The sequence below is a fragment of the Ruegeria sp. AI3 genome (assembly GCF_056541245.1).
Genome location: NZ_JBQFYA010000002.1, coordinates 113,601 through 455,127, shown reverse-complemented (window position 1 = coordinate 455,127; position 341,527 = coordinate 113,601). Strand labels below are relative to the sequence as shown.

Genomic DNA, 341,527 nt, shown 5'->3' with positions numbered 1-341,527 from the left:
CATTGCACCACAAACCGCGCAGCCGTAATCTGCCCAACCGGCACACTGGTCGACGCGAGTTTCGCAGACACGTCCAGCAAAGGAGCGGTTAGGCAAAACCCCAGCATCAGCGCAACGCCGACAAGGGTGCGATCCGGAGATTGAGGTATGGGTTCAGCAGAAGTCATCGTTTCATTTAGAGATGTCGCCAAATGCGTGTCTGTTCTCAATACGACGACAGGCAAAAGTCCGGCAATCCAAGAGTTCGAGTTGAATTAGATATAGCGCTCGTGGCGAATGTCTCCTCTGAAGGGCCGCACAGCCGCATCAGGTGGCCCGGCCAAAGGGCAGCTAGCTTACCCTGAACTGGTCGCGGAGCATGCGAAAGATGAACTTGGCCTTGTGACTTATAGTCAAAGGTTCATTCGAAATTCTAAGACTGTTCCACTTGCTGGAGCAAGTTGATCGCCAGGTGTTCAGCGTAGCTGCGCCAACACATCTTCCGCGGCCCTTAATCCTTCTAGGTGGGCTCCGCTGACCGAGCATTGTTGGTTAGGATGTGTAGCTTCACCGGCGAAGTGCACCCGCTCAGCATGAGACTGGCGTAAGACAGCGCGTTTGTTGTGGCCTCCCGGCTTGGCTCCAGCGTAAGAACCACGCACATAGGGTTCATTTCGCCAAGCGGTAGCGTGGCCTTTGATGAAGGCTTTTCTGACTGTTGTGCCGAAAAAGCCAACCAATGTTTCGAGCGCGTGCTCTATGGCGCTTTCAGGCCCCGCGTCCTGCAAAAGTCTGGAAAAGCTTCCAGAACTTTCAAAGCTGGTAAGGCCGGTGTTTGAGATGTTGCAAAGAAAACCGCCTCCGCGGGCTACCCCGTTGGCGTCGGGTTCTAAGTGGTACGTCAACCAAGTATCGGGTTGCACTGGCAAAGCTCCGGAGCGGAAAAGGAGGCCAGCGTGATTGTAGTCTCCCATAGTGATGAGCTCGAGCGCTGAGCGTCGGTCGGATTCTAGCGGGGGATCAAAGTGGATGATGTCTTCGGCTAGGACGCCAACGGAAACTGTAACAATTACGGTTCGAGCTTTGATCTTGCCAGTGGCCGTAGTTATCTGCACCCCTTCAGTGAGAGATTTTATTTCTGTGACCGGAGTGGCCAATTTAATTGGCAGCCCCTTTGCAGTGCATGCAATTAGGTGTCCGAAGCCTTCGCGACAAAACCAATCGTCTCCGCCCTCCCAGGCACTGATGTCTCGCAGAGATGTATCCGGCAAATCTCTGGCAATCGACAAGGCAAATGTCATCGCTGCCGTGAACGACCAATGCCCTTTGTTCTGCCAAATGTCTGCCAAGGACCGGTCTGTTGGAATTCCGGTACTTGCTTCAATTTCTGCATCGATGCGCGCCGCTTCAGTGATCGCGCTATGAAGCTCGTCGACTTCGTCCCACAGAACAGCGTCATCCTCCAAGCCATATGTCACCGCGTTGTCTGGGGCTGCATAGAGATCAAGGCCGAGTGCGAGACCTGGAGCTTTCAGAGCGTTTGCATGTTCGGTGTGCATCCAGTGCGCACCCATGTCGAACGGGACGCCAAAGATTTCCGTGTCCGTGTGTGTGCGCCCCCCGACGCGGTTGGATGCCTCGATGCAGACTACTGAGAGTCCCGCGGATTTGAGAGCGTGAGTAGCTGCAATTCCTGCTGCTCCGGCGCCAACGACAACGACGTCAAAGTCGTGAACTTTCAATGCTTTCGCTCCAGAAATGAGATTGGCATGAGAGATGGTTTTCGGAGTGGGTTTGCGCTTTCCTTACATTTTGAGAATTTACAAGGATTTGAGTTATCCAAGGATTTTGTCGTTTGCGCGGAAGCAGTCATTGATTGGTTCTTGAGTTTAGATTGCAAACGAATTCTGGAATTGAAACGCCCTCGTATCCAGCCAGATCGAGCGGATCTTCCGTGTCAAGCTTGCTGCATCTTCGGTAGATTTCCAGCATCTCGGCAGAAAGCTCGCCGCTCTTAAAAAAATACATCGCGGCAGCATATCTTGTGGCGCCAGAGCCAGGTTTTCCGATGGCTGTTACCAGGAACTGCGTTTGAGCTTCTGCTTCCTCCACTTTGAATATACCTTTAGTCACGATTTCGGCTCAGCGGACATCGCATCATTCAACGCGGCAACTTCATCTTCTCCAGGCGCTGATTCAGAGTTGTAGATTGGCAGAATGTTCCTGAGATGGTCATGATGAGAGCGCACGCCGTACTCGAGATCAGAAAGATAGAAGCCTTCAAACGCCTCCGAAGCCATGGCTTCATTGGACCATATCGTGAGCTGAATATCTTCTTCCACTGTCTCTCGATCAATCCGGGCGGCAAGGTAGCGTGCCGCTCTTTGTTGGCGGTCTTCGTTCGGGTTTCGGTATGTCGCGCTCCGTAGAATGGATTTATCCGTCGTGATCGGAAACTCTTGATAAAAGAGGGTCGTCTCAGGTGTGACGGCTATGACCGCATTTGGAAAAATGCCGTAGTAAAGCCAAGTTTTGTGCAAGTGTTCTGGCAGGTGAGGCTGTGGTTTAGTGAATTTCTTGTAGTTGCGAACGGCCCACCTCCGGCCCTTTGTCGGAGTGAATTTTCCGTCAGAACGTGAGATACCATCGACATATGGTTCGTCTGAATAGGTCGAGCCATACAGATCCTGAAGGGCAGGGTGCGCGAGCGGGACATGATACCCTTCGTTGTCGACATCTCTGATCGATTTCCAGTTTACAGGAGTCTCCTCGGTCCAGATTCCGTCCGTCGGGACATGTTCGGCCATTTTGTAGGCAGAGACTTCCTGTTCAATCGGGGCTAGCAGTTCGGCTACTGATGGCTGGGGTCCAGGTTTGAATCGGACGAAGACAAAACCCTGCCAGATTTCCATTTCAATCTCTTTCAGGCCAAACTCGTGCTTGTCTAGATCGGGGAACGACTCCGGACGGGCGGCGCCGCGTAGCGTTCCATCAAGATTGTAAACCCAGCCGTGAAATGGGCAGACTAGAGCGTTTGCACATTTTCCTTGCTCTTTCGAGACCAGCCGAGAACCGCGGTGACGACAAACGTTTAGAAACGCGCGGATGTCCGAGTTGCTGTCCTTCAAGATCAGGGCGCGCTCACCGCACATGTCAAAACATAGAAAATTACCGGGTTCCGGAACATCCGAAACATGGCACGCGATTTGCCAATGCGTTTTGAAAAGTTCGCTCTTCTCAAGTTCAAGAAGGGCATTGCTGTGATAGCACCAACCGGGCAACCCGCGACGGTCCCAATTGGTAGGAATTTCTGTGTTTCTTACTTCGTCGCGCATCGGAACAACCCGCATAGTTTTGGTTTGGTCAGTTTGGGTCTCAGATGGGGACAGTATCCAGGAGTGAAAATTTGGCCTTGCTGGATCCGCCACTCTTCGACTGAGTGTAGGTGTCGCTTAAATTGACTTGCTCGTCAACTTTTTCTGACTGAATGATCATTCAGAAATGTGCTGCTAGTCACGCCTGTGAGGTTTCCTTGGTCGATGGTTTTCGATTTACCTGCTCAAAAATCAGGTGCAAAACCAGTGATACGTAGAGATATGATCAAAATTCATTCAGCCAAGCTTGACAGTGCGGATTTCAGCGGACTACCGTTCTGAATGACCAGTCAGATAAAAACATAGCGACTTGGGGGAATGGGGTGCTTGGTGATCGCGCCCGCAACGCAGGCGCGATCATTCGAGAAGACAGACTAGCAAACAAGGCAAGACAAATTCAGCCACCACTCAGGGAGAGGAAGCGAAGTTATGAACTCAATCAGGAAAATCGCCGGAATTACAGTTATAGCAGCAACTACTACTGCAGTTTCGGGATCGGCTTACGCGCAAGAGCGTGTGTTGAAGGTTACGAATTGGGGAGAATACATCGCTGAAGACACAATCGAGAACTTCGAAAAAGAATACGGTATCAAGGTGATCTATGATCCGTATGACTCTGCCGAAGCAATTGATGCCAAGCTACTCGCGGGAAACAGCGGATATGATGTGGTTAGTCATGCCGGCAGTGATACGGCTCGTCTGATTAAGGCGGGAATTGTTGCACCGTTGGATATGTCGAAGCTGGACAATATCAAGCACATCGACCCGGCAATCATGGAGCAGTTGTCAAGTGAATGGGATCCAGGCAACCAACACTTCATTCCTTATATGTGGGGAACGCACGGCGTCACATACAACGAAGAATTGGTGAAAGAGACGTATCCAGATGCCCCCATAGGCTCGATGGATATGGTTTTCGATCCTGTTCACATGAAAGAGCTGTCCAAGTGTGGAGTTTCATTCCTGGATTCCCCGGGCGACATCATTCCGATGGCTTTAGCGCATATGGGCCTGGATGCGAACTCCACAAACAAGGAAGACTATGAGAAGGTTGGGGAGATGTTGGCGGAAATCAGGCCATACATCAAAACCTTCGATAACTATGCTTATCAACGGATGCCTCAGAAAGAGTTCTGTGTCTCAACCACATGGGGCCCTGACGGTCTCCTTGCCATGTCTGGCGCAGCGGAAGCCGACACTGGTGTAGTGCTAGACTTCTTCCTGCCCGAAGGTGATCGTACAGCGCAGCTGTGGATTGATGGTTGGCTGATCCCGGAAGACGCCGCGAACAAAGAAGACGCTCATCTTTTCCTGAACTATATGATGCGCCCCGAGGTTGCGGCCAATGATAGTAACTTCACCTGGTATGCGACCGCCAACCTGACGGCCAAGCCCATGGTTGATGAGGCTGTAACCTCCAGCCCAGCCGCGTTCCCAACATCGGATCAGGTTGCCAAGATGTACACGACTGCCGTTCTTCCTCCCAAGGTCGAGCGCTTGCAGACACGTACCTGGACTGACTTTAAGGCCGGAAACTAAATCCACTCACACTGGCAAATGAAGTAGCGGACCAGACCGGTTCGCTACTGCATCCCCAGATCCCGACTGGCAGACTAAGAGGCCCAAATTGACTGTTTCCACGGCTGTCAGCCCAGAACCATGGCTCGATCAAAAAGAACAGGAACCTCTGGTCAAAATCAGAGGCGTAACCAAAAAATACGGTGCAGTGACTGCTGTCGATAACGTTGATCTGGATATCTACAAAGGAGAGTTATTCTGCCTTTTAGGCGGATCTGGATGTGGAAAGTCGACACTACTTCGAATGCTTGCTGGGTTTGAGGATTTGAACAGTGGTACAATCACTATCGACGGAGTCGATATGGCCGATGTGCCAGCTTACGAACGTCCGACCAATATGATGTTCCAAAGCTATGCGCTGTTTCCGCATATGACCGTCGAAAAAAACGTGGCTTTCGGGTTGGAGCAAGACCATGTCCCCAAGCTAGACATTGCGGACAGAGTTCACGACATCCTCAAGCTTGTTGAGTTGGAAGATTTCAAAAAGAGAAAACCTAAACAATTGTCCGGTGGGCAACGCCAGCGTGTTGCATTGGCGCGGGCCTTGGTCAAACGTCCCAAGTTGCTGCTCCTGGATGAACCTTTGGCTGCTCTGGACAAAAAACTGCGTAAGCAAACGCAGTTTGAGCTTGCCAACATTCAGGACAAGGTCGGCGTCACGTTCATCGTCGTGACTCACGATCAGGAAGAAGCAATGACCCTGTCTTCGCGAATGGCCGTTATGGACGCGGGTCGCTTCAAACAGATTGGAACTCCGACAGAGATCTACGAGTTTCCAGAATCCCGCTTTGTGGCTGACTTTATCGGATCAGCAAATATTTTTGAGGGCAGGGTGACCGAGGATGGGGCCGACCATGTTCGGGTCGAAACCGAGTTCTGCGAAGTTTATATTGATCACGGTCATTCTGTTAAGGCTGGCAGCAAGATTTGGGTTGCGCTGAGGCCCGAGAAAATTCGACTTGAGAAATCTGATACAATTGCTGAGGGCGCGAACCAGACAGCGGCCGTTATCGACGATGTTGGGTATTTGGGAGAGACATCGATCTACAAAGTAAGGCTTCCCAATGGCGAAATCTTCGACGTCACTCAGCCCAACCAGTCTCGTCCGACGCATGCTGCGCAGCGATTAACCTGGGAAGACAAGGTGAATATCAGCTGGGATCCGTCTAGCGCCATGTTGCTCCACTCATGACGGATTTTACCGAGGATATGTCCGAACCGCCGCAGGTTGAACGACAACCCATGATCCGTTTAGTGATGCGGCGTATCCAGAGCAGATGGCGTCAGATCGTCACCGTCATACCGTTCTTCTGGTTGCTTGTATTCTTTCTGGCACCATTCTTCATTGTCGCAAAGATAAGCTTAGCTGAACTGGCGATTGCGAGCCCGCCATTCACAAGTTTAATTGAGTGGACAGGCGACGGGATCATGACAATCCGCCTGGTCTTCGACAATTTTGTCTACATCTGGGAAGACAGCCTGTACTTTGACACTTACGTAAATTCACTCAAGATTTCAGTAACGTGTACGTTCTTGTGCCTCTTGTTTGGCTACCCTATTGCCTATGCAATTGTACGATCGGGGCCGGTCGCGAAGCCGCTCTTGTTGTTTGCAATCATTCTTCCGTTTTGGACGTCTTTCTTGTTGCGGGTCTATTCGTGGATGGGCCTGCTTGCGGATCAAGGCACGATCAACAACCTTCTGATAGCGCTGGGGGTGATCGATGAGCCGATCCGCATGCTTTACACGGAATTCGCCGTCTATATCGGGATCGTCTACACCTATATGCCGTTCATGATCCTGCCGCTGTACGCGAATATGGAGAAGCTGGACAACAGCCTGAACGAGGCGGCCGCCGACCTTGGTTCCAAACCAACGAACACTTTCTTCAAAATCACATTGCCTCTGACGATACCCGGAATTGTCGCTGGTTCACTGCTGGTCTTTATCCCTGCGACCGGCGAGTACGTTATCCCCGATCTGTTAGGTGGCGGCAACGTGCAGATGATTGGGCGGGTTCTCTACAATGAGTTCTCTAGAAACAGCGATTGGCCAGTGGCCGCTGCAGTTGCGATTGTTCTGCTGTTCATACTGGTGCTGCCAATCATGGTTTTCCAGCACTACCAAGGCAAAGCAGCGGAGGAGCAATAGATGTACGCCAAACGCTCCCGTTTCTTAACCATCATGCTGACCTTGGGACTGGCATTCTTTTACATCCCAATGATCCTTTTGGTCATTTACTCATTCAACTATTCAAAGCTGGTACCGGTTTGGGGTGGATGGTCGTTACGCTGGTACAAGGAGCTTTTTCAATCTGCCGAAGTCTGGAGTGCTGTTTCGCTCAGTCTTCAGATTGCCGTTGTGAACGCTACCTTTGCAACAGCGCTTGGCACCTTGGCAGGTCTGGCGATGGTGCGCTTTGGGCGGTTCAAGGGGCGGACCTTGTTCGGCGGCATGTTGGTCGCGCCATTGGTGATGCCCGAGGTGATAACCGGATTGTCCTTGCTGGTTTTCTTCATCTCGTTGAACCAGCTGATCGGATGGCCTGCTGAGCGTGGTTTTGCGACGATTACGATCGCGCATATCACCTTTTCCATGGCTTATGTGGCGGTGACAATTCAGGCGCGCTTAACCGGCGTGGGGCAAACACTGGAAGAAGCGGCGGCCGATCTTGGCGCAAAACCGTTCAAAGTTCTGACGGCCATCACGATCCCACAGCTGACGCCGGCACTAATTTCCGGATGGTTGCTGGCCTTCACGCTGTCTCTCGATGATTTGGTCATAGCAAGTTTTGTTACCGGCCCAGGCGCAAATACCTTGCCAATTTTGATCTTTTCGCGCATTCGACTGGGCCTCAGGCCGGACATCAACGCGCTAGCAACCATCATGATTCTTGTGATCGCTATCTGTGTCGCTATCGCAGCAATAATTATGTTCCGACAACAGAGGGCGGATTTGTTGGACAGGCAAATGGCTGAACGAGAGGAGAGTTAAATTGGAGACGCATGAGCTGCAGAAAAAACGACGCACCGAACCTCCCGAAGTTCGTCGCTTACAGTTGATCATGGCCGCCATAGACTCGATCTCGAAACGCGGGTTTTCTGACACGACGCTTAAACACGTGACAGAAACAGCCAATCTGTCCCATGGCGTGGTGAATTATCACTTCGACAGCAAAGAAGCTTTGTATGACGCCGCGCTGGGTTTCCTTGCGCAAGAACATTATGAGAATTGGCTCAAATACTATGAGGCTGCGGAACCTACAGCCGCACATCGACTGGCTGCGATTATTCAAGCGGACTTTGACAAGAGCATCTGTACTCACAAGCGCTTAGCTGTCTGGTTTGCCTTTTGGGGGCAAGCAAAATACCGGCCGAATTATCTGAAGATTCACAATAAATACGACAACGAAAGATATGATCGAATTTTGCACCTATGTGGTGAATTGATTGCCGACGGCGGCTACGACGATCTTGATCCAGAAAAAACAGCCCGTGCTGTAGAGGCGATGTCAGACGGGGCCTGGCTAAGTTTGATGCTGTATCCAAAGGTGGCTGATCGTCGGGAATTCAGGGATGTTTGCATGCTTTCGCTGTCGCGGTTCTTCCCAAAACACTTTCCAGTCTGAGCGAAAGCATCGAACAATATGGCTTCAGCACTTTATTTTGTGCATGCCGGGGTCATAGAGCGGCTTTAACGAGGCTGCCGCGTCGTATTTCTCGTCTGCGATTTCGATCTGCCAATGCCCAGTTGCGACTATGTCCGCGGTCAACGGTTCGTCAATCTCGGCGAAACCAATGCCGACGGCAGCACCGAGCGTGTGCCCATACCCACCAACTTGAATATATCCGACTTCCTTGCCGTTTAGATAAATCATCTCATTGCCGTACATGAGAGGCTCTGGGTCTTTTAGCAGGAACTGCAACATCCGGTTGTTGGGCGTGCCTTTCGCCTTGATCGTGGCGAGTGCTTCCCTGCCGATGAAGCCACCGGGTTTGTCCAATTTGACGGCAAAACCAAGCCCGGCCTCAATTGGGTTGTCCGTGTTGTCCACGTCAATTCCGAAATCACGATAAGCCTTCTCTAGCCGTAGGGAGTTGAGAGTTTGCATTCCAGCATTGCGAACACCTAGATCTCGACCTGCTTCCATAATCAGATCGTAGGTCTGAATGGCCTGAGTGGCCGGTACGTGAAGTTCCCAGCCGAGTTCGCCAATAAACGTCACGCGATAGGCCATAACTACGGCGTACCCGATGTCGATTTCACGCGCCGTCATGAAGGGAAAACCTTCGTCCGACAAATCAGCTCCGGATATTCTGCTCAATAGTTCACGCGACTTTGGGCCGTGAACGTTGATTTGGCAGCGCCCTGCGGTGATGTCTGTAATAACAACGTTCTCGTTGTCCAGGATGTGCCGTCGCATGCGCATCTCGGTATGACCCGCCGAGTTTTCTCCCACGATGACCCAGTATTTCCGATCGGATAGCCGGGTAACCGTAAGGTCAGCCTCAAACCCACCCCGTTCATTTACCCAGGCCGTGTAGACGACGCGACCGGGTTCAACATCAACGTCATTGCAGGAAAGGCGAGAGAGGAGGGCGCAGGCATCCGGTCCTTCGACGCTGAAACACGCCATTGATGTCATGTCCATTACGATGACATCCTCGCGTGCTGCCCGGTGTTCTTCAGCGTGCCATTCAAACCAATTTTGGCGATGCCAACTGTATTTCTCGACTTTGGCCTCTTCGGGCGTCGGAGCAAACCAATCAGATTGTTCCCAACCATTTCCTTCGCCGAAAAAGGCTCCGGCCGCTTTGAGACGGTCATAGAGCATTGAACGCTTAACGTTCCTGGCCGTTTTGTAGTTCTCATTGTGGTAGTGCTGACCAAAGAGCTTTCCCAGCAACTCAGGTGTTCTGTCGCGTCGAAAGGCCGGTGTCGCCATTTCACGGGAAAAGCGATTGACGTTGATGCCGGTAACATCGATGGGCGGCAAGCCGTCCACCATCCAATGGGCCAAAACCATTCCCGTACCCGCGCCATTCAGGATGCCAAGTGAGTTCATCCCACATGCAACCCAGAGATTGCGCAGTTCAGCCGTCGGGCCAACAAGCGGCGCAAGATCAGGCGTAAAGCTCTCAGGGCCGCAGAATAGTTTTTTGACACCGTAGTTCATGGTGTCAGGCACGCGCGAATAGGCTTTCTCCAGGTCGGGCCCAACACGTTCCCAATCTGGTTCAATCTCTCCGAATTGCCATTCATCCGGGATACCATCGAGCTTCCAAGCCGCAGCGCCGGGCTCAAAAAGCCCTAACATCATCCCGCCGACTTCTTCACGGTAATAAGTGTAGGTGGAAGGGTCTTCGAGAACGGGTAGATCGCGAGGTAGGCCCGGGATACTTTCCGTTATCAGGTAGTAGTGTTCAGCCGCCTGTAGCGGTAGATTTACACCGTGTTTTGCACCAAGTTGGCGAGACCACATGCCTCCGCAGATCACAACGTTTTCGGCTGTTATAGTATGACCGTTCGCAGTGCGGACCCCGGTCGCAGTGCCGTTCCTGGCTAAAATCTCTTCAACCCGCACACCTTCAAAGAAACGTGCGCCTCTGTTTTTGGCTCCCTTGGTCAGAGACATTGTCACGTCCACCGGGTTGGCCCGACCGTCCTCCGGAATGAGGAACGCTCCAACGACGTCTGAGAGGTCCCCTATAGGGAACATATCCTGCGCTTCTTTTACTGAGACTTCGTGGTTGTTTATCCCAAAACGCCGCATGAAGGCTGCGACGCGACGCATCTCATGCAGGCGTTCTTCATTGGTTGCAATCTGCAGATATCCAACGTCGCGGAAGCCTGTGGATATACCGGTTTCCTTCTCTAGTTTCGCATAAAGGTCTCGACCGTGCGTGTAGATAGCGCACTCAGCTTCGGATTTGAGAAGGCCGGCTACTATCAGGCCGGCGGCATGCCAAGTGGTCCCTGATGTCAGTTGTCCCTGTTCCAGAACGACAACATCGGTATGGCCAAGCTTAGTCAAGTGATAGGCCGTGTTCGCGCCGATCGACCCCCCACCAATAATCACGGATTGGGCATGCGTCGGTAGGGTGTCAGCCATTGCGAGAAAATCCTTTTAGGCGTTCTTTTCTCCGAATACCAGCCAAATCACTTGCTGTCTACTGACTGAATGATCATTCAATTATAGCTGAATCTATGACCTGCGATTTCGCGATAAAGCTTGTCTGAGATGAGAGAAAAGGTTTCACTGCAGTGACTGACTGACAATCAGATGCGGGGGAATCCTATGTCAGACGAGATCCTATATGACCAACAGGCAATCAGCTTTCTGGAGGAGCTTTGGGGAGAGGGATTTCTTTCACCGGGAGGCCCTGAAGAAGTTGCGCGTGTTGTTAAAGGGATTGATCTGAAAGATAAGCATATCCTTGATATCGGATGCGGATCTGGGGCCATTGCAGTGTTGATGGCACGGGAGTTCGGCGCCGCTAGAGTTACGGGGATTGATGTAGAGGCCCCGGTTTGCGCGGCTGCGAAAGAGCGAGTTAGGCAGGCGGATCTGGAGGGAAAGGTCGAAATCATACAGGTCACTCCAGGTCCAATGCCATTCGAAGATGGTACTTTTAACGTAGTGTTTTCGAAGGACTCGATCATCCATATCCCCGACAAAGTAGCGATGGCTGCGGAAGCCTATCGTGTGCTCAAACCAGGCGGTCATTTCGCTGCTTCTGACTGGCTGACCAATCATGATGGTGAGTTGTCGCCGGAAATGGCGCACTACGTAAAGATGGAAGCCTTGGAGTTTCAGATGGCGTCGCCCTCTAAGTACCGCGCTGCTATGGAGCTGGCTGGCTTTGAAGACGTGGAGTTAGTCAACCGCAACGCTTGGTATGCTCAGGTATCAGCTGCTGAGCTGGAGGAATTGACCGGGCCAAACCGAGCCGGCTGGGAAGCTCGTCATGGTGCGGAGTTTATTGAACATCAAATCGAGATCTGGGACGCTATGCAGCCAGTGTTGAAAACCGGAGAGCATTGCCCGCATCACATCCGTGGTCGGAAACCTGCCTGATCTGACCGGAACTTTGAATGGGCGCGATGACCGTTATGCGCCGTAATCCTTGCTGACCCGCTCCATCCCGGCTTCCATAATGTCGAACATGTTGTCTATCTGCGACGGAGTTATGATCAGAGGGGGCGAGAACACGGCCATGTTTCCAAATGGGCGCAATAGCAATCCCATCTCCTCGCACGCATCGTCCAGTTTCTGCCCGAACTTAACATGCGCTTCGTAACTCTCGGCGTTCAGTCCAGGGCGGCATTCTATACATCCAAGAAGCCCGTCACCGCGCACATCTCCAACAATCGGAAATTTTTCCTTTATTTGATGTAAGCGTTCCTGGAACTGGGGTGTGACGCGTTGAACGTGTCCCAGAATATCCTCGCGCTCCATGATTTCGATGTTTTTGATTGCGGCCGCGCAACTCACCGGGTGCCCTGAATAGGTATAACCATTATAGAAAACATCATCGCCCGGTGCTTCGGAAATTCGTTTCATTACTGCGTCCGAGATTACGCAGGCGCCTAGCGGCAGATAGCCGGAGGTTAAACCTTTTGCGCATGTAATAATGTCAGGGACGATGCCAAAAACGTCTTCTGAGGCGAACCACTGGCCCAGCCTGCCAAAGCCGGTTACGACTTCATCCGAAATGTACAAAATGTCGTTTGCCCGGCAAATTTCGAGCGTGCGCTTGTGGTAACCCGGAGGCGGAACGATAACACCGCCGGAACACAGGATCGGTTCCGCGATAAAGGCGGCAACACGGTCAGCGCCTACCTCAGCAATCAGGCTCTCAAGGTCAGCAACTTTGGCGTCGCACCAGGCATCAACACTCATGCCTTCTGGCCGGTGGTAGGGATTCACGTCTGGAAGGAAACGCACCAGATCCTGAGCTTTCTCAAAGCTCGTTTCGAAACGTTCTTTTCCAGTGACAGTCGCAGCGAGAAAGGTAGATCCGTGGTAGCCTTTTTCCCGGCCGATCACGATCCTCTTCCCTGGTCGGCCAAGCCGTTTGTTCATGAAAAGTGCGGTCCGCAGTGCGGTGTCAACGGCCGTAGACCCACCGGTCGTGAAGTGCACCGTGTTCAGATCGCCTGGTGTACGTTCCGCGATCATTCGCGCCAAAACGGCCGCAGGTTCGGTCGTAAACGACCACGGCGACGCGTAGGGCATCTTCATAACCTGTTGGGAAATGGTATCGGCCATCTCTCGACGCCCGTACCCGATCTGTGTGCACCACATTCCGCCAGGGCCATCAATATATCGCTTCCCGGCAGCGTCCCAGAGGTAGATACCATCCGCTGTATTTACCCGCATGTACTCGTCGGACCCAAAGCCGTCGGTTCCGGCCCAAGGATGTAGGTGATGGTCGCGATCCCAAGCGACTAGGTCGCCGTCGGTTGGTGTATTGCCTAGGGTGTTCACGTCTGCTTCTCCTTTAGGTGCGGGCCGGTGGCGTAGCTCGTGCGCGGGGCGGTGCGAAAAAGGCTTTGGTGACAGGAGTGAGGCGCGCCATCCTGGTGAGCCATTTGCCTTCTTGCAGAGTGTAGATCTCGGCCTTTAGGCCAGATGACCGGCCAGCATCCGGCATACGGACATGGGCCAACGCGATGTTGCGTTTTGCGGTCGGCGACCAAATTCCGGATGTTATGTGCCCAACTTCTTTTTTGCGTCGATTGTAGATCAACGACCCTTCCGAGGGTTTGAATCCTTCGACATCGAAACGCATGAGGAGGCTTCTTGGTTTCTCTCGCTTGGACAGCAGCTCTCGCCGGCCATTGAAATGACCTTTGTTGAAGTCGACGAGCCGACCCAGACCAATTTCGAATGGTGTTTGGCCTCGATGCAACCGTTCGGTCGCATGAACCGGTTGAAAATCCACACCTGCGGTCAGAAAACCGGCTTCGATGCGGGCCAAGTTTACAGCTTCGTATCCAATGGCGCGCAGTCCCTGATGTGCGCCACCTTTCCAAATTCTGTCCCAAAGCGCTTCTGCCTTGTCCCAGTCGCACCAGAGCTCGTAACCTAAGTCACCGGTATAACCCGTCCGCGAGATCATGAGACTGTGGTCAATTTGAGCGAGATCGAACGGCTTCAGCTTGCTGACATCTAAACCAGCGGCTTCCAAAACCGCATAAGAGGTCGGCCCCTGCAGCGAAAGTCCAGCAACACTATGAGTTTCGTCGACGACTGAAACGTCAAAACCCCATGCAGCGTCGAGTAACCATGTCAGCATTTGTTCCTGACAACAAAGGCGCCAATCGTTGTCGCCAAGATGGAAAAGAGTCCCGTCATCGATGACCATACCCTCTTCATCACACCAGACCGCGTACCCCACGCGACCAACGCTGATTTTTCGGACGTCCCGTGTCACGAGGCGATTGAGCATCGCGGTCGCATCCGGCCCGGTCAATCGGTATTTATGCATTGGTGATATGTCGAAAAGGGATGCCTGATTTCGCAGCGCGAAGTACTCGAACTCGACGCTGTCCAGCAGACCCGGGGCAGCATAGCCGGCCCAATCGTACCAATTTTGTGCGCGATTTTGCTCTTCGAGTTTTTTGTGAAACGGCCCGGGTATCAAACCAAGTTTTGGATCGGTAAAGATGCTCATGGCTGAGCCTCCAGCGCCGCCAAGGCCGCATTGCGACCAGCGAGCCCCATGACATCGCCACCGGGATGCGTTGCTGCACCGCATTGGAACAGCCCTTTCGGCCCCATGGAGTATCTGGACATCCCGTTCGCGGGCCGAAGTGTCAGGAGCTGGTCCAAAGACATTTCTGCATGGTGCCAGTGCCCGCCGGGCGCGCCGGTTGCGCCTTGGATTTGATCCGGTGTTATGACCTGCTTACCTGCAATTTGATCACCCAAGCCGGGCAGTGCGCGGCTAAGAGTTTCGACTGTAATTTCCGCAAGCTGTTCCTTAGCAGTCTCAGTCCAGCCGCCTTCAAGGTCAGATGGCGCATATTGCACTATGGTTGATAGCCAGCTTGCTCCGTCGGCTGTCTGCATTTTGAAAGCTTCAATCACAGGTGCTTTGGACATTTGACCATACTTAGCCGGATTGAACGCAGCTTCGACGTATTCCACAGAAGGAGCACAGATCAGACGTTCGTTTACCAATTCGTCACTCAGGCTGGGCAGGGCGGAGCTATCCTTGAGCCTTAGATTGACCTTAGCCGTTGTTCCACGCGCCCGTATATTTCGCACTCGCCGCATCGTTTCGATGTCAAAGGCAGAGGGACCGGTCATTCGGCTTGTTAGTTTCGGGGCAAGGCTGCTGAGCACATTAGGCGCGGTAATGGTTCGTCCATCGGTGGTTTCCACTCCGGAGACGGCATCGTTGTCCAACAGAATGCGGGATACTTCAGTGTCCGGCATCAGCAGGCAACCTGCCTTTTGCGCAGCTTCCACCATCAAATCGGTTAACGCGCACATCCCGCCTGCTGGTTGAGTGATGGTCCCTCCGTGACCCAAACGATAGATCAGATTGAACACAGTGCCCGGAGATCTTGGACCGGTGGCTGTCCCCCAGATTGCATCAGCAGCAAGCATTCCAGCCACCGGTCCTTCCGACAGGTCATCTAGGATAATGTCGTGGACATTAGATAAGACGACCTGCAGGAAACGCCGCATTTCAGATTTGCCCAGCTTTTTCAGGCCTATGCCCAGTTTTGCCAGACGCAAAAACTCGTTGAGGGCACCCCGGGAAAGGATGGCCTTTTGCCCCCCGGGAGGTGGAGCCTCGGCGAGTTGGCGCAAAAGGTCTCCATACGTAATCAACTGGTGTGTCAGATCAGACCAGGCATCTGATTCCGGATGTTTCGTCCCGTCGCTCCAATACACGCCGTCGTTCTTGAAGACGATGTGCCGCCCATCCTGAGACAGAGAGACCGTGTAGACGGGTTTGCCGGACAGGACAGGGTGTTGAAGATCTATGCCGATGTCACCCAATGCCCGCGGGCTCAGGTTGTATAGCGAATGTGCAAGGGTCGGACCGCCGTCCACAGAATAAGACGCCATGCCGCCGAACCTGTCGGATTTCTCAATGATACAGACATTCTTGCCGCGTCGACCAAGGAGTGTTCCGGCGATCAGGCCGTTTACACCGCCGCCAATGACAATCGCATCAAATTGGTTCATGCGGCATACCCCTTCATTCGGCCATGCCGTGTTTCTTTCCTGAGAATAGCGCGGGCAGCGTTTGCGCCTGGGGCCCCCATAACCCCTCCGCCTGGATGGGCAGACGAACCGCACAGATAAAGCCCCTTGATAGGTAGACAGTACTGAGACCAACCCGGGACTGGCCGATTGAAGAAAAGCTGATCAAAAGTTAGTTCGCCTTGGAAAATGTTGCCCTCTGTCAAACCGACCTCGCGCTCAATTTCCAATGGTGAACGAACTTCCATATGAACAACGCGCTCGCGAATGTCGGGACACGCCACAGACATCTGGTCGAGTACAGTTTCTGCCAGCGCGTTGCGCTGTTTGTCGTCCCAATTCTCGGCAGATCTAACGCCGTCGACTTCCAGATCATAAGGCGCATATTGGACGAAAACCGTCATCATGTGGGCACCTGTCGGCGCCATAGTCGGATCAATCTGGCTTGGGATGAGCATGTCGATATAAGGCTTTTCCGACCAGCGCCCTACTTTCCAATCGTCATATGCCCTTTCAAGTTCAAAGAGGCTCTGCGACGCATGCAAATCACCCCTGAGGAAGCTGGTGTGATCGGGCGCTGCAGGGAAATTTGGAAAGCGATCAAGGGCTATGTTGAGTTTCGCCGAAGATCCGCGAATTTTGAAGTTCCGCACCGCCTTGGTGAAGTCATCCGGCAACTCGGCCGCGTCAATATGGTGCAGAACAGTGCGTTTGATATCCATATTTGAGGCAACGACAGGGGCATAAAAAATCTTGCCGTCCTCGAGAGCTACGCCTTCAACGCGTCCATCTTTGCTGAGGATTTTCTCAATCCCTGAACCTGTGTGAATCGTACCTCCGTGCTCTTTGAATGAGGCAGCAATCGCATTCGAAATCGCGCCCATCCCACCGCGCGCGAAACCCCAGGCGCCGATGCCGCCATCAATATCACCCATGTAGTGATGAAGAAGTACGTAGGCCGTTCCGGGCGAGTACACTCCGAGGCCGGTTCCGATTATACCTGAGCCTGCCAAATGGGCCTTGATCAGGTCGTTTTCGAAGTGTTCATCCAGGAAGTCACCAATGGACATTGTCCAGAATTTCAGCGTTTCACCGAGCTCCCGACTACCCAACCCATGTGCTTTTTTTACGAGGTATGCCAGTTCGCCGAGATCGCGCGGATGGAGAGAGGCGGGGTCCGGTGCGTCCCGAAGTAAAAACGGACGGATAAAACGGCATTGCCGCATAATGGCTTGCGAATAGCGGCGGTATGCGTCGGCATCTTTTTCAGAATGACGTGCCATCTCGCGCTTCAGTGCGTTGTGATCGGAATAGTAGGCGAAGTAATCCCCATCGCGCGTAAAGCTCGCGCCGCCTTCATAAGGAATAACCTGAAGTCCGTATTTTGGTAGCTCGAGGTCCCTGACAATCTCGCGCCGCAGAAGAGAGCATACGTATGAGCAGTTCGAGTATGTCCAACCCTCGTGTAGCGACCGGCTGACTGCCGCGCCACCGATCCAGTCGTTTTTTTCGACCACCAAAACACGCATGCCAGCGCGCGCCAAATAGGCGGCGGTAGTCAATCCGTTGTGACCAGCACCGGCCACAATCACGTCGTATCTGTTCTCAACCGTCAAATTTCTCCATCCCCTTCTCTCCCGTTTACAGATCGTCTGCGCGTTCGTAAAGTTTATTTGAGCGCTCAAATAAATTTCAAGCTATTGACGCATCTTTTTTGCGCGCTGTAGATGGCTGCATTCGTAGGAGGAGCGACAATTGGTCGAAGCTGAGCGGAAACGTCCTCGCAAAGAGAGGAAGGAGAACGCAGATCGTCGTCGCCGGCAGCTGCTGGACGCAGCTTGCCGCTCAATATTGACCCATGGATTGGCAAAAACGACGCTTGCAACAGTCGCGTCTGAGGCGGAGCTTTCTCAGGGTGTCGCAGCGTTTTACTTCAAGTCAAAGCTAGGTCTTCTGACCGAAACTCTGCGTGACCTGTACCAGCGTTACGAAGAGCACTGGACAGCTTCTTTAAAGCGAGCAGGGGACAAGCCCGCCGAAAGGATAAGGGCTTTGATAAAAGCTGACTTCCACCCTGATGCGTGTGGTCCGGATGTCTTGCCCCTTTGGTATGCATTTTGGGGCGAGCTTCGATTTCAACTGCAGTATGATGAAGTTGCCGAGCATTTTGAGACACGTCGAAGAGAGACCTTGAGATTGATCTGGAATGAACTGCTCTCAGCAGACGACGCTATTTCAGCAGATCAAATGGCTGAATGGATGGAGACATTGACGGATGGCTATTGGCAACGATTGCATCTCGCTCCGGAAGGCCTGAGCCGAAAGCAGGCGGAGCAAGCTGCCTGGGGATGCCTTGTTCGTTTGGTTCCAGAATTACTTGGAGATTCGGCTTAGTCAATTTCGACTGAAAGGCCCCACAATATGACGCGAGTGCGGATATCGCAGCGGCCTCGGCCATCCTGGGGCGCCATCTTAAAAGAGGCGCGTTACCTTGCGCGGCTTGCTTTTCCGATAGTCATTTCTCTTGCTGCTACTGCTTTGATTGGTGTCGTCGACACAGTGATGGTGGCCCCGTTGGGCACACTTCCTCTGGCGGCGGTCTCAATTACGGCCTCGGTGCTGATCATTTTCTATTCAGCGCTCTACGGCTTTGTGTCTGCAATTGGTGTGCGCATGGCAGAAGCTTTTGGGAAAACAAGTGACCAAGGGCTGGCAGCAGCAACAAACGCCGGGGTTTTTGTTTCCCTAGTCGTGGGGTCAGTTGGCGCTGTTGCAATGATCTGCCTTAAGCCTGCTCTCTCTTGGATTGGGCAGCCGCCTGAAGTGGTCAGTCTAATAGGCGGGTACTGGATCGCGATGAGCCTTCTTTTGGTGCCCTTTACGATTTTCTATACTCTGAAGGCTCTTTTTGACGCCATGAACCGTCCCTGGATTGGGGTTGGTCTTGCGTTTCTTGCGGTCGGTTTCAACATCCCTTCGAACTATGTTTTGATCCACGGAGTTGGTTTCTGGCCAGGTCTGGGTCTTGTTGGCGCCGGGATTGCAAGTCTGTTGTCTCAGATAATGCCGTTGATAATGGCGCTCGTGATCATACGAGTATGGAAAAGAAAGAGAGGCCTTCTGAGAGCCGCGAGTTTCGACAGGTCCGAGGTCAAAGCGCAGCTCAAAGAAGGTTTCATTATCTCCGTTGGCTATTTGGGGGAGGGGGCCGCTTACGCAGTTGCCGGCCTTATGCTTGGTTGGTTCAGCGCCGCCGCGCTCGCCGCCCATCAAATCGTTTCGGCAGTCAGCGACGTCATTTACATGGTGCCATTAGGCGTTTCGATTGCGATTTCTATACGCGTAGCTCAAGCAATTGGTGCCGATGAAAAAGACAGGCTCAAGCCGATTGTGTTGGCTTCGTTGTTGGTTGTTGTTGGTTGGATGACCGTGGTCGTCACTGGAATTTTGTTTGGACGTGCCCCTTTGGCAAATAGCCTGTCAGATGACCAAGAGGTCGTTTCTCTCGCGATATCGATGTTCCTTGTGATTGCAGCAATGCAGATTGCAGATGGTGTGCAAGGGACAATGCTAGGCGCATTTCGGGGCATGATGGACAATCATGTTCCTGTCGCCATTACCCTGATTGCCTATTGGGTCTTTGCTTTGCCGCTTGGATATGCGCTGGGCTTTTGGCTTGGACTGGGACCCAACGGCGTTTGGATCGGATACGGCTCAGGTCTCTCATTGGCCGCTATCGCGTTGACCTATCGCTTCTTCTCCCAAAACCGCTAGGCGGCGCTGTTTGCTGGCCTTCTAAAGGCCCAACTTGTCTAAGAGTTTCAAGCGTAGGATTTCTGCTTCGACCAGAGTCTCTTTCGCAAAGGAGAAAGGCAGTGGTCTGAGGGCGGTGACAGGAAATTCCAGCTCGTCTGATTTGGTTCCAGTCGCCCATTTGGCGAGGACGCGCCCCATTGCCGTAGCGATGGCGACGCCGCGCCCATTATATCCTAATCCTGTCATAACCCCCGGAGTGAGCTCATGCAGGTGTGGATAGTGATCTCTCGTCAATGCAACAAAGCCGCCCCACTCGTATTCCCACTGAACTCCAGATAATTGGGGGAAAAGTTCAACAGAAATGCGTTTCAACCGCTCAATTTGTTTGAGAGTGGAATTGTCGTTGTATGTGCCGCGTCCTCCCATCAGAAAGCGACCTTCCGCGTCTTGCCTAAAGTATAGAAGCAGGCGTCGTGCGTCTGACAAAGCGTTGCCTTCTGGCAGAATTGACTGGCGGACATTGTCGGAAAGGGGCGACGTGGCTACTTGAACCGAGCGAACGGGCAAAACTGATTTAGCCAACCGCGGATACAGATCTCCAGAATAGGCGTTCGTGCAGATCAGCACTTTTTCTGAGATGACAGCTCCTTTGGGAGTTTCAATCCGAAAGCGACCGGCCTCTGACAAAATCTGATTGGCGGGCGTTCCGCCGAAGATTTGCACGCCGTTGCGGCGACCAGCTTCGGCCAGCCCAAGTGCATAATTTAGCGGGTGCAAAACACCGCCGCGGCGATCCAGAACGCCGCCAAGGTAAGCTTCGGTCCCGGTCAGTCGCTGCATTTCGCTTTGATCAAGCCGCATCATGCCACCGCCGTGGTTGTCCCAATCCTCGGCTAGTTTGTGTAGTTCACTGAGTGTTTTGTGAGTATGCGCCGCGCGCAGCCAGCCTGGACGATTTGCGTCGCACTCAATCCCGTGCCGAGCGATTAAGTCGAACACAAGATTGGCGGCTTCACCGGCCATTCGGATCATTCTAGTCCCCCAGAGGTCACCAAATTTGGTTTTGATGCCCGTCGGTCCGTCCTTTAGGCCTACATTGATTTGACCGCCATTGCGTCCAGAAGCTCCCCAGCCCGGATGATGCGCATCGATGACAACAGGTTTGACGCCTTTCTCGGCCAGGTGAAGTGCTGCCGAAAGCCCGGTGAACCCGGCGCCAATTACGGTCACGTCAGAGTGCTGTTCGCCAACCAGTTGCGGACATTCTGATGAATAGCCTGCTGTTGCTGACCACAGGCTATTCGCAATGACTGGGTTTTCGTTTCGGATCATCTAGTGGCCTCGCGCTTGCCTTGTGGGGGGAACTGCGTAGGTTTGGCTCGTGATACTTGCCGGACAGTATGTGACGAATGCCAAGACTTTTGAACCAATTCGAATTGAAACCAACCGTCGAGCTCGATGCATTCGAGCAGGCGTGGAACGCGTTTGTCGAACACTTGATCAAGACGGACCTTGCCGCCGAAAGTACGCCTTTGTGCAGGCGCATCCCCGCAAGTGGTTACGATACCGACGAGCTGCGCAACCATACGCTTATGGCTGTTATAGAGTTCAGGGATCAATCGCAGGCAGACGCGGCTTGGGCCGCCATTGAAGGCCGCGTTGAGCCTTTGGGAGCTTTGCATCGCAGGGTTATCTCTTTGGTGCACGATCCGGTTTTCACTTTTTGGTCGGAACTCTAGATCTCAGATTGCGTACGTCCGGATGTTTCCACATCATTTTCCCTTTTCCATTGAATGATTGTTCAATCAATGGCATCTATGCATAGATGTCAATTGTCCACACGCTGAGTGAGAACGGCTGTTGGGGGCAGGCAAGACCGATGAAGTGCTTTAGTAGGTGGGATGCATTCGGGTGAGACAATCGCCAATCGAAAAGACAAACCCTGAGGGACGGCGGCGTACCGAGTCCAAGGAAGTGAGGCGTCAACAACTGATCGATGCGACAATCGACTCGATTGCCGAAAACGGAATTGGTGGAACGACCATGTCCACAGTGACCGAGATTGCCGGTTTGTCACTTGGCATCGTCAACTTTCACTTCAAAAGTAAGCAGAACTTGCTGGAAGAAACGTTGCTGTTTCTAGCAAAGGAACACCACGAACAGTGGTTGGAAGCCTTTGGCAATGCAGGACTGTCAGCGCCTGAAAAATTGTTGGCGATCGTCGATGCGCACTTTCACCCTCAGATTTGCACGCCAAAAAAGCTAGCTGTTTGGTTTGCGTTTTTTGGAGAGGCAGGACGGCGCGAAGTCTATCGCAGTCTGATCAATGACATCGATCAGGAGCGGTACGACGTAGCACTGAGACTGTGTTCAGAGATTGCTGAAGACGGTGGGTATGAAGACATGCCGCCAAGGCAAGTCGCCAATATTTTGGAAGCTCTTTACGACGGAATCTGGTTGGAACTTTTGACCTATCCCGAGAATTTTCAGCGTTCTGTCGCCCGGGATCACATCGCCGCCTTTCTTGCCAAGGTCTACCCGGATCACTTTCAAATGCACGCGTTCAACAACGGTGATTGAAGCAGAATGGCTCTCAGACCGGAAATTCCAGACAAGATCAGCCGGCGCATGGCGCAGCTAAATAAGGACAAATAAATGGACAGGGACTCTCGCTACGACATCCTTTTCGAACCAGTCCAAATCGGGCCAGTTACTGCGCCAAACCGGTTTTATCAGGTGCCACACTGTACAGGTATGGGTTGGCAATACCCACGTACGCTTGCTGCTATGCGTAAAGTGAAGGCGCAAGGAGGGTGGGGCGTCATATGCACTGAATACAACTCGATCCACCCATCATCCGACGACCTTCCGCATCCCTACGCGTCGCTTTGGGATGACAGTGATGTTCGGGCGCACGCACTGATGACGGACGCGGTGCACGAATACGGCAGCCTTGCAGGTGCTGAACTATGGTACGGAGGCGCCAACTCGAACAACTTGTTCTCCCGGTTGCCGAGCATGGATGTGGACAGCCGGCCAAACACAAAAGGGCATCCATTTCAGACCCGCGCCATGGACAAGCAGGACATCCGGGATCTACGCCGTTGGCATCGAAAGGCCGCTTTGAGGGCAAGAGACGCTGGATTTGACGTTGTCTATGTTTATGCAACGCACGGATACCTGATCTCGAATTTTTTGCATCCGCGCGTGAACACGCGCGGTGACGAATATGGTGGCAACTTAGAAAATAGGGTGCGTCTCACACGAGAATTGATTCAGGAAACCAAGGACGCCGTTGGCGACCGGTGCGCCGTGGCCGTTCGGTTCTCGGCTGACGAAGAGATCGGCGAGGATGGCCAGCCAATCTATGGTGAACGACGAGAGATGTTTGAGATGCTCTCTGACCTGCCGGATTTGTGGGATATCAACATCGCAGATTATTCGGTTGAGATGGGTGTCTCCCGTTTTACCAAAGAAGCAGCTCTTGAACCCTACATGCTTTGGGTCAAGTCGGTAACGGATAAGCCTGTCGTGACCGTTGGTCGCTTCACGTCACCGGATACCATGGTCTCGCAAGTCAGGCGGGGCGTAACCGATTTCATCGGGGCAGCGCGCCCGTCGATTTCTGATCCATACCTTCCAAAGAAGATTGAGGAAGGACGCTTGTCCGCGATCCGCGAGTGTATCGGATGCAATGTTTGTTACGCCAGTGACTCGATAGGGGTACCTATTAGATGCACTCAGAACCCAACAATGGGAGAGGAGTGGCGCAAAGGCTGGCACCCTGAAATCATTCGTAAGAAATCCTCAGATGCGCGCGTCTTGATTGTCGGGGCAGGCGCTGCTGGACTGGAAGCGGCACGGGCACTTGGCGTGCGTGGGTATGATGTCCAATTGGCGGAAGCTAATCGTGAGTTGGGTGGCAGGGTCTCGCGCGAAGCGGCTCTGCCTGGAATGAGCGAGTACATTCGCGTCAAAGATTATCGCGAGCAGCAATTGATGGAGATGCCCAACGTTGAAATCTACCGTGAAAGCCCGCTGACAGTTGACGATATCTTGGCCGTCGATGCTGACCACGTTGCGATTGCAACCGGCGCGACTTGGCGAAAGGAGTATTTTGACGAAGAACGTTTCGCCCCGGTCGCAAAAGGGTCAGCCTTAGGTCGTGTCTTTACTCCCGATGACATCATGGATGGGAAAATTCCCGATGGACCAACGCTCGTTTTTGATGGTGATGGCTACTACATGGCCAGTGTTATTGCTGAAAAAATCATAAAGCAGGGACATGCCGTCACGCTGGTCACACCGTCTGACAGTGTTTCTGACTGGGCAGGAAATACGTCCGAACGTTGGCGCATACGAACGCATTTGCTTCGCTTAGGGGTCGAGATCCTGCCGTCAAAGTCGCTTAAACAATTTGATGGCGAAATCGCAGAGTTGGAGTGCGCCTATGGCGGTCCAAATTTGAATGTTCCGGTTGGCAACATAGTGATGGTTACTGCTCGGAAGGCAAATGATGGTCTCTACAGGGGATTGCTGGGGAGGGTGAGTTCTGAGGACTTGCCGTTCAGCCTTCGTCGCATAGGAGATTGCGACGCGCCGGCGATTATTGCAGCAGCGGTTTATTCAGGTCATCGATACGCCCAGGAATTGGACGAAGCAGTGGATGAGGACATTCCACTTAGACATGATCGTCTGGATGTCGAGCAGCAGCCGATTTGACTTCGCTGGGCGATCTCGGTTGTACGCACTCAAGGGAAAGCAGGAGAAATCACCCATGCCGGAAGGCTTAATTATCCGTCCGCTTGAATTGAAAGACAACGAAGATTGGCGCCGCTTATGGGCGGCATATTTGGATTTCTACGAGACCTCTGTTTCAGAAGAAGTCTACGAGGTTTCGTTCAAGAGATTGTTGTCAACGGATGTAGGCGAATACAACTGTCTGATCGCTGAGTTGGACGGAAAACCGGTCGGATTGGCGCACTATCTTTACCATAGGTTCATGTGGTCGGTGGAGGATACGTGTTATTTGATGGATCTCTTCGCTGATCAGCAGGTTAGAGGAAAAGGTGTTGGTCGAGCTCTAATCGAAACTGTCTTCCAGATCGCCAAGCAGGACGGTGTTCCAACCACCTACTGGACAACTCAAGAATTTAACTATCCCGGTCGAGTTCTTTACGACAAAGTCGCTAAGAGAACGCCATTTATAGTTTATGAAAAAGATGAATAACTGGTAGCGACTTGCCAGAAAAACTCGCCTTAGCGCTGGTCTTGTCAGAAGAACTCTGCTTGAGCGGGGCAGGGTGCTCTCATAGCCTTCGCGCATGATTAAACAATCGCCATTGCAGTACTTCAAAACCAGTCCCGAGGTTTTCCGCTTGGCGGTGATGCTGTTTATCCGTTTCCCGCTCTCGCTTCGGAATGTCGAAGATCTGTTGCACGAGCGAGGCATCGACGTGAGCCACGAAACCGTCCGATACTGGTGGAACAGGTTTGGTCCAATGTTTGCAGCTGAGATCCGACGGAAGCGTGTTCAGTAACTGCGCGCCTTCTCCAAATGGAAGTGGCACGTTGACGAGGTTTTCGTGAAGGTGAATGGCAAGCGGCACTATCTTTGGCGGGCCGTTGATCACGAAGGCAAGGTACTGGAAGCCGTTGTCACCAAACGCCGAAACAAGCAGGCCGCGTTGAAATTCCTCAAGAAGTTAATGAAGCGACACGGCAAAGCGAAAACCGTCGTCATGGATCGTTTCGCCTCATACAGAGCCGCGCTCGGAGAACTGGGTGCACTGGAAAAACGACAGACGGGCAGGTGGCTCAACAACCGCGCTGAGAATTCGCAGCTGCCGTTTCGACGACGCGAACGCGCGATGCAGCGTTTCAGGCGCATGCGAATATTACAGAAATTCACCTCCGTCCACTCGTCTTTCTACAACCACTTCAATCAGGAAAGATCGCTGGCCAGCCGAGACACCTTCAAGCTGACACGCACCGCCGCTCTTGCCGAGTGGCGTCAACTTTGTTCTGGATAGGTTCGCGGTTTCCGCGGCAAACTGAGACTGGTTCGAATTCGTCTGACAGCACCGCACCGATGGCGAAGTCAGAGAAGCAGGCAGTGTCAGACGCCCAGTCCAATTCACAGGCTTGTTTCTAAAAGCAGCCGCCTCCGCGCGCCGGGGTTGTCCGGAAGTACCAACGCCGAATTTGCTGCGAAACGGCCCGTATAGGGACCACTGAACAAAACCCGCTGGTCTTGAAACGGCGCAAGGTTCAGGTTTCTTGCAAAACTGTGCCCCAATCCGGCGATCCGAAAACCGGGAGCCGCACTGGTTGGTTCCAACCAGCCTTCGACGGACAGTGATTTGAGCGGCCCCGCAGCGCCGGTAAAGCGGTCAAATTCAATTTTCTGCACGTCCATCGCGCCCTTCGTCGTGTCAAAGCGTCCAAGAACCGTCGCAAACCGCCCGCTTTGCCCCAGTGTGGTTGCCCCGCTGGAAAGCTGCACACCCGAGACATAGCCACTACCAACCGTTCCCGCCACCAAATCCAAAGGGCCCGGAGCCTTGGAAATGCGACTGGCAACAACAGTATCCCCGCGCCACAAACCAGAAACAGCCACTCGGTCCCCAATGCCAAACCCCGTGATCCGCGTTTCTACGAAAACAGCGACACCGTTGACCGTTAGCGTGCCCTCGCGGGTGTCAAGCGCGGTCACCACCCCGACAAGCGGGTAAGTCAGCTCGACTCGCCGCGCGATCACCTTGCCCGAGGCGAAACGCTCGGCCTCGACTGTCAGGCTGTCCCCCGCACGTAACTGATCAACGGACAATGGTCCAAATCGCGTCGCGACGCGGGTCTGTTCTTCCGTTTGAACGATCTGACCGGCCAGGATCAAACTACCAAAACCCACCAGAACACCAACAATCCCAGTGCCCCCAAGACCACCTTCTACATCGCGCTTTGTCGACTGCGCCCACCCTGCTCCCGGCAACAGAGTTGCACACAACCCGGAAGACATGAATGTTCTGCGATTGGGGCGACAACTGGTCATCGTAGTAAACTCACTCTTCTTCGTCTTCTCGATAAAAATAAATACCAAATCGAAAACGGTGTGTGGCCGACTTTTTTTCGTGGTCGACCTGTTGATATGCGGCGGCCTCTTGCGCCACTTTGCGCAGCGCCTCTGCACCGGTCTTGCGGGCCTCAGCCTCGAGCGCGTCCAATGATGTTTCTGCAAGGCAGTTGAAGAATGCGGCCCTTTCGAAATGAGGCGGGATCTCAGCCAAAAGGTTATCGACCGCGGCCTCCATATGATCACCAAGGTTACGGGCGAAAAAATCGAGCTTCTGATCCAGATCTTCGGGGCCGAAAACGGCCTTGGGATTAAGCGTAAGGAAAGCGTCGTCATCGTTTACAAGACCCTGACGCTGAAGTTCGTCTAGGATAGTTCTGGGGCGAATGTCGCGGTTGGTTTGGGCGGCCAGCTGATCAAACTCGGCCCGAGTCATCGGCCTTGGAAGGCCCGATTCATCCGTGAGTTTCGGATCGGTCATCCAGCGTCCAACAACAGTCGCCAAAGTAGAAACGCGCCGCTGAACCGGTTTGATGTCGGACGTATCATGGGCCCGCATCGCCTTGACGTCGCGACGATGAACACCTGTAATGACGCTGACCCGACTGTCCGTTGCCTCGAGGCCCAGCTCTTCTAACGCAATGTCCACATAGCTTTGTTTTACAAAGCGATAGAGCTGTGGTGCGGTCATCCCCTGCGCAATCAGCGCACGCGTCAAAGGGCGCAATAGCGCCTTGATCGCATGTTCGAACAGAACCGACTTGGTAAGAGAATGCTTGCCACTCATGATGAAACACTATGGCTTCGTGTGAAAAAATTCCACGCCTCCCCTTGTCATTTTTCAGCATCGCGACATTTCGTCCGTCAACTGTGTGAAAATTACACACGCAATTTGGACACACCCGGAGGAACACGTGATGGCGACTTACAAATTTACCGCTTTTGAGAATGCAGACTTTTTTGGGTCAGGACGCATCGAACTGAACGCGGAATTCACGTTGCCACTCAGCCCGACGGTGGAAGTTTCGGTCTCGGACAATGACGAGAACCTTTCAGGCGATGCGAGGTTCAATGAATTCGGGGATGACTTGTCTGGGCAAACCGCAACGCTGACCAGAGCCGATAGCGACGAGACCGTCGGTTACAACGGCCGGATCTACGCCGAGAACGTGTGGGAGCTTTCGGGCGACGATGGTGAGATCTACAAGCTGGTGGAAGTCGAACAACCCGGATTTTTACCTGACAATTTCACCTTTCTCGGCAACGTTCCTCCTGCAGGCACATCTTTGACGGTTGTCAACGCGTCGAATGTCAAAGGGGCCGGTTTGGCGTATGAGGATCTTGGTGCAGGCGATATTCCCCCCAACATCGTGGACATCGCGGCCGGGTCGGATGACTTCAACATCCTTGTGATGGCGCTGCAAACGGCCGGTCTGGACGGTCTCGTGCGGGACGCCGACGATATAACCGTCTTTGCTCCGACCGATGCGGCCTTCACGCAACTGGCCGTCGATCTGGGCTTTGACGGAGACACAGCCGACGAAGGCGCTGTCTTCGGCTTCATCGCCGGCGCGCTGACCGATCTTGCCCCGGACGGAGACCCGATCCCGCTGTTGCAGAACATCCTGTCATACCACGTCTCTCCCGGTGCCAAAACGGCGGCCGAGGTCGATGCGGCGGATCAGGTCACGACCCTGCTGGACGGTGCGACTTTCGGCTCGGAAGGTACTGAGCTGGTCGACAATGAACCCGATATCGACAACCCCAACATCGTCGGACCGGACATCGCGGCCTCGAACGGCACCATTCAGGTCATCGACCGCGTCCTGCTGCCCATCGACATCCCGGGCAATGAGCCCAACATCGTGGACATCGCGGCCGGTTCGGATGACTTCAACATTCTTGTGATGGCCCTGCAAACGGCCGGTCTGGACGGTCTCGTGCGGGATGCCGACGACATCACCGTCTTTGCTCCGACCGATGCGGCCTTCACGCAACTGGCCGTCGATCTGGGCTTTGACGGAGACACAGCCGACGAAGGCGCTGTCTTCGGCTTCATCGCCGGCGCACTGACCGATCTTGCCCCGGACGGAGACCCGATCCCGCTGTTGCAGAACATCCTGTCCTACCACGTGTCTCCCGGTGCCAAAACGGCGGCTGAGGTCGATGCGGCGGATCAAGTCACGACCCTGCTGGACGGCGCGACTTTCGGCTCGGAAGGTACTGAGCTGGTCGACAATGAACCCGATATCGACAACCCCAACATCGTTGGACCGGACATCGCGGCCTCGAACGGCACCATTCAGGTCATCGACCGCGTCCTGCTGCCCATCGACATCCCGGGCAATGAGCCTGTCGAGCCCACCGATCCGACCCTTGCTGGAATCGTTGCGGCAAGTGGCGGTGTCTTCGACGACGATGCGACAGATTTCGACATCCTGTTCAATGCGGTTCAGGCTGCAGGCCTGGTCGAAGCTCTTGACGATCCTGATGCCAGCCTCACTGTTTTCGCTCCGAACGATGCCGCCTTCGTCGCGCTAAGTCAGGCGTTGGGCTTTGAGGGAGGGGATGAAGCAGGCGCGTTCGACTACCTGGTAGAAGCTCTTGCACTTCTGAACGGAGGCGATCCCATCGGACTCTTGCAGAGTGTTCTGCAATACCACGTGGCCCCCGGCGAATTGGGCTCAGATGAGGTGCTGAACGCAACCTCGATCCAGACCTTGCTGGATGGCGCCACGCTTGGCGTCGATGGCACGACGCTGGTGGATGCGGATCCCGACATCGCGGATCCGAATCTGATCGCGACGGACGTTCCGGCTAGCAACGGTGTTGCACATGTGCTGGACGGAGTTCTTCTACCTGCAGACTTGCTGCAATCCGACGGCTCAAATGACGTTGATTTCGTGATCAAAGGCGATCAGTCAGACTACGTTCGGACCGGACGTGACAATGATTTCGTCGACGGAAATGGAGGAAATGACAAGATCCTGCTGGGCCGCGGTGACGATGTCGGCTTTGGGGGTCTTGGGAAAGACAAGGTCTTTGGAGGGCGCGGCGATGACAGCCTCTACGGCGACGAGGGAGCCGACTACCTAAGCGGCGGCAGGGGCGATGACATGATCACCGGCGGGGCCGACAATGACCTGTTGGCTGGCGGTCTTGGAGCAGACACGTTCATCTTCAACTTGGGCGATGGGCATGACAAAATTCTCAGGTTCCAGCAAGGACAGGACACAATCGATCTGTCCGGTGCCGGGATATCGGGCTTCGACGAACTATCCGATATGATCGAAACATCCCTGTTCGGTGCTACAATTCACCTTGGCGAAGAACAGAGCATCTACGTGCAGGCCTTTAACCTAGATCTGGATGAAACCGACTTCATTTTCGCCCCAAGCGCGTACGACACAATCGCGTAAGGTCCCAAAAGAACTGAAGAAGTGTCCGCTTGGATCCAAGCGGACACTTTTTTGTCTGATCAGCAAACTTCGGGTGGTTTTTTGTACCACGCGCGACCACATAAACTTGCCAAAGGTTCAGGGTGCGGGTGGTCAGCCAACCGTTTTGAGCGCTGTCATCATCCTGCTGCGGCACGCTCGTATTTAAGATGATCGTGTTAGAAGAACTTTGCTTAAGCGGGGCAGGGTGCTCTCGTAGCCTTCGCGCATGATTAAACAATCGCCATTCAAGTACTTCAAAATCAGTCCCGAGATCATCCGCTTTGCTGTGAAGCTGTACATCTGTTTCCCGCTCTCGCTACGTAGTGTCGAAGATCTGCTGCATGAGCGAGGCATCGACGTGAGTCACGAAACTGTCCGCTATTGGTGGAACAGGTTTGGCCCGATGTTTGCTGTCGAGATCAGACGGAAGCGTGTTCAGCAGCTGCGCGCATTCTCCAAATGGAAGTGGCACGCGGACGAGGTTTTTGTGAAGGTGAATGGCAAGAGACACTACCTCTGGCTGGCCGTTGATCATGAGAGCGAAGTGCTGGAAGCAATCGTTGCCAAACGTCGAAACAAGCAAGCGGCATTGAAATTCCTCAGGAAATTGATTAACGCCATGGTTGTGTCGATGGGATCGTGACCGACCGTTTTGCATCCTACAAAGCAGCGCTCAGAGAAATGGGCGCGCTCGAAAAACAACAGACGGGCAGGAGGCTCAACAACCGCGTCGAGAATTCGTACCCTCCTTTTCGACGACGCGAACGCGCGATGCATCGTTCCAGGCGCTTGCGAAGTTTACAGAAATTCGCGTCTGTCCATTCCTCCGCCTACAATCACTTCAACCAGGAACGATCGCTCACCAGCCGGGACACCTTCAAGCCGACACGCACTGCCGCTCTTGCCGAGTGGCGTCAAAATTGTTCCGGATAGGTTCGCGGTTTCCGCGGCACACTGAGACTGGTTCGAGTTTGTCGGACGAAACCCACGCGAGGTTTCAGACCCGTTTGAGGAGTTCCCGATTAAACCTAGCACCAGCCATCCGACCGATGCCGTTGGGCGTCTGTTTCGAGCCCAAAGCAGTCAACTGCATTAAACATGGCCATCTAGTTGGTTAACAGTTTTTAGCTTCCTTGTTGGTAATTGCTTGCGATCATAATTTTAGCGAGAGGTCGCCTTTGTATTTCCTATTTGATTTTAGGAGGCAAAATACCGGAAAAACTGCGCACAAGATCTCTTCTCGGCCTAAGTTTCACCGGCTTCCTCAAGCCTATCCAAAAACTTGTAATCTGTTGGCGGATCGTCGCAAATACCCGGTCCACACTCCAGTAGGGCTGAGCCTACGTTGGCAGTTGCCAAAACTAAGATCAACATGAACGCGGTTTTGGCCAACTTGCTTCCACCGAACCGTTCCGATGCCCTAACGTCCGCAGCAAGATCATATTGCTTTTCAAAGACAAGCATCACTGCGGTCCCGAGTATTATCAATCCGAAGGCTATGCCGGCCCAAGTGTAAAAATGCAGACCGAGAACCGGAGACCCATAGTGCCCGGTGCCGGGCACTATGTGTAGTAGGATTTGGCGGATCGAAACGCTGATGCCAAATATTGCTGCCACAAGGACGATTCCGTAGTTTCTTGCACGCGTGCCCCACAAGAGATTCAGCCCGAGCCCAAACCCCACGGCCACGAAACCGACACGCTGCAATAGACATAGCGGACAGGGTAGTTCGTAGAGAACAAGCTGAAAATAGAATGCAAGAACCAACACTAGGGAGACAGCCAGGGCACCAAGCGCGTTCATGTTTCGAGCGAATTCAGGTGACATGGAACGATCTCACAGTTGGATTGAAAGCGGCGTTGTTGCATGAAATTTAAGCCAATAAACGCTCGCCAAAAGCGTGACAACGAAGAGGGCGTATGAAAGTCGGACGAGATTATAGTAAGCAAGCCCCAAGGCGCATGTGAACAACGCAAATAGTAGTGCAATCATATTGATCCCTTTGATTTTTAGCCTTGCCGAGACTGGCAGGTACTTAGGACACTGTTTCCTTTTCGAAAATCGGCCTAAGCACCATATCAAGTCTCGAATGATCTTCCGCATTGTTTGCTATACTGCCCCTTTGGGATTTCACTTTATGCCTCTGGGTCCTCCGAAGATATCCCGAGCTGGGCTAGTTCTTCCCAAACACCATCAGGGATGGACCACTCTGCCCATTCCATCGCCTGTTGAACATGCTGAGGCCATGTCACTCCGCAAACGGTCGAAATGATGTCGTCATTTTTCAAAGAGTGTTGCAACGCGACCGCCCCGACTGGGACATCGTAGTGCCCGCATACCTCTTCAACAGCACGTATTGGCGCAAGTACTTCATCATCTGCAGGACGATAGACAAAAAAGCGATGGATCGCGCTTCCTCGGGCAAGTGCACCTCCGGAATAAGGTGCTGCGTTCAATATCGAAACGCCTCGCGATTTCGCGAGTTCTATCAGAGGTGCCGCGTTGTCGTTTACCAGCGTATACCGGTTGTGTGTCAGGACCACGTCAAAATCCCAACCCTCTAAAATTGGCATAATCAAGTCGATACGTCCCGCTGCGATTCCGACCGCCTTTGCCAGACCTTCCTCCTTGATACGGAACAACTCTTCAATCGCGCCACCTGGTCCTTTTACCTCGGATAGATCATTTGCATATTCGACATCATGCACGTGGAGTATGTCCACGCTGTCGACGCTTAGGGCCGAAAGACTTTCCTCGAATGACCTACGTGCCTGAGAAGCATCAAAGGCACCGGTTTCCATATCCCGGTCGACTTTGGTGGAAAGCACCCGCCCTTCCGGCCAACCGCCAAGCTCACGAATGACTTTTCCTATGCGCTCTTCACTTCGCCCCATGGCATAGCAACGGGATGTGTCCAGGAACGCATTTCGCTGCGAAAGAATTGCCCGAATTGTATCAATCGCGCGGTCTTCCTCAACTTCATACCCATAGATTTCCGGAATACTTCCCAACCCTGTCGATCCAAACCCGACGCGAGGAACCCGTATCCCTGTCTTACCAATTTCGCGTAGCTCCGCCATGCCAACCTCCCAATTGGTTCCGGACGTTCATAGATGTTGCGCGAGTAGTTTGTTGAAAACAAGTCAGAGTTTCCGCGAAGCTGTTTGGTCGTGATGAGACCTTTCAAGCAATCGCACTATGGGGCTCTTGCGTCGAAGTCATCAGGCGCCGGGCTGTGAATGTCTGAAATGCGATGTTTGCGATCTGTTGCGTGAACAAAAGGCCGAAGTGCAACCAATGGCCGACAGGGGCTCAAAGCGGTTGTTTGGTGCACTCTGCTTGATTGACTGCCACAGTGTTCTTTCCAACAGCCCGTCATGTGACACTGTTCGCTATGCCTCGCTTGAAATCGAGCTTCGTGTGGTATTTATGGCGTATAACTCATTTGCGTCCAAATTTAATATATATTTAACAGCATCTTGCAGATTTAGCTACACTGACTTCATCTCCGCCACTTTTCTCATGAAGCCAATTTTTTTGGGAAGGAATGCCGTCAGCTCGATATTCTGCCCCATTGCGGGAGTTTGCATTTCTCGACTTGGTTAGAACTCGTCGCCCAACGCGATCTGAGTCGAAGTGTCGCGCCCCAGACCTCCGCATCGAGGGAGCCTTGCGCGCTCGGCTACATCAGAATTGAGTTACCGAAGGCGTCGGTTCAAGAACTAGTCGAAATCGTGTTGAAGGAATGTGGCGCAATGTAATTCTGAGGTCTGCTTCGTTTGCTCCCGACCGGTTCGTTTTTCACTTGGGCCGCCGCTTAAGATCGAGATTGCAGATCAGGCGCGCAGAATGAACGGCCGCTCTTTTTTCAAGTTCAACGTGAGTATCTCGCTCGTTAGAGGTGCCAATGGGACCGCAACCTAGGAAAAGGTAGCACTTTTTTGCGAGAAACGGCGCATTAACTGAGGACCTATGCCTGCTATACTTAGAATACCGCTTCGCCGATTTTTCGAAAACTCCCGACAGCGGTTCAGTCACAGGCTGCGGTCACAATCATTTCAACCTTCAAAACACTGCGGGCAAGTTTGGACTCACCGCAGGCGCGGGCCGGAGCGTGACTTTCTGGTGCCCAAGCGTCCCAAACGGCATTCATCTCGGCAAAATCTGCCATGTCAGCAAGCCATATTTCGCATTTCAGAATACGGGTCTTGTCGCTACCGGCTTTTTTCAAAAGGTCTTCAACCTTAGCTAAGATGTCTCGTGTTTGCTCAGCCACAGTAGATGCGTCCGATGTCTGGCCGCAAAGATAGGCAACGCCGTTGTGTTTGACGATCCGGCTCATGCGTTGGCCGGTTTCGATCCTGGTAATGGTCATGTTTCGAGTAGTTCCTGTTAGTGAATTTCATGGTGGTTTGGGTGGAGCTAGGAAAGGTTGTCTACCAACTCGTTTTGGTACCCAAAGAGTGCAGGCAACCCACCCGTGTGCACCATGACAACTTTCTGGCCGGCTTGGATTTTTCCTTCGCTGACCAAATGCAACAACCCTGCGAAGGTTTTCGCAGTATAGACGGGATCAAGGAATATTCCTTCGGTACGAGCCATCTTGTCCAATGCAGCCCGAGTGCCTCCACTGAGTTTCCCGTAGCCGGGAGGCAGCGCTTCGTCCATGACGTTTAGCCTGTCATGCAACGGTGCTGCGTCGATATACAACAAATCCGCCAGTTTCTGGAGAACGGTTTTCATGCGGGCCATTTGCTTTTCGCGATCCCGGCGTACGCAAACGCCAAACACAGAAGCGGTGTTTTCTTCTAAGGCTACTCCAGTCAACAAGCCTCCATGTGTGGCTCCACTACCTGAGGGTACGACAACCGCATCGACATCAGGCATCTGGTGACACAATTCTCGTCCGGCGACGACGTAGCCCAAAGCACCCAAAGGCGGGTGGTTTAGTCCCAGATGAATGACATAAGGTTTGCGCCCTTGCGCCTTCAACTCGTCGGCACGCGCGTGTAACGCAGCATCTGCTCCGGCTTCGTCCTCGCCTTCGGGGTAGGTCATGCGTTCGGCACCCAGAATTTGTGCCAACAACACATTCCCAGAGCTGTAATACGCCTCGCCCATATCTGACACACGCTCTTCCAGTTGAAGAACGGATTGCATGCCCAATTTTGCTGCGGCGGCTGCCGCAGACCGAACAAAGTTTGACTGAACTGCGCCGGTGATCAGAATGGTATCCGCACCTTTCTGAAGGGCATCACCGAAATAGAACTCAAGCTGCCTCGTTTTGTTTCCGCCAAACCCAAGCCCGGTTAGGTCATCGCGTTTCAGCCAGAGGTCGATGCCCAATTCCGAAGACAACCTGTCCAACCGCTCCAATGGGGTTGGGCCTGACATGAATTGGGCGCGAGGAAATCTGTCCAGTTTGTTGTCTTGTGTCATCGTCTGCCCTTCGAGTTTACGCGATCGCGAATGCGCGATGAAAGAGAACGCCACAGGCTATCAGAGATACCACGCGGATAGCGGTTGTGACCAAGGTCTGCGGTAAATGTGGCCCTATTGCACGACCAAAAAAACTGCCGAGCAATGTGAGCGCTACGAAGCCCCATAGCTGCGGGCCATAAGCGAAGGCTTGAGTCTCGGACAGGCTATGCAACAGGAATGCGACGCCGTATGCCACCAGCGCAATGGGTTGAACCAACTTGGCAACTTCTTTGGCAGGGCGGCCTTTCGCAATCAATCCGAAAACCATTAGCGGGCCGGGCGTCGCTGCCCAAACAGTCGCCAGCCCAGACAAGCCGGAAACGGTCGAAAACCCTGCTGTTCCAATTGAGCGACGTAAGGGCAGCAAGGTTGTCACAAGCCCGATCAGCAACAGGCTGGCGGTTAGGGCAAGGACAAACGCCTCGCTCAGCCAAGGGTATACGACAAGGCCCGCGACCACTCCGATGAGGCATCCGATGATTGCCGTTCGAATGGTCTGTCGGTCGGCCTTCAGCACCTGTCGGTCTGTCGCGACCGCTGAAACGACCGTATTCAAAAGCAGCAGCATTGGAACAGCCGTTGATGTACCAAGCAAGATCATCATAGGCGGTCCGGCAAGGATGCTAAACCCGATGCCGACGCCGACCTGCAGCATTGCGCCGAGGCCGATGGCAACCATCAGGATGGTTAGGTCGACGGACACTAAAATCCTCCAAGTCCCGCGAGATAATGCTGTTGCTTTAGGTCCAAGGCATGATGCCAACATAGGAATTGCGCGTCGCAACGGTATGCGCCATCTGCGCCAGTGTCGTCAAATCGAAGACGGGAAGTTGCAACTCGTCCTGAAGGCGCGCCGCATAAGGCGGCAGATCGGTACACTCCAACACAAGCGACCGCATGTCCGGCGCTTGGCGTTTAAGTAGCCGCGCCGCCTCAAGGACTTCAGCCTCAATGAGATCGGTGTCCATACGGGTGCGCGTGTTTCGCAGGATCACCTCAGCGAATTCGCTGGTGTCCTCTAGCCCTTGTACCGCGACGGGAATGCCCGCAGCGCCGACACCTTCGAAATGCTTCGGCGTCAGAGCAGACGCATCCGCGGTCAACACGCCCACCGGCGCATTCGCCCCGGTCATGTGAAAGGCCAAAGGCACCTGTATCAAGCTGGATGCAAAGACGGGTACGGAAACAGACGCAGCCAGCTCCTTTTGAAACAAAGCCAGAAATCCGCAGCTTCCCGTGATTGCCCGAACGCCCTCGGCCTCAAGCCGTTGCGCGCCCTTGATAAAGGGTGCCAATAGCTCGGGTGTCGGGTTGTTTAGCAGGGTCGGTACGGTGATGCCCTCGATCATTTCGTAAAGAACGGGAAACGGAAGGCTGGACGGATTCTTGATGTGCCCGGGCGGTTTGGGGAAATAGCTTTCAAGGCACAAAACCCCGATCGAAGCCCCGCAGATGTTTTGGCCACCTTCGTAAATTGGCATGGTGCTCAGGTCCTTTCGAATAGGGGATTTAGAAACGGGCCAGCGAGAACGGGTCCAGGTTGATATTCGGGCTGCGTCCGGACACCAGATCTGCCACAAGCTCTCCGGTCTTTGGCGCCATCATCAGCCCGTAATGAGAATGGCCGAACGCGGTAAAAAGCCCGTCCTTTCCGTTCAGCGGCCCAATCGCTGGCAGGCTATCGGGAAAAGAGGGGCGTCGGCCCATCCAGAACTTTGCCGCGCCAGTATCGAGGTCCGGCACCAAAGATTTTGCCTGATCGGTGAGTATTTTTTTCTTGCGCGGATCTGCTGGGGCATCAACACTGCCAAACTCCGCCGTACCGGCAACCCTGAGGCCGCCCTGCATCGAACTTGCGACGACCTTTGCGTCCACATCCATGACCGAGTTGTTCAGCACTGCCGAAGGGGCCGGGAATTCAACGTGGTAACCCCGTTCGGCCACCAACGGCACAGTTATGCCAAGGGGTTTGAGCAGGCCGGCAGACCACACTCCGGCCGCGAGGACAACATTGCGCGCGTGCAGCGTGTCATGTGACGTGGCAAGCTGCCAAATGCCGTCTTCGGTGTGGCTCAGCTTGGTGACTTCGGACCGCACAAACTCAGCACCTTGCGCACGTGCTTTTTCGGCCAATACAGCGCCCAAACGCCCGGGAGACGTTGCGCGGGCCTGACCTTTGATCACAATCGCTGCCTTGAGGTCTTTTGACAGAGCTGGTTCCAAGCGCCGCAATTCAGCGCCGTCGACCCGCTCCAATTCACCGCCTTTTTCCTGGCGGATCAGATAGCCAAGATCATCAAGGTTGGCTTGTTCAGGGTTGCGGAACGCGTGGATGTAGTAACTGTCCACGATCAGCGCTTCGTGGCCCGTGCCCTGCAGGTGCCGACGGTACAGATCAATGGACGGACGACACAAAATCTCCATCGCATCTGAGATTTCGCGAACCGTCTTTTCGCCGGACTTTCCCAGAAAACGCAGCCCCCACGGGATCATCTTCGGCCAGAAGGACGCCCGGACCGAAAGCGCGCTTTTCGGGTCCAACAGCATCTGCGGCAACTTCTTCCAAATGCCCGGAACGGCCTGCGGAATAATCGACCAGGGCGACACAACCCCCGCATTGCCGAACGAGGTTTCCTGCCCGGGGTCGCTCCGGTCGATTAAACGGACCGGTATGCCGCGTTCCTGCAGCGACAGCGCGCAACAAATGCCGACGATCCCTGCGCCGATGATGGTCACTTGCTCTGTCATCGTATCAGGCCGGGGAATGGCTGCGATTGCGCGCGATCAGTTGGCTGACAATGACAGGCGAGGCGACAGCAAGCGCAATCAGGTCAGCCGTCAGGCTCGGCGCAACAAAGATCACCCCCGCGATGGCCATCAGGATGCGCGACGCGATGTTCAGCGGTTTCAGCCAGTATCCGACCACAGCTGCGGACAGCGCGATGACCCCGGCGATACAACTGGTGGCGGTGTAGGTGAATTCCCACAGGTTGAAACCGGTTGAGGACACGAACAATAGGACCGGCGCATAAACGAAGGCCATTGGTGCGATCACCTTGCCCAACCCAAGGGTAAAGGCAGAGAGACCAGTTCGGAACGGGTTGGAGTTCGCTATGGCCGCCGCCGCATAGGCCGAGGTGCAAACGGGCGGCGTGATCTCGGATACCACACCGTAGTAGAGTACGAACAGGTGGCTTGCGATCGGCGGGACACCCAGCTGCGCCAGCGCGGGCTGTGCGACTGAGACCAGCATGATGTAAAGCGCAGTGGTTGGGATGCCTGCGCCCATCAGGATGCAAACGATAGCAATGAAAACCAGCGAGATGAACAGTTGCAGGTCTTCCATCGCAAACAACTGCCAGCTGCCGAACGAGATCATATTGTACAGGTCAGCGGCCAGATTGCCTGCGCCTTGAGTGACCATGAACCCGATACGGAAGCCAATGCCGGTTGTGTTGATGACACCGACGACAATGCCGACGGCGGCAGCCGCGGCGCCTACGGCTAGCGAGTATTTCACTCCCAACTCAACCGCTTGCAGCATCTCGGGTACTTCGATGCGTTTCTGCGGGTTCAGCGTGGCGATCACCGACAAGGCACACAGGATCGCCGTCATCGTCAGATCGAAACCGCCATCTGAAAATTTCCACAGCACGAAGGCCAGAAACGCCGCGGCATAGATCAGCGTGGGTGGTTGTTTGATGCGCGACATGCCTGCGATCACTGCCAGAGAAATTCCGCAGAAGGCGGACATGAACGGCGTATATCCTGTGAACAGCACGACCAGCAGACCGATCAGAGGTACAATGTTGGCCCAACCTTCGGCCCAGACGGCCTTGAGTTGCGGCAGTTGCTCTTTCGCCAAGCCTTGCAGGTTCAGCTTGCGTGCCATCAGATGCACCACGGCAAAGACGCCGACATAGTGAAGGATCGCGGGGAAGATCGCGGCGATGACGATGGTAGTGTAGGGCACCTCAAGGAACTCGGCCATGATGAAGGCCGCTGCCCCCATGATCGGCGGCGTGATTTGCCCTCCGGCTGACGATGCGGCTTCGACGCCGCCCGCAAAATGGCCGGGGTACCCAAGGCGCTTCATGTTGGGAATAGTCAGCGCGCCGGTCGAGACGGTGTTGGCCACCGAAGAGCCCGAGATCGTGCCGAAGAACGCCGAGGATACCACCGACACTTTTGCGGGCCCGCCGGTATAGCGGCCCGCCAAAATGGTTGCGTTGTCGATGAAGAGTTGCCCCAATCCGGTGCGCTGCGCGATCACGCCGAACAGGACGAAATGGAATACGATGGTCGAGACGACCCAGAGTGTGACGCCATAGATGCCTTCCTGCGGGAAATACATAGACGATACGAAAGTTTTGAAATTCACGCCGGGATGCTGCAGCAAGCCGGGGAAATACGGTCCCAACAGGGCGTATGAGATAAATAAACAGATGATCAGTGGCAGCACCCAACCCAGCGTGCGGCGTGCGATGTCCAGAACCAGCAGGATGATGACTACGCCCAAAACCACGTCATAGGTGTTCGGGTTGCCCATTCGGAACGTCTGTTCCTCGATCCCCAGAAACGGAATGCCGCGCCATGCGATCCCAACATACAGCGCTGCGATGATCCCCAGCGCCATAAAGACCAAGTCGTACAGAGGGATGTTGCCGATACGGAACCGGCTGACCTTGAGCGCATAGAGGTTTTTGGAGCCGATTATCGGAATTGTCGCGTAGACCAGAATAAACAGCAGCGCCAGATAGATACCCATGTGCCAATGGTCGGCGGGCAGGCCAAAACCGGCTGTGAAGAATTCGTAAAACGCAAGGATCAGGGCAACAACGCGCAGCACCTTGCCCGCGGTGGGCGTGACCTGCCGGACGGCGGCGCCTTCGTCGTACTGTTCTTCGATGGCGGCCAGTTCCTCGGCCGTCAATTCGTGGTCATCAAGTTTCTGGGTCTCGGACATGATGGCCCCCCGATTTCGCATAATTCCAGAGTGCGGTGCCCCGCACAGGGGCACCGACGACAGGTCTCAGTAAGGTACGATTACTGAAGCAGACCGGCTTCTTTATAGAATTTCTCGGCCCCCGGATGCAGAGGTACACCCAGCGCCTCGACACCATCCAGCGCCGTATCGGGAGTGATCTGCTTGCCTTTGGCGTGACCATTGTCCAGCAGCTTGCGGGTGTTGTCGTTCCACAGCGCCTTGGTCAGGCCATATACCAGTTCGTCGGATAGTTCCGACGACACCACCAGCATCGCGCTGACCGCGGGGGTCTTCGTTTCGCCGTCGATACCTTCATAGACGCCACCCGGGATCGCCGAGGGGATGTACGCCGGTATGATCTCGTTGATCTTCGCCATGTCTTCGTCGCTGAAGGAATGCAGGTTCATGCCCTTGGTTGACGACAGCTGCACCATCGCGGCAACAGGCCAGCCTGCAGCGTAGAAATAGGCGTCAAGCTGACCGTCAGCCAGACGCTCGGCGCTTTGGCTGTTGTTCAACTCGGCCTCATCCATGTTGTCACGGTTGACGCCCCAGGCATCCAGCATCTGCAGCACGGCAACCTGTGTACCGGAACCGGCTTGCGCGATGCCGACGCGCTTGCCTTCCAGATCGCTCAGATCGTTGATTGTCTCACTGGCAGGCAGAACCAAGTGCAGGTCTTCGGGGAACAGGTTGGCCACGATGCGAAGATTGGGGTGAGGTTTGCCCTCGAACTTGCCCTCACCTAGATACATTGAGCGGGTGACATCGGCTGCGGCGAGACCGGCCTCAAGCTCTCCGTTCTGAACGGCGGCGTTGTTGAACACCGACGCAGTGGTGGATTGAGCGATAGCAATCAGCCCCGGTACACCGCACTGGCCGCCTTCTTCGCAGGGGCGCGAACCCGGAGGGGCGGAGATTCCGTTTGCGATGGTGCCGCCAATGGGGAAGTAAGTTCCGCCTGCGCCGCCAGTGCCAATGCGGAAAAAAGTTGGGTCCTGCGCCAGTGCCGGGGCGGCAAGTGCGCTTGCCAGGGCCAGTCCCGTCAAACATTTCACAAATTTCATCATCATCTCCCTTGTTGGATCGTCGGATTCGGTTTGGCCGAATTTCGATCATGCAAGCGTAGTAGCAATTTTCATAAATACAAATTTGTTATATTTCATAAAACTAAGGTTTAGCTTATAGATTAACCATGAACCTTATGCAGTTGACCGTTTTTCGCGAGGTGATGGAGACCGGCTCTATCTCTCAGACCGCCAAGAAACTGAACCGCACCCAGCCTGCGATCAGTCTGGCCTTGAAGAACCTTGAAAAGACCCTTGGCCTGACACTGTTCGAGCGTAAGGGACGGCGATTGGTCCCGGTTCCCGAAGCGCATTACCTTTTGGCCGAAACAACAGGTATTCTGGACCGCCTCGCGACGATTTCCAGTACAATGGAAGGGTTGATTAAAGGGCATTCCGGCAGTCTGAATATCGCTACAATGCCGGGTCCATCCGCTTTCTTGTTCCCGCGTTTTATCAGCCAATCAGTCGGCGAAAACCCCGAGATACGTATCACATTGTCTACACGCAGTTCGCCTCAGATTATTGAGCTTGCAGGCACGCAGAATATTGATTTCGGCTTTGCAGACTTCGATCATTCAACCGGGAAAGAGCCTCAGTATTCAACAGAACTGATCCGGGCAGATTGTTTTTGTGCAGTCGATCGTGACAGCCCACTTGCTTCACGTGGGACCATATCCATTTCCGATCTCGACGGAGCGCCTATGGGTGGATTGCATGCCACGCACCCGTTCCAGCGTAAAATTCGGCAAGAATTTCAAGATGTTTCAGCTGACTACAACCCAACAGTGACCTGTCAGTACTTTCTACCCCTTATACCCTTTGTGAGCTCAGGTCAGTGCTATTCGATCGTGGATCCTTTGACCGTAGCGACTGAACGAGAACTAAACCTGTCCAACGGAAAAGTCGCGTTCGTGCCCTTCAAAAAACCGCTCAGATATGAATATGCGCTCCTTGAGCCAGACCACCGACCACCGTCTCAACTGGCTTTAAAGATCAAGGCGGGCTGGAAAGCCGAAGTTATAAAGATGTTGGCAGGGGTGAATGCCAACCCTCATGCAACTGGGATAGATGAAACAGGAAGCGAGCAAAGCTGAATAGCATTGTTTTAAAACAGAAAACTGATCGGAGGGAATGTCGACTTAGATCGACTTGCGACAAGTATACGAATGTTAGCTTTGGGGCCGGAACCTCAAGTTTCTTGGACCGGACCAAAAATTGGCTTCGTCCGCATTCCAGTCGTTCGTGGACGCAAATCATGTCGCCTCGCAGCGATTGACCGCTCAGAGTCTCAAGCCGCCATTCATTCTTGCAGTAATGTAGTTTTATTTCGGCAACTGGCTGAGTTCGACTGGAACTTCACGCGCGTATATCGTGTCCAGAAAGACATGGTTTTTCAGCAACTGAGTTCAGTGCAATTGTGGTACGAACTCGTGTGACGGATTGAACCGGATTGATCTGCTGTTCAATAATATCGTTCAATTCATCGGTGCCAGAAGCGCGTATCTTTAGTAGATAGCAATCGTCTCCGGCGATTTTGTGCAGCTCTTCCAGTCCAGTCACCTGCGACAGGGCAGCGGCTGTGTCAAAACCCTGGCTCGGCTTGGCGTCGGTTACAAAGACAAAGGCCAAGAGCGGCTTTCCCAGCGCCCGCGGATCAATCCTGACCTCGTAGCCTTGAATGATGTTCATGGATTCCAGACGGCGAACCCTTTCGGAGATCGCAGAGGGTGCAAGACCCACACGACGCGCGATCTCAGCTTTTGGTATGGCCGAGCTTTCAAGAAGGATGGACAGTATTTCACGGTCTTTTGCGTCAATCATGCGACATTACTATACTTTTGGTGATTTTTCGTCTACAAAATTCGAGAATCAAAGACGAAAGCTCTTCTCAAAGGTCATCGTCATGAACTCTCATATTTTGGAGCTGACGATCAGCGGAGTTTCTCTTCGTTTGTCATGCCTCCGCCGAAACGGCATAAAGCCGGCAATTGTATGCCTTCATGGATTTGGGTCGACCAAAGAGGATTACGCCGATCTTGCCTTTCGCCAAGACTTCTTGGATCGGGATCTTGTGTTTTGGGACGCACCTGGCTGTGGCGCGTCGGATATCAGCAGGCCTGATGAGCTATCTATTCCGTTCCTTGTCGAAGTCGCGACTGCCGCGGTTGATGCACTGGGATTAGATCGGTTCCATCTATCCGGTCACTCCATGGGCGGGTTGACCGGGCTAATGCTGGCCAGCGCACTTCCGGACAGGGTCCTGAGCTTTTTTGACATCGAAGGCAATGTCGCGCCGGAAGACTGCTTTCTTTCGCGCCAGATTGTCGACTTCCCAACCGCCAATGCGGTTGTTTTTCTTGAAGGCTTTAAAGAACGTGTGCGTGAACGAATGGAATTTTCATCGGCGCTCTACGTTGCAGCGCTGGACAGCAAGGTCAGACCCTCAACGATTGAGCCTGTGTTCAGGTCGATGGTCGACTTGTCTGACAACACTCCTCTGATGGACATCTTCAAGGGGCTCTCATGTCCGAAGGTCTTTGTTTATGGTGAACAAAACCGCCATCTTTCCTATCTGAAACACCTGCCTGATATCGGTGTTCAAGTCATCGAAATTCCACATTCTGCGCACTTTCCCATGTATTCAAATCCACCTGCACTTTGGTCGGCGCTTGCAGAATTTATTGCCGAACAAGAGAAAGCTTCATGACTCCGTTTGTTACTTTTCCAACTGGCAACTTTTGCAACGCAGATACCAGAGTTCGAGCTATGAGCGCGCGGATCAAGCCGCTGATACGTGGAACCCGGATTGCGGGGCCGGCGCGCACTGTGCGCATCACGCCAGGGCAGAACGGCGCCATTCACCGTGCGGTGCATGTGGCCCAGCCGGGAGACGTTTTGGTCGTGGATGGCGGCGGTTCGGATCGGTTTGGCCCGTTCGGCGATTTATTGGCCGATGGATGCAAGTCCAAGGGCATATTGGGCGCTGTCTTCGATTGTACAATTCGGGATAGCGCAGACATCGCAGCATTGGGTTTCCAGGTATTCTGCCGGGGCTTTCATCCCGAAGCGACGGCAAAAACCGAACCGGGCGAAATTGATGTTCCGGTGGTCGCAGGCGGGGTCTCTGTCTCGCCCGGAGACATCATTGTTGGCGACGACGATGGCGTGGTGGTTCTGCCTTCGAGTTTCGCCGCGGAAATCCTGGAGAAAGTCTCTCATGTCGCCGAGCGGGAAGAGGTCATCCGAGCTCGAATCCTGGCCGGTACGACCACCTATGAGATTTTCGAACTCGACCGCAGCTAAAGCACCTAAACAAAAGGGTTCAATTTATGTCTAGACCAGAAAACTTTTTCAATCTTGCCGACCTAAGCGAGGGCATCGCCCGTACGCTGACAACCGGGATCGAAACTCGGGTCTTCGCTGGCGAAAAGGCAATGTTCTCTGTGGTCAGTTTTGAGCCTGGCAGCGAGGGCTCCATCCACTCTCATCCAGAAGAGCAATGGGGAGTTCTGCTTGAAGGCGGTGGCATCCGTATTCAAGACGATATCGAAGTAGCTGTGGGAAGCGGTGACTTCTGGCGCACTCCGGGCGGCGTTGCACACGGGTTTCGTGCTGGTCCCGATGGTGCGAAAGTGCTCGACGTGTTCGCGCCACCCCGCGAAGCTTACAGGACCGCGGGATCGGGTTTCGCTATCCAGAAAACCGAGTAATGCGTCGGGCCGTAGCGAAAATGATGGTCTTGTCAGAAGAGCTTTGATTGATTCGGGCAGGGGGCTTGCGTAGCCTCCGATTATGAAAAGACCGTCTCTTTTCAAGTACTTCAAAACCAGTCCCGAGATCATCCGCCTTGCGGTGATGCTGTACATCCGTTTCCCGCTCTCGCTTCGGAACGTCGACAATTTTCTGCACGAGCGAGGCATCGACGTGAGCCGCGAGACTGTCTGCTAATGTTGCAACGGGGTTGGCCCGATGTTTGCTGCTGAGATCAGACGGAAGCGTGTTCAGCAGTTGCGCGCATTCTCCAAATGGGAGTGGCACGTGAACGAGGTTTTCGTGAAGGTGAATGGCAAGCGGCACTATCTTTGGCGGGCGGTCGATCACCAAGGCGAGGTACTGGAAGCCGTTGTCACCAAACGCCGAAACAAGGCTGCAGCACTGAAATTCCTTAAGAAATTGATGAAGCGGCACGGTTGCGCTGAGGAGGTCGTCACAGATCGCTTCCTACAAGGTTGCGCTTAGACAAATGGGCGCGCTCAAAAACGTAATGACAGGCAGGTGGCTAAACAACCGCGTCGAGAATTCACACTTGCCGTTTCGACGAAGCGAACGCGCGACAAAGCGTTTCAGGCGTACGCGAAGTTTAAAGAAGTATGTCGCCGTTCATTCCTCCGTTTGCAACCGCTTCAATCAGGAACGAGCGCTCACCAGCCGAGACACCTTAAAGCTGACACGCAGCGCCGCTCTTGCCGAGTGGCGCGAACTTGGCGTGGGATAAAGGTCAACTTCACTAGCCTAACAGAAGCCGGTTCGAATTCGTCTGACAGCGCTGATACGATGACGCGTGGTCTTATGGGGCTGCACCGACCAGGAACGTATCTCACCTAGGCACCGGTTGCCGGATTGGTTTGCGTTCCCTTCTGAACTTGGTTGACGGTCTTGTTGGCGAAGCGCGGCTCGCGCTCGGCCGTAAATGTCTGAGCATGTATCTGATAAAGACGATCGCGCTGCTCGTCATCCTGCCAAGTGGCAACAAAACCACCCTCGACAAGCGCAACGACACGCGCATTTCTTTGATCACCACCACCTCGCTGATTTACAGTGAAGTCGCCCGAAACCGGGTTGCCGTCAGTCGCAAAAGCACGTGCCCTGATTTGACCAAGTCCATTCTGGTTTCTGTCATCGGTCCAGACCACGATGAGCGTTCCATCGTTCAGCAGCGCGATATCGGGCCGGACTTGGTCGCCACGCGTATCCTGCGGAACCGGGCGCTCAGAGAAGCGTTCACTCCCGTCCGCCTCCAAACCCATGATCATCACATCCCGCGCGCCGCGCTCGTAAACAATATAGGAACGCCCCAAGCCATCAACGGCGATTCGCGGATGCGCCTCCTGATCTCCAAGTCCCGTCGCCACAACTGTTTCAGGCCCGTTCGCGATGCCATCATCATCGAAGCGACGACACCGGATCGAAATGCTCTCATCAGCGGACAACTCGGCCCAGGCACAAACAAATCCACCAGTGCCCACTAGGCCAAGCGTTGGGGCCGCCGGTGTTCCGGTGTCCGAAGTCGCAAGTGCTTGAAGAGGGATACGCGTTGACCCGTCTGCATTGTAGCCCCTCGCCATAATACGTATGACGTCGTCTCTTGTCTCTTGCCAAGCCAGCAAGAAACGCCCGTCTGGAGCAACCGCTATTTCTGGGTCGCGATTGTTCGATGACGCATTTGAACTTGCCCTATGGCCGCCAAAAAGCTGGGAGCCATCAGCCCGGAACGCGCGCCGGGAAATGTGGCGCACGCCGCTCGACGTACTTTCCCAGGCGACCATCGCATTTCGCTGCCCGTCCAGCCCTAGCGTAGGGCGCGATTGGTGGCCACCGGTGTTGTGCAACCTGCGTTGCTGACCACCGCAATAGCTACCCCAAGCCGAAAGCCCTGCTAACCAGATATCCGCTTCACCGTCATTATCATTGTCGTCCTGCCAGGCGACCGAAAAATGGGGAGCGCCGTAGATGAGACAAATCCCAAGCAGATCCAACGCGCTGAGGCCTTCACGTTGACCGATGTCGGCATCAGGATCGATTGGTGTTATCGTATCCTCGTCATCATCTATGGCAAACCCGCGCCGTCCGTAGTGCATGATGGACCCATAGTCATAGCCTGTAAGCACACGGCCCATACCAATATCAAAATTGCCGATGGCATCAGGTTCGATGTTGTCTTCGTGAACTGTAACAAACATATCGCGGTCGGGCCGGGTGTGTTCGTGCCAGAATCCTACCGCGTGCCCGATCTCATGAATTATATTTCCGCGATGGAAACCATCCAGAACATCACATCTCACTGATTGCCCGCCGGGCTGGCGCCCTACGGGTGAGCGGCAAGATCCCTCGGCCGGCTCGAAGCGCACAAAGTCTACATCACCTGTCGTCATAGGCCGTAGCCGCATAATGGTACGCATATTCCAGTGCTCTATTGCGGCTTCGACTTCGTCCCGTTGATCGCTGCTGAAATCGCTGCTGATGACATAAGGTACGACGCCGTCGGGCCAGATAGAACCGGTCCTGTTTGTAGCAAAAGCCATCAAATCACCTCCCAAAAAGAATCTTAGAAATATCGCTTCCTATTGCTCCAGAATGATGGGCAGGCTGCCAAGGCACTGTACCACGTATGCATGCCCAATGACACAAGAGCCGTGGCGTTTTCTGAATTGCGGCTTCGGATTTGGCGAAATTCGAATGAGTGGATATGACCTCTGTCACGATGCGAACAAGACCTCTTCGACAGGAGAGTATTTTTCGTGCAGCGAACGTGGGAGTTAGATTTCGACACTTCCGCTCAGGGCTCTAAGCGGACTTGCGGTGATGCAGCGTTTCGTGATTGAAATCAGTCCTGAAAGCAGAAATTGCGAAAATCGAGATGACGTGGCGTTTTCACGGGTTTAGCCCAATGTGCAGACATTCAGCTTTCGGAAGCTGTCGTTCGCACAATCCGGGCTTACTGACGGCTCAGAGCCCGATGCGGACATTGCTCAACTGCATCGCCTGCAACGTCGTAACATTTTTGATGCAAAAGCGAAATTTCCAATGCGCTGCCGAAAACACATCGCGGTCAGTTCTTAGGTTTTTAGGGCGGCGTCTGGGACGGCTGCCAAATCTATTTCGCCCAAACATGTCGACTAAACTCTTTTGTCGTCTGATGAGCTACGATTTTTCCCGGGCCATTTAAGTTTTTTGACGCGACTGCAGTGCCGGAGGGTTGAGCATCTCAAACGACCGTGGCATTTGCCACGAAGACTTCGAAAGCCAACATTGCAGCACCTGCAACATGCTCAATGCGTTTGAAGCATTCGTCCAAGTGCTCTCAACAAAGGAGCCAGACAACATCGCTACAGTCTTTTCAGAAGAACCTTGCTTGAGCGGGGCTGGGCGGTTCGGTAGCTTTTGCTCATGATCAGGCCTGCCTCTTTCATGTATTTCAAGAGCAGCCCCGAGTTCATCCGATTGACGGTGATGCTGTACATCCTTGTCCCGCTTTCGCTTTGCAATGTCGAAGATTTGCTGCACGGGCGAGGCATCGACATGAGCCAGGAAATTGTCAAATATTGGTGGAACAATTTGGCCTGGTGTTTGCCTCTGAGATCAGACGAAAGCGAGTCCAGAAACTGTGGACATTTTCGAAATGAAAGTGGCACGTAGACGAGGTTTTCGTGAAGGTGATTGGCAAGAAACACCACCTCTGGCGGGCCGCCGATCACGAGGGCGAGGTGCTGGAAGCAATCGCTACCAAAAGTTGAAACAAGCTGGCGGCATTGAAATTTCTCGGGAAATTGATGAAGCGCGCGGTAAAGCTGAAGAAGTAGTCACCGATAGCTGCGCCTCTTTTCGGGCTTCTCTCAGAGATTGGCGCTACCGAAAAACAGCAGACGGGCAGGTGGCTCAATAACCGCTCCAGGAATTCGCACCATCTTTTCCGACGGCGTGAATGCGCCATGCAACGTTTTAGGCGTATGCGAAGTTTGCAGAAATTTGTCTCTGTCCATTCCCCTGCCTACAACCACTTCAACAAGGGACGATCGCTCACCAGCCGAGACACCTTCGAACTGACATGATCCGCCGCTCTTGCCGAGTGGCGCGAACTTGGTGCGGGATAAAAGACAGCGTCACTGGCCCACTAGAGACTGGTTGGAATTCGTCTGACAGCACCATACCGGTCTAGCTGAGGCTGGTTCGAATATGTCTGACAGCACACCTGTCACGCCCGCTCGTCCGGGCGTGATATCTTGGCCGCCTTCTGCGAAAAAGAGTGGTTTAAAGGGTGGTTGACACTCCCTTGTTGTGCAACTCGTTTACCTTCGTAGCTACGTGCGATTAGCTTTACGAAAACTCTGACACGCAATAGGAAGCCAGCTAACCACGGCTGACAATCCCGCTTTCAACCCATTCGTCAAATTTGGCCAGAACGGCATTGCAAAATGCGGCGTCGTTGATATGGGCGTCCAGCTCAGTCATCGGCACCTGGTCCGGCATGACCTTGCGGGCCTCATCGACCATGTCAGCAAGGGCCGCGGGGTCATGTGCCTCTTCGCCTTCCTTGTCCCATGCTTCAACGCCTTGCAACGGCAGGAAGAAATGAACCGGCCCGGTTGCTGCTTCCAGCCGGTTTGCAAGTTCCCTGATCCAGGCGCGGCGTTCCTCGCCATTGAAGACCGAGCTTTTGATCAGGCGGTTATGTTCGTGAAACGGGCGATCTGCATATTGGTCCGGGATCTCTTGCCAGCCCGCGAAGTCCAGCAGGTCCAGAGCGCCCGGTGCAACCATCTGCGGCGTGCCAACGCGCCCGGCATTGGTAACGCGATCCTCTCCGCTTGAAACAACCGAGCCGGCCAGCAGATTGCCGAACTCCTGCATGCAGAAATCCATCACGCAGACAAAGGCGTTTTCGGCGGCCAGTTTTTCAAAGGCCATGCCGCCCATGCCTGTCGAGTGGAATACTGCAACCTCAAAGCCTCGCTCTTCCAGCGCAGGTTTCAGAGTTTTCATGTAACGCAGGCAGGAGGACCCAAGGCTGGTCATGCCAATCAGGGGTTTGCCACGATCCGGCGCGATGGCGGCTTTGGCAGCACCGACCACGGCCCCTGCAGCCTGTGCCAACGAAGACCTGCAGATCGAGTTCATACCGTACAACCCACCGGCCCACAGGATCATCTGTATGTCCGGGGCCAACCGATGTGGGGGGATTAACGATGAGAAACTGACTGTTGAAACGATGTATTTCGGGACCCCCATGGGCAGGGCCTGTGCACAGTCCAGCGCAAGGTCGGTACCCATGGTTCCACCAGTGGCCAGCATCCCGTCAAACCGGCCTTCGGCATAGGCTCTTGCCACTACCTTGGCAGCCCCGGCGGACATGACGCGGAAGGCCTTGTTCTCATCCCCCAGCGCAATCACCTCGTCGATGGTTCTGCCTTCGGCATCTGCGACGTCATGTTTTGAGATGTCGGTCGGTGTTTCAGGATCGCCAAGAACGGAGACGTCCATTGTTAGCACATCTGCTCCCTGCGCCTTTACGGTTTCTTCGATGAACCGCATCTCGGGGTCTTTAGTGTCGTATGTCCCGATCAGCAGGATCGTTTTATTGGTCATGGTTTCCTCCCGTGCGTTCGGTTTATCCGAGGTAGTGCGTCAGCAACTCTCGGGCGGTATCTTTGAACCGCATGTTTCGTGCCTCTGATCCATCTTCGCCCATGCGGGACGAAATCCAGCCGACATAAGTGACCGCGCGCAGGGCCATGAACAGATCGAGATACTCGGTGTCTAGCGCACGTTCCGACCAGTATCCCTCTAGCAGGGCCGCCTGCAGGGCGTCGTAATCCGGCTCGCATAGGTTTTTCAGCAGTGTCGTGGCGATATCGATCAGACGGAACCCGAACCCGGCGTCGTCGAAATCAATCAGCCAGAGCTTGTCGCCTCGAACCATCACGTTTTCACGTACCAGATCGGCGTGGATCAGGCCGTAGTCCAGTTGGTTTTCGATCTGCAGTAAGTGATTGTTGGCTTTCTCGCGGAACGCAGTGAACAGGGCACGATCCTCGCCAGAAAGCGTGGGGTTTTCCCAAAACCGATCCCACAATGGGGCATTGCCCAGCAGTCCAGCACGATCCCAGGACCAGCGCTCAAAGTCATCGGGACGCGTCCAGGCATCGCTGACTTCGTGCAGCTTCGCCATCTCATGCCCGAGGGCCCGAAACAGCCCGGTACGATCACTATGGTCGATCCCGGTTTCGGTCGATCCCAGCGGGCGACCGGGCAACCAGTCAAGCATATCGACCTGGACCCCGTCCAGCAGTTGCAAATAGCGGCCATCCGTGGCCGGTACCGGTGTGGGTACACCGACGCTCTTTGCGCCCAGCTCGGCGATCCACTGCAGCTCGGACCTCAAGGCGGTATCCGAATGCAAGCCTTTGCGGTGCAGGCGCAGCGCATAGCTTTTCGCGCCGATCTGAACCCGGTAGACATGGTTTTCGCGGGCCGCGATCAGCGACCATTCGGCACCGTCCATGCCCCAAAGGGTCAGGGCTTGCTCGACAACCGGGATCATAGGGTCAGCGGGGTTTCGGCCAAAACCTCGTCCAATGTGTCAAACAACAGATCGGCATTCTCTTTCGAGAACGGCATCGGTGGCCGGATCTTGAGCGTGTTCTTGTGGCGGCCGAGTTTCGAATGGATGATGCCCCGGTGCCGCATCGCGTTGATGATCCGATCGGTGAATTCGCTGGCCGGTTCCTTGGTCTGACGATCCAGCACCATCTCGGCCCCGAAAATCAGGCCCGAGCCGCGCACATCGCCGATGAACTCATATTTCTGCTGCAAAGCCGTCATAAGTGCGTGGGCGTGATCGCCCACAGTTTTGGCATTGGCGACGAGGTTTTTAGCCTCAATCTCTTCCAATACCGCCATCGCTGCTGCGCAGGACACTGGGTTGCCACCGAACGTGTTGAAGTAGCGATAGCCCTTGCGAAAGGTGGCAAGGATTTCGTTGCGCGTCACGACACCGCCCACCGGATGGCCGTTGGCCATGGGTTTGCCCATGGTCATGATGTCCGGCACCACGCCCATCTTCTGATGCGCCCACATATGGGTGCCTGTTCGGCCAAAACCCGATTGAACCTCGTCGCAGATCAGCAGGCCACCGGCCTCGCGCACCACTTCGGCCACGGATTTCAGCCAGCCGTCGGGATGGTCGGGGAAGCCTTCATTCAGGAAATAGGGGCAGATGACCAAAGCGCTAAAGCCGATGCCGGTCTTTTCATGCTCAGCAATCTGTTCGGCCACAGCATCGGCAAACTTGCTGCCGTCTGGGTCTGGGTTTCGATAGCTGTCGGGTGCTTCCACAAACCGGAAATACTGATCCAGACCAAAGCCAACGGTCGGCAAGTTTGATTTGCTCAACTGGCTGACCAGAGAAGTGTTGCCGTGATAGGTTGCATCCGTACCAATGATACCGCGTTTGCCGGTCATGCCTTCGGCCATGCGCAGGGCGATGTCATTGGCCTCGGACCCGGTGCAGGTCAGAATGGCGGTGTCCAGCGAGGCATCCATCGTGCCCGTCAGCTTCTCAACATAGTCAAGAATGCCGTCATGCAAATAACGCGTGTGGGTGTTGAGCGTTGACGCCTGGCGGCAGATCGCGTCGACCACGCGGGGGTTGCAATGGCCGACATGCGGGACATTGTTGTAGCAATCCAGATATTTGCGCCCGTCCGCATCCCACAACCAGACCCCTTCGCCCTTCACGATATGAAGCGGTTCGTCATAAAAGGTCGAGACATTCGGGCCCAGCAGCTTGGTCCGGCGTTCAACAAGCTCGGCGGATTTCGCAGGAAGTGTCATGCAGCAGACCTTTGGTCAGAGTTTTATCCAGGCGGTTTTCAGGTCGAGATATTTCTCGAACGCATGCAGGGACTTGTCGTGCCCGTTGCCTGACTGGCGCACACCACCCAGCGGCACGGTCAGGTCAGAGCCGCCATAGGTGTTCACATGCACGACACCAGCGCGGATGCCAGCGATCATGCGGTGCGCGCGGCACAGGTTCGATGTCCACACGCCCGAGGAGAGACCATAGACCGAGTCATTGGCCAGCCTGATCGCTTCGTCCTCGTCCTTGAAGGGGGTCACGGCCAGAACCGGACCGAACACCTCGTTCTGGAACAGATTGTCAGTGGATTTGACCCCGGTCATCACCGTCGGGGCCATATAGTAGCCACCGGTTTCCTCAAGGATGCGCCCGCCGCCAGTGCGACGCTCGGCGCCTTCGGCCTCGGCTTTGGCTACGAAGTCCAGATTGGATTCCAACTCGGGCAGCGAATGAACTGCGCCAATTTGTGTGTCCAGATCGAGCGGATTGCCGACCCGCATCGCTTCGGCATGTTTGACGAGTTCGGCAACAAAGTCGTCGTGGATGTCCTCTTGGATCAACAAACGCGATCCGGCGATGCAGATCTGACCTGCGTTGCGGAAGATACCACCTGCGGACACTTTGGCGGCCTCGCTTAGGTCCGGGGCGTCGTTGAAGACGATGTTGGGGGACTTGCCGCCCAGTTCCAGATAGCAGCGTTTCATGTTCGACCGCGCCGAATACTCCAGCAGTCGACGGCCTGTAGCCCCTGAGCCTGTGAACACCATGATGTCCACATCCATCGACAGCGCCAGCGTTTCGCCCACCACCCGGCCTGACCCGGTGACGACGTTCAGCACGCCGTCGGGTATTCCGGCCTCGGCTGCCAGTTCGGCCAGTTTCAGCAGCGACAAGGAAGCGCTTTCAGCGGGTTTCAACACGACCGAGTTGCCGGTGGCCAGCGCAGGGGCCAGTTTCCAGCTGCCGATCATCAGCGGCATGTTCCACGGCACAATCGCTCCGACGACGCCAACCGATGCGTGATGGATCAAGCCCAGTACGTTTTCTGCCGTGGGGGCGATCTGACCGTAGACCTTGTCAATCGCCTCGGCGTAGTAGCGGAATGTGCCAGCTGCCGACATAGGCTCGGCCTTCATGGCCATGGTGATTTCGGTGCCATTGTCGCGCACCCCCAGAACAGCCAACTCAAGAGCGTGTTTTTCGATCAGGTCGGCCAGCTTCAGCAGGACCTTCTTTCGCTCGGCAGGGGATCGGCGCGACCAGCGGCCATCCTCGAACGCAGCCCGCGCAGCGCTAATCGCAGCCTCCATATCTGCCGGGGTGCCTTCGGCAATTTGGGTCAGTACTGCGCCATCGACAGGCGATAGCACCTCCCGATGTCCACCTTCCGAAGCGGCGACCCAGCGCCCGCCGATGAAGTGAGATCGGGTGGATAGAACCTGAGAGCGAAGGGCGTCAATATCGGACTGGTTCATGGCAGAGTTACCCTTGCTGATTGGGGTGATCGGAGTCGACCGGTTGCGCGGTCGGCTCGGGTTTCAGCTTGTTGCGGAACTCGTAGTACAACGTTCGGAAATGCAGCAGCAGGATCAGCACGATCAGCGCCGTCAGGATCGCCGCAATCGGGCGGTCGACGAAATCGAGCGGTGATTTGACCCGCGCCATGGCACTGCGCAGCTTGACCTCCATGATCCCGCCCAGAACCATGCCCAGAATGATCGGCACAATCGGGAGGTCCAGCCGTTTGAGGATCAGGCCGAACACACCAAAACCAGCGGCAATGGCGCAGTCGGTAATCGAGTTACGCAAACTGTAGACGCCGACGAAGGCCAGGATCAGGATCATAATGCCCAGAAACCGCGTTGGGATCTGGATGATCTTCAGCAGCAGGTTGGTCGAGAAGAGCAGGAAAACTAGAACGATGACGTTCAGCAGGATCAGCGCCATATAGAGCGCCATCACAAAGTCCATCTGGTTTTCAAACAGCTGCGGGCCGGGGATGACATTGTGCACATAGAACACCGACAACATCATCGCGGTCAGCGCTTCGCCCGGGATACCCAGCGCCAAAAGTGGGATCATGGCCGCGCCGGGCACTGCATTATTGGCGGCTTCAGACGCCACCAGCCCTTCTGGCGAGCCATCCCCGAATTTGTCGGGGTCTTTCGAGGTTTTTTGTGCATAGGTGTAGGACAGGAATTGCGAGGTGAACTCACCTGTGCCCGGCACCATACCCATGAAGACCCCGATGCTCGAGGACGCGGTTGCGACGCGCTTGATGCCCAGTAGTTCCTTGAGGCCGGCGAAGATGTTGCCGCTGACATGCGTTTCGCCCGGTGCGTGGTTCTTTTCAAGCAGCAAAAGCAGGGCCTGACTGATGGCAAACAGGCCCAGAACAACCACGATCAGATCTACGCCCGAAGCCAGCCAGCTTTGTTCAAAGGTAAAGCGGCGGGTGTATTTCACTGGCTCAAGCCCGACCGTGTTCAGGAAAATCCCGAAAGCGGCCAACATACCGGCAGCAAAAATCTGCCCTCGGTGAGCGAGGATCACCATAATGATCCCCAGAAGGGCGGCCAAAAATATCTCTCGGCTGCCGAAATGCGGTGCGATCAACGCCAGAACGGGCGACAGGATCATCAGGCAGATGATGGCGAAGACACCACCGAAAAACGAAGCGGAATAGGCCAGTGACAGCGCGCGATGCCCCTGACCGCGTTTGGTCATGGGATAGCCGTCATAGGTGGTCAGCGCGTTCACCGCCGTACCAGGCGTGTTGATCAGAATAGCGGGTATGGCGCCTCCATACATTGACGAGCCATAGATACCCAGTAACAGCGTCAGGCCGACAATGGGTTCAAACGCGAAGGTGGCAGGCAAAAGGATGGCGATGGCAACCGCAGCGCCAACACCGGGCACCGCGCCAATGATGACCCCACCGATCGAGCCAATCAGAAGGGCAACGATCACCTGCCATTGTGTCAGGATCGAAAGACCGGACATAAGCGTTTCCATTTGCGAACCTCAGAGATAAGTCAGCGCAAAGGCGCGCACGGAATCGGGCAGGTATTCATAGGCGGCACCGGCCGGGATTTTCACTTGCAGGAAGGCTCGGAAAATGATGGTCACCGCCACACCGAAAGCCGCCGCAAGGCCAATTGCCCCAGCGCTTCGGAACCCGGTTCGGACTGCAAGGAATACCGCGAACAGAACGGTCGAAGGCAGGTATCCAAGAAGCGGGACAACGGCGACGTAGATCAGAAAATAGGCGACGTATTCAAGGGACCGCAGCCAGAACGCGACTTCGGGCCAGCGACCCGGAATGCGGTCCGACATGGCGGAGCTGAGCCAGTGCAGAAAAGCAAAGGCGGCCATTGCCCAGAGCGAGACCATTGGCCAGAAGCTTGGTTGCGCAAACCACTTAGTGCGTTTGACAACCTCGGTCTGCGTGCCCAGTTGGCTCAGTAGAAAAACCGAAAATACCAGGAAGGCCAAAGCAAAAACGACATCGCCGGGTCGGCGGTATCGTTTGAACATGTCTTGCAATGTCTTTGCGATCATTATGGCCTCCTGCTGGATAGAAAAAGGCCCGACAGTATTGCAATACGCCGGGCCGGTTTCGCGTTATTCGCCTAGAATCTCTTCGATTTTAGAGAACGAGGCTTTGTCCTGTTCGATCTGTGCATTCGAGGCATCCGGATCCTGCCAGTAGATCAGTGCTCCAGTTTCTTCGGCAAGTTGCTTGGCCTTGTCAGATCCCAGCGCTTTCTGCGCGGCGGCAGTGATCTTTTCGCGTGCTTCGGCCGGAGTGTCCTTGTGGACGAACAGACCATTCCACAGCGCCAATGGCAGTTCGGGGTGCAGCTCGGTAACCGTGGGCGTATCCGGGACCAATGAGATCCGTTCGCCACCGATGCTGGCCAGGACATTCACTTGGTCCAGACAAGGAAGAACAAGTTGAAGCGTCGTGTTGATCACGTCTACGTCGCCCGAAGCCAGGGTGTTGCAGTCCAACGCGTCGAAGGCGGCTTCGCTGGCGAAGTCAAACCCACTGCTGACTGCGGCCGCAAAGGTGACTTGTGTGGGCGGCAGAACCGAGCCGAAGTGACCAAGCGCGACATCGTTTTCTTTGCCGTGTTCCACCAGTTCTTCCCATGTCGCGAACGGGGCATCCTTGCTGGAGGCAATGACGAAGGGATAGGTCAGAAAAATGCCAATCGGTTCGAACGGGTTGGGATTTAGCTCGGGAATGCCAATGTCCGGGCCGATGACCGGTACGCCTATGACGAACGAGCCAACGGTGTAGCCATCTGCCGGAGCGGTCGCAACTTCCACCGCTCCGGGGAACGGACCACCGCCGCCACCGGGCTTGTTCACGACGGCGGCAGGAACACCATACATGGCCTGAAATTCGTCGGCGATCATCCGTGTGAGAACGTCTTCCAAGTCACCCGGAGGCCATGGAACGACAAAGGAAACCGGTTTCTCTGGATACTCGGCCAGTGCGGCGGTTGCAGAAGCAACAAAAGCGGCGGCTGTTAGAACTTTCTTCATTGACACCTCCCGTCAGTGGTTCATTATATGATCCGCGTTAACAATAATAATGTTGCTTTGTTAAGCTTGTTCTGTCAAGTATTACCTTAACAGGAGGATGTGAATCGCATGGGTACTGCCCTGAACGCCCTGAAAATGCTCAACTACTTTTCAAACGCTCGGCCAGAAATTGGGTTGAGTCAGTTTGCGCGCCTGTCCGGATTGAACAAAGCCACGGCGCTGCGACACCTTCGGGCGCTTGAGGAATACGGGCTGATCGAGCAGAACCCCATGACCAAATCCTATGCGGTCGGACCTGCTGCTTTGCGACTGGCAGCGTTGCGGCAGATTGCCCGTCCCGGTATCGAGAGCGCCCGCCAGAGAATGCAGGTCGCGATGCAGGACGTTGGTGAAAGCCTGCATCTTTCCCTGCTTGAAAAGGAGTGGCTTCAAACCGCGCTGGTGGTCGAAACGAACCGCCACAGCGTGCGCGTCAGCCTCGACCCTAGCGAGATTCTTCCAATCAATGCGACAGCATCCGGTCTTTGTATGCTCAGCTTTGGGCCATCCTTCTTGCTGGACCGTCTCGATCAGAATGAACAAGTACGATACACGGACGCCACGCTGACCGACCCGGCCAAGATCAAAGAGCGGGTCGCGGCAATCAGTCAGGCCGGTTGGGCGAATAGCAGTGGAAGCTACGAAGATGGCGTCTATGGCTATGCGGCACCCATATTTGGGATTGATCAAGTGGCGCTGGGAACCATTGCGATTGCCGTTCCCGAAGGCCGCGCCGGAGACGACCGGCTTCCTGAAATCCTGACCGTCCTGCACGCCCTCTCAAATGACCTGACCGCAAGTTTTGGTGGTCAGCTTCCCGACACTTTTCCAATCGAATTCCATCCTTGAGCGGGTGGACGCAAAACCCGGAGACCAGAGAAATGAAAGACTCGAACTTTCTCAAAGAAAACAACGCGCGTTACTTCTGGCACCCGATGGCGCACCCCGCCGAAAGTCAGAAGAATCCGCCCACGATTCTGAACGGCGGCGAGGGTGTCAGTATTGTCGATGTCGATGGTCACAAGGCGCTGGACGCGGTCGGGGGGCTTTGGAACGTCAATCTGGGCTATTCCTGCGAGCCGGTTAAGCAGGCCATCGCTGATCAGCTGAATGCGCTGCCCTACTATTCGACCTTCCGTGGCACCAGCAACGACAAGGCAATCGAGCTGTCTTATGAACTGGCGCAGTTTTTTGAGCCCGACGGCCTGACCCGCGCTTTCTTTACCTCGGGCGGCTCGGATTCGGTTGAGATCGCGCTGAAAATGGCGCGGCAGTACCACAAGGTGCGTGGCGAGGCCGGGCGCACTAAATTCATCAGCCTGAAACAGGGCTATCACGGCACACATTTCGCCGCTGCATCGGTCAATGGCAATCAGAAGTTCCGCGCGGTCTATGAGCCGATGATGCCGGGCTGTTTCCATGTGCCCGCGCCATGGACCTATCGCAACCCGTTCGACGAGACCGACCCTGAGCGTCTGGCGCAGCTTTGCGTCAAAGCGCTTGAGGCCGAGATTTCATTCCAGGGCGCGAGCACGGTTGCGGCTTTCATCATGGAACCGGTTCTTGGGGCAGGGGGCGTAATCCCGCCGCATAAGAGTTTCATGCCGATGGTGCGAGAGGTCTGCTCGAAACACGGAATTTTGTTGATCTCGGACGAGATCATCACCGCTTTTGGGCGTACCGGCAGTGAAAGCGGTGCGCGGCATTGGGGGGTGCAGCCCGACATCATGACGACGGCCAAGGCCATCACCAATGGGTACTTCCCGTTTGGGGCGGCGATGATTTCGGGGGCTGTTGCCGAGGTGTTTGAAAACGACACCACCGGCAAGGCGTCGGTGGATCAGGGCTATACCTATTCCGGTCACCCGGTTGGGGCTGCAGCGGCGCTGGCCGCGTTGTCCGAGATCAAGCGCCTGCGCGTCTGGGAAAACGCCGCCTCGCGCGGGGATGAGCTGTTTGCCGGGCTGCAAAAACTGGCCGAGAAATACGACGTGATCGGAGATGTGCGCGGCGGCGAAGGGCTGATGTGTGCGCTGGAACTGGTCTCGGATCGCTCGACCAAGGCACCCATCGCGAAACACCTGCCGCTGCAGGTTCAGAAAGCGGCTTATGAAGATGGTGTGATGGTGCGTGTGTCCGGCAACAATATCATCCTGTCTCCGCCGCTGATCATCACATCAGAGGACGTGGCCAAGATCCTGTCTGCGCTGGATACCGGTCTGGCGTCTCTTTAACCAACACTTACGTGACCTCGCCCGCCCTAGGGCGGGGTCAGACTTTAACCGCCTGCAACTCTTCAAGCAGGTCCAGCAGTTGGTTCAGCTTCTCGCGGCCCATCTGCGACTCGATATTGTTTGAGATCGCCAGCGACGTGGCAAGGTTGTCTTCCAGAACCGCGCGGCCGGCATCGGTGATCCGAACCATGGTGCGGCGCTTGTCTTGTTTGTCCTGGCGACGGGTGATCTGGCCATCGGTCTCCATGGTGCGCAGAATGCGAGTGAGACTGGGCAGAAGCAGGCAGGCCTCGTGGGCAATTGCGCTTTGCTCAACCTCGCCCAGCTCGTCCAAAACCCTCAGGATGCGCCACTTCTGTTCGGTGAGCTGAATGTCATGAAGCATGTCCCGGATCGGTGCCATGACGGTTTCCCGTGCGCGCAACAGCGCAATCGGAAGAGATCGGGCGGTACTTTTTGTATGGCTTTGCGTGGTCATGCGGCTTTCTAAATTGCCGATTCCGAAATTGCAAAGATTAACAAGGCAAGTTCTTGACAGCATGATTGTAAAAAAGTAAACATGTTAACCAATAAGGGAGGGCACATGCCGCATTTTCAAGTCGAGTATTCCGGGAACCTAGAGGACAAGGTCGACATGGATGGCTTGTGTGAGTGCATCCGAGCAAGGGCTGCTGAGATTGATACCTTTCCGATGCCGGGAATTCGTGTCCGCGCTGTGCGGGTCGATCATTTTGCAATTGCAGACGGTAATCCGGCGCATGGCTTTATCGATATCTCGATCCGCCTGCGCGCCGGTCGGTCCGACGACGTAAAACAGGATGCCACGCAGCGTATTTTTGAGGCGGTCAAAGCGTATCTGGCACCTGCCTTCAAACATCATTCGATCGCGCTCTCGCTTGAGATGCGCGACATCGACGCGAAGCTTTCGCCCAAGACTGGTACGATCCGCGATCACCTTGGCGCCACTACGCAGGAGACCTGACCCATGAGCGCACTGGACACCAACATCGAAAAACTGGCGGGATTTCTGGCGCGGTTCAAAGAGACGGGCATCAAAAACCGTATCGCGGGCGAGGATGTTGCTGGTTCCGCCGGTGTTTTTCAATCCACGTCCCCGGTCGACAAGTCTGTGATTTGCGATGTTGCCCACGGTACCGATGAAGACATTGACATCGCTGCGAAAGCGGCTCATGCGGCCTTTGCAGACTGGCGCGACATGCCTGCCACCGAACGCCGCCGCATTTTGCTTAACGTGGCCGATGCCATCGAAGCACGCGCCGAGGAAATCGCGCTGTGCGAATGCTGGGACACGGGTCAGACCCTGCGATTTATGTCCAAGGCGGCTCTGCGCGGAGCCGAGAACTTTCGCTATTTTGCAGATCAGGTTGTGCAGGCGCGCGACGGTCAACATCTGAAATCGCCGACCCTGATGAATGTCACCACCCGCGTGCCGATTGGTCCGGTTGGCGTGATCACCCCTTGGAACACGCCGTTCATGCTGTCGACCTGGAAGATCGCGCCCGCTCTGGCTGCAGGCTGCACCGTGGTTCACAAACCCGCCGAGGATTCGCCCCTGTCAGCCCGCTTGCTGGTCGAAATCGCCGAAGAGGCCGGACTGCCCAAAGGTGTGCTGAACACTGTGAACGGCTTTGGCCCCGACGCGGGTAAGGCGCTGACCGAGCACCCTTTTATTAAGGCCATCGCCTTTGTCGGTGAAAGCCGCACAGGTAGCATCATCACCAAACAGGGCGCGGACACGCTGAAGCGGATGCATCTGGAACTTGGCGGCAAGAACCCGGTCATCGTGTTCGACGACGCCGATCTGGACCGCGCTTTGGATGCCGTGATCTTCATGATCTACTCGATCAATGGCGAGCGTTGTACGTCATCCTCGCGACTGCTGGTGCAGGACAGCATCAAGGAAGAGTTCGAAGCCAAGCTGATCGAACGCGTCAACAACATCAAGGTCGGCCATCCGCTGGACCCGGCGACCGAAATCGGCCCGCTGGTCACAGAGGAGCACTACAACAAGGTCACCAGCTATTTCGACATCGCCAAAGAGGACGGCGCGACCGTCGCAGCCGGTGGTGTGAAGCTGGGCGATGAAGGGTACTTCATCCGTCCGACCCTGTTCACCAATGCCACCAACCAGATGCGCATCGCCCGTGAGGAGATCTTTGGCCCCGTCCTGACCTCGATCCCGTTCTCGACTGAAGAAGAGGCACTGCAGATGGCCAATGACACGCCTTATGGTCTGACCGGCTATGTCTGGACCAACGACCTGACGCGGGCGCTGCGCTTTACCGACAAGCTTGAGGCCGGAATGATCTGGGTGAACTCGGGAAATGTGCGCCACCTGCCGACGCCCTTTGGTGGCGTCAAAGCGTCCGGCATCGGGCGCGACGGCGGCGACTGGTCGTTCGAGTTTTATATGGAACAAAAGCACATTGGCTTTGCAACCGGTCAACACAAGATCATGCAATTGGGGAAGTAAACTAGCGGCACTGTCCCCATTGGGCGGGGACAAAGCTAGGATAGACAAAACGCGCACAAACTGGTCCGGCACTTTCCGCTTACTGCTGAAGGACCGAACGATGTCAGGTAGCTTCAACTTCGGTTGCCAGGCGTCACAAATGCGAGGAGGAACTGCCATGGGAAAGATTGTACAGGCCGCGAAGATAACGCATGTGCCAAGCATCTGGATGTCCCACACAATGCCGAAATACAAAGGCATCCGCCAACCTGCCATCGACGGCTATGCGCGTCTTCGTCAGGATGCGATCGACCGCAAAGTCGATACATTTGTCATTTTTGACACGCACTGGATCACCAATCAGGGATTCCATCTGAACACGAAAGAGCACCACAAGGGCCGTTTCATCAGTCATGAACTGCCGCACATGTTGGCGGATATGGAGTTCGACTATCGCGGCGATCACGAGCTTGGGGAAACCATCCTTGATGTTCTGCGTGAACGTGGCGAACGGGCCTTGGGGCATTCGCACCCCGATATGGGTATGGAGTACGGCACTTTGCTGCCGATGCACTTCATCAACGAGGGTGTGAATGCGCGGGTTTTGCCCGTGGCGGTCAACCAGTTCTCGTCGATTGCTGAAAATCGCGTCTGGGGTGAAGCCATCGCCGAAGGCATCCGACGCTCGGACCGTAACGTGTCGATCCTGGCCTCGGGGTCGTTGAGCCACGACTTCACGCCCAATGAACGCTCGGTCGATGGACTGAACTCGGTAAACGGCGAGTTCAATCGCCAGATGGACATGCGCGTGCTGGACCTTTGGGAACAGGGGCGCTTTGAGGAGTTCCTCGAACTTCTGCCCGACTACGCCAAGAAATGCGCGGGCGAGTGCGCCATGAACGATACCGCCTTGCTGTTCGGTGCCCTTGGATGGGGCAGCTACAAGGGCAAGATCGACATATATACCCCGTATTTCGGTAGCTCCGGGACCGGGCAAGCCAATGTCAGCTTCTCGGTCTAGAACCGGAAACACAGGGAAATTCGAATGACGGAACTGCGTCTTAACGATCCCACGTTGCTTGCCGAAAAGGCGCGGGTCGGGTCCAGATGGATTTATGCTTCAGACGTTGAGCGCGCGATTGACGTGATAAACCCGGCGACGGGTGAGTTGATCGGGCGTGTGCCCAATCTGGGTGCTGCCGAGACGGTCGAGGCGATTGCCGATGCGCAGCGCGCGCAGAAAGACTGGGCCAAACGTACCGCGAAAGAGCGCAGCCAAATCTTACGTCGCTGGTATGATCTGATGATGGAAAACCAGGATGATCTGGGTGCCATTCTAACCGCCGAACAGGGTAAGCCTTTGGCCGAATCGAAGGGCGAGATCGCCTATGGCGCCAGCTTCATCGAGTGGTTCGCCGAAGAGGCCCGCCGGGTCTACGGGGATGTCACACCTAGCCATGCGCCGGACAAGCGGATCATTACTGTCAAGCAACCCATAGGCGTTGTGGCCGCGATTACGCCGTGGAACTTTCCCAACGCCATGATCACCCGGAAGGCTGGACCGGCCTTTGCGGCGGGCTGTTCGATGGTGTTGAAACCCGCCAGCCAAACGCCGTTCTCGGCCATCGCTCTGGCCGTGCTCGCCGAACGAGCGGGGCTGCCCGCTGGTTTGTTCTCGGTCATCACCGGCTCAGCGCGGGAGATTGGTGGAGAGATGACCTCAAGCCCGATCGTGCAAAAGCTGACCTTCACTGGGTCGACTGAGATCGGCGCGATGCTCTATGCGCAATGCGCGCCAACGATCAAGAAGCTAGGGTTGGAGTTGGGTGGCAATGCGCCGTTCATTGTGTTCGACGATGCCGATCTGGATGCCGCCGTCGAAGGCGCTGTGATCGCGAAATTCCGCAACAATGGACAGACCTGCGTATGTGCAAACCGCATCTATGTGCAGGCCGGGGTCTACGACGCCTTTGCTGAAAAGCTGGCTGCAAAAGTAGCGACCCTGCCAACCGGCAATGGGTTTGATGAAGGTATCATCTTTGGCCCGCTGATCGATCAGGCTGCCGTGGACAAGGTCGTCGAACATATCGGTGACGCGACTTCGAAGGGGGCTAGGATCGCACTCGGGGGTAGACCCCACACACTTGGCGGCACCTTCTTTGAACCCACCATTCTGACCGATGTGACCTCGGATATGGCGGTGGCGACCGAAGAAACCTTTGGCCCCGTCGCTCCCTTGTTCAAATTCGAAAGCGAAAGCGAGGTTGTCGCCGCTTCCAATGATACCGAATTCGGCTTGGCTTCATATTTCTATTCCCGTGACATGGCGCGTGTCTGGCGCGTATCCGAGGCGTTGGAATACGGGATGGTCGGTGTGAACACAGGTCTGATCTCAACGGCAGAGGCTCCGTTCGGCGGTGTCAAAATGTCGGGTCTTGGACGCGAGGGATCTCGATATGGCCTCGATGATTTCATGGAGTTGAAGTACATCTGCATGGGCGGGATTTCCCCTTTTGAGGAGGCTTAGTGTATGAATTGGGACGAATTTTCTCACTGGGGGCAGCAAATCTCCAACTGGGCTGCTGACTACCACAAGACTCTGGCGGATCGTCCTGTTCGGGCGCAGACAGCGCCGGGGGAAATTGCTGCGCAGCTTGAGATCTCACCCCCGGAATCTGGTGAGCCGATGGAGGCCATCATGGCCGATTTCGAACGTATCGTGATGCCCGGGATCACTCACTGGCAGCACCCTCGGTTCTTTGCGTATTTCCCGGCGAATGCCGCCCCGCCTTCGATGCTGGCTGAGATGCTGGTGACCACTATCGCTGCGCAATGCATGCTCTGGCAAACCGCACCCGCAGCGACTGAGGTCGAAGGCGTTATGGTGGACTGGTTGCGACAAGCCCTCGGTCTGCCAAATGGTATGACCGGTGTCATTCAGGACAGCGCGTCTTCGGCGACTTTGTCTGCGGTACTGACGATGCGCGAACGCGCTACTGGGTACACAGGTAATCGCCAGGGGCTGAACAGCAAAGGGGCGCTGCGGATTTATTGCTCAGACCAGGTACATTCCTCGATTGACCGTTCTTGTTGGGTTGCTGGAATCGGCCAGGATAACTTGATCAAGCTGCCAACACAGGGACCGACCTACGCGATTGACGCCGTCGCGCTTGAGGCCGCTATCCGCGATGACATCAAAGTCGGTCATGTGCCAGCCGGGATCATTGCGATCACAGGCGGTACAGGCGTTGGGGCCTGTGATGATTTGGAAGTTGTGGCAAACATCGCGCAGAAATACGACCTTTACACCCATCTGGATGCGGCTTGGGCCGGGTCGGCAATGATTTGCCCGGAGTTCCGCAAAGAGCTTTGGCCTGGGGCGGGGTGGTATGACAGCATCGTTTTCAACCCACACAAATGGATGGGCGCTCAATTCGATTGCGCCATCCAGTTTCTGCGTGACGCCACACCGCAGCTCAACACGCTGAAGATCGAACCTGAATACCTCAAGACAACCGGTGCCGAGGTGACCAATTATTCGGAATGGACGATCCCGTTGGGACGTCGGTTCCGTGCGCTGAAGATTTGGTTCCTGTTGCGCTCTTACGGGTTGGACGGTCTGCGTAAACGAATCCGAAATCACGTCGTTTGGGCCAATGAGGTTGCAGAGAAAATTGGCGCGATGGAGGGGTTCGAGATCACGACCGGGCCGATACTCAGCCTGTTTTCCTTCCGCTGCCCGGGTGACGATGCGATGCAGCAGCGTCTGGTTGATGCGCTGAATGATGACGGCCGGATTTATCTGACCCAGGGCATGTTTGATGGTCGCAAGATCATTCGTTTTCAGGTCGGACAATTCGATACAACACGCGACGATGTGCTGATGGCAGCAGACGTTATTCGTGAGGTTTGGGAGACACTTAAATGAAATTCGCAACCTTCTCCGCCGATGGGCAGACTTACTTTGGTGCGATCACGGATGTCGGCGCAATTGCGTTGAATGATGCTTTCCCAGATCACGCGAGCCTTTTTGAGGTGATCGCTGCTGGTGTGTTTGATCAACTGGCATCAGTCGCCGAAGGAAAGGACGTGACCCACACGGATTTCACCTACGAGATGGTGATGCCCGATGTCCGCCGCATCCTGTGCGTCGGCGTTAACTTCCCGGACCGCAACGCCGAGTACAATGACGGCAGCGCGCAGCCTAAATACATGTCGCTGTTCCCACGTTTCGCAAGCGGCTTCACCGGCCATGACCGCCCTCTGATCCGTCCGCCGGAAAACCACACATTGGACTACGAAGGCGAAGTGGCGATTGTCATCGGCAAGACTGGACGTCGGATTTCACAAGAGGACGCCTACGACCATATCGCAGCCCTGACGCTGTGTAATGAGGGTACGATCCGTGACTGGGTGCGCCACGCCAAGTTCAACGTCACGCAAGGCAAGAATTGGGATAATACGGGTGCTATCGGCCCGTGGCTGGTGCCGTTCACCAACGCCGCGCAACTGGATGATGCCCGTATTCAGACCCACGTGAACGGCGAGTTGCGCCAGGATGATACCCTGAACCGCATGATGTTCCCGATCCGGCGCGAGATCGAATACATCTCGACCTTCATGACCCTGCAGCCGGGCGACATCATCGTCACCGGCACGCCGACCGGGGCAGGGGCGCGGTTTGATCCACCGAAATACCTGGCTCCGGGTGACGTGGTTGAGGTGTCCGTCGAGGGCATAGGTACGCTGCGCAACACAGTCGAGGACGAACAGCAATGACGCCCGAAGATCATGCCCGCGCAGCTGCTGATCTGCTGAGCGCGGAACGGACTGGAGAGCAGATTGGCCTGCTAACACTGCGCCACCCCGAGATGGGCATGGACGACGCCTACGAGGTGCAAAACGCCATCTATCGCCAGAAACTAGCCGAGGGGCGCAAGGTGATTGGCTGGAAGATCGGTTTGACCTCGAAAGCGATGCAATATGCGCTGAACATCGACATTCCGGACAGTGGCATCCTGTTTGACGACATGACCTTTGAACACGGCGGAACGGTTCCGGCGGGTCGTTTCATCCAACCACGGATCGAGGCCGAGATCGCCTTTGTGATGAAGTCGGCCGTCGGAGGGGAGAACGTCACGCGCGAGGATATCATCGCTGCCACAGACTATGTAGCGCCCTCCATTGAAATCCTCGACACACGTATTCACCGTGTGGATCCCGCGTCCGGCAAAGCTCGCACAGTATTCGACACGATCAGCGACAATGCCGCCAATGCAGGTATCGTGCTGGGCGCGGACCGGCACGCCGTGGATGCTTTTGATCTCCGCTGGGTCGGTGCGCTGACCTTCCGCAATGGTGAAATCGAGGAAACCGGCCTAGGTGCGGGCGTTCTGAACGATCCGGTCGAAAGCGTTATCTGGCTGGCCCGCCGCATGGCGCAATACGGACAATACATCGAACCCGGTCAAATCATCCTGTCCGGCAGCTTTATCCGCCCGGTCGAGTGCCCGTCGGGTACTGAAATCCATGCCGATTTCGGGCCATTTGGCTCGGTCGGTATCAATTTCGCCTGAAAGGAAAGCCGCATATGCCTGCGCCAAAGAATACGTTCAAAGCCGCTCTCAAGGCGGGGCAGCCGCAGATCGGCTGCTGGATCGGGATGGCCAACGCCTATACGGCCGAGATCGCAGCAACCGCGCAGTTCGACTGGCTGCTGGTTGACGGTGAACACGCGCCGAATGATCTGCGCTCGATCCTCGAACAGGTGCAGGTGATCGAAGGATCAGGTAGCACTCCGGTCGCGCGCCTGCCGATAGGCGAAACCTGGATGATTAAGCAGTATTTGGACGCGGGCGTGCAGAACCTTCTGGTGCCCATGGTCGAAAGCGGGGATCACGCGCGTGAGCTGGTTCGGGCAGTGCAATACCCACCGCATGGCGTGCGGGGCGTGGGATCGGCACTGGCGCGGGCCTCGCGGTTTTCAGCCATCCCGGACTACCTGAAAACGGCGGACGAACAGATTTGCCTGCTGGTTCAGGTCGAAAGCCAAAAAGGTATGGCTGCGCTGGACGATATTCTGTCCACCGATGTGGATGGGGTGTTCATCGGCCCATCCGATCTGGCCGCCGATATGGGCCATCTCGGTAATGCCGGTCACCCCGACGTTGTTGCAGCCGTTTTGGACGCGCTGGCTCGCATCGTGGCGGCTGGTAAGGCGGCGGGTATCCTGACCCTTGATCCGACAATGCAACGCAAATGCCTGGATCTGGGGGCCACTTTTTTGGCCACCAATATCGACGTGACCCTATTTGCAACAGCAATGCGCAACGCCGCCGATGTCGGGCTGGGCCTGTTGCCGGATCAGACTGCCTCGGGCGTTGCGGAAACCGCTTCTGCCAGCAAGTATCTGCAGCAACTGTGTAAACACTGGTCGCACAAGGCCGAGGTGTTTTTTGACGAAACGAAGGGAAGCGTGGCCTTCGCGGATGGTGACAGCGTGACCCTTGAAGCGAATGACGACAGGCTGACAATTAACGCTGCGACCGGCCCGCGCGGGGACTTGGGGCAGTGGAAAGGCGTGATCGAAGCCCATCTGGTGCGTTTTGCCTTTCGGGAAGAGCTCCGCATCGAATGGTCTGAGTAAGAGCGCCAAAAAATGCCAGAACCTATCTATGCCATTGGTGACATCCACGGTCAGTTGCACATGCTAGAGGACGCGCTGGCCCGCATCGAAAAGGACGGTGGGCCTGATGCGCAAATCGTCTTTATCGGTGATTACACGGATCGCGGCGCCCACAGTCGACAGGTTCTTGACCTTTTGGTGAAAGGACAGTCCGAAGGCAGAAACTGGACATTCCTGCGCGGCAACCACGATCAGATGTGCGCAATGTTTCTTGAGGACTACCCGCGAAACGACGCGCGTCTATTGGTCGGGTATCATTGGCTGCATCCCCGGATAGGAGGTGTTGAAACGTTGAACTCCTACGGCGTTAAGGTTAGCGAAGGGGATCGAATATATCAGGTCCATGCTCAGGCCAAAGTCGCCGTGCCGCAGGCCCATATCGATTTTCTGGCAGGTCTGTTGCCCTACTACCTGTGCAACGACGTTTTGTTGGTCCATGCAGGCATACGGCCCGGTATTCCCTTGCAACGTCAGGACCCCGACGACCTGATCTGGATCCGCGAAGAGTTTCTGGACTATCCGGACCCTCACCCATGGCTGGTTGTTCACGGCCATACCCACGTCGCCAGTCCTGAACACCATGGAAACCGTGTGAACATCGATACCGGGGCGGGATATGGCAAATCGCTGACGGCTGCGGTTTTCGAAGGATCGAAGTGTTGGCTGTTGCACGACGAGGGGCGTAAGCCCCTGACCTATAGTGGCTCTTCATAGCTTTCGGTAATCCAGAAGGTCTTGTCAGAAGAACTTTGCTTGAGCAGTGCAGGGCGGTTGCATAGCATTTAGGAATGACTAAACCGGCCTCCTTCAAGTACTTCCAAACCAGCCCCGAGATCATCCGCCTGGCGGTGATGCTGTACATCCGTTTCCCGCTCTCGTTTCGGAGTATTTAGGACTTGTTGCACGAGCGAGGCATCGACGTGAGTCATGAAGCTGTCCGGTATTGGTGGAACAGGTTTGGCCCAATGTTTGCTGCTGGGATCAGACAGAAGCTTTTTCAGCAGCTACGCGCACTATCCAAATGGAAGTGGCACGTAGACGAGGTTTTCGTGAAGGTGAATGGCAAGCGGCACTATCTTTGGCGGGCTGTTGATCATGAATGCGAGGTGCTGGAAGCTGTTGTTACCAAACACCGAAACAAGGCTGCAGCACTGAAATTCCTCAAGAAGTTTGTGAAGCGATACGGTAAAGCGAAAACCGTCGTCACGGATCGCTTCGCGTCATACCAGGCCGCGCTCAGAGAGCTTGGTGCTACGGAAAAACAACAGACGGGCAGGTGGCTCAACAACCGAGTCGAGAATTCACACCTCCCGTTTCGACGGCATGAACGCGCCATACAACGGTTCAGGCGCATGCCAAGTTTGTAGAAGTTCGCCTCCGTCCATTCCTGGGTCTACAATCACTTCAACCAGGAAAGATCGCTCACCCGCCGGGACACCTTCAAGCCGACACGCACTGCCGCTCTTGCCGAGTGGCGTCAAATTTGTTCCGGATAGGTTCGCGGTTTCCGCGGCACACTGAGACTGGTTCGAGTTTGTCGGACAGCAACCAATTGAGATCATCTATGAGGCTCGGCGGTTAGTCAGCCGTAGTTAAGCGGGTGATTAGGGCAGCGCCTGCAAGTTTGTCGGTGCAGCTGTTGCTTCGGCAAACCACGTTTGTTTGGCGGTCTCCGGACCGTCGCGGCGCGTTAAAAACTTGACTAAATCGGCAGTTTGAGAGAACCTAAGACCGTTAAAGTAAACGCATTTGGTTTACAAAATAAGGATTGTGACATGTACCATGCAGTCAAGTCCCAGAGCATCCGGAAGCTCCTTGTTGTTGAGGGCCCGTCGCTGATAATTTCGGTTGCCATCGCAAACACGTTTTACAAGTTTGGTTCTTTTCTTCTGGAACTTCTGGCCTTTCTTCCGACCTGGTTTGTGGTGAGCTTCTTGATCTCACAATTGCTGACACGGTTGCAGCCAGAGAACAGATCCTAAGCCTGCGCGGGGCCGCGAAGAATATATAGTATCAAAGACTTTGGGGTTGACCGGTCAGCAAGCCGGGAAACCAGTAGAGATATTGAAACGACCGCTGTTTGTTTTTCGTCGACAGCAAGGCAAGCCCTAGTTTCGGGCGCTTGAACATTTGTACTGAACAAAAGAGGGGAGCGTGATGAATTGGATACCACAAGGACCGCGACCCGCTACGGATGGCCAGTCTGAAGCTGTTGCCGACAACGAAATCGTAGGGGCCGTAAATGCCGTGGCTCCACATCCGGCTGACAGCGACATCCTCTATATTGGTGCCGTGAACGGAGGCGTATGGCGTACACGGAACGCGCTGGACGCACAGCCAGACTGGGTTAGTCTGATGCCAAACGAAGACTCTCTTTCGATCGGAGCCCTTTGTCTGGATCGCAACGATCCGACAGTGCAGACACTCGTCGCCGGCACCGGGCGCTTCAGTAGCATGCGCCGTGTCGGCGGGGCGTTGTTGGGCGTTATGCTGTCTGAAGATGATGGTGCCAGCTGGAGCATTCTGGACAATGGCGGGCTGTTTCGCGCCCTACATATCAGGGCAATTCACGCCGCCGGAGATGTGATTATTCTTGCGGGAAACGGTGGGCGGGCTTCTTTGGCGGATGGAGTTTACCGTTCGGATGACAAGGGTCAGAGCTTCACTCATCTGTCGCCCGCCTCTCTGCAAACAGGTCCGTCATTCGCGGTCGCGGCATCTCCGGTTGATGCGGATTTGGTCTATGTGCACGCTGGCAGGGCGATCTTTGTGACATCTGACGGTGGCGTGTCGTGGGCAAAAATCAGTTCCAGCGTCATGGAGTCGTTCCTATTCAGTCCAACCAGTGTGCGCATAGCACCTGGGCCAGGCGATACGGTCTTTGTTGCGATTGCGGTGAATGGCCGGCTTGCAGCATTGTTCCACTCGGCTGACCGGGGAGCTAACTGGTCCAATCTGGATCTACCTACGACAACCGAAGGCGGCGGCAATACCTTTGGCCTGCATCCGGGCGGACAGGCAGGTATCCACTTTTCGATGGCAGCTGACCTGCAGGATGCCAACATTGTGTATATCGGAGGTGACCGGCAACCTTCGTTTGATGAGAACGCACCACCGGGGCTTGCCTTGCCGCAGTTTCCCAACTCGATTGGCGCACAAACCTTTTCGGGCCGTCTGTTCCGTGTCGATGCGAGCCAGCCGACCGGAGCACAAGCCAGCCCGATCACGCATCAGAACACCAATGCAAACAGCGCGCCGCATGCGGATTCCCGAACCATGGCCATAGCGAGCAACGGCGATCTGATCGAAGGCGATGACGGTGGTGTTTACCGCCGCACAGATCCGCATTCGAACCTTGGTGACTGGGTAACGATGATAGGGTCGCTGCAGAACACGGAATTTCATTCCGCCGCCTGGGATCCGGCGACACAGGTCGCGTTGGGCGGCGCACAGGACAACGGAACGCTGCGCCAACCCGGTTCTGGAACCGAAAGATGGCCGACTGTGATGGGTGGAGATGGCGGTGTCGTGGCAATTGCACCTGACACCACGAACGGCGGATCGGTCCGCTATTTCAGTTTTCAGTTTTTGGGAAATGCGCATAGGCAGTTCTTTGATGCAAACGGGGTTTCGCTGGGGTTCCAGCGGCTTCAGCTGTTTGAGGTTGGAACGACGATGTCGCTTTCGCCTCAGTTCTATTCTCCGATCCAAACGAACCCGGGCGACCCTTTGCGTCTGGTCATTTGCGGAGCTAATGCCGTTTGGGAATCTTTTGACCGGGGTGATACTTTGCGTCTGGTCGGGCCGATCGGAGTTCAGGCGAATGCGGCGGCGTCAGTGGCTTATGGAGGTATAAACGACGCGGATGTGCTGTATGTCGGCGCAGGTTTGGATGTCTTCGTCCGGACCGGTCCTGCGCCAGCACAACTGCAGCAAACGACCAGGTTCAGTAACGGAGAGGACGTGACCGCTGTGGCATTGGACGCAGGCACGCCAACCACTGCATTCGCGACTCTGTTCAACAGCGTTCATCAGACAGTCGATTCGGGCCAGACTTGGGTGGACATAACCGACAACCTGCTGGCCGCCGGCGGTCGTACCATTCGATCGGTTGTCTGGTGCGGAAACTTTGGAAATGGCCATCTGGTCGTGGGGACTAATGCAGGCATCTATGCTGCCGAGGCTCCGAATTTAACCGGGTGGTTTCGTTTGGCGGCCGATTTGCCTGCGGTGCCGGTCATGCAACTGCAATATGATGACGCCAATCAAGTGCTGCTTGCCGCGACACTTGGTAGAGGGGCTTGGACCCTCGATCTGTCGCAACCGCTGATCGCCCTGAACCCCGCGGCCAACACCGTGCAACCCAGCTGAGAGGAGGCGAAGAGGATTATGACTACAAGCATCGAACTCAGCTCTGGCATTGTCATCGATACCGAGGGCGGACGGGCCTATGTCATGGCCCCCCAAGGCGGCGTGACAGCAATATCACTGCAGGACGGGGCCAAAATCTGGCATTCCGAAAACGCAGATAAGCCGTTGCTGTTGAAAGAGAACCTTCTTCTCAGCCAGGCATTGCCGAAAGATACGGGCAACGGTGTCGCGATCCGCATGTTGCGGATCGATGACAAAGGGGCCGTGCAAAGCGAAAGCACGGTGCCACTGCCTGCCGGCGTACAATCAAGTCTCGCCGCGACGACCGACCGCGGTTTCAGCGTTTCGGCAGAGCCCATGGACGGCGAAGCCGTATTGCGCTGGGAATACCGTGAGCGGCCCCTGCGCGGGCTTGCGAGCGGCCATGACGAAATGCTGCCCGACGAAATTCTGCCCGGAATGGGTCCTCCGACCGGAGCGCTGGGAGCATTTCCAGGCGCAACCCCTGCCGAGGCGCAAGATGAAGAGACTGTAATCCGGGGGCAGGTCCGGTTGTCGCCGCAGGACGGAACAGTGCGCCCGATGGTCGAACCGACCGTCGAACGTGCGCTTCCCACCGTACCTCAGTTTTCGATCCGCCGTCCTGGTGCGGCTGGACAGCCAGCGGAAGAAAGCACAGCACCCAACCCTCTGCAGTTCCAGTCTGCTGACGGAATGACCTGGTTGGAAAGCGCACCTTTGGAAGGCGAAGGTATCTGGACAGTTTATCGCTGGAACCTGCACAACACTGGCCGCACCGAAGTTCTTGGGTCGGTTGACCTACCGGTTAGTTTTTCACCCTTTGTCGTATCCGATGGCAAGCTGTTTGTTGAACTGCAGCCATACGCACGTTTGCAGGATGGCGAACTTTCGGAAGAACCGATGCAATTGCGTGCATACGATCTTGAGACCGGAGAAAGGCTGTGGTCGGCTGAAATCAGGGATATCTACGCAGTTCCGGCTCCGCCGCCCTAAATCGGTTTTCTAGAACAGTTGAATGCTCGTTACCTGAGGATCAGATCGATGACCGAGCGCGGAGCTTCAAATAGCGAAACGCATTCGCGCACGAACGCTTCGCGCGCCGAGGCGTCGGCGCGGCCGCTCCTCAAACCGGCCGCTGCTTCGTCATAGCGCTCACGTTCTTCGGCGGCTTCAAGAATCGCGCGGGTCAATTCGATCTCGCGCTGCATGATCCGATCACCACCATATTGTGGGATGCGCCATGCGAAGAAGGGTTGCGTCCGTGAACGTAGGGCTGTGCGGCGCCAAAGACTTGGCGGTATCAGGTTCGGATGTTCGACGGAGCTCGCCAGAAGCTTCAACCAACTGTGTGACAGCATTGGCGGAAATTTTATCGTGTTCATTCCTCTGCCCAGACCGCGCAGAGCGACAATGTCTGGGTGCTGGTCGCCGAAAATACGTGCGATGTTTTCGACAACTTCGCGATACAGACTGTCGTTATAGTCAACCGGGCGCGGTATGCTGGCGGCCGAACTCTTTTCTTTGAGAAGTAACAACAGATGGGCCCCATACAGGCCGAGCATCGGGTTTTCAAACTTTCCGCCCACGTATCGCAGCAATTCGTTTGTCGCCGTCGACCTTTCATCCGCCAGCGCGAGCCGTGCCGCATCCGTCAGTCGGGCCATTTCGTCACCCATAAACATCCGGTCGCGAGAGAGGTGAATCGAAATATCCACAAGTCGTTTATTTACGTTCGTAACGGTGCCTTCGATATTTTCGATCGGCGGCTCATAAAGGGCGAATACATGGGTGCGCCAGCCGGGCAGGATGGTAATCATCTGCTCGATTTTGCTTTCGCCATCGGACAAAGACAGGGAATACATACCGGGTGCCGCGTTCAAAGATGCACCGGAATATCGGTCCGATGACAAATCACCCGAGAACCAAGTCGCTTCGGGTGCTATTCGGGGTCCTGCATGGGTGGGACCCGTTTGGTCGCCCTCTTCTGTGGACAGGTCCAGAGGCAGTAGGCCCCGGCCACCACCGGTACGTAGGCTTGCCCCTTCAGCCGGATTGTCCAGATTCATTGGCCCAAAATCGCTCCAAGGTGTCCACCAACGGGCCATGAAGACAAAAGATCCGCTGTGGACAGGCGCGCGCCGCCGACCCAAAGACAGGGCAATGGCAGGGGCTGCGTCAACAATGCCCTGTTCCGGCGGCGCAGCCTGTTCGGCTGCATACATATGAGTTTCGTGTGTCCGGTTCGTGCTGGCCAATGGGGCCGCAGATCCAAATTCGATCTTTGGTACGTCGAGAATGGTATCCTCACGCAGAACAATGACTCGTTGCCATTCACTCCTGCCTGAAACTGCGCGCACCTTGTAAATGCCGGCCAGCAGATCCTGATCCAGCCGTCGGGCCCCGCGTCCGCGCAAGGCGAAATCCGCAGCAATCACGAAGATTTCGGTGGTTTCATCTGCAGCGCGTACACTCAGTTTGGGCATTGCTCTTACTCTGCTCTCTGCAAATCAATCTCGGTTTCTGCGCCGGTAAATTCAAATGCGCGTTCCCACCCGGTGCCGTCGGAAAGCACGTACAAACCCGGTGAAAGATCCAGAGTGATGCTATCTTCAATGGCATCTATCTGCGCCTCTTCTTTAAGTTTGGCATTTTCCAGAATCAGTGTTTTGCCGACCACCGGGCCGGGCAGTAAGATCTGGACGAATTTCTGAAAAGGCGGGGCGTTTTTGACCAGTATGACCGAGTCAAACGGACCAAAATCGGGCTCTGTCGAAACCAGAGGGTGCTGACGTTGATCGTCTGTCATCAGTTTTTGCATCGTTGCAATCAGATAGTCGCGCAGGCTTTCACTGGTGATAACCCGGTTGCCCTGCCCGTCGTCCACCGCTGCAGCACCGTCCAGCGCCATCTTCAAAGCATAGGAAAAAGCACCGTGGTCCTTGCCGTTTTCCATTTTGCGTTCAACAGCGCGTCCTGCAAAACGCGCCGCATAAATCCCTAATGCCTGGATATTGTGGCTGGCCCGGTCTACCTCACGCCGCCAATGTATCGGCGCCGGCGAGGCTAGCCGCCCTTGATCCATACACGCGTCATAAAACAGGATGCATTCCTTGAACCGGGCGGCATCCATGAACCAGTGAAAATAGTCGGTGACAAACAAGTTGGTGAGGTTGTCCGGCGTCGCGTCGGCGAGGTAGAGCCCGCCTTCGGTCCGTCGTCTGCCATATCCATGACCGCTAACATAAATATACAGCCTTTCTTTCGCGGGCGCTTCCTTGGCGACCTTTATCAGGTCGTCAAGCTTATTGGTAAGGTCCGCCAGAGCGGGGCCAATTGGACCAGCGGCCGGGAAATCGTCTGATGTTACGTCAAAGATGTGAGCATCCGGTATCCCCTGAGATTTCAGCCACTGGATAAATGTTGTGGCATCATTGACGGGGCCTTTGAGATCCCGCGAACCCGAAGAAGCATTGCCTCCAAAACTGGGATAACGCTTGATCGCAATTACCAGAGCCATGGCATTTTGCGGCATCTTCCGTTGGCCTCAGATTGACGGATAGGCACGTCGGATCAGTTCGCGATCTGACGGGCTGAAGTCCGAATTGAACCCGGTTTCAAAGTCCCCAATCGTCCATTTATTTGGTATTGGGTACATCATGATTGAATGCGGGTCGATTTCTGTCAGGGTCAGGATAGTTGGATCGTAGTGATCCAGAACGTTGCGCCGGATCGTGGCCTCGTCCCAGAAATTCGGTGCGCCGGACAGTTCCTGCAAAACAACCGCTTCGTTCCATTCAATACCGCCATCGGGGTTTTGATGCTCGTGGATCAGCCCAAGGGCATGACCGAATTCATGCAACACCACCTCGCGAATTTCTTCCTCGTTGGACTGATCTGTCAACCAGCCGAAATTCATAGTGGGTTTTGTCTGATCAGGCTCTGAAAAGCACTCGGTCCCCACCAGCGACCACGAGCCTGCGCCCTGAATGAACGAAATCCTGATATCCGCGTCGCCGTCAGTGACGAATTCGAATGTCAGTGCGGCCATATCGCCAGCAACCCAAAGCTGAGCGTAATGTTCAACCCGGGCTTTCAGGTGATCCGTCCCTTCAAGGAACCGCACTTTGATCTTTGAGTTAAAGGGCCATTTCGCGCTGTTCAGCAAGGCCGCTCTTGATCCTTCTAACGTTTCAACTTCGCTTGGATCCACGTTTTTCATAAAGGCCGCGCAGAACCGGTCTGGGTTGGCTTTTACAGTCTGGATACCGTGCTGAGCGACGTTGAGGCTGGCTTGCGCCGTACCTCCGCCATTCAGTTTCTCGCCCCACAGCGTGCAAGTTTCTTCCCAACTGGGTGCCAAGAAGCGACGCACGATGATTGCCGCGACCGGGGCTGCGACAAAGGCTGTCAGGCCCAAGGGGCCGCTAGCAAGCAGGCCCGCAATCGCCGCGGCCAGCGCGCCTTGTCCGATGTTGAAGGCATCCCGCAGGGCTTTGCGGTCTTCCTTGTCGGCATCGTCGGTTCCACACAGCAGACTGTGTAACTCTCGGTGTGCCCGCCCGAGGATTCTGGCACCCAGTTGGCGAAGCGCTGGGTACCCGCCGGCTAGGCTGGATTCAGGTACATTTTCGACGTCGTGCTGCATAGCCATTGCCGCACCCGCAGGTACGGCCCGTTCCAGCGACGCACGGCGTCCGATCTCGGACAACAAGATAGTGTCATCGAAATGGTAGGCGAGCGAAAGAACTGTATCGCCGAGAGCGTTTTCCTCGGGTGCGGGACGTCGCAGTGTGCCCATCGCGCCAAGTGCCTGTGCGGGTTGCGCGTCAGAGGTTACCCGTTTGATGACTGTCTGGAATTTCTGAGCCACTTTGCCGAATGATTTGGAATCGGGATGAAGCTCATCTTCCCAACCAGTATCGGCTACGGTGCCGCGGCAATCCACAATGTGGAGCTTCCCGGCCAGACCCGGTTCTTTGGCGAGGCTGAACAAAGCTGCGGCCCAACGGTCGATCAGGATTCGCACAATTTCGCGTTGCAGGCCTTTGTCAGTGATGCCGCGTGAGTTAAGCGGGCGGCCAAGCCAACGACCGTTATCGGGGATGGCGTGATCATAGGTATGTGTCACGATCGGTGTACCGGGCGCGGCTGCGGCTACGTGGTTTGTGATGTTGCGCATATGCTGTTTCACGTCGGCCAGAATGCGGTCGAACATGTCCGTTATGTGACCCTCAGCATCCAGACCGGGAGTAAAGGGGCGAACAATGGCGGCTAGGTTGCCGCCGCCGACGAGATCATTGCCACCACCGCTAAGAAGCACGACATGCGGGCGCTCCGCCAACACCGCCGTGACCAACTCGTTTTGTGCAGAAATATCGTCCAACTTATCTCCTGCTGCGCCAAGGCTCAGAATGGCGTGTTTTCGAGATAGATGGTCGATGACGTCCTGCAACAGGAAAGGGTATTGAAACCAGCTGTCGCCCTCGGACACGATTTTCAGCCTGTTCCAACCAGCTGCAATTTTTGCCTGGTAGGCTTGGCGTCTGCGTGCTCGGGAAACGTCATTCAACCCTCCGAGAGCCAATGCACCCTGCAAAGCGCTGTTCAGGCCGCTACCGCTGGGCGGGGGCTGAATCAACGCAGGGTTTACCCGCACGACCGGGGCGAATGGCCGACTGGCTGATGGATCGAGCACCATATAGGCCGCCAGATCTTCCTCTGAAACGGAAGGATCAAACAACTTTCGGCGCAGTTCGTCTGTTTGAATAGGGTCGGGCAGGGCGTTGTCGACCATAGGGCTCTCCTTACATCCAGAGTGCGGCGCGGATCATCGCGGGGATATCATCCACGACGATGCCGTCCGGTTTGGCGCCGTCCTGTGGATGCCAACGCCCTTTGTCGGACCCGGGTTGATGCCAGTAAGATGAAGGATCACATAGGGTCAGACCAACCAGCGTTTCGGCGACAATGCGGCTGCCCAGTTGTCCCAGATGGGTTCCGTCAGCCTGAACCTCGGCCTCGCGAAGGACATAGAACCAAAGCGGAGTTTCGTTTTCGAAACCTCCGTCCGAAACGGCCTGCCCGGTATCGCCCGAAGTCAGCTCTGCGGTGGTCAGCGCGGTGATGCCGCCATAGCTGTCGGTGTTGAATTCCACGATACAGGCCTGAGCTGAAGGTAGGTTCAACCGATGGCCGCGACGAAGATTTCGGCGGGCAAGGTGCTTGAAGACACCGGATGGTTCGTTGCGCATATCGGCAAGTGGCGGTGCCAACTGGGTGTCGATCTTGCGCGCAAAGTGGTCGGGCTCGCTCGGGTTGTCGAGTGTAAACCGATCCCACTCGATGATCCAGTTCGTTGGTAGCGTGGGGTTATTGCCAAGCCCTCCGCCTCCGGTAAAGGCGAATAGCAGATCGAAGCCCGCTTGCGGCAATATTGGCGATGGTCCGCGGCCAAAGAACCGGTTGTGGTCATACGCGCCCCTCACCATCGAGTGGCCAAAGCGGAAGGCAGCAACAGAAAACTCGAATGGCAATGGAAGGTTTTCCGCAGGCAGAGAGCCTCCACTGGCTGTTTTCACTCGCTCGAAGAAAGCCGCATAACTTGCTGCACCGTTTGCGATGACTTCAGCCACCATGGCGGGGTCGCATACCTTGTTCAGGTAGATGTTCATCACAAGCCACTGATAATGCCAGCGCGTCAGCTTCTTGGCTTCTTCGAATACGGCCTCTTCTCCGGTGGGGGCACCCGCCTGTCCCCTAAGCCAGACGACAACGCGGTTATGGAACCGCAGGAACGCGGCGTGGAGTTGGGCAACCAGAAGATTCTCATCGTTGCGTGCGTCTCCGATAACTGCTGCGCGCCGGTTGATCACGCCATTCGAGGCAAACGCGTTTTCGATTGGAGTTCCCAGAATATCGCTTTCATGCAAAGTTCCTTGATCCAATAAGGTGCCGAGCCGAAGCAGGTCGCAGGCGTCATCCGCAGGCAGCGGGGGACGACCACCAACGTCAGTGGGTACGTCGAGACGCATCATAGCTGGAAATCCGGGCGACCGCATGGCGTCTTTCAGTTTGACTGCGGCAGGTCCATTGTCTGGTCCGTCACCATAAAGGCTGTCCAGTCCCAGCGATCCTTTTCGAAGGTTCAGCAGGGACGCCGTCACGGTACTTCTGGGCAATGGGTCCAGGGTTCCTCCGGCGGGTGGTTCGATTACTGACTGATCCCCCGAGGGATCCATGTTAGCCGTTATATCATGATCGATAAACTGGCCGAGGTAGGTGAATACAGGGGGAATATGGCTGTCTGCATGAGGTGGATCATTGTCGGCTTCGACCATCGCATCCGCCAACGCGTCCAGCTTTCCAATCGTCGTATCGTCAGTCGAAATTTCGGGCGCGTCGGGGAAGAAGTAACCAAAAGGTCCGCCCGGCGTTGAACCATCCTGCGGCATGGCCATAGCCCCGGCAGGAGCCGCGACCGGCGAGTTTGCCGTAGCCTGGGCATAGGATACGGCATCGGTGCGCACCGACGGCGCCAGACCTGCCATAGCCCCGGGGGCGGCTTGTGTGGATAGGATAATCTTTTGACCGTGACCGAGCGTGAAAAGCATTTCAGGATACCTCGCTTAGCGGCGAAGCCATCCGATTGCTTAAGAGATTTCATCTCAAAATAGAAATTGGTGTTTGTGACGAAACTAGTTAAACCGAACGACTTCCTTATATGAAAACAGACCGAACTAGGTTCTCTCGGTCCGAGTAAATACTAGCAGAAAATCGGTACAACTGAAAGTTGACCATGAAAAATAGGCAGTTTCCCGCCTCAAAACAGTTGGTTGCAGTTTGGTGGACTGTTCACAAATTTTGGCGCCAAGTCAAATGGTTGCGCATGGCGCAATCAAACTGCCAACGGTGTTATGCCCCCGGCAAATGAAGCCAGAATCGGAGCGACAAGTGCAAATCCGGCACGCAGGATTTCGCCCGTACCTTCCTTAAGCCCATGAGTGGCTTTCCAACCGGCGATATCAAAGGTTTCTTCGGTTCGCGAGCGCCCGCGGGCCCGCAGGGCAAGTCTTTTTACGCGGCTGTCCAGAACCAAAGCAACCGGAAGATAGAAGCTGAGCAGCAACAGGCAAAAATAGGTTCCGGTAAACAATGCAGACGCTTTGACCAGCGACCCGTAGGCGGCCTTTCCGCTGTCCTCTATAAGGGGCATGGGCCAGTACATCCAGCTTGAAGCAAAAAACATGCCGAAAGTCAGAATGAGGCTGGACAGGTACAATTGCTGCCGCATCTGATGCATGTTGGCGGCCAGTTCTTCGGCTCTCTCTTCGATATCAGGGCTGTCTCTGGAGGCCAGACATAGGATCATACCGGCAATCAGTGCCCCAACGGAAAGACCAGCAAGTGCATTGACGATGTCCAAAACCCGGTTGAACATTGAAAATACAGGGCTTTCACCGCAAGTGCCCAACAGCCAGGTGTCATTCGCGTTCATGCAACCGGGTAGCGAACCATTGGCCAAGGTCGTTTCAAAAACCGTTTTGCCGACCTGATAGTAAATCCGGGGCGCGGTGGATGTTGTAAACTGCTGGATTGTTGGCGTCAGTGCCAACAAAAAGACAGCCAAAGTCGTTACTATGGCGGCCACCCTGGTTTGCTGTTCCATCGGTCGCGCCAAACTGCGGGCCAGCACGGCAACGGCGAGAACGGCAAGCGCCGCAAAGAACCAAGATGCTGCAAGAAATCTGAGCCGGCCTACCGCTTCAAGCCATGTGTTCTGATCGCTCAGGATCTTAAGCGGGATATCCAGCTCCGATGCGATCATGTGATCTTGGATCAGCTTGTGAACACCGAATATCAGAACTGGAAGCAAAACAATCGAAAAATATCGCGGTTTCACCCGGCGGTTAGACATGTTCAACCTCATGAATTGCCGAAAACCCCTCTGAAATCCTTAACACAATTTCTGAAGTCAATCACCGCTTGACGGTCGACCATGTTGGAAGTCGCCGTTTTGAAGGACCAGACGACCCGTTTTAAGTACAGCGCCCAGATGCTTGGCATGAGTTGAGTTCAGGAGGAATTCTTCTGAATTTTGATTTGTTGTGATAAGATTGGCCAAGTCCCAGGATCGCAAGTTCTGACAAAACCATGGGTGTTGACGGAGCAAATAACCAGGAAAACGCTTCTGAAAAATCAGAGGCTCTACTCCTTTACGCCCGCAGCGGTGGGAACGCAGAGCGACCAGCGTCGCCCGAACCCAGAAGCAGACGGACCGGGGCCTGGTTCGCAGAACTTTTATCTTCGCTCATCAAAACCTCGGCCGCATTTTTTCTAGCATACCTGTTGGTTCAGAGCGTTGAACTGGATCTTAAGCGAGCGCAATTTACTGCGGACACGGCGGATAAGCTCAAGACCTACATTCTAGACCTAAACAGTGATGAGTTCGCGAATAGCGCTGAAAAATCCAAGGCGACCGCGCTCGCGCTAGGGGGCTTCGGCAGTGTTGCAGCATTTCCGCTGGTCCAATTCATCGACCATGGAAATGAGTTTCAGGTCAGCTGGGGAAAGTTGGGATTGGAACAGGCGGGACTGACAACTAACGACGAAACCTGCGAGGTCATCATCCGCGTGATTGATGATCCGACCCAAACTTTCAAGTGGGGGACGCGTAAGGCTGTTTCCGAAATCGCTGGCAGCGTAGGTTGCCTCGACGCTGTGGAACCGCTCGAACGCCTCGGCGCGGATTTGACAGATGCAGGGGTGCCCGCTGATGCGCAGCCGGAATTTCAAAAGGCAATTCAGGCGGCTTTGGCGCAAATCGAAAGAGCAAACCAAAGGGCGCAGAAATGGTGGATGTTCTGGTGAATTGCAAACCTTCTAAACAGAGCTTCTCGCAGATGTGCAGGGGAGTTGTGGTGGGCTTGATCGTAATCTTTCTTTTGGGTGAGGACGCGCATGCGGGGCTCCAGGGTTGCCCGGATGACACGGCAAGAAACGACAAATTGCTTATAGGTTCGATGGATATGGTCAGCCCGATCAGCGAACGCAGACGGCGCGCCTTGCTTGCTGCATTCGAAATGCACTTTGACAAGGCCGACGCCTCGCTTGGGTCTCTTGCAAAGGTGATCTACTGCCCGCAGCGTCAGTTGCGGGATCGAAATACCTATGATGCCGACGTCACAGGAGTTCTGAACGACGAACGGGTATTGCTAGAAGTCGGTGCCAGAGTCAGCGGGGGTGACATCATCGTGGCCTATGTGGTCATTCCTCTGCGCCACTACGGTTTCCATAACGTCGAGCCGCCCCGTATGCAGGGTTACCACGAGGCCCTCTACGAGCAGGCCCAGATCGATGCAGGGCTGGATAAACTGTTTCGGGGCAATGCCGAGTTGCGTCTGTTCTCTGCTTTGGCGCTGGGATTGCGGCACGAAAGGGCGGCTGACTCTGTGGTTCAAACCCAAGAGAAAAAGACAATGTTGTTACGTTCTCGTGCGTTTTATTGTGACGCGATCGGAACGCTTGACGCAGCAAAACCAAGGCCTGACTACCTTGGATTGGAGCCGGACGAATGGCAGGCGCTGGGCAATTTCGCTCGCGAAGGGGCGGATCGTGTTTATCGACAGACGCTGGACAGTTTTGGTGACCAGAGTACGCTTCCAATTCTTCGAGAAATTCGCGGAAGTGACGCTGACGACAAGGGACTCTGTGTTGATCCGCTTCCATCTCAAACCGATGGAGGAGGTCAATAATGGAACACGCAATCAGGTCATTCATGACGCGTGCAGGGTTGGCCGTTTCCGCTACCCTGTTGTCTCTGGCGGGCGTTGTGTCGGATTCACGAGCCGTTCAGGCTGGTGGATTTACCGCCTGCGAGTATCCGTTTGTTTTTGAGGACTCTGCAGCAAATATCGTTCCTTTGGAGTATCTGGCGACCTCGGCCGATGTGTCATCAGGTGACGGGGACCGACTGGCGAAACTACAGAAAACGGCACGACGGTTCAGCTGGCTTTTCAAACTGGATAGCTGGCATCAGCCGACCTATGGTAGTCTTGGAGTCGTCGCACATATGTTCCTAGATGGTGTTTGCGATCCTGACGTTGTTCTGGGCCTGTTATTGTCAGGCGGGGCGTCGCAGCCATTGCGTGAGGGGCAAATTCTGGTTTTCTTGCAGGGTCGCATTTTTTTGGAAGAGGACCAGATTTTCGTTCAGTCCAGACTCCGGGGGTTTCGCCGTCTCACGGATCAATACGAAGCCGTGCAACCTGTTTCTAATAACTTCGCCGAAGAATTTCTGCATGCTTACCTTGGCCAGTCCGGCGAGCCGATGTCGATTTCGATACCTGCGCTCGACGTGACTTTTGCACCGCGCGTGGTTTCCGAAGAGTTGTTCCAACGCATCGACACTACGTTTATCGAGGCCAGCAAAGTCTACAGTAGTCCTGATCTTGAGGCCTCCAGCGACGAGCTGCTCTTTGAGCCGAACGAGCGAAGAGCGTTCAGTGTTGAAATTGGGGCCGAACCTGGTTGGATCAAGGTGGATGACATGTTCGGCGGCCATCCCAACCAGGGATACATTCGCATCAACCCCGAAGCCTCGCATCTGTTCCATAGTAGCTTGCCCGAACTTGATTTTCTGAATGGTGCGCTCGGGTTTCTAAGGCTGCGGCAAAACCGGTTGTCCGATGAGTTTCCGCCTGTGTCCGACGGGACAGTGCAAATGGCACAGGCCGCGCTAAAGCGTTATCTGGAAAGTGAGTTGACCCTCAATGAACCGGAACTCAGGGCATTGGCCCATGCGTTGATAGGGTTCATTCAGGCTTCGGAAGAAAAAGACTGGATGGCTGCGCGCGTATCCTTTCTTGAGGCGGCGACGTTGTCCCCGACCGATACCCACTACCGCAACGCACTGGGCGTGACGGATGCCATGCTCTGCTGTTCACACGATGTCTCACCTCCTTACCGAGATCCCGCAAGATGGTTCGCAGATGCCCTGTCCGTAAACCCGGAAAACGGAGAGTCGCTGAGCAATTTGCTTCGCTTCCTGGAGTACCTGAACGAAACAAATCAAAAGCCGGATGGGATTGATACGACCAATTTGCCAACAGCCCTGGACGTGGTTCGAAAGGTCGCTGACCAGAATCCGGACCTGATGTCAAAAGGACAGCGCTAGGACGCGAAGGGGACCTAAATTCACCCCGGCTTTTCGATTGCGCTGCCAGAATTAGTATCTTGCCTGCCACCTATGCACGAGTTTACGGGCGCTCTGTTTCTTAAAAAGACAATTTCTGCTATGATCGCAGCATATTGTTGAAAGTTTATTGGGTGGTATTGAATGCGTGTCTACGAAGCGGTTGTCGCCGCGCTTGAAACCATTGGGGTAGACGCCGCTTATGGCGGTGCCGGCGAAAATGCAGCCGGTTTGATGCTTGCGCTCGACGCATCGGAAAAGATCAGGCCCATTATAGCCAAAAATGAACAGGGAGCGTCGTTCATGGCCTGCGGTCACGCGATGTTTACCGGAAATCTAGGCGTGTGTTTTGCCACTGCCGGTCCGGGTGCGTTCAACCTTATTTCAGGAATGTGCGTGGCTTTGACCGACAGCTATCCTTTGTTGGCGATCAGCGGGTATTCGACGGTGGCATGGCAGGGAAGGGGGGGATTGAACGAAACCTCTGGCCTTGCCCGCACTCCGGATTCGCGGATGATGTTTCGTGCTGCCACAAAAAAAGACCCGCAGTCCGGCGAACCGGCAGATTTTCTTGTAACCGACCCCGATGACTTGATCGATACGTTGCAAAAAGCCATCGAAATCGCATTTGAAGGTCGCCCTGGCCCAGTACATGTTGCCGTCGCAGAGGACATAACCGACCCCAAGATCGAAGTGTCCAACTTCAGGCCTCTGCGCATGCCGCAGACTGGTGTGACGCCTGATCCGGCTTCGCTGGATCGTGCTGCAAGCGTGTTGGAAAAGGCGATCAAAGCTGAGAAAAAAGTCGTGATGCTTGCCGGATTTGGGGCGATCCTGGCCGGAGCCAATGATGTCACCAAGGCGTTCATCGAGCGGTTTCAGATACCGTTGCTGACCACAATGGATGGAAAAGGGATCGTAGCCGAGGAAAACCCATTGGCTATAGGGCTCTATTGTGATTCAGGGCACAAGGCAGCGTGGGATCTTTTCGACGACGCGGATGTGGTGCTGGCGGTCGGCAACTCATTTGCGCAACATGCGACATTCGATTTTTTCGACAGATTGTTCGAAAACAAGACCCTGCTTCACGTCAACATTGACGCAGGTGAGTTTGACAAGTTCTACAAAGCTGATCACGTCGTTTTGGGGGATGCGAAACAGACCTTGCAAGGTCTGTATGATCGTTTAGACGCCTCGGTAGGACCCGTGCCGGAACGGGATTACCGGCCCAAGGATTACGATGAACGCTTCATCATTTCCCCGCAAAAGCAACTGCATCCGGGGGAAATGGTTCAAAAGATTTCGCAAATGCTGCCGCCGGGCGGTGTTGTGTTGGCAGACGCTGGCGCACATGCGGCCTGGGCCGGCTACTATCTTGAGTTGAAAGAAGGCCAGAATTTTAGAAAACCCGGAACCTATGGTCCGATGGGGATCGGGGTGTGCGGAGCGATCGGTGTAAAGTATGCCGAGATGAATCGTTCGGTCGTAGCTGCTGTTGGTGATGGTTCTTACCTGATGACCGGGTTCGAATTGATGACGGCCGTGCAATACAACATTCCAGTGGTTTGGGTCATTTTCAACGACTGCGAATTCAAGCTGATCAAGCTGTATCAGCTGTCTGCTTTCTTCAAAACAGGGCTCGTCGAATTCGACAATCCAGACTACGCCGCCTACGCCCGAGCCTGTGGCGCAGATGGATACGTGGTCAACAAGCTCGACGAGTTCGAGAAGGCGTTTGCGGCGGCTCTGGCAAGCGGCAAACCGACCCTCATTGACGCGCGGATTACACGTCTGGCGTTGCCGAATTATTCACCCCATCCCGAAGGTGTGCTTGCCGCGATCTGGCAAGGCATTCGTTCAAGGTTCGGGTTGTAGACAGGAGGCCACCATGGACGGTAGCTCGGATTCCCTGCGAAAATGGCGCGAAGTGTATGTCGGAGGCTCGCCCGAGGCAGAGTTGAAAGAGACAAAACAGCTTGCCGAACTGATGATGGCAGCACAGCAGAAGTCTGCAAAGGCTGGCAAAGCGCCCAAGGTCGAGCGCGCCTTTCATAAAAAGGCAATCGCCGCATTTGAAGGCGCTGAATTGAGGTTTGTCGACGACCTGCCAGAGGACCTTGAGGTGGGGTTCGCGATACCCGGCAAACGGTATCCAGCGATGGTGCGGATTTCCAACGCATCGTCGCAAACCCAATCCGATGAAGAAAAAGACCTGCGTGGATTGGCAGTACGCGTTCGCGATGCTGACGGCGTTGACCATGACTTACTGGCCACGAATTTTCCTGTTCCCCACGCGCGCAATGCCCGCCAGTTCGTGGTCTTCGCACATGCGGTGTCCGGTGGGAGGTTGTCAAAGCTAGTGGGGTTGATGCGCCTGTGCTTTGTTCTGGGCTTCTCTGAAACACGCCGGATGCTTGACAACGTGCGGACAGCACTCAGGGAATGTGACAGCGTAGCGATGGAAAGCTACTGGAGCCGCGGGGCCATTGCCTGGGGAAACGAAGCGGCGCGGTACGTTTTCAAACCGGCACCGGATGCGCCGGCGGTGAAGGGTACCCACTCTGGCGCGTCGCGTCTGTCTTCAGAATACGCCACACGTCAGGCAAATGGTGATGTGGTGTTTGACCTGTTCGTTCAGCGGTTTGTTTCAGAGGATCAAACACCTATCGAAGACGCGGCGCATGAATGGGACGAACGGGTCAGCCCGCCTATAAAGGTGGCGGAATTGGTAATGCCTCAGCGCGATCTGTCGTCACCGCAGGCCCTAGCCGAGGCGCTGAAAATCGAGCAACTAGGGTTCAATCCGTGGAATACAGCGGAAGAGTTCCGTCCTTTGGGAAACTTGAACCGCGCGCGCAAAGCGGCTTATGACGCATCCGCCTCGCACCGGCAGGGCAAACGGTTCAAGGCCGCACCGCCTCCGGTTCAGAATAGAATCTTCGGAACGGCCGCGCGATCCGTACTGCGCGCCGTTAACCGCAGGATTCCGTGGCACAAAATTCCGTTTCTTTTGGTTCAGCTGCTCAATCTCGACGCGCTCAGGTATGATCTGAGGCAAAAGAATCTCATTGACACCGATCCGGAAGAAACCGTGCCAAGCGCGCGCGCGGTGCCGCCTGAACCTGCCCCCGAACATCGCGTTTACCGTACTCATGACGGCACATATAACGATCTGTCGGATCCGACGATGGGTGCGGCGGGCGCAACCTTTGGCAGAAACATGCCATCGCAGGCCCAGCCAGACGGCAGCCCCAACCCAATTGAGGTAGCCCGGAAGTTGATGGACAGACAGGCCTTTATCCCTGCCAAAATCCTGAACATCCTGGCGGCCTCGTGGATTCAGTTTCAAGTCCATGACTGGGTATCGCACGAGCGGCGTAAACTGGGCGAAGATGATGACGTCGTTCCTGTCCCAGATGGCTACCCTGATTGGAAGAACCGCCCGGACGGAGAGCCGGAACGTAGTATGCGCATCGCCGGAAACATCCCGAAAGAGGGGGCAGATGATCCGATCCTGTTTGCAAACGAGAACTCTCATTGGTGGGATGGCTCGCAAGTTTATGGCGTCAACTCCGAGGCCGCGAAAAAACTTCGTAACGGACCCAAGCTAAAGCTGACCAAAGACGGCTACCTCCCTTTGAATGTGAAGGGATTTGAGCTGACCGGCTTTAACGAAAGCTGGTGGCTGGGGCTGTCGACCCTGCACACGTTGTTTGCCCGAGAGCACAATGTTCTTTGCGACGAGTTGCAGCGCGAATACCCTAACATGGACGAAGAACGGGTGTATCAAACCGCCCGCCTCATCGTGTCGGCCCTGATCGCGAAGATCCACACGGTCGAATGGACGCCAGCCATACTCGGCACCGAAGCGCTGGATATTGGAATGAACACCAACTGGTACGGCCCGCCTAAGTCGTGGTTGACGCGCCTGGGCATCTGGTTGACTGACGTTCACGCGCTTAAAGGTATCCCGGAAACTGAGCCTGATCACCACACCGGGCGCTACGCCCTGACGGAAGAATTTGCGACGGTTTACCGAATGCATCCATTAATCCCGGACGATTACATTTTCTATGATTTTCAATCCGGCAAGGAAAAAGCGCGCCGTGGCTTTCTGGAGATTCAGGGCGAAGAGACTGACCAGCAATTGCGAGAGCTTGGCCTGCGCGATTGTCTTTATTCTCAGGGTATTGCCCATCCCGGTGCGATCACATTGCACAACTTTCCGAAATCCCTACAACACCTCGAACGTTTTGATGAGCTGATCGATTTATCGGTGGTAGACATCGTCCGCACGCGCGCCCGTCACGTACCGCGATACAACGCGTTCCGCGAAGGGCTGCACATGCCTCGTGTTACCAACTGGGATGACCTGACGGCCAACCCCGAGACTAATCAAATACTAAAGGATCTCTATGGCGATATCGACAAGGTCGATACGGTGATTGGCCTGTTGGGAGAAACCCCGCCTGACGGATTCGGATTCTCGGACACGGCGTTTCGTGTCTTTATCCTAATGGCGTCGCGCAGGTTGCAGTCGGACCGCTTTTTGACCACAGACTTTCGACCGGAAATCTATACGCCGCTTGGGATGGAGTGGGTGGCGAAAAACGGTATGAAATCCGTTTTGCTGCGGCATTTCCCCGAGTTTGCAACAGTTCTGCCAAAGAATGCGACGGCCTTTGCGCCCTGGAATGTGGTTGAGGGGGAATGAAATGCCGAAGGACAAAGTTCAAAATGGGCTGAACGCCTTTCTGAATGCCCCGCTGGCGCAGACGTTGTGGAACCGCAGAACCAAGCGTGTCAGCCGCGGTTCGAATGTAGTCGCCGGTTCGCTCAGTTGGGAATCTCAGAATGAGCGCTCGCCACTTTCACCGCTGCAAGAGGCGATCCTGATTGCCGCAACCGGCGTTACGGGCCTGACCATGCCTGACCGGCCGTTTTTCGACGACGAAAGCGGCGATCCGATCATGTCGAAGCCGAACCTTGTGATGGAGGGGCGCACCGCTGGTAGCCCGGACAATGCACAAGGTACGCATTTCTTTATGATTAATGACAGTGGTACCTACTTTCTGCGCAGGCTTGAACCTCTTGAAGGTGGGACCGAAAGCTGGACGCCCGAGGTATTGATCCTGCGTGCAGAACAGGCAAAAGTGCAAATTCTGGACCGGCGTGTTGACGTGCCCGAAGGGATGCGTGATTTTCCGGCTTACCTCGATTCGAATCGCTTTTTGTCAAACACTCCGGGTTCGACCATTTTCTTCCCGGTTGTGGATCTATCTCACCAATACATCAACGCGTTGATGTACATTCTAACGCAGCCTGACAAGGCGCGGCCAGTCATCGTGGATGACCGAAATTTTTATCGGCCCGCTGGTGTCAAAAAGTGGATCGACAGGGGTTTTCTGAACCCGGATATCAAGATTCCGCTGGGGATCTTGGGCCAAATGCGCACACAGATCGAGGCTGATCTACTGGTGCAAAACTTGTTTCTTGTGACCGAGGCTCTGGGTCTGGGCGGCTGGATTCACGCCGCGATATCTCCACCGGTTCTGATGGGCGATCCGAAGTTCAGCGACAGATTCGGTACGATGTTGGGGTTTGACTATGTCACACCCAAATGGCGACTGATGGATCTGCTACGCTGGCATACTTTGCCGGTTGCGGCGATGAAGCATGTCCGTGCCCATGCGGTGGGATTGCGCCATCATGGAGAGCACCTGATCAAGGGTAAATGTCCGCCTTATTATTCGTCTATGTCCGAGGCAGTTGATGCAGTTGTTGAAGGCAAGTTCGGTTCCGACGGTATTTACAAGAACGACGCGCTGTTCAGCCAAATCTACAAGGGCGATTTTGGTGCCAAGTATCTGGAAGAAGCGGGTGAATACGAGCAGGACATAATCGAATGCGCCCGCGATATCTGTACGTACGTTTACGAAACACACGGGCGATTCCCGGCTCATTGCGAAGCAGTTCACGCACCTGGTGTTTGGCTTCAAACGCATCGGGTCGAGAACGAATACTACGACGCTTATTTCCAGAACGGCCTAACATCCGCCCAACGCGCTCACGACCTGAATTGGCCGAGCTGAATTGGGAAACCAGTCTTGAATTTGACTTTACATTGGTGAGTACCTCGGGGCCGTTGCAAACTCACACTAGCAAATCGAGCCCTGCTGTCACCGTGCCCTCAAATATTGGGGATGTGTAGCAAACTATGAGGCCTAATTGACGAACACGCAAATTCGGTTTTTTTGTTCTCAGAGATTTAGTCCTCCAATAGGTTTCAACTTGATTTCTTAGAAAGGCTGCCATGGCCTTGTCAGAGGAACTTGGGTTGAGCGGGGCAGGGGTGTTGCGTAGCCTCCGATTTTGAAAAGATTATCGCCTTTCAAGTATTTCAAAACCAGTCCCGAGATGATCCGCCTTGCAGTGATACCATACATCCGTTTCCCGCTTTCGCTTCGGAATTTCGAAGACTTGTTGCACGAGCGAGGCATCGACGTGAGGCACGAAACTGTCCGATATTGGTGGAACAGGTTTGGCCCGATGTTTACTGCTGAAATCCGAAGAAAGCGTGTTCGGTAAATGAGAGCATACTTCAAATGGAAGTGGCACGTGGATGAGGTTTTTGTGAAGGTGAATGGCAAGCGGCACTATCTTTGGCGTGCTGTTGATCAAGAAGGTGAGGTGGTGGAAGCCGTTGTCACCAAACGCCGAAACAAAGCTGCAGCGCTGAAATTCCTCAAGACACTGACGAAGCGACACGGTAAGTCGGAAACCGTCGTCACGGATCGCTTCGCATCGTACCGGGCCGCTCTCAGAGAGCTTGGCGCTACCGAAAAAGAAAGGACGGGTAGGTGGCTCAACAATCGCGTTGAGAACTCGCACCTGCCATTCCGACGAAGAGAACGCGCGATGCAGCGTTTTAAGCGTATGCGAAGTTTGCAGAAGCTCGCCTCCGTCCATTCCTCGGTCTACAACCATTTCAACCAAGAAAGATCGCTAGCCAGCCGAGACACCTTCAAGCTGACTCGAGCCGCCGCTCTCGCAGAGTGGCGCGAACTCAGTGCGGCATAAAGGGCAGCGCTACTGGCCTAGCTGAGACTAGTTAGAATTTGTCTGACGGCACCTTCGAGTGTTCCTCGTTGATTGGAATAGACGGCAGCTTTATCAGCCTAGCTGAGGCTGGTTCAAATTAGTTGACAGTACCTTAGCTGAGAAGCTGAAACACAGGAACCGTTCCGGTCAGTCCTTTGAATTCTTGATCCCGTAAAAATCGCGTTTTCTTGGATGTTCCTAACGCTTCGACAACCGACGCATCGACTAGTGTTTCGGCAGCTCGCGCGTGTTCACATAGGCGAGCTGCAAGATTTGGCACTTCTCCAATGGCCGCATAGTCAAACCGGCCTTCAAATCCGATACAGCCAATAGTGGTTTCACCCTTGGCGATACCGATCCCGAGACCCAAGCGCGATCCCTCCTTTTGAAAGGGTCCAAGCGCGTTTGCGACCGCAGCATGCAGCTCGCTCGCAAAGGTGACAGCCTGACCCGTAGGATCGCGTGCCCGGAGCGGGGCATTAAACAGCACAACGATGCCATCGCCCAAGAAACGTTCAAGTGTGCCCTGGTGTCGTTCAATCAGTGGACCTGCGCAATTGTGAAATACGTTGAGGGCTTCGAGTACTACTTGAGGATCAGAGGCTTCCGTAAAGGTCGAGAATCCCCTTAGATCCGCAAACAAAACGACGATGTCCGCTCTTCGGTTCTTAAGAATAGCGCTGTCATCACCAACCGAAATAATTTCTTCTGCCACTTGCCTTGGTAGAAAACGGCGCAAACGATTGAACCGCTCAATCTGACCAATCTGTTGATTTACTCGTTTTTCGAGTTCCTTGTTCCAGCTCTGCACTTCGTCATGCAAAGCTTTTGTTCGGAGCATGGAACGTACACGAGCAAGGAGTGCGACTGTGTCAACTGGTTTGGTAAGATAGTCATTTGCACCAGCCTCAAGCCCTTGCACCATATCTTCAGTGTTCGAACGAGCTGTTACCAGAACCACCGGAATAAAGGGGAGTATGGGATCCATTCTCAATCTTCGACAGACTTCGAAACCGTCCAGCTTAGGCATCATTACGTCTAACAAGATCAAGTCGGGCGACAAATCAGTAGCTTTTTCTATAGCGTCTTCGCCATCTACGGCCTCGGCAGTACTATAACCATGCGCGCTAAGTCGCATTGTCAGCAGGTTGCGATTGTCCTGCTTGTCATCGACAATCAAAATGAGTGGTGGGTCTTTCATTTTTTCATTCAGACCTGTCCAACAAAGGTAATGACTTTGGCCAACAGAGCACGCGGACTGTAAGGCTTGGTAACATAGTCATCACATCCGGCTTCCCGTGCTTTTGTTTCGTCGCCAGACAAAGCAAAGGATGTTACCGCGATGATTGGTATGTTCGCGCCTATTGGATGCTTCTTTATCTGGCGGGTGGCATCGTAACCGTCTAATTCTGGCATCTGGATATCCATCAAGATTAGATCGGGCTTTTCAGCAATCGCTCGGTCTACTCCTTGCGCTCCGTTTTCGGCCTCCAGCACTTCGAAGCCGTGACTGCCTAGAAGGTCTCGAAGTATTCGTCTGTTGTCGGCCTGATCTTCTATGACAAGTATTCTTTTAGACATGCTCAGCTCCTCGTAGCCTGAACGGGGAGTACAACAGTGAATGTCGAACCGTTGCCAAGGCTGCTGGCGACTTCAATTCGCCCACCGTGCATTTCTGCGATCTTTTGAGAGATAGATAGACCGAGACCAGTACCCCCGGCGGCACGCGTAGACGAGGCGTCAGCCTGTTTGAATTCCAGGAAAACCTCGTCAATTTGCTCTGAGGAAATTCCAACTCCCGTATCAGTTACGGTTACTACAAACCGTTGATCACGACGCGCCAAGTTTATTTCGACGTAACCCTTGTCAGTGAACTTTACCGCATTTCCGACGATGTTAAGTAAGACCTGTCTAATACGACCCGCGTCGCCACGCCCAGTGGGGAGTCCGCCTTCTACTTTGGTGCGGATTTCCAGTCCCTTGCTCGCTGCTATAGGCTCAACCGTGGAAACAACGTCGTTGAGGATCTCAGACATCGAATATGTGTCCAGTGTCAGTTCGAGTGCTCCAGCTTCAATCTTCGAAATATCCAAAACATCGTTGATCAATGACAGTAGCATTTTGCCGTTCACTTGAACCCGATGCAGCGGATCGTCGATTTTTTTGGGCACCGGACCATAAATTCCATCCCGGATCATTTCGGTGTATCCGAGGATCGAATTCATCGGAGTTCGCAATTCATGGCTCATATTGGCGAGAAATTGCGACTTGTGTAGGTTTGCAGTCTCAAGCTCATCGTACAACGTACCCAAACGCTCTGTCATACGATTGGCGCTGCGGGCGAGATCTCCAAGCTCGTCGGTGCTCTTGATATTAGCTCGGGCGGTAAAGTCGCCTTGAGCAACTTTTCTTAGCGTGACCCGGATTTGCTCAATCGTGCGGATCAAAGACTTGCTGAGTAGGAAGCCAAGCAAAATCGCAATAACGACTGCAATCCCAGCTGAAGCAAGCACCATTCGCCACGATTGATCAAACGCGTTTTGGTTAATCAAAGCTTTCGAGCGCATACCATCGCGCAAAAGCAGGTATCGTTTCTCAATCAGATTATCCAAAGACTTAATTATTGGGACCAGCTGCAACTCGAATATTGATTTGGCAGCTACAATCTGCCCAGCTTCATATCGCTCAACGATATCAAGTCCTATTCGTTTTATTTCTTGAGTCTTTCGCGACACATCCGCGATTTCATCGTCGGAAAAAAGGCTGAGATCCGGTTGATCTCTTGTCTCAATGAGATGACCAAGCGACTGAATAACATGCAGCTTAGCTTCAAAGAACCCTGCACTGTCGCCAAGCATGGTGTTGCCTCCAGTTTCTGCAAAAATTGCTGTTCCATTCAACCAGATTTCTTGCAGACTGCTTTCAAACACCTTTAGATTTGATAGCCGTACCTGATCTTGAAGCAACTCAGCAGTTCGAAGGTTCGCTTTGCGCAACTCAGATAGCCCGGTGAACGCCAGTATTAGCATTAACCCGACAATTCCAAGTAGCGCGACCAGCAACTTGGTTCTTATCTTTATGTGAAACCCGCTGTGCGAATTGGTAGAGGTTGCATTTGCGTTATCTGCGGCTTTCACGAAATCTGAAGTTTCGGCAGTCATGCAATCGCTCCCGACAGTATTGATCGGATACGCAATTGACTAATTATGCATCAGAAATGCCAGATCACAAAACCATTGAAGAAGCACAGGGAATTTGAATAGTTATGCCTATGGGTAATAGCTTTTTGTGAATGGACCTTCCGGCTCGTTGCCGACACTTGCTTCTACCATTGTGAAATCCCGCTGTCGGCAAATTCACCGTACAAAGCTGCGGTGTTTCGATATCAGTTAGGCACTTTGGGAGTGAGGGCGATGGCACTCAAACTGCACCCGAAAGTACCTTCGTCGCAATTCGTCCTCGGTGACGGTTTGGATCGCACTGATGGCTTTGATCTTGTTTGGGCTGATGCGCGATGTAAACTTTTGCAGCGCCTACAATTTCTCGTCTTTCCTGAATTACAATGCGATGTTCATTGCGATCGCGCTGGGCGCGTGTCATGACTTGCGAGAGTGATTTGTGGGTCGGATCTGTAGCGGCCTATTTCGGCCCAAGCGGAATTCAGGTTGCGTTGCCGGGGGCTGGCCTGACCCTTTTAGGCCTCGGGTTTTGGATCTGGGCAACCCCTCGAAGACATTGGATGGGAATTGTCGGCCATCGCGTCCGTGCTGGTGGGCGGCACTTTGTTGACGGGCGGGATGGGTTCGATCCTTGCGACGGTGGCCGGTGCGCTGTTGCTTGGGCTGGTCTTCAACGTTTTGAACTTTGAAAACGGTCAAGGCACCATCAGTTTCAGTGCCTATTGGCAGATGGTCATACTTGGAGGCTTTCTATTTGCGGTGATCCTTTTACAGTCTCGGGTTATTGCCAGGCAGCAGAAGGTCTTGGGTTCATGAATCGCATAGAAAGTGTTTCAGCGCGGCTGTTCAACGTTCCGCTCGCAGAGGTCCTCGTCGATGCTAAACATGGGGATCACACGTTTTTTCAACTGATCACAGTTACTATTCAAACCTCGGATGGGGTCGAGGGGGTCGGATATACTTATACGGGGGGCAAGGGTGGTCATGCCATCCTGGCGATGATCCAGCATGATCTGGCACCGTTCCTTGTAGGACAAGACGCTGAACAGATCGAAAGCCTGTACGACGCCATGCAGTGGCATGTACACTACGTCGCGCGGGGCGGGATCGCCTCCTTTGCCATCTCGGCCGTGGATATTGCATTGTGGGACATTCGGGGCAGAACACAAAATGCGCCATTGTGGCAGATGGCCGGCGGAGCGTCCAAACGGTGCAAGGCCTACGCCGGTGGGATCGACCTGAATTTCTCGTTAGAGAAACTGCTGCGCCAGACCGAAGGGTACCTTGCGCGAGGGTTCAACGCAGTCAAGATCAAGGTCGGTCAACCAGACCTGGCCGACGATCTTGCGCGTGCCCGGGCAGTGCGCGAGATGCTGGGCCCGGACCGTTTCTTCATGGTCGATGCGAATTACTCTATGACCGTCGAACAGGCCATCGTGGCTGCCAGAGGGTTTGCCGACTGCGATATTTTGTGGTTCGAGGAACCGATTGTTCCAGACGACTACAAAGGTTATGGCCGAATTGTCGAAGCGACGGGCGTTCCCCTCGCCATGGGTGAAAACCTGCACACCATTCACGAATTCGAATTCGCCTTTGATGACGCGAAGCTGAGTTTCATCCAACCCGATGCCTCAAACTGCGGTGGGGTAACCGGCTGGCTGCGCGTGGCCGCGCTGAGCGCACAGCACGGCATTCCGGTTTGCAGCCATGGGATGCAGGAGCTGCACGTCAGCCTTGTTTCTGCGCAACCCAACGCTGGCTGGCTAGAAGTACACTCATTCCCGATAGACCAATACACGACCCGTCCGCTGGTTGTGGAAGACTGTCTGGCCGTCGCCCCGGATACCCCGGGAACCGGAGTGGAATTCGACTGGGACAAACTGAATGCGGAACACAGGGAGATGCATACATGACGACCCAGACGATCTCTGCGGCATACTACAGGGGAAAAAAGAGCTTTGCTGTAGAGCAAGCCCAAGCGACGGATCCAGGCCCCGGCGAAGCTGCCATTCGCGTTGCCTATTGTGGGATTTGCGGGACGGATATGCACGTCTACCACGGCAACATGGATGCCCGTGTCGGCCTGAACCGGGTGATTGGGCACGAGATGTCAGGTGTCGTCGAAGCGGTGGGCGAGGGCGTCGATACGGTCGAACCCGGCCAGAAGGTCGTTGTCCGACCGCTTGATCACTGCGGAGAATGCCCCGCTTGCAAACGGGGGCATCAGCATATCTGTCAGAACCTCAAGTTTCTCGGCCTCGATACCGATGGTGCCATGCAAGAGATCTGGACCGTTCCGGCCCACACGTTGCACGTTCTTCCGGACGACTTGCGCATGGATCACGCGGCGCTGATCGAGCCAGTCGCCGTTGCCTGCCACGATGTGCGCTTGTCTGGCCTGCAACCTGGAGAGGACGTTGTCGTCATCGGCGGCGGCCCGATCGGCATCCTGGTTGCCATGGTTGCCCGGGATGCGGGCGGAAATGTCGTGATTTCCGAAGTGAATCCGAACCGTCTGGCGATAGCTGAAAAACTTGGCTTTGACACGATCAACCCAACCGAAACCGATCTGGTGTCCAAAATCAACGCGCGCACAGGCGACAAAGGGGCAGATGTGGTTTTCGAGGTGTCGGGAACGCAGCCCGGTGTTGATGCGATGGCCGCCGTTGCCGCGACGCGGGCTCGGATCGTTATGGTCGCGATCCATGCTCAAAAGCCCCAGATTGACCTGTTCCAGTTCTTCTGGCGAGAGCTGCAACTGATCGGTGCTAGGGTCTATGAGCCAGAGGATTACGAGAAAGCCATTGCAGTTGTCGCCTCGGGCGGAGTGGACGCGGATGTCGTGATTACTGACGTCAGCCCTCTAGCAGACATTCAGGCCGCGTTTGAAGCGCTGGATCGCAGTCCAACCGCAATGAAAAGCCTGATCGAAGTAGGACCGCGTTCATGAGTGTTTTGCAAAGTTTCGACCTGACGGGAAAGACGGCCCTTGTTACTGGGTGCAAACGCGGTATCGGGCGCGGCATGGCCGAGGCATTGGCATCGGCCGGAGCCGATATCATCGGAGTGTCCGCCTCGCTCGAGCTGTCCGGGTCGGATGTCGAAAAAGCTGTGACGGCGATGGGGCGCAAGTTCCGGGCGTACCAGTGCGACTTCTCGGATCGCGCCGCGCTGCATGGGTTCGTTGATACGTTGAGGGCCGACGGACAAACCCCTGATATCCTTGTCAACAATGCCGGCACGATCAAACGCAAACCCGCCGCCGAACACCCGGACGACTGGTGGGACGAAGTGATTGAGGTGAATCTGTCCTCGCAGTTCGTTCTGTCTCGCGAGATTGGCAAGGACATGCTGGTGCGCGGCTCTGGGAAGATCATCTTCACTGCATCGCTGCTGACATTTCAGGGCGGCATTACTGTGCCGGGATATGCGGCCTCGAAAGGTGGGATTGGACAGCTGACCAAGGCTTTGGCCAACGAATGGGCCGGGCAGGGCGTGAACGTGAATGCGATTGCGCCTGGCTACATCGCGACCGACAACACCCAAGCGCTGCGGGATGATCCGGTCCGGTCGAAGTCGATCCTCGAACGAACACCCCAAGGCCGTTGGGGTACGCCTGATGACTTTGCCGGACCGGTGGTCTTTCTGGCCTCTGCCGCGTCGGACTTCGTCAACGGTGAAATCCTTGTCGTCGACGGGGGCTGGATGGGGCGGTAGCAACGTCAACGCTCTATGTGACCCAAAGCATCAAGTCCCGATATAGTGCGCCTTCAATCGGCGAGTTTTTGGCGCCTCTCGATGTTCGAACAGGTACAGGCTTTGTACGCGACCCAGCGGAAGCTGCCCCTGTTCGACCGGAATGGATATCTGAGTTTGCGTCAACAGCGCCCGCAGATGCGATGGAGCGTTGTCGTCCTCGGTCGGGCGGTGGTGATACTTGCCTGGTGACTTTGGTACGAGTTTCTCGAAGAACGTCTCGATATCCCTGAGCACTTCGGGATCGGCATTGGCCTGCACCAACAACGCAGCCCCCGTGTGGACGCACCAAAGGGTCAGCAGGCCCGACACAAATTCATGTTCGGACACCGCTCGCTGAACGATCCCGCTGATGTCGGTGAGGGATTTGCCGGGCGTTTCAATGGACAGATCAAAAAAATCTTGCTTCATCCAGCAGGCCCTTTCATTAATTTTACGCGAAGGCGCTCAGCTTTCTACACCCCATTTGGCATTCAGCATTGGGGATCAAGCTTCTGATTTTGAACGCATATTGACTGCACGTTCATGCAAACAGACTTTTGAACTTGTCCACACACAGACGAAATCCATCTTCGAAGTTTCCGTTGCCGGGGTGATAAACACTCTCGAAGGAAATGACGCCATCATAGCCGTCGGATCTGAGCGCGTCCGCGATGGGTTGGAACAGAGGCGCAAGCTGACCTTCCCCCATACGGCGCACTTCCAGCGTCGCCTTCGGCGTGTCGACCTTTACGTCCTTGATGTGAATGTGACCCAAGTAGCCTCCGCGCAGTTCTTCATAGCCGTCCGGGTACGCCAATTCGTGGCACCAGCAGTTGTTTCCGGGGTCCCACAGCACTTTCAAACTGTCTTTTGCGTCCAACTCGTCAATCAGCCTGCGGGCTGTAAAGTTGGAATTGACCAGCGTGCCGTTTCCGGTTTCCACAACGAGAGTCACACCCTCAACTCTTGCCAGTTCAACTGCCGGCGCGATCAGAGGCGGCATCGTGTCCCATACCCCATGCGCCACGTTCCACTTCTCGGCGCCGTTTTTTCCCCAGAGTATCTGCTCCTTTCGTTGGGTCATGATCCGAACAAGAGGAGACCCAACAACATGAGCCATGTCGATCACGCGTTTCAAAGCGTCCATGTGCCGAGTGTGCAGGTCGTCGCCGGGTCTGTTGGCAGCTGTCATCCCTGCAAAGATATGGCGCGACAGACACGACACAGGTTTGCCCCGGTCGCGCAAGAGCGCGTTGATCTCGGCAATTTCCTGCGGGGAATGGTCTCCGACCTCCGTATCGCCAACGAATTGAAGCTCTGCATAGTCCAGACCGAATTCGTCCATTACGTCCACGGCATGCCGCAGATCGCGGGAAATGCCGTCGCAAATTACACCTAATTTCATGTTCGGTCCCCTCAGCGATGCAATTCAGCGCCAACGATCTCTTCGATGACGCGGGTACATACCCAGTTGTCGCCGTTCGGGTATTTGGTTTTTCCGGCGTGAAAGATCTGCATTGCGGATGACGCTGTGTGCATGGGAACGCCTAACGCACTGGCCAGTGCGAGAGAGATCGTCAGATCCTTGTGCATGGTTGCGATATGGCTGCCGGTAGCTTCGAACTTGCGATCAATGATGTTTTCAAGGGCGGTATTCACGACTCCACACCCTGCGCTGGACGAGGAGAACACATCAAGCAAGGCCTGACCGCTGACACCGGCTTTGGCCGCCAGGGCTGCAGCCTCGAACGTGGCGGAAAAGATTGATCCGATAAGGGATTGGAGGCAAGCTTTCACGGTTTGCCCGTCGCCGGCGTTTTCTCCGACCCGATGAATGGTAGCTGACACTGCCTGCATTACTTCGGCATTTCGATCCAGCACATCCGCAGCACCCGCAGCCATCATCGTCAATGTGCCGTTCTGCGCGCCGGGAAACCCACCCGAAACCGGGGTGTCAATCAGGTGGATGCCCGAACCTTCCATGTCTTGCCCGATCGCGCTTGCTTCGGCCGGGGTAATGGTCGCCGACAGGATGACCGTTCCGCCTTTGGCCATGTTCGCAATCAGGCCATCTTCACCCAATATGACATCGCGGGCCTGATCTCCGTTCATCACCATGACGAACACACTGGCCGCGTGACGGCCAACCTGTCCCACGCTGTCCTTGGCCAGGCCGCCCATGTCGGTAAATGCCGTCATGCGTGTCTCGCTCAGGTCGAAACCGGATGTTTCAAAGCCATTCTTGATCAGGTTCTTGGCAAGGCCGCTGCCCATGTCGCCAAGACCGATTACGCCTGCTGTTTTCATTTTGAATCCTCCCGTTTTCTGCCATTTCCGTATGGCAGACGTTTCGAAAAATGATGCCCAATCGCATCGGTTTTCGCGGGAGTTTCACGCGTCTTGAACAGACGTCGGGCGAGTCCGGAAGACACCCCGCTGCCCGTTTACGTACCGTAAGTAAACGAAGAATGCGGCGCTCAGGCAAGCAAAGAAGTGTTGCGGGCGGAAAGAAACTGTCTGATCAGACGCGTTACGAGAATGCCGCCATTATTCCGCGCAATTCCGCCAGCCCGCGCATTCGTCCGATCAGCGGATAGCCAGGAGTGCTGTGTCCACCAAGATCGCTCAGCAGTTCTTGTCCGTGGTCGGGCCGCATCGGAATTTGCCAGTCGTCCCGCCTCTGGGATTTGCGGCGGCGCTGTTCGTTCATCAACTCGCGAATGGTGCCGACCATGTCGGTGTCGCCCTCCAAATGCGGAGCCTCAAAAAAGTCCGGCTTCTGACTGTCTGATCCTGCGATGCGTTGGGTATTCCGCAAGTGAACAAAGTGAATCCGGTCGCCATGCCTGCGCACGAAGTCCGGCCCATCGAATTCGGGGGACACTCCCAGCGATCCGGTACACAAGGTTGCGCCGTTCGCCTGCAAATCAACCGCATCTAGAACGGTGCCGTAGTCATCGGTGCTGGACATGATCCGCGGCAGACCAAGCAAGGAGAACGGCGGATCATCCGGATGACAGCACAAGCGTAGTTCCAGTTCTTGGGCGACTGGTGCGACTTCTGACAGGAAGTCGATCAGGTTTGCGCGAAGCCGGTCACGGTCTATATGAGCATAGGTCTGCAACAAAGCGCGCACGTCCTGCACGCTCCACTGATCGTTGGCGCCGGGCAGCCCCGCAGTGACATTGTGTTGCAACTGGGCCTTGGATTCATCCGACATGCGCAAGAAGCGATCCTTGGCCGTTTGCTGGACGACGCTGGAATAGTCTTCGGACGCGCCCGGTCGCTTGAGAATATGTATGTCGAAAACAGCAAAATCGGTCAGGTCGAACAGCATGGCCGTTCCGCCGTGCGGCTGCGGGGCGCGAAGGGCGGTGCGCGTCCAGTCCAGGATTGGCATGAAGTTGTAGCAAACGACTTTGATGCCACGGGCGGACAGGGACCTGAGGCTGGACTTATACGCCTGCAGATGTTCAGCCATGTCTGCGGACTGTGTTTTGATCGCCTCGGAGACGGGCAGGCTTTCGACAACGTCCCAACTGTACCCGGCAGTAGCCAGAACTGCCTGCCGATCGGCGATGCTCGGTTCGTCCCAGGGTTGTCCCGGGGGGATGTGATGCAGTGCGGTGACGATGCCCTGAACCCCGACTTGATGGAGATCGGCCAGGGCGATCGGATCATCGGGTCCGAACCAACGCCAGCATTGTTTCATGGCAGCCATCCTTCATACAGCGGGTGATCGGGCCTGATGGGAAGGGCAACACGCTGCCCGGTGCGCGCCGCGTGATAAATCGCCGTCACAAGGCCGATGGACGCAGCGCCGTCCTGCAGCGTAACGGCCGAATTTGCCTCGGACCGCAGTGCCTTGCCGACTTCGGCAAAGAAGCCTTCGAACCCAATTGGCTCGGCGGCGACGGCCGCAAGAGCCTCGTCGATAGCGGCTTGATCCACCGGGTCCCGCGCGACGAATGTCCAGGGCGATTGACCTGGGGCATAGGGTTCCGTACCTGAGGTGGCGGTCACCTTTTCAAAGACGAACCGCAGGCGGGTTTCGTCCGTGGCGGCGCCTAGTGTGATATTGCTTGTGCACAATGCTCCGGAAGTCATGCCAAAGCAGATCGCTACGCAATCTTCGGTCTCGATCGGGTTGACCCGCGTTGTAGCCATTGCGGACACCCAAGCGATATCACCCGCGATATGAGTCAGTAGATCATGGTTGTGGATGGCATGGCCCAGCACTGCGCCGCCGCGTTCACCGGCCCATGTTCCCCGCCACGGAACCGCGTAATAGTCTGCCCCTCGGGACCAATGGGTTTCAAGCGCGGCAGTTTGAACCGCTCCGGTCAGGCCTGCGCGTTGCAGGTGGCGCAATTGGGCCAGTGACGGACCCCACCGGTATTGAAAAACTGGAAACACATGCTTGCCCGCGCTGCTTGCGGCTGCCGTGATCCGATCCACATCCTGCATCGAGGTCGCAAGAGGCTTTTCGCAGACAACGTGTTTTCCTGCGGCCAGTGCGGCAAGGGTGGTCGGTACATGCAGATGGGGCGGCAGGCAGATGTCGATGACATCAATCGCCGGATCATCCAGCGCGTCTTGAATGTTGGTAAGTGCTCGAAAATTCGCGTTCTGTCGAATCTGTTCGATCCGGTCCGTATTCTGGTCGACAACGGCGGTTACGCGGAAAGTGCGGTCAAGCCGTTCCAGTGCGCTCAGATGTTGCGCACCGATACCTGCGCCAAGGATCGCAACGTTGATCATCCGCGTTCCGCCATTTCCTGCGCGTGCAGTGCCAGTTCCATGACCGTAAAGCAGTGGGTCTGCGTCATCGCGGTTTCCGTCCGGTTGCGGATGTCATCGGCGAGGCGCGAAAAGTAGGGAAGGCCGGCGTTAGATGCGTCGATCTTTTGGCAGGTTTCACCATTGACGAGGATCAGATGGTCCGTCCCTGAGGCCCCACCCACATCAACATATTTTCGCAACTCGATATAGCCTTCGGTTCCTAGGATCGTCAGACGACCATCCCCCCAGTTCGGAAGGGCATCCGGCGTAAACCAGTCAACCCGGATGTAACCGGTGCCATTCTCGCTTCGTAGATTGACCTCGCCAAAATCCTGCAATCCGGGATCGTTGGGGTTTGCGTAGTTCGCCACATAAGCGTTTGTGATTTCAGCGGTTTCCGAACCTGTGTAGTGCAAGAACTGATCGATCTGATGCGAGGCGATGTCGGTCAGAATGCCGCCATAGCGTTCACGCTGAAAAAACCATTCGGGCCGGGTTGCCCGGTTCAATCGGTGGGGGCCAAGTCCGACCGTCTGGATCACGCGCCCGATGGCACCGGCCTCGACCAACTCGGCCGCTCGGGTGCTGACGGGCGTTTCAAACCGTTCGGAAAAATTCACCGACCAGATGCGGCCGGTGTCCGTGACTGTTCGCTTGATCTGGTCGAGTTGTTCGAACGTCGTGCAGCCTGGCTTGTCGGTCATGACATCCATGCCGTTTTGCATGGCCCGGATCGTCAAGGCAGCTCTATCTGCCGGGATTGCGGAAATCAGCGCTAGATCCGCCCCACTGGTTAGGGCGTCTTCCAGTCGGGCCAGCCGCGGAATATCGGGAAACCTTTTGACGTAGCCCGGCAGCGTTTCCGGATCGCCTTGTGTCCAGTAGCCAACGCAGTCCACGCCGATTTTACGCATGTTTTCCGTCATGCCATAGATATGTCGGTGGTCAAGGCCAAGGGCGACGCAGGTCAGGCTCATGAGATGACTCGTGTTTTCTGGCCGGTTCGATTGGCGATCTGCATCGCGTCGATGACGGCGTGGGTCAAAAGGGCACTGCGTCCGGTGGCCATGGGCCGCGTTCCACCGGCGATGGCCTCGGCGAAATCCTCGATAACCGCCTGATGCCAATCATGGGTGAACGCCATGGGATCGGCCCCTCCGCCTGTAGCGGACATTTCGCCAACCGTGGACTTCTGACCATTGAAAGCGGTCAAGGTCAGGACACCTGACTCCAGATGCGCTTTGGCGCGGGTGCCCTGGATCGTGATAGCTTCAGCGGCCCCAGGGTATTCGGCAGTAGTCGCCATCAAAGTTCCCACCGCGCCGCTATCCATTTCAAAGACTGCACCTGCCCAATCCTCGGCCTCGAGATCGTGTAGTGGAGTTTTTCTCATTACAGCCTGAATGTCCGAGATCGGCCCCAGCAGCCACATCGTGAGGTCAAGCGTGTGGATCGCCTGCGAGATCATGACACCGCCTCCGTCGCGTGCATAAGTGCCTCGACCCGGCTCGTTATAGTAGCTCTGATCGCGCCACCAGGGGACACGGATCTCCACTGTGGCGATCGTGCCCAACTCACCCTGTTCAATGGCTGATTTCAGTGCCTGCGAGGCGGCGCGGGCGCGGTGCTGAAAGACGATGCCCAGCGGCGCACCTAACACCTCGCACTGCTCGACAATGGCTGTCGCGGCGTCCAGCGTTCTTTCGATAGGCTTTTCCATCAGGATCGGTTTCGAAGCAGTCGAAAGAACCCGAACCAACTCTGTACGCTGATCAGGCGGGGTTGCGATGATCGCAAAGTCGACGTTTGAGTCGTTTGCGATTTCCTCGACCGAGCTGAACGCGCGAGTGTCGTTTCGCTGCGCGAACTCAGCTGCTTTTTCAGGATTGCGCCCGAGGACGCCAGCAAGATTGAGGCCTTGCTCCGATGCCTGAATGGCAGCGACATGCGTGCCCGAAACCATCCCCAAACCAATCAGCGCAATATTCATTCATTCCCCCGGATCACCCTCTCAGTCTGCGGGTTCGAACGGGAAAGATGCAACCATTAAAAACTGTGTTAACAATTGCGGGCAGCAGCATCGGAGGCAGAATTGACTGGTAATTTGAATGGGATGGCAGAAGATCTGTACCTAGGTATCAAGGACCTGCCGATCGTGTCTCCGCATGGTCACTGCGATCCGCGGTGGTTTGCAGCCGATGCGCCGTTTCCCAACCCGGCAGAGCTGCTGGTGGTTCCCGACCATTACGTGTTCCGTATGCTCTATTCGCAGGGCGTTCCCTTGTCCGAACTTGGCGTTGGAGAAGAGGGGCGAAAGAAGGATCCTCACGCCGTTTTTTGCACCTTTGCCGAGCACTGGCATCTGTTTCTGGGAACGCCATCCCGGATCTGGATGAACTATGTGTTGCATGAAACGTTGGGCGTGTCTGAGGAGTTGTCTTTGCGCACGGCAGACCTGATTTACGATAAGATCTCAGAAAAGCTGGCGCGACCCGAATTTCGTCCGAGGGCTTTGTTCGACAGGTTTGGGATCGAGGTTCTGGCCACCACAGACTCCGCTCTCGACGGCCTTGCGGAGCATAGGGAGATTAGTACAAGCGGTTGGGGCGGGCGGGTTGTTCCGACGTTCCGCCCAGACGGGGTTTTGGATGGGGCGGACCCGGAGTTTGTACAGAACCTGAACAAGTTGGCCGAGCTGACAGGCTGCGATCTGGGCAGCTATGATGGCTACCTCAATGCGCTCCGAATGCGACGGGCTTACTTCATCCAGCTGGGCTGTACGGCTACCGACCACGGTATCGAACGCGTGCAGACTGAGTGGCTGGACGACCCGGATGCGCTGTACCAACGGCTGAGACGGCAGGACGGGACTGAACAGGATGCTCGCCGGTTCTACGGTCATATGCTGATCGAAATGGCGCAGATGTCTGTCGATGATGGTCTGACCATGCAGATACATGCGGGCAGCAAGCGCAACACGAACGACGCAGTAATGCGGGACTTCGGACGGGACAAGGGGGCCGACATTCCAGTCGCGATGGATTGGGTCACGGGCCTTGAGGCGCTGTTGAACCGGGTCGGAAACTCGCCGGAACTGCGGATCATACTCTTCACATTGGACGAAAGCACCTATGCCCGTGAACTGGCCCCCATGGCGGGACATTGGCCGTGCCTTCGGATCGGTCCGCCCTGGTGGTTCCACGACAGCCCAGCCGGGATTGCGCGGTATTTCGACCAGGTGGTTGAAACGGCCGGATACTACAATCTGGCCGGGTTCAATGACGACACGCGGGCTTTTCTGTCCATTCCTGCGCGGCACGATCTGTGGCGACGAGGTGTTGCGATTCATTTGGCCGAGCAGGTTGGGCGTGGTTACTTCGGTCGGGACAGTGCCGAGCATCTTGCACGGTTGCTTGCGGTCGATCTGGCGAAACAGGTTTACGGATTGCAAAGCTAGATGGGTACTATTCTTCACTTCGGCCTTGGAAACTTCGCCCGGGCGCATTTGCTAGACTACACCGATCAAGCGGGCGGATGGGACGTTGTCGGCGTCAGCCTGCGTTCATCCTCCGTTCGGGATGGATTGGCGCGACAAGGTTTCGAGTACGATTTGTGCGTACAGGGGCAGGGCGTCCGGCGCATCAAAGCTTTGCGGGACGTTCTGGTCGCGCCCGAGAATCGCGCCGCGATTTTCGATGTGATGGCGGATGCCGAGATCATCTCGGCGACCGTCACCGAGAAAGGTTATCACTTGGACGCCGCGGGCAAGCTGAACCTTAGGGGCTCGGCGATTGCCGCCGATCTAGCAGGGCAGGGGCCCACGACTCTGATCGGGTTTTTGGCTTATGGCCTTGCGGAACGGCGCAAGCCTGTGACGGTGCTAAGCTGCGACAATCGCATGGAAAACGGTAAAACGTTAGAAACGGCAGTTGCCGATTTTGCGGAAGCAGCCGGTCTGGACGTGAATTGGAATGCCGTTCGCTTTCCAAACGCGATGGTCGACCGGATCACCCCGGCCACCACGGACGCCGTTCGCGCAATCAGCGGCGATCCTATGGCTGTTCCGACCGAGACGTTCTCGGAGTGGGTGATCGAAGACAATTTCGCCGGTCCTCACCCGGATTGGCCAAACGTGCAACTGGTCGATGACGTGGCTCCGCACGAGATGCGAAAGCTGCGCATGCTGAACGGGGCCCATTCCCTGTTGGCTTACGCCGGGTTGGAGCGGGGCCTAACCTATGTCCACGAAGCGGTTCAAGACCCGGTTTTACGTCCGCTGGTTTCCGAGTTGATGAAGGATGCGGGCGCAACGCTGCCCGCAGCACTGCAAGCACAGGTTCCGGATTATGCTGAGGCTCTTTTGGGCCGTTTTGAAAACCCCGAGCTGGCGCACCGTCTGGACCAAATCGCGATGGATGGCAGCCAGAAGCTGCCGTATCGGTTTGTTCCCACACTCCGTGAGACCGGCTCTCAGGCGGTGATTGCGGGGATGCGGGCCTGGATCTCCTATTGCATGTCCGAAACTGCGAAAGGTAGGGCGCTGAACGATTCTTGTGCGTTGGAAATCGCCTCGGCCGTCAAGCAGCCAGATCCGATAGTGCCACTTTTGGGCCTTGTCGGAGCTGAGGATCTCGCGCCACTTATCCGGGAATGATCGCGCCGCGGAACCGGACAACGGTGGAAGCTAGGTTGTGTCCGGCCATCAAGGCTTCGGCCTGGGATTTTCCCGTCAGCAAGGCCGCGAGGTACCCACCGTTGAAACTGTCGCCCGCCGCTGTCGTATCCAGCACGTTTTTGGCGGGTTCATAGGTTTGGTCAATGTTCTGGCCTATGGACAGAGGGCCCTGCTCTCCGCGTTTCAAGGCACCGACACCGTGATGATCGGCAAAGCGCGCCGCCACCTGATCAGTGCTTTCCCCGAACAGTGTCATCTCGTCGTCGATGGATGGTAGGGCAATATCTGCACGCTGCCAAAGCCGTTGGTTGATCTGGCGGGCGTGCTCGACGCTGTCCCAAAGACGTGGACGAAAGTTGCTGTCATAGACCAACCGGGCTGAAGCGCCTTCGAGCCAGTCCAGAAGAGCAAGCCTCACCGAATGCGGAAGAATGGCCACGGAAATCCCCGACAAGTAAAGCACGTCGTATCCTTTCAGCGAGTTGAAGTCGTGATCAGCATAAAGCTGGCGGGCGGCTGCCTCGCTGCGCCAATAGGTAAAGCTGCGTTCACCGTCCGCAGATGTCGTGATCGCGTATAGTCCGGGAGAAGCGTTGGGAATGATGCGGACGCCAGATGTCCCGATGCCATGACTGGCGATAAAGTCGGCGATGCGCCCTGAGAACGGGTCGTCGCCCAAACATGTCACATACTCCACCTGCAGATCAGGAGCGGCGCGGTGCATGTAGATGGCCGTGTTCAGCGTATCCCCCGCAACGCCGACCTTTGCGCCGGTTTCCAGCATGGACAATTCAATCATTGCTTCGCCGATGCAGGCAATTCGGGTCATTTCTTTTCTCTTTTCCAGATGATGAGCCCGGCGACCATGATCAGCGCAGCCCCTGCCAATGTGAATGCGTCCGGTACCGTGTCAAAGAACAGATAGCCCCAGATCGCAACGTAGATCAGGAACGAATAGGTGAATGGCATCAACTGGTTCGCTGTTCCGAATCGATGCGCGTTCGTCAGCAGTTGATGCCCGCACCAGCCAAAGACGCCAAGGCTGATGAGGACTATCAGGCTCCACGTGTTTTCCGGCTGGACCCAAAACCAGATGGCGAAGGGCAGCAGGACCACCGTCCCGGTAAGCCCGAGGTAGAATTGCATGGTGTCCACGGCAACCACCCCGGACAGCCTCCGCGTCATGATCGAGTACAAAGCCAAAGCGGTGGCATTGTAGACGATCAGCAGCATGGTCGGATGAAAGGCCGAACCAAACGGCCGCACGACAACCAACACCCCCAGAAAGCCCAGTATGATAGCCGCCCAACGCCATGGACCCACGCTCTCTTTCAACACGAAAACGGACAGGAAGCACACGATGACCGGGCTTGAGAACATGATTGCCGACACGACGGTCAGAGGTAAAAATCGTAGGGCATAAAAATTGAAAACTGTAGCTGAGATCAGCAGTAAGGCCCGACTTATGACCTGCCATGGATGGTCGGTCTTGAACCGGCTGGCCCCAATCCCGCCCTTGGCGATCACCCCCGCAGAGATAACAAAGTGCCCCGCATAGCGCATGAACGCCAACTGAAACGCCGGCACGCCGGCCAACGCCAACCACTTGGCCCCTAGGTCCACCAGCGAAAAGAATAGCCACGCCGTCAGCATCAGCACGATGCCAAGGCGCGGCAGGTCCGCATTGGGGTTGGCGGTGACGGCCATCGATCAGGTGCTGAAACGCTTGACGTAGTAGTCAACCATCTGGCTGACCATGTCATCCGCCTGACCGTGGTCGCGCGCGTCATTCAGCGCCGAAAGCGCGCACTGCGACATCACGCTGGTAACGCCTGCATCGCGTGCCATACGGTCATAATACCCAAGGTCTTTTGCCGCGTTCTTGATGGCAAAGGCCAGCTGATTTGGGTCGCTCTCGACGCCGTAGGCTTTGACGAAATCCATCATTCCGGAATGCAGCGGCCCAGCGGCCATAACGTCATACACCTGCTTGCGGTCAACTCCGGTGATATCTGCCATGGCAAAGGCTTCGGCCATCGCGTTCGCGACGGTCATTCCGAAGAAGTTGTTGATCAGCTTGATCGTGTGTCCAGATCCAACGGGACCAAGGTAGAAAACGTTTTCGCCCAAATCCTTGAGTGTCGGCTCAGCTTTGTCAAAGGCAGCCTTGTTGCCGGACGTCATAATGTTGAGCTTGCCTTCTAGCGCGTGCGAAGGCGTCCGACCAAGCGGCGCATCCAGGTAGCTTCCGCCAGCTGCGGCGACCTCTTCGGCCAAGGCGCGTGTGCTGCCCGGAAGCGAGGTGCCAAAGTCGATGACGATTGCCTCGGGTTTCAATCCCGCGATCACTCCATCTGCGCCGCGCATACGGCTTTCGACTTGTTCCGAGGTGCCCATGCACAACATCACGATGTCGCTGGCCTGAGCCAGCTCTTGGGCGTTTTGCATCTCGCGGGCGCCCCGGTCAATCGCTGCGTCTAGGAATGAGCGGTCGCGGTTTCCCAATACAGCGGCTGAGTATCCTTGGTCCAACAGTCGGCTCACCATGGCTCCGCCCATTAATCCCAAGCCGATAAACCCGATTGATGGTTTGCTCATTGGTTTCCCTTTCTGTGAATGTGTCTGGTTTTCATTCTTGTGTCTGGCGCGGGCGGCTTTGCAGTTTGAATGCTCACATTGCCCGGCGGATAATCATTGGTTTTTGAGTGGTCCGGAAATTTACCGGGCCGCATGGCCATCAGGCCGGTGCCCGCGCTCGAGCTGTTCGCGCCTTGAGCCCCTGTTCGATCCATGATGTGACCTCAAGCGTCCGGGCTGCATCCTCGACGTCGATTAGTGGAGGGGCGCCGTCGATTACGTCAAGGAAGTGATCCAGTTGCGCTTCAAGCGGCGCGCGTTGTTGTTCCGGTCGTGTAAGTTGGTTTTTTTGGGCCGCAGTGCCCCAATCCTTTCCACGCCACAGGGTCATGGAGGGAAAACTGACAGCGCCGCTGGTTCCCGTGATCCACATCATGTCCTGACGGGTCGTGCCGATGTTCGGGTTCTCGCCGGTTCCGGCTTCAAACCCCCAAGGGCTGGGTGCGGTGTCGGCAAAGCTGATAGTCCCCGTCGCGCCGTTTTCGAACGCGATCGCGACAGCCCCGCTTTCTATCCTATCCGATCCGCGGATTGATGCTCCGGGCAGGGCGAGGACATCCGAGATTTCTCCGATCACAAAGCGCAAGACATCGATATCATGCACCAGATTGATCATGACTGGACTGCCATCAGATGTCCGCCAGTTCTGTTCAAAATAGCTCTCGGGTTTACGCATGGCCCACAGCAACGAGACGTTGATGACTTGTCCGATCGTACCTTGCGCGATCACCTCTTTCAGGTACTGCAAGGTTGTGTGATACCGCCGATGGTGGCCTACAAGGCTGCGGACATCGGCCTTGCGAACGGCCGCCCTCAAGCGCTGGGCATCATCGATCGATGCCGCAACCGGCTTTTCGATCAGCATGTGCCAACCGCGGGATGCGGCCAGAATGCCATGTTCGGCATGCAGGCGGGTCGGCGTCGCGATGATTACGCCATCCACCGGGTCCTGCACCTCGTCCATACTGGCAAAACGCGGCGCGTCGAGTTGGATCGAGCCGTCTGGATCGGCCAATCCGACCAACATGCAGCCGGGATGCTCAATAACGGCGCGGACGTGGCGGATACCGATCAATCCGCCCCCGGCTACAAGGATCCGTTTCACATCACCGCTCCGATTTGCCAGGGAACGAATTCGTAGTCACCCAAGCCCTGCGCCTCGGACTTGGTCCGTGCGCCCGAGCCAACTTGCAGAAGCCGTCGGTATATTTCCTGTCCTTTTTCTTCGACGCTGGCACCTTTGGTCAGAATGTCGCCCGCATCAACGTCCATGTCTTCGGGCATGCGCGCCGCCAATTCAGAGTTGGTGGCGATTTTCAGCGTAGGCGCCGGTTTCGACCCAAAGGCAGAGCCGCGCCCCGTGGTGAAGCACACAAGGTTGCACCCGGCCGCGATCTGCCCGGTCACCGAGGCCGGGTCATATCCGGGGCTGTCCATGAAGGTGAAGCCTTTGGCGGTGATGGGTTCGGCGTATTTGAATACACCGGTCAATGGGGTGGTTCCGCCCTTCGCCGCTGCCCCCAGCGACTTCTCAAGGATGGTCGTCAGACCGCCTTGCTTGTTGCCGGGGCTTGGGTTGTTGTCCATCGAACCGTGATTGCGGGCGGTATAGTCCTGCCACCAATCGATCAATCCGATCAGTTTTTCCCCAGTTGCGCGACCAAGGGCGCGGCGGGTCAAAAGGTGTTCGGCACCGTAGATTTCGGGCGTTTCCGCAAGAACGCCTGTGCCACCTTGGGCAACCAACAGGTCGCAGGCATGCCCGAGCGCCGGGTTAGCGGTCACACCTGACCAAGCGTCCGATCCACCGCATTGCAACGCAACCATCAGTTCGGACGCAGGGGCTTCGCTGCGCCTTGCCTCATTGGCAATGGGTAGCATCTGGTTGATCTTGCCGATGCCCATTTCCACGGTCCGGCGCAATCCGGCGACGTTCTGGATGTTCATCGTCTGGAAGGTGGGGCTCTGCTTCAGCCCATACGCGTCCAACAGCCAGTCGATCTGGTTCATCTCGCAGCCCAGACCGACCATCAGAACGGCAGCGTGGTTGGGATGTTTCGCAAACCCCCACATGACCCGCTGAAGAGCTTCGAAACCGTCGCCGGAATCGGCCATTCCGCAGCCCGTTCCGTGGACAAAGGCCACTACGCCGTCGACGTTCGGAAACTCGGCCAGCTTGTCCGGCGTAAAGTGGTTGGCGATCATCCGGGCCGCAGTCGCGGAACAGTTCACGGTGGTCAGAACCGCGATGTAGTTGCGTGTGCCGACCCGACCACTGTCCCTGTGGTAGCCCATGAACGTATCGACCGAGGTGGCTGGCTTCGAGGGCTTGTGATCCGTCGCAAATTCGTAGTCCACGCTGGTGTTTCGGAACTCAACATTGTGGGTGTGCACATGGTCACCGGGTTCGATCAGTTGGGTGGCGTAGCCGATGATCTGCGAGTACTTTCTGACCGGATCGCCGGGTGCAAGAACCCTCGTGGCGACCTTATGTCCCGAGGGGATGCGCGCATTGGTCGTAACATCCTCGACCATATTGCCGACCTCCATGGGCCGAGTTGCAACCACCACGCTATCCGTTCGATCTAAACGTACAAAAGTCATAGTCAGCTTTCTTGGGGGCAGCAGCTAGGCGCAGAACGGCGAGTCCGATGTCCACCGGTGAATATCTATATGCGGTTGTCCAGACAGCCTTGCTCGCGCCGCTTCCCAATTGGACTTGCAGACACGCCAATCTCGCAGCTCGGTTTCGGGGCGCGATCTGGACCTTGCGACGAATCTGGGGAAATGGTCTCGACCAGTGGGCTGGCCCACCGCACTAAAGCGGATGTCGAACGACCAGCGGAACTGGTCCGTTTCATTGACCAGCGAAGCATGTGGCGTCAGAGGGTGAAACAAGATGATCCCGCCAGCCTTGACAGGAAGGGGCACAGCTCGACCTTCGTCGATGAACCCGTCGGCAATACCTGTCTGCGTTCGCGCGCAATGAGGCAGGATGGATTGGTCCTGTGCCTTTGGTAGCACTTGAAGGCAGCCGTTTTCGACCGTTGCATCGTTGACGGCAATCCACACCGTGACCATGTCGGTCTGATCCGCGTCCTCCAAAGCAACCGCCCGGTCCTGATGCCAGTCCGTTGCGGTGATGTGCGCGCGCACCTCATCCTTGGACAGCTTGAGGGCGGGGGGCTTCAGCCGAACGTGCTGGATCGGATTGCTAACCAGCTCTGGCCCGATCAACTGCTCGACAATATCAAGCATGGGCTGGGCCGTCAGCAAGTCGAACACTGCGGGCCCAATATGGAACGGTGTGTCCGCCATGATCCGATCGCCGGGCAACGAGATGTCCAGCGGCTGGAAATAGTCGCAACCGGCCTGATAGGCGGACAGAAGTTTGTCCCAGAAGGTCATTCCTGACGGCTCGTCCTTGACCAACCCTTTTTCGTACCAACCGTCATAGAGCCGGTTCAGGACATCCGAGTATTCGGCCTGTACCCGATCCAGCACATCGCTGGGAATTACATCCTCGACCACGAGGTATCCGTCCGTCTGGAACTTGCCAATCTGATCTTGTGTCAGCATGGGTGCGACCTCACAACAGTAGCGCGATGATGCCAGGCCAGATCAGAAGGACGGAAAGCGCCAGCAACTGGATCCCGATGAATGGCAGGAAGCCGCGGAAAATATCCGTCAGGCTGATATGCGGCGGGGCTACCGACTTCAGGTAGAACGCGGCCGGGCCAAAAGGGGGCGAAAGGAAGCTGACCTGCATGTTCATACAGAACACGACGCCAAACCAGATGGCGACATGACTCGGCTCTAGCTGGCCAAAGACTCCGATTTCTTCGATAGGAAGGCGTAGGACGATCGGCAGAAAGACCGGAATGATCAACAGCACGATGCCGACCCAATCCATGAATGCGCCCATGAACAGCAAGATCAGCATCATCACCAGAATGACCAGCATGGTCGGCAGCTCCTGGCCGACGATAAGGTCGGCCACGTATTGGGGTCCGCCAGCAATTGTGTAGGCACCCGCCAGCGCGGCGGCCCCGATCGTAACCCAGATGATGGTTCCTGTGGATTTTAGGGTCCGCATCAAGCTGTCCCAAACCAGCTCGAACGATCCCTCACCCCGCAGGATGGCGATGATCAGAACGGCGAAGGCGCCCATGCCTGCAGCCTCGGTTATGCCTGTGATCCCACCATAGATCGAGCCAAGCACCACACCGATGACGACCAGCGGCGCAACGAGGCCTTTGCCCATTTCCCACCCTATTTTGGCGCGTTCTCTGCCAAAGACGAAGAAGATCAGCAGAAGGGCGACGATCGTAATACCGGCAAACCAGGGCAGGTAGTCAGCTGTCCCCAATCGCGCTGGTTCACCCTGGCTGGCAGCGTTCGAGCCTGAGAGCTCGAAGAACGCAGCCCGGATAAACAGAACGGTGGAAAATCCTGCGACGACGATGCTCATGAAGGCCCCAAACAGTTTGCGTTTTTCGGCCGGTTCGGGGTCGTTCGGGTCCGGTTCCGGCAGCGGAGCGTGATGAGGATTCAACTGCGTGCGGATAATGATGTACAGGATGATCATCGAGGCCAACATGAAGCCGGGAATGAAAGACGCGGTAAACAGCGACTTGATCGAGGTTTCGGTGATCAGCCCATAGATGATCAGAACGATTGAGGGTGGGATCATGGTTCCCAGCGACCCCGAGGCGCAGATTACGCCGATGGCGAGATTCTGATCATAACCTAGGCGCAGCATCTGGGGCAGGGCGATCAGGCCCAGCAGGACAACTTCACCGCCGATGATACCGGACATGGCCGCCATGATCACCGCCATGATCGAGGTCACGATTGCGATGCCGCCGCGTGTTCTGGACAGCCAGACATTCAGCGACGAATACATGTCGCGCGCGATCCCGGATCGCTCTAACAGCGACGCCATGAAGATAAACAATGGAACTGATATGAGCACGTAGTCCGTTAAGAGCCCGTATATCTTCTGCGCCAGGATATACAGCGGCCCAGTGCCTGGCCGACCTGTTAGGACCCCGTCGCCGAATGAGAACGGGTTCAAAAGCAGTGTCGGTTCGAACTTCAGGACGAGAACCAGAACCGCAAGGGAAGCCGAGGCCAGACCCAACGGCATCCCGATCGCCAGAAGCACGATCAGGGCGACCATCAGGATGAGTGAGATTGTTCCAATATCCATCAGTCTTGTCCCACCGCTCGTTTGATCATTTCAATTTCGTCTTCGTCCGGTTCATCTGTGTGGACTTCCGGTTCTTTGTTCCAATCCGCGACTAGGTTCAAAATTGCTTGCATTGCGACGAGAGTAATCACGATCAGCACCATCGGCTGCAACGTCGCTGGGATCGGAGGATTGAAGGCAGAGCCATAAAGCTCCCATTTATAGAGCTTGTTGACGAACACCTGTTTGTAGCTGCCGTAGACCAGAAAGAAGGCAAACAGCACTATCAGTATTGTCGAAACCGTATCAAAAACGCGTTGAAGCCATCGTGGAACTGCGTCGTAGAGCAGGAATATTCGAATGTGACTGCGTTGTTGCATGGCGTAGTAACCAGACATCAAAAACACAAAGCTGGCGAACCAGAGTGTCATTTCGTTGGCCCACTCGGTCGGCTTTTCCAGGATATAGCGCATGAAGACTTCGTAGAGCATGACGACGGTCATAATTGCGATCATCATCATCGTCACTCGGCCTATGAACAGGGCGAAACGATCCATAACCGTCGTGCCTTCGAACTCCATCGTCGCTGGGCGCACTGTCTTGGTGCCAATCACTGCAAGAAACGGGAGAAGGACAAGCGCGGCCACGTCGATGATGTCGACGTACCCTCCAAACACGCCAGACAATTCGGGCGTGATGTCGCTGCGCAGATATATTTCCGTTACCTGACTTTTGAGGGACTCAGAGGTGTAAGGCAGCCAATCCAATAGGAACGCCGGGAGATGCCAAACAAGCCAACTGGCTGTCGCGACGAAGGCCAATGGTATGAGCCATTCAATTGGTCCGCCTGAATTCTTGTGCATCGCTAAGCCTCGCCCCTATCCTTCGATCCTGAAGTGATCGATAAAATCTCGATCCGGCTCGACGCCCAGTCCGGGGCCAGTCGGGATCGTGACACGGCCGTTGTTGGCCTTGACCTGATTTTGAATTTCCAGCGGAACGGTCAGCAGATCGTCCCGAAACTTGTTGTCCGTTGTGTCGAACTCCAGCATCGGCTCCCATGGGTGCAAACCGCCTGGAATTGCAGGCATTGCCGCCAGTAAATGCAGATTAGTTGTGACAGCGATGGCGCTACCCCAGACGTGATTTACGACCGGAGTGAAATGTGCGTGGCATAGGGCCATTACCCTGAGATACTCTGAAACACCGCCCAAAGCGCATACTTCTGGCTGCGCAATATCGATGCCGCGATTTTCAAGGAGACTGCGCCAAGCCCAGCGATTGAATACCGCCTCTCCGCCCGAGATGTTGACTTTCAGCGAAGTACGCAATTCTCGGTATCCATCCATGTCTTCTGGCGCGACGGGTTCTTCGAACCAATATGCGTCCAGTTCTTCCAGCGCCCGACCGACAAAAAATGCGTCCGAAGTCGTATAGGCGTGGTTTGCGTCGACCATAAAGGGAAAGTCGTCACCAACCCCGCGTCGAACAGCTTCACACAGCTTAACATCAGGCTTCGGGCCAAAGCCCGTTTTCATTTTGGTGGCGGTGAATCCCATCTCCTTGATCTTTGCGGCTTCATCCTCAAAACGGCTGGCCAGATTAGAAATCGGTTCTTCCCGAAGCATCATGCCGTAGCCGTAGCAAGGAACGCTTGTGCGATGCGCGCCGCCGACAAGCTTATGGAGGGGGAGGCCAGAGACTTTGCCGGTGATGTCCCAAAGTGCGATGTCCACCCCGGACAAAGCCTGCATTGGCATTCCGCTTTGGCCATGGTCTCGCAAAAGGTTGTACACCTTGTGCCAGATCACGTCTTTGTCCAAAGGGTCCATGCCAAGGATCATTGGCTGGATGACCTTTTCCACGATGGATTTGTTGGCAATGGCTACGTTTCCGGGACCAAAGCACTCCCCCCAACCAGTTACCCCTTCATCTGTCTGAACCTCGACCAGATGGGTTGTACGCTTGTCGTAATACTGTTGCGAGTAGCCCAGAACTTCCGGCATGTCGTACTGCAGTACGTGACTTATTATTCTGGTGATTTTCATGAAGTTTTGGATCCCGGCACCGATCCGTAGAGGCCGCTAGTGCGGCCTCTACGTGTGTCGTAAGTCGGTCGCAGCCTGACTACTGCATTGCGCCCAGGTCACGCAGGAAGTTGATGTGGCTTTCCAGCAGCGCCTGTGCTTCAGGGGTCGTTGCGAACTCAGTCCAACCGACCTGAACGGCCGCGCGATAGGCTGCCAGATCTTCAGGCGTCCATTCGTACAACTGAACACCTTTTGCTTTCAGGTCTTTTGCTGTCTGAGCGTTCTGCACTTCGTTGATGGTCGCATTGTGCAACGCCAAGCTATCCATCGCGACTTCCATGATCTTCTTGTGGTGCGCAGGCATCGCTTCCCAAACGTCTTTGCGACATGCCAGGTGATCTGCAGGCATCGAGTGGAAACCGGGATAGTTTGTGTGACCTGCGATCTCGTAAAGACCCAGACCCACGTTGTTCGTCAGGTTCGCAGCATCCGCACCATCAATGATGCCGGTTTCCAAAGCCGTGAAGATTTCGTTGAAGTCCATCACGATCGGAGAAGCACCAAGTTCCGCGAATACCTTGGTTGCGAGGCCTGGAGGCGAGCGGAACTTCCAATCTTTGAAGTCTTCCACTTTTGCAATCGGCTTGGTCGAAGACAGCGACTCTGGCCCGGGGATCCACCATCCGATGAATTCCATGTCGTAGCCGTTGTACAGATCATTTACAGCTTCTCTTCCGCCGCCATGAAGAAGCCAGGCCATTTGCTGATAGGGGTTCTGATACCCGCCGAGCAGGTCGCCCGCAAACTGGAAGGCCGGATTTTTACCAGTCTGATAGCCGCCACCCGTCATGTCGCAATCCAGAATTCCGGTAGCTGCGGCGTCGAAGGTTTCAACTGATTTGACCACCGAAGAGGAATAGAACATTTCAACTTCGATTTCGCCGTTCGACATCTCCTGAATGTCTTCAACGAATTTTGCAGCCATCTGGCCAGACAGAGTTTCGGGCGAAAAATGGGTTTGAATTCTAAGCTTCGTGGTTTCAGCCATCGCGAAACCGGCTGCCATTGTCGTGGCTACGGCCGCCACGGCCGCTGTCTTGACTATTTTCATGTTGTCCTCCCAGACGTTGAGCGTTGCGCGGAGAGGGAGATCTTGCCGCCTCCTTTGCCGTCACGCAGATAAACGTTAAGCCGACGAATCGAATGCAACAAGAAGAATTTGAAATTTCTAAAAATTTCGAGATTCTTGCGTAAACTCGAAAATAGGCTTAGGACCCTACTTGGACAAAAATTGAAGGCGCATACCGGGATGAAAGAAGAAGTCGATATTTATCAGGACCTTAAGATGCGCCTCATCTCGAATGGATTCGAGCATGGAGCAAAGGTGCGGGCCGAAGAGTTACGTAAAGAGTATGGCTGTTCTGCGAGTGCAGTTCGCGAAGTCCTTTTTCGATTGTCCGCTGTAGGGTTGGTGGACTTTCAGGAACAAAAAGGTTTCCGCGTGCCAATGCGTTCGCCGCAGAAGCTTATCGAATTGACACATGTCCGAGTTTTGTTGGAGGCCGAAGGTACCGCAATGTCGATCCGCAGTGGCGGGGTGGATTGGGAAGCAAGACTGACGGCCGCGCATCACAAACTCAGCCATATCGAAAAACGCATTCACGCCACAGACGACCCGAGCGGCCTTATCGAGATATGGTTTGCATCGGAGAAGGAGTTTCACCAAACGCTCATTTCTGCCTGTGGCTCGGAAACCTTAAAACAAATGCATGGCCGAGTTTACGCGCAATTCAGACAGCAGTTGATGGTGGCAGACCGGAACTTTGAGTTCATTTCTCAGAACATAAGACACCATGCCGATATACTTGAGGCAGCATTGTCAGGGGATGAGCAGTTAACACGGGAGAAAATTCACGATCATCTGAAACGCCACCTAACTGGAAAGACGATGGGCGACTAAAGCCGAAAATCGTCTTCCAAATACACCCGAATGATTTCGTCGAAGCTTGATTCCGCCTCGAACCCCAACTCCAGAGCGCGATCTGTTTGAAAGTCGCGCGGCCAATTTTTGACTATTCGTTCGATTGCCTCGTCGGGTTCTCGCCTGACAAGGCCAACTGCATCTTGACCGGCCACGGCGCGCAGCGCCTCGATTTGTTCGGCGACGGTGCAACTTACACCCGGCATGTTCACCGCGCGTCTGTCATTCAAAAGCTGCGTGTTCATTGTTGCCGCGTGGGTCAAAAAAGTAGCGGCGGCGCGGGGGCTGGCGTGCCAGTGGCGAACAGTTTCGGCAACAGGCAAGACAACCTCAACCCCATTCAATGGCTCTCGGATTATACCTGAAAAGAAGGACGAAGCGGCAGCGTTGGCTTTGCCAGGGCGCACACACAAAGTGGGTAAGCGCAAGGAAATACCGTCGATATATCCTTTCCTGCTGAAATCCGTGATCATCAATTCAGACGCTGCTTTCTGCGCTCCGTAACTTGTCAAAGGTGCCGAGAGGAACTCATCGCTTATCTTGTCGGGGAACGGTGCCCCGAAAACTGCTATGGACGAGGCAAAAACCAGACGAGGTGTGTACTCGCCTCCTGATGCCTCGTGTTCATCCTTGAGTGCGTTCAGCAGTGTCCAGGTTGCCATAAGATTGACATCCCAGCCCAACGCAAAGTCTGTCTCAGCTTGGCCTGAAACGATAGCTGCAAGGTGGAATATGACGTCCGGGCGCTGAGCTGCAACAGACTTGGCGATGCCTGACGTGGTCAAGCTCCCCTCAATTTGCTTACCTGGCGCACTGTCGAGCGGGAATGAGAGATCGAACAATGAGAGTTGAGCATCTGCTCCAAAAGTTTCTTGGGTCGAAATGCGGTGGGCCAGTTTCTGGCCAAGCATTCCTCCACCGCCTATAACAAGGATCCGCGTCACAGCATTCCGTTCCGTTTTTTGAGTTCCAGATACAAAGCCGAATGATCCAACTCGGCCCCATCCATTTCGTCTATCAGATATTCGAAACGGTCGCGCACGGATTGGGTGCCGGGTAGCTCGACCCCAAGGCTGCGCGCTTCTTCTAGCGTGTTGTCCAAATCCTTCAATTGAAACTTAGACAATCCTCCGGGGACAAAATTTCCATCAGACATGCGTTCGCCATGTTGTTGTAAGATAATGCTATCCGCAAAGCCCCCTTTCAGTGCGGCCCTCAACGCGGTCGGGTCTGCACCGCCTTGTTGAGCCAGCAATGTCGCTTCGGCGACAGCCGATATTGTCACAGCGACAATTGTTTGATTGGCCAATTTACACAATTGACCAGAACCACTTGGGCCAACATGCACAGGGCGCCCCATTGCTGTCAGAACCGGTCGCACGCGCTCCATAACGTCCTGATCGCCACCGACCATGATCGCGAGGGTGCCAGCTTCGGCACCCTTGGTGCCACCGGAAACCGGGGCGTCCAGATGCTGCACCCCCATCAAGGACAATTGCGCGGATTGCTCTCTGGCATGTTCGGGTTTGGCGCTGGACATATCAATCCAGATCATCCCTGGTTTGAGTTGTTCGCGGAAAGCCTCGTCAGAAAGTAGCGCGCGGGTCGCGTATCCATCCGAGAGCATCGTTATTATTACGTCTGCACCCGAAATCGCCAGCGGGGCAGTTTCCGCCAACGTCGCGCCTTCTGCTGCTAACGGTTTTGCCTTTTCTAAGCTGCGGTTCCAAACAGTGAGCGGAAATTCCGCGCGCAAAATATTCCGCGCCATGGGGGCACCCATCAGGCCGGTTCCCAACAGAGCCACTTTGAACTGCTTGCTCATCATCTACGTCCTTCCCAAGGTGCGCCACGCATGGTTATGGCCAAACCAAAATCTCTGTCATACGCTAACGGCTCTGGGCCCACATGCCAGAAGTCGTTGCTAGACCGCCAAGGTTTCTTTGCTTTTCGGTTGATCTGTGGAACGAAATAACACGTGTTCAACCGCCACCTTATGAGTCGGAATGTTTATATGTTAGAAAGGCTTAAGGAGAAGCGCGACCTATCCATAGCCACCTCACAAGGGATCAGAATTGCAAGCACGATTGCATCGGCAAGAAGGGGTGCGAAAGTCTATGCTACGGATATAAACTCCAAAAATCTAAATTCGATTCGCGGTCAGAATCTCGAAAATCACGAAATTTTCGAGATGAATGTGGCGAATAATAGCAGTATTCATCATGGGGTCGCGCGATTGAATCCAGATGATTTGTTCAACGGCGACGGGTTCGTGCATCACGGAACTATTCTTGATGCAACGGATGGTGAATGGGATTTCGCCATGGACCTCAATCTGCGCTCAATGGTGCGCACGACAAAGGCTGCCGTTGTTGGGGTGACGAAATTGGTGACCGTGGATTTCATAGCGCAAGGAATTCGGTGCAATTGCATTCGCCTAGGAACAGTCGACAATCCCAGCTCGTGTGACCGCATAAAAGCGTTGGGCGAGCAGCTGGGCGGCAGAGAAGAAGCGCTCGCTCAATTCGTGGCGCGTCAGTCTGCCGGGCGTATAGCGAAAGCGGAAGAGATTGCTGCATTGATCGTCTATCCGGCATGGGATGAGAGTGCATGCACCACAGGACACACACGTAAAATTGACGGAGGTTGGTCAGCCCAATGACAAAAGTATCAAAGGACGATCTGCGATCTCGTAAGTGGTTTATGAATTCCGAGAACCTTGAGATGACTGCATTGTATCTGGAAAGATACCTGAATTACGGGTTGACCCGTGGGGAGCTGCAATCAGGCAAACCGATCATTGGCATTGCTCAAACCGGAAGTGATTTGAGCCCATGTAATCGGCATCATATCGAGTTGTCCAAACGCGTTCGCGACGGAATCATCGCCGCCGGGGGAACGTGCATCGAAATACCAGTCCACCCGATACAAGAAACCGGTAAGCGGCCAACGGCCTCACTTGACCGCAATCTGGCTTATCTGTCCTTGGTTGAGAGTCTATTCGGGTATCCGATTGATGGCGTTGTTCTTAACATTGGTTGCGACAAGACCACGCCCGCACTTCTTATGGCCGCTGCGACTGTCAACATCCCGGCGATCGCCCTGTCGGTCGGCCCCATGCTTAACGGTTGGTGGAAAGGTGAACGCGCTGGATCGGGCACGGTTATTTGGAAAGCGCGCGAAGACCTTGCGGCTGATGAAATTGACACCGATGAGTTCATGGAAATCGCAGCCGCCGCAGCGCCTTCGGTTGGTTATTGCAATACGATGGGGACAGCAACGACCATGAATTCGCTTGCCGAGGCGTTGGGTATGCAATTGCCCGGATCAGCAGCCATACCAGCCCCGTATAGAGAGCGCGGTCAAATCAGTTATGAAACCGGTAAACGTATTGTGGACATGGTCTGGGAGGATCTACGCCCCAGCGATGTGATGACACGTCAGGCTTTTGAGAATGCGATTGTTATAAACTCGGCGATTGGTGGATCGACGAACGCGCCAATCCACCTGAATGCAATCGCCCGGCATCTTGATGTTCCATTGAACAACGACGACTGGCAGAAACTTGGCCACGACGTTCCACTGTTGGTTAACATGCAGCCTGCGGGTGAGTATCTGGGCGAAGATTACCAACAGGCCGGGGGTGTTCCCGCCGTTGTCGGAGAGCTGCTTGATGCTGGATTGCTGCCGCATCCAGATGCGACAACGGTGAACGGCAAGACGATTGGCAATAATTGCTCGGCGCGCCGGTCTCAGAATAGCGAAGTAATCAAGCCAGTCGGTAGCCCGGTTAAGCAACAGGCGGGGTTTATCAATCTCTCGGGTAACCTGTTCGAAAGCGCGATTATGAAGACATCTGTGATCTCCAAGGCATTTCGAGAGACCTACCTGTCGAACCCGGATGATCCAAATGCGTTTGAGGGCAGGGCGATTGTGTTTGATGGGCCTGAGGACTTTCACCATCGGATCGATGATCCCGCAGAAAACATCGACGCAAACTGTATTCTGATTATGCGCGGAGCAGGGCCAAAAGGATACCCGGGTGCCGCAGAGGTCGTGAACATGCGTCCGCCCGCATATTTGATAAAGCAAGGCATCGAAGCCCTTCCTTGCATCGGTGATGGACGGCAATCCGGTACATCAGGAAGTCCGTCTATCCTGAATGCTTCACCCGAGGCTGCAGAGGGTGGTGGGTTGGCCTTGGTGCGAAATGGTGACCGACTGCGCATCGATCTTGGCAAAGGCTCAGCAGATATGCTGGTTTCGCTCGAAGAGCTGCATGAACGCGCCCGCGATCTGGAGGCAAAGGGTGGGTATGCAATGCCGCCCAACCAATCCCCGTGGCAGGAAATATTCCGCGAAAAAGTAGATCGTTTGGATCGCGGTATGACGCTCAAGGGCGCAGAAAACTACCGCGATATCGCGCGAGCCTTCATGCCACGCGATAACCACTAAAAGGAACAGAAATGAAACTTGTTCGTTACGGAGCCGAGGGCTCGGAAAAGCCGGCCCTGATCGACTCTGAGGGTCAATTGCGGGATCTGTCCGCTCATATCCATGATATTGCGGGGGATACGCTGGATGATGGAATGCTTGATAATTTGCGCTCATTGGATCCGAAAAACCTGCCAATTGTGGAGGGTGATCCTCGTATCGCGCCGTGTGTCGGTGACATCGGTAAATTTCTTTGCATCGGTTTGAACTACTCGGACCATGCCGCAGAAACCGGCGCAGATATTCCCGAGCATCCAATACTTTTTTTCAAGGCTAACTCAGCGGTCATTGGGGCATATGACGATGTTGTCATGCCGCGGGGATCTACACACACCGACTGGGAATGCGAACTGGGGGTCGTCATCGGCAAGACGGCCAAATACGTTTCCAAGGCCGACGCGCTCGAACATGTTGCGGGCTATTGCATCGTAAACGATGTGTCAGAAAGGCATTTTCAAACTCAACTGACCGGTCAATGGACCAAAGGCAAGTCTTGCGACACATTTGGCCCTACCGGCCCGTGGCTAGTGACCCGGGATGAGGTGCCTGATCCCCAAAGCCTTGGTATGTCATTGGATGTAAACGGTCAGCGCAAGCAAACCGGGAATACTGCTACGATGATCTTTTCCGTTGCCGAGATCATTGAGCATCTAAGCCAACTTTTCACACTGCACCCCGGTGACGTCATTTCAACTGGAACACCGCCCGGTGTCGGAATGGGGATAAAACCGGAACCAGTTTATCTTAAAAAAGGCGACGTGATGGAGCTTCGCATCGATGGACTTGGTGTTCAGCGGCAAAAGGTCGGCCAAGATGACTGACTTGTTGCAAATCGGAGGGATCACAGAACGGATGCGAGAGCGCCTGTCAGCAGCGTTCGACATTCATCAATTGGACGATTTCAACGCGGAAAGTGTTACGCATATCGTTACGAACGGGCACGATGGTGTTCCTCATGACCTGATGACATCACTCAGTAATCTGAAGATGATCAGTGTCTATGGGGTCGGCTACGACGCCGTCGACGCAAATGCAGCAGCTGAGCGCGGGATTGTTGTGACGCACACGCCCAATGTTTTGAACAAAGAAGTCGCAACCACCGCCCTTCTGCTGTTTCTGTCATGTTATCGAGAGCTCATACGTGACGATGATTACGTTCGGTCCGGACGGTGGGAAGTTGAAGGCAATGCCCCTTTGACGCGATCAGCCGACAATCAAAAAATAGGCATTCTTGGTCTTGGTCGCATTGGTCAGGCGATCGTTGATAAGTTGGAGCCGTGGGCCCCCGAAATTTCTTATCACACCCGCAATCAAAAGGATGTCCCATACCGGTATTTCGACAATTTGGTTGAAATGGCAGAACATGTGGACGTCCTCATATGCATCACTCCCGGCGGTCCGTCGACGAATAAGCTGGTCAACGCTGAGGTGCTGCGCGCGTTAGGGGCAGGCGGCACTTTAATAAACGTTAGCCGAGGTTCGGTCGTCGACGAAACTGCCCTCATCAATGCATTGCAAAACGGTGAGCTCGGGTGGGCGGGGCTTGATGTTTTTGAGGACGAACCGCGTGTTCCAAAAGCATTGCGCGAGCTGTCCAATGTCGTTCTGCTCCCTCACGCTGGTAGCGCGACTATTGAGACGCGTGCAGCAATGGGTGACCTGACTGTCGACAATCTCCTGCAACACCTAAAGGACGGATCGGTGATCACAGCTGTGCCGGAATGCAGGGATCTGTAAAAGGCCAATCTGAATAGTGTTTGAGTTTGCTGTTGCGGTTTTCTTTCTGCTGATTACGCCGGGCCCAGGTGTTTTAACAACTGCAGGCATTGGATCAGCATTTGGTTTTCGAGCTGGACTAGCTTTTGTGGCCGGTTTGATGCTGGGCGGGTTCATCAACATGATGTTGGTTGTCTCCGGAGTCGCTGCGGTAGCTTTGGCTATTCCGGTGCTTAGAACTTTCCTGCTATTCGCCTCTGTCGGGTATTTGGGATTTCTCGCCTGGCGTATTGCTAGCGCTGGCTCAAAGGTCGGGTTTTCCCCTGCGGTCACGCCACTTGGGTTTGCGAACGGGCTGACACTTCAGTTCATTAATCCCAAGGCTTACGTGGTCGGCACAGCATTGTTTTCAGGGTTTGCCTTTTTGCCCGATGCGCCCGTTTGGGAGGTCGTCATAAAAATCATAGTTTTCAACATGATTTGGGTGCCAGTGCACATGATCTGGCTGGGTGCCGGCGCAAAGCTGGGCAGCCTTGATTTGAGCGAGAGATCGCATCAAAGGATCAACTTTGCGATGGCGGCTTCGTTGATGGTTGTTGTGGTGATTGCATTGGCGTCGGCGCTATAGACGGCATCTACCGTCAATCGTGCTTAGCAGACGATTGAACGCCACAAATCAAAGTGACGCCGTTATTCCACCATCGACATAGAGAGTATGTCCATTGACGAAACTGGAAGCGGGGGAGGCAAGGAATATGGCGGCACCGACAAGTTCTTCTACATTGCCCCAGCGACCGGCCGGGGTACGTTTCTCCAACCATGCACTGAACTCTGGGTCAGCAACCAATGCGGCGTTCAAAGGTGTATCGAAATACCCGGGCGCAATGGCGTTGCAGTTCAGACCATACTTAGCCCAATCAGTAGCCATGCCTTTTGTAAGGTTGGTCACGGCACCTTTTGTCGCCGTGTAAGGCGCAATACCCGGTCGTGCCAATGCGGATTGCACCGATGCAATGTTGATGATCTTACCTGACTTTCTTTCAATCATGTGCCGTGCCACAGCCTGACCGACGTGAAAGACGGACGCTACATTTGTCTGAAGCAGGCGCTCGAACGCATCAGCAGGGAAATCCTGTAACTCCGTCCTATGTTGCATTCCGGCGTTGTTTATCAGGATGTCTATGGGTCCGACGTTCTCTTCAAAGTTATCCACGGCAGATCGGACACCTTCATGATCTGTCGCATCGAACGAAAGTTCACGTACTGAGGCGCCTGTTTCGCTCAACTCGGATGCGGCTGTTGCTAGTTTCGCGGTGTCGCGCCCGTTCAAAACGACCTGCGCACCGGCTGCAGCCAAGCCACGAGCCAACGCAAATCCAATGCCTTGGCTAGAGCCCGTTACGAGTGCGCGTGTTCCCTTTAAATTGAACATTTCAAGCGTCATGCAAAAATCCCTTGGTTGTCAGCACCGACTATCCGTATCTTTTGGCAATCTGTATAGGGAGTCCGTGCAATGTCTTCGGCTAGTGTTGCTGTTGTTATCCATGCCGCAAAAGATCTGAGGTTGGAAAACCGGGACGTTTACGACGTGGGGCCAGACGAAGTCTTGATCGCCATGCGCGCGGGTGGGATTTGCGGCTCTGACCTACATTATTACAACCACGGTGGTTTCGGTGCGATCAAGCTGCGTCAACCGATGGTGCTAGGACATGAAGTCGCCGGGGAAATCGTGAAAGCTGGGTCAAGTGTGGAGGGGCTACACCTTGGTCAACTGGTTGCAGTTTCTCCATCCCGCCCTTGCCAAACCTGCATCTATTGTCTGAACGGGCAGCAAAACCACTGTCTTGATATGAAGTTCTATGGCAGCGCGATGCCGTTTCCACATATCCAAGGCGCTTTTCAAAGCAAACTCGTGGCGAAAGCCAGTCAATGCGTTCCGGCAGACGGGTTGAGCCCTGCGCAGGCCGCCATGGCCGAACCTTTAGCGGTCTGTTTGCACGCGATTAAACAAGCCGGGAGCCTCCTGGGTAAAACGGTACTCATCACGGGATGCGGTCCGATCGGCTGCCTCACGATCTTGGCGGCGCGTCGTTCTGGGGCGGCCAGAATAGTGGCGACGGATATCTCGGACCAGACCCTCGCTCTGGCGCGTGAATGCGGGGCAGACGATGTCATCAACACCTACGCCGATCCGCAAAAACTGGAGCAGTTTGAAAAGGACAAGGGCCAGGTTGATGTCCAACTGGAGTGTTCTGGTGCTCAATCGGCTCTGGCTTCTGGCGTCACATGCTTGCGACCAGGTGGAACATTGGTTCAGCTTGGTCTGGGCGGAGATATGACAGTGCCGATGCAGGCGTTGACTGCAAAAGAGATAGTGCTTCGCGGGTCTTTCCGTTTCCATTCCGAGTTCTCAGTCGCGGTCGAGATGATGCGAAGCGGACTAATAAATGTCGACCAATTGGTGACGCATTCCTTCGAGGTTGGCGAGGCCGTCACTGCTTTCGAGGTTGCGTCTGATCGAAGCCAATCAATGAAGGTGCAGTTAACTTTTCCGGATAGTGACAATGGATAGACGAACGCGTGATATTGCAAAGACTTATGAACGAGATGGTTTCGTAGCTCCTCTGGATATCCTTACAGCTTCAGAGGTCCAAACGCTGCGCGATGATTTTGAGAAAGCAGAGCGCATTCTCAGAGACGACCCGGAGAAACTCAAGCTTCTGTATTCCTATCCGGACAGGCTGATACCATCATTCGATGCACTTCTGCGCCATCCGAAGCTGATTGAAGCTGCTTCAACGGTGTTGGGGCCGGACCTCATGGTTTGGAGCGGTGCACTTTTCGTAAAAGAAGCGCGGTCATCGAAAATAGTCTCGTGGCACCAAGACTTGACCTATTGGGGATTGGATGATGCTGAAGAAGTTACGTGCTGGGTTGCGATTTCAGAAGCGTCTGAGCAAAGCGGGTGTATGAAGTTTCTTCCTGGCAGCCACAAAAGCCGTATCGTGCCTCACGTGGACACCTTCAGTGAAAACAATCTGTTGTCACGTGGGCAGGAAATCGCAGTCGATGTGAACGAAAAAGATGCAGTCGCTGCCGAATTGCGTGCTGGGCAGGCGTCCATGCATCACGGGCATCTTTTCCACGCATCAGGGCCCAATAACACAGACGATAGACGCATCGGTGCGGCGTTGCGTTTCATAAAGCCCTCAATGAAACAGCAAAACGGCGTGAAAACTTTGGTTGCGCTAGTTGCTGGGCGAGATGATTTTGGGCATTTCTCAGTTGCGTCCTCCCCTCAGGGATTTTTGCATGAGGAGGATTTCGTTGTGTGTCAAAGGGATGCAGACCGCAAGAAACAAATACTCTTCGCCGGAGTGAAGTGACGCCCTACGCAAGCTCAGAACCATTGTTGCATCAACCAAGAAGCCGAACTGGATAGCGAAAACTGGTGGATATTTAGAAGGGTCTAGTCAGAAGAACTTGGATAGAAGAGTGCAGTTCACTCTTGTGACCTTCGCATGTGATTACACTATTGCCATTCAATTTTTTTAAGATCAAACCCGAGATCGTTCATTTGGCTGTAGTGCTTTATGTTCCGTTCTCATTGTTGCCGCGAAACGTTCAAGATCTGTTGTATGAACGGGGAATTGAGGTGAGCCACAAAACCGTCCGATCTTTACGGAACCTGTTTCACCACATGCTTGCTGCTGAGCTCGGAAAAAAGCGTGCGCAGCAGCTGCGCACGTTCTCAAACTGGAAGTGGCACATGGATAATTTATTTTTTGGAAGTGAATGTTAGCAGGTACTGCCTCTGGCGGGGCGTAGATCATGAGGGCGAAGTGCTGGAAGCCGTTGTCACCAAACGCCGAAACAAACAGGCGGCATTGAAATTACTCGAGAAATTCATGAATCGGCACGGTAAAGCGGACCGTCGTGACGGATTGCTTCGCCTCATACAACTACTTCAACTAGGAAAGGTCACTAGTCAGCAGAGATACCTTCAAGCTGACACACGCCGCGGCTCTCGCCGAGTGGTGCGAATTTGCTGCGGTATAAAGGGCGGCTATACTGGCTTAACTGAGACTGGTTCGAATTTGTCTGACAGCACCCATCAAAGCACACATTGAGCGAAATGCAATGAACGTCAGCGTCGCGCCCACAGAACAAAGGCTTGAAGGACAGCGCGCCTAGGTTCTGCTTTGCAGTTTACTTGCAGATCGGCAATTCCAACGGCGGCTGTTTGGGCAAAGATGCTCTCCAACTATTTATGATCGGCTGTAGGCTGCTTTTGGGCCAAAACTTTGGTTCGCCAATCGCTTTTAGGCAAGCTGCGTTCCAGTAAACTCCAGCTCGAGAAAGTGATTTTCCCTTTTTCACCGCCTTGGCGACAGCGTTTATGTCTTTGGATTCAGGGTAGATATACAGGGTTGTCGGGTTCCCTTCTACAAGCGCCAAAATCTCTTTTGAGGCGGATTGCGACCAGGTTGTGCAACCATTGCTACGACCACCGGTGTAGTTCACAAGCCTTCCGTAGGGGACATAGCCATCGTTGTCTGCATGAGAGCTTTGAGGGTTTTTGAACCGACATTGCCACTTAAGGAAGACAGCCGGATGGCCTCCGATGGCCCGCTCCCGAGCATTGCTCGTTTCTCCTTCACCATCAAACAAAAGGAAAGTGCGATAGAACGGCTGCGTTTTGCCGGAATGACTGTGGTAACCTTTGAAAGACGTGCGGGTTTCAGCCGTCACATAGGCGCCTCCGGCGGTTAGTTTAGAGCCCTCTGCGTTGCTGAAGTTCTTCGCGCATTGTCGGCCATTCGAAAAATTGGCGCGTTGTAGTTTTCGGCCGTTGCCATAGCCGGACGAAACCGCTCGGAAGGACTTTTGTGACTCGCAGATGACATAAAAACGCTTGCCCGGATTGCCGTTTCTTGCAGTGCTGGGGCGGGTTGCGTCCTTGGCCAGGTAGCAGGGGTTCCTGACTTCGCCTCGGCGTAGTTTCTTGATGTAAAGAGCTCGTGCCCTTTCTAAAACGATTGGCGCGATTTGCCCTTCACCGGTACCCACGTGCTTTTGTAGCCACGCTGGAACATCTTGCGTTATCGCATTGGCGCGGTCCGGTAGGGCGCCCACCGACATGGCGATTGTTATGACCGAGAGTGCGAGACGGAGTGAATTCGGTAGCAATGGGAAATCTCCTGCTAGAATGTCCTCGGGTTCAGTCTACCACAGTTCTTGCGCGCTAGGATGCTGGCCAAGTTTACAAGCGAAGCCTCCTGTTGCCTCAAATCCCACTTTTCGTTTGCGGAGGCTTTCTTACATCTTGGACAATAAATCCTAGGATGTTGCGGAGGTGTCTGGACATTCCGAGATTTGGTTCCAAATGAATGCCATGATTACACGTCGCAAGTTCCTGTTGGCAACCGCAACCGCAATTTGTGCTCCGTATATTGCGCGGGGACAAACGGTGGCGCTGAATGATGTAGTCAGCGGTCTTCCGCAGTTGCATTCACTGCAAATTCAACGCGGAAATGAGGTCATTTTCGCGCAGGCCCAACAGGGTGCAGGCCTAGATAGACCGGCCAACATAAAGTCGTGTTCGAAAAGCATTGTGGCTTTGTTGCTTGGGACGGCGATCGACCGGCGGGAAATCCCATCTGTAGATGCCACCTTGCAGGAGGTCGCGCCGCGACTTTTGCCCGCTAATGCGACACCCGGTTCCGAAAGCATTACGATGGAGGATCTGGTGACGCTGCGGGCAGGACTCGAAAGAACCTCGGGCAGCAACTACGGAGAATGGATCAACTCTCCCAACTGGATCGCGGACGCGTTGACACGACCGATGGTTGCTGAACCCGGAGAGCAGATGCTCTATTCTACAGGATCGACCCATGTGCTTGGCGCAGCGTTGACCGTGGCGACCGGACAAAGCCTATTGAGACTGACGCGAGAGAGGCTGGGTGCACCACTTGGTATCGAGATCCCCGCTTGGACGAAGGATCCACAGGGTTACTACTTGGGTGGGAACGAAATGGCGATTACGCCGAGTTCGATGTTGAAGATCGCGGTGTTGCTTCGGGACCGCGGGGCTTTTGCCAACACGCAAATCATTCCTGAGCGTTGGGTTTTGGAATCGACCAAGCCGCACGGCCGTTCACCTTTCTCTGGACTAGACTACGGCTATGGCTGGTTTCTTTCCCCTTCGGGCTATGCATTGGCGCGTGGGTATGGAGGCCAAATCATAGCGGCCCATCCTGAGCGAAACCTTGCTGTCGCAATCACCTCTGATCCTACGCGTCCAGCCCGTTCTGGAGGATACTTTGGAGATTTGGTCAGTTTGCTGGATGGTCCGATTTTAAACGCGACCTAGGGGGACCTTTTCAAAAACACTGTTAAGGGTTGGTCACGTTTGGCCTCAACGGAGTTGGATTATCAAACAGCTTTCTTCTTCGGTGGAGCGACGGAGCATCTGGACAGCTGATCAAGTTACTCTTCTGAAAGGTGAAAGAGGAAGTGGCCTACTTGACTATGTTCCGACAGTCTCGCTTTACGGGTCGAGGCAGTTCCATCAAAAAAACTTGCTCAGATTGAATTTGCTTGAGTGGCGCGATCTTTGCGCGGCATTGAGGACTGTTCCAACTGGCGCAATTGAGATTGGTTCGAATTTGTCTGAGAGCAATGCTCAGTTCTTTCAAAAGATTTTGTAGGCGGCCGAGAGTGGCGGCATTGGCTCTCAAATCGGAAATCACGAAACATGTTTTTTGAAGGTTGTTTTCGAGCCGCGAGCCGCCGCTGGCACGAGTTGCCTACAACGTCGGCTGCGAGTTCACAGACGCTTGATGAATACTGCTCTGTTTTCCTGTATGGTTCGGTTGCCAAGTTTGGCCAAACAGCTCTTGGTTTTCTCGATCAGCATCGAAGGTGTAGTGAAAAATTACCTTAAGAATTTGGTTTAAGCTATTGATATAATGAGGATAACTGCCCGTGACCAGTCTGAAAGCAATCCACCATGCTGCAGTCATTTGTTCGGACTATGAACGGTCCAAGGCGTTTTATTCAGAGACGCTTGGTTTGAGGATTGTTGCCGAGAATTTCAGGGCTGAGCGGCAATCTTGGAAGCTGGATTTGGCATTGCCGGACGGCTCTCAGATTGAACTGTTTTCCTTTCCCACCCCGCCCAAACGCACCTCTCGCCCCGAAGCACAAGGTCTGCGGCATCTTGCGTTTGTTGTGGATGATATCGAAGCGCTAAAAGACAGTCTGGAACAGAAAGGTGTCCTCGTCGAAGACATCCGTGTCGATGAGTATACCGGGCATCGGTTCACTTTCTTCAGCGACCCGGACGATCTTCCATTGGAGTTGTACGAAGCCAAGCCGATTGCTTTGAAGTGATATTTCTCGTCTTCTAGGCTGAGCGAAGCAGGGAGGAAGGCGCATGGAAGTAAAACCTCTCACCGGTGGATTGGGTGCGGAAATCGTCGGGGCAGACATCCGGCGTGAAGATCAATTCGACGCAATTGTGTCAGCCTTTGCAAAGTACTCCGTTATCGCACTGAGGGGCCAAAGCGTTAGCCCGCAAGAGCATCTGACCTTTGCGAGAAGGTTCGGCCCAATCAACGTGAACCGATTTTTCAAACCGGTGGACGGCTATCCTGAGATTGCCACGGTGTTGAAAGAGAAGGATCAGAAAGAAGCTGTGGGAGAGGGGTGGCATACTGACCACTCCTATGATCAGGAGCCTGCTATGGGCTCGATCCTGCACGCCCTGGAGGTTCCGCCCCATGGTGGCGACACGTTGTTTGTGTCGATGGCTGCCGCCTACGAAGCTTTGTCGCCCACGATGCGTGGTTTCTTAGATGGTTTGAGGGCGGTTCATTCCTCTCGCCATGTCTTTGGAGCCAGCATCATGGACACAGAAGCCGCAGAAAGCGGCCGTTTGGGGAACGCCGAAGCTGCCACGCAAGACGCTTTGCACCCCGTTGTCATCACGCATCCTCTCAGCGGTAGGCGCGGGTTGTTCGTCAACCCTGTGTTCACGACCAAAATCAAAGGCTTGAGCGTGGATGAGTCTGCCGCAATGCTGGGTATGATTTATGATCATTGCAAGCAGCCTGAATTCCAATGTCGCCTGCGTTGGCAGGAAGGGGATATCGCCATTTGGGATAACAGAGCGACGTGGCACAAAGCGATCAACGACTACCATGGGTTTCGACGTCTTATGCACAGGGTGACGGTGGAAGGTGTTGCTCTAACGCAATGAAGCGAGTGACGCTCGGCAAATTCTGCGACTCAGTCAGAGTGCCGACACGGTGTGAATATCTTCGATTCCCGGTGATAGTTTTGGATGAGGCATCGAGCGCCGCGTTTTTATCCATGTTTTCTTACCTTTAAGGTGGGCACAGAGTTTTTTCTTGTCAAATTTGGAACGTTCCATTATATACTTTGGAACGTTCCAATTGTAGGGAAATCAGATGAACTGGGCATTTGTCGGAGCGAGCACTATAGCTTCGCAATATATGTTGGACGCGGTGCGTCAGCAGGCAGGCAACGACGTGACCTGGGTCGTGAGTAATTCCTCTGACCGGGTGCAAACCTGGGCTAAGGAGCACGGTATTCCCAATGCAACCACAGACCTGAACACAGCGCTGTCTGACGATGGCGTGAAAGCCGTCTATATTTCTTCCACAAATGAGAAGCACCATGGTCAGGCGATGGCTGCCATCGCGGCTGGTAAGCATGTTCTGTGTGAAAAGCCGCTCGGGATGACGCAAGCGGAGGCTGTCGAAATGGTGCGCGCGGCCGACGCGGCTGGCGTGACTTTTGGTACAAATCACCACCTGCGATGCTCTGGCAGTCATCGTGCCATTCGTGACCTGATCGCAGATGGGCGCGTCGGAGAGGTTCTTTCGCTGCGCATCCATCACGCAGTGCATTTGCCCGAGAACTTGCAGGGGTGGCGTATCAACTCTGCCGATGCTGGCGGTGGCGTGATCCCTGATATCGTTGTTCACGACGCCGATGTCACGCGTTTCCTGCTGAACGAGGATCCGGTGTCTGTCGTCGCGCAAATGGCCAGTTCTGGGATGGGGCAGGGTGTCGAAGACTCGTGCATGTCCGTCTGGACGATGCCCTCGGGCGCGATGGTCATGACGCATGAAAGCTTTACGCACCCCTTTGCCGGGTCTGGCCTGCAGGTGCATGGAACCGAGGGTTCGATTTTTGCGGATGGCGTCATGACGCAGCGCCCGGTTGGGGCAATACAGTTGGTGACTGAAGCCGGAAGTGAAGAGATCCCGTTTTCGGACCACTCTCTCTATGTTCAAGGCGTTTCGGAGTTTGTCGCCGCAGCGGCGGGACAAGGCCGTCCTGCTGCCGACGGGCCTGATGGAGTGAAATCGCTGTCAATCGCGCTGAGCGTTCGCGAGGCCGCAGCGTCGGGTGATCGTATCAACATAGATTATGGCGGTTTTTGATGAACAAGCTTGTTTCCGTTTCCGAGGCCGTTTCTCGCATCCCAGACAATGCGGTTGTCACCGTGTCGTCGTCTTCTGCGCTCGGGTGCCCTGACCTCGTGCTGAAGGCACTCGGAGAGCGGTTTCGCACTGAAGGGCATCCGCGCAACATTACAACGCTGCACCCAATCGCCGCCGGGGATATGTATGGCGTGAAGGGAATGGATTATCTGGCGCAGGATGGACTGCTAAGCCGCGTTCTCGCCGGTTCATACCCGTCGGGCCCTTCCAGCCTTGAGATGCCGGAAATCTGGAAGATGATCGTCGAAGATCGAGTGGCCGCATACAACGTGCCATCGGGAATTCTGTTCGATATGCATCGCGAAGCCGCAGCGCATCGACCCGGTGTTCTCACACAGGTCGGGCTTGAGACTTTCGTGGATCCTGTTCGGGAAGGATGCGCGATGAACGCGCGTGGTGCGGCGGCTCCAATTGTTAACCGAAAGGAATTCGACGGTCAGACTTGGTTGCACTTCCAAAACATCAATCCGAACGTGTGCGTTTTGCGCGCGACCACGGCGGATGAGTTTGGCAACCTGACTTATGAACATGAAGGTGCCTATCTGGGCGGATTGGAGCAAGCGATTTGCACACGCAACCACGGCGGGCTCGTGATCGCACAGGTTCAACGAGTGACTGCCGCAGGTAGCTTGCGCCCCCATGACGTGCGCGTGCCGGGGCATCTAGTCGACCTGATCGTTGAAGACTCAGAGCAGATGCAAACGACAGAGACCTTGTATGACCCTGCGATCTCTGGCCAGATTATGCGCCCTTGGGACAGCTTCTCACTGGCCGAGCATGGTGTCGAAAAGGTCATCGCGCGTCGTGCCGCCCAAGAACTGCGCAGCGGCATGAGCGCCAACTTGGGCTTTGGCATCAGCGCAATGGTCCCGCGTGTTTTGTTGGAAGAGGGGCATCCTCAGGCGGTGACATGGGCGATCGAGCAGGGGGCTGTTGGCGGCGTCCCATTGACCGGGTTTGCCTTTGGGTGCGCATCCAACGCGCACGCATTTGTGCCGTCACCGCAGCAATTCATCTATTTCCAGGGCGGCGGGTTCGACATGTCGTTCCTCTCGTTCCTCGAGGTCGATGTAGAAGGTAATGTAAACGTCTCCAAACTTGGTAAAAAGCCTTATCTGACCGCAGGATGCGGTGGCTTTGTCGATATCACAGCGCGAGCCAAAAAGATCGTGTTCTCGGGCTGGTTCGAAGCCGGCGCCAAGATTGATCTGACGGATGACGGTATCCAAGTGAATGCCCCAGGAAAATTCACCAAGATGGTAGATCAGGTCGAGCATGTCACATTTTCGGGCCGCCGTGCCCGGGAAACCGGTCAGGAGGTGCTCTATGTGACCGAGCGGTGTGTCATTCGCCTTACGGATCAGGGGCTGGTCGCGACGGAAATCATGCCCGGCATTGAGGCGCAGCGCGATATTGTCGAAGCTTCAGGCGGTCGCGTCAAAGTCGCGGAAAACGCGGTTCAAATGTCCAAGTCGCTATTCGCAGTTGGCCCGATGGGAATGACACTGTGAGCAAGCTGCGCATTCATATCGAAGGTGCAACCGCTGTCCTGGTTTTGGACAACGAGGCCAAGCTTAATGCGCTAACTGTAGATATGCTGCACGCGCTGGAGGCTGGCCTGAAAGACGTCGAGCGTGACACGTCCATTTGTGCGCTCGTTCTGACTGGCGCAGGGGAAAAAGCGTTTTGCTGCGGGGCGGACATTGGCGCTTGGGGTGGGCTGAGCCCCGCCGAATTCGCTCGCCATTGGGTCCGTGACGGACATCGTATCTTTGACCGTCTGGCGCGGATCGGCAAACCGACAATTGCTGCGATCAACGGCCACGCGTTTGGCGGCGGGCTAGAGCTGGCCAGTTGCTGCGATCTGCGCCTGATGACCCCGCGGTCCACGCTGGCTTTGCCCGAAGCTCGGGTTGGGATTGTGCCCGGCTGGTCCGGGACACAGCGGTTGACCCGGCTGGTCCCCGAAGCTGCGGTGAAAGAGATGGCACTCTTCGGGCGCCGTATTGGTGCCGACCGCGCCGTGGCCTTGGGCTATGCGACCGAGGTTTCTGACGACGTTCTGGCGCGCGCGCTTGAGATCACAACCGAACTAAGCGACCTTTCGCCCCGCGCTACCGAAATCTCAAAAAACATGATCCATGCAGCGGTCGGTGAAGACTCTCATGCCGTGGTCGAAGCCCTTGGTAGTGCAGCGATTGCGGCCTCGGCGGACCGCGAAGAAGGCGTCGCAGCGTTCATGGAAAAACGTAACCCCACATTTTCGGGCCTTTGACAATATGAAAGATATCACCATCAACCCTGCTATCCCGTTCGAGCTGCCGCCTGTGTTTGAAGGTCGGCATCTCATCGATGGCAGGTGGCAGAATAGCGCATCGGGTGAGACGTTCGAACGGCGCTCGCCGTCGCACGGGCACATCGTCAGCCGGTCAGCCTTGGGTGGCGAAGCTGAAGCTGAGGCGGCGATCTTGGCGGCACGCAAGTCGTTCGACAGCGGTGTGTGGAGTCGGGCATCGGGCAAGGAGCGGGCCACCGTTTTGCTTAAGGTTGCCGACCTGATTGAACAGAATGTCGACCGGATTGCACTGATCGAAACGCTGGAAAGCGGTAAGCCGATCAGCCAATCCAAGGGCGAGGTCGGCGGTGCAGCAGACCTTTGGCGCTATGCGGCCTCATTGGCACGCAGCACGCACGGCGACAGCCACAATACTCTTGGCGCAGACATGATGGGTGTCGTGCTGAAGGAACCCATCGGTGTCGTGTCCATCATCACACCATGGAATTTCCCGTTCTGGATACTCAGTCAGAAACTGCCCTTCGCGTTGGCGGCTGGCTGCACCGTTGTTGTGAAACCGTCTGAGATGACACCGTCGACAACCTTGATGCTGGGCGAGTTGCTGATCGAAGCCGGGTTGCCTGCCGGTGTATGCAATATCGTTCTGGGCTACGGAGTTCCCGTTGGCAGTGTGATGTCGAGCCATGACAGCGTGGACATGATCAGCTTTACGGGCTCGACCGCTGTGGGCAAGACGATCAGCGCAGTAGCATCGGATACACTCAAGAAGGTCGCGCTTGAGCTTGGGGGCAAGAACCCTCAGGTCATCTTTCCCGACGCCGATCTGAATGCAGCCGCTGATGCGGTTGTGTTCGGTGTCTATTTCAACGTTGGTCAATGCTGCAATTCAAGCAGTCGCATCATTGTGCACGAGGATATAGCTGACGACTTCCGCGAACGCGTCGTCGCCCTGTCGCGCAAAGTCAAATTCGGCGATCCTCTGGACCCGACGACGCAGGTTGGGGCTATCGTAACGTCCGAGCACAACTCAAAAATCGACGCGTATGTCAAACAGGCGCAGGCTTCTGGTGCGACTATTTATCTGGGTGGTGAGCCGCTGGAAGTCGAAGGCCTTGGCGCTCAGTTCTATCAGCCGACGGTGATTTCCGACGTCTCGCCTGATATGCCCATTGCCCGCGATGAAGTATTCGGGCCTGTTCTGTCTGTTTTGACTTTCAAAACACTGGACGAAGCCATCGCGCTCACCAATGATAGCGCTTATGGTCTGTCGGCAGGGGTCTGGAGCGAAAACGTTCACACCTGCCTAGAGTTTGCCCGCCGAGCAGAAGCGGGAACGGTCTGGACCAATACCTGGATGGACGGGTTCCCCGAGGTCGCTTTCGGTGGGGTCAAACAATCCGGGCAGGGGCGGGAAATCGGACGATATGGGTTCGAGGAATTCTTCGAAGTGAAATCAGTGGTCATGCGCATCGGCAACAGCCGGGCACCATGGGTTCCGCAAGACTAAGACCGGGTACCAGATTGGTCCCGAGTGAGAATAACGCATTAAGGGAGGAAACAAGAATGCGTAAATATATGAAGACAAAATCGCTGTTTGTAGCAGGTCTACTATGCACGACCAGCCTTGCGCACGCTGAAGACGTGGAAGTTCTGCATTGGTGGACGTCTGGCGGTGAGGCCGCAGCACTAAACGTTCTCAAGGACGACCTGTCCGGACAGGGCATCGGCTGGACCGACATGCCTGTAGCCGGTGGCGGTGGCGAGCAGGCGATGACCGTTCTGCGCGCACGCGTGACGGCCGGCAACGCGCCGACTGCTGTGCAGGCTCTGGGCTTTGACATTCTGGACTGGGCCGATCAGGGCGCGCTGGCCGATCTGAACGAAGTGGCAGCCCAGGAAGGTTGGGATGACGTCGTCCCAGATGCGCTGAAAGCCTTCGCCAAGCATGATGGCAAATGGGTCTCTGCCCCTGTGAACGTACACTCGACCAACTGGGTCTGGGCTAACAAAGCGGTGCTGGACGCTAATGGTATTGCACAGCCCACCAACTGGGACGAATTCGTCGCAGCGGTTGAGGCGTTGAAAGCTGCCGGGATCACTCCGATCGCGCATGGTGGTCAGGCATGGCAGGACGCGACCGTGTTCGATGCTATCGCAATGTCGACGCTGGGGCCTGACGGCTACAAAGCGGCCTTTATCGACTTGGACGAGGAAACGCTGGGTGGCGACGCGATGAAAGAAGCGTTCGACCGAATGGCCTTTATCCGCGACAACGTGGATGAGAACTTCTCGGGTCGAGACTGGAACCTGGCGACAGCAATGGTCATAAACGGTGAAGCCGGTTTCCAGATGATGGGTGACTGGGCCAAAGGCGAATTCCTGAATGCGGGCAAAGTGCCGGGTGAGGACTTCCTGTGCTTCCGCTTCCCGGGCACTCAGGATCAGGTCACCTTCAACGCTGACCAATTCATGATGTTTGACCAGGGCGGTACGGTATCGGCCGAGCAAGCCGCGCTGGCCAGCGCGATCCTGTCACCATCGTTCCAGATTGCCTTTAACAAGGTGAAGGGCTCGGTGCCTGCGCGGACAGACGTGGACGGCAGCGATCTGGATGCGTGTGGTCAGCAAGGCATGAAAGACTTGGCTGCTGCGGCTTCGTCAGGCAACCTGTTCGGCTCGATGGCGCACGGACATGCCGCGCCTGCGTCAGTCAAGAACGCCGTCTATGACGTTGTGACCGCTCACTTTAACGGCGAGTACGGCAGCGAAGATGCTGTGACCGAACTGGTTGACGCCGTTTCGATCGCCAAGTGATCCACAAGTGATCCTCCCGATGGGGCGGCGGTCTGGCCGCCCTGTCACCAAGTGGGCGCAAAAGCTCCGATCTAACACGACTCGAACGAGGAGGGCGCGCCATGGCTGCTTCAGCCGACGCGGATTTTAAGACACGCCTTCAGAACTGGATACCCAAGCTGGTCCTGTCACCGTCGCTGGCGATGATGTTGGTCTTTGTCTACGGGTTCATTCTGTTTTCGGTCTACCTGTCATTCACCGACAGTCGCATCCTGCCGTCCTTTGGATGGGTCGGATGGGAAAACTACGACAAATTGTGGCGGCTGAGCCATTGGGAAACCTCGTTGATCAATATGGGGATTTTCGCGAGCCTCTATATCGTGATCTGCACCTGTATAGGCCTGGGTCTGGCGATCTTCCTTGATCAGAAAATCCGGGGCGAAGGGCTATTGCGTCCTATCTACCTCTATCCGATGGCTCTGAGCTTCATCGTCACCGGCACCGCGTGGAAATGGTTCCTTGACCCTGGCATCGGGTTGGAAAACGTCATGCATACATGGGGTTGGACCAGCTTCGAGTTCGATTGGATAAAAAACCGTGATTACGCCATCTACACGGTGGTTCTAGCGGCCGTCTGGCAAACCAGCGGCTTCGTAATGGCAATGTTTCTGGCCGGTCTGCGTGGAATCGACAATGAAATCCTGCGCGCGGCGCAAATGGATGGCGCCTCTAACTGGAACCTCTACCGCCGGATCATCATCCCGCAACTGCGTCCCGCATTCCTGTCGGCCTTTGTGATCCTCAGCCATCTTGCGATCAAGACCTTTGACCTTGTAATCGCCCTGACCGGGGGTGGCCCCGGTCGCGCAACCGAACTGCCCGCGACCTTTATGTACTCTTACACGTTCACGCGAAATCAGATGGGGATCGGTGCGGCCTCGGCCACGATCATGCTGATGACCATTGCGGCGATCATGATCCCCTATCTCTACGCCGAATTGCGGGAGAAACGCTGATGTCCCAAGCAACTCAGGATACCGCAATCCGCACGGGCCGCGTTACGCGCACGCTGATCTATCTGGTGCTGCTGTTGTTTGGTCTTTTCTACCTGCTACCGCTCTACGTGATGCTGGTGAACTCGGTGAAGCCTTTGGAAGAGATCACCGGTGGCGGCATGATGAACCTGCCACAGGTGTTCACGATTGAGCCGTGGCTCAAGGCATGGTCTTCGGCGCAGATCGGCGTCGATCCGACAGGGCTGAAGCCCTACTTCTGGAACTCGATCAAGATGGTAGTTCCTGCGGTGATTGTCTCGACCATTCTTGGGGCGTTGAACGGCTATGTGCTGACCAAGTGGCGCTTCAAGTACGACACCATCCTATTCGGTCTGATGCTGTTTGCCTGCTTCATCCCGTTCCAGATTGTTCTGATCCCAATGGCGCGGATGTTGGGTATAATCGGGCTGGCAGGCACCACTTGGGGTCTTGCGCTTGTCCATGTTGTCTACGGGATTGGCTTCACCACGCTGTACTTCCGCAACTACTACGCCGTGTTCCCGACCGAGCTGATCCGGGCAGCGCAGATCGATGGCGCCGGGTTCTTCCAGATATTCTGGCGCATTCTTATGCCCAGTTCTGGGCCGATCGCCGTGGTGTCGATCATCTGGCAGTTCACCAACATCTGGAATGACTTCTTGTTCGGCGCGTCCTTTGCCGATGCCAACAGCCAACCGATGACGGTAGCACTGAACAATCTGGTGCAGTCGTCAACCGGTGTGAAGGAATACAACGTTCATTTTGCAGGCGCCATTCTGGCGGCCATGCCAACTCTACTCGTCTACATCGTGGCCGGTCGATACTTCGTCCGCGGCCTGATGGCGGGTTCGGTGAAAGGATAAGACCTCATGGGTTTTCTAGACATAGACAACGCGACTAAATCCTACGGGGCGGTCGAGGTTCTGCACAAGGTCGATATCTCGGTGCAGGAGGGAGAGTTCCTGGTGCTGGTCGGCCCCTCGGGCTGTGGCAAATCCACTCTGCTGAACATGATCGCGGGGCTGGAAGAGATTACCAGCGGTGAAATCCGCATCAAAGATCAGGTGATGAACGGGGTGCACCCGTCCAACCGCAACATTGCCATGGTTTTCCAAAGCTATGCCTTGTATCCCAATATGACGGTCGGGCAGAACATCACTTTCGGGCTTGAGATGCACGGGGTGCCCAAGCCTGAACGCGACAAAGCGATGCAAGAAGTTGCCAAGCTCTTGCAGATCGAGCAATTGCTGGATCGCAAGCCCGGTCAGTTGTCGGGCGGTCAACGTCAGCGGGTTGCAATGGGTCGCGCGCTGGTGCGGAATCCTGATGTCTTCCTGTTCGATGAACCGCTCTCGAACCTCGATGCCAAGCTTCGCGTCGACATGCGAACCGAGATCAAGAAGCTGCATCAGAACCTCGGCACCACCATCGTTTATGTGACTCATGACCAGATCGAGGCGATGACGCTTTCAAGCCGCATCGCCGTGATGAACGGCGGCTATGTCCAGCAACTGGGCACGCCGCAGGAAATCTATGACACGCCTGCGAATATCTTCGTTGCAACGTTCATGGGCTCGCCTGCGATGAACGTGTTACCGGCCAAGGTTACGGTTTTGAATGGCCGCCCCCATGCAGAGGTCGCCGTTCACGACGGATCTATGGCGCAACTTCCGTTCAGCCAAGACAACTTGGCCGCATGGGATGGGCGCGAGATCTTGTTGGGAATCCGCCCAGAGACTATCACCGATATGGATGGTGCGGATCGAAAGTCGTCGAACATCGCGCAGATGACCAACCGTATCGTGGTGACGGAGCCCGCTGGATCGGACACCTTTGTCTCGATGCAATTGGGCGGGCGAGATGTGATCGCGCGTATGCGTTCGGATGCAGAGGTCGCACCGGGGCAGGATTTCAACTTTGCAGTAAACATGGAAAAGGCCGTGGCTTTTGATCCCGAAAGCGAGATGCGGATCCTTCCATGAATCGGGCTGACGTCATAATCATCGGGTCGGGTATCGGGGGGGCAACGCTGGCTGCGGCGTTGGCCCCGTCCGGTCGTCGCATTCTGATCCTTGAACGAGGTGAGAGATTGCAGCCCTCACCTCAGGATCGAGACCCAAGGGCGATCTTTGCTAGTGGGCACTTTCGCCCCGATGAAACATGGCTGGATGGAGCAGGCAAGCCTTTCAACCCCGGAAACTACTACTGCGTTGGTGGCAATTCCAAGTTCTACGGCGCAGCTTTGATACGTTATCGGAAAGAGGATTTTGAGCCGCGTCAGCATATGGGGGGCTACTCTAACGGCTGGCCCATGCCCTACGAAGAGCTGGAGCCGGACTACACCGCCGCGGAACAGATTTACGACGCGCGTGGGACCACCAAAGAAGATCCCACCGAGCCACCGCACAGTGGGGGTTACCCGCACCCACCTGTGCCGGATGAGGTTGATATTGCAGACCTGAGAAACCGGCTAAGCCATGCAGGCCTGACGCCGTCCTCAGTGCCTTTGGGCGTGGAAATTGAGACCTGGCTAGAGGCTGGGCAAACAACTTGGGATGCGTTTCCCAATACATGCGGCGGCAAAATGGATGCCGAAACCTGTGCGCTGGCCGAGGCATTGAAACACGGCAATGTCGAACTGCTAACTGACGCGCGTGTCCGTAAACTGAAGGCTGATGCCGTTGGTCGCGTCACAAGCGTCGAGGTTGAAGGCCACGGTGCTCTGCGCGCGCCGGTCATAGTGCTTGCAGCAGGTGCGGTACAGTCCTCAGTCCTGTTGCTGCAGTCCGCGAACGACGATTGTCCAACCGGTCTTGCCAATCGGTCCGATCAGGTCGGGCGGAACTTCATGAACCACAATTGCTCGGCGGTGCTGGCCCTTCATCCGCTGCGTCGCAACAGAGCTGTCTATCAAAAGACATTGATGTTCAACGACTATTACAACAGCGACGGGCAGGGTGGTTTGCCTTTGGGCAACATTCAGATGTTGGGAAAAATCACCGGACCGATTCTTGCGTCGCAAACCCATCTACCGGGTCCACTTGCAGCACTGATCGCCAATCGCAGTTTTGATTTTTATGCCATGTCCGAAGATCTGCCGAACCCAGACAGCCGGGTGACGGTCGAAGGTGACCAGATCAGGCTGGATTGGAAACGCTCGAATTGGGCCGCGCACGAGGCCTTGGTTGCGCGGCTAAAGGCGCATCTGAAGCAGGCCGGGTTTCCTGTTGTATTGTCGCGACCATTTGATCGGCGCACTCCGTCACATCAATGCGGCACAGCGCGGATGGGCAATGATCCGTCAAGCAGTGTCGTCGATACGTTCTGTCGTAGCCACGACCACAAGAACCTGTTCATCGTTGACGCGTCAATTCTTCCGACATCTGCGGCGGTGAATCCGGCCCTCACGATAGCCGCACTCGCACTCCGTGCGGGGCGTCATATCATTGAAACGGAGTTCGCCGCATGACCGGAACAGTATTGGTGACCGGAGGACAACAGGGCATTGGACTAGGGGTGGCGCGCGCCTTGATCGCGGCGGGGTATAAGGTCGCAATAGCCTCTCGCTCTGCACCCGACAATCCGGTCGTGAGGGCGGCTTTGGAAGAGCTTGGCCCAAGCGCAATTTATGTGCAGCACGACGTGTCCGACATTGATCACGTTCCGGCGCTACTGGATCAGATCGAAGCCGTTTTGGGCCCGATCACCGCGTTGATAAACAACGCAGGCGTAGGGGCACCGGTGCGCGGCGACATGCTGGATCTGAAGCCCGAGAATTGGGATTTCGTGCAGAATATCAACTTGCGTGGCGCGTTTTTTCTGGCGCAAGAAGTGGCTCGGCGCATGTTGGGGCAGCCGCACGATACCTATCGATCAATCACCTTTGTCACCTCTGTCAGCGCGACAATGGTGTCGATCGAACGTGCCGAGTACTGCGTGTCCAAAGCGGCCGCAGCGATGATGGCTCAGTTGTTCGCAGTACGCATGGCCCCCGAAGGCATCGGCGTCTTTGAGCTGCGACCGGGCATCATCGCGACTGAAATGACGGCTGGCGTGCGCGACAAGTACACCGACCGTATCGAAGGCGGACTTGTTCCGGCGGCTCGCTGGGGTGAGCCCGAGGATATTGGATCCGTCGTCGTCCCACTGGTTCAGGGCCAGATGCACTTTGCGAACGGCGCTGTCATCCCGGTGGATGGCGGCTTGTCGATTTCACGTCTGTAAGTCAGGGCGCATAAGAATGTCTGAAGGATATGATTTCATTGTCATTGGGGGCGGCTCCGCAGGCTCGGTGATCGCTGCGCGTCTTTCCGAAGAACCGTCGGCGCGTGTGCTGTTGCTAGAGGCCGGCTCCACCGACCGTCACCCGTTCTTTCACTTACCCGCCGGGTTCGCGAAGATGACCAAGGGTATCGGCAGCTGGGGTTGGTCCACGGTTCCGCAAAAGCACATGCAGAACAAGGTCTTCAACTACACCCAGGCCAAGGTGATCGGCGGCGGGTCTGCGATCAACGCGCAAATCTACACGCGGGGTGCAGCACAGGATTACGATGACTGGAGACAGATGGGGTGCGAGGGTTGGAGCTATGCCGACGTGCTGCCCTATTTCAAAAAATCCGAGGACAACGACACCTACGACGACGAATTTCACGGCAAGGGCGGACCGCTGGGCGTGTCCATGCCCGCAGCACCTTTGCCAATCTGCGATGCCTACATCAAGGCCGCAGGCGAAGTGGGGATTCCCGAAACGCGCGATGTGAATGGGGCGAAGCAGGATGGCGCGGGGTACTATCAGCTGACCCAACGCAATGCGCGACGATCCTCTGCTGCGATGGCGTTTATCGCACCGAACCGCAGCCGCCCGAACCTGACGGTGCGCACCGGCGCACAGGTCCGCCGCATCATGGTGGACAAGGGCAGGGCGACTGGTGTCGAGATGATGAACGGGGACAAGATCGTCGCCGCGAAAGAGGTCATTCTGTCCTCAGGTGCCATCGGTTCGCCGCGCTTGTTGCAACTGTCTGGTATTGGCCCAGCGGATCATTTGGACAGTCTTGGTATCGACGCGGTTTATCATCAACCTCAGGTCGGTGCGAACCTACAAGACCATTTGGACTTGTACTCCATCTGCGAAGTGACCGGCCCGCACACCTACGACCGTTTCGCCAAGCTGCACCTTTCAGCCTTCGCGGGCCTGCAATATCTTTTGACGCGCAAGGGACCGGTCGCGTCCAGCTTGTTCGAAACGGGTGGGTTCTGGTACGCAGACCCGGATGCGCGTTCACCGGATCTTCAGATGCATCTGGGTCTTGGTACCGGCATTGAGGCTGGGGTCGAGGCGATGCCCAACGGCGGGGTTACGCTGAACGCCTGTTTCCTGCGCCCCAGGTCACGCGGAACCGTTCGGTTGCAAAGCTCGGACCCCGCGGTGATGCCGCTTATTGATCCCAACTATCTGGCGGATCCTTACGATCGCGAGATGTCCATTCGGGGGCTGAAACTGGTGCAGAATATCCTCGCACAGGATGCGCTGAAGCCGTACATCCTGGCCGAACGTTTGCCGGGCCCGGACGTGCGGACCGAGCAGGAGTATTTCGAATTTATCTGCGTACATTCGAAAACATCGCACCACTGTGCTGGAACCTGTCGTATGGGCAGTGACGCCGAAGCTGTTCTGGACCCGCGCCTGCGATTCAATGGGATCGAAGGGCTTCGCGTCGCGGATGCGTCGATTATGCCGACGGTCAATTCATCGAACACCAATGCACCTACAATCATGATCGGGGAAAAAGCTGCCGACATGATCAAACAAGATCAGGGTTTCTGAACATGATCCGCCACATCGTACTGACCAAATTCCGCGCCGACGTAACCGAAGAGAAAATCGGAGCCATCTACAAAGGCCTCGAGGACGTGTCCAAGGCCCTTCCCGGAGCCAGCGGGTTCACCGGGGGCCGAAGTCAAAGCCCCGAGCAGATCGAACGCGGATACATGCATGGGTTCGTTATCGATTTCGACGATTGGGTCGCGCTGGAGACCTATCAGAACAACAAAACGCACAGGGCGCTGGGCGCGCAACTGGTTGAGAACGCCGTGGGTGGTATCGACGGCATTCTGGTTCTGGATTTGGAGGTTTGAGACAATGAAATTGATTTTGCCAAACCCTGATGGGCAGTTGGAACCCTATGCGTTGACCGGAACGCCGCTAGTTCCGCGTGCGCCGCAGGTGCCTCTGACGCGCACGGCCTTTGCAGCGGCTCATGTGGTTTCTGATCCGCTGGCAGAACGTAACCCCTGGGATGGACGCCCCGCAGTTGATTGGGAAGCGACCCTGCGATTTCGTCGGGGGCTCTGGGATCAGGGGCTGGGTCTGGCCGAAGCCATGGATACCGCGCAACGGGGTATGGGCGTCGATTGGGCGACCGCGTTGGAGCTGATCCAACGCACGATGAAGGCTGCACAGGCGCATCCATTGTCGCCTCGGGTGGCTTGTGGGGCAGGAACCGATCATCTGCCTCTAAGCGCGTTGAACACAGCAGGTGAAATCCTGTCAGCCTACGAGCATCAGACCGAGGCGATCGAAGCCGCCGGAGGGCAACTGATCCTCATGGCGTCACGCGCCTTTCCAGCGATCAACGCGGGTCCGGACGCCTACCATGATGTATACCGCGCGCTGATCGATGGGGCTGCGGAGCCTATAATCCTGCACTGGCTGGGCGATATGTTCGATCCTGCATTGACGGGCTATTGGGGGAGCACGGATATCGACGCGGCCAGCGATTTTGTGCTGTCCCTGATCAACGAAAACCCTGCCAAGGTTGATGGGATAAAGATATCCCTGCTGGATCAGGCACATGAAGAAGCCTTCCGCGCACGGTTGCCAGACGGTGTGCGCCTCTACACCGGTGACGATTTCAACTACGCTGATCTTATTGCCGGGGACGGAACGCATTTTTCCCACGCTCTGCTTGGCATTTTCGCTGCTATCGCCCCCGCCGCCAGCCAGGCGCTTGAGGCGTTGGCTATGGGTAACATGGAGCGCTACAACGCGCTGTTCTCACCGACTGTTCCCCTCAGTCGAGAGATTTTTAAGGCTCCGACGCGGTTCTACAAAGCCGGGATTGCCTATCTGGCATGGCTGAACGGAGTCCAGTCTCATTTCATCATGCCGAGTGGGTTCCAATCCAGCCGTGACATCTGCCACTACGCGCAAGTGTTCAGATTGGCGGATCAGGCCGGTTTACTCTCGGACCCTGAACTGGCTAAAGCACGGATGACCACGCTTCTCAGCTTGCATGGAGTTGAACAATAGCCTGAATGCGAAGACCCACGATCATAGATGTCGCCAACTCGGCGGGCGTTTCAAAGTCGACGGTAAGCCTTGTGTTGCAAGGCAGCACGCAGGTGAAGCCTGAGACACGCAAGCTCGTCCATACCGCGATGAAAGAGATCGGGTATGTCTACAACCGATCGGCGGCAAATCTGCGATCCACGGGAACGGCGCTAATAGGTTTAGTAATTAACGACCTAACCAACCCGTTTTTCACCGAGTTTGCGACTTCTTTGCAGATGGCGCTGGGGTCCCGAGGCTATGCGGTCGTATTGGCGAACACAAACGAAGACCCCGAACTTCAGGATCAGGTGGTGGGCGCTATGCTTGAGCATGGTGTTTCTGCCTTGATCCTGTCGCCTGCTTATGGCGATGTCACAAACACCCTCTCCGCGGCAGAGCGAGCTGGCATTCCATTGATGCAAGTCTTGCGACAGGTTGAACGCGAAACGGGCAGATTTCCCTTTATCGCTCCTGATTACGCAGAGGGTGGACGCGCGGCAACACAGTACCTGATCGAAACAGGCGCGCGAAACATCGCCTTTATCGGTGGTCTGGATGGTGCCGAAGTCACTCAGGAAAGGCTGTCCGGCTATATCAGTGCGATGAAAGACAACCACTTGCAGCCTATTGTAAAAACAGGGAAATCCAGCCGATCATTTGGACATGAAGCAACGGTTGGCCTCTTCAAAGAACACCCTGAATGCGATGCCGCAGTTTGTTTCAATGATCTCGTTGCTTTTGGGATGATCAATGCCTGCCATGAAACTCAGGTCAAGATTGGAACGGAGTTTCAGATCGTCGGTTTCGACGACATCAAGGAAGCATCAGAATGCTGGCCAGCTTTGTCTACAGTACATTGCGGCGTCTCTGAGTTTGGAGAACAAGTTGCGGACACTGTTTTGCTGTGGTTGCAGGATGGTGTCGCGCCTGCGCAACACACGCGGACTTCAACGCGCTTGGTATTGAGGCAAACTACGAAAGACACAGTGTAACAAAAGGCTATACCAGCCCTTGTCGAGAGGTCTTGTCGGAGGAACTATGGTTGAAGCGGGCAGGGCGGTTGCGTAGCTTTTGCCAAAACCAGACCTGACTTTTTTAAAACACTTTGAATCTTGTCCCGAGATCATCCGCATTGCGTTCACGCTATTCACTCGATTGCCGCTCTCGCTTCGGAATCTCCAAGATCTGCTGCACAAGCTTGGCATCGACGTGAGTCCCGAAACTTTCCACCAATGTGCTTATTGATCCTTGTCAAGAATTGAGCGGGCAAGAAGTGGTAGACTCAATGGCAATCTAGGGGAGGGGATTCATGGAAGACTTGATTGAAATCGGTAGATCCTTTGTCCAGGCGATGCGTGAGCGCCGGGGCCTCGGAAGTGTTGATGAAATGTATGCCGAAAACGCACAGTCGATAGAGGCCGTTGTGCCTCCGGTTCGACAATTCCGCGTTTCAAAGGGTCGCGAAGCTATCAAGGGAAAAAGAGAGGATTGGTTGGCATCGCATGAAATCCAGGAACTAGAAGTGGATGGCCCCTACGTCCACCCACCCAACCGCTTTGGAGTGCGCTTCAGAGCTGAAGTGGTTCAGAAGGCGACGGGTGAGCGTATGACCCTGCGCGAGATCGCAGTGTATTCGGTGGCGGAAGGCAAGATTGTGCTGGAAGAGTTCTTCATGCTGCCGAAGTAACATCATCGGCGATTTGTTGGTTCAGTCGGTGCGCACGGCTCTTGGGTGAAGTGAAATTCCGGGCGGAGGTCGGGAATGCAACACAGAACAGTGGCATATTATGTAGGAGTTGATGCGGAAGACGCGTCGATTTTGGAATGCGCTGAAACTGCCCGTACCCAGAACGACCACTTGAATTGCGTAGTGACCGGGGCACTACCAAACCTGCCTTACCTGAAGTATGGATCAAACAGGTTCGTTGAAGCGGGTCTTCCCTCAAACTGGTTGGACGTTCTTCACGCGAATAATGCCGCCTTGAAGTCTCGCGCCACTGAAGTTGAAGCGCTTCTTGCTGGGCAAGGCGTATCTGCAAATGTAACTGGCTTCATGGGACTTGGAGCAGAGTTACAGCAACTTGTAGCAGAACAAGCCAAATGCTCTGATATCGCTTATCTAGACGCTGGATTGCGAAAAGATCCTGATTTATTTCACAAGATCGCGTGCGGAGTTTTGTTTCATTCGCCGGTCGCTCTGATGATCAATGGAGACCCGTTTGCCCAACGCGAGCGCGTTTTTTTGGCATGGAATGACAGCTTGCCTGCGTCCAGGGCGACGCATTTAGCTTTACCCATTCTCGTGGTGGCCAAAGAAGTTGTGATTGGGTGTTTTGATTTGCCGTCGCCTGAGGACTTAGAAAGTAGCGTGCCCGGAACGGACCTAGCTGAATGGCTCGGCCATCACGGTTGCAACGTGACCGTGTCGCAGTTTCAGTGCGGGGGGAATTCAATTGCAGACTGCATTCAAGAACGAGCAAGCGAAGCGCGGGCCGATCTCGTTGTTATGGGCGCTTATGGGCATTCCCATTTGCGAGAGTCAGTTTTTGGGGGCACGACGCAAGCAATGTTGGAGCAGACAAGTTTACAAGTGCTTTTCGGACACTGATGAAGTGAGCCGATGACTGTAATTTTCTGGGAGCCATCGCTATTAAAATTCGTCAGTAAATAGTTGAGAAACCATTTTTTAAGAGTTTTCTTGAGGTTGAAGCGTATTTGCCTGACTGTTTTCGCCAAGGAAATCTATCACAATTGACGTTAGCTCATCCCAGTCAGTAAACTCCCTTGCCCCTTCTCGTGGATCGATTTTTCGACCGAGCAAGACGACGTGCTTGAGGATCTCCCTCTCAAAATACCCGTAGTTTTCGGGCCTTACCGCGCCTGCGATCAAAGCCGTTGCATTTGGTTCAAAACCTGTTCGAAGAAGCATTTCGTCAAGATAGTCGCGTGCTTCTTCTCGACCTGACGCGAAAGCAGCTTTTAAACCGATGGAAAGCACGAGAGACTTTCGCTTCATTAAGGCATCTCTATTTGAAGCGATAAATGCCTCGAATGAATTGGGGTGCCTACGCTCGTGGACAGGGGCCAGGAGAATAACCTTGACCACATCGTCAAGCGAAACGTGGCTGGGTATTTCATCGGTATTGATCAGCTTTGCGTCGAAACCGGCCTTCTTAGCGAGATCGGTGATGAAGCGCGCAATTTTTGCTGTTTGGCCTTCGACCGTCGCGAAGGCGATGAGTACGGTCATTCCGATCCTCCCATAAACCGGTCTGAATAGATTGCTTATTATGAATAAGTGACGTGCGTTGCCCTTGATCTCTATCAAAGGCGTTTCTTCGGACCATATCGGGATCGTTGTAGTACGCTTTTGCTGTCTACGCAGTGCAAGTTTTTAGGGAAGTTCGCGGCGGCATCCATCTCGGAGAAAACCTGCCTTTTCGGCCGATAGCCTTGAAGCTAGCCAACCCTTGGTAGTCTAGCTTGCTACCTTAAGCAAAAGGCTAAGACAGCAACGAAGATTGTAAAACTGATGAACCACACTGCGAGTTTCACTTGTTGGCGTGCAGGCAGGTTTCCGAGCATTCTAATCATAGTCAAACCTTTCAGACAAAATCCGGCGTGACGCAGTGCCCCGCTCAATCAGATGATCTTCGACGGTGTCCATCATGGCAGGGGGTCCGCAAAGAACAAAAAGCCAGCTTTCAAATTGTTCAGAAGACAAATTGCGGTCCAAAAGAGGACCGTCGATTAAGCCTGTTTCTCCGCACCAGTCCTTTGGCGGTTCGGATGGAACAAAAACTGTGTCTTCTTTGGACAACTCCTGACGAAAAACAATCTGCTCCTCCGCCCGGTTTCCATAGATAAGCTTGAGATCGTGCCGTGTTCCACTCAGTCGAACTTGACGCATAATGCTCAACATGGGCGCGATCCCTACACCACCTGCGATCAGAACAATACCTGTCTCAGTGCGGTGGCTGATCGACAGATTCCCGTGCGGGGCATCCAGATAGGCCGTGGTTCGCGGAGCGATCTGTCCGAGGCCGCATGTGAAATCCCCAAGCTCCTTTATCACGAATGAAACCTCAGGGCCTTCTGCTGGTGCCGAACTAATCGAGAATGGGTTCTCATGCAGAGAAAAGGCACTGTGGCCGACGTTTAGCCAGGCAAACTGCCCTGCTTCGAAGTTTAGTCCGTTGTGACCATGGGGCATGAGGCGCAACTCCCATTGCTTCTGTGATAGTCGAGACACAGATGAGACGCGCCACGACCTTTTCCTCTGACGTAAAGGGCGAACGAGATAGACATACAGCAAAGTTCCAACCGCAATACTGGTCAAGGCAAGCCAGAGATACATCAACAGCGGATGCCCACCGTAGCGCCCAGCATAGACTGTGTGATGTAACAGCAGGCATGCAATCACCAAGGCTCCCAGCCCGTGTAAGAGGCGCCATGTTTCGTATTTGTAATCAAGGGATTTGTGGGCAATTGCGGAGGCGACCAGAATGAACAGTAAAAAATATGCGCCGATACCCGATACCAGCGTAGAAAAGTCGGTCGAAATCGTAAGTTGGCTTGTTACATCCCACGGGCGGCGTCCGCCAGAGGGCGTGCCCTGATACAGCAGCGGGTGTATCAGCGCAAAGCCGAGTGCTGCACGCGCCATCAACTGATGCACGCGCATGGTTACATCCATACCCAGTCCGGAAGAGATGAACCTGAACCGCCCAGACAGCAGGAACTCGACTAAGATTATTGAAAAAGCAAGCATCCCAAGCCCGGACGCGAGCTCTTGATGAAACGATCGTGGGGGCCATCCCAAAGACCAAGAAAAACCCATGGGAGCCAAAATCAGCAAAACGTAAATCAGCGCCAGATAAGGCTATTTCATACAGTTTTGCTCCACTGTGCTAAAGCTAGGCAGCTCGGGCTCATTCAAAATAAACGCTAAGCTGACCTGGGATTCCGATCAAGCCTACTGAGATTGGTGCTAACTCCACCACGACGTGGCAGGTTTAGTGCACGAGGGTTCCCGTTTCAGTTCGTTCAGCCGCTGAGTTCGGTCTGGCTGATGCTGAGGTTGCATGCTTGCGCAAGATCAAGGTCCTTGACCGCTTTTCCTGTCATAATGTCGCGCGCGCGAAATTCGACCAAAGGAGGAGGCTCAAAATGTTGGAAGACAAAAAGTCACCGCAACTTTTCACTGGAATGCAACCGCTCTCTGACAACTTTCGGCGTGAAATGGAAACACTGATGTCGCGTTTTTTTGGGGGAGTATCACCCTTCCTGCCGATGGAAACGGCTGCGCAACGCACGGGTTTTCCGTCTCTTGATATGACAGGTGCGATTTCACCGGCAATCGATGTCCAAGAAACGGATTCTGCGATTGTCCTGACGGCTGAATTGCCGGGGCTCGAAGAGGATGATGTGGAAATTGAAATCAAGGACCGCAAACTAGTCTTGAGCGGTCAGAAGAAGATTGCGCATGATGAAACGGGCGATTTGCGTGTCAGCGAAAGAAGCTATGGCAGCTTTTCCAGAGCCATGTCGCTGCCAGACACGGTGGAAATCGACAAGATTTCAGCTGAATTCGACAAAGGCGTTCTGCATATCGAAATGCCGAAGACTGAGCCTCAGGATCCAAGCCGTAAGATCAAGGTATCTTCGAAATAGACGGTCTGGTGGCTCGATACCGTGCAAAAAAATGCCAAGGCAGAAGGTCGATCATGGATCGGCCTTCTTAGAGTTGTGGCCTGATAAGTGTCTTTGGTTGAGTCCTAGCAGACATCGCAAGTATCTGTACAAACGTGTTTTTTGCACATTCGTACCAGGCCATGGGTTTGGCGTTGAAGCGTGGTAGAATGCCCTCACGCGTTTGGGTAGGGGGCCACAATGCGAAAACCAGAAGAGAGTGGCATGACACCCTCAGGACATGCTGGTGAAGGTGAGGTGCGGGCCTTTCTGGAGAGCCTGACCGGACCATCGCGCGGCCAGGTGAACTGGCTGGTCGACAAAGCCCTAACTGTTTCAGTTGACGAGGGCAGGGTGCTAAGCCTTCGACCTAAAGACGACCTGCCTCAGCATGACAACGATATTGCGACCCTACAGTGGGCTGACGACGGTTACACGATAACCGCGTCGGTTGGGCGTAATGTGTGGGTAAACGGGCAAAAAGCCTCGTTAGCGTCGCTTAGGCATGGCGACATGATCGAGTTCGGTGAAAAGGGTCCTATGTCTCGATACAGGTCGTGCGATCACTCATTTCCCGCGCACCATACTGTCGAGGATATCCTCAGTGATGCATATGCTTACACCCGAACGAGCCGCAGGCCTTTCGCTAAAAAGATGTCTGGTGCCCTACGCGATAGTGGGCGGCGGCTTGCCTCCCAAACCACGATATTGTTCAGGATCACAGTTATAGCGACGCTTCTTGTGATCGCGGGGTTTGGGTACCTGCTCTACCAAAACGACCGGCGCCTGGCGGCTAGTATCGAACAGGAGGCCCGCAAGATCGAAGCGGTCGCGGTTATGCTCGCTCAGACGCGAGACGACGCACTTACGCCTGATGACTTGGCTTCGTTGCGTGACGCTTTTGAGAACCAGGTCATGTCGACCGAGGAGCGTCTTGGAACCTTGGAGCAGCGTGCGGGAGCACCCACGCGCGTGATCGCTGCGTCAATTCGATCCGTCGCTTTCCTTCAGGGGGCTTATGGGCTGCGCCACGTGGAAAGCGGCAAGATTTTGCGGCATGTGTTGGGACCGAACGGAGAAAACCTGAAAACTCCGTTTGGCCAGCCTTGGATCGAACCGGACGGGACCGGCGAACCCGCAGAATTTCAGTTTACCGGAACCGGGTTTTTGATTGCTGGGGTACCGTTGATGGCCACCAACCGTCATGTTGCGTTGCCTTGGACATCAGGGGACCGAGAGAAGGCGCTGAGAGACGCGGGTCTTGAGCCAGAGATGTTGAGGCTGCTGGCCTATTTGCCTGATCAGACGGAACCAATAGAGGCGCGTCTGGTCCGATTCAGCGACGCGGCGGACTTGGCGATTTTGGCAGTTGAGCCAAGCCGCGTTCAGGACCTCGGAATTCCTTTGGCGGATGTCACGTCGCGCGTAGGTGAAGAGCTGTATCTGTTGGGATATCCAACGGGTTTGAAAGCTTTGATCGCGCAGGCTGGTCCGGGCTTTTTAGAGGAACTGGAAGCAGAAGGAACGTTGAACTTCTGGTCGATCGCGTCCCGGCTTTCATCTCAAAGCAAGATACACCCGCTAGCAAGCAGAGGGATTGTCGCGCGGACAAGTGGGAGCGCCATCGTTTATGACGCCGAGACCACGACCGGTGGAAGCGGGGGGCCAGCATTGAACCGGCGGGGTGAGGTCGTTGCCATCAATGCTGCGATCCTGCCCGAGTTTGGTGGCTCAAACATCGGCGTCCCGGTCTCACATCTCAGAGCTCTGCTGGAAGAGGCGGAAAGTCAGTGATCATTCGCTCGTTCGGAAGCGTGAGTTTTGAACGAAAAACACTGTGACCAGTGGAACGATCACCGAGATCACGGCCACGGAGATCAGCAAGTACCCAAGTTGACTGTAGTCAGCGGTTGACGTGACCTCACCGGTTTCCGGGTTTGTGACAGCGCGCGTGACGACGTATGTCTGGTTGAGGTATTTGGTGCTTAGGCTGCTGGCCGACAGAGCCATGTTTGTGAACGATGCCATCACCGCAAAGAAGGTCGCTTTCAACTGAACAGGGGCATTGCGTGCGATCCAAGCCAACATCGGGACCATGGCGATCTGTCCAAGCGGCGACTCAACGGCTGTATCAAGAATGGCAATGAACCTTGCATCGATAACTCCGCCGGTACGCGCCGCCGTCCATTCGTGCACGCCATAGTAGAGCGCAAGGTTGGGCAGGGCGAGAACGCCCGCCGCAATCGTCAGCAACACCACCACATGCGCAATGGAGCGGTTGGCCATAAATGGTCGAAGGACGATTAACCCGAGCAGGGCCAGCAGCGAAGTCAGCAAAGCCAGGATTGCCAGGAACTGTTCATCGAACCCCAGTTCATCGATTTCAAACCATGTCAGGCCTGGTCCTGGTAGCGGCACAGCGCGAAACACAAAAATGATTGTTGCTGTCCCGATCAAGGCTTTGGCTTGGGCCGGTTCCAGCTCTTTCAGCAGACGCGACATGAGGTAGAGGATCACCGTCAGGGAAACCGCAAAAACAGTCTCTTGCGCAAACTCGAAATCTGCGGTTCCCAGCACGATGCTGAGCAAAACGAATGCAAGACCGCCGAGCAATATGGACCATTTGACTTCGGTGACTTCATCCGGTGTGTGAGGCGGGTGGCCGCGCTTGACAAGCTGACGCTGGATAAAGCTATGAAGAACCACTCCACTGACGGACAACACCGGGATGGCCAGAGCTATCAGGTATACTTGGCCATAGAGCGCAAGGCGTTCGGATTTTTGCAGTTCTTCGTTCCCAGAGAATATCCAGATGTTTACAGCCGCAACCGCCGCGAACCCGGAAATGATCGAAACTCTGCCCAAGGTTTGCATCGTCGTGTGCTGAGCACGGGTTTCTTCTGGCGTAAACGGTAGGCCGCGCTGGTCAACCTTTGGGACCGCCTCAACAGTCATGGCGTCAGCGACAACATCCTGAATGGCATAGCCGGAAGGCGCCAAGAGCAGGGCAACAACGTACCAGTCTTCCAACGGCATGAACTTGGACATCTGTGCAGGCGCGGTCACGAGACCGTGCATTGTGAGTAAAGACAAAGTGATCAGGGATGCGCCGAACAAGATCAGCAGGGACTTCCAGCGCCAGAACAGGTCCACGACATGGCCAAGTGGCATTTTGAGGATCCAAGGGAGACCGGCCCAAAATGCAAGTCCTGCAACGAAAGAGGCGGATAAATCGAGATAGTCTTTTAGGAAAAAAGCTCCGACGACCGAGGTTAGGCCGGACACACCAGCCGCGAAATAGACCATCAGTGGCGGCAAATAGGACCATTGCAGCTGCTGAACCAGATCCACAAACGTTCTATGCCACCAGGCCGAAATTTTTGATCCTATGGAAGCTTGGTCAGTCGTCATATGCCGTGGCAGTTCGTTGAGGCCTTTGGGTCGTTGTATCTAGTTAGAGAAATCCAGATCCGAAAAGCAATGCACTGGTGATCACTCCAAGGATCGGTACCACAAGAGGAACGCGGAAGTGTTTGGCGGCCTCGTCCGGCTTCATCTTCAGCAGGATCAGCGAGACATTGACCAGTACAAAGACACCGAGAACGATCTGAGACGTGCGCTCTGCCAGAGTACCAATCGGTATAGTTTGGGTCAGCAAAACGATGGTTGCGACGACCAACAAAGTAGCGACAACAGGTGTCTGAGTTGCTTTCGGGACAATCGCCAGATCCTTCGGCAAATGGTCACGGTCCGCCAGGCCGTAGATCACCCGTGAGGCCATGATCATCTGGATAAGTACTCCATTGACTGTCGCCACAATCGCGACTGCGGAAAAGCCCTGTTTGATCACCTCGGGCGCGTTTGAAAACACAAGCGCGAGGGGCGCTGCAGATGTCGACAGAACATCGATCGGAACAACAAGTAGAACCGTCATTGAAGTTCCCAGATACAACACGGCCGCCAGAACGAGCGTAAGTAAAATCGCTTTTGGGATCGTGCGGACGGGGTCTTTGACCTCTTCTGCGACATTGGCCATGTCCTCGAAGCCAACAAATGCAAAGAAGGCGAGGAGTGATGCTGCGAAAATGCCTCTCCACGCGTCGATTTCAAGCGGGGGAAGCATCGAACTGATCTCGTATCCCTGCCGATCCTGAATCGACATACCCCAGCCAATCACAAAGAGAAGGCCTGCGATCTCGATGATCGTAATGACAGCCGCAACAAAGACCGACTCAGTGATCCCCCAAAGCGCGATTAGACCCATGATCAAAACGACGCTGATGGTCAAAACAGGGATCGCAAAACCGGTTAAAGCGTGCAGGTATGACGCCGCGCCAATTGCAACTGCAGAAGCAGAGACAATCCCCGAAGCTGCGACCGCGAGCCCGACGAAAACCGCCATCCATCTTTTCCGAAATCCGGCTTCAACATAGGCAGCTTCGCCTGCGCTGACGGGAAATCGTGTTGCGAGTTCTGCATACGAAAGCGCGGTGAGTGATACGACGAGCGCGGCTACAACGAACGAAAACGCTGCAAACGGTCCGGCAATGTCTGCTGTCGCGCCGACTAAAACATAAATGCCCGCTCCGACCGTTACCCCAAGGCCATAAAGCGTGAGCAAAGGCGTAGTAAGGGCTCGACGGAGTTTCTGTTCGTTTGGATCAACAGAGTTCATTAGCGATTTCCACCAACTGCCCATTCAGAATGTCGTCTGTGGCGTCCCTCCCAGTTTTGTCCGTGATCGGCGGAGCGGCGCGATCCGATGGTCAAAGCTGCACCGAATGCCTTGTATCTCAACGTCTGGGCGCATCGGACGCCAATAAACTAACTGGGGGCTCGCCACCACTTCTGCCGAGCCCCCAGTGGGTGGAACTTCCACTCCTTCAGAATTCCGTTCACCTTTGTGTTTGCTTGGGGACAGACCGGTGAACGTAGAACAAGCTGAAACATTCGTATTTCACTATGTGATTCCTATTGGTGCTTTGATCTATGTCAATCAACTCGCGGTCGCCGGTCTGCGAGGCTGAATCCCAACCAACTGTCGTTTGCCGTCGAACTTAAAGGCATAGCAAACATGTCAGGCGGTTTGAGATTTAGGGTGGAAGGCAATTCGCAATGCTCTGGAACCTGTTACCAGCACTGGGCGGCATCGGCCTGTTCCTTATCGGCATGCTGTTGATGACGGACGGTTTGAAGGCGTTGGCAGGGGCGCGATTGCGAGATATTTTGGGCCGGTTCACGTCGACACCGTTTACCGGGGCGATAACAGGCGCGGTCACGACAGCTGCGATCCAGTCTTCCAGCGCGACGACTGTCGCAGCCGTCGGATTTGTCGCGTCTGGCCTGCTCACCTTTCCCCAAGCGCTTGGGATCATCTTTGGGGCCAATATCGGAACGACCATGACAGGTTGGCTCGTCGCGCTCTTGGGGTTCAAGCTGGACTTGGGGCAAGTGATGTTGCCCGTTGTTTTTGTTGGGGCTTTGCTGGCGCTTTCAGGAAAAAAAGCGGTTGCCGGCCTTGGGCTGGCGTTGGCTGGATTCAGCTTGATTTTTATTGGGATCGAGCAGCTCAAGTCCGGGCTGGACGCCTTTCGCGGCGTAGTTACCCCAGCCGATTTTCCACCTGACACATTGCTGGGCAGGCTGAAGCTTGTATTGATCGGCGTCCTTATCACGATGGTGACGCAGTCTTCGAGTGCTGGTGTTGCAACGGCATTGGCTGCGTTGAGCGCAGGTGCCGTGAACTTCCCTCAAGCAGCAGCTCTCGTCATTGGAATGGACGTGGGGACAACTTTCACTGCTGTTCTGGCTACCTTGGGTGGGGGCACGATGGCGCGTCGAACCGGTTTTGCGCATGTGATCTACAATGTGATGACAGGAGCAATGGCATTTTTTCTGCTGGGGCCGTTTACTTCGGTCTTTGTAAGTGGGACGGGGGCCGGAAACTCACTGACTGCGCTTGTCGCGTTCCATAGTTTCTTCAACGCCATAGGCGTAGCGCTGATCTTGCCGTTCGCGAAACCCTTCGCCAGATTTATCGAGGCGCTCGTACCCGACAGAGGTGCTGAGTTGACGAGGTCTCTGGATCCGCTCGTTCTTGGGGTGCCGGAAATAGCGGTGGATGCAGCAAAAGCTTCAGTCGAACAAATTGCTAGGGCCGAAGTGGCGCACCTTCGTTCATGTATGGGGGCATCTCAGCCAAGCGGAGCCGACTTTGGGCAGGACAACATTGAGACGGCTGTTTCTGAGGCGCGCTCGTACCTAGACAAGATTGAACTGCCAAGCAGGTCCGAGGCAGAGATATCCAGCATCAAGGGTATGTACCATGTCCTCGATCACCTTGACCGGCTGCTTTACCGGTGTAGCCAAGATGATCGGAAAAGCGAGTTACCGAAAGACCGGCGTTTGAAGCGGCTCGCTTCGGTGTTGATTACAGCAACGGATGGCTACTTGGAGATCGACAATCCGGTGCAGTGTGAAAACACGCTGAACCGTCTTCGCCGTTTTCTGCGGCGACAGAGGAAACTTCGCAGAGACTTGCTCATTTCCGACGCGGCAACTGACAATCTGCCGGACGACGTGGTTTGGGCTCGGCTGGATGCCCTCAGATGGTTACATCGCGTGTCTTATCACCTCTGGCGAATTCGTTGGCATTTGAACGCATTGGAACGAGAGTCGCCTGGGCGCAAGGGTGGTGAGGTCAATGTCGAGCTGGCGTAGTTGGAGGCCGGCCTGGAATGGCCTTGGCACGTGCCCAAACGCTGTTCGACCGAAACGCCAATCTTCGTGCCGAAGGGTGCAACATGAGCAAGGTCAAAGAAGTTTCTTAAGGATGCGGTTTAATAAGATCTGTATCCGGGGCAGCAAATTGGAGGAGCATATGCAGATTGTTCGCGGGATTTTACTGGCACTGTTCGTCACGGGACCTGCGCTGGCACAGGACGTCAGCGTCGATGAGGGACGTGATTTGTACCGGACGTATTGCTGGCAATGTCACGGTTTCGAAGCGACTGGAGACGGGCCGATGGCCGAAATGATGGCTATTCGAACGCCCGACCTTACCAAATTGGCGGGCCAAAACGACGGTGTGTTTCCGACAGATCGCATAGCTGAACAGATTGATGGTCGTTCACAATTGCTCGCCCATGGGGGCGAGATGCCGATCTTTGGCGCGGTGTTTGAAACAGACCAACAAATCGCGGTGGCTTTGCCTAACGGGCAACGAATGATGGTTGGCCTGCCGTTGGCGAATTTGCTCGCCTTTTTGGACTCGATCCAAGCCGACTAGTCACGGACCAATCTGCTAGTCCGTATCAGCCGTGCGTCTGATTGACATGAGAGTCAGTGGCGGCCCCAACACTTCGAAGGCCACAGTGCTGGCAAGAGTAAACGCCATGATGGACGATGCCCAGTTCGGAAATTGCTCTCCGGCAACGAGGGCCATTCCTACCGCGACACCAGCCTGTGGCAACAAAGCGGGGCCGTACCAGCGGGTCTGATGGCGAGGCAGGCCGCCCAGTCTCGCTCCGCAATACCCTCCGACAAGACGGGCCACGGCGCGTAAGATCAGGAAAAGAGCACCAGCCCAGCCCATCAAGCCGAAGGCTTCGATATCCAATGTGGCGCCAGCCAACAGGAAGAACAGGATCATGAATGGCCACTGAATGTGCTCGATCTCATGAAATGCACGGTCGTGATGGCGGGCAAGATTCCCTATGACGGCCCCCGCGACCATGCCTGCTACCAAGAATGAAACCTCCAGCCAAAGCGCGAGGCCGGCTGTAAGAAAGACTATACCCACTGCTTCTGCCTGCATTGGCTCTCCCGGTTTCAAGCGGCCGGTCAGGTAAGCGGATGGCGCGCCTAGTGCGATACCCAACAAAATAGCCCCTCCGAAATCCCACATCGCTGTGGTCGTGACGGTTGCCCAGCCATCCGAATGACCGGCCAGAACCAGGGCGATACTGAATACGATCAGACCCCAAGCGTCATCAATTGCGACGACGCCCTTTAATGTCTCGGTGAAGCTGTTGGACACCCCAGATTGCTTGATCACGTCTGTCATGGCGGCCGGAGCTGTAGCTGTAGCAATTGCGGCCAGCACCAATGCCAACCCGAAGGGTACGCCGATTGCGGTCAATCCAGCAGACACGATAACAAGGGTTGCAACCACGATTGAAATCGAAATCGTCAGAATGGCTCGGCCGTGCCGAACCAGGTTCTCGCGGGTCAAAGATCCTCCAAGAAGGAACGCGACCATCGTCAAGGCCACGATGGAAATCTCGTCGAACCACATTGCAACGTCGAGTGGGATCAACCCCATTCCGGCGTTTCCGGCGATCAGACCGAGGAAAAGTAAGGTTGTAACACGAGGAAGATGCGTGGCCCGGCCAAGTTGGTCAGCCGCCAATCCGGCAAGGAAGAGGACACCAAGGGTAATCAGAAAGCCGGCAATGTGCATAGAAAACCAAGCATTTAGTTCTTGTCTAAACTATTCTAACTCCAACACTGCCTTCTAGGAACCGATGTCGGAGAGAATGCGGGTGTCCCGTCGCAGCTTAGGCCGAAGACCTGAAGAATAAGGGATATTGATCTGTGTTAAGGCGACGGCGCGCCGCAAGTGGCACAATAACTCATTCAGGAAATGAGGAGGAACATTCGATGCCGACAAAGAAAACTAACACAAACAGCCCGACCTCACTGTTGGATGTTTTCAAGCAAATGCAGCCACCCATTTCTGGCAATCCAGCCTTCGGAGCCCAGATCGAACAATTTTGGGACGCGCAAGAAAAATTGCTCGAAGAAACTGAGGCCTTTGCACAGCATTGGTTCGAACGGCGTCATGAGGCGGTCCGGACGGCTCTACAAGCTGCACGCAAAGTGTCTTCCGCGAACCCGTCCGATCCATCGAAAGCCTTTCAGAGCATGGCGGAATGGCAGCGCCATTCGGCTGAACGGTTGGTTGCAGACGCGCAGGAATGGTTCGAAACCGTTTCCCGTTGTGCATCTTATGTCGCTGAAACAGAAGCTGAAGCTGTTGAGAAAACAGTTGGTGATGTTGCAGCTGCTACAAAGAGCGCGGGGAAATCCTCGAAATCTGAGCCTGTGTAGGGTGCCTGCTGCCGAAAAATTATACCGAAATCATCCGAGCAGTAGATAGGAGGTCAAATGTACAAGAATATCCTGATCCCGGTTGCTCTGGACAAAGAACACGACACACAAGCATCGTTTGAGGCCGCGCGCCAATTGGCTGATGCCGACGCTGTTTTCACCGTTGTGCACGTCCAAGAACCTATTCCGGCATATGTAGGGTCTCAGATTCCAAGCGAAGTGCTGGCACATACGCGGCATGAGATATTGGAAAACCTGAATCAGACTGCCTCTGAAATTTCAGACGCGAAGGTACAGCTCATCTCTGGGCACGCGGGTAGGGCTATCGTTGACTTCGCAAATCAGAACGACGTTGATTGCATCGTCTTAGCGTCACACAAGCCAGGATTCGAGGACATATTTCTAGGCTCCACTGCGAACAGAGTCGTGCATCATGCCAAGTGTTCGGTTCACGTAATTCGGTGATCCAAAGCTAGCGATACGAGATTCTTTTGTAATGGCCCCTTACTTGCTGAACCAAAATAAAGGCTTCTCAGAGGAACTTGTCTTGAGTCGGGTAGGGGGCTTTTGTAGCCCCTGCTCGTGAAAAGACGAGTTCCCTTCAAGTGTTATAAAACCAGCCCAGAAATCATTCTCTTGGCGGTAATGCTACGTGTTTGGTTTCCTCTGTCGCTTAAAAATGTGGGAGACCTGATGCGTAAGCATGGCATCGAAGTCAGCCACAAGACCGTGCGGTAGTAGCGGAACTGGTTTAGCCCGATTTTCGCATCGGAAATTCGGAAAAAACGGATCCAGCAGTTGCGGGCATACCCAAAATTGAAATGGCATGTCGACGAAGCGTTTGTTTAGATCAATGGAAAGCGGCTAGACCTGCGGAGCGTCATTGATCACGAAAGAGAGGTGTTCGAAGCTGTCGTTACCAATCGCCGAACCAGGCGGAAAGCATAAAAAATAGTAGAGAAATTTTGGAAACGCTACGGTGTTGCGAAGAATGTGGTCACGGATCGTTTCGTATCATATCGGGCAGTTCTCAGGGAACTTGGTGCCAAGGGAAAACAACAAACGAACAGGTGGCTCCACAATCGCGTTGAGATTTCGCACCTTCCTTTCCGACGACAAGAATCCGATTGCCGTTACTTAAACTTGTCAGCTTGCGTCGGGTTGGTTTTCCGGGCGCGCCTGATCAAAAGCGGTAAGGGACAGCGCGTGTTTTTCGATCTCGAACAGTCGCGGAAAGTGTGTCATGTTCACCCCCCAGCGATGCGCGTTATAGAGCTGGGGGACAAGGCAGATATCGGCGAGGGTTGGGGTGTCTGTGAAACTGAAACGGGTGTTTTGCGGCAACAGCGCCTGGTAGGCGGCAAACCCTTCGGTCATCCAATGGTGGAACCAATCGGTTTGTCCGGCAGAGTCCATTCCCATTTGAGATTTGAGGTAGGTCATGACCCTCAGGTTGTTCACCGGGTGGATGTCCATCGCGATGGTGTGTGCGGCGGCTTGGACGCGCGCGCAGCAGGGGTTGGGGTGGAAGGAGCCGAAGTTCTGGCGCGATGGCCTCCAGATAGTCGATGATTGCAAGCGATTGGGTCAGGACCCGGGCCGTCCTCAAGAACCATGGTCGGAACACCCTTGCCAGGGTTGAGCGCGGTGTACCCGGGTTCGCTTTGCTTTCCGGCGACCAGATCGACCGGGCATTAATCGTAGCCGACGCCCTTGAGGTACAAGGCGATGCGAACCCGGTATGAAGTCGTTGAGCGCCAGTAGGAATGGAGTTTCATGTTATCATCCTGTAGTTGTTCCAAGGTTGTTGCATTTGCAGCGAAATTCAACTCGAAGAAAATCGACGCGAGTCTGGCGTTCTTCCGAGGTCGGTTTCAGTAACCCTCTGAACACTCGATGTTGACAAGGTAGGGGTGTTGCTATGACAAGCAGAAGGGGGTGCGCGAACTTGAAGTTGTGTCCTTATGTGGCGGAAGAACATGCTAAAACTTCGTGCTGCGGCGTGCCTGCGATAACATCTGTCAACCCGATTGAGGGGTCTTGAAAAATGAACATAGCCTGCTGGTCTGGCCCCAGAAATCTGTCCACTGCGATGATGTATGCTTTCGGCGCGCGCGAGGACTGCGCCGTCTGGGATGAGCCGTTCTACGCGGCCTATCTGGCCGAGACCGGGCTAGATCATCCGATGGGAGATCGGATCATCGCCGAGGGTGAAACGGACCCCCTTCAGGTCGGACAGGGTTGCGCAGCGCAGCCGCCAGAGGGCAAGGCGCATATCTACCAGAAACACATGACGCAGCATATGGTTTGGGGCTTGGATCAGCCCTGGATGGATGGGCTGAAACATATCTTTCTGATCCGCCACCCCGCGCGTGTGTTGGCCAGCTATGCCGCAAAACGCGAAAACCCGACGCTTGAGGATATTGGTTTTGTGCAACAGGCCGAGATCTACAATCTGATCTGCGCTCGAACCGGGGCAGGGGTGATCGTCGACAGCTATGACATTCGTCAGGCGCCCGAACGGATGTTGCGAAAACTATGTGCGGCAATTGATCTGCCCTTTGACCCGGCCATGTTGTCTTGGCCTGCGGGCGGCCATCCCTCGGACGGCGTGTGGGCCAGCCACTGGTACGGGGCCGTACATGCCTCAACCGGTTTTGCGGGCGCTGAGGGGGCGCTCCCGACCTTGCCGCCCGCGCTTCAATCCATATGCGACGCGGCAATGCCGTATTATGAGCGGCTCAGGTCGGATGCGCTTGTTCTGGAAGGTGATGCATGACAACCGAACTCTCAACCCATGACGCGGAATACGATGCCCGCAACGAGGACCTGAAAATCTGGGTCGATGGCGTACTGGTTCACAAGGATGAAGCCAAGGTCTCGGTCTATGATTCCGGCTTCATGCTGGGCGACGGCATGTGGGAAGGGCTGCGGCTCTATGATGGATGCTGGGCCTTTTTTGACGAACACATGGATCGGCTGTTTGACAGCTGCAAGGCCGTGTCTCTGGACATCGGCAAAACGCGTGAGGATATTCGCGAGATTCTGGACGCCACCGCTGCCGCCAATGGTGCGACAACCGATGCTCACGCGCGGCTGATGATCACACGCGGTCGCAAGGCCAAGCCGTTTCAGCATCCCAAGCTTTCGCGCTGGGGGCCGACCATCGTGGCCATCGTCGAACACTCCAAACCCGCCGAGGCGCTGACCGCGCGGGGGATACGTTTGGCGACTGTGCCCCAGGTGCGGGGGTTGCCGACCAGCCAGGACGCGAAGTTCAACAGCCACTCCAAACTGAACTGTGTCATCGCCTGTTTGCAGGCGGAACAGGCAGGCGCGGATGAGGGGCTGATGCTGGACCCGCATGGCTTTGTGAACACCACCAACGCCTGCAATTTCTTTATCGTGCGCAAGGGCGAGGTTTGGACCTCGACCGGGGACTACTGCATGAACGGGGTGACGCGGCAGAAGGTGATCGACCTGTGCCGCGCCAATGACATACCGGTTTTCGAAAAGAACTACTCACTCTACGAGGCCTACGGTGCGGATGAGGTGTTTCTGACCGGCACCTTCGGCGCGCAAACCCCAGTGGCCGAGATCGACGGCAAACAGATCGGAGAGGGCAAGGCTGGTCCGATGACATTGCGGATTCGCGCCCTCTACAAGGAACTGGTCGCCCGGAACGTGGCCGCGCAAACGTGATCCTTGGCCAACCAGCGGGGTCGTGATCGCGCTGTTTGAAGTGCCCTGCCTCAAGGAAAGTAAGTGCAATTTAGTGCGGACAAAAAAGCAATTTTCATCTGGTCTAAGCGTTCAACAATATCTATGATAGCGCTAACTCTGAGGCGAGAGCAGCCGCCATTCAGACGTAACGCTAAGACATCCGCCGCCTTGGGTGGAGTTGGGACCTGTTCGGCGGTCTTATGAGCGCAATAACTTGGGCCAGTCTTCAAGACTGCCACTGGATAGGGTCTGAGATGTCGTGGCCCGCTGGCGAAAATGGGGGCGGATTTGCAGATCGAACAGGCGCGCTTGCAGGACAGAAACATGTCCGTCAGCCTTCTAAACTATGGTGCGATCACCCAAGGGTGGTGGATAGATGATACCCCGTTGATCCTCGGATATGACGATCCTCAAGCCTATCTGCGCGATCCCTTCTATCACGGGGCAATTGTCGGGCGGGTCGCGAACAGGATAAAGGGCGCAGGCTTTGATCTTGCAGGCATGCGATACCGGCTGGACCCGAACGAGGGTGCCAACACACTGCATGGCGGGGCCGAGGGCCTGTCTCGCCAAGTCTGGATCCTACAGCAGCTCTCGGATCGTGAGGCGGTGATGAGCTATCTCTCCCCGGATGGCGAAGGCGGCTTTCCGGGCGAGGTCAGGTTTGAGCTGCACGTCTCGCTCAGTTTTCCCAATCTGACCTATACCATCACGGCCCAGCCGGACCGACCAACGCCGATCAGCATTGCGCAACATAACTACTATACACTTGGCAGTCCCGCAGGCGTTGAGGATTTTAGCCTCCGAATAGATGCCGGGCATGTGCTTGAGACCGATGCGCAGGGTGTGCCAACCGGCAACCTGCAAGACGTACAAAACACGGCGCTAGATTTCACGCACCCGGGCCGCCCGCGCAAAAACCTCGATCATTTCTACGTGTTCGACAGCGACCGCGACGCGCAGCAGCCAATCGCCACGATTGACGCCGCAAATGGTTTGGGATTGCACGTATTCTCCGATCAGGCCGGGGCGCAGGTCTATTCTGCTGGTTCATTGGGGGCCCCGTTTCACGCAGGCGCTGGTCTGTGTATTGAGCCATCAGGCTATCCCAACGCGCCCAACATCAGCGCGTTCCCCAGCATGGTTTTTTCACCTGAGCGGCCCTATCATCAGACACTTACGCTCAAACTCACAGGGACTTAGGCATGAGGGTAGTTTCGGCGATTGGAATGATGGGATTGGCCTCGGCCGCACAGGCGCTGGACCTTGGCCCACCTCCTGAATTCGCGGAACCTGATCTGGCCGTTGTCGATCTGGGGCAGTTGCTGTTTTATGACCCCATCCTGTCCGGCAACCGAAACATCAGCTGCGGGTCCTGTCACCATCCGCGTCTAGGAACGTCCGACGGGTTGTCTCTGGGCGTGGGTGAGGGCGGCATCGGGCTGGGAGTGACACGTGCTTTGGACCCCGAAAACCGCCCGGAACAACGCATTCCTCGCAACTCTCCGGCCTTGTGGAACCTTGGCGCGGATGAGTTCACGGTATTCTTCCATGACGGACGGCTCGAGGCTGACCCGAGCCGCCCGAACGGCATCCGCACTCCGTTGGGAACGCATATGCGGCCGGGGTTCAAATCCGCCCTTGCGGCGCAGGCTATGTTTCCGGTGCTGTCTCCGGACGAGATGGCCGGGCATTACTCCGAGAATGAAATCAGCAAAGCAGTGCGTCTGGGTCTGCTGGCGCAAGAGGGCGGGGCCTGGGACCTGATCGCCGCGCGTGTCGCAGCCATTCCCGAATACCAGACACGGTTCGAAGACGCTCTGCCGGGCGAGGAGATCACCTTTACGACGATCGCCAACGTGCTTGCAGATTTCATCGCCTTCGAATGGCGGGCCGACAACAGCCTGTTTGATCAGGCGATGCGCGGAGAGGCAGAGCTGCCGCCCGAGGCGCAGGCAGGGTTGGATCTGTTTTACGGTGAGGCGGGGTGTAGCGCCTGCCATTCCGGATGGCTCCAGACGGATCATGGGTTCCACGCCATCGCGATGCCTCAGATCGGGCCGGGTAAAGGTGCGCGGTTCGAAAGTCACGCGCGTGACGATGGACGCATGCGGGTGACCGGTGAGGCCGGTGACGCCTTTGCCTTCCGCACGCCGTCACTGCGCAATGTGACCCTGACCGCCCCGTATGGCCATAGCGGTGCCTATGCCGAGTTGGAGGATGTGGTGCGCCACCACCTTGATCCCGTGGGGTCGTTGCAGCGGTATTCGCTGGAACAAGCACGTCTGCCCGAGTTTCCGGGTGCAGATGATCAGCGGGCCTTGATTGAGACGACCGAAGCAATCGCCGCCGCCAACAGCCTGGTCCCGGTTGCGTTGAGCGACGATGAGGTAAACGCGATCCTCAGTTTTCTGAACACCCTTGAAGATCCGGCCCAAAGGCTTGGTGTTCCCGAAACCGTTCCCAGTGGGCTTCCTGTGGATCAGTGATGGAGGCGGATGATCTGGTTGGCGTCATACGCCTGCCAGTCGCTTGTGGAGCCATCGGGCCAGATCATCCGAAGCTCGATCGTCTCGGCCGATGCCAATCCGAAATGATGCAGGCCTGAGGTCCCCCCGGCATGGCCTCCGCCAATGGTGATCTCGCGGGTCTGCAGGCCAGACTGTGTTCGCATCTCGATAAACCCGCCCACCGCAGCACGGTTGGAGGTGTTCTGAGAGACATCGACAAGAACCCAGTTTCCAGCGTTAGTTGTGTTCTGGTGAACCTCCAACGGCGCGCCCCGGTTGACGACAACCAAATCCAGATGGCCATCATTGTTCAGATCGGCCAAAGCGCCGCCGCGCGACTTGGCCATCGAGGCCACGCCCGCCTCGGCAGCGGCTTCGACAAAGGTGCCATCAGGCTGTTGCAGCATCAGGTTGTTCGGGTCGTTCAAGGCCGCGACCGGCATCTGTTCGACATTGCCCTTTGTCACGAAAATATCGTCCAGCCCGTCGTTGTTGGCGTCTCCGAATTGCGCATGCCATCCAGTCGAAGGTCGCCCATCGCCGCCCACATGCGGTCTGTGCGCGGTGGTGCCTTTCTCATAGGTCGCATCGCGCCAGGTGGGGCTATCGTTGGAGGGGTCAAACACCTGAAACTTCTGGTCGCCCATCGACGTCAGGTAGACATCGGAGAACCCGTCCCCCGTGAGATCGCGCGAGGCGATCCCCATTCCCCAGATCGAATAGGGCAGCCATCCGTCGTCTTCAGTGTACAGCCGCGGTTCAGCCTCCATCGCCCAGAGTTGCTCCTGCCCGCCGCGCACGTAGTAGTGGCGATCATTGCTGACCCGCAGATCCGCCCGACCCGTGCGCGCCCAGTCGGAAAACAGGATGGACAATGAACAATAGCCCGGCTCTAGCAGTGACGGCGCCCCGTATCCTGATCCTTCGGGGCGAAAAAGGAGCGTCGGACCGCATGTCTCGAACGGGCCCTCAGGGTCAAAACGGTCGACATAGGTTCCGAAGGCCAGCGTTGGCAGCGTCTCGCCGTCCTCCCAAGTGGCCGAGAAACCAGTGGTCCAATGATCATCTGATTGAAAGTTCAGATCGGCAAAAGGGGCAAACTGACAGTCAGGTTGTCCGCGCAACAAAAGGTCCTCACCAACCCTCAGAACCGCCAGATCCTGAAAGCCGTCGCCGTCGATATCCAGTGGATAGGCCCCGGTCACACCGGTCAGTGACAGCGCCTCTGGCGTTTCGACGCGGAAAGAGAGATCGCCGTCCGAGGTGTTGCGAAATAGTTGGGACGGGTTTGATCCTCCTGCAGCGAAGAGGTCGGGCAGGTTGTCGCCGTTGCAGTCGAACACCGCCACGCCTCCGCCCACGAAATGTTCCCACCCGCCGTCATAGACATGCGCGGCAACCTCGATCTGCTTAAAGCTCGGTACGGGCTGATCGGCCGCAACAACTGTAGCGCTTGCCAGTAGGAGGGCGCACTCACGATGCATGGGTCGGCATCTCGCGTATCTTCAAGGTTGAGACCTGTTCGATGGCATAGGCAATTGCGCCTTTTGCCCACATGGTGTCATCCCATTGGTTGACTTTTATGTCGGGCAGGGGGGCATCCACCTTAACGACCCCCTCGCGTATCCTCTCCATCACACCTTCGGAATAGAGGTGTTGAAAGCTGATCTGACTGCCGGAGATGATAATGCATTCGGGATCGAAAAGGTTGATCAGGTTCGAAACGCCCATGCCGAACATCTGACCGGCCCGGTCTAGCACGGACAAGGCATGTTGATCACCGGACTGCGCGTTCTTATGCAGATCGGCAATGGTGATCTGGTCGCGATCCTGACCGTGAATCGAGGCCTCTCGGATCAAGGCGTATTCCCCGACATAAGCTTCAAGACATCCGTGCTGGCCGCATTGGCAGAGCGCGCCATCCAGTTGCACCTTGGTATGGCCAAATTCAGCCCCGCATCCGCGCTCGCCCCGGTAGAGCCTGCCGCCCAGCACGATCCCTAGGCCGACGCCGTGTTCTATCGTTATGACAAGGAAGTTCCGCAGACCTTTGCCTAACCCGAACAATTGTTCCGCCTTTGCAACAAGATTGGCGTCGTTTTCAATGAAAACAGGACAATCAACCTCTTGCTGCAGAAGCGGGCCAAGGGGCACGTTCCGTTCCGAGATCGAGGAGGACCAATGGACAAAGTTATGCTCGGCATCAATCAGGCCCGCGATCCCGATCGAGACGCCCGAGATATCCGACATCGCAATGGACGCAGCCGCGCAGGCTCTTTCCAGCGCCTTTCGGATGGTTTTGGCAAAGTCGAGCGGGGTCATGCAGGCCTCGACCAGCGGGTATTTGATCGACGCTATCTCAAGACCTTCGAAATCTGCGATCAGAACCGAGACATAGTGGCGTGTGACCTTGAACCCCGCAATCAGCAGTGATCCACCGTTCAGCTTGAGCAATACACGGGGCCGCCCGCGCCGTGGGGACCCTGACTGCGGGTCGCCTTCAACCTCATGGATCAGCCCCGCAGACAACAGGTCTGCCGTTGCAGTGGTGACGGTGGCGGGGCTGGTCTGCAAAGCACCTGCAATATCAATGCGCGAGATCGCCCCCTTGCGGCGGATATGCTCCAGCACGCGCAGCCGCGTTACGTTCCGCTGCTCGGTAGAGATAGAAGAGGCTTTGTTTTTCAGCATCTTGCCCTCGCGAATCTCATCTTGGCATTCACCTTAGTCAGAATCTCATGTTAGCGATAGCATAAATATTTTGCCGACTGAAATAAATGTGCTACTCAGGTAGGTGAAGTCCTCGAATCACTTCGAAGGGACTCGAACAACCGGGAGGAAAGCATGAAGAAATTCCTAAGCATTTCAGTCGCGGCTGCTCTGATGAGCACGGCTGCCTTCGCTGAAACCGTCGTTGGCGTCAGCTGGTCGAACTTTCAGGAAGAGCGTTGGAAGACTGACGAAGCCGCGATCAAATCCGCGCTTGAGGCGGGTGGGGCCGAGTATATCTCTGCCGACGCGCAGTCATCTTCTGCAAAGCAGCTGGCGGACATTGAAAGCCTGATCGCACAGGGCGTGGACGCGCTGATCATCCTCGCGCAGGACTCGCAGGCCATTGGCCCGGCTGTTCAGGCCGCCGCGGACGAGGGTATCCCGGTTATCGCATATGACCGCCTGATCGAAGATGACCGTGCATTCTACCTGACCTTCGACAACGTCGAAGTTGGCCGCATGCAGGCCCGCGCGGTGTTCGACGCGATGCCCAAGGGCAACTACGTCATGATCAAGGGTTCTCCGACCGACCCGAACGCAGACTTCCTGCGCGGTGGTCAGCAAGAGATCATTCAGGCCGCTGTCGACAGTGGTGACGTTGTAATCGTTGGCGAAGCCTATACCGATGGCTGGCTGCCCGCGAACGCGCAGCGCAATATGGAGCAGATCCTGACAGCGAATGAAAACAACGTGGACGCCGTGGTTGCCTCGAATGACGGTACTGCCGGTGGTGTTGTTGCCGCGCTGACAGCGCAGGGCATGGAAGGTATCCCTGTCTCGGGTCAGGACGGTGACCATGCCGCGCTGAACCGCGTCGCGCTAGGCACTCAGACCGTATCCGTCTGGAAAGACGCGCGTGAACTGGGCAAAGCCGCAGGCGAGATCGCAGTCGCGCTGAGCGGTGGCACTGCTGCAGGAGATGTTGAAGGCGCGGTCAGCTGGACGTCGCCTGGTGGCACCGAGATGACTTCGGTCTTCCTGGCACCGGTTCCGATAACAAAAGACAACCTCTCGGTTGTTGTAGATGCAGGCTGGATTCCGCTGGAAGACCTGTGCCAGGGCGTGGAAAACGGCCCAGCCCCCTGTAACTAAACTACCATAATTCCCGGCCTGCGTAGGCGGGCCGGGATTCCAATCGCTGAACATGAAAGATCGGATATGACCGAAACTTCGTCTCAGCCGGTACCCCAGAAAAGCAAGCAAAACTTGTTCCAGCAGCTTGAGCTGGACATGCGGCTATTGGGTATGATCGGCGCGTTTATCATCCTTTGCATCGGGTTCAATATCGTCACGGAAGGGCGTTTCCTGACCCCTCGCAACCTGTTCAACCTGTCCATTCAGACCGTATCGGTTGCGATCATGGCCTGTGGCATGGTGTTCATCATTGTGATGCGCCACATCGACCTTTCTGTCGGCGCCTTGTTGGCGACGACATCCGCCGTGATGGCCATGACCCAAACCGAGCTTTTGCCGAACATGCTGGGTATGGGCCTGAACAACCCCGCAACTTGGGCGATCACTCTGGTCGTAGGGCTTGCGGTTGGAACCCTTATCGGGGCGTTTCAAGGCTGGATGATCGGGTACCTGACAATTCCCGCCTTCATCGTGACCCTCGGTGGGTTTCTGGTTTGGCGTAACGTCGCCTGGTACATGACCGATGGCCAGACCATTGGCCCGCTGGATAGCACATTCCTCATGTTCGGCGGCACCAACGGAACACTTGGCACCACGGCCAGTCTCTTGTTTGGCCTTGCCGCGACAGGTGCCGCGATTTGGGCGCTTTGGAGTGCGCGCCGGTCCAAGGCCGCACATGGTTTCCCGGTCAAACCCGTCTGGGCGGAAACAACGCTGGCCGGGATCATCGGCATCGCGATTATGGGCTATGTCTTCATCGTCAACAGCTACGCCATCCCGACCCGTCGGCTCGAGCGTATGTTCGAAGCGCGCGGCGAGATCATGCCCGAGGGTCTGGTCGTCGGCTACGGTATCCCGATCTCGGTTCTGATCCTGATCCTGGTAGCCGTCACACTGACCGTCGTGGCCCGCAAGACCCGGTTCGGCCGCTATATCTTTGCAACTGGCGGCAATCCCGACGCGGCGGAGCTTTCTGGCATCAACACGCGCATGATGACCGTCAAGATCTTTGCCTTGATGGGCTTCCTGTGCGCACTTTCCGCTGTTGTGGCTTCGGCCCGTCTGGCCAACCACTCGAACGACATTGGTACGCTGGATGAGCTGCGTGTTATTGCTGCAGCTGTGATCGGCGGGACAGCCCTGTCCGGTGGTCTGGGGACGATCTATGGCGCGATACTGGGTGCTCTGATCATGCAGGCGCTGCAATCGGGGATGGCTATGGTCGGTGTGGATGCACCGTTCCAGAACATCGTCGTCGGTGCTGTGCTCGTCCTGGCTGTCTATATCGACATCGTCTATCGCAAACGTTTGGGAGCGAAATGATGCAAGCTGAAGAAACGCACAACACAAATTCGGGTCGCGGTTCAGGCCAGCCACCTTTGGTCGAAATGAACGACATCTCGATTTCCTTCGGGGGCATCAAGGCGGTGGATCACGTGTCGGTCGACCTCTACCCCGGCGAAGTTGTGGGCCTGCTGGGCCACAACGGGGCAGGGAAGTCCACGCTGATCAAGGTCCTGTCCGGCGCCTACCAGATGGACAGCGGCGAGATCCGGATCGACGGCGAAAAGGTCGAGATCAACAACCCTCGGGACGCGCGGGCCAACAATATCGAGACGATCTATCAGACGCTCGCTTTGGCCGACAACCTCGACGCCAGCTCAAACCTGTTTCTCGGGCGCGAGATGGTGACACCGATGGGCTTGGTCAACGACGCCGCGATGGAGGCCGAGTGCCGCAAGATCATGGGTCAGCTGAACCCCAACTTCCAGAAGTTCAATGACCCGGTTTCGGCCTTGTCAGGCGGTCAGCGTCAGTCGGTTGCGATCGCCCGGGCGGTGTATTTCAACGCCCGCATCCTGATCATGGATGAACCTACAGCCGCATTGGGCCCGCATGAGACCCAGATGGTCGCGGAACTGATCCAGAAGCTCAAGGCGCAGGGGATCGGGATTTTCCTGATCGACCATGATGTGCATGCTGTGATGGAACTGTGTGATCGGGCTTCGGTCATGAAGAACGGTCAATTGGTCGGAACCGTCGACATCCCCGATGTCACCGATGATGACCTGCTGTCGATGATCATTCTGGGCAAAAAGCCCGGCGAAAAGACTGAGTGAGGGAAGACAATGGTGAGTGGTTTCTTTCAAGAGATCGAAAAGATCCGGTACGAGGGCGAAGAAAGCAAGAACCCGCTCGCCTTTCGTCACTACAATCCGGATGAAGTCATCATGGGCAAACGCATGGAGGATCACCTGCGTTTCGCCGTCGCGTGGTGGCACTCGTTCGCTTGGGAAGGGGGCGATCCGTTTGGCGGCCCGACGCTTGAGCGTCCCTGGCATCCGCAGGATGATATGGGTCGTGCCAAGATGAAGGCCGACATCGCGTTCGAGATGTTCGATATTCTCGGGCAGCCCTATTTCTGCTGGCACGATGCGGATATCCGACCCGAACAGGGCAACTATGCGGATAACCTGAGAACTCTGGAAGAGATCACCGACTATATCGGTGAGAAGATGCAAGTTTCGGGCACCAAGCTGCTTTGGGGAACTGCCAATATGTTCAGCCATCGCCGCTGGATGGGTGGGGCGAGCACGAACCCTGATCCGGACGTGTTTGCCTTTGCGGCTGCAACGGTGAAATCCTGTATCGACGCGACCCATAAGCTGGGGGGCGAGAACTACGTGCTGTGGGGTGGGCGTGAAGGCTATGAGACGCTGCTCAACACCGATATGGGGGCCGAGCTTGATCATATGGGTCGGTTCCTGAACATGGTGGTCGAGTACAAGCACAAGATCGGCTTCAAGGGCGCCATTCTGGTCGAACCCAAGCCGCAGGAGCCGTCCAAGCATCAGTATGACTATGATGCAGCCACTTGCATCGGTTTCCTTCGCAAGTATGGCCTTGAAGATGAGGTCAAGCTGAATCTCGAACAGGGGCACGCCATTCTGGCCGGTCACAGCTTCGAGCATGAGATCGCGACTGCGACGGCCGAAGGCATGCTGGGTTCCATCGACATGAACCGCAACGACTATCAATCGGGTTGGGATACGGACCAATTCCCCAACAACACGCCCGAGGTCGCCTTGGCCTATTATCACATCCTCAAGGCCGGAGGCTTCACCACGGGCGGCACCAATTTCGACGCGAAGATCCGGCGTCAGTCGATCGACGCCGAGGATCTGATCGCCGCACATGTGGGTGGTATGGATATCTGCGCGCGCGGTTTGAAAGCGGCTGCCGCAATGATCGAAGATGGCGGGCTAGAGGCCGCGCTGGCGGACAGATACGCGGGCTGGTCGACGGACACTGCGCAATCCATGCTGTCCTCTGGTCTGGATGAAATCACGGCCCGCGTCTTGGCCGAGGATATTAACCCGCAGCCTCGCTCCGGTCGGCAGGAAATCCTCGAGAACTACGTCAACCGGTTCGTCTGAACCGACACGCTTGGGCGGACGTCTCGCCCAACTACTCTGTCAAAGGCCCGCTGCACAACCTGAGTGCGCGGGCCTTTTTGTGGTTAGTCGCTCTGAACGACCTGTTGATGAACCTCGATCACGTTGCCCTCGGGGTCTTGAAAGAAGACCTGATGCCATTCTTTCGCGAAGGTGGTGCCGTAGTCAGAATAGGGGATGCCGCGCTCGTCCAGCAGCTTCAGGAACGCTGGCAGATCGTCGGTACGAAAGGCGATATGGCCGCGTTCCACTGGGTTGATCACTTGGCCGTTCTTGAAGGCGACGTCAAAGGTGCGTTCGGCCAGATGCATCTGCATATGGCCCTCGGTCGCAAAGCGGATCTTGCCGTCATAACCGCTTTCCTCATCGGCCTCGGTCCGTGGGAAATTGTCCTGTGGGATGTCATCCAGCCCCAGCACGTTGGTGTAGAAATCGTGCATGCGATCAACATCATCGGCGACGAAGTTGATGTGATGGAATTCCAGTTTCATGCTCTGCCCTTGCCCTGAACCTTCGGTGTCTCAGGACCTCTAGCATGTCGGTTGGTTTCTGTGGATGGCAAATTGGCAAGGCGACCCCTTTGCGCGGGGTCGCCCGTTTTTTTATTCGAAGTTGTAGGGCACGCCAGCCTGATTGATGACGCTGTTATACTCTTGGAAGATGCCGATGATCTTCTGGTGGACTTCGCCTTCCTGAGCAATCTCGTCCCAGAACTCCTTGGCCGCGTTCTCCACCTCGGCCCATTCGCCGGGTGGAACCGAGCGCAGCTCCAGCTTGTCGCCATTGGCGCGCAGCGCCGCTTCGCCACCCCAGTACCACTGGTTCCGATAGGTGTGCCCAGCCTCGATCCCGGCCATCACGACGGATTTCAAGTGATCCGGCAGCTCGTTCCAACGCTCTTGGTTGGCGAACCATGATCCGATCCACGCGCCTGAGATGTTGTTGGTCAGGAAGTAGTCGGTCACATCAGCCCAGCCGACCGTGTAGTCCTCGGTAATGCCGGACCAGGCCATGCCATCCAACTCGCCCGTCTGAACGGCCACTTCGGCGTCCTCATAGGGGATGTTCACTGGAACCACGCCGAACTTGGCAAGGAAGCGGCCAGCTGTCGGGAAGGTATAGAGTTTCAAGCCATCCAGATCGGCGACCGAGGTGATCTCCTTCTTGGTGTTGAAGTTGCACGGGTCCTGACCGGCGGCAGACAACCATTGCACACCGACCTTGGCATATTCATCCCGCCAGATATCAGCCAGACCGTATTGGTTAAACAGGACAGGAACGTCGAGGATGTGCTTGGTTGCGAAAGGGAAATACCCTCCGAACACGCGCAACGGCGTGGGTGAGGCCATCGAGTCATCGTCCGAATGCACACCGTCGATGGTGCCGCGCTGAAGCGCCTGGAACAGCTCTCCGGTGGGGACGATCTGGTCGGCATAGAACAGCTCGATCTCAAGCTCGCCATTGGCATTGGCGTTGATGTAATCGATGGCCGGTTTGGTCACATGCTCACCCAACGCACCCCCTGCGTAGGTCTGAAAGCGCCATTTGATCGGGGCCTGCGCTTTGACGATTGCGGGCGCTGCCAGTGTCGCAGGCGCGGCCAAAGCAGCAGTGCGTAAAAATCTGCGTCTTGTTGTTGTCATAGTCTTCCTCTCCTGTGCTTTTTGTTGAAATCGAACCGGTTTTCCCGGCTTCTTCTCTTGTATGCTCAGTTTCCGTAGACGATGCCCGGAAGCCACAATGCGATGTCGGGGAAGGCCATCACCAATCCCAGTGCCACAGCCATCACGCAGACAAACGGGATGATTGAGCGGTAAATGTCTTTGATCGTCACCTCAGGCGGGGCCATGGCCCTCATCAGGAACAGGTTATACCCGAAAGGCGGTGTCATATAAGCGATTTGGCAGGTGATCGTGTAGAGCACGCCATACCAGATCAGGTCAAACCCAAGCGCGCCGACCAGCGGCACGTAAAGGGGCGCGACGATGACCAGCATGGCCGTGTCATCAAGGAATGTTCCCATGAGCAGAAAGCTCAGTTGCATCAGGATCAGGATGATCCACGGGTTCAGGCCGAGTTGAACGGTAAACAGGTTCTCAATCGCTTTGACCGCGCCCAGACCGTCAAAGACGGCCCCAAAGGCGAGTGCGGCGAGGATGATCCACATGAACATGCAGGTGATGCCCAGCGTCTGCTTGATCGAGGTTTCAAAGACCTGCCATGTCATGCGACGTTTGAGAACGGCCGCCAGAAAGGCCGCGATGGCACCAAGGGCGGAGCTTTCCACCAGGGACGTCCAGCCGTTGACAAAGGGCACCATCATCACGGCGAAGATACCCAGCGGCAGCAGGCCAGCGCCCAGTAGACGCATCTTTTCGCCCCACGTGACTTCTGCGCGTTCCTCCGCGCTCATCACCGGGCCAAGTGCCGGATTTATGCGGCAGCGGATGGCGATGTAGATGATGAACATCGTCGCCATCATCAGGCCGGGGATCACGCCGGCCAGCCAGAGTTGCCCGACCGGCTGGCGCGCGATCATGGCATAGAGGACCAGCACGACTGAGGGTGGCACCAGAATGCCCAGTGATGATCCGGCCTGTATCACGCCGGTGACCATCAGCTTGTCATAGTTGCGACGTAGCAGCTCGGGCAGGGCGATGGTGGCTCCGATCGCCATACCAGCCACAGACAGCCCGTTCATGGCTGAGATCAGAACCATCAGGCCGATGGTGCCAATGGCCAGTCCTCCGGACAGTCCACCCATCCAGACGTGGAACATTCGATAGAGGTCATCGGCAATCCGTGACTCGGAGAGGATATAACCCATGAAAATGAACATCGGCAGCGTCAGCAAGGGATACCATCGCATCACCTTGATCGCCGCCGCAAAACCGAGATCGTATCCTCCGCGGTCGCCCCACAGGAAGAAGGCGGCGATTACGGCGACAAAGCCAATCGCGCCAAAGACCCGCTGACCGGTCAGCAACATCAGCATCATGGTCGAGAACATGAGCGCGGCAATCAGTTCGTAGCTCACCCGCGATGCCCTCCTTCAAGGTCTTCGGGGGCCATGTGGACGGGCTCATCATCCTTTTTGCCCATGTCAAAGCCTTTGAGGCGCAGGATGTCCTTGCAGAGTTCCGATATCGCCTGAAGCAGCATCAGAAAGATGCCGATAACCATGATGGTCTTGATCGGCCAGATATAAGGCCGCCAGGCCGAGGAGGAGCGCTCACCCCCATACTGGAACGAATACATCAAGCTGTCCCAGCCGCCCCACAGCAAAAAACCGAGGTAGGTAATCAGAAACAACACGGTCAGCGCGTCGATCTGGCTTTTCTTGCGGTCGGTCCATTCACCATAGAGCAGATCCATCCGAACATTCGCGCCCATCTGCATCGCGTAAGGCCCGCCCAGCATGTAATAGGCCACCATCGCGAATTGGGCCATCTCAAGCGTCCAGAGGGACGGCACGAAGAACGTCTTGGAGACCGAGGAATAGAGCAGGATCGCCATCATCACGAAGATGCCATACATGATCACGCGACCCAGCATCCGGTTTGCGCGGTCGATGAACCGCACGTAAGTCATCATGGGTCCTGTCACGAGAGGCAGACTTTCAGGCGTTTGGGGTCATCAGACCGAACGCAACCATGCCGATAGCGATGCTGACAGCAGCGCGTGATCCAGACAATGCATTGGTTTGATTCAGTGTTTTTGCTCACGCTGGTATCAGAACGAGATGGTTGGATTCTGTCAAGCACGGCTTCGGCTCAGGGCTTGCAAAACCCGACTCAGTGGTGATCGCCCGGAAATGGCCTGCCTTTTGGGCGAAACGAAACAGTTGACGCTGCGCCGCCATCTGAGAAGGTGACGGAACCCAAACGCCGTCGCAGAGCAGGTAGGACATGGCCAATCAATCCCAAGGCGAAGCCGTTTTCCTGAGTGGCAGCCTGATGCGACATGTCACGCGTATGTCTCTGACAACCAGCATCGGCCTGATGGCGATCTTTGCGGTCGATTTCGTCGACATGGTGTTTATCTCGATGCTTGGCAATGACGCGTTGGCCGCCGCCGTGGGATATGCCGGAACGCTTCTGTTTTTCACCAATGCAATCAATATCGGCCTGTCGATCTCGGCCGGAGCGTTAACGGCGCGGGCCTTGGGGGCAGGGCGGCCAGAGGAGGCGCGAAAATATGCCTCCAGCGTGGCAACGCTGGGTCTGTGCGTCGGGCTGGTAACCCCGGTTCTGGTACTTTGGAACCTCAGCGCGTTGTTGTCGTTATTGGGGGCAGAGGGCGAGGTGTTGAGGCTCGCCACACGCTATGTGTCGATCATTTTGCCGACCATGTGGGTGATGGCGATTGCAATGGTTGCAATGGCGGTTCTGCGGGCGCATGGGGATGCGCGGCGATCCATGATGGCCACGATCTATGGCGGCGTGGTGAATGCGGTTCTCGACCCGATCCTGATCTTCGGGGTTGGTTTGGGGCTCGACGGTGCAGCGATTGCATCGGTGCTGGCGCGGATTTGTATGCTCGCCGCTGCGCTTTGGCCCGCCCTGCGCGTCCACCGAGGCTTTTCCCGCCCATCGCTGCGGCAAGTCGCATCCGATCTTAAACCAGTCCGGGCCATCGCGATCCCGGCTGTGCTGACCAATGTGGCAACGCCGATCGGCAATGCCATCGTCGTGCGTGAAATCGCCGAGTACGGAACGGATGCGGTGGCCGGAATGGCTGTGATCGGGCGACTTTTGCCCGTGGCGTTCTCGGTTATCTTTGCGCTGTCTGGGGCAATCGGTCCCATCATCGGGCAAAACTTCGGGGCCGAGCAGTTCACGCGCGTGCGCGAAGCCTTTCTGGCCGGCATCAAATTTACTGCGATCTACGTTCTTGGGATGGCGGCGGTCCTTTTCCTGTTGCGCGCACCAATCGCGGATTTGTTCGCGGCCGAGGGCGAGACCCGCGTGCTGATCTACCTGTTCTGCGGGCCTCTGGCGCTGGCGTCTTTCTTCAACGGTGTCATCTTCGTCGCCAATGCCAGCTTCAACAACCTTGGCCACCCGGTCTATTCCACATGGATCAACTGGGGCCGCCATACTGTGGGCACTTGGGTCTTCGCCTCAATTGGATCGGCACTGGCCGGGGCGTCCGGAGTTCTTTTGGGGCAGGCTTTCGGCGGCATCATCTTCGCCGCGATCAGTTGGAATTTGGTCGGCCGTGTTGTGTCTAGCTTAGAACGCGCGCAGGCGATCGACCCGTTTGCAGGTCAGAACCGCTTGCATTCTCTGTTTGGCCGTCGCGGCTGGTAGCACGAGGCGTGTGTGGGTGAACCATGGCGCCGCGCTTGCCGTCGGTGCAACGATCTGTTTGAGAGCGAAACGCTCGAGGGGCATGACACGCTGGCGTAGGTTTGGGGCTCTGGAACGAAAGGTTGCCTTAGTGTTCCGCACGAAAAAACCTGTGGCAACCACAACTGAAAAAGCGCCGATAGAAATCAAAGAGAGAAGCATCAAAGAGAAAGCAGCTTAAGACTGAAGCCAGACTTCTGGTTTTCTTCTAGATATTGAATGCTGGTGAAGTGGCAGCCCGTAGGGGAATCGAACCCCTCTTTCCAGGTTGAAAACCTGGCGTCCTAACCGATAGACGAACGGGCCACTGGGGCAGTGTTCACAAGCAGAAATGGTAGCCCGTAGGGGAATCGAACCCCTCTTTCCAGGTTGAAAACCTGGCGTCCTAACCGATAGACGAACGGGCCACGCTAGCTTGTGGAGGGCCTTTTACGGTTTCACCCCGACCCCCGCAAGCCGAAAAATGCAGGGATGCGAAAGTTTTTTGACCTGTCCTGCCGTTGCCTTGAAACCGGTCATTTCGCCTCGGCTGCGTCCTCAAGACGAAGCTGTACGTTTTGGCGACCACCCCACGTGTTCACCTCAAGCCGACCAGCAAAATGAAAGCGCGCTCCGCCGTGATTTGAGAGCTTTTCGCCCATCGGCCCGTCGAAGGCTCCGAATGCGATCGCGTCCAGCCCGCCGCCAAGGCCATCCGCAAGCGAGAGTTTCAGGTGCGACTCACCGACCCGTTTTGCAAAACGCACCTGCAGGTCAGGAAGGGCGTATCGCGGGGCAGGGGCGCTGGCTCCGAAAGGCCCGGCTTTCTCAATCTGTTCGATCAGATCCACCGTCGCTGCGCCGGGCATCAACGCCCCGTCGAGCTTCATGTCCGCGGGACCACCTTGCCCTGCGCCTTGCTTCTCAAGCAGTTCTGACAGGCGCTTCATGGCCGGTTCCAACTGGTCGCGCATCACGGTCAGCCCGGCCGCCATCTTGTGACCGCCACCTTTGACCAACAACCCCTCAGCCGCCAGCCGCTGGATCGAGGCCCCTAGATCAACGCCCGACACCGACCGCCCTGATCCTTTGCCTTCATCCCCGTCGAAGCCAATCACAATTGCCGGACGATTAGCGTTTTCCTTCAGGCGCGAGGCGACGATACCGACAACGCCCGGATGCCAACCTTCGCCAGCGGCCCAGACCAAGGGCGCGTCCAAACCGCGCTCCTCCGCTTGCTCAAGCGCAGCAGCGCGTACGGCGTTTTCGATATCGCGCCGCTCAGAGTTCAGCGCATCGAGCCGCTCGGACAGGGCCTGCGCTTCGTGCACAGAGGCGGTGCTGAGCAGCCGCGCCCCAAGGTCGGCCTGACCGATACGCCCGCCCGCGTTGACCCTCGGTCCCAACAGAAACCCGAGATGATAGCTATTGGGCGCGGCATCCATACGAGCGACATCCGACAGGGCCACAAGGCCAGGGCGCTGACGGCCTGCCATGACCTTCAAACCTTGTCGGACCAAAGCGCGGTTCGCTTCAATCAGCGGGGCAACATCGGCGACAGTCGCCAGCGCGACCAAATCCAGCAGAGGCACCAGATCCGGCCCTTTAGCCCCAGCCCCACGCATCTGCCGGCCAGCCTCGACCAGCATCAGGAAGACAACGCCTGCCGCGCAGAGATAGCCCAGATCGCCGCTTTCATCCTGCCGGTTCGGGTTCACCACGGCCACACAATCCGGCAAGGTCTCACCGCCCAGATGGTGATCCAGTACGATCACATCCGCGCCTTGTGCAGCCGCGATCGGTTCATGGCTCAGCGTGCCGCAATCCACGCAGATGATCAGATCATGCGCCGCTGCCAATGACTGCATAGCAGGCACGTTAGGCCCATAGCCTTCGTCGATGCGGTCCGGCACATAGAGCGTCGCCTGCAGACCCATCTGTCGCAGCCAGACCAGCAGCAACGCCGCCGAACTGCCTCCATCCACATCATAATCCGCAAAAACTGCGATCCGCTGCCTTTCGCGCACCGCTTTCAGAAACCGGGTCGCAGCGGCTTCCATATCCTTCATGCTGCGTGGGTCGGGCAAAAGCTCTTTCAGCTTTGGCTCCAGAAAACCAGCAGCCTCCATCGGAGGGACGCCCCGCCGCGCCAGCACTTGGCAAACGGCACGCGGTAAACCTGCCTGCTGCACCAACATTTCAGTCGCGCGCTCAACTTCAGGCGAGGGCCCCACCCAGTGCCGGCCTGTCAAAGATTGCTCAACCCCAAGAAAACTCATCGCACCTCTCATATGCTAAGGCCGGACCCAATTTGGACCCGGCCTCTTCATCTTTTCACAGATACTCTCGCCGAAGGCATCGGCGCAAGCCGCTTAGGCTTCGTCGTGCGACCACATTGGCGTACGGTAGGACATGCGGCGAACCGATCCGGTTTTCGAACGCATCAGAAGGGTGGTGGTTTCAACCCAGCCCGGCTCACGCTTGATGCGCGGCAGCAGAGAGCCACCGGTTACGCCGGTTGCGGCAAAGATCACATCCGCCGTCACCATCTCGTCACGTGCATAGACACGGTCAAGATCGGTGATGCCCGCCTTGGCGGCGCGGCCACGTTCGTCATCGTTGCGGAACAACAGGCGGCCAAAAATCTGACCACCCATGCATTTCAGAGCAGCGGCAGCCAGAACGCCCTCGGGCGCGCCACCCTGGCCCATGTACATGTCGATGCCGGTGGTTTCGCTTTCGGCGCAGTGCATGACACCAGCCACATCGCCATCAGTGATCAGACGGATCGAAGCGCCGGTTTCACGCACCTCGGCGATCATCGTCTCATGGCGCGGACGCTCCAGAATGCAGACGGTAATATCGGCCGGTTCGCAACCTTTGGCCTTGGCCAGTGCCTCAACACGTTCGCGCGGGCTCATATCGAGCGAAACGACGCCTTCGGGGTAGCCGGGGCCAACCGCCAGCTTGTCCATATACACGTCCGGCGCATGCAGCATCGAGCCGCGCGGGCCCATGGCGATCACGGTCAGCGCATTGGGCATGTCCTTAGCGGTCAGAGTGGTGCCTTCCAGCGGGTCCAGAGCGATATCCACGCCGGGGCCTTCGCCAGTACCGACCTCTTCGCCGATATAGAGCATCGGCGCTTCGTCACGCTCGCCTTCACCGATGACCACGACACCCGCGATATCCAGCAGGTTCAACTGCTCGCGCATCGCGTTCACGGCGGCCTGGTCGGCGGCTTTCTCGTCACCGCGTCCCACCAGCGAGGCCGAGGCAAGCGCGGCCTGTTCCGCAACCCGCGCAAGGCCCAAAGACAGCAGGCGGTCGTTAAAATCGATTTTGGCAGCGTTCATGCGTTGTATTCCTTTGGCAGGCAATGGCGTTTCGTCTGGCATAGCCTGCGGATGGCGCAGGCTGCAAGGGTTCAGACCTGTTCAATCCGCAGCGCCACAGGCTCACCGGCAACAACATCGGTTGTGCGGAACCCGTCCAGCGCCACGTCCAGAGTGGCCCGAGTGGTTTTGTGGGTGACAATCAAGACGGGGGCTGTGCTGTCGCTGTGGCCGTACTGCCGCATCCGGTCAATCGACACGCCCGCGTCGCCCAAAATGGCCGCAACCTTGGCCAGCGCACCGGGTTTGTCCAGCAAGCCCAGACGCAGGTAATACGGCGCAGGCAGGCCTGTGATTGCGGGGGTGGCATCTTCGAGGCTGGACGCAGGGCGCCCGAAGGTCGAGATTTTCAGACCCCGTGCCAGATCGCACACATCGCCCATCACTGCGCTTGCGGTTGGTCCTTCGCCCGCTCCGGGGCCGCGCAGCACCACTTGTTCAACTGCGTCGCCTTCGATCACCACCATATTGGTGCCGCCTTCGAGTTGACCCAGCGGCGAGTCGCTGGGCACGAGGCAGGGCTGCATACGCTGTTCCAGACCGCGTGCGGTGCGTTGCGCAAGACCCAGCAGCTTGATCCGATAGCCCATGTCATGGGCCTGATGGATGTCGTCGAGGCTGATTTGCTGGATACCTTCAATCTCGATCCCTTCGAAATTCGGTTTCGTGCCGAACGCGATTGAAGACAGCAGGGCCAGTTTATGCGCCGCATCAATGCCCCCAACATCCAGGTTCGGATCCGCTTCGAGGTAACCCAACTCAGCGCATTCGTCGAACAGCGCGTTATAGCCTTTTTCCTGCGATTGCATGCGGGTCAGGATGTAGTTGCAGGTGCCGTTCATCACGCCCATCACGCGGGTGATCTCGTTTCCGGCCAGACCTTCGGTGAGGGATTTGATCACCGGGATGCCTCCGGCGACGGCGGCCTCGAACCGGATCACGCGGTCTGCGGCTTCGGCTTTTTCGGCCAGCTCCTGACCATGGATGGCCAGCAGGGCCTTGTTGGCCGTGACAACATCCTTGCCGCTGGCCAACGCCGCCTCGACCGAGGCTTTTGCCGGACCGTTTTCGCCGCCCATCAACTCGACAAACACGTCCACGTCATCGCGTTTTGCCAAGGCTACGGGATCGGTTTCCCACGCATAGTCCGACAGGTTCACGCCCCGATCCTTGCTTGAATCACGGGCCGAGACGGCGACGATTTCGATCGGGCGTCCGGTGCGTGACTGCAGCAGATCGGCATGACGCCGGACAATCCGGACAACACCCACACCAACAGTTCCCAAGCCCACAATTCCAAGCCGCAGCGCCTGTGTCATCCCGTGGGTTCCTTTCGCTCGCACCAGTCTGATTTCGGGCCTTTTACCCGTTCAGCGCTGCCTTAGCTGGTTCAGGGCACGGGCGCAATCCGTCACGCGCCAGCAGGGGCTGGGAAAAGCCGATCTTTAGTTGATCTGAGCGTTTTGCAGCGCTTCGGCTTTCTTCGCCAAAGCCTCGCTTCGGGCACTAAGGTCCTGCTCAACGGCAGATGCTTCGCTGACCGGATCGGCAGGCGCGCCCAGAACGTTGGGTAGGGGCAAAAGCTTGGGGTAAGGCGCCGTCTTGACCGCGCGGGATTCGCTGCCTTCCAACTCAGGGAAGTTTGTGCATCCGGCAAGGGTCAGGATCAGAACCAGAACTGGCAGGCGCTTCATAACAGGTGCTTTCACAAGGGACTGGTCTTGTGATGCCTCTTTTACCCGATCTGTTCAAGCGGGGTTCTATCTGAACATACGTTCAGATAGTGTCGGTCCATGGCTCGTACACAGGGATCACATTCGGACATAACCGGCCCGCGCATCCGCAAGGCAGCGTTGGGTCTTTTTGCGCGCCATGGCTATGCCGCCGTTTCGATGCGCCAGATCGCCAAAGAGGTCGGCGTTCAGGCCGGGGCGCTGTATAACTACACGCCCGACAAGCAAAGCTTGTTGTTTCGCCTGATGCGCGACCACATGCAGGAGTTGCAGCAAGCCTATGATGCCCTTGGTGAAACCGGCGACGTGCAAGAGGCTTTGCGCCGCTTTGTCGGGTTCCACATCCGGTTTCATCTGGAACGCCCCGACGAGGTTTTCATCGCCTACATGGAGTTGCGCAATCTGACGCCGGACAACTTCGCAGAGATCGAGGATCTGCGCCGCGCTTACGAGGACTCTCTGGAGCGGATATTGAGTGAGGGCCAGAAAGCAGGTCACTTCGCGATCTCGGACACCAAGATCGCCACGCTGGCGGTGATTGCGATGCTGAATGGTGTGATGACCTGGTATCGCTCGGGTGGGCGATTGTCGTTGGACGAGGTCGAGCAGATCTATTGGGACATGGTTCGCCGCGCAGTGACGGCCTGACCTGAAGGTGGGTCAGGCTTGGCTCTAGTGGGCAGGGCGAATGAAGGTTCCATTGCGTAGCTCACGAAACGCTTGCTCCAACTCGGCTCGCGTGTTCATGACGATGGGGCCGTGCCACGCCACAGGCTCATCAATCGGAGCGCCCGAGATCAGCAGAAAGCGAACACCTTCGGGCCCGGCCTGAACAGTGATCTCATCCCCGGTGCCGAACCGCACCAGAGTGCGGTCTCCGGACATGTCGCGGATATTGACCTCTTGCCCTGCGACTTCCTTTTCCAGCAAAACTCCGGTCGGCTGGGACGCATCGGCATAGGCCGCCTGACCTTGGAACACATAGGCAAAGGCACGGCGGTAGGTGTCGATCTTGAAAGTCTTTTTGACACCGGCCGGAATTTGCACGTCCAGATACTGGGGATCTGCTGCAATACCGTCCACTGGGCCGGTTTTGCCCCAGAACTCACCCACGATAACACGTACAGTAGTGCCGTCATCGTCGACGACCTCGGGGATCTCTTTGGCCTGAACATCCTGATAGCGCGGAGCGGTCATTTTCTGATCCGAGGGCAGGTTGCCCCAGAGCTGAAACCCGTGCATCTGGCCCGAAGCATTGCCGTGCGGCATTTCCTGATGCAATATGCCCGACCCCGCCGTCATCCATTGCACATCACCCGCGCCGAGCGTCCCGCTGTTGCCCAGCGAATCCGAATGCTCGACTGTGCCAGACAGCACATAGGTGATCGTCTCGATCCCGCGATGAGGATGCCAGGGAAAGCCGGCCTGATAGTCCTGCGGGCGCTCATTGCGAAAGTCGTCGAACAACAGAAACGGGTCCAATTCGGACGGGTCCTCAAACCCGAAGGCGCGATGCAGCTTGACGCCCGCACCTTCCATCGTCGGTACGGCCTTGCGTGTTTCCAATGTGGGTCTGAGGGACATGACAACCTCCTTCATTTGTTCGCAGGATGTATGCCCATCCGGGGACTGGTCAATTTGCGCAGGAGCACCATGAATGTGCGCAAATGTAGGGCAGGGGAGGGCCTGTTTATTTCTACGCAAAGCGGATACACGAGACAGCAGACAGACAGGAGGCAGTCATGCAGGACGAAGTGCTAGCAACGATCGAGGCATCATCCCCAAGACGGGTGGCCGGTGTTGCTATGCTGGGCAGCGTAGGTGTTTTGGTGATTTACGTGGCGCTGGCTTCTCCGCCCGAACTCGTCTGGCAGGTGTTTTTGTTGGCGGTTGGCGCGTCGTCCTTGTGGTTGGCCTATCGCGTCTGGATTGCCACTCAGGACAGGATCGAGCTGACTGCATCAGAGCTGCGCACCGGATCGGGGCAGGTGATTGCGCGGGTAGATGAGATTGAAGCCGTGGATCGAGGTGTTTTCGCGTTCAAACCATCCAATGGCTTTCTGGTGCGAACGCGCGAAAAGGCCGGTAACGTCTGGGCGCCTGGCCTGTGGTGGCGGCTAGGCCGCCGGGTTGGCGTCGGCGGCATGACAGCATCCGCCGAGGCCAAGTTCATGTCCGAGATACTCTCGGCTATGGTGTTACAGCGTTGACGGCTCCACGGTGGTGTTATCTTCCGGAGTACTGTCGTCATGTCCGCTATCAACAGTGCCGTCGTCCACGTTGTTGGCGTCCTTGCAAGAGTCTGGCCCTTGGATGAAGGTGTATCCGCGGGGTTGCGTGAAGATGAATTTGTCGATGAAGAACTCGTTGCTACCGAATCCGATTTTGAACGGACGCACGTAGTGATGCCGTGTCTCGACCAAGATCATCGTGGCGTTATCTGCCATTATTGGAATGCGATCCGAGACTTGATCAACTGTTTCGTTGGACCACCGTGTCAACCCTTCACCGCGTGTGCAGGACCATTCGACAAAGTGACGATCATCTGTGTCTGTGCTTTCATCGCCAGTGTCCCATCGTACGAAAGAGATCCGCAACGACAATCCGTTGCCTTCACTGATCATGTATCTTTGTAGATCATACATGGATGTGATGTACTGGTCCGTTACCGTGTCTTTCTCTCGGGAAAGAATATCAGCGACAGCGTAGGCCGCTTTCAGGTTGCTAGCACCCTGACGGTATCCGTCGAAATAGGTATACGCCGTCCAGACCGACCAGAACAGTAGGGGAAACGTCATAATGGCTTCGATGCTAACGACACCATCTTCTCTCTTTAGAAAGCGTGATGTCACACCGGCCAAGTGTTTTTGAATGAAAGATTTAAGGTTCATGTACAAACACCGTCGTTGCATGAAGTTCGTATTGTCCGTCGGGATCTTGCCGAGCAAGCCGACCAAGCGTTGTACCGAAGAACAAAGGAGTGATTTCTACGCACGCGCGTATGATCATTAGTTCGTTGGCCGTTCCGGGTGTAAAAATCTGATCGTCTTTGCCTCGAATCTCTTCCGGCGTATCAACGCAAAATGGCCGATCAAAGTTGCCAGTAAGAACTGCACTGCTGTCGAAATGATTGACCCTTGTCATCTCGACAGCCAGATTTTGCTGACAATCCGGAATGGCGCCGGCCTCTTCGCAGATGATCCGCTTTAACAGGTCGTGCGTCCAGGCTGTTTCGCCTTCATAAAGATCAATTCGATTCATGCGGACATCCTGGATCGTCGCATCTAGGGCGCGCTCTAGGTTGGCATGGTTCCACGCCACAATCCCGATCTCGATACCGGAATAGGTGGTTATCATGAAGATCGGAAACCACATCACAAATTCGATTGTGGCCATTCCCTTTTCTTCGCGGCGAAACCTTCGCAGCACTTTTTTCAGATGTCGGATCATTGGGTCAGCCTCAGATTCTGGATGCTCGCCGCGATATCGTCGAAGACTTCGCCAATCTCGGATCCTGTTGGTGCGAAATATGCGTTTTCATCCGATTTGCAGTACCACAGGAGGTTTCGACCATTGGTGGTGGCCTCGTAGGCGACCGAGAAGATCAGGATGTTTCTTGCGCCGGATTTCGCATAATCGCACATCGCTTCGACCTGATCGTCTTTTCTGGAACGGTTTTCTGTCTCGGTCGCCGCATAATACCAGTTGTATGCATCGCTCGAACCGACGGAATCATATAGCAACTGATAGATTTCGTACCGCGAGGTACGCTCCCACAAGGCGGGCCATGTCAGAGACAGGGCGCTCCCATCTTCATCGAGCTGGCGAACTTCGCCCCTGTCAAGGTTGTCGCAATAGCCGCTGCTGTAGTAATTTCCTCTGCAAAGGTAGACATTGAAAGTGTCGTTTCCGTACGCGTGGTCCTGAAACTCGTCGCGCACCCAGTATCTGCCGCGACTGCTGTCCCAGTATGCCCTGTCCACACCCAGCCACGCATATCTGAAGCTATCGTCGTCTTCGTCATAGTGGTTCACATTGACGGAATAGACTTCTTCGTCTCCATTCCACCAAATACCCGATTGACCATCATTGTATGGCGGTTTCACCCATGTGCGAGAAGTGTTCTCGCCATCGGTCATCAGAACGATAACTTTCATGGTGTCACTACCGACGCTGTCGGCGGGGCGACCTGCAAAATCTGCCGGTATCTGGCCGTTTGCGATCATGTTGGTGACAACGGGGCGGAAGTTTTCGTCCAACAGCGTCAGTGCCCATTTCATGCCGACATTTATCGACGTGTTGTCGCGCGCATAAAACGAGTCAATGTAAGTGTGCAGGTTCGTTTCGTTGTTCTGGTGAACAACAAGCTGACGGCTGGCCTCAGAACGGCACCGTTCGTCGATGCGCGGTGAACTGAACCCACCTGACGGGCGCTGATCCCCGCCGTAGCGAGAATAGTACAACGATTGATTGTAGGTCTTTGAAAGATCGAATGTCCCTGCTGCCAGATCTGAGGTTTCAAAGTCGATACAGTTGGCGAATCTGTTGGAGCCAGCGGTCGTAAGCTGGTTCATGACGGCAGAAGGGACACCCACCTGCGTTGCGTAAGGAATGATCGAGATCGAGAGTTTGTCAGAACTCGTGTTCTCATACATTTTGGTGACAAAGCTCTTGGCCGCACCTTTCAGGTTGGTCAGGCGCGACCCTCTCATGGAGCCTGAAACATCCAGAACCATAGCGATTTCGACGTTGCCGATGGACTCTTCTGCGACGCTGACGACGTTCACGTCAATCGAGTCGACGTCCCACCATTGCATGAAATGCATACCGACCGGCATCGTTGCTCTCGCTTCGACGCGGCGCTGTCCGACGATCAACTTGTTGCCGTCATCATCGCAAGACCTCGGGGTGACTATGACTTCGCCATCCAGAAACTGGTCCAAATTTTCTTTGACCAAGTAGTCCTGTACAACGTCTTTTGGGCAAAGGTTCTGTTGGAGGTCTGCAGCGGCCAAAACGGCGCGGTCCAACGAATACTGAAGGCGCGCTCTTTCATGGTCATAGCGCATCATGTCGACGGCAAATCCACCCACAGTGAAGATGACAAGGATTAGGCCCAGCGACAGGATGGTCATGGTCCCGCGCTCCGAGCGCAAGAACGGCGCAGCGCCCTTGTCGGAGCAGCTGGATTGCTCAGTTCGTTTGGATTCAGAATTCCTAAACACTTTTTTCATATCTAGTCCCTGCAGGTAATCCGGCGCACGGAAGGCGGGTCATATCAACTTTAAGAATTTAGTCGGCGAACGTGGCGAGATTTGGGCGACTTTGCCACTATGCTGCTGGGATTGAACGGCAAACTGCCGCATTTAACGGGGTGGTGAGGGTTTTGTTTCTGTTGTGTTGACAATTAGCGCCGCGAAAATTTCCGAGGCGACTCAGTAAGGGGTTGTTGTCGCCCGTTCATGAAGTGATGAATTTTTCATCATAAAAGATTGCAGCTTTGCGCCAGTGGTGCGACAAAACGCCATAACGTTCGTCATTCACCGGTACGGAGGGATTAATGACCAGCACCAAGGAACCGAGCTTTCGCGAAAGTGTGGATCTTATGTTCAACAGGGCGGCATCCCTGATGGATCTGCCGCCCGGTCTTGAGCAGAAAATCCGGGTCTGCAATGCCACCTACACGGTTCGTTTCGGGGTGCGTCTGCGCGGTGAGATTCACACCTTCACCGGCTACCGTTCCGTACATTCCGAGCATATGGAACCGGTCAAGGGCGGTATCCGTTATGCCTTGGCAGTGAACCAGGACGAGGTTGAGGCGCTTGCGGCTCTGATGACCTACAAATGCGCCTTGGTTGAGACGCCGTTTGGCGGCTCGAAAGGCGGGCTGTGTATTGATCCGCGCAAATACGAAGAACATGAGATGGAGCAGATCACCCGGCGCTTCGCCTATGAGCTGGCCAAACGCGATCTGATCAACCCATCACAAAACGTTCCGGCCCCTGACATGGGTACGGGTGAGCGTGAGATGGCCTGGATGGCTGATCAATACGCACGGATGAACACCACCGACATCAACGCACGCGCTTGTGTGACGGGCAAACCGTTGAACGCAGGCGGCATCGCGGGTCGGGTCGAGGCAACGGGGCGCGGTATCCAATATGCGCTGCGCGAGTTCTTCCGTCACCCTGAGGACATCGCCAAGGCCGGTTTGTCCGGCAAGTTGGACGGCAAGCGAGTCGTTGTGCAGGGATTGGGTAACGTGGGCTACCACGCGGCCAAGTTCCTTGCTGAGGAAGATGGATCGCGCATTATAGGGATCATCGAATGGGACGGTGCGCTTTATAACCCGGACGGTATCGACGTTGAGGCGGTGCGCAACTGGATCGTCAAACATGGTGGCGTAAAGGATTTCCCGGATGCGACTCATTCAACCGATGGTGCCTCGGTGCTTGAGGCCGATTGCGACATCCTGATCCCGGCGGCTCTGGAAGGCGTCATCAATCTGGACAATGCAGACAGGATCAAGGCTCCGCTGATCATTGAGGCCGCGAATGGTCCGGTGACCGCGGGTGCAGATGAAATTCTGCGCAAGAAGGGCACCGTCATCATTCCTGACATGTATGCCAATGCGGGCGGTGTGACGGTCTCGTATTTCGAATGGGTGAAGAACCTCAGCCACATTCGATTTGGTCGCATGCAGCGCCGTCAAGAAGAGGCACGGCATGAGCTGATCGTCAGCGAGCTTGAACGGTTGGATCGCTATTTGGGCGATGCCTGGTCAATGTCGCCTGACTTCAAGGCCAAATACCTCAAGGGTGCGGATGAGCTGGAGCTGGTTCGCTCAGGCCTCGATGACACGATGCGGATTGCCTACCAGTCCATGCGAGACGTCTGGCACAGCCGCGACGATGTCGAGGATCTGCGCACAGCCGCCTACATCGTTGCGATCGATCGCGTGGCTAAAAGTTACCGGGCCAAAGGCCTTTGACATCCGGCGCGCGGGGTGGCTTTTCTGCCCCGTGCGCAAACTGAATTCTGCTCGTCGATTGCGAAAACGGCGCTGGCAGGTAAGCTGCGGCCAGACAAACGAATCCGGGAGACCTCAATGTTGCGTATCGCCATCGCTGCAGCCTTGCTTGCAACGCCTCTGGCCGCCGCCGAAACCAAGGAACAAAGCTGCCAGTATCAGGCCGATGTGGTGGCCGCGATCCAGAAAGCGCGTCTGGACAAGGTGAAAGAGCGCGATGTTGTGCAGGCGGTGGCTGAAACCAGCCCCACATGGCCCGAGAACTATAACGCAGCGATCCCGTTGATCACGCCCTGGGTCTATGAGCAAAAGATGCGCGACGTGCGCAAAAAGGATCTTGGTGCGGCATGGCTCGAGCTATGTTTGCAGCAATAATCCACGACTCAGCAATTTCCCTGTGGACAACCGCGCGTCATCCCCTTGGCGCGCGTTTTCATTTCTGGCAGGTTTGAGCCATGTCATTGCCCCCCGGATTTCTCGATGAGCTGCGCACCCGGCTGAGCCTGTCTCAGGTTGTTGGGCGTAAAGTCATGTGGGATCAGCGAAAATCCAATCAGGGCAAGGGGGACATGTGGGCGCCGTGCCCGTTTCACCATGAAAAAACGGCTTCTTTTCATGTAGATGACCAAAAGGGATTCTACTACTGCTTTGGCTGTCACGCCAAAGGTGACGCGATCACCTTCGTGAAAGAGACCGAGAACGTCTCGTTCATTGAAGCCGTTGAAATTCTGGCGCGCGAAGCTGGCATGCCGATGCCTGCGCGCGACCCGAAAGCACAGGAAAAACAGGACCGTCGATCGCAACTGGCCGAGGTTATGGAGCAGGCGGTTCAGTTCTTTCGCCTGCAACTCAAGACCGGGGCGGGCAGTGCGGCGCGTGACTATCTTGCCCGTCGGGGTTTGGACGCCAAGGCGTTGGAGCGATGGGAGATCGGTTTTGCCCCGGACGGCTGGCAGGCGCTGTGGGACCATCTGACCGGCAAGAACGTAGCCGAAGATCTGATCCTCGGGGCGGGTCTGGCTAAGCCGTCGAACAAGGGCAAGAAACCATATGACACGTTCCGCAACCGGATCATGTTCCCGATCCGTGATCCGCGCGGTCGGTGTATTGCATTCGGCGGTCGGGCGATGGACCCGAATGATAATGCCAAGTATCTGAACTCACCCGAGACCGAGTTGTTCGACAAGGGCCGCAGCCTTTATAACCACGGGCCTGCGCGGCAGGCGACCGGGAAGGGGCAGCCGCTGATCGTGGCCGAGGGTTACATGGACGTCATCGCGCTGGCCGAGGCCGGGTTCGGCGCGTCGGTCGCCCCTTTGGGCACGGCGATAACCGAAAATCAGTTACAGCTGCTCTGGCGGATTTCGAACGAGCCGATCATCGCGCTGGACGGCGACACCGCGGGCCTGCGCGCGGCGATGCGGGCCGTTGATCTGGCCTTGCCGCTACTTGAGGCCGGAAAGTCCCTGCGCTTTGCGCTGATGCCCGAAGGAAAAGACCCGGATGATCTGCTACGGGCCGACGGTGCAGGGGCGGTTCAGGCCGTGCTGGACGGGGCCATCCCGATGGTGAAGCTGCTGTGGCAGCGCGAGACTGAGGGCAAGGTCTTTGACAGCCCCGAACGCAAAGCCGCACTCGACAAGGTTCTGCGGGACAAGATCAAGCTGATCCGTGACCCCTCGATCCGGTCCCACTACGGGCAAGAGATCAAAGATCTGCGCTGGCAATTGTTTCGGCCGCAGAGACAGTCACAAAACCGTGCGTGGCAACCAAAAGGGAAGTGGCAGCCGCAGAAACAGCCTGCGACCGCGGGCGCGCGGGCCTCGTTCCTGGCGTCCTCGGACAATGCGGACATCCATCTGCGCGAAGCCGCGATTCTGGCCATTGCGATTCTGAACCCTCAGGTCGTGGTGCAATTTGAGGCGCAGCTGGAAGAGATGGATTGTCACGACCCTGATCATGCGGCCTTGCGTCATGCCATTCTGCGCCATGCGATTGATGATCCTGAAAACCTTCGGGACCACATCGTTGAAACTTTGGGGGCCGAACCCCTTGAAAACCTGCTGAGCCTTCGCCATGTCGCAGTCATCCCCTGTGTGTTCAAACCAGGCGACGTTGAAAAGGCCGAGATGACACTGGCCGAGGAACTCGCGAAAATCAAAGCGCTCCGGGGTTTGGATGCTGAGATTGCCGAAGCCGCAGAGGAACTGTCTGATCTGGCCGATGAGGCGTTGACATATCGGCTGGCGCAAGCCGCCGAAGAGCGTAACCGCACAAGCCGCAGTCAGAATGAGGACAGGGCCGTTTTCGACATTGCCGACAATGGCGCGCGAATCAATCGCGACGAAAAGGATGCGTTCAAGGCAATCATGTCCGGGATCAATTTCGAACGGAAACGTCGCTGAAGTGATGTTTTCGTAAAGCACTGGAAAAGAAAAACAGGTAAACGGGTGGCCGAATCAGTTTCACGCGCTAATGATTCGGATCAAACGAATCACCCATCCCTGCAGGAGCATTGAATGGCCGCCAAAGACACGTCAGAAGATCGCAAGTCAGACGAGCAGGAACAGGAAATCTCGCTGGACATGAGCCAGGCCCAGGTCAAGAAGATGATCGCCGAGGCCCGCGAGAAAGGTTACATCACTTACGACCAGCTCAATCAGGTTCTGCCGCCTGATCAGGTCAGCTCGGAACAGATCGAAGACGTTATGTCGATGCTGTCCGAAATGGGCATCAACATCATCGAAGATGAAGAGGCCGAGGAAGAAGAAAACAAAGGCTCCACCGAACTGACCACCACGGACAACAACCGTGAGGTGGCTCTGGCCGGTGCCGCAACCGAAAAGCTGGACCGTACCGACGACCCCGTACGCATGTATCTGCGTGAGATGGGTTCGGTCGAACTGCTGAGCCGCGAGGGCGAGATCGCCATCGCCAAGCGGATCGAAGCGGGCCGGAACACTATGATTGCGGGTCTGTGCGAAAGCCCTCTGACCTTCCAGGCGATCACCATCTGGCATGACGAACTTCTGTCTGAAGACATTCTTCTGCGCGACGTCATTGATCTGGAAACCACCTTTGGCAACCAGATGGACGAAGATGGTGACGTGCAAGAGCCGGTCGTCGATACCTCGGCCGTGCAATCGGCCAAACCCGCCAAAGACACCGGCCCCGAGTTGGATGCCGATGGCAACCCGCTGAGCAATGACGATGATGATGACGAGGACGATCAGGCCAACATGTCGCTGGCCGCGATGGAAGCCGCCCTCAAGGATCAGGTTCTAACCACGCTTGAACGGATCTCGACCGATTTCTCGATGCTGTCCGAGATGCAGGACAGCCGGATTTCGGCCACTTTGAACGAAGATGGCTCGTTCAGTGAAAAAGACGAAGAGACCTATCAGAAGCTGCGCGCTGAGATTGTTGAACTGGTGAACGGTCTTCACCTGCACAACAACCGGATTGAGGCGCTGATCGACCAGCTCTATGGCATCAACCGCCGCGTCATGTCTCTGGACAGCTCGATGGTGAAACTGGCCGACCAAGCCCGGATCAACCGTCGGGAGTTCATTGACGCCTATCGCGGGCGTGAACTGGACCCGAACTGGCTGACCGATATGGCTGAAAAGCCAGGCCGGGGCTGGCAGATGTTCATTGAACGCTCGACCGACAAGGTTGAGGAACTGCGCAGTGATATGGCTCAGGTCGGTCAATATGTCGGTCTGGATATCAGCGAATTCCGTCGCATCGTGCAACAGGTTCAGAAGGGCGAGAAAGAAGCCCGTCAGGCCAAAAAGGAAATGGTCGAAGCCAACTTGCGTCTGGTAATCTCGATCGCCAAAAAGTACACGAACCGTGGCCTTCAATTCCTTGATCTTATTCAAGAAGGTAACATCGGTCTGATGAAGGCGGTGGACAAGTTCGAATACCGCCGCGGCTATAAGTTCTCGACCTATGCGACATGGTGGATCCGTCAGGCGATCACACGCTCGATCGCGGATCAGGCGCGGACGATCCGTATTCCGGTCCACATGATCGAAACGATCAACAAGCTTGTCCGGACCGGTCGTCAGATGCTGCACGAAATCGGTCGTGAACCGACGCCGGAAGAACTGGCCGAAAAACTGCAGATGCCGCTTGAGAAAGTGCGCAAGGTGATGAAGATCGCCAAGGAGCCGATCAGCCTTGAGACGCCAATCGGCGACGAGGAAGACAGCCAGCTGGGTGATTTCATTGAGGACAAGAATGCAGTGCTGCCGCTGGACAGCGCCATTCAGGAAAACCTCAAGGAAACTACGACCCGGGTTCTGGCCTCTCTAACCCCGCGTGAGGAGCGGGTTCTGCGGATGCGTTTCGGCATCGGCATGAACACCGACCACACTCTGGAAGAGGTTGGTCAGCAGTTCAGCGTGACCCGCGAACGTATCCGTCAGATCGAGGCGAAAGCCCTGCGGAAGCTGAAGCATCCAAGCAGATCGCGGAAACTGCGGTCCTTCCTGGATCAGTAAGATCAAAGGCGCCCCGAACAGAGGCGCCTTTTTTCGTTTCACCGTTCACATTGGCAGATTTGTCAAACACATTGGCGCGACTTCACATGTGTTGTGGCGTGTCCGTTTCTATATCCGTATGGTCCACTCATGGGGCGGGCCGGGGCGAGGCGGCTAAGCTGATGACCCCCGGCTTCCAAGCGTCAGTGGATGTTTGACCCGCGTTTTGAAGGCGCTCGGCGGTTGACCTGTCCAACGCTTGAACGCTGTGGAAAACGCGGATTGATCGGCGTATCCCAGAGAATAAGCGATCTCGGACAAGTTCATTCCATTTGTGATGAAGGTCTGGGCCAGATCGCAGCGCAAATCCTCGGTGATGTCGCGGTAGCTGGTGCCTTCGCTTTGCAACCGGCGGGCAAAGGTACGGGCGCTCATGCCGAGTTTTGCTGCGACTTCATCCGCGCCTAGGATTCTCCCAGGCAGTGAGCGGGTGATCAACCCTTCGACCTTGGCGCGGGTCAATTGCTTCGGCACGCGACGCTCGGCCAGAACGCGTTCCCCGTATTCTAGTAGATGGGCGCGCAGGCTGGGGTCGTAGGTCGGGACGGGCAGGTTCAGCGAGGACGGGGACAGGACGATCTCAAGGCTTTCAGACCCGAAGACAACCGGAAAACCCGCCAGTTGCTGGAAGGCATGGGTATGATCCCCAACCTCATGCTGAAAACGGATTTCAATAGGGTGGAAATCGGTTTGTGTCAGGTTGCGCATTCGGGCGACGGCGGCAAACATCAAGAACTCAGTTCGGCGGTGATAGCGAGCAAAGCTGGCGTCTTTCCAACGGGCCTCTAACGCGGCGAAATTCCCCGAAACCCGCAGGCTGAAGGCGATAGCAGGGTCGATCATGTCGTGAAAATGAGACGTGTTTTCAATCACCTGCTCCAGGTCTCGTGAGTATTTGCTGATGTAGGCCGTCAAGGTCGATGAGGACGTGACGCCAAGCCCGACACTTGCCGCAAAAGTGATATCGTTCAGAGCATCGCAGGCATAGCGGACAAACAGCGCTTCTTTGTGAGCGCAAAAAGAGGTCGCATCCTCCGGCAGATCCCGCGGGCCAAGTCCGCTACGATCCAGCACCTCCAAGGTGTTCCGTTTTTCCAATCGCGCGTCGAGCGCCTCGCGCAGAAAGTGAAGGCGGTCAATATCCACATTCATCGCAGCGAAGCCTTCCTTTCTCCGGACCGGGGCCGTTCCAGCATACTGCTTTTCTGTCAGAAATTCGAATGGATTTGGCAGCTGGCCACAAGCCTGGTCAATCTTTCCTGCCTATATCCTTTTCGTTGCCGGGTCAGTACCTTGTTGGGGATGAGGTCAGAGCCACCGCCGGTCCTACCAACCGGTCACCGGGTTCCCCGGCACACTTCTCCTTCTTGTCGCATTGTCCACCTGGTGGCCCTATGCCACGCTGTTTGTGCAAGCTTGGGTAGGTATCAGCGCCATGGCAGAGACTGACACAACCGATCTTTTCGACGGACTCAACCTGATCGTCTTTGACGGAGAATGCGTTCTGTGCTCAGGCTTTTTCCGGTTCATGCTGAAGCGCGACAAAACCCGCCGCTTTGAATTTGCAACAGCGCAGTCTCCGCTCGGTCAAAGGATGTACAAGGCGCTGAGTCTGCCCGTTACGGATTTTGAAACCAACCTCGTGATCGTAGATGGTAAGGTTTTTCAAAGGCTTGATGCCTTTGCGGCGGCTGTTCGCGCGCTGCCGGGAGTGTGGCCTTTTCTATCGCTGGTGCGGTTTCTGCCGAGCGGTGTGAAAGACCTGCTGTATTTCTCGATCGCTCGAAATCGGTATGCTCTGTTCGGTCGGTACGATACCTGTATGATGCCGGATGCTGCTCTCCTTGAGCGTTTTGCCGAGCAAGGGTTTGACGCGTGACGGATCCGTTTCTTCAGGCTTTGGCGGACCCAAGTGTTCTGCCCCAATCCGTGCGAGACCTGCATCACAGCCCGGGTGAATATGTCGGCGAATGCGATATCGAACGTGGTCGGGGCATTCTCGTTCAACTCGCGCTTAAATTGGGGCGGTTTCCACCTGCGGGCCGACATGTGCCCGTTCGGCTGGTGACCCAAAAAAAGGATGAAGACCACAATTGGCTGCGAGACTTTGGGGGGCACAAAACGACGTCAGAGCTGAGGTTTGACGCAAATACGGGCGATGTTCTTGAGCGTTTCGGGCCTCTTTCGGTCTGGCTAAGGCCGGTTGCGTCGAAACGAGGGCTGGTGGTTCATATCCATCGCCTGACGGTTTTCGGCGTGCCGCTCCCTCAGTTTTTGCTGCCGCAATCGTCAACGAGTGAATGGCAGGATGATTTGGGGCGCTTTCGATTTGACGTAGCGGCTTCGATGCCGGGATTGGGCCTGCTGATCCGCTACCACGGCTGGCTCACGCCGCTTCACGTTAAGGCGCAAGTTGGTTGAAATGATTGTGAGACCTGCTTTCCGCGGGCGCGATGACCTCTAAACTAAGGGGAGCAGCAAGTGAGGAAAGAGTATTATGAAACAGTTACAACATTGCGCCGCTTTAGCGGTGTTTGCCCTGAGTGTTCCGGTAACGGCGGAAGCGGCGCGTTTGGGTTTTCAAGCCAATGCAATCAATAGCACTGACTTCGAAGTCATTCCCCGCACAAGGGATGACACAGACGGGTATTGGTGCGAGGCGGCAGATTTCGCGCGCCGCAGTCTCGGGGCAGGTTGGCAGGACCCCATCTATGTGTTGCGCGGCTATGGACCTAGTGTAACAACTGGGCGTGTAACAGCGGTTCAGTTTTCGCTGAAACCGCCTCCGGCTGATGCTCCGGCACAAACCGGTGGCGTACAGGGCCCCTTCGTTGTCGGCTCCAGCATATCCGTGCAGGGCGCAAATGCGCGGTGTGGTCGCCGGCAGATTTTCTAACAACTAAAGCAAAGGCCAAAACGCAATGCAGACGGAATTCGCGCTCCAGACCATTGGACCCGGCTTGTACGAATTCACGTCCCAGATTGCAGAATGGCTTAGTTCCCTTGAACGGGATGGTGTCCTGACGTTGTTCGTCAGGCACACCTCCTGTTCTTTACTGGTGCAAGAGAACGCAGACCCCGAGGTGCAGACGGATTTGCATGCGTTTTTTGAGCGTCTTGTGCCTCCGTCTGATCATCCCTCGATGTCTTACCTGCGCCATACCTATGAAGGGCCGGATGACATGCCTGCCCATATCAAGGCGGCGATGATGCCGGTTTCCCTGTCCATTCCTGTCCGTCAGGGTCAGATGGTTTTGGGAACTTGGCAGGGGATTTACCTGTTTGAACACCGCCGCGTCCCGCATCGTCGGCTGGTCGTGGCACATCTGTCGTGACCCTTTATTTTGGGGTACAAAATTCCGACTACCCAAATCCTAGCGGCTGCCCTATAGTTGTGGATAAGTAAGCCAAAGTGCTTACAAAAGAGGCCAGCTAGGGACGAGGAGACGGCGGATGCGCTGCCCGTTTTGCGGAAATATCGACACTCAGGTGAAAGATTCACGCCCGGCAGAGGATCACGTTGCGATACGCCGACGTCGCTTTTGCCCGGCCTGCGGAGGGCGTTTTACGACCTATGAACGGGTCCAGCTGCGCGATCTGGTGGTGATCAAAACCAACGGAAAACGCGAAGATTTTGACCGCGACAAGCTGGAACGTTCGATCCGTATCTCGATGCAGAAACGCCCGGTTGATCCTGAACGGATTGATCAGATGATCTCGGGCATTGTGCGGCGTCTGGAAAGCATGGGCGACACCGATATTCCGTCCAACAGAATTGGTGAGATCGTCATGGAAGCTCTGGCGCGGATCGATACCGTCGCCTATGTTCGCTTTGCGAGTGTGTACAAGAATTTCCAGGCGGCCGATGATTTCGAGGAGTTTGTCCACGAACTGCGCCCGCCGCAGCCTTCGACGGACGAGTGAGCGAAACAGATAAGCGATTTATGGCGCTGGCTTTGTCTTTGGGTCGGCGCGGTCAAGGGGCGTGCTGGCCCAACCCGGCCGTCGGGTGCGTGATCGTGCGCGACGGCAGGATAGTTGGGCGAGGGTGGACTCAACCCGGCGGACGTCCCCACGCGGAGCCTGAGGCTTTGGCGCAAGCGGGTGCGCAGGCGAAAGGGGCCACGGCCTATGTTTCGCTGGAACCCTGCGCCCACTACGGCAAGACACCGCCCTGTGCCGAGGCGTTGATCTCGGCTGGTGTGGCCCGCGTTGTTGCAGCGATTGAAGATAGCGATCCTCGCGTTTCCGGGCAGGGCTTTGCCATGCTGCGCGAGGCCGGGATCGAGGTTGAAACTGGTGTGCTGGCGCAAGAGGCCGAGCGTGATCTGGCCGGGTTCTTTCTGAAAACCGAACAGGGCCGTCCGTTTGTGACATTGAAACTGGCCAATAGCTTTGACGGGCGGATTGCCACGTCCACCGGACATAGCCAGTGGATCACCGGACCAACCGCGCGACGCGAGGTGCACGCGATGCGCGCCCGTCACGATGCTGTCATGGTTGGCGCTGGCACGGCGCGCGCGGATGACCCCTCGCTTACGGTTCGAGATCTGGGGATCGAGCGTCAGCCCGTACGCGTTGTCGTCTCGCGTCATTTGGATTTACCCTTAATGGGTCAACTGGCGCGCACGGCCTCAAAAACGCCCGTCTGGCTCTGTCATGGCCCGCATCCCGACGCCGAGCGCGCCCGCACGTGGGAGGGGTTGGGCGCGCGGTTGTTGCCCTGTGCGTTGCACGACCATCAGGTTGATGCGCGCGACCTGCTGCAGCAGCTGGGCCAGGAAGGTCTGACAAGTGTCTTCTGCGAAGGCGGTTCGGCTTTGGCGGCGTCGTTGCTGGCGCAAGATCTGGTCGATGAGCTTGTGGGTTTCACTGCTGGTTTGACCATCGGCGCCGAGGGCCTTTCAGCGATTGGCGCACTAGGGTTGGAAAAACTGGACAGCGCCCCTCGGTTCGAGTTGATCGAGGCGCGCCCGGTCGGTGGTGACGTATTACACCGTTGGGCCCGAACGACGCACTAGCGTCGCCAGAGATGGGCGTGGGTTGAAAAAGCGCCCTGTAGCTTTGACAAGGCGCGGTTCAGCGCCCCGCGTTTGGGGGGCTGACCGTGGGCCAGCCGTTCAATGGCGACCTCGACAGGACAGGGCGCGCCGGTCACCGGGTCCAGATAGCGGGGATAGTCAATCAGGCTGGCATACACCAAACCCAGCAGGGATGGGCGTGCGCCGCGACGGGCCGGAACACTTCCAAGATCCGTGGTCAGGCCCCAACCGGCATAGAAGGGCGCGCCAAAACTGGTCACCGGAATGCCGCGCAATAGCGCCTCGAACCCCAGAAGCGAGGTCATGGTCCAGACCTCTTGCACCTCGGACAGCAAGGTTGACGGGTCGGTCTCAGTCGCGATCACATCCGCCAGCCCTTCAGAGTCGATCTGGCCCGAGCGCAGGCCAGCCTCGACATCCGGATGGGGTTTGTAGATCACAACGGCATCGGGATTAGCGGCCCGAACTTCGCGCAGAAGGTCCAGATTGGTGCGGATGGTGCTGGTGCCCAACAGGATAGACGCGTCATCCTCGACCTGCCCCGGCACCAGAATACGGTGACCTTTGGGTAGAGCTGGCGCAGCGCCGCCGGTGTTGTATTTGCTCAACCCCTCGGACACAAGGGCCGAGATCACCCGCTCGGCCCGGTATTCTTGATCCGGACGCAGGATCTCGCGCTTGGATATCCACTCTTCCAATCGGCTGGTTTGGGTCGGGTCATAGTAGATCCCCAGATCATCCGTGACCAGCGAAAGGGGCGGCACAAGATCGGCCCCCAATCCGCGTGATCGGAGAAAGCCGTCCTCGATACGGATGACACCCTCCGCCTCGCGGGATTGATTGGCCCAGACCATATGGGGGCGGTTGGATGGGGCTGGTGGCGACGGCAAAAACCGTATCTTCTGGTGCTGGCCAAACATGGCTTGCAGGTGCTTGCGCTTCCACATCCGCATTCCCGACGCTGTCCATCCCAAACGATCTTGCCGCCACGCACGGGTCTGTGCCTCAAGCGTATCCAGCACGACCTCTAGCTCACACAATTGGTCCCGATAGGGATCATACCAAACGGGGTAGAGCATCATGGCTGCAGCAAAGAGCTGCGCGCGCGTCAGATTGCGTTGTCTGCGTTGAACGGGGTTTTCATCCTGCGTCAAACCCCATCCGGCATAGAATGGCTGCCCGAAGACGCGGGGTTTGTGACCGGCGAGAATGGCCTCGAACCCCATTTGTGACGAGAGCGTATAGACACTGACCGCGCCGTCCAACAGCGGCCAAGGGCTGATGTTATCCGCAACGAAGGAAACGCGTTCCGAGAGGTTCTGTTCCGTGTAGTGCCCGGTGCGGTGACCAGCCAGTGTTTCGGGATGGGTCTTGATCAGAACCGGCATCCCGGGATTTTCTTCTTGTGCGATCACCAGCATCTCAAGAAACCGGGCACGGTCCCCTCGGCTGGCCGTGACCGAGGCATCGCCGACCGTCTGATCAATCACCAGCACGTAACCGGGGTCGGGGATCAGCGCGTCGGGGTCGAAGGCGGAATATTTGCTGAGGTTTAATTCCTTCAAGCGCTCAATCGCGCCACGCGCCCGGTTCAGAAGCACTGTGTCGTCCAGCGGATGTGTCGCCAGAAGCGTTTCCAGATCTGACGGTTGTGCCGGGTCAAAGTGCAGGCCCGAGCGATCCAGAAGCAGACCCAAAGGCGGCTCGCCCTCGCGGCCGGGCTTGAGGGATCGTAGAAAGGCATCCTCGACCCGCAGCAAAGGGGTACCCCGGTCCTGAGCGACGCGCCGCCCGCGATGGGCCGTGGGACTGTTGCCCCAGATGGCAACAGTGTCCTCGGGTCGGGGCAGACCCAGCCGGATGTCATATCCCGAAAGGGAGAGAATGCACCGGACGCGCCTGTTAGTCAGAAATCCGCCATTGTAGACAAATGCCCGGGACCGCGCCGCGCCAATTGCGGTGGGGTCTCCATGGGTCATGGTTTAGTTGCCGGTCAGGGTGGCTACGTTCGCGACCGGCGTCAGGCCCCCGGCGATCAGAGAAATCGACTTGGTCCACTGCGCGTACGGTGCCTCAGTCACGTAGATTGTGTCATCGTCGCGGATCACGAAATCACGCGCGATGAACAAGCCATTGGGCGCGGTCAGGTTCAGCAGATAGATCATTCGCTGATCGCCCTGCAGATCGGAACGGCGCATCACCTGACGCGCGATGTCCTGACGTTCCCGGCGCAGGATAAAAATACCAGTCGGATCGGATGAGATGGATACCAGGCCGCCAACCTGTGCCAGTGCCTCAAGCGCGGACAGGTCCTGACTGTCGAAGGCGACGCGCGATTGTCCTCCGGTTGCGCCGAGCGCAATATAGGAACGGCTGTCTCCCTCGACCAGAATGCGGTCACCGCCGCGCAGCGCGACATCCAGTTTGGGATTGCGGAACAGGTCATTGTACCAGACTGTCCCACGTTGGTCTCCACGGATCAGCGTGACCAGCGCAATATCGGACTCAACCGAAACCCCCCCGGCCTGCGACAGCATGCCGAGCAGGGTACGGGTGGGGCGTTCTATCGGGTAAATTCCCGGGGCGCCGATAGTACCGCTTAGCGAAACAGTAGAGCCGTCACCGGCCAAGCGTCGTACTTCGACCTGAGGGTCGGGGGTTTGTTCCTTCAACTCGTCCGTGATCAACCCGCGGAGCTCTTCCGGAGTGTTGCCAGCGGCGCGTAAACGACCTGCGTAGGGGACGAAAATGAAGCCCTCGCTGTCGACTTGAACCTCGTTCAACGCGGTCGAAGAACCTGCATCGCCCGCGAGCAGCCCATCATCGACGTTCTCCCAGATTGTTAGGCCCAAAACATCCCCTGGGCGCACGGTGTCTGCGGTTAGTGACGGGGCTGAGGTAAAGGCGGAAGAGAACCCAAACTGCGGCACGGATGACGTGGCCCGCGAAACGCGGTCATCGACTTCTACCACAAACGCATTGCCGCCGTTGTTGACGGAGCCTGCCAGAATCTCGTTCTTGTTTGGGCCCGCCTTGGGCAACTGGCATGCACTCAGCACGACGAGCGAGGTCACAAGGGCGACCCCCCGTACCCAACGGATTGGAAAGCGATGCACTGCCGATAACCTCAGTTCTACTTGTTTTTCGGCAAACTACTCTTTTACCGCTACAACTTCCAGAGAAGGATGGCCGGGTCTACTCAACGATTTTCAACTGTGGCTCTGGGGTCGCGTCGTCGGACAGCGTGACCTGATAGGGATCATCAGCCCTCAGCATCATGTCGACAGCGCGGCGCAGCAATTGCCGACGTCCGCGTCTGGAGTAGTAGCCGCCCGGAACCTGACTGGTTTCCAGCAGAAAGCGCCGATAGAGTTGGTAAGCTTCGATATCGCGTTTTTCTGGGTTGGCGAAGAAACGACTAACCTCCTGTTGCGACACAAGTTCCGGCTTGTCATAGACCGCACGACCAAAAATCCGCAGGGGGATGCCACGCCACAACACCTGCTGCCCGGCGGTCGAGTTAATGGTCACGGCCGAGTTGGCGTCGTCCAGCAGTTTCGCCAATTTGCCGCCGGGGACGTAATGCACCCGGCCCTTGATCCCGAAACTGATCGCAAGAGTCCGAACACGTCGGCGGAGGGGTTCACGGTGGTTCTCAAGCGGATGCTCCTTGATGACCAGATGATGATGTGCAGGGGCGCCTTTGGCGAAGCCCTCCATCATTTGTTCTAAAAAAGCGCACATTCCCGAATAGTCTGAATGGGATTGGACCGAGCTGTCATGACCCAATTGCAACAGCACAAGGTGATACGGAAAGGCCCCGCTACGTACCCGCGCCGTTGCCAGACTTCGTTGCAGCCGGTGGAAAGGCATTAGCATAAGGCGTTTGAAATACAGGCGAAACTCTTTCGAGACCGTCAGTGCGCGGTGCGGTCTGAAATTGCGATAGCGCCCGTTCAGAAACAGCACGAACCAGTGATAAAGCGCGCCGTAGAAAATGTGTTGACGCATGTCACCCCAGTGAGACGGCGGCGGTGGTGATTGCGCGCCCGAATGCGACAGTGCCTGCGCCATCTGGTCCAGATCCAGAGACATCAGCCGCGAGTTGCCGTTTGAGCCGCCCCGCTCATAGGTGACCCACCATGGGCGCAGGTAGCCTTCCTCGAACACGTGCACAGTTATGCCTCGTGACTTGGCGATCCTGACGGCGTTGGCGTGAATCGGGCGGGTGTCACCGTATAGAACGATGTCTGTCACCTGTTTCTCGGCAATCAGCGCCAGCAGCACCTCGGGCCAGTGTTCTGGCGCGCCGCGATAGGGGATGTAGCTTTTCCTGTCGAACCAGAACGCCTGATCGCCCGCGTTGAAGCCAACGCGCCATGTTTGCGCCCCCGAGGCCCGTAGCATCCGGCCCAACGCGTTGAAAAACGGGCCATGCGGGCCTTGCAGGAACAGAAAGACCCGAGGGTCAGCGTGTTGTTCTGGGTGGTGCATCTGCGCGATTTAGCCAATATTCTTGTCGAAACTATGCCCGCCTTAGGATTTCTCGGCAAGGTTGGGCTTGCCGGGCGGCGCGGATCAGCTTACCTCGGCTCTGATAGTCTGAGACAGGGTAGAACGCGAGGGTTGACGGAATGTTTACAGGGATCGTGACCGATATCGGAACAGTGACCGAGCTGGACCAGCAAGGCGACCTGCGTGCGCGTATCCAGACGAGCTATGACACGGCCTCGATTGACATTGGCGCATCGATTGCAAGCGATGGCGTTTGTCTGACCGTGATTGCGCTGGGCGATGATTGGTATGACGTTCAGATCAGCGCCGAGACCGTCTCGAAAACCAACCTGAACAGCTGGGCGTTGGGCAAGCGTGTCAACCTTGAGCGGGCGTTGAAAGTTGGTGACGAACTGGGCGGTCACATCGTATCGGGACATGTGGATGGCGTCGCCGAAGTTGTCGATGTGCGCGACGAAGGCGACAGCACCCGCGTGACCTTGCGCGCGCCCAAGGATTTGGCGCGTTTCATTGCGCCCAAGGGCTCGGTTGCTTTGAATGGGACGTCTCTGACGGTGAATGATGTAGAGGGCTGCGATTTCGGCATCAACTTCATCCCTCACACCAAAGAGGTCACCACATGGGGAGATGTCGCCGTCGGGGATCGGGTGAATCTGGAAATCGACACTCTGGCCCGTTACGTCGCCCGCCTGGCCGAGACCGTCTGAGCGTTAGAATACGTCGCGTCTGAGCCAGCTCAGGCCGTTTGTGCTCTGGCTTTTGGATGCGGGGTGGTCTATCCCGCCTTGCAGAAATGCTCTTGTGAAAGGCTGCCCCATGAGCTTTGAAACCCCCGGCCCGGTCGAGGCCCAGCTGCGCGATGCGATCAGCCCGATCGAGGACATCATCGAAGAGGCCCGCGCAGGCCGGATGTATATCCTCGTTGATCACGAGGATCGCGAAAACGAAGGCGATCTGGTCATTGCCGCAGAATTTGCCGATGCCGAGGCGATCAATTTCATGGCTACCCATGGGCGCGGCTTGATCTGCCTGCCGATGACGGCTGAACGGGTCGAAGCACTGGCCCTGCCGATGATGGCGGTGAACAACTCTTCCCGCCATGAGACGGCGTTCACGGTTTCGATCGAAGCGCGTGAGGGCGTGTCGACCGGTATTTCCGCCGCAGATCGCGCGCTGACCGTTGCAACTGCGATCAATGAACAGAACACGATGGCCCATATTGCAACACCGGGTCACATCTTCCCCTTGCGCGCCAAGCGGGGTGGGGTGCTGGTCCGCGCAGGCCACACTGAGGCTGCCGTGGATATCTCACGCCTGGCCGGGTTGAACCCCTCGGGCGTGATCTGTGAGATCATGAAGCCCGACGGCACCATGGCCCGTCTGCCCGATCTGGTCGAGTTCGCCAAAACCCATGACATGAAGATCGGTACGATCAGCGACCTGATCACCTATCGCTCGCGCAATGACAACCTCGTGGTCGAAACCTCGCGCGAGATGGTTTCGTCGGAATACGGCGGCGAATGGGAAATGCGCCTGTTCACCGATCAGCTTCACGGCATCGAACATGTCGTCATGATCAAAGGCGACATCACCACGCCCGAGCCTGTCCTGACCCGCACCCACGCGCTGCACGAAGCGCCGGATATCTTGGGCCTCGGTCCGAAGTCCTCTCGTGAATTGCCACGCGCAATGGAGAAGATCGCGGAAGAGGGCCGGGGGGTCGTCTGTCTGTTCCGCCAGCCGCGCAACTCTCTCTATGCAGCCGAAGATGAAGGCCCGCGGACCATCAAGCAAACCGGTCTGGGATCTCAGATCCTGTCCAAACTGGGCATTCAAGAGCTGGTCCTGCTGACCGACTCGCCCGAAACCGTATATCTGGGGTTGGACGCGTTTGGGCTTTCCATCGTTGGCACCCGTCCGATCCTGAAGGAAGACTAATCATGGCTGAGCAAGACAAACATGGCATTTTGCCGACACCCAGCTTCGACAAGCCGGTGAAGTTGCTGATCGTCGCGGCGCCTTTCTACCGCGCGATTGCCGACAACCTGATTGCAGGTGCGAAGGCCGAGATCGAAGCAGCTGGCGGCAACTGCGAAGTCGTCGAAGTTCCCGGCGCGTTGGAGATTCCGACCGCCATCGCTATGGCCGACCGTCAGTGCGACTTCGACGGCTATGTTGCGCTGGGCTGTGTCATTCGCGGCGAGACCACGCACTATGAAACCGTCTGCAACGACTCCAGCCGTGCGATCCAATTGATGGGGCTGCAGGGGCTTTGCATCGGCAACGGCATCCTGACCGTCGAGAATGACGATCAGGCCGAAGTCCGTGCCAACCCGGAAAAGATGAATAAAGGTGGCGGAGCAGCTGCTGCGGCCTTGCATCTGATCGCGCTCAGCCGTAAGTGGGGCTCTTCCAAAAAGGGCGTGGGCTTTAAGCCGCCGTCCGAGTCCATCCTTGTGGCGGGCGACAGAAACGGATCCACGACAGCATGACCCAGACAGACGCGCCGAAACCGGCCAACCAGAAACGCCTGATGAAATCCGCCGCTCGGCTTTATGCCGTTCAGGCGCTGTTCCAGATGGAGCAATCAGGGCAGACGACCGAATCGGTCGTGAATGAGTTTCTGGATCACCGGTTCGGCGCCGTCTATGAGGGCGAAGAAATGTTGGACGGCGACATCAGCGTCTTTCGGTCGCTGGTCGACAATGCGGTGAACTATCAGGCACCGATCGACCAGATGACCGACCGTGCTCTGGTCGCCAAATGGCCGATCTCACGCATCGACCCAACCCTGCGAGCGCTGTTCCGTGCCGCCGGGGCCGAGCTGACCCAAAGCGACACGCCGCCCAAAGTGGTCATCACCGAGTTCGTTGACGTTGCACGCGCCTTCTTCCCTGAAGGCAAAGAGCCGAAATTCGTCAACGCCGTGCTGGATCACATGGCCCGTGAGGCACAGCCCGAGGCATTCTGACGCCTTTACTCGAACCAAACATGCGCTAACCTGAATGTCATAGCGCAATGAGGTTCGCCATGCCCAAACTGATCCGCCTGTATATCACGCAAGTCGCCTGGGGTTTCGTTATCTCGGCCGTGTTTGTAGGGGTGCTTCTAGCATTTAACGTGGCAAACCTCCGTCATTTGATCACCAGTTCGGAAATCGGTCTGGTCGCGCTTGTGATGATCTGGTTCATGAACGGGATCGTATTTGCCGGTGTTCAGTTCGGCTACAAGATCATGAGCATGGCAGAAAAACCTGGCGGCCCACGTCGCGGCTCGCCTGTGGTCGACAGCTTCAAGCCGGCATTGGCCAAGCAGGAAGCGCGCGCAGAGCGCTGAATTTCATGGAAAATGTGGCGGGACCACCAGTCAACCGTGCGGTGTGATTCCCGAGGACCTGTATGTACAGGTGGGCGCCAGGTAATCAGGCCAGGACCTGAACAGAGCCAGCCCCCTCGGAATTGCTTAAGGCCACCAGAATGCTACCAGTCACAAGAAGGGCAGAACCCGCCAAGCGCCTACGTAGGGCGTCCGGCGGGTTTACACAAGGGGTCAGGCGTCAACAGTTTCGTGCAGCGCCGTGCGCATCTTGCCGAAATGCTCATCCCAGCCGTTGTCGAGCGCAAGGATCAGGCCGAACGCATCCGCACCCTGAGGCAAACCTTCATGTTGAAGGCTAAGCTTTGTACCGCCTGCGACAGGGGTCAGAGTCCATTTGACTAGACTGACCGCGTCTCCCATTGGCTTCACAGTGAATGTGTATTCAAGATATTCAGGTGCACGTGCTTCCCGTACCTCGCCCCAGATCAGCAGGTCGCTGCTGGTGGTCCCGAACATTTGCAGTTTGCTTCCTTTGGTCAACGTGCGATCCGGTTTGTGAAACCACTCTGCCAGCCGTTCGGGCTCAGTCAGATAGGCCCAGACGATATCTGGATCGGCCCGTAGAAAAATCGTCTTTTGCAATACGGCATTCGTCATTCTTTATTCCTTTCAATAGCTTCCTTAAGAGAGTTGAGGCGGTCGTCCCAGAACTGGTCAAAGTAGCTGAGCCAATCCAAGACAGGGGCCATGCCCTGTGGTTCAATTCGGTTGATGCGTTCTCTGCCGCGGGCTTCCACCGTAATCAGCCCACCATCAGACAAGACCGTCAGGTGCTTTTTGACGGCAGCCCTCGTCATGTCGAACCGGTTCGTCAACTGCCCGATCGTCATGTCCTGAGAGGCAAGCAGTTTTATGATGTCCCGACGGGTTGGGTCTGCCAGCGCACGGAACGCGTTTTGGGTAAGGGTTTGCATTTGTCGCCTCGGTAGAGATACCATTTGGTATTGTATTGATGGGATACCAAATGGTATCATGTCAAGTGTTGAGCGAAGACTTTACTTTTGTTCACTAATTGTTCACATTCTCAGTATGACACTGGATTTACAGCCTGGACAGAAACTTGCGCGCGGCGTCGCGCGCCATCTCACTACCCACGGTTTTGTTTCCGTTGAAGAATTTGTGCCGACGCGCGGGCTGCGTGTTGATGTGATGGGGTTGGGTCCAAAGGGTGAGCTTTGGGTGATCGAGTGTAAATCCAGCCGTGCCGACTATCAGTCAGATGCGAAGTGGCAAAGCTATCTGGAGTGGTGCGATCGATTTTTTTGGGCTGTCGATACTGAGTTCCCAACGGACCTGTTACCGCAGGAAACCGGTCTGATCATTGCCGATGCTTATGATGCCGAAATCATTCGCATGGCACCCGAGGACAAGCTGCCTCCGGCCCGGCGTAAGAAGATGATCCAGAAATTCGCGACCGATGCAGCGCGTCGATTGCAGGCGCTGCGCGATCCGCGGCTGTGACGCAGTTCAGCCTTTGACGGCCAGGGCAGCCTGTGCGGCGGCACGCAGCTCGTCTGCGATCTCTTCGGCTTCCTCGGGATCGAAATCCATCGGAATCTCAAGGCCATCTGCCTCGACAAACAGACGTACCATACCCTGATCTGTGGGGCCGATCTGAAGGTTGGCCTGAATGTCGCGTTCGGTGTTGATACCCATACTCGCCTCCGGGGACTGAGCGTTCCTGCTAGCGCGCACGGGGTTGAGAATCAAGCGGCCTTTGCGCTCTGATACGGTATGCAGAATGTAAGCATCAGATCCTTTCAGCCCCAGGATGCGCCTTGGTTGGTTGAGCGTCACGGAACCCTCTATGCCCGCGATGAGGGGTTTGATGACAGCTTCGCCCCGCTGGTCGCACGCATTCTGGATGGTTTTATTGCCGATCATGACCCAGCGTGTGAGAAGGGCTGGATCGCCGAGGCAGAAGGCCAAAGACTGGGGAGTATCTTTTGCGTCAAACTGGACACGCAGACCGCAAAACTGCGCCTTTTTCTTCTTGTGCCCGAGGCGCGCGGTCTGGGGCTGGGAAAGAGGCTTCTGAGTACCTGTATGGGCTTTGCCAAGGCGGCTGGGTACCATCAAATGCAGCTATGGACGCATGAAAGCCACAAGACCGCCTGCGCCTTGTACCAGTCCACCGGATGGCAGCTGGTGGACAGCAAGCCAGTGCATTCTTTTGGTGTCGATCTTGTCGAACAAAGCTGGAAAATTAGGCTTTAATCCTCTTGCATTCCCGTGGCGTGTTCGGTACATCGCCCCTCACAAGTGCCGCCTTAGCTCAGTTGGTTAGAGCGCTGGATTGTGGATCCAGAGGTCCCCTGTTCAAGCCAGGGAGGCGGTACCATTTCCCAAATTTTCTAACAAAAAACCGCGCTGTAAGCGCGGCGTAGAGTGTTTGATTTTGATGCTCAGGCGCGCTGGAGATCAGCGCGCCAGGTTCAGCCGCAACTTCATCTTGCTTTTCCGAGCGGCGGGCAGGTGCCTGTTCAGTCGCTTGTTGACCAGTCCAAAGCCCCAGATGATGACCAGCGTCAGCAGGATGAAATAGAAGGCCAGAATCGGATAGGGGATGAACGGGTTGAAGGTCTTGTCCGCGAAATAACTGGCGTAATACAATGCGTCTCCGCGCTGCTGCCACGCCGGGAAGGCTGAGAAAAAGACCAGCGTTGTCGCGTGGAACAGAAAGATTGCCTCGTTAGTGTAGGCGGGCCAAGCCAGTCGCAGCATGGTCGGCCAGACAATCCGGCGGAAGCGGGCCCAGCCGGTCATGCCATAGGCATCTGCGGCCTCGATATCACCCTTGGGGATTGAGCGAAGGGCGCCATAGAAGATCTCACCCGTATACGCGGCTGTGTTGAGGAACAGTACGATCAGCGCCCCCAACCAGGCTGACGTCAGGGCGTCGAACATCGGATAGGGCTTCTTCAGCGACAGGAAGAAGAAATAGGCAAAGAAGAACTGGATGAACAGCGGAGAACCTCGGAACAGAAAGATGAACCATTCCGAAGGTTTGCGCAGCCATTTGTTCGGAGAGGCTTTGCCGACGGCCAGCGCAGTGGCCAGAAAGAAGCCAGTCGCAAGGGCCATGATGCCGAAATAGACATTCCAGATCATACCCGAGCCGATCAGCGTGAACTGTTCGCACAGGGTAAAGTCTGATTTGGGTAGCAGGCGTTCGCCAAGGCCGACAGAGCGCAGGGCGTAGTCCTGGATCGTCTGGATGCAGCTCATGCCGTCGTCTCCTTGCGCAGCAGCTCTCCGCCGGATGTGGCCTGACCGTGGGACAGGCGGCGCATCAGCTTTTCAAGCACAATTTCCGAGACGCGGGTCATGCCGAGGTAGAAGATCAGCAGGAACAGGAAATACCACATGCGCCAGTCGCCATGGGGGTAATCGGTGAAGCGCGAAGTTTTGGTGCCACCCAACTCACGCGCCCAATAGACAATGTCTTCGATGCCCAGCAGGAACAGAAGCGGGGTGGCCTTGATCAGCACCATCCACAGGTTGGACAGGCCGGGCAGAGCGTAGACCCACATTTGCGGTACAAGAATGCGCCAGAACGTTTGGCGGCGGGTCATGCCATAGGCCTCGGCCGTTTCAAGCTGAGCATGTGGCACGGCGCGCATACCGCCGAACAGAACGTTGGCCGCGAATGCGCCAAAGACGATGGAAAAGGTGACAACGGCCAGAAAGAACCCATAGGTCTCGTGAACCCATTCCGGGGCGCTGCCCAAAGGCAGTTTGGCGGCCTGACAGACGATGAAGTCATTGCCTTGACGGACCGGATCCGTCCATTCGGGACACATGACCTGGTGGCGCGTCCACTCAAAGGCCTGATCCAGAGCGATCACAAAAAACAGGAAAAATGCGATGTCCGGAACGCCGCGCACGATGGCGATGTAACCTTTGCCCAGCCAGCTGAGCGGCGCGACATGTGACCTGGCTGCCATCGCGCCCGCAAAGCCAAAGCTCAGCGCGACCGGAGCGGTCACGGCCAGCAGGCCAAGTACCTTGAGGAAGGACAGGTAGAACGACCAATGCACGCCGTTGGTCAAATAGCAGGAAAACCAGCGGAATGTGCCCAGCGTGTCGGGATCAGCGCAATAGGAAAACATGTGGCGTCTTTCGAACGTCAACTCCGGCGCGAGGCCGGGGCAGGTTCGGCACCTTCAAGACGCCGAACCTTTTAGTGCAGATCAGTTGGAAACGACAGAACCGTCGGCGTTGTAGGTCGGAACGCCTTCGCCGAACCATTTGACGATCAGTTCGTTCAGCGAACCATCCGCTTTCATCGAAGTGATCGCTTCGTCGAACTTGCCGCGCAGTTCGCCGTCGGATTCACGGATACCCAGGCCGATACCGCCGCCCAACGGAACGTCATCGCCTACGAAGACCAGCTCACCAGCCGATTCTTCGACGATCGGCACAAGGAAGTCCTTGTCGGCAAACACGGCGTCTGCTTCACCGTTGCGCACGGCTGCGATGGTTTCTTCGGGGGTCGCGAACTCGACCAGAGTCGCGCCGGACTCAGCTACGTGACCCGCTTGAATGGTTGCAGTCTGAGCCGCAACGATGCCGCCGCCTACGTCAACTCCGTCCGATGCGCCAACATAGGCCGACGCCGCAGGAGGGAAGTAGTTTTGAGTGAAATCAATCACTTCATCGCGCTCATCGGTGATCGACATACCTGCGATGATGGTGTCGTAGTTACCCGAGACCAGGTTCGGAATGATCGAGTCCCAGTCGTTCTTGACCCACTCGCATTCCAGGTTTGCGCGCTTGCACAGCTCGTCGCCCACTTCACGCTCGAACCCGTCGATTTCGCCGGCATCATTGATGAAGTTGTACGGAGGATAGGCGCCCTCGGTGCCCATGCGGACGGTGTCGGCCATGGCGATACCGGTGGTCAGCGCCAGTGCTGCGGTGGACAGAATCAGGTTTTTCATTGGTTACTCCCCAGTTTGGTTCTGTTTCTGAAACTTATGCCGCCTGAGTGGCGGAAAGAAAGCCCCGAAGCCGTTCGGATTCAGGCGCGGTAAAGATATCCTCGGCGCTGCCTTCCTCTTCGATCCGGCCTTGATGCAGGAACACCACGTGGCTTGAGATATCGGCGGCCATCTTCATGTCATGGGTCACGATGATCATCGTCCGGCCTTCGGCGGCGAGATCCTTGATCACCTTGATCACTTCCTGCTCCAGCTCGGGGTCGAGTGCCGAGGTGGGTTCGTCGAACAGCAGCGCTTCGGGTTCCATGCACAGGCCGCGCGCGATGGCCGCGCGCTGTTGCTGACCACCGGACAGTTGCGCAGGGAAGACATCGCATTTGTCGCCGATGCCGACCTTTTCCAGATATTTGCGCGCGCTGTCTTCCACTTCGGCCTTGTCACGGCCCAAAACGGTCACCGGGGCCTCCATGACATTTTGCAAAATGGTCATATGTGCCCACAGATTGAATTGCTGGAACACCATGGAAAGATTGGTACGAATGCGCAGAACCTGTTTGGGATCGGCAGGTCGGCGGGCGCTGCCCGAGCCGCTCCATTTGACAGGTTCACCCTTGAACGTGATCTCCCCCTGCTGGCTGTCTTCCAGAAGGTTGCAGCACCGAAGCAAGGTGGATTTGCCCGAGCCAGAGGACCCGATGAGCGAGACCACATCGCCACGTCTCGCAGTGATATCCACGCCCTTGAGCACCTCGAGATTACCGAAGCTTTTGTGAAGGTCCTTGATCTCGATTACGGCAGAGGCGTCTGTCACGGAAGCTCCAGTCATGAGTGGTGTTGGTGCGGTAATAGGGCGGAAAATCCGGCGCAATGCAATGCGCAAAACACAGATTCGAGCGGGGAATCAATCAAAATGACCAAAGGTCGTGATCAAATTGGTTAGCTGCTGCGCAACTGTGCTTCGGGCGAAGGCGCAGTTGGAATGGCGAGGTACGCGCTTGCGGGAATTTTGATCAACCCACGGATGCGCAGATTGCCTCGATCCTCATCCGTCAGTTCATCAATGGCGGCCTGAACCGCGGCTGCGATCCGAGGCGCATCCTGCGATTTCGACGTGATATAGGGCAGTCCGGGGGTCGGTTCGGTTTTGGCAACGTCGCGCAATGCGTCTCCCAGATCGGTATTCGCCTTGAGAAGCTCCCAGGTCAGCGCATCGAGCGCGGCGAAATCGCTCATGCCCTCGGCCACGGCTTGGGCCGAATTGGCATGCGCTCCGGTTTGCTGCAGGTGTTTCTGTGCAAGCCCCATTCGGGACAAATGGGTGATCGGCGCGGACCAGCCGGATTGAGAGAGGGGTTCGTTATAGGCAAAGACCCCGTCCGTCAGCTCCGCCAGACTGCGCGGATCATCGGCGCGGGCGACAAAGACGGATCTGTAGTAACCTGCGGGGCAGCCGGGCAGACCATAGTCCGGCGTGCCGATCAGTTGCACCGCGTCATGAAGCTGCGTTCGGTAGGGCATGCCGCAGGTTTGGGCAAAGATCAGATCGGGATCGCGCCAAATTGCCCAGAAATCGCGCGACCGCTCCAGACTGGCGGGACCGAACCCCAAATGCGTCCTGATCAGATCCCAGAAGCGATTATTGGAGGCGCGCAGGGCGGGCATGTCATACATGCCCAGCATCGCTGTCACGCTTTGGCTGCCTTCTGACGGGCGAGGGCTGAATCCACATCGCTGACACCCAATAGGCTGACGACAAGGCGCAGCAGCGAATCCTCCTCGCCAGTCCTTTGCCCATCTGCGAGGGCGACCGACCACATGGCCTGCACAACGGCTAGGCGGTCATCGTAGGCGACGGCCTCTTTGATGGCGCGGGTGAAGCGGACGGTGTCGGGGGCCTCGGCCTCAAGGTCTTCGGCGCGGGCGCGCAGGCCAGCGGCCTCAAAAGGCGACAGTCCATAGCGTTCTACCGAGACCTTGTCGATTCGGGCCATTTCCGAGTCGGCGTAGTCATTGTCGGACCGGGCGATGCGTACCAAAAGCGCCGTCAGCGCTAGGCGGGCGTCATCTTCGGCCAGAGGGTCGGGGTCAGGCTGTGTCAGCCGGGACAGAAAATCACGAAACATGAGACAGATATAGAGGCAGGTTAGTGAGCTTCCAAGCGGCTTTGCACGCGTTCACGGGCGGATTTGCTGTCGTTGAAGCTGAGTCCCATCGCCATGCGGGCCTCTTCAACGATCTTGATCTCACCCTCATCCGTGTCACCATCGGCCAACACAACCTCCCACAGCGCGTCCAGCGCGGCGAGGCGTTCGTTCAGGTCGGTGGTTTCGCGGATCAACTTGCCAAACGTGTCGGTTTCCGGTGCAGCTGCGTGCAGTTTCTCGCAGGTGGCGCGGACTTTGGCGGCCTCGATCGCGTTGTGCTGATAGAGGCGGGCCAGAATGCGATCAATCAGGCTGATCTCTTCCAGTTTGTAGTCCCGGTCCGCTTGCGCAACACGCACCATCAACGCACCCAGCGCCAGTTCAGCGTCGGGGTCGGGCAGGTGTTCTGTCTGTGGCGGTCGAAACGCTTGGAAGAATTTTTTCAACATGAGGCCAATCTAATCCATATTTTGTGGCGCGCCAAGTTGAGACTACCCGTCATAGCCCTCAATGATCACAAGATCGCCGAGAGAGACAGGATCGCGCAGTGCTTTGGCCTTTTGGTAGCCTTCGCTTTCGTAACAGGCGAGAGCCTGTTCGTAGCTGGGAAACTCGATCACGACCGTTCGTGCCCGTGCTGCGCCCTCTCTGACCTCGCGTGAGCCGCCGCGCACCAGAAAGCGGGCGCCATAGGTGGAGAAAGGTTCTGCATTCGCTGCGATATAGTTCTTGTATGTCTCCATATCGTCGACATCGACATGGGCCACCCAGTAGCCTTTGCTCATGCAGCTCTCCCGTATCGGTTTAGCGCAAGGTGCGAAGTTTGCGTAAAAATTGCAAGCTGCGCTTATCCGGCGTAGCCGATGGCCCCACGCGCCTGTTCGGTTAGCCATGCGATCATCTGGCGATAGGGCACCGGGCCGTAGCTTATCCGGGCCACGCCGATCTTGGCGAGTGTCGCTGAGTCTGGTGTTCCCGGCAGAGCGATGATGTTGACCGGTAACTCGGTGGCCTGACACAGCTGTCGGATCATGGCCTCGTCCTTCAGGCCGGGGGCAAAGAACCCGCTGGCCCCTGCAGATTGGAAGGCCGAAGCGCGGGCTATGGCATCTTCAAGCATCGCAGAATCATGCGTGTCGGCCGGTGCTTTCAGGAAAATGTCCGTGCGGGCATTGATATAGGCGGGAATACCGGCCGCGTCGCAGGCCTTGCGCATCGCCTCGATTCGCGCGGCTTGATCGGGAATGGTGTGAAGGCCGTCCCCCCCAACGATCTGATCCTCAAAATTGAAGCCAACAACACCGCAATCCAACGCCCGTGCCGTATTGTCGGCGATGCCTGCAGGATCGACGGCATAAGCCCCTTCAAAGTCCAGGGTTACGGGAAGATCAACAGCGCTGACGATGCGCTTTGCGTTGTCCAGCGCGGCTTCCAGCGGGATGTGCTGACCGTCCGCATAGCCTTGCGCCATCGCGACCGGAGCGCTGCCTGTTGCGATCGCCTGCGCGCTTGCATCGCGCACCGCGGCGGCGCTGCCCGCGTCCCAGATGTTGAACAGGATGACCGGGTCGCCTTTGATATGCAGGCGCGTGAAGGTTTCAGCACGTTGGGCTTGGGTCGTCATGGGGTATCTCCTGTCGAAACTCGATCAACAGTTAATCCCATGACGCCAGAATCCTAAGCGCTTAATTGTGTCGGTACATCACGTTGCAGCGACCGGATCAGACCAGTCGAGAACTGTCCTTGGCCGCGCGCACGAAGTCGCGGAACAGGGGATGCGGGTCAAACGGCTTGGATTTCAGCTCGGGGTGATACTGAACGCCGATGAACCACGGGTGATCCGACCATTCGACAATCTCGGGCAAGCGGCCATCGGGGGACATGCCCGAGAAGTTAAGGCCCGCTTTTTCAAGCTGCTCGCGATATTTAATGTCGACCTCATAGCGATGGCGGTGGCGTTCCTCGATCTGAGTGCCGCCATAGACATTCGCAACTTTCGACCCTTCGGCGAGAACCGCGTTGTAGGCGCCAAGGCGCATGGTGCCGCCCTTGTCGTCGCCCACTTTGCGTTCGACCTTGTGGTTGCCCTGCACCCATTCCTTGAGATGATAGACCACCGGTTCAAACCGTTTCTTACCTGCCTCGTGGTCGAACTCTTCCGAGCCCGCCTCGGTGATACCAGCCGCATTGCGCGCGGCTTCGATCACAGCCATCTGCATGCCGAGACAGATGCCCAGATACGGAACCTTGTGCTCGCGCGCGTATTGCGCGGCTTTGATCTTGCCTTCAGTGCCGCGTTCGCCAAAGCCGCCGGGGACGAGGATGGCGTGGTAGCCTTCCAGATAGGGGGCGGCATCTTCGTGGTCGAACACCTCGGCATCGACCCATTCGATCTTGACCCTGACGCGGTTCGCCATGCCGCCATGGGTCAGCGCCTCGGCAATCGACTTATAGGCGTCTTCCAGCTGGGTATATTTCCCCACGATGGCAACCTTCACCTCGCCTTCGGCGTTATGGATGCGGTCGCTGACGTCCTCCCATTTGGCCAGATCGGGCTTGGGGGCAGGGCTGATCTGGAACGCGTCCAGAACCGCCTGATCCAAACCTTCCTTATGATAGGCCAGAGGCGCGTCGTAGATGGTGGACAGGTCCTGCGCAGCGATCACACTATCGGGTCGCACATTGCAGAACAGGGCCAGTTTCTCACGCTCTTTCGTGGGGATCGGCCCCTCGGACCGGCAAACCAGAATATCGGGGGCCAGGCCAATCGAGCGCAGCTCTTTCACCGAGTGCTGGGTCGGTTTGGTTTTCAGCTCACCCGAGGCCTTGATGTAAGGCAGCAGGGTAAGGTGCATAAAGATACACTGACCGCGCGGCTTGTCCTGGCTGAACTGACGGATGGCTTCGAAGAAGGGCAGACCTTCGATATCGCCCACTGTGCCGCCGATCTCACACAGCATGAAATCGACCTCATCCTCGCCAATGGCGATGAAGTCCTTGATCTCATTGGTGACGTGCGGGATCACCTGAATGGTCTTGCCGAGGTAATCTCCGCGGCGCTCTTTCTCCAACACGTTGGAATAGATCCGCCCCGAGCTGACCGAGTCGGTCTTGCGCGCGGCCACACCGGTGAAGCGCTCATAGTGACCAAGGTCCAGGTCGGTTTCAGCGCCATCATCGGTGACGAAAACCTCGCCATGCTCGAAAGGCGACATGGTGCCAGGATCGACGTTCAGATAGGGGTCTAGCTTGCGCAGACGCACCGAGTATCCCCGGGCCTGCAACAGCGATCCCAGGGCCGCCGAGGCCAGTCCTTTACCCAAGGACGAAACCACACCACCAGTGATGAAAATAAAACGCGCCATGTTTTTTCGGCTGCTCCCGTGAGACGTCAATATCAGCTGCCCGACGGTTCCGAAAAACCGCTGCATCACGGGACTTCACGTATAAAGGATTCGCGCCAATAGCGCAAGAGAACCGCAAGATGCTGTTGCAGTTCTCTTTCAGGTTTCTAGGTTTTGTGGCTTAGTCGGCCTGCGGGATCAGCGGAGCGTTGTCGCCCTGTGCCGGAGGCAGCAGGTCATCTGCAGACGGAACTGCAGGTGCGCTTTCTTCAGTCGCGGCCGGAGCCGGAACGCCCAAACGGTCGATGACCGAGCTGCCCGAGGACTTCTGCGCTGCCAGAATCGTTAAGGTGATCGAGGTGACGATAAAGCAGGCAGCCAGGATCCATGTCACTTTGCCCAGGGCCGTTGCAGCTGCGCGGCCTGTCATGGCGCCGCCGCCACCGCCACCCATGCCAAGACCGCCACCCTCGGACCGCTGCATCAGAACGACGGCGATCAGGCCCAAAGCCAGAAGAAGATGGATGATGAGAACGACGTTTTCCATGGTGGTCCTGTACAGCGTGGCGTGTATCGCGTGGTACTTATGCAAGTTTGGTTCTGGGGGCAAGTCACGAGTTGGCATCACAGGTGATGATGTTGCACATCACGCCAAAGGGACTGGACAGATCGGTCAGGCTTGGCGCACCCTGCGGTCATGCCTCATGATCATTCTGACCACCCGCACGCCTTGCTGCCCCCCGAACCCGCGCTGCGCGTCAAAGCGCTCGAAACGATTCTGACCCGGAAGGGGTTGATCGACCCGGCGGCGCTGGATGAAATCATCGACACCTACCAGAACAAGATTGGCCCGCAAAACGGCGCGCGCGTTGTCGCCAGGGCCTGGAGCGATCCTGCGTTCAAAGCCGCATTGCTTGAAGATGCAACGCCGGTTGTCGCCGAGCTTGGTTACTATGGTCGTCAAGGCGAACATATGGTGGTGGTCGAAAACACACCGGAGCAGCACAACATGGTCGTTTGTACGCTTTGCAGTTGCTATCCGTGGCCGCTGCTTGGTATCCCGCCCGGCTGGTATAAATCCGACGCCTACCGTGCCCGCGCCGTGCGCGAACCGCGCAAGGTTCTGGCTGAGTTTGGTGTGACGCTCGCCGAGGACACAGCGGTACGCGTCTGGGACTCCACGGCCGAGATTCGCTATCTTGTGTTGCCCATGCGTCCCGAGGGGACTGAAGGGTTGGGCGAAGAGGAACTCGCGGCTTTGGTCACGCGCGACAGCATGATCGGCACGGGCCTGCCCAAGGAGGCATCATGACGCGCGTTCACGATATGGGAGGGCGGTTTGGAGACGGCCCGATCAACCCGGAAGCTGAAGACGCTCCCATCTTTGCCGAAGACTGGCACGCGCGGGCCTTGGCCGTAACGCTGGCCTCGGGCTTTTTGGGGCAATGGAACATTGACACATCGCGCCACGCGCGTGAGCAGCTGTCGCCGAAGGACTACACCCGGTTTTCCTACTATGAGAAATGGATCTCTGGGCTGGCTGATCTGCTGGTCGCCAAAGGGGTGCTGACCCTCGAAGACCTGCGTGGAGAAGCCTCGGTCGAGGATCATCCACTGGCGGACCGCATGTTGAAAGCGCAAGCCGTCGCAGCTGCATTGGCCAAAGGCGGCCCTGCGGACCGCAACTCGAACATCGCGACGCAGTTCGAGGTCGGACAGATGGTGAAAACAGTGCGACCCGCCGCGAACCGTTTGGTGGATGGTGGACACACACGTTTGCCGAACTACGCCGCTGGTGCTCAAGGGCGGATCCTTCACATGCACGGCACGCACGTTCTGCCTGATTCTAACGCCCACGGGCTGGGAGAGGCCCCAGAGCCTCTCTATGCCGTATCTTTCCTGGCGTCCGAGCTATGGGCCGATCCGGAACACCCCAAGGACGAAGTGGTGCTGGACCTTTGGCAATCCTATCTGGAGCCTGCATGAGCAGCTGCATCACAGCCTCCGCGCCGGAGCCTGTGTTCTCAGAACCCTGGCATGCGCAGGTCTTTGCGGTCACCGTCGCGCTGAACGAGGCGGGGCGTTTTGACTGGCCCAACTGGGCAGACCGGTTTTCGCACACGTTGAAACGGAACGGTCTGAACAAAGAGCTGGATGGCGGGGATGACTACTTCCAAGCATGGCTTGAAACCCTTGAAGCCCTGTTGGCTGAACAAGGGGATGCACGCTCGGATGAGGTCACCTTGCTGCAGGGAGCTTGGGAAGAAGCTTATCTGACCACGCCTCATGGTAAACCGGTCCGTTTGCCGTAAAGCGAGTTGGGGGCGCTGCCCCCGCCGCCTTTGGCGACTCCCCCGAGATATTTTCGGCCAGATGAAGCAGGGGATCCGTACTTCATCTGGCTAAAAATATCCCCGCCGGAGGCATTGCGCGCAGCGCGATTTGCAGATGCGGCGAAATATCGGTTTCCCTACCGTCTGAGCCTCGTTATATCAGCCGAGTTTGATATCTTTTCGCGAAAAGGACCGGATATGGCCAACGTGGTTGTTGTCGGCGCCCAATGGGGTGACGAAGGAAAAGGCAAGATCGTCGACTGGCTCAGCGAGCGGGCAGACGTGATCGCGCGTTTTCAGGGCGGGCACAATGCCGGCCACACTCTGGTTATTGATGGCGAGGTTTACAAACTGCATGCGTTGCCCTCGGGCGTAGTACGCGGCGGTAAGCTCAGCGTGATCGGCAATGGCGTGGTGCTGGACCCGTGGCATCTGGTCAAAGAAATCGCGACTGTCCGCGCTCAGGGCGTTGAGATCACGCCCGAGACGCTGATGATTGCCGAGAACACCCCTCTGATTCTGCCGATCCACGGTGAGTTGGACCGCGCGCGCGAGGAAGCAGCGAGCAAAGGGACAAAGATTGGTACCACGGGGCGCGGGATTGGCCCCGCATACGAAGACAAGGTCGGACGCCGTTCGGTGCGTGTTGCCGATCTTGCCGACGAGGCGACGCTGGAAGCCCGTGTTGATCGTGCGTTGCAGCACCACGATCCTTTGCGCAAAGGTCTTGGGATTGAACCTGTTGACCGCGATGCTCTCCTGGCGCAGCTCAAAGAAATTGCAGCGGAAATTCTGCCTTTTGCGGCGCCGGTTTGGAAGGTTCTCAACGAAAAACGCAAGGCGGGCAAACGTATCCTTTTCGAAGGCGCGCAAGGTGCGCTGCTGGATATCGACTTTGGCACCTATCCTTTTGTGACGTCCTCGAATGTGATCGCTGGTCAAGCGGCGACAGGTGTGGGGATCGGGCCGGGCTCGATCGACTTCGTGCTTGGGATCGTCAAAGCCTACACAACCCGCGTGGGTGAGGGGCCGTTCCCAACCGAGCTTGAGGATGCCGATGGTCAGCGACTGGGCGAGCGTGGGCATGAGTTCGGCACGACTACTGGCCGTCAGCGCCGCTGCGGATGGTTCGATGCCTGTCTGGTGCGTCAGACCTGTGCAACGAGCGGGGTGAACGGGATCTCTCTCACCAAGCTCGATGTGTTGGATGGTTTCGAAACACTCAAGATCTGCACAGGCTATGAGTTGGATGGTGAGCGTCTGGACTATCTGCCGACCGCCGCCGATCAGCAGGCGCGCTGCACGCCCATCTACGAAGAGATGCCCGGATGGAGCGAATCCACCGAAGGCGCGCGCAGTTGGGCGGATCTGCCCGCAAACGCGATCAAATACGTGCGCCGGGTCGAAGAGTTGATCGAATGCCCAGTGGCGCTGCTGTCCACCAGCCCGGAGCGGGACGACACCATTCTGGTGACCGACCCGTTTGCAGACTGATGTCTGACGACAAGACACCCGGGCTCAGCTACAAGGCGCGCAGGCGTTGGTCTCTGTTCATTCTAGTGATCGGCCTGCCTGTCTATATTGTCGCCGTGGTCACGGTGGTGAATTGGTTGGATCGTCCTCCGATCTGGCTTGAGCTGCTGGTTTACGTGGCGTTGGGCATCCTGTGGGCTTTGCCCTTCAAGTTCGTGTTCAAGGGCGTCGGGAAAGAAGACCCGGACCAAAAGTCCGATTGATCAGTATCTCTGCTTGGGTCACAGGCTCGTGTCATTTCCCTGCGCGACACCGAGACAGTGAGATGAGGGCAAGTCCGAAGTTTCAGCTTCGGGCTGTCGGGTTCAAAGAACGCATTTGGTCGTCGAAGGCGCTACGCGTCTTTGTCTGACCCTAGCCGGTTCGCCGATCGTTTCCCGGCCAGCTTAGAATAGCTCGGGCCATGGCATGATACTCGCCCGAGATTTCTTCGGCGACACTGAAGGGGGTGGGCCAGGGCGCTGTCAGGGTCGCCTCAATCTGTCCTGTCGTCAGTTTCAGCTCGGCCTCGTGTTTTGCAGCCAGACGGCGCATTTTTTGATTGGTGGCAAGGCACAACATATGGACTTCGCGAAATCCACGATTGCGGGCAGCAGTGACTATCCGCGACAGCAGAGCATCGCCGATCCCTAGGTCCTGCCAGACGGTTTCAACGGTGAAGGCAAGTTCAGCCACGTGGTTGTGGCTGTCCGGAACAGCCCGCAATTCTCCGACGCCGCGCAGGCAGGAATCGGGGAACGCGCCAAATACCAGCGCAGAATTTTTGAATATGCCTGAGAGATAATTCTCAACAAAGGCCGGGCTGACCGGTACGCCAAATCGAGATGTCAGTGCTTCTGCATCGAGGCTCTTGAAATGGCTTTCTATTTTGGGCTTGTCGAATGCTCTGAGGCGTCGAATTGGTAGTTCATACATGGCGGAGCCTTGATTTGAACACGAACTTAAAGATCTGTTACCTTTACTCAGAAGATATCATTTTTCTGCAATGCAGCATAGCGGCATCATGTCCGCAACGGGATTTCATAGCGAAAGTGCAAGAAAAATGGGTCGAAGAAATCTCCGACCCACTCTCGATAGCGGCAAAAAGGATATCAGCCTACGGCGCGTTCACCTTCCGGGCGAAATCCGATGTCACTTGAGGCCGCAAAGCGCCCTCCGCCGGCTTTTTCGATTTTGCCGTCGCGTAGAAGCTGTCCGAAAGACTTCAGGCTTTCTTCGCGATTGAACTCATCCTGTTTCAGCGAGCGGACCTTGTTCATCAATTGCGGGCGCGAGAACTGTTCCTGCCCTTCGATGAAGGACAAGTACGCCGCAGCCGCTTCGAGAAGGTCGGACAGAGACTGCGCGCCCTGATCCTGTGCAAATTGTGCAAAGCCGCTTTCTTCTGACGCGTCCTCGGACTGATCCGAGGTGACACGGCGGGGGGTCACCGGGCCAGTATCCGCGTTGGGCGCGTCAATACGCTGCTCGGCGACCAGCTTCAGAGGGGCCGCCATGTCTGCATCAGGGCGTTTGCTGGTGACCTGAACATCGTCTGGGCGGCGAGGGCTGACGACCGAGGCCAAATCGCCACGATACTCTTCATCAGTCGCGGCCTGCTTGGCCACATCTTCCGCCGAGGTTGCAGCAACGGCCGTACGCAGATGGGAATAGGCCTCACGTGTGCCGCTAGCGGCCGGGTCGTCCATCTGCTCATCTGCTTTTGCCATCAGGCGCGAGACATCCTGATCCAGATCCGAGGACGCCACGGTCGCTTGCGCATCCATTTCCTCTTCGATCTCGTCAATCTCGAGGAACAGGCTTTCTTCATCCTCAGCGGTCAGAACACCTTGCTGATCGTCTTCCGTTTCGTCTGCCGGGCTGAGGACATTCTCAATCTCATCGCTGTTATCGGTTGCCGTCTCGACGTCTTCGTCGAAGATCACCTCGGGGGCCTCTTCTTCCTCTGAGTCTTTAAACTCGATTTGCATTGGGGTCTCATCTTGCAAATCAAGCGGCGCCGATTCCATGGCTGGCGCATCCGGCAGTTCCGGCGCGTGTGCCTCTTCAACGGCTTCGACGGCAGGTGCCTCGGTAGGGGCCGGGGCCTGAGGGGCCAGATCTTCGGGGCTCAGCGAACCTGCTGCAAAGGCGGCTGAGACAGCGTCCATCGGCGCCGGGGTGTCGGCCGTTAGGGGGGCGACCTCTTCCTCGGCATAGTTGTCCGTATCCACGTCCGAATGGGAAACAACCGCGCGGATACGTTGCAGCTTGGCGGCCAGGCTATCGGGCGCCGGGTCCGCGTCGGCATCGACCGGCGCAGCTTCGGAAAAGAAAGATGCGGCAGTGTCTGTTTCAGGTGTCGCAGAGGGGGTCGGCTGGACAACATTCAGATCGGGCGATTGGGGCATGGCGTTATCCTGTGGCAGGGTCGCTTCAGGGGCGGGGGGCGTTTCAATACGGGGGGGTGTTTCCGTGGCGCGCAGAAGCAGGCCGGTATCGCTTGGGCGCGCTTCAACCTGTTGCACGTTGTCGCGCTGTGCAATCCGCGTCAGCATTTCGGCGTCAGGTTGCGGGGGTTCAGATCCAAAGTATCTGTCTTCCGCCGCAAGATCGCGGAAGTATTCTGCTATGGCTTTCATAGTCTCGAAAGAGTCATCGAACCCTTCCAAAGTGCACGAGAAAGTCCCATAGGAAACGGTCAATACCTTGTTGTTCTGTACCATCAGACATGCGTCCTTTACAAACTAACTGAGCCGATCCGCCCGGACAGGGGCAACCCGATCGACTCGGAACTAACTGCATGAACCTATCATTTTGTGGTCTCAATGTGTCCAAATCCGGGAAAAATGATCAATCTTAGAAAAAATGGGGCAATTGTACGTTCAAGTGGCCCAATCGGGCTGTTTGGAGGGGGGCAGATCGGCCCTGAAGACCTGAATTTGGTGCTGAATAGCGTCACAATTGCGGTTGCGGCGGATGGTGGAGCCTCGGTTCTGGTCGATTCGGGGCGGATTCCGGATGCCGTGATTGGTGATTTCGATTCGTTGTCCCCTGAAATCAGAACTCGTATTCCTCAGGATCGCCTTTTTCCGATTGCGGAACAGGACAGCACGGATTTCGACAAGGCACTGCGGAACGTGCACGCCCCTTTGGTGTTAGGGGCTGGATTTTTGGGAGGGCGGCTGGACCATCAATTGGCGGTCTTGAACACTCTGGTCCGGTATCCGGACAAGGCGTGTGTTCTGATCGGCGCGCATGAGGTCGTGTTCCATGCGCCGCCCAGCATCGTGTTGGATCTGACGCCGGGCGCAGTTGTTTCTCTCTTTCCTCTGAAAAATGTCACCGGGCGCAGCCGCGGGTTGGAGTGGCCGATCGAGGGGCTTCACTTCGATCCGAGCGGGCAGGTGGGCACCTCGAACCGTGTCATTTCAAAGGTTGAGCTTCAGATGGACGGCCCGGGAATGTTGGTGATGGTACCTCGTAGCGCTCTGGATCAAGTCATGCAGGCGTTTCAGTCGGGGCTGAGCGCGCCGTGGCCCTCTCGCGCAGAATAACATAGAGCCCTGCGGCGATCGTGATCAGGATGCCAAGCGCAGCCAGACCGTTCGGCAGGTCGTGAAAGATCAGCCAGCCGATCAGGGTGGCGACGGGGATCTCAAGATACTGCATCGGTGCCAGCGTTGCCGAAGGCGCATAGCGCAGCGACCATGTCATAAACAGATGGGCGAAAGTACCCAGTATCCCGATAGACAGAAGCAGCCAGTGTTCGTTGCCCGAGGGGAGGGTGAACGAGAGCTCCCAGATCTCAGACTGCGTTCCCCAGATCAGAAGCGGCAGTAGCAGGATCGTGGCAAACACGCCCGAGACGGCCTGCAGCGACATCGGGTCGGTCTCTTTGGCGATCTGGCGCGTGACCAGCATGAACAAGGCAAAAACAACTGCAACGATCAGCGGCAAAAGCGCGGGTACACCGACTTCGGCGAAGCTGGGTTGAATGACCAGAAGGGTTCCGGCGAACCCGACGATACAGGCCGCAAGGCGGCGGTGCCCGACCTCTTCGTTCAGTATGTATTTTCCGAGCAGCAGCATGATGAAGGGCATCACGAAGGCGATGGCGACCGCATCAGCCAGGGGCAGGAATTGCAACGCCGAGAACATCGCGGTGATGCCAGCGATGTGCAAAAGCGTGCGGATCACGGTCAGCCGCAGAATACGGCCCCGCATGCGCCATGGCCTGCCGGTCATCGCGACCAAGGGCACAAGGATCGCCGCCTGAATGGCAAAACGCACGAAGACCAACAGCGCCAGCGGGGTTGTTTCCCCCAACAGCTTTGCCAGCGCATCCCCCATCGGGGCAAGCACGCAGAAACCAAGCATCAGTACGATGCCGAATACGGGACGATCCTGAGTCATGGCCGCGACGCTAGCTGTTTCCCGGGGCCGAGAAAAGCTCTGTTCTCAAGCCTCCGGCAGGGGTTGAACCTTGGTGTAGTCCGGGCCGATGCAGGTGGGCAAATCATCGCCCAGTTTCAGCCAACTCAGCTTCTCTTCATGTGACACATGAAGAGTTGGCTCTAGGGCTTCGGGGCTCTCTAGCGTCGCGACATAGAGGTGAAGAACGTCCGACATCTTGGTCGACCGAAATGAGATCGGAGTTCCACAATGCGGACAGAAGCTCCGCTCGACCCCAAGCGAAGAGTTGAAGCGCTTCGGTTCTTCTCCGGTCCAGCGCCATTGGCCGTCGCGCACCCCGAAATAAGTCGTCATCGGAGCGGCACACTGGCGGCGGCAACTGTCGCAATGGCAGGAGACGCAGGACAAGACCGGAGGATCAACTTCGTACGCGACCTTGCCACACAAACAATGTCCTCGCATTTCGCCACCTCCTGTCTCACCTCAGCAGTTCGGGACGTTTACGGCCAAACCACCCAACGAGGTTTCTTTGTACTTCTCATGCATATCATGCCCGGTCTGACGCATGGTCTCGATCACCGCATCTAGGGGCACAAAATGCTGCCCATCCCCGCGCAATGCAAGCGACGCGGCCGAAACGGCCTTTATCGCGCCAAGGCCGTTTCGCTCGATGCACGGCACCTGAACCAACCCTGCAACCGGATCGCAGGTCATACCCAGATGGTGTTCAAGCGCGATTTCAGCGGCGTTTTCCACCTGCTCGGGCGTGCCACCCATGACGGCGCAAAGACCAGCCGCCGCCATCGCCGAGGCACTGCCTACCTCGGCCTGACATCCAGCCTCAGCCCCTGAGATCGAGGCGTTGAATTTCACCAACCCCCCAATGGCACCTGCGGTCAGAAGGAAATCCTCAATATGGCTTTCGGATGCGCCGGGCACGTGGTCGAGGTAGTAGCGCAGTACCGCAGGCAGAACCCCCGCCGCGCCGTTGGTTGGCGCGGTGACCACCTGACCTCCGGCCGCGTTTTCCTCGTTCACGGCCATGGCATAGACGCTCATCCAATCGTTGATTGTGTGCGGCGCGGTCAGGTTCATACCGCGCTCGGCCATCAGCGCATCATAGATACCCTTGGCACGGCGACGCACGCTGAGGCCGCCGGGCAGGATGCCATCGGTGGTCAGGCCACGCTCGATACAGTCGTCCATCACCTGCCACAGCCGGGCAGAGCCTTTGGCAAAGCTATCCGCGCAGCCACGTGCGATTTCGTTGGCGCGTTTCATTTCGGCAATGGACTTGCCGCTGGACTTTGCCATCTCCAACATCTCGACGGCGGATTTGAAGGGGAAGGGCACCGGGGCGCCTTCGTCGGTGGCCTTGCCAGCGGTCAGTTCCTCTTCGGTCAGAACAAAGCCGCCGCCGATCGAGTAGAAGACCTGCCGCAATATCACATCGCCCTGCGCGTCGGTCGCCATCAGGATCATACCGTTGGCGTGGCCGGGCAGATTGTGATCGTAGTCAAAGACCAGATCGGTCTTGGGGTTGAAGGTCAGCGTCGGTAGTCCTTCAGGCGTTACCGTGTGCGTTTCCGCAATCGCTGCCAGCGCGGCCTCGGCCTTGTCGTTGTCATATGTGTCCGGCACGAAACCGGCGAGGCCAAGGATGGTGGCGCGGTCGGTGGCATGACCCACTCCGGTAAAGGCCAGCGAGCCGTGTAGTGAGCCGCGCAGCCCGGCAAATTCAAACGGCGATGCACGCATCATGTCCAGAAAACGCCCGGCGGCCACCATGGGGCCCATGGTGTGGGATGAGGACGGGCCGATGCCCACTTTGAACATATCGAAGACAGAGAGAAACATGTCAGATAGCTGAGCCTTCTGGAGGGTTGGCATAGATAGGTGAGGTGAACGGCGTGGCCCCAAGACCTTCGGCGGCTGTTGCCGTTCGCGTTGCGGGACGCATCTCTAGCTTTGCCAGGATGCGCTGAAGATAGGGCGTATCGGCGAGTTGGTACCAGCTGCGGTCCGCATTGGATGGGTAGAGCGCCATCCACCGCATCATGCAGCCGATATAGTATGTCAGAACTGACGGCTGATCAGCGCTGAGCCAGTCCGGAGCCTGTGCGGCGACCGCGTCCAGAATTTTCAGATGAGTGCGCAGCCTTGGGCGTATTCCGGCCCGCAGGGTCTCGGCCTGTCCTGGGTCTATGTATTTCTCGGCATAGAACAGGATGCGCAGATCGGCATGGAGCGTGTTTGACGCGAAAAACAGCCATTTCAGAAAGGCGGCCCGGTCAGGGCTGGAAGACGCGGGCGCAAGTTGCCCATGGCTGTCGGACAGCCACAGCAGAATGGCAGCCGTTTCGAATATCGGCCCCTGAGGGGTTTCGAGAACCGGGATCAGCCCGTTCGGGTTCAACGCTCGGTAGGCTGCGCTGTCTTGCGCGTTCTGACGACGATCAACCAGCACCGTCTCATAGGGCTGATTCATTTCATCCAGCACCAGCCGGATCACCAGCGAGGCGTTGTCAGGGGCATAGTGCAGGCGATAGGGCGTCATCATAGGGACTAGATATACAGCAACCGAAACCTGAAAAGCCTTGTTTGCGACGTTTCCGATAGGAAACGCGCAATTGAGCGACATCTTTCGCATCCGGGCGACGTGAATTGGGTCTCGAAGTTGGGTGGAGCATTGCATATAAGTCTTGCAGACTATTTGGGGAAGACTGCCAATGACCGCGGATTTGTCGCCAATCGACACAGCCAAATACGTTGCGGCGTACCGCGCGGCCGACATGGTCGAAGACGGAATGCGGGTGGGGCTGGGCACCGGCTCGACTGCCGCCTGGCTTGTTCGCCGTCTGGGCGAGCGTGTCCAGCAAGAAGGCCTGCGCATCAAGGGAGTACCCACCTCAACCCGAACCGCGCAACTGGCGCGTGAGGTCGGGATCGAGGTCGTGTCACTGGATCAAGCCGGATGGCTGGACCTGACGATTGACGGCGCGGATGAGTTCGACGGTGATCTGAACCTGATCAAGGGCGGAGGCGGTGCGCATCTGCAGGAAAAGATCGTGGCGACGGCCAGCGACCAGATGGTGGTGATCGCCGATGCCGGGAAAGAGGTCGAAACGCTCGGCGCATTCCCGCTGCCGGTCGAGGTGATCCCCTTTGGCTGGCAGACCACTCGAACGTTGATCGAAGAAGTTCTGGACACGATGGATGTGCTTGGCACCAACTCTGCCCTTCGCATGAATGGTGAGGCCCCGTTTGTGACCGATGAGGGCAACCATATCCTCGACCTGCATCTGCAAAGGATTGGCAATGCGCGGCAGATGGCGCTGGTTTTGAACCAGGTGCCGGGTGTCGTCGAGAACGGGCTGTTCATAGACATCTGCGACAAGGTCGTTGTGGGCTACGGCGATGGCCGGGTCGAGCTGCGCGACATCAATGCCGGAACCGTTGAACTGGACCAGCTCCTCGGGGGCGCCAAGGACAACCTGTTTTCGGATTTTTCGGACTGAGTGGAAGGCGCCATCCCGAGGACGTGTTGGAATATACTGGAAATTTACGCCTTTGGGGGTTGGCAGGGCGGTTTTCGCGCCCAGATATCCAAAGAATTTTGCAAGCTGAATGAAGGAACCCAGCATGAGCTTTGACTATGACCTCTTCGTAATCGGCGGAGGCTCGGGCGGGGTCCGCGCGGCGCGCGTAGCGGCGGGCGAAAACGGTGCCAAAGTGGCGCTGGCCGAGGAGGATCGGTACGGCGGCACTTGCGTTATCCGCGGCTGCGTTCCCAAGAAGCTGATGGTCTTCGCTAGCGAATATTCGGGAATGGTTGGCGACGCGCAGGCCTATGGCTGGGACATTCAGCCCGGAGCGTTCAACTGGAACACCTTCCACGGAAAGCTGGTGACGGAACTGGATCGTTTGGAAGGTATCTACCGCAACATACTGAAAAACAACGGTGTCGAAAGCTTTGATCAGCGCGCCCATGTGGTCGATCCGCATACGGTTGAACTGGCCGATGGTACGCGTAAAACCGCCAAGCATATCCTGATTGCGACGGGTGGCCGTCCGGTTGTGCCGGACTTCCCCGGCTCGGATCTTGCCATCACCTCAAATGAAATCTTCCACCTTGAGAAGCTGCCCGAAAGCATCCTGATCGTCGGCGGCGGCTATATCGCCAGCGAATTTGCTGGGATCATGAACGGGCTGGGCGTCAAGACCACTCAGTTCTACCGTGGTGCGCAGATCCTGCGTGGCTTTGACGAAGAAGCGCGTGGCCTAATCTGTGAAGAGATGCGCCAGAACGGTATCGACGTGCGTCTGGGCACCAATGTGCTAGAGATGACGAAAGAGGGCGACAAGATCCGCGTCAAAGCCACCGACGGGACCGAGGATCATTTCGACGTGGTCATGTATGCCACCGGGCGCACTCCGAATGCGGACAATCTGGGGCTTGAGGACGTGGGCGTCGAACGTGGCCGCAAGGGCGAGATCATCGTGGATGAATACAGCCAGACCGGCGTGCCCTCTATCTATGCGATTGGCGATGTGACCGACCGCGTGAACCTGACCCCGGTTGCAATCCGCGAAGGCATGGCCTTTGTTGAGACCGTCTTCAAAGGCAACCCGACCCCAGTGGATCATGAACTGATCCCGACCGCGATTTTCACCCAGCCCGAATTCGGCACCGTGGGCCTGAGTGAGGAAGAAGCGGCAGCGCAGGAACCGATCGAGGTTTATGCGACTTCGTTCAAGCCGATGCAGAAATCTTTTGCCGGTGGCACTCAGCGGGTTCTGATGAAGCTGATCGTGTCTCAGGCCACGCGCAAGGTGCTGGGCTGCCACATCGTGGCGCCGGGCGCAGGTGAGATGATCCAGCTGGCTGGCATTGCCGTTAAAATGGGGGCGACCAAGGAAGATTTCGACCGCACGGTTGCAGTTCACCCGGTCATGGCCGAAGAACTGGTGACAATGCGGCAACCTGTACGCACGGCTTGATTTGCAACTGCGCGCAACCAAGTTACAAGGAACACCGTGATCACACGGTCAAACACAAGGGAATAGACACATATGGCGGGCAACAGCGGTGGCCCCTGGGGGGGCGGAGGCTCCTCTGGTGGTGGAGGAAATCGGGGTAATAACGGTGACGGGCGCAAGCCTCCCGAAGGGGAGAGCCCGCAGATCCCCGAGATCGATGAGCTGATGAAAAAAGGGCAAGAGCAGCTGCGCGTCCTCATGGGCGGTCGTGGCGGCGGTGGCCGTGGCAGCAACGGTTCAGGCGGTGGCGGCGGTGGCCCGATCTTTACCAAAGGCACCGTGGCGATTGGCGCATTGGTCGCGATCGGCCTCTGGGCTGCGGCCAGCTTTTACACCGTTAAGCCAGAAGAGCAGTCGGTTGAACTGTTCCTTGGCGAATTCTCGGCTGTCGGAAATCCTGGTCTGAACTTTGCGCCTTGGCCTTTCGTAACCGCTGAAGTCATTCCAGTTACACGGGAACAGAACGAAGACATGGGCGGCGCGCGTGGAAGCGACGACGGTCTGATGCTGACCGGTGACGAAAACGTGGTCGATATCGACTATCAGGTCGTTTGGAACATCAACGACCCCGCCAAGTTCCTCTTTAACCTGCGCGACCCGCGTCAAACGATTCAGGCTGTGTCAGAGTCGGCGATGCGTGAGATTATCGCGCAAAGCGAACTTGCTCCGATCCTGAACAGAGACCGAGGCATTATCGCAGAACGTCTGCAAGAACTGATTCAGGCGACAATGGACAGTTACGATTCGGGCGTGAACATCGTCCGCGTGAACTTCGACAAGGCTGACCCGCCGCAGGACGTGATTGCCGCATTCCGTGACGTTCAGGCCGCTGCGCAGGAACGGGATCGTTTACAGAACGTCGCGGACGCCTATGCCAACCGTGTTCTTGCGGAAGCACGTGGTGAAGCTGCTCAGGTTCTGGAAGAGGCCGAAGCCTATCGCGCTCAACAGATCAACAGCGCTCAAGGTGAGGCCAGCCGTTTCAGCGCGGTTCTGGAGGAATACTCCAAAGCACCAGATGTGACCCGCAAGCGTCTGTATCTGGAGCGCATGGAGCAGGTTCTGGGTGACGTGGACAAGATCATCCTGGACGAAAACACCGGCGGCTCGGGGCAGGGCGTTGTGCCGTACCTGCCGTTGAACGAACTGCGTCGTACCCCTGCAGCGGAGAGCAACTGATGCGTAAAACGACATTTATCCTACCCGTCGTCTTCCTCGCGATTGTCGGTGTTCTGTCCTCGATCTTCATCGTGGATGAGCGTGAACGCGCTCTGGTTCTGCAGTTTGGTCGCGTTGTCGCGGTCAAGGAAGAGCCCGGATTGGCGTTTAAAATCCCTCTGATTCAAGAGGTTGTGCGCTATGATGACCGCATCCTGTCGATCGACGTGCAGCCGCTTGAGGTGACACCCCTTGATGACCGTCGTCTTGTGGTTGATGCCTTCGCGCGTTACCGGATTTCGGATCTGGAGCAGTTCCGTCAGGCCGTTGGTGTTGGCGGTATTCCGGTGGCCGAGGACCGTCTGGACCGTATCCTTCGCGCGGAAACCCGGGAAGTTCTGGGTTCGGTCTCCTCGCGGGATATCCTCAGCTCTGACCGTGCGGCCCTCATGCTGCGGATCCGCAACAGCGCAATTGCCGAAGCGCGGGCGCTGGGCGTCAATGTCATCGACGTGCGCCTTAAAGCCACTGACCTGCCGCAGGCGAACCTTGAGGCGACCTTTGACCGGATGAAAGCCGAACGGGAACGTGAAGCGACCGACGAACGCGCCCGTGGTAACGAAGCCGCGCAGCGTGTCCGAGCGCAGGCTGACCGGACCGTGGTTGAACTGGTTTCGGACGCCAACCGTGAGGCCGAGATCATCCGCGGTGAGGCAGACGCCGAACGCAACGCGATCTTCGCTGAAGCGTTTGGACAAGACCCAGAGTTCTTTGAGTTCTACCGCTCGCTGTCCGCCTATGAGCGCGCGTTGCAAGGCGGGAACAGCTCGATGGTCCTCAGCCCGGATTCGGAGTTCTTCAACTACCTGAAATCGCCCACCGGGCAGGCGACCCAGTAATGGGTATGATCCTTCTGGCCTTCGGGCTGGTGCTGATTGTCGAGGGGCTGGCCTATGCGCTGGCCCCTTCGCTTATTGAACGTATGTTAGAGGCGCTGCGGACGCTGCCAGAACAGGCGCGGCGTTTGGCAGGGCTGCTCTGTGTCGTCAGCGGTCTTGTGCTGCTTTGGGGCGCCTATCAGCTGGGGTTTTGATGCCCTGACCTCACTTGCCGGTGATTTCCCCGCGATCCTCAGTTGCGAGCGTGATCAAACCGACTACATTGGGTGGAAAGATAGTCTGCCTTAGGGCGGTCTGTAAGAGATTGACGACAAGGAGTTCCCAAGTGCAGGCACAAGCGCGCAGTATTTCCGTCCGGCGGGACGATGGTGATGGTTTCATGCGACTGATGTGGCTGGCCTTCGGAGCGATGGTTCTGATCGCAGCACAAACTGTTGCGGCGTATGCGCGTGGGGAAAGCCTTGCGCCGCTGGCGGAACAGATCAGCCCGGCGGTGGTCAATATCACCACATCGACCCTGATCGAAGGCCAGACCGGGCCGCAGGGGATCGTGCCCGAGGGCTCTCCGTTCGAAGATTTCTTCCGCGAGTTTCAGGATCGCAACGGCGACAATGGCGACCGCCCGCGCCGCAGCAACGCGTTGGGGTCGGGTTTCGTGATCTCGGAAGACGGCTTTATCGTCACCAATAACCACGTGATCGCCGAGGCCGATGAGATCCTGATTGAATTCTTCCCTGGCGATGGTCAGCCCGTGAAGGAATTGCCTGCCAAGGTCATCGGCACGGATGAAAAAACTGATATCGCGCTGTTGAAAGTCGAGGCGTCGGGGCCTCTGCAATATGTACAGTTCGGCGACAGCGACACGGCGCGTGTTGGCGACTGGGTGATTGCCATGGGAAACCCGCTTGGGCAGGGGTTCTCGGTTTCGGCGGGGATCGTCTCGGCCCGTAACCGCGCACTGAGCGGGTCCTATGACGACTACATCCAGACCGATGCGGCGATCAATCGGGGCAACTCGGGTGGTCCTCTGTTTAACATGGATGGTCAGGTCATCGGCGTGAACACTGCGATTCTGTCTCCCAACGGCGGCTCGATCGGTATTGGGTTTTCGATGGCCTCCAATGTCGTGACCAAGGTCGTCGACCAGCTGCGTGAGTTCGGCGAAACCCGCCGTGGTTGGCTGGGCGTGCGCATTCAGGACGTAACTGAGGATATGGCCGAGGCAATGGGTCTGGATAAACCCGGTGGCGCATTGATCAGCGATGTACCGGAGGGTCCCGCGAAAGAGGCCGGTCTGAAAGCAGGGGACGTGATCCTCAGCTTTGACGGGGTCGAGGTTGAAGATACGCGCGGTCTGGTGCGTCAGGTCGGCGAGACAACCGTAGGCAAATCGGTTCGTGTGGTCGTACATCGCGATGGTGGCACTCAGACTATTCTGGTCACTCTCGGGCGCCGTGAGGATGCAGAGCGTGCCGAAACGAGTGAAGAAGATACTCCGGACGCGCCAACCGACGAAAACGCTGACATTCTGGGCCTGACCATTTCACCGCTGACAGATACGCTGCGTGAAGATCTGGGCCTCGATGCCGAGGCGGACGGTCTGGTCGTGACCGAGGTTGACGAAGCCTCGGAGGCATTTGCCAAAGGTCTGCGCGCAGGTGATCTGATCACCGAAGCCGGGCAGCAGAAGGTCGAATCCATCAGTGACCTTGAGGCGCGTATTGAAGAAGCTACTGAAGCCGGGCGCAAATCGCTGCTGCTGTTGGTACGCCGCGGCGGCGACCCGCGCTTTGTCGCGTTGAGCCTTGAAAACTAAGCTCATCACATAGCTACCGAAAAGGGCCGGGGGTTTCTCCGGCCTTTTTTCATGTTCTTTTAGGCCCGGCAGAAAGAAAATAAGCCATATGCCTTTTGGGCATATGGCTTAGGTACAGGGAGAGATCAGTGGACAGATATCGGGGATGATTACTGACCTCCTACGGTAACAGATTTACCCTAGGGCACTGACTTCTGAGTCGTCTGTGAACAAGATCACAAAAGGTCAGATCAGGTCCGATTCAGCCAAAGCGCGCAAAGCTTCAATGTCGTGGATCAGCAATCCGCCCCGCGATGCCTCGACCACATTGTCGCGTTTCCAGATCGAAATGGTTTTCGAGACGGCTTCACGCGTGGCCCCAACGAATTCGGCTAATTCACTTTGCGACAGGGTAATGCGTTCCGTGGGATCGTCCTGCAGAGACGACAGATGCAGCAGTTTGCGCGCCAGTCGAATCGGCATCGGCAAGAAGACCTGCTCGTTTAGTTGCGAGCTCATCGACCGCATCCGCAATCCGGCCAGACGGACCATATCAACCGCAAGATCGGGGTGTTGGCGGATTTGCTCCATCACGTCCCTGCGACGCACGCGCAGAACCCGAGAAGGTTCAGCAGCTGCAACAGTGGCAGTGCGAGGGCCGCTGTCGAACAGAGCGATCTCACCGAAAACCTCGCCCGGACGCATGAGCGTCAGAGCCAGCTTTCGGCCGCTCATGGCCAGGAAGGACACTTCGAGCGTCCCTTCGACGATGGCATAAAGCGCATCGCCTTCGTCATCCTGATCGAACAGGGTTTCGTTTTTATCCAAAGAGATTTCCGTCGCCAGCGCCGAGAGCATCTCGCGCAGGCCTTCGGATGCATCGGACAGGAAGCCGCTATTTGGGAATACCGCCATTCGGGTACTAATCTCCGGAGTAGGATGGTGAGTGGTTACTCAATTATTCACAGCAAGGTCAACAAGCCAAGTGGTTTCCTTGGATGAGTGTCAAACTGATACCAAAGGGCTTTGGGTCCACTACTGGCAATCGGGGTCTTCCAGATAGCTCTGCAGGCGGTGGAACTGGTACATCAGGAAGGCCATTAGCGCGATGGGAAAGGCGAAGGTTTCGATCTTCACCCAAAGATCGGTGGACATGGTGCGCCAGACGATCTCATTGGCGACGGCCAGAACGGCAAAGCAAGCACAGAGGCGACGTGTCAGGATCATCCAGCCTTCGTGCTTCATCGGCAGCATCTCGTCCAAAACGTAGGCGAGGTAGGACTTTCCCTGCAGCAACCCGATCCCAAGAATGACCGAGAAGAACCCGTAGACCAGCGTGGTTTTCATCTTGAAGAACCGCTCATCATTGAACCAGGCGGTCAAGCCACCGAAGAAGATCACCATGAAAGCGGTGAAAATCTGCATCCGGCTGAGTTTGCCTGTCAGGAACCACAAGATGCCCATTGCCGCCAGAATCAGCGGGACAAAGAGGATAGTAGCGATGATGAAGCCTGAATACTCGATACCGCCGATCAGAAAGCTGTCATCACGCAGCCGCAGGTAGATGAAGAAGAAGGCCAGCGGGGGGCCCAGTTCCAGCACCTGTTTCAGAAACGGGTTGATCTCTTTTTTGCCTGTCATCGTGGTGTCCTGCTGTTCATCCGCCCATTTCAACGATTACAGCGCCCAATGCAATCAGTGCCATCAGGGCGATGCGTCTTGGGCCAACGGTTTCTTTCAAAACCAGCCACCCGATCAAGGCTGCAAATACAGTTGATGTTTCCCGCAGTACAGCCGCTTCTCCGACTTTGTCCAATCGGGTGGCCAGCATAATGGCTCCGAATGACAGTGGTGCGATCAAGCCGCCTGCGAGCCCGCGCAGCATCAGCGGACCGGGGGAGGGGCGGTTGATCATAGCACGCCATCTGAGGAACGCGTAGATCGGCATCGCGAAGCCGTCGATCATGAAGAACCAGGCCAGAAAGGTGAACGGATCAGCGGTGGCGCGGATGCCATAAGCGTCATAGGTCGTGTAGAGCGCTACGAAGAGACCGGTGGCAATCGCCAGGGCAAGAGCGATGCCTAGAGTCTCACGATTGGTTTCCAGAAACCGGAAATTATAGGCAGCCAGCCCGAAGATACCGGCCAGAAGGACGGCCACACCGAACCATTGCGTGCCTGTGAAGGTTTCTCCGAACAGAAGGTAGGCTCCGATCACAGTGAAAAGTGGGCCGGTACCGCGAACGACCGGGTAAACCACCGTGTAGGAGCCTTTGGTATAGGCCAAGGCCTGAAGGATCTTGTAGGTGATGTGGATCAGCCAGACGATGCCGAAAATGGGCCACATATAGGGTTCGGGCCATGGCACGACGAATAGGGCAAAGGGGATGGCCATCAGGCAATAGCAGGCGTCGATGGCCCCACGAGACAGCCACGGATCGTGGCGGCCCTTTTGCAATGCTCCGAAGACCGCGTGCAGAAAAGCTGCCATCAACGCCAGGCCAAGGGCGAGATTGTGGCCCGCTTCGGTGCCTTCGAGTGAGATCAGCCAGTCGCTCAATTGTCAGGTCTTGTTTGGTGTGGCGAGGCTGGGGGCTGTCTGCCCCCAGACCCCCGAGGATATTTTCAGCCAGATGAAGAGGCGGATCAGTTTTGGTCGAGGCCGGTCAGGGCCGCTGCGAATTCTTCGGGGTCGAACGGGGCGAGGTCATCTATTTGCTCTCCGACGCCGATGGCATGGATGGGCAGGCCGAACTTGTCGGCCAGCGCGACCAGCACGCCGCCTTTGGCTGTGCCGTCCAGCTTGGTCATCACAAGGCCCGACACATCGGCGAGTTTGCGGAAGGTTTCGACCTGGCTGAGGGCGTTCTGGCCCGTAGTCGCATCCAGCACAAGCAGCGTGTTGTGCGGCGCGGTCTCATCGACCTTGCTGATCACGCGGACGATCTTGGCCAGTTCCTCCATTAGGTCGGCACGATTTTGCAGGCGGCCTGCGGTGTCGATCATCAGAAGGTCGGCACTGTCCTGTTGCGCTTTGGTCAGGGCATCAAAGGCAAGGCTGGCGGGGTCCGAGCCTTCGGGCGCGGTCAGAACAGGGACGCCAGCGCGATCACCCCAGACCTGCAGTTGCTCGACGGCGGCGGCGCGAAAGGTGTCTCCGGCGGCGATCACGACCTTCTTGCCAGCGGATTTGAACTGGCTGGCCAGTTTGCCGATGGTTGTGGTCTTGCCCGAGCCGTTGACGCCGACCACCAGAACCACTTGCGGGCGTTTGGGATAGATTGGCAGGGGGCGGGCCACCGGCTCCATCACGCGGGCAACTTCCTGCGCCAGCAGTTGCTTGATCTCGCGGGACGAGAGTTTGCGGCCAAAACGCCCCTCGGCCATGTTCGAGGTAACGCGCAGGGCGGTGTCGACGCCCATGTCCGAGGCGATCAGCAGCTCTTCGAGCTGTTCCAGCATATCGTCATCCAGGGTCCGGCGGATTTCGGCCTTGGTTTCCGTACGGCTGAACAGGCGACCCAGCAATCCGCTGGATGCGGGCTGATCGTCTTGCGCCGTCTCGGGTTGCGGCGCAGCTTCCTGCGGTTGCGGTTGCGGTTGCGGTTGCGGTTGCGGTTGCAGTTGCGCGGCGGGTTCAGGCGTCTGCGCCACCGGCTCTGGTGCGGTGGTTTCTTCACCTCCGTCTTCGACAATGGCGTCCAGCCCTTCCTCAAGACGGGATGAGGATTTGAACAGCTTGTCCTTCAGCTTTGAAAAAAACGCCATTTTCGGTCTCCGCAGGTGTTCCCCTCCACCTAATGTGGATTTGCCGGAGTTGCAAAGGGTCAGGTGAACGCGATCAGTAGTCCAGCCTGCGCGGCCCAATAGAGCGGCCAGACCAGATAGGGCGTCAGCTTCAGGGCTGCATGTCCTTGGGGCAGCAGAAACTTCTCGGTTGCCAGCACGAGGTCTGAGGCGATGAATGCCAGTGCCGCAGGCAACGCCCAACGAAGCATTCCGGTCTCGGGCAAAGACAGAACTGCGACGCCCATGCCTAGGATGATCGGGATGTAGATCAGAACCGGGAGTTTCAGCTCTCCGGCCCGTGGGGTGAGCAAAGTGGCGGCAACGATCCCCAGAATGAGGAGCGACCAGAAGTATCCCGGCCGTTCCAGAATGAGGTCAAAGTTGCTGTTGGGATGCGTCAGGAACAGCGCGATATAAACGATATGGCCAGCGGCAAACGCGCCGATCCCTGCCATGAAGGTGGTGTCGGACTCTCGCGACAGCAGAGCATCCCCAACCGCGCAGAGGCCCAAGGCGACAACCAGCAAGGTCGCGCCTCCGCTGAGGAGGGCGACGAGGGCCAGCACCGCAACCGACGCGGTTTTCAGAAAGGTGCGGAGCACGCTTGCTGGGCGCGGCGACAGCGGCAAATAGGCCAAGGCGCAAGCGGCGGCGAGCCAGAATAGCAGGTGTGTCACGTTGCTCCCCTCTGTCTTGTTCGGGGCCAATGTTCTTTGCGGAGGCACGCGGCACAATAATGACGTGGGGGCAAGCGAATACCGGCGTGGTGATTGGCCTTGCTCGCCCGCATCTGACACTATGGCCTCATGTTGAGGCATCTTGTGATTCTATTGGCGCTGTCGGCGCAGACAGCGGGCGCGCAGACGGCGCTGTCCGGGGCCGAGTTCGATGAGTACACGCAGGGCAAAACCTTGTTTTATGGTTTTGAGGGGCAGGTTTATGGGGTTGAGCGATACTTGCCCAACCGCCGCGTGATCTGGTCGTTTTTGGACGGGCAGTGCAAAGAAGGCGTCTGGTATCAGCGCGAGGATCAGATCTGTTTCGTCTACGAGGACCGGCTGGATCCGCAATGCTGGGTATTCACTCGCTCGGGCGGTGGGCTGATCGCGCAGTTCGAAGGCGACCCCCAAGCAACCGAACTCTATGAGGCCGAAGACCTCGGGGAGGAGATGGTGTGCCTGGGGCCTGAAGTCGGGGTTTAACCGCTAGAACAACGATCCCTGATCCGGCGCGTCGGGTTTGGATTTTTTCGCGGCAGGGCGGCCGGCGGAACCGGTCGTCAGGCGACCGTCCGAGAATTCGATCTCAAGCGCCGCGTGTTTGCCAGCCTGAGCCTTGGTAGTCACAACGTCACCCTCGGCGCGCACAACCGCATAGCCACGCGCCAGCGTTGCCTTGTAGCTGAGCGTTTCGCGTAGGCGGTCGGTTGCTGTCAGTTGTTGGCGCAGGCGCTCCAGTCTGACGGTTTGGGCGGCGTCCAGCCGCTCATCCAGTCGAGCGATAGCCTGGCGCTGTTGCTCAATCTCGCGCTGGATCGGGCGGAGGGAGAGGCGCGACGAAAGGTTGCGTAGGTGTTCCTGACGGGAGGAGACGACGCTTCGCAAAGTCGACGGGCGCAGATGTGCCGACATCTCGACCAGTTGCAGGCGACGGTTTTGCACCCCGCGATTTAGTGCGGGTGTCAGGCGTTCTGCAATCAGATCAAGGCGTTGCCGTGGAGAGTTCAACAAACTGTCCGGGCGTGGCAGCGCACGTGCCACATCACGCAGACGCTGCGCACGGCGCTGAACCGCATCGCTCGCAGCCCGCGACAGGCGCGCGCCTTGTTCGTTGGTCCAGGCCATCAACTCCATCCGCACGGGTACGGCCAATTCGGCTGCGGCCGTTGGCGTAGGTGCGCGGCGGTCGGACACAAAGTCGATCAGCGTCGTGTCCGTCTCGTGCCCCACGGCTGAGATCAGCGGGATCTCTGATGCGGCAGCCGCCCGGGCCACGTTTTCTTCGTTGAACCCCCACAAATCTTCGATTGAGCCGCCTCCGCGTGCAACGATGATCAGATCGGGGCGCGGCAGTGCTCCACCTGGCGTCAGAGCGTTGAAACCTTCGATGGCGCGGGTCACCTCGGGCGCGCAGTTTGCACCCTGTACAGCGACGGGCCAGATCAGAACCTTGCGGGGAAACCGGTCGCGCAAGCGATGCAAAATATCGCGGATCACCGCCCCGGACGGAGAGGTCACGACACCGATGATCTGAGGCAGGTAAGGTAGCGGTTTCTTACGCTCAGGCGCGAATAGTCCTTCGGCCTCTAGCTGTTTTTTACGCTTTTCCAACAGCGCCATCAGCGCGCCTTGACCGGCGACTGCGACTTCATCGACATTCATGTTGTATTTGGATTGCGCGCCGAATGCTGTGAGGCGACCGGTGACGACGACCTCCAAGCCTTCTTCGGGGACAACGGACAGGCCGGAAATCTGCCCCTTCCACGTGGTGCAGGCCAGAACGTTCCGGTCGTCCTTGATGTCATAATACAGATGACCCGAGCGCGCCTTGAACACGCGCCCGACCTCGCCGCGTACACGGATTCGCCCGAACGAGCCCTCTAGCGTGCGCTTCACCTCGCCAGAAATCTCGGAAACTGAGTATTCGGGAGTGTTTTGGCCGGGAATTGGGTCGTCAAGCAGGTCGGACATTTCAGCGCCTTGTGTCAAATGCCGTGCCAGCTTAGAACGCCGCGCAGGCGAGGCCAAGCAGATCGGAGACGACCTTATGAACATTCTTATTCTCGGCAGCGGTGGGCGTGAACACAGCCTCGCTTGGGCGGTGATGCAGAACCCCAAATGCGACCGTCTGATCGTTGCGCCAGGCAATGCCGGGATCGCCCAGATCGCCGAATGCGCGTCGCTGGATATCGAGAATGGCGGTGCGGTTGTCAATTTCGCCGAGGCCAACGCGATTGACTTCGTGATTGTTGGCCCCGAGGCGCCTTTGGCCGCTGGCGTGGCCGACCGCTTGCGTGAAGCCGGTGTGCTGGTGTTTGGCCCCTCTGCCGAAGCGGCCCGGTTGGAAGCTTCGAAGAGTTTTACCAAGGAGGTTTGCGATGCATCCGGTGCGCCTACCGCCGCCTATGCACGGTTCACCGAAGCCGCGCCCGCCAAGGCCTACATCCAAGAGCAGGGCGCCCCGATCGTGGTCAAGGCTGATGGTCTGGCGGCAGGCAAGGGCGTGATAGTAGCGATGGACGAGCAGACCGCTCTGGACGCAATTGACGACATGTTTGGCGGGGCCTTCGGTGGGGCGGGTGCCGAGGTTGTCATCGAAGAGTTCATGGATGGCGAAGAGGCCTCGTTGTTTGTGCTGTGCGATGGAGAGAACATCCTGTCGATCGGCACCGCGCAGGATCACAAGCGCGTGGGCGAGGGGGATACAGGTCTGAACACCGGTGGGATGGGGGCCTATTCCCCGGCTCCTGTTCTGAGCGCCGAGATTGAGGCGCGCGCGATGGATGAAATCATCCGCCCAACCATGGCCGAGATGAAGCGCCGGGGCGCGCCGTTCCAAGGGGTTCTCTACGCTGGTCTGATGATCAAGGACGGGCAGCCGCGTTTGGTGGAATACAACGTCCGGTTTGGTGATCCCGAATGTCAGGTTTTGATGATGCGTCTTGGGGCGCAGGCGATGGATCTGATGCATGCCGCAGCCGAAGGGCGTTTGGACGAAACGCGCGTGAACTGGGCCGATGATCACGCGATGACCATCGTTATGGCAGCCAGCGGGTATCCGGGTGCTTATGAGAAAGGCTCGGTTATCAAGGGCTTGGACGGCCTTCCTGAAGACAGCAGCAACATGGTGTTCCACGCGGGGACAAAGGCTGTTGATGGGAAGATTCAATCGGTTGGCGGTCGTGTTCTGAATGTCACCGCCCGAGGTGCGACGCTGCAAGAGGCGCGGGATCGGGCCTATGAAATGGTTGATGGGGTGGATTGGCCTGAGGGCTTTTATCGCCGAGATATTGGCTGGCGGGCGCTTTGACTTTGATGTGGGTCAGGGGGCTTTTTCCCCTCGGCCTGCGGCCTCTCCTCCGGGATATTTTTAGCCAGATGAAGAGCGGATCAGCACGCTAAGGCTTGGTTCAGGCTTTGGCGGTCTGTGAAGGGGCCGACGTCTGACGTGGTCCATCCATTGTTGTAGGTGACGCTGATGATGCGCGTCCAGTCGGCGCTGGCCGTGATCAGTTCTGGCGTCTCGCCGCAGTCACGCAGGCCGCCAGAGATATAGTCTTCGCCGATTCGATGGTTGGTCAAGCTGGGCAAAGAGGCGATCTCGGCCAACGCGCCATCTTTGTAGCGCCAGATTCGAAGGGTTTTGGCGAGGTGAGGGCGGTCGATATAAGCGATCTCGGTATAGCCATCGCCATCCAGATCGGCGGCTCCGATCGGGGCGAGCCAGCGGAAGCGCGTTCCGATATACGGGGTGGCAGCGATCTTTGTGCCGCTTTCGTCGTAGATTGCAAGTTGTGCGCCAAATTGGGCGTGCGACTCGACCACAACAAGTTCGGGCGTTCCGTCGGAGTCCATGTCCACCAGTCGAGGAGAAAGGTCTTCGAAAACCCGATCTTGGGGCAGGCGTATCGTCCGCAACGTTTGCGCACTGTCTGAACCGCGCGTTTCGACCCGGAGCTCTAAGGCGCCGTATTCCACGTCGTCACCCAATACGCCATGGGCATAGCGTGTTGTGGGTTCGGTAAATCGGGCGTCGATGATTTCCTCTGATGCCGCGGCAGAGCCCCCGCCGGCCAGCCACAGGCACAAAATCAGTGTCGCGCCGCGTGCCCGACGGTGCCAAGGGCAGACGGGGGGACGCGGCGCTTTGGAGGGCATCAGATCTGTTTTTCTGGCATTTGCACGACCAGACCGTCCAGTGCTTCCGTGACCTTGATCTGGCAGGTCAGGCGCGAGCGGGCGGGGTCGGGCTCATAGGCAAAGTCCAGCATGTCCTCTTCCATGTCGTCCTTGGCGGGGATTTTCTCAACCCAGTCGGGGTGGATGTAGACGTGGCAGGTCGAGCAGGCGCAGGCTCCGCCGCAATCGGCCTCGATGCCGGGAATGTTGTTGTCTCGGGCCCCTTCCATAACGGTCAGCCCATTGGCGACGTCGACTGTATGTTCAGTACCGCTATGCTCGACATAGGTGATCTTTGCCATGGCTTGCGTCTTCCTTTTGCGATGTTCGAATTCTTCCTTAATCAAGGCATTTAGGTCTTTCTAGCCTCATTTGCGACTCTGTGCGCCGCGTCTGGACTTTCTGTGCAATTGTTCTATTTTTGTTCTCATGCTTGTTGCCGCGACTTACCCTGATGTTTCAAACCGAGCCTGGCCCCGACCGCCGGCCTGTTTGCCTGCCAACCGGTTGGATCAGCCGCCCGAAGGCGCGCGGGTGGCGGTGGCGGGTCTGGTGATCCTGCGGCAGCGACCCGGAACCGCCAAAGGGGTGATCTTTCTGACGCTTGAGGACGAGACGGGGATCGTGAACATCGTGGTCTGGCGCAAGATCTACGAACAATTCCGCCGCGCGGTAATCTCGGGGCGTTTGCTGAGGGTCACGGGCCGAATGCAGAAGGCCGACGCCGTGATCCATGTAATTGCGGAAGAGATCGAGGATATCTCGGGAATGCTGGATGTTCTGGTGCGAGGAGAGGGAGCTTTGGCCTGAAAATTCCAATTCTTATGTGCTTGCCATTCGACCGCCACTAGTCGCGCTCAAACAGACCGCAATGTCTTAGTTTTGACCAATTCCCTGACTACCCGGCAGCTATGAGTACATTTATTTTCCACACGCATCATTTGTTGTTGAGATTTGCCGTATTGATCACTCTGATTGTGATCGCCCTGTCCATTTCGTTTTTCATACAGCAGCTTGATAGAAACATCAGAACCGACTTGGACGTTCAGGCCTATATTCCCGTTGCGGGTCTGACATTCATTCTGGCTTTTTTAGCCGTGCCGAGACTGATGGAACACGTGGTTGCGCCTGGAACAGTTGGATATGTTCTGTTTCACGCCGTGATATGCCTGTGCGGCGCCGCTCTGGTCATATTGAGCGGATTTATCGTCCTTGATGCCCCGTTGATCTCTTGGGTCGCGCCCAACGATATCGCGCCGTTTTTCATTTTGGGGTGTGCCGCTTCGTATTGTTGCCTTGCTGTATTGGGGGCCTTTCGTCTCACTTGGCTAAAAGGTGATGAAGATCCCTCGGATCAGTTCAGAATGCTGCGCAAAGTGCACTATTCCGCCCGGCAGATTGCGTGTGTATTTGCCTTTGTCATCGCGGGCACAATTCTGGGGTCGGTCATATTCTTGAATAGTCCGACGACGACCATCACGGTCGGAGTTTGTATCGCAATGTGGATATTCGCGACTCTGCTTGGCACATCGAAACTCAGCGTTAGGAATTTTGAAAAGCTGATCAGTCTTTGGAATATCGCATTGCAATTCTGCGTCGCTATGTCCGCGCTTTTTGCCACCAAGCTCACAACTCGGGCCTTTTTGTTTCACACTCGACTGTTCGAGGACTTGTCAGAGCGGGATACAGTTTACCCGTGGGTTGAAAACGTGTTGATGGCGCCGTTCATTGTGTTTGGGCTTACAAGTATCGCTCTTGTCGTGGCGCGTCAGAAACCGGTTGTTCGCAACATGGCCGACGTTTTCGCGTAGACTTCTAAAGCTGGCGAACGGGCCTCAGCTAGCGCTTGAACAAAACACTCTGCGCTTGCTTGCTACTGTGATCCCCGCGCAGCTCTGCATACAAGGCGCGTCCGGCTTGCACGCCCGGGCGGGCGCTCACAGCCTCTAGCCAGCGGGCGAAGTGAGGCTTGTCGTCCAGAACCTGCTGTTGACCCTCCCAAAGGCTCGCCCAACCCCAGATCGACATATCCGCGATCGAGTAAAAATCACCCGCGACATACTCGTTCTCGGCCAGACGCCGATCCAGCACGCCGTAAAGCCGGGCAACTTCGGCTCGGTAGCGGTCTTTGGCGTAGGGCAGGTCCTGCGGAGGTTCCAAGTTAGGGGCATATTTCAGGAAGTGGTGCGCCTGACCCGCCATCGGGCCAACGCCGCCCATCTGCCACATCAGCCACTCCTCTACCGCAACCCTGTCCCGTTCGGTCGCGCCATAAAACCGGCCTGTCTTGCGCGCCAGATACATCAGGATCGCGCCGCTTTCGAAAACGGAAATCGGAGCGCCATCAGGCCCGTCCGGATCGAAGATCGCAGGCATGCGGTTATTGGGTGAGATCTTCAGAAACTCCGGATCGAATTGGTCGCCCTTACCGATGTTGATCAGATGCGTGTTGTAGGGCAGCTCCATCTCTTCCAGAGCGATGGAGGCTTTCCAACCGTTCGGGGTGGGCCAGAAATACAGGTCGATCATGATGTCTCCTCAAGCTGAGGGGATCATGAAGCTTTCTGAGCAAACGGCAAGAGGCCCTGTGGGCGGGGTAGGGCAAAAAACCGTGACCAGCGCCTGTGCGGTTTTTCGGGGATACCGCGTTTGAGCCTTTGCAGGCAGAGGCGCTCGGGATCGCGCAGCAAGGCGTTATAGACGCGCAGCACGCCGGGACGCGTGTAACTGGACCAATGGCAGATACGCCGGTCGGGCGCGGCGAGCGGGAAGATCAGCGCCGACAGGTGATCCACCGTGTCCGGGCAATCGATCTGCAATGTGACCGAGTTTGGTGCCGTCAGGCCCGCGCCAATGCTGAGATCACCACGACGGGGTGGCTGGATGAAGGTTTCATAAAGAAAGTCGAATAGATCGTTCTCGTGGCTGATGATGTTGATGAATTCAGCCGCGCGCCCGGCAGGTGTGGTCAGGGCCGCGACGGTGCGGGATTGATAGGCAGCCCCAGTAAGGGAAATGATCCGGCTGAGCGCGCCGGGTGGAATATGATGCAGAGCCTCCAGCGCCACCTCAATACCCATGGAATGGCCGATGAAATGGATCGGACGCTTTGGGTTCAAATGATGCACATCACGAATGACGTCAGCCAGTACCTTGCCCGCTTCAACGGCACGACGTTGCGCTGACCAGAGCGGGCCCCGCGCGTCCCAACCAACGGCAATGGCAAGACCTTCGTCCTCAAACCCGCTACCAAAGCCCAGATGTTGCGGCCAGCTGGGGCTGTACCAGGGCATCGCCTTGGGATGCAGCGACAGAATATGCCGGTGTGGGCAGGCACCGGCATCATCGGGCCGATACTTGTATCCGTGGGTCATAATAATGACCGGTCCTTCGGATTGCTGGGCCTCTTGCACAGCCTCGATCAAGGGTCGGCAACTACCATGCAACTCAGCACGTCCGTTGACAGCATTGATCCTGATTACTGGCATATGCTCTGCCTCACACAAGATGTTGTGGTGCCGCTTTGTCATGACGCTATGACGTTTCCATGAATGAACGATTACAGAACCGTGACGTTGCAGGTGTCGGGCTTGACGAATTCGCGACTGCGGCGTAAGGGCAACAACACCACGTGGCGATTTGTTACCGGATTGCGGGCCACGCTAAACAACACGCTAAAAGGTCAGGATGAAAGGCCCCTTTCGCTTGACCGCGTCTGGGGTTTTTTTGATGCGCCTCGGGGATCGAGGCCGAAAGGAATGACATGAGCGAGAACTGGACCAAACGCACCCAAGCCGTCCATGGCGGCATCCGTCGCAGTCAGTACAACGAAGTGAGCGAAGCGATCTTCCTGACCCAGGGCTTCGTATACGACACAGCCGAGCAGGCCGAGGCCCGGTTCTTGGAATGTGGCCCGGATGAGTTCATCTATGCCCGCTACGGCAACCCGACGGTGTCGATGTTTGAACAGCGTATCGCGGCGCTGGAAGGGGCCGAGGATGCGTTTGCCACGGCGTCCGGCATGGCAGCTGTCAATGGTGCGTTGACCTCAATGCTGAAGGCGGGGGACCATGTGGTCTCGGCCAAGGCGCTGTTCGGGTCGTGTCTGTTCATTCTGGAAAACATCCTGACCCGCTATGGTGTCGAGGTGACGTTTGTCGATGGCACCGATCTTGACCAATGGAAGGCCGCGATCCGCCCCGACACAAAAGCCGTGTTTTTTGAGTCCATGTCGAACCCGACGCTCGAGGTGATCGACATTGCCGCCGTTGCCGAACTGGCCCATTCGGTTGGTGCACTGGTTCTGGTCGACAACGTGTTCTCGACCCCGGTGTTCTCGCGTGCGGTTGAGCAGGGCGCGGATGTGGTGATCTATTCGGCGACCAAACACATCGACGGGCAGGGTCGGGCGTTGGGTGGTGTGATCCTTGGCACCAAGGAGTTTATCCGCGGGACTGTCGAGCCCTACATGAAGCATACCGGCGGAGCACTTAGCCCATTCAGCGCGTGGATCATGCTGAAGGGTCTCGAGACGATGGCGTTACGGGTCAACGCGCAGGCTGCAACGGCGCAGGCCGTGGCCGAGGCGCTGGAAGGTCACTCGGCGCTGGAGCGGACGCTTTATCCGGGTCTGAAAACCCATGCCCAGAATGCTCTGGTACAGACGCAACTGGGGGGCAAGGGCGGAACCGTACTGTCTTTGGACATCAAGGGCGGCAAGGACGCAGCATTTGCGTTTCTCAATGCGCTAACGATACCGGTGATCTCGAACAATCTGGGGGATGCGAAATCCATCGCGACCCATCCGGCAACAACAACCCATCAGCGTCTGAGCGATGAACAGAAAGATGAGCTGGGCATCACACCCGGTCTGATCCGCCTGTCGATTGGTCTTGAGGATGCAGACGATCTGTTGGCCGATATCCAACACGCGTTGGACGTCTCGCAGGGGCAGTAGAAAACGCCTCAAACTGGTGACTCTACAGGCAGAGAGGTGGTGCAACCTGCCTCTCTGATCCACCGAGGTTGGCGTAAACTGTGTCGCTGCCGCGCGCAGAATGCCGGATTTACGCTGGGTTTTTTCGATCCATCCTGTTAATTGGCCCGTATCGGGTTAAACTGGATACTGAACTTCAGCCGTTTGAATTTCGACGGCCAACCGAGGAACCTCAGCCTATGAATGTTCACCCCCGTGACATCGACGACGCACCAAACCGGGAACAGGCCGCAGAAGCGCTGAAATTGCTGCGGCAATGGGCCAAGACCGCGCCTGCGGCCGAGATCAGCCAGCTGGACCCGTCCTTGGCGCGGCTCGTGCCCGGCATGTCGGCGGTGAACTATCCGTCCATGTCACGTGAATATCCCGAAGGTTTTGTCGCGGATGAGGCGTACCGGGCCACATTGCCCGACCTGCAAAACGGCCCGTCCAGCCTGATCCGGGGCGCCAAGCAGCAGATCCAGCACGTGGGTATCTCGAACTTTCGCCTGCCGATCCGTTTTCACCGCAAGGATGGGGATGACCTGACGCTTGAGACTTCGGTCACCGGCACGGTGAGCCTTGAGGCCGAGAAGAAGGGCATCAACATGTCCCGTATCATGCGGTCCTTCTACAAACACGCCGAGCGGACCTTCAGCTTTGAGGTGATGGAAGCTGCTCTGAGCGACTATCTGACCGACCTCGACAGTTTCGACGCGCGTCTGCAGATGCGCTTTTCCTACCCGGCCAAGGTGAAAAGCCTGCGGTCCGGGCTTGAGGGTTACCAGTATTACGACATCGCACTGGAGCTGATCGAACAGAACGGTGTGCGCCAGAAGATCATGCATCTGGACTATGTCTATTCCTCGACTTGCCCCTGCTCGCTGGAATTGAGCGAGCATGCCCGGTCGCAGCGCGGACAGTTGGCGACGCCGCACTCGCAGCGCTCGGTCGCGCGGATTTCGGTGCTGGTGGATTGCGACGCCGACTGCCTGTGGTTCGAAGACCTGATCGAGCTGTGCCGCCGTGCAGTCCCGACGGAAACGCAGGTCATGGTCAAGCGTGAGGACGAACAGGCCTTTGCCGAGTTGAACGCGGCCAATCCGATCTTTGTTGAAGACGCAGCGCGCCTGTTCTGTGCCGAATTGCTGGCCGATCATCACGTGGGCGATTTCCGCGTGATCGCCAGCCATCAGGAGAGCCTGCACAGCCATGATGCAGTCTCGATCCTGACGGAAGGGCCCACATTTGCGACCTCCAGCCTTGATCCGCGTCTGTTCACGACCTTAATCCACGTAGGCTAACCCTCCGGAGATGCGGAAAATTTAGCCGCGCCCTCTCAAAAACAGCGCTTTTTCGCCGCAATGCAGCAAAACCTGCTGCGTCTGCGTGGTAAATGGGCTATTAAGGCAGGGAATGCAGCTGCCGCTTGCCCGTTATAAAACGGGTGTGCCGCCCCCGGAAGGAAGCCGAGACGTGCGACGCCTTGGACTGCAAGACCCCGCCAACCGCCCGAGTGATCGGCGCGGACTGGGCATCCCTCTCTCAGTGTTCCGGCTGCATCGCATTTACAGGAGAGACATGTCATGAACCCAATTTCCCAACCGTTGGAGCTGCAGGCGGCTGCAATGCGCGTGGCTGGATACGCCGTGGTCAGCCAGATGAAGATTATGCAGATCATGGCCCGGTCGGCCATGGAACTGCCGATGGCGCCCTTGCACGCTCTGCGCAATACAGCATCGGAGCCGGCGCCGGCCAAACCTGCAGCAAAACGTGCGGCTTCACCTAAACCTGTTGCCAAACCTGCCGCAAAACCTGCTCCGGCTAAGCGGGCCTCGACTGCCAAGAAGGTGCAATCCAAACCCGCCGCATCGAAGCCTAAGGCGGAGCCGGTTGCAAAATTCACCGCCAAACCGCGCCCGGCGGCAAAACCCGCAGCCGCCAAAGCTTCCACTGCACCTGCGACTCCTAAACCGGCGGCTAAGGCTGCGCCGGCGGCAGCAAAGCCCAAACCGGCTGCTAAGACGACCCCGGCAACAGCAAAGACAAAACCAGCGGCCAAGGCAGCGCCTGCACCGGTGACATCCAAACCCTCGGCCAAGGCTGCCCCTGCGCCCGCAACACCTAAACCTGAGGCTAAGGCAACTCCGGCAAAGACCGTGGCTAAAAAGGCGGCACCGGCCAAAACTCCGGCGGCCCCCAAGACTGCGCCAAAACCCGCGGCCGAGGCACCAAGTGCGGCACCGGCCAAAGCGGCTGCAGCGACGACAGAGCCCCCTAAACCGGCCCCTCGCAAGACGCGCGCGCCGTCTAAACCGCCCGCAATGCCCAAGGTCGTTGCGAAATCCGACGAGTAATCGGGGTCATCTGCTTGACACGGTCGGGCTGGCGCGCCAACGCTGCGCGTCATGATGGATCTTCGCCCGGTCGGATATGTGATTGGCATGCTGGTCGCCATTCTGGGGGCGACCATGCTGCTTCCTATGCTTGCCGACATGATCGAGGGGCGGGGCGAGTGGCATGTCTTTCTTGAAAGCGCGATCATCACCGTTCTGACTGGCGTTGTCCTTGCGCTGAGCTGCGCCAATGGCGTAGGAGAAGGTCTGACCATCCGTCAGACCTTTTTGCTGACGTCGGGCGTTTGGGTCGCGCTGCCTGTTTTCGGGGCAATCCCGTTTTTGTTCGGTGAGACCGAGCTACGCTTCGTCGACGCATATTTCGAGGCGATGTCTGGCCTGACAACCACTGGATCGACGGTGATCTCGGGGCTGGATGACCTGCCGCAGGGCCTGCTACTGTGGCGAGGTATCCTGCAATGGCTGGGCGGCATCGGGATCATCGTTGTGGCTATGGTTTTTCTGCCTGAGCTGCGAGTCGGTGGTATGCAAATCTTCCGCTCGGAAGGGTTTGAAACCATGGGGAAAATCCTTCCCCGCGCGCAGGAGATCGCGGGCCAGATCTCGCTGATCTATGTGTTCCTGACACTGGCCTGCGGCCTTGTCTATGCGGCCGTCGGAATGGGATTCTTTGATGCGACGGTCCATGCCATGACCACCATCGCAACGGGCGGATTTTCGAACTACGACAGCTCGTTTGCAACCTTCAGTGGCCCGGCAGAATACGCGGCCTCGGTCTTTATGATCCTCGCGGCATTGCCTTTCGTACGCTACGTGCAACTGGCCAATGGCAACACCTCGTCGCTATGGCAGGACAGTCAGATCCGGGCCTTTTTGGCAACCATTCTGGTTCTGGTCGTGGTGATGTCGGTGTTCCTGACCTCGGTCTTTCCGCACCATTGGGAGAGGGCCCTGCGCGAGTCGCTGTTCAACATCACCTCGATCATCTCGGGCACCGGTTATGCCAGTGTCGACTACATGCTGTGGGGCAGCTTCCCGATCATGCTGTTCTTCCTGATCGGCCTGATCGGAGGCTGCGCCGGATCGACCGCCTGTTCGATCAAGGTGTTCCGCTATCAGCTTCTGTTTGCGTCAATCAAAACGCAGATCCGGCGCATTCGGTCGCCGCATGGTGTGTTTGTTCCGCTTTACGACGGCAGACCTGTCAGCCGAGACGTTCTGACCTCAGTCATGAGCTTTTTCATGTTCTTCGTCCTGTCGATGGGGATTTTGTCCTGGGCATTGGCGCTGACCGGGCTGGACTTCATCACATCCGTTTCGGGCGCCGCGACGGCATTGGCCAATGTCGGGCCGGGGCTGGGGAACCAAATCGGCCCGGCGGGCAATTTCGCTGGCCTGAACGATACCGCGAAATGGCTCTTGACCGCAGGCATGCTCGTCGGCCGACTTGAGTTGTTGGCCGTCTACGCAATCTTTACCGTCCAATTCTGGAGAGACTGATGAAAAGACCCCTTGGTGCGCAGCTGTCCCACATGCTGAGGGATCGCGGCGTGGATGTGATTTTTGGCATCCCCGGCGTCCACAATCAGGAAATGTATCGCGGCATAGAAGAGGCCGGGATCACCCATGTGCTGGCCCGGCATGAGCAGGGCGCCGGTTTCATGGCCGATGGTTATGCGCGGGCGACGGGTAAGCCGGGCGTTGCCTATGTCATCACCGGTCCGGGGCTGTGCAACATCATGACACCGATGGGGCAGGCCTATAGCGACTCGGTCCCGATGCTGGTGCTGTCATCCTGTCTCGATGAGACGCAGGCGCAGCGCGGTCAGCTGCATCAGATGAAGGACCAACAAGGCGCAGCGGGCACGGTTGCGGACTGGTCGGCACAAGCGAACACTGCGCAGGCCGCTTATGGTCTGGTTGAGCGGGCATTCGAGGAATTCGAACTCTCTCGTCCGCGGCCAAAGCACATACAGGTGCCGATTGCACAGCTTGAGGGCGATGCCGATCCCGCGCCATTCCCGAACCAACCGGCCTTGCGCCCCAAGGTGTTTGTCCCGGACGTCGCGCCGGTTGTGTCCTTGCTAAACATCTCCAAACGGCCCTTGTTCATTCTGGGTGGTGGTTGCAAGTCGAACGAATGGCGGCAAATCCTGACTCAGCTGGGGGCAGCCTGTTTCACGACTTATGCCGGGCGCGGCATGGTCGGTGTGAACTATCCGCTGGATTTCGGGGCGATGCTGCCTCGACCCGGCAGCGCCGAGGTGATCGCCTCGACCGATCTGGTGATCGCTGTTGGGGCCGAGCTGGGCGAGGTTGACCTCTGGCGGGAAGAGCTTGGCCATTCGGCGCATCTGGTCCGCGTCGATCTGGACCCCGAGGTCCTGTCCGACCGCCATCGCGCCGCCGTCAAAATTCAGGCCGACAGTGCCAGCTTTGCCCGCGCCCTGTGGGCCGTTACTGAAAGCGCGAAACCTGCGACGGGTTGGACGGCTGAGGAAGTCGCCGAGGCGCGCGCCCGTTGGCGGGCCGAGGTCGATGCTGAGCGCCCGGGCATTGTGCCCGTCGTTGATGCGCTGCGCGCCGCGATGCCTGCCGACACGATGATTTATTCCGACATGACACAATTCGCCTATGCCGCGAAAGAGGTCTGGGACATGGCATATCCCCATCATTGGCACCATCCGACCGGCTTTGGCACCCTGGGCTATGCGTTGCCCGCTGGCATTGGCGGGGCGGTGGCGCGACGGGGTCGGCCGACGGCTGTGATCGCCGGGGACTATGGGTTCCACTACACGATGCAAGAGCTGGGTGTGGCGGTGGAACTGGGCCTGTCTTTGCCGATTATCCTCTGGGACAACGGCAAGCTGAAAGAGATTGAGGACAGCATGGTCCGCAGCCAGATCGCGCCCAACGCGGTTGTGGCGCGAAATCCTGATTTCTGCAAACTGGCCGAAGCGTTCGGGGCGCTGTCCAGTGCGCCCAATACTGTGGATGAGATGCAGGAGGCAGTCAAAGCCGCATTTCAGGCCTCGGGGCCGACATTGATCTATGTGACGCCAGACATTGTGTAGTCAGAAAACAAGAAAGCCGCCGCGCAGATGCGCAGCGGCTTTTTTAGTTTGGGGACCTTGTTAGTCCCAGCAATGCACCAGAACGGTCATCCCATTGGCGCGGCGGCTCAGCTCGTTGGGTGAGATCTCAGCCGTCTCTTGCGCCGCTTGGCCCGAGATGCCCGCTTGTGTCAGGACGTCATTCAGCCCTTGGGTCGAAACCGCCAGACTGACCGAGCCGGGCAGGGTGCGGCCCTCGGACTGGGTGGGCAGCAGCATGCCGACAACGCTGCCACTGTCGTCAAAGACCGGACCACCGGCATCGCCCGGCTGTGCAGCCAGAGCAAGACGTTTTACACCGGCTTCGCCGTTCAGGCCACGCACATCCGCGATCTGACCGAAGGTCAGCGTGGGTGCCCCCAAAGCCCCTTCGTACGAGAAACCGGAGACCGCGACCTCAGACTGAATGCGCGGCTGGTCAGAGCGGAACTCGGCTACGTTGATCGGGGCCAAAGACTTGCGCGGGCGCAGGACAGAGACGCCCAGATCGGCATCCGTCCAGGCCACCTGAAGCTCCTGATCGCCTTCCAGCGTGACACGGCTGCAGCTGTCGGCGGCCTCGGATACGGTCAGGACAGTGCCGGACGCATCCGCAAAGAAGCCTGAACGGGACAGGCGCGGTTTGCGAACCTGAAGACCCGAGACCAGATCGACGCGCTGCTCTGCATCCGCGCCAGCGCTGGAATCCAGAACTGCGTCGGTGGTGGCAAAGTTGGCCTTCATCGCAGCCAGAACACGGGCGCGTCGGGCCTCATCACCCTCGGGCCAGACCAGCGTGAAGCCTTTGATCTTGCCATCCTTCAGCGCCGCTTCGGTGTAAGAGACGATGCCCTTGCCACGCCCCTCAAGCGTAAAGCGATCACCGCGCAGCTCTCGTGGGCCGACCAGCGGCACGATTTCCAGCGATTGCATCACCTCATAAAGCGCGCGCAGGGTGGATTTGCCGCCCTCCTGACTGATCAGCAACGCCTGTGCGTTCAGGTCAGAGGTGCTTTTGAAATGCGCGAACGGGGCCTCATTGCGGTCAAAGGCGATGGCCTCCAGCGGCAGATCGACCGAGATCCCGGCCTGATCGTCGGTGTATCGCGCCATTCCGACGCTGATTAGCGGAGCGTTATAGTCTTCAATCAATGCGGCGCGTTGGACGGTGGTCAGAACGCCGGTTGCCTCATATCCGTTGAAACTCTGCCAGTCGGCCATCGAACGACGTGTGCCTTGGCCGAAGGCTCCGTCTATGGTCGAGTTATAGAACCCCGCGGCCTGAAGGGCTGTCTGCAGGTCCTTACGTTCCTGAGACGTCAGCAAACGCTCAGATTGCAACGCTTGGGCACGGGTTTCATCCGACGACTGCGTGGTTGCATCGGACAGCGTGTCGACGGAGGGCTGTTCGGGTTCAACAGGCGGGGCGACGGTGCCCCGGTTCAGCACATTCGCGCCAACCGGCCAGTACTGCTGGCCCAAGGAACTTGAGAAAGTGATGAAACTGTCGCGAGGAATTTGTCCTTCGGCGCGGTAAACCCGCAGCACCTGTTCTGCGTCGCTGCGCAGGTAGGGGCCGATCACAATGGCGTACCAACCGCTGCCCAGGCGAAAACCGTTCACGTCAGGGAGTGCGCGGGCGTAGTCCTGCGCACGATCTTGTGCCTCACGCAGGGATGGCTGCGCCTCGACCTGAACCCAGACACCTTGATCTTGCTGGGCGGTTGCGACGCGCAGGCCGACCAAAAGAAACAATAAAATTGCCGTAAATACTCGTGTCATTTTCTGCCCGTTTATGCAGTTTTGATGCTTTTGCTCAGAATACCCGATTTCGGGTGGCGAAAGCCATGGCGAGAATGCGGGGAATTTGCGGTGTGGCAGCGCAGATACAGCAGGGACCTATTGGCCCGTTGACGCCCCTCGGCCCCTTGCATAGGAAGGGCCAAACCCATCGGAACCGGGCGCAGGCGCGCCCAAAGGGAATGTCATGACCGATCAGTCCAGCGCACCTCGTTCTTTTCAGGAGATCATCCTGCGGCTTCAGACCTATTGGGCCTCGAAAGGCTGTGCGATTTTGCAGCCTTATGACATGGAGGTCGGGGCAGGGACGTTCCACCCGGCGACAACCCTGCGCGCGCTGGGGTCCAAGGCATGGGCCGCGGCCTATGTTCAACCTTCGCGCCGTCCGACGGACGGGCGCTATGGTGAGAACCCGAACCGCCTGCAGCACTACTATCAGTATCAGGTTCTGATCAAACCCAGCCCGCCGGACCTGCAAGAGCTGTATCTGGGCAGCCTCGAGGCCATCGGCATCGACATGGAGCTGCACGACATCCGTTTTGTCGAGGACGACTGGGAAAGCCCGACCCTCGGCGCCTGGGGCCTAGGTTGGGAGGTCTGGTGCGACGGTATGGAAGTCAGCCAGTTCACCTATTTCCAGCAGGTCGGTGGTCATGATTGCACGCCAGTTTCTGGCGAGCTGACCTATGGTCTGGAGCGTCTGGCGATGTATGTGCTGGGCATCGACCACGTGATGGACATGCCGTTCAACGACCCTCAGTCCCCCAGCCCGCTGACATACGGTGACATCTTCAAGCAGACCGAAGAGGAATACGCCCGATGGAACTTTGATGTGGCCAACACCGAGGTTCTGCTGCGTCATTTCGAAGAGGCCGAGGCCGAATGCGCCACCATTCTGGCGCAACAGCATGATGATCCGAAAACAGGCAAGCGCATCGTGATGGCGCATCCGGCCTATGATCAGTGCATCAAGGCCAGCCACATTTTCAACTTGCTGGACGCGCGCGGGGTGATCTCGGTGACTGAACGCCAGGCCTATATCGGCCGTGTCCGAGCGCTGGCCAAGCAATGTGCGGATGCGTTCGTTCTGACCGAGGCCGCCGGGTACGAGGCCTGATGCAGCGCTCAGGCCAATCCGGGCAGCAATGCCTTGAGGCCGTCAGAAATCATGCCGATGGCGATGGCCGAGAGGATCATGCCCATGAAGCGGCTCATGATGACGCGTGCGTTGCTCGAAAGACGTTTGGACAGCCACGGGGCATTCCAGAAGGTGACCAGAAGCAAGGCGACGACTGTCAGGAATACACTTGCAAAAACAACAGCTTCAAGCGGATTTTTGACGTGATGCGCGTACAGGATCAGGGTTGTGATCGTGCCTGGACCGACCAGAATGGGAAAGGCCAGCGGGTAGAACGCGACCGTGTCAGGCGCAGGATAGGCCTCTTTTTCTCCGTCCGTTCCGTGATGCGAGGTGCTTTCGTTGCCGTTCAGCATGTTCAGGCCGATCATAAGCACGACCAACCCTCCGGCGACGCGCAGATGGTCTACGCTGATGCCGAACAGGCTCAGCGTCTGACTGCCAATGGCCGCGAACGCACCGCCCAGGATCAAACAGTAGAGCGCGGTTTTGACTGCGACTTTACGTTGATCCGTAGGGGGCAGGTCCTGCGTAACACTCAGGAACACAGGCAGGTTGGTGATCGGGTTCATGATCGCAAACAGCGCACCAAAGAACCCAACGGCGAGGGTCGATTCCATGAAAACACCCTTGTGGTTTAAAGTTTTACTGCGAAACCTGTCCCATTTTTCAGGAACTTGAAAGAGGCAGCCTAAGACAATGACGGGAAAATTGCTTGCGATCATTCTGGGGCTTTCGGCTGTGATGGCCGGGGCGGGCATGTATTACCTGCAAGTCTACGGCTTTTATTATGAGGTCGAACCGAAGCCCGGACAGGACGTCGCCCTGTTGCCTGTGGATGGCGAAACTCCCCAGCCGATTGCCTATTCTTCTTTTCAGGCGATTGATGCCGATAGCTCTCCGATCCGGTATCGAGCCTGTTTCAACACGGATCTCTCCGAAGAACAATTGTTAGGTTTCATGCCGGTCGAGAATGCAGAGCCCCTGACCGCTCCGGGTTGGTTTGATTGCTATGATGCGGCCGCCGTGGCTGAAGCGTTGAAGACGGGGCAGGCGCAGGCCTACATGAGCGCGAAGAATATCCACTACGGAGTCGACCGCATTGTCGCGATCACCGAAGATGGGCAAGGCTTTGTCTGGCATTCCCTGAACAATTGCGGTGAAAAAGCCTATGATGGCACCGTGGTCGGCGAGGAATGCCCACCCAGACCGCAGCAGTAAGGAGACCGCCATGCAGCACGTCGTCGAAATCCCCGAGTTTCTGACGGCGACCTTAGGTTTTGCCGTTTACCTGCTTGGCGCACGGATCAATGATCGCGTCGCCGCACTTCGCAATTTCAACATCCCCGAACCCGTGACCGGAGGGTTGCTGGCTTCGTTTGCCGTTCTGGCGCTGTATTTGATATTTGATCTTGAACTCGCATTCGAGCTGGGTACGCGGGATTTTCTACTGGTCGTATTTTTTGCCGGGATCGGATTGAATGCACGTCTGTCGGACCTGATTTCGGGCGGCAAGCCGCTGTTTTTGCTTTTGATCCTGACCCTCGTGACGATCGTTGCGCAAAACGTGATCGGTGCGGCTGGCGCTTCCATGTTTGGTTATCCGGCGCAGGCGGGTGTTCTGTTCGGCTCGGCGGCGCTGATCGGCGGGCACGGGACCGCAATCGCATGGGCGCCCGAAGTTGCGCGGGCGACAGGGTTGGACAGCACGACCGAGTTGGGTGTTGCCGTTGCAACGCTAGGTTTGGTTCTGGCCGCCCTGGTCGGTGGACCGATTGCGCGGTTGCTGGTTGAAGGGCGCAATCTCAGCCCCGACCGTCCGGACGAAGGGCCCAGTGTCGGATTGCCGGACGAAACAGAAGGCAGGGCGCTCGATATCGACCACGTGTCGATCATGCGCGTTTTGCTGCATCTCAACCTCGCGATCATTGCGGGTTATTCTCTGGGCGAAGCGATCTCGGCAGCCGGTCTAAAGCTGCCGCTATTTGTGCCATGTTTGATCATGGGAATCGTCATCGCCAATCTACGCGCCTTAGTGGCACCGTCGGCCCCACCGGTATCGCGCACGCCATCGCTGGCGTTGATCTCGGAATTTGCCTTGGGCGCGTTTCTGGCCATGTCACTGATGAGCCTTCAGCTCTGGACCATCGCCGAGCTTGGCATGGCCATCGTCGTCATCATGTCCGCCCAAACCCTGTTCACGGTGGTTTTCGTGTTGTGGGTGCTGTTCCCGGTCATGGGCGCAAACTATCGCGCCGCCGTGTTGGCTGCGGGGTTCGGAGGCTTCGCGTTAGGTGCAACCCCCACTGCTATTGCGAATATGACCGCAGTAACCAAGCGATATGGTCCATCACCTATTGCCTTTATCGTGCTGCCCCTTGTATCCGCATTCTTTGTGGATATCGCCAATGCCATCGTCATCCAGACGATCGTAAATTTCTAAGGACCGAAAATGCCCGACCTGCTGATCGAACTGTTTTCCGAGGAGATCCCCGCGCGTATGCAGACCCGCGCGGGTGAGGACCTGAAAAAGCGGATCACCGATGGTTTGGTCGAGGCCGGTCTGACCTATGCCTCTTCCGCCGCCCTGACCACGCCGCGTCGCCTGACTTTGGCAGTCGAAGGGCTGCTGTCTGAGAGCCCCACGATCCGTGAGGAACGCAAAGGCCCCAAGGTCGGTGCGCCTGACAAAGCGATCGAAGGCTTCCTGCGCGGCGCTGGCTTGACCCGTGATCAGTTGGAAGAACGTGACACGCCCAAGGGTGCGGTCTATTTCGCCCAGATCGAAAAGCCCGGACGCCCGGCGGCTGAGATCGTGGCCGAAGTGCTTGAGGCCACGATCCGCAACTTCCCATGGCCCAAGTCGATGCGCTGGGGCTCTGGCCCGATGCGCTGGGTGCGGCCTTTGCACTCGATCCTGTGCGTCCTGACCGATGAGGCGGGCGTGCAAGTCGTTCCGCTTGAGGTCGAAGGCATCACCTCGGGCGATACGACTGAGGGCCACCGATTCATGGCCCCGAACCGTTTTGCCGTCACCTCGTTCGAGGATTACGCCGCCAAACTCAAACGCGCCTTTGTGGTGTTGTCGCCCGAGGAACGTGCCGAGCATATCTGGAACGACGCCCAGAACATGGCCTTTGCCGCCGGTCTGGAAGTGGTCGACGACAAAGGCCTGCTAGCCGAGGTCGCTGGTCTGGTCGAATGGCCCGTGGTGCTGATGGGGCAGATTGACGACGAATTCCTCGACCTGCCGCCTGAGGTGCTGCAGACCTCGATGAAAGAGCACCAGAAGTTCTTTTCCGTGAAGAACCCCAAAACCGGCCGGATCGAGCGTTTCATCACCGTCGCCAACCGCGAAACTGCTGACAATGGCGCGACCATTCTGGCCGGGAACCAGAAGGTCCTTTCGGCCCGTCTGGCGGATGCCAAGTTCTTCTGGGAGAACGACCTACGCGTCGCCAAATCGGACGTCGCCCAATGGACCCGCGCGCTGGAGAATGTGACCTTCCACAACAAGCTGGGCACACAGGCGGAACGCATCGACCGCATCGCTGCGCTGGCACGTGAACTGGCCCCGGTGACCGGAGCGGATGCAGATCAGGCCGAAAAAGCCGCGCGTCTGTCCAAGGCCGATCTGAGTTCCGAGATGGTCTATGAATTCCCCGAACTTCAGGGTCTTATGGGCCGCTATTACATCGAAGCAGCAGGCGAGGACGCCGCCGTGGCCGCTGTGGCACAGGATCACTACTCGCCGCTTGGCCCGTCAGATGACGTGCCGACCGCACCGCTTTCGGTGACCGTGGCGCTGGCCGACAAGCTGGACACGCTGACCGGGTTCTGGGCGATTGATGAGAAGCCGACCGGCTCGAAAGACCCGTTTGCTCTGCGTCGTGCTGCTTTGGGTGTAACTCGATTGATCCTCGAAAACGATCTGCGGCTGTCTTTGGATCGGTTCTTTGACAGCCAACTGATACGAGCAGAAAGCGCAATCAACGAGGCGCTGCCGGAAGCCAATGTTCTTGATCTATTGGAAGAAATCGCCGAACGAGGTGTCTTTGGCGCTGCATTCCAGACCGTAAGAGAAAGAGTAGACGATTTGCCTGCGGCAGCTTTTCTTGAACTTGAGAAAAAGGTCCCAGACGCATCTGACGATCTCCTGTCGTTCTTCCACGACCGCCTTAAAGTCTTCCTCCGTGATGAGGGCATCCGTCACGACGTCATCGACGCCTGTATTGCGATGGACGGCAATGATGACCTCAACCTACTGGTCAAACGCGCCCGCGCACTGAACGCGGTGATCGCGACCGAGGATGGGGAAAACCTCGTGCAGGGGTTCAAGCGGGCCAACAACATCCTGACGCAGGCCGAAGAGAAGGACGGGGTCGAATACTCCTACGGTGCGGATGTGAAATTCGCCGAGACGGACAGCGAAAAGACTCTGTTCTCGGCGCTTGACGCGGCGCAGGAGCAGATTGATCCGGCGCTCAGGGCCGAGGATTTCCCAATCGCCATGGCGGCCATGGCCGCGCTGCGTGGGCCGGTGGATGCGTTCTTTGAGGATGTGCAGGTCAACACCGACAATGACATCCTCCGCCGCAACCGTCTGAACTTGCTCAGCCAGATCCGCACGGTCTGTTCCAGCGTTGCCGATCTGACCAAGATCGAAGGCTAAAGGCCCGGGCGCGCGGATTTGCGCGCCCAGATCACCCTTGCGCGACTGGCGCATGGGCCTATGCTGCGGTGAAACCAAAAGGTGCCGCAGTGCAGAATAATCCGCATACCACACTCATCACGTCCACCGCGCCCGTTGCCCCGCACACCCATGGGGGGCGGGCAAAGTGCCTGCAACGTCTGGTCCGGTTGGAGATGCCGGTGCCGCGCACGGTCGCGTTGTCTTTTGACGCGGTGCAGCGCATCGCCGAAGGACAAATCCCCGATCTGGCGGCGATCCTTGAGCAATTCGAGCCGACGGCCTTGTTGTGTGTGCGCCCCAGTTCCGAGGACCCTGATTGGGGCGGCCCCGGTGCGGTTCTGAATATCGGCATGAACGAAGCGCGGTTTGCCGAGCTGTCGAACTCGATGGGTGATGAGCCTGCCGCAGCCATGTATCTGCGCTTTGTGCAAAGCTATGCGATACATGTGGCGCGTCTGGATGCGGATGTGTTTGACGAGATCGACGAGGATGGTGTCGCGGGGTTGAAGCGCACTCTGCACGCCTATGAGGATGAGACCGATGAGGTTTTCCCCGAGGATCGTGGTGAGCAGTTGATTGGCGTTCTGCGCTCGATGGCGCGAGCGTGGGATGGCACCTCGGCGCGCCTGTTGCGTCAGGCCAAAGGGGCACCGGCCGATGCCGGGCTAGGGCTGGTCATCCAAGAGATGATCCCAGGCGTCGGGCAGGGCGAATGCGGCTCGGGTGTGTTGCAGCTGGTGGATCCGACCACCGGTATGCCTCAGATCACCGGCCGTTATTTGAGCCAGAGCCAGGGGCGGGATGCGTTGGGCGAAGACGTCTCGGCGCTTTATCTTGAGAAAGACCCGCGGGGACCGTCTCTGGAAGAAGTGGCGCCCAACGCATTTGCTGATTTGAAAGCCCAGGCCGCTTTGATGCGCGAGAAGCTGCGCGAGGAAATGCAGGTCGAATTCGTGATCCAGAACGGCAGTGTGCATATTCTGGACGGCGTGCGTGTTCAGCGGACTTCGCGCGCGGCGATGCGGATTGCGGTGCGGCTGGCTGAAGACGGTATCATCCCGCCACAAGAGGCGGTGATGCGCGTGGACCCTCATGCCCTGAACGAGCTGCTGCACCGGCAGGTTCACCCCGAGGCCGAGCGGGATGTGCTGACCACCGCGATTGGCGCAAGTCCGGGGGCGTCGACCGGCAAGATCGTGTTTACGGCCGCCGAGGCGCAAGCCAGCGCCGCACGGGGTGAGGCCTGTGTTCTGGTGCGCCGCGAAACCTCGCCCGAGGATGTGCGGGGCATGCATGCCGCCGTTGCCGTTCTGACCGAAAAGGGCGGTATGACCAGCCATGCCGCCGTGATTGGGCGGGGTTTGGGGCTGCCCTGTATCGTCGGCGCGTCTGAAATGCGGTTCCAGACCAAGAAAAAAATGCTGACGACTCCGGATGGGCGGGTGTTCAAGACCGGTGATATTCTGACGATTGACGGAAGCTCGGGGCAGGTTCTGGCGGGGCAACCCGAGATGCTCGAGGCCGCACTGGACGACTGTTTCCAGACTCTCATGGGCTGGGCGGATGCCGAGCGGGACATCGAAATCCGCGCCAATGCCGATACCCCTGCAGATGCGCAGACCGCGCGGAACTTTCAGGCGCAGGGCATCGGCCTGTGCCGGACCGAGCACATGTTCTTTGATCCCGGCCGCTTGATCGTGATGCGCGAGATGATCTTTGCGCAGACCTCCTCGGGCCGGGCTGCCGTGTTGGAGCGTTTGCTGCCCATGCAGCGCGACGATTTCGTGCAGCTTTTCCGTATCATGGAAGGGCAGCCGGTCTGCATTCGTCTGTTTGACCCGCCGCTGCACGAATTCCTGCCCACCACCCGCGGTGGCCAGCGCGAACTGGCCGAAGCGCTGGATCTGCCTGTCTCGGATGTGGAGCGTCGTGTCTCCGCAATGACCGAATACAACCCGATGCTGGGTCTGCGCGGGGTTCGCCTGGGCGTTACGGTGCCCGAAATCTACGACATGCAGGCCCGCGCGATCTTTGAAGCTACGCTGGAGGCCCGCAAGAACGGCGCGCCGGTCGTGCCTGAGGTGATGATCCCGCTGGTTTCGGCCAAGCGAGAGGTCGAGCTGGTCAAATCCCGCATCGACTCGGTGGCGGCCGCAGTAGCAGCGGAGCAGGGGCAAGAGTTCGAATACCGCCTCGGCGTGATGGTCGAAACACCGCGCGCCTGCCTGCGTGCTGAAGAGATTGCGCCCAACACCGCCTTCTTAAGCTTCGGAACCAACGACCTGACCCAGATGACCTATGGTCTTTCACGCGACGACGCGGGGCGTTTCATGTCGGCCTATGTCCGGCAGGGGGTCTTCACCGAGGACCCGTTCCATGTTTTGGACGCGGACGGGGTTGGCGAATTGCTCAAGCTCGGGTCTGAGAGGGGGCGCGCGGCCCAACCCGATGTGACCCTTTCAGTCTGCGGAGAACACGGCGGAAACCCCGAATCAATCGCCATTTGCCGCGATCTTGGCTTTGACTATGTGTCCTGCTCTCCGTTCCGGGTACCGGTCGCTCGGCTGGCTGCCGCTCAACTGGCGATTTCGTCCAGACTTGGGGGTTGACAGCAGCATGAAACCCAATGATTAGTGGTCAATAAGCGAACTTGTGGCGGAATTGTTTTTCTCCACGAGCGAAATTCCACTTGTATTTGCCTCTGATCTGGACCTTTGCGCAAGACTGCGCTAAATGCCTCGTCGCGCCCGCCGGGGGAGGGTTTGGCGCGTGAAGTGCCTGTGCGAGGTTATCTGATGCTACGTTACATAATGGCTGTTGCCACATTGGCGGCAACCGTGCTGCCGAGTGCGTCCTACGCTGAGAGGGAAGCTACGGATGCCAACAAGAAAGAACTGGTTGCCCGCAGTGAATTGCCGGCTCAGAGCTTTCGGGATTATCTGAAATTGTTCCAGCCGCGCAAAGTGGTGGAACCGATCAAAGTGTCCTATTCCAAGGATTGGCTGGACCAACAGCCCAAAGCGTCCGGAGATGAAGGCTGGAAATGCCTGTCAGAGGCGCTGTATTTTGAAGCCCGCGGCGAAAGCGTGCGCGGTCAGTTTGCAGTGGCCGAGGTTATACTGAACCGGGTCAAGAGCAGCCGCTTTCCTGACAGCCTTTGCGGTGTGATCCGTCAGGGGACCGGTAAAAAGTACCAGTGCCAGTTCACCTATACATGTGATGGCCGCAAGGAAGTGATCCACGAGAAGAAAGCCTTTGAGCGTGTCTCGAAAGTCGCCCGCGCGGCGATGGATGGCGTTGCCAAAGAGCTGACCGAAGGGGCGACCCACTATCATACCACTGCGGTCCGCCCGTCTTGGGCGCGGGTTTATAAACAGACGGCGAAGATTGGTGTTCACATCTTCTACCGTCACAATTACCGCACTGCGAGCAACTGAGGCAGGTCTGGCGCTGCGTCTTGAATTCAAGGCGCAGCGTATACCATTGCACGCAAAAAAAAGCGTCGAAATCAGCGGTTGGAATGGCGTTTGTATGAATGCTATAGGCCCTCGAAACGCCTAGACTGGGCGAAAGTTTCAACGAGCCCAAGAAGGCCTGACCCATGAGTTCTGAAATCCGCCTCGCTTTCGCGCACCCCTCTGAACGGTCCGAGGCGACCTCGCCCAGAGGGCCTTTGGATCGCATCTCGCTCCGTGATCATACTGTCGAGGTTGAGATCGGTGCCTTTCAGGCCGAACGCGGCACAACCCAGCGTATCTGCTTTAATATCGTGGTTGAGGTGCGTCCGCTGACCTCGGATATTGACGATGATGTGGATCGTATCCTGTCCTATGACCGAGTGACCGAAGCAATTGCCTATGAACTGGCGGCCGAGCGTCTGAATCTATTGGAAACGCTGGCCGAACGTGTGGCCGAACGTATCCTGCTGGAGCCGCAAGCGGTTCGAGTGTTTGTCCGGATCGAAAAGCTGGATCGTGGCCCCGGTGCGCTCGGGGTCGAGATAGTGCGCGGCAAGGATGCCGTGCATCACGACGTCGTCGAAGAGGAACGCCCTCATCCACGTCTTGTTTATCTATCGAATGAGGCGATGGCCTCGGATAACCTGACCGGCTGGATCGATCAGTTGGAAAACCGTCAGCGTCCCTTGATCCTGTGTGTCGGGGCCTCGGACCTTCCGGTGCCGCAGACCGGTCACGCCATGACGCAGCGCCGTATCGACCTTTTGTCGATCGAACAGAACGCGTGGGTTCTGGCCGCGCGCGATCATCGCTGCGTGGTTGTTTCGACCCGGACCGAACTGGATTGGGCGATGAAGAACGGCCAGATTTGCGTCTGGGCCCCGTCAAAGATCGTTTTGGATGCTGTCGATGGCCCCTCGGCCGCGCCATCCGACGCGGTTGCGCTGGCGGCATGGTTTGCCGCCACCTTTGAGGCCAGCGAGATGATGGTGATCGGAGGCGCATTGCCGAAAGAGCCGAAAACGCCGCTGCGTGCAGTGGCCATTGATCAGGCACAATTGTGAGCCGCTACTACCGACCGCTAGTTCAGCACGGTACGGCTCGTCCGGATGAAGCGGTGCCTCTGGCCGGGCAGTCGCTCTGGTTCACTCATGCCGAAGAGCTTTCACGCGATGGAGCGTCTCAGGTCGTAGCCGCAGCGGATATCCCCGCGGATGTGCTACAGCGTCTCAGCCGCCCGCGCGCGGCCATGTCCGGTTTGGATATGACGCGTCCACATATCATGGGCATCCTGAACACAACGCCTGACAGCTTCTCGGACGGTGGCATCCACAGCTCGGTCGAGGCGGCGCGGGCAGGGGCCATTGAGATGGTTTCGCACGGCGCCACGATTCTGGATATCGGCGGAGAATCCACTCGTCCCGGAGCAGATTTTGTGCCCGCAGACGAAGAGATCACCCGGACCCGCCCGGTGATCGAAGCGATCCGGGCTGAGACCAACGCCCTGATCTCAATCGACACACGCAAGACCGCTGTAGCCGAAGCGGCCTGTGAGGCCGGGGCGGGGCTAGTCAATGACGTATCGGGCTTCACGTACGACCCGGAGCTTGCGCCGTTCTGCGCAGGGCTGGGCGCGCCGGTCTGCGTCATGCATATGCAGGGCGATCCCGCGACAATGCAGGACAACCCGGTCTATGAAAACGTCGTGCTGGATGTCTACGATTTTCTGGCCGGTCAGATCGAACGGCTTGAGGCGTTGGGCCTGAACCGGGATCTGATCATCGTCGATCCGGGCATCGGTTTCGGCAAGACCGAGGATCACAATCTGGCCCTGCTGCGTAACTTGAGCCTGTTCCACGGTTTGGGTTGCCCGCTTCTACTGGGCGTCTCACGCAAGGGCTTTATCGGCTCCATCGGGCAGGAGCCGCGAAAAACCGCGCGCGCGCCGGGGTCAATCGCGGTTGCTCTGGACGGATTGTCCCAGGGCGTGCAGATCATTCGGGTCCATGACGTGGCTGAGACAGCTCAGGCCTTGCGCCTATGGGCTGCCGTCCGTTAATCCGGTCACAAGCAGATTTTACGGAGAGTCGACTATGCGCAAGCTGTTCGGAACTGACGGTGTGCGAGGCACAGCCAATACGCATCCGATGACAGCAGAAATGGCCTTGCGCATAGGTGCGGCGGTCGGGCGCTATTTCCGGCGCGACACGACCGGAGTTCACCGCGTGGTCATCGGCAAGGATACGCGCCTGTCCGGCTATATGCTGGAAAACGCGCTGACGGCGGGTTTGACTTCGACCGGTATGAACGTATTACTGTTGGGTCCGGTTCCGACCCCTGCGGTGGGTCTGATGACCCAATCCATGCGTGCGGATCTGGGGGTTATGATCTCGGCCAGCCACAATCCGGCGGAAGATAACGGCATCAAGTTCTTCGGGCCTGACGGATATAAACTCTCAGATCAGGCCGAGCTTGAGATCGAGCGTTTGATCGAAGAAGGCGTCAACTCCGCTAAGGCGCAGAATATCGGGCGTGCCCGTCGGGTTGATGACGCGCGGTTCCGTTATGGGGAGCGGGTCAAATCCTCGCTTCCGCGCGATGTGCGTCTGGATGGTTTGAAAGTGGTGATCGACTGCGCCAATGGGGCAGCCCATCGCACGGCGCCCGAGGTCCTATGGGAGCTTGGTGCCGAAGTCATCCCGATGGGCGTGTCGCCGGACGGCAAGAACATCAATCTCGAATGTGGTTCAACCAAGCCGCGCGTGGCTGCGGAAACCGTTGTGTCGCATGGCGCGGATGTGGGTATCTGCCTCGATGGCGATGCAGATCGGGTCGTCGTGATTGACGAAAACGGTAAGGTCGCCGATGGCGATCAGCTGATGGCTTTGTTGGCCGGGGCGTGGGCGCGGGCCGAACAGCTACGTGGCGGTGCTTTGGTGGCGACAGTCATGTCCAACCTCGGGTTGGAGCGGCATCTGCAAGGGCAAGGCCTGCGGCTGGAGAGGACGGCAGTTGGCGATCGCTATGTCGTGGAACGGATGCGGCAGGGCGGCTTCAACCTTGGCGGCGAGCAATCCGGCCATATCGTCATGAGCGACTATGCCACAACCGGTGATGGTCTGATGGCGGGGCTGCATTTCCTGTCCGAGATGGTTCTGAGCGGACGCAAAGCCTCGGAGCTTGCGCAGCAGTTTGAAACGGTGCCTCAGTTGTTGAAGAACGTGCGCTATCAACAGGGTCAATTGCCGCTTGAGGTCGCCAGTGTGCAAGCCGCGATTGCCGATGCCGAGGCGCGCCTGAACGGGCAGGGTCGTCTGCTGATCCGCAAGTCAGGGACCGAGCCTCTGATCCGTGTCATGGCTGAATGCGAGGATGCCACCCTGCTGACGCAGGTGGTTGATGGCATTGTCGCCGAGGTTGAAGCAGCGGCGTCCTAGCGCCCGATTAGAGCTTTGCGCAGGCTGAACCACTGGCTGATGGCCATGCCCGTCAGGATCAGGGTCAGCGCGATGTAGAATCGCAGGGGCAGGGCCTCGGACAGGATCCACGCTCCGAAAACCATCGACCAGACGGGGACCTGATAGTTCACGAGGGTCAAAAACACCGACCCTGCGCTGCGCGTGATGGACACGCGCAAGAGGTTCGCCAAGGCCGTTGGCACTAGGCCCAAGACGATCAGCGCCAGAGTAGGGCGGGTGCCTTGCCAGTCGGGCACCCCCTCGGTCATCAGCATGATCGGCAGCAGCAGCGCCGCGCCCACCAGCAATGTCAGGGCTGCCAGCGCAACCGGATCAACCGGAGGGCACCGCCGCGTCAGGATGGATGAAACCGCATAGCACAGTGCCGCCGTGATGCAGGCCATTTGCGCAAGTGGTTCGGTTCCTTGGCCTAGTTGCAAAAGCCCCGGACCGATCAGGACCAACGCGCCAGAAAACCCAAGACAAACCCCAAGAAATCGACGCAGATTGAGCGGTTCGTCCGAGAAGAAATGCGCCAGTGGCAGCACCATCAAGGGGATGGCCGCCATAGACAGGCCCGCAAAGGCCGATGGTACGAATTGCTGCCCCCAACTCAGCAGCATGAATGGTATCGCGGTGGACAGCACGCCGATCAGGATGATTGAGCCGCCGAGTGTCGGGGTGAGCGTTGGAAACCGGCGTCCGGTGATCCGCATCAGCAAGAGCAGTGTCAAAGCGCCAAGCGTGGTGCGGGATGTTGCAACCGTGATAGGGCCATACCCCTCAAGTGCCATGGCCACGACCATGAATGTACCGCCCCAGATAAGGCCAAGCGAGAAGACGCCGATCCAATCCTGTTTTGTGGGCTGGGACACCATGTTGGCACCTGTGGAATAAGGTAAAAATCGCCTTTGATCAGTCGTTTATGGGCTGAGATTTAAGCGGGTGCAAATGAAAAAGGGCGGCCAAGCGGGCCGCCCTTTCGCCGACGGTTGCCGGGCTTAGTTCTTTTCTTTGTCGACCATTTTGCCGGCCGAGATCCAGGGCATCATGGCGCGCAGTTTCGCACCGGTTTCCTCGATCATGTGCTCGTCATTGGCACGGCGCGACGCTTTGATGGTCGGCTGGCCAACGGCGTTTTCCAGCATGAAGTCACGAACGAATTTACCCTGCTGGATGTCGTTCAGAACTTCCTTCATACGCGCTTTGGTCTCGTCGTATTTCAGGATACGCGGACCGGTGACGTACTGGCCGTACTCAGCCGTGTTCGAGATCGAGTAATCCATGTTAGCGATGCCGCCTTCATAGATCAGGTCAACGATCAGCTTCACTTCGTGCAGACACTCGAAGTAAGCCATCTCGGGCGCGTAGCCCGCTTCGACCAGAGTTTCAAAGCCGCAGCGGATCAGCTCTACCAGGCCACCGCACAGAACGGCTTGTTCGCCGAACAGGTCGGTTTCACACTCTTCACGGAAGTTGGTCTCGATGATGCCCGAGCGGCCGCCACCGATGGCCGAGCAGTAGGACAGGCCGATTTCCAGTGCTTTGCCGGTTGCGTCGTTGTTGACGGCAACAAGGCAAGGCACGCCGCCGCCTTTGGTGTATTCGCCACGCACGGTGTGGCCGGGGCCTTTGGGGGCCATCATGATGACGTCGACGCCTTTTTTCGGCTCGATCAGGCCGAAATGGACGTTCAGGCCGTGCGCGAATGCAATGGCCGAGCCCGGCTTGATGTTGTCATGAACGTATTTCTTGTAGGTCTCAGCCTGCAATTCGTCGGGCATGGTGAACATGATGACGTCGCACCATGCGGCCGCTTCGGCGATACCCATGACCTGCAGGCCTTCACCTTCGGCTTTCTTGGCCGAGGGCGAGCCTTCGCGCAGGGCGACGACCAGGTTCTTCGCACCCGAGTCGCGCAGGTTCAGCGCGTGCGCGTGGCCTTGCGAGCCATAGCCCAGGATGGCCACTTTTTTGTCTTTGATCAGGTTGATGTCGCAATCGCGATCGTAGTAGACGCGCATTTCGCTGGTCCTTTCTGTTTCGATTGCTGTGCTTTTAGCCTGAGCCTTTGGTATTGGCGATAGGGTTGAGATTGAGTATTTGTAAAAAAGATGAAGAATAATTCTCTGAATTGTGGAAACGTGAAAAAATCATGCTTGATGATGTTGATCGGCGGATACTGCGCCATTTTCAGGCGGAGCCAAGCCTGACAACGGCCGAACTTGCCGAACGGTGCCGTATCAGTTCGGGTGTCTGCTGGCGACGGATGGAAAAAATGCAGGCGGCAGGGGTGATCGAAGGCCAAGAGGCCGTGATCGACTGGGCCGCCTTGGGCTACGCCGTCGAGGTCTCGTTGAGGATCACGCTGGACAAGACGCAGGCTCGGGCATTTGATGAATTCACCGCGGCCGCGCGCGAGGTTGCCGAGGTGATCGAAATTCAGACCTTCCTTGGCCGCGTGGATGTGCGCCTTTCGGTACTAGCGCGGGATATGGCCCACTATCAGCAGGTCTATCGGGACCGCATTCTGACCCTGCCGCATATTGCCGATATCGAAGCATTAATGCACATCGCGCGCCTCAAACGGGATGAGGTGCTGCCAGTATGATCGAGCTGGATGAGATCGACCGCAAGATCCTGCGCGCGCTGGTTCAGGACGCAACCCAAAGCGCCGGCGCGCTTGGGCGTCGTCTGGATCTGTCGCAACCCGCCACATGGCGGCGAATTCGCCGGCTGGAAGAGGAAGGCGTGATCAAGGGCCGTCGACTACGCCTGAATGCCGAGGCTATAGGATTCGGCGTCACCGTCTTCCTAGGCGTTAAACTGGCGCGCAAAGGGCAGGTGAGCCTTGAGGATTTCGAGCGCGCCGTCAGCGCCATCCCCGAGGTACAGACCGTAGAGCATGTTCTGGGGTTATACGATTACCGTCTGCGCGTGGTGGCGCGAGATCTGTCGGATTTCGAACGGGTCCTGCGGCGGCGGATCATGACCCTTCCGGGTGCCGGTGATGTCGAGGCAAATGTCTTGCTCAGCGAAGAACGTTTGCCCGGACCGATCGGCTGAACGGGATCAGTACTTGGTGCGGATGCAGAAGCCCGGATGATGCGTCATCCTCGCGAAGGTCAGGGGCTTTTCATCCTTCCAGGTTGTGCGCTCCAATTGAATCATCGACGTGCCTGCGGTGGTGCCCATGAACTCGGCCAATCGGCTGTCGGCTGACACGGCGCAAAAGGCGACCTCGGCATCGGTGAACGGTGCTGCATTCAACAGCCATTCGTGCGGGCCATTGTCACTCAGGTCGGCCTCCTCGACTTCGGGCGCAGTATCTAGGTTGATCCAGCGCTCTTCCAGCTGAAATGGCCTGTTGTCGGCGTAGTGCATGCAAATGACGTGCAGGATGCGTGCATCTGGCGCTACGCTGAGTTGCGATGCCAGCCAGCCGGGGCTAGTGACAACGTTGCGCTCGACCAGAGCATAGCGATACGCCGCGTTCTGGTTCTCAACCACCTGACGAGTCAGCGAAAACTCCAGTTTGGCATGTTTGCTGGGCTCTTTCTTGACGCGTGTTCCGCTTTTGCGTTTGCGTTCGACGACTCCCTGATCAGCCAGTTCGCGCAGGGCGCGGTTAACGGTCGCGCGGGCGCAATTGAATTCTTCCGCCAGCTGGGTCTCGGTCGGCAGCAATGATCCCTGAGGCCAAATTCGGCTTTCGATCCTGCGCTTTACCTCATCTCGAACACTCTGAAAGCTGATCCGCTTATTTGCAGTCACGGGTTCTAATTTCCCTTCGTTTTAAAAGTGTATGCATCTGGGCAGAAGCACGCAGAAGTGTAAAGGGTATGTGATACTAGTTGGCGTCAATACTAAAATATTGGTGCGTATGAGGGTTAATTTTTACTGAAAAACAAAGATGACTTTGCGTCACCTTTTCGTCGGAAATGCGCTTTACCCGAAATGATAATGTGTTGAAGGTGCCGTCAACACTGATTGAAAGGACATCAAATGCCCGCCTTGCTGGATTCCATCGACCCAAATGGCCTCGAAGAATTTTCGGTTGTGTTCACGGACCGATCCCTGAATCACATGTCAACGAGCTTTCAGCAGGTGATGCGCGATATCTCGGGCATGCTGAAACAGGTCTACAATGCGGATGGCGTCGCCATCATCCCCGGTGGTGGCACCTATGGGATGGAGGCCGTGGCCCGTCAATTTGCCCGTGATGCCAATGTCTTGGTGGTGCGCAACGGGTGGTTTTCCTACCGTTGGAGCCAGATCATCGAAAACGGCGCGCTGACCGGATCGGTCACGGTGATGAAGGCGCGTGAGACCGGCAATGACAGCCCTTCGCCGTTTGCGCCCGCACCGATCGACGATGTGGTTGCGGCGATCCGCGAGCAGCGCCCGGATGTTGTGTTTGCCCCGCATGTGGAAACTTCGGCCGGGGTGATTCTTCCGGATGACTATGTCTCGGCCATGGCTGCAGCTGCGCATGAGATCGGCGCGCTGATGGTTCTGGATTGCATCGCGTCTGGCTGCGTGTGGGTCGACATGAAGGCGACCGGTGTGGACGTGCTGATTTCAGCCCCACAGAAAGGCTGGAGCGCGTCACCTTGTGCTGGTTTGGTCATGCTGTCTGAACAAGCCGAGGCGCGGTTGCAGGACACTCAGTCCGACAGCTTTGCCATCGACCTCAAGAAGTGGCGGCAGATCATGCAGGCCTATGAGGACGGCGGTCACGCCTATCACGCAACCATGCCAACCGACGCGCTGCGCGCGTTTCGTGATACCATGGCCGAGACGCAGGACTACGGCTTTGAAAAACTGCGCGAGGCGCAATGGGCCTTGGGCAATGGCGTGCGCGCGATGCTGAAGGACAAGGGCATCGTTTCAGTCGCGGCCGAGGGCTTTGGCGCTCCGGGCGTCGTGGTCAGCTATACCGCCGATCCCGAGATCCAGAACGGCAAGAAATTCGCCGCTTTGGGGATGCAGATCGCGGCTGGCGTGCCTCTGCAATGTGATGAGCCTGCCGGTTTCAGCACGTTCCGGTTGGGTCTGTTCGGTCTAGACAAGCTCTATGACGTCGATGGCACGATTGCGCGTTTGAAGCGCGTGTTGGATCAGGTTCTGTAAGCCACTGGGCCTCAGCGCATACCGAGGCCCATCTGCATCAACGTCTTGCGTACCGGCGCCATGGAATAAAGCGCGTTGAGGCCCATGGCGCGTGCATCCCTCAGGGGCCGCGCCTCAAGCATAGAGGTGCGGTTCAGAAGGTCGATGCCTTTGACCCGCAGTTCGATCTCGGTATGGCGGGCTTTGTGGTAGGCCTCAAGCATCTGTGCGTCGCCCAGACCTTCTGGCCGGGCCTGTGCGAGGTCCAGCAGAGTACGCAGATCGCCCAATGACATGTTCAGACCCTGCGCGCCGATGGGCGGCACGACGTGGGCGGCTTCGGCCATCAGGGCAATACGTTCACCCGACAACCGTTCGGTGGATTGGCTGATGATCGGCCAGATCGTGCGGCGTGAGGCCAGCTTCAAAGGTCCGAACAACCCGCAGGAGCGTTCCGTCATCGCGGCCTCAAAGGCCTCGGCGTCGAGGTTCAGCAACTCGACCGCGCGCGGACCGCGCTCCATCCAGACAATGGCCGAGGACGGCTGACCCTGCCAATCGGGCAAGGGCACCAAGGTGAATGGCCCGCCAGAACGGTGGATCTCGGTCGAGACATTCTCATGCGCGATTGGGTGTGTCACCGCAAAGGCAAGGGCCTTTTGACCGTAACGCGTGGTGTGAACGGAAATCCCCGCGGCTTCGCGCATCGGTGAGTTGCGCCCGTCTGCGGCGATCACCAGTTTGCATCGGATACGGGTGCCGTCGCTCAGACCCACACGGGCCTCGGCGGTGCGGGTGAACAGGCTGACCGTCGCGGTGCCGGGGCGGAAATCGACATTGGGCAGTTCCGACAGGCGTGCGACCATCTCGCGCCGCAGCAGCCAGTTGGGCAGGTTCCAGCCAAAGGGTTGCTCGGAGATATCCGAGGCGTTGAAATCCCGCACAACGCGCGGTTCGGGAATGTCTCCGCCCGCGTCCACGATCCGCATGACTTGCAGCGGTGCGGCGTGGCTGTCCAGCCTGTCCCACACTCCGCATTGTTCCAGCAAAATGCGGGAGGGTTGCAGAAACGCTGTGGTCCGCAGGTCAGAGCCATCCACGTCGCGTTCGGTGATCGGCGGTGTCGGGTCCACGCACACCACGTTGAACCCAGCGGCGCCAAATGCGGCGGCAGCGGTCAGGCCGGCGATGCCGCCGCCGGAAATCAGGATGTCACAGCTGTCAGTCATGGCGCATTCTCCGTTCCCGGCAAAACCTAGTTCGGTTCCCGGCGGTGCGCCAAGCGACATCCTGTCCCGCGTGTTAGCCGCGTGAAATCAGGATGAGGACCAAAAACATCACCGGAACCATCATCAATGCAGGGATGTATAGGCCCGGCAGACCAAACAGCAATGCCGAACAGCCCCACATGCTGACAATCGCAGCGGCGGTATAGCCCAGATCCTCGGGGCGGCCATCGGCCACGTCGCGGGCCATCCAGCCAAAGAGGGGAATTGCAAAGAGAAGGCGCTGCCAAATCGGCAGGCGCTGCGGCATCATTGTCGCGGTCATCGGGGTCTCCGTTCTGTTCGTCGCAGACCGGCATATAGGGATGATTTTGCAGCTGCAGAATATACAGATCGTCGCAGTGTGACAGCCTATCGCAGGCGGGCGAGGAAGGCGGTCAGATCGTCGGTATGATGGTGGATATGATCGGCATCATGCGGGTCGGGTGCGACGTGAACCGTGCGCATTCCCATCTCATGCGGGGCGGCCAGATTGCGGGGATCGTCTTCGAACATCGCGGCCGTTTCGGCTGTGATTCCGTCCTGCGCAAAGATTGCCTCGAACGCGGCCTTTTCGGGTTTGGGACGATATCCGGCATGCTCGACCCCGTAGATGGCATCAAACAGACCGCTCAGCCCGCGCGCTTCAAGGACACGTTCGGCATAAGGCGCGCTGCCATTGGTGTAGACGATGCGGCGACCGGGCAGGGCGCGGATATGGTCAGCCAGTTCGGCGTCTGGGTCCATGTGGCTCATATCGACTTGGTGAACCGCATGCAGGTAAGGGTCGGGGTCCAGATCATGCTCGGCCATCAAACCAGCCAAAGTGGTTCCGTATTCACGCCAGTAGTGCCCGCGCAAACGGTCAGCCTCCACCCGGTCGACGCCGATGGCTTGCACGACGTAATCCGTCATCAACACCTCGATCTGATCGAACAGGCGCATCTGTGGCGGGTAGAGGGTGTTGTCCAGATCGAACACCCATTGCGTGACGTGGCTGAAGGACGGTTTAACCATGCCTTGGGTGTAGGGCGCTGCGGGCGGGTTTTCAATGCCGCACTTGATTGCAGACGGTCAGGACGGATAGACAGGTTCGAACGAGGAGACCAATCGCCCCATGCCCCAATCCAGACACCCCAGCAAAGACGCGTATACGCTGATACTCGACGCTATTGATGTCGGTATCTACAAGCCCGGAGATCGTCTGGTCGAAAGCGAATTGGCCGAGCGGTTCGGTGTGTCCCGCACCCCCATTCGCGAGGCGCTGCAACGTCTTGAAACGCAGTCTCTGTTGGAACGGGACGGGCGGTCGCTGATCGTGGCCTCCCTGAACCACAACCAAATGGCCGAACTTTACATTGTCCGGCGCGAGTTGGAGGGGTTGGCCGCAAGCCTCGCTGCTAAACATGCGACCGAGGAAGAAATTCGCGTGTTGCAGGAGATGGTCGCCGAGGATGATGCGCTGGTCGATGATCCGGCGGCGTTGTCGCGGGCGAATCGACGGTTTCATGAGCAGATCCATTTGGCGTCGCACAACCGCTATCTGGTGCAACAACTGGACCTTGTGCATCGGACCATGGCGTTGATGGCGACCACGTCTCTGGCGGCGCAAGGGCGCAGTGAAATCGCGCAGAGCGAACATAAGGGTATCGTCGAAGCCATCGCTGCGCGCGACGAAGAGGGCGCGGCGAAAGCGCTGAAAGAGCATATCTCGGTCGCGTTCATGACCCGGCTGAAGCAAGATGCGATCCGGCGCGACGGCTAAAGCGTTTTGCGTTTTTCTCAGGTAGAGTTATCGAAATGCGCGTTCGACCGTAGGGAGAGGCAGCGTATTTCGATCCAAATCAAACGCAAAGCGATCTAGGCGTCCTGCGGCGGCAGGTCCTCAGAGGCCTGCCCGTGCTGGGTTTTGTCCCAGAAGAACGGTTTTGCGGCCAGTTCCCACAGCGCTTTGTAAGCCGCCACGACCCCGAGCGGGAAATAAAGGATCATCGTAGGGACCCAGGGTAGCAGGAACCGTCGCTCTTTCGCCCAGACGGCGATGACGCCGATGATGAAGTTCAACGCTTCTGCGGCCAAAAACAGCCAGATCAGGGTTTTGAAGGTCTGCATCGGGATCACCTGGAGGAACGGGTTGTTCAGCCCCAGCGTGGTGAGCCAGAACATCCACAAGACGGGGGCCAGCAAAAACTGCCCGACCGTACCCATGAAAAACGCCTGAATGCCGATGAATTTCAGCGGCCCCAGATCCCGCAGCAGGCGCAGCGGCGCGCGCATATGGACAAGGTAGGTGACCATGAACCCTTTGAGCCAGCGCGAGCGTTGCTTGACCCACGGCCAGGCGCGAAAGTTGGCCTCTTCAAAGGTGGCGGTGTTCACGATCTCGGTCCGGTAGCCGGCGCGGCAGAGGCGAACGCCCAGATCGGCATCCTCGGTTACGTTGTGGGCGTCCCATCCGCCAAGCTCCAGCAGCTTGTCGCGGCGAAAGAAAAAGGTCGTGCCGCCCAGAGGGATCACGAACCCTAGTTTGGCGATCCCCGGGAGAATGACGCGGAACCAGCTGTTGTATTCGATGGTAAAGCAGCGAGAGCGCCAGTTGGTGCGCGGGTTGTAGTAATCCAGCGCGCCTTGAAGGCAGACAACTTCGGGCGCGGCTTGCGTGAAGTGATCAACGACCCGCTCAATTTGGTCGGGTTGGGGGGCATCTTCGGCATCCCAGACGCCCAGAATTTCGCCCCGACAGAAATCCAAAGCGTAGTTCATGGCGCGAGGTTTGGTGGTCAGTCCGTTTAGTTCGGGCACTTCGACAGTGCGGATCCAACTGGGCAGGTCAACCTTTGACAATGTATCTCGCGTGACATCGTCCTTTTCCTCCAGCACCAAAATCACGTCTAACAGCGCCTTGGGGTAGGTCAAGCGTTGAAGGCGACGGATCAGCGCTCCTGCGATCTCACGCTCTTTGTACAAAGGAACCATGATCGACACGCAGGGTTGTCGCAGAGCGGTCACCGGTGAAGAGGGGGCGGGCTGCGGGCGCAGCCTTTGGTGGGCAAAAGCCAAGAGGCCTGAGAACCGCATGATCATGAACAACAGCAGCGACACCACAGCCGCCGTCGCCAGAATGGCCATTCCCGTCAACGGAAACGAAACGAAAGCCAGCAACGCCAGCACCACTATGCTCGCGCTGCGGGTCCGGCTCCAAGCGGTCCAGGTACGGCAGCTTTGATCCTTGGTCACGCGGGCCTCGGCATTTTGAGCCAACTGGTCGGAGAAGATCTGGGCTATCGAGCAGTCGATCTGATCGGCAGCGGCGACAACCGGAACGATGGTCAAGTCGCAGCCCGCCATTTCGGCGGACACAGTGGCAAAGCGATCCGGGCGCGCGGTGGCGACAAACAGAAATGGACCGATCCGCAACCACGGGATCACATTGTGCCGCAACCAGAACTCCATCGGTTTGAGAGTGCTTAGCTCGGCCGACGGCGGGGTTTGGGCCAGGTCGGCGATCTGCAGATTGGTTTGCGCGGACAAAGCGGCCAGAACATCCTTGCGGCTGGCCCAGCCTTCGCTCACCAGAATTTCTCCGAGCGGAGCGTTCTGGCGGACCTGAAGGTCCAACGCGTGATCCAACTGGTCCTGCGTGATCACTCCGGCATCAACCAGACATGCCCCTACGGGTTTGCGAAGCTCAGGCGACGGGATCGGATCTGTTGCTGAGATTTGTTGTGCGTTCAAATCAACCATAAAAGAAAAAACCCCGACGCCTTTTGTTGGCGTCAGGGTTGAACGACTAAGGTTAACGCGCGGTTAACTCTGATAAACACACGGAATTTTGGTGTTTATGCCTGTGCTTTTGCGTCCGCCATTGCGCTGGAAAAACGCTCGAACAGATAGAAACTGTCCTGCGGTCCGGGGGAGGCCTCGGGGTGGTATTGAACCGAATACACCGGGCGGTCGGTCATACGGATGCCGCAGTTGGAGCCGTCAAACAACGAACGGTGCGTTTCAACCACGCCGTCGGGCAGCGACTGCGCGTCGACCGCAAATCCGTGGTTCATCGAGGTGATCTCGACCTTGCCGGTTTCCAGATCCTTGACCGGGTGGTTCGCGCCGTGGTGGCCGTGGTTCATCTTGACGGTCTGCCCGCCAAGCGCCAAGGCCAGCATCTGGTGACCGAGGCAAATACCGAACACCGGCAGCTTGGTGGTGTCGAGGATCTCCTTGATCATCGGTACGGCATATTCGCCTGTGGCCGCCGGATCGCCGGGGCCGTTGGACAGGAACACGCCATCAGGCTCATGGGCCAGAACCTCGGCCGCTGTCGCGGTTGCTGGCAGAACGGTCACGTCACATCCGGCCGACGCCAGGCAGCGCAGGATGTTGCGCTTTGCGCCAAAATCAAGGGCGACAACCTTGTGGGCAGGGGCCTCTTGCCGCTGGTAGCCGTCTGGCCAGGCCCAACGCATCTCATCCCAGCGGTAGCTTTGGGCGCAGGTGACGTCTTTCGCGAGATCCATCCCTTCAAGCCCGGCAAAGCCGCGTGCGGCTGACACCAGCGCTTCGATATCGAAGTTACCTTCGGGGTCGTGGGCCAATGCGACATGCGGCGCACCCTGCTGGCGGATTGCGCGGGTAAGGCGGCGGGTGTCGATGCCACCGATCGCGATACGGCCACGACGCTCCAGCCAGCCCTTCAGCTCTTCAGCCGAGCGCCAGTTTGACGGCTCTGTCGGGTCCCATTTGACGACCATGCCCGCAGCCACCGGATCGCCGGTTTCGTCGTCTTCAGGGTTCACGCCGACATTGCCGATATGCGGGAAAGTGAAGGTGACAATCTGCCCGGCATAGGAGGGGTCGGTCATGATCTCTTGATAACCGGTCATGGCAGTGTTGAAGCACAGCTCGGCCACGGTCTGTCCGGTGGCGCCGAAGCCCATTCCGTAGAACAAAGTTCCGTCGGCCAAAGCCAGACATGCGGTGGGCTTGGACGGGGCGTTCTGGGCCATGGCGCAACTCTCCTGCAGGTAAATCGGCGCATACCTAAGGGGGTTATACGTTCGGGTCAAGTCTGATCATTTTTTGGGCTATTATTGTTTTTCAATGGGTTAGCGGTATTCGCCCCCTGTTGTATCACGCTTTTTGTTTGGATATGTTCGGGGTTCCTTTGTCATGGGGATGGACAAACCATATGGACATGCGATCACGGGTGAATGCCGCCCTGAAGCAAGCGATGAAAGACAAGGCAGCTGAAAGGTTGTCGACTCTGCGGTTGATCAATGCCGCGATCAAGGATCGCGATATCGCCGCGCGCGGCTCGCAAAACGAAGAGGCCAAGGGCTGCGGCGACGCCGAGGTTCTTGAAATCCTTGGTAAAATGACCAAGCAGCGCAAGGAAAGCGCCCGCGCCTATGAAGAGGGTGGACGTCTGGATCTCGCGGAACGGGAATTGCTGGAAGTCTCGGTGATCGAGGAATTCCTGCCCAAGCAGCTGGATGAAGACGAGGTCTCGAAAGCGATTCAGACCGCGATTACCGCGACCGGAGCGGGCTCGATCCGCGATATGGGCAAGGTGATGGGCGAGTTGAAGACGCGCTACACCGGTCAGATGGATTTCGGCAAGGTCGGTCCGATGGTCAAAGACCATTTATGCGCCGCCTCAAACGGCGACTGCTGAGATTGACCCCCTTTACTGCGCGGCCGGTCCGCGCAGCTTTGCTATTAGGTCGTCATAGAGGGTGATCCGTTCATCCTCGGACAGAAACGCGCCAATCTCGACCTCGCGACCGGCTCCGATCAGCGTCACGTAGTGCGGCACCGGCCCACCGGTTTCGTGCATCTCGGGGCGGGCCCAATACCTGTTGCAAGACCATTCCTGCTGCTGTTTTCCCGGTGACTGATGGATCAGACGCGCCTGTGAGCCGCTGAGGGTCAGAACCTCGACCGCGCTGCGCGCTCGGTAGTTCGTCTGGATCGCGAGCCACAGGCCCAGAACTGTCAGCAACAGGAAGGGCAGCAACCCCCACAGGACAACCGAGCCCAGCATGGCCAGAATGGGAATAAGGCCGAACGTGAAGACCGACAGGATCACGATCATCGCGCCGCGCGGGGGCAATGAGTTATGCGGCCAGAGGCGCAATTCCTGTTCGGTGTCCGAGGTATGATTCCATTGATAGGGCATAGGGGAAAACTAGCGCAAAGCTATGTGCTGTCTAAGGTTAAAGATCACACGACGTGGCCAACCCGGACCCAGGACAGCGCATCGTCCAATCTGTCATCGCCCCAGAAGACTTCACCCCTTACGACAAGGCTAGGTGCGCCGAAGACTCCGAGGCGTTTTGCGTGTTCGGTTTCAACCTCCAACGCCGCAACGGCATCAGGGCCGCGCGCGCGGGAAAGGACAAGGCGGGGATCTTGCTGGCACCGCAATAGGGCCTCGGACAGAGCGGTCTCACTGCCTGCCTCGATGCCGTCTTCAAACCAGATTCGGTAGAGGTTCTGAGTGAAATCCTTGCCCCAACCCTCACTCATCCCGAGTAGGGCGATCTGATTGGCCAGAGGCAGGTCCGAAATGGGGTAGGGCGCGGGCAGCTTGGCATGGATATGATACTTGGCGGCCCGACGTTCGATATCACGCCACATATAGGCAGATTTCACCGGCTTGCCGGCAAAAGGTACGTTCTGCTGTTCGGACATCACGCTGCGCACGTTGAACGGGCGCCAACGCACTGAGGTGTCGTTTTCGGCGCACCAATCATCAAGGCGGATGATCGTCAGAAAGCTGTATGTGCTGCCGATCGAATACCAAAAGTCAATTTCGGGCATCTGGATCCTCCCCGGATTGCCGGATGAGTTTCCCTTACCAGAATAGCCTATTTTGCCCGATCTGGCGATGTGTTGTTCCAAAAGGTGAGTGCGAAAAGAAAAACCCCGCCGGGATGGCGGGGTTTGTTTGTTTCTCAGTTCGGGCTTAGTGCGCGTGGCCTTTGTCCCAGTCTTCCTGCTTTGGCAACTGCTCGAACGTGTGCTCGGGCGGCGGGGTGGGCAGGGTCCATTCCAGCGTATCCGCGTATTCGTTCCATGGGTTCGGACGTGTTTCCTTTGCGCCGCGGAAGAGGGCGTAGAACACGATTCCGAAGAACAGCAGGAACGAAGCGAAGGACACGAATGCACCGATTGATGACACGAAGTTCCACTGAGCGAATGCCTCAGGGTAGTCGATATAGCGGCGCGGCATGCCTTGGCGGCCCAGGAAGTGCTGCGGGAAGAAGGTCAGGTTGGCGCCGATGAAGAACATCCAGAAGTGAACCTTGCCCCAGAACTCCGAATACTGACGACCGGTCATCTTCGAGAAGTAGAAGTAGACGCCAGCGAAGATCGCGAAAACGGCACCCAAGCTCATTACATAGTGGAAGTGCGCCACAACGTAGTAGGTGTCGTGATAGGCACGGTCGATACCAGCCTGCGACAAAACCACACCGGTCACACCGCCAACGGTGAACAGGAACAGGAAGCCGAAGGCGAACAGCATCGGTGTCTTAAACTCGATCGAGCCGCCCCACATGGTCGCGATCCACGAGAAGACCTTAACACCTGTTGGAACCGCGATGACCATCGTGGCCAGCATGAAGTAAGCCTGCTGACGCAGCGACATGCCAACGGTGTACATGTGGTGCGCCCACACGACGAAGCCCAGCACACCAATCGCGATGATCGCCCAGACCATCGGCAGATAACCGAAGATCGGCTTGCGGGCGAAGGTCGCAATGACGTGGCTGATAATGCCGAAACCAGGCAAGATCACGATGTACACTTCCGGGTGGCCGAAGAACCACAGGATGTGCTGATACAGGATTGGGTCACCGCCACCGGCCGGATCAAAGAACGTAAAGCCGAAGTTGCGGTCCATCAGCAGCATGGTGATCGCGCCGGCCAGGACGGGCAGCGACAGCAGAATCAGCCACGAAGTGACAAAGATCGACCAGCTGAACAGCGGCACCTTGAACAAGGTCATGCCCGGGGCACGCATGTTCAGGAAGGTGGTGATCATATTGATCGCGCCCAGAATGGATGACGCGCCCGAGACGTGAACGGCGAAGATCGCAAGGTCCATGGACATGCCGCCCTCGGTCGTGGACAGCGGTGGGTAGAGAACCCAACCCACGCCTGACCCCAGTTGGTCGTTACCACCGGGGCTGAGCAGCGAGGCCACACCCAGAGAGGTACCAGCGACGTACAGCCAGAAGGACAGGTTGTTCATCCGCGGGAACGCCATATCCGGCGCACCGATCTGCAACGGCATGAAATAGTTGCCAAATCCGCCGAACAAGGCAGGGATGACAACAAAGAACATCATCAGAACACCGTGATAGGTGATCATCACGTTCCACAGATGGCCGTTTGGTGTACATGGATCGGCCATGAAGCCTTCCAGGCACATATACTGAACACCGGGGTGCATCAGCTCAAGCCGCATGTAAACTGTCATCGCCACCGAGATGAACCCGGCGATAGCCGAGAAGATCAGGTAGAGAATCCCGATGTCCTTGTGGTTGGTCGACATGAACCAGCGCTGAAAGAACGAGCGCTCGTCTTCATGATCGTGGCCATGAATGGCTGCGTCTGCCATTTTAGGTGCCTCCTGTTGCAACTACGCCGCGCAACCAGACCTCTCCGGTGCGCGGGATTACTGCTGGTTTTAGATTGCGTTGAGGTTGCCTTCAATGGCCGAGTTTGATCTGGATCAAGAATAATTGTCGCGGGCAAAGCGTTGCGCCGCGAATTCAGATCATCGATGGGTCGAATCTGGCTATTTCATTCCTTCTTTCAAGAGGTCGCGCAGGTTCGTTGGCCTGAATCGGCCGAGTTCCGCCTTGACCGGCGCACGTTCGAACCGCAGAACTCCCTTGAACCTGTTGCAAATTCAGAGGCCCGACATGTCAGCATATGATCCGGACAATATTTTCGCCAAAATCCTGCGCGGCGAGATCCCCTCGACCCGCGTATACGAAGATGATGAGACGCTGGCATTCATGGACATCATGCCCCGCGCCGATGGTCATCTGCTGGTCATCCCGAAAACCCCATGCCGCAACGTATTGGACGCCACGCCCGAGCAGTTGAATGCCGTTATGGCAACCGTTCAGAAACTGGCACGTGCTGCCAAGCAGGCGTTCGACGCCGGTGGGGTGACGATTCAGCAATTCAACGAAGCCGCAGGCGGGCAGGAGGTCTTCCACCTGCATTTTCACATTCTGCCTCGACATGAAGGTGAACCCCTGCGCGCGCCTGGCACGATGGGGGATTTCGAAGCAATCGCCAAACACGCCGAGCAAATCAAGGCCGCGCTTTAGGCTTTGGCGACGCGTGAATTCGGACATTGGCCCGTCCGAACCGCTTGAAGCATAGTCCGGAAACGAAATTGCCGTTCCGATTTGGGGTCGGAACGGCAGACTCGTACCCATACACTTCACGGGTCACCGGAGCAGATCCGGGTTACCGGTTAACATACCACTCACTCAAGACTGGTAGGACAATGCTACTCTGTAACCGGGCGAATGTATGCCGGTTTAGTGAAATTTGGTTAAGCTTTTACTTAAATGGCCACAATTGCTGTCGAATATTGCAGGGTTGAAACGACCGGTGGCTGCAGCTTGGAAACAGAGGGGCACGTGCTCAGGGATTGTACGTGGATTTGGGCACCTCAGCGATTCGAACCAGAAATTTGATGCGCTAGGCTCAGGACTAATAGCCAATAGGAAAAGACTGCGACGAACGCGGTTGCGGACAATAATGCCTTGGGGCTCTAGTCCAACCCTATTGCCACGCGCCGCCAGTCCTTCAACCCTCCAAACAAGATCGCGTATCTAGGTGCCTGGGACAACCTGTATTGCGCACAAGTGGTTGTCTTCTTTAAAAGGTACAAAGCTTGGGCGCGGCAATGCTGTTCCGTCAAAGACGGACGAAAAGCGGCTCGTCAGTTGCTTAGAATAGTCGCGGCATTGTGGGGAAACAGCCAAGCTATTGTTTTTGTTGGTGCGGTCGAGAAGACTCGAACTTCCACGGGTGTTACCCCACAGCGACCTCAACGCTGCGCGTCTACCAATTCCGCCACGACCGCACTGCCAATGACTTGGTAGCGCGGCGTATAGACCCTTGGAACCCGGATGTGAAGGGGCAAAAGCGCGTTGGTTTAAATTCAGCGCCGGCATTCATATCTGTATCAGCCAACCGCCCTGAAGGAGCCCACGATGACCACCCCGGATACCCGCCCCGTTGTTCAGATTGATGTTGTCTCTGATGTTGTATGTCCTTGGTGTATCGTCGGCTTCAAACAGCTTGATCAGGCGTTGCAGCAGCAAAACGTACTCGCGCGGCTCAGGTGGCATCCGTTCGAGCTGAACCCGCAGATGCCAGCCGAAGGGCAGAACCTGCGCGAACACATTATGGAGAAATACGGCAGCACCGCCGAACAAAGCGCACAGGCGCGCGAGAGGCTGACCTCGATTGGGGCAGAGCTTGGTTTTGCTTTCAATTTCACCGACGACAGCCGCATGGTGAATACGTTCCAGGCGCATCAGTTGTTGGACTGGGCCGAGGGGCAGGGGCGGCAGCATCCCCTGAAGCTTGCGCTTTTCGAAGCATATTTCACGGATCAAAAGGATGTTTCTGACATCGATGTACTGGCAGACGCGGCTGAGGTGGCCGGGTTGGACCCGCAAGCCGCGCGGGCAGCTTTGGCATCCGGGGATCATCAGGCCTCGGTGCGGGAGAAGCAGCAATTCTGGACCAGCCGCGGCATTTCCGGCGTGCCTTCGATGGTGTTCGCCGGGAAATACCTGACCACAGGGGCGCAAGGGGTCGAGACATACGCCAATGTCCTCAAGCAATGTCTGGAAGAGGCCGCGTGACCTCTTTCCCCCAACCGACCGGCACGGTATGAGGCAAGCATGGAATGGAAGATCTCAGACGGGCCGACCGACTACCAAGAGGCCGTCGCCTTTATGGAGGCACGCGTGGCGGCTATTGCAGCAGGCGAGGCCGAGGAATGCGTTTGGCTGCTGGAACACCCGCCTCTGTACACGGCGGGGACGTCTGCGCGACCCGAGGATCTGACCGACCCTGACCGGTTTCCTGTCTATGAAAGCAAGCGTGGCGGGGAATACACCTATCACGGCCCCGGTCAGCGCGTCGCCTATGTCATGCTCGATCTGAACAAACGGGGCCGCGATGTGCGCCTGTTTGTAAAGCAACTCGAGACTTGGGTGATCGCCGCGCTGGATGAGTTCAACGTCAAAGGCGAGATTCGCGACGGGCGCGTCGGCGTTTGGGTGCAGCGAGACGACAAACCGCTGACGATCACCGGACAACCTGCGGAAGACAAGATCGCCGCTATTGGTCTGCGCCTGCGCAAATGGGTCAGCTTTCACGGCATCTCGATCAATGTTGAGCCTGAGCTGGACCATTTCTCGGGCATTGTGCCCTGCGGCATTCGGGAGCACGGCGTGACATCGCTGGTTGACTTGGGGTTGCCGGTTACCATGGCAGATGTGGATACTGCCCTGCAAAAGACCTTTGCGGAAGTCTTCGAACAAGCCGACGCCTAGGGTTCCAGCACTATTTCTTGTCGCAGTTTCGCAGTGGTTTTGTCGAAGATCAGGATGCGGTTGTCGTCAGTAACGACGGCATACCAGTTGTTGCCGATCGTGACCGCTTGTGCTTTGGCGCCGTCCGGCAGTTCGATCTGATCGGGCAGGGTCGGGGTTCGGTCCGATAGCCGGATGACAATCAGTGCGAATGTCACTAGAACCCCGCCAATCATCACCGCGGTCAGTAGCATGACCATGCGCCGAAGCAGCCTCAGCTGCGGCGTTTCCTGCGGTTCTTCTTGGGGTTCGGAAGGGACGGTCATGGGCACCCGACAGGTTGAGTTTCAGATCGCGGCCGCTCCGCCGCCTCGCCTTGATAAGGCGCTTTCGCGGGATGTTCCAGCCGAGGAAAACCTGTCACGCACCCGTTTGGCCCGTTTGATCGAGGAAGGCTCGGTTCTGGTCGAGGGCGCTGAGGTGCGCGATCCGAAGGCCAAGGTAGCGGAAGGAGCCATGGTGGTCATCACCGTTGCTGAGGCCGAAGACAGCCATATCGGCCCCGAGGATATTCCGCTGGACGTGGTCTTCGAGGATGACGACCTGATTGTGGTGAACAAACCCGCCGGGATGGTCGTGCATCCTGCGCCGGGCTCGCCGAGTGGAACACTCGTGAATGCCCTGCTTCATCACTGCGGGGCAGATTTGTCCGGGGTTGGCGGGGTTAAACGACCCGGCATTGTCCACCGGATCGACAAGGAAACCAGTGGGCTACTTGTGGTCGCCAAGTCGGATGCAGCTCATCACGGGCTGGCCGCTCAGTTTGAGGCGCATAGTGTTGAACGTTACTACCGAGCGGTTTGCTACGGGGTGCCGGATGCCAATGACCCGCGCTTGCGGGGTGTCAAAGGCGTCAGTTTCGAGCCGGGCAACATCATGCGCCTGACCACTCAGCTTGCCCGACACAAGACCGATCGTCAGAAACAGGCGGTTTTGTTTCACGGAGGGCGGCACGCGGTGACGCGTGCACGTGTGGTTGAAACATTTGGTGCCCCGGCGGGGCTGGCACTGATCGAATGCTGGCTGGAAACAGGGCGCACCCATCAGATTCGTGTGCACATGGCCCATGCAGGTCATGGTCTGGTCGGCGATCCGGTCTATGGCGGCAAACGTAAATTGGCAGCCAAAGCGTTCAGTGCGGCAACTTCTGAGGCCGTACGCGCCTTTCCGCGTCAGGCGTTGCATGCCGCCGTTTTGGGCTTTGAAAACCCGGTAACCGGCGAAAACCTTCGATTTGAAGCGGATCTGCCGCAGGACATGCAGGACCTGATTGAAACGCTGCGCACCCCTCTGTCATAATACGCAAACTCCTGTGAGTAAGAGTTTCTTAGCTTTCCTTTACCCAAGCTTAATTTCAAACTGTTAACGATACCTCTTGAAAGGGATGGGTTCCTTACCCATATCGTATGTTAAAGAGCTAAACATTTGTCGGAGGGACATCAAAATGGCAAATTACGCAAATCTCCCCGCGCCGACGCCTGAGGGCGGCCTGAACCGCTATATGCAGGAAATTCGCAAGTTTCCTTTGCTGGAGCCGGAAGAAGAATACATGCTGGCCAAGCGCTGGGTCGAAGAGCAGGACACCGAGTCCGCTCATAAAATGGTCACGTCGCATCTGCGTCTGGCGGCCAAGATTGCCATGGGCTATCGCGGCTACGGTCTGCCACAGGCCGAGGTTATTTCCGAGGCCAATGTGGGCCTGATGCAGGCAGTCAAACGGTTTGACCCGGAAAAGGGCTTCCGTCTTGCGACCTATGCAATGTGGTGGATTCGCGCCTCGATCCAGGAATACATCCTGCGGTCCTGGTCGCTGGTGAAGCTGGGCACGACCTCGGCACAGAAAAAGCTGTTCTTCAACCTGCGCAAGGCCAAGGCCCGTATCGGTGCGTTGGAAGAGGGCGACCTACGCCCTGAAAACGTAACTCAGATCGCCAATGATCTTGGCGTGACCGAGGAAGAAGTCATCAGCATGAACCGCCGCATGTCGGGCGGCGATGCCTCGCTGAACGCGACCGTCGGGTCCGAGGGCGAAGGCACCATGCAATGGCAAGACTGGCTTGAGGATGAAGATGCCGATCAGGCGGGTGACTACGAAGCTCGTGATGAACTGGACGCTCGGCGTGAGTTGTTGGCTGCCTCCCTTGAGGTGCTGAATGACCGCGAGAAGGACATCCTGACCCAACGCCGGCTAATGGATCAGCCGGTGACTTTGGAAGAGCTCAGCACGCAATACAATGTGAGCCGCGAGCGTATCCGTCAGATTGAGGTCCGCGCTTTTGAGAAACTTCAAAAGAAAATGCGCGATCTGGCCCGCGAGAAGGGTATGTTAACTACCCGCTAGATCCAAGGATCGCATAGCCCGCAGATTCCTGCGGGCTGTTTTTTATAATGATGAAAATCAAAGTGCTGCGCCGGATACCTCATCCTCTTTGCATCGTTTGTTGACACTTGCCCCGCCTCGGTCTTGAGTCAGCGGCACATCTAAATGGCCTGATTAGGGAGAGAGCGATGCAGAAACCGGTTCAATTTGGTGTTCTGGGGGCTGCCAAATTTGCGCGGCAATATATGGCGCCTGCAATTCACGCCGCAGACGGGGCGCGGTTGGCCGGGCTTGCGACCTCAAACGCGGCCAAGTCCGAGCCTTTTCAGGCTTTTTGCCCCGATCTGACCGTCTATGACGGCTACGACGCGCTGCTGGATGATCCCGAGATCGAGGCCGTCTATATCCCTCTGCCAAATCACATGCATGTCGAATGGAGCCTGAGGGCGCTGGACGCGGGCAAACATGTGCTGTGCGAAAAGCCGATGACGATGCAGGCGGCTGAGTTCGATGCGTTGATTGAAAAGCGCGATCAGACAGGTTTGTTGGCGGCTGAGGCCTATATGATCGTGCATCACCCTCAGTGGCAGTTCGTGCAGAAACTCATCGCGGATGGCGCAATTGGCAAGCTGGTCCATGTGACCGGCGCGTTCAGTTTCGACAATCGTGAGGAAGTGACGAACATTCGCAATCGTGCAGAAACCGGCGGAGGCGGGCTGCGGGATATCGGGGTATATGTCATCGGTGGCGCGCGGTTCGCCACAGGTCAGGAGCCGTTTGCGGTTCAGTCCGCGATCCGTTGGCAGGACGGCATCGACACATTCACCGAAATTCGCGCGCAATTCCCGGGTTTTACCTATTCGGCCTATGTCTCGATCCGGATGCACCCGCATCAGGAGATGGTGTTTCACGGCGAGGGCGGTGTTATCCGCCTGACAGCCCCGTTCAACGCGCGCGTGTTCGGCGAGGCGCGCGTCGAGCTGCATCGACCGGGGCTTGAGGTTCAGGTGACCCGGTTCCCGGGCGACGATCACTACAAACTGCAGGTTGAGGCCTTCTGCCGCTCGGTCCGCGGCGGGGCGGCCTATCCGTGCCCGCTGGAGTTTTCGCGTGGGACGCAAGAGATGATTGATCGCGTGTTCGCGGATGCCGTTCCCCTCTGACTTGCCAGCAGTCGCCCGGCGCGCGTATTCTGTGCTGCATCCAAAAAAGGAGAGGTGTGATGGCGGGAGGTTGGGCCCGCGATGGTGCGGTCAGCGAACAGATTGAGGCGTCGATTTCCGACGAACTGGCCCGCATGCAGGCACAAAAGCGGCCGGTCGGTGAAAGCCTGACCCACTGCGCGGAATGCGAGGAACCCATTCCCGAAAAACGTCGCCAGGCGCTGCCCGGCGTCAAGCTGTGTCTGGACTGTCAGAAGGATAGGGATGGGACTTATCAGCAGCGGGCAGGCATCAACCGGCGTGGATCAAAAGACAGCCAGTTGAAGTAGGCCAGGCGCAAGATGCCTAACTCTACAGCAAATCAACCATTGTTGCAGAACGGGTTGCTTCTTGGGTTTCTAGCCGCGTTTCTTTGGGGCACGCATAGTGTAATCGTGCGCTATCTGACGAGCGATTTGGGTGGGCTGCAGATCGCGGTGACCCGCTTGTTCATCGCGGCACTGGCGATTTATTGCATTTTGCGGGTCATGCGTGTGCCCGTTTCGATCGAACACAAAGACTGGAACTTTCGGCTGGCCGTACTGTCGACAGTCGTGAATTATATCCTGTTTCACATAGGGCTAGAACACACAGGGGCCGCCAATGCCATGGTCCTAGAAAACACCGCCCCGTTTTTTGTGCTGCTTTTCCTTTATTTCTTTGCAGATACACCAGTTACGCGCGTGGATGTACTCGCCACGATACTGGCGATCTTTGGGGTGTTCCTGACCGTGTTCCGCGATTTCCAGGGCGGGGGAGAGCCTTTGTTCGGTGATCTTTTGGAAATTGGCGCAGGGCTTAGTTGGGCCGTGTTTCTGGTTTCAAGTAGCCAGGCCATGCGCAATTCGACCTCAACGGCCGAGCGATTGAACTTTCTTTTCGGAATTTTTGTCTGCGCGGGCGTACTGTTGCTGCCATTGGCTGCGTTTTCCCTGCAAACCGCGACGGCGAAAGATGTGATCTTTCTGATCCTACTGGGCGTCCTTCCCACGGCGATGGCCTACTACCTCTGGTACGAGGCCGCCGCGCGCGTATCGACTTTGACGGCAACGTTGATGTTTGCCGCTTCCGTCGTATTCACGTTTATCAATTCGGCGCTCTTCCTGGGGGCCGCGATCACACCGATTGCGGCCCTAGGAGCTATTTTGATTGTGGCTGCAGTCTTCCTGACGACAAAGAAACAGGAGTGATCAGCCCTCCATCGCTTCCAGTTCGTCAATGAAGCCCGAGATCATCGACAGGCCTTTATCCCAGAACTTGGGGTCGCTGGCATCTAGGCCAAACGGGGCGAGCAGGTCTTTGTGGTGTTTCGATCCACCGGCGCGCAGCATCTCGAAATACTTGTCCTCGAACCCCTCAGCGCCGCTTTCGTAGACCGAATAAAGCGCGTTCACGAGGCCGTCTCCGAACGCATAGGCGTAGACGTAGAAGGGGGAATGCACGAAATGGGGGATATAGGCCCAGAACGTTTCATACCCTTCCATGAATTCGAATGACGGCCCGAGGCTTTCCGCCTGAACGCTCATCCACAGGGCGTTGATGTCGTCCGGGGTCAGTTCGCCCTCGCGGCGGGCGGCGTGCAGCTTGCATTCGAAATCGTAGAAGGCGATCTGGCGGACGACCGTGTTGATCATGTCCTCGACCTTGCCAGCCAGAAGCACCTTGCGCTGTTCCTTGGTTTCGGCCTTGTCCAGCATTTTGCGGAAAGTCAGCATTTCACCAAACACGCTAGCGGTCTCGGCCAGTGTCAGCGGGGTCGAGGACAGCATCTCGCCCTGATCCGCCGCTAGGACCTGATGGACACCGTGGCCCAATTCGTGTGCGAGGGTCATCACATCGCGCGGTTTGCCCAGATAGTTGAGCATCACGTAAGGGTGGACATCGGTTACGGTTGGATGGGCGAAGGCGCCGGGCGCTTTACCGGGCTTCACCGCCGCGTCGATCCAACCTTTCGAGAAGAAGGGCGAGGCGATCTCACCCATGCGCGGATCAAACGCGTTATAGGCATCCATCACCGTCTTTTCGGCCTCGTCCCAGCCGACGATTCTTGTGTCTTCCATGGGCAGCGGCGCGTTGCGGTCCCAGACCTGCATCACGTCCAGACCCAACCATTTGCGTTTGAGTTCGTAGTAACGGTGGCTCAGCTTGGGGTAGGCGGCGACCACGGCTTCGCGCAGGGCCTCGACCACTTCGGGCTCGACGTCGTTCGACAAGTGGCGACCGGTCTGAGCAGTTGGCATATTGCGCCAGCGGTCGACGATTTCTTTTTCCTTGGCCTGCGTGTTGTGAACACGGGCGAAGGTTTTGATGTTCTCCTGAAACACTGAGGCCAGCTCGCGCGAGGCCGCCTCGCGTTTGCTACGGTCCTGTTCCGTCAGCAGGTTCAGGGTGCCTTCGATGTTCAGCTCTTCGCCGTCGACGGTGAAGGTTAGTGCCGCGATGGTTTCGTCGAACAAACGCTCCCACGCGTCACCGACAACGCCGAGGTCGTGGAGGAATTTCTCCAGCTCGTCAGACAGTTGGTAGGGTTTCATCGCGCGGATGCGGCGGAAGACAGGCTCATAACGTGCAAGATCAGCATTGGCCGCGAAATGGGCCTGCAGAACGTCGTCTTCGATGCGGTTGATCTCGAGCGTGAAGAACACCAGAGGGGTGGTGAAGACGGTGATTTTTTCCTGCATGTCCGACAGGAACTTGGCGCGATCGGCATCGGTCGTCAGTTGGTAGTAGCGCAGACCGGCGAAGGACATGATTCGACCGGCGATGGCGTTGATCTTTTCGTTGCGATGCACACAGGTCAGCAGGCCTGCAGCGTCCAGATCGGCCAGTTTACCTTCGTAGTCCGAGGCGAATGAGGCGCATTCGCCTTCAAGCCAGTCCAGATCCCGCGCCAGCTCGGCCGCTTCTTCCGAGGCATAGAGGTCTGTCAGGTCCCATTCGGGCAGGTTGCCAAGGTTATCGGAACCGCCGACTGCATTTGCATCACGGACGGGAAAGGGCAGGTCGCGCATGGAACACCTCTGATTAGCTTTGTTGCCAAACATCTAGGGCTGGCGCGCCCGGATCACAAGCCGCCAGTCGCGATCAGTGCCGAGCGGACGCCTTAGGGGCGATTTGCCAGGAAATGCGCGGTCAACTCGTCCAGAACCGGGTTGCGAACTTCGGGGGCTTCCATCAGCACCTCGTGCTCACCATCCGGGATCTCGACCAGACGGCCGTTGGGCCAGTTTGCCATCCGTGCCCGGATCGCCTTGCGGTCAACGATCTGTTCGTGGCTGCCCAGATAGGTTAGGCACGCGGTGTCCGGGGCGGGTTGCTCCATCAGCCATTCACATTCGCTGAGCGCCTCACGCAACCACTGGTTGGACGGGGCGCCCAGCGCCAGCTCAGGGTGCGCCTTAAGTTGATCCTGCATCATCTTGAACATGTCCGGGTCACGCGTCAGGGAGTTACCCTCGAACGGTTCCGCCAGAACATAGCTGGTCAACGACGTGGTCGGCGGGGTGCGTTCTCCCAATCCCAGTGCCGTGCCCCAATAGGCTGTAAGACGGCTGAGGGGCTTCATGAGCGGGACAAAGAAAATGCCCCACATCGGCCCGGTAAATGCACAGGCTGCAAAGCAATCGTTCTGGATGACCGCGCGCAAGCCGATGGCGCCCCCCATCGAATGCCCGATCACGTACCACGGGCGCGGCAGGTCCAGTGTCTCAGCCAGTTCCAGCACCACGGCGACGTCATGTTGATAGTCGGCGAACTTATCGACATGCCCGATACGGGGTTCGTCCAGCATGCGGTCGGCCAAGCCCTGTCCGCGCCAGTCGACGGCGAGGGCGGCAAATCCGCGATTCAGGAATTCCCCTGCGGTACTCGCGTATTTCTCGATATATTCGGTGCGGCCCGGAAACAGGAATACCGTGCCGTTTTTTGCATCCTCGGGCAGCCAGTGCCCGACACGGATGCGTTTGCCGTCGGCGGTGTGGAGCCAATGGGCTGTACCACCGGCGGGGTCGCCGGCCACGTCATCATAGAAGGGGGCCGGCGAGTAATCCATCAGGCCAGAACCGATGCAAGCTGCATGGCGATTCCCATGTCACCGTCAACGCTGAGCTTGCCGGACATGAACGCGCCGGTCGGGTTCAGATCGCCGCTGAGGATCTGTTCGAACGTGTCCGCATCCGCGCTGAGTGTCACATCGGCGTCGTCATCACTGATGCGGGCACCGTCTCCGTCCAGAACAATTGCGCCCAGATCGGCGATTGCAAACTTGGCGGACGCATCAAAGCCACCGCCGGCCAGCTTTTCGTTCAGCGCGGCCGCAGCCTTTTCAAGAATCTCGCTCATGCTTTTCCTCATATTGTTTATGCGCCGTGAATGGACATCCTCGGTCGCAACGCTACACTGACCATTGTTATGGGTATTGCAATCACCAATCTCAAAGGTACCGTTGCGGCACTTGCCGTTCTAGTCATGTTTTCCACCAGTGGTGGAGCGCAACAAGCGGATTCCCGCGACGAAGAAGCGCTGTTGAGGCAACTGGCGCAGGCAACGCCAGAGCAAGCCATCGGTTTGGATCGTCAGCTTCAGGCGCTATGGTCGCAATCGGGTTCAGCCTCGGCGGATCTGTTGCTTGAGCGGGGGCGCGAAGCGCTGGATGATGGCGATATCGAGGCCGCGATCGAACACCTCACCGCGTTGACCGACCACGCGCCCGAGTTTGCCGAAGGATGGCACGCGCGGGCCTCGGCCTTTTTCGGGATCGACCGGTTCGGCATGGCTGCGGCTGATCTGGAACACGCGCTGACTCTCAACCCGAACAACTATCAGGCTATTTACGGTCTGGGGTTGATCTTCGAGGTGGTCGGCAAACCCGATCAGGCGCTTGAGGCTTATTCCCGCGCGTTGGCTATACATCCCCATCATGAAGAAGTAACCAATGCCGTGAATCGGCTGAAGCCTCAGGTTGAAGGCAAGGCGCTGTAAGTCGGAAGGCGCAGGGGGCAAAGGTGAGCGGGTCATCCCGAGTAGTGGCCGTACTTGGCCCAACGAACACAGGTAAAACTCATTACGCGATCGAACGCATGCTGGGGTACCGGACCGGTGTCATCGGCCTGCCTCTGCGTCTGCTCGCGCGTGAGGTCTATGACAAGATCGTCGCCATTCGCGGCCCCTCGGTCGTGGCGCTGGTGACGGGCGAGGAACGGATCGTACCGCCGCGCACGCAGTACTGGGTCTGCACGGTCGAGGCGATGCCCGAAGGCATGGGCGCCGATTTCGTCGCGATTGATGAAATTCAGCTCTGCGTAGATCCCGAGCGTGGCCACGTCTTCACTGACCGGTTGCTGCGGTCGCGGGGAACGAATGAGACGCTGTTCATGGGGTCCGACACCATGCGCGGCCCGATTGCGGCACTTGTGCCCGAGGCGCAGTTTGTCCGGCGCGATAGGATGTCTCAGCTGGTGTATTCGGGATCGAAAAAGATCAGCCGAATGCCCCCGCGAAGCGCCATTGTCGGGTTCTCGGTCGAAAACGTCTATGCCATCGCAGAACTGCTGCGCCGCCAAAAGGGTGGGGCGGCTGTGGTGATGGGCGCGCTCAGCCCACGCACGCGGAACGCGCAGGTCGACCTCTATCAGAATGGCGAGGTCGACTATCTGGTCGCCACCGATGCCATCGGAATGGGCCTGAACCTGGATGTGAACCACGTGGCGTTTTCGTCCCTGACCAAATTCGACGGTCGCCGGATGCGCCCCTTGGCCCCGAATGAGCTTGCCCAAATTGCTGGCAGGGCAGGCCGGGGTATGTCGGATGGCACGTTCGGCGTGACCGGCGAGGCCCCGCCATTGGACGAAGGCGTTGCGCAGGCCATCATGGACAGCCGCTTTACGCCGATGAAAAAGCTGAACTGGCGGAATGCCGCCCTTCGCTTCGGCTCGGTGGATGCGCTGATCGACTCTCTAGAAGTCAGTCCGAATGATAAACATCTGACCAAGGCCCGCCCTGCAGACGACCTGAACGTGTTGAAATCGCTGTCGCAAGTGACCGAGGTCGCAGCCCGCGCCAGCGATGGCCCGTCGATCCGTTTGCTATGGGATGTGTGCCGAATTCCCGATTTTCGGGGCATTAGCCATTCGGAACATGCCAATCTGCTCGAGGTGATCTACGGCCATCTACACGAACGCGGCGCGATCCCGGATGACTTCATGGCGCGGCAAATCCGCCGGATTGATCGCACGGATGGAGATATTGATGCGCTGTCCAAAAGGTTGGCTTATATTCGCACTTGGACATATGTTGCGCAACGAAACGGCTGGGTCCGTGACGAATCGCATTGGCGTGAGGAAACGCGCACTGTAGAAGACAGGTTGTCGGACGCTCTGCATGATCGTCTGACGCAAAGATTTGTGGACCGGCGCACCTCGGTGTTGTTGCGCCGGCTCAAACAGAAGGAGGCCCTTTTGGCCGAAGTAAATGACAAGGGTGAAGTGACCGTCGAAGGCGAATTCGTCGGTCGTCTGGAAGGGTTCCGGTTTACACCGGACAAAAGCGCGCAAGGGGCTGAGGCGAAAGCACTCAAGTCGGCCTCATTGCAAGCACTCGCGCCGCAATTCCATCTGCGTGCCGATCGCTTCTACAATGCACCCGATACCGAAATTGATTTCACTGATCAGGGCGGCCTGATGTGGGGCGAATACGCTGTCGGCAAACTGGTTGCCGGGGCGGAGCCTCTCAAGCCGATGGTAGAGGTTTTCGTGGATGAGGCCGCAGGGCCGGACGTCGAACAGAAGGTGCAGCGCCGTCTGCAGCACTTCATCGACCGCAAAGTGGCCGCGCTGTTCGAGCCGCTGCTGAACCTGTCGCGGGACGAGGAACTGTCCGGTCTGGCGAAAGGCTTTGCCTTCCGCATGGTCGAGGCGCTGGGCGTGCTGCCCCGCGCGCAGGTCGCGCAAGAGGTCAAGGATCTGGATCAGGACGCCCGCGGCGCGCTGCGCAAGCACGGCATCCGTTTTGGTCAGTTCACCATCTTCATGCCGCTGCTGCTAAAACCTGCGCCAACGCGCCTCCGCCTGGTTCTCTGGGCACTGTCCAGCGGTCTGCAGGAATTCCCCGAGGCACCGCCTCCGGGTCTGGTCACTGTGCCGGTCGCAAAGGATGCGCCGCAGGGCTATGACACCATGTGTGGCTACCGCGATGCGGGTGAACGTTCGATCCGGATCGACATGCTTGAGCGCCTGGCCGATATGCTGCGCTCTGAGGACAGCCGGGGAGGCTTTGAAGCCAAGCCTGACATGCTCTCGATCACAGGCATGACGCTGGATCAGTTCGCGGACCTGATGCAGGGTCTGGGCTACAAGGCCGAACGCGGTGAGCGTGAAAAGGTCAAAGCCGTTCCGGCTGAGGCACCTGCGACTGAAGTGGCAGAACACCCCGCGGCCGAAGAAACCCCGACCGTCGAGGCCTCGACAGATGAGGTCGCCGCACCCGCCGAGGCGCCAGCCGAGGCCACCGAAAGCACCGAGGCGGCAGCCGAGGCTCCGGCCGCGGAACCCGCAAATGACGAACCCGAGGTCGAGGTGTTCTACACCTTCACATGGGGCCGTCAGCGCCAACAAAATCGCGGCCCGCGCCGTGAACAGGGGCAGGGCAAAGGCAAGCCGCGTGGGAAACCTCAGGACGGTCGCAAGCCGCAAGGCAAGAAGGGCGGCAAGCCACAGGGCGCGAAGTCCTTCTCGTCCCGGCCTCCGAAGAAGGAAAAGGCGATCGACCCCGACAACCCGTTTGCAGCAGCGCTGATGGGTTTGAAGGGCGGCAACTGATCCGTCATGGATCGGGCCAAGCTGCGGATCGACAAATGGCTCTGGCAGGCGCGGTTCTTCAAGACCCGTAGCCTGTCGGCCAAACAGGTCAGCGGCGGCCATGTCAGGCTGAACGGCAACCGCGTTCTGAAACCCGCCCAAGCGGTGGTTCCCGGCGACGTTCTGACCTTTCCACAGGGCAAAATCATCCGGGTCGTGCGCATTGAAAAACTCGGCGACCGCCGCGGCCCAGCCCCCGAGGCGCAAACATTGTACTTCGATATGACGGAAAAGAAGGACATACCGCCCAAAAACCCGTCATATGAGGGAAAAGGTCGTCCAACCAAGAAAGATCGGCGCGCGCTTGATCTTTCTCGCACGCCAAACGGCCCCACATCTTGAAGCCAAACCCGGACTGAACTAGCTAGACGCCAAACCTGAATGGGATTCTAAACATGACCTACGTCGTTACCGAAAACTGCATCGGCTGCAAATACACCGACTGTGTGGAAGTGTGCCCGGTGGACTGTTTCTACGAAGGTGAGAATACGCTGGTCATCCACCCCGACGAATGCATCGACTGCGGCGTCTGTGAACCAGAATGCCCGGCTGATGCAATCCGTCCCGACACCGAACCAGGCATGGAAACCTGGGTCGAGTTCAACCGCAAATACTCTGAAATGTGGCCGGTCATCGTGACCAAAAAAGACCCGTTGCCAGAGGCGGAAGAGCGCGATGGCGAGGAAGGCAAGATGGAGAAGTATTTCTCCGAAGCTCCGGGTGAAGGCGGGTAAGTGATTCGCACCCCATTTGGATGGCTAAGAAATGCGGTCTTCGAAGCCTAATCCCTTGATTGCAGGCCGTTTATAAAATAATTCCCCTAGGGAAACTTTTGAGTGTCTCATTTTTGTGATATACTCTCTCCCTACATGATGACTGAGATTGGGATGTACTCCGTAAGTATGCTCGCTTTGGAGTTCTGAATTTGCGACAAACAGACCGCCTGCCGGGGCCACAATAGGCACCGAGCGTGGGTTTTTTGTTGTTCGCATCCCGGTCCAAAACCAAGGAATGAATTGAATGTCGAAGTCGAAAAAGCTTGAGTTCCGCCCGAACGACTATGTTGTCTACCCCGCCCATGGTGTGGGTCAGATCATCTCGATCGAAGAGCAGGACGTCGCTGGATTTTCGCTCGAACTGTTCGTCATCTCTTTTGAGAAAGACAAGATGACCCTGCGTGTGCCGACAAACAAAGTGACCGAATCCGGTCTGCGTTCGCTCAGCTCGCCGGATGTGATCAGCCAGGCGATGAAGACGCTGAAGGGCAAGGCCAAGGTCAAGCGGGCCATGTGGTCGCGCCGGGCGCAGGAATACGAACAGAAGATCAACTCGGGCGATCTGATCTCGATCGCCGAAGTGGTTCGCGACCTGCACCGCACCGATGACCAGCGCGAGCAAAGCTATTCCGAGCGTCAGCTTTATGAAGCCGCGCTCGAGCGTCTGACCCGTGAAGTCGCCGCCGTGTCCGGGGACGGAGAGATTTCTGCGGCGAAGCAGGTCGATGATGTCCTGACTTCGCGCGCCGCCGCAGCCTAAGTCCACGACGATTTAAACAGCAAGGCCGCTCTGGCATCGGGGCGGCCTTTTTCGTTGCTTGGTGGATTGGCGAAAACCGGTTAGTTTTTCTGTAGATGCAAGCAGATACCGGTTCGGCATGAAGAAGACGGTCAAGTTCCTATATATCGGAAAGGCCCCGATTTCGGTTTGGTTCCGCTATGGTTTGATCCTGTTCGATGTGGTCACCATCATCTTCTTTGTCGCCACCGCGCATTTTCCGCATGGCCCATGGGTTACTGGTATCAGTTGGGTGGTTGGCTTTATTATCCTTCTGGATTTTTCCGCCAGAATGTGGATCGCCAAGGATCGCTGGAAGCTGTTGCGTAAAATTTATACGCTGGCAGATATCGTGGTGATTGTGTCGTTGATCCTCGACCCGTTTCTGACCGGCAATCTCGCATTCCTGCGTATCCTGCGCGCCCTTCGGTTGATCCACTCGTACCATCTGCTGTGGGATTTACGGCGCGACAGTACCTTTTTCCGCACGCATGAAGATGCGGTCATCGCGGCCATCAATCTGCTGGTTTTCGTGTTTGCAACTTCGACAGCGGTTCTTGTCTTTTTCATCCCTGAAGATGCTAAGAACCCCTATATAGATGCGCTCTATTTCACCATGGCGACCCTGACGACCACGGGATTTGGTGACATCACCCTGTCGACGCCTTGGGGCAAGCTGTTCTCGGTGTTTATCATGGTGGTGGGTGTTGCCCTGTTCGTGCGCTTGGCGCAGGCGATTTTCATGCCGCAGAAAGTGCGCCACAAATGCCCCAGCTGCGGGCTGTTCCGGCATGATCCGGACGCGGTACATTGCAAGCATTGCGGCTGCACCCTGCGGATCGAGACGGGTGGGGTGTCTTAAAGCTGAGCCGCTATTGCTACCAGGAAAGTGATTTCGGCCAATTGCTGAGAAGCGCCGAGGATATCTCCGGTCTGGCCGCCTATCTTAGCTTTTGCCACGACGGCCAGAGCACCCACAACGAGCGCGGCGCATAGGGCGGGCAAAATGACCTGCCCACCGATCAGCAATACTCCCGTCAAGCCAGCCAGAGCGAGCGAAACGGCGACAGGACCCACTGGCGGAGCACCGACAGAATGGCTTAGACCGGATTTACGCGCATTGGGCAATGCAGCCATCAGCAAGGGCATGAACGCGCGTGACACCACACAAGCGGCAATGATCGCTAGAAACGCACCGGCAGACAAAAGGGCCGCGACTGCTGCAACTCGCATCAGCTGCGAACCAATCAGGGACAGCACGCCATATGTGCCGATGTGGCTATCCTTCATGATCTCCAACCGGCGTTCCGGCGTGAACCCGCCCCATAGGCCGTCAAACGTATCGGCCAGCCCGTCCTCATGCATTGCGCCCGTCGTCATGGTCAGGGTGGCCACGAGCAAAACGGCGCAGACGAATGGCGGAACCGACAGTGTCAGTGCAAGCCATCCGATGACGCAAGCCAATATACCAATCACCAAGCCGACCACCGGAAAGGCCCAAACCGCCTGCGCTTGCCGGGCAAAGACCCTCTCGGGCAAACGGGGCAGGGGCAGGCGCGTCAACAGGACCAGCGCCAGCGGGATATCCCATGCGGAAACCGGATTGGTGTCGTTTTTTTGCACTTCTGCGCCTTTCGAGGCCTTGTTGGATTCAGTGCTTCGGTTAAACACACAGGACCACTCTGATGCAATGAGGCTTTGATGCTGCCTGAACTGAATGATTTGAACACGTTCCGCGACGCGTTGACCAACGCCCAAGGGCCGGACATGGCGGCGGCGGATGGCGCGGCTGAACGCAACGGTCAGTTGACCAAACCGCCGGGCGCGCTGGGGCGGCTTGAGGATCTGGCGATCTGGTACGCGGCCTGGCGTGGGGATGCGCGACCGCAGGTTGCGGCCCCTCAGGTCATTGTCTTTGCGGGTAACCACGGGGTCACGGCGCAGGGCGTTTCGGCCTTTCCACCCGAAGTGACCGTTCAGATGGTTATGAATTTTGAACATGGCGGCGCGGCGATCAACCAGTTGGCCAAGGCGGCGGGCGCAAAGATGGACGTCCACGCGCTGGATCTTGATCGGCCGACGGCAGATTTCACCCAAGCCCCAGCCATGAGTGAGGCCGAGTTGCTGAGCGCACTGCAAACCGGTTGGAATGCCGTGGACCCGCAATCCGATCTGCTGGTGGTCGGCGAGATGGGGATCGGCAACACCACGCCCGCTGCTGCTATCGCCTGCGCCCTTTACGGAGGCGAGGCCGCTGATTGGACCGGTCGCGGTACAGGGGTCGACGATGCAGGCCTTGCAAACAAGACCCGCGTAGTGGCTGAAGGCGTTGCGCTGCATGGCAGTGAAGATGGGTTGGAGGTTCTGCGCTGCCTCGGCGGGCGCGAGATCGCGGCCATGGCCGGAGCGATTGCGGCGGCCCGTATGTTGCGCATTCCCGTCATTCTGGATGGCTTCATCTGTACCTCTGCCGCAGCCTGTCTGGCGCGCGTTTCGCCCTCGGCTCTGGATCACACCATCGCGGGGCACCAAAGCGCAGAAGGCGCGCATGCTGCGATGCTGTCAAAACTGGGCAAGGAGCCGCTGCTGAGCCTCGGCCTGCGTCTTGGTGAGGGATCAGGCGGTGCGCTTGCGATCAACATTCTCAAAAGCGCGGTTGCCTGCCACTCGGGCATGGCAACCTTTGCCGAGGCGGGCGTCTCGGACGGGTAACCTAAGCGCCTGACCGGGCAATTGCTTCGGTCAGGCAGAATCCTTTGCGTGCTGTTCCGCCAATTCCAGCAACGCGGTTTCCAGATCCTTCTCGAGCTTTTGCGCGCGTTCGATGTATTTCGTATTCTCGGACGTGGGCATACCAGGAATCCACAGCTCGGCCAAATCGCGCACGGACGTTCGGTCATGGTGATAGAAGGTCTGTTCGGCCTGCGCGGCCTCGTATTCGCTCAGCCCGATATTCTCCAGCACATAGCGGCCCGCGCGCAAGGAGCTGTCGAACATTTCGCGCACGATGTCATTGGCCCCGGCCTGATACAGTTCATACACATGTGTCCGATCATGAGCTCGCGCGATGATGTGCAGATCGGGGCGCTGGCGGCGGGCGTAGCCGACCAAACGGGTCACCGTCTTTCGATCATCCATCGCAGCGACAAGCACCGAGGCTTTCTCAAGCCCCGCAGCGCGCAGTAGTTCCGGCCGGGTCGGGTCACCCAGAAAGCCTTTTACGCCAAAACGACGCATCAGCTGGATCGTCTCGATATCGTGGTCCAGAACAACGGTCTTGAAGCCGCTGGCCCGGACCAACCGATTGACGATCTGACCAAACCGACCGATCCCGGCGATGATCACGGGGCCTTTCTCGTCGATCTCATCGGGTTCCGGCGCGGCGTTGGTGTCGGCCATCTTGCGAGACAGAAGGTCGTAGATGATGAACAGGAGCGGGGTGATCAGCATGGTCAGCGCTATGATCATCAGCATCTTTTGCGACAGGTCCGGCGGGATGACATTCTGCTGCGTCGAAAACGCCAGAAGGACAAAGCCGAACTCACCCGCCTGGGCCAGTCCAAGAGTGAACAGCCAGTGATCCCGGCCCTTCAGCTTGAAGGCTTTGCCCACGAGATATAGGATGACGCCTTTAACGAGGATGACCAGCAGGGCCAGACCGATCAAGTCGAACGGGTCGTTGAAGAAATAGCCGACGTTGATACCTGCACCGACCGTAATGAAGAACAGCCCTAGGAACAGGCCCTTGAACGGCTCGAGGTCGCTTTCCATTTCATGGCGGAACTCCGAACTGGCCAAAACCACACCCGCCAGAAACGCGCCCAGAGCGGGTGACAGGCCCACCAGTGTCATCAGGAACGAAATCCCGACCACGATCATCAGCGCCAGCGCGGTATACATCTCGCGCAGGCGGGTTGCGTGAATGAATCGAAACAGCGGCCGGGTCAGGTAGACGCCCGCCAGAATGACAAAGGCAATTGCGCCGATGGTGACCAGAGTGACGGCCCAGCCCGGCAGTCCTTCGACCAGAGACAGGCTGTGATGCCCTGCATCATGCAGATGCTCCGCGCCGCGATCGATTGAGCCGTCTGCCTCGATATGCGGCATGGCGGGCAGGGCGAGCAGCGGCAGCAGGGCCAGAATCGGGATGACGGCAATGTCTTGCGTCAGCAGAACTGAGAACGTCGCGCGGCCTCCGTTCGTTTGCATCAAGCCCTTTTCAGACAGGGTTTGCAGCACGATCGCGGTTGAGGACAAACACAAGGTCAAACCGACCGCCAGAGCGACGGACCAGGGGTGGTTCGCGTACATCGCGACACCGGCAATAACGGCGGTGGACAACAGAACCTGAAGCCCGCCAAGACCCAACAGCTTGTCGCGCATATCCCACAGGGCGCGCGGCTCCAGCTCGAGACCGATGAGAAACAGCATCATGACCACGCCGAACTCGGCCACATGTTGCAGGTCCTCGGTCTCGGCACCGACAAGGCCGAGGACGGGGCCGATGATCAGGCCAGCCGCTAGGTATCCAAGAACCGACCCAAGGCCCAACCGAGCCGACAGGGGCACGGCGATAACGGCCGCAGCCAGATAAATAGAAGCCTGATATAGGAAATCGTCCATCTATGTCCTCATTGCCCGCTCAGGTTGGCAGGGGTGCGTCGCGTTTGAGTTGGTCCATCACGATCTGGCTTTGTACCCGTGCCACTGCAGGATGCGGCAGGATCACCTCGTGAAGCAAGCTGTTGAGTGCAGAAAGATCGTCACAATAGACGTGAAGCAGGTAGTCTGCCTCGCCTGTCATCGTCCAGGCACTTGTGATCTCGGGTTGGGTGTTAACCATCCGGGCAAAGCTGGCGGATTGATCAGGGCCGTGAGTGCCCAGATGGACCTGAACGAAGCCCTGAACCTGCAAGCCGAGTTTCAGCGGATCCAGCCGAGCCGCGTAGCCGGTGATATAGCCCTCAGCCTCAAGGCGCTGACGGCGGCGACCTGCCTGGCTGGGGGATAGGTTCAGCAGCTCACCCAATTGATGCGCGGTCAGATGCGCGTCCTTTTGAAGCGCTGAGAGCAGGCGTGTATCGGTTGCATCAAGCATATGCGGCAAGATCTCAAATTTCAGGTCATTCATGCGCAGTTTGCGCACACTTGGATAGTTTACATGAAAACAATGCGCGGAAACAGCACTGCTTAAGGCGTATTTTGGAATCAGCAAAGAAATTCCTGTTTTCGAAGGAGACGCGCCATGGGTCCTTTCCCGCATAACGCCCCGAAATCTATCATCAGTCCCGAAAACCCCGCAGGTACCGACGGGTTTGAATTTGTCGAGTTCGCGCACCCCGAACCGCAGGAGTTGCGTGATCTGTTCGCCAAAATGGGCTTCGATCTGGTTGCGCGCCACAAAACCAAACCTCTGGTCGAGCTGTGGCAGCAGGGCGATGTCACCTACATCCTGAACGCGGACCCCGACAGCTTTGCCGACAAGTTCGTCGCGGAACACGGGCCTTGCGCACCGTCGATGGGCTGGCGCGTTGTGGACGCGCAGAAAGCCTACGAACATGCCGTCTCAAAAGGGGCAGAGCCGTATGATGGCGCGGACAAGACGATGAATGTCCCGGCAATCAAGGGGATTGGCGGATCGCTGATCTACTTCGTCGACCAGTATTACGATACCTCGCCCTACAATGAGGAATTCGCGTGGATTAAAGAATCGAAACCGCGCGGCGAGGGGTTCTACTATCTCGATCACCTCACCCACAATGTCTATCGGGGCAATATGGACAAGTGGTTCAAGTTTTATGGCGACCTGTTCAACTTCCGTGAAATCCGGTTCTTTGACATTCAGGGCAAGTTCACCGGTCTCTATAGCCGCGCGCTGACATCGCCCTGTGGCCGCATCCGTATCCCGATCAACGAGGATAGGGGCGAAACGGGTCAGATCGTCTCTTACCTGAAAAAGTACAAGGGCGAGGGCATTCAGCACATCGCGGTGGGCAGCGAGGACATCTATGCCTCGACCGATGCCATTGCAGAGAACGGGTTGAAGTTCATGCCGGGTCCGAACCAATCCTACTATGACATGTCCAAAGACCGAGTGACGGACCATGACGAGCCGCTGGACCGGATGATGAAGCACGGCATTCTGATCGATGGTGAAGGCGTTGTGGATGGGGGAGAGACGCGGATTCTGCTGCAGATCTTCTCAAAAACCGTGATCGGCCCCATCTTTTTCGAGTTCATCCAGCGCAAGGGGGATGATGGGTTCGGTGAGGGTAACTTCCAGGCCCTGTTCGAATCCATCGAACGTGAACAAATCGAAAGCGGTGAGATTTCGGCGGCCTAAAGCGTTTCGGTTTTACCTGAATCGCCAAGTGGCACGAATGTCCCGAGAACGCTGAAAGCGTGGCAGGGTATTCGTGTCGCAGGTTTAATCCGAAACGCTAAAACCTGCGCCAAATACCAGCCATGTCCAGGTCACACCAGCGCTCTGGTTGGCCGGTTGTATCGAGTCGGTTCGGGACCTGTGGTGCACCTGCAGGCCCGAACCTAACGCTTGATCAACGATTGCGTCGTTCGAAATCACATAACCAGGTCGGTCCGGAGGGCAGGGGCCATGTCTGAGCGACAAAATCATCCGCCCTTGCGGTCTCAGGCGTTCAGACAGAACACTCATAGCCGTGTGTTGATCGCGCGGCGGCAGGTGGTGCAGGACGCCGATGACCAGAATGGAGTCGAAAACAACACCATCTGGCAGAGCGCTTAGTCTAGGCAGGCAAGCATCAAGCCACCGAACGGATTGCGCGGCATCAACGCGTATCGCGTGGTTGCGAAAGGTATCGACTGGCTCGATCGCCGTCACGTCGCAGCCTCGTTTGGCCAGCCATCGCGCCACCCTTCCAGTGCCCGCGCCTACGTCCAGAACGCTCGCCCCGGTATCCGGCAAGTGATCCAAAACGGGGCGCAGGACATCGGTAGGAGAAAGGCTGTCATAGGCCGGGATCAACTGTTGGGCAGCGTGTTCGTACCCAGCTTTGACTGTCTGAAAATACAGGTCCTCAGCCACGCGGCATTTTCAAAGTCAGGTTGCGGCCCTTCTTCTCATACCGCAACTCACTGTCGCTGATGGCGATGACCTTGCCGCCGTCAATCCGGTCTCCGATCTTGAGCTTTTTGTACCGACCACTCGGAAGCCGGACGAGGGCACGGCGATTTGCAGGTGTGCCATAAACGCCGATCAGGTTCAGCTTGCGCAGGTTCAGAGCATTGTCGATTGTGGCCTGTCGTGCGACCGAGGCCGTTGTCGGGATTTTGGGGGCCACGGATTTCGGCTGGAAGGACCCGGCCTCGTCATTGCTGGACGCGACTGCTGCGGTTGATCCCAGATTTGATCCGCTAGTGCTGGCCGAGGCCACAGCTCGTGCGGGCCGTAGTTTGGGGCGAGGGACGCGAACAACCGCCAATGCAGTGGGTGTGTCGTCGACCTCGGGCTGTACCTGTAGGCTTTCGGGCCGCAATTTGGGTCGCACGACCGCAAGCTCTTCAAGGCTGCGCCCACCCAATTGCGTGCGTTCGAAATTCTCGACCAGATTGCCAGGGCGGGGCCGGGGTCGGAGTTCGGCCAACCTTTGGTTGACCTCATCGACCACGGGTTCTTTTTCGAACCGCACCGGTACTTCAGGCGGGACCTTGGATGGGCGCCCCTGATAAACCACGATACCTTCGGGCGACAGTGCACCTTCTGCGGTCGGTACGACCAGCCCGCGTTCGTCCAGTTCGTATTGTGCGCCTGCTATTGCGGAGCCGGGGATGCGTTCAAAGGCGGCATCCGTGTCGAAACTGCCTTGATCGGGCAGGGCAATCGCGTCGCTGGACAGATCCGGGTTGTGAATAGACGCGAGGTAGAGGTCATCCTCGGAAATCAATGCCGGGGTAAGCGGCGCTTCGGGGGCCTCCACTAGGGTGCCCGCGACCTCTTCGATGTCGCTTTGTGCTTCGGGGTCCTGTGCAATCTGTTCCACAGGCGTCGGCGCGACTTTCAGCGCTTCGAGAATGGCCGCATCTGTCGGGGACAATTCTGGCTGTGCTTCAGGTTCTGGTTTTTCTTCCGCTGCCGGTGCCGCCGCTATTTCGGTTTCAGGCTCTGGACCGGTCTCAGGCAGTGAGGTGTCCTGAGACTGCGGTGCAGACAGTTCGGCCGTGTCATTTTCGGTGGATGTGTCGTTGTCTGGTTCTGCCCCGATTAGAGACCACGCCCAAACACCAACCCCGACGCAGATCAGCGCGGCAATCGCAGGAAACGCCCAACGTTGTCCCTTGTTCGATGCGGGAGGCAACGAGATTGCGGTCGTAGCAGGTTCGGGAGAGCGGAACGCCGTAGGCGCCGCGTCATCCGCTATGGCGTGAACCGTGGGTCTTTCTAGCTCGGGCTCGGGTGAAGGCGCAGCGACCTGCGGTTCGCTGGTCATTTCAAATACAGGCTCGCGCGGAAATTCGGCCTCAGTCGTGGCTGCACTATAGGTGACTGGCAGGAACCCGTGCTGCGCCGCAAATGCCTGCGCTTCGTTCAGCGTCTCGCATGCAACGGCGGCGACAAAGGTGGTCGACCCCTCGGTCGCGCTGTCGTAGGACAGATCGGCCAACTCATACGGCGTTGCCTCGGCGACTGCGGCTTGAACCTCGGACGCGATCTGATCTTCGCTTTGGCCTTCCGTGGGCAGAGCAAGATACCGCACCTGATCTGCGGGCAGCACCAGTTTGCAGCTGAGGTCGTTTTCCAGCGCAAACGCTTTGTCGTGCAGAGCTTTGATCTGGTCACTCAAGTCCGGGGCCGACAAAGGCACTTCGCCAATGTCGTACCATTCACCATCCGAATGGTGTTGAAGGGAAATTCCGGTCGCAGAAAAGGTCAGCGCAAAAGCGGGTTTCATAATCCGGAGGAACCACAGTTAACCATATCAACGCAAATACCTTTGTATTCGCAGGATGATACTAAAGCAGGAACCCGCCGAGGGAAAGAAAAAGCCGGGACTTCCCCTTGTGCGTGTGTGCCCCTCGGACCCATGTTGAGACAGAGTAAGTTGGAGGGATCACCTTGAAGACATTCGCTTTTCTGGCCGCGATGATGGCCGCAACCACCGCCGGGCTGGCACATGCGGAAGAACGTCGCATCAACGTGGATGCCACCGGAACCGTTCAGGTTGCCCCTGATATGGCGACGATCACCCTGGGTGTGACACATCAGAACCCCGAGGCCTCAGAGGCCATGAAGGCCACCTCGGACGCTGTGGCGCAGGTGCTTGCGCGGTTGGGGGAAATGGGCATCGAAGATCGGGATTTGCAGACCCGCGATCTGTCTTTGTCGCCCATCTGGTCGAAACGGAATCAGCAAAATGGGGAACCACCTGAGATCACCGGATTTGTCGCCTCGAACCGTGTATTTGTGCGGGTGCGTGATCTGACCCAACTGGGTGAGGTCATGGACGCGGTCATTCAGGACGGGGCAAACGATTTCAGCGGGTTGAGCTTTGGTCTGCAAGACCCTGAACCGATTGAGGTTCAGGCCCGTGCAAAAGCTGTGAGCGAGGCAACCGCAAAGGCTGAACAACTTGCCCAAGCCGCCGATGTCACATTGGGGCCAGTTCAGACGATCTCGGAGCGTGGTGGCAGTGTGCGCCCGATGGCCGAGATGCGGAACATGGCCATGGCAGACACAGGTGGAGTGCCGGTTGCTGGCGGAGAGATCTCGGTTTCTGTCAGTGTCTCGATGGAGTTCGAGATTTCAGAATAGGCTCACGTTTCCGCGCGGGCCTTCAGCGGTTTTCGTTGCTGGCCCGTTTCGTCAAAATTACCCGGGGACAACCAGTCTTCAAACGCATCTCGAATACGCGGCCATTCGCTGTCGAGGATCGAATACCAGGCCGTATCGCGATTGCGCCCCTTGTAATGTGTCGCTTGGCGGAATGTCCCCTCATAGGTGAAGCCCAACCTCTGGGCTGCACTACAAGATGGCGCATTCAACGCGTCGCATTTCCATTCATAACGGCGATAGCCCAGCTCATCGAACACACGGCGCATCATCAGATACATGACCTCGGTCGATTGCGGCTTGCGCTGCAGCAGGGGCGAGAAGTGGATATGCCCGACCTCGATCACACCGGCGGCCGGTTCGATCCTGAGGTATGATGCCATGCCAACGGGGACATCGTTTGCATCCAGAACCGTGTGAAACATCGGGTCGGCGTCCATGCAGTTCGCGCGAGCCCAGGTTTCGAACTCCTGCTCAGATCCAAACGGCCCATAGGGCAGGTAGGTCCAGTTTCGGTGATCGGCGTCATTGGCAAACGCCCGGAACAATCCGGGCGCATGCCTGTTCACATCAAGCGGCACGACCGAGCAATACTGGCCCTCCATCGGGGTATAAGGCGGCGTGGGGCGCGGGAATTCGCCCGTGACCGGCCGTCCGATGGGTTGACCAAGTGCGTTGGTGTCGTGTCCGCTCATGGCTTTATGCGCTGGCTTTGGCCAAAGCCTGATCCAAATCAGCGATCAGGTCGTTAGCATCCTCGATCCCGATCGAGACTCGCACAACGTTGGGGCCCGCGCCTGCGGCCTCTTGCTGTTCAGGCGTCAGTTGCCGGTGCGTGGTCGAGGCCGAGTGGATGATCAGCGAACGCGCATCGCCGAGGTTGGCAACGTGGCTGAAGATCTCCAATGCGTTCACCAGTTTGATGCAGGCGTCATAGCCACCCTTGACCGCAAAGGTGAACAGGGCACCGGCACCGCGCGGATACTGCGCCTTGACCCGGTCGTGATAGGGCGACGAGGGTAGGCCCGCGTAGGTCACGTAGTCGACCCGGTCATCCGCCTCGAGCCAGGAGGCGATCTTCTGGGCGTTCTCAACGTGGCGCTCCATCCTCAGCGAAAGCGTCTCGATCCCCATCAGCGTGTAATGTGCCGCCTGCGGGTTCATGGTCATACCCAGATCGCGCAGGCCAATGGCGATGCCGTGGAAGGTGAAGGCCAGCGGGCCGAAGGTCTCATGGAATTTCAGCCCGTGATAGGCTTGCTCGGGCTGGCTGAGGGAGGGGAATTTGTCATTCGCCGACCAGTCGAACTTGCCCGAATCCACGATGCAGCCGCCGGTGACGGTACCATTGCCGGTCAGGTATTTGGTGGTCGAATGTACGACCAGAGTCGCGCCGTGTTCAATCGGGCGGCACAGGTAGGGCGTGGCCGAGGTGTTGTCGACGATCAGCGGAATGCCTGCGCCGTCCGCAACATCGGCCAGAGAGCGGATATCGGTGACATAGCCGCCGGGGTTGGCGATGGATTCGCAGAATACCGCGCGGGTGTTTTCGTCGATAGCGGCTTTCACGGCCTCCAGATCATCAGTGTCGACAAATTTGGCCGACCAGCCGAAGCGTTTGATCGTCTGGCTGAACTGCGTGACAGTGCCGCCATACAGGCGGGTCGAGGCCACCACGTTGCAGCCCGGCCCCATAAGCGGGAACAGCGCCATGATCTGCGCCGCGTGCCCCGAGGAACAGCAGACCGCGCCAACGCCGCCCTCAAGCGTCGCGACACGTTCCTGCAAAACGGCGACGGTCGGGTTGGTCAGGCGCGAATAGATAAAGCCCACTTCCTGCAGGTTAAACAAAGCCGCCGCGTGGTCCGCATCGCGAAAGACATAAGCCGTCGTTTGGTAGATCGGAGTCTGGCGCGCGCCGGTTGCGGGATCGGGGCGTGCGCCCGCGTGTATCTGCAGAGTGTCGAAACCGTAGGTAGGGCCGTCAGACATCGTGAAAATCTCCTGTTGGAATGTGCGTTGGCGAATCTGTAGGCTATTGCAGGCCCTTGCACAACGATCCTATGGGCGATCCTGTCAGCGCAGCCAGAGACCTTTGGCCTTGATCGCCTTGCGGATGGCCTGTTCGCGCCCGGGCAGGGCGTTTTGGTCGAACATCTCGCGGATTTTGTGGCCTTTGCCTTGAAATATCAGCCTCTTCATCGGGTCATAGGCCTTGAGGACTTTCTTGACTTTGTTGGGGGCTGAGACGGTTTCGAGCACCTCAATCACGCGGTCACTCTCACGGGCGTAAAGCAGCGGAAACAGGCGATAGTGACAACTGACCGACCCATCAAGAAGCCCGTCCGGCAAGGCATCGCGCCCGCCACCGAATGAGTGGATCACCAGCGGCAGGGCAGCCTGATCCAGCCAGGGATCAAGGTTCTGCCCGGTGAGTTCGGGGATCTCTTCGTCGCGAATGGTTTGCGCGTAGTCCAAGAACCGCTCGCCGAATTGGCGCGGGCGTTTGTAGAAGAAATAGCCTGCGTTGAAATACAGAAACCGCTTCCAGTGTTCCTTGGGCTGGCTGTTATCAATCGAGCTGTCGAAATCCAGACCAAAGCGGTGATAGAGCGCGCTCCAAATCCTCTCGAACCCGGGACCGTAGAGAGTGGGTTTCGGCCAAGTCCCGTCAACCTTGAGCGAGGCGCCGGGGCGTTCGAAATCAAACGGGACCGAGGTCAGGTCGCCGGTGATCAGCGTATCGGTGTCGAAGAAGACAAACGGTTCCCCCTCAGGCAGGGCCAGCAGGGCCTCGATCTTGTTGCCATGCGGATAGCTCTCGCCGAAGACGTGGTTGTCGAAGGGAAGGATCTCGGCGTCCAGCTGATAAAGCGCCTTGCGCACATCCTCGTTCTGGATGATGGGGTTCTGGCTCCAACGGGGGCCGGGGTTTGGGGTGGCGACATAAAGCTTGCCGTCAAAACCGGGGGAACAGTGGCGTAGCGAGGCGGCGAACAGAAGGGCCTCATATTGCAGGCGGTTATTCTGTCCGATGACGACGATGTTGAATTTCTGCGAAGCCATTCGTGCCTGTTCCTGTCGCCCGTTTTCATTGGGATTACAGCAAGCCGCAGAGGGCGTCAAAACTGTTGGATTGATTTTCGCGTTCTCCATCCCATCTCAAGCAGGAGACTCAAAGCAGGAGGCCGCCATGAGGATCAACGCGGATTTCACCAAACGCGCTGCGGTGCATTTTGATCAAACTGAGTGGGTGCAATCGCCAGCGGCCGGGGTCGAGCGCAAGATGCTGGACCGGATCGGTGAGGAAGTCGCCCGCGCCACTACGATCGTGCGTTTCGCCCCCGGCAGTGCCTTCGCGGCCCATACCCATGATGGTGGGGAAGAGTATCTGGTTCTGGATGGCGTCTTTCAGGATGAAACCGGAGATTTTCCGGTTGGCAGCTATGTTCGCAACCCTCCGACCTCATCCCATACTCCTTCGGCGGCCGATGGGGCGACCATTCTAGTGAAGCTGCATCAATTCGACCCGTCTGACCGGACCGAGGTCAAACGCTCGATCAACGGTCGGGGCGATCTGCGCCTGTTCAAGGATGAGCATGAGGATGTGCGCATCGCGCAATGGGTCGCGGGTGAGGCTATTGATCTGAACGCTGAAGGCGGGCTTGAGGTGTTTGTTATCACCGGCAGCTTTGACGAAGGCGGTGAATCATTCGCCGCGTGGGACTGGCTGCGCCTGCCGCCCGGATCGCAGTCACAGGCCGTTGCGGGGCCGGATGGCGCGCGTGTTTGGATGAAATCTGGGCATTTGACGGGCATGATCTGACCCGATCCCGCATCAATTTTGAGCAAAATAACGGAAATCCGGGTCAAAAGCCCGGATTTTTCATTTTTTGACCGAATGATAAAATTTACCAATTGATAAAAAATCAGAATGTGGCAAGCTGATCCTCACAACAAACATATCTACAGGGAGTAGAGTGATGGCACAGGGCCAGATGGCACCCGGGATTGTCCCAGGGCGGCTTTCCAGCGATGAGCTGACCTCGAATTTCACCGATCTGCATCCGCCTTTGGCCCCGCATGAGGCCGCCGTAGCGGCAGATCGCTGTTATTTCTGCTATGACGCGCCGTGTGTGACGGCCTGTCCGACGGATATCGATATTCCGTTGTTCATTCGCCAGATCCAGGCTGGTCAGCCGCAAGCAGCGGGTCGCACGATTCTCGAGCAAAACATTCTAGGTGGCATGTGTGCCCGCGTTTGTCCGACCGAGACTTTGTGCGAGGAAGCTTGCGTTCGCGAAGCCGCCGAAGGCAAACCGGTCGAGATCGGTCGCTTGCAGCGCTATTCGACTGACACCGTTATGGAAGCGGGCGATCACCCCTTCGAACGCGCCGCGCCTACTGGCAAAACGGTTGCCGTGATTGGGGCAGGGCCAGCTGGTCTTGCCTGTGCCCATCGGCTGGCGATGCTGGGGCATGACGTGGTTATTCACGAGTCCAAGCCGAAACCCGGCGGTCTGAACGAATACGGGATTGCAGCCTACAAATCGACCAATGACTTTGCTCAGGCCGAAGTGGACTGGCTTCTGAAAATCGGTGGCATTGCGATCGAGACGGGCTCGGTTCTGGGAGATACGATTTCGCTGGACGGATTGGTCGAGAACTATGATGCCGTTTTCCTGTCGATCGGTCTGGCGGGTGTGAACGCGTTGCGTGCGCAAGGCACCGAAAAGGACGGTGTGCGGGCTGCTGTGGATTTCATTTCGGATGTGCGTCAGGCCGAAGATCTGGCCCACTTGCCGGTCGGGCGGAATGTGGTCGTGATCGGCGGCGGCATGACTGCGGTGGACGCTGCCGTGAAGTCAAAACTGCTGGGCGCTGAGCATGTCACGATTGCCTATCGCCGAGGGCGCGATGCGATGGGTGCCAGCCGGTACGAACAGGACCTCGCAGCCTCGCATGGGGTGCGGATCCTGACGAATGTGCAGCCGGTCGCCGTTTACGGCAATGGATCTGCGGTCGATATCGAGCTGGAATACACGACCACTCGGAACGGCAGGCTAGAAGGGACGGGTGAGATGATCCGGCTTCCGGCTGATCAGGTCCTCAAGGCCATCGGTCAGACGCTTGAAGGCGCGCCCGAAGGTCTGGCGCTGGACGGCAACAAGATCGCTGTCACCGGGGCAGGGCGAACCTCTCTGGACGGTGTTTGGGCGGGTGGTGACTGCGCCGCGGGCGGCGAGGATCTGACCGTGACAGCCGTGGCCGAGGGACGGGACGCGGCGATGGACATCCACGCAACGCTCGTTTCGTGATAAGATGGGGTATTCACCCCATTTTTATTGCTGCTGAGGTATCGTCATGTCCCAGATCGAACAAGCTGTTGCCCAACACTACACAACCGGTGCCCTGACCGAACGCGTCCGCGCGGCGCTTGAGGCCAGCGGTATTGACCCGGATGCAGCCACCGTAACCGACCTCAAGGCCGGAGACGAGTTTCATACAGGTGGTGTGAAGGCGACCGATAACTTGTTCGCTCAGCTCTCACCCACCCATGCAACGCGTGTGCTCGACGTTGGCTGCGGTATCGGCGGGACATCGCGCTACATTGTGGATCGGTATGACTCGACGGTCACAGGCGTCGACCTGACGCCTGAGTTTGTCGAAACGGCCAAGACGCTCAGCGATCTTGTCGGACATTCCGACAAGTCAGAGTTTCTGGTCGGCAGCGCCCTCGACATGCCGGTTCCCGATGCTGGGTTCGATCTGGCCGTGATGTTCCATGTTGGCATGAACATCGAAGACAAGGCGGGATTGTTCGCCGAGGTCTCTCGGGCTTTGGCGACAGGTGGAACTTTTGCCTTGTTCGACGTGATGGGCGGTGAGGCGGCTGAGCCGTTGGCGTTTCCTCTGCCATGGTCCACCGTGGCCGAGACGTCCTTCGTCCACGCACCCGATGTCTACCGAGATGCCGCAAGTGCTGCGGGTCTGGAACTGGTGACTGAGACCGACCGTACCGAGTTCGCACTCGCCTTCTTTGAGGAAGCCTTTGCGCGCATGGCCGAAAGCGGCCCGCCTGCGTTGGGCATCCACCTGATGATGGGCGAGACGGCACCTGAGAAGTTCCAAAACTACGTAAAAAACCTGAAGGTCGGGCGCATTCGCCCGACCGAAATGATATTCAAAAAAACCGGCTGAGCCGGGAAGGGAGAAGCCATGGCCGATCTGACGACAAACTTTCTGGGCATTTCCAGCCCCAACCCCTATTGGCTGGCCTCTGCGCCGCCGACGGACAAGGAATACAACGTCCGCCGCGCGTTCGAGGCCGGATGGGGTGGTGTTGTGTGGAAAACGTTGGGGGCCGAGGGCCCTCCGGTCGTGAATGTGAACGGGCCGCGCTATGGCGCGATCTATGGTGCTGATCGGCGGCTGCTGGGTCTGAACAACATCGAGTTGATCACCGACCGCCCGCTAGAGGTGAACCTTGAGGAAATGGCGCGGGTCAAGGCGGACTATCCGGATCGCGCGCTGATCGCCTCGATCATGGTGCCCTGCGAGGAGGAGGCGTGGAAAGCCATCCTGCCGCGCGTCGCCGAGACAGGCGCCGATGGGATCGAACTGAACTTCGGCTGCCCGCATGGCATGAGCGAGCGAGGCATGGGGTCTGCCGTGGGGCAGGTGCCGGAATACATCGAAATGGTGACCCGTTGGTGCAAGAAATACTATGACCGCCCGGTCATCGTGAAGCTGACGCCGAACATCACCGACATCCGCAAACCTGCGGCAGCAGCACGGAATGGTGGCGCGGATGCAGTGTCGCTGATCAACACGATCAACTCGATCACCAGCGTCAATCTGGACACGTTCAGCCCCGAGCCTTCGATCGATGGCAAAGGCAGCCATGGCGGCTATTGCGGCCCGGCGGTCAAACCGATTGCTCTGTCGATGGTGTCCGAAATCGCGCGGGCCGAGGCCACGCATGGTATGCCCATCTCCGGCATTGGGGGCGTGACCACTTGGCGTGACGCGGCCGAATTTATCTCGCTTGGCTGCGGCAATGTGCAAGTGTGTACCGCTGCGATGACCTACGGCTTCAAGATCATTGATGAACTGACGGCGGGTCTGTCCGAATGGATGGACGAGAAAGGCTATGCCAGCGTCGATCAGGTCATTGGTCGGGCGGTGCCGAATGTTACCGACTGGCAGTATCTGAACCTGAACTATGTGGCCAAGGCCAAGATTGATCAGGACCAGTGCATCAAATGCGGCCGGTGCTATGCGGCTTGTGAGGATACCAGCCATCAGGCGATCTCGATGTCTGATGACCGTGTGTTCGAGGTGATGGATGACGAATGCGTTGCCTGTAACCTCTGTGTCGATGTCTGCCCGATCGAAGGTTGCATCACGATGGAGCCGATGGTAGCTGGTGAGGTCGATCCGCGCACCGGCAAGACCGTGCAGCCGGACTATGCCAACTGGACCTCGCATCCGAACAATCCGATGGCGAAAGCGGCGGAGTAAGGGAAACCTTCATCCCTAAAACACCGGTTCGGTGCTACACTGCCGCTGACAGACAGGATCAAAGGAGAATGTCATGCCAGCGGCACCACCGGGCCGGAGCAAGGGCGGCAACAAGGTCACCAAGCTTGACCGTGACACGTCCAAAAAGAACGTTGCCCTCTCCAAGGCCAAGCAACGTGATGCGATGGCCGCCAAGAATTTTCTTCAGCATCAGAAGCAGATCAAACGTGACGTGGACAGTCTTGAGAAGCTGAAACGCTCTCTCGAAGAGATGATGGCGAAGTTGAAGGAAGAGCGTCAGCTGGACCAACGGTTCCTTGGACAGGTGGTCAAAAAGGTCAAGGCGCTACAGAATTTTGACGCCTACGTTAAGGCCTCGGCCAAGGATCACATGGCTGTTGTGCAGCAGCCGAAAATGTATACCGCGATCGTCAAGGATGCCGGAAAAGTGCCCAAGATCAATACGGTCAAAACCATGGGCGACCTGACCATTCTGATCGCCATGGTGATCGTGCTTTTGCGCCGTATTCTGGCGCTGAAACCTGCGAAATAGCGGTTACCTCGTCAGAAGGCGCGTGAACACCTGATCAAGGTAGATTTTCGCGTCGGGGTAGGGATCGGCTTCATCCGAGCCAAGAACGGCGCGGATCTGGACGTCGAAATCTGCGTAGTGCTGGGTCAAAGACCAGATCGAGAAGATCAGGTGATAGGGGTTCACTTCGGCGATATGCCCCTCGGCCATCCAGCGGCGGATCAGGGTCGAGGTTTCATCGACCAGCGCTTTCAGATCTGTGGACAGCACGTCATAGATATGTGGAGCGCCGCGAATGATCTCATTGGCAAACAGGCGGCTTTCACGCGGGTAGTCGCGGCTCATTTCCAGTTTGCGGTGGATATATCCCAACAGCTCGCTCAGAGGATCGCCATCGGGATCGATAGCACGCATCGGGTCTAGCCAAGTGTCCAGAAGACGCTCGAGCAGGGCAGCATAAATCGCGTCTTTACTGCGGTAGTAATAGAGCAGGTTTGGTTTGCTCAGCCCGGCAGCGGATGCAATCTGATCCACGGTTGCCCCGCGAAACCCGTGGGTCGAAAAGACCTCGAGCGCGGCTTCCAGAATCGCAGCGCGATTTTTCTTTTGTATTCTGGTGGGTGCGCGGTCTTTCGGCATGTATCCAACGTGTCTGTTTTTGCGCCAGTTCATAGGGGATTTTGCTGAAAACTCCAGCGACGGCGCGCAATTTCTTGACTGATGTCGAACCCGTGATAGCGTGAGTTTGACCAGTTGGTCAAATCAAGACACCAAAAGCGAGCAAACTCGCAAGCAACAGGGAAGAAGACTATGGCAGCTCCGGCGCAGAATCTCAGGATCAATGGCGACAGGTTGTGGGACAGCCTGATGGAGATGGCCAAGATCGGCCCCGGCGTTGCGGGCGGCAACAACCGCCAGACGCTGACCGATGAAGACGCCGAAGGGCGCGCGCTGTTCCAAAGCTGGTGCGAGGACGCGGGCTGTTCTATGGGTTTGGATCAGATGGGCAACATGTTCGCGCGGCGAGAGGGCACGGACCCGGAGGCGCTGCCGGTCTATGTTGGTTCTCATCTGGATACACAGCCGACGGGCGGGAAGTATGACGGGGTTCTAGGGGTGCTTGGCGGTTTGGAGATCATCCGCACGCTGAACGATCTGGGAATCAAAACCAAACATCCGATCGTGGCGACCAACTGGACGAATGAAGAGGGCACGCGCTACGCCCCTGCGATGTTGTCTTCGGGCGTGTTTGCCGGGATGCACACGCAGGATTGGGCCTATGACCGCGAGGATGCCGAGGGTAAAAAATTCGGCGATGAATTGCAGCGTATCGGCTGGCGCGGCGAGGAAGAGGTCGGCGCGCGCAAAATGCATGCCTTCTTTGAGCTGCATATCGAACAAGGGCCGATACTGGAGGCCGAGAGTAAGGACATCGGCGTCGTCACCCACGGTCAGGGGCTAAGTTGGACCCAGATCACGGTGACCGGCAAGGATGCCCATACCGGCTCGACCCCGATGCCGATGCGCAAGAATGCGGGTCTGGCGATGGCGCGTATTCTTGAAAAAGTGGATGAGATTGCGTGGTCACATGCGCCGCATGCGGTTGGGGCAGCGGGGCATATTGATGTGTATCCGAACTCACGCAATGTGATTCCGGGCAAGGTGGTGTTCACGGTCGATTTCCGCTCGCCCGAATTGGATGTGATCACTGATATGGAAAATCGCCTTCGTGTGGCGGCTGAGGATATCGTGAACGAAATGGGCCTGCAGATTGAATTCGAAAAGGTCGGTGGATTCGATCCGGTCAAATTCGATGAGGGTTGTGTCGCCGCCGTGCGCGACGCGGCAGAGCGGCTGGGGTATTCCCATACGGATATCATTTCGGGGGCCGGGCACGATGCCTGCTGGATCAACCGGGTCGCGCCGACCGCGATGGTGATGTGCCCTTGCGTAGATGGCCTGAGCCACAACGAGGCTGAAGAGATCAGCAAGGATTGGGCGGCTGCCGGGGCGGATGTTTTGCTGCATGCGGTCGTTGAGACGGCGGAGATCGTGGAATAGGGGGCGCTGCCCCCGTCGCCCACGGGCGACTCCCCCGGGATATTTTTAGCCAGATGAAGCAAGCGGCGCAGACCGCAACAGGGAGTTTGAAATGAGTACTGTTATCAAGAACGGGACCATCGTGACCGCTGATCTGACCTATAAGGCGGATGTGAAAGTTGAGGGCGGCTTGATCACCGAGATTGGGCCGGACCTGCGCGGCGACAAGGAGTTGGACGCCTCTGGGTGCTACGTGATGCCCGGTGGGATCGACCCGCACACGCATCTTGAGATGCCGTTCATGGGGACCTATTCCAGCGACGATTTCGAAAGCGGCACGCGCGCGGCCCTGGCAGGTGGTACAACGATGGTTGTGGATTTCGCGCTGCCCAATCCGGGCGAGAGCCTGCTGGATGCGCTCAAGCGTTGGGACAACAAGTCGACGCGGGCGAATTGTGACTACTCTTTCCACATGGCGGTGACCTGGTGGGGTGAGCAGGTGTTTGACGACATCAAGACGGTGATCGAAACGCGCGGCATCAACACGTTCAAGCACTTCATGGCCTATAAGGGCGCGTTGATGGTGAATGACGATGAGTTGTTTGCCTCGTTCAAACGTCTGGCAGAGTTGGGCGGTACCGCGATGGTGCATGCCGAGAACGGTGACGTTGTAGCCGAGCTGAGCGCTAAACTGCTGGCCGAGGGCAATACCGGGCCCGAGGCACATGCCTATTCCCGTCCGCCGCAGGTCGAAGGCGAAGCGACCAACCGCGCGATCATGATTGCGGACATGGCGGGCGTGCCTTTGTACGTGGTGCATACCTCCTGCGAAGAGTCGCATGAGGCCATTCGGCGCGCAAAGATGCAGGGCAAGCGAGTGTGGGGAGAACCTTTGATCCAGCACCTGACCTTGGATGAAAGCGAGTATTTCCACCACGATTGGGAACATGCGGCGCGGCGGGTCATGAGCCCTCCGTTCCGGAACAAGCAGCATCAGGATAGCCTGTGGAACGGTCTGCAATCTGGCACTTTGAGCGTTGTCGCGACCGACCATTGCGCCTTTACGACCGAACAGAAACGCTATGGCGTGGGTGATTTCACCAAGATCCCGAACGGGACCGGAGGGTTGGAGGATCGGATGCCGATGCTCTGGACCTATGGGGTGAATACAGGGCGTTTAACGCCGAATGAGTTCGTAGCTGTTACTTCAACAAACATCGCCAAGATATTGAATTGCTATCCGAAAAAGGGTGCGGTTTTGGTTGGCGCAGATGCTGATCTGGTGGTGTGGGATCCGGACAAGGCCAAGGTGATTTCGGCCGAAACGCAGCAATCTTCGATCGACTACAACGTGTTCGAGGGTAAAGAAGTGCGCGGGTTGCCGCGATTCACGCTGACTCGTGGTTCGGTTGCCGTGCATGATGGTGAGATCCAGACGCAGGAAGGGCACGGGAAGTTCGTGGCGCGTGAGGCCAACACCCATGTGAACAAGGCGCTGAGCACCTGGAAAGAACTGACCGCCCCGCGCCCGGTGGAGCGGACGGGTATTCCGGCGACGGGTGTCTGACGCATTCGGGCCGCTTGTCGGGCGGCCCGCAATCAAATTTTTCAAGGCTATGGAATGAACACTGACTCTACGACCCAGCCTGTGATCGAGGCAAGGCAGCTGGATCTCACCTTCCAGACGAATGACGGCCCGGTTCATGCGCTGAAAGATGTGAACCTGACGATCGACAAAGGCGACTTTGTCAGCTTTATCGGCCCTTCGGGTTGCGGTAAGACCACTTTTCTGCGCTGCATCGCGGCTTTGGAGACCCCGACCGGCGGCACTCTGACCGTCAACGGCATGACCCCGGATGAGGCGCGGCGCAAGCGGGCCTATGGCTATGTGTTTCAGGCGGCGGGTCTGTATCCGTGGCGGACCATCTCCAAGAACATCAAGCTGCCGCTTGAGATCATGGGTTATTCCGCGTCCGAGCAGGAAGAGCGTGTGAATAAAGTGCTAGAACTTGTTGATCTTGCTGGGTTTGGTGGGAAGTTTCCATGGCAGCTGTCGGGCGGTATGCAGCAGCGGGCCAGTATCGCGCGGGCCTTGGCCTTTGACGCGGATATCCTGCTGATGGACGAACCATTTGGTGCGTTGGACGAGATCGTGCGCGATCACCTCAACGAGCAGCTTCTGGCGCTCTGGGCGCGCACTGAGAAGACGATTGGTTTTGTGACGCACTCGATCCCCGAGGCGGTGTATCTCAGCACTAAGATCGTGGTCATGAGCCCTCGGCCCGGGCGGATTACGGATGTGATCGACAGCCCTCTGCCCAAGGAACGGCCCTTGGATATCCGCGACACGCCGGAGTTTATCGAGGTTGCACACCGGGTGCGGGACGGCCTGCGGGCGGGGCATTCCTATGATGACTGATGGGGCTTCGGATATGATCAGGCGCGCCACGTTGCAGGACGTGCCGGCCTGTGCCCAAGTGATCCATGATTGGGCCTGCCAGACGGATTGGATGCCGGAAGAACTGCCGGTTGAACAACTGACAGCCTTGATTGAAGAGGCGTTCGATCATCGTGAGGTCTGGGTCACCGGTAACCCGGTCGATTGCTATATGTCCGTAGACCCGAATGAGCAGAAGATCGGTGCGCTTTATTGCAGACGGACCGGTCAGGGCATCGGCAAGCGCTTTGTCGACAAGGCCAAAGAGGGACGCGCGTTTCTTTGGCTTACGACACACACGCCGAACACGGCGGCGCAACGGTTCTATAATCGCGAAGGGTTCGAGGTAACAAGCGAAGAGCCTCCCGTGCCCCCGGACACCGTGCCGGTCTACCGGATGGAGTGGCACGCATGAAGCAGGTCTTATCGGTTCTGACTGTGCTGCTGGCCATTGCGGTCCTGTGGTATCTGGCCGTTGCACCAATGAATGTTCGTGTCTCGCTTGATCAGGCGGAACGTGCAGGGGAAACTGTGACGCCCGAGACGTCGAGGGACCGTCAGCAGGTTTCGGTTTGGGTTCTGATGGTGCAGAACCCGTCGCATATCGCAGGTGGTTATGAGCTGGACCGACCGCGCCTGCCAACGCCTGTTCAAGTTGGGCAGGAGCTTTGGAAAACCACCGGCGAAATGGTGATGCGAGGGCGGGCGATGTCGAAACGCTCGTTGATCTATCACGGGTGGATCACGCTGCAATCCACGCTCTGGGGATTTGTGCTGGGCACGGCCGTTGGCATCCTGGGGGCCGTGGCCATCGTCTATTCCCGCGTTGTGGATATGAGCTTGATGCCATGGGCCATCATCAGCCAAACCGTGCCGATCGTAGCGCTGGCTCCGATGATCATCGTCCTGAGTTCTCAGTTGGGGATCGAAGGGCGCGGGGTGCCCAAGGCGATTATCTCGGCTTACCTATGCTATTTCCCCGTGCTGGTCGGGATGGTTAAAGGGCTGCGCTCGCCAGCCGTTTCGCAGCTGGATTTGCTTCAGACCTACAACGCGACGGGCTTGCAGGCGTTCCTGAAACTGCGCTTACCGTCCTCGGTGCCTTATCTGTTTACATCGTTAAAGGTGGGCATCGCAGCTGCTCTGGTCGGGACCATTGTGGGTGAACTTCCCACCGGAGCAATTTCAGGCCTCGGCGCGCGCATTTTGATCGGAGATCAATTCGGCACGCCTCTGGCCATTTGGGCGGCGTTGTTCGCAGCGGCCATTCTGGCGGGTATTCTGGTGACTTTGCTGGATATTCTGCAGCGAGTGACCCTGAAACGCATGGGGATGAGCGCATGAGCTGGTTGATCTTTTCCCTCATCTTCTGGGCTGGTGCCTGGTGGCTGAACGCGTGGCTGGCACGGTCGATCTACCGGGAGTCCAAAGGCGTACGCGTCTTTGTGCCCGTGCTCTTTGGTGTCACACTGCTGATCCTGTGGGAGGGGTTGGTGCAGGGGCTGGGCGTCTCGCCCGTGATCCTGCCGCCGCCGTCAATGGTGGCGCAGACCTTTGTGAACTCGACCGACATTCTGTGGCAGGACTTCAAACAGACTGTGTTCAAAGGGGCATTCACCGGATTTGCAATCGGAGCTACCGCCGCTTTTCTAACGGCCGTTCTAATCGACCGGTCCGTCTTTCTGACCCGAGGGTTGCTGCCCATCGGTAACTTTGTGGCCGCGCTGCCTATCGTTGGAATCGCGCCTATCCTGGTCAGCTGGTTCGGGTTCGACTGGCACTCCAAGGCGGCGGTGGTTGTGGTGATGGTGTTCTTCCCGATCCTTGTGAATACGGTGCAAGGCCTGCGTGAGGCGGATGCGATGCAGCGTGACCTGATGCGGACCTATGCGGCCAGCTACACGCAAACGCTGATCAAGCTGCGCCTGCCTGCGGCCATGCCCTTCATATTCAATGGCCTCAAGATCGCCACGACACTGGCGTTGATCGGGGCGATTGTGGCCGAGTATTTCGGCTCACCCACGCGTGGTATGGGCTTTCGGATTTCAACCGGGGTGGGCAGCCTGTCGATCGACCTCGTCTGGGCCGAAATCGCAGTGGCGGCAATCGCCGGAACAGTGTTCTATGCTTTGGTGGCAGGGCTCGAAAAAATGGTAACCTTTTGGCACCCCTCACAACGCAGATAACAAGACCAACCAGACCCCGAAAACGGGGCACAATTCGTAACAAGGAGAAGATGAAGATGAAAAAGCTACTCAGCGGGGCGGTTGCCGCCTTTAGCCTGGCCGCCAGTGCATCACTGGCCGCCGATGAGGTGACGTTGCAGCTCAAATGGGTCACGCAGGCGCAGTTTGCAGGCTACTACGTCGCGAAGGACAAGGGGTTCTACGAGGAAGAAGATCTGGACGTCACCATCCTGCCGGGCGGTCCCGATATCGCGCCCACACAGGTGATCGCAGGTGGCGGTGCGGATGTAACCGTCGAATGGATGCCGGCCGCATTGGCTGCGCGGGAAAAGGGCTTGCCGCTGGTCAATATCGCGCAGCCTTTCAAAAGCTCAGGCATGATGCTGACCTGCTGGAAGGACGCGGGGATTTCTTCACCCGAGGATCTGAAGAACCGCACCCTCGGCGTTTGGTTCTTTGGCAACGAATTCCCGTTCATGAGCTGGATGAGCCAGCTGGGAATCGACACAGGCGGAAAAGCTGAAAACGGTGTTGAGGTGCTGAAGCAGGGCTTTAACGTCGATCCTCTGCTGCAGCGTCAGGCCGATTGCATCAGCACCATGACCTACAATGAATACTGGCAGGTCATTGATGCAGGCGTGAATCCGGATGAGCTGGTGACCTTCAAGTACGAAGACCAGGGTGTCGCGACGTTGGAAGATGGCCTGTATGTTCTGGAAGAGAACCTGAGCGACGAAGCCTTTGTTGAGAAAATGCAGCGCTTTGTGCGGGCCTCGATGAAAGGCTGGAAATATGCCGAAGAGAACCCGGATGAGGCCGCTCTGATCGTTCTCGACAATGACGCCACCGGGGCGCAGACCGAAGAGCATCAGAAACGCATGATGGGCGAGATTGCTAAACTGACCGCAGGATCGAACGGGGCACTGGACCCGGCTGATTTTGAGCGTACGGTCAGCACGCTGCTCGCAGGTGGTTCCGATCCGGTCATCACCGCGAAGCCGGAAGGGGCGTGGACACATCAGGTGACCGACGCGGCGCTGAACTAAACCTGTCAGGCATTTCTGACGCAAAGACGCGGTCCCAAAACGGGGCCGCGTTTTCTGTTTCGACTGTCGGATTCGTGTATGTACTCTTGGTGAATCTGTAGTAGTATTTCCTTGTAATTTAACGCAAATCGTCCATCCAAGCGCACTCGGAAGGATAAAATGCAAGGATTTGCAGAAGAATTCAGTCACGCCCTCTCTCTCATTCTCGATGGGGATGCAGAGCTATGGGCGATTGTTTTCCTGTCTCTGAAAGTGTCCGTGTTCGCGGTGCTGATCTCGGCGCTGATTGGGATGCCCGTTGGGGCGGCGCTTGCCGTGGCGCGCTTTCCCGGCCGCCGCGCGTTGATCGTGCTGATGAATGCTTTGATGGGCTTTCCACCGGTGGTGGTCGGCTTGTTGGTTTATCTGATGCTATCCCGTTCGGGACCTTTGGGAGTGTTGGAACTGCTCTATACGCCCACCGCCATGATCATCGCGCAGGTGGTTTTGGTCACGCCCATCGTCGCCGCACTGACCCGGCAAGTGGTTGAGATGTTGGCCGAAGAATACTCGGAACAACTCCGTTCACTTGGGGTGTCGCGTCTGGCCTCGGTTCCGGTGTTGTTGTGGGATGCGCGCTTGGCTTTGATTACTGCGCTTTTGGCCGGGTTTGGACGGGCCATTGCCGAGGTGGGCGCCGTGATCATCGTGGGCGGCAACATCAATCACGTCACGCGGGTCATGACGACGACAATCGCGCTCGAGACCTCCAAGGGCAATCTGGCTTTGGCGCTGGCGCTGGGGGCGATCCTGATCGGGATCGCGGTGGCTGTGAACGCCATGGTCAGCGCCGCCAGCCTCCGCGCCGAACGGGAGGGGTTGCGTCATGCGTGATCTGACCTTTGAGATGACACAGTCCCTGCAGGTCCGCGATCTGGTCATCCGGCGCAACGGACAGGTCCTTCTGGATGTGGCTGATCTAACACTGGACGGGCCGGGGCCAACACTGTTGTTGGGTCCGAACGGCGCGGGTAAAAGCCTGCTCTTGCGGTGTTTGCATGGGTTGATCTCACCAGATCAGGGGCAGGTTGTGCAGGATGGCACTCCGCTGAATGCTTCTCATACAGCGCGGCAGGCGATGGTGTTCCAGCAGCCCGTTCTTCTGCGCCGATCGGTGTCCGCCAATCTGGACTTCGTCCTGAAACGGCAGGGGCTGGCGCGTCGCGCACGCAAACTTCGGATTGCCGAGCTGTTGGCCGAAGGAGGCCTTGAGAGCAAAGCCCGCCAGCCCGCGCGGTCCTTGTCGGGCGGGGAGGCGCAACGGCTGGCGATCCTGCGAGCCTTGGCGATGACCCCTGAGACCTTGTTTCTGGATGAGCCGACCAGCGCACTGGACCCAAGCGCTGTACAGACGATTGAGCGTATGATCCTGCGGGCTTCGGCGCGTGGGGTGAGGATCGTCATGGTGACACATGACATCGGACAGGCGCGGCGGTTGGCTGCGGATATTGTCATGATGCAGGGCGGGCGTGTGGTGGAACACGGACCGGCCAAACAGGTTCTGGATGCCCCAGAAAGCGACGCATCACGTCGCTATCTCTCGGGTGCATTGGTTACATAACAAAAACATTGGAGCATGTGATGAGACGGGCAGTTTTGCGCGCAGCGGCGCTTGGGCTTGGGATGATGGCTGGCATAGCCACAGCGGAGGAGCCGTTTATCGTGGTGCAATCCACCACCTCGACCCAGAATTCGGGGTTGCTGGACTATCTTTTGCCGGGCTTTGAGGCGGAAAGCGGCATTGATGTCCGCGTCGTGGCCGTTGGCACTGGTCAGGCCATTCGCAATGCGGTGAACGGCGATGGGGATGTGCTGCTGGTCCATTCCAAGCCTGCGGAAGAGAAGTTTGTTGCGGATGGTTGGGGCGTTGAGCGTTTGGATCTGATGTATAATGACTTTGTTCTGGTCGGGCCAAAATCGGACCCGGCGGGCGTCAAAGGGGGATCAGATATCCTCTCCGCGCTGATTGCGATCGAGGCGGCCGAGGCCGTATTCGCCTCGCGCGGAGATGACAGTGGAACGCATAAGGCCGAGATGAGCCACTGGGCGGATGCCGGTTTGAACCCGACCAGCGCGTCGGGCGAATGGTATCGCGAGACCGGATCTGGCATGGGGGCCACTTTGAACATTGCCAGCGGCATGGGGGCCTATACGCTGACCGACCGGGCGACCTGGCTGTCCTTTGGTAACAGAGGCGATCTGGAGATTCTGGTCGAGGGTGATCCACGATTGTTTAACCAATATGGGGTGATCCTGGTGAATCCCGAGCGGCATCCGAAAACGCGCGCCAATGCCGGGCAGAGATTCATTGATTGGCTGACAGGGCCGGACGGTCAGGCGGCGATTGCGGACTTCCGGCTGGAAGGGCAGCAGGTGTTTTTCCCTAACGCGCAGTAAAATGGCCTGCGGTGAGCGTATTCTTGAAACGATGAAGCGCTAGCCGCTGGCGCCATTGTGGTGGACCTGGCCCAAACCGGTCAGGTCGTACCCCCCAAACTCCGACGCGCGCGTGCGGAACTGATCCGAGCGTATGAAGCGCAGCAGTTTTTGCATCGGCTCGTCAAAATACGCCCGCCGCCAGATCGCCAGATCCAACCGTTCCGAGTGGGTCGGCACGAAGCGCAGGCTGTAAAGGCTGGCCAATGCGCCCAGACCAAACCCGGCCTCAGCCTTGTTGTCGTGCAGAGTGATGGCCAGCTCTTCCTCGGTGCGGGCGCAGGTGGGCAGGGCGGTCAGGTCGTCTCGGGTCAGGCCGTGGGTTGTGAGTTCGGCATCGAACAGACGTTGGCTGGCGGCGCTGTTTTGGCGCAGGACGACGCGGCGACCTCTGAGGTCGTCAAAACCTGCAATGTCCGAGGTCTCCGGAGACAGCAAAAGTCCACGTTGTCGCTGCGCGATCTCGATCAGGACCACAGGGGCCTCACCCAAAGCATCGCGCAGGGATTGGGTGTTGAAGCCATTGTCCTCATGGATATGCAGCGCTGCTGCCTGTGCGCTGCGACTTCCAAGGCGACTGAGACCGTCGAAAGAGCCGTCGTAATACGTCGCGAGGCCAGATCCGCTCTCCCGCAGTGCCCAGTCCAGCAGTGGATCATGGCTGCCCGCGATGATCGGGGGCAGGGGCGGTTCCGCTACCTCTGGGCCAGAGCGGGAGGCGTTAAGCCATGCAATCACCTCGGACCGGGGAAACAGCAGCTTACCCATGGCGCGGACACAGGGCACCTCACCCGAGGAGGCGAGATCATAAGCTTTCCGCTCGCCGATCCTTAACAGGTCGGCCAGCTCTTTCGTCGTCAGGTATTCGGACATTCAGTCGAGGCGCACAGCAGGGCCAGAGGTCGCCTGTTCCGCGCTGAAGCCGATTTGGTTCAGCGCAAAGGGGGCGGCAACAGTGATGACGACCATTGCAGTTGCGGCGGCAAGAAAGGCTTTCATCGTTTCCTCCGGTTCAGTTCGGATCGACCGTTGCGCGGCGCAAAAAGGTGATCAGGTCGTTCCGGTCCTGTTCTTGCGTGATCCGCTGCATCGGCATCTTTGATCCTGGAATGTAGTGATCCGGCCCCTCATCGAAAAGGGCATTTATCGTCTCGTCATTCCAAATGATATCAGAGTCTTGCAGCGTTTCCGAGTAGAAATAACCGGGCAGGGTTCCGGCTTGCCGTCCGAACACTTCATAAAGCGTCGGACCTGCACGGCGTTGCCCGTCCGGTGTCAGGCTGTGACAGATCGAGCATTTTCGGGCAAATTGCCGTTCGCCGTTGCTCATCTGGTCGGGGTCTTTCAAAAAGCTGGGCTCAGACACAGCCATCTGCTCCTGATCCCGCAGTGCGGCGACGGGCCAGCTATACATGGCCTCATCAATTCCGCCCGCATGGATGTTCTGACCGTCAGCCGAGAACGCCAGCGCCCAGACCGGCCCCCGCAGCGTGGCGCGAAAATCTTGGGCAATTCGCCAGTCCACCGTGTCGATCACCATGATGTAGCCTTCGCCATCCCCGACGGCCAAAAGGCTGCGATCGGGGCTGAGGGCCAGCGCCAGAATAGGGCGTCGGTCCAGCGTGAAATCTCTCTCTTCATCCGTGCTGAGGTCGCGGATACGGGTCCCGCCATCCACAGCGCCATAGGCGATCCAGCCGTCTTGTTCGTTCAGGGCAAGCTCATTGATGCCGAAACCATGTTCGACCACGCGCCGGGTTTCCTGGCCGCTGGCCACGTCCCATTCGCGCAAGCTGCCGTCCACGCCCGCTGAGAACAGCCGGGTTCCATCCTCTGAAAACACCACTGCGTTCACACCGCCACCGGCCGGACCCAGCATCTGCGGGGCGGAGCCGTCCACCGGCCACAACCCAATTGTTCCGTCCCAACTGGCTGTTGCCACATGGGTTTTTGAGGCTGCAAGGCCCACGATTTTGCCCTTGTGCTGGCCCACGACCTCTCCACCCGGCCAGCGGCGCAGGGTGAAATCGTCTCCGGCGGAGTAGATGGCAGTGCCGTTGAAAACCACGGAGTTGACGGCGGCTTCGTGGCCCTCCAACCATTCGGGCATTTGATCGGACCACAGGCCAACCGAATTGTCGAAGCTGGCCGTGGCGATCCGCCCGTCAGGTGCGGTTGCGATGCCCATGATTGGCCCGCCATGGCCTTTGAGCGTAAAGAACTCGGACCATGCGGGCAGGGGGATCAGGGCCAGCGCGACGGCGAGCCAGCGCATCTATTCAGCGGGAGAGGCCGCTGCTTTACCCGCCTCTTTTTCCTGCACCTCTTCCAGCCAGAGCGAGTGATGCTCACGCGCCCACTGTTCTTCGACCTCGCCAGTGCCCATGGCGTCAAACGCGCCCTCCATCCCGACCGAGCCGAGGTAAATATGGGCGATAATGATGGCGATGAAGACATAGGCCACCATGACGTGCCAGACCTGTGCGTATTGCATCTCTTCCTGCGGGGACATTTGGACGGGCAGGCTCAGGCCAAGTGCTTGAGGAATGCCGGTGGAGTTGGCGATCGAGAAGGTTTTGGCGAACATCGGCAGTTCGAATGGGAACAGTAGCGACAGGCCGGATAGGCTGATCGAGATACCCAGCAAGATACAGGCCCAGAAGATGATTTTCTGGCCCGCGTTGAACTTTTTGGCGGGCGGATGGCTGCCTTTGGTGAACAATCCCCCTCCGGCGGCCAGCCATTTCAGGTCGGTTTTGTTGGGAATGTTATGGGCGATCCAGTTCACGGTGACGATGATCAAGCCCAGCATGAAAGCCCAGGCGAGGTTGTTGTGCAGCCATTTGCAGCCCTGCGCGATGGTGGCGAAGCCTTCCTTGCCGAAGACCGGGATCAGGAAGTCGCGGCCATAAAGCGTCAGCAGGCCAGTTATACTGAGGATCAGGAACGACCCGGCAAACAGCCAGTGCCCGAACCGTTCAAAACTGTTGAAGCGTAGAACCGTGCGGCCTGTCTTCTCCCCATCAATGCGGATTTTACCGCGGATGAGGAAGAACAGCAGAATGACGGCTGCCATGCCAGCAATAATGTAGCTGCCATACTCACGCAGCGGGCCGGTGCGGAAGTTCCACCACCACATGCCGCCATCCTGAATCAGGACACCAGCGGCAGGCCCTTGAGACGACACCGTTGTATCGGCCGAGCCAAAGCGAATAGCCCGATACACATCGCTATCCGAGGCAACACCGCTTGTTCCGAATTGCCCCAGCAGCCCCTCGACATTGCCCTGACCTGTGTTTTCCGAGCGGTAGGCGTTGTCCACTTTCTCTCCCCGCTGCCGCGCCAAAATATCTTCTAGCGTCGTGGCACCGCCAGTCGAGGCGCGTTCATCCGCGGCAGGGGCCTCGGTCTCGGTGCTTTGGGCAAGGGCGAACTGGGTCAGCCCAAGGGTGAACAGAAGGGCGAAAATGAGACGGAACATCTGGACCTCGGTCAAAATTCCAATGCAGGTGACCCACCTTGGCGGGTCACCTGTTCTTTGCGCAGACGAATTAGCCGTCTTTCTGATCGTAGGCGGTGCCCCAACCCCACGCGCCCGAGCCAAACCCGCGCGCGACGACACGCTCGCGGTAGATGGCCGAGACGACGTCGCCGTCACCGGCGAGCAGGGCCTTGGTGGAGCACATCTCGGCGCAGATGGGCAGTTTGCCCTCGGCGATCCGGTTGCGACCATATTTGGCGAACTCTGCGGTCGAGTGCGTTTCTTCGGGGCCGCCGGCGCAGAAGGTACATTTGTCCATCTTGCCGCGCGATCCGAAGTTGCCCGCCTGCGGATATTGCGGCGCGCCGAAGGGGCACGCGTAGAAGCAATAGCCGCAGCCAATGCACAGGTCCTTGGAGTGCAGGACGACGCCTTCTTCGTTCTGATAGAAGCAGTCGACCGGGCACACCGCCATGCAAGGCGCATCAGAACAATGCATACAGGCCACCGAGATCGAGCGTTCGCCCGGGTTGCCGTCATTGATCGTTACCACCCTGCGGCGGTTGATGCCCCATGGCACCTCGTGTTCGTTCTTACACGCGGTGACACAGGCGTTGCACTCGATACAGCGTTCAGCGTCGCAGAGAAATTTTGCTCTTGCTGCCATTTTTCTCTTCTCCTCCTTACGCTGACCAGATCTTGCAGAGAGTCGCTTTGGTCTCCTGCATCTGGGTCACTGAATCATAGCCATAGGTCTGGGCAGTGTTGGTACTTTCACCCAGCACATAGGGATCGGCACCTTTGGGATATTTCTCCCTAAGGTCCTCGCCCTGGAAATGGCCGCCAAAGTGGAATGGCATGAAGGCTACGCCGGCACCGACCCTGTTGGTCAGCATCGCCATCACCTTGACCTTGCCGCCCTCAGGACCTTCGACCCAGACCTGTGATCCGTCCCTAATACCAAGGTTGTTGGCATCGCGCGGATTGATCTCGACGAACATGTCCTGCTGAAGCTCCGCCAGCCACGGGTTGGACCGTGTCTCATCGCCGCCGCCTTCATATTCGACCAGACGACCTGACGTGAGGATTATCGGGTAATCCTTTGAAAAGTCGTTCTTTTGGATCGAAGCATAAAGGGTCGGTAGGCGATAGGCCTGACGGTCCTCGTAGGTTGGATAGTCCTCCACCAGATCGCGCCGGTTCGTGTAGAGCGGCTCGCGGTGCAGCGGGATCGGATCCGGGAAGGTCCAGACAACCGCGCGGGCCTTAGCGTTCCCGAAGGGCGCACAGCCATGAGCGATCGCGACCCGCTGGATACCGCCGCTGAGGTCGGTTTTCCAGTTGGTCTCTGGTCCCGCAACGGCGTCGATTGCCGCGCGTTCCTCCGCCGTCAGGTCACCATCCCAACCAAGGTCCATCAGCATCTGCATCGTGAATTCGGGATAACCATCCTGAATTTCCGATCCGACGCTATAGACCCCTTCGGCCAGCAGGTTGTCACCATCGCGTTCCACCCCGAAACGGGCGCGGAAGGTCAGGCCGCCTTCGGCCACCGGTTTGGACATGTCATAGAGGTTCGGTGTCCCCGTATGACCCATCTCGGCCGTTCCCCAGCACGGCCATGGCAGACCGTAATACTCGCCGTCGTTGGGTCCACCAATGGCTTGCAGCGTGGTTCTGTCGAACGTGTGCTGGTTGGCCATATGGCTTTTCAGACGTTCTGGCGACTGACCGGTATAGCCGATGGTCCAGAGGCCCGAGTTGAACTCACGCGTGATGCTTTCAACATTCGGGGTTTCCGGGTCGTCCATCTCGATGTTGCGGAACAGACGATCCGCCCAGCCGAACTTGTTGGCGAACTTGGCCATGATGACCTCGTCCGGCAAGCTTTCGAAAAGAGGATCAACCACCTTGTCGCGCCATTGCAGCGAGCGGTTCGATGCCGTGACCGAGCCACGGGTCTCGAACTGGGTACAGGCTGGCAACAGGTAAACGCCATCAGTGCGGTCTTGCAGAACGGCCGAGACGGTGGGATACGGGTCGATCACGACCAGCATGTCCAGCTTCTCCATCGCCGTCTTCATTTCCGTCATACGGGTCTGAGAGTTGGGCGCGTGGCCCCACAGAACCATGGCGCGGACGTTGTTGTCCTGATCCATATTGGCAGGGTCTTCCAGAACACCGTCGATCCAGCGGGAGACCGGAATGCCGCGCTCGTTCTGGAGCGGTTTATCCTTGCCTTCCTTGTCCTTGATCGTGGCGAACTGACCGGCCAGCCATTCGGGATCTTCACCCCAGACACGGGCCCAGTGACCCCATGCCCCTTTCGACAGGCCATAGTAGCCGGGCAGGGTGTGGGACAGAACACCAAGGTCTGTCGCGCCCTGCACGTTGTCATGGCCGCGGAAGATGTTGGTGCCACCACCCGTGGTGCCCATGTTGCCAAGCGCAAGCTGAAGCACACAGTAGGCGCGGGTGTTGTTGTTGCCGTTGGTGTGCTGAGTGCCACCCATGCACCACACAACGGTGCCGGGGCGGTTGTTCACCATGGTCCGGGCGACGCGGCGCAGCTGCGAGCCGGGTGTGCCGGTGACGCGCTCGACCTCATCCGGGGTCCACTTGGCAACCTCTTCCTTGATCTGGTCCATCCCCCAGACACGGGTGCGGATGAACTCTTTGTCTTCCCAGCCGTTGTCAAAGATGTGCCACAGAATACCCCAGACCAATGCGACGTCTGTGCCAGGGCGGAAACGGACATATTCATCCGCATGGGCCGCGGTGCGCGTAAAGCGCGGGTCGCAGACGATCAGAGGCGCGTTATTCTGCTCTTTCGCACGCAGGATATGCAGCAGCGAGACGGGGTGCGCCTCGGCCGGGTTGCCACCAATGATAAAGATGGCCCGGCTGTTGTGCATGTCGTTATAAGAGTTTGTCATGGCGCCGTAGCCCCATGTGTTCGCAACGCCCGCAACAGTGGTCGAGTGACAGATACGGGCCTGATGGTCCACGTTGTTCGTGCCCCAGTACGCGGCGAACTTGCGGAACAGATAGGCCTGTTCGTTGTTGTGCTTCGCAGAACCCAACCAGTACACGCTGTCCGGCCCGGATTCCTGACGGATGTTCATCATGCCGTCACCGATCTCGTTGATCGCCTCGTCCCAGCTGATGCGCTTCCACTCTCCGCCCTCTTTTTTCATCGGATATTTCAGGCGGCGTTCGCCATGGGCGTGTTCGCGGACCGCGGCCCCCTTGGCGCAGTGTGCACCCAGGTTGAACGGGCTGTCCCAACCGGGTTCCTGACCGACCCAGACACCATTTTGCACTTCGGCAACAACTGTACAGCCGACCGAGCAGTGAGTGCAGACGGATTTGATATTCTCAACGGCTTGGTTTGCCGCTGTCTGGGCGCTGGCTTGCGTCACGGTTCCACCCGTGGCGCTGATCGCGGCAAGGCCGCCGATCGTCAGGCCCGAGCCACGCAGGAATGCGCGGCGATCGACGGTTTTCTCGCCGACCTGGGACAGGATACTTGTCCGCTGGGGGCGTCTCGCAACCCCGTTGGTCTTTTTCCTAAGCATTGTTTTCCTCCCTTGCGCGCCGTGTCAGCCACGGCTGGCTTGGTACTTCGCGAACCGACATCAGGGCCAATCGCAACCGTCCGTCGGGTAGATGACATCGTCCGGCGGCTAGGCCGGGCGCAGTCGAGGCGGCTTAGAAGCGCGCGCTTTCCAGATACGCGCGGGTATGCGCGGTGTCCTGCATG

Annotated in this window: 318 protein-coding genes, 4 tRNA genes, 10 pseudogenes and 1 riboswitch (1 of these 333 running past the window's edge); of the genes and pseudogenes, 180 read left to right on the top strand and 152 right to left on the bottom strand. The window is 57.0% G+C overall.

What is annotated here, in order from left to right; all coding sequences use genetic code 11:
• From ACRZ95_RS05985 to ACRZ95_RS05970, 4 genes and pseudogenes are all read right to left on the bottom strand, one after another.
• Positions 1–167: pseudogene (locus tag ACRZ95_RS05985) on the bottom strand (DMT family transporter); the annotation flags it as partial.
• Positions 168–455: 288 nt separating this feature from the next.
• Complete coding sequence (locus tag ACRZ95_RS05980; RefSeq protein ID WP_170463992.1) at positions 456–1,721, bottom strand: flavin monoamine oxidase family protein; 1,266 nt, start codon at positions 1,719–1,721, stop codon at positions 456–458.
• A gap of 127 nt (positions 1,722–1,848) precedes the next feature.
• The gene (locus ACRZ95_RS05975) at positions 1,849–2,112 is read right to left on the bottom strand and encodes a hypothetical protein (protein ID WP_256367988.1); all 264 of its coding nucleotides are present in this window, start codon (positions 2,110–2,112) and stop codon (positions 1,849–1,851) included.
• Complete coding sequence (locus ACRZ95_RS05970; RefSeq protein ID WP_170352661.1) at positions 2,109–3,314, bottom strand: aromatic ring-hydroxylating oxygenase subunit alpha; 1,206 nt, start codon at positions 3,312–3,314, stop codon at positions 2,109–2,111. Before ACRZ95_RS05970 ends, ACRZ95_RS05975 begins: the two co-directional genes overlap by 4 nt.
• A 468-nt stretch (positions 3,315–3,782) precedes the next feature.
• Here ACRZ95_RS05970 and ACRZ95_RS05965 point away from each other — a divergent pair, with 468 nt between their 5' ends.
• The 5 genes from ACRZ95_RS05965 (at position 3,783) to ACRZ95_RS05945 (ending at position 8,559) form a co-directional block, all read left to right on the top strand.
• Positions 3,783–4,892, top strand: coding sequence for an extracellular solute-binding protein (locus tag ACRZ95_RS05965; protein ID WP_170352662.1), 1,110 nt, complete (start codon positions 3,783–3,785; stop codon positions 4,890–4,892).
• An 88-nt stretch (positions 4,893–4,980) separates the two neighbouring features.
• A complete protein-coding gene (locus tag ACRZ95_RS05960) occupies positions 4,981–6,123 on the top strand; it encodes an ABC transporter ATP-binding protein (protein WP_170425545.1) in 1,143 nt (380 codons plus the stop codon).
• A 50-nt stretch (positions 6,124–6,173) separates the two neighbouring features.
• The gene (locus ACRZ95_RS05955; protein ID WP_480554667.1) at positions 6,174–7,082 is read left to right on the top strand and encodes an ABC transporter permease subunit; all 909 of its coding nucleotides are present in this window, start codon (positions 6,174–6,176) and stop codon (positions 7,080–7,082) included.
• The gene (locus ACRZ95_RS05950; protein ID WP_170352665.1) at positions 7,083–7,925 is read left to right on the top strand and encodes an ABC transporter permease subunit; all 843 of its coding nucleotides are present in this window, start codon (positions 7,083–7,085) and stop codon (positions 7,923–7,925) included.
• Between the two features lies 1 nt (position 7,926).
• Positions 7,927–8,559 carry a TetR/AcrR family transcriptional regulator gene (locus ACRZ95_RS05945; protein WP_170464490.1) on the top strand — a complete coding sequence of 211 codons (633 nt, stop codon included), beginning with the start codon at positions 7,927–7,929 and terminating at the stop codon, positions 8,557–8,559.
• Positions 8,560–8,583: 24 nt separating this feature from the next.
• Here the strand turns inward: ACRZ95_RS05945 and ACRZ95_RS05940 are convergent, their stop codons facing one another.
• Complete coding sequence (locus ACRZ95_RS05940; protein WP_170681668.1) at positions 8,584–11,043, bottom strand: GcvT family protein; 2,460 nt, start codon at positions 11,041–11,043, stop codon at positions 8,584–8,586.
• A 186-nt stretch (positions 11,044–11,229) separates the two neighbouring features.
• On the opposite strand from ACRZ95_RS05940, the gene ACRZ95_RS05935 reads away from it, so the two are divergent.
• Positions 11,230–12,009 carry a class I SAM-dependent methyltransferase gene (locus ACRZ95_RS05935; protein WP_170681670.1) on the top strand — a complete coding sequence of 260 codons (780 nt, stop codon included), beginning with the start codon at positions 11,230–11,232 and terminating at the stop codon, positions 12,007–12,009.
• A 33-nt stretch (positions 12,010–12,042) separates the two neighbouring features.
• Here ACRZ95_RS05935 and ACRZ95_RS05930 read toward each other — a convergent pair whose 3' ends face one another.
• The 4 genes from ACRZ95_RS05930 to ACRZ95_RS05915 are packed head-to-tail and all read right to left on the bottom strand — an operon-like array spanning position 12,043 to position 17,774.
• The gene (locus tag ACRZ95_RS05930) at positions 12,043–13,422 is read right to left on the bottom strand and encodes an aminotransferase (RefSeq protein WP_170681672.1); all 1,380 of its coding nucleotides are present in this window, start codon (positions 13,420–13,422) and stop codon (positions 12,043–12,045) included.
• 13 nt (positions 13,423–13,435) lie between these two features.
• On the bottom strand, positions 13,436–14,611 hold the full coding sequence (locus ACRZ95_RS05925) for an aminomethyl transferase family protein (RefSeq protein ID WP_170681674.1): 1,176 nt from the start codon (positions 14,609–14,611) through the stop codon (positions 13,436–13,438).
• Positions 14,608–16,140, bottom strand: coding sequence for a phytoene desaturase family protein (locus tag ACRZ95_RS05920; RefSeq protein WP_170681676.1), 1,533 nt, complete (start codon positions 16,138–16,140; stop codon positions 14,608–14,610). Before ACRZ95_RS05920 ends, ACRZ95_RS05925 begins: the two co-directional genes overlap by 4 nt.
• The gene (locus ACRZ95_RS05915; RefSeq protein WP_170681678.1) at positions 16,137–17,774 is read right to left on the bottom strand and encodes a phytoene desaturase family protein; all 1,638 of its coding nucleotides are present in this window, start codon (positions 17,772–17,774) and stop codon (positions 16,137–16,139) included. The genes ACRZ95_RS05920 and ACRZ95_RS05915 overlap by 4 nt, the downstream gene beginning before the upstream one ends.
• A 139-nt stretch (positions 17,775–17,913) precedes the next feature.
• Between ACRZ95_RS05915 and ACRZ95_RS05910 the strand changes: the two genes are divergently transcribed.
• Both ACRZ95_RS05910 and ACRZ95_RS05905 read left to right on the top strand, forming a co-directional pair.
• On the top strand, positions 17,914–18,552 hold the full coding sequence (locus ACRZ95_RS05910; RefSeq protein ID WP_170681680.1) for a TetR family transcriptional regulator C-terminal domain-containing protein: 639 nt from the start codon (positions 17,914–17,916) through the stop codon (positions 18,550–18,552).
• Positions 18,553–18,579: 27 nt separating this feature from the next.
• A complete protein-coding gene (locus ACRZ95_RS05905) occupies positions 18,580–19,932 on the top strand; it encodes an MATE family efflux transporter (protein ID WP_170681682.1) in 1,353 nt (450 codons plus the stop codon).
• 21 nt (positions 19,933–19,953) lie between these two features.
• On the opposite strand, the gene ACRZ95_RS05900 is transcribed toward ACRZ95_RS05905, so the two are convergent.
• Complete coding sequence (locus tag ACRZ95_RS05900) at positions 19,954–21,246, bottom strand: NAD(P)/FAD-dependent oxidoreductase (RefSeq protein ID WP_170681684.1); 1,293 nt, start codon at positions 21,244–21,246, stop codon at positions 19,954–19,956.
• A 77-nt stretch (positions 21,247–21,323) separates the two neighbouring features.
• Here ACRZ95_RS05900 and ACRZ95_RS05895 point away from each other — a divergent pair, with 77 nt between their 5' ends.
• From ACRZ95_RS05895 to ACRZ95_RS05875, 5 genes and pseudogenes are all read left to right on the top strand, one after another.
• The gene (locus ACRZ95_RS05895; RefSeq protein WP_170658917.1) at positions 21,324–21,653 is read left to right on the top strand and encodes a DUF6614 family protein; all 330 of its coding nucleotides are present in this window, start codon (positions 21,324–21,326) and stop codon (positions 21,651–21,653) included.
• A gap of 157 nt (positions 21,654–21,810) precedes the next feature.
• The gene (locus ACRZ95_RS05890) at positions 21,811–22,494 is read left to right on the top strand and encodes a TetR/AcrR family transcriptional regulator (protein ID WP_170425507.1); all 684 of its coding nucleotides are present in this window, start codon (positions 21,811–21,813) and stop codon (positions 22,492–22,494) included.
• Positions 22,495–22,569: 75 nt separating this feature from the next.
• Positions 22,570–24,636 (top strand): oxidoreductase, encoded by a 2,067-nt coding sequence (locus tag ACRZ95_RS05885; protein WP_170681688.1) that lies wholly within the window; start codon positions 22,570–22,572, stop codon positions 24,634–24,636.
• Complete coding sequence (locus ACRZ95_RS05880) at positions 24,602–25,144, top strand: N-acetyltransferase family protein (protein ID WP_480554653.1); 543 nt, start codon at positions 24,602–24,604, stop codon at positions 25,142–25,144. The genes ACRZ95_RS05885 and ACRZ95_RS05880 overlap by 35 nt, the downstream gene beginning before the upstream one ends.
• Positions 25,145–25,238: 94 nt before the next feature.
• Positions 25,239–25,946: pseudogene (locus tag ACRZ95_RS05875) on the top strand (IS6 family transposase).
• Between the two features lie 104 nt (positions 25,947–26,050).
• On the opposite strand, the gene ACRZ95_RS05870 reads toward ACRZ95_RS05875, so the two are convergent.
• Together ACRZ95_RS05870 and ACRZ95_RS05865 are read right to left on the bottom strand one after the other, a co-directional pair.
• Entirely contained in the window at positions 26,051–26,932 is an 882-nt protein-coding gene (locus ACRZ95_RS05870) for a DUF5666 domain-containing protein (protein ID WP_170681690.1), read from the bottom strand.
• 43 nt (positions 26,933–26,975) lie between these two features.
• Positions 26,976–27,773 carry a DUF6502 family protein gene (locus ACRZ95_RS05865; RefSeq protein WP_480554651.1) on the bottom strand — a complete coding sequence of 266 codons (798 nt, stop codon included), beginning with the start codon at positions 27,771–27,773 and terminating at the stop codon, positions 26,976–26,978.
• A gap of 130 nt (positions 27,774–27,903) precedes the next feature.
• On the opposite strand from ACRZ95_RS05865, the gene ACRZ95_RS05860 reads away from it, so the two are divergent.
• Both ACRZ95_RS05860 and ACRZ95_RS05855 read left to right on the top strand, forming a co-directional pair.
• Positions 27,904–30,405: a fasciclin domain-containing protein gene (locus ACRZ95_RS05860; protein WP_480554649.1), complete on the top strand. Its 2,502-nt coding sequence runs from the start codon at positions 27,904–27,906 to the stop codon at positions 30,403–30,405.
• A gap of 247 nt (positions 30,406–30,652) precedes the next feature.
• Positions 30,653–31,359 (top strand): annotated as a pseudogene (locus ACRZ95_RS05855) (IS6 family transposase).
• A 312-nt stretch (positions 31,360–31,671) separates the two neighbouring features.
• Here the strand turns inward: ACRZ95_RS05855 and ACRZ95_RS05850 are convergent.
• The 10 genes from ACRZ95_RS05850 to ACRZ95_RS05805 all read right to left on the bottom strand — a co-directional run bounded on the left by ACRZ95_RS05850 (position 31,672) and on the right by ACRZ95_RS05805 (position 41,961).
• Positions 31,672–32,253 (bottom strand): disulfide bond formation protein B, encoded by a 582-nt coding sequence (locus ACRZ95_RS05850; protein WP_170681696.1) that lies wholly within the window; start codon positions 32,251–32,253, stop codon positions 31,672–31,674.
• 9 nt (positions 32,254–32,262) lie between these two features.
• Complete coding sequence (locus tag ACRZ95_RS05845; RefSeq protein ID WP_480554647.1) at positions 32,263–32,418, bottom strand: DUF5993 family protein; 156 nt, start codon at positions 32,416–32,418, stop codon at positions 32,263–32,265.
• Positions 32,419–32,561: 143 nt separating this feature from the next.
• A complete protein-coding gene (locus tag ACRZ95_RS05840) occupies positions 32,562–33,506 on the bottom strand; it encodes an aldo/keto reductase (protein WP_170681698.1) in 945 nt (314 codons plus the stop codon).
• 950 nt (positions 33,507–34,456) lie between these two features.
• On the bottom strand, positions 34,457–34,801 hold the full coding sequence (locus ACRZ95_RS05835) for a RidA family protein (protein ID WP_170681700.1): 345 nt from the start codon (positions 34,799–34,801) through the stop codon (positions 34,457–34,459).
• Positions 34,802–34,848: 47 nt separating this feature from the next.
• A complete protein-coding gene (locus tag ACRZ95_RS05830; protein WP_170681702.1) occupies positions 34,849–35,865 on the bottom strand; it encodes a D-cysteine desulfhydrase family protein in 1,017 nt (338 codons plus the stop codon).
• Between the two features lie 16 nt (positions 35,866–35,881).
• Positions 35,882–36,610 carry a TSUP family transporter gene (locus ACRZ95_RS05825; protein WP_170639132.1) on the bottom strand — a complete coding sequence of 243 codons (729 nt, stop codon included), beginning with the start codon at positions 36,608–36,610 and terminating at the stop codon, positions 35,882–35,884.
• Positions 36,611–36,647: 37 nt separating this feature from the next.
• Complete coding sequence (locus ACRZ95_RS05820; RefSeq protein ID WP_170681704.1) at positions 36,648–37,388, bottom strand: aspartate/glutamate racemase family protein; 741 nt, start codon at positions 37,386–37,388, stop codon at positions 36,648–36,650.
• Positions 37,389–37,416: 28 nt separating this feature from the next.
• A complete protein-coding gene (locus tag ACRZ95_RS05815) occupies positions 37,417–38,655 on the bottom strand; it encodes an FAD-dependent oxidoreductase (RefSeq protein ID WP_170681706.1) in 1,239 nt (412 codons plus the stop codon).
• Between the two features lie 4 nt (positions 38,656–38,659).
• Positions 38,660–40,873 carry a TRAP transporter fused permease subunit gene (locus ACRZ95_RS05810; protein WP_170681708.1) on the bottom strand — a complete coding sequence of 738 codons (2,214 nt, stop codon included), beginning with the start codon at positions 40,871–40,873 and terminating at the stop codon, positions 38,660–38,662.
• 80 nt (positions 40,874–40,953) lie between these two features.
• Entirely contained in the window at positions 40,954–41,961 is a 1,008-nt protein-coding gene (locus ACRZ95_RS05805) for a TAXI family TRAP transporter solute-binding subunit (RefSeq protein WP_170681710.1), read from the bottom strand.
• A gap of 128 nt (positions 41,962–42,089) precedes the next feature.
• Here ACRZ95_RS05805 and ACRZ95_RS05800 point away from each other — a divergent pair, with 128 nt between their 5' ends.
• Positions 42,090–43,058: a LysR family transcriptional regulator gene (locus ACRZ95_RS05800; protein ID WP_170681712.1), complete on the top strand. Its 969-nt coding sequence runs from the start codon at positions 42,090–42,092 to the stop codon at positions 43,056–43,058.
• 262 nt (positions 43,059–43,320) lie between these two features.
• Here the strand turns inward: ACRZ95_RS05800 and ACRZ95_RS05795 are convergent, their stop codons facing one another.
• Entirely contained in the window at positions 43,321–43,785 is a 465-nt protein-coding gene (locus ACRZ95_RS05795; RefSeq protein WP_170681714.1) for an Lrp/AsnC family transcriptional regulator, read from the bottom strand.
• An 82-nt stretch (positions 43,786–43,867) separates the two neighbouring features.
• Here ACRZ95_RS05795 and ACRZ95_RS05790 point away from each other — a divergent pair, with 82 nt between their 5' ends.
• The 4 genes and pseudogenes from ACRZ95_RS05790 (at position 43,868) to ACRZ95_RS05775 (ending at position 46,459) form a co-directional block, all read left to right on the top strand.
• Complete coding sequence (locus ACRZ95_RS05790) at positions 43,868–44,671, top strand: alpha/beta fold hydrolase (protein ID WP_170681716.1); 804 nt, start codon at positions 43,868–43,870, stop codon at positions 44,669–44,671.
• 59 nt (positions 44,672–44,730) lie between these two features.
• Entirely contained in the window at positions 44,731–45,267 is a 537-nt protein-coding gene (locus ACRZ95_RS05785) for an RraA family protein (RefSeq protein WP_170681718.1), read from the top strand.
• A 26-nt stretch (positions 45,268–45,293) separates the two neighbouring features.
• Positions 45,294–45,674, top strand: a complete 381-nt coding sequence (locus tag ACRZ95_RS05780; protein WP_170681720.1) for a cupin domain-containing protein — start codon at positions 45,294–45,296, stop codon at positions 45,672–45,674.
• Positions 45,675–45,756: 82 nt separating this feature from the next.
• Positions 45,757–46,459, top strand: a pseudogene (locus ACRZ95_RS05775) (IS6 family transposase).
• Positions 46,460–46,565: 106 nt separating this feature from the next.
• Here the strand turns inward: ACRZ95_RS05775 and ACRZ95_RS05770 are convergent.
• Entirely contained in the window at positions 46,566–48,266 is a 1,701-nt protein-coding gene (locus ACRZ95_RS05770) for a M12 family metallopeptidase (RefSeq protein WP_480554665.1), read from the bottom strand.
• 865 nt (positions 48,267–49,131) lie between these two features.
• Between ACRZ95_RS05770 and ACRZ95_RS05765 the strand changes: the two are divergent.
• Positions 49,132–49,793: pseudogene (locus ACRZ95_RS05765) on the top strand (IS6 family transposase).
• A gap of 298 nt (positions 49,794–50,091) precedes the next feature.
• On the opposite strand, the gene ACRZ95_RS05760 reads toward ACRZ95_RS05765, so the two are convergent.
• The 7 genes from ACRZ95_RS05760 to ACRZ95_RS05730 all read right to left on the bottom strand — a co-directional run bounded on the left by ACRZ95_RS05760 (position 50,092) and on the right by ACRZ95_RS05730 (position 58,153).
• The gene (locus ACRZ95_RS05760) at positions 50,092–51,327 is read right to left on the bottom strand and encodes a Tm-1-like ATP-binding domain-containing protein (protein ID WP_170677312.1); all 1,236 of its coding nucleotides are present in this window, start codon (positions 51,325–51,327) and stop codon (positions 50,092–50,094) included.
• A 22-nt stretch (positions 51,328–51,349) separates the two neighbouring features.
• Complete coding sequence (locus tag ACRZ95_RS05755; RefSeq protein ID WP_170677314.1) at positions 51,350–52,282, bottom strand: phosphotransferase; 933 nt, start codon at positions 52,280–52,282, stop codon at positions 51,350–51,352.
• Positions 52,279–53,574 (bottom strand): aminotransferase class III-fold pyridoxal phosphate-dependent enzyme, encoded by a 1,296-nt coding sequence (locus ACRZ95_RS05750; RefSeq protein WP_170677316.1) that lies wholly within the window; start codon positions 53,572–53,574, stop codon positions 52,279–52,281. Before ACRZ95_RS05750 ends, ACRZ95_RS05755 begins: the two co-directional genes overlap by 4 nt.
• A gap of 15 nt (positions 53,575–53,589) precedes the next feature.
• Positions 53,590–55,074 carry an aldehyde dehydrogenase gene (locus ACRZ95_RS05745; protein WP_170677317.1) on the bottom strand — a complete coding sequence of 495 codons (1,485 nt, stop codon included), beginning with the start codon at positions 55,072–55,074 and terminating at the stop codon, positions 53,590–53,592.
• Positions 55,075–55,081: 7 nt separating this feature from the next.
• Positions 55,082–56,614: a tripartite tricarboxylate transporter permease gene (locus ACRZ95_RS05740; protein ID WP_170677319.1), complete on the bottom strand. Its 1,533-nt coding sequence runs from the start codon at positions 56,612–56,614 to the stop codon at positions 55,082–55,084.
• A 9-nt stretch (positions 56,615–56,623) separates the two neighbouring features.
• Positions 56,624–57,160 (bottom strand): tripartite tricarboxylate transporter TctB family protein, encoded by a 537-nt coding sequence (locus tag ACRZ95_RS05735; RefSeq protein ID WP_170470521.1) that lies wholly within the window; start codon positions 57,158–57,160, stop codon positions 56,624–56,626.
• 63 nt (positions 57,161–57,223) lie between these two features.
• Positions 57,224–58,153, bottom strand: coding sequence for a tripartite tricarboxylate transporter substrate binding protein (locus ACRZ95_RS05730; protein ID WP_170677321.1), 930 nt, complete (start codon positions 58,151–58,153; stop codon positions 57,224–57,226).
• Positions 58,154–58,261: 108 nt separating this feature from the next.
• Between ACRZ95_RS05730 and ACRZ95_RS05725 the strand changes: the two genes are divergently transcribed.
• On the top strand, positions 58,262–59,041 hold the full coding sequence (locus ACRZ95_RS05725) for an IclR family transcriptional regulator (RefSeq protein ID WP_170677323.1): 780 nt from the start codon (positions 58,262–58,264) through the stop codon (positions 59,039–59,041).
• A 32-nt stretch (positions 59,042–59,073) separates the two neighbouring features.
• Positions 59,074–60,426, top strand: a complete 1,353-nt coding sequence (locus tag ACRZ95_RS05720; RefSeq protein WP_170677325.1) for an aminotransferase class III-fold pyridoxal phosphate-dependent enzyme — start codon at positions 59,074–59,076, stop codon at positions 60,424–60,426.
• Between the two features lie 37 nt (positions 60,427–60,463).
• On the opposite strand, the gene hpaR is transcribed toward ACRZ95_RS05720, so the two are convergent.
• On the bottom strand, positions 60,464–60,904 hold the full coding sequence (gene hpaR, locus ACRZ95_RS05715; RefSeq protein ID WP_170556492.1) for a homoprotocatechuate degradation operon regulator HpaR: 441 nt from the start codon (positions 60,902–60,904) through the stop codon (positions 60,464–60,466).
• A 105-nt stretch (positions 60,905–61,009) separates the two neighbouring features.
• On the opposite strand from hpaR, the gene ACRZ95_RS05710 reads away from it, so the two are divergent.
• The 12 genes and pseudogenes from ACRZ95_RS05710 (at position 61,010) to ACRZ95_RS05655 (ending at position 74,969) form a co-directional block, all read left to right on the top strand.
• The gene (locus ACRZ95_RS05710) at positions 61,010–61,408 is read left to right on the top strand and encodes a 5-carboxymethyl-2-hydroxymuconate Delta-isomerase (RefSeq protein WP_170677327.1); all 399 of its coding nucleotides are present in this window, start codon (positions 61,010–61,012) and stop codon (positions 61,406–61,408) included.
• Between the two features lie 3 nt (positions 61,409–61,411).
• Complete coding sequence (hpaE, locus tag ACRZ95_RS05705) at positions 61,412–62,920, top strand: 5-carboxymethyl-2-hydroxymuconate semialdehyde dehydrogenase (RefSeq protein ID WP_170677329.1); 1,509 nt, start codon at positions 61,412–61,414, stop codon at positions 62,918–62,920.
• 157 nt (positions 62,921–63,077) lie between these two features.
• On the top strand, positions 63,078–63,920 hold the full coding sequence (gene hpaD, locus ACRZ95_RS05700; protein WP_170380896.1) for a 3,4-dihydroxyphenylacetate 2,3-dioxygenase: 843 nt from the start codon (positions 63,078–63,080) through the stop codon (positions 63,918–63,920).
• 24 nt (positions 63,921–63,944) lie between these two features.
• Positions 63,945–65,426 (top strand): NAD-dependent succinate-semialdehyde dehydrogenase, encoded by a 1,482-nt coding sequence (locus ACRZ95_RS05695; RefSeq protein WP_480554639.1) that lies wholly within the window; start codon positions 63,945–63,947, stop codon positions 65,424–65,426.
• Positions 65,427–65,429: 3 nt separating this feature from the next.
• Positions 65,430–66,827, top strand: coding sequence for a pyridoxal-dependent decarboxylase (locus tag ACRZ95_RS05690; RefSeq protein ID WP_170677331.1), 1,398 nt, complete (start codon positions 65,430–65,432; stop codon positions 66,825–66,827).
• Positions 66,824–67,678, top strand: a complete 855-nt coding sequence (locus tag ACRZ95_RS05685) for a fumarylacetoacetate hydrolase family protein (RefSeq protein ID WP_170677333.1) — start codon at positions 66,824–66,826, stop codon at positions 67,676–67,678. The genes ACRZ95_RS05690 and ACRZ95_RS05685 overlap by 4 nt, the downstream gene beginning before the upstream one ends.
• A complete protein-coding gene (hpaH, locus tag ACRZ95_RS05680; RefSeq protein WP_170677335.1) occupies positions 67,675–68,475 on the top strand; it encodes a 2-oxo-hept-4-ene-1,7-dioate hydratase in 801 nt (266 codons plus the stop codon). The genes ACRZ95_RS05685 and hpaH overlap by 4 nt, the downstream gene beginning before the upstream one ends.
• A 14-nt stretch (positions 68,476–68,489) precedes the next feature.
• The gene (locus tag ACRZ95_RS05675; protein ID WP_170677337.1) at positions 68,490–69,545 is read left to right on the top strand and encodes an aldolase/citrate lyase family protein; all 1,056 of its coding nucleotides are present in this window, start codon (positions 68,490–68,492) and stop codon (positions 69,543–69,545) included.
• A 12-nt stretch (positions 69,546–69,557) separates the two neighbouring features.
• The gene (locus tag ACRZ95_RS05670; protein ID WP_170677339.1) at positions 69,558–70,298 is read left to right on the top strand and encodes a metallophosphoesterase family protein; all 741 of its coding nucleotides are present in this window, start codon (positions 69,558–69,560) and stop codon (positions 70,296–70,298) included.
• Positions 70,299–70,372: 74 nt separating this feature from the next.
• Positions 70,373–71,080 (top strand): annotated as a pseudogene (locus ACRZ95_RS05665) (IS6 family transposase).
• Positions 71,081–71,741: 661 nt separating this feature from the next.
• Positions 71,742–73,955 carry a hypothetical protein gene (locus ACRZ95_RS05660; RefSeq protein WP_170677341.1) on the top strand — a complete coding sequence of 738 codons (2,214 nt, stop codon included), beginning with the start codon at positions 71,742–71,744 and terminating at the stop codon, positions 73,953–73,955.
• An 18-nt stretch (positions 73,956–73,973) separates the two neighbouring features.
• Positions 73,974–74,969 carry a hypothetical protein gene (locus ACRZ95_RS05655; protein WP_170677342.1) on the top strand — a complete coding sequence of 332 codons (996 nt, stop codon included), beginning with the start codon at positions 73,974–73,976 and terminating at the stop codon, positions 74,967–74,969.
• A 29-nt stretch (positions 74,970–74,998) separates the two neighbouring features.
• Here ACRZ95_RS05655 and ACRZ95_RS05650 read toward each other — a convergent pair whose 3' ends face one another.
• The 5 genes from ACRZ95_RS05650 to ACRZ95_RS05630 form a co-directional block, all read right to left on the bottom strand.
• Positions 74,999–76,459 (bottom strand): hypothetical protein, encoded by a 1,461-nt coding sequence (locus ACRZ95_RS05650; RefSeq protein WP_170677344.1) that lies wholly within the window; start codon positions 76,457–76,459, stop codon positions 74,999–75,001.
• A gap of 5 nt (positions 76,460–76,464) precedes the next feature.
• The gene (locus ACRZ95_RS05645) at positions 76,465–77,508 is read right to left on the bottom strand and encodes a caspase family protein (RefSeq protein ID WP_170677346.1); all 1,044 of its coding nucleotides are present in this window, start codon (positions 77,506–77,508) and stop codon (positions 76,465–76,467) included.
• A 12-nt stretch (positions 77,509–77,520) separates the two neighbouring features.
• A complete protein-coding gene (locus ACRZ95_RS05640) occupies positions 77,521–79,770 on the bottom strand; it encodes a GDSL-type esterase/lipase family protein (RefSeq protein WP_170677348.1) in 2,250 nt (749 codons plus the stop codon).
• A gap of 10 nt (positions 79,771–79,780) precedes the next feature.
• A complete protein-coding gene (locus ACRZ95_RS05635) occupies positions 79,781–81,586 on the bottom strand; it encodes a peroxidase family protein (protein WP_170677350.1) in 1,806 nt (601 codons plus the stop codon).
• Between the two features lie 284 nt (positions 81,587–81,870).
• Positions 81,871–82,890, bottom strand: a complete 1,020-nt coding sequence (locus tag ACRZ95_RS05630) for a hypothetical protein (protein ID WP_170677352.1) — start codon at positions 82,888–82,890, stop codon at positions 81,871–81,873.
• A gap of 236 nt (positions 82,891–83,126) precedes the next feature.
• Between ACRZ95_RS05630 and ACRZ95_RS05625 the strand changes: the two genes are divergently transcribed.
• From ACRZ95_RS05625 to ACRZ95_RS05595, 7 genes and pseudogenes are all read left to right on the top strand, one after another.
• Complete coding sequence (locus ACRZ95_RS05625; RefSeq protein ID WP_170665468.1) at positions 83,127–83,843, top strand: hypothetical protein; 717 nt, start codon at positions 83,127–83,129, stop codon at positions 83,841–83,843.
• Positions 83,825–84,727, top strand: coding sequence for a hypothetical protein (locus ACRZ95_RS05620; RefSeq protein WP_170677355.1), 903 nt, complete (start codon positions 83,825–83,827; stop codon positions 84,725–84,727). Before ACRZ95_RS05625 ends, ACRZ95_RS05620 begins: the two co-directional genes overlap by 19 nt.
• The gene (locus ACRZ95_RS05615) at positions 84,727–86,148 is read left to right on the top strand and encodes a hypothetical protein (RefSeq protein WP_170677357.1); all 1,422 of its coding nucleotides are present in this window, start codon (positions 84,727–84,729) and stop codon (positions 86,146–86,148) included. Before ACRZ95_RS05620 ends, ACRZ95_RS05615 begins: the two co-directional genes overlap by 1 nt.
• A gap of 162 nt (positions 86,149–86,310) precedes the next feature.
• Positions 86,311–88,041 carry a thiamine pyrophosphate-binding protein gene (locus ACRZ95_RS05610; RefSeq protein WP_170677360.1) on the top strand — a complete coding sequence of 577 codons (1,731 nt, stop codon included), beginning with the start codon at positions 86,311–86,313 and terminating at the stop codon, positions 88,039–88,041.
• 13 nt (positions 88,042–88,054) lie between these two features.
• On the top strand, positions 88,055–90,880 hold the full coding sequence (locus ACRZ95_RS05605) for a peroxidase family protein (RefSeq protein WP_170677362.1): 2,826 nt from the start codon (positions 88,055–88,057) through the stop codon (positions 90,878–90,880).
• 1 nt (position 90,881) lies between these two features.
• Positions 90,882–92,258, top strand: coding sequence for a hypothetical protein (locus tag ACRZ95_RS05600; protein WP_170677364.1), 1,377 nt, complete (start codon positions 90,882–90,884; stop codon positions 92,256–92,258).
• 325 nt (positions 92,259–92,583) lie between these two features.
• Positions 92,584–93,246 (top strand): annotated as a pseudogene (locus tag ACRZ95_RS05595) (IS6 family transposase).
• A 133-nt stretch (positions 93,247–93,379) separates the two neighbouring features.
• On the opposite strand, the gene ACRZ95_RS05590 reads toward ACRZ95_RS05595, so the two are convergent.
• The 3 genes from ACRZ95_RS05590 to ACRZ95_RS05580 are packed head-to-tail and all read right to left on the bottom strand — an operon-like array spanning position 93,380 to position 96,428.
• Positions 93,380–94,468, bottom strand: a complete 1,089-nt coding sequence (locus ACRZ95_RS05590) for an adenylate/guanylate cyclase domain-containing response regulator (protein ID WP_170677366.1) — start codon at positions 94,466–94,468, stop codon at positions 93,380–93,382.
• Positions 94,469–94,476: 8 nt separating this feature from the next.
• Positions 94,477–94,848, bottom strand: coding sequence for a response regulator (locus ACRZ95_RS05585; protein WP_170556514.1), 372 nt, complete (start codon positions 94,846–94,848; stop codon positions 94,477–94,479).
• 2 nt (positions 94,849–94,850) lie between these two features.
• The gene (locus ACRZ95_RS05580) at positions 94,851–96,428 is read right to left on the bottom strand and encodes a sensor histidine kinase (RefSeq protein ID WP_170677369.1); all 1,578 of its coding nucleotides are present in this window, start codon (positions 96,426–96,428) and stop codon (positions 94,851–94,853) included.
• 322 nt (positions 96,429–96,750) lie between these two features.
• Between ACRZ95_RS05580 and ACRZ95_RS05575 the strand changes: the two genes are divergently transcribed.
• From ACRZ95_RS05575 to ACRZ95_RS05555, 5 genes are all read left to right on the top strand, one after another.
• Entirely contained in the window at positions 96,751–96,882 is a 132-nt protein-coding gene (locus ACRZ95_RS05575; protein ID WP_480554630.1) for a hypothetical protein, read from the top strand.
• Between the two features lie 182 nt (positions 96,883–97,064).
• Positions 97,065–97,262, top strand: a complete 198-nt coding sequence (locus ACRZ95_RS05570) for a hypothetical protein (RefSeq protein WP_480554628.1) — start codon at positions 97,065–97,067, stop codon at positions 97,260–97,262.
• Positions 97,259–98,359, top strand: coding sequence for a mandelate racemase/muconate lactonizing enzyme family protein (locus ACRZ95_RS05565; RefSeq protein ID WP_170677371.1), 1,101 nt, complete (start codon positions 97,259–97,261; stop codon positions 98,357–98,359). Before ACRZ95_RS05570 ends, ACRZ95_RS05565 begins: the two co-directional genes overlap by 4 nt.
• A complete protein-coding gene (locus ACRZ95_RS05560; protein WP_170677372.1) occupies positions 98,356–99,396 on the top strand; it encodes an alcohol dehydrogenase catalytic domain-containing protein in 1,041 nt (346 codons plus the stop codon). The genes ACRZ95_RS05565 and ACRZ95_RS05560 overlap by 4 nt, the downstream gene beginning before the upstream one ends.
• Positions 99,393–100,163 carry an SDR family oxidoreductase gene (locus ACRZ95_RS05555; protein WP_170677375.1) on the top strand — a complete coding sequence of 257 codons (771 nt, stop codon included), beginning with the start codon at positions 99,393–99,395 and terminating at the stop codon, positions 100,161–100,163. The genes ACRZ95_RS05560 and ACRZ95_RS05555 overlap by 4 nt, the downstream gene beginning before the upstream one ends.
• Positions 100,164–100,193: 30 nt before the next feature.
• Here the strand turns inward: ACRZ95_RS05555 and ACRZ95_RS05550 are convergent, their stop codons facing one another.
• From ACRZ95_RS05550 to ACRZ95_RS05520, 7 genes are all read right to left on the bottom strand, one after another.
• On the bottom strand, positions 100,194–100,613 hold the full coding sequence (locus ACRZ95_RS05550; RefSeq protein WP_170677376.1) for a secondary thiamine-phosphate synthase enzyme YjbQ: 420 nt from the start codon (positions 100,611–100,613) through the stop codon (positions 100,194–100,196).
• Between the two features lie 112 nt (positions 100,614–100,725).
• Positions 100,726–101,589 (bottom strand): sugar phosphate isomerase/epimerase family protein, encoded by an 864-nt coding sequence (locus ACRZ95_RS05545; RefSeq protein WP_170677378.1) that lies wholly within the window; start codon positions 101,587–101,589, stop codon positions 100,726–100,728.
• A gap of 11 nt (positions 101,590–101,600) precedes the next feature.
• Positions 101,601–102,491, bottom strand: a complete 891-nt coding sequence (locus tag ACRZ95_RS05540) for an NAD(P)-dependent oxidoreductase (RefSeq protein WP_170376073.1) — start codon at positions 102,489–102,491, stop codon at positions 101,601–101,603.
• Positions 102,492–102,714: 223 nt separating this feature from the next.
• Entirely contained in the window at positions 102,715–103,896 is a 1,182-nt protein-coding gene (gene uxuA / locus ACRZ95_RS05535; RefSeq protein WP_170677380.1) for a mannonate dehydratase, read from the bottom strand.
• Complete coding sequence (locus ACRZ95_RS05530) at positions 103,893–104,945, bottom strand: Gfo/Idh/MocA family protein (RefSeq protein ID WP_170677382.1); 1,053 nt, start codon at positions 104,943–104,945, stop codon at positions 103,893–103,895. The genes uxuA and ACRZ95_RS05530 overlap by 4 nt, the downstream gene beginning before the upstream one ends.
• Positions 104,942–105,943, bottom strand: coding sequence for a Gfo/Idh/MocA family protein (locus tag ACRZ95_RS05525; RefSeq protein WP_170677384.1), 1,002 nt, complete (start codon positions 105,941–105,943; stop codon positions 104,942–104,944). The genes ACRZ95_RS05530 and ACRZ95_RS05525 overlap by 4 nt, the downstream gene beginning before the upstream one ends.
• Positions 105,940–106,956 (bottom strand): Gfo/Idh/MocA family protein, encoded by a 1,017-nt coding sequence (locus tag ACRZ95_RS05520; protein WP_170677386.1) that lies wholly within the window; start codon positions 106,954–106,956, stop codon positions 105,940–105,942. Before ACRZ95_RS05520 ends, ACRZ95_RS05525 begins: the two co-directional genes overlap by 4 nt.
• Positions 106,957–107,079: 123 nt before the next feature.
• On the opposite strand from ACRZ95_RS05520, the gene uxaC reads away from it, so the two are divergent.
• Together uxaC and ACRZ95_RS05510 are read left to right on the top strand one after the other, a co-directional pair.
• Positions 107,080–108,423 (top strand): glucuronate isomerase, encoded by a 1,344-nt coding sequence (gene uxaC, locus ACRZ95_RS05515; RefSeq protein ID WP_170677829.1) that lies wholly within the window; start codon positions 107,080–107,082, stop codon positions 108,421–108,423.
• Positions 108,424–109,620 (top strand): mannitol dehydrogenase family protein, encoded by a 1,197-nt coding sequence (locus tag ACRZ95_RS05510; RefSeq protein WP_170677388.1) that lies wholly within the window; start codon positions 108,424–108,426, stop codon positions 109,618–109,620.
• Here ACRZ95_RS05510 and ACRZ95_RS05505 read toward each other — a convergent pair.
• The 10 genes from ACRZ95_RS05505 to ACRZ95_RS05460 form a co-directional block, all read right to left on the bottom strand.
• On the bottom strand, positions 109,607–110,470 hold the full coding sequence (locus ACRZ95_RS05505) for a sugar kinase (protein ID WP_170677390.1): 864 nt from the start codon (positions 110,468–110,470) through the stop codon (positions 109,607–109,609). The two genes, ACRZ95_RS05510 and ACRZ95_RS05505, sit on opposite strands and share 14 nt — an antisense overlap.
• Positions 110,467–111,348, bottom strand: coding sequence for a DMT family transporter (locus ACRZ95_RS05500; protein ID WP_170677392.1), 882 nt, complete (start codon positions 111,346–111,348; stop codon positions 110,467–110,469). The genes ACRZ95_RS05505 and ACRZ95_RS05500 overlap by 4 nt, the downstream gene beginning before the upstream one ends.
• A 3-nt stretch (positions 111,349–111,351) precedes the next feature.
• On the bottom strand, positions 111,352–112,239 hold the full coding sequence (locus ACRZ95_RS05495) for an NAD(P)-dependent oxidoreductase (RefSeq protein WP_170677394.1): 888 nt from the start codon (positions 112,237–112,239) through the stop codon (positions 111,352–111,354).
• A 139-nt stretch (positions 112,240–112,378) separates the two neighbouring features.
• Positions 112,379–113,383 (bottom strand): Gfo/Idh/MocA family protein, encoded by a 1,005-nt coding sequence (locus ACRZ95_RS05490; RefSeq protein ID WP_170677396.1) that lies wholly within the window; start codon positions 113,381–113,383, stop codon positions 112,379–112,381.
• Positions 113,380–114,882: an altronate dehydratase family protein gene (locus ACRZ95_RS05485; protein WP_170677398.1), complete on the bottom strand. Its 1,503-nt coding sequence runs from the start codon at positions 114,880–114,882 to the stop codon at positions 113,380–113,382. Before ACRZ95_RS05485 ends, ACRZ95_RS05490 begins: the two co-directional genes overlap by 4 nt.
• A gap of 24 nt (positions 114,883–114,906) precedes the next feature.
• Entirely contained in the window at positions 114,907–115,857 is a 951-nt protein-coding gene (locus ACRZ95_RS05480; RefSeq protein ID WP_170677400.1) for a phytanoyl-CoA dioxygenase family protein, read from the bottom strand.
• 10 nt (positions 115,858–115,867) lie between these two features.
• On the bottom strand, positions 115,868–117,490 hold the full coding sequence (locus ACRZ95_RS05475) for a TRAP transporter large permease (RefSeq protein WP_142634770.1): 1,623 nt from the start codon (positions 117,488–117,490) through the stop codon (positions 115,868–115,870).
• A complete protein-coding gene (locus ACRZ95_RS05470; protein ID WP_480554624.1) occupies positions 117,490–118,332 on the bottom strand; it encodes a TRAP transporter small permease subunit in 843 nt (280 codons plus the stop codon). The genes ACRZ95_RS05475 and ACRZ95_RS05470 overlap by 1 nt, the downstream gene beginning before the upstream one ends.
• Positions 118,333–118,347: 15 nt before the next feature.
• Positions 118,348–119,517: a mandelate racemase/muconate lactonizing enzyme family protein gene (locus ACRZ95_RS05465; protein WP_170677402.1), complete on the bottom strand. Its 1,170-nt coding sequence runs from the start codon at positions 119,515–119,517 to the stop codon at positions 118,348–118,350.
• A gap of 79 nt (positions 119,518–119,596) precedes the next feature.
• Positions 119,597–120,610, bottom strand: coding sequence for a TRAP transporter substrate-binding protein (locus ACRZ95_RS05460; protein WP_170376099.1), 1,014 nt, complete (start codon positions 120,608–120,610; stop codon positions 119,597–119,599).
• Between the two features lie 198 nt (positions 120,611–120,808).
• On the opposite strand from ACRZ95_RS05460, the gene ACRZ95_RS05455 reads away from it, so the two are divergent.
• Positions 120,809–121,459 carry a GntR family transcriptional regulator gene (locus ACRZ95_RS05455; RefSeq protein WP_170376101.1) on the top strand — a complete coding sequence of 217 codons (651 nt, stop codon included), beginning with the start codon at positions 120,809–120,811 and terminating at the stop codon, positions 121,457–121,459.
• Here the strand turns inward: ACRZ95_RS05455 and denD are convergent.
• Both denD and ACRZ95_RS05445 read right to left on the bottom strand, forming a co-directional pair.
• The gene (gene denD / locus ACRZ95_RS05450; protein WP_480554621.1) at positions 121,456–122,391 is read right to left on the bottom strand and encodes a D-erythronate dehydrogenase; all 936 of its coding nucleotides are present in this window, start codon (positions 122,389–122,391) and stop codon (positions 121,456–121,458) included. The genes ACRZ95_RS05455 and denD overlap by 4 nt on opposite strands.
• A gap of 29 nt (positions 122,392–122,420) precedes the next feature.
• Positions 122,421–123,305 (bottom strand): NAD(P)-dependent oxidoreductase, encoded by an 885-nt coding sequence (locus ACRZ95_RS05445; RefSeq protein ID WP_170677407.1) that lies wholly within the window; start codon positions 123,303–123,305, stop codon positions 122,421–122,423.
• 189 nt (positions 123,306–123,494) lie between these two features.
• On the opposite strand from ACRZ95_RS05445, the gene ACRZ95_RS05440 reads away from it, so the two are divergent.
• Genes ACRZ95_RS05440 through ACRZ95_RS05420 form a run of 5 tightly spaced genes read left to right on the top strand, consistent with a single transcriptional unit; the run spans position 123,495 to position 128,318 of the window.
• Positions 123,495–124,142: an SDR family oxidoreductase gene (locus ACRZ95_RS05440; protein WP_170677409.1), complete on the top strand. Its 648-nt coding sequence runs from the start codon at positions 123,495–123,497 to the stop codon at positions 124,140–124,142.
• The gene (locus ACRZ95_RS05435) at positions 124,139–125,935 is read left to right on the top strand and encodes an IlvD/Edd family dehydratase (protein ID WP_170677411.1); all 1,797 of its coding nucleotides are present in this window, start codon (positions 124,139–124,141) and stop codon (positions 125,933–125,935) included. Before ACRZ95_RS05440 ends, ACRZ95_RS05435 begins: the two co-directional genes overlap by 4 nt.
• Before the next feature lie 11 nt (positions 125,936–125,946).
• Positions 125,947–126,795 carry a fumarylacetoacetate hydrolase family protein gene (locus tag ACRZ95_RS05430; RefSeq protein ID WP_170677413.1) on the top strand — a complete coding sequence of 283 codons (849 nt, stop codon included), beginning with the start codon at positions 125,947–125,949 and terminating at the stop codon, positions 126,793–126,795.
• Positions 126,788–127,711: a 2-hydroxyacid dehydrogenase gene (locus ACRZ95_RS05425; RefSeq protein WP_170677415.1), complete on the top strand. Its 924-nt coding sequence runs from the start codon at positions 126,788–126,790 to the stop codon at positions 127,709–127,711. Before ACRZ95_RS05430 ends, ACRZ95_RS05425 begins: the two co-directional genes overlap by 8 nt.
• A gap of 16 nt (positions 127,712–127,727) precedes the next feature.
• The gene (locus ACRZ95_RS05420) at positions 127,728–128,318 is read left to right on the top strand and encodes a LysE family translocator (RefSeq protein ID WP_170473609.1); all 591 of its coding nucleotides are present in this window, start codon (positions 127,728–127,730) and stop codon (positions 128,316–128,318) included.
• 48 nt (positions 128,319–128,366) lie between these two features.
• Here the strand turns inward: ACRZ95_RS05420 and ACRZ95_RS05415 are convergent, their stop codons facing one another.
• On the bottom strand, positions 128,367–129,134 hold the full coding sequence (locus tag ACRZ95_RS05415; protein WP_170677417.1) for an SDR family oxidoreductase: 768 nt from the start codon (positions 129,132–129,134) through the stop codon (positions 128,367–128,369).
• Positions 129,135–129,203: 69 nt separating this feature from the next.
• On the opposite strand from ACRZ95_RS05415, the gene ACRZ95_RS05410 reads away from it, so the two are divergent.
• The 3 genes and pseudogenes from ACRZ95_RS05410 to ACRZ95_RS05400 all read left to right on the top strand — a co-directional run bounded on the left by ACRZ95_RS05410 (position 129,204) and on the right by ACRZ95_RS05400 (position 131,749).
• Positions 129,204–130,262 carry an L-idonate 5-dehydrogenase gene (locus tag ACRZ95_RS05410; protein WP_170677419.1) on the top strand — a complete coding sequence of 353 codons (1,059 nt, stop codon included), beginning with the start codon at positions 129,204–129,206 and terminating at the stop codon, positions 130,260–130,262.
• Positions 130,255–131,076, top strand: a complete 822-nt coding sequence (locus tag ACRZ95_RS05405; RefSeq protein WP_170677421.1) for a phytanoyl-CoA dioxygenase family protein — start codon at positions 130,255–130,257, stop codon at positions 131,074–131,076. The genes ACRZ95_RS05410 and ACRZ95_RS05405 overlap by 8 nt, the downstream gene beginning before the upstream one ends.
• A gap of 137 nt (positions 131,077–131,213) precedes the next feature.
• Positions 131,214–131,749: pseudogene (locus tag ACRZ95_RS05400) on the top strand (DDE-type integrase/transposase/recombinase).
• Between the two features lie 150 nt (positions 131,750–131,899).
• On the opposite strand, the gene ACRZ95_RS05395 reads toward ACRZ95_RS05400, so the two are convergent.
• Complete coding sequence (locus ACRZ95_RS05395; RefSeq protein WP_480554617.1) at positions 131,900–132,880, bottom strand: hypothetical protein; 981 nt, start codon at positions 132,878–132,880, stop codon at positions 131,900–131,902.
• A gap of 196 nt (positions 132,881–133,076) precedes the next feature.
• On the opposite strand from ACRZ95_RS05395, the gene ACRZ95_RS05390 reads away from it, so the two are divergent.
• The 20 genes and pseudogenes from ACRZ95_RS05390 to ACRZ95_RS05295 all read left to right on the top strand — a co-directional run bounded on the left by ACRZ95_RS05390 (position 133,077) and on the right by ACRZ95_RS05295 (position 153,290).
• The gene (locus ACRZ95_RS05390; RefSeq protein WP_480554663.1) at positions 133,077–134,063 is read left to right on the top strand and encodes a serine hydrolase domain-containing protein; all 987 of its coding nucleotides are present in this window, start codon (positions 133,077–133,079) and stop codon (positions 134,061–134,063) included.
• 614 nt (positions 134,064–134,677) lie between these two features.
• Entirely contained in the window at positions 134,678–135,085 is a 408-nt protein-coding gene (gene gloA2 / locus ACRZ95_RS05385) for an SMU1112c/YaeR family gloxylase I-like metalloprotein (RefSeq protein WP_480554615.1), read from the top strand.
• Between the two features lie 43 nt (positions 135,086–135,128).
• The gene (locus ACRZ95_RS05380; RefSeq protein WP_170677423.1) at positions 135,129–135,953 is read left to right on the top strand and encodes a TauD/TfdA family dioxygenase; all 825 of its coding nucleotides are present in this window, start codon (positions 135,129–135,131) and stop codon (positions 135,951–135,953) included.
• 211 nt (positions 135,954–136,164) lie between these two features.
• The gene (locus ACRZ95_RS05375; protein WP_170677425.1) at positions 136,165–137,166 is read left to right on the top strand and encodes a Gfo/Idh/MocA family protein; all 1,002 of its coding nucleotides are present in this window, start codon (positions 136,165–136,167) and stop codon (positions 137,164–137,166) included.
• Positions 137,166–138,737, top strand: coding sequence for a CoA-transferase (locus ACRZ95_RS05370; RefSeq protein ID WP_170677427.1), 1,572 nt, complete (start codon positions 137,166–137,168; stop codon positions 138,735–138,737). The genes ACRZ95_RS05375 and ACRZ95_RS05370 overlap by 1 nt, the downstream gene beginning before the upstream one ends.
• Entirely contained in the window at positions 138,734–139,501 is a 768-nt protein-coding gene (locus ACRZ95_RS05365) for an enoyl-CoA hydratase/isomerase family protein (protein WP_170677429.1), read from the top strand. Before ACRZ95_RS05370 ends, ACRZ95_RS05365 begins: the two co-directional genes overlap by 4 nt.
• A 4-nt stretch (positions 139,502–139,505) precedes the next feature.
• Positions 139,506–141,029 (top strand): aldehyde dehydrogenase family protein, encoded by a 1,524-nt coding sequence (locus tag ACRZ95_RS05360; RefSeq protein ID WP_170677431.1) that lies wholly within the window; start codon positions 139,506–139,508, stop codon positions 141,027–141,029.
• A gap of 68 nt (positions 141,030–141,097) precedes the next feature.
• On the top strand, positions 141,098–142,336 hold the full coding sequence (locus ACRZ95_RS05355) for an ABC transporter substrate-binding protein (RefSeq protein WP_170677839.1): 1,239 nt from the start codon (positions 141,098–141,100) through the stop codon (positions 142,334–142,336).
• Between the two features lie 101 nt (positions 142,337–142,437).
• Complete coding sequence (locus ACRZ95_RS05350; RefSeq protein ID WP_170376146.1) at positions 142,438–143,331, top strand: carbohydrate ABC transporter permease; 894 nt, start codon at positions 142,438–142,440, stop codon at positions 143,329–143,331.
• Positions 143,331–144,212 carry a carbohydrate ABC transporter permease gene (locus ACRZ95_RS05345; RefSeq protein WP_170677433.1) on the top strand — a complete coding sequence of 294 codons (882 nt, stop codon included), beginning with the start codon at positions 143,331–143,333 and terminating at the stop codon, positions 144,210–144,212. Before ACRZ95_RS05350 ends, ACRZ95_RS05345 begins: the two co-directional genes overlap by 1 nt.
• A gap of 6 nt (positions 144,213–144,218) precedes the next feature.
• Positions 144,219–145,331: a sn-glycerol-3-phosphate ABC transporter ATP-binding protein UgpC gene (locus ACRZ95_RS05340; RefSeq protein ID WP_170639052.1), complete on the top strand. Its 1,113-nt coding sequence runs from the start codon at positions 144,219–144,221 to the stop codon at positions 145,329–145,331.
• On the top strand, positions 145,328–146,818 hold the full coding sequence (locus ACRZ95_RS05335; RefSeq protein WP_170677435.1) for a GMC family oxidoreductase: 1,491 nt from the start codon (positions 145,328–145,330) through the stop codon (positions 146,816–146,818). Before ACRZ95_RS05340 ends, ACRZ95_RS05335 begins: the two co-directional genes overlap by 4 nt.
• Positions 146,815–147,573, top strand: a complete 759-nt coding sequence (locus tag ACRZ95_RS05330) for a 3-ketoacyl-ACP reductase (RefSeq protein WP_170677437.1) — start codon at positions 146,815–146,817, stop codon at positions 147,571–147,573. The genes ACRZ95_RS05335 and ACRZ95_RS05330 overlap by 4 nt, the downstream gene beginning before the upstream one ends.
• 16 nt (positions 147,574–147,589) lie before the next feature.
• Complete coding sequence (locus ACRZ95_RS05325; RefSeq protein ID WP_170677440.1) at positions 147,590–149,176, top strand: GMC family oxidoreductase N-terminal domain-containing protein; 1,587 nt, start codon at positions 147,590–147,592, stop codon at positions 149,174–149,176.
• A 2-nt stretch (positions 149,177–149,178) separates the two neighbouring features.
• Positions 149,179–149,487 (top strand): Dabb family protein, encoded by a 309-nt coding sequence (locus ACRZ95_RS05320; RefSeq protein WP_170677442.1) that lies wholly within the window; start codon positions 149,179–149,181, stop codon positions 149,485–149,487.
• A gap of 4 nt (positions 149,488–149,491) precedes the next feature.
• Positions 149,492–150,661 carry a dihydrodipicolinate synthase family protein gene (locus tag ACRZ95_RS05315; protein WP_170677444.1) on the top strand — a complete coding sequence of 390 codons (1,170 nt, stop codon included), beginning with the start codon at positions 149,492–149,494 and terminating at the stop codon, positions 150,659–150,661.
• A gap of 5 nt (positions 150,662–150,666) precedes the next feature.
• Positions 150,667–151,674, top strand: a complete 1,008-nt coding sequence (locus ACRZ95_RS05310; protein WP_170677446.1) for a LacI family DNA-binding transcriptional regulator — start codon at positions 150,667–150,669, stop codon at positions 151,672–151,674.
• Between the two features lie 94 nt (positions 151,675–151,768).
• Positions 151,769–151,906, top strand: a pseudogene (locus tag ACRZ95_RS05305) (IS6 family transposase); the annotation flags it as partial.
• Positions 151,907–151,991: 85 nt separating this feature from the next.
• Complete coding sequence (locus tag ACRZ95_RS05300; RefSeq protein WP_170677448.1) at positions 151,992–152,369, top strand: nuclear transport factor 2 family protein; 378 nt, start codon at positions 151,992–151,994, stop codon at positions 152,367–152,369.
• Positions 152,370–152,444: 75 nt separating this feature from the next.
• Positions 152,445–153,290, top strand: coding sequence for a universal stress protein (locus tag ACRZ95_RS05295; RefSeq protein ID WP_170677450.1), 846 nt, complete (start codon positions 152,445–152,447; stop codon positions 153,288–153,290).
• Between the two features lie 78 nt (positions 153,291–153,368).
• On the opposite strand, the gene ACRZ95_RS05290 is transcribed toward ACRZ95_RS05295, so the two are convergent.
• Positions 153,369–153,932 (bottom strand): flavodoxin domain-containing protein, encoded by a 564-nt coding sequence (locus tag ACRZ95_RS05290; protein WP_170677452.1) that lies wholly within the window; start codon positions 153,930–153,932, stop codon positions 153,369–153,371.
• Positions 153,933–154,268: 336 nt separating this feature from the next.
• Complete coding sequence (locus ACRZ95_RS05285; protein ID WP_170677454.1) at positions 154,269–155,453, bottom strand: ferredoxin reductase family protein; 1,185 nt, start codon at positions 155,451–155,453, stop codon at positions 154,269–154,271.
• A 398-nt stretch (positions 155,454–155,851) separates the two neighbouring features.
• On the opposite strand from ACRZ95_RS05285, the gene ACRZ95_RS05280 reads away from it, so the two are divergent.
• Together ACRZ95_RS05280 and ACRZ95_RS05275 are read left to right on the top strand one after the other, a co-directional pair.
• Positions 155,852–156,355, top strand: a complete 504-nt coding sequence (locus tag ACRZ95_RS05280; RefSeq protein WP_170677456.1) for an Hsp20/alpha crystallin family protein — start codon at positions 155,852–155,854, stop codon at positions 156,353–156,355.
• A gap of 219 nt (positions 156,356–156,574) precedes the next feature.
• Positions 156,575–158,167 carry a S1 family peptidase gene (locus tag ACRZ95_RS05275; RefSeq protein ID WP_170677458.1) on the top strand — a complete coding sequence of 531 codons (1,593 nt, stop codon included), beginning with the start codon at positions 156,575–156,577 and terminating at the stop codon, positions 158,165–158,167.
• On the opposite strand, the gene ACRZ95_RS05270 is transcribed toward ACRZ95_RS05275, so the two are convergent.
• Positions 158,168–159,784, bottom strand: a complete 1,617-nt coding sequence (locus tag ACRZ95_RS05270; RefSeq protein WP_170677460.1) for an MFS transporter — start codon at positions 159,782–159,784, stop codon at positions 158,168–158,170. It abuts the gene before it with no gap.
• Positions 159,785–159,827: 43 nt separating this feature from the next.
• Positions 159,828–161,048 (bottom strand): amino acid permease, encoded by a 1,221-nt coding sequence (locus tag ACRZ95_RS05265; RefSeq protein ID WP_170677462.1) that lies wholly within the window; start codon positions 161,046–161,048, stop codon positions 159,828–159,830.
• 440 nt (positions 161,049–161,488) lie between these two features.
• Here ACRZ95_RS05265 and ACRZ95_RS05260 point away from each other — a divergent pair, with 440 nt between their 5' ends.
• Entirely contained in the window at positions 161,489–163,093 is a 1,605-nt protein-coding gene (locus ACRZ95_RS05260) for a Na/Pi symporter (RefSeq protein ID WP_170677464.1), read from the top strand.
• A gap of 160 nt (positions 163,094–163,253) precedes the next feature.
• On the top strand, positions 163,254–163,661 hold the full coding sequence (locus ACRZ95_RS05255; RefSeq protein WP_480554609.1) for a c-type cytochrome: 408 nt from the start codon (positions 163,254–163,256) through the stop codon (positions 163,659–163,661).
• A gap of 15 nt (positions 163,662–163,676) precedes the next feature.
• Here the strand turns inward: ACRZ95_RS05255 and ACRZ95_RS05250 are convergent, their stop codons facing one another.
• Positions 163,677–164,834, bottom strand: coding sequence for a cation:proton antiporter domain-containing protein (locus tag ACRZ95_RS05250; RefSeq protein WP_170677466.1), 1,158 nt, complete (start codon positions 164,832–164,834; stop codon positions 163,677–163,679).
• Positions 164,835–165,034: 200 nt separating this feature from the next.
• Between ACRZ95_RS05250 and ACRZ95_RS05245 the strand changes: the two genes are divergently transcribed.
• From ACRZ95_RS05245 to ACRZ95_RS05235, 3 genes and pseudogenes are all read left to right on the top strand, one after another.
• A complete protein-coding gene (locus ACRZ95_RS05245) occupies positions 165,035–165,484 on the top strand; it encodes a phasin family protein (RefSeq protein ID WP_170677468.1) in 450 nt (149 codons plus the stop codon).
• 57 nt (positions 165,485–165,541) lie between these two features.
• On the top strand, positions 165,542–165,949 hold the full coding sequence (locus ACRZ95_RS05240) for a universal stress protein (protein WP_170677470.1): 408 nt from the start codon (positions 165,542–165,544) through the stop codon (positions 165,947–165,949).
• A gap of 111 nt (positions 165,950–166,060) precedes the next feature.
• Positions 166,061–166,606 (top strand): annotated as a pseudogene (locus ACRZ95_RS05235) (DDE-type integrase/transposase/recombinase); the annotation flags it as partial.
• 24 nt (positions 166,607–166,630) lie between these two features.
• Here the strand turns inward: ACRZ95_RS05235 and ACRZ95_RS05230 are convergent.
• Complete coding sequence (locus ACRZ95_RS05230; RefSeq protein ID WP_480554607.1) at positions 166,631–167,062, bottom strand: hypothetical protein; 432 nt, start codon at positions 167,060–167,062, stop codon at positions 166,631–166,633.
• A gap of 469 nt (positions 167,063–167,531) precedes the next feature.
• Between ACRZ95_RS05230 and ACRZ95_RS05225 the strand changes: the two genes are divergently transcribed.
• The 4 genes from ACRZ95_RS05225 to ACRZ95_RS05210 all read left to right on the top strand — a co-directional run bounded on the left by ACRZ95_RS05225 (position 167,532) and on the right by ACRZ95_RS05210 (position 171,696).
• Positions 167,532–168,263, top strand: coding sequence for a sulfotransferase-like domain-containing protein (locus tag ACRZ95_RS05225; protein WP_170677472.1), 732 nt, complete (start codon positions 167,532–167,534; stop codon positions 168,261–168,263).
• Entirely contained in the window at positions 168,260–169,186 is a 927-nt protein-coding gene (locus ACRZ95_RS05220) for an aminotransferase class IV (protein WP_170677474.1), read from the top strand. The genes ACRZ95_RS05225 and ACRZ95_RS05220 overlap by 4 nt, the downstream gene beginning before the upstream one ends.
• Positions 169,187–169,483: 297 nt before the next feature.
• On the top strand, positions 169,484–170,410 hold the full coding sequence (locus ACRZ95_RS05215) for an aldose epimerase family protein (protein ID WP_480554605.1): 927 nt from the start codon (positions 169,484–169,486) through the stop codon (positions 170,408–170,410).
• 2 nt (positions 170,411–170,412) lie between these two features.
• Positions 170,413–171,696: a cytochrome c peroxidase gene (locus tag ACRZ95_RS05210; protein ID WP_170677478.1), complete on the top strand. Its 1,284-nt coding sequence runs from the start codon at positions 170,413–170,415 to the stop codon at positions 171,694–171,696.
• Here the strand turns inward: ACRZ95_RS05210 and ACRZ95_RS05205 are convergent.
• Both ACRZ95_RS05205 and ACRZ95_RS05200 read right to left on the bottom strand, forming a co-directional pair.
• Complete coding sequence (locus ACRZ95_RS05205; protein WP_170677480.1) at positions 171,690–173,201, bottom strand: CRTAC1 family protein; 1,512 nt, start codon at positions 173,199–173,201, stop codon at positions 171,690–171,692. The two genes, ACRZ95_RS05210 and ACRZ95_RS05205, sit on opposite strands and share 7 nt — an antisense overlap.
• On the bottom strand, positions 173,191–174,408 hold the full coding sequence (locus tag ACRZ95_RS05200; protein WP_170677482.1) for an ROK family transcriptional regulator: 1,218 nt from the start codon (positions 174,406–174,408) through the stop codon (positions 173,191–173,193). The genes ACRZ95_RS05205 and ACRZ95_RS05200 overlap by 11 nt, the downstream gene beginning before the upstream one ends.
• Before the next feature lie 153 nt (positions 174,409–174,561).
• Here ACRZ95_RS05200 and xylF point away from each other — a divergent pair, with 153 nt between their 5' ends.
• The 4 genes from xylF to xylA all read left to right on the top strand — a co-directional run bounded on the left by xylF (position 174,562) and on the right by xylA (position 179,060).
• Positions 174,562–175,581 carry a D-xylose ABC transporter substrate-binding protein gene (gene xylF, locus ACRZ95_RS05195; RefSeq protein WP_170677484.1) on the top strand — a complete coding sequence of 340 codons (1,020 nt, stop codon included), beginning with the start codon at positions 174,562–174,564 and terminating at the stop codon, positions 175,579–175,581.
• A 66-nt stretch (positions 175,582–175,647) separates the two neighbouring features.
• On the top strand, positions 175,648–176,946 hold the full coding sequence (locus tag ACRZ95_RS05190) for a sugar ABC transporter permease (protein WP_170677486.1): 1,299 nt from the start codon (positions 175,648–175,650) through the stop codon (positions 176,944–176,946).
• Positions 176,946–177,743 carry an ATP-binding cassette domain-containing protein gene (locus ACRZ95_RS05185; RefSeq protein WP_170677488.1) on the top strand — a complete coding sequence of 266 codons (798 nt, stop codon included), beginning with the start codon at positions 176,946–176,948 and terminating at the stop codon, positions 177,741–177,743. The genes ACRZ95_RS05190 and ACRZ95_RS05185 overlap by 1 nt, the downstream gene beginning before the upstream one ends.
• 9 nt (positions 177,744–177,752) lie before the next feature.
• A complete protein-coding gene (gene xylA / locus ACRZ95_RS05180) occupies positions 177,753–179,060 on the top strand; it encodes a xylose isomerase (RefSeq protein WP_170677490.1) in 1,308 nt (435 codons plus the stop codon).
• 83 nt (positions 179,061–179,143) lie between these two features.
• Here the strand turns inward: xylA and ACRZ95_RS05175 are convergent, their stop codons facing one another.
• The 4 genes from ACRZ95_RS05175 to ACRZ95_RS05160 all read right to left on the bottom strand — a co-directional run bounded on the left by ACRZ95_RS05175 (position 179,144) and on the right by ACRZ95_RS05160 (position 182,672).
• Positions 179,144–179,569: a VOC family protein gene (locus ACRZ95_RS05175; protein ID WP_170677492.1), complete on the bottom strand. Its 426-nt coding sequence runs from the start codon at positions 179,567–179,569 to the stop codon at positions 179,144–179,146.
• Between the two features lie 111 nt (positions 179,570–179,680).
• On the bottom strand, positions 179,681–180,721 hold the full coding sequence (locus tag ACRZ95_RS05170; protein WP_170376212.1) for a TRAP transporter substrate-binding protein: 1,041 nt from the start codon (positions 180,719–180,721) through the stop codon (positions 179,681–179,683).
• A 65-nt stretch (positions 180,722–180,786) separates the two neighbouring features.
• The gene (locus ACRZ95_RS05165; RefSeq protein ID WP_170677494.1) at positions 180,787–182,115 is read right to left on the bottom strand and encodes a TRAP transporter large permease subunit; all 1,329 of its coding nucleotides are present in this window, start codon (positions 182,113–182,115) and stop codon (positions 180,787–180,789) included.
• Positions 182,112–182,672 (bottom strand): TRAP transporter small permease subunit, encoded by a 561-nt coding sequence (locus ACRZ95_RS05160; protein ID WP_170376848.1) that lies wholly within the window; start codon positions 182,670–182,672, stop codon positions 182,112–182,114. Before ACRZ95_RS05160 ends, ACRZ95_RS05165 begins: the two co-directional genes overlap by 4 nt.
• A 314-nt stretch (positions 182,673–182,986) precedes the next feature.
• Here ACRZ95_RS05160 and ACRZ95_RS05155 point away from each other — a divergent pair, with 314 nt between their 5' ends.
• Positions 182,987–184,390: an MATE family efflux transporter gene (locus tag ACRZ95_RS05155; RefSeq protein WP_480554601.1), complete on the top strand. Its 1,404-nt coding sequence runs from the start codon at positions 182,987–182,989 to the stop codon at positions 184,388–184,390.
• 270 nt (positions 184,391–184,660) lie between these two features.
• Here the strand turns inward: ACRZ95_RS05155 and ACRZ95_RS05150 are convergent.
• From ACRZ95_RS05150 to ACRZ95_RS05125, 6 genes are all read right to left on the bottom strand, one after another.
• A tRNA-Glu gene (locus tag ACRZ95_RS05150) sits at positions 184,661–184,735 on the bottom strand.
• Positions 184,736–184,761: 26 nt separating this feature from the next.
• A tRNA-Glu gene (locus ACRZ95_RS05145) sits at positions 184,762–184,836 on the bottom strand.
• 108 nt (positions 184,837–184,944) lie between these two features.
• The gene (gene recJ / locus ACRZ95_RS05140; protein WP_170677496.1) at positions 184,945–186,687 is read right to left on the bottom strand and encodes a single-stranded-DNA-specific exonuclease RecJ; all 1,743 of its coding nucleotides are present in this window, start codon (positions 186,685–186,687) and stop codon (positions 184,945–184,947) included.
• A 93-nt stretch (positions 186,688–186,780) separates the two neighbouring features.
• Positions 186,781–187,764, bottom strand: a complete 984-nt coding sequence (gene glpX, locus ACRZ95_RS05135; RefSeq protein ID WP_170639024.1) for a class II fructose-bisphosphatase — start codon at positions 187,762–187,764, stop codon at positions 186,781–186,783.
• A gap of 71 nt (positions 187,765–187,835) precedes the next feature.
• Positions 187,836–189,122, bottom strand: a complete 1,287-nt coding sequence (locus ACRZ95_RS05130) for a homoserine dehydrogenase (protein WP_170677498.1) — start codon at positions 189,120–189,122, stop codon at positions 187,836–187,838.
• Positions 189,123–189,248: 126 nt separating this feature from the next.
• Positions 189,249–189,512, bottom strand: coding sequence for a hypothetical protein (locus ACRZ95_RS05125; RefSeq protein WP_480554599.1), 264 nt, complete (start codon positions 189,510–189,512; stop codon positions 189,249–189,251).
• An 84-nt stretch (positions 189,513–189,596) separates the two neighbouring features.
• Between ACRZ95_RS05125 and ACRZ95_RS05120 the strand changes: the two genes are divergently transcribed.
• Positions 189,597–190,184, top strand: a complete 588-nt coding sequence (locus tag ACRZ95_RS05120) for a TetR/AcrR family transcriptional regulator (protein ID WP_170677500.1) — start codon at positions 189,597–189,599, stop codon at positions 190,182–190,184.
• Positions 190,185–190,208: 24 nt separating this feature from the next.
• Here ACRZ95_RS05120 and ACRZ95_RS05115 read toward each other — a convergent pair whose 3' ends face one another.
• Complete coding sequence (locus ACRZ95_RS05115) at positions 190,209–191,120, bottom strand: pirin family protein (RefSeq protein ID WP_170677502.1); 912 nt, start codon at positions 191,118–191,120, stop codon at positions 190,209–190,211.
• A 158-nt stretch (positions 191,121–191,278) separates the two neighbouring features.
• Here ACRZ95_RS05115 and ACRZ95_RS05110 point away from each other — a divergent pair, with 158 nt between their 5' ends.
• Positions 191,279–191,746, top strand: a complete 468-nt coding sequence (locus ACRZ95_RS05110) for a hypothetical protein (protein WP_170677504.1) — start codon at positions 191,279–191,281, stop codon at positions 191,744–191,746.
• On the opposite strand, the gene ACRZ95_RS05105 is transcribed toward ACRZ95_RS05110, so the two are convergent.
• From ACRZ95_RS05105 to ACRZ95_RS05095, 3 genes are all read right to left on the bottom strand, one after another.
• Positions 191,735–192,334 carry a hypothetical protein gene (locus ACRZ95_RS05105; protein WP_170551703.1) on the bottom strand — a complete coding sequence of 200 codons (600 nt, stop codon included), beginning with the start codon at positions 192,332–192,334 and terminating at the stop codon, positions 191,735–191,737. The genes ACRZ95_RS05110 and ACRZ95_RS05105 overlap by 12 nt on opposite strands.
• 82 nt (positions 192,335–192,416) lie before the next feature.
• A complete protein-coding gene (locus ACRZ95_RS05100; protein WP_170470275.1) occupies positions 192,417–192,986 on the bottom strand; it encodes a TadE/TadG family type IV pilus assembly protein in 570 nt (189 codons plus the stop codon).
• Positions 192,983–194,671 (bottom strand): VWA domain-containing protein, encoded by a 1,689-nt coding sequence (locus ACRZ95_RS05095; RefSeq protein WP_170551700.1) that lies wholly within the window; start codon positions 194,669–194,671, stop codon positions 192,983–192,985. The genes ACRZ95_RS05100 and ACRZ95_RS05095 overlap by 4 nt, the downstream gene beginning before the upstream one ends.
• Before the next feature lie 425 nt (positions 194,672–195,096).
• Between ACRZ95_RS05095 and ACRZ95_RS05090 the strand changes: the two genes are divergently transcribed.
• The 4 genes from ACRZ95_RS05090 to rpoD all read left to right on the top strand — a co-directional run bounded on the left by ACRZ95_RS05090 (position 195,097) and on the right by rpoD (position 201,074).
• Positions 195,097–196,527: a Glu/Leu/Phe/Val family dehydrogenase gene (locus tag ACRZ95_RS05090; protein ID WP_170639016.1), complete on the top strand. Its 1,431-nt coding sequence runs from the start codon at positions 195,097–195,099 to the stop codon at positions 196,525–196,527.
• A gap of 117 nt (positions 196,528–196,644) precedes the next feature.
• Positions 196,645–196,941 carry a hypothetical protein gene (locus ACRZ95_RS05085; protein ID WP_170470269.1) on the top strand — a complete coding sequence of 99 codons (297 nt, stop codon included), beginning with the start codon at positions 196,645–196,647 and terminating at the stop codon, positions 196,939–196,941.
• An 80-nt stretch (positions 196,942–197,021) separates the two neighbouring features.
• Entirely contained in the window at positions 197,022–198,971 is a 1,950-nt protein-coding gene (gene dnaG, locus ACRZ95_RS05080; protein ID WP_170677506.1) for a DNA primase, read from the top strand.
• Between the two features lie 114 nt (positions 198,972–199,085).
• Positions 199,086–201,074, top strand: a complete 1,989-nt coding sequence (gene rpoD / locus ACRZ95_RS05075) for an RNA polymerase sigma factor RpoD (RefSeq protein ID WP_170470263.1) — start codon at positions 199,086–199,088, stop codon at positions 201,072–201,074.
• 153 nt (positions 201,075–201,227) lie between these two features.
• Here rpoD and ACRZ95_RS05070 read toward each other — a convergent pair whose 3' ends face one another.
• On the bottom strand, positions 201,228–202,265 hold the full coding sequence (locus tag ACRZ95_RS05070; RefSeq protein ID WP_170677508.1) for an AraC family transcriptional regulator: 1,038 nt from the start codon (positions 202,263–202,265) through the stop codon (positions 201,228–201,230).
• 283 nt (positions 202,266–202,548) lie between these two features.
• On the opposite strand from ACRZ95_RS05070, the gene ACRZ95_RS05065 reads away from it, so the two are divergent.
• The 6 genes from ACRZ95_RS05065 to ribD all read left to right on the top strand — a co-directional run bounded on the left by ACRZ95_RS05065 (position 202,549) and on the right by ribD (position 206,134).
• Complete coding sequence (locus ACRZ95_RS05065; protein ID WP_170677510.1) at positions 202,549–202,992, top strand: DCC1-like thiol-disulfide oxidoreductase family protein; 444 nt, start codon at positions 202,549–202,551, stop codon at positions 202,990–202,992.
• A complete protein-coding gene (locus tag ACRZ95_RS05060; protein ID WP_170677512.1) occupies positions 202,989–203,534 on the top strand; it encodes a DUF4166 domain-containing protein in 546 nt (181 codons plus the stop codon). The genes ACRZ95_RS05065 and ACRZ95_RS05060 overlap by 4 nt, the downstream gene beginning before the upstream one ends.
• A 76-nt stretch (positions 203,535–203,610) precedes the next feature.
• Positions 203,611–204,009 (top strand): hypothetical protein, encoded by a 399-nt coding sequence (locus tag ACRZ95_RS05055; RefSeq protein WP_170677514.1) that lies wholly within the window; start codon positions 203,611–203,613, stop codon positions 204,007–204,009.
• A 25-nt stretch (positions 204,010–204,034) separates the two neighbouring features.
• Positions 204,035–204,448 carry a secondary thiamine-phosphate synthase enzyme YjbQ gene (locus ACRZ95_RS05050; protein ID WP_170677516.1) on the top strand — a complete coding sequence of 138 codons (414 nt, stop codon included), beginning with the start codon at positions 204,035–204,037 and terminating at the stop codon, positions 204,446–204,448.
• Positions 204,449–204,566: 118 nt separating this feature from the next.
• Entirely contained in the window at positions 204,567–205,037 is a 471-nt protein-coding gene (gene nrdR / locus ACRZ95_RS05045) for a transcriptional regulator NrdR (protein ID WP_170376254.1), read from the top strand.
• Positions 205,034–206,134, top strand: a complete 1,101-nt coding sequence (gene ribD, locus ACRZ95_RS05040) for a bifunctional diaminohydroxyphosphoribosylaminopyrimidine deaminase/5-amino-6-(5-phosphoribosylamino)uracil reductase RibD (RefSeq protein WP_170677518.1) — start codon at positions 205,034–205,036, stop codon at positions 206,132–206,134. The genes nrdR and ribD overlap by 4 nt, the downstream gene beginning before the upstream one ends.
• Here ribD and ACRZ95_RS05035 read toward each other — a convergent pair.
• The 3 genes from ACRZ95_RS05035 to ACRZ95_RS05025 all read right to left on the bottom strand — a co-directional run bounded on the left by ACRZ95_RS05035 (position 206,131) and on the right by ACRZ95_RS05025 (position 210,649).
• Entirely contained in the window at positions 206,131–208,134 is a 2,004-nt protein-coding gene (locus ACRZ95_RS05035) for a capsular polysaccharide biosynthesis protein (RefSeq protein ID WP_170677520.1), read from the bottom strand. The two genes, ribD and ACRZ95_RS05035, sit on opposite strands and share 4 nt — an antisense overlap.
• 3 nt (positions 208,135–208,137) lie before the next feature.
• Positions 208,138–209,271: a polysaccharide biosynthesis/export family protein gene (locus tag ACRZ95_RS05030; RefSeq protein ID WP_170677522.1), complete on the bottom strand. Its 1,134-nt coding sequence runs from the start codon at positions 209,269–209,271 to the stop codon at positions 208,138–208,140.
• 79 nt (positions 209,272–209,350) lie between these two features.
• Entirely contained in the window at positions 209,351–210,649 is a 1,299-nt protein-coding gene (locus ACRZ95_RS05025) for a capsular biosynthesis protein (RefSeq protein ID WP_170677524.1), read from the bottom strand.
• A 140-nt stretch (positions 210,650–210,789) separates the two neighbouring features.
• Between ACRZ95_RS05025 and ACRZ95_RS05020 the strand changes: the two genes are divergently transcribed.
• From ACRZ95_RS05020 to ACRZ95_RS05000, 5 genes are all read left to right on the top strand, one after another.
• Complete coding sequence (locus ACRZ95_RS05020) at positions 210,790–211,377, top strand: riboflavin synthase (protein ID WP_170551668.1); 588 nt, start codon at positions 210,790–210,792, stop codon at positions 211,375–211,377.
• 109 nt (positions 211,378–211,486) lie between these two features.
• Positions 211,487–212,608, top strand: a complete 1,122-nt coding sequence (ribB, locus tag ACRZ95_RS05015) for a 3,4-dihydroxy-2-butanone-4-phosphate synthase (RefSeq protein WP_170665386.1) — start codon at positions 211,487–211,489, stop codon at positions 212,606–212,608.
• Positions 212,609–212,610: 2 nt separating this feature from the next.
• Positions 212,611–213,162 carry a 6,7-dimethyl-8-ribityllumazine synthase gene (locus ACRZ95_RS05010; RefSeq protein WP_170677526.1) on the top strand — a complete coding sequence of 184 codons (552 nt, stop codon included), beginning with the start codon at positions 212,611–212,613 and terminating at the stop codon, positions 213,160–213,162.
• Complete coding sequence (gene nusB, locus ACRZ95_RS05005; protein WP_170677528.1) at positions 213,159–213,641, top strand: transcription antitermination factor NusB; 483 nt, start codon at positions 213,159–213,161, stop codon at positions 213,639–213,641. Before ACRZ95_RS05010 ends, nusB begins: the two co-directional genes overlap by 4 nt.
• Before the next feature lie 59 nt (positions 213,642–213,700).
• Positions 213,701–214,006, top strand: a complete 306-nt coding sequence (locus ACRZ95_RS05000; protein WP_170470220.1) for a hypothetical protein — start codon at positions 213,701–213,703, stop codon at positions 214,004–214,006.
• Between the two features lie 213 nt (positions 214,007–214,219).
• On the opposite strand, the gene ACRZ95_RS04995 is transcribed toward ACRZ95_RS05000, so the two are convergent.
• Both ACRZ95_RS04995 and ACRZ95_RS04990 read right to left on the bottom strand, forming a co-directional pair.
• A complete protein-coding gene (locus tag ACRZ95_RS04995; RefSeq protein ID WP_170677530.1) occupies positions 214,220–214,645 on the bottom strand; it encodes an SRPBCC family protein in 426 nt (141 codons plus the stop codon).
• On the bottom strand, positions 214,642–214,962 hold the full coding sequence (locus ACRZ95_RS04990) for an ArsR/SmtB family transcription factor (RefSeq protein ID WP_170677532.1): 321 nt from the start codon (positions 214,960–214,962) through the stop codon (positions 214,642–214,644). Before ACRZ95_RS04990 ends, ACRZ95_RS04995 begins: the two co-directional genes overlap by 4 nt.
• 115 nt (positions 214,963–215,077) lie before the next feature.
• Here ACRZ95_RS04990 and ACRZ95_RS04985 point away from each other — a divergent pair, with 115 nt between their 5' ends.
• Entirely contained in the window at positions 215,078–215,509 is a 432-nt protein-coding gene (locus ACRZ95_RS04985; RefSeq protein ID WP_170677847.1) for an MmcB family DNA repair protein, read from the top strand.
• 6 nt (positions 215,510–215,515) lie between these two features.
• Here the strand turns inward: ACRZ95_RS04985 and ACRZ95_RS04980 are convergent, their stop codons facing one another.
• Positions 215,516–215,704 carry a DUF6324 family protein gene (locus ACRZ95_RS04980; protein WP_170677534.1) on the bottom strand — a complete coding sequence of 63 codons (189 nt, stop codon included), beginning with the start codon at positions 215,702–215,704 and terminating at the stop codon, positions 215,516–215,518.
• A 78-nt stretch (positions 215,705–215,782) separates the two neighbouring features.
• On the opposite strand from ACRZ95_RS04980, the gene ACRZ95_RS04975 reads away from it, so the two are divergent.
• Positions 215,783–216,265: a GNAT family N-acetyltransferase gene (locus ACRZ95_RS04975; RefSeq protein ID WP_170677536.1), complete on the top strand. Its 483-nt coding sequence runs from the start codon at positions 215,783–215,785 to the stop codon at positions 216,263–216,265.
• 47 nt (positions 216,266–216,312) lie between these two features.
• Positions 216,313–216,389, top strand: a tRNA-His gene (locus tag ACRZ95_RS04970).
• Between the two features lie 80 nt (positions 216,390–216,469).
• Here the strand turns inward: ACRZ95_RS04970 and ACRZ95_RS04965 are convergent.
• The 11 genes from ACRZ95_RS04965 to secG form a co-directional block, all read right to left on the bottom strand.
• On the bottom strand, positions 216,470–217,276 hold the full coding sequence (locus tag ACRZ95_RS04965) for an ABC transporter permease (protein ID WP_170470205.1): 807 nt from the start codon (positions 217,274–217,276) through the stop codon (positions 216,470–216,472).
• Positions 217,273–218,160: an ABC transporter permease gene (locus ACRZ95_RS04960; protein WP_170376284.1), complete on the bottom strand. Its 888-nt coding sequence runs from the start codon at positions 218,158–218,160 to the stop codon at positions 217,273–217,275. Before ACRZ95_RS04960 ends, ACRZ95_RS04965 begins: the two co-directional genes overlap by 4 nt.
• 81 nt (positions 218,161–218,241) lie before the next feature.
• Positions 218,242–218,991, bottom strand: a complete 750-nt coding sequence (locus ACRZ95_RS04955; protein WP_170677538.1) for a transporter substrate-binding domain-containing protein — start codon at positions 218,989–218,991, stop codon at positions 218,242–218,244.
• Between the two features lie 34 nt (positions 218,992–219,025).
• Positions 219,026–219,802 (bottom strand): ABC transporter ATP-binding protein, encoded by a 777-nt coding sequence (locus ACRZ95_RS04950; protein WP_480554594.1) that lies wholly within the window; start codon positions 219,800–219,802, stop codon positions 219,026–219,028.
• Between the two features lie 125 nt (positions 219,803–219,927).
• Positions 219,928–220,671 (bottom strand): PhnD/SsuA/transferrin family substrate-binding protein, encoded by a 744-nt coding sequence (locus ACRZ95_RS04945; RefSeq protein ID WP_170677849.1) that lies wholly within the window; start codon positions 220,669–220,671, stop codon positions 219,928–219,930.
• Between the two features lie 5 nt (positions 220,672–220,676).
• A complete protein-coding gene (locus ACRZ95_RS04940) occupies positions 220,677–221,114 on the bottom strand; it encodes a tellurite resistance TerB family protein (RefSeq protein ID WP_170487737.1) in 438 nt (145 codons plus the stop codon).
• 20 nt (positions 221,115–221,134) lie between these two features.
• Positions 221,135–221,584, bottom strand: coding sequence for a tellurite resistance TerB family protein (locus ACRZ95_RS04935; protein ID WP_170470193.1), 450 nt, complete (start codon positions 221,582–221,584; stop codon positions 221,135–221,137).
• A 42-nt stretch (positions 221,585–221,626) separates the two neighbouring features.
• Positions 221,627–221,920 carry a DUF1330 domain-containing protein gene (locus ACRZ95_RS04930; RefSeq protein WP_170677542.1) on the bottom strand — a complete coding sequence of 98 codons (294 nt, stop codon included), beginning with the start codon at positions 221,918–221,920 and terminating at the stop codon, positions 221,627–221,629.
• Positions 221,921–221,982: 62 nt separating this feature from the next.
• Positions 221,983–222,759, bottom strand: coding sequence for an isocitrate lyase/PEP mutase family protein (locus tag ACRZ95_RS04925; protein ID WP_170677544.1), 777 nt, complete (start codon positions 222,757–222,759; stop codon positions 221,983–221,985).
• A gap of 97 nt (positions 222,760–222,856) precedes the next feature.
• Positions 222,857–224,500: a CTP synthase gene (locus tag ACRZ95_RS04920; RefSeq protein WP_170487733.1), complete on the bottom strand. Its 1,644-nt coding sequence runs from the start codon at positions 224,498–224,500 to the stop codon at positions 222,857–222,859.
• A 160-nt stretch (positions 224,501–224,660) separates the two neighbouring features.
• A complete protein-coding gene (gene secG / locus ACRZ95_RS04915) occupies positions 224,661–225,026 on the bottom strand; it encodes a preprotein translocase subunit SecG (RefSeq protein ID WP_170376300.1) in 366 nt (121 codons plus the stop codon).
• A gap of 150 nt (positions 225,027–225,176) precedes the next feature.
• Between secG and nthA the strand changes: the two genes are divergently transcribed.
• The 5 genes from nthA (at position 225,177) to ACRZ95_RS04890 (ending at position 228,548) form a co-directional block, all read left to right on the top strand.
• Positions 225,177–225,791, top strand: a complete 615-nt coding sequence (gene nthA / locus ACRZ95_RS04910; RefSeq protein ID WP_170677546.1) for a nitrile hydratase subunit alpha — start codon at positions 225,177–225,179, stop codon at positions 225,789–225,791.
• Positions 225,788–226,465: a nitrile hydratase subunit beta gene (nthB, locus tag ACRZ95_RS04905; RefSeq protein ID WP_170677548.1), complete on the top strand. Its 678-nt coding sequence runs from the start codon at positions 225,788–225,790 to the stop codon at positions 226,463–226,465. Before nthA ends, nthB begins: the two co-directional genes overlap by 4 nt.
• A complete protein-coding gene (locus ACRZ95_RS04900) occupies positions 226,462–226,791 on the top strand; it encodes a nitrile hydratase accessory protein (protein WP_170677550.1) in 330 nt (109 codons plus the stop codon). The genes nthB and ACRZ95_RS04900 overlap by 4 nt, the downstream gene beginning before the upstream one ends.
• A 219-nt stretch (positions 226,792–227,010) precedes the next feature.
• Positions 227,011–228,306, top strand: coding sequence for an adenylosuccinate synthase (locus ACRZ95_RS04895; RefSeq protein WP_170487726.1), 1,296 nt, complete (start codon positions 227,011–227,013; stop codon positions 228,304–228,306).
• A complete protein-coding gene (locus ACRZ95_RS04890; protein ID WP_170470166.1) occupies positions 228,306–228,548 on the top strand; it encodes a DUF2842 domain-containing protein in 243 nt (80 codons plus the stop codon). Before ACRZ95_RS04895 ends, ACRZ95_RS04890 begins: the two co-directional genes overlap by 1 nt.
• Before the next feature lie 151 nt (positions 228,549–228,699).
• On the opposite strand, the gene ACRZ95_RS04885 is transcribed toward ACRZ95_RS04890, so the two are convergent.
• A complete protein-coding gene (locus tag ACRZ95_RS04885) occupies positions 228,700–229,260 on the bottom strand; it encodes a GNAT family N-acetyltransferase (protein WP_170376311.1) in 561 nt (186 codons plus the stop codon).
• A gap of 176 nt (positions 229,261–229,436) precedes the next feature.
• The gene (locus ACRZ95_RS04880; RefSeq protein WP_170677551.1) at positions 229,437–231,050 is read right to left on the bottom strand and encodes a hypothetical protein; all 1,614 of its coding nucleotides are present in this window, start codon (positions 231,048–231,050) and stop codon (positions 229,437–229,439) included.
• A 123-nt stretch (positions 231,051–231,173) separates the two neighbouring features.
• Here ACRZ95_RS04880 and ACRZ95_RS04875 point away from each other — a divergent pair, with 123 nt between their 5' ends.
• On the top strand, positions 231,174–231,881 hold the full coding sequence (locus tag ACRZ95_RS04875) for a thiamine diphosphokinase (protein WP_170677553.1): 708 nt from the start codon (positions 231,174–231,176) through the stop codon (positions 231,879–231,881).
• On the opposite strand, the gene ACRZ95_RS04870 is transcribed toward ACRZ95_RS04875, so the two are convergent.
• The 4 genes from ACRZ95_RS04870 to ACRZ95_RS04855 are packed head-to-tail and all read right to left on the bottom strand — an operon-like array spanning position 231,826 to position 235,300.
• Positions 231,826–232,740, bottom strand: coding sequence for a DMT family transporter (locus ACRZ95_RS04870; protein WP_170677555.1), 915 nt, complete (start codon positions 232,738–232,740; stop codon positions 231,826–231,828). The two genes, ACRZ95_RS04875 and ACRZ95_RS04870, sit on opposite strands and share 56 nt — an antisense overlap.
• A gap of 45 nt (positions 232,741–232,785) precedes the next feature.
• Positions 232,786–233,202 (bottom strand): GFA family protein, encoded by a 417-nt coding sequence (locus tag ACRZ95_RS04865; RefSeq protein ID WP_170677557.1) that lies wholly within the window; start codon positions 233,200–233,202, stop codon positions 232,786–232,788.
• Positions 233,203–233,223: 21 nt separating this feature from the next.
• Positions 233,224–234,597, bottom strand: a complete 1,374-nt coding sequence (locus ACRZ95_RS04860) for an L-serine ammonia-lyase (protein ID WP_170677559.1) — start codon at positions 234,595–234,597, stop codon at positions 233,224–233,226.
• A gap of 1 nt (position 234,598) precedes the next feature.
• Positions 234,599–235,300, bottom strand: coding sequence for a glutathione S-transferase family protein (locus ACRZ95_RS04855; RefSeq protein WP_170677851.1), 702 nt, complete (start codon positions 235,298–235,300; stop codon positions 234,599–234,601).
• A gap of 169 nt (positions 235,301–235,469) precedes the next feature.
• Between ACRZ95_RS04855 and rpiA the strand changes: the two genes are divergently transcribed.
• The 6 genes from rpiA to ACRZ95_RS04825 all read left to right on the top strand — a co-directional run bounded on the left by rpiA (position 235,470) and on the right by ACRZ95_RS04825 (position 241,653).
• Entirely contained in the window at positions 235,470–236,258 is a 789-nt protein-coding gene (gene rpiA, locus ACRZ95_RS04850) for a ribose-5-phosphate isomerase RpiA (protein ID WP_170376321.1), read from the top strand.
• 124 nt (positions 236,259–236,382) lie between these two features.
• Complete coding sequence (gene gor, locus ACRZ95_RS04845) at positions 236,383–237,741, top strand: glutathione-disulfide reductase (RefSeq protein ID WP_170677561.1); 1,359 nt, start codon at positions 236,383–236,385, stop codon at positions 237,739–237,741.
• Between the two features lie 72 nt (positions 237,742–237,813).
• On the top strand, positions 237,814–238,959 hold the full coding sequence (gene hflK, locus ACRZ95_RS04840) for an FtsH protease activity modulator HflK (protein WP_170470140.1): 1,146 nt from the start codon (positions 237,814–237,816) through the stop codon (positions 238,957–238,959).
• Positions 238,959–239,837, top strand: a complete 879-nt coding sequence (gene hflC, locus ACRZ95_RS04835) for a protease modulator HflC (protein WP_170470136.1) — start codon at positions 238,959–238,961, stop codon at positions 239,835–239,837. The genes hflK and hflC overlap by 1 nt, the downstream gene beginning before the upstream one ends.
• The gene (locus ACRZ95_RS04830) at positions 239,837–240,031 is read left to right on the top strand and encodes a DUF2065 domain-containing protein (protein WP_170381551.1); all 195 of its coding nucleotides are present in this window, start codon (positions 239,837–239,839) and stop codon (positions 240,029–240,031) included. Before hflC ends, ACRZ95_RS04830 begins: the two co-directional genes overlap by 1 nt.
• A gap of 185 nt (positions 240,032–240,216) precedes the next feature.
• Positions 240,217–241,653: a Do family serine endopeptidase gene (locus ACRZ95_RS04825; protein WP_170642501.1), complete on the top strand. Its 1,437-nt coding sequence runs from the start codon at positions 240,217–240,219 to the stop codon at positions 241,651–241,653.
• Between the two features lie 225 nt (positions 241,654–241,878).
• On the opposite strand, the gene ACRZ95_RS04820 is transcribed toward ACRZ95_RS04825, so the two are convergent.
• The 5 genes from ACRZ95_RS04820 to ACRZ95_RS04800 form a co-directional block, all read right to left on the bottom strand.
• The gene (locus ACRZ95_RS04820) at positions 241,879–242,547 is read right to left on the bottom strand and encodes a Crp/Fnr family transcriptional regulator (protein ID WP_170376330.1); all 669 of its coding nucleotides are present in this window, start codon (positions 242,545–242,547) and stop codon (positions 241,879–241,881) included.
• Positions 242,548–242,667: 120 nt separating this feature from the next.
• Complete coding sequence (locus ACRZ95_RS04815; protein WP_170677563.1) at positions 242,668–243,273, bottom strand: inner membrane-spanning protein YciB; 606 nt, start codon at positions 243,271–243,273, stop codon at positions 242,668–242,670.
• Between the two features lie 16 nt (positions 243,274–243,289).
• Positions 243,290–244,192 (bottom strand): DMT family transporter, encoded by a 903-nt coding sequence (locus ACRZ95_RS04810; RefSeq protein WP_170677565.1) that lies wholly within the window; start codon positions 244,190–244,192, stop codon positions 243,290–243,292.
• A gap of 86 nt (positions 244,193–244,278) precedes the next feature.
• Positions 244,279–245,400, bottom strand: a complete 1,122-nt coding sequence (ftsY, locus tag ACRZ95_RS04805; protein ID WP_480554589.1) for a signal recognition particle-docking protein FtsY — start codon at positions 245,398–245,400, stop codon at positions 244,279–244,281.
• Positions 245,401–245,459: 59 nt separating this feature from the next.
• Positions 245,460–246,098: a lysoplasmalogenase gene (locus ACRZ95_RS04800; protein WP_170677569.1), complete on the bottom strand. Its 639-nt coding sequence runs from the start codon at positions 246,096–246,098 to the stop codon at positions 245,460–245,462.
• A gap of 129 nt (positions 246,099–246,227) precedes the next feature.
• Here ACRZ95_RS04800 and ACRZ95_RS04795 point away from each other — a divergent pair, with 129 nt between their 5' ends.
• On the top strand, positions 246,228–246,623 hold the full coding sequence (locus ACRZ95_RS04795; RefSeq protein ID WP_480554587.1) for a hypothetical protein: 396 nt from the start codon (positions 246,228–246,230) through the stop codon (positions 246,621–246,623).
• Positions 246,624–246,626: 3 nt separating this feature from the next.
• Here ACRZ95_RS04795 and xseA read toward each other — a convergent pair whose 3' ends face one another.
• Positions 246,627–248,111 carry an exodeoxyribonuclease VII large subunit gene (gene xseA / locus ACRZ95_RS04790; RefSeq protein ID WP_170677571.1) on the bottom strand — a complete coding sequence of 495 codons (1,485 nt, stop codon included), beginning with the start codon at positions 248,109–248,111 and terminating at the stop codon, positions 246,627–246,629.
• Positions 248,112–248,187: 76 nt separating this feature from the next.
• On the opposite strand from xseA, the gene purD reads away from it, so the two are divergent.
• Positions 248,188–249,450 carry a phosphoribosylamine--glycine ligase gene (gene purD, locus ACRZ95_RS04785; RefSeq protein ID WP_170677573.1) on the top strand — a complete coding sequence of 421 codons (1,263 nt, stop codon included), beginning with the start codon at positions 248,188–248,190 and terminating at the stop codon, positions 249,448–249,450.
• 80 nt (positions 249,451–249,530) lie between these two features.
• Here the strand turns inward: purD and ACRZ95_RS04780 are convergent, their stop codons facing one another.
• Together ACRZ95_RS04780 and ACRZ95_RS04775 are read right to left on the bottom strand one after the other, a co-directional pair.
• Positions 249,531–250,298: an FG-GAP repeat domain-containing protein gene (locus tag ACRZ95_RS04780; protein WP_170677575.1), complete on the bottom strand. Its 768-nt coding sequence runs from the start codon at positions 250,296–250,298 to the stop codon at positions 249,531–249,533.
• Entirely contained in the window at positions 250,298–250,621 is a 324-nt protein-coding gene (locus tag ACRZ95_RS04775) for a 2Fe-2S iron-sulfur cluster-binding protein (protein ID WP_170677577.1), read from the bottom strand. The genes ACRZ95_RS04780 and ACRZ95_RS04775 overlap by 1 nt, the downstream gene beginning before the upstream one ends.
• Before the next feature lie 127 nt (positions 250,622–250,748).
• On the opposite strand from ACRZ95_RS04775, the gene ACRZ95_RS04770 reads away from it, so the two are divergent.
• The gene (locus tag ACRZ95_RS04770) at positions 250,749–251,129 is read left to right on the top strand and encodes an OB-fold nucleic acid binding domain-containing protein (protein ID WP_170677579.1); all 381 of its coding nucleotides are present in this window, start codon (positions 250,749–250,751) and stop codon (positions 251,127–251,129) included.
• Positions 251,130–251,230: 101 nt separating this feature from the next.
• Positions 251,231–252,130: a hypothetical protein gene (locus tag ACRZ95_RS04765; RefSeq protein ID WP_170677581.1), complete on the top strand. Its 900-nt coding sequence runs from the start codon at positions 251,231–251,233 to the stop codon at positions 252,128–252,130.
• 28 nt (positions 252,131–252,158) lie between these two features.
• On the opposite strand, the gene ACRZ95_RS04760 is transcribed toward ACRZ95_RS04765, so the two are convergent.
• Entirely contained in the window at positions 252,159–252,848 is a 690-nt protein-coding gene (locus ACRZ95_RS04760; protein ID WP_170677583.1) for a glutathione S-transferase N-terminal domain-containing protein, read from the bottom strand.
• A 23-nt stretch (positions 252,849–252,871) separates the two neighbouring features.
• Entirely contained in the window at positions 252,872–253,807 is a 936-nt protein-coding gene (locus tag ACRZ95_RS04755) for a DUF726 domain-containing protein (protein WP_170677585.1), read from the bottom strand.
• 133 nt (positions 253,808–253,940) lie between these two features.
• Positions 253,941–254,017, top strand: a riboswitch (SAM riboswitch).
• Positions 254,018–254,082: 65 nt separating this feature from the next.
• On the opposite strand from ACRZ95_RS04755, the gene metZ reads away from it, so the two are divergent.
• Both metZ and folE2 read left to right on the top strand, forming a co-directional pair.
• Positions 254,083–255,276 carry an O-succinylhomoserine sulfhydrylase gene (gene metZ, locus ACRZ95_RS04750; RefSeq protein WP_170677587.1) on the top strand — a complete coding sequence of 398 codons (1,194 nt, stop codon included), beginning with the start codon at positions 254,083–254,085 and terminating at the stop codon, positions 255,274–255,276.
• 218 nt (positions 255,277–255,494) lie between these two features.
• Complete coding sequence (gene folE2, locus ACRZ95_RS04745; RefSeq protein ID WP_170677589.1) at positions 255,495–256,598, top strand: GTP cyclohydrolase FolE2; 1,104 nt, start codon at positions 255,495–255,497, stop codon at positions 256,596–256,598.
• A 35-nt stretch (positions 256,599–256,633) separates the two neighbouring features.
• Here folE2 and ACRZ95_RS04740 read toward each other — a convergent pair whose 3' ends face one another.
• Positions 256,634–257,704: a hypothetical protein gene (locus tag ACRZ95_RS04740; RefSeq protein WP_170677592.1), complete on the bottom strand. Its 1,071-nt coding sequence runs from the start codon at positions 257,702–257,704 to the stop codon at positions 256,634–256,636.
• On the opposite strand from ACRZ95_RS04740, the gene ACRZ95_RS04735 reads away from it, so the two are divergent.
• Positions 257,703–259,151: a TrkH family potassium uptake protein gene (locus ACRZ95_RS04735; protein ID WP_170376382.1), complete on the top strand. Its 1,449-nt coding sequence runs from the start codon at positions 257,703–257,705 to the stop codon at positions 259,149–259,151. The genes ACRZ95_RS04740 and ACRZ95_RS04735 overlap by 2 nt on opposite strands.
• Complete coding sequence (locus ACRZ95_RS04730) at positions 259,151–260,725, top strand: 5-guanidino-2-oxopentanoate decarboxylase (protein ID WP_170677594.1); 1,575 nt, start codon at positions 259,151–259,153, stop codon at positions 260,723–260,725. The genes ACRZ95_RS04735 and ACRZ95_RS04730 overlap by 1 nt, the downstream gene beginning before the upstream one ends.
• 60 nt (positions 260,726–260,785) lie before the next feature.
• Here ACRZ95_RS04730 and ACRZ95_RS04725 read toward each other — a convergent pair whose 3' ends face one another.
• Positions 260,786–262,525 carry a serine protease gene (locus ACRZ95_RS04725; protein ID WP_170677596.1) on the bottom strand — a complete coding sequence of 580 codons (1,740 nt, stop codon included), beginning with the start codon at positions 262,523–262,525 and terminating at the stop codon, positions 260,786–260,788.
• A gap of 205 nt (positions 262,526–262,730) precedes the next feature.
• Here ACRZ95_RS04725 and ACRZ95_RS04720 point away from each other — a divergent pair, with 205 nt between their 5' ends.
• On the top strand, positions 262,731–263,660 hold the full coding sequence (locus ACRZ95_RS04720; RefSeq protein ID WP_170376388.1) for a glycine--tRNA ligase subunit alpha: 930 nt from the start codon (positions 262,731–262,733) through the stop codon (positions 263,658–263,660).
• Between the two features lie 8 nt (positions 263,661–263,668).
• On the opposite strand, the gene ACRZ95_RS04715 is transcribed toward ACRZ95_RS04720, so the two are convergent.
• Positions 263,669–264,301, bottom strand: coding sequence for a MarC family protein (locus ACRZ95_RS04715; RefSeq protein ID WP_170677598.1), 633 nt, complete (start codon positions 264,299–264,301; stop codon positions 263,669–263,671).
• A gap of 79 nt (positions 264,302–264,380) precedes the next feature.
• Here ACRZ95_RS04715 and ACRZ95_RS04710 point away from each other — a divergent pair, with 79 nt between their 5' ends.
• From ACRZ95_RS04710 to glmM, 8 genes are all read left to right on the top strand, one after another.
• Positions 264,381–264,902, top strand: coding sequence for a DUF6446 family protein (locus ACRZ95_RS04710; RefSeq protein ID WP_170677600.1), 522 nt, complete (start codon positions 264,381–264,383; stop codon positions 264,900–264,902).
• 10 nt (positions 264,903–264,912) lie between these two features.
• A complete protein-coding gene (gene gltS, locus ACRZ95_RS04705) occupies positions 264,913–266,124 on the top strand; it encodes a sodium/glutamate symporter (RefSeq protein ID WP_170677602.1) in 1,212 nt (403 codons plus the stop codon).
• Positions 266,125–266,133: 9 nt separating this feature from the next.
• A complete protein-coding gene (gene glyS, locus ACRZ95_RS04700; protein ID WP_170677604.1) occupies positions 266,134–268,353 on the top strand; it encodes a glycine--tRNA ligase subunit beta in 2,220 nt (739 codons plus the stop codon).
• A 68-nt stretch (positions 268,354–268,421) separates the two neighbouring features.
• On the top strand, positions 268,422–270,983 hold the full coding sequence (locus tag ACRZ95_RS04695; protein ID WP_170677606.1) for a pyruvate, phosphate dikinase: 2,562 nt from the start codon (positions 268,422–268,424) through the stop codon (positions 270,981–270,983).
• Positions 270,984–271,169: 186 nt separating this feature from the next.
• Positions 271,170–271,811: a cell wall hydrolase gene (locus ACRZ95_RS04690; RefSeq protein WP_170677608.1), complete on the top strand. Its 642-nt coding sequence runs from the start codon at positions 271,170–271,172 to the stop codon at positions 271,809–271,811.
• A 164-nt stretch (positions 271,812–271,975) separates the two neighbouring features.
• Positions 271,976–272,896: a dihydroneopterin aldolase gene (locus ACRZ95_RS04685; RefSeq protein ID WP_170470064.1), complete on the top strand. Its 921-nt coding sequence runs from the start codon at positions 271,976–271,978 to the stop codon at positions 272,894–272,896.
• Entirely contained in the window at positions 272,893–273,891 is a 999-nt protein-coding gene (folP, locus tag ACRZ95_RS04680) for a dihydropteroate synthase (protein ID WP_170677610.1), read from the top strand. Before ACRZ95_RS04685 ends, folP begins: the two co-directional genes overlap by 4 nt.
• 34 nt (positions 273,892–273,925) lie before the next feature.
• Complete coding sequence (glmM, locus tag ACRZ95_RS04675) at positions 273,926–275,269, top strand: phosphoglucosamine mutase (protein WP_170677612.1); 1,344 nt, start codon at positions 273,926–273,928, stop codon at positions 275,267–275,269.
• On the opposite strand, the gene ACRZ95_RS04670 is transcribed toward glmM, so the two are convergent.
• The gene (locus ACRZ95_RS04670; RefSeq protein WP_170677614.1) at positions 275,266–276,168 is read right to left on the bottom strand and encodes a DMT family transporter; all 903 of its coding nucleotides are present in this window, start codon (positions 276,166–276,168) and stop codon (positions 275,266–275,268) included. The genes glmM and ACRZ95_RS04670 overlap by 4 nt on opposite strands.
• Before the next feature lie 123 nt (positions 276,169–276,291).
• Complete coding sequence (gene ilvC, locus ACRZ95_RS04665) at positions 276,292–277,314, bottom strand: ketol-acid reductoisomerase (RefSeq protein ID WP_170677616.1); 1,023 nt, start codon at positions 277,312–277,314, stop codon at positions 276,292–276,294.
• A gap of 131 nt (positions 277,315–277,445) precedes the next feature.
• Here ilvC and ACRZ95_RS04660 point away from each other — a divergent pair, with 131 nt between their 5' ends.
• Complete coding sequence (locus tag ACRZ95_RS04660; RefSeq protein WP_170677618.1) at positions 277,446–277,901, top strand: Lrp/AsnC family transcriptional regulator; 456 nt, start codon at positions 277,446–277,448, stop codon at positions 277,899–277,901.
• On the top strand, positions 277,898–278,356 hold the full coding sequence (locus tag ACRZ95_RS04655) for an Lrp/AsnC family transcriptional regulator (RefSeq protein ID WP_170677619.1): 459 nt from the start codon (positions 277,898–277,900) through the stop codon (positions 278,354–278,356). The genes ACRZ95_RS04660 and ACRZ95_RS04655 overlap by 4 nt, the downstream gene beginning before the upstream one ends.
• 6 nt (positions 278,357–278,362) lie before the next feature.
• On the opposite strand, the gene ACRZ95_RS04650 is transcribed toward ACRZ95_RS04655, so the two are convergent.
• Complete coding sequence (locus tag ACRZ95_RS04650; protein ID WP_170642218.1) at positions 278,363–279,064, bottom strand: GntR family transcriptional regulator; 702 nt, start codon at positions 279,062–279,064, stop codon at positions 278,363–278,365.
• Between the two features lie 231 nt (positions 279,065–279,295).
• On the opposite strand from ACRZ95_RS04650, the gene ACRZ95_RS04645 reads away from it, so the two are divergent.
• A complete protein-coding gene (locus tag ACRZ95_RS04645; protein WP_170677621.1) occupies positions 279,296–280,423 on the top strand; it encodes an aminotransferase class V-fold PLP-dependent enzyme in 1,128 nt (375 codons plus the stop codon).
• An 11-nt stretch (positions 280,424–280,434) separates the two neighbouring features.
• On the opposite strand, the gene ACRZ95_RS04640 is transcribed toward ACRZ95_RS04645, so the two are convergent.
• From ACRZ95_RS04640 to ACRZ95_RS04630, 3 genes are all read right to left on the bottom strand, one after another.
• Positions 280,435–281,631 carry a UbiH/UbiF family hydroxylase gene (locus ACRZ95_RS04640; protein WP_170677623.1) on the bottom strand — a complete coding sequence of 399 codons (1,197 nt, stop codon included), beginning with the start codon at positions 281,629–281,631 and terminating at the stop codon, positions 280,435–280,437.
• Between the two features lie 73 nt (positions 281,632–281,704).
• The gene (locus ACRZ95_RS04635) at positions 281,705–281,953 is read right to left on the bottom strand and encodes a hypothetical protein (protein WP_170470040.1); all 249 of its coding nucleotides are present in this window, start codon (positions 281,951–281,953) and stop codon (positions 281,705–281,707) included.
• A gap of 86 nt (positions 281,954–282,039) precedes the next feature.
• Positions 282,040–282,684, bottom strand: coding sequence for a pyrimidine 5'-nucleotidase (locus ACRZ95_RS04630; protein WP_170677625.1), 645 nt, complete (start codon positions 282,682–282,684; stop codon positions 282,040–282,042).
• Positions 282,685–282,784: 100 nt separating this feature from the next.
• Between ACRZ95_RS04630 and ACRZ95_RS04625 the strand changes: the two genes are divergently transcribed.
• A complete protein-coding gene (locus ACRZ95_RS04625) occupies positions 282,785–283,432 on the top strand; it encodes a GntR family transcriptional regulator (protein ID WP_170470033.1) in 648 nt (215 codons plus the stop codon).
• A gap of 95 nt (positions 283,433–283,527) precedes the next feature.
• On the opposite strand, the gene ACRZ95_RS04620 is transcribed toward ACRZ95_RS04625, so the two are convergent.
• Together ACRZ95_RS04620 and carA are read right to left on the bottom strand one after the other, a co-directional pair.
• On the bottom strand, positions 283,528–285,411 hold the full coding sequence (locus tag ACRZ95_RS04620) for a glycosyltransferase (protein WP_170677627.1): 1,884 nt from the start codon (positions 285,409–285,411) through the stop codon (positions 283,528–283,530).
• A 95-nt stretch (positions 285,412–285,506) separates the two neighbouring features.
• On the bottom strand, positions 285,507–286,673 hold the full coding sequence (carA, locus tag ACRZ95_RS04615) for a glutamine-hydrolyzing carbamoyl-phosphate synthase small subunit (RefSeq protein WP_170677629.1): 1,167 nt from the start codon (positions 286,671–286,673) through the stop codon (positions 285,507–285,509).
• Between the two features lie 182 nt (positions 286,674–286,855).
• On the opposite strand from carA, the gene ACRZ95_RS04610 reads away from it, so the two are divergent.
• Positions 286,856–287,341, top strand: a complete 486-nt coding sequence (locus ACRZ95_RS04610; RefSeq protein WP_170457931.1) for a GatB/YqeY domain-containing protein — start codon at positions 286,856–286,858, stop codon at positions 287,339–287,341.
• Positions 287,342–287,353: 12 nt separating this feature from the next.
• Here the strand turns inward: ACRZ95_RS04610 and ACRZ95_RS04605 are convergent, their stop codons facing one another.
• The 3 genes from ACRZ95_RS04605 to ctaD all read right to left on the bottom strand — a co-directional run bounded on the left by ACRZ95_RS04605 (position 287,354) and on the right by ctaD (position 290,293).
• A complete protein-coding gene (locus tag ACRZ95_RS04605; protein ID WP_170470021.1) occupies positions 287,354–287,845 on the bottom strand; it encodes a DUF2244 domain-containing protein in 492 nt (163 codons plus the stop codon).
• A gap of 44 nt (positions 287,846–287,889) precedes the next feature.
• A complete protein-coding gene (locus tag ACRZ95_RS04600; RefSeq protein ID WP_170677631.1) occupies positions 287,890–288,489 on the bottom strand; it encodes a DsbA family protein in 600 nt (199 codons plus the stop codon).
• A gap of 145 nt (positions 288,490–288,634) precedes the next feature.
• On the bottom strand, positions 288,635–290,293 hold the full coding sequence (ctaD, locus tag ACRZ95_RS04595; RefSeq protein WP_170470015.1) for a cytochrome c oxidase subunit I: 1,659 nt from the start codon (positions 290,291–290,293) through the stop codon (positions 288,635–288,637).
• Positions 290,294–290,600: 307 nt separating this feature from the next.
• On the opposite strand from ctaD, the gene ACRZ95_RS04590 reads away from it, so the two are divergent.
• Positions 290,601–291,017 (top strand): HIT family protein, encoded by a 417-nt coding sequence (locus ACRZ95_RS04590; protein WP_170677633.1) that lies wholly within the window; start codon positions 290,601–290,603, stop codon positions 291,015–291,017.
• A gap of 680 nt (positions 291,018–291,697) precedes the next feature.
• Here the strand turns inward: ACRZ95_RS04590 and ACRZ95_RS04585 are convergent.
• Positions 291,698–291,784, bottom strand: a tRNA-Leu gene (locus ACRZ95_RS04585).
• A gap of 130 nt (positions 291,785–291,914) precedes the next feature.
• Here ACRZ95_RS04585 and ACRZ95_RS04580 point away from each other — a divergent pair.
• On the top strand, positions 291,915–292,574 hold the full coding sequence (locus ACRZ95_RS04580) for a DsbA family oxidoreductase (RefSeq protein WP_170677635.1): 660 nt from the start codon (positions 291,915–291,917) through the stop codon (positions 292,572–292,574).
• A gap of 39 nt (positions 292,575–292,613) precedes the next feature.
• Entirely contained in the window at positions 292,614–293,270 is a 657-nt protein-coding gene (gene lipB / locus ACRZ95_RS04575; protein WP_170677637.1) for a lipoyl(octanoyl) transferase LipB, read from the top strand.
• Here the strand turns inward: lipB and ACRZ95_RS04570 are convergent.
• Positions 293,267–293,575, bottom strand: a complete 309-nt coding sequence (locus ACRZ95_RS04570) for a DUF6476 family protein (protein ID WP_170487624.1) — start codon at positions 293,573–293,575, stop codon at positions 293,267–293,269. The two genes, lipB and ACRZ95_RS04570, sit on opposite strands and share 4 nt — an antisense overlap.
• Here ACRZ95_RS04570 and ACRZ95_RS04565 point away from each other — a divergent pair.
• The 5 genes from ACRZ95_RS04565 (at position 293,574) to ACRZ95_RS04545 (ending at position 298,021) form a co-directional block, all read left to right on the top strand.
• Positions 293,574–294,608, top strand: a complete 1,035-nt coding sequence (locus tag ACRZ95_RS04565) for an RluA family pseudouridine synthase (protein ID WP_170469990.1) — start codon at positions 293,574–293,576, stop codon at positions 294,606–294,608. The two genes, ACRZ95_RS04570 and ACRZ95_RS04565, sit on opposite strands and share 2 nt — an antisense overlap.
• A gap of 145 nt (positions 294,609–294,753) precedes the next feature.
• Positions 294,754–295,650: an RNA polymerase sigma factor RpoH gene (gene rpoH / locus ACRZ95_RS04560; RefSeq protein ID WP_170469987.1), complete on the top strand. Its 897-nt coding sequence runs from the start codon at positions 294,754–294,756 to the stop codon at positions 295,648–295,650.
• Positions 295,651–295,817: 167 nt separating this feature from the next.
• Positions 295,818–296,792 (top strand): Gfo/Idh/MocA family protein, encoded by a 975-nt coding sequence (locus tag ACRZ95_RS04555; protein ID WP_170677639.1) that lies wholly within the window; start codon positions 295,818–295,820, stop codon positions 296,790–296,792.
• A gap of 59 nt (positions 296,793–296,851) precedes the next feature.
• Positions 296,852–297,121 (top strand): DksA/TraR family C4-type zinc finger protein, encoded by a 270-nt coding sequence (locus ACRZ95_RS04550; RefSeq protein WP_170376470.1) that lies wholly within the window; start codon positions 296,852–296,854, stop codon positions 297,119–297,121.
• A gap of 12 nt (positions 297,122–297,133) precedes the next feature.
• On the top strand, positions 297,134–298,021 hold the full coding sequence (locus ACRZ95_RS04545; RefSeq protein WP_170677641.1) for a DMT family transporter: 888 nt from the start codon (positions 297,134–297,136) through the stop codon (positions 298,019–298,021).
• On the opposite strand, the gene ACRZ95_RS04540 is transcribed toward ACRZ95_RS04545, so the two are convergent.
• From ACRZ95_RS04540 to ACRZ95_RS04530, 3 genes are all read right to left on the bottom strand, one after another.
• Positions 298,022–299,842, bottom strand: a complete 1,821-nt coding sequence (locus tag ACRZ95_RS04540) for a M3 family oligoendopeptidase (protein ID WP_170677643.1) — start codon at positions 299,840–299,842, stop codon at positions 298,022–298,024.
• Positions 299,843–299,934: 92 nt separating this feature from the next.
• Positions 299,935–300,882 (bottom strand): alpha/beta hydrolase, encoded by a 948-nt coding sequence (locus ACRZ95_RS04535; protein ID WP_170677645.1) that lies wholly within the window; start codon positions 300,880–300,882, stop codon positions 299,935–299,937.
• The gene (locus ACRZ95_RS04530; RefSeq protein WP_170677647.1) at positions 300,882–301,172 is read right to left on the bottom strand and encodes an SCP2 sterol-binding domain-containing protein; all 291 of its coding nucleotides are present in this window, start codon (positions 301,170–301,172) and stop codon (positions 300,882–300,884) included. Before ACRZ95_RS04530 ends, ACRZ95_RS04535 begins: the two co-directional genes overlap by 1 nt.
• A gap of 30 nt (positions 301,173–301,202) precedes the next feature.
• Here ACRZ95_RS04530 and ACRZ95_RS04525 point away from each other — a divergent pair, with 30 nt between their 5' ends.
• The 6 genes from ACRZ95_RS04525 (at position 301,203) to ACRZ95_RS04500 (ending at position 307,100) form a co-directional block, all read left to right on the top strand.
• Complete coding sequence (locus ACRZ95_RS04525) at positions 301,203–301,811, top strand: tetratricopeptide repeat protein (protein WP_170376486.1); 609 nt, start codon at positions 301,203–301,205, stop codon at positions 301,809–301,811.
• A 23-nt stretch (positions 301,812–301,834) separates the two neighbouring features.
• Positions 301,835–304,645 (top strand): helicase-related protein, encoded by a 2,811-nt coding sequence (locus ACRZ95_RS04520; protein ID WP_170677649.1) that lies wholly within the window; start codon positions 301,835–301,837, stop codon positions 304,643–304,645.
• Positions 304,646–304,651: 6 nt separating this feature from the next.
• Positions 304,652–305,026: an RNA-binding S4 domain-containing protein gene (locus tag ACRZ95_RS04515; RefSeq protein WP_170469962.1), complete on the top strand. Its 375-nt coding sequence runs from the start codon at positions 304,652–304,654 to the stop codon at positions 305,024–305,026.
• Positions 305,027–305,079: 53 nt separating this feature from the next.
• Complete coding sequence (gene fdxA, locus ACRZ95_RS04510; RefSeq protein ID WP_170469959.1) at positions 305,080–305,418, top strand: ferredoxin FdxA; 339 nt, start codon at positions 305,080–305,082, stop codon at positions 305,416–305,418.
• A gap of 286 nt (positions 305,419–305,704) precedes the next feature.
• Complete coding sequence (locus tag ACRZ95_RS04505; protein WP_170376497.1) at positions 305,705–306,220, top strand: CarD family transcriptional regulator; 516 nt, start codon at positions 305,705–305,707, stop codon at positions 306,218–306,220.
• Between the two features lie 118 nt (positions 306,221–306,338).
• Entirely contained in the window at positions 306,339–307,100 is a 762-nt protein-coding gene (locus tag ACRZ95_RS04500) for a potassium channel family protein (protein WP_170469956.1), read from the top strand.
• Here the strand turns inward: ACRZ95_RS04500 and cobS are convergent.
• Positions 307,097–307,861: an adenosylcobinamide-GDP ribazoletransferase gene (cobS, locus tag ACRZ95_RS04495; RefSeq protein WP_170677651.1), complete on the bottom strand. Its 765-nt coding sequence runs from the start codon at positions 307,859–307,861 to the stop codon at positions 307,097–307,099. The two genes, ACRZ95_RS04500 and cobS, sit on opposite strands and share 4 nt — an antisense overlap.
• A gap of 78 nt (positions 307,862–307,939) precedes the next feature.
• Between cobS and cobT the strand changes: the two genes are divergently transcribed.
• Complete coding sequence (gene cobT / locus ACRZ95_RS04490) at positions 307,940–308,950, top strand: nicotinate-nucleotide--dimethylbenzimidazole phosphoribosyltransferase (protein ID WP_170677653.1); 1,011 nt, start codon at positions 307,940–307,942, stop codon at positions 308,948–308,950.
• Between the two features lie 30 nt (positions 308,951–308,980).
• Here the strand turns inward: cobT and ACRZ95_RS04485 are convergent, their stop codons facing one another.
• Positions 308,981–310,861, bottom strand: coding sequence for a monovalent cation:proton antiporter-2 (CPA2) family protein (locus ACRZ95_RS04485; RefSeq protein WP_170677655.1), 1,881 nt, complete (start codon positions 310,859–310,861; stop codon positions 308,981–308,983).
• A gap of 19 nt (positions 310,862–310,880) precedes the next feature.
• Positions 310,881–311,336, bottom strand: a complete 456-nt coding sequence (locus ACRZ95_RS04480; RefSeq protein WP_170376867.1) for an Lrp/AsnC family transcriptional regulator — start codon at positions 311,334–311,336, stop codon at positions 310,881–310,883.
• Between the two features lie 147 nt (positions 311,337–311,483).
• Between ACRZ95_RS04480 and hppD the strand changes: the two genes are divergently transcribed.
• On the top strand, positions 311,484–312,581 hold the full coding sequence (gene hppD / locus ACRZ95_RS04475; protein ID WP_170665317.1) for a 4-hydroxyphenylpyruvate dioxygenase: 1,098 nt from the start codon (positions 311,484–311,486) through the stop codon (positions 312,579–312,581).
• Positions 312,582–312,665: 84 nt separating this feature from the next.
• Here the strand turns inward: hppD and ACRZ95_RS04470 are convergent, their stop codons facing one another.
• Positions 312,666–313,301: a class I SAM-dependent methyltransferase gene (locus ACRZ95_RS04470; RefSeq protein ID WP_170677657.1), complete on the bottom strand. Its 636-nt coding sequence runs from the start codon at positions 313,299–313,301 to the stop codon at positions 312,666–312,668.
• Entirely contained in the window at positions 313,294–315,165 is a 1,872-nt protein-coding gene (locus tag ACRZ95_RS04465; protein WP_170677658.1) for a hypothetical protein, read from the bottom strand. The genes ACRZ95_RS04470 and ACRZ95_RS04465 overlap by 8 nt, the downstream gene beginning before the upstream one ends.
• A 164-nt stretch (positions 315,166–315,329) precedes the next feature.
• On the opposite strand from ACRZ95_RS04465, the gene ACRZ95_RS04460 reads away from it, so the two are divergent.
• Complete coding sequence (locus ACRZ95_RS04460; RefSeq protein ID WP_170677660.1) at positions 315,330–316,025, top strand: SIMPL domain-containing protein; 696 nt, start codon at positions 315,330–315,332, stop codon at positions 316,023–316,025.
• A 2-nt stretch (positions 316,026–316,027) separates the two neighbouring features.
• On the opposite strand, the gene ACRZ95_RS04455 is transcribed toward ACRZ95_RS04460, so the two are convergent.
• From ACRZ95_RS04455 to ACRZ95_RS04445, 3 genes are all read right to left on the bottom strand, one after another.
• A complete protein-coding gene (locus ACRZ95_RS04455) occupies positions 316,028–316,738 on the bottom strand; it encodes a GNAT family N-acetyltransferase (RefSeq protein ID WP_170677662.1) in 711 nt (236 codons plus the stop codon).
• Between the two features lie 4 nt (positions 316,739–316,742).
• Positions 316,743–318,035, bottom strand: coding sequence for an O-acetylhomoserine aminocarboxypropyltransferase/cysteine synthase family protein (locus tag ACRZ95_RS04450; RefSeq protein WP_170677664.1), 1,293 nt, complete (start codon positions 318,033–318,035; stop codon positions 316,743–316,745).
• Positions 318,036–318,119: 84 nt separating this feature from the next.
• A complete protein-coding gene (locus ACRZ95_RS04445; RefSeq protein WP_170677666.1) occupies positions 318,120–319,109 on the bottom strand; it encodes a hypothetical protein in 990 nt (329 codons plus the stop codon).
• Between the two features lie 127 nt (positions 319,110–319,236).
• On the opposite strand from ACRZ95_RS04445, the gene ACRZ95_RS04440 reads away from it, so the two are divergent.
• The 5 genes from ACRZ95_RS04440 to ACRZ95_RS04420 all read left to right on the top strand — a co-directional run bounded on the left by ACRZ95_RS04440 (position 319,237) and on the right by ACRZ95_RS04420 (position 324,120).
• Positions 319,237–319,869, top strand: a complete 633-nt coding sequence (locus ACRZ95_RS04440; protein ID WP_170677668.1) for a cupin domain-containing protein — start codon at positions 319,237–319,239, stop codon at positions 319,867–319,869.
• A gap of 157 nt (positions 319,870–320,026) precedes the next feature.
• Complete coding sequence (locus ACRZ95_RS04435; RefSeq protein ID WP_170677670.1) at positions 320,027–321,361, top strand: NAD(P)-dependent oxidoreductase; 1,335 nt, start codon at positions 320,027–320,029, stop codon at positions 321,359–321,361.
• A 46-nt stretch (positions 321,362–321,407) separates the two neighbouring features.
• Positions 321,408–322,244, top strand: coding sequence for a methyltransferase domain-containing protein (locus tag ACRZ95_RS04430; RefSeq protein WP_170677672.1), 837 nt, complete (start codon positions 321,408–321,410; stop codon positions 322,242–322,244).
• Positions 322,245–322,262: 18 nt separating this feature from the next.
• Complete coding sequence (preA, locus tag ACRZ95_RS04425) at positions 322,263–323,567, top strand: NAD-dependent dihydropyrimidine dehydrogenase subunit PreA (RefSeq protein WP_170677674.1); 1,305 nt, start codon at positions 322,263–322,265, stop codon at positions 323,565–323,567.
• A 73-nt stretch (positions 323,568–323,640) separates the two neighbouring features.
• Positions 323,641–324,120, top strand: coding sequence for a PAC2 family protein (locus ACRZ95_RS04420; RefSeq protein WP_170677676.1), 480 nt, complete (start codon positions 323,641–323,643; stop codon positions 324,118–324,120).
• 3 nt (positions 324,121–324,123) lie between these two features.
• Here the strand turns inward: ACRZ95_RS04420 and ACRZ95_RS04415 are convergent, their stop codons facing one another.
• A complete protein-coding gene (locus ACRZ95_RS04415; protein ID WP_170551383.1) occupies positions 324,124–324,738 on the bottom strand; it encodes a TetR family transcriptional regulator C-terminal domain-containing protein in 615 nt (204 codons plus the stop codon).
• A 171-nt stretch (positions 324,739–324,909) separates the two neighbouring features.
• Between ACRZ95_RS04415 and ACRZ95_RS04410 the strand changes: the two genes are divergently transcribed.
• From ACRZ95_RS04410 to ACRZ95_RS04365, 10 genes are all read left to right on the top strand, one after another.
• Positions 324,910–326,160, top strand: a complete 1,251-nt coding sequence (locus ACRZ95_RS04410) for a Zn-dependent hydrolase (RefSeq protein WP_170376549.1) — start codon at positions 324,910–324,912, stop codon at positions 326,158–326,160.
• A gap of 91 nt (positions 326,161–326,251) precedes the next feature.
• Complete coding sequence (gene hydA, locus ACRZ95_RS04405) at positions 326,252–327,706, top strand: dihydropyrimidinase (protein WP_170677678.1); 1,455 nt, start codon at positions 326,252–326,254, stop codon at positions 327,704–327,706.
• A 54-nt stretch (positions 327,707–327,760) separates the two neighbouring features.
• Positions 327,761–328,558 (top strand): ABC transporter ATP-binding protein, encoded by a 798-nt coding sequence (locus ACRZ95_RS04400; protein ID WP_170376555.1) that lies wholly within the window; start codon positions 327,761–327,763, stop codon positions 328,556–328,558.
• Positions 328,548–328,991, top strand: coding sequence for an N-acetyltransferase family protein (locus ACRZ95_RS04395; protein WP_480554576.1), 444 nt, complete (start codon positions 328,548–328,550; stop codon positions 328,989–328,991). The genes ACRZ95_RS04400 and ACRZ95_RS04395 overlap by 11 nt, the downstream gene beginning before the upstream one ends.
• Positions 328,988–329,920: an ABC transporter permease gene (locus tag ACRZ95_RS04390; protein WP_170376556.1), complete on the top strand. Its 933-nt coding sequence runs from the start codon at positions 328,988–328,990 to the stop codon at positions 329,918–329,920. The genes ACRZ95_RS04395 and ACRZ95_RS04390 overlap by 4 nt, the downstream gene beginning before the upstream one ends.
• Positions 329,917–330,762 (top strand): ABC transporter permease, encoded by an 846-nt coding sequence (locus ACRZ95_RS04385; protein WP_170677680.1) that lies wholly within the window; start codon positions 329,917–329,919, stop codon positions 330,760–330,762. The genes ACRZ95_RS04390 and ACRZ95_RS04385 overlap by 4 nt, the downstream gene beginning before the upstream one ends.
• Positions 330,763–330,818: 56 nt before the next feature.
• The gene (locus ACRZ95_RS04380) at positions 330,819–331,808 is read left to right on the top strand and encodes an ABC transporter substrate-binding protein (RefSeq protein WP_170376562.1); all 990 of its coding nucleotides are present in this window, start codon (positions 330,819–330,821) and stop codon (positions 331,806–331,808) included.
• Between the two features lie 159 nt (positions 331,809–331,967).
• Complete coding sequence (locus ACRZ95_RS04375) at positions 331,968–332,681, top strand: ABC transporter permease (protein ID WP_170677682.1); 714 nt, start codon at positions 331,968–331,970, stop codon at positions 332,679–332,681.
• Positions 332,674–333,408 carry an ATP-binding cassette domain-containing protein gene (locus ACRZ95_RS04370; RefSeq protein WP_170677684.1) on the top strand — a complete coding sequence of 245 codons (735 nt, stop codon included), beginning with the start codon at positions 332,674–332,676 and terminating at the stop codon, positions 333,406–333,408. The genes ACRZ95_RS04375 and ACRZ95_RS04370 overlap by 8 nt, the downstream gene beginning before the upstream one ends.
• Before the next feature lie 20 nt (positions 333,409–333,428).
• Positions 333,429–334,244, top strand: a complete 816-nt coding sequence (locus tag ACRZ95_RS04365; RefSeq protein WP_170677686.1) for a substrate-binding domain-containing protein — start codon at positions 333,429–333,431, stop codon at positions 334,242–334,244.
• A 39-nt stretch (positions 334,245–334,283) separates the two neighbouring features.
• On the opposite strand, the gene ACRZ95_RS04360 is transcribed toward ACRZ95_RS04365, so the two are convergent.
• From ACRZ95_RS04360 to ACRZ95_RS04330, 7 genes are all read right to left on the bottom strand, one after another.
• Entirely contained in the window at positions 334,284–335,156 is an 873-nt protein-coding gene (locus tag ACRZ95_RS04360; RefSeq protein WP_170677688.1) for a helix-turn-helix transcriptional regulator, read from the bottom strand.
• Complete coding sequence (locus ACRZ95_RS04355; protein ID WP_256439764.1) at positions 335,157–335,282, bottom strand: hypothetical protein; 126 nt, start codon at positions 335,280–335,282, stop codon at positions 335,157–335,159. It abuts the gene before it with no gap.
• Between the two features lie 13 nt (positions 335,283–335,295).
• The gene (locus ACRZ95_RS04350) at positions 335,296–336,558 is read right to left on the bottom strand and encodes a c-type cytochrome (RefSeq protein WP_170677690.1); all 1,263 of its coding nucleotides are present in this window, start codon (positions 336,556–336,558) and stop codon (positions 335,296–335,298) included.
• Entirely contained in the window at positions 336,559–337,764 is a 1,206-nt protein-coding gene (locus ACRZ95_RS04345) for a formate dehydrogenase subunit gamma (protein WP_170677692.1), read from the bottom strand. It abuts the gene before it with no gap.
• A gap of 70 nt (positions 337,765–337,834) precedes the next feature.
• Complete coding sequence (gene fdh3B / locus ACRZ95_RS04340) at positions 337,835–338,431, bottom strand: formate dehydrogenase FDH3 subunit beta (RefSeq protein WP_170376582.1); 597 nt, start codon at positions 338,429–338,431, stop codon at positions 337,835–337,837.
• Positions 338,432–338,447: 16 nt separating this feature from the next.
• Complete coding sequence (locus ACRZ95_RS04335; RefSeq protein ID WP_170677693.1) at positions 338,448–341,342, bottom strand: formate dehydrogenase subunit alpha; 2,895 nt, start codon at positions 341,340–341,342, stop codon at positions 338,448–338,450.
• 133 nt (positions 341,343–341,475) lie between these two features.
• Positions 341,476–341,527: the 3' portion of a ubiquinol-cytochrome c reductase iron-sulfur subunit N-terminal domain-containing protein gene (locus tag ACRZ95_RS04330; protein WP_170376587.1), read on the bottom strand. 137 nt of this gene lie beyond the right edge of the window; only the last 52 of its 189 coding nucleotides appear in the window; the start codon falls outside the window, past its right edge; its stop codon occupies positions 341,476–341,478.

Bases quoted from the DNA above. Each gene is read 5' to 3' on its own strand.
- ACRZ95_RS05970 (WP_170352661.1), bottom strand. From the start codon at position 3,314: ATGCGCGACGAAGTAAGAAACACAGAAATTCCTACCAATTGGGACCGT.
- ACRZ95_RS05965 (WP_170352662.1), top strand. From the start codon at position 3,783: ATGAACTCAATCAGGAAAATCGCCGGAATTACAGTTATAGCAGCAACT.
- ACRZ95_RS05955 (WP_480554667.1), top strand. From the start codon at position 6,174: ATGATCCGTTTAGTGATGCGGCGTATCCAGAGCAGATGGCGTCAGATC.
- ACRZ95_RS05950 (WP_170352665.1), top strand. From the start codon at position 7,083: ATGTACGCCAAACGCTCCCGTTTCTTAACCATCATGCTGACCTTGGGA.
- ACRZ95_RS05940 (WP_170681668.1), bottom strand. From the start codon at position 11,043: ATGGCTGACACCCTACCGACGCATGCCCAATCCGTGATTATTGGTGGG.
- ACRZ95_RS05935 (WP_170681670.1), top strand. From the start codon at position 11,230: ATGTCAGACGAGATCCTATATGACCAACAGGCAATCAGCTTTCTGGAG.
- ACRZ95_RS05925 (WP_170681674.1), bottom strand. From the start codon at position 14,611: ATGAGCATCTTTACCGATCCAAAACTTGGTTTGATACCCGGGCCGTTT.
- ACRZ95_RS05920 (WP_170681676.1), bottom strand. From the start codon at position 16,140: ATGAACCAATTTGATGCGATTGTCATTGGCGGCGGTGTAAACGGCCTG.
- ACRZ95_RS05905 (WP_170681682.1), top strand. From the start codon at position 18,580: ATGACGCGAGTGCGGATATCGCAGCGGCCTCGGCCATCCTGGGGCGCC.
- ACRZ95_RS05900 (WP_170681684.1), bottom strand. From the start codon at position 21,246: ATGATCCGAAACGAAAACCCAGTCATTGCGAATAGCCTGTGGTCAGCA.
- ACRZ95_RS05895 (WP_170658917.1), top strand. From the start codon at position 21,324: ATGCCAAGACTTTTGAACCAATTCGAATTGAAACCAACCGTCGAGCTC.
- ACRZ95_RS05885 (WP_170681688.1), top strand. From the start codon at position 22,570: ATGGACAGGGACTCTCGCTACGACATCCTTTTCGAACCAGTCCAAATC.
- ACRZ95_RS05880 (WP_480554653.1), top strand. From the start codon at position 24,602: ATGATCGTCTGGATGTCGAGCAGCAGCCGATTTGACTTCGCTGGGCGA.
- ACRZ95_RS05870 (WP_170681690.1), bottom strand. From the start codon at position 26,932: ATGTCTTCCGGGTTGTGTGCAACTCTGTTGCCGGGAGCAGGGTGGGCG.
- ACRZ95_RS05865 (WP_480554651.1), bottom strand. From the start codon at position 27,773: ATGAGTGGCAAGCATTCTCTTACCAAGTCGGTTCTGTTCGAACATGCG.
- ACRZ95_RS05860 (WP_480554649.1), top strand. From the start codon at position 27,904: ATGGCGACTTACAAATTTACCGCTTTTGAGAATGCAGACTTTTTTGGG.
- ACRZ95_RS05850 (WP_170681696.1), bottom strand. From the start codon at position 32,253: ATGTCACCTGAATTCGCTCGAAACATGAACGCGCTTGGTGCCCTGGCT.
- ACRZ95_RS05845 (WP_480554647.1), bottom strand. From the start codon at position 32,418: ATGATTGCACTACTATTTGCGTTGTTCACATGCGCCTTGGGGCTTGCT.
- ACRZ95_RS05840 (WP_170681698.1), bottom strand. From the start codon at position 33,506: ATGGCGGAGCTACGCGAAATTGGTAAGACAGGGATACGGGTTCCTCGC.
- ACRZ95_RS05835 (WP_170681700.1), bottom strand. From the start codon at position 34,801: ATGACCATTACCAGGATCGAAACCGGCCAACGCATGAGCCGGATCGTC.
- ACRZ95_RS05830 (WP_170681702.1), bottom strand. From the start codon at position 35,865: ATGACACAAGACAACAAACTGGACAGATTTCCTCGCGCCCAATTCATG.
- ACRZ95_RS05820 (WP_170681704.1), bottom strand. From the start codon at position 37,388: ATGCCAATTTACGAAGGTGGCCAAAACATCTGCGGGGCTTCGATCGGG.
- ACRZ95_RS05815 (WP_170681706.1), bottom strand. From the start codon at position 38,655: ATGACAGAGCAAGTGACCATCATCGGCGCAGGGATCGTCGGCATTTGT.
- ACRZ95_RS05810 (WP_170681708.1), bottom strand. From the start codon at position 40,873: ATGTCCGAGACCCAGAAACTTGATGACCACGAATTGACGGCCGAGGAA.
- ACRZ95_RS05805 (WP_170681710.1), bottom strand. From the start codon at position 41,961: ATGAAATTTGTGAAATGTTTGACGGGACTGGCCCTGGCAAGCGCACTT.
- ACRZ95_RS05800 (WP_170681712.1), top strand. From the start codon at position 42,090: ATGAACCTTATGCAGTTGACCGTTTTTCGCGAGGTGATGGAGACCGGC.
- ACRZ95_RS05795 (WP_170681714.1), bottom strand. From the start codon at position 43,785: ATGATTGACGCAAAAGACCGTGAAATACTGTCCATCCTTCTTGAAAGC.
- ACRZ95_RS05790 (WP_170681716.1), top strand. From the start codon at position 43,868: ATGAACTCTCATATTTTGGAGCTGACGATCAGCGGAGTTTCTCTTCGT.
- ACRZ95_RS05785 (WP_170681718.1), top strand. From the start codon at position 44,731: ATGAGCGCGCGGATCAAGCCGCTGATACGTGGAACCCGGATTGCGGGG.
- ACRZ95_RS05780 (WP_170681720.1), top strand. From the start codon at position 45,294: ATGTCTAGACCAGAAAACTTTTTCAATCTTGCCGACCTAAGCGAGGGC.
- ACRZ95_RS05770 (WP_480554665.1), bottom strand. From the start codon at position 48,266: ATGGCTTTTGCTACAAACAGGACCGGTTCTATCTGGCCCGACGGCGTC.
- ACRZ95_RS05760 (WP_170677312.1), bottom strand. From the start codon at position 51,327: ATGACCAATAAAACGATCCTGCTGATCGGGACATACGACACTAAAGAC.
- ACRZ95_RS05755 (WP_170677314.1), bottom strand. From the start codon at position 52,282: ATGATCCCGGTTGTCGAGCAAGCCCTGACCCTTTGGGGCATGGACGGT.
- ACRZ95_RS05750 (WP_170677316.1), bottom strand. From the start codon at position 53,574: ATGACACTTCCTGCGAAATCCGCCGAGCTTGTTGAACGCCGGACCAAG.
- ACRZ95_RS05745 (WP_170677317.1), bottom strand. From the start codon at position 55,074: ATGAACCAGTCCGATATTGACGCCCTTCGCTCTCAGGTTCTATCCACC.
- ACRZ95_RS05740 (WP_170677319.1), bottom strand. From the start codon at position 56,614: ATGGAAACGCTTATGTCCGGTCTTTCGATCCTGACACAATGGCAGGTG.
- ACRZ95_RS05735 (WP_170470521.1), bottom strand. From the start codon at position 57,160: ATGATCGCAAAGACATTGCAAGACATGTTCAAACGATACCGCCGACCC.
- ACRZ95_RS05730 (WP_170677321.1), bottom strand. From the start codon at position 58,153: ATGAAGAAAGTTCTAACAGCCGCCGCTTTTGTTGCTTCTGCAACCGCC.
- ACRZ95_RS05725 (WP_170677323.1), top strand. From the start codon at position 58,262: ATGGGTACTGCCCTGAACGCCCTGAAAATGCTCAACTACTTTTCAAAC.
- ACRZ95_RS05720 (WP_170677325.1), top strand. From the start codon at position 59,074: ATGAAAGACTCGAACTTTCTCAAAGAAAACAACGCGCGTTACTTCTGG.
- hpaR (WP_170556492.1), bottom strand. From the start codon at position 60,904: ATGACCACGCAAAGCCATACAAAAAGTACCGCCCGATCTCTTCCGATT.
- ACRZ95_RS05710 (WP_170677327.1), top strand. From the start codon at position 61,010: ATGCCGCATTTTCAAGTCGAGTATTCCGGGAACCTAGAGGACAAGGTC.
- hpaE (WP_170677329.1), top strand. From the start codon at position 61,412: ATGAGCGCACTGGACACCAACATCGAAAAACTGGCGGGATTTCTGGCG.
- hpaD (WP_170380896.1), top strand. From the start codon at position 63,078: ATGGGAAAGATTGTACAGGCCGCGAAGATAACGCATGTGCCAAGCATC.
- ACRZ95_RS05695 (WP_480554639.1), top strand. From the start codon at position 63,945: ATGACGGAACTGCGTCTTAACGATCCCACGTTGCTTGCCGAAAAGGCG.
- ACRZ95_RS05690 (WP_170677331.1), top strand. From the start codon at position 65,430: ATGAATTGGGACGAATTTTCTCACTGGGGGCAGCAAATCTCCAACTGG.
- ACRZ95_RS05685 (WP_170677333.1), top strand. From the start codon at position 66,824: ATGAAATTCGCAACCTTCTCCGCCGATGGGCAGACTTACTTTGGTGCG.
- hpaH (WP_170677335.1), top strand. From the start codon at position 67,675: ATGACGCCCGAAGATCATGCCCGCGCAGCTGCTGATCTGCTGAGCGCG.
- ACRZ95_RS05675 (WP_170677337.1), top strand. From the start codon at position 68,490: ATGCCTGCGCCAAAGAATACGTTCAAAGCCGCTCTCAAGGCGGGGCAG.
- ACRZ95_RS05670 (WP_170677339.1), top strand. From the start codon at position 69,558: ATGCCAGAACCTATCTATGCCATTGGTGACATCCACGGTCAGTTGCAC.
- ACRZ95_RS05660 (WP_170677341.1), top strand. From the start codon at position 71,742: ATGAATTGGATACCACAAGGACCGCGACCCGCTACGGATGGCCAGTCT.
- ACRZ95_RS05655 (WP_170677342.1), top strand. From the start codon at position 73,974: ATGACTACAAGCATCGAACTCAGCTCTGGCATTGTCATCGATACCGAG.
- ACRZ95_RS05650 (WP_170677344.1), bottom strand. From the start codon at position 76,459: ATGCCCAAACTGAGTGTACGCGCTGCAGATGAAACCACCGAAATCTTC.
- ACRZ95_RS05645 (WP_170677346.1), bottom strand. From the start codon at position 77,508: ATGCCGCAAAATGCCATGGCTCTGGTAATTGCGATCAAGCGTTATCCC.
- ACRZ95_RS05640 (WP_170677348.1), bottom strand. From the start codon at position 79,770: ATGGTCGACAACGCCCTGCCCGACCCTATTCAAACAGACGAACTGCGC.
- ACRZ95_RS05635 (WP_170677350.1), bottom strand. From the start codon at position 81,586: ATGCTTTTCACGCTCGGTCACGGTCAAAAGATTATCCTATCCACACAA.
- ACRZ95_RS05630 (WP_170677352.1), bottom strand. From the start codon at position 82,890: ATGTCTAACCGCCGGGTGAAACCGCGATATTTTTCGATTGTTTTGCTT.
- ACRZ95_RS05625 (WP_170665468.1), top strand. From the start codon at position 83,127: ATGGGTGTTGACGGAGCAAATAACCAGGAAAACGCTTCTGAAAAATCA.
- ACRZ95_RS05620 (WP_170677355.1), top strand. From the start codon at position 83,825: ATGGTGGATGTTCTGGTGAATTGCAAACCTTCTAAACAGAGCTTCTCG.
- ACRZ95_RS05615 (WP_170677357.1), top strand. From the start codon at position 84,727: ATGGAACACGCAATCAGGTCATTCATGACGCGTGCAGGGTTGGCCGTT.
- ACRZ95_RS05610 (WP_170677360.1), top strand. From the start codon at position 86,311: ATGCGTGTCTACGAAGCGGTTGTCGCCGCGCTTGAAACCATTGGGGTA.
- ACRZ95_RS05605 (WP_170677362.1), top strand. From the start codon at position 88,055: ATGGACGGTAGCTCGGATTCCCTGCGAAAATGGCGCGAAGTGTATGTC.
- ACRZ95_RS05600 (WP_170677364.1), top strand. From the start codon at position 90,882: ATGCCGAAGGACAAAGTTCAAAATGGGCTGAACGCCTTTCTGAATGCC.
- ACRZ95_RS05590 (WP_170677366.1), bottom strand. From the start codon at position 94,468: ATGAAAGACCCACCACTCATTTTGATTGTCGATGACAAGCAGGACAAT.
- ACRZ95_RS05585 (WP_170556514.1), bottom strand. From the start codon at position 94,848: ATGTCTAAAAGAATACTTGTCATAGAAGATCAGGCCGACAACAGACGA.
- ACRZ95_RS05580 (WP_170677369.1), bottom strand. From the start codon at position 96,428: ATGACTGCCGAAACTTCAGATTTCGTGAAAGCCGCAGATAACGCAAAT.
- ACRZ95_RS05575 (WP_480554630.1), top strand. From the start codon at position 96,751: ATGGCTTTGATCTTGTTTGGGCTGATGCGCGATGTAAACTTTTGCAGC.
- ACRZ95_RS05570 (WP_480554628.1), top strand. From the start codon at position 97,065: ATGGGTTCGATCCTTGCGACGGTGGCCGGTGCGCTGTTGCTTGGGCTG.
- ACRZ95_RS05565 (WP_170677371.1), top strand. From the start codon at position 97,259: ATGAATCGCATAGAAAGTGTTTCAGCGCGGCTGTTCAACGTTCCGCTC.
- ACRZ95_RS05560 (WP_170677372.1), top strand. From the start codon at position 98,356: ATGACGACCCAGACGATCTCTGCGGCATACTACAGGGGAAAAAAGAGC.
- ACRZ95_RS05555 (WP_170677375.1), top strand. From the start codon at position 99,393: ATGAGTGTTTTGCAAAGTTTCGACCTGACGGGAAAGACGGCCCTTGTT.
- ACRZ95_RS05550 (WP_170677376.1), bottom strand. From the start codon at position 100,613: ATGAAGCAAGATTTTTTTGATCTGTCCATTGAAACGCCCGGCAAATCC.
- ACRZ95_RS05545 (WP_170677378.1), bottom strand. From the start codon at position 101,589: ATGAAATTAGGTGTAATTTGCGACGGCATTTCCCGCGATCTGCGGCAT.
- ACRZ95_RS05540 (WP_170376073.1), bottom strand. From the start codon at position 102,491: ATGAAAACAGCAGGCGTAATCGGTCTTGGCGACATGGGCAGCGGCCTT.
- uxuA (WP_170677380.1), bottom strand. From the start codon at position 103,896: ATGAAACAATGCTGGCGTTGGTTCGGACCCGATGATCCGATCGCCCTG.
- ACRZ95_RS05530 (WP_170677382.1), bottom strand. From the start codon at position 104,945: ATGATCAACGTTGCGATCCTTGGCGCAGGTATCGGTGCGCAACATCTG.
- ACRZ95_RS05525 (WP_170677384.1), bottom strand. From the start codon at position 105,943: ATGAGCCTGACCTGCGTCGCCCTTGGCCTTGACCACCGACATATCTAT.
- ACRZ95_RS05520 (WP_170677386.1), bottom strand. From the start codon at position 106,956: ATGAATATTGCGCTGATTGGTTTGGGGATGGTTTCGGGCACGCATGTC.
- uxaC (WP_170677829.1), top strand. From the start codon at position 107,080: ATGGCAGAAGATCTGTACCTAGGTATCAAGGACCTGCCGATCGTGTCT.
- ACRZ95_RS05510 (WP_170677388.1), top strand. From the start codon at position 108,424: ATGGGTACTATTCTTCACTTCGGCCTTGGAAACTTCGCCCGGGCGCAT.
- ACRZ95_RS05505 (WP_170677390.1), bottom strand. From the start codon at position 110,470: ATGACCCGAATTGCCTGCATCGGCGAAGCAATGATTGAATTGTCCATG.
- ACRZ95_RS05500 (WP_170677392.1), bottom strand. From the start codon at position 111,348: ATGGCCGTCACCGCCAACCCCAATGCGGACCTGCCGCGCCTTGGCATC.
- ACRZ95_RS05495 (WP_170677394.1), bottom strand. From the start codon at position 112,239: ATGAGCAAACCATCAATCGGGTTTATCGGCTTGGGATTAATGGGCGGA.
- ACRZ95_RS05485 (WP_170677398.1), bottom strand. From the start codon at position 114,882: ATGACTTTTGTACGTTTAGATCGAACGGATAGCGTGGTGGTTGCAACT.
- ACRZ95_RS05480 (WP_170677400.1), bottom strand. From the start codon at position 115,857: ATGCTGACACAAGATCAGATTGGCAAGTTCCAGACGGACGGATACCTC.
- ACRZ95_RS05475 (WP_142634770.1), bottom strand. From the start codon at position 117,490: ATGGATATTGGAACAATCTCACTCATCCTGATGGTCGCCCTGATCGTG.
- ACRZ95_RS05470 (WP_480554624.1), bottom strand. From the start codon at position 118,332: ATGCACAAGAATTCAGGCGGACCAATTGAATGGCTCATACCATTGGCC.
- ACRZ95_RS05465 (WP_170677402.1), bottom strand. From the start codon at position 119,517: ATGAAAATCACCAGAATAATAAGTCACGTACTGCAGTACGACATGCCG.
- ACRZ95_RS05460 (WP_170376099.1), bottom strand. From the start codon at position 120,610: ATGAAAATAGTCAAGACAGCGGCCGTGGCGGCCGTAGCCACGACAATG.
- ACRZ95_RS05455 (WP_170376101.1), top strand. From the start codon at position 120,809: ATGAAAGAAGAAGTCGATATTTATCAGGACCTTAAGATGCGCCTCATC.
- denD (WP_480554621.1), bottom strand. From the start codon at position 122,391: ATGCTTGGCCAGAAACTGGCCCACCGCATTTCGACCCAAGAAACTTTT.
- ACRZ95_RS05445 (WP_170677407.1), bottom strand. From the start codon at position 123,305: ATGAGCAAGCAGTTCAAAGTGGCTCTGTTGGGAACCGGCCTGATGGGT.
- ACRZ95_RS05440 (WP_170677409.1), top strand. From the start codon at position 123,495: ATGTTAGAAAGGCTTAAGGAGAAGCGCGACCTATCCATAGCCACCTCA.
- ACRZ95_RS05435 (WP_170677411.1), top strand. From the start codon at position 124,139: ATGACAAAAGTATCAAAGGACGATCTGCGATCTCGTAAGTGGTTTATG.
- ACRZ95_RS05430 (WP_170677413.1), top strand. From the start codon at position 125,947: ATGAAACTTGTTCGTTACGGAGCCGAGGGCTCGGAAAAGCCGGCCCTG.
- ACRZ95_RS05425 (WP_170677415.1), top strand. From the start codon at position 126,788: ATGACTGACTTGTTGCAAATCGGAGGGATCACAGAACGGATGCGAGAG.
- ACRZ95_RS05415 (WP_170677417.1), bottom strand. From the start codon at position 129,134: ATGACGCTTGAAATGTTCAATTTAAAGGGAACACGCGCACTCGTAACG.
- ACRZ95_RS05410 (WP_170677419.1), top strand. From the start codon at position 129,204: ATGTCTTCGGCTAGTGTTGCTGTTGTTATCCATGCCGCAAAAGATCTG.
- ACRZ95_RS05405 (WP_170677421.1), top strand. From the start codon at position 130,255: ATGGATAGACGAACGCGTGATATTGCAAAGACTTATGAACGAGATGGT.
- ACRZ95_RS05390 (WP_480554663.1), top strand. From the start codon at position 133,077: ATGAATGCCATGATTACACGTCGCAAGTTCCTGTTGGCAACCGCAACC.
- ACRZ95_RS05380 (WP_170677423.1), top strand. From the start codon at position 135,129: ATGGAAGTAAAACCTCTCACCGGTGGATTGGGTGCGGAAATCGTCGGG.
- ACRZ95_RS05375 (WP_170677425.1), top strand. From the start codon at position 136,165: ATGAACTGGGCATTTGTCGGAGCGAGCACTATAGCTTCGCAATATATG.
- ACRZ95_RS05370 (WP_170677427.1), top strand. From the start codon at position 137,166: ATGAACAAGCTTGTTTCCGTTTCCGAGGCCGTTTCTCGCATCCCAGAC.
- ACRZ95_RS05360 (WP_170677431.1), top strand. From the start codon at position 139,506: ATGAAAGATATCACCATCAACCCTGCTATCCCGTTCGAGCTGCCGCCT.
- ACRZ95_RS05355 (WP_170677839.1), top strand. From the start codon at position 141,098: ATGAAGACAAAATCGCTGTTTGTAGCAGGTCTACTATGCACGACCAGC.
- ACRZ95_RS05350 (WP_170376146.1), top strand. From the start codon at position 142,438: ATGGCTGCTTCAGCCGACGCGGATTTTAAGACACGCCTTCAGAACTGG.
- ACRZ95_RS05345 (WP_170677433.1), top strand. From the start codon at position 143,331: ATGTCCCAAGCAACTCAGGATACCGCAATCCGCACGGGCCGCGTTACG.
- ACRZ95_RS05340 (WP_170639052.1), top strand. From the start codon at position 144,219: ATGGGTTTTCTAGACATAGACAACGCGACTAAATCCTACGGGGCGGTC.
- ACRZ95_RS05335 (WP_170677435.1), top strand. From the start codon at position 145,328: ATGAATCGGGCTGACGTCATAATCATCGGGTCGGGTATCGGGGGGGCA.
- ACRZ95_RS05330 (WP_170677437.1), top strand. From the start codon at position 146,815: ATGACCGGAACAGTATTGGTGACCGGAGGACAACAGGGCATTGGACTA.
- ACRZ95_RS05325 (WP_170677440.1), top strand. From the start codon at position 147,590: ATGTCTGAAGGATATGATTTCATTGTCATTGGGGGCGGCTCCGCAGGC.
- ACRZ95_RS05320 (WP_170677442.1), top strand. From the start codon at position 149,179: ATGATCCGCCACATCGTACTGACCAAATTCCGCGCCGACGTAACCGAA.
- ACRZ95_RS05315 (WP_170677444.1), top strand. From the start codon at position 149,492: ATGAAATTGATTTTGCCAAACCCTGATGGGCAGTTGGAACCCTATGCG.
- ACRZ95_RS05310 (WP_170677446.1), top strand. From the start codon at position 150,667: ATGCGAAGACCCACGATCATAGATGTCGCCAACTCGGCGGGCGTTTCA.
- ACRZ95_RS05300 (WP_170677448.1), top strand. From the start codon at position 151,992: ATGGAAGACTTGATTGAAATCGGTAGATCCTTTGTCCAGGCGATGCGT.
- ACRZ95_RS05295 (WP_170677450.1), top strand. From the start codon at position 152,445: ATGCAACACAGAACAGTGGCATATTATGTAGGAGTTGATGCGGAAGAC.
- ACRZ95_RS05290 (WP_170677452.1), bottom strand. From the start codon at position 153,932: ATGACCGTACTCATCGCCTTCGCGACGGTCGAAGGCCAAACAGCAAAA.
- ACRZ95_RS05285 (WP_170677454.1), bottom strand. From the start codon at position 155,453: ATGCTTGCTTTTTCAATAATCTTAGTCGAGTTCCTGCTGTCTGGGCGG.
- ACRZ95_RS05280 (WP_170677456.1), top strand. From the start codon at position 155,852: ATGTTGGAAGACAAAAAGTCACCGCAACTTTTCACTGGAATGCAACCG.
- ACRZ95_RS05275 (WP_170677458.1), top strand. From the start codon at position 156,575: ATGCGAAAACCAGAAGAGAGTGGCATGACACCCTCAGGACATGCTGGT.
- ACRZ95_RS05270 (WP_170677460.1), bottom strand. From the start codon at position 159,784: ATGACGACTGACCAAGCTTCCATAGGATCAAAAATTTCGGCCTGGTGG.
- ACRZ95_RS05265 (WP_170677462.1), bottom strand. From the start codon at position 161,048: ATGAACTCTGTTGATCCAAACGAACAGAAACTCCGTCGAGCCCTTACT.
- ACRZ95_RS05260 (WP_170677464.1), top strand. From the start codon at position 161,489: ATGCTCTGGAACCTGTTACCAGCACTGGGCGGCATCGGCCTGTTCCTT.
- ACRZ95_RS05255 (WP_480554609.1), top strand. From the start codon at position 163,254: ATGCAGATTGTTCGCGGGATTTTACTGGCACTGTTCGTCACGGGACCT.
- ACRZ95_RS05250 (WP_170677466.1), bottom strand. From the start codon at position 164,834: ATGCACATTGCCGGCTTTCTGATTACCCTTGGTGTCCTCTTCCTTGCC.
- ACRZ95_RS05245 (WP_170677468.1), top strand. From the start codon at position 165,035: ATGCCGACAAAGAAAACTAACACAAACAGCCCGACCTCACTGTTGGAT.
- ACRZ95_RS05240 (WP_170677470.1), top strand. From the start codon at position 165,542: ATGTACAAGAATATCCTGATCCCGGTTGCTCTGGACAAAGAACACGAC.
- ACRZ95_RS05225 (WP_170677472.1), top strand. From the start codon at position 167,532: ATGAACATAGCCTGCTGGTCTGGCCCCAGAAATCTGTCCACTGCGATG.
- ACRZ95_RS05220 (WP_170677474.1), top strand. From the start codon at position 168,260: ATGACAACCGAACTCTCAACCCATGACGCGGAATACGATGCCCGCAAC.
- ACRZ95_RS05215 (WP_480554605.1), top strand. From the start codon at position 169,484: ATGGGGGCGGATTTGCAGATCGAACAGGCGCGCTTGCAGGACAGAAAC.
- ACRZ95_RS05210 (WP_170677478.1), top strand. From the start codon at position 170,413: ATGAGGGTAGTTTCGGCGATTGGAATGATGGGATTGGCCTCGGCCGCA.
- ACRZ95_RS05205 (WP_170677480.1), bottom strand. From the start codon at position 173,201: ATGCATCGTGAGTGCGCCCTCCTACTGGCAAGCGCTACAGTTGTTGCG.
- ACRZ95_RS05200 (WP_170677482.1), bottom strand. From the start codon at position 174,408: ATGCTGAAAAACAAAGCCTCTTCTATCTCTACCGAGCAGCGGAACGTA.
- xylF (WP_170677484.1), top strand. From the start codon at position 174,562: ATGAAGAAATTCCTAAGCATTTCAGTCGCGGCTGCTCTGATGAGCACG.
- ACRZ95_RS05190 (WP_170677486.1), top strand. From the start codon at position 175,648: ATGACCGAAACTTCGTCTCAGCCGGTACCCCAGAAAAGCAAGCAAAAC.
- ACRZ95_RS05185 (WP_170677488.1), top strand. From the start codon at position 176,946: ATGCAAGCTGAAGAAACGCACAACACAAATTCGGGTCGCGGTTCAGGC.
- xylA (WP_170677490.1), top strand. From the start codon at position 177,753: ATGGTGAGTGGTTTCTTTCAAGAGATCGAAAAGATCCGGTACGAGGGC.
- ACRZ95_RS05175 (WP_170677492.1), bottom strand. From the start codon at position 179,569: ATGAAACTGGAATTCCATCACATCAACTTCGTCGCCGATGATGTTGAT.
- ACRZ95_RS05170 (WP_170376212.1), bottom strand. From the start codon at position 180,721: ATGACAACAACAAGACGCAGATTTTTACGCACTGCTGCTTTGGCCGCG.
- ACRZ95_RS05160 (WP_170376848.1), bottom strand. From the start codon at position 182,672: ATGATGACTTACGTGCGGTTCATCGACCGCGCAAACCGGATGCTGGGT.
- ACRZ95_RS05155 (WP_480554601.1), top strand. From the start codon at position 182,987: ATGGCCAATCAATCCCAAGGCGAAGCCGTTTTCCTGAGTGGCAGCCTG.
- recJ (WP_170677496.1), bottom strand. From the start codon at position 186,687: ATGAGTTTTCTTGGGGTTGAGCAATCTTTGACAGGCCGGCACTGGGTG.
- glpX (WP_170639024.1), bottom strand. From the start codon at position 187,764: ATGAACGCTGCCAAAATCGATTTTAACGACCGCCTGCTGTCTTTGGGC.
- ACRZ95_RS05130 (WP_170677498.1), bottom strand. From the start codon at position 189,122: ATGACACAGGCGCTGCGGCTTGGAATTGTGGGCTTGGGAACTGTTGGT.
- ACRZ95_RS05120 (WP_170677500.1), top strand. From the start codon at position 189,597: ATGGCTCGTACACAGGGATCACATTCGGACATAACCGGCCCGCGCATC.
- ACRZ95_RS05115 (WP_170677502.1), bottom strand. From the start codon at position 191,120: ATGTCCCTCAGACCCACATTGGAAACACGCAAGGCCGTACCGACGATG.
- ACRZ95_RS05110 (WP_170677504.1), top strand. From the start codon at position 191,279: ATGCAGGACGAAGTGCTAGCAACGATCGAGGCATCATCCCCAAGACGG.
- ACRZ95_RS05105 (WP_170551703.1), bottom strand. From the start codon at position 192,334: ATGACGTTTCCCCTACTGTTCTGGTCGGTCTGGACGGCGTATACCTAT.
- ACRZ95_RS05100 (WP_170470275.1), bottom strand. From the start codon at position 192,986: ATGATCCGACATCTGAAAAAAGTGCTGCGAAGGTTTCGCCGCGAAGAA.
- ACRZ95_RS05095 (WP_170551700.1), bottom strand. From the start codon at position 194,671: ATGACCATCCTGTCGCTGGGCCTAATCCTTGTCATCTTCACTGTGGGT.
- ACRZ95_RS05090 (WP_170639016.1), top strand. From the start codon at position 195,097: ATGACCAGCACCAAGGAACCGAGCTTTCGCGAAAGTGTGGATCTTATG.
- ACRZ95_RS05085 (WP_170470269.1), top strand. From the start codon at position 196,645: ATGTTGCGTATCGCCATCGCTGCAGCCTTGCTTGCAACGCCTCTGGCC.
- dnaG (WP_170677506.1), top strand. From the start codon at position 197,022: ATGTCATTGCCCCCCGGATTTCTCGATGAGCTGCGCACCCGGCTGAGC.
- rpoD (WP_170470263.1), top strand. From the start codon at position 199,086: ATGGCCGCCAAAGACACGTCAGAAGATCGCAAGTCAGACGAGCAGGAA.
- ACRZ95_RS05070 (WP_170677508.1), bottom strand. From the start codon at position 202,265: ATGAATGTGGATATTGACCGCCTTCACTTTCTGCGCGAGGCGCTCGAC.
- ACRZ95_RS05065 (WP_170677510.1), top strand. From the start codon at position 202,549: ATGGCAGAGACTGACACAACCGATCTTTTCGACGGACTCAACCTGATC.
- ACRZ95_RS05055 (WP_170677514.1), top strand. From the start codon at position 203,611: ATGAAACAGTTACAACATTGCGCCGCTTTAGCGGTGTTTGCCCTGAGT.
- ACRZ95_RS05050 (WP_170677516.1), top strand. From the start codon at position 204,035: ATGCAGACGGAATTCGCGCTCCAGACCATTGGACCCGGCTTGTACGAA.
- nrdR (WP_170376254.1), top strand. From the start codon at position 204,567: ATGCGCTGCCCGTTTTGCGGAAATATCGACACTCAGGTGAAAGATTCA.
- ACRZ95_RS05035 (WP_170677520.1), bottom strand. From the start codon at position 208,134: ATGACCCATGGAGACCCCACCGCAATTGGCGCGGCGCGGTCCCGGGCA.
- ACRZ95_RS05025 (WP_170677524.1), bottom strand. From the start codon at position 210,649: ATGCACCACCCAGAACAACACGCTGACCCTCGGGTCTTTCTGTTCCTG.
- ACRZ95_RS05020 (WP_170551668.1), top strand. From the start codon at position 210,790: ATGTTTACAGGGATCGTGACCGATATCGGAACAGTGACCGAGCTGGAC.
- ribB (WP_170665386.1), top strand. From the start codon at position 211,487: ATGAGCTTTGAAACCCCCGGCCCGGTCGAGGCCCAGCTGCGCGATGCG.
- ACRZ95_RS05010 (WP_170677526.1), top strand. From the start codon at position 212,611: ATGGCTGAGCAAGACAAACATGGCATTTTGCCGACACCCAGCTTCGAC.
- nusB (WP_170677528.1), top strand. From the start codon at position 213,159: ATGACCCAGACAGACGCGCCGAAACCGGCCAACCAGAAACGCCTGATG.
- ACRZ95_RS05000 (WP_170470220.1), top strand. From the start codon at position 213,701: ATGCCCAAACTGATCCGCCTGTATATCACGCAAGTCGCCTGGGGTTTC.
- ACRZ95_RS04995 (WP_170677530.1), bottom strand. From the start codon at position 214,645: ATGACGAATGCCGTATTGCAAAAGACGATTTTTCTACGGGCCGATCCA.
- ACRZ95_RS04990 (WP_170677532.1), bottom strand. From the start codon at position 214,962: ATGCAAACCCTTACCCAAAACGCGTTCCGTGCGCTGGCAGACCCAACC.
- ACRZ95_RS04985 (WP_170677847.1), top strand. From the start codon at position 215,078: ATGACACTGGATTTACAGCCTGGACAGAAACTTGCGCGCGGCGTCGCG.
- ACRZ95_RS04980 (WP_170677534.1), bottom strand. From the start codon at position 215,704: ATGGGTATCAACACCGAACGCGACATTCAGGCCAACCTTCAGATCGGC.
- ACRZ95_RS04975 (WP_170677536.1), top strand. From the start codon at position 215,783: ATGCAGAATGTAAGCATCAGATCCTTTCAGCCCCAGGATGCGCCTTGG.
- ACRZ95_RS04965 (WP_170470205.1), bottom strand. From the start codon at position 217,276: ATGAGCTGCATCCAGACGATCCAGGACTACGCCCTGCGCTCTGTCGGC.
- ACRZ95_RS04960 (WP_170376284.1), bottom strand. From the start codon at position 218,160: ATGTTTTCCTATTGCGCTGATCCCGACACGCTGGGCACATTCCGCTGG.
- ACRZ95_RS04955 (WP_170677538.1), bottom strand. From the start codon at position 218,991: ATGAAAAACCTGATTCTGTCCACCGCAGCACTGGCGCTGACCACCGGT.
- ACRZ95_RS04945 (WP_170677849.1), bottom strand. From the start codon at position 220,671: ATGCTGGGCATGTATGACATGCCCGCCCTGCGCGCCTCCAATAATCGC.
- ACRZ95_RS04940 (WP_170487737.1), bottom strand. From the start codon at position 221,114: ATGTTTCGTGATTTTCTGTCCCGGCTGACACAGCCTGACCCCGACCCT.
- ACRZ95_RS04935 (WP_170470193.1), bottom strand. From the start codon at position 221,584: ATGTTGAAAAAATTCTTCCAAGCGTTTCGACCGCCACAGACAGAACAC.
- ACRZ95_RS04930 (WP_170677542.1), bottom strand. From the start codon at position 221,920: ATGAGCAAAGGCTACTGGGTGGCCCATGTCGATGTCGACGATATGGAG.
- ACRZ95_RS04925 (WP_170677544.1), bottom strand. From the start codon at position 222,759: ATGACGACCCAAGCCCAACGTGCTGAAACCTTCACGCGCCTGCATATC.
- ACRZ95_RS04920 (WP_170487733.1), bottom strand. From the start codon at position 224,500: ATGGCGCGTTTTATTTTCATCACTGGTGGTGTGGTTTCGTCCTTGGGT.
- secG (WP_170376300.1), bottom strand. From the start codon at position 225,026: ATGGAAAACGTCGTTCTCATCATCCATCTTCTTCTGGCTTTGGGCCTG.
- nthA (WP_170677546.1), top strand. From the start codon at position 225,177: ATGCCTCATGATCATTCTGACCACCCGCACGCCTTGCTGCCCCCCGAA.
- nthB (WP_170677548.1), top strand. From the start codon at position 225,788: ATGACGCGCGTTCACGATATGGGAGGGCGGTTTGGAGACGGCCCGATC.
- ACRZ95_RS04900 (WP_170677550.1), top strand. From the start codon at position 226,462: ATGAGCAGCTGCATCACAGCCTCCGCGCCGGAGCCTGTGTTCTCAGAA.
- ACRZ95_RS04895 (WP_170487726.1), top strand. From the start codon at position 227,011: ATGGCCAACGTGGTTGTTGTCGGCGCCCAATGGGGTGACGAAGGAAAA.
- ACRZ95_RS04890 (WP_170470166.1), top strand. From the start codon at position 228,306: ATGTCTGACGACAAGACACCCGGGCTCAGCTACAAGGCGCGCAGGCGT.
- ACRZ95_RS04885 (WP_170376311.1), bottom strand. From the start codon at position 229,260: ATGTATGAACTACCAATTCGACGCCTCAGAGCATTCGACAAGCCCAAA.
- ACRZ95_RS04880 (WP_170677551.1), bottom strand. From the start codon at position 231,050: ATGGTACAGAACAACAAGGTATTGACCGTTTCCTATGGGACTTTCTCG.
- ACRZ95_RS04875 (WP_170677553.1), top strand. From the start codon at position 231,174: ATGATCAATCTTAGAAAAAATGGGGCAATTGTACGTTCAAGTGGCCCA.
- ACRZ95_RS04870 (WP_170677555.1), bottom strand. From the start codon at position 232,740: ATGACTCAGGATCGTCCCGTATTCGGCATCGTACTGATGCTTGGTTTC.
- ACRZ95_RS04865 (WP_170677557.1), bottom strand. From the start codon at position 233,202: ATGCGAGGACATTGTTTGTGTGGCAAGGTCGCGTACGAAGTTGATCCT.
- ACRZ95_RS04860 (WP_170677559.1), bottom strand. From the start codon at position 234,597: ATGTTTCTCTCTGTCTTCGATATGTTCAAAGTGGGCATCGGCCCGTCC.
- ACRZ95_RS04855 (WP_170677851.1), bottom strand. From the start codon at position 235,300: ATGATGACGCCCTATCGCCTGCACTATGCCCCTGACAACGCCTCGCTG.
- rpiA (WP_170376321.1), top strand. From the start codon at position 235,470: ATGACCGCGGATTTGTCGCCAATCGACACAGCCAAATACGTTGCGGCG.
- gor (WP_170677561.1), top strand. From the start codon at position 236,383: ATGAGCTTTGACTATGACCTCTTCGTAATCGGCGGAGGCTCGGGCGGG.
- hflK (WP_170470140.1), top strand. From the start codon at position 237,814: ATGGCGGGCAACAGCGGTGGCCCCTGGGGGGGCGGAGGCTCCTCTGGT.
- hflC (WP_170470136.1), top strand. From the start codon at position 238,959: ATGCGTAAAACGACATTTATCCTACCCGTCGTCTTCCTCGCGATTGTC.
- ACRZ95_RS04830 (WP_170381551.1), top strand. From the start codon at position 239,837: ATGGGTATGATCCTTCTGGCCTTCGGGCTGGTGCTGATTGTCGAGGGG.
- ACRZ95_RS04825 (WP_170642501.1), top strand. From the start codon at position 240,217: ATGCGACTGATGTGGCTGGCCTTCGGAGCGATGGTTCTGATCGCAGCA.
- ACRZ95_RS04820 (WP_170376330.1), bottom strand. From the start codon at position 242,547: ATGGCGGTATTCCCAAATAGCGGCTTCCTGTCCGATGCATCCGAAGGC.
- ACRZ95_RS04815 (WP_170677563.1), bottom strand. From the start codon at position 243,273: ATGACAGGCAAAAAAGAGATCAACCCGTTTCTGAAACAGGTGCTGGAA.
- ftsY (WP_480554589.1), bottom strand. From the start codon at position 245,400: ATGGCGTTTTTTTCAAAGCTGAAGGACAAGCTGTTCAAATCCTCATCC.
- ACRZ95_RS04795 (WP_480554587.1), top strand. From the start codon at position 246,228: ATGTTGAGGCATCTTGTGATTCTATTGGCGCTGTCGGCGCAGACAGCG.
- xseA (WP_170677571.1), bottom strand. From the start codon at position 248,111: ATGTCCGACCTGCTTGACGACCCAATTCCCGGCCAAAACACTCCCGAA.
- purD (WP_170677573.1), top strand. From the start codon at position 248,188: ATGAACATTCTTATTCTCGGCAGCGGTGGGCGTGAACACAGCCTCGCT.
- ACRZ95_RS04780 (WP_170677575.1), bottom strand. From the start codon at position 250,298: ATGCCCTCCAAAGCGCCGCGTCCCCCCGTCTGCCCTTGGCACCGTCGG.
- ACRZ95_RS04775 (WP_170677577.1), bottom strand. From the start codon at position 250,621: ATGGCAAAGATCACCTATGTCGAGCATAGCGGTACTGAACATACAGTC.
- ACRZ95_RS04770 (WP_170677579.1), top strand. From the start codon at position 250,749: ATGCTTGTTGCCGCGACTTACCCTGATGTTTCAAACCGAGCCTGGCCC.
- ACRZ95_RS04765 (WP_170677581.1), top strand. From the start codon at position 251,231: ATGAGTACATTTATTTTCCACACGCATCATTTGTTGTTGAGATTTGCC.
- ACRZ95_RS04760 (WP_170677583.1), bottom strand. From the start codon at position 252,848: ATGATCGACCTGTATTTCTGGCCCACCCCGAACGGTTGGAAAGCCTCC.
- ACRZ95_RS04755 (WP_170677585.1), bottom strand. From the start codon at position 253,807: ATGCCAGTAATCAGGATCAATGCTGTCAACGGACGTGCTGAGTTGCAT.
- metZ (WP_170677587.1), top strand. From the start codon at position 254,083: ATGAGCGAGAACTGGACCAAACGCACCCAAGCCGTCCATGGCGGCATC.
- folE2 (WP_170677589.1), top strand. From the start codon at position 255,495: ATGAATGTTCACCCCCGTGACATCGACGACGCACCAAACCGGGAACAG.
- ACRZ95_RS04735 (WP_170376382.1), top strand. From the start codon at position 257,703: ATGATGGATCTTCGCCCGGTCGGATATGTGATTGGCATGCTGGTCGCC.
- ACRZ95_RS04740 (WP_170677592.1), bottom strand. From the start codon at position 257,704: ATGACGCGCAGCGTTGGCGCGCCAGCCCGACCGTGTCAAGCAGATGAC.
- ACRZ95_RS04730 (WP_170677594.1), top strand. From the start codon at position 259,151: ATGAAAAGACCCCTTGGTGCGCAGCTGTCCCACATGCTGAGGGATCGC.
- ACRZ95_RS04725 (WP_170677596.1), bottom strand. From the start codon at position 262,525: ATGACACGAGTATTTACGGCAATTTTATTGTTTCTTTTGGTCGGCCTG.
- ACRZ95_RS04720 (WP_170376388.1), top strand. From the start codon at position 262,731: ATGACCGATCAGTCCAGCGCACCTCGTTCTTTTCAGGAGATCATCCTG.
- ACRZ95_RS04715 (WP_170677598.1), bottom strand. From the start codon at position 264,301: ATGGAATCGACCCTCGCCGTTGGGTTCTTTGGTGCGCTGTTTGCGATC.
- ACRZ95_RS04710 (WP_170677600.1), top strand. From the start codon at position 264,381: ATGACGGGAAAATTGCTTGCGATCATTCTGGGGCTTTCGGCTGTGATG.
- gltS (WP_170677602.1), top strand. From the start codon at position 264,913: ATGCAGCACGTCGTCGAAATCCCCGAGTTTCTGACGGCGACCTTAGGT.
- glyS (WP_170677604.1), top strand. From the start codon at position 266,134: ATGCCCGACCTGCTGATCGAACTGTTTTCCGAGGAGATCCCCGCGCGT.
- ACRZ95_RS04690 (WP_170677608.1), top strand. From the start codon at position 271,170: ATGCTACGTTACATAATGGCTGTTGCCACATTGGCGGCAACCGTGCTG.
- ACRZ95_RS04685 (WP_170470064.1), top strand. From the start codon at position 271,976: ATGAGTTCTGAAATCCGCCTCGCTTTCGCGCACCCCTCTGAACGGTCC.
- glmM (WP_170677612.1), top strand. From the start codon at position 273,926: ATGCGCAAGCTGTTCGGAACTGACGGTGTGCGAGGCACAGCCAATACG.
- ACRZ95_RS04670 (WP_170677614.1), bottom strand. From the start codon at position 276,168: ATGGTGTCCCAGCCCACAAAACAGGATTGGATCGGCGTCTTCTCGCTT.
- ilvC (WP_170677616.1), bottom strand. From the start codon at position 277,314: ATGCGCGTCTACTACGATCGCGATTGCGACATCAACCTGATCAAAGAC.
- ACRZ95_RS04660 (WP_170677618.1), top strand. From the start codon at position 277,446: ATGCTTGATGATGTTGATCGGCGGATACTGCGCCATTTTCAGGCGGAG.
- ACRZ95_RS04655 (WP_170677619.1), top strand. From the start codon at position 277,898: ATGATCGAGCTGGATGAGATCGACCGCAAGATCCTGCGCGCGCTGGTT.
- ACRZ95_RS04645 (WP_170677621.1), top strand. From the start codon at position 279,296: ATGCCCGCCTTGCTGGATTCCATCGACCCAAATGGCCTCGAAGAATTT.
- ACRZ95_RS04640 (WP_170677623.1), bottom strand. From the start codon at position 281,631: ATGACTGACAGCTGTGACATCCTGATTTCCGGCGGCGGCATCGCCGGC.
- ACRZ95_RS04635 (WP_170470040.1), bottom strand. From the start codon at position 281,953: ATGACCGCGACAATGATGCCGCAGCGCCTGCCGATTTGGCAGCGCCTT.
- ACRZ95_RS04630 (WP_170677625.1), bottom strand. From the start codon at position 282,684: ATGGTTAAACCGTCCTTCAGCCACGTCACGCAATGGGTGTTCGATCTG.
- ACRZ95_RS04625 (WP_170470033.1), top strand. From the start codon at position 282,785: ATGCCCCAATCCAGACACCCCAGCAAAGACGCGTATACGCTGATACTC.
- ACRZ95_RS04620 (WP_170677627.1), bottom strand. From the start codon at position 285,411: ATGGTTGATTTGAACGCACAACAAATCTCAGCAACAGATCCGATCCCG.
- carA (WP_170677629.1), bottom strand. From the start codon at position 286,673: ATGGCCCAGAACGCCCCGTCCAAGCCCACCGCATGTCTGGCTTTGGCC.
- ACRZ95_RS04610 (WP_170457931.1), top strand. From the start codon at position 286,856: ATGGACATGCGATCACGGGTGAATGCCGCCCTGAAGCAAGCGATGAAA.
- ACRZ95_RS04605 (WP_170470021.1), bottom strand. From the start codon at position 287,845: ATGCCCTATCAATGGAATCATACCTCGGACACCGAACAGGAATTGCGC.
- ACRZ95_RS04600 (WP_170677631.1), bottom strand. From the start codon at position 288,489: ATGCCCGAAATTGACTTTTGGTATTCGATCGGCAGCACATACAGCTTT.
- ctaD (WP_170470015.1), bottom strand. From the start codon at position 290,293: ATGGCAGACGCAGCCATTCATGGCCACGATCATGAAGACGAGCGCTCG.
- ACRZ95_RS04590 (WP_170677633.1), top strand. From the start codon at position 290,601: ATGTCAGCATATGATCCGGACAATATTTTCGCCAAAATCCTGCGCGGC.
- ACRZ95_RS04580 (WP_170677635.1), top strand. From the start codon at position 291,915: ATGACCACCCCGGATACCCGCCCCGTTGTTCAGATTGATGTTGTCTCT.
- lipB (WP_170677637.1), top strand. From the start codon at position 292,614: ATGGAATGGAAGATCTCAGACGGGCCGACCGACTACCAAGAGGCCGTC.
- ACRZ95_RS04565 (WP_170469990.1), top strand. From the start codon at position 293,574: ATGGGCACCCGACAGGTTGAGTTTCAGATCGCGGCCGCTCCGCCGCCT.
- ACRZ95_RS04570 (WP_170487624.1), bottom strand. From the start codon at position 293,575: ATGACCGTCCCTTCCGAACCCCAAGAAGAACCGCAGGAAACGCCGCAG.
- rpoH (WP_170469987.1), top strand. From the start codon at position 294,754: ATGGCAAATTACGCAAATCTCCCCGCGCCGACGCCTGAGGGCGGCCTG.
- ACRZ95_RS04555 (WP_170677639.1), top strand. From the start codon at position 295,818: ATGCAGAAACCGGTTCAATTTGGTGTTCTGGGGGCTGCCAAATTTGCG.
- ACRZ95_RS04550 (WP_170376470.1), top strand. From the start codon at position 296,852: ATGGCGGGAGGTTGGGCCCGCGATGGTGCGGTCAGCGAACAGATTGAG.
- ACRZ95_RS04545 (WP_170677641.1), top strand. From the start codon at position 297,134: ATGCCTAACTCTACAGCAAATCAACCATTGTTGCAGAACGGGTTGCTT.
- ACRZ95_RS04540 (WP_170677643.1), bottom strand. From the start codon at position 299,842: ATGCGCGACCTGCCCTTTCCCGTCCGTGATGCAAATGCAGTCGGCGGT.
- ACRZ95_RS04535 (WP_170677645.1), bottom strand. From the start codon at position 300,882: ATGGATTACTCGCCGGCCCCCTTCTATGATGACGTGGCCGGCGACCCC.
- ACRZ95_RS04530 (WP_170677647.1), bottom strand. From the start codon at position 301,172: ATGAGCGAGATTCTTGAAAAGGCTGCGGCCGCGCTGAACGAAAAGCTG.
- ACRZ95_RS04525 (WP_170376486.1), top strand. From the start codon at position 301,203: ATGGACATCCTCGGTCGCAACGCTACACTGACCATTGTTATGGGTATT.
- ACRZ95_RS04515 (WP_170469962.1), top strand. From the start codon at position 304,652: ATGGATCGGGCCAAGCTGCGGATCGACAAATGGCTCTGGCAGGCGCGG.
- fdxA (WP_170469959.1), top strand. From the start codon at position 305,080: ATGACCTACGTCGTTACCGAAAACTGCATCGGCTGCAAATACACCGAC.
- ACRZ95_RS04505 (WP_170376497.1), top strand. From the start codon at position 305,705: ATGTCGAAGTCGAAAAAGCTTGAGTTCCGCCCGAACGACTATGTTGTC.
- ACRZ95_RS04500 (WP_170469956.1), top strand. From the start codon at position 306,339: ATGAAGAAGACGGTCAAGTTCCTATATATCGGAAAGGCCCCGATTTCG.
- cobT (WP_170677653.1), top strand. From the start codon at position 307,940: ATGCTGCCTGAACTGAATGATTTGAACACGTTCCGCGACGCGTTGACC.
- ACRZ95_RS04485 (WP_170677655.1), bottom strand. From the start codon at position 310,861: ATGGACGATTTCCTATATCAGGCTTCTATTTATCTGGCTGCGGCCGTT.
- ACRZ95_RS04480 (WP_170376867.1), bottom strand. From the start codon at position 311,336: ATGCTTGATGCAACCGATACACGCCTGCTCTCAGCGCTTCAAAAGGAC.
- hppD (WP_170665317.1), top strand. From the start codon at position 311,484: ATGGGTCCTTTCCCGCATAACGCCCCGAAATCTATCATCAGTCCCGAA.
- ACRZ95_RS04465 (WP_170677658.1), bottom strand. From the start codon at position 315,165: ATGAAACCCGCTTTTGCGCTGACCTTTTCTGCGACCGGAATTTCCCTT.
- ACRZ95_RS04455 (WP_170677662.1), bottom strand. From the start codon at position 316,738: ATGAGCGGACACGACACCAACGCACTTGGTCAACCCATCGGACGGCCG.
- ACRZ95_RS04450 (WP_170677664.1), bottom strand. From the start codon at position 318,035: ATGTCTGACGGCCCTACCTACGGTTTCGACACTCTGCAGATACACGCG.
- ACRZ95_RS04445 (WP_170677666.1), bottom strand. From the start codon at position 319,109: ATGGCTTCGCAGAAATTCAACATCGTCGTCATCGGACAGAATAACCGC.
- ACRZ95_RS04440 (WP_170677668.1), top strand. From the start codon at position 319,237: ATGAGGATCAACGCGGATTTCACCAAACGCGCTGCGGTGCATTTTGAT.
- ACRZ95_RS04435 (WP_170677670.1), top strand. From the start codon at position 320,027: ATGGCACAGGGCCAGATGGCACCCGGGATTGTCCCAGGGCGGCTTTCC.
- ACRZ95_RS04430 (WP_170677672.1), top strand. From the start codon at position 321,408: ATGTCCCAGATCGAACAAGCTGTTGCCCAACACTACACAACCGGTGCC.
- preA (WP_170677674.1), top strand. From the start codon at position 322,263: ATGGCCGATCTGACGACAAACTTTCTGGGCATTTCCAGCCCCAACCCC.
- ACRZ95_RS04420 (WP_170677676.1), top strand. From the start codon at position 323,641: ATGCCAGCGGCACCACCGGGCCGGAGCAAGGGCGGCAACAAGGTCACC.
- ACRZ95_RS04415 (WP_170551383.1), bottom strand. From the start codon at position 324,738: ATGCCGAAAGACCGCGCACCCACCAGAATACAAAAGAAAAATCGCGCT.
- ACRZ95_RS04410 (WP_170376549.1), top strand. From the start codon at position 324,910: ATGGCAGCTCCGGCGCAGAATCTCAGGATCAATGGCGACAGGTTGTGG.
- hydA (WP_170677678.1), top strand. From the start codon at position 326,252: ATGAGTACTGTTATCAAGAACGGGACCATCGTGACCGCTGATCTGACC.
- ACRZ95_RS04400 (WP_170376555.1), top strand. From the start codon at position 327,761: ATGAACACTGACTCTACGACCCAGCCTGTGATCGAGGCAAGGCAGCTG.
- ACRZ95_RS04395 (WP_480554576.1), top strand. From the start codon at position 328,548: ATGATGACTGATGGGGCTTCGGATATGATCAGGCGCGCCACGTTGCAG.
- ACRZ95_RS04390 (WP_170376556.1), top strand. From the start codon at position 328,988: ATGAAGCAGGTCTTATCGGTTCTGACTGTGCTGCTGGCCATTGCGGTC.
- ACRZ95_RS04385 (WP_170677680.1), top strand. From the start codon at position 329,917: ATGAGCTGGTTGATCTTTTCCCTCATCTTCTGGGCTGGTGCCTGGTGG.
- ACRZ95_RS04380 (WP_170376562.1), top strand. From the start codon at position 330,819: ATGAAAAAGCTACTCAGCGGGGCGGTTGCCGCCTTTAGCCTGGCCGCC.
- ACRZ95_RS04375 (WP_170677682.1), top strand. From the start codon at position 331,968: ATGCAAGGATTTGCAGAAGAATTCAGTCACGCCCTCTCTCTCATTCTC.
- ACRZ95_RS04370 (WP_170677684.1), top strand. From the start codon at position 332,674: ATGCGTGATCTGACCTTTGAGATGACACAGTCCCTGCAGGTCCGCGAT.
- ACRZ95_RS04365 (WP_170677686.1), top strand. From the start codon at position 333,429: ATGAGACGGGCAGTTTTGCGCGCAGCGGCGCTTGGGCTTGGGATGATG.
- ACRZ95_RS04360 (WP_170677688.1), bottom strand. From the start codon at position 335,156: ATGTCCGAATACCTGACGACGAAAGAGCTGGCCGACCTGTTAAGGATC.
- ACRZ95_RS04355 (WP_256439764.1), bottom strand. From the start codon at position 335,282: ATGAAAGCCTTTCTTGCCGCCGCAACTGCAATGGTCGTCATCACTGTT.
- ACRZ95_RS04350 (WP_170677690.1), bottom strand. From the start codon at position 336,558: ATGCGCTGGCTCGCCGTCGCGCTGGCCCTGATCCCCCTGCCCGCATGG.
- ACRZ95_RS04345 (WP_170677692.1), bottom strand. From the start codon at position 337,764: ATGTTCCGTCTCATTTTCGCCCTTCTGTTCACCCTTGGGCTGACCCAG.
- fdh3B (WP_170376582.1), bottom strand. From the start codon at position 338,431: ATGGCAGCAAGAGCAAAATTTCTCTGCGACGCTGAACGCTGTATCGAG.
- ACRZ95_RS04335 (WP_170677693.1), bottom strand. From the start codon at position 341,342: ATGCTTAGGAAAAAGACCAACGGGGTTGCGAGACGCCCCCAGCGGACA.